Origin of the sequence: Oleiharenicola lentus (genome assembly GCF_004118375.1) — a bacterium.
Lineage (GTDB): Bacteria > Verrucomicrobiota > Verrucomicrobiia > Opitutales > Opitutaceae > Lacunisphaera > Lacunisphaera lenta.
Genome location: NZ_SDHX01000002.1, coordinates 114380 through 480000 on the forward strand (window position 1 = coordinate 114380; position 365621 = coordinate 480000).

Consider the following 365621-nt stretch of genomic DNA (forward strand, 5'->3'; position numbering starts at 1 on the left):
CCGCACCCACACCCGCATCGGCGAGGGCCAGGTGAGCGTCGCCAGCGTGGCGGTGGACCTCGCCGGCAAAATTTTTGGCGACCTCGCACCCGTCAAGGTGCTGGTGGTCGGAGCCGGCGACATCGGCCTCAAGACCGCGCAGGCCTTCCAGAGCCGCGGAGCCAAGGCCATCACCGTGGCCAGCCGCACCCTGTCGCGCGCCGAGGAGACCGCCGCCGCCACCGGCGGCTGGGCCGCGAGCCTGGCCGAGTTGCCCGAGCTGGTGACCGGCGCCGACATTGTTGCCAGCTCCACCTCGGCCCCGGGCCTGGTGCTTCCGCGCGACCTCGTGGCCGCGGCCATGAAACGCCGCGCCGGCCGCCCGCTCTTCCTCATCGACCTCGCCCTGCCGCGCGACATCGACCCCGCCGCCGCCGAGCTGGCCAACGTTTTCCTCTACAACCTGGACGACCTCGCCAAGATCGCGGAGGAAAACATTGCCCATCGCGAAGCCGAGGTCGCCCGCTGCCGCGCCATCCTCGCCGAGCGCACCGCCGCCCTGTGGCCGCAGGTGGCGCGAAGCCTGGTGTCAGGCGGGTCGTGACCGTGGAGGCGGGGTGCCGCCACCCCGCGCCCGCTTCAATAGCGCAAACTCACGCGGGCATGCCGCGGCGCTTGGCCAGCATCGTGCGGCCGTAGTCCAGGGCGGCGGCGAGTTCGGCTTTTTTGATCGGCTTGGTGATGTAGTCGTCCATGCCGGCGGCGAGACACTGTTCCCGATCTCCGACCATGGCGTTGGCCGTCAGCGCGATGATCCACGGCCGCGATTTGCTCTTCGGCCGCATTTCCACCAGACGGCGGGCCGCCTCCAGGCCGTCCATTTCCGGCATCTGCATGTCGAGAAAGACGATGTCGTATTCCTGCTTCTCGAGGGCGGAGAGCACCTCCACGCCGTTCCACACCACGTCGGTCTGATAACCGATGTTTTTGAGCAGGTTGACCGCGACCTTCTGGTTCACCGCGTTGTCCTCGGCGAGCAACAGACGGACATTGGTCGTGGAGGCCGGAGTGACGGAAACCGCGGCCCCGGACCGGGCGTCGGCCTTTTCCCCCAGGAGCACGGCGGATAACCCCTCATAGAGCGCCGCCGGCTTGAAGGGTTTGGGCACCAGCCGAACCCGCAACCCCTCCGGAGCCCGGTGCCCGAGCGCGGCCAGCAAAAGGATGGGCAGCGTGCGCGTGCTTTCCGTTTCCTGCAGTTTCCTCGCGAGCGTGCCGCCGTCCATGCCGGGCATCTGCGCGTCGATGAGGGCAAAATCAAAGCGCCGCTCACCGGCTACCACCGCCAGCGCATCCTCGCCGGAGCCGACCGCATGGGGCTCCAGGCCCCAGCGCAGCAGCTGGTCGATCATGATCATGCGGCTCGTGGCGTTGTCATCCACCACGAGGATGCGCTTGCCTGCGAGCAGAGCCCGTGCGGCCTGCGGATCGGGACGGGCGGTTCCCGGCAACGCGCCGAGGGTCACGGTGAACTGGAAGACCGAGCCCACGCCGACCTCGCTCTCGACCCACATGCGGCCGCCCATGAGCTCGGACAGTTTCTTGCTGATCGCGAGGCCGAGGCCGGTGCCGCCGTATTTGCGCGTGGTCGAGGCGTCCACCTGGCTGAAGGACTGGAACAACCGGCCGATCGCGTCGGGCGGGATGCCAATGCCCGTGTCACGCACAGAAATGTGCAGACTTACCGGGCCGTCCTCGACCATGCCGCCGCTCTCCGGCTGCACCCGCACGACGACCTCGCCCTTATCGGTGAACTTGAGGGCGTTGCCCACGAGGTTGAGGATGATCTGGCGCAGACGCGTGATGTCGCTGCGCACCATGGCGGGCGTGCCGTCGGCGATCTCGTAGAGCAGGTCGAGCCGTTTCTCGCCGGCGCGGGCGGCCATAAGGTCGAGCGCGCCCTCGACGCAGTCCCGCAGCGCAAAATCGGCGCGCTCCAGCTCCAGCTTGCCCGACTCGATCTTGGAGAAGTCGAGGATGTCGTTGATGATCGTAAGCAGGGCCTCACCGCTGAGGCGGATGGTCTCGGCGAAGTCCCGCTGCTCGCGCGTGAGCGTGGTCTCGAGCAGGATCGCCGTCATGCCGATGATGCCGTTCATCGGCGTGCGGATCTCGTGCGACATGGTCGCGAGAAACTGGCTCTTGGCGACGTTGGCGAGATTGGCCTCCACCACGGCGGTCTGGGCGCGGTCCATCGCGATTTCGATCTGCTGGTTGAGCGACTCGGCGCACTCGACCGCGCGTTGAATTTCCTCCTGATGCTGCTTGCGCTCGGAGATGTCGGTGAGCGTGAGCAGCAGGCCGCCGGGGGCATCGCCCGCGGGGCGCCGGTGCTGCAAAGTCAGCTGCCGCCAGGCGATGCCCTCGGGCAGCTGACACCGCAGCTCGAGGTTCAGTTCATCGGCCTGCCCGGTGCGAAGCTGCGCCAGCCCAGCCGAATAGGCCGCCTGATCCTCCGGAAAAATCGCCGCCCCGACCCCGTCCAGCGAAACCAGGACTTCGCGCGCCAAACCCGTGAGCCGCGTGAGGGCTTCATTGCTCCAAAACGCACCGCTGGGATCAGCGGGTTGCCAGCCCAGCCCGACTGGCAGCGTTTGCAGAATCTCGTTTAGCGGAAAATCCCGCGCCGCTGGCTCCGTCGGCAAATGCGGCGGGGACCAGCCTGAAGCGCGACAGGCTGTGGCGGGGAAGTCCATGTTGGCTTCCTAGGTCCATCGGCACTTATTAGGAAAATCCTTAGCCTTTTTTACACATCGGCGAGGTGCCGCTGCATCCACTCCACCACCGAGTGATCAGTGGGTTGGCTCAATAAATCACGCAATTTGCGGGCCTGCGCCGCCGTCCGTTCGCGTCGGGCCGGGTTTTCCAGGCAATCCTTCAACTCCGCGGCAAAGACCTCCGCCTGTGCGGCGCCTTGGATGTATTCGGGATACATCGGCTCATTGAGCAGCAAATTCGCGATACCTAGATGCTCAACCTTCACCAGCAGGCGGCCGATAAGGTAGGTGAGCGGGTCCGCCCGGTAGGTCACCACCCCCGGGATGCCCGCCAAGGCACAATGCATGGACATCGTGCCGCTCGAGGTCAGCACGGCCGAGGCGGCGACGGCGGAGCGTTCACCGGTGCGCTGCAAACGGACCCGGGCCGGTGGCTGGGCGGCCTTGAGCGCGGCGAGAATCTCATCGCTCGGGTAAAGCACGACGGCCTCTTTTTCGCCGCCCCACGTTTGGTAGCCGGCGAGCAGGGCCGGGAAAATCCGCGCCACCGCCCCGCGCCGGCTGCCCGGCAGCAGCAGGATCGGCCCGGCCGGATCATATCTGACCGGCGCGGTGTAATCTGGCGCCACAAAAGGATGGCCGACAAACTCCACGGGCAGCGTCGTGTCGGCATAGACCTTGGGCTCGAAGGGGAAGATCGCCGCGAGGCCGTCGAGGTGTTTCGCCATCGCGAAGCGCCGGCCGGCGCGCGAGGCCCAGATCTGCGGGCTGATGTAGTAGAGCGCCTTGGTCGGACCGCCGGCCTTGCGCGAATAACCCCGCTCAAAGAGCCCCCGGGCGATGCGCAGGTTCAATCCGGAGGAGTCCACGAAACAGATGGCGCGCGGCCGGTGTTGTCCGGTCCAGCTGACGACCGCCGCGATGAGCGCGCGGTAATAGGAAATCTTGGCGATGACCGCAAAGCCGAGCGCCGACTGCCCCGTGAGGTCGCGCAGCAGCTGTGCGCCGGCTGCTTCGAGGTGTTTCCCGCCCAATGCGCAGACCTTGAGGGCCGGCTGTTTCGCAAGGAGACCCCGCACCAGGCGCGCCGCGTGCTCGTCACCCGAGTGCTCCGCCGCGACGATGAGCAGATCCACCGAGCCGTGCAGTGGAGCCGGCAGGCCGTCTTGAAGGGCGAAATTACTCATGACCTTCCTCTCCTGTCATTCTGAGCGAAGCGAAGAATCCAGCAACGCAACCGACAGCGAACAACGCCCTGGATCCTTCGCTCCGCTCAGGATGACACGCTTCGGGAATCATTTTCGTGTGTTTCGTGGCGCCCATCAGCTCTGCTTCCGCCTGATCTCCTCCGTGATCGCGATCGCCACCTCCAGGGCCGATTTGCCGAGCGCGGCGCCGACCTTGGGCTCCTTGGCTTCCTTCACGCTCTCGAGAAAATGCGCCAGCTCGATGGCGAGCGGTTCACCTTTCTCGATGGGAATCTCATGCACCGGCACCTTGTCCTCACCGGCCTTGGCCAGGCCGACCTTGAGCTTCAGGCCGTAGGCGATGATGTCGCTCTTCTTCACGAGGTGGCCCTTCTGGTTCATGAAATCGAGCGACAGGTAGGCGTTGTCCTGGAAGACGCGGATTTCGCGGTTCTTCTTCAGGCTCATGCGCGAAGCACTCAGGTTGGCCACACAGCCGTTCTCGAACTCGATGCGCGCGTTGGCGATGTCTTCGGTCTTGGAGAGCACGTTGATGCCGACGGAATCGATCTTGCGGATGGGCGACTTCACCAGCGCGAGCACGATGCCGATGTCGTGGATCATGAGGTCGAGCACCACGCCCACCTCCGTGCCGCGCGTCTGGTAGGGAGCGAGGCGCTCGGTGGTGATGTATTGGGGGCGCCCGGTGTGCTTCTCGAGGTAGCTCATCACCGGGTTGAAATGCTCGATGTGGCCGACCTGCACGATGCGGCGGGCCTTCTGGGCGGCGGCGAGCACATGGGCGGCCTCCTCCAGCGTGGCGCAGAGCGGCTTCTCGATCAGCAGGTGACATCCCTGCGCCAGCAGCGGCAGGGCGACGATCTCATGCTTGTCCGTCGGCACCACGACGCTGACCGCCTCGCAGGCGGCGCCCAGCTCTTCGAGCGTGGTGAAGCGGCGGCAGTTGAACTTCGCGCAAATCTCGGCGGCCCGCGCGTCACTGGTCTCGAAGATGCCGGCCAGTTCGGCGCCCGGCAGCGAGGCGTAGATGCGGGCATGGTGCTGCCCGAGTGAACCTACGCCGACGACGCCGCACTTGATCCTGGATTTGGCCATGCGGGCGAGATTTCAGGATTAATTCCGGCGAGGCAATCCTCGCGTGGCGGGCCTCAGGCCGCCGGCAGGCGCACCACCACGCGCAGGCCGCTCCGGTCGGAACGGTTCTCGGCGTGGATGCTGCCGCCATGCAGGTCCACAATTCCGCGGCAGATGGCCAGGCCCAGCCCGGTGCCCAACCTGCCCTCCGGGCGGCTGGCACCCTCGTAACGGGCAAACCGCTCAAAGACGCGCTCCAGCTGGTTTGCCGGCAAACCGGGGCCCTCGTCGCTCACGGTCAGATGCCAGCCCTCCGGCGTGCGCCGCGACTCGAGCGCAACCGCTCCGCCGCGAGCCGAGAACGCCAGCGCGTTGCTCAGCAGGTTGAGCAACAATTGGCGCAACAGGCCCGCATCCGCGCGGACTGTGCCGGCCTCATTGGCCGCGAGCACGAAGCCCACGCCGGCGTCCTCCGCGAGCGCGGCGGCGTCATCGGCGAAATCAGTCACCAACGCGGCGAGATCGAGTTCACGCCGGGGCAACTGCATGGCCCCGCCCTCGGTCTTGGCCAGGAAAAGCAGGCTCTCGATGATGCGGTTGAGCCGCGCAATCTCGTCGAGTATCTCAGCCACGAGGCCCTCGGACTCGGGGTCGGCGGCCACCCTCGCCTGGAGTTTCTCGGCATTGAGGCGGGCCAGCGCGAGCGGAGTCTTCAGCTCGTGCGACGCCTCGGCGGTGAAACGCTGCACCTGTTCGAAGGAACGTTGCAGACGGTCAAAGGTGCCGTTGAGCAGGTTGATGAGGGCGGTGAGTTCCCCGTGACCGGCGGATTCGGGAATGCGTTCGCTGAGGTTGTCGGCCCGGATGCGGCGGGCGGTGGCCTCAATCGCGCGCACCGGCTGCAGGGTGGCCCGGCTGAACTGGTAGCCGAGCGCAATGCTGAGCAGCGCAGCCCCGCCGAGCAGCAGGCCGCTTACCCGGGCGTAATCGCGCAGCATGCGCTCTGTCGGTTCCAGCCGGCTCGCCACCTGGAGGTGCCAGGCTCCGTGCTTGGTGTCCGAGATCAGCACGCGGCCCGCGCCGGGCAACTCCACCACGCGGTCGCCTTCCATGCCGGCGAGCACCGGCAGCAGTGTCGGACCGAGATTGGCCGAACGGAAAACCACATCCCCGCGCTCGTCGCGCACCTGGATGTAGAAGAGGGCGATGTCGCTGTCGGCTTCCTCCTTGATCTGATGCCCCACGTCGGCGGCGCTGCGGACGGCCGCCTCGAGGATTTCGCCGAGCTCCTCGCTCTCCAGCTCGTGCAAATCAACCAGGCTCGTCATGGCCTGCCGGTGCAGCAGCCAGCCGCCGGCCGCGAGCACCGCGGCGGTGGTCAGGGTGACCAGCACGGCGAACCGCACCGTCAGCCGCAGCGTGAAAGAGTGTCTCATGCGAGCTGGTAACCGGTACCGCGGATGGTCCGGATGAACGGCTCGGCCCCCGGCGGCTCGAGCTTGCGGCGCAAGCGGCGCACATAGACGTCAATCAGGTTGGTCTCCATGTCGTAGGAAGCCTCCCAGACCTTCTCGGCGATCAGGGTGCGCGTGAGCACCCGGTTCGGGTTTTGCAGGAAGAGTTCCAGCAGGGCCAGTTCGCGGCCGGTGAATTCAATCCGCTCGCCCTCGCGGGTGACCGTGCGCGCCAGCAGGTCCAGGCGCACGCCCCGGTGCTCCAGCACGGTCGTGGCGCGGGCGCCGCTGCCCCGCCGCCGCAGCAACGAACGCAGGCGAGCCAGCAGCTCCTCCACACTGAAGGGTTTGGGCAGATAATCGTCGGCGCCGAGATTCAACCCGCGGATGCGATCCTGCACGGCGTCACGCGCACTGAGGATCAGCACCGGCTCGTCAAACCCGCTCGCGCGCCACTCGCGCAGCAGGTCCAGGCCGTCTCCGTCCGGCAACCCGAGGTCGAGTACCACGGCGTCGTAGGGCGACTCGGCCAGCGCGTCGCGCGCCTCCGCGCAATTGCCGGCCAGCCGAGCGGTGTAGGCCTGCTCGGTCAGGGCACGTTCCACAAACTGGCCGACCTTGCGCTCGTTTTCGACAATGAGGATTTTCATCGGGCGCCTTCACTTGTGCAGCATCTTCACATGCCGGGCGAGTCCAACAATTTCGTCATCGGCCCAGGCCTCGTGTCCGGCCATCGCCGTGCCGGGCGACCCGAACTTGATCACCCGCGCCAGCCCGGCCTCGTCGCCGTCCGGCACCCGGCGCCAGGCCTCGCTGGTCCAGTCGGGCGGCGGCACGAGAAAACGCGCCGCCAGCGGCCCGTCCCCCCGTCCTTGCGGTCCGTGGCACTGGGCGCAGTTTTGCGCGAAGAGCTTGGCCGCCTGCACGGCGGTGACGGCCCCGGCCTGGTTGGGCGGCCGCCAGGTCAGCGCTGTTTCCCAATGTTCGCCGGCGGTGCCTTCGCCCAGAGAGGCCAGGTAGGCGACCAAGGCCTCGCCCCGACCATCCGCGGAGGTGAAGAGATGCCGGTAGGAGGGCATGCGGGAACCCGGTGACACCGTGCGCGGCGCCTGAAGATGCAGCCGGTTCCACTCGGCTGAACGCCGGTTGCCCACGTTGGTCAGGTCCGGTCCCTGCCGGCGATTCCCCGGCAAGGGCGGGGCCCCGCGCAGCAATTCCGTCAGCGGATGCGCCGGCCCCCACCGCTCAACATCCGATTTCACCCCGGGCCGCACATACTGCGAGTGGCAGTGCATGCAGCCCTCCGCGATATAGACCGCTCGGCCTCGCGCGACGAGCGGGTCGCCCTCTTCCGCCCGCACCGGCCGGACCCAAGCGAGCAGGGCCAACGCCACGAGCCCGGACCTACGCCACGGCTGCAACGCGAGGACCAGCCCGGCGCCGCTGGCGAGAACGAACTCTACCGGCACGCGGTGCAAGTCCTGGGCGAGGCCGATGCCGAGCGCAGATCCCACCCAGCCTGCCACGGCAAAAACAGCCGCCGCCACCCAGGGCCGGCCATCGCGCGCCGCGAAAGCGACCAGCGCGGTCGAATAAATGGACACTCCGCCCGCATACAAAAACCCCGTGCCCCCGCCGGACCGATTAGCCCCAAGCGCGAAACACGCGCCCGCCAGGGCCACCCAGGCCACGCCGACCAGCCCCCGCGACCAGCCCCGATCCCAGCACCAGCCCGCCAGCAGCGCCGCGCCCAGATGCACCATGGCGTTGCCCCACAACCGGCTCTCCCCGGCCCAGGTCGCCTCGCGCAGACCCGACGTCTGCTGGATGATGTAGAATGCCGCCGAATCGAGCCACACCAGCGCCAGAAAAACGCCAACCCAACGCCACACAGAAACGCGCGACACAGTCGGCCCGCGAAACCATCCGGGTTCCATACGCCACAACCCCACCGCCGCCGCCAGCACCAGGCCCGCACTGATCCCGGCCTGCCCCGCCGGACCTGCGGTGAAGATCACCGGCACATTGCAAAACGCATAAGCGGCCCCCGTGCCGAGGCCGATGCCCCACCCCAGCCGCTCCGGACGCACCAGCGCCCGCAGCCCCGAGGCCAGCGTCACGGTGTTCCAGCCGAGGGCCAAGCCAATGCCCGCTGCGGTCAGGGTGAGCCCGATCAGCCCGCTCGCCGCGAGCGAGATCACCGCCATCGCCGCGCAGGCGAGATAGGACCAGGACAGTTCCCGGACGAAACGCTCCGGCCGAAACCGGCCCCACGCCAGCAGGCTGCCACCGACGCCGCCCGCCCCCAGGCCGGCCATCACGCCGCGCAGGCCGCGACCCTCGCCGAGCAGCTCCCGCACCTGCGACAGAAAGGAGAATTCCGCAAAAAGCAGAAAATACCCGTAGGTCGCCGCGACCGCCAGCGCCGCCAGGCCCAGATTGTCACCGCGGGTTGGGCCGGCTTCATTCATCGCGATACCTCGCCAGCAACACGCTTTGGACCACGACCAGCCCCAGATCGGCGACCGTAACCGCCAGCCAGGCCGGTGACCAGCCGCCGGCCACAACCATCACGGCGGTGAACGACCCCGCTCCTGCGCGGAAAATCCGCGAAAAATCAAAAACCGCCCGCAACGACCGGTCCTCGCCCCGCCAGCCGGCCACCAGGTAACTGAGTCCCACCGCTCCGACGAACACGCCCACGAATCGCACAAATTCCAACGCCTCCGCGCCGGGCGGCGTCACCCCCATTTGCCGCAGTGTCCAGTCCGGTAGCACGACCAGTCCGAGGCCGGTAGCGGCATCCATCGCTCCGGCCGCCAGGGCCAGCAGGTGACTCCAGCGGGGCAAAGGGTGGTTCATCGCCAAGCCTCCTTGAGCCAAAGCGCCGAGGCCGCCGCCATGGCCAGTCCCGCGGCGAGCCGGCCGCCGTAGATGGCCTGCGTCCACGCTTCGCTGCGGAAGAGTGCGCCGGCCGTGGCGTTTTCCACCCAACCCAGCGCCAGCAGCAAGCCCACCTGCACCGCGCAGCCCAGCTGCCAGAGCCAAAACGCGGGGCGGCGCGACAGCCCGCCGCCTAGCGTGTGCAGCACGAGCGCGTTCACCGCCGTGACCAGTCCCGCCATCGCGAGATGCGCGTGGGCGACGAGTCCGTTGGTGAACTTCAACCGCTCCGAGATCCCGGGAAGAAAGGTCAGCCACCCCGTCACCACCAGGAGCAGCCACCACGCCCACGCGGCCCACAGCCAGCGGCCCGAGTCCGCGCTCCAGTCGAAGCGCCGCCAATACAGCGGCAGAAGCGGCACCCAGGCCAGCAGCAGGCCAAGACCGATGATCTGCCCTGGCACATGGTGGGAAACCGAACCATGGCGCATGCCGGCGAACATGCCCCAGGACGCAACCAGCGCGACCCAGAACCAGCCCGCGGGTTTTGTGCGCCGCCGCCCCAGCATAAACGGCAGCAACCCGAAAAGCGTCACAATACCGAGCGTGGACCCGAGCAAGGCCGCCCCGGTGGCACCGCCGCTGTCCGGATTCACCGCCGGGTAGTAGTCGCGTCCGGTGGACACATAAAGCAGAGGCGGCACCGCGAGCAACCCGACGAGCGGAATGCCGCGAACCAGCCGTTCGCTTCGTCCCATGCTCCCGCGCCGCCGCCAAGTGTGTGCGGCCAACACGGCCCACAGGCCAACCATCGCGGCCGGCAGCACGCCCCGCGTCCAGCCGTGCCAGTCGAGAAACAGCTTGCCGCTCGTGTCACCCGCCAGCCACGCGACCCCGCCGAGCAGAAGCGCAAGCGACCAGCCGCCGAGCGCGAACCGGGCCTGCGTCACCACCCGCGGATCAGCCGCGTCGAGATACCAGTGGAGCAAAGCCGCCACCAGCGGAAGCGCGCACCAGCCGTAAAGCTGCCAGTTGAGATGCAGGGGCATCCACCGCCCGTAGGTCAGTGGCGCAACAAGGTCGCCCAACTCCGGCCAAAGCAGGCTGGCCGCCAGCCACAGGCCCACGGCATTGGCCGCAGCCAGCCAGATCAGGCTGTGCCGCGTCGCCACCTGCGCGATGGTGATCCGGGCCGTGTTCATGTCTCCGCGAGCCGCCCGTTGCGCATCCGCACGAGGCGGTGACAGGCTTCCGCGAAGCGGCGTTCGTGCGTCGCGATCACGACGGCGATGCCATCGCGCTCGGCAAGATCCTTGAGCAGGGCGAAAACCGCGCTGCCGGTCTCCTCGTCGAGCGAGCCGGTCGGCTCATCGGCGAGCAGCAGCCGCGGCGAGTTCATCAGCGCCCGGCAGATGGCCGTGCGCTGGCGCTCACCGCCGGAAAGATCCTGGATGCGGTGGCCCAGCCGGTGGGCCAGCCCGAGTTGCTCGGCCAGCAACCGGATCCGCTGCGTGCGCTGGGCCGATGATACTCCCGTGGCCAGGGCCGGCACGGCGATGTTCTCCTCCATCGTCAAATCGGGGATCAGGTTGTGCAGTTGGAAAACAAAGCCGAGGTGCCGGCGCCGCAGTTCGATGCGGGCAGCTTCGTCGCGGGGATCGAGTCCGCAGACGCTCAGTTCGCCCCGGTCCGGCACGTCGAGACCGCCGAGCAGGTGCAACAGCGTGCTCTTGCCGGAGCCGGACGCGCCCCACAGCGCGACGATTTCACCCGGGCGCACTTGCAGGGACACCTCATGCAGCACGGGCAAGCGGCCGCCGTCATAACTCTTGGCGAGGTGCGTCGCGCGAACCGGCAGGACAGTCTCACTCATAACGCAGGGCCTCCGCCGGTTGAATGCGCGACGCAAAGCGCGCCGGATAAATCGCCCCGAGCACCGCGGTCGCCAGGGCGGTCACCACGATGCCCACGAGCACGAGCGGCTGGATGGCGGCCTGCACGTAGCCGTTGAATTGCGGCAGGCGCTCGACCACGGCCAAGACCGCAAATCCGAGTCCCAGCCCGGTAACGATGCCGAGTGCCGCGACCGACGCCGCCTCGGCGAAGATCAGGCCGGCCACCTGCGGGCTGGAGAATCCGCATACGCGGAGCACCGCGATTTCCCGGATGCGGCTGAAAACTGACAAGAGCATCGTGTTGGCGACGCCCAGTCCGCCGAGTGCGAACGCACACAGGCCGACGGCCCAGGCGGTGAGATTGAGAATCTTGAAACTGCTGTAGCCCGACGAGAATTCCCGGTTCTCCAGGGCCGTGAGACCCGGGTTCGCCTGCTCGAAAGCCTGTTTGAAAGCAGCGCCCTGCGACTCGTCGCGCAGCTTCACCGCGACCACGGACGCTGCCGTGCCCCGGTGGAAAAATTCCTGCGCTGACGCCAGCGGCAGGAACACGCCGCCATCCTCGAAGCCGTTTTCGGTGCGGAAAATCCCGGCCACCCGGAAGCGGCCGCGACCGATCTCGAGCACCTCGCCCTGTTTCGCCTGCAGGAATTCCGCGGCCCGTGAGCCGAGGAAGACTTCTTGCTCCCCGCGGCCAAAACTTTCGCGCGCACCGGCCAGCCATTCTGCCCGCGCGAGACGCGGATCATTTGCCTCTATGCCGAAACAGGTGATCACGGGATGCCCCGGCGCCGTCACGATGCCGAACAGCATCGGATGCGCCTCGGCCACCTCCGGCCGCGCCCGGACGCCGGCAACCTGCTCCTGCGTCACGGAGCTGAAAAACAGGTCGGAGACGTTGCGTTCGAAAACCAGGTAGTGGCTGTCCGTGGAAAGAATGCGCTGAAACATGCCAATCGCGCCGGTGACGATCGCCAGGATCGTCAGCATCGCGGCCACGCCGAAGGCGATGCCCGCCACCCCGATGGCCGCGCGCAGGCGGTGCCGGCGCAGGTTGATGAAAACCAAAGCGAGATAGCGCATGGCCGTCCTCAGGCGGCCCGGGCCCGCGCCCGGCCGGTGATCGCCGCATGAAACTCGGCGAGGTAATTCCAACGGGCACCCAACGCCTGCAAGTTCCGGCTCGTGCGGGCGAGCTGTCGCTCCAGCCGGTCAATCCGCCGTTGGGCCGCACCGGGCCCGAGCGCGTTGACCAGATTCGGCCGGCTGAGTGCCTGGTCCCGACCGGTATCCTTGCCCGCGTTCATGAGGGTGCCGATCACATCCTTCATGTCGTCGCAGGCCTGAAACCACTGGCCCCAGTAAACCGCCAGCGCCTTGAGCAGCCGGAACTCCGCCGCCGAAGGCTCCACCGCCAGCGCAGGCAGGATCAAAGCGAGCTTGAACAGCGCACCGGTCTTGCCGGCGGCGATGACCGCGATTTCGCGCCGGTCCGTGGCGCCTTCGCCGAAGCGCAGATCCCGGGCCTGCCCGCCCACGAGCCCGGCAAGGCCGAGGGTGTCGTCGAGCAGCAGCGCCGTCCGCACCCGCACGGCGGGCGCATGCGCCGCGTAGGCGAGGCCGATCAGCACGTGAGCCCGGTTGATGAAGGCCAGGGCCGCGAGGATGGCGGTGGCATCGCCATGCACGCGATGCACACAGGCCTGTCCGCGGCGCACCGTGGCGTCGTCCATGCACGGCAAGTCGTCGAGAATCAGCGAGGCCGCGTGAAAATACTCCACCGCACAGGCCAGCGGCAGCGCCACGGCCTCAGGGAGCTCATGGCTGCGCGCCGCCGAGAGGACCAACCGGGCCCGCAACAGGCTGCCGAGGGCGGTCGCGGTCTGCGTGATGGCGGCGTGAAGGTGCGGCTCCATTCCCGGTGCCCGGGGCGCATGTTCCTGGAGCGCAGCCGCCAGTTCCATCCCTTCGGAATCGAGGGTGTTCATGCGGCCTCCTTTTTGCGTCCCTGCAGATGAAAGCGCACATGGACCAGCGGGTCCACCTTCAGCAGGCCCATCATCCGGATGACCGGAAGGTCAAACGTGCGCGTGTCCACCACGGCCTCGCCGTCAATCGCGCAGACGTCCCCCTGCGTCACCACCGTCACCGGAAACTCGAGCAGCTGCGTGTGTCCGTGAAACGTCAGGCGGCCGCGTGCCAGCCAGGCGGCATCTGCCTGCGGCGTGAGGCTCTCGAGCAGAAACTCCCCGTCGGGAAAACGGTCGGTCTGCTGCCACTCGTGCATGGCCTTGTCGCGTTTCTCCTTGCCAGTTTCCACGTCGGAAAAATGGAACCGCACGCTGGCGGCCGTCACCCGGCCATCGGGCGCGAGGGTGATGCTCGGTTCGAACTTGGCGAGGCGGCCGGTGAACGAATCCACGGTGGCCTTGACGATGACTTCGATCCGGGACTGGGCCGGATCACAGGCCAGCTGGGCGGCTTGGGCGCACCAGCCACCGCCCAGCAGGGCGGCGGCGAGAGCGAGCAGGAAGCGGGGTTTCATGCGCCCACCTTAGCCCGATGACATGAACCCACCGTGAACGGCGGATTAATTCTTGTTCATCCGCCGGGATGGCGGCCGGTGGACGATCCGCATTACTTCAGCCCCGAGGGCAGCTGCGGCGTGGAAATCAGTTCGGTAAACAATTCCCAACGCATGGCGGAATCACCCTGGGACCGGGCCTCGACCCAGTCGCTGACCAGCTTCAGGCCGTGGTTGTAGGTGATGACATAGGAACGATACTTCTCGATGAACCGCAGATACTGCTGCGCGCGGGCGGGCTCCATAAGGGAGTATTTCTCCAGACGCGCGGCGCATTCGGCTGCGGTGATCCGACCGTCGAGGTAGTCGCGCGCGGCCTCGTTGCCGGCGAAGCTGAGTTTTTTGGTGAGCCCGAGCACGCGATAGTAATCGTCAGCCAGCGCGGGATCGAGCCCGGCCAGCGGGAAGAGGACATCGCGCTCGAAGGCGAGTTTCTCCGTGCCAGGGAAGGCCACGATGATGCCGTAGTTGGCGGTGCCCTCGGCGATGATGGCGCTGGGACCGAAGAGCGGGTTGACCGAGAACTCCACCCAACCGCGCTCCTTCATCAGCTTCTGTTCGATCAAGGTCCCATAGACGTGGTGGCCCGGGTAACCCTCGTGCGCGGCGAGATCCACCGCGCGGTCGATGAAGATGGGGAGGTCGGTGTTGATCTGGATGCGGCTGTGCGCGCTGCCTTGATACCAGTTGTAGCCGGCCCACGGTTTGCCGGTCACGTATTCAAGGGTGAACTTCTCGTCGGCGGGCAGCGGGATGCGCTTGAGCGTGCGGGCACGCGCCTCGGCGACGGCGGCCTGGAACACGGCGTCGAGCTTCTCCGGCGAAATGATGAACCGGTTGCGGAAGGCCTGAAACCGCGCGGCCACCGTGCCATCGCCGGGGAGGGCTTGGTCGAGCTCGGCCAGCACGGCATCGTAATGTGCGGTGTCGTGGTGGGGAGCGACGGTGTCGTAGATGAGGCGAGACTCCTCATCGAAGCTGAACTTCTCGCCGGCGACATGGGCGAGCCGTGTGCTCAACGCCTGCACCTGCTTCGCGAGGTAGGCGTGGCGCATGTGCTGCAGGCGGTCAAAGCTGGCGGCATCCACCCTCGCGAGGCCGGCTCCGAGCCGTTCCAGCCGGGAGCGAACCTCGGCCAGCGGGAGCTTCTCGGCCTCGGCAGCCGTGCGCCACTCGGTCGGACCGGAGTAAGCGTCCACGTAATCGCCATCGTGCACACCGGCGGCGAGCGCGAGCCTGACGTAGGATTCGGCGAGGGGATCGAGGGCGGGTTGGGCGTAGGCCATGGTGGCAGCCGTGGTGACCAGCAGGCCGCTCACGACCAATCGGGTGATCTTCATGAAATCATGCAACCGCGCCCAGTTCGCCGTTGTGAAGGGCGAACCTCCGGGCGGCACGGGCGGCATGGGCCGGGTTGTGGGTCACGAGCACGAGAGCGGTCCGCTCCTCGGCACAGACCTCGAGCAGAAGGCTGATGACCTCGTCGCCGGTGCGTTCGTCGAGGTTGCCGGTGGGCTCGTCGGCGAGAATGACCTGCGGGCGGTTCATCAGCGCCCGCGCCACCGCCACGCGCTGGCGCTCACCGCCGGAAAGCTGCGAAGGCAGGTGATGGCCGCGCTCGCCCAGTCCAACACGCCTGAGCAGCGTCGAGGCGCGCTCGCGTTCGGCATCACCCACCCGACCCACGAGCCGTGCGGCCATGAGCACATTGGCCGATGCGTCGATCTCGGGGATGAGGTAGTAAGCTTGGAAGACCATGCCGAGAAACCGCCCGCGCCGGGCGGTGAGTTCGCCGAGACTGAGCCGGTGTGCGGCGTCGGCGCCCCAGAAGAGTTCGCCCGCATCGGGCCGGTCGAGCCCGGCGAGCAGGTTGAGCAGCGTGCTCTTGCCCGAACCCGACTCGCCGCGGATGGACAAGGTCTCGCCGGCGGCCACGGCGAGATCCACGCCACTCAGCACGCCAAGCGTTTTGTCCCCGCTCGGGTACGTCTTGGTGAGGCCGGCGGCCCGGAGAACTGGTGCGACGTCACTCACTTCGCAGCGCCTCCACGGGTTTGAGTTTCGCCGCCCTCCAGGCGGGGATCAGGCCGGCCAAAGTCGCGGCCACGATGGAGAACACGACAATGATGAATACATCCTTGGCCGCCGTGTGGGCGGGCAGGTTGCTGAACTGGTAGAACTTCACAAAGGCCTCCTCGCCCATCGTCATCCGCGCGATGAAGCCCACAATGGCATTGCGCCAGTGCAGCAGGGCATAGCCAAACAGAAGACCGGCGGCGGTTCCCGCCACCCCGATGAATCCGCCCTGCACACAGAAGCTCAGCGCCACGTCACGGGCCCGGCCGCCCATCGCGCCGAGCAGGCCGATCTCGCGGGTCTTGCGCACAACCGTCACGAGCAGCGAGCTGGTGATCGAGAACGCGGCCACGACGATGATGAACGTGAGCAGGAAGAAGATCATGTTGCGCTCGAAAGCGAGGACCGCCTGGAAGTCGGCGTTCGCCTCGAACCAGGTGAGCGCCCCCACTCCGGCCGGCAATGCGCGGTTGAGCCGGGCGGCCACGACGTCCGCATCGGCGCCGGGTTGGAGCCGGACGTTGTAGCCGTGGACCATGCGGTCGAGGCCGTAGAGATCCTGCATCAGGCGCAGCGGGCAGATGACCGTGGAGCTGTCGAGCTGCTGGTGCCCGATGTGAAAGATGCCGGCCACGCGCACCTCGCGCGGGAGCAACACCTCGTTGTTCTTCATGCGCTCAAGCATGAGTGGCGTGTAGATGCTGACCGTATCGCCCGGCCGCACGCCCAGACCGCTCGCCAGCAGCGAACTCAGGATCACCGAGTCGTCGTCGAGGTCGTCCAGCGAACCGGCGGTCAGGTAGCGTTGGAGCGGGATGACCTGGGCGATTCGCTCAAGATCCAAGCCCTGCACCGCCGGGAACGCCGGGCGACGACCGTATTCGAGCATCACCACACCCTGCGCATAAGGCGCGAAGGCCGCGATGCCGGGGTCGGCCGCGAGCACTTTTTCCACACCGGCCGCCGGGTCGATCAGACCCCGGGCCTTCACCTGCACCTCGCCCTGGGTGTCGATGATCATCCGTTTGATCTGGTGACCGAAGCCGCCCATCACGCTCGTCGAGACCAGCATCAGCGCCACCCCCAGCCCCACCCCCAGCACGGAGATCAGCGTGAAAAACGACACCCGCCCGGTCGGGAACAGTTGCTTAAGGGCGAGGTAGATCGGCCAGGGCATAGGGTTGAATTAATAGACCCGAGTCTGTGATATTGGTGTGGCAAGAATCATATCTGTTTCAGGAAGTCCACCTTCCTAACCCGGACATTTCACACTGATGAGCAAGCCAGTCAGCCAACTGTCCATCCGAGCAACGGGTCGAGCGACTAGATCGTAATTCGGCCGGCAAGTTCGGCCTGACAGGGCGAATATTTCTCACTTCTGGGTATGAAATACTCGGGCTAACCTCTCGGAGGTGTGGTCACCGACCAATCGCACCCCGGCCTCTAAGATAGCTGGGCCATAAGAAAAACATTCGAACCAAAGTCCCTCATGCCAATGGCCAGAAAACGAGATCGTGAACCAAGAATGAAATTTCAGGACCAAACTAGCTCAGTTGTTTTTCGTCGGATTTCTTAACAAAAACGAAAGTTAATACATCCATTCGGCCCTGACTATGAAATATATAATGTTTGCTATTAATTCATTATTATCGTTTTGCATGATATTTTAAAACCACTTTCAATTCTTGGCAAGCATCCAGCTGTTTGCACTTATTCCTTTAATCCGTAATCCCCTATGAACATCCGCGCCCTCCTTAAGACTGTCGGTCTCGCCCTCGCCCTGACCGGCGTCGCCCAAGCGTCCGACCTGACTTGGACCTCCCAGTTCAGCGGCAGCCCGCTGAAATTTCTCAACTTTAATAATGTCTCTGCAGGGTCGCATTACTACTCAAACACTTTCGACATCACGCCCAGTGGCTTCAATCCGCTCACGATGACCATCGACTCCGCGGTGGCCTCCTTCGCCTTCGCTGACGATGGCGACTCCTACGAAGAGTGGGTTGACATCACTCTGGCGGGCAACCTTTTCATCAATGAAGAGGTTGACGGAGCGCATCCGTCCAGCAGCTACGCGTGGTACTCGGACAGCTTGGGTGTCACCCTCCTCGCCGATCTTCAGGCCGATGGAAAACTTGCCTTCAAGGTGCAGCTTCTCGACACAGTCAGATATAACAAAGAGGATACCTACCTCAAGGTCGCTAAGCTGGTTGCCAAGGGTCACGAAAATCCTCCCCACAAAGTTCCCGACGAGTCCAACACGGTCATCCTGATGGGTGCGGCGATGCTCAGCCTTATCGCCCTTCGCAAGCGCTTCGCCCGTCGCGCGTGATGCGGGTCTTGATTCAATAGCGTCCAATTCTATCTACCGCCGCCGTGGTCTTTATCCATGGCGGCGGTTTTTTTGTGCCTGATTCAAAACCAACCATCGAGGCTGGCCGCGTCCGTTGACAAACCTGACCCATTCCCCTGAGTCTACCCTTTTCTCCATGCTGACACCCCTTCCCAGCCACGGCTTCCGGGCGGCAATGGTTACCGGATTGCTCCTCGTTCTGACCACCGGTTGCACCCGAAAGGACGATTTCGCGGAGCAGCTCAAGCGGGGCGACGAAGCCGTTGCCACCAACCGCTATGACGATGCGGAAAAAATCTTCATGGACGCACTCGTGCTTCGCCAGACAGATCCGCAGGTGATCGGCCGGATGGGCATACTCTACTACAATCAGGGTCAAATCGCCCGGGGCTACGCCTTTCTCGAGGAAGCGGTCAAGGGTGCACCCAACAACGCGGACTTCCAGCTCCATTACGCCCTCGCCTGCTATTCGGTCGGCAAGACGATTGATGCGCGAAAATCGGCTCAGAAGGCGCTGGAGCAGCGCCCCAAGGACGAGGTCGCGCTGCTGTTGCTTGCAGAGACCTGCGTCTCAACCCGCGACAACGAAGAGACCCGGCGCATTATCGAGGATCTGCGAACCCAAAATGGTGAGGCCGCGGGCTATTACCTTGCTCTGGGCGCGCTCCGGCGGATGCAACGGGACTATGCCGCAGCCGAAAAGGAATTGGATGCCGCGCTCGCTCTGAACCCGCAATTGAGCGCGGCGCACGACCAAATGGGCATGCTCTATGCCGCCCAGGGTGACAACGCGAAGGCGGCGGTCAGCTTGAAAACCGCCGCGCAGCTTGCGCCGCCTCGCGCCACGGTGCGGCTCCGCTACGTGAATCACCTGATTCGCACCGATGCCCGGGAGGAGGCGAAGAAGGAGATTGCCTCGATTCTGGCTCAGGCCCCCGACTGCATCCCAGCCCTCATTTTGGAGGCTAAGCTCGCGGCGGACGAGCGCCGTCTGACCGATGCCGCCACCAGCGCCCGGAAGGTGATTGATCGGGATCGGACCCATTACGAAGCCCTCACGCTGTTGGCGGCCGTAAAATTCCAGGAAGGCGATTTCGAGGGGGGCATCGCACGGCTAAAGGAGGCGGAGGAACACCACCCCCGCGCCCCCCAGATCAAAATGCAGCTCGCCGCTGCCCACCTCAAAAAAGGCGAGCGGCTAGCCGCCGAGGATTACCTGAAGAAAACCCTGCTCGTCGCCCCGAACCACGCGGAGGCCACGCAGGCTCTTGCCGAACTTCAGTTGCAAAAGGGCGACGCCATCGCCGCCGCCGCCCAGCTCGAGCCTTTGGTCAAAGCACGTTCCGGCGGCCGTCGTACTTTGGTGCTCTACGCCCAGGCCTGCTTCGACAAGGGTGATGAAAAACAGGGGCTGACCATCCTGCGTTCACTCGTGGCGCAAGCCGCCACTGATCCGGACAACCACTACCTGCTTGGTCGGGCTTTGCTCGGTCGCGACCGTCCTGCAGCACGTCAGGCAATCGAGACCACGGTCCGGCTGGCCGACAAGCACTGGTCTGCGCAAGAGATCCTGGTTGATTTCGACCTGAACGAAAACCGCACCAACGAGGCCGCGTCTCGGATCGCAGCTCTGATTGAGAAATATCCCGGGGATCCCGCCCCCCTGCTGTTGCGGGCCAGGATCCGCATATATGCGGATGATCTCAACGGTGCCGAAGCTGACCTGCTTAAGGCCCTGGAGCTGGATCCCTCTCTCCATCATGCCTATTATGAACTGGCGAGGATCTACTTCGTGAGCAGCCGCAGCCCGGAGGCGCTCGAGAAACTGACCGCCTCGGCGGCGCAATCCAACACCCCCCGCGCCTATACCCAGCTCGGCATGCTGCAAACCGCCCTGGGGAAAAACAACGACGCCCGCAAGTCCTACGAGCAAGCCCTCGCTCTGGACCGCGATTTTCCGCCCGCGCTCAACAATCTCGCGATGCTCCTATCCAAAACACCGGAGGATCTCGAACAGGCAGCCAAGCTGGCGCGGCGCGCGCACGAACGCCTGCCCGCCGATCCGCACATCACGGACACCCTCGGTTGGATTCTCTTCCGTCAGGGACAGCATGCTGCCGCTCTGCCCTATTTCCGGTCCGCTGCCGAAAAACGGCCGGCAGACGCGGAGATACAGCATCATCTGGCCATGACCCTCTATTGCCTCGAGCAGGAGGAACCCGCCCGGCTGATTCTTCAACGCCTTGTCTCCGCCAAGGCCGAGGCGGCGTTGGTCGCGGATGCACACCAACGACTGGCCGTGCTGGCCATTGACCCGGAGCGGCCTGCGCCCGGGGCGAAAGATGAACTGCAGCGATGGCTCGGGCAGGATGCGACTGATCCCGTGGTTCTCGCCCGTCTGGGTGTGATAGAGGCCCGGGAAGGCGATCCGAAGAAAGCGGCCGAACTTCTCGAATCGGCGCTGAAGTCGAACCCCCGTTCCGTGAGCGCCCTGCTCGCGTTGCTGGATCTTTACGCCGGCCCTTTGGCAAATCCCGGCCGGGCTCAGGAACTCGCCAAAGCCGCAAGCTCCACTCCTCCCGCCGACAGCAGGATCCCGCCGCGACTCGGCCGCTACGCGCTGCGCTCGGGGGACTTCGCCTGGGCGGCGTCGCTGCTGCAGGATGCCGCCCGCCAGGCGCCGGACGACATGGACCTGCGCATCGATCACGCCCGCGCACTGTATGGCAGCGGCCGGGTGAAAGACGCCGAATCAACCCTCGCCGAAGTGCTCAAGGGAAACCCCTCTTCTGTCACCCGGGAGGCGGCCCGGCGCATGTCCAGGATGCTGTCGGTGGTAGATCGCCGCGAAGAACTTCCCGCCGCCCGGGTCGAGGCCGATCAAGTCTTGTCGAGCGATCCGTCTGACCTCGCAGCCCTCATGATCGTGGCCGCGGACTCCGAACGTCTGGAAAAATACCGCGAGGCCGAGCGAATTTATGGTGAGATCCTCGCCCGCCTGCCCGGTTTCGCACCCGCCATTCGAAAACTGGCCCTGCTCCAGGCGGATTTTCTGGGCGACGACAAGCAAGCTGAGGAGCTGGCCCAGAAAGCTCGTCGGGCTTATCCGGACGATCCGGAACTTTCCCGCGCGCTCGGCTCCATCAGCTACCGGCGCGGCGACTATCAGGCGGCCGTTAATACCCTTCGGCAAAGCTGGCGACAGCGCGAAGATCCCCAGACCGCTTTTCTCCTCGGCGTGGCGCTGTTCGGACTGAAGAATACTTCCGAAAGCCGCACCTTCCTTGAGCGGGCCCTGCAGCTCAAGCTGCCTGCTCAGGAAACAACCGAAGCGGAACGCATCCTGCGCGAGATCCGCGGCAACCGCAGCGGTTTCTGAGCCGCGAAATTACGGACCGGGGTCTGCGACCGCCGGTCCGATACTCTCGCCGCATCATTTCGCCTCTTGCGGCCGCAGAGACGGGAACAGGATCACGTCGCGGATGCTCTCGGCCCCGGTGAGCAGGATGCAGAGACGGTCGATGCCCACGCCCATGCCGCCGGCGGGCGGCATGCCATGCTCGAGTGAGAGCAGGAAGTCGTTGTCGAGGTTCTGTTTGTCCTCACCCACCTGCTTTTCGAACATCTCACGCTGCACAAAGGGATCGTTCTGCTCGGAGTAGGCCGGGGCCACCTCCATGCCGCCGATGATGCACTCGAACACATCGATCAGGCCGGGGTCCTCGGCGTTGAGCTTGGCCAGCGGACAAAGTTCCTTGGGCAGGTGCGTGACGAAGGTCGGCTGGATGAGCGTGGGCTCGATGCGCTTGCCGAAGATCTCGTTCACGATCTCGTGCGTCTCCCAGCCCGGGTGGATGTCGAGGCCGAGCGCCTGCGCGGCGGCCGTCGCCTTGGTGCGGTAGTCGGGCGTGTTGCGGAACGAGCTGAGCTTCGCGCCGCCGAGCTTGTCGCCCACGGTCGCGTCGATCAGGTCGAAGTAGCGCGCCTCGCGCCACTCGCCGGCGAAGTTGATGGTCTGGCCGCTCGCAGCGTGCTTGATCTCGGTGGTGCCGATGACGTCGCGCGCGAGGTCCGCAAAGATGGCCTTGAGCAGGTCCATCATGCCGCGGAAATCGGAGTAGGCCTGGTAAACCTCGAGCATGGTGAACTCGGGGTTGTGCTTGGTGGACACACCCTCGTTGCGGAACACGCGGCCGATCTCAAACACGCGGTCATAGCCGCCCACGAGCAGGCGCTTCAGGCGCAGTTCGAGTGCGATGCGGAGGAAAAAGTCGGCGTTGAGCGCGTTGTGGTGCGTCGTGAAGGGCCGCGCGGCGGCGCCGCCGGCGACGCCCTCGAGCATCGGGGTCTCCACCTCGATGAACTTCCGGCCCGCCAGGGTGGCGCGGATGCTCGCCACGATCCGGCTGCGCAGCATCAGGCGCTTGCGCGACTCCTCGTTCACGATGAGGTCGAGGTAGCGCTGGCGGTAGATCTGCTCGCGATCGGTCAGACCGTGCCACTTCTCGGGCAGCGGTCGCAGGGCCTTGGACACGAGCGTGAACTTGTCCACGCGCACCGTGACCTCTCCGCTCTTGGATTTGAACAGCACGCCCTCGACGCCGATGATGTCCCCGAGATCGAGTTTCTTGAAAGCCATGTAGGCCTCGTCGCCCACCAGGTCCTTCTTCACGTAGAGTTGGATCTGGCCCTGCTGGTCGAGAATCTTCACGAACTGGCTCTTGCCCATGTCGCGGATGACGACGAGTCGGCCGGCGACCTTGACCGGCACGGTGTAATCCTGGCCGTCCACGTGGGCTTTCAGCGCTTCGCCCGAGAAATGCGTCTGCTCGCAGTTGGCGCGGAACGGATCCGTGCCCGCGGCGCGCATATCCTGTAGCTTCTTCAGCCGCACCGCATGCTGGTCGTGGGTGATGTCCTGGGGGATGTCGCTCATGGAACGGGGGACGCTTGGCAAGCCGCCCGCCCGGGGCAAATGGAAATTGCTGCCGGCGTCCCCGGCTTGCACCCCGCTGGCGGTTGCGCATTTTTTCGGACATGCACCCGCTCCTGCTCGCAATCACGGCCAGCGCCGGTCTCGGTGCCCTCATCGGGCTCATCCGCCAGTGGAGCGAACAGGCCGACAAGCCTCCCGGCGCCGAATACAACGGCCTGCGCACCTTCACCCTCTGGAGCGTGCTCGGCTGCGTGGCGGCGTTCCTTTCCTCGGCCTATTCGCCCGCTGTGTTGCCCGTGGTTGTCGCCGGGGTCGCAGCACAACTGGTGGCCCGGGCTTGGTCGGCCGCGTCCGACACCGCCGGTTCGGTGGGCAGCACATCCTTTGCGGCCGCCATGCTCACGATGCTCGTCGGGGCGCTCGTGTATTGGCAGCACCATCAGGCCGCCGTGTTGATCAGCGCCACGACCGGAGTGCTGCTGGGCTTGAAGGCCCGCATCCACGCGTGGACGCGCGGCTTCACCGACGCGGACATCCGCGGCACGCTGCAGTTCATCGCCATCACCGGTGTGATCCTTCCACTGGTCCCCAACCGCGAACTCGGGCCGTTCGCCGCCTTCAACCCCTATTCCACGTGGCTCATGGTCGTCCTGATCTCCGGCCTCGGTTTCACCGGCTACGTGGCCATGCGCCTGCTCGGTGCCTCGGCGGGCATTCTGCTGACCAGCCTGCTTGGCGGCCTCGCCTCGAGCACCGCCACGACCCTCGCCTTCAGCCGCCGCAGCCGCGAGGACCCGGTCCTTTCGCGGCATTACGCGTTGGCCGTGGTCGCCGCGTGCAGCATGATGCTCCCGCGCGTGCTGGTCGCGCTCAGCGTGTTCAACCGCGACCTCGCCTGGCATCTCGTTTTGCCCTTCGCGCTCATGGCAGTCCCAGCCCTGGGCTACGGCGTGTGGCTCTGGTTCGCCCGCCGCAACCAAACCCACACCGTCGGCGCGCCCGCGCTCGCCAATCCCCTGAGCCTGCGTACCGCGGTGAAATTCGCCCTCCTCTACACCGCTATCACCTTTCTGGTGAAAGCCGCCGCCAACTGGGAAATCCTCCACACCGGCCTGCTTCCCCTCAGCTTCGTGTCGGGCCTGACCGACATGGACGCCATCTCCCTCTCCGTGGTCGGCAGCCTCAACACCGGCAACATCCCCCTGCCCCTCGCCGCCCACGCGATCTTGGTCGCCGCCATCGCCAACTCCCTGCTGAAGGCCGGCCTGACCTTCTCGCTGGGTTCGCCGGAGTTGCGCCGCCACGCCGGCGGCGTGCTCATCCTGACCGCCCTGGGCGGCGTGGGCGGGTGGTGGCTGGTCGCTTGATGCGGCGTTATCCGGCGTGTCAGCGGGACTTATACTCCCGCCGCGGCCCCGGGCTGAACCAAAGATTGTCTTTGCGCCAGTGCGGGCTTTCGTGACCAATTCCTCCCGATGTCCGCCCAACGCAAACCCGACTGGCTCCGCGCCAAGCTGCCGACCGGCCCCGCCTACCAGGCGACCCGCCGGATGGTGGAGGACAACAAGCTGCACACCGTCTGCCAGAGCGCCCAATGCCCGAACATCGGCGAGTGCTGGTCCCGCGGCACGGCCACGGTGATGATCCTGGGCAACATCTGCACCCGTTCCTGCAACTTCTGCGCGATCCAGAGCGGCCGCCCCACCGAGCACGACCTCGGCGAACCCGCCCGCGTGGCCGACGCCGTGGCCAAGATGGGCCTGCGCCACTGCGTCATCACCTCCGTCGCCCGCGACGACCTGAAGGACGGCGGCGCCAGCGTCTGGGCCGCGACCATCCGCGCCGTCCGCTACAAGAACCCGCACTGCGCCATCGAGGTGCTCGTGCCGGACTTCGTGGGCAAACTGGAGCAGGTGGACATCGTGCTCGCGGCCAAGCCCGACATCTTCAACCACAACCTCGAGACCGTGGAACGTCTCCAGCGCCCGGTGCGCGTGCAGGCCCGTTACGACCGCTCCCGCTCCGTGCTCCAGCACGCCAAGTCCCGCGGTTTCACCACCAAGACCGGCATCATGCTCGGCCTCGGCGAAAAGCCCGAAGAGATCGAGCAGACGCTCCGCGACATCGCCGCCGACAAGACCGACATCCTCACGCTCGGCCAATATCTTCAGCCCACTCCGCAGCACTGGAAGATCGACCGCTGGGTCCCGCCGGAGGAATTCGCCCAGTGGAAGAAGCTCGGCCTCGAACTCGGCATTGGCGTCATCGAGAGCGGCCCGCTCGTGCGCTCCAGCTATCACGCCGACGAACAGTCCGCGAAATACGTCGGAGAAGAGCATTTGAACGTTCGCCCCACTCTCGCACAGGTCTGATTGCCCGTTGCGCCTTGATTTGGGGTTGCTCGTAAGCGGGGTCTGTCGTCTCCTCGGGTCGCAAAAGGTCCGGTCGCCTTTTAGATGCCGTCACACCCGCAAGCCTCCTCGGTCAGGGAAGCCGCCGCTCTTCTGGCCGATGTCCAGAGGCAGGCCTTGCGGGGCATGGTCTGGGCCGTTTTTATCTTCACCCTGCTGCAGATCATCGTCTGGCATCGCGTCCCGCTGGCCTCCCGGGTGCCGGTTTCTTTGGTCCTTGAGGCGATCCTGGTCGTCGGCGTGGGGGCGCAGTTTCTCGCCCTGAACCGACTGAGCGCGGCGGGCAGCGGGACCCTGTTCGTGCTCTGGCTCGGTGCGATCGACGTCATCGCCTGGGTTCAGGCCGGCCCGCAGATGGGCGTGGGCATCGCACTCGTGTGCACGGTGTTGGTCGCGCTGTTTTTCATCAACAAGCGCGCGGGCGCGGCCGTGGTGATCGCCCTGGGCCTGCTGATCGTGGTGCATGTCTGGCTCGTTCAACGCGGCGTGCTGGCGGCCTACCCGACCAGCTTGGGCCGGCCGCTCACCGCGCAGGAACTCCTCCTGAACGGGCTAATCCCGTTCGCCACCCTCGCGGTGTGCTACGTCTGCTTCGCCATGATCCACCACGCCCTCTTCCGCACGCTGGCGCGCGTGGTCGAGGAACGCCGCAACCGCGATCTCGCCGATGCCGGCCGCCGTCAGGCCGAGGACACCATGCGGGCCAACCAGCACTTTGAGGCGCTCGGCAAACTCTCCAGCGGCGTCGCGCACGACGTGAACAACGCCCTTACCGTGATCCTCTGCAACGCCGAGCTGCTCAGCCAGAGCCTCCCGCCCGGTGACGACCGGCAGGGAGCAGCCGACATCCTTTCCGCCGCCCGCTCCGCCGCACAGACCACGCGCCACCTGCTCAGCCTCAGCCGCCGCGCCTTCTGCGTGCCGGTCAGTCTCGACCCCGCGGCCGAACTCAAGACCGCGTGCCGCCTCGCCGCCCGGCTGTTGCCCGAGGGCATCTGGATCTCCACCGAGAACCGTGGCCAGCGCCGCCTCCTCGCCGATCCCGCCGACCTGCAGCAGGCCCTGCTCAACCTGCTGATCAACGCCCGCGACGCCATGCCCCGGGGCGGCGCCATCACGCTCGCCCACGAGGACGTGACCCTGCCCGACGGCCGGCCCGGCGTGGCCGTGCGCGTGAAGGACACCGGCACCGGTATTCCCGCCGACGTGCAACCGCGCATCTTCGACCCCTTCTTCACCACCAAGGCACCCGGCCAGGGCACCGGGCTCGGCCTGCCGATGGTCAAGGCCTTCGTGGAGGAAGCCGGCGGCACCATCGAGCTGCAGAGCGCACCGGACCGCGGCACCACCATCAGCCTGCTCTTTCCGGAATGCCCGGTCCTGCCTGCGGGACATAACACGAATCACGCGCCGCCGCCGGCCGGCGAGCGCCTGCTCCTCATCGAAGACCGCGACGATCTCCGCCAGTTGCTCGAACGGGCGCTGCGACGCGGCGGCTACCATGTCACGGCCTGCGCCTCCAGCGAAGAGGCCATCGCGGAATTCGACAGCGGCGCCCGCTTCGCCGTCCTTTGCACGGACGGGTTCGGTGGCAACACCTCCGTCAACACCGTAATCGACCGCTTCCGCGCCGACCAACCCTCCGCGCCCGTGCTGCTTTTTTCCGGCCATGCCGACCACGAAATCACCGCGGTTGGCTTGGATACGCTCAAGGTTGAGCTGCTCCGCAAGCCTTTCACCGGCGCCGAACTCCTGAGCCGCCTCGCGGCGCTCCCCCGCACCTAGTGGGACCGGGCGCCTCCCGGTTTGCCTTTCCGGCGCCAGCCCGTTTGCTGCCCGGATGCTTTCCCCGCAGTTTCCCCACCCGGCCGCCGGCAAGATTCTCGGCTTCGTGTTGCTGGGGATCTGCGGCTTGGCCATCGCGGGCACGGTCTTTGTGCAGATTGAGCGCCAACCGGAAGCCTCGTCCGTCTCACGCGGCGCACGCCTGACCGAGGAAGCCGGCTGCTATGCTTGTCACGGCCGCAGCGAGGAGGAGCCGCGTTTCAATCTCCGCCAGACCGGTCCGGGCAAGTGGCGCGACAAGAACAACCCGTCATTCTGGGAAAGCGACATCACCGAAGTGAAGGTGCTGGTGGACTGGATCGCGAACGGCGTACCCGCGGCCGACGCCGAGGCACACAAGAAATTACTCATTCGTATGCCGGCCTACCGGGACCGGCTCACGCCTGCCGAGATCGAGGACATTGCCGCGTGGATTCTCGCCGAAGGACTCAAACTCCGGGTCGATCTCTCCTCGCACCAGGCTCCCGTCGCCGGGACCGGCCTCACCCCTGATCAGCTGTTCGCCGCCGGCGACGCCCTTTCCCGCCGCCACGGCTGCTACCAATGCCATGGCGAACTCGGCCAGGGCGGCGTGGCCAACCCCGACTCGTTCAAGGGCTACATCCCCGGCTTCCAGGGCCGGGACTTCCTCAAGCTCACCGCCAACGGCGACCGCGCCGAAATCATCCACTGGATTGATCACGGCCGCGGCCAGGCCGTCGAGTCAGGCTTGCTTGGTCCCATCGCGAAGAAGTTCTTCGACGGTCAGGCCATTCCGATGCCCGGCTACCGTGACCACCTCTCGGCCGCCGAGAAAGAGCTGCTTGCCGATTACCTCCTCCTGCTTAACAAAACAGGACCCTTGTCCGCCTCGCAACTCGAGCGGCTCACCCAACTCCTCGCCCCCTCCCCATGATCACCCGCCGCCTGTTGTCGTTCGCTCTCCTCCTCGCCCTCGTGGCCAGCCGCCTGGCCGCGGACCCGGTGGTGGACAGTCTGGTCCCGCTCAAACCCGAGGTCCGCAAGGTGCTCAACGAAAGCTGCGTGATGTGCCACGGCGAGGTCATCAACGGCGAGAAGGAGCTGCGCGACGACATCGACTACAGCACCGACGACGCCCTGCGCACCACGCTGACCAGTGCCGGGAAACTCAAGCAGGTGATCCTCGAGGACAAAATGCCGCACAAGCCCCGCCTCTCCCGCCGCCTGCGGGACAACGCCGAGTTGCAGGCCCGCCTTGCGGCCCTGCGCGACAACTACAACAAATCCGGCCACAAGGAGATCCTCCTCGACTGGCTGAAAGATGTCACCGCCACGACCGGCGACGACAAGAAGAAGCAATAAACCGCCCCACCCGGGCGGCGCCTGAATCAACGCGATGCCCAAGGCGATTACCCGGCTGCTCTGGCTCGCTGCCCTCGCCGTGGTCGCGGTCCAGGCCATGGCGCTCGCCACGCGTTATTTTCAGCCGTGGCTCGACGGCGACTACCTGTTGGCCGAGCGCTTCGCCGCCGACGTGGTGGCGGGCGTTTATCCGCTCTCGGGCTGGACGCTCAGCTCCTCACCTTACCTCTTTCCGGATTTCGCGCTGAGCATCGCTTGGCGCACCCTGCTGGGCCTCGGCGGCGTTCCGCTGCTGCCGTTTTACGTCGTGCTGAGCTACACCGCGCTGGCACTGCTCGCCGGCTGGTCGCTTCAGCGCGTGGGCGGTCCCGACGGCCAGGGCTGGCTGCACGGCGCGCTCCTGGTGAACGCCGTGCTCGCGTGGCAGGGCACCGCCGACCACGACCGCTGGCTCTGGTGGCTCGGCTTGCCCAACATGCATGGCGGCGCCGTGCTGCTTGGACTCGCCCAGACCGCCTTGTGGCTGGGGCCGCCGATGGAGGCTCCGTCGCGCAACCGCTTCATCGTGGCGACCGGGTTGCTGTTCCTCGGTCTCGCTTCGGACACGCTGCTTTTCACGCAGTTCATCGTTCCGCTCGGCGCAGCGCTGTTTGTGTGTGCTCCGGCCCCTCGCTGGCAGTCACCTCGGCTGATGGCCTTCGCCAAGGCCGTGGGCGTCGCGGTGGTGCTGGTCATCGGCCTGCGGCTCACCCTTCACCTGCTGCATTGGGGACACTACCCGGCGGTGGTGCGTTATGCGCCGACCCCCTCTGCCCTCGTCCAGACCGGCGGACAGCTGCTGGCCGATCTGGCGGGACCCGTCCGGAGGGCGGTGCCGGGATTTCTGGTCACGGGCTTGTTCGCCCTGATTCTTTCCGCGTGGTTGTCCCGCCGCTCCGGCGTCACCGGCGCTCAGCGTCAGGCCGGTTGGTTGGCGGTGTTTTGCCTGCTGAGCACGCTGGCCTTGCCGGTGCTGGCCGTTTACTGGCGCAATCCCCAGCACGGACGCTACCTGCTGCCCTGCCTCGTGATCCCGCTCTGGTGGCTGTTCACCCTGCTGCCGCTGGCGAAACTTCGCTCGCCCGTCGGCGCCGGCATCGTGTCGGTTCTGCTGCTGGGGTTGGTCGGCTGGCGTGCGCCGCAGATTGATTTCGCCCAGTGGGGTTGGCCCTATCCGGAGCCGGTGGCGGAGCTGGACCGCTTCTTTCCCCAGGAAGATCACGCCAACGGTCTGGCCGAATACTGGACGGCCACCTCCCTGAACGCCACGTCCCACCGAATCCGCCTCAATCAAGTTCGCCCCGATGGTCGCGTGCAGTTCTGGGGTAACAACGCATTTCATCACTTCACGATGGAAACGCCCGGCGCCACCGCGCCCCTGCACCCGCGCCGCTACTCGTTCATCATCGCCAACAGTCTCGACCCAGTCGCGCTCAGGACCAAATACGGGGAGCCCGCCCGCATCGCCAATCTCAGTGGCTACGAGATCTGGCTCTACGACTCAGCGGGCAGCCGCCGGATCAGCGCCCTCGTCGACGCCGAGGTGCGCGCCTTCCTCGGTGTTCGTCCCGGCACGGAGCGGATTGCGAGGTAGTTGGGTAAAGAACGTGCTCAAGCCATATCGATAAATTTTCAGACCGTAGGGGCGCGCTTTGTGCGCACCCGGACGGATCAATTCGCCAGGACGGGAGGGTGCCGAGACCTCACGTGTTCCCCAGTCGTCCGGTCGAGTCGCCGAAGCGCTCGAGGCTGGTCACCCCGGCCTGATCGGCGAGGTCGAGGAAGAGATTGCTGAGCGGCTTCGAGCCATGGTCCACATAACGGCCACCGTGGAGGAGCCCGCCGCCGCCGCCCGCGAGGATGAGCGGGAGGTTCTCGTGGGTGTGGCGGTTGCCGTCGGCGTTGCCGCTGCCGTAGAGGATGCGCGAGTTGTGCAGCAGGGTGTTGCCGTCCACGTCCTTCACTTGGTCCATCTTGGCGAGGAACTTGGTGAACTGCTCCACATACCAGCGGTCGATCTGCGCGACCTTGGCCACGCGCTCGGCGTTGTTCTGGTGGTGCGAAAGATCATGGTGGCCTTCGGTGATGCCGATTTCGCCAAAGGAGCGGTTGTCGCCGTCGTGACCGAGCACGAAGGTGGCGACGCGGGTCGAGTCGGTCTGGAAGGCGAGGAGCATCATGTCATACATGAGCTGCACGTATTCGAAGTGGGTGGCGGGAATGCCGGTCGGGGTGGCGACGACCGGGTCGGGGCCGGCGCCGAATTTCTCGGCCTTCTCGATGCGGACCTCGATGTCGCGGATGCCGGTGAGGTATTGGTCGAGCTTTTCCCGGTCACTGAAGTCGAGCCGCCCCTGCATGCGTTTGGCGTCGTCCATCACGGAGTCGAGAACCGAGCGCCGCTCCTGCATGCGGCGGAGCGCGTTTTCGGCGCGGTGCCCGTGCTCGCCGGCGCCGAAGAGGCGCTCGAAGACCAGGCGCGGGTTGTTTTCGGGCGTCATCGGCGTGGTCGGCGACTGCCAGGAAATGTTGTATTGGTAGGCGCAGGAGTAGCCGGAGTCGCAGTCGGCGGACTTGCGGTTGAGGTCGCAGGTGAGCTCGAGCGAGGGGAAACGCGTGAGATGCCCGACCTCCTTGGCGATGGCCTGGTCGATGGAGACGCCGGCGCGGACGTCGGTCGCGCTCTTGTTGATGCGCACGCCCGTGAGGAACACCGCGTTGCCGCGTGCGTGGTCGCCTCCGCCGTCGTTGCCGGCGTTGGCGTTGGCCTGTTCCAGTCCGCCGAGCACCTGGATGTGCGAACGCATCGCCTCCAGCGGGGCCAGCGTGCCCTGCAGGGCAAAGTCGGTGAGGCCGCCGGCCGGCCACCAGTGCGCGGGGATGGCGCCGTTGGGAAACATGACGAAGGCCGTGCGCAACGGCGCGCCGGTCGCGGTGGTGGCCAGTTGCGCGGCGGCGGCCGCCGCGAACAGGCGCGTGGGGAGCAGCGAGCCCATCGCCGGCAGCGCGATACACGCGCCCAGGCCTTTCAGGAAACGACGACGGTTCATCAGGGCGACTTGCTCGCGGAGCGTGGCGGTGGGGTGGCGGGTGTTCATGGGGCGGCGGGGTTGGGGATTAGCTGCGAGGAGTGGTCACGGCGGACTGGACGGCCGTGTGCGCCGCAGGTTCACGGCGGCGCTGCTGGAAGGGGGCGGATTCGATGATGCCGAGCAGGAGGGCGGAAGGACGGGCCTCGGCGGCTTCGAGCCGGTGCACAAGCTGGTCGAGCGTATCGGTGTCGTAGTATTCCACGCCGCGGCCGAGGGCATACATGAGAAGTTTCTCGGCCATGTTGTGCAGGTAATCGCCACGGTGCTCCTTCGCGAGGATTTGCTTCAGCTCGCGAATGTTGGAGAACTTTTCACCGGTGATGAGCTTGCCGCCCGTCTCGACCGGCTGGTTGCTGTCCATGTCGCGCCAGCGGCCCATGGCGTTGAAGTTTTCCAGGGCAAGGCCGAGCGGGTCCATGCGGTTGTGGCAGGAGCGGCACATGCCGTTGCTGGCGTGCAAGTCGAGGGTCTCGCGCAGGGTCATCTTCGCCAACTGCTCCTTGGAAGCGATGTTCTCGAGCGGCGGGATGTTGGGCGGCGGCGGCGCGGGCGGGGTGCCGAGGATCTTTTCGAGGATGAATACCCCGCGTTTCACCGGCGAGGTGCGCGTGGGATTGGAGGTCACGGCGAGCACGGTGCCCTGGGTGAGCACGCCGCCGCGCGGGCTGTCGGGCGGCAGCTGCACCTTGCGCATGTCGCGGCCCTTGACGCCCGGGATGCCGTAATGCTCCGCCAGTTCCTCGTTCAGGAAGGTGTAATCCGCGTTGATCAGCTCGATGAGGCTGCGGTCCTCCTTGAGCACATGGGCGAAGGTCAGCTCGGTTTCCTGCTGCATGGCCCGCCGCAGGCTCCAGGTGAGCTCCGGCTTCGGGGCGCGGAAGACCGGCACGACAATGTCCCGCAGTTTTTCCCCCTCGGCCTTTTGCTCGGGGGTGCGGCGATCCACCGGAATGCGGTTGAGCTGCCGGAAACGCTCCAACGCGGCGAGGAACTCCGGGTTGGGATTTTCGCGCAGGAAAACATCAAGCGGGTTGATCACCACCGTGGTGATGTCGCGCGCCTGCAGCCACTGGCCGGTGAAGTTGCGGACGAACTCCTGGGACTTGGGGTCGGCCAGCATGCGGCCGACCTGTGACTTGAGGTTCGCCCGCAGACGGCCTTGGGCGGCCAGCCGGAAGAGTTCGTTGTCCGGCATCGAGGACCACAGGAAATAGGACAACCGGGACGCCAGCGACCACTCGTCCACCAGCGGATGCGGCTGCCCGGGCTCCAGCGGCAGGGTTTGTTCCTCGCGGAAAATGAAACGCGGGGAGGCGAGCACGGCGACCATGGCCTGCGCCACGCCGGCCTCGAACGAGCCGCCTTCCTGCGCGGCGGTGCGCTCGGCCAAGCGGGCGAGTTTCTCAATGGTGGCCTCGTCGGCGGGGCGGCGGAAGGCCCGCGACGCAAAACTGCCCAGGATGCCGCGGAGATAGACCGCACGTTCGGCCGGGTTGGCCGGCACCGTGCGCGGGAAAAACCGCGCGTAATTGGCCGGCGGCACCCAGTGCTCGGGGGCATAGGGGCCGCGCACGTTCACCGCGTCGAGCCGCAGGCGCAGCGAACGCTTCTGGTCGCGATCCGGTCCCACCGGACGAATCTCCACCAGCAGGCGGTGTTCGCCCGGCGTCCACTCGCGGTCGAAGGCGAACTTGAAGGACTTCTCGTAGCCCTCGCGCACGAACTCCTCGTCGAGCACCTGTTCGCCATCGATGGTGAACACGAGACGGCAGCGGTTGTAGTCGAACTGGTCGTCCACGTAGCGTTCCAAAGCCTTCAGATCTAGTTCCACCTGGTAACGGCCGGCGTGCTCCACCTTGTGCACGGCCTCGACCGTGACCGGCGTGTAGTAGGACAGCACCAGCGAGCGTCCTTGAATGGACGGGGCGGGCCGCTCGTAGATGACGGCCGGGGTGGCGGGGGCCGGGGCCGAGGTGGTGGCATCGGCGATGAGCGTCGCCGGCGTCTCCATGCGCAGCGTGACAAACTGCCGGCCTTCGACCGCCCTCTCGGCCACGACGAGCGGCTGGGTGGGCACGGCACTCGCCACGATCGCCTGAGCGGCGTCGAGGTATTTCTCCATCAGCATCGGCGAGATGGTCAGCACGTCGCCGTTGTTGTCGAAACCGTGGCCGGTGTCATCGGCCGGGAATTCCTTCTGCGTGTCGTAGTCCACGCCCATGAGCTCGCGCACGGTGTTGCGGTAATCCACGCGGTTGAGCCGCCGCACCGTCACGCGGCCCGGCTCGGGCTTGGCGGGATCGAGTTCAAACACGTCGCGCTTGATGAAGGTGGCAAATTTCTCGAGCTCGTCGTGGGTCAGGTAGTCTTCTTCCACCGGTGGCATGATGCGCGCCCGGGTGTTCTTCAGCACGCGCAGCCAGAGCTTGTGGTCCTTGAGCGAGGCCTCGTCCTTGAACTGGTCGAGGGTCACTCCGCCCTCGCTCTCCCCCTCGCCGTGGCAGCTGTAACAGTAGGTCTCCAGCATCGGCTGGATGTCCTTCTTGAACGTCTCCATGGCCGCCTGCGCCGGGGCGGTGGCGGGCAGCAGGAGCAGGCACAAGGACAGGGCGGGGGTGGGCCGGGGAAAGCGTGGCATGAAAGCGACCCGACTTAACGCCAGCGAGGGGCTATTTGCAAACCCGGGACATGCAATTCCCGGGGATTTCTGTGCAAACATTTGACGCTTCCCCGGCACCGCCAGTTTGCAATGCATGGGGCGCGCCTCAAGCTGAGCGCATGAAACTGCTCCGCGTCCTCGCCCTCATCTCTTTTTCCGTCCTCGGCGCGCTGTCCTCGGCCCTGGCCGCCGGCTCAATTCTCTCCGGTCCGATGCTCGGCTATCGGGCGCACCGCGAGATATTCCTGTGGCTGGAAGCCAAGGATGCGCAGCAGGTGACCCTCGACTTCTGGCTCACGGGCAAGCCCGAGACCAAGCGCTCGATCACACAACCCGCGCCCACTCCCACCCCGGCCGGCGGCCAGATCTTCCACTTCCGGCCCGGCCTGCTCGAGCCGGGCGCCGAGTATGAATATACGCTCAGCCTCGACGGTGTGAAACAGGACTTCCCCTTCCCCACCCGGTTCAAAACCCATCCCCTGTGGGAATGGCGTACCCCGGCGCCGGACTTCAGCTTCCTCTTCGGCACCTGTGCCTACTTCAACGAGCCGGCGCATGACCGGCCGGGTGCCGGTTACGGCCGGACCCTGGAGACCTTCCGTCTGATGGGCGAAAGCGGCGCGGACTTCATGCTGTGGGGCGGCGACAACTGGTATTACCGCGAGGTGGACTTCGATTCCACCAGTGGTCTCTGGTATCGCGCCCAGGTCACGCGCCGGGAGCCGGCCCTGCAGAAGCTATTTGCCACCATGCCCCAATACGCCGTGTGGGATGACCACGACTATGGCGAAAACGACGCCAACAAGAGCTATGAGCTCAAGGACGAGGCCCTCCGCGTTTTCCAGGCCTACTGGGGCAACCCCAGTTCCGGCGAGGCCGATAATCCCGGCATCTACACGAAGTTTCGCTGGAGCGACGCGACCTTCTTCCTGATGGACAACCGCTGGCACCGCGACGGCGACCACCTGGACGCCGCCGCTGCCGCCGGTCGCAAGACCCAATACGGCGCCCGCCAGCTCGACTGGTTGAAACAAGGACTGCTCGCGGCCCAGGAAAACAAGAACTGCAACTTCAAGTTCATCGTCACCGGCGGTCAGGTCGTCACGGATTTCGCCGGCGCCAGCCAGAGCTTCGCCTACTACCCCGAGGAACGGGCGGAACTCCTCCAGTTCATCGCCCGGCACCGCATCACGGGCGTCATCTTTCTGAGCGGGGACGTGCACTTCACCGAGCTCGCGCGCCGCAAGATCTCCGACACCCAGTGGGTCTATGAACTGACCTCCTCGCCGCTCTCCAGCGGCGTTTCCCGGCAAAACGTGACCGAGCATGCCGCCGATCCCTACCGCGTCCCGGGCACCCAGGTGCAGGACCAAAATTTCTGCCAGGTGCGCATCGCCGGCCCCAAGGAGGCCCGCGAGGTCATCATCACCAGCATCGACAAGCAGGGCGCCGTTCGCTTCACCCACAAGATTCCGCTGAGCGAGTTGCAGTAAGCCCGGCGGCCCCGACCGGGTGGGCGCAACCGCGACCATCACCAGCCGAGCCGCAGACCGGCTGGCTGCGACCAGGGCATAAAAAAGGCCGGGCAGACGCCCGGCCTTGAGGTTAACTCAACGTGGCAACGGTCACTCCGCGTTCAGCGGCACGACGACCGTGAGCAACAGCAGCTTGGCGAGGTTCATGCCCTGCTGCTTGGTCAGCTTGTGCCCCTTCAGGTCGATCGTCACGGCGGACGAGGACACCGACTCACCCATCATGGTGTCCTTGTATTTCATCACGCCGGTGAGCGCCGGGATGGCTTCGTCCTGCGCAAAGAACGCCGACTCGTCGGCCGGACCGGAAAACACGGAGGATTCCGACTGCGCGGGTTCGTTGACGCGGATGTCGAACTGGTATTCACCCTCGCCCGAAGCGGCGCGGTTGGCCGCCTCGATCCACCGGATGTTGCCGGTGAGCTTGTCCTGATACTGGCGGCCATCGAGCACGTAGGTGATGGTGACGCCGTCAAAATACCAGGCCGTGCGGCCGTAATCATAGATCATGCTGCCGTTTACGGTGGCCTCGGGATAAATCTGCACCGGACCCGCGGCGAGGACATGCGACTTGAAGTCCATCCGGTCGTAGTTTGTGACCGCGAGGGCCACGTTCTTGCCGTTGACGGAACGCGTGATGTTCAGCGCCTCCTTCTTGAGTTTGGACATGAACCCCTCCGAGGAGGCCGGCTGCTTGCCGACCGCGAGGCCCTTGAACAGGGTTTCGAAACCCTTCGCCGTGCCCACGGGGAAGACCACGAGCTTGAGGTCGCCATCGGCAAAACGGTAGGTGTTCTTGTCGTCAACCGGCACCGTGCCGAATAGCCGGCCAACGTTGCGCGTCTGGCTGGGATTCCGGGGATTCACCACGTCGCAATCGACGGTGTAAACCAGCTTGGCCAGCTGGGAGGAGCCGACGAGCTTCGAGATATAGGGCGTGTGCTCGATCGTGCCGCGAAACAGCGCGCTGTTGGCGACGTTTACCGAGAGGGTATAACGGTCGGTCACACCCTCCTTTGGCTTGCCATCGGATTCCGTGTTCGTGCGCGTGCTGAACTTGATGGCCATGTCACCCTTGATGAAAACTTCAGGTGCGGGCGCGGCGGGTTGCTGGGCAAACGCCCCGGCGGCGAAAGCCAACGTGAGGAGTGAAGCAGCGATGCTTTTCATGGGAGGAAATGTCATTGGGTGAGCGGACGGGTTTTCACCCCGCTGCCGGGGATGGAAATGGCATCGGCCGAAGGGCCTTCCAGCATGGCGGTGTCGAGCGAGGCGAGCGCGTCGTTGTAGCTCTTCTGGATCGCGTCGAAGGCGGTCTCGGCGCGGAGCTTGGCGTAGAACTCATCTTCCGTGAGACCCGAGGTCTCGCGGGCGGCGGCGGCGGCCTGGGCGGCTTCCCAGATCATGTTCGCCCGCTTGATCTCCTCCTCGTAGAGCTTGAGCTGCTCGCGCGCCTCCTTCCATTTCTCGCAGCGATGCGCGTAAACCCGGCGCAGGTCAACCAGGTCGCGGCTGAGTTTAAGGAAACCGGCATCCTCGGGGCCGTAGCTCGCGCGAATCTCATCAACCTTGTCGCTGAAGGTCCGGATCTGGCTGTTGAGCTTCTCGATGGCATCCTTGCGGTCGCTGAGGGCCTGCGTCTTGGTCTTGAGGTCATTCTGCAGCGTCTCGACCGGATTCTTCGCGGCCTCGGCCTTGATGAGTTTCAAGCGCATGTTCGCCGCAAACGAGAAGACGACCGGACGCACCATCCAGGCGGCGAGAATGACGCCGACCGCAACGATGAGGCCGATGAGACCGCCGATGGCGACCCAGATGTAGGGTGCGACGAGGAAACCCGCGACAAGCAGGGCTCCGTATTTGGCAACATTACCCCAGAAACGGGCCCGGGGATCGCTGATGACTGGTTGGTTCATGTGGGTGCGAAACTAAATGACGGGGAAAGGGGGGCAGCGAACGTTCCTCGCTCGGAAGCTTCTGACAGAAACACTTAAGCCGGTGCATGGCGAGTAGAACCTCATGGAAAACCCGGCTCGTGTTTCTCATCGGCCGTCCCACGCAGCGGGGCGCGCTCATCCGCTTCACCGCAGAGCGACGCGCCTCAGATACCCGTTTCGCGCTCCACCACTTCCCGCAGAGTATTCAGCGGGAAGCTCGCGCCGTCGGAGGTCAGATCCTCTGCGCCAGAGCTTCGAGTTGGTGGGTGGCAACACCCCAGCCTTCGTGGAAACCCATTTTCTCGTGAGCCTCGCGGTCGGCGGCTGACCAGTGTCGGACCCGGGCGGTGTAGCGGGTCTGCCCGGGTCCGGCATCCGCAAAAGTAAGGATGATCGTGCAGAATGCTTTCTCTGAAGGTGTCCAGGCCGCCGTGAAGGCATCGGTCATCACCAAGCGCTCCGGCGGCACGACCTCGAGGTAAATGCCGGGATTCGGGAATTCCTGGCCCTCGGGGGACTGCATGGTGATGCAGCTCGCCCCGCCCGGCCGGACGTCGAGCACGGCCTTGGTAGTCTTGAACGGCGGCGGCGTGAACCACTGGACGATGAGCGCCGGCTCGGTCCAGCAGCGCCAGAGTTTCTCGCGCGGCGCGTTGAGCAGGCGCTCAAGGACGAGTTCACGGTCGGCGGGAAAGTTGCTGGTGTGGTTCGACATGAGAAGTGGGGTGGCAGAAAGCACCACGAACGAGTCCGCGGCAATCGGACACGCAAGCGGAGATTTATAACGTATTATATTTCAAAAGCCGGGATGTGACGCCTGCTCCCGGACGCGGCTGCTTCCTCCTGGGCCGACCGGCTAGGCCCTTCTAGCCGCCTGCCCCAGAGCGGGCCGGCGGGGTTTGCGGTATTCTCCGGCGTCCGGTCCCCCATACCCGGCCACATTTCCTCCACGCCATGATCTTCAACTCCCTCACCTTTGTCGTCTTCTTCGCCGCGGTCCTCGCCGCCTATTGGGCGATCCCCTCCTGGGGCGCGCGCAAGAACATCCTGCTCGGCGCGAGCTACCTGTTCTATGCCGCCTGGAACCCGCCCTTCGTGCTGCTGCTGGTGCTCTCCACACTGATCGACCACGTCGCCGGCGCCCGGATGGCCGCCGCCACCCGCCCCGCCGCCCGCAAGGCCTGGCTGGCCTTCAGCCTCGTCGCTAACCTCGGCATGCTCGGCTACTTCAAATACGGCACCTTCGTGCTGGAGAACTTCCAGGCGCTGCTCGCGCTCGCCGGCATCACCTACGTGCCGCCGCAGATGAACATCGTGCTGCCGGTCGGCATCTCGTTCTACACGTTCCAGACCCTCTCCTACTCGCTCGACATCTACCGCGGGCAAATGGCGCCGGTGCGGTCCTTCCGCGACTTCGCGCTTTATGTGACGTTTTTCCCGCAGCTGGTGGCCGGCCCCATCGTGCGCGCCGTGGACTTCCTGCCGCAGATGGTGAACGCCCCGCGCCCGCAGGCCGGTCGTATGGCCTGGGGCCTGTTCCTGATGACGCTCGGTCTGTTCCAAAAGGCGGTGCTCGCCGACACCCTGCTCTCGGGCGCGGCCGACTCGGTCTTCGGTTTCCGCGGCCCGCTGGCCGGACTGGACGCGTGGACCGGCGTGCTGGCCTTCTCCGGCCAGATCTTCTTCGACTTCGCCGGCTATTCGACCTGCGCCATCGGCGCGTCGCTCTGCCTCGGTTTCTCGCTCGGGGACAACTTCCGCTTTCCCTACGCCGCCGTGGGCTTCTCCGACTTCTGGCGCCGCTGGCACCTGTCGCTCTCCACGTTCCTGCGCGACTACCTCTACATTCCGCTCGGTGGCAACCGCAGCGGCGCGGCTCGCATGGTCATCAACCTCGTCATCGTGATGCTGCTCGGCGGCCTCTGGCACGGCGCGGCCTGGACCTTCGTGGTCTGGGGCCTGATTCATGGCCTGATGCTGGTATTGGAGCGCGGGCTGCGCCACCTCTTCAAGGACGCCGCGTGGACCCAGACGCTCGGCGTGCAGCTCCTGCTCGGCCTCGCGACCTATGTCGTCGTCTGCATCGCGTGGGTCTTCTTCCGCGCCGGCAACTTCGGCACTGCGCTGGGCCTGCTCGCCGCCATGACCGGCAACCTCCCCATCGCCGGCGAGGCCATCCTGTCCACGCGCCAGATCGCGCAGGTCGCACTGGTTACCGTCGGCCTGCTCGGCGCCCACTGGCTCCTGCGCCACACCACGCTCGAGGCCGTCGTCGCCCGCAGCCCGCGCTGGGTTTTGAGCGGCGTGTGGTCGCTCATGCTTTTCACCCTCATTCTCAACCAAGGAAACGGCAATGCATTCATCTACTTCCAATTCTGAGTTCGCCCGTGTGATTCCCGACGTGCCCTGGAGGGCCGTCCTCACCGCCACCGCCCTGCTCACCTTCGCGGCCACTGCCGGTTGGGAGCTCGCCGCCCGCGCGCAGGGCTACGGTCCATCACCCGACGACAACGCCGATCTCTGGGCCGAGCAGCGCGCCAAGGTCCGCCCCGACTCCCTCGTCCTCGTCGGCACCTCGCGCATGCTCTTCAACGCCGACCTCGATGTGCTGGAGCAGGCGCTCGGCCGCCGGCCAATCCAGCTCGCGCTGGCTGGCAGCTCGCCGTTCCCGATTCTCGAAAACCTCGCGCAGGACGAGTCGTTCCGCGGCACGGTCATCCTCGACATCGTGCCCGCCATGTTCCTCGCGCCCGGCGGTCCGCCCATGGAGGTTTCGCAGAAGGCGCTGGCGCGTTACCGCGAGTGGACCCCGGCCCAGCGCTGGAGCCATGCGATCGGGAAGCCACTCGATGCGGGCCTTGCCTTTATCAATCAGGACGACCTCGCCCTGCCCAAGCTTCTCGAACGAATCCAGCTGCCCGAGCGCGCCGCCTTCAAGTCCCCGCCGAAGCTTCCGCCGTATTTCTTCGCCGTGGACGGTGACCGTCGCGGCCGCATGGTGCCCGAGGCCGCCGTCATCGGCAGCCCGCTGCAGCAGCGCGTGGCCCACGGCTGGCTTCCGCTCTTCTCGCCCCCCCCGCCGCCCTCGTTCATCCCGGCCGAGCAGTTCATGGCCATGATGGGTCAGGCGATCGAGGCGCGCTTCGGCCAGACCGCCAGGCTCATCGCCGACATTCGCGCCCGGGGCGGCAAGGTCGTGTTTGTCCGCATGCCCGTGCAGGGCCCGCTCGTCGAACGTGAGGAGATGCTCGCGCCGCTCGCCGCCACCTGGCACCGCCTCGTGCGGGAGAACGCTGTGCCGGCGATCAACTTCACGGATCACGCCGAGTTGAGCGCGTTCACCCTGCCCGAGTGGTCGCATCTCTCCGCGCCCGACTCCGTCGAGTTCACGAAGCGTCTCGCACCACACCTGCAGCGCGCGCTCAGCCACGGCGATGCCACCGCCACGGCCAACCTCGTCATGCCCGGGCCCGTTTCCGGCTGATTCTGGGGAGAACGCGCCCGGCGGGGACCCGGTTCCGGCCGGGCTCCGCCGCATGCTCAAAAGCCGAACGAGCCCTGCGGATCGGAAAACGCCGCCACCGGTTCCACGCAGGCGGGCTCGTCATGGAGCGCGTGGTTGACGATATCGCCTACCGGCCAAGCCTGCATGCGGCTGTCGGCCAACGGCACACACAGGCGGGCCACATCCCCCGCGGTGAGCGGCCCCGGTTGCAGCCAGCGGTCCACGCCCGGGTCGTCGAGGATCACGGGCATGCGGTGATGAATCGTCGCCATCAGCCGGTTGGGGCCGCAGGTCAGCAGGGCGTAGCCTGCGGGCCGCTCCGCGGTGGGTTCATCGCAAATTCCCGCCATGAAAAACGGCTGGCGCTCCTTCAGCGAGATGAGATGCGGCTGGCGCGTGCGTTCAGTGATGCGCTTCCATTCGAAAAAACCGTCGGCGGGTACCACGCAGCGGCGCCGCTGCACGGCCTCCCGGAAGGTGGGCTTCTCCAACACGTCCTCGGACCGGGCATTGAAATGGACGGGGGACGCCGCGCCTGCGGTCTTGCGGATTGAGCCCAGCCCCCAGGGCAGGTGTTCCATTTTGGGTCGTCCGCCCGCCCCGGGGCGAACCACCGGGCTGCGCTGGGTGGGCGCGACATTGAACCGCGCCATGAAGGCGTCGTAGGTTTCCCCCGTGAGGCTCTCGATCAATCGCTTCAGCGCCTCGACCTGCTGGAAGGTGTAGCGTCCGCACATGGCCGTTCGGGTAACCAGTTTCGCCGCGGGCAAATCACCGCCGGGCCAGAAACGCCTCGCGCAACCGCATCGCATCCTCGCGGGTCAGCACGAAGAACAGTTCGTTGGGGCGCGGACCACGCCGGTAGTAGTCGTGGTGTTTCCAGGACGCGCGGACCTCCTCGGTCACCGGCGGCGTCCCGTCGCGCAGATCGAAGGCCCGCAAATCGTGCATGTCCTCCAGGGCGACCAGCTTCAGTTTTTGGTCCAGCGGCGAAAGCGGCAGGGAACGCAGGCCGCTGAAGAAAAGCTCCGGGCGGCTGGTGGGCGGCAGACCGCTCATCGCCGCGCGGTCGCCCAGCGGCCAGGCCTCGTTCTCCAGCGCGTGGTTGGTATAGAGCAGCAGTTCGCAACGGCCTTTCCACTTCGTCAGGGCCTCGATCAGTGCAATCGTGGTGAACTGGTGATCGGGGTGCGCATCAAGCAGCGGGTGCGGAGCGGCGATGACCTCAGGGTTCACGCGTTTCAGCTCCCAGACCAGGTCATCCACCAGCGCCTGCCAGGTGCCCTTGAAGGGACGGGCGCGAAGCCCGGAGTCCATATTGAAGCTGCGGTAGTAACCGGGCTCGTCCAGCTTCGCCCTGAGCGGCGGCACCACGGTCGCCGGCGCCGCCTGCATCTGCCGCAGCACGCCGTCATAGTAGCCGAGGTTGCGCGCCTTGCCGGGTAACACCCCGCCGTAGAAGGGCACGCTGATGCTGTCCCAGGTGCGGATCCAGCCCTTGATCCGGAAGTGCTCGGCGGGCTCCGGAAAAAGTGTGCCGAAATTCTCCCCGCCGGCGTCGCCGGCCGTCACCGTGATCACATCGGCGCCGGTCTGCCGGTAGAGGCCGAAGGCCGCGATCTCGGCGTCGTCAGGATGCGGCGCCAGCACGAGCACGCGTCGCCCGGCGAGCGGCGCGTTGCGATGGAAAAACAACCGCGCCTTCCCGGTCTGCCAGGCAACACTCCGGCCGCTCAGCACCACGGTATCTTCCGCGGCCGCGCGCAACGGACTCAGATCGAGAAAGCGCCGGCCTCTCGCGCCAATTTCAAAGGCCTGTCGCACGGAAACGCCGCCACGCGCGGCGGTGATCTCCGGCACTTCCCCGCCCTCCACCGCGACGTTGATTTCCAGGAAGACCGTGTCGCCCGGCCTGGCCTCGGCCGGCCAGGCAAATCCGTCGGGCTTCAGATCAACATTCACCATGGCGGTCGCCGTCGCCGCCAGATCGTAGGCATAATCGCCCTGCGGATTGAAACGCGGACGCTGCGCCACCGCCGCCGTCACCAGTCCGAGGCCGAAAACCAGGACCGCGTATCCAACGCGTGGAGGCGTGAAAAGCATGCGCTCGTCTGGCACGGAACCCGCCGGGCCGCAAGGCCCAAGCCCCCTGCTTGCACCACGCTGGCATCCGGATAATCATCCTGCATGCCCCACCCCACCCGGCTCGCCGCGCTGTTGCTGGTCACCTGCCTGTCTGTCTTCGGCCACGAGGATCATCCGCCCGGCGAAGAGATGGCTGATGCCGCCACGGCGTGGCTCCAGTCGCTCGACGGAACCCAGCGCCAGGCCGCCGTCTATCCGCTCGCCGACGAAGAGCGGGAAAACTGGCACTTCGTGCCCAAGGCCCGGAACGGCGTTCCGCTCAAGGAGATGACGCCCGCCCAGCGCAAGCTCGCGCGCGACCTGATTGCCGCCGGGCTCAGCCAGCGCGGCCTGCTCACGACCGATGCGATCATCGCCCTGGAGGATGTGTTGTTCGCGATGGAAGGCACCGCCCGCCGCGATCGCGGGCTTTATCACTTTACGATCTTTGGCGCGCCGGACCGCCTCGGCACCTGGGGTTGGCGCATCGAGGGCCATCATCTCTCGGTGAATTTCCTCATCGTGGAAGGCACGAGGATTTCGGCCACGCCGATGTTTTTCGGCTCGAATCCCGCCGAGGTGCGTATCGCGCACGCGCATAAAGGCCGGCGTGCGCTTGCGGCCGAGGAAGACCTCGGCCGCGCCCTCATGCTTTCTTTCAACCCCGAACAGCGGAGCACAGCCTTGATCAGTACCCGGGCCCCCGCCGACATCATCACCGGCAACGACCGTCAGGCCCTGCTCGCCGCGCCCAGCGGCCTGTCCTACGCGCAGATGAACCACGCCCAACAGGCGCAACTGCGCGCGTTGACCGAAGTGTATGCCGGACGCCTCCGCGCGGAGCTGGCCGCCGCCGAACTGCAAAAGATTGCCGACCGCGGTTGGAACAAGGTCCACTTCGCCTGGGCCGGCGGACTTGAGCGCGGCGACGCCCATTACTACCGGATTCACAGCCCCGACTTCGTCATTGAATATGACAACACGCAGAACGGTGCGAATCACATCCATACGACCTGGAGGGACTTCCGCGGCGATTTCGGTCGGGACCTGCTCAAGGAACACCATCTTGAGTCACACGCTCAGGATAAGGCCAAACACTGATCTGTGCCTATTCCGCTGGAGACCTGTTGTTTAGATTCTGGTTAAGCAGCAGTCTGAAATTTCTTAAAAAAGTTCTGGACTCATGCAGTCCAGTTCGCGACATTCAACCTGCATCAGGAAAGGATCGGCCGAAAGACCGGTTCTGCCAACCGAGCCTAGGAGTGGTTACGGTGGTTTCGAGTGACGCAAGTCACCCGGATGTGAGAGCGGTAAAACGCTCTAACAAAAAACTCCTCCTAAAAAGCGAAACGCCGCCTGATGCCCTCAGGCGGCGTTCGTTTTTCCGGAAAAACCCTGATGCGCGAACGATTAACCAAAAACAGCTAACCGCTCACGCATCATGTCCGCCAACCTCCTCACCCTCGCCTCGCTGCGCATCAGCGAATCGAACCCGAACCACCACCTCTGGAACAACAACGGGACGTGGTTCCTCCACTACACGGTCTATCCGACCCCCTTTACCAAGGAGCGCATCCGCCGCTCGCTCGGCACGAAGGACGTGAAGGTCGCCCGCGAACGCCGCGACAACTTCTTCAGCCTGCTCGCCAAGCAGGGCACCTCCGGTGTGCCGGTGGCGGAACAGACCTCGGCTTTCGCCTGAGCCTGATCATCACCGTAAGCTTCCCAGGCGCGCCCACCGGCGCGCCTTTTTTGTTTTCGCGGCAAAAGGCTCGCGGCGCGGAGAGCCCCGCCCCGCCGTTCAAGGAATCCGCAGCTGCATGCCGATGCGGAGCGCGCTGCTGCCCTGGAGCACGTCGCGGTTCGCTTGGAAAATTTCCTGCCAGCGGTTGGGCGTGCCGTAATAGCGGAGGCTGATGCGGGAGAGGGAATCGCCCTCGGCCACCGTGTGGAACCGCACCTCGGCCCCCGGACTGGGCGCCGTGCGCACCACCGGCGTGCCGCCCGAGGCGATGGTCGCGGCCGGAGTGCCCAGTCGCGCCGCCGCGGCAATCTGATCCAGCGTCCCCTGTGCCTGGTTGAGCCGGGCGGACAAAGCCGCGTTCTCCGTGCGGAGCTGGGTGATGGCCGCGATGCGTTCGCGATCCTGCGCCGAGTGCGCCTCGGTCAGGCGGGCCTGGTTGACGCGCGCCGCCTCGAGCTCCCGCCTGAGCTGAGCCAGTTGGGCCGTGACTGCATCCACGTTCTGCTGGCTGCTGCGCTCGGCTTCGGTTTTGAGCTGCTCCGCGGTGCGCGCCACCTGGGTGAGTCGCGCGATGTCGGCCCGGTAGGAGTCCACCAGGCGGCGCATGTCCTCGCGCTCCCGTTCGAGTTGGGCATTCGCCTGGGTCAGCTCGGCCACGGTGGAGGTGTGGGCCTCGTCGGCCCGGTCCGCCTCGGCCACCCGCGTCTGCAGGGCCCCGAGGTCCGCCTGCGCCTTCTCGGCCGCCTGCTGGCTGGCGGCGGCCTGCTGGTTCAGTTCGGCGTGGACCTTCTCCAGCTCCGCATGCTCACGCTGCAACTGCACGAGCTGGGCGCCCACGGCTTCCAACCGCTCCTGGAGCGCGGCCTTTTCGTCGGCCATGCCGGGCAGCACGGTCGCCACTTTCTGTGCGTCGGCCAGCTGGGCCCGCAAAGTTTCGCGTTCAAGGGTGAGCGAACGGACCTCGGCCGTCTGTTGCTGCACCTGCCGGCGGGATTCCTCGGCCGCGGCGGTGAGTTCCCGGATACGTCCCTGCAGCTGGGCCATCTCGTCGCGACCGGCCGCGGTGTCGCTCTCCTTCGCGGAGACGAGGGCCCGGTTGGCCTCGGTGAGGGAGCGGTTGGTCTCGCGCGTGCGCTGCAGCTGGGCGGCCAGCGTGCTGATCTCGCGCGCCGCGTTGGTGCGCTCTTCCTCGGCCTGCGCCTCAAGTTCCTTCACGCGCGCCTGCAGCGTGCTGATTTCCATCCGGAAGGCGTCGGGATTGGCGGCGCTGACCGCCTGCGACTGCGCCGCCAGCGAGGCGGCCGCGGACTTCTGGGCGTTTTCCAGATCCTGTTCCAACTTCTGGTTCTCGGCGGTCAGCTCGGCCACCGTCGCGTTGAGCTTTTCCACCGTGCGATTGGCCTCGGTGAGCTCGGTTTGCGCGCGCTGGGTGTCGTCCTGGCCGCGGGTGCGCACGGTCAGCGCATCGGCCAGCTGCTTTTCCGCCTCGCTCAGGCGCGCCTGCACCTGGGCCAGGTCCTGACGGCTGCGCTCGAGCCCGGCACTCAGCTGGGTATTGTCACGCACCAGCTGTTCGTGCTTGCCGCGTGCGACGGCGCCGGCCGCCAGCTCCTGCTTCAAGCGGTCATTTTCGCCGGTCAAGCGGACTGCATCGGCCGCCCCCGCCCGGAGCTTCGCAAGTTCGTCGCGCAAACCGGCGACCTCGGTGCCGCCCTGTTTCGCCGACGCCAACTCGCCTTCGAGCCGGTCGTTGACCGCCGTCAGCTCGGCGACCGCGGCGCTGCTCTTTTCCAAAGCCACGTTGGCCTCGCTCAGCTGACGCCGCAAATCGGCGGCGCCCGCACCGGAATTCTCGCCCTGCTGCCGGGCCGCGGTCAGGTCACGCTCCAGCCCGGCAATCCGGGAGTTGGCCAGCATCAGCGAATCGCGCAGGGCGGCCACGTTGCTGGCATCCGTCCGGACATTGGCCAGCTCCGTCTGCAACGCCTGGTTTGCCGCCGAAAGGGTCGCTACCTCGGACGACAAACGGGCGGCGTCGGGCCCCGGCGCGGTCGGACGGGCGGAATCGGCCAGCTGCTTTTCCAGTCCGGCCTGCCGCTGGCGGAGATCGGTCACCGTCGCCTCGAGCGCGGCAACCGCGGCGGTCTTTTCATTGAGTGTTTTCTCCAGCGCCTGGGACCACTGCTCCAAGTCCTTCTTTTCCGTCTGGAGTGTGCGGATCTCCTGCTGGAACTGGGCCAGGGCCTGGTCGCTCGCGGGGCGCGACGGGGCGGAGGCTTTGCTTTCCAATTCGGTCACGCGGGCGGTCAGCTGGCGGTTTTCGGTTTCCAGCTTGGCGGCCAGCTCCCGGGCGGAGCGCACGGCCGCCGCGGTCTGTTCTGGATCGGTGGTGGCGCCGGTGGGCTGGCTGCGCAGGGCGCGCAACTGGGTGTTCAGCGCGAGCAGCTCGATGGTGGCGCGTTTGACCTCGTCGTTGAGCCGGGCGTTGTCGCGCTGGAGAGTCGCCATGAGGCCGGATGGCTGGGCGGGCTCCGCGCCGCCCGCCGCGGAGGTCGAGGCCGCCGTCTCCTTCTCCTGCTGCAGTCGACGGTTGGCCTCGGCGAGTTGCGCGCCAGTTTGCTCCGCCTCCCGCAGGGCGGCGGCCGACTTCTCCAACCGGGCCGTGAGGGCGGCGACCTCCGCCTGAAGGCGGGTCAATTCCGCCGGCGCGGGCGCCGTCTGGCCACCCGCTCCGGCCCGAATTTGCTGCAACTCCTGCTGCAAGTCGCGAATCTGGGCCGCCAACATGGCGGACTGGCGTTCGGCGGTCTCTTTGTCCGCGGTCAGCGACTCCACGCGGGCAGCCAACCGGCGGCTTTGTTCCCGCAACTGCTCCACCAGGTTGGTCGGAGCCGGGCCGGCGGCCGGGGCCGCGCTCGTGTTCGAAGACGCCGCGGCGCCAGCGGCAGAGGCTCCTCCCAGTTGCCGGGTGGCCGCGGCGAGTTGCTCCGGACTGAGGCGGCGCGCCAAGGCGTCACGCGCCTCCGGCTTCGCTCCGCCCTGGACCGCCCGGCTCAGCCAGACCAAGCCTTGGACGGGATCGGGCGCCACGCCCGGGCGGCCCTCGGCCAGGATGAGCCCGTAGTTGACCTGCGCCGGGATGAAATTCTGCTCGGCCGCGGCCCGATAAAACGAGGCCGCTGCCGCCAGGTCGCGCGCCACGCCGCGCCCGTCCTCCAGCAACAGCGCATAATTGTACTGGCCGCGGGCGTAACCGCGCTCGGCGGCCATGCGATACCAGCGGGCGGCCTGGGCGTCGTCCTTTTTGACCCCGTTGCCGGATTCGTAGGCGAAGCCGAGGTTGAACTGGGCCTCGACGATCCCGCTGTCCGCCGCCTGCTTGAACCAGAGGTTGGCCTCGAAGTGATCCTGCCCCACCCCGCGTCCGGCCGCATACATGTTGCCCACATTGAACTGCGCGGGCGCGAACCCCTGCTCCGCCGCGGCGAGGTAGAACTTGAAAGCCTGCTTGTCGTCGGCTGCCACCCCGCGGCCCAGTTCATGGGCGAGACCGACGTTGAACTGCGCGGGCGCCAACCCTTTCTCGGCGGCGCGCAGGTACCACTTGAATGCCTCGGCGAGGTCCGGGCGCAGACCGTTGGTGCCGTTGGCGTGGGCATTGCCGAGCGCCGTCATCGCCTCGGCATCCCCGGCCTCGGCCCGGCTGGTGATGCGATCCCAATCCGGCGCGTCCTGGCCCTGAACCGGCCCCGTGGCCGCGAGGGCGCCGGCCAGCAGTCCTGTTCTTACGGTTGAATTAAGCCTCTTGAGCAGGGCGATTTTTCGCACGGTTCACGTTAAGGGGGAAACCCTGCACGGGAGCAAGGCTGCATCGGTCATGCCGTGGATGATCTTCTTGTCGGGCGGGCAGAACGTGGCGAGGGCGCCGGACAACCGGGCCTGGCCTCCGACCACGAAGTAATACGGGCACAGGCGCAGCCGGCCCGATCGCTCGCGGGCGGAGGGCGCCGAGCCGGCGTCTTCCGCGTGATAGAGCGGGTGCGACAGGCGCTTGGGTTTGCGGTATTCCTGCAGCACGTGGAGATTGGTCGGGGCGAGCCGTAGCGCCTGGTCCACGCCGGCCTGCCATTCCTCCCGCGAACAGTCGCTGCCCAGCACCACGCTGCGCGCGCCCCAGGCGGTCTCGTGGAAACCGGAAATCTTGATGATGAGGTCCCGCTCCTTCTGTGAGGCGGAGGCGAGATCGCGCCAATCGTTGGGCATCCGGCCGCCCACCGGCGGGCCGTCGAGCACGGCACCGGGCGGCAGCGGCGCCGGGTCCATGATCCACGAGCGCGGGATGAGCTTTTGCAGGAGCTTGAGCGAGCGGCCGCTGAGCGACTCCGCCCAGAACTCGCGCAGGAGGTGGTGGTGAAACAACGCCAGGGCGAGCTTCTCCTCCTGGAAATGCCGCATCGGCGGGGCGATCGCCACGGCGCCGCTCTGCCAGGCCTCGAGGATGTCGGCCCGGACGCGAATATTGGCCCAGTCGAAGAGCTCGAAGAAGCGGTAGATGATGTCAATTTTCTCGGGCGTCCCCTCCACGTCGAAGAAGAGTTCGCCGCCAAGGGGGAAGACATCCTCGGGCCGCATGCAGAATATCCGATGGCCGCGCCGTTGCAGCTGTTCGCACAACCACTGCATTTCCGGCCGGTAGGTCGCCGCCTCGTCGCTCACCAGGATGGCGATGAGCGGATTGCGCATCTCGGGCCGCAGCGCGGTGAGGGACTGGTGGAAATTATCGATCATGACATCGCCCTGGCCCAGCACCGAAGCGTCGCCTTGCGCGGCATAGAGGCGGTTGAGGAAAGCCGTCAGGCCGATGCCGCCGGGCACGGAGTCCAGCTCGGTCAGCGCAAAGCCCTCCTCGGTGAGCAGCAGGTCCGGGCGCAGCACGGTGGGAAAGGCGCCGCGGTTGCGGGCATCCCGGGCGTGATACACCAGCTCGGGCGGCTTGCCGCGGTCGAGATACTGGGCGACCCACGGGGCGAGCAGCGGCTTGTTGCGGAGCAGGTTCTTCCCCGCGGCGGACCGCAGGTAGAGCGTTTCCAAGGCCTGGTGAAACTCGAGACAAGCGGCGCCGATCTGCTCCAGCTCCTGCACCTGCGCCGGCGTCAGCGGCCACGCCTCGGGCGAGAGCTGCCAGGACTTGTCCTCAAACAGCGGCTGCGAGGCGAAGGCGGACCGGAGGGTGTCGTAGGTGAGGACGGACATGGCTTCAGCGGAAGAAAGGCGGCGGGGGCGGAAACACAAACTGTGCCGGGGACTTTCGCATCCGCTGTGCGCTCTTACTCGTCGTCGATCTGGATGTCCTTGTTGCGGTGGCGCGGGCAGCCGGCGCGGAGCCAGCCGGTGATGAAGCGGTCGAGGTCGCCATCAAGCACGCCCTGTGTGTCGCTGGTGCTCACGCCGGTGCGCAGGTCCTTCACCATCTGGTAGGGCTGGAGCACGTAGCTGCGGATCTGGGACCCGAAGCCGATCTCGCCCTTCTCACCGTAGAACTTCTCCATCTCGCTGCGCTGCTCGTCGAGCTTGCGCTCGTAGAGGCGGGCCTTGAGCACGTTCATGGCCGAGGCCTTGTTCTTGATCTGCGAACGCTCGTTTTGGCACACCACCACGACACCGGTCGGGATGTGCGTGATGCGCACCGCGGAGTCGGTGGTGTTGACGCCCTGGCCGCCCTTGCCGGAGGAACGGTAAACGTCGATGCGGATGTCGCTGTCGGGCACCTCGATGTTGATCTCCTCGTTGATCTCGGCGACGACGTCCACCGCGCAGAACGAGGTGTGGCGGCGCTTGTTGGAATCGAAGGGGCTGATGCGCACGAGGCGGTGAACGCCGCGCTCGGCCTTGGCGTAGCCGTAGGCGTTCTCGCCCTTGATGAGGATCGTGGCCTTGGAGATGCCGGCCTGGTCGCCGGGCTGCACGTCCATCAGCTCGACCTCGAAGCCGCGGCGTTCGCACCAGCGCGAATACATGCGGAAGAGGATGTCGGCCCAGTCGTTGGACTCGGTGCCGCCGGCACCGGCCTGGATGCTGAAAATGGCGTTGTTGCGGTCGAACTGGCCGGTGAGGAAGGAGGCGATCTCGATCTGGTCGAGCTCGGCGACCATCGCGGTGACGGTCGCGTTGAGCTCCTTGCCGGAAGCCTCCTGCTCGGCCGGGCTCGCCATCTCGATCAGCTCGATCATGACGGCGGCGTCATCGAGCTTCTTGTTGAAGGCCACGAGGCCTCCGATCGTCTTCTTCAGGCCGTTGAGCTTGGCGATGTGCTTTTGGGCGCGTTCGTTGCTGTCCCAGAAGGTCGGGTCACCCATCTGACCCTCCATCGCCTCTATCTCGCGCTGCTTCTGTTCGACGTCAAAGAAACCTCCATAAGTAGCCGGCGCGCTTCTTTATGTTTTCAAGGTGGGAAAAGGTCTCGGGTGCGATCATGGACGCGCTCCACCCTTGGCACCCGGCCGGACGCCGCAAGCGGAAAGTCCACCCGGCGGCCGGATACAAAAAAGCCGCCCCGTGGGGCGGCTGAGACCGGGGCTTGAACCGTTGACGCGATCACTCGAAGGCGTTGCCAAACCACTGCTGGAACTTCTCCCCCAGCACCGGAATGGGCTTCTGCTGGCCATTGACGGCCGCGATGAGGCCCATGACCCAGAACACCAGCAGACCGATCCAAATGATGGGCAGCATAATCCAGCCCAGGATCGGAATGATGCCGACGAAGCCACCGACCAGGCCGCAGATCACGAGACCCAGCATCTGGCGCAGGTGGTAGGAACCGAGCTTCGTCTTCTTGCTGCTGTGCATGACGATCGCGACGATGAAACCGATGATGGTGATGTAAGAGAGGATGGCGACGGTGCGATCCTCGGTCGTGGCGGCAGGCGGAGGCGTATCGGTGGACATGGGACTATGGGTTGGATGTGTGCGTAACCGGAGGTGACTGACCTCGGCAGCCTGACGGAAGCCGGGCGACGCGTCAACGCCCCGCTCATCGCGCCGAGCTGGCCGATCGGCTAGCCCGCCAATTTCGCACCTGAGGTGAGAAACTGGCGCCCTGTCGGGCCGACTTTGTCGGGGCTAACCGCGACGGAGTCGCTTTTGCCGAAGGCAAAAACGGATATTTCTGATTCAACGTCTCTCACGGGGGTGAAATATCCGGGCTAGCAACGCAGCGAGCCGGCTTTCAGCTCGGCCAAATAGCTGGCGTAGGTCAGGCGCACGCCGTCGCGCAGGGCGGTTTTCGCTTTCCAGCCGAGGGCCGCGAGCTTGGAGACATCCATCAGTTTGCGCGGCGTGCCGTCGGGCTTGGTGGCATCCCACGCAATCCGTCCCGTGAATCCCGTGACCTCGGCCACCAGCTCGGTGAGCTCCCGGATTGTGACGTCGGTGCCGGTGCCGATGTTGAGCAGGTCGGGCGGGTTATCCAGACGCAGCAAGAAGGCGCAGGCGTCGGCCAGATCGTCCACATGCAGGAACTCTCGCTTCGGCGAACCCGAGCCCCAGGCCACAACCTCGGGCCGCCCGGCTTCCTTCGCCTCGTGAAACTTGCGGATGAGCGCGGGCAGCACATGCGAGTTCTGCGGGTGATAGTTGTCGCCCGGACCATAGAGGTTGGTGGGCATCGCCGAGTGGTAGAGCACGCCGTGCTGCTTGCGGTAATACTCGCAGAGCTTGAGCCCGGCGATCTTGGCGATGGCGTAGGCCTCGTTGGTCGGCTCCAGCGGGCCGGTGAGCAGGCAGGACTCGGGCATCGGTTGCGGCGCGAGCTTCGGATAGATGCAGGAGCTGCCAAGGAAGAGGAACCGTTTCACGCCCGCGGCGTAGGCGCCGTGGATCGTGTTGGTGGCAATGACGAGGTTGTCATAGGCGAAGTCCGCCGGGTAGGTGTTGTTCGCGTGGATGCCGCCGACCTTGGCCGCGGCCATGATGACGACATCGGGCTTCTCCGCGGCCAGGAAAGCGTGGACCGCCGCCTGGCTGGTGAGGTCGAGCTCCTTGCGTGTGCGCAACACCAGCTGCACGCCCGGCTCGGCCTGGAAGCGGCGCACAAGCGCGCCACCGACCATGCCGTTGTGTCCTGCAATGAAGAGTTTCATGAGCTAGTTGCTAGTTGGCTAGGAGCTAGGAGCCTAGACTGCCGATGAACCGATTCAGCATTCGGCCGATTTCCTGGTTCTCGCTCTGGAGCGGTTCGACTGCGGACGCTTTGTCAGGGTGGCACTCGGCTAGATAACGAAGCCATTCGCCAGCCTCATCGTTGGAGGCGAGGGCAATCACCAGGAAGCGGTGGTATTCCGCTGCATACTCGCGGCGCCCGTATCCCTCCACGATGTTCGCCGAGACGGACTTCGAGGCGCGTCGAAGTTGGCTGCCACTTTCGAATAGTTCGAACTTCGGCAAGTCCATACTAAGCCTGTGGCAGGCGACGCCAAATTCATGCGCGCGTTGATAGACCTGAAGGTTCTGGCAGGACATGATCAGTGGACTAGAATCTAGTGACTAGTTGCTAGCGACTAGAGCTTGGGCAGGTTCGCGATCTGGGCCTCGCGCTTGGCGAGCTCGAGGTCGGCCTCGGTCATGATCTTCACCAGCTCCTTGAACTTTACCTTCGGCTCCCAGCCCAGCTGGCGCTTGGCCTTGGCGGGATTGCCGATCAGCAGCTCCACCTCGGCGGGGCGCTCGTAGCGGGCGTCGTATTTGACGTGTTTCTCCCAGTCGAGGCCGAGCAGGCCGAAAGTCTCGACGATGAACTCCTTCACCGTGTGCGTCTCGTTGGTGGCGACCACGTAGTCGTCGGGTTTGTCCTGCTGAAGCATCACCCACATCATCTCGACGTATTCCTTGGCGTAGCCCCAGTCGCGCTTGGCGTCGAGGTTGCCCATGTAGAGCGACTCCTGCAGGCCCAGCTTGATGCGGGTGGCCGCCCGGGTGATCTTGCGGGTCACGAAAGTTTCACCGCGCCGCGGACTCTCATGGTTGAAGAGGATGCCGGAGGAGGCGTGCAGGTGGTAGCTCTCGCGATAGTTCACCGTGAGCCAATGCGCATACATCTTGGCGCAGCCGTAGGGCGAGCGCGGCCAGAACGGTGTCTCCTCGGTCTGGGGCACTTGCTGGACCTTGCCGAACATCTCGGAGGAAGAGGCCTGATAGAACCGGCATTTCTTGACGAGACCCGCCTCGCGGATCGCCTCGAGGATACGCTGGGCACCGAGGCCCACGACGTCGCCGGTGTACTCCGGGATGTCGAACGACACGCGCACGTGCGACTGGGCCCCGAGGTTGTAGATCTCGTCGGGCTGGAGATCATAGAGCAGCTTCACCATCTGCACCGAGTCGGCGAGATCGCCGTAGTGGAGGAACAGCTTCACGCCGTTGATGTGCGGGTCGCGGTAAAGGTGGTCGATCCGGCTCGTGTTGAACGTCGAGGCCCGGCGGATGATCCCGTGCACCTCGTAGCCTTTGGCGAGCAACAGCTCGGCAAGGTAGGATCCATCCTGGCCGGTGATGCCGGTGATCAGGGCTTTTTTCATTAATTCAGTAGCTAGAAGGAAGCCGGGGCCGCAAGCAAGCGGCGGTTAACCCAGCGCGGCCAGCAGACGCTCGTTCTCGGCCTTCTTGGCTTGGAGGTCGGCGAGCTGCTTCTTCGCGCCATCCAGCACCGCGGGCGGGGCTTTGCTGACGAAGGCTTCGTTCGACAAGCGCGCCTGCGTGCCGGCGATGTGCTTGGCGAGGGTTTCGATTTCCTTCTGCAGACGTGCCTTTTCGGCGGCGGGGTCACCCTTCAGCTGCTTGATGAGATTCCACGAACCGAGCGCGGTGACCGTGACCGGCGCGGCCGGCGACATCGCGCCGCGCGTGATGGTGGCTGCACCGGCCATGCGTTTGATCTTGGCCAGGTTGGCGTCGAGAATCGCCCAGTGGGCGTCGGAAGCCTCGACGATGAACTCCGAGGCCTTGTTGGCGGCCTCGCCGTGCTCGGCCTTGAAGGCGCGCACCTGCGAGACCACGGCCTTGAGCGTCTCGACCTGCGAGGCGGCGGTGGAGTCGATCTGCAAACCGCGACCGGCAAACTGCGACGGGCTCTCCAGCTGCGTGTCGCGCATCAGGAAGGTGCCTTCGGCCCCGTAGCCGAGCTGGTGCCAGAGCTCCTCCGTGATGAAGGGAATGAACGGATGCAGCAGCAGCAGCGTCTGGCGCAGCACGAGGTCCTGGATGGCGAGGCAGTTGGCCTTCGTCGCCGGGTCCTGGAGCTTCGCCTTGGAGACCTCCACATACCAGTCGCAGAAATCGTTCCAGAAAAAGCCATAGAGCGCCTGCACGGCCGCGCTGAACTCGAACTGGTTGAAGCAACGGTCCACCTCGCGCGTGGTCGCGAAAAGGCGGTCGAGGATCGCGTGGTCGTCGGCGTCGAACTTCGCCGGCTCGATCCGGGCCAGGATGGCGCCGGGCGAGGAATTGTCGGCCATGTCGCCGCTCATCTGGCGGAAACGGCACGCGTTCCAGAGCTTGTTGCAGAAATTCTTGCCGCTTTCGATGCGGTCTTCCTGGAAGCGGATGTCCTGGCCCTGCGGGGCGATGGACACGATGCCGAAGCGCAGGCCGTCGGCGCCGTACTTGGCAATGAGGTCGAGCGGGTCGGGCGAATTGCCGAGCGACTTCGACATCTTGCGCCCCTGCGCATCGCGGATGATGCCGGTGAAATACACGTCCTTGAACGGAATCCGCTTCGCCAGCGGCTCGCCCGGGTGCGTGAACTCCAGGCCGGCCATGATCATGCGCGCGACCCAGAAGAAGATGATGTCCGGACCGGTCACGAGCGTGTTGGTCGGGTAGAAATAGTCGTAGCCGGCCTTCGCCATCGCGTCCTTGTCCGGCCAGCCGAGCGTGGCAAAGGGCCAGAGCCACGACGAGGCCCAGGTGTCGAGCACGTCGTCTTCCTGCACCCAGTTGTCCTTGTCGGCCGGTCCTTCGAGGGAGACGTGAACCTTTTTCGGATCGGCGAGATCGGCCTCCGTGAGCTTCTCCTTGTCGAGGCCCTTGGCATACCACACCGGAATGCGGTGGCCCCACCAGAGCTGGCGGCTGATGCACCAGTCCTGGATGTTCTCGAGCCAGTGCAGGTAAACCTTGGACCAGCGCTCGGGATGGAAACGGATGTGGCCGTCGCGCACGGCCGCCTTGGCCTCCTCGACCCGCGGGTATTTGAGCCACCACTGCCAGGTGAGGCGCGGCTCGATCGGCACGTCGGCGCGCTCGGAGTAGCCGACGTTGTTCTCGTAGAGCTCCTCCTTCACCAGCGCGCCGGATTCCTTGAGCAACTCGGCGGCCTTCTTGCGGCCGGCAAAGCGGTCCAGGCCCGCGAGCGCGGGGCCGGCCAGCTCGTTGAGCGTGCCGTCGGCGTTGAGCACGTCCACGACCGGCAGCTTGTGCCGCAGGCCGATGTCGAAATCCACCTTGTCGTGCGCGGGTGTGATCTTGAGCGCGCCGGAGCCGAACTCCTTGTCCACGGCGCTGTCCGCGACGATCGGGATTTCCGCCGCCGGACCGATGGGCCGACGCACCTTCTGGCCGATGAGCGTGGTGTAGCGCGGATCATCCGGATGCACGGCAATCGCCACGTCACCGGGAATCGTCTCGGGGCGCGTGGTTTTCACCTCGATGAACTGGCCCGGCTGACCGACCAGCTCGTAACGCACCTGATACAGAAAACCCTTGGCGGGCTTCATGATCACTTCCTCGTCGGAGAGCGCGGTGAGCGAAACCGGGCACCAGTTGACCATGCGCTTGCCGCGGTAGATGTGGCCCTTGCGGTAGAGATCGACGAACACGCCCAGGACGGCCTGCGAGTAAGGCGCGTCCATCGTGAACTGCGTGCGGTTCCAATCGCACGAGGCGCCGAGCGCCTGCAGCTGCTTCAGGATGATGCCGCCCTTGTCATCGCGCCAGGCCCAAACCTTCTCGAGGAATTTTTCGCGACCGAGGTCGCGGCGGTGTTTCTTTTCCTTGCGCAGTTCGCGCTCCACCACCGCCTGCGTGGCGATGCCCGCGTGGTCGGTACCCGGCAGCCACATGGCCTCGCGGCCTTCGAGGCGCGCGCGGCGGATGAGGATGTCCTGCAGGGTGTTGTTGAGCACATGGCCCATCGTGAGCACGCCCGTGACGTTGGGCGGCGGGATCATGATCGTGTAGGGCGCCTTGGCGGGATTGACCCGGCCCGCGAAGCAGCCGGCCTGCAGCCAGTCGGCATACCACTTCTTTTCAACGTCCTGCGGTTCGTAGCTCTTGGTGATCGTGGCCATGGGTCGGGATGAGCCGGCCAGTTAGAAGCCCGCCCCCGCGTCTGACAAGCCGGATAGGTCGCCCCAGCTGAGGTGGTGCCGTTCCGGGCCAGTTGAAGTGGAGAGTTTAAGTTGAAGAAAAGCCAGGCCGCCTTTTTCACACCCAGAGGAGAGAAAGATGCGCCCTGTCGGGCCGACTGTGTCGGGGCTAACCCGTATATTTCAGACCCAGAGGAGAGAAATATTCGCCCTGACGAGCCGACTGTGTCGGGGCTAACCGCGACGAAGTCGCTTTTGCCGAAGGCAAAACGGATATTTCTGATTCAACACCTTTCATTGCGCTGAAATATCCGGGCTAGTCCCTAGTCCGTCCTCCGGTTTCCGGTTTCAGGTTTCAGGTTTCAGGTTTCAAGTTTCAGGTTTCCGGCCTCCGATCTCCGGCCTCCAGCCTCCGGTCTCCCTTTTCTTTTGCCTACGTTTTGGACGAATGTTCAAGAACGTCGGACAAACACATGTCCGGCAAGCATGCCGGAACAGTGCTCCCTCCTCCTTTCTCCCGCGCGGAGCCTGCACGCACCCGCGCGCCGCCGGCGAAGCCGGCCTTTACATGCCCCGCCGAACCGGTTTACTTGGCGTTTCTCCCTGCGATCGTCTCATTTACCATGAAAAGCCCCGCTCCTCTTTCCCCCTGCCTGTCGCTTACCTTCCTTCGGTCCTTGGCCGCATTACCGGCCTTGCTGGCGTTGGGCGCTACCTGGTTGCTTACCGGCTGCACCACGACCACCTCTGAAGTCGCCTCGGCCGAACAGGCGGCTCAAGCCCAGATGTCCGCTGATCAGCAATCGGCGGACGCCCTGGCCCTCAAGGAGGGTGACGTGATCAAAGTCAGTTTCCCCGGCGTGCCTTCGATGGATGCCACGCTGCCGGTGCGGGCCGACGGCCGGGTCGCGCTGCCACTGGTGGGAGACCATGCCGTGGCCGGCAAAAGCATCGAGGCCCTTACCAAGGAGCTCCTGGCTCTGTATGAACCGCAGTTGGTTTCCAAGGAGGTCCAGGTCTCGCTGGTTTCCTCCAGCTTTACGCTCTATGTCACGGGCGCCGTGCTGCGTCCCGGCAAGATTGTGGCCGAACGGCGCATTTCCGCCTTCGATGCCATCATGGAAGCTGGCGGTTTCGACAAGGCCCGGGCCAACCTCAAGGCGGTCGTCGTCGTGCGCCAGGAGGAGGGTCAGACCAAGAGCTATACCCTCAATTTGGACCAGGTTTTCACCGGCGGCCAAAGCGTCCCATTCTATCTCAAGCCCTTCGATACGGTTTACGTCCCGACCAAGTTCAACTGGTTCTGACCCGGGCGGCTTTGCCTTTGCCCCGGATTCCACCCGGCGGGTAGTTGAAGCCGGAAGTTTAAGTTGAAGAAAAGCGTTGGAAGTTGGCTTTCGATTTCTGGTATCTGACGTCTGACGTCCGATCTGAGCAGCCCGGAATCCTTGGTCTTTGTCTCCGTGTTGCCTTCTCCCTGTCTCGCCTTTCCGTCGTCGGTCGGACCGTCTACTGACTTTAGTATTACTTGGTCCTTGGTCCCTAGACCGAGGGCGGTGTAAAGATTTCTGCGGTCGCGTGCGGATAGGCAGAGCTGGATTCTTCGCTTCGCTCAGAACGACACGCTTAGGGAGCGCATTTTCATCACGGGCATCCTCAGCGCAGCGAAGCCGCAGTTTTCACCGGTCGAAAACGGCTACAGTTCAACTAAAAATGCCAAAGTCCCGCCTCCAGTCTCCGTCCTCAGGTTTCAGGTTTCCGGCCTCCGATCTCCGGCCTCCAGTCTCCGTCCTCCGGCGCGTCCCGCGCCTCCTTCCCTCCTCCCGGCGCACCGCGCCCCTTCACCCTACTCCCTGTTCCCGGCTCTCAGGCAGCGCCTCCCACCCTTTGGGCTGCGACTTGGGGGCGAGGGACTCGACCGCCATCGGGTAAGCGCTGAATCCAGACTCTCCTTCGATGCCTTCCGGCGCATGGCGCAAAGCCCGGTGCAGAACAATCCCCCCACCTCCGAGGGTAAGAGCAATCGATGCGCAGAGTAAGATCACCCCCTCACAATCGGCGCGGCACGGACGATTTTTAGGATAAAAATTTCACTGAGAGTGCAGGCAACTTTACACAAATGCGTTTTAGATCGGAGTCACCTCAGGATAACAAATGACTCATACTTGCATTAACAGCTCCCTATTCGTCGCATTTTGCCATAAGAATACTTTCTGAGTGAATGCCCTACAAAGCACCTGACATACGGCCATTTAGACTAGGAGAAACAAAGAGGAATCGAGCCTGCCTTATTGCATATTTGTTTCATTATAAATAATCTAGGCACGATTGCTCAGAATATTTCGCATGTGTTAGCGCACCCCTAGTGATTTGTGTTAAATAGGTTACGAACCATAAATGTGAATTAATTTAACTTGCACGACTTTCGTGTTTGATGCCTAAAAATCCTGTGAAGCTTATCCACCCTGCTGCGTATATCTCGGAATCCACGCTACCCTGACCCTCGGGAAATTTCATCCAAGTAGCATTATCGGTGTGATATCCGCGCTAGAAAGTTATAAAATACCCGCTCCCTCATCGGTAAGCTTCCACAACCACACACCCCTCAAGGATTCGAAGTATTTTGGGCCCACTCTCAAATTTAATGCAGTATTTCTGCCCCACGCTTAACCGATTCAATCATGGAATACTACTGCTCCACTAATCACCTTAGAGCCCATGATCGACATGTGCCGCTACCCTTGTGGAAGCGTAGTTTGGATATCCTTTGCTGCTTATTCGCTTTGCCGGTGCTTTTGCTTTGCACGCTCATGATGTCAGTAATCACCCGGATCGTTTCTCCCGGACCTATCCTATTTCGGCAAAAACGCATTGGTCTGAATGGCCAGACCTTCAAGATCTACAAATTCCGAAGCATGCGGGTGAATGCCGAAACGACCAACCATCAGAATCATTTTAAGGAATTGGTCAGCACAAGTGCTCCCATGGTCAAACTTGATGCTAAAGGCGACTCTCGCCTGCTGCCGGGCGCGTGGCTTTTACGCGCTTCGGGCTTGGACGAATTGCCGCAGATCATCAATGTGCTAAAAGGGGAAATGAGTTTGGTCGGTCCACGTCCGTGCCTGCCCTCTGAAGCCGATCTATATCAACCATGGCAGAGGCAGCGATTCAATGCTTTGCCCGGCCTTACGGGCCTCTGGCAGGTTTCGGGAAAAAACCGGACAACCTTTGATGAAATGATCCGCCTGGACATCCGCTACTCCCAAAATATGTCGCTGTGGCTCGACCTCAAAATTATTGTCCTGACCATTCCAGCTTTGCTGATTCAGCTTTATGACACACGGGTTGGCCGTCGGTCGGCAGCGGTCAGCCTCCATACTGCAGCTCCATTTTCGATGTCACAAAATCGAGCTTCCGCGAACATCCCTTGAATCTGGATGTTGCATTTTGGTGAGTCTCAAGTTGGGAATGGCTGCCGTTGGGTGAAGTTCAGTCAGTCTGCCATGCAAGCAGGCTGAGCCGAACCTGAATGCGCCCGAACCCCTTGTTAATATTCTGTTTCCGCTGATATCTAAATCACCTAAACCATGAGCAAAGTGCTGAACGTTGGCGTCGTCGGTTGCGGCTACTGGGGGCCAAACCTGATCCGGAATTTTCGATCCCTCCCTGATTGCCGGATGCGGACCATCTGCGATGCCAGCGAAGCAAGACTCCGGCACCTCAAGACGCTGTATCCGGAGGTGGAAGCCGAGACCAAGTTCGAAAACCTCCTAAACGATACGACGCTTGATGCCATCGTGATTGCGACGCCAGTCCGTCACCATTTCCCCATGGCCAAGTCGAGCTTGCTGGCTGGCAAGCACACCTTCATTGAGAAACCCCTCGCCGCCTCCGTCGCCCAGTGTGAGGAGCTTGTTGACCTCGCCAAGAAACAGGGGCTGATCCTGATGGTGGGCCACACCTTCCTTTACTCACCGGCCGTGCGCAAAATGAAGGAGATTGTCGACAAGGGAGACATCGGCGAAATTCGATACATCTCGGCCCGCCGCCTGAACTTGGGCCTCTTCCAGAAGGATATCAATGTGGCCTGGGATCTCGCCCCGCACGACATCTCAATCATCCTGCACATCATGAACGAGACGCCTTTGCGCGTGAATTGCCAGGGCACAGCTCACGTGACTCCGGGCATCGAAGATGTCACATCGATGAGCCTCTCCTTCACCCGGGAAAAGTCCGCCATCATCCAAAGCAGCTGGCTCGACCCGAAGAAAATCCGTGAGATGACCATTGTCGGCAGTGAACGCATGATCGTTTACGATGACGTGGCGCCCCAGGAGAAGATCAAGATCTTCGACGTGCGTGTCGAACGTCCACCCCACTACGATACCTTCGCAGAGTTCCATTACGCCTATCACTACGGCGACATGTATAGCCCCTACATCAAGCAGGACGAACCCCTGAAAACGGAGTGCCAGCACTTCCTTGATTGCATCAGATCCGGCAACACTCCCATCACGGATGGACGACGCGGCCTTGAGATCGTTCGCATCCTCGAGGCCTCATCGCAGTCGCTCAAACTTCATGGCGCACCGATCGAGTTGCCCAGTGCGGCCAAATCATCCGCTGGTTCCTCCTCCAGCCGCTCTCCGGTGACTGACAGCAGCGGTTCCCGTTCGCCCCTAGCCGTCGGTGCTATCAAGCCAATCGGCGACAGTGCGAACAAGGCAGGCTGAAAATCGCCAGGTCCACCTGCTTTCCCATGTCGCCTCCCTCCCAGCCCAACCAGCAGATTGCCGCCAGCGTCAAGCTTGGCCAGGGCGTCAAGATCTTCGGTTTCGTCAACCTCTATGGTTGTGAGATCGGGGACGAATCCAAGATCGGCACCTTCGTGGAAATCCAGAAGGGCGCCAGGATCGGAAGACGCTGCAAGATCTCCAGCCACACCTTTATCTGCGAAGGCGTGACCATCGAGGACGAGGTTTTTGTCGGCCACAGTGTGACCTTCACCAACGACATGTTCCCTCGCGCAGCCAACGCCGACGGCAGTCTCCAGACGGAGGCCGACTGGAAATGCCTGCCCACCGTGGTCAAGCGCGGCGCCTCCATCGGCTCCGGCGCTACGCTGCTGTGTGGAATCACGATCGGCGAGGGTGCAGTCGTCGGAGCCGGTGCGGTTGTGACCAAGAATGTCGCGCCGAAGACCATCGTGGCCGGCAACCCCGCCAAGGTCCTCCGCTCGCTCTGAGCGCACCACACCCGTGTGACCCGAGTTGAAAATTTCTGGTCCCTGTTCGCTAGACGCTCCACCTTTTTCCCACCGTCCTCCAGCCTCCCATCTCCTTACTCCCACCGTTTACCGTCCATTGTAGCCCCGCCTCCGGTCTCCCTTCTCTGCCCTGCCTCCTCCCTTCTCCTTTCTCCTTTCTCCTGTCTCCTGTCTCCTGCGCGCCACGCTCGCCCTCCTCAGGTTTCCGTTCTCCACCCCTCCGTCCTCCGCCCTTGTTACTTGATACTTGTTTCTTGTCACTTACCTCCCGTCCTCCGTTCTCCCTAGTTCCTAGTCGCTAGTCACTAATCGCTAGACCCTAGAACCTAGTCCCTAGTCCCTGGTCCCGAGTCCTTCCTCCCTTCTCCTTTCTCCTCATCCGCAATGTCCCAGTCCAAAATCCCGTTTCTCGACCTGAAAGCCCACCACGATCCGATACGCCAGGAAGTCATGGCGGCGATGAACGAGGTTATTGACGCAAACGCCTTCGCCGGCGGTCCCTTCGTCGCTCGCTTTGAGGAGGCCTACGCCAAGTTCTGCGACGCCAAGTTCTGCATCGGCGTTGGCAATGGCACGGACTCGCTCTGGTTCTCACTCCTTGCCCTGGGCGTCGGTCCCGGCGATGAGGTCATCACCGTGCCCATGACCTTCATGGCCACCGCCGAGGCGATCACCTATGCCGGCGCCAAGCCCGTCTTCGTGGATATTGATCCGCAGACCTACACGATCGATCCCACCCAGATCGAGGCCGCCATCACTCCCCGCACCAAGGCCATCATGCCGGTGCATCTCTTTGGGCAGTGCGCCGACATGGACCCTATCATGGCAATTGCGAAGAAGCACAATCTCTTCGTGGTGGAGGATGCCGCCCAGGCTCAGGGCACCACCTATCGCGGCCGCAAGGCTGGCACCATTGGCCACGCCGCCTCTTTCAGTTTCTATCCCGGCAAGAACCTTGGCGCCTGGGGCGAAGCAGGAGCCGTCACCACCAACGACGCCGCTCTTCGCGAAAAGGTGGCCATGTTCCGCGAGCACGGCCAAAAGAAGAAATATTACCACGATGTCGTGGGCTGGAACGGCCGCATGGACGGTCTTCAGGCCGCGGTCCTTAGCGTGAAGCTCAAGTATCTTGAACAGGCCAACAATCAGCGCCGGCGGGCTGCCGCCCTTTACAATCAACTGCTCGCGGGGACCCCGGGGGTCACCCTGCCGAGCGAGGCGGCATACGGCCAGTCCATCTACCACATCTACGCCGTGCGTGCTGCCCATCGCGATCGCCTGATCCAACTGCTCGGCGAACGTGGCGTCGCCACCGGCATTCACTATCCGGTCCCGGTCCATCTGCAGCAGGCTTACGCCAATCTTGGCTACCGCCGTGGCAACTTTCCTGTCAGCGAAGCCTGCGCCGACAGCTTCCTGTCCCTGCCCATGTTTCCCGAGCTGACGAACCAGCAGATCGAAATCGTGGTCCGGGAGTTCAAGGACTGCCTGCGCCTTGTCGCTGGCGGGGCTGCCTGATCGCGGCCAGCCTGCTTGTGCAATGTGATACCGGTCTCGAGCACCTCTCCTGCTCCGGGCACGCCCGGTATCAACCAGCTGGATCCCCGGAAGCATGCCGCGTGGGACGATAACGTGCGCACCTTGGAAGGTGCGACATTCTTCCACTCGGCGGCCTGGGCCCGAGTGCTGCAGGAGGCCTACGGCTACCAGCCGCACTACCTCACTAAGAGCGATGCGACGGGAAAATTGACCGCCCTCCTGCCCCTGATGGAGGTATCCAGCTGGCTGACGGGAAAACGCGGCGTTGGCCTCCCTTTCACCGACCTAGTGGAGCCACTTTGCTCCGATCCCGCAAACTTCCGCGAGCTGATCGACGCAGCCCTGGCCTTGGGCCGCGCGCGCGGATGGAAATACCTCGAGTGCCGGGGCGGAAAATCTTGGCAGCCCGAAGCTCCGGCCTCGACCAGTTTCCTGCGCCATACACTGACCTTGAACGTCGGCGAAGCCACCCTGCTGGCTGGGTTTGACGATTCTGTGCGTCGCGCCATGCGCAAGGCCGAGCGCAGCGGCGTGAAAGTGGAGTTCTCCCGCTCCCCTGAGGCGATGAATGCCTTTTATGGGCTCATGTGCCAGACCCGCCGCCGTCATGGCGTGCCGCCCCAGCCCTATCGCTTTTTCACGAACATCCAGCGTTATATCTTGGCTGAGCGGGAGCAGGGCTGGATCGTGCTCGGCCGGGATGCGAGCGGACTGCCCGTAGCCGGCGCGATCTTCCTGCATTTCAACCGGCGGGCCATCTACAAATTCGGCGCCTCCGATGAGAACCGACAGGAGCTGCGAGCCAACAATCTGGTTTTCTGGCGGAGCATCCAGCATTATGCCAACGCAGGCTTTCTCGAAATGGATTTCGGCCGCACCTCCCTCGGCAACGAAGGACTGCGAAAATTCAAACTTGGTTGGGGCACGCGGGAAGAGTCGGTCGAATACACCCGGTTTGATTTTCGGACATCTGGCCATGTTACGGCCAAGGATGAAGCCCAGGGCTGGCATAACCAAATTTTCCGAAACCTGCCCCTGCCTCTGTCGCGCCTGGCCGGCCGCTTCCTTTACCGCCACATTGCCTAGGCGCGGCAAGCCGCGCCGTAGGCGGGAGGAGGAATCACGGAGAAAGGAGCATGGAAGACGGAATCCTTTGTCCCTTGTCTCTGGTCCTTGGTCCTTTGTTCCGCCCTCCGTCCACTGTCCACCGTCCGACCCGTTGTCCGTAGTCAGTGGTCAGTAGTCCGATCTCCGAACTCCGATCTCCTGTCTCCGTCCTCCCTCCTCCCTTCTCCTTTCTCCTGCGCACCACGCGCGCCCGCCTCCGGTTTCCGATTTCAGGTTTCAGCTTTCAAGTTTCAGTCCTCCGCCCTTGTTACTTGATACTTGTTCCTTGTTACTTCGCTTCACACTTCTGCCTTAGTCCATGGTCCCTCGTCCCCGGTCCTTTGTTCCGCCCTCCGCCCTACCCTCCTCCGGTCTCCGGTCTCCCTAGTCCGTAGTGACTAGTCACTTGATGCTAGTCGCTAGTCCCTGGTCCTTGGTCCTTCCTCCCTGCTCCCTTCTCCCGGCGCGCCCCGCCGCGCCTCCGATTCCCATGGACGACCCCTCGTTTGGCCCCTTAACTTTCCCCATCTCTTTCCCGCGACATCCGGATTCCACGAATGGCCACTCCCACCACCAATCCCACCGCCACATTCAAGATCAGCGACCTCTACTACGTCCTGTTCCGTCACAAGTGGAAGATCATCATCTGCACCATGCTCGGCTTGGGAGCAGCCGCCGCGGTTTATAAGCTCAAACCGCCCCCCTACCAATCACGCGCCAATCTCTTGATCCGCTTCGTTATCAGCGAGGGGCGCTCGATGGATCCCGGGGCCAACGACACGATCACCATGTCCCCGGATGGCCGCGGCGCCACGGTCCTGAATTCCGAGCTCCAGATCTTTACCAGCCGGGATCTGGCCGAGACCGTCGCCCGCAATGTCGGTCCGGATAAAGTGCTAACTGGCATCAGTGATTCCAAATCTCTCGCTGAAGCCACAAGCGTTGTTCGCGCTGGATTATTTGCGGAGACTCCTCGCAACAGCAGCACGATTGAGGCCTACGTCACTCACCCCAATGCCGAAATGGCGCAGGCCATCATGCGGGAGTACGTCAACGCTTACCTCAAACGTCACCAGGAAATCCACCGCGCCGCCGGCATGGTCGGCGAATTTCTGGCCCAGGAGACCGACCAGTTGCGGGCCCGGCTTACGCAGACTGAGGAACAGCTCCGGGCGGTGAATGCCAAGGCCGGGGTCGTTTCCCTGGAGGCCTCGAAGCAGGCCTATGCCGACCAGATGAACCGCATTCGCGACGCCATTTTCACCGCCCAGGCGGAACTCGCTGGCCGGATCTCCGTGTATGAGCAGATGACAAAACTCCTCCAGCCCGCCGCCGCGGAGGCCACCGCGACCGAGCCGGCCCCTGTGCCGCCCGCACAGATTGAGGCCTATCAGCGCGTCCTGGCCCAGATCAGCCAGTTGCGGGGCCGGGAGGCCGAGCTGTTGAACTATTTTAAGGAGGGCTCCGCGCGCATTCAGGAAGTGCGGGCCCAGGTGGCCGAGGCCGAGGCTTCACGCCAGCAGCTGATTGCCGCCCACCCCGGGCTCGCGCGCGTGAACACCGCCGTGGTGGTGGCGGCGGGCAACCGCCCCGGCGGCTACGATCCCGTGACGGAAGGCGCCCAGATCACCGCTCTGCAAGCGAGACTCAAAGCCCTCAACGCGCAGATGGAGCAGGTTCGAGCCGAGGCGGCCAACCTCGACCAACTGGAAGTATCCATCCTCGAACTGCGTCGCCGCAAGGAACTCGAGGAAACCAATTACCGCCGCTATGCCGCGAGCCTGGAGCAACAGCGCATCAAGGAAGCCATGGGCGACGGCAAGGTTTCGAATATCAGCATCGTGCAGTCCGCCACCCCGGCGGCGCAAGACTGGATGCCACTGCGCAAGCTCACCGCCGGCATCGCCGCCGCTGGTTTGATTCTGGGTCTGGCTTGGGCCTTCCTCATCGAGATGTTCCTCGATCACTCCATCCGGCGCCCGGGCGAGGTGGAACGCACCCTGCGCGCCCCCCTCTTCATCGCCATTCCCCGGCTCAAGACCGCCCTTGCCGCAGGTAAAAGCCGGCGAAAACTGTTGCCGGCTGCGGGCAGCAAGCCGGTGGGCGACGCCGACCAAAACGCCGCCGGGTCGGGGAATGGGATGTCTTTGGCCACAACCGAGCTGGAACCCTTCCATCAAACCCTGCGCGACCGCTTGATCAGCTACTTCGAGAGCATCAACCTCCGGCACAAACCCAAGCTGATCGCCGTGACTGGACTGGGGCGCAGCTCGGGCGTCACCACCACCGCCTCCGGCTTGGCCCGTTCCTTGTCCGAGACCGGCGAGGGCAACGTCCTCCTCGTGGACATGACCCAGGGCCAGGGCTCCGCCCAGCACTTCCAGCGCGGCACCCAGATCGGCTTGGACCAGCTGCTCGACACCCGCAACTCGGCATTTGTCCGCGACAACCTCTACGTCGTCAGCGAAAGTTCCGGCGGCGAGCGTCTCGCCAAGGGCCTCCCCCAGCGTTTCAACCAGCTCGTGCCGAAGCTCAAGGCCAGCGACTTCGACTACATCATTTTCGACATGCCGCCGGTGAACCAGATCAGTATCACCCCCCGCCTCGCCCAGTTCATGGATATGACCCTCCTCGTGGTAGAATCCGAAAAAACCGACCGCCATGTCGCGGAACGCGCCGCGGAGCTTCTGACCCAAGCCAAGACCAATGTCGGCGTCGTGCTCAACAAAAACAATCCCTACGTTCCCGCCCGACTGCAACAGGACAGCAATTTTTTCCTGGGCGCATGATGCGAGCTCCACGCGGCGGCTCATTCGCGGCATCTCCACGCATACAGGGAGCCGCCGGTAGCGATGTTCTCGCTGGCGCTGGAACCATGGGCGGGATCATCCTACTGGCCATTCCCCAACACCAGACTGGTATGATCCTAGGCCGCCTCGTTCACCCGCCGAGAAAACGCTTCACCGCCGCTGCCCGCAGCTGACAAACATCGCCAACGGAAACCTCTCACCCAGTCCGAATTCTGACCGATGCTGCATCGCCGACTCTACTACCTCCTGAAGCCTTTTCTTCCCTGGAGCCTGCGCATGGGCTTTCGCCGGATTCTCGCGCGGCGCCTGCGCCGCATCCATTCCGCGGTCTGGCCGATCCAGGCCAACGCCGCCACCAAACCGACCGGCTGGCCCGGCTGGCCCGAAAACAGTCAGTTTGCCTTCGTGATCACCCACGATGTGGAAGGCCCCGAAGGGCTCGCGAAATGCCGGCAGCTCGCGGAGCTTGAGATGGAGATGGGTGTTCGCTCCTGTTTCAACTTCATCCCGGAGGGGCCGTATGCCGTGCCGCCGGAATTGCGCGCCTGGCTGGTTGGGAACGGCTTCGAAGTCGGGGTCCATGACCTCCGGCACGACGGTCACCTGTATGATTCGCGCCGCGGGTTCGAGGAGCAGGCCGTCCGGATCAACCATCACCTGCAGGACTGGGGGGCCTCGGGGTTTCGCGCCGGGTTCATGCTGCGAAACCTCGAGTGGTTGCACGACCTCAAGATCGAATACGACTCCTCCACCTTCGACACGGATCCCTTCGAACCCCAGTCTTCGGGCGCCGGCACCATTTTCCCGTTTTGGGTCTCAGCTCCGCCGCCGCGCACCGTGTCCGCCAACGGGAGATACCTCACGCCGCCACCAAATACCTCGGGCTACATCGAGCTGCCCTACACCCTCCCGCAGGACTCGACCCTGTTCCTGCTGCTTCGTGAAACCTCGCCCGAGATCTGGTTGCGCAAGCTGGACTGGGTTGCCGGCCACGGGGGCATGGCACTCGTCAATGTCCATCCCGACTATGTCCGTTTCGACGGTGAGGCCGCGAGCCCGCGCACCTTTCCGGTGTCCTATTACCGCGAACTGCTCGCGCATGTCCGCCGCCAGCACACCGGCAGATACTGGCAGGCCCTGCCCGGCCAGGTGTCGCGCTTCGCCCGCGGCCTGAGCCCGCTCCCCGCCCTGCCGCGCCCGCGCAGGATCTGCATGATCAGCCATTCGTTCTACGAAAGCGACAACCGCGTGACCCGCTATGCGGAGGCCCTCGCGGCTCGCGGCGACCATGTTGACATTCTCGCCCTCCGCCGGTCCGCCGATCTGCCCCGCCAGGAAACGATTCAAAATGTGTGCGTGCATCGCCTGCAGGACCGCTTTGGCAAAAACGAGCAGTCGAAGCTGTCCTACCTGTGGCCGCTGCTGCGCTTCCTCCTCGCCTCCTTCTGGTGGCTGACGCGCAGCCACGCCCGCCGGCGCTACGACCTGATCCACGTCCACAACATCCCCGACTTCCTGATCTTCGCGGCCTTGTATCCGAAGATGACCGGCACGCCCGTCATCCTCGACATCCACGACATCGTGCCGGAATTTTTCACCAGCAAGTTCGGCCAGCGCGCGTCCGGGGTTTCCTTCACCTTGCTCAAGCTGATGGAGCGCTGCTCCGCCGCCCTGGCAAACCATGTGATCATCGCCAATCATCTTTGGCTCGACACCTACACCGGGCGCACCGGCACCCGGGATCGCAGCACCGCGTTCATCAACTACGTTGATTCCCAGGTTTTCGTTCCCGCTCCCGCCCCGCGCGACGACGGGAAAAAAGTGGTGATTTTCCCGGGCGGACTGCAATGGCACCAGGGCCTGGACATTGCCATCCGTGCGTTTCCGGCGGTGCGCGCGGCCGTGCCCGGGGCGGAATTCCACATCTACGGCGACGGCAACGCCAAGGAATCCCTCGTCGCCCTGACCCGCGATCTCGGCCTCGACGGTTGCGTCCGCTTTTTCGAACCGACCAATGTCCGCAAGGTCGCCGCCATCATGGCCCGGGCGGACCTCGGCGTCGTGCCGAAGCGCGCCGACTCCTTTGGCAACGAGGCCTACAGCACCAAGATCATGGAATTCATGTCGGTCGGCGTTCCCGCCGTGGTGTCCAGCACCAAGATTGACCGGTATTACTTCGACGACACGGTGGTGCGCTTCTTCCCCTCCGGCAATGTCGAGGCCCTCGTCGCGGCCCTGATCAGCCTGTTGAGCGATGCGGAGCTGCACCGGCGGCAGGCGGCCGCCGGACTGGAGTATGCCCGGCTGAACTGTTGGGAAACCCGCAAGCATGACTATCTCGGCCTGGTTGATCGCCTGAGTCCCTTCTGCTGAAAGACGGCCCCGGCCCATGCGAAACAGCAATCCAGTCCGCCATGCCCGACCGCTCCTCCCTGCTCCGGCGCCGGCGCCCGTTGCCGAATCGGACCTCCGGCTTCCGAAACCCCGCCTCCCCCGGTTCTGATTTCCCGTGCGCCTCGACCGCCTGATCTCCCTCGGCCTCGTCGATCCGGTTCTCCGGCTGAAGGGCGCACCCGCCCCAGCAACCGCAGGCCGCGCCGCGGTCAGCCGCCTGCCCGTCCTCATGTATCACCGGATTGCCGATGATCCTGAGCCGGGCATCTCGCCTTATTACCGCGTGTGCGCTTCGCCGCGGCGCTTTGCCGAGCAGATGCAATGGCTGGCCGACTTGGGCTATCGGGGCGTGACGCTCAGCGAGGGGTTGCAAGCACTGAAGACACAGGGCGAAGGGGACAAGGTGCAGGGTATGAAAGAGGAAGTAAGATTCGCGAACGGTGCCGGCACCCAGTCTCCGGCCTCCGGTCTCCAGCCTCCAGCCTCAGGCGCCCCTTCTCCTTTCTCCGCTGCCCTTTCTCCCCCAACTTCTCAAAAGTTGGTCGCCATTACCTTCGACGACGGTTTCCGCGATTTTCACACGGCCGCCTATCCCGTCCTCGCGCGCCACGGGTTCACGGCGACCATGTATCTGCCCACGGCCTATGTCGGTGAGACCCGGCTGAGTTTCAAGTCCCACGAGTGCCTGACCTGGCCCGAGGTGCGGGAACTGCGGCGGGCCGGCATCGAATTCGGGTCGCACACGGTCAGCCACCCGATTCTCGTTCGCCTGGGCTGGCCCGAGATCGGACGCGAACTGCACGACTCCCGGCAAATGATCGAACAGCATCTCGGCGCCAGCGTCACCAGCTTTGCCTACCCCTACGCGTTTCCCTCGGCCGACCGGGACTTCACCGCCCGCCTGCGCGAAATGATCGGAGAGGCCGGTTACGCCACCTGCGCCACCACCGAAATCGGCACGGTGACCGCGGGCGACGATCCGCTGCAGCTGCGCCGGCTGCCGGCCAACGGCTGCGACGACTTCCCGCTGCTCCGGGCCAAGGTCTCCGGCGCCTACGACTGGCTTCATTCTGTCCAGAGCGTCTTCAAGCGGCTCAAACCCCGTCCGGCGCGCCCCGCCGCCTAATGGTGGATTGCATCCCATGCGACACGGCATTTTGAATGCGTCCCGCCCGGGCCTTCCTCCGGATCGCGCGCCCATCTCCTGACCATCGCACCCGCCCCATGAACGGACACCCGCAATACATCGTGATCACCCCCGTGAGGAACGAGGAGGGAAATTTCCCGCACACCATCGTCTCGTTCGAGCGGCAGACAGTCCGTCCCGCCCTCTGGGTGATCGTGGACGACGGTTCGACGGATCGCACCGCAGCGATTATCGACGAGGCGGTCGCACGCCACGACTGGATCAAGGTGGTGCACCGCCCGGACCGGGGCTTCCGGCAGCCCGGCACGGGCGTGGTGCAGGCGTTCAACGACGGTTTCGCCCTGGTGGGGGCACGGGCTTGGGACTATCTGGTTAAGTTCGACGGCGACCTTGCCTTCGAACCGGATTATTTCGCCAGCTGCTTCGCCCATTTCGACCGGGACAGCCGCCTCGGCATCGGCGGCGGCCTCATCTGCCAGAACACCCCGGCGGGGCTGGTCGGCGAGACCCTGGGCGATCCGGCCTTCCATGTGCGCGGCGCCACCAAGATCTACCGGCGGGCCTGCTGGGAGCAGATCGGCGGCCTGCACATGGCCCCGGGTTGGGACACCCTCGATGAATTGAAGGCCAACCAGCAGGGCTGGGTCACCCGGACCTTCCCCGAATTGAAGATTCACCAGCTCAAGGACACCGGCTCGGCCGACGGCCGCTGGCGCAACCTGGTGAAGAACGGCCTGGCCAACCACATCACCGGCTACCACCCGCTCTTCATGCTGGCCAAATGCGCCAAGCGCACCTTCGCCCCGCCCTACTTGGTGGCCTCCGCCGGGCTGGGCTGGGGCTACTTCAAAGGCTGGCTGCAACGCGTGCCCCGCGTGCCCGATCCTGATCTGATCCGCTACGTCCGGGGCCAGCAATTGCGCAAGCTGAGCGGCCGGAGCAGCATCTGGTAATCCACCTCCGCGCCCCCATGTGCCCCCTGTCCCGGATACCATGTCCTCAAACTGCCGGCACCAGGCCGGATTGAGCATCCATGTCGTCACCCGACGTATCCATCATCATCGTCAACTGGAACTCCAAGGACTACCTGCGCGCCTGCCTGCAATCCTTGGGCCGACACCACCCGCCCGGGCTGAAGCTTGAGATCATCGTGGTGGACGGCGCCTCCTTCGATGGCTGCGACCGTATGCTGGCGGCCGAATTTCCCGAAGTGCGGTTCATCCAAAGCCGGGAAAACATCGGCTTTGCCCGGGCCAACAACCTCGGTGCCCGCCACGCCGGCGGACGCAACCTCCTGCTCCTGAATCCCGACACGGAATTCATCGAGGATTCTCTCTCCCTCCTGGGGGCCCGGCTCGAATCCCTGCCCAAAGCCGGTGCGGTCGGGTGCCGTCTGCTGAACACGGACCGCTCGCTGCAGACCACCAGCATCCTGAATTTCCCGACGATATTGAACCGCGTGCTGGATTCCGAATACCTGCGCCGGAGGTATCCGGATTCCTCGCTCTGGGGCAACGCCGCGCTCTTTCGCCAGGGCACAACCCCGGTGGCAGTCGAGGCCCTGTCCGGTGCCTGCATCCTGATCCGGAAGGACTGCTTCGATCTGATCGGCGGGTTCACGGAATCCTACTTCATGTATGGCGAGGATGTGGACCTGGGCTACAAGCTCAGGAAGGCCGGCTGGCTGGCCTATTACATTCCGGAGGCGCAGCTGGTCCATCATGGTGGCGGCAGTTCGCGCCAGACCGTCAGCAATTTTTCCACGGTCATGATGCGCGTGTCGTGCCATCATTTCATGCGGCTCCACCGGGGCCTGGCTGCCGCCACGGCCTACCGAATCGCCATGGGAGGCTCCGCCCTGCTCCGGCTTCTGCTGATCATTCCCTTGCTGCCTTTTGGCAACCAGTTTGTGCGCCACGGCCGGGCCTCGCTCGGCAAGTGGCTTGCCGTTCTGCGCTGGTCGGTGGGAGGTAAACCGGGCAGGACCTGACCCGCGCAGCATGAATCTCCTCGGGTTCCTCATTCTGACGGTCGTGCTTTACCTGGTGCTCTCCGGCTCCCGCAGCCGTGCAGCCATAGGCATGGTAGCCGGAATTCTCTACTTAACTCAAAATCAGCAATTCAATGTTGCTGGGTTCAATATCTTCACCTTCCGGATCGTAGAGTTGGCTGGTTTCCTGAGGGTGGTTACTCGCCGCGAATTTGCCTTCTCTTACTTAACTCGTATCGACAAGGCGCTGATCATTTTCATAATATATACCGTTGTTGTCTTTATTGTGCGAGGCGGCGATGGCATCGCATACCGTATTGGCTGGGGAACAGATGCATTTCTATGCTACTTTTCTTTTAGAGGATTGATTCAAAATCGCGATGACATCTATCAATTACTAAAATCAACAGCTCTGCTGATTATTCCATTCGCGATTTTATCGCTGATAGAAAGCATTTATAAATTCAATATTTTCTCGTTAATCGGAGCACGATCCGGCGGATCTGACATGATTCGGGGCGATAGACTAAGGGCTATCGGGAGCTTTCGGCATCCAAGTCTGATGGGGACATTTGGTGCATGTATGTTGCCAACCTATATCGCTTTTATTCGCAACCAGAGTATTCGGAACAGTGGAATCCTAGGCACTATAGCTTGCTTGATGATTGTATACGCATCCAATTCTGGTGGTCCATTGAGTTGTGTAGGAGTTGCGTTTGTAGGCTGGATATTCTGGATATTGAGATCCCAACTTCGTGCGGTTAAGATTATCGCCTTTTTGCTGCTGGTAATCGTCGGCTCCCTGATGAAGGCTCCTATCTGGTATATTCCCGCAAAAATCAGTTCGATAAGCGGTGGTGATGGTTGGCATCGATCCCATTTAATGGAGCAGGCGTTTAAGCATATAGAAAGTTGGTGGCTTGCCGGAATGCCTACAGTAGAGACTCAGACTTGGTTTGCGTATTACATACACGCTACAGGAAGTGCCGACATAACAAATCAATATATATCATACGGTATTGCGGCCGGACTTGGATCGATGATTCTATTCTTTCTCTTACTAATTAAGTCATTCAATTCACTCGGTACTGCGCTAAATAAATTTCCGGAAAGCGATAATATGCCAATACATGATCAACATTTAGGTTGGGCACTTGGTGTCACAATTGTTGTGCACATGTTCAATTGGATAGGGATATCATACTTCGACCAAACGTATGGAGTTTGGTATATGCAATTAGCATTGATTTCGGCATTTCAATTGCCTGCCACTGCCAGGCCCAATTAATCCATGAAAAATCCTTCAGGCATTGATATACAGATAATTACAACAATTAAGGAATTAGAATCTATAAAGTTGTTCTGGCTAAGAAACCAATGGCACCCAAATGCCGATTTCGACTTCTATAATTTAATTATTAGAAGCAGACGAGAAATTATCAGCCCTTGTATTTTTGTTATTAGGAAGAACGAGGAAATCATTTCGCTGATTGTGGGCCGAATCGAGAATTCAATTAGGAAGATCTCATTAGGATATCTCAAGATTGGGTCAGTCAAATTGAAGCAACTGGTTCTAATAGATGGCGGCGCACTGGGTGAATTGACTAAAGATGCTTGGGCCGGACTTTTCCCGATAATCGATGATTTCATTCTCAACCGGAGTCTAGATTGTGCACAGTTTTCTCAAATTAGGGCAGATTCCATTGTTATTGAGCAGGGTAAATTGGCAATCGGCGGTGTCCGATATGGCATGCTCAATAAATTGAGCAAACATTGGCAGTTAAAACTACCTATTTCAGCAGAAGAGTTTCTTAAATCTCGAAGTCGAAAACATCGTCATTGGATTAAACGTCTTTCAACAATACTAGACAGGGATTTCCCATCCCTATGGGAAATAAAAACATTCCAATCATACGAAAGTGCAGATGAATTTTGCTCGGAAGCCGAGAAGGTTGCATCTACGACTTATCACCGTAAATTAGGTGCGGGGTTTCGTGGATCTCAAGAGACACTCCAGCGGCTGAAAGTTGAGGCGGCTCGCGGTGGTCTACGAGGTTACATATTATATATTGAAGGGAAACCATGCGCGTTTTGGCATTGTCATCAATATGGCGATATTCTCCACATGGCTTCAACTGGTTACATTGATAAATATCGAAAATACGAACTTGGCACCGTGCTACTTGTTCGGGTTTTTTCTGATCACTGCGGACAAAAATCAGTGACTGTAGATTTCGGGTTGGGCGAGGCATCATACAAAGAACGCTTCGGAAACGAATTCTACGAAGTAACTAATATGATACTGTATGCACGAAATCTGCGAGGATCCTTAATCTGCATGATTTTTACCGTGCATAAATTCATTAACGCCGTAGCACGAACACTAATCCAGGCAACTGGTAGTATGGATCGCTTGCGAACGTTGTTTCGTCGCAAGCTTATCAATTCAAATCCTAATTCAGAATCCAAAGAGCCAAATTCATAGATAATATTCATCCAAAGTGTTCAAAAGTATACTCCTGAAGCGACTAAAGTGTTTAGAGTGCTCTATATTCCATGCATGAAATTTTGATGATCACCTTCAAGCGGGCAGTCTTCACCCGTGTGGCCCTCGGACGCCTGCTTGAATCCTGCGATGATCAGATGCGCGTGTGGGTCTGGCACAATGGCGACCATGCCGAGACCCTTGAGGTGGTGCGGTCCTTCCAGGGGCATCCCCGCTTCCACAAACTGCATGTCAGCCCGGAAAACGTGAAACTGCGCGCCCCGACCAATTGGTTCTGGGCCAATTCGGAAGGCGAATACCTGTCTAAGGTGGACGACGACTGCCTCCTGCCCGACGGCTGGGGCGCCACGCTGCGGAGCGCCCTCGCGGCGGAGCCCAAGCTGGGCGTGATCGGCTGCTGGCGTTTTTACGACGAGGATTTCATGCCCGAAGTAGCCGGCAAAAAGATCCGGACCTTTGCCGGCGGCCACCGCATCATGACCCACGGCTTCGTGCAGGGCAGCGGGCATGTGCTCAAGCGGGAGATTTACCGGCAGCTCGGTCCCATCCGCGAAGGGGAATCCTTCACGGGCTATTGCATCCGCGCGGCCTACCATGGCTGGATCAACGGCTGGTATTTCCCCTTCATCCACGAAGACCACATGGACGACGCCCGCTCTCCCCACTACCCCATCAAGACCGATGCGGATTTCCAAAAAAACCTTTCCCTCAGCCAGATCAATTTTGGCGTGAAGTCCCTCCACGATTGGCAAAGGTTCGGCCGAGTTCTCGCCCGCCACCTCCAAGCCGACATCATTGATCCGCGGGATCACTTTGGCTGGCGAGGTTGGCTCAACAAAATCGGCAACCTTTTCTCAAGGAAGCGTAACTTCCTAGAAGAGCATGCCCATCTAATCCAACCCGTAACGCCTCCCGGTCAATTATCCTCGATAGGAGGACGACAACCTCGTTGAACCGATAAATTCGAGGTGCATTCCGGAATCGACCATTCACTCATAAAGAACCGGAGCGAATGACTTCAACAAGGCCCGCTAGATAGCCTTACTATCTACTCCAGCCTTCGCCAAATAACGCTATAGTCATATTGCTCATCATTTGGTGCAATATTCACGTTCTATTCAAGAGCCCCAATTTATGGTCCCTTGTCTAAGTTCAGGCATAACCTAACTGCATACAGTCTAGATATATCATGACCACCAAAGAAGTCGCATTGCTTCAACGTTATCTGCTAAAAGCTGACTCCTACTTGGAGTATGGTAGCGGGCGTTCTACTGCTCTCGCCTCCTCCATTTCATCTATCCGTCATATTGTATCGGTCGAATCTGATGTGAAATTTGTAGAAGAGCATGTGGCAATCCATCCTGAGGTTAAACAGGCTATTGCCGATGACCGCTTGCGTTTCGACTTTGTCAACATTGGCCCCACCGGATTATGGGGACACCCGACGGACAAGTCTAAGCGACATATGTGGCCTTCTTACCCATTGGGTTGCTTGCAGGAACGCCGTTGGAATCTTGTCTTAGTGGACGGACGTTTCAGGGTAGCATGTTGCCTTGCCGCTGCCTTGGAGTTGCCTCCGGAGAGCATAATTCTCTTACATGACTTCTACCGCCCAGAATACCATTTCGTCCTCAAATTCATGGAGCAGGTAACGCGGGAAGATAATTTAGTGCAACTTCGGCTTCGTGCGAACGCCAATCGAGCTGCTGTTCAGTCCGCAATTGGCAACTATCAATACATTCCAGGTGATTGCACCAAATCTCGGGTAATTTTTAGAAAAATTAAACAGAAACTAGGAATGAAAGACTACCAGAATGCGCCAACACGAGAGTCTCAGCAAGGTTGAGAACCTACGCTAGCGCGGTGGCTATTCACCGTTCAGATAGACCGGTAATTAGGGATTTCCACAAGGGGCGATCAAGCGAACGCGTCGCAACTACGACAATCACTAACGCAATACTGGTAGCGGCAGCTAAAGAAATATACGCATTTGAGAAATACTGCCATAGGCCCGCCAACTTGATCAAATATTGGCTACCGAACACTATACCTGCAGTCAGAAATGATGGAAGTACGGCTCTTGCTACAGTAATCAGGGACAAGTTCGTTACCCGTTTAATTTGTAACAACATGATGGGAGTCAAAAAACCGCAGAATACTACAACCCTTGCGAAAGAAATTCCCATCATTCGGACAGAATCATTCGCTTCGTGTAACAGAGTAGCGACCGCAGTGATTGCCAAAGCGTTGGCGACCGCACCCGCCCAAGTCATTATCGATACGATTCCTGGCTGAGAGACCGCCTGTAAGGTTGGGCCAACAAATAGAATTATGGCCTTTGCCATGCCGACTATGGCTAGCATTGCCATCACCCCTTCTGCTTCTCCCCATTCCGGACCAAAGACACTTAACACCAGCGATCCTGCGCCAGCCAAAAACGCTAGTCCAGGAAACGATCCAAGGCTGTTGAGTTTGACGCCAAAAACAAAATTTCGATTTAGTTCCGCGTGATCGTGTTGCAGTCGGGAAAAATGCGAGAGAGAGACGGACTGAAGTGCTCGCGGAAACAAGCTTAGATTCAGTTCGACCAGTCGTTCAGCCAATCTGTAGAGCCCAAGGGCTGTAGGGCCCAGAAAAAGGCCTATGGCGATACTGTCGAATTGGTTTTGAAAAAACGTCCCAAACTGCCCCACGACGGCTTTGCCAGCGAAATTGAATAGCTCGCAGACCGATGCCCACGAAAACGACATCCTTGGCCGCCAGTCGCTTTGCCCCCAAAGCAAGAGCACACTGACTAATTCGCGAACCAGATGTTGTGCAACCAGCGCCCACACCCCAAAACCCAAAAAAGCAAGAGTCAGACCTAGCACTCCGCCGATCATCACCGCTATCGTGGAACGGATTGCCAAGGCGCGAAAAGCCATATTCCGGTTCATCACAGCTACCTGAACTACGGTCAGTCCTTGGATGGGAAGAAGCAGTGCAAGCCAACCCAAAATCGGCTGCACCTCCGGAGCCTTGGCAAGTGCAGCAAATAAACCACTGCCAAACCATATCAGCAGCATCAACGCGCTTGATAGAGCAAGATTGAGCCAGAATACCGAGTTTAAGTGATGATCATTAATTCGCTGATTCTGCACCAAAGCGGAATTAAACCCCATCCCGGCGATGATTTCAAAAAATGTAACCGTCAGGTAAGCCAGTGCTACGGTGCCAAACGCCTCAGGCCCCAATAAACCGGCCAACAAAAACGTAACTACGGCCGACATGCCCTGATTAGTTACTCTGGCCGCTGCCGACCATTTCGCAGCATGGAGCATCTCCGCTTTAGTTTGGCTTTTGGGTGAAATTTTGAGGCTCACAATTTTTCGCGCTGCTATGAAATGGTCCAAGTGTGAGTTGGAAGCAGGATGCAAAACCCGAGACCTGTCTGCATGGCCATAAAAAAGTAGAGATCCACGGAGCATTCCGGAAATGGAGGCAGGACTATCATTCCTGCGAGCCATGGACCATGCCCCTCATCCAACGCGGAGCTGATAGCTCCGCCTCCAACCAAACTGAAGCAGCCTTGGCGTTGGACCTTCCGGGAATAAAATGCCTGAGCACTCTTGTTTTTCAACGCCTGCTCCTCTTAACATCCGCACATTCATCATGCGTGTCCTCTTCCTCGGTATTGCCGTCAGTTCGTCCAACCGGGGGGTGCTGGCCCTCGGCTCATCTCTCATCGGCCTGACACGCCAATCGGTCCCGACGGCGGAAATCGGCCTTTTGATCGGCCACAACCGGACCGAGGTTGTTCCGTTCCGCGTGGGTGAAACGCAGCTCCTGGTTCCGGTCATACCCTGCCGGCTTTCACCCCGCTCCTCGCCCAAGGATCACCTGCTGTGGATCATGCTGGTGGCCCTAGCCTACAGATTGACCCCCTCGGCCGCTCTGCGGCGGCGGCTGGCCGGGCTGGCCCCCTGGGTCGAGGCCATCAGCCGGGCGGATATGGTCGGGGACATCCGCGGCGGCGACAGTTTCAGCGACATTTACGGCCTCAGCCGTTTCCTGCACGGCTTTTTCTTGCAGGCCGTGGTGCTTCTGGTTCGCGGCGACATCGCGCAGATGCCCCAGACCTACGGCCCTTACAAGAGCGGCCTCGCCCGCGCGCTCGCCCGTTTTCTCCTGCTCAGGTCCGGCACAATCATTGCGCGTGATCTCGCCAGCCGGCAAGTGGCCCAGACATTGGTCGGTACCCGGAAAAAAATCCTGCTCAGCCCGGATGTGGCTTTCTCCCTGCAACCGATCCCTCCGCAGGCCATCCACCTTGATCCTCCGCAAGCGGAAGGCGGTGCGGGCAAAATCATCGGCATCAATGTCAACGGCCTGATGTTCAATGGCGGTTACAACCGCAAAAACATGTTCGGCCTGAAACTCGACTACCAGGCCCTCCTTCCGGAACTCATTCGGACCCTGCTTGACCGGCACCCCGGGGAAATCTGGCTTATCCCCCACACCTTCGCCCTCCCGGGCAGCCCCGAGAGCGATCCGGAAGCCTCCCGTCTGGTGCGCGAGTCCCTCCCCCCCGAGGCGCAGGCCCGGGTCAGAATCGTGACCGGCGACTACGACCAACACGAGATCAAGGCCGTCATCGGAAAATGCTCCTTCCTCATCGGTTCGCGCATGCACGCCTGCATCGCAGCCCTCTCTCAAGGAATTCCCTGCGTGGGGGTGGCTTACAGCATGAAATTCCGGGGAGTGTTTGAATCGGTCGGCATGCAGGACTGGATTGTGGATGGCCGTGACCATACCCACGGTGACGCGATCAACCGAATTTTGGCTCTCCACCAGCAATGCGACGTGGTGCGCGAGGATCTGAACCGCCGCGCGAACGAAACCAGGATAGAATTACGCCGAGTATTCGATGAACTCCTGAAATCAGGAAATCCGTCTTAGCGATAGCTCTAAGCAGGAAAGAGCCGCCGAAAGCGGGACTTTGACAATTTCCTACAACATACGTTTGGCAGCATCAGGATCATTCATAAAAGACTCTTTGCGCGTGCTATTTGCGGCAGAATCTATCATCGTGTTTGAGGAGTAACTTTAAGCGAATCCATACTGTCAACATTCGCGGTTTCCATACCAAAGACAGCAGAACCACAGCAACTTTTCACCATGAATACGAAATGCCCACCACTGGCAAAGATGATAAAGATTTGGCTTAGGCTGCTCTTGATGAGCAGTGTCATTTTATGTGGAACCTCCGCTTTTGCTGCAACATTTTACGTTTCACCAACTGGAAATAACTCTAACTCTGGATCAGCTGGAGCACCTTGGCAGACCCTAAATTATGCACTCGGCTCTTCTTTATTGAAGGCAGGTGACGTTATCGAGCTCTCGCCTGGTCTCCATACGATCGGCGGTTCTTCAAGCAAGAATGGAACAGATGGCTCACCTATTGCCATTCGGGGAGCAGGCAAAGGCTCCACAATTCTCACAGGCAAATTAACCCTACGGAATAGCTACTACACAATAACTGGGATAACTTTTGATCAAACAGTTCTAGAGCTCACTACAGCGGGGTGCAGCTATGTCATTATACAAGACTGTGAATTCATGCGTGGCGTGGCTGGTGTTAACATGAAGTCTGCGAGTAATGACACGTCGTCGCGCCCGAGCAATATTACAATTAAACGGTGCGAGTTCCATCATCCAATTGGCAATGGAATGATTTCCCTCACTGGCAACAATCACACCGTGGAAGAAAATATACTCAGAGATAGCAGCGGTAACGATGCGATGCGTATTTTTGGTAATAACCACGTTATCAGAAATAACCAATTCATAAGGATTGTGGCGGCAAACACCCCAGGTTTTACCGGCAGATCGACATCCAATTTAAATGTCGCACTAGGCTCTAAGTCACTTCTCGTTAGTAGTGGTCTAAGGTTTTCACGTTATGACCAAGTTACAGTGTTCTCAGAGAGTGACCCAACTAAGGCAATGACCGGCTTTGTTACTGCGTATACAGGTTCATCGCTTGATGTTGAGGTTTCAAAAATTACGGGCTCAGGTTCTGCAGCTGATTGGATTATTATCCTAGGTTCTGACAACAGTAACACAAATCACGCAGATATAATGCAAACTTTCGTCAATTCCTACGGCGAACCCACTACGAACCTTTTGTTTGAAGGAAATTATGCAGAGGATTGCACGTCGCAATGGGGCAACCTTGATCACAACCCCGAGAACAATCTAAGCGGAAATTGGATTTTACGGAACAATCTATTCGTCAGAAGCCGAATAACATTAAATAACTACCTGCCTAACATAAACATATACAATAATACTTTTTATGATTCTGGCGGTTATACGACAGGACTCGCTGGAAAATATTCAACAACTCGAGGTGCGGCAAACAACATGCGAGTTTTCAATAATCTATTTATTCGAGTCTCGGGCATTTCGACTGGCGACGGAGCCTATGCTTTTAACGCCTCAACTACCGGATCTACAGCTGATTACAATATAATCACAAGTCTATCTGACGGGGCATTCAATAACCTAAATGCCGGTGCAAACAGCATAAATGGTGGAATTGCCCCATCTTCTATATTTGAAAATTTTACGGCTGGAAATTTCCAACTGAAAATTGGTAGCCCAGCGCTTGATAGCGGCACGGATCTTTCATCTGGATTAACCGGCTTTACTAGCTCTAAGAATGGATCACCAAGACCACAGCGGAGTGGATGGGACATAGGTGCATTTGAGCTACCAGCAGATTTTGCGGGAACGAGCCCAGGTATTGCAAGCCATCCCACCAATGCCACCGCAACCACCGGCACAAACGCGACCTTCACCGTGATCGCAAGCGGCACTGCTCCGCTCAACTATCGGTGGAGAAAGAATGGCGTTGATCTGTCCAACGGCGGCAACATCGCCGGTGCAACCGCCGATACGTTGACTCTCACCAACGTCTCTTCCAGCGATGCAGCTACCTACACGGTCGTGGTCAATAATGCCGCTGGGCCGGCAATCACAAGCAACGGCGCTATTCTCACTGTATCGGCACTCACCTTTCCCCCGAGCATTGTCAACCAACCGGCGAACAATATCACCACCCCGGCGGGCAACACGGTGAACTTCACAGTCGGCGCCTCAGGCACTGCCCCGCTGACCTACCAATGGAAAAGGAACGGCGTGGATCTCGCCAACGGCGGCAACATCTCTGGCGCCAACACTGCCACCCTCACCCTCGCCAGCGTAGTCATCGGCGACAGCGCAACCTATTCGGTAGTCGTCAACAATGCTGTGGGGCCGGCCGTCACCAGCGGTGGCGCCACCTTGACCGTAACCCCGGTCCTCTTTCCTCCGGCGATCGTCACCCAGCCCGTCGACGTCACCACCTTGGCGGGTAATCCGGCCACCTTCACAGTAGTCGCTACCGGCACAGGCCCGCTCACCTACCAGTGGAAAAAAAATGGTATCAACCTCAGCAACGTTGGCAATGTCTCAGGTGCGACTGCGAATACCCTAACCCTCGCTAGCGTTTCGATCTCGGACAGTGCCACCTACACTGTATCCGTTAATAATGACGTGGGGCCGGCAGTGACGAGCAACAGTGCCGGTCTATCTGTAACGGCGCTGCCCGTTGCCCCCGGGATCGCCACCCAACCCAGCAATGCTATCGTCCCCCCTGGCAGCACTGCCCAGTTCACCGTGGGCGCAACTGGCACCGCACCCCTGACTTACCAGTGGAAAAAAGGCGGCGTTAACCTCACCGATGGTGGTAACATCTCCGGTGCCACTTCCGCCACGCTTGCGGTGTCCAGTGTGAGCGCGGCCGATGTGGGCAACTACTCGGTTGTCGTAAACAATGCGGTCGGACCGGCAATCACTAGCAACAGTGCTTCCCTCGCGATGGCTACGGTCGCGCCTATCATCACCCAGCATCCGGTGAACCAAGTCGTGACATCAGGTGCCACAGTAAGCTTTCTAGTTGCGGCCACTGGCGTGCCAGTGCCAACCACCTTTCAGTGGCGCAAGAATGGCGCCAATATTACAGATGGGGGCAACGTCTCCGGCTCCTCTTCCAACCGCCTGACCTTGGCCAATGTGTCTGTAGGCGACGCTGCTAGCTATTCAGTCGTGGTAGAAAACGGGACTGCCCCCGCTGCGACAAGCAGCAATGCCACTCTGACGATCAATACCGCTCCAGTGATCACGCTTCAACCAGATGACCAAACCGTTGCCGCTGGATCCACAGTCACCTTCGTAAGCGACGCCACAGGATCACCTACACCGACTTTCAGGTGGCAAAAGGATGGGGTTCCCCTGTCAGACGGGGGCAAAATCTCGGGCGCCTCAACGTCCATTCTCGTGTTGACCAATGTCGCTGAAGCCGATGTTGGAAACTATCTTGTCGTCGCCACAAATGCAGGTGGAACATCCATATCCGAGGATGCTTTTCTCGGAGTTCAAATTCCACCAATCATCACGGTCCAGCCAAGCAGCCTAACGGTAGTGCAGGGCACAAGTGCTTCTTTCAGTGTAGCAGCCGAGGGCACACCTACACCAACTATTCAATGGAAGAAAGGTGGCGTGCCGCTCACAAATGGTGGCAACGTCGTCGGGAGCAATCTTACTACTTTAACCCTATTGAGCACGTCGGCTGCGGATGCCGGCGAATACACGGCAACTTTGAAAAACTCGCTCGATGAGGTCACTACGCTTAAAGCCGTTCTGACTGTTACCGCACCTCCTCTGGTCAACCAGGCACCGGTTTTCACTACGCAGCCGGTCTCGCAAAATGCCCTTGTCGGACAGAAAATTACTCTTAGCGCACATGCGGCAGCTTTGCCGGAAGCGACCTACCAATGGAAGAAAAACGGTATAGAGCTCATCGACGGCGACCACATCGGAGGCGCACAGACTAACACGCTTATTTTGGACGGCGTCGCGATTGCCGACTCCGGAGAATACTTGGTTGTCGCGAAAAACTCCATCAGCGAAACCGTTAGTGCAACCGCCGTGCTTTCGGTCTTTGTGAATTCATTGCCCAAGATCACTTCGCAACCGACCAACCAAACGGCCAATCTCGGCAATGCCGTGTTTTTCTCGGCCGGGGTCGAGGGATTTCCCACCCCCAGCTTTCAGTGGCGCAAGAACGGTGTCAACCTGGCGAACACCGGCAACATCCAGGGCGCCAACAGCCGCACGCTGACCATCTCTCCGGTCGCGCTGACGGATGCCGCCGACTACTCGCTGGTGATCTCGAACCGTCTGGGCTCCGCCACCAGCAATGCCGCCACCCTCACTGTCACCACCTCGCCGGTGATCGGCGGACCCTCCATCACCAATCAGCCGCCGCCCGCCACGGTCGTGAACCCGGGAACCATTCTCCAGCTGAGCGTGACCGTGGCCGGTGAGCCCACCCCCACCCTGCAGTGGCGCAAAAACGGGGACAACCTGACCAACACCGGCATCATCTCCGGCACGACCACCTCAACCTTGGTGCTGAACGGCGTGACGGCCGCCGACGCCGGCGACTATTCGGTGGTGGCTTCGAACACCCATGGCACGGTCGTCAGCGACAACTACAAGATCACCGTGCTGACCACCAGCGTCGCCAACCAGACCGTCACCACCGGGAAGGATGTCGCCCTGTTTGCCTCCAACGCCAGCGGAGCGGTGCGCTGGCAGATTTCTTCCGATGCCGGCGCCACCTGGTCCGATCTGGCCAATGACTCCACCTACAGCGGCGTCACCAGCAACACGCTGCACATCGAGAATGCATCATCCGCGATGAACAGCCTGCTCTACCGGCTGATCAAGGATGCCGGCGGTCCGGCCGACGTGCTGTTCTCCGCCAAGCTGAATGTCGCGCCGGCCTTCCTCCCGTTCCCGGTGGGCATCAGCGCCGACAGTTCGGGCCTTCTCCACGTGGCCGACGCTTCGAGCGACATCATCGCCACCATCAACGTCTCGTCGCAGGTATCGACCCTGGCGGGCACCGCCGGCCAGACCGGCACGGCCGACGGCACCGGCCCGGCCGCCCGCTTCAACGACCCCACGGGCCTGGCCGCCTCGACCGGTGGATCAGTCGCCGTGGCGGACAAGGCCAACGGCACGATCAGGCTTATAAGCCCCGCCGGCGTGGTCACCACCCTCGCGGGCTCGACCACGTTGCGCGGCAATGTCGATGGCACCGGCTCGGCCGCCACCTTCTCCTCGCCCGCCGGCATCGCCCGCGACTCCGCCGGCAATTACTATGTGGCGGATGCCATGAACCACACGATCCGCAAGGTGACCGCCGCCGGTGTGGTCACCACCCTCGCCGGCTCCGCCGGAATCCCGGGCAGCAGCGACGGCACCGGCCCGGCCGCGCGCTTCAACAATCCCTCCGGCATCGAGACCGACTCGGCCGGAAACCTGTTCGTGGCCGACACCACCAACAACCTCATCAGGAAGGTGACGCCCGCCGGCGTGGTCACCACCCTGGCCGGTCTCGCCGGCGTAACCGGCACCAGCGACGGCACCGGGAGCTTCGCCCTGTTCAACCAGCCCGGCGGCGTCGCCACCGACAATACGGGCAATGTCTATGTGGCTGACACCGGCAACTCCACCATCCGCCGCATCACCTCGGCCGGTCTGGTGACCACGATCGCCGGTCTGTCCGGCATTGCCGGCCACAAAGACGGCTCCGGCATCGAGGCCTGGTTCAACCAACCGCGCGATCTCACCGTTAGCGCCGCCGGTTTCCTCTACGTGGCCGACACGGGCAATGCCGCGATCCGGCGAATCGATACCACCGGCTTGGTCACGACCTTGATTTTGAGCGAACCTCCCGCCAGCAATCCGACTCCGACCAACCCGTTGCCGGAAACGCCGCCCTTGCCGACCACTCCAACGCTGCCCACCTTGCCGACTTCGCCCACCCCGCCCACTTCCAGTGGCGGTGGCGGCGGCGGTGCCCCGAGTGCTGAATTCCTCGCCGCCCTGCTGACCGTTTGGCTGACGCGCCGGTTTACGTCTAGAAAAGCCTGAGCAGGGATATTTCTCAATCCCACCGACCGAGGCCCGGTTGGTGGGATTTTTTTGGTCCCGCAGGCCGGTCCCAAATCACAGCGCCGCGTGGGCTAGTCACCGGTTCGGATGCAGGACCGGAAATTGTCCCAACCTCGCGCCGCAATCCCGCCGGAAGGGCCGAGCGGACCCGTAGCCTGCAGGTTCCGCGTAAGCGTCCGCATGTCGGAGCATGTGATCCTCTCCGGCAAAGCCGGCCCGGCTTATGACGCCGGTCGAAGCCCCGCTTTCATTTTCTAGCTGACCGGCCCCAAATTGACTGGCAAACCCACGGCCTCTTCAAAATCATTACTCATCCATGAAACTTGCGATCGTCGGTCTCGGTTATGTCGGCCTGCCTCTCTCCCTCCAGTTCGCCCGTTGCCAAGCCAACGTGCTTGGCCTCGACATCGACCGGGCCAAGGTGGACTCGCTGAATGCCGGCCGGAGCTACATCAAGCACATCACCGATGCCGCCATCCGGGAGCAGATCGACGCCAAGAATTTTTCCGCCAGCACTGACTTCTCCCGTGTCAAGGAAGTCTCCGCGATTATCATCTGCGTCCCCACGCCGCTGAACAAAAACCGAGAACCCGACATCTCCTACATCACCGAAACGGGCAAAGCGATCGCCCCCCACCTGCAGAAGGGCACGGTCGTGGTGCTGGAATCGACCACTTATCCCGGCACGACCGACGAGGACCTGCGCAAGGTGATCGAATCAACCTCAGGTCTTAAAGCCGGCACCGACTTCCATCTCGCCTTTTCACCCGAGCGCGAAGATCCGGGTAATCCGCAGAGTGTCGTCGCCACGATCCCCAAGATTGTCGGCGGCTACACGCCGGCCTGCCTGGAGAAGGCCGTGGCTCTTTACAGCATCGCCATTAGGACTCTCGTGCCGGTCTCGTCCTGCCGCGTGGCCGAAGCCGCCAAGCTGCTGGAGAACACCTTCCGCGGTGTAAACATCGCCCTCGTGAATGAACTGAAGGTCGTTTACGCCGCCATGGGCATTGATGTCTGGGAGGTGATCAACGCCGCCAAAACGAAACCTTTCGGCTTCATGGCCTTTTACCCGGGCCCCGGCTTGGGCGGCCACTGCATCCCCATCGATCCATTCTACCTCACTTGGAAGGCCCGCGAATACGGACAGCACACCCGCTTCATCGAGTTGTCGGGTGAGGTCAACACCGCCATGCCCGAGTATGTCATCCATCGCGTGGCGGAGGCGTTGAATGAGCATCGCAAGCCCGTCAAGGGTAGCAAAGTCCTCATCCTAGGACTGGCCTACAAGCCAAACGTCGATGACGACCGCGAATCGCCGAGCTACATTTTGATGGAAATGCTCAAGCACCGCGGTGCCGAGGTTTCCTACCACGATCCTTATGTTCCCGTCATCCGACCCACGCGTGAGCATCCGCAATGGGCGGGCACCAAATCCGTAAGCTGGAACAAGGAGACCGTCTCCGCCTTCGATCTGGTCCTCATCGCGACCAATCATGCCTCCGTCAACTATCAGGATCTCGCCAACTGGGCTACATGCATCGTGGACAGCCGCAACGCGATGAGCACCCTCAAAACCAAGCCCGGACAAGTTTGGAAGGCCTGAACCACGCACCATTCATCGCTGTGCTTTCGGGGCACGAGTGAAGTGCCCATCGCCGTCAATCTTATCCCTTGGAGTGCCGGTCTCCGCACCGGCCGCTTGCTGATCGCCCCATCCCGGTGGGTCCGGAGACTGACCTCCACCTCGCAGCCTAACTGCAGGCCAACAGCCCCTCCTCCGTTCTCCCTTTTCCCTGCGCTCCGTTCCCAGTCCCAACTTTGTGCCTTTTTTTGTGGAGATCAGCCTGTCTGCCGGAGATCGCAGTTAGGTCGCTAATTTCTAGTCGCTAGATGCTGGCTGCTAAGCTCTAATCCCTTGCCGCTAGCTTTCTAGGCGCTGGGGTCTAGGTTCTAGCGACAAGGTTTCCGTCCTCCGTCCTCCGTCCTCCGCCCTCCGTCCTCCGATCTCAGGTTTGAAGTTTCCTTCCTCCTTCCTCCTTCCTCCTTTGCCTACGTTTTGGACATCGTCCAAGAACGTCGGACAAACACATTTCCGGCGAGCACGCCGGAACAGTGCCTTCTCCCGCCCTACCCTAGCACGCTGCACAAGCCCCATGAACACTTTCCTCGCACGTCCGCTCGTGCTTTTGCTGGCGCTAGGGCTCCTGTCCACAGCCAAATCCCAGAACGTTATTCTCGCCCCCGAAGCGGAGGCCTTGCTGACGCCCGTTCAACGCAAAGCAGCCCCGCCTCCACCGTTGAGCCGGCCGCCGGCCGGAACCGAAACGCCCTTTCAACTGGGCGGGATCTTTGTGCTGCACCCACGCCTTGGCTTCAGTCAGATGCGAGCCGATGGGTTGCCCCTCCTTGGGCAGGCTACACGCGGAGAGAGCGACATCAGCAGCCTTTCCGCCGGACTGACGTTGGATGCAGGCGAAAACTGGTCGCTGGATTACAGCCCTTCCCGGGTCAATTACTCCAATAATGCGTTGGCGGACTCCACCCAGCATTCCGCACGCCTCCGTGGCGTACTGAATTGGCAAGACTGGTCTTTCAACTTCAACCAGAGCTACAATAAATCCAATCAGATCATCGTCGAGACCGCCCAACAAACGGATCGCAAAACCCTCTCCACCCAACTGGGTGGCTCCTACCGTTTCAGCCCCAAGCTCCAGGTCAGCCTGTCGGGCGGCTGGAATGACCGGACCAGCAGCCTGACGCCGGACCAGCGGACTTACTCGGCCCAGGGCGCGTTGAACTATCTCCTGAGTGACCAAGTAAGTCTGAGCCTGAACCCGGCCTATGCTTACACGGTAGTGGACGCCGCGCCCGACTACGCCAGCGAATCGTTGAGTGCGCTCATCAGCTGGCAGCCGGCGGAAAAGCTCAGCTTGAGCCTGGGCGCAGGCTTCGACTCCCGCAGCACGCAAGCTTCCTCCGGCCTCGATCAAACCACCCCGCTGCTGAATTTCGCCCTGAGTTATACTCCTTTTGAAACCACCAGCCTGAGCATCACCTACGCCCGTAGCGCCGGAGCCTCGTTTTTTACTTCGCAGGCCACGGACAACCGGAATCTGAGCATCAGTCTGAGCCAGCGCTTGCTGGGCCGGTTCTATTTTTCCGCCACCAACGCCAAGAACCGGCGAACCTATGAATCGTTGGTGAGCACCCTGGCCGTGAACCGTGAGGATAAGATCGAGGCGCTAAGTTTCCGTTTGTCCACCCGCTTACTCGAGCGCCTCAGCGTTTCCTTGCTGCATCAGGAAAGCAAAAATCGATCGAACCTGGCCGCCTTAAGCTACACCAGCCGTCAAACGGGTATTGAGCTCAGTTACGCGTATTGAGCCACGCGCACAGCGCGCGTGGCCCGGAGAAGCACTGTTGCCCACTGCTGTGGGCACATGTGTTTGTCCGACGTTCTTGGACTGCGTCCAAAACGTAGGCAAAGGAGAAGGGAGAAAGGAGAACGGAGTTCGGCAATGTTACTTCGCCGCCACAAGGGCACCCGCTGCCGTCACCCCTCCTCACGTTGTCACTTAATCCGGGGCCAAGTCTTCTGCTTGGCCATCTCCGAGCTCTCGCACTCCGTCCATAGTTAAAACCTTTTCGTGTTTTCCGTGTTTTTCGTGGTTCATGGTTCGGAGTTAGAAGATTGCTCGCCTGTTCCTAGTCGCTAGTCCCTTATCCTGGCGCGCCGCGCGCCCCATTCCGTGTCTTCCGTGGGCCAATGGTCAGGGTTCGGGTATCACCGTTTGTCATCGCGAGAGGGCGCGAAGCGCGCCGTGGCGATCCCACTGTATCGACAAGCTCAAGGTCACGAGCCTGCCGATGGCTGGATTGCTTCGTCTCCCGCACAAGCGGGATCCTCGCAATGACAGTCGTAACTTCTTTGGGTAATTCTCAATAAATAGAACAAGTCGGCACGCTGCCGCTAGCCTGCCCCCGGTGAAGCAAATTTTGCGGGACCGGACCCACTGCGAAAGAATGTAGCTTGAGTCCTCGGCCGCTTCCGGCGATTCACTTTTCGTCTTCCCACTCAATGCCTTTCTGTTTTTCAATTTTCCAACGGGCTGAGATCCTGTCCCGCATGGCCCAATTCGCTCGTTGAGCATGGACTTCGCCTGGAATGAAATGAAAGTGGAAGAATTCGCGGCCTTTGTTGGCCTATTGGGACCACGTCCGATCCGATGCGGTGAAATTTATTGGGGCGAAGTGCGTCGCTACTTTTACCGCCCCCTGCAGCCGTTGCATATTTTTGATCGAGCGAAAATATGTCGGCCGATCGGGGCGGCATGGGGTGGAGCGCAATATGCTGTATCAGAGGGACCGGACGCCAACTCGTGGCTAAACTGGCTGGCCTTCGATCAAACCCAGAACTACTCCGTTGCAACCCTTGACAAAAACCGCCGCCGCCAGGTTCGGCTGGCCGCGGCGGACTTCGAAATCCGCCGGCTGACCGATCCGGAGTTGTTTAAACGGGAGGCGCACCCGGTTTACTTGTCCTTTCAAAACCGCACCGGCTACAGGGTCGGCTCCGAACGGCGCGATCCCGCAGCTTTTGCGCGGTGGGCCGACCAAGTTTTTGCTTCACCCAACGTTCTGGTTCTCGGCGGCTATCGGGAAGGTGTGCTGGGTGGCGTGAGTCTGACTTACAAATTCGGCCACACGGTATTCTACGCCACTTTCTTTTGTGACGACGAATCCCTGCGGCGCTACCTCTCCGACCTCATGCTGCATACGGTGCGCGAGTCTGCGGCCGCGGACCCCGCAGTGCGTTACGTTTACGCCGGCATGTTCAAGGGCATTCGCGGTCTGGATGATTTCTACCTGCACCGGGGCGCCCGGTTGTTTCGCCAGCCAGCCCGACTCGAGCTGAATCCAATCACAAGGTTCCTGTTAAAATCTTTTCTGCCGGCGCAATACAACCGCCTCACCGGCCATCTGACGCCCGAACAACTGGCCCAGGCCGGGGTCCCGACTGCGCCTGGCCCGTGATGGAGGCAGTAGGCGGGAGAAGGGAGCATAGAGGCAGCAGGCTGGAGGCGGAAATTGGAGACTGAAGACGGGAGGCGGGATCACGGGACAACCTGTGGTGCTAGCGAATCGGAGCCGTCGTCCGTCCTTTGCTCTCTGACGTCTGATTCTGAAACCTTGGCATTTTGCATGTCATTGCGAGTATCCCGCGATTGCGGGAGACGAACCAATCCAGCTGGATCGCCACGGCCCGTTTTGCAGGCCTGCTAATGACAAGTCAGTGGGGATCGTTGTGAGGCATTCGATGCATGCCACACCCCGCCCTGCGGGCACCCCTCTCCAGAGGGGATCTTCGGCGGCGTGGCTTGAGGTCCCCTCTGGAGAGGGGTGGCGCGCAGCGCCGGGGTGTGGTGGCAACGTTGCCAGCTTGTCATTCGACAGAACCATCGAAGACAACCGGCTTCGTCCGCCCTTTCGCGATGACAAAAAATCTAACCCGGATGTTTCACCCCAATGAAAAACGTTGAATCAGAAATCTCCTTTTTGCCTTCGGCCAAAGCGACTTGGTCGCGGTTCACCCTGACATAGTCGGCCCGACCGGGAGCAAACGAGCGCGCACGTCCGACCGTCCACCGTTGTCCACTCTCCAGTCTCCGGCCTCCGGTCTCCTGAAAAACAAACGCCGCCGACGCTGCAGCATCGGCGGCGCGTTTTTCTGCGCAGCTTCACTCGCTCAACCGGTCCTCAGGCATTGGTCCAGGCGACGATCCGCGCGCCGGTATGACCGGGGCGGTCCGTCGCCGTGGCTTGGATCGTCACCGTCGCCCCGGCGGGGACCACGGCAGTGGCCGCATAGCTCCATCGGCCGCCGCTGAGGACCGCCGGCCCCTGCTCGAGGATCGCGTCGGTCGCATCGCGGATCTCGAGGCTCACCGCCTGCACCGCCACGTCGTCCTGGGCTTCCATCCGGATGACATCCCCCGCCTGCCCGTGGTAGTCAGCGAGATCAATCGCCGTCACCTCGGGCGGGTTCAGGTAGTCGCCCATGATCAGGGCGAACAGCGGGACGGACCGCGCCCGGGCGAGGGCCTCGTAGTCCAGCCGTTGCACCGGATCGGCCAGCACCGTCTTGGCGTAGGCCGCGGCGGCGCGGAACCGGTCCCGCACCGCCTGCTGCCCGGCGCTCGGGGGCCCGCTGAATTCGGGCCGGCGACCGAGCACCGTCCGGTCGCCGTATTTCCGATACACCCAGTTGTCGATGCGCCCGCTGATGCCTTTGAGCGCGCTGTTGAGGGAGAGCTTAGCCATGGCGGCGCCCTCCCTTGGTCGTGGCCACGGCCCCCTGCCGCACATCCTTTCTGTATCCCTTCTGCATCCTTGCTGGACGCTTCTGGCACCGGCCGGGACGCGTCCGCAGCAGGCCGAGGCAGAAGCCGGCCAGCCCCCCGAGCTTGCGCACGGGACTCAGCGCCGGGTTCAGCGCCGCGGCCCCGGAGGCCAGCGCGCCAAGCACCAGCTTCGTTTGCTTCAGTCGTTTTTGGTTCATGTCTTTCTCCTTTGCATTGGGTTTTGACCGGTCCCGGAATCGCGAAATGCGACCCTTCGCCGGCCGCCCCCAGCATAGCGCAGGGCACGCATCCCGCGTTAATGCATAGCCGTGATGCTCAACATCACCGGGCGTGATGGCGCTCCGCGCATCGCGCGGAGCGCCGGGAGCAGGGAGGAAGAAGAAGGGAGCAGCACTGTTGCCCACCACTGTGGGCACATGTGTTTGTCCGACGTTCTTGGACTGCGTCCAAAACCTAGGCAAAGGAGGCCGGAGGCGGGAGATTGGAGTTCCGACTTCAGCCTTCAGGTTTCAGGCTTCCGTTCTCCCTATACCCTTCTCCTTTCTCCCTCGCGCCACGCGCGCCCTCCTCCCTGCTCCTTTCTCCTTTATCCTTTATCCCGCCAACGGTGGCTGGCAATGCGGCGGAGGGTGGACAGGAACAACTCCAGCGCCGGGGTAAGCGGAGGGCGCCAGCAGGCGCTGATCGGCACGGGCTCAAAATGCTCAAGCGGCAGGCTGCGCAGCCCAACCGGTCTGACCTCCTCCGGCAGGATGAGGCCCAACCCCACGCCGAGCCCCTGGCGCACCAGCGCGTGCATCAGCGCCGCTGAATCGGCCCGGAGGCGGGTGCTCCAGGTCACCTGCAGAGCGCGGAGTCCACGTTGGAAAACCGCCGGCAGCGGATCGTCAGGCGGTGGGCCGATCAGGCAATGGGTCGGCCGGGCCTGTTGCCAGAACCAGCCCGCGCTCTTGATCGGACAGGCGGCGCGGACCCAGAGTCCGAGACAGGGCCGGACGAGTATCTGGGAGCGCCAGCCCGGCGGCCGGTAGTGTCCGGTGGTCACGATCAACTGCACTTCACGGTCGGCCTGCCAAGCACCCAGCTGACTCGGCGTGCCGTTGTGGAGCTCGAATCGGGTGGCGGGAAAGCGTTTCGCAACGGGGGCCAGCACCGCGGACAGCCACGCTTCCCCCAAGAGACTGTCGGCGGCGAGGTGCAGGACCTCCGCCGGTTCCGCCTGCAATTCCTGCCAAAGCGCCGGCAGTCTCGCGAAAAAAGGTTGGGTATGGTTCTGCAGCAGCCGCCCATGGGCCGTGAGCCGAAAAGGCCGGCGTTCGAAGAGCTTCCGGCCGATTTGCCGTTCGAGGGCGGCGATCTGGTTGCTGATGGCGGGTTGCCCGATGCCATAGGACAGATTCCGCGCCGCAGCACTGATGCCCCGATACCGCGCCACCGCCTGGAAGAGCTCCAGCTGGTGGGGGTTGAAACAGTGAGCGGTTGAGGATTTCCCGGGCATCGCACGGCCCGTGCGCCTAACCAGACACGATCCACCGCCTCCGGCTCCCCCGCGACGGAACCCTCCCGCGGTTTTTACCGGTTAGTTAACCCGCCTGTTTCACACCCGGAGGTGAGAAATAGGCGCCCGATCGGGCCGACATTGTCGGGGCTAACCGCGACGAAGTCGCTTTTGCCAAAGGCAAAACGGATAATTCTGATTCAAAGTCTTTTTATTGGTGAAATATTCTGGTTAAGCCCGCGCAGGCCGGAGGGTGTAGACCGGAGGGCGGAGGCCGGAGGCGGGAGAATGGAGAAGGGGGAAAGGAGAAGGGACAACCTGTGGTGCAAGCGAATCGGGGCTGGCGTCTAGGGTCTAGGGTCCGCCACTCAGCGACCCTTGTTACTAGATACTTTCCCCTTGTTACTTCCTTTCGATCTCCCGTCTCCCTCCTCCCTTCTCCTGCGCGCACCGCGCCACCGTCCACCGTCCGACCGTCCACGCCGCTTAGCGAGTTTAAGTTCGGAGTTGAAGTTGAAGTGTAGCGATACGACCGAGAATCTTGCTTTGGTTGTCCGTTGTCCAATCTCCGGCCTCCGATCTCCGGTTTCAGGTTTCAGGTTTCCGATCTCCGTTCTCCGATCTCCGGACTCCCTTCTCCCTTTTCCCTGCTACTTTCTCCCGGCGCGCCGCGCGCTTCGCGCGGCGCCATTCCTGATTGTCGAAGGCCCCGAATCCTGTACAACTGGCCTTATCTGCATGTCTTCCGTAACCCCGCCCCTCGATGAACGCTCCGGACTGCGGCGTTTTGTCATCGCCGCCCTCATCCTGTTGGCGGTCTTCGCCCTGCCGCTCTTCCACGTCGTCCGCTTTTCCCTCCAGAGCGACCTTTACTCGTTCATCGTCATCGTGCCGTTCGTCAGCGCCTACCTGGTCTGGATTGAGCGGACCCGGCTCACCCCGGCGGGCACCCCCGTGAACCGACGGTGGGCCGCCGCCCTCGCGGTCATGGGTCTGGCTCTGGCGACCCTGGCCCTGGTGATTCAGCAGGGAGGAGGCAAACATGCCGGCGTCGATGCCCTGGCCTTTTCCATGTATGCCTTGGTGGGGCTGTTGGGCGCCGCGGCCTGTTTCTTTCTGGGTCGCGCCACCCTCAAGGTCATCGGTTTTCCGCTCGCGTTCCTCGTCTTCCTGGCCCCCTTCCCCGTCGCGGTGGAAGTGGGCATTGAAACCGTGCTGCAGCATGGCTCCTCCTGGACCGCCCACCGCTTCTTGGATCTGGCGGGTATGCCGGTGTTTCGCGAGGGCACGTATTTTCAACTCCCCGGTTTTGCGATGCAGGTGGCGCCCGAGTGCAGCGGCATCCGCTCCACCCTGGCGCTCTTTCTCACCAGCCTGGTGGCGGGCCGGATGTTCCTCCGCTCGCCCTCAAACCAGCTGATCCTCGCGGCCGTGGTCCTGCCCCTCGCCCTCGTGCGCAACGGATTCCGCGTGTTTGTCATCGGCGAACTCTGCGTGAAGATCGGTCCCCACATGATCCACTCCTGGATTCACCGCCAGGGCGGACCGCTTTTCTTTACCCTCTCCCTCATTCCGTTTTCCCTGATCCTTTTTCTGCTCCTGCGCCGCGACCGCCGCGCCATACCTTCCGCCCCATGACCGCACTCCGCCGTTCCCTGCCCTGGTTAGTTGCAACCGCCGGCCTTGCCCTGCTGCTGGCGGGTTGCTCGCCCGCCGGAAAGCAGGAAAAACTCATGGCCGGCGCCGACCGGCATTTCGACGCCCACGACTTTGATCGCGCCGAGGTGGAATATCTCAACTTGCTCAAGGCCGACCCACAGAGCGGCCGCGCCATTGCCCGGTTGGGCCTGATCTACTCCGCCCAAGGCCGCAGCAGCCGCGCCGTCGCTTTCCTCATGCGGGGTCGTGAGCTCCAACCGAACGATCTGGCGGTGCGTCTGCGGGTCGGCCAGCTTAACTTGGTTACGGGCAAACCGACCGAGGCCCGCGCGGAAGCCAATTTCATCTTGGATCGCCAACCGCAGGACGCAGAAGCCCCGTCTTTGCTGGTCGCCACACTAACCAAACCGGAAGAGGCCGAAACCCTTCGTCAGCGCCTGCTGCGCCTGCCCGCGCCAGCCCCGGACCGCGCGCCGGTGCTGACCGCCCTCGCCACCCTGGAACTTCGCCTTGGGAAACCGGCCGAAGCCGAGGCGTTTCTCGCTCGCGCCAAGGCGGCCGATCCGGCTTTTGCCAACCTCTACAACCTCCTGGCCGCGCTTGCCCTGGCCCGCAAGGATCTCTCCGCGGCGGACGCTGCCTTCAAGGAAGCAGCCCGACTCTCCCCGCCCCGATCTCCCCAACACCTCCAATACGCCCAGTTCAAAGTCCGCTCAGGCGACCTGCCGGGAGGCATAAAACTCCTGGAGCAAATCACCACCAAGACACCGGATTATCTGCCTGCTTGGCTTGCGTTGGCGGAGATCAGCCTGATGCAAAACAAGCTGGACGACTGCGCCGCCCAGCTTGAGCGGGTGCTTGGCCGCGATGCCCAGAATCTTGAGGCCTCGATTCTTCAGGGGCGTCTGCTCGCGCTGAAGGGCGACCCGGCCAAGACCATCGCCCACTACGAACGACTGGCCGGGCAGTATCCCCGCCTCCCGCTGATCCAGCAGGAGCTAGGTCGTGCCTATGCCGTAAGCGGTGAGGCCACCAAGGCGATCAACACGCTCAACCAAGCCCTGGCGCTGGCCCCGAATTCACCCGAAATTGCCCTGATGCTGGCCCAGCTCCAAAACCGCAAAGGCGACCGCAACGGCGCCATAGCGCTACTGCGCCGCACCGTGGAGCAACGGCCCAACTTTACCCCGGCTTTGGTGCTGCTTGCGGACATCTATCGCGCCCAAGGCAACCTGGACGAGTCCCTGAGCATTTATCAGCAGCTGGAAAAGCAGGCTCCCGAAAACGCTCCGCTCACCCTGGCCTTGGGTCAGGTGCTGACCCAGCAACGCCGGATTCCGGAAGCCCGCGCCGCCTTCGAGAAAGCCTTTGCGCTGACCCCCGACAGTCCCGCCCCGCTCGAGCAACTCGTAAACCTGCGTCTGCTGGAAAGAAAGTTCCCCGAAGCCATTGCGTTGGTGAACACGGAGGTCGCCAAAAATCCCACCCTCGCAGGCAACGGCCAGCTGCTGCAGGCCAAGATCCAGCTGGCCCAAAACAACCAGAGCGCCGCCGAAACGCACCTGAAGCAGGCCATTGAGCTCATGCCCGAGTCGCCGACGGCCTATTTCCTTCTCGCCGGGATTCTCAGCCGCACCAACCGGCAAGAAGAGGCCCTCCAACAGCTCAACGAGGTCCTGACGCGCAATCCCAAGGAGGTGACCGCCCTGATGCTGGCCAGCGTGATCCAGGACCAGAAGGGCAACTACCCGGCCGCCCGCGAAGGTTACGAAAAGCTGCTGGCGATCAATCCGCAGTCGGTGATAGCACTCAACAACCTGGCCTACCTGCTCTCGGAACGATTCAAGGAATGGGACAAAGCCTACGACTATGCCCAGCGCTCCCGGCAGCTGGCACCGGACAATCCACATAACGCCGACACTCTCGGCTGGATTTTGGTCCGCCGGAAGCAATACCTCCGCGCCCGAGGCCTGCTGGAAGATGCCGTCGCCAAGCTCCCGGAAGACGCCGAGGTCCGGTTCCACCTCGGGTTGGCCTGCTACCTGATGGGCGACGAACCCGCGGCCCGCACCGCGTTGGAACTGGCGCTCAAACAGCATCCGGCCGACGCAGCCTGGAAACCCGCCGCGCAGAAAGCCCTGGCCCTGCTCTCTCTCAACCCCGAGGCCGTCACCGCCGCGGACCGGCCGCGCCTGGACCAAGCCTTGGCGGAAAAACCCGATGACCCCGTCGCCCTGATCCGCCTCGCCGCCCTGCTGGAACGCGAGGGCAAAATCGACCAGGCGGTGGCGACCCTGGAGACCTCCCTCAAGACCCATGACCAAAGCGCCGGCACCCTCATGTTGCTCGCCCGCCTGGAAAGCCGCCGACAGAATGCGGCCAAGGCGATGGAACATGCTCGGGAGGCCCGCAAACTGGCGCCCGATGATCCCGAGGTGGCGCGTTCCCTGGCGCGCTTCGCGTTTCAGAACCGGGATTTCACCTGGGCCGCGAGCCTCCTGCAGGAGGCCGCTCGGCGCATAACCGATTCCCCGGATCTCCTCTACGAGCTCGGTCTGGCCGAATACAGTGTCGGCCGGGTGACGGAAGCCCGGGAGGCCCTACGCAAGGCTCTCGACCTCGCGGCCCAAAGCCCGCTCAACCTCTTTGCCCAGAAAGCGGAGGCCACCCGCTGGTTGGAATTTATCACCCGCACCGACCCGGCCGTGGCCGCGCGCGAGCAGTCCTCGATTGACGCCGCCTTGTCCAACGAGCCTCGGTTCGCCCCAGCATTGGCGGCCCGGGCGGCGCTGCAACTCAGCCGGGGGGAAATCGCGGCGGCCCGCGAAACCTGTCAGACCCTCCTCACGATCTATCCGGATTTTGTTCCCGCCCAACACCAGCTCGTGATCATGGGGGCGAATTTACGGGAATACAACCAGCCCCTCTTCGATCTGGCCCTGAAAATCCGCCCGCAATTTCCCCGCGATCCGGCGGTGGCCAAGACCCTGGGCCTCCAATCCTGCCTGAAGAAGGAATATGCCCGCGCCGTGCCGCTGTTGAAGGAAACGGTGGCGGCGAATCCGGCCGACGCCGTCGCCTGGTATTTTCTGGCCCAGGCCCAACGCGGGCTGAATTCCGCAGACTTTACTGCCTCGCTGGAGAAAGCACTCTCCTCCGGCCTCTCGGAACCCAGCCTGCTCACCGAAGCCCGCAAGCTCCAGGCCCAGGGCAAGTAGTCGAGTCGCCCCCGCCCACGCCAAGACTGTAGCCCGCCTGTTTCACACCTCTAGGGTGTGAAGAAGGCGGGTTAGAGCGGTTTTGTAGCCGCGATTGAGTCCCGCATCCGCGGGACGAAAGCGTGGTGAATGGACAGCCAGGTCGTCGCTGCGCTGCTACGAAGCGACGGCTTGATTTAACCCGCCCTAACCCGGATATTTCACCCCAAGAAAAGACGTTGAATCAGAAATATCCGTTTTGCCTCCGGCAAAGTGACATCGTCGCGGTTAGCCCCGACAAAGTCGGCCCGACAGGGCGCATCTTTTCTCACCTCTGGGTGTGAAATATGCGGGCTAACGCGATCTGAACGATTCTGTGGCCGGATCTAAAAAAGTAGGACGTAGATTCGCTGCTCTAAGAATGACACATCTCGAAACTTATTTCCCAAGGCTGTCATCCAGCAGCGCAGCGAAGGATCCAGTTTCCGCGCATGGAGAGCGACTAGAGCAGTTTAAATAGAAGTGTAGCCGCTTTGGAGCGCAGCGACAAAGTGGTCGTCCCCTGACCACGCTTTCGCCTGCGGCTCAAGCGCGGCTACGCCTTTTATGAAAAAAGCTCTAGGGTTCACCCTATTGACTGTAAGAAACACTCCAGTCCGCGTTGCTGTTTTCAACTTAAACTTCGCCCTTAAACTGGCTTCGAAGAAGCCATCCGTGCCCCGAAACCTGTAAGCCCGGGCAATATTTCGTCGGATAATCTTACAAATCATCCCGCCCATCGGATGCATACAGAATAATATGAAATTCAAAATGATCATTTATCATTCTCTATCTGATTCTTACATTACTTCACCACACATTAAACCCAACTTGGCCCGGCCATTGCTTACTCAATGGAGTCAGAAGTAACTTAATCAGTAAACACTACACCTATGAAACTGAACTCACTCCTTAGCTCCCTCGTTCTCGGAGCTACTTTGTCCACTGGCAGCGTTCTCGCCAACACTGTCGTAGTTGACACTACCCCATTCTCCTACGGAAACGGTGGAGAATTTCTGGCTCAGACCAGCAATCATGGTGATTTTCTCACCTTCTGCGTCGAGAAGAACGTATTTTTCACCGAAGGGGCGAATTATTATTACAATATCGACGAAAATACCGTGCTTTCTCAAGGTGATGTAATTTCCAAGGGCACCGCTTACCTCTTTAATGCCTTCAGCCGAGGCACTTTGGCGGGCTATTTTGGACCAAACCGCCTTGCTAATGCCGGCCTGCTCCAAAATGCGTTTTGGATGCTCGAAGGTGATTTAACCTATGATAACAGCAATCCTTACATTGCGCTGGTCGAGGGGATCTATGGACCGAATGTTATGTCCGATGTAGGCTCTTCTAATGTCAAAGTCGTCAACATTTGGAATAATTATAATGCCCAGACCGGCGTATATTCCGGCGACAAGCAGTCGATGCTTATCAGAATTCCCGACTCCGGCATGACCGCCCTCCTGCTCGGCCTCGGTCTCCTCAGCCTCGTTGCTTTCCGCCGCAAGCTCTGAGTCGCTACTCCTTCCGTAGTGTTTAAGACCACGCTCCCTCGGGAGCGTGGTTCTTTTTTGCCCCCTGCTCGTCAAGCACCGTAAGCACTCAGCTGACCGTAGCAGCCGACTTGAGGAGGCTGGAAGCAACTAGCCCGCATATTTCACACCCAAAAATGAGAAATATGCGCCCTGTCGGGCCGACTATGTCGGGGCTAACCGCGACCAAGTCGCTTTTGCCGAAGGCAAAACGGATATTTCTGATTCAACGTCTTTCAGTCGTGTGAAATATCTGGGCTAGCCCGCATATTTCACACCCAAAAATGAGAAATATGCGCCCTGTCGGGCCGACTATGTCGGGCTAACCGCGACCAAGTCGCTCCACCCGAAGGGCGGACGGACCATTGGCTGATTGGATAGCTCACCCGTGTGAATGTCCGGGATAGAGCCTAGTGACTAGAAACTAGCGCCTAGCCCCCTTGCTTTCATTTCGTGTGTTTGGTGTGTTTCGTGGTGACCCCTGAATGGTTTGCCATGACTCTTTCCCTGGCCCTTAGAATAACCGAGCTGAACCTACCCGCCGCCATCCCCTCATGAGCCTGGAAATCATCCTCGATTATGTCGGCGTCCTGCTGGCCGGCCTGCTGGGCTGCGCGGCCCTCCTCCGGGCCAACGGCTCCGCGGATCGCTGGGCTTTTGCCGTCGGCATGCTGCTCCTGGCCGCGGAACGGCTCTGCGCCGGCCTCGCGGTCCAGCGCGCCGACCTCCCGCCGGAAGTTTTCAAGTGGCAGGTGTGGCGCCTGCACCTGGTGGCGTTGCTCCCGGCCCCCTGGCTCGCCTTCAGTCTCACCTACGCCCGGGGCAACGCCCGCGAATTCCTCCGCAAATGGCGCTTCGGCCTGCTCGCCGCCGCGCTGCTGCCCCCGGTGGTGGCGCTGGCTCTGCGCCAGGACCTCATCATCTCCAGCCACGCCCTGGGCGACAGCCAGACCCTGTTGCTGCGGCTGGGCCTCGCCGGAACCGCAATGCAGCTGGCCCTGCTGGCCGCCGCCATCCTCATCCTGGCCAACCTTGAGCACACCTTCCGCTCGGCCATGGGCACGGTCCGCTGGCGGGTCAAATTCATGCTCATGGGCGTGGCCGTCATCTTCCTCGTGCGGCTGTTTACCACGAGCCAGCATCTCCTCTTCCGCAGTCTCGACCCCCGATGGGACGTACTCAACGCCGGTGCCCTCCTCGTGGGCATGACCCTAATGGTCCGCTCCCTCCTGCGCACGGGCCGCTTCCACCTCGACATCCATCCGTCCCACTCGGTGCTGCACGGCTCGATGACGGTGGTCCTGGTGGGCGTCTATCTCCTGCTCGTGGGCGTGCTGGCCCGGATCGTGTCCACTCTGGGCGGCGATGCCTCGTTCACGCTGAAGTCCCTCATCGTGCTGCTGCTGCTCGTGCTGCTCGGCATCCTGCTGCAATCCGACCGGCTCCGCATGTATCTGGGCCGCTTCGTCAGCCGCCACTTCCAGCGCCCGGAACACGACTACCGCACCGTCTGGCGCAAGTTCACCGAGGGCACGGCCTCCCGGGTGGAACCGGCGGAATACAACCGGGCCGTTGTGAAACTGGTCGCCGAGATCTTCCAGTCGCTCTCGGTCTCCCTGTGGGTGGTGGACGAACGGCAGGAATTCCTCCGCCTCGGGGCCTCGACCAGCCTCGACGAACACCTGGTGCGCGAGATCCAGCCGACCGCCACCGAGTCCGCCGTGATTCTGGAACAAATGCGCACCCATCCGGCCCCGGCCGACTTTGAAAAGGAGCCCGGGGCCTGGGCCGGGGTGCTGCGCCGTTGCCATCCGGATGAATTTCACAAGGGCGGCACCCGGGTGTGCGTGCCGGTGATGTCCGGCCGCGAGGTGCTGGCCCTGCTCGTGCTCGGCGACCGGGTGGGCGGCACGGCCTTCACGCTCCAGGATCTTGATCTGATGAAATCTATCGGCGACCAGGTCGCCTCCGGCCTGCTCAACGTCCGCCTCTCGCAGCGCCTGCTGCAGGCCCGCGAGCACGAGGCTTTCCAGACCATGGCGACGTTTTTCGTCCACGACCTCAAGAACGCCGCCTCCACCCTCAACCTGATGCTGCAAAACCTGCCCGACCACTTCGATGATCCGGAGTTTCGCCAGGATGCGCTCCGCGGGGTCGGCAAGTCGGTGGCGCACATCAACCACCTCATCAGCCGCCTCACGCAGCTGCGCTCCGAGCTGAAGATCACCCCGGTCGCCTCGGACCTGAACGATCTGGTGCGCGGCATCCTCGGCTCCTTCGCCGCGGAAAAGGAATTCGTGGTCGAGCCCCGGCTCGAGGATCTGCCCGCGCTGCCCCTCGATCGCGACCAGTTCGGCAAGGTCATCACCAATCTCGTGCTCAACACCCGCGAGGCCGGCGCCACCCGCCTGACGCTGTCCACGCGCCGCGCCGGCGCCTGGGCGGTGCTGGAAACCGCCGACAACGGCGGCGGCATCCCGCCGGAATTCCTGAGCCGCTCGCTGTTCCGGCCGTTTCAATCGACCAAGAAAAACGGGCTGGGCATCGGCATGTTCCAAAGCAAAATGATCATCGAGGCGCATGGCGGGCGGATTTCGGTTGAAAGCACCGTTGGCCAAGGCACGTCTTTCCGCATCTTTCTCCCGCTGACACCCCTGACCTGATGAAACCCACACTGCTGATCGTCGATGACGACGAGGAAATCCGCACGCAGATGAAATGGGCGCTGACCCGTGACTACGAGATCGTCCAGGCGGGAGACCGGGCGGGCGCGCTGGAAGCCGCCCGCACCGCGCGGCCCGCGGTCGTGCTGCTGGATCTCGGTCTGCCCCCGCATCCCAACTCGCCCGACGAGGGCCTCGCCACGCTGACAGAACTGCTCGCCGCCGACCCGCAGACGAAGGTCGTGATCATCTCCGGCCAGGGGGAAAAATCCAACGCCCTGCGCGCCGTGGGCGCAGGCGCCTATGATTTCCTCGGCAAACCGGTGGAAATGGAGGAGCTGAAGCTCCTCCTGAAACGCTGCTTCCACGTCGCGCTGCTCGAGCGCGAATACCGCGAGATCCAGCAGAAGATCCTCGGCGAATCCTTCGACGGCATCCTGGGCGGCAGCACGCGCATGCAGGCCACGTTCGAAGCCATCCGCAAGGTGGCGACCGTGGACGCCCCGGTCTTGATCCTCGGCGAAAGCGGCACCGGCAAGGAGATGACCGCCCGCTCCATCCACCAGCGGAGCGCGCGGCGCAACGGTCCGTTCGTCGCGATCAATTGCAGCGCGATTCCCGAGTCGCTGATGGAAAGCGAACTATTCGGCCACGAAAAAGGCGCCTTCACCGGCGCCCATGCCCAGCGCAAGGGCCGCATCGAGAGCGCGCACGGCGGCACCCTCTTCCTCGACGAAATCGGCGAAATCCCGCCCCCCATCCAGGTGAAGCTCCTCCGCTTCCTGCAGGAGCGTGTCATCGAGCGCGTGGGCGGCCGGCAGGAAATCTCGGTGGACACCCGCGTCCTCGCCGCCACCCACGTGGACCTGAAGAAGGGCATGGCCACCGGCTCGTTCCGCGAGGACTTGTTCTACCGCCTGGCCGTCGTGCAGATCGTACTGCCGCCGCTGCGTGAACGCGAAAATGACATCGTCCTCCTCGCCAACGCGTTTCTCCAGCAGTCCGCCAAGGAGACCAGCAAGAACGGTCTGGCCTTCTCCCCCGAGGCCACCCGCGCCATCCTGCGGCATGCCTGGCCGGGCAACGTGCGCGAACTCCAGAACCGGGTCCGCCGCGCCGTCATCATGGGCGGCACGAAACGTCTCACCGCCCAGGATCTGGAACTTGAAGCCGCCGCCCCCAACGGCTCGACCCTGAAAGAAGCCCGCGAAGCCCTGGAGCGGGAGATGCTCCAGCAATCACTCCGCCGTCATGCCGGCAAAATCACCGCCGCCGCCAACGAGCTCGGCATCAGCCGCCCCACCTTCTATGAGCTGATGGACAAGCTCGGCATCCAGAAACCCGAGAAGCCGGAGTGACGCGGGCGCGTCGCGCGACGCGCGACACGCGGGAGAAAAGACAAAGGAGGAGGGAGAAAGGAGTTTAATCCCTCGAAACTTGTCATCCTGAGTGTAGTGAAGGATCCAAAATGATGTCCGCGGGCGGTCATGCTGCTGGATCCTTCTCCCGCAGGCGCGGGATCAGGATGACGGCATGAAAGCTCGATAATAACCGCACCTGGAAAAGCTCCGTTCAAGTCCTCAGCATCTCCGAACCAACTGGACGCAAACGCGCACGTACCGCGCCACCGTCCACCGTCCGACCGTCCACCGCTATCCGGTCTCCCGTCTCCGGTCTCCAATCTCCGGCCTCTCTTCTCCCGGCGCCCCGCAATCCGGCGTCGTGGGGCCGAAAGCGTGGTCGCAGGCCCTGCTGTCAGCCTGAGCCATGCGATCCAGCAGCATAATCGTCTGCGTACATCCGGGTGGATCCTTCACTTCGTTCAGGATGACAGTTTTCGTAGGTGCGATATCATTTCGCTCAAGCCGGGCGGAAACTGCGCCGTTGTTTCAGGCATGAACTCGCCCTACCCCTTCTTCGGCTCGGCGACCGGTGCGGCGGTGCGCCGGCCGCGCGACATCACGTGGGATCGCATCCTCTTCCAGCCGCCGGTGCTCAATCCGCGCATGGTGTTCGATCCGCTCCCCTTCCGCACGCAAACCCTGCCCCGCCCGCAACGCAGCCGGTCTCCGTTTCATCGCTGAGACCTGCGCATTTCCGCTTTCTTGAAAAACCCGGCCCTGATCAGCCGGGTTTTTTATTGTCCGCTTCAGCGCAGGCGAAAATCCGGACACAAAAAAGGCAGCCTGACGGCTGCCTGGGATAAGCATGGAATGAAGCGCTTACTCTACCGGACTCACGCATACGATACGACTCCTGGGTGCAACCGAGGGAACAAAATGGTGGAGCGCGTTGCTCCCCAACGCGCTGAGGATGTCCGCTGCGCTGCCAGCGCCCTGAGGAGCAGGTCGCTCCACCTCAACGGCATGATCCCGAGTTCAGTCGTTCCACTCCATCGCAGCGACGGGAGCCGCGGCGCCGATCACGGGTTTCTGGATCGCAGCGGACGGTTCGGTCGCCCGCACGGGGGCGGACTTGACCGGACTGACCACCGCCGTCTCCTCGGCCACCTCGGCGTAGCCCTGCACCATGCGGATCAGGTCGTTGACCGCAGCTTTGACCTGGGCCGACTGGGCCTTCATGTCCTCGGCGGAGCTGGCGGATTGCTGCGCCAGCGCGGCGTTGGACTGGGTGATCTTGTCCATGCCGGCGACGGCCTGGTTGAGCTGGCCGATGCCTTCGCTCTGCTCGGTGGAGGCCTGGGCAATGCCGCCGACCATCTCGTCGAGCTGACGGATGCGCTCGACGATCTTGTCGAGGCTGGCGGCGACCTGCGCACTGATCGTGGCACCCTGCTCGCTCTTGGCGGAGGCGTCGGCGATCTTGGCGGCGGTTTCCTTGGCAGCCTGCGCGCTGCGCTGGGCGAGGTTGCGGACCTCCTCGGCCACGACCGCGAAACCGGCACCGGCCTCGCCGGCGCGGGCGGCCTCGACGGCGGCGTTGAGCGCGAGGATGTTCGTCTGGAAGGCGATTTCGTCGATCGTCTTGATGATCTTGGAAATTTCGGAGCTGGAGGACTTGATGGCGGTCATCGCCTCGCGCATCGCGGTCATGTCGCGGGTGCCGGCATCGGCGGTGGCCCGGGCCTCGGCCGCGAGGCCCTTGGCCGCCTGCGCGCTCTCCGAGTTGCGGGAGGTCATGCTGGCCATCTCGTGCAGGGAGGCGCTGCTCTCCTCGAGCGAGGCGGCCTGGCGGCTGGCGCCGTCGGCCATCGACTGGCTGGCGGTGGACACCTGGAGCGCGGCGGTATGGGTCTGGGCGGACTCAACCGCGAGCTGCTTGGCGATCTTGAAGATCGGGCGCGTGATGCCGCGAATGATCAGCCAGGCGACCACGAGGCCGAGCACGCCGGCACCGATGGTGCAGCTCAGCACGATCATCTCGCTGCGCGCCTGGTCGGTCGAGCCGCTCTGACCGAGCTGGCTCTGGAAATTGGTCACGGCTTGGCGCAGGCGCACCAGGGCGGCGGTGAACTGCGGGGCGATGGCCTCGAGTTCCTCCTCCAGGATCTTGTTGCGCTGCTGCTTGAGCGTAGTGATCTGCTCCAGCCCGGCGGTGTAGGCGGCGGTGGCGGCCGCGGTCTTCACGAGCAGGGCATCCTTCGCCGCGTCCTTCAGCGTCTCGTCGAGTTTCACGAGTTCGGCCTGGTCCTTCTGCAGCTGTTGGACCGCATCGGCCACCAGTTTGATGTGCTTCTTGGCCGCCTCGGCATACTCCGGCTTGGAGGTGAGCAGGTAGGAATTAACGTCGCTGCTGGACTCGAAAAAGCTCTTGAGCGCGCTGGAAACCTGGAACGCCCCGTTCATGTCGCCGTTGTTGCGGGCGCCGGTCAGGATGGTCTCCAAGCCCTTGGAAATCTCCTGCCCCTCCGGAGTCAGCTTTTCGCGAACGATGACATCCATCTGGGCGGTGACGGTCACGACGCTCTGGAAAGACGCGTCATACTTGCCCAGCAGCGTGACCGCCTCGCGGAGTTCGCCGGCGCGGGCCGGGTCGGTGATGGACTTGAGGGCCGCCTCAATCTGCCCGTCGAGCGCGGCCTTGGCCTGCCGGTAGGCATCGGTCTTGGCGGCGGCGCCGCTGGCCAGGAATTCGTTCACGCTGAGCTTCACGCCCAGCATAGCCGACTCGACCCCGGCGACGTTGTTGGTCTCGGCGGTGCTGCCGGCGTAGAGCGTGAGCCGGCGACCCGAGGAACCCAGGGCCAGCCAGGCCGTCGTGGCGACCGCCGCGAGCAGGACCAGAACCAGACTGAAACCGAGCGCGATGCGTCGGCCGATGGTGAGTGAACTGAATTGCATGACAGAGTGGGGAGAGGTGAAAGCGGGGAACGGAGGGGAAAATCAGCCCTTGTGGGTGAACTGGATCGGGATGTTCACGCGCATGGCGACGGCCTCGCCGCCCTGCTTCGCCGGCTTGAACTTCCACTTGGCCAGTGCATCCATCGCGGGCTGCGAGAAAGCCTCGTGGGTGGTCTTGACCACCTTGGGCTCCTGGACGTTGCCCTTCTCGTCGATGAGGATGCTGACCGTCACAACGCCGGAAATGCCGTCGCGACGAAGGTCCTCAGGGAACACAGGGGGCACGGTGCGCACGGGAACGGGCGGCTCGTCGGCGGCAAGCCCCACGATTTGACCGAATCCCAGCGTGATGATGATGAGTAGGATTAATTTGGTTTTCATGACTGCACCGTCACGCTTCGTCACAAATTCCCTGCAATTGAGCCCATTGGTGAGTTTTTGACGCCCCGTTTGCACGGACCGGCCGATCACCGGCAAAAATGGCTTAACATTCTTTCAGAAAATCCGATACGATTGGATTAGACTGATGCCGGCCTCCCCCACTCCTCACGCGCCGCGTTTCGGGCGCACGGAAAAATTTCTGCACTGGACCAGCCGTGCTGCCACCGTGGCGGTGCTGGCCTGCGGTTTGACCGCGCTGGCCGGGTGGTGGACGGGCCTGCCCCTCCTTGCCGCCCTGCACCCGGGCTGGCCGCCGTTGCAACCGGTCAACGCGCTCGGCTTCGTCCTTTGTGCGATCAGCCTGATGCTCCAGGGGTCCAGACACCCGGCTTCCCGCCGGACCGCGCTGGCGCTGGGCGGAGTGGTGCTGGCCGCCGGCCTGGTCGGTTTCATATCGGAGTATCGGGGTGCGGGCGCCCAATGGCAGGATTGGATCTCAACCGCGCTCACCGGAAACGCCGGACTCGCCCCCGCCCCGCAGCCGGGCATCACCCCGCATGCGGTGCTGGTGTTGTCGGCCCTGGCGGTGCTCAAGCTGGAGCAGTCGCGCCGCGTCTGGCTGAGTCCATCCGCGCTGTTCGGCATGATTCTGATGACGCTCGGCCTGCTGGGTGGCATCACCCGCCTCAGCATGACGCCCGATGTCGCCCCGGGCCTCTCCGGTTTCGGTTCCCTCGCCACTTTCTTCCTCGGGCTCGCCTTCTCCACGGTGCATCTCGACTCGGGCCTGGTGCGGGCGCTCAAGTCCGACAGTGCCACGGGAATCGTGGGCCGCCGTCTGCTGATCCTGGCCGGCGTGTTGCCGCCGGTGCTCTACCTCATCCAGCTGCGGGTCGAGGGCGGCGTGGCGGGCGACAGCCTGGAACGCGTGGCCCTCATCACCGGGGCCTTCGCCTTCGCCTCGATCGCCGTGCTGGTGTTCTCGCTGCACCGCCTCGAACAGCTGGACGTCGAGAAAACCCACGCCGAGCAGGAACGCGACCGGCTCCTCCAACGCGTGCAGCACCAGGCCGCCTCGCTGCAGCAGGAGGTCGCCACCCGCACGAAGGAGCTCAAGCTGCTCAACGACCGGCACCGGCTGGCCCTGCGCAGCTCGAACTACGGCGTCTGGGACTGGGACGTTCTCCGCCGGGAAATGGTGTGGGACGCGGCCATGCTCGACATCTTCGGTCTGGCGCCGGCGGCGTTCTCCGGCACCGAGGAGGACTGGTTCCGGCGCATCCATCCCGACGATCTCCCGGTGGTCCGCCAGCTCGACTGGAACGCGCTGGAGCCGGATGAGGCGCTGATTTTCGAATATCGCATCATGCGCCCCGATGGCACCCTCCGCCATCTGCGCGCCCAGGGCCAGCCTCAGTTCACCCCCGAGGGCCGCATCGGCCGCATCGTGGGCCTCGTGCGCGACCAGACCCAGGAAAAGGAACGTGAACGCGAGCTGAACACGCTGACCGAGCGGCTGCAGTTTGTCGTGTCGGCCGCGGGTTACGGCGTCTGGGAATATGATTTTCGCGCCGACCGCCTCTACTGGGACGACCACCTGCTCAAGATCCACGGGCTGCAACGCGGCGATGTCAGCGGCGGCATCGACGGCTGGCGCCAGCGGGTGCACCCGGAGGACTGGGCCGATGTGCAGCACCACCTCAACGAGGTCATGGTGGGCCGCCGCGAGCAGTTCGAACCCGAATACCGCGTTATCCGCCCCGACGGGGTCGTGCGCTACATGCAGATGCGCAGCTACCTGATCCGCGACGGCGAGGGCACGCCCACACGGCTCGTCGGCCTGAACCGCGATGTTACTTCCGCCCGCGAGCTGCGGGAGCAGCTCCGCATCTCCGAGGAGCGCTGGCGCCTCGTCGTCAGCAGCAACAACGACGCCGTCTGGGACTGGGATGTCGTCAACAACCATGTCTATCGCGACAAGCGCTACGCCGAGATGCTGGGCCTGAACCCCGCCGGTCTTTCAGTCTCGGGCCAGGAATGGAGCTCGCGGGTGCATCCCGACGACATGCCCGCGGCCAGTGTCGCGCTCCAGACCCACCTCGACGGCCGCTCACCCTATTACCAGTGCGAGTTCCGCATGCGGCACCACGACGGCCATTGGATGTGGATGATGGACCGCGGCAAGGTCGTGGCCCGCGACAGCCACGGCAAGCCGTTGCGCATGGTCGGCACGCAGACGGACATCACCACCCGCAAAACCCTCGAGGAGAAGCTCCGGCACAACGAGCAGCTCTCGCTCCAGCTCAACCGGCTGGCCCAGATCGGCGCCTGGGAGGAGGACACGGTCACAGGCCGCATCACGTGGGCGCCCGAGGTTTACCGCATCCACGAAGTGGAGCTGGGGTTCATCCCCACGGCGGAATCCATCCAGCCCTTCTATCCCCCGGAATCGCGCGTGGTGCTCGACGAGGCCTTCCGGCGCGCGCGCCTCGACGGCACGCCGTTCGACCTCGAGCTACCCTTCATCAGCGCCCGCGGCAACCAGCTCTGGATCCGCATCCTAGGTCAGGCCGAGCAGAACCAGGGGCAGGTCGTGCGGCTCTTCGGCGGGTTTCAGGACATCACCGCCCGCCGCGACGCCGAGGAGATGCGCCGCCAGCTCGAAAGCCAGCTGTTCCAGGCGCAAAAGATGGAGACGCTCGGCACCCTCGCCGGCGGCATCGCCCATGACTTCAACAACCTGCTCACCGGCATCCTCGGTTACCAGGATCTCGCCTTCGACGGCCTGCCGGAGGGACACGAGTCGCGGCCGTACCTCGAGGCCTCCCGCGAAGCGAGTCTGCGCGCCCGGGAGCTGGTGGACCAAATTCTCACCTTCAGCCGGCAATCGTCCGCGAAAAAAATCCCGGTGGATCTCAAGGCGATCGCCGAGGATGCGCGACGTTTCCTGCGGGCCACCGTGCCGGCCACGATCCGCATCGAGCTCACGGCGACCGAGGAGTGTCCGCCGGTGCTGGCCGACGCCAGCCAGATCCACCAGGTGCTGCTCAACCTCGGCAGCAACGCGGCCCACGCCATGCACCAGACGGGCGGCGTGATGCGGCTCACGCTCTCGCCGGTCACCATCGCCGAGTCCACCACCTTCAACCAGCTTGCCCCCGGGCGCTATGTACGGGTGGATTTCAGCGACACCGGCTGCGGCATCGATGAGGCGACACGCAAGCGCATCTTCGACCCGTTCTTCACGACCAAAGAGGTGGGCCAAGGCACCGGCCTCGGCCTTTCGATGGTGCACGGCATCATCCAGGCCCACCAGGGCGACATCACCGTGGAAAGCGAGGAGGGCCGCGGCACCACGTTCACCCTTTTCCTCCCCGCGGCCGAGGTGCAGGAGGCCGCCATCGCGCCGGCCCAGCCCTCCACGCCGCGCGGCCAGGGCGAACTCGTCGCCATTGTGGACGACGAGGATCTCGTCCGCAGCTTTGCCCAGATCTCCCTTGAGCGCGCCGGCTACCGCGTGGTCTCCTTCGACCGGGCCTCCACCTGCCTGGAGGAAATCCGCGGCCACATCGGCGATTTCGCCGTGCTGCTGACCGACCAGACCATGCCGGGCATGAACGGAATCGAGCTGGCAGCGGAAATCCGCTCCATCGCCCCCACCCTGCCCGTGATCATCATGTCGGGCTACTACTCGCGCATCGCCCCCGAGATGCTCCAACAGATGGGGTTTGTCTCCCTGATCTCGAAACCCTTCACCAACGAGGAACTCGCCTCGGCCGTCCACCGCAGCGTGGAGGACAGCCGACAGCAGATCGGCTGACGGCGGCGCTCGCGACTAAGCCCGCCCGAGTTTGGCTTTGTTGTAGCGGCGGTCTGTGACCGCCGGTTCACGCCTTTGCCGATGGCAAAACGGATATTTCTGATTCAACACCTTTCGTTGGGGTGAAATATCCGGGTTAGAGCGGGCATCCCAGGTTAACAATAAAAAGGCCGGGCTCCCTGAGGGAAGCCCGGCCGGAAGTTCAGGTGCGGCGGTTTACTGCTGGAGCAGCTGGAGCACGCTACGCGGGGTCTGGTTGGCCTGGGCCAGCATCGCCGTGCCGGACTGGACGAGGATGTTGTATTTGGCGAACTGCGTGGATTCCTCGGCCACGTCCACGTCGCGGATGCGCGAGATGGCGGAACCCAGGTTCTCGAACTCGATCTGCAGCGTGGTGGCCGCCAGCTCGAGGCGCGACTGGGAGGCGCCGAGGGAGGCGCGCTCGGTGGCGACGTGCTGGATGGCGTCGGTGATCGCCTCGATCGCATCGGTGTCGGTCAGGCTCAGCGAGTAGGCGCCGGAGCCGTCCTGGTCGATGATCTCGAGCATGTCGCCGGTGCGCAGGTTGGAGTCGCCGATGGTCATCTCCTGGCCCACGGCCTGGCCGATGGTCACGGTGAGACCGGTCGCGGTGGAACCGAAGAGCGCGATGCCGTTGAAGGCGCCGAGCGGGGCGTCGATGTCGGCGGTGCCGCCGATGTCGGCGCTCGTGCCACCGATGGTGGCGCGGAGCTGGTCCTGCAGGGCGGTGAACTCCTGCGAGTACAGGTCGATGTCGGTCGAGTTCTTCGTCACGTCCTTGGCGAGGATCGCGAGCTCGCTCATGCGCGAGAGGATCTTCGTCATGCCGGACATGAAGCCGTCGGCCGTCTGCACATAGGAAACGGCGTTCTGGACGTTGGTGATGGCCGCTTTGACGCGGCGGCCCTGCGCGTCCAGTTTCTCGGACACGGCGAGGCCGGCGGCGTCGTCGGACGGGTTGACGATTTTGGAACCGGACGAGAGGCGGGACAGGGAACGTCCAAGCATCTCCTGGGAGGCATTGAGGTTACGGGCGGCCGCGATGGCCTGGATGTTGGTATTGATGACGCTCATGGTGGTGGCGTGGTTGACTGTGGTTTAAGCCGCCGCGCCGTTGCGGCGACTGGCAGGTTTGACGCCATCCATGGGAGGTGAACCCGGGCCGGAATCCTTGGCCCGAGTGATTTTGGGAAGTGAAGGCAGCACCTGCCCGGAGGCGGGCATGGCGGCGGCCTGGTTGCTGGCCACGATCGCGGTGTGGACCTCCTTGCGGAAGATCGGCACGTCACGCGGGGCGATGATGCCGATCTTGACCACATCGCCTTCGATGCGGTTGATGCGGATCTCGATGCCGTCGCCGATGACGATCGCTTCGTTGACCTTGCGGGATAAGACGAGCATGGGAAGGGCTCCGGTTAGGCGGTCGCGCGGGTCTGCGTGGACGGCTCCACCAGCGGCCAATGGGCGCTGTAGTGGGAATAGTTGGCGATCACCAGCTGGCGGGCGATGCGCGTGCGGCGGTTCATCACGATGGGACCGACGAGATTGACCTTCGCCTCGAGCGGGTTCTGGTGCTGGAGGGTGACGATGTTGAGGAGCATGGCCTCGCTCGCATCCTTCAGGTCGAGCGCCTCGGCGTCGGCGTCGAACAGCTCGGGCGCGTAGCCGGGGACGAGACCGCCCGGCTCGATCACGATGAAGTGAACCGCCTCGCTGCCGCGGTGTAGCTTCAGCCAGAGGAACGGCAGGTGGTCGGGCATGTAGAGGAGTTCGGCGCGGGTGTAATCCTTGAAGCCGATCAAGCCCTGCGGGAGCTCGAAGTGGTTGGCGACGGGCGGCAGGGGAATGTCGGCGATGGGCGGGGCGGACAGGACTTTCATGGGCGGAGGTGGTGCGGGGTGAGTTTAACGGATGTAATCGAGGAGGGAGATTTTCATGATGCTCGCGGAGGACTGGAGCGCGGCCTGGTAGGCGAGCTGGGCCTGGTTGAGCCGGACGATGGCGTCGGGCAGGTCGACGTTGGTCTCGCGGCCGAGGAGCTCGACGATGCTGTCACCGCGACCCTGCTGCTGGGCGCGGTTGACCTCGATGCGGGTCTGGACGGCGCCGTTGGCGGCGAGGGCCGTGACGAGCACGTTCTCCCCGTTGATAAGACTGCTCTGGGCGGTCGCGAGGGCGGCGCCGTCGTTGGACGCCAGCGCATCGCGCAGGCTCACGAGCTGGTTGAGGAGATCTCGAATGGCGAGGTTGGTGTCGGGATTGGAACCAGGGGCGACGCTGGCCACCTCGGAAAGGGGGATGCTCGCCAAGCTGTTGTTGCCATCGTAGGTCACGGCGGTGACGTTGCCGTTGGCATCGCGGGTGGCGGAATACGCCGGGGCATCGACGGCCGTGCCGGCGAAGAGATAGTCGTTGCCAAGGCGGGTGTTGCCGACCTGCAGGAGCTGTTCGATGAGCTGGTTGACCTCGGCGGAATACGCCCCCAAGGCCTCGGGGCCGCTGGGCGCACGGCCCAGGGTGGCCAGCTCGGTGGCGCGGTCGGAAATTTCCTTCACATCGCGGAGGCCGGCAAAGGTCGCCTGGCTGATCTCGATGGCCCGGGCGGCGTTCTCGTCGAACTGGTCCACGCGGCGCAGCTCGCTCTGGTGGTTGAGCACGCGGGCGGAGGCCGCGGGATCCTCGTCGGCCGAGAGAATGCGCTGACCGGTCGCGACCTGCGTCTGGAGCTTGGAGGTCTGCGTGCCGAGCAGCTGGATCTGGCGGACAACCGTGTCGTGAATGGTGTTGGTGGCGATGCGCATGGCGGGGATCAGCGACCGAGCTGGGTGACGATGGTTTCGAGCAGATCGTCCACGATGGAGAAGACGCGGGAGGAAGCCTGGAAGGCGCGCTGGAACTTCACGAGGTCGGCCATCTCCTCGTCGAGCGAAACACCGCTCACGGTGTCGCGCTGGTTGCGCACGAGCTGCTGGATCTTGTCCTGGTCCTCGGCGCGGGCGGTGGCGGTGGACAGGGCCTGCGCGAGGTCGCTCACGGAGCGGGAGTAGAACTGGCCGAGCGTGCCGTCGATGAGGTCGCCGGAGCCGGTCGAGAAGGAACGGGTGGCGAGCTGGGCAACCGCGATGGCGATCGAGTTGTCGCCGGCCGCGCCGCTGCTGCCGGTCACGAGCGTGGCGCCGGTCAGGCCGCTTTCCAGCGAGATGGTGGCGGCGGTGAGGCCCGCGGGGTCGAAGAAGTCGGCACCGGCCGTGCTGCTCGGGTTGTAGGCGGCGTTGACCGCGGTCACGAGCTGCTCCGCAAAAGTGTCGAGACTGTCCCGCAGGGTCTGCACGGCGCCGTCGCGCACGGCAAGGGCGCCGTGGATCGCGCCGGAACTCAGGGCGATGGCGGTGGCGGGCGAGCCGCCGGTGAGGCCGGTACCCGTGAAGGCCACGCTGCCGTTCACGGTCTCGCCGTTCAGGAGCACGATGTCGGCGTTGCCGGCGTCCTTGACGGAAAGGCTGATCTGGCCGTTGCCGAGATCGGTCACGTTTACCGGCAGAATGGCGGCGAGTTCCTCGAGGCGGGCCTGACGCTGGTCGCGCAGGTCCACGGCGACGCCCGGACGGTTGACCTCGAAGCGGCCGATCTGCGTGTTCAGCTCGGCGATCGTGCTGATCAGGCGGTTGACCTCGGAGACATCGGCGGTGATCTCGGTGCCGAGATCGGTCTGCACCTGGGCGAGCCGGGTGTCGGTCTCGCGCATGGTGTCGGTGAGGATGCGGGCCTGCTGGAGGAGGGCCTCGCGCGTGCCCATGTCGGTGGGCCGGGCGGCGAGACTCTGGAAGGCGTTGAAAAACTGGTCGAGCGAGGCGGCGAGGCCGCCCGTGGCGGTGCCGCTGGCGGAAATCGCCTGGCCGAGACCGGCCTGGGCGCGCTGAAGGGCCTGCTCCTGCGCCTCAAACGAACCGCTGAGACCAATCTCGCGGAGCAGCTGCCGGTCGAGGAGCTGGTCGCGCATCTGCTGGACCGCGAGCACCTCGAGGCCGAAGCTCTGCACGCCCTGCGCCGTCTCCACCGTGCCGCGGTCCCCGTAAAGCACGCGCTGGCGCGCGTAGTTCGGGTTGTTGACGTTGGCGAGGTTGCGTCCGCTGGTCTCGATGGCCCGGCTGTGCGCGTTGAGCGCCATCGTGGTCGAGTTGAGGGTGGTGAAGAGACCGGACATGGGATTTTGGATTTACGATTTAAGACTTACGATTGGGTGGAGTCGCGTGGGAGATGGCTGGTTGGTTCAATCGTAATTCGTAATTCTGACTTCGTAATTCAACCCGCGGCCTGGAGGGCGCCGGTGGTGCGGGCGGCGGTGGTGAGCGTGCGGCGGCCGGCGGCCGAATAGGTGTGCTGGAACGCATCCGGGCGCAGCGTGCGCATCAGCTCCTGCTGGGCCTCGACGGTGCGGGCGAGCAGCGTGTGGTTCTGGCGGGTGAGCCGGCGCACGCGGTGGATCAGGACGTTGACCTCGGCGATGAGCGCCTCAAGGAGCGGGCGGGCCTCCGCGGCGATGAAGGGCAGCAGCGAACGCAGCGTGGCGCGGGCGGGCTGCCCCTGGGAGAGGGCGAACTCGGCCACGATCTGCTCGCGGCGCTGGCGGTGCTCCGACATCGCGCGGGTGTGAGCCTCGATCTCGCCGCTGAGGCGCAGCACGCTCTCGGTGTCGCGGGTGAACAGGCTCTGCTGCTGCTGCTCGAAAAGGTTCAGGAGGCCGCCGAAGCCGGCGATCTCGGTGCGGAGGGATTCCGCGATGATGGTCCAGGGTTCGCTCATGAGGTTCCTTTCGGCGCCACGTCGGCGCGCGGAGTGAGTTGCTGCTGCAGCATGCCGGAGAGGCCGAGGCCGCCACCTTCGCTGAGCTTGTTGGCGATCACGTCGGTGAGCAGGTAGCCGTAAACGTTGCCCGAGGGGCCTTCGCCGGCGATCTTGCCGACGCTTTCCTGCAGCATCTGGCGGAGGATGATGGCCTCGAACTGGCCGGCGGCCGCGCGAACCTGGTCGGCCTGCGGCAGATTGCGGAGGGCCTGGGGCTTGCCGGCGACGGCGAGGCTCGCGGCGGCGGAAGCGGTGGCGTTGACGGGGGTGACGCTCATGGCTCAGTTGATGATCAGCTCGGCCTGGAGGGCGCCGGAGCGTTTGAGGGACTGGAAGATCGCCATCATGTCGCGGGTGGACACGCCGAGGGAATTGAGCGCGGCGGCAAGCCGCTCGATGCTCGGGGGATCGTTGAGGATGGTGAAGCCGCCCTTGCCCTCGTTGACCGCGGTCTGCGTGCTGGGCACGGCGACGGTCTGGCCGCCGGGCGCGAACGCGTTGGGCTGGCTGACGCCGACGTTGGAGGTGACGGTGATCGTCAGGGAGCCGTGGGCGATGGCGACCTGCGAGAGGCGGACGGTGGAGGTGGCCACAATGGTGCCGGTGCGCTCGTTGATCACGATGCGGGCGAGCGTGTCGGGCTGCACTTCGACGGTGCCGAGGTCGGCGAGGAAGGCGACATCGCGGCCACGATATTCCTCGGGCAGCGCGACCTTGATCGTGGCGGCATCGACGGCGTGGGCCGAACCGGCGTAACGGGCGTTGATGGCCTCGGCCATGCGGGCCGCGGAGGTGAAATCGGGATTGTGCAGCAGGAGGCGGAGGGTGTCGTCCTGCACGAAGGTCGCGACGATCTCACGCTCGACGATGGCGCCGTTGCTGATGCTGCCGACCGTCGGGTGATTCTTCTGCACGGTGGCGCCGCCGGCACCACCGGCACCGCCGAGGAAGCCGCCGATGGCGACCGGACCCTGGGCCACGGCATAGACGCGGCCGTCGGCACCGAGCAGCGGAGTCTGGAGGAGCACGCCGCCCTGGAGGCTCTTGGCGTCGCCCATGGCCGCGACGGTCACGTCGATGCGGGCACCGGGCTTGAGGAAGGCGCTGATGTCGGCCGTGAGCATGACGGCGGCCACGTTCTTGGCCTTGATGTCGGTGGATTCCACCGTGAGGCCGTGGCGCTGGAGAATGTTCGAAACCGCGCGCAGCGTGGAGGCGGCGTTGCTGTCGCCGTCGCCCGCGAGGCCGACCACGAGACCGTAGCCGACCAGCTGGTTGTCACGACCGCCCTCGACGAGGGTCAGATCCTTGACGCGCGAGGCGTGGACCGCGCCGGTCGAAAGGACCGCGAGGCAGAGAGCGAGCAGACGGGGCAACATCCGTGTCATGGCGTCGGTGTGGGTTAGAACGGGCGGAGCTTCTCGTAGAGCTTCGAGAGCCAGCCGCGCTTCTGGGCCTCGGTCAGGGTGCCCTCGCTGAGGAACTCGACGCGGGCATCGGCCACGTTGCTGGAGAGCACCGTGTTGGCGGCGGAGACATCGTGCGCGCGAACCACGCCGCGGAGGACCACATGCTGGGTCTCGCCGGAGAAGGTGACCATGCGGGCGCCCTCGATCACGAGGTTGCCGTTCGGCAGCACGTCGGTGACGAGCACGGCCGCGCGGGCGGTGAGGGTCTGGGAATTGTTCACCTGGCCGCCGCCGCTGTAGGAGGACTTGCCGCTGGCGCTGCTGGAAGGCAGCTCGCCCTTGTGGGTGAACCGGCCGGAAACGGCGGCGCTGTAGATGAACTGGCCGATCGCGTCCTCCAGGCTGGAGTCGCGGTTGGCGGACTTGGTCTGCGCGCTGCTGGCGGTGGCGGACTCGGCCACGACGACCGTGAGAATGTCGCCCACGCGGGAGGCGCGGCGGTCCGAGGTCATGCCGCGCTGCGATTCGGCCGGCCACAGCGAACCGGCCTGCGCGGCGAGCGCGCAGCCGAGGGCGGCGGAGAGGCAGAGGGCCTTAGAAGCGGACTTGGACACGGTTTTCATCGACGACAAAGGCGGTGAAGTCCTTGCGGGATTCGAGATTGCGGAGCGTGACGGCCTCACCCTGGGCGCCGCTCTGGAGCGCGAGCGCCTTCATGGTGATGGAGAGCGTGCCCTCGGCGGCGCTGACCTCGACCATGTCGCCCTTCTTGACGAGCGGACGGCGGGCGATGTCGCGCCAGGTGACGGTGCGGCCGGAGTTGACGGCGCGGGCAAAGATGAAGGTCTGGTCGCCAACGGCGGCCGGCAGGGCGTCGCGATCGCGGAACAGGTCCACGCGGCGGGCCTCGAGCAGGGCGGGGTCAAAGGTGGCGCCGTGCGTGAGGGGCTGGCGGGCGACCCAGGCATCGCGCCAGTGCGAGGCGCGGAGCGTGATGGTGGCCTCGGTGGCCGGGTTGCCGTCGGCGAGGATGCGGCAGCGCAGCAGCATGGCGGAGGCGGCGACGGAAGGATACTCGGTGATGATCACCTGCCAGTCGCGGGCGACGAGCTGCGGCGGCGTCCACACGCGGAGCAGTTCGAGCTGCAGGTCGCCCTCGAGGTTGAAATGCGCGGTGAGCTCGCGGGTGAGCGAGGAGACAAAGGCGTCCTGCGTGAGCGGACCGGCGACCGAGGCGGCGACGTCGGCGGACAACGGGCGGGCGGCGAGGAGCAGGAGGAAGAGGGGCAGCAGGCGGCGCATGGGGCTCAGCGTTTGAGGTTGGCGACGTTCTGGAGCATTTCGTCGGAGGCCTGGATGGACTTGGAATTCACCTCGTAGGCGCGCTGGGCGACGATGAGGTTCACCATCTCCTCGACGATGTTGACGTTGGAGGCCTCGACGTAGCCCTGGATGGTGCGGGCGAAGCCGTTTTCACCGGGGTTGCCGGCCTCGGGCGTGCCGGAGGCGGCGGTCTCCTCATACAGGTTGCCGCCGAGCGAGCGGAGGCCGGCGGGATTGGAGAAGCGGGTGAGCGTGAGACGGAAGGTCTGGCTGCCGGAGGCGGTCTGCACCGTGACGCTGCCATCCTCGGAGATGGCCACGTTGGTGGCGCCGGCGGGGACGGGCTGGAAGCCGCTGAGCACAGGCAGGCCGTCGATGGTCACGACCTGGCCCTGGGCGTTGAGCTTGAAGGAGCCGTCGCGGGTGTAGGCGAGCGTGCCATCGGGGCGCTGGACCTCGAAGAAGCCGTCGCCCTGGAGCGCGACGTCGAGATTCTCGCCGGTGCTGGTGAGCTGGCCCTGGGTGAAGACCTTGGAGGTGGCGGCGACGCGCGCGCCGTTGCCGACCTCGATGCCGGTGGGGATGATGTTGCCGCCGCCGGAGTCGGCGCCCGAGGCGCGGGGCTTCTGGTAGAGCAGATCCTGGAACTCGATCTTGCTGCGCTTGAAGCCGGGGGTGTTCACGTTCGCCAGGTTGTTGGCGATCGTGTTGAGGTTGAGCTGCTGGGCCTCCATGCCGGTGGCGGCGGAGTAGAGCGAGAGGTTCATGCGCGAGCGGGGTTGAAAACCATCCGCACCACGACTGGGGCCGGCCCGGCCCCATACCGGGCGCGGCCATGCAGTCGTGATTGCGGTTGTCTGTATGGGGAAGTGGCGAAAGACAGGGACGACAGGACCACGGACAACAGACCACGGACTTCGCCGGAGGCGGCGGTCGCGGTGTGGCAGTCTGTGTGGTTCGAGGTCATTGGGTCAGTGGTCGGTGCGGCGCAGCCGCGCTCAGCCGAGCGCCTGCAGGGCTTTTTCCATCTGCTGGTCGATGGTGGTGATCATCTTCTGGTTGGCCTCGTAGGCGCGGGAGATGAGCACGAGGTCCACCATTTCGCGAAGGGGCTGGACGTTGCTCTGCTCAAGGTAGCCTTGCATCAGCTCGGGCTCCTCGACCTCCTGCATGCCGGAACCCGGCGTGGCGAGGAACATGCCGCCGGAGGTGGGCATCAGCGCGGCGGTGTTGGCGAACTTCTGGATCGAGAGCTTGCCCAGCGACACGCTGCCCTGGAAGACCGTGCCGTCCTGGTTGACGACGATGTTGCCGCCGCCGGGCAGCAGCACGAAGGGGTCGCCGTTGGTGTTGAGCACCTCGAGACCGCTGGAGGTCACCAGGGTGCGGTCGGGGCGCAGGCGGAACTCGCCGCTGCGGGTGTAGGCCTTGCCGCCGTCGGGCGTCTGGATCTCGAAGAAGCCCTCGCCCTGGATGGCGATGTCGAGCTCGCGGCGCGTGGGCATGGTCTCGCCGGAGATGAAATTGATGCCGTTGGAAGTCTTGGGGAAGACAGCCGCCACACCGGCCCCCTCACCGTTCTTGCCCTGCCGGCCGGGGCGGACCTCGCCGGCGGTCTCGGTGCTGAATTGGATGGTGCGCTTCCGGTAACCGGTCGTCTGGGCCGAGGTGATGTTTTGGGAAACATTGTCCTGCCAACGCTCGAGAGCGGCGAGGGAGGCGGCACTTTGGTAGAGACCGATGTTCATGTTGCCGGCCCTTGAGCAACGCCGATGCCAAGGCCAGTACACCCCACCTTTATAGCTTCCCCTCCAGCGACTTAAAAATTTATCAGTTTCGAAGCCTCCGGCCCAATTTCAGCCCCTCCCCCGCCCCGGCAAAACTTGCCCGCCTGTCGTGAGCCCCCCTTCGCCCGCGTCAGGCATATCCCCCCAGCCGCTTACCCATGCCACACGCCCACTAGTCCGGACAGCACTGGACGGCAACCCCAGGTTAAGGCAAACCACCGGGATGGGGGCACCCCGGCTCCATGGATAGCCCGGCTCAGCCGCCGGCGGGATAGAGACACTCGACCTCGACCTTCTCGCCGCAGGCGCAGGTGACGATGATGCGGACGATCTTGTCGCCTTCCTTCACGACATCCACAACGGGACCCTCGGCGGCTGGGCGCACGGCGCCGTTGGCGGGGGCGGCCTTGTGCACGTGGGGCGGGCGCAGGGAGGAATCCTGGTGCGGACGACGGCCGGAAAGAAAGGGTTTCATGGTCAGGGAGTGAGGACGGCGACGGGCTTGGCGGCGGCCTCGCCGGGAGTGGTGAGCGGCTCGAGTTTTGCCCGGTTCTTGGAACTGAGCGCAAGGCTGAGCGTGATACGCTGGTTGGCCTCGGCGGCCGGATCTTCCTTGGGCAGGGGACGGGTGGCGGCGTAGCCCGTGACCCGCTCGATCAGCTCGGGCTCGACGGCGTAAAGCACGAGCTTGCGCCGGGCGGCGTTGGCGCGGTCGGAGGAAAGCTCCCAGTCGGTGTAGCCCTCGTCGGGCAACTTGAGCCCGGCCTTGGTGTGGCCGTCGATGGTCACGCGGAAATGATGCCGGTCGATGAGCCAGGCGAGGGACTGGATCATGTTGATGCCCCAGTCGGTGAACTCGGCGCTGTTTTCCTTGAAAAGCGGATTGGAGGAGCGGTCGAAGAGCGTGAGGCGCAGGCCGTCGGAAGTGACCTGGATATCAATCGGCTTCTGGTCGAGCGTCTGGTCAAGGTGCAGCAGGCGGTAGAAATCCGCGGCCACGGAGTTGAGGAAGCTGAGCTCGATCTGCTTGTTTTTGTCGGCGGCTTTGTCCTTGCCGCTGGAATCCTCGGAGCTGGAGCTGTTCTCGCTGCTCTGTTTGTTGAAAGGCATGACGCCGGAGTGGTCCTCCATCGGCGAGCTGAAGGGACTCTGGAAATACTTGGAGGTGGCGATCAGGATTTTTTTGTCCTGGGCGGAGATCCACAGCACGAGGAAAAGCGCCATCATCGCGGTCATGAAGTCCGCGAAAGCCACCTTCCATGCACCACCGCCGCCGGCTGCCATAATAAGAGTTTAAGTTGAAAGTTTAAGTTTAAGAGTGGTGCCGGGTGCCAAGGCGAAAGCTGGTCTCTTAAACTTCAACTTTTCGCTTCGACTGGCGCTGCGCCTATTTGCCGGTGCCGAGACCCTTGACGGCGGCCTCCAGCTCCTCGGCGCCGGGTTGGACGGCCGAGTCGAGGGAGCGACGGGCCACCTCAATCGCGGTGAGCGGGGCGAGGCCCTTGGCGAAGCCGGCGACCGCGTGCATGATGCAGTTGAAGCAGAGCATGTCGGAGGCGTTGTTGGAGCGGACCCGGCCGGCGATCGGGTTGACAAAACCGTAGGCGCAGAAAATGCCCAACATCGTGCCGGTGAGCGCAGCGGCGACCTTCTCGCCGACGACCTCGGGGCCCTCGGCGATGGCGGACATGGTGTTGATGATGCCGAGCACGGCGGCCACGATGCCGATGGCGGGGAGCGAGTCGCCGATCATCTGCATGGCATGCACGGGGTGCTCCATCTCGATCTCCTTGGCCTTCAGCTCGGCGGCCATGAGGTCCTCGAGCTGGTCGGGCTTGATCTTGCCGTCGATGACGGGCTTAAGGCCGTTGACGATGAACTTCCGGCGCTCCGGGTGATTGAGCACGCTGGGATAGCGTTTGAAAAGGGCGCTTTGCGTCGGGTCCATGACGTGCTCCTCGAGCGCGATGAGCCCGTTGCGGCGGCCGGTCATGAAAAGTTCATACAGCAGCTTCAGGATGTCGAAGAACTCGGCCTTGCCGGGGGTCTTGCCGAACATCGCCCCCTGCACCTTGTGGATGATCTCCTTGATGACATGCATCGGCGTCGCGATGATCAGCACGCCGGCGGCGATGCCCAGGATCACGATGAACTCCGAGAGATGCAGCAGCACCCCGGGGTGTCCTCCGGCATACATGAAACCGCCAATGGTGGCGGCAAAAACGACGGCTGCTCCGATGAGTATCAGCATGGCGGGGCCGCGCAACGCGGAGACGAGGGACCATGGACCAGGGACCACGGACCGATAAGGTATCCGGGATGAGGGTCAGCAATGGTCGGGTGGTTGATCATGGGATGTGTTCTTTGGTCTTTCGTCTCTGGTCTTTGGTCTGCGCGCCGGCGGGCCGCTCACTTGTTGCGGGCGCGCCCGAGGAAACCGCGCAGGCCCAGGATGGTCTGCGAGTGGATCTGGCAAATGCGGGATTCCGTCAGGCCAAAGACTTCGGCGATTTCGGCGAGACGCATGTTTTCAAAGTAATACATGGCGAGTATCTTCCGGGGTATATCGGGCAGATCGGCCATCCTTTGAGTGAGAAGTTTTAACAACTCCTCCTTCTCGAGGTTCTCGCGGCCGGTCACGTCGTTGTCGTCGGCCAGAAACTCGTGCAGCGAAGCGCCTTCCGAATCTTCGCCGGCGGCGTGCGAATCGAGGGCCACAAAGGTCACCGGACGCGATTCGTCGAGCCACTTGCGGTATTCGGCCTGGGAAACGCCCAATTCCTCGCAGATCTCGTCCTCGGTGGCCGTGCGGCCGATGCGCTGCTCGAGGTCGTTGATGGACTCCTTCATCTTGCGGGCGCGGGCGCGCGTGCGGCGCGGGCACCAGTCAAGGCGGCGGAGTTCGTCGAGCACGGCGCCGCGGATGCGGGTGGCCGCGTAGCCGGCGAAGGTGTTGCCCTGCTCCGGATTGTATTTGCGGACAGCGGCGATGAGGCCGGTGACGCCGACACTGTAGAGGTCGTCGGCATCGATGTGTGGCGGGAGGGTGAGCTTGATGCGGTCCACGACATTGCGGACCAACGGGAGGAAGCGCTCGATCAAATCCTTTTCATCGATGGCTCCGGAGGAAACGCCCTGATAGACACGCCAGGCGGCGCTCGCGGGCTTTGCATCCATGCCGCAGTCTTTTTCTTTGAGGACGGCAGCGGTTTTCATGATTCAGGTGTGGTTGTAGGTTGGGTTGCAGAAAGTTTACTTGGCCTTGGCGGCGGAGGCGGCCGCCTGGGCGGCGACCGCGGCACGCTGGCGGGCGACGACCGTGTCGCGGAGACCCGCGAGCACGATGGTCCAGAACCAGCGGAAAAGAACGGCGCCGGCCAGACAGCCGACGGCCGCGTCGAGAAACACTCGGTCGGGCGCATGATTGAGCGCCCAGCTCGTGACGAGGCCGACGAGGAAGCCCATGAGGCCGCCGCTGAGAAAAACGAATTTCATGCGGCATCCTCCCCGGAGTCATCAGAACCGTCGGCGGCAGATTCATCGCCCACGGGCAGGGTGCGGCGGGTGAGCGCCTCGAAGACCTCCTCGTCGCACTCACCGGTCAGCGAAGAGCCGGTGGAGAGGAAGAGCGGCTCGAGACCGCCGTCGATGAGGTAGTCCCAGAGGCGGCCCCACTGCGACAGTTCGTCGAGATGGGTGAAGACGACGTGCGTGGCGCCCAGCTCGCGACCGCGGGCGTAGCCGGCGCGGAGCGCGGCGTGGCCATAGGCGGCGTTGAGCACGAGCACGCGCTCGGTGATCTGCTCGCGGTCGAGAAAGGCCGCGAGCGGCGCGTTGGCCTCGGGATCGCGGAGCGAGAGCGCGGGCAGGTCGAAATAGACGAAGCCGCCGGGCGTGGCCGGACGGGTCGAGGCCGGGAAGTGGGCAACCGGCACGCCCAGCGCCTCGCAGAAGACGGGCAGCGGACCGCGCGACATCGGCTGGTCAAACTCGGCGGTCACGACGTGGCCGATCCGCGCGCGGCGCGAGACCTCGGCGCCGAGCCACTTGCAAAGCGCGGTGGTGCGGCCGGTGCCGGCGGGACCGAAAAAGGCCGCGCGGGTGAGCGGTGCCGCCTGCCGGCGGTTGCCCGCGACGCGCCGCAGGTAACGGCCGGTCTCGACCAGCGCACGGTGCAGCGGCATTTCCTGGAGCGAGGCCCAGACGGGAGATTTTTCCAGACGCACCATGATGGCCTCGGAGAAGCCGGAGCGGCGCAGCAGTGGCGCGAGTTCCGGGCGGGCGTTCGGGGAAAGCGAGGTGATGAGCCGGCGCGGCGACTGGACCACGGCGCGGGGCGCGGGCGCGGGTTCGGGAGCGACCGGGGAAGCGACTTCGTCGCTCGTCGCGAGCAGGCTCGCTCCCACCGGGGAGGCGGCCGCAACGGCCACCGGCGCATCCATCGCCGCGATGACCTCGATCTTGGGCGAGGCCCAGAGACCGCGGAGGCCCGTCGGCTCGACCGTGCGCACCGAAAGCACGCGGGCGTGTTCGCCGAGCCGCTCGCGAATAACCGAGGCGGCCTCGTGCGCGTTGTTGACGGTGAACTTGTAGCAGGGGGAAGACATCGGGGTTTCGATTTTTGATTCTCGAGTTTCGATCAGGCGGCCGCCTTAAGGGGCAGCTGCTGCAGGTGCGCGGGAAGGGTGACGATGCCGGCATTCTCGATCTCGGTGGCGGTCGGCAGCTCCTGGTAGGCGAGCACCGTGAGGCGCGGGAACGAGGGCTCGAGGAAGCGGCGCACCGGAAGCCGGTTCTCGGTCGAGACGACCAGCACGGCGGGCGAACCCGAGGCGGTGAGCTGGCCGGTCTTGCGGTTCAGCTCCTCGATGAGGTGGCGGCCGGTGGCCGGATCAAGGGCGAGCCCCACGTCGGTGGCGGAGCGATGGACCTTGGTGCCGAGGATCTGCTCGAAGCGCGGGTCGAGCGTGATGGCCCGCAGGGCGCCGGGCCGGCTCTCCAACTCCGGTACGAAGTAGAGCCCGAGGCGGCGGCGCACGAGTTCGCTGAGATCGTCGGGATTCTTGGAGAGAGACGCGAAGTCGGCGATGCCCTCGAGGATGACCGGGAGATTGATGATCGCGATGCCCTCGCGCAGGAGGTTCTGCAGCACGCGCTGGATGATGCCGAGGTTGACCAGGTCGGGCAGCAACTCGGCGATAAGCGCGGAGTGCGAGCCCTTCAGGTGGTCCACCAGCGCAGAGACATCCTGGCGGCCGATGAGCAGGTGGGCGTTGGCCTTGAGCGTCTCGGAGAGGTGCGTGATGAGGACCGAGGACGGGTCCACGACGGTGTAATTGTTCAGCTCGGCGGTCTTGCGCTCGCCCTCGTCGATCCAGGTGGCGTCGAGGTTGAAGACCGGCTCGCGCGTGGGCTGGCCACGGAGCTTGATGGTGCTGCCGGCGACGTTCATCGCGAGCAGGCGGCCGGGGAGAATGGTGCCGCGGGCGACGGGTTTGCCGCGGAGCAGGAAGCGGTAGTCGTTGGCCTCGAGCTCGAGGTTGTCGCGCACGGAGACCGGCGGCACGACGATGCCCTTCTCACGGGCCAGGGTCTTGCGGACGCCGGTGACGCGGGCGAGCAGGTCGCCGCCGTTGCGGGCCTCGGCGAGCGGGAGCAGGCCGTAGCCGATTTCGATCGAGAAGGTGTCCACTTCGGTGAGCTTGCGCACGTCCTCGGTGGGAGGAGCGATCGGAGCGGCGGGCGCGCCGGCTTCACCGGGTTTGCCGGTGGCGGACGCAGCGCCCTTGGCGCCGGGCTTGGCGGCCGAGGTCTCGGTAACCGCTTCCCCACCCTCGGTATCCTTGAAAGACCGGGCGGCGAACATGGCCAGGCCGGCGAGGCCCATGAAGGGAATCAGCGGCATGCCGGGCATGAGGCCGAAGACCGCCATGCAGCCGGCGGCGAGCTTCAGCGCGCGGGGATAGCGGGCGATCTGGCCGGCGACCTGGGCACCGATGTTGTTGTTGTCCGAAGCGCGGGTGACGAGGAGACCGGCGCCGATGGAGATGATGAGCGCGGGGATCTGCGAAACGAGGCCGTCACCGATGGAGAGGAGGGTGAACTTCTGCAGCGACTCGCCGAGTGACATGTCCATCTGCAGCACGCCGATGGCGAAACCGCCGAGCACGTTGACAAGGGTGATGAGGATGCCGGCGACGGCGTCGCCGCGCACGAACTTCGAGGCGCCGTCCATCGCGCCGTAGAAGTCGGCCTCTTTCTGCACCTTCAGGCGGCGGGCGGTGGCGGAAACCTCGTCGATGATGCCGGCGTTCAGTTCGGCATCGATGGCCATCTGTTTGCCGGGGAGGGCGTCGAGGGTGAAGCGTGCGCTCACCTCGGCGATGCGGCCGGCACCCTTCGTGATCACCACAAAGTTGATCAGCACGAGGATGATGAAGACCACGGCGCCGACGATGTAGTTGCCCTGGATGACGAAGTGGCCGAACGACTCGATGATCTCGCCGGCATAACCGGTGGAGAGAATCTGGCGGGTGGAGCTGATGTTCAGCGCGAGGCGGAAGAGGGTCAGGCCCAGCAGCATCACCGGGAAGCCGGAGAACTCGGGCGGGTCCTTCACATAGACGATGGCGAGCAGCACCAGCAGCGAGAGCCCGATGTTGAGGGCGAGCAGCACGTCGATGATGAACGGCGGCACCGGCAGCACCAGCAGGAGCACCGTGCCAAACAGGCCGACGGCGAACAGCAGGTCGGCGCGCTGCAGCAGGCGGGTGATGGAGTTGGAGCTGGAAACAGGCATCGGGGGGACGGGACTACAGACTACGGACCACGGGACCACTGACCTCAGCGAAGAGGCGGGCATGTGTGGCGGTTGTCTGATCGGCAGTCATGTAGTCTGTGGTCCGTGGTCTTGTGGTCTGCGGCGTGTATTACGCCGCGGTCTCCAACCGGCGGGTCTTGAGCTGGTGGAAGTAGAAGCGGTGCGTGCGGTAAACGACGGCCAGGATCTCGGCGACGGCCTGGTAGAGACCGGGCGGGATGGCCTCGCCAACCTCGCCCATGGCAAAGAGCAGGCGGGCAACCGGCTTGTTCTCGACCGTCGGCACGCCGTGCTGGGCGGCGAGGGCCTTGAGGCGCTGCGCAAAACGGTTCTCGCCCTTGGCGAGCACGATCGGGGCCTTGTCCACGCCGCGCTCATACTTGAGCACGACGGCAAAGTGCGTCGGGTTGGTGACGACGACGTCGGCCGTGGCGACGGAGTCGAGCATCTGCTTCTGGAGGAGGCGGCGGGCCATGCGGCGCATGGCGCCCTTCACGTGGCCGTCGCCTTCCTGGTTCTTGTGCTCATCCTTGACCTCCTGGCGGGTCATCATGAGGTCCTGGCCGGTCTTGTATTTTTCCCAGGCGTAGCTGAGCGCGGCGATGACACCCAGCGAGAGAAGCAGGCGGCTGAAGAAACTCAGCGCGGCGTTATTGAGGAAGGTGCCCAGGTAAGCGGCCTCGACCGGCGCGGAAAAGAGCGGGTCGCCCAGCAACGTGCGGGCACCGAGGAAGAGCGTGAAACCGATGGCGATGAGCTTGAGCAGGTCGAGGCCCGCGCGCACCAGCGTGGCCTTGGAGAAGATGCGGCCGAAACCGGCCACGGGGTTGAGCGACTCGAGCTTGAAGCCGATCGCCTTGGGCGAGGCGCGGAAACCGCTCTGGATGCCACCGACCAGCAACGCGGCGACCGCGCAGGCGAGCAACACCGGGAGCAGACCCTCGCCCACGGTGAGGAACACGTCGTGCAGGTAGCCGGGCACCGTGGCGAGTTCGACCGGGCTGCGGCCGAACGTGGAGAAAATGCCGACGGTATACTCGGCGACATGACGCGCCGTGCTGCTGGCCGTGAAACCCAGCACGCCCAGCGCGGCGGCGAGGCTGAACAGCACCGACATCTCCGGACTCTTCGCGAACTGGCCCTTGTCGGCCGCCTCATTCAGGCGTTTGCCTGTGGGCTGTTCGGTTTTTTGGTCTTGGTCGGTGTCGGACATCGGGAGTGTGCCTCAATTTAGCAACGCCGATGCCAAGGATTCCTCTCACGCCGCTAACCACTGGATGCCAACGATTAGAAATTTTAGTATCCGCCGGTCATTTTCCCGAATTCTTGAGCGAAAAATCGCGCGTTTTTTCCGGCAATTTTTGCCGGGAAGCCGCTTCCCGAGCGTGGCATGCGCAATCTGGGCGCTGCCCCGGGGCTAGAGCGTGGGCGAAAAAGTCTGGCTTGCGTGGACCAGCGCGCCTGGCCGCGCGGCATTTGCCTTGGAGCGCGACCAAGGTCGCTGGCCCACATGGAACTGAGCGAGCGTTATTCGAATCCGCTCTTCCCCTCCCTGCTGCTGCGCACTTTGCGACCGTCACGCGGGGACGGGTCTTCTTACCGCGCGACCAACTGCAGCATCTGCGTCGGGATTTCGCCGAATTCGACGAAAAGATACCGGGCGATCAGCGCGCCCGCCGTGGCCAGCAGGGCCAGGCCGAGAAAGGCGCGCACGGAAAAGCTGAGGATGAAGACATTCATGCGCGACACCGCGCGGCCCAACACCGAAAAGGCGAGCGTCACGAGAAAGTTGAGGGCAATGAACGGCGCGGCGATGCGCACGCCCAGTTCAATGACCCGCGACGTCGCGAGCGTCACCTGCTCCATGGCCCCCTGCCCCAGCACGGGCATGCCCGGCGCAGCGAACTCAAAGCTCCGCGCAAAGGCGGTGATCACGGTCAGGTGGGCGCCAAAGAGGAAAAACAACAACACGGCCAGGGCCATGACGAAAGCCGCCAGCGGCTCGGAGGCCACTTCCGGCGCCCCGAAACCGGGGGTGGCGGCCAGACCGATTTCGGAGGAAATCATGCGGGCCGCCATCTCGACCGCGGCAAAGGTCACCCGCACCATGAAACCCATGGCCAGTCCGAGCACGACCTCTCCGGCGGCGGCCAGCGCCAGGCCACTCAGGCTGGCGGGCATGCGGCCCTCGGGCACGATGCCGCTCACGAGAATTGTCAGGCAAAGGGCAATGGCCACCCGCACCATCGGCGGGATGCTGCGATCGTTACCCAACGACGGCAGCAACAGCACGATGCCGATGCCCCGCAGGAACACCATCAGGAAGGCGTAGAGGTAGCCGGCGGTCATGGCGGGACGTGGAACCGGGCGGGCCGCGCGGGCGGTCTCAGTGCGCGAGGCCCGGCATGCGGTTGATGACCGAGATGGCGAACTCCGTCAGCGACCGCAGCAGCCAAGGCGTGAGCAGCAGGGCGAGTCCGGCCAGGGCGATGAGTTTCGGAGCAAAGGTCAGCGTCGGCTCCTGCAGCGAAGTCACCGACTGGAGCAGGCTGGAAACCAGGCCCACGACCATGAGCGTGAGCAAGAACGGCGCCACAATGTAGAGCGCGAACATGACCGTGGTCTTGAACAGATCGATGGCGATTTCCGGATTCATGAAGGCGTCAGCTGAAGCTTTGCACGAGCGACTGCACGATCAGGCGCCAGCCGTCCACAAGGACGAACAGCAGCAGCTTGAAGGGCAGCGACACGACGTTGGGCGGCATCATCATCATGCCCAGCGCCATCAGCACGGAGGACACGAGGAAGTCGATGACGAGGAAGGGCAGAAACAGCAGGAAGCCCATCTGGAAGGCGGACTGGAGCTCGCTGAGCACAAAGGCGGGAATCACGACGCGCATCGGCAGGTCCTTGACCGGCGTCGGGCCGTAGCCGCCGAGCTGCAGGAAATACTCCAGGTTGCTGGTCCGTGTCTGCTTCAGCATGAAGTCGCGCAGCGGCGCGGCGCCCTTGTCAAAGGCCTCGGCCGAGGTGATCTGCTTGTTCATGAACGGCTGGACCGCCTCGGTGTTGATGCGGTCGAAGGTCGGCCCCATGATGAAGAAGGTCAGGAAAAGGGAGAGTCCGATGATGATCTGGTTCGACGGGGCGCTGGGCACACCGAGCGCGGTGCGCACGAAGCCCAGCACGATCACGATGCGCGTGAAGCTCGTCATCAGCAGCACCAGCGAGGGCGCCACCGACAGGAGCGTCATCATGAGCACCAGCTGCACGGCCACGCTCAGGTCGGCCGGACGGTCGGTGCCCTCGAGATTGATGTTCAGGCGCAGCGGGCTGTTTGCCGCGGTCGCGGCGGGGGCCGGGGCGGCCGGCGGGGTCGCAGTCGCCGCTTGCGCGAAAACATCCGTCGCCAGCAGCAGGCTGGCGACGAGCAGGAGCAGGAAAAGGCGGTAACGCGGCTTCATTTCCCCGGGGTCTCGGTGCCGTCCAAGGGCGTGAGCATCGCGATGCTGCCGGGGCAGACCCCGAGCAGAAACTTGCGTCCGTCGTAGTCGGCCACGACGAGATATTGGCGGGAGCCGAGCGAGCGGCTCTCCACGATATTCAGGCGCGCGGCCTGGCCGGAGACACCGGCGGCGCGGCGCTTCTGCCAGAGCCACCAGCCCGCGGCGGCGGCCACGGCGGCGGTGCCCAGCAGGAGAAAAGTGTTGGTGCGACCGGACTCCGTCGCCGAGGGCGCGCCGGCGGGCGCGGTACCGCGCGGGTAGATGACGTCGTCCTTCGACTGCGCCAGCAGCGGCAGGGCGAGGGCCAGGCCGAGAATGATCGTTGCCGCCCTCATGGCTGGCCGCTGCCGACCAACTCGGTGATCTTGATGCCGAAGTGGTCCTCGACCACGACGACCTCGCCGTAGGCGACGAGCTTGTCGTTGACGTAGAGACCGACGGGGTCGTTGGCCTGTTGCGTGAGCTGGACGACGGAGCCGGGCGACAGCTCAAGCACGTCGCGCATCGGCAGATGGCAGGAGCCAAGCTGCACGGTCACTTTGACCTTCACGTCGAGGACGATATCAAGGGTTTTTTCTTCCATGGGGAGAGGGGGCGGTGATGGGTTTGCTGTCGGCGTCGAGTTTGGCCGTGAGTTGCACGGCGACGCGGTCGGAATCGAGGCCGACGGTGCCGGCGAACTTGGGCACGCCGTTGAGCAGGACGTTGGTGCGGCGGATCTGGTCGGCCGGCATCTCGACCACGTCACCCACGCGCAGGCTGGTGATCTCGCGCAGGCTGACGGTGAAACCGTCCCATTCGGCGCGGACCGGCATGGTGATGTTGTCGTAGGACTCCTGCCAGGTGGCGCGCTTGGCGGCCGGCGCAGCGACGGTGGCGTCCTTCTGGCGGCGGGCCTGCATCTTCCGCACGAGCGGTTCGATCGTGTAATAGGGCACGCCGATCTGGATCTGCTCGGAGCAGTCGCCGAAGCTGGCCTCGAGCGTCATGGCCAGCACGACGGCGTCGCGGGGCGAGGTCTGGAGGAAGCGGCCGCTGTTCTCGTGGCCGACGATGAGCGGGGTGAGTTCCTGCTCGGCCTTCCACTGGTGGCACCACTCCTCAAGGATCATGAGCACGACATCGTCCATCAGGGCCACCTCGATCTCGGTGAGGTAGCGCTCGGACTTCACCGAGTGGCCGCGGCCGCCCAGGAGACGGTCGGCGATGGTGAGGGCAAGGCGGGGATTGATGTCGATGATGCTGACACCCGTGAGCGGCTCGGCCTTGAACAGGCAGATGTGCGTGGGGCTGGGCAGCGACTCGGTGAACTTGGCGTAATTGGCCGTGGTGAGCTTGGCCATCTTCAGGCCGAATTCCATGCGCAGGAACAACGACAGGCGCGCGCTCAGGTAACGGATGAAGTCCTCGTGCACGAGGCGCAGGCGGCGCAGCTCGAACTCCGAGAGAAAGGCCGGGTTGCGGAAGTCATAGGGCTCGACCTTGGGCGCGGGCGCGCCGGCCGCGGGGGGACGACCGTCCGCGCGGATGAGCATGCGCTTCGCCGGACCATCGGCGGCGACGCCCTGCGAAAGCAGTTTGTCGATCTCGGACTGGTCGAGAAAGTCGCTCGCGGCCTTGTTTTTGTCGTCTGCCATGGCGTGCCGGGCTTACTGGACCACGAAGTCGGAAAAATAGATCTGCTCGGCGACGCGGGAGCCGAGCGCCTGGTTGTAGGCGGCCACAAGCTTCTCGCGCAGGATGTTCTTCGCGCCGGGCTCCTCGAGGTCGGCGAGGCTGACCGAGGAAAGCACGCCGAGCGTGACATCGGTGAGCTTGGCCTTGTTCTCCTCGAAGGCGTCCTTGATCGTGTCGGGCTCGACGCCGGTGATGACGAAGCTGGTCTTGAGGTAGCGCGTGCCCATCGTGCCGGAAAGGTTCACGACGACGTTGGTGAACTCGTAGGTGTCGGTTCCGGCGGGCGCCTCCTTGCTGCCGTGGCCGCCGGAGGCTTTCTCCTTCTTGGCGGGCTTGGCCGGCTTGGCGGCGGGGGCCGGGTGCTCGCCGCTGTGAACGGCGGCGAGCCGGGCCTCGAGCTTGGGCAGCAGCACAAACTGGGCGACGGCCCAGCTGGCGGCGGGGGCCGCGATGACCGCGAGCGCCACCGGCAGCCAGGTCTTGATCGCGCCGCCCTTGGGGGCGGGCGCGGCCTCTTTCTCCGCGGCCGCCGGGGGCGTCGCGGGAGCTTCCTTGGCGTCTGCTTTGGCGGCCATGGCGCGAAATCAGTTCAGGGTTAGCTGCGCTTCAGGTTGACGATGTCCTCGAGCACGGAGTCGGAGACGGTCACAAGGCGGGAGGCCGCCTGGAAGCTGCGCTGGGTGGTGATGAGCTCGGCGAACTGCTCGGTGAGGTCCACGTTGGACTGCTCGAGCGCGCCGGACTGGATCTTGGTGCCCGCGACGGGGGCGGCCGGGACCGGCAGCGTGGCCGACACGGAGCCGAAGTCGAAAAGGTTGTTGGCCTGCTTGAGCAGCTTGGACTCGTCGTCCACGGTGATGACGCCGATCTGCTGGGAGGTGTCGTCGGGCGTGCCGTCGTTGTAGAAAGCGGTGATCGTGCCGTCGAGGCCGATGCTGATGTTGCTCACGGCGCTGAAATTCGGGACGACAATGGGGGCGTTGGAGGCGCTGAGCACGGCCTTGCCCTGGGCGTTCACGAGGGCGCCGGTGCTGTCGAAGTGGAAGGCGCCGTCGCGCGTGGCGAAGTCGTTGGCGCCGTCCTGCACGACGAAGTAGCCCTTGCCGGCGATGCCGAGGTCGGTGGCCTTGCCGGTGCTGGTGAGCGCGCCCTGCGAGTAGTGCGTGGCGATGTTGGCGAGCTGCACGCCGGAGCCGATCTGGGCGTTGCCGCTGGCGGTGCCGACCGTGTTGCTGAAGGTGTCCGAGAAGCTCGTGGACGAGCTCTTGTAGGCGGTCGTGTTGACGTTGGCGATGTTGCCGCCGATGACTTCAAGGCCCTTGCTGAAGGTGCGGAGAGCGCTGACGCCGGAGGTGAGGGTGCCGATGAGGGGCATGGTCGATTATGGGTTGGAGTTTGATTGGTGAGGATCAGGCCGCCGGAGGAAGGTCGGCCGTGGTGGACGGGTAAACGGGAGGCGTGTATTCCACGCGCTGGACGCTGGAGACCGGGTAACGGACGCCATCGATGACGAGCACCGGGCCGTCGGCCGTGCTCTCGACCGCCGAAACCTGGCCGGTGACCGGCAGGCCGTCGGCGTCCTCGACGGTGACGTTGCGGCCGAGCATGCCGCTGGCGGTGAGGGTCTGCTGGTCGGCGCGGAGGAGCGCCATCTCCTTCACCATCGAGCTGCTCTGGTCGAGGGCGGAGAACTGGGCCATCTGCGCGATGAAAGCGGTGTCTTCCATCGGCTTCATCGGGTCCTGGCTCTGGAACTGCACGGCGAGGAGCTTCATGAAGTCGTCGGAGCCGAGCGTCTTCTTGATCGAGCGCACGGTGTTTTCACCGTAGCCGAAGGTGGGGGTCTGGGCGGTGGAGGCGATGTTGGACACAGTGCTCATGATGGGTTCAGGCGAGGGCGGAGAGGCGGAGCGAGGTGGGGAGCATCACCGGGGCGCGCGGGGCGGCCGGCTCGGGGATGAAGGAATCGTTGAGCAGCGCGCGGCGGGCGAAGGCCGTGGCGCCGGACCAGGCGTCGTGGCGGGCACTGGCGTGTTCCTGCGCCTGCTGCTGGGCCTGGCGCTGCGAAGACTGGTGCTGCGCGCCGGCGTCGGCGTTCTGGCCCGGGGTGGCCGGCGAAAACACCGGGTCGAGGAAGCGCTGCAGGTGCGCGGGCGAGGCTGCGGCGACCGCCTGCCATTCCGCCGCGATGGCTTCGCGGAGGGCGGGTGAATCGGTGCGAAAATCCGTGTGTACCTGTCCGTCGCGCATTTCGACGCGCACCGCGAGATCCTCGCCGCCGAACTTCAGGCGCAGCTGCACGCTGCCGGCCCGCTGCATGCTGGCGGTGAACTGGGCTTCGGCGAGGCTGGTGACCGTGGCCACGGCGCGCTCGGCGAAATTTTGTCCCGCAGGAGCAACCGGCTCGGCCGTGATTCGCTCGGCCACCGGATGGGCCACTAGGAAATCTGCCGGCACGGGCGAAACCGAGAAAGTCTCGGCGTGGCCGGGGCGGCGGATTTCTTCAGTCGGGACAGCAATCATGTTGGCGGCCGGTTTAGCAACGGCGATGCCAGCGATTTCAGAGTCCGTCCTATCTCCCTTGTCCCCAGTGAATAGAAAGTTTCTTTCCGCCGGCTTGGTGCGCATGCCCGGAGCGGTGGTTTCGACCGCCGCGAAAGCGGCAAATTTTTCCGGAAGCTTTTCGGCAGCGCGACCGGACTCGGCGGCGACGGGCAGTTGCACCTGCACGCGCACGACCGCCTGACCGGGAATTTCGAGCTCGGCCTGCACTTCGAGCGGGGTGGATTCATCCGCCGGAAGCGAGCGGGCGGCCGGAACGGACTTCGGCGCGACGGGCAGTTCGATCCGGCACTCGATGGCGCCATCCGGCGCGAGCGTCAGGGTCGGTTGGATCGGGGCCGGAGTCAGGGCCGGGGTGGACAGCTCGGTCAGGAGCGGCTGCGCGCTCCCCTGCTCCACCCGAAGAATCCCGTCCGCGGTCGGCGTGACCGGAGCCGCAGGTTCGCTCGGACGCAAGAAAGGCACCTTGGCCTGCTCGGGCAGCGTGGTCGGAAAAGCGCGGCCCGTCGGCAACGTGAACTCCGGCACGGTGGTCAGGACCGGAGCCGGGACAGCTGCGATCGGCTCAGCCGGAGCCGGCAACGGTTGAGATTGATCGAGCGGAGCCGTCAGCCCGTCGGGCGACGGCGCCATTTCGGGCGTGGCCGGGGCGGCGGGCTTTTGACTTTGCACCGGATGCGCCGGACGCGCGTCTCCTCGGACCCCATGGGCCGGTGCCGGCAATTCGGCGGGCACGGGCTTGCCGCTCGGCGGCGTGGCGACCGTGGCATCCCCGATGGTCGGCGTGGCATCACCGGTCGGCGTCGTGGCCGGGACGGTGACCAAGGGTTGGAGCGCTTGCACGACCACGGCCGCAAAGGCCGCGGCCGCTTCGAGTTCTTCGCGCGACGGCTCGGTGGCGGGCGACGGAAAGGATTCGGCCGGGGCGGTGACCACGGGCGCACCCACCGCGAGAACCGGCGGCAGCGTTCCTGCGCCCTTGGCGCCAAGCGTGAGGGAGCCGGGCGACGCGACGACCGCGGTCGGAGTGTCGGCCAGCAGGTCGGCGAACGCTTCCCCACAATTGGAAGCGGCGACCGCGGCGGTTTCAGAGGCAGAGAGGGACGGTTGCACGCCGCCGGCCGTGATGACGGCGGGAGCGAGGAAGTTGGGCAAGGTGGAGGTCATGGGAACTTCCATCCTTGGGGCGCGGCGTTGTGCCAGCCATGGCACGCCGTGGGTTGACTGATCAGGAGGCGGACTTGGCGGCCTTCATGAGGCGGAGTTTTTCGGAGAGGGCGCCCGCGCGTTTGGCGAGCGTGCCCTCGGGCGAAGCGGTCTTGGCCATCTCCTCGAAGATGGGGGCGACGGTCTCGGACTTCATGAGGGAAAGTATTTTCACGACGGTGGTGTCGTCCATTTCGCGCAGGATGGCGACGGCGCCCCGCGGGGTGAGCGTGGCGTAGGTCTGCGCGAGGGCGCGGAGGTTCTTGGACTCGTCGGCGGCGATCTCCACGACCTTGCGCCCGATCTCGGCGCGGAGCGCCTCGATTTCGGTCCGTACCTTGGCGAGTTCCTGCTGCTCGGCCGAGAGGCGGGCGGCGCGCTGGTTGAGCTGCTCGGCCTGCTGGCGCAGGCGCGCGCGCTCCTCCTTGAGTTCGGAGGCAAGACCGTCGATCTCAATGGTCCAGAAATCCCAGCCCTGGGCCTTGTTCTGCTCCATGGGCGAAGGCGGCACGGCCGCGATCGCGGCGGCGACGATCAGCTCGGATGCGCGCCAGAACCAGCCGAGGCCCACGGCGGTGCCGAGCACGATGCCGAGGACGGAGGCGACAACGGGATGGGCGAGCTTCTTCATGAAAGGGCGGGCTGGCGGAAGGCGCGGAAGCCGGCGAGCTCATCGAGCTCCTCCTGGCCCGCACGCAGGACGGCGAGACGGTGTTTCTCCCGGGCCTTTTCCTCGAGCTTGGTGACAATCTTGAGGCGGCGGTTGGCCTCGATGTATTCGGCACGGCGCTTGTTCATGTCCTCGCGGGCCTCGATGACCTCGCGCTCGGCCTCCATGACCGACTGGCACTCGCCGCGATAGACGCGCAGCAGGGCGGCGGCCTCGGCGGCCAGGAACTGGCCCGAACGGCCGTGGAACAGCACCTCGGCGAGCTCGGCGGCGCGCTTGCGCAGCGCGGCCAGCTTTTCCTCGCTCTGGACGTAACGGTGGACGGCGGCGGCAAAAACCTCGCGGGCGCGCTGCTCCTGATGGTTGCGGAGCACGCCCACGGGCTGGAGGGGGAAGCGGAACTTCTTCATGGCGCGACGATGGTTTTGATCCGGGCGAAGCAGTCCGCCCGGTTGGTGAACTCGTTCACGCCCTGCCGCAGGAACTGCCGGAGCGGATCCTGCAGGGCGATGGCGCGGTCGAGCTGGGGGCTGGCGCCCTTCTGATAGGCGCCGATGGACACGAGGTCCTCGTTCTTGCGGTAAAGCGCCAGGTGCTCGCGCGCCGCGGCGGCGTGGGCCACCTCGTCGGGCGAACAGATGTCGCGGGTGAGGCGGCTGACGCTTTCAAGGACGTCAATCGCCGGGTAATGGTTGAAGTGCGCCAGGTGGCGCGAAAGCACGATGTGGCCGTCGAGGATACCGCGCACGGCGTCGGCCACGGGCTCGTTCATGTCGTCGCCCTCGACCAGCACGGTGTAGAGGGCGGTGATGGAACCCTTTTCGCCGGCGCCGGTGCGCTCGAGCAGGCGCGGCAGCAGCGCGAACACGGAGGGCGTGTAGCCGCGCGTGGTGGGCGGTTCGCCGACGGCGAGGCCGATTTCGCGCTGGGCCATGGCGAAGCGCGTGACCGAGTCCATCATCAGGAGCACGTTCTTGCCGGCGTCACGGTAGGACTCGGCAATCGAGGTGGCGGTGAAGGCGGCGCGCAGGCGGAGCGGCGCGGAGGTGTCGGAGGTCGCGACCACGACGACCGCGCGCTTGAGGCCTTCGGGGCCGAGGTCCTTCTCGAGGAATTCACGGACTTCGCGGCCACGCTCGCCCACGAGCGCGACGACCACGACGTCGGCGTTGCAGCCGCGGGCGATCATGCCGAGGAGCGTGGACTTGCCGACGCCGGAACCGGCGAACAGGCCGAGCCGCTGGCCGCGGCCGAGCGGAATGAAAGTGTCGATGGCGCGCACGCCGGTCGGGAGCGCGTCCTTGATGCGCTGGCGGCGCAGCGGGTGCGGCGGCTTGGTGTCGTGCTCGGAGCGGTCCACCGGCAGCAGGCCGAGATTGTCCATCGGGCGGCCGAGCGCGTCGAGCACGCGGCCGAGCAGTTCCGGACCGGGCTTGGGCAGCGGCGGCCGGTCGGCGGCGGCGACCTCGCAGCCCACGTGCAACCCGGCGGTGTCGCCGAGCGGCATGAGCAGGACGCGGTGTTCGCGGAAACCGACGACCTCGGCGCGGACCGAGTAGCCGGTGCGCGGCGACTTCACCACGCAGATTTCGCCGAGACCGACATTGGGGCCCTCGGAGTCGATAATGAGGCCCGCGATGCCCGTGACCGTGCCCACGCGCTGCACGGCCGGCGCATGCCGCACCTGGGAGCGGAGGACATCCACCATGGGAATGATCGTGGCGCTCATTCTCCGGTGAGACCGTGGGTGAGCACGGCTAGCTTGGTTTGCTGGCGGGCATCGGTCAGGCCGAAACGGCTGCGCACCAGGCAATCGCCGGGCTGCAGGTTGGCGTCGGTCTTGACCTTGAGTCCCGGGTAGCGGTTGAGCCAGCCGGGGTTGACCTGCTCGAGCAGGGCGGCGTCGCGCGGGCAGAGCGAAAGCTCCAGACCTTCCCGCTCGGGAAACAGCTGCTGCAGGGCCTCGTGACAAAGTTTCTCGACGATCTCGGCGGAGGGTTCGAAACCGGCCAGCAGGCGGTGGGCGAGGTCCACGGCGAGCGCGGGCAGCGCCTCGCGAAGCTGCGCCAGCGTGGCGGCCTCGACGCCGGCAAGCTTGCCGAGCACACCCTCGCTGAGTTCCTGCATGTCCACGCGCATCTCGACGAGCTTCTGGTCCACGGCGGCACGGGTGGCATCGACGCCCTTGTGGTAGGCGGCCTCAACCTTGGCGGCAACCTCCGCCTCGGTGAATGCGCGGCCGGCGCCGGGCAGCACGGCGCCGATCAGCGGACGGTCAAAGGCGATGAGTTTGGCGAAGGGCATGGCGGGATTCAGGCCGAAAGACGGAGGGGCGTCGCGGAGCGCGGACGGCGGCGGTTGCGACGAAGGGCGAAAGCCGGGCCGGAGCGGAACGGCGCGAGCACATTGTCCTCGCCGAAGCTGCGCATGATGCCGCGCTGCACCCACTCGGGCGCGGCGGGGCGAACCTGGAACGGTTCGCGGATGGAGCTGAAACTCTGGGACTGGATGAAGTCGTGCATGGGGTCAGGCGATGACGGCGGCGGAGTCGGCGTCGATGGTGATCTGGCCCTCCTCCTCGAGGCGGCGGACGGCCTGGATGATGAGATCCTGCGCGGCCTCGACGTCCTTGAGGCGGACCGGCCCGAGCATCTCGATTTCCTCCTTGAGGCTCTCGGCGGCGCGCTTGGAGAGGCCGGCATAGACCTTGTTGCGCAAGGGCTCGCTGGCGGACTTGAGGGCGATGCCGAGGTTGCCGGAGTCGATCTCGCGCAGGACGCGCTGGAGGTCGGCGGACTGGAGGCGGTTGAGGTCCTCGAAGCTGAAGAGTTTCTTGCGGATGGCGGCGCTGAGGGAGGCGTTGCGCTCCTCCAGGCGGCCAAGCAGGGTCTTGCTGAGGTCCTTCTCCAGGCTGTTGAGCAGGCTGGCCACCGCGCGCACGCCGCCGCTGTGATGGAAGGCGGGGCGCTTCTTCGTGTCGAAGTGCTTGCCGAGACTGCGGGCGATTTTGTTCACCAGCTCGATGGAGGTGGACTCGATCGTGCCGAGCCGCTCGATGACTTCCTCGCGCAAATCGGGGCTGAGCAGCGGGAACACCTCGGCGGCCTTGGTGGGCTCGAGGTAGGAGAGAACGAACGAGATCGTCTGCGGCTGCTCGTTCTTGATGAGATTGAAAATCTGGCGCCCCTCCATGTCGCTGATGTCCTTGATGACCTCGATGGAGGTGCCGACGGCCGGGCCGACGCGGCCGACGATGGCCGAGGCGCGGTGGTCACCCTTGGCGAGTTCCAGGGTACGCTGGACAAAGCCGATGCCGCCGGTGGCCGCCTGCACACTGCTGGCGACGACGGAGGAAAACTCCTCCATGGCCTGCTTCACGACGTTGTCCGGGATCATCTCAAACGCGGCCATCTCACGGCTGAGATTCTCGATCTCGATGTCGTCAAACTGCTTCAGGATCTGCGCCGCCGTATCCGGACCGATGCTGATCAGGAAGACGGCCAGCTTCTGGTGGCGGTTGAGCTTGGAGAAATCGATGTCGGCCATGGCGGGAGGGAGCTCAGGAGCGGGTTTTCAAGTGGGGGCCGGGCTCAGTTGTTCTTCGAGGCGGCGGGCGTGCCGACCCAGTCCCGCAGGGCGGTGCCAATGTTCACAGGCTTCTGTTTGATGAGCTCGTTGAGCATCTCGGGCGTGACGGCGGAGCCGTTCTGGAGGGAGCGGGCGGCCATCTCGGGCGGCATCTGGAGAACCTCGACCGGAACCGGCTCGGGCTTCTGGCGCGAGAGCATGCGGAGGAAGATGAGGAGGACCAGGGCGGCGCCGCCCACGGCGGACCAGCGGCTGCCGGCCTCGATCCAGCCCTGCCACTTGTTCTCGGCGTGGATGGCCTGGAGCTGCTCGGAGACCGGTTCGGCGGCGAAGGGGACTTCGGTTAGGGTGACGATGGTGTCGAGCGGCTGACCGGGCTCGGGTTTGAGCCCGAGGGCGTTGACGACCACCGCGCGGAGCGTGGCGAGTTCCTCGGCGGTGCGCGGCTGCGGCACGGCCTGCGGCGCGGGGGCGCCCTCGGCGGGCGGCGTGGCGGCGGCGGGCGCGACCGGCTGACGCTGTGCCACGAGCACGGCGGCGGTCACGTTCTTGATCGTGCCCGGGTTGCGCGTGGTGTTGGTGAGCGTGCGGTTGATCTCGTAGGTGGTGGTGCGGTTCTTGCGGTTCTGCTCGCTGTTGGAAACCGGACGGTTGGCCGCGCCCTCGGTGGTGGCGGCCTTCTCGGGCACGTTGGCGCTCACGCCGACGGCGCCGCCGCCGCTGCGGGTCTCGCTGGAGGTGTTCACATCCTCGGTGGAGGTCTGCGAGCGCACGACCTGGCCCTCGGGATCATACACCTCTGCGGAGATGGTGGTGGCCTCGGTCTCGATGTCGGCGGAGACGCGGACGACGGCGTTGCCGGGGCCGATGACCTGCGCGAGCATGGTCTCGACCTTCTTGGAGAGGTAATCCTCAACCTGCTGCTTGTAGCGCATCTGCGAGGAGGCGGTGCCGAGCGTGGGGTCCTGCTTGAGATCCTCGGAGAGCACGCGGCCGCGGTTGTCCACGACGGCGACCTGGTCGGGTCCGAGCCCCTGCACGGCGTTGGCCACGAGGTGGCGGATGGCGTTGACCTGGTCCACCTCGAGACGGCCGCCGCCCATGTCCACGAAGACCGAGGCGGTGGGCTTGATGCCGTTGTCGGTAAGGAGCAGGCGGTTTTCCGGTTGCACAATCATGACGCGCGCGGCGCGAACGCCGGAGAGCTGGCTGATGGTGCGGGCGAGTTCGCCCTGGAGCGCGCGGAGGTAGTTGGTGCGCTGCACGAAATCGCTCAGACCGAACTGGCCCTTGTCGAAGATCTCAAAGCCCACGCCCTCGCCGCTCGGGAGACCCTTGGCCGCGAGGTCCATGCGGAGCTTGTGCACGCGTTCGGCCGGCACGGAGACCGTGCCGCCGCCGGCGGAAATCTGGTGCGGGATGTTCTGCGACTGCAGGTAGCTGATGACCGCGGACGAATCCTTGTCGCCGAGGCGGGCGTAAAGCAGCTGGTAGTCGGGCCGGCGCGACCAGAGGACCACGGCAATCATGCCGCCGATGACGGCCACGGCGGCGACGATCAGCGACACGCGCTGGTTCAGGCCGAGCTGGGACCAGAGATCGAGGAGGGATTGGGCGAATTTCTTCATGGGGCGTTGGCCGGAGGAGAAAGAGTAGGATTAAGGGAGGGAGAACGGCCGGGCAGGCTCACACCTGCATGCGCATCAGTTCCTGGTAGGATTCGACGAGCTTGTTGCGGACCTCGACCATCAGGCTGAAAGCCACCGAGGCCTCCTGCATGGCGATCACGCTCTGGTGCAATTGGTCGTTGTTGCCGAGCAACACCTGCTTGGTGAGATCGACGGACGTGGCCTGCTTTTCGGCGACGGTGGAGACAAGTCCCTCCAGCACCGAGCCGAAGTTTGCGGCGGGCTGGGCCAGACGCATGCCATCGGGCAACGGCGCGGCGATGACCGGCTTGTGCGCCGGGTCGAGGCCCTTGAGCGGGAGTGCGTTGATGGCCGCGGGGGAAATGGAGCCGATGACGGACATGGGGAGAGGGGTGCAGCGGGCTTACTTGCCGATTTCCAAGGTCTTCATCGCGAGCGTGCGCGAGTTTTTCACGACGGAGAGATTCGCCTCGTAGGCGCGGGAGGCGGTGATCAGGTCCACCATCTCGAAGGCGAGGTTCACATTGGGCATCTGGACGGTGCCGTCGGGACCGGCGTCGGGATGCTGCGGGTTGTAAACCGCCTGGCCGGGCGCCTTGTCGGCGGAGATGCTTGAAACGGAGATGGTCTGGAGCGGGGAGCCGCCCGCGCGCTTCACGAGCTCGTTCTCGAAGGAGACGATCTTGCGCTTGTAGGGGCCGCCCTCGGGCGTGCGTGTGGTCTGGGCGTTGGCGATGTTCTGCGCGACGATGTCGAGGCGGATCTTCTGGGCGGTCAGCGCGCCGGAGGTGATATCTACGCCGGAGATGAGGTTCATGGCGGGAATCAGGCGACGCGGCCGGTGATGGCCATCTTGAGCTGCTTGATGTTGCCCGAGACGATCTCGGTCAGATATTCGTATTCGACGGCGTTCTTGTTCATCGCGAGGAGCTCCTTCTCGATCTCCACGGAGTTGCCGTCGGGCCGCACGGAACGGGCGAAAGGATCCTGCGCGAGCGTGGGCTTGAGCGTATCCTTCACGGCCATCAGGTCACCGGCCCGGACGCGGGACTTGAGCTGCTCGGCGAAATCGGCCGACACCTCAAGGCGTCGATATCCCGGGGTCTCGGAGTTGGCGATGTTGGAGGCGATGGCCTCCTGGCGCAGCGCCGCCGCGTCGAGAAGCTTCCTAGCCACCTGATAGTTCTCGGACTGGAAGATGGGATCGATCATGCGCAGTCCTTTACCACGCCGCATGCCAGCAAGCGGATGCACCGCTGTAAGCACTGATGCCCAACGCGATAAAATTTTCTCCCGGAAGCCCGCCGGCCAGTCGCAAATCGCTGTCGGCCAGGAGGGCAAATTTTGCCGGACCAAATTCGACCCGCGCCGGCTAAATTAACCGAGGGTCCTTAATAGCCGGCCATTTGGGCCGATGGAGGGGGGACCCAAACCTTATGAGGGAAAGTGAGTTCGAGTTCATCCGCAATCTGGTCTATCAACGCAGCCGCATCTGTCTCGACGCCGGCAAACGCGAGATGGTCTCGGCGCGCCTGGGCAAACGCCTGCGCGCCACCAACCTCACCTCGGTGACGGACTACTGCCGCCTGCTGCAATCGCCGCAGGCCGGCGAGGAGCTGGCGCACCTGATCGACACGATCTCGACCAACCACACGTTCTTCTTCCGCGAGAACGCACACTTCGATTTCGTCCGCGACCGCATCGTGCCCGAGATGCGCCAACGCCAGCGCACCGAGCGCTGGCCGCGTTTTCTCGCGTGGAGCGCCGCCTGTTCCTCCGGCGAAGAGCCCTACTCGCTCGCCATCACGCTCCAGGAGGCGCTCGGCACCGAATGGGACTGGCACATCCAGTGCACCGACATCTCGCACCGCATTCTCGACCAGGCCGGCAAGGCCATCTACCGCACCGACATCATCGAGCGGATGCCGGCCGCCACGGTGAAGAAATATTTCCAGAAGGGCGTGGGCCCCCAGGAGGGCAACTACCGCGTGCGCGCCGAACTGCGCCAGCGCCTCTCTTTCCACCAGCTCAACCTGCTCGACCGCGAGTCCCCCCTGCCCGATCTCTTCCACGTCATCTTCTGCCGCAACGTCATGATCTACTTCGACCGGCAGACACAGGAGGAACTCGTGCGCCGGCTCGCCAAGAAGCTGATCCCCGGCGGCTACCTGCTCGTCGGTCACTCCGAGAGCCTCACCGGCATCAACCACTCGCTCGAACTCGTCCGTCCCGCCACCTACCGCCGGCCGCCGGCCTCCTGATCATGTCCGTCGTCCGCAAAATCCGCGTCCTTATCGTCGATGATTCCGCCTTCGTGCGGAAGATCGCGGGCGACACGCTGGCCGCCGATCCGGCGATCGAGGTCGTCGGCACCGCCGGCGACCCCTACCAGGCGCGGGACCGCATCCGCGAGCTGCGGCCCGATGTGCTCACGCTCGACCTGGAAATGCCGCGCATGGACGGTCTCACCTTCCTGCGTCTGCTCATGGAGCATCGGCCGATGCCCGTCATCGTGCTCAGCTCCCTGACGCAGCGCGGGTCCGACTACGCGCTTGAGGCCCTGAAGCTCGGCGCCGTGGACGTGCTCGGCAAGCCGGCGGGTTCCAGCTCCTTTGGCACCCTCGGGCCGCGCCTCGTGGCGATGGTCAAGGCCGCGGCCACGGCGCGCGTGCGCCCGAACGCCGCGGTCGGCGCCGTGGTGAACCGCGCCCTGCCCGCGCCGCTGCGCACCGATCCGCGCGCGTTGATTCTGCTCGGCGCCTCCACCGGCGGCCCCGAGTCGCTGCGCGAGGTGCTCACCGCCCTGCCCGCCGGGCTGCCCGGCATCGCCATCGTGCAGCATATTCCTGCCGGCTTCTCCAGGGCCTACGCCGACCGCCTGAACGGGATCTGCGCCTTCCCCGTGCGCGAGGCCGTGGATGGCGAGCGGCTCGACCCCGGCATGGCGCTCATCGCTCCCGGCAATTTTCACATGATGCTCGGCTGGCACGTGGACCACTACCGCGTGCGCGTGACCGACGGTCCGCAGATCTGGCACCAGCGCCCCGCCGTGGACCTCCTCTTCAAGTCCGCCGCCGACTGCGGCGCCGCCCCGCACTCCGTCGCCGGCATCCTGACCGGCATGGGCAAGGACGGTGCGGAAGGCCTCTTGCGTCTGCGGGAGAAAGGTGCCACCACGTTCGCACAGGACGAGGCCAGCTGCGTCGTTTACGGCATGCCCAAGGCCGCTTGGGAAAACGGCGCCGCCCAGCGCCAGTTGCCCCTCGACCGCATCGCCGCCTACCTGACCTCGCGCCACCTCGCCCGGCTCTCCCACCCGCCCTTCCCCGTGCCGGCGACGACTCCCACGACCCCATGACCGAACAATCCCACACCATCCTGATCGTGGACGACGAGCCCGTGGTGCTCGGCGCGCTCAAGGAGACGCTCGAGCGCGAGCGCTACCATGTGGTCGCCTGTTCCAGCCCGGTGAAGGCCCTCGCCATTCTCGCGGAGCGGCAGTTCGCCGTGATCATTTCCGACCAGCGCATGCCCGAGATGCTCGGCCTCGATTTCCTCGTCGAGAGCCGCAAGACCCACCCGCACGCCTCGCGCATCCTCGTGACCGCGGTGCTCGCGCTGCCCACGATCGTCGAGGCCATCAACCGCGGCGAAATCTTCCGCTTCATCGCCAAGCCCTGGCTGCGCGAGGAGCTGCTGGCCACCGTGCGCAACGCCATCCAGCGCCACGACCTGATCGTGCGCAACGAGGCCCTCCAGGCCCGCTCGCAGGAGCTGAACGCCCAGCTCACCCTCGCCAACGCCGCCCTGGAGCAGAAGCTCAAGGACCTCGAGACCGAGCGCACCAAGCTTGACGCCGCCAACCACGAGCTCTCCGCCCGCTACGACAGCTCGCTCGAGTTGTGCCGCCGCATCCTCACCGCCTACGATCCCGTGCTCGGCGGCCAGGCCAAGACGCTCGTCGAGTTCGCCACGAAGATGGGTGAGAATGAACATTTCTCGGCCGAGGAACGCCAGGCCCTCGTTTCCGCCGCCTGGATGTGCGACCTCGGCCTCATCGGCATCTCGCGCGAACTGCTGCGCACCTTCCGCCAGTCACCCGGCAGCCTCACCGAGCGCGAGCGCGGTACGCTGCAGAACCACCCCGTTTACAGCCAGACGCTCGCCGCGCTGGTGGATCCGGCGCCCGCGATCGGCGCGATCATCCGCGGCCACCACGAGCGCTTCGATGGCACGGGGTATCCCGACGGTCTCGTCGGCAAGAACATCCCCTGGGCCGCGCGCTGCCTCGCGGTGGCCGTGGGCTACGTGGAATCGGGCCTGCCCAAGCAGGCCGCCATCGACCAGCTTCTCGCCAAGTCAGGCACGCACTACGACCCCGAGGCCGTGCGCCTCTTTCTCAAGGTTTCCAACCTGGTGAACCTCCCCCGCAGCGTACGCGAGATCCTGCTCGACGAACTCGAGCCCGGCATGGTGCTGGCCACGGGCATCTACAGCCCGCACGGCCTGCTGCTGATTGGCGAAGGCCAGCTCCTCGGCCCCGCCACGATCAACAAGATCCGCGACCACAACCAGATCGCCCCCATCAGCCAGCGGCTGTTGGTGTATTCCTAAGCCGCAGGCACTGAACGCTGAAGGCTGAGGGATTCCCGGCGAATGGGGTCACGCGTGACCCCATCAGGAGGAAGATCCGGCTTAGCTCACCAGCCGTAGGAGCCGGCGGATATCCGGTGCGAAGGTCTTGGGCAGGTTTGAAGCCGCGAGGGAAAATTCCCAGCGGGCCTCGGCCTCCTGCTCCTTGGTGAGGACCGACGAACCACCGCCCGCCAGCGACCGGAAAGCCACCCGCGCCTTGTTGTCGAGCATGTCCGTGCCGGCACCCGACAAGGCCGCACCGAAGCGTGCCATCGCAAAATCGAAGGCAACCAAATTGCGCTCCGGCTTGTCGTCGCGCCACACCACCAGCTTCGTCTCGCCGGCGCCAAGGTATTCCTCCCGGTAGCGGCCCGCTTCGGCGCCCGTTTCCCCGGCCTTAAGCGTTGAACTCGCGACAATCGTCTTCAGGAACGGCTCGTAGATTTTGTCCGCCCCGGCGAAGGACAGGTCAAAGCGCACGCCGCAGACGGAGTAGCGCGCCGAGCAGACGTAGTGGGCCAGGATGCCCCGCAGCTCTGCTTTGCGTCCGGCGTGGGACAGCTTCAGCACGCAGCTGTCGCCCTTGTAGGCCACGGCCGCGAGGCTGATCTGGATGTGGGCGCCCGAGGTTGAGACATCCACGAGGGTACCCGGCCAGTCCTTGCTCGCCGTGCCCGCATCGGAGCTGCGCAGCAGGATCGCGGCCTTCAAGCGGCAATCGTCGCTCACCGCGTAGCGGGTGTGCTTGCGTTTGGAATCCCCAGACTTGGTGTCGGCTGAACTCATGGTTTGAGGGTTAACATGACACTTCCCCGGCAAAGCACAATGAAGAGCCCAAAGAAAGTCCGGTTGCTGATGACCCCGGCAACGGTTGCTTTTCAGTCCGACCACGGGCCTGAAGGAGTTTAGGTTTCCGCGGTGTTTCCCGGCATACACCCGCATGAAATCCCTATCCTTCTCCTGCTTCCTCCTGGCCAGCACCTTGGCCGCATTCGCCAGCATCCCTGCGCTCCCCGTCGAAAAGTTGAAGCTCGGCGACTGGGAGGACGACATTGGCTACCGGCAAGCGGTGCGGGTGGGCAACACGGTCTTCATCTCCGGCACGGTGGGGACCGGGCCCATGCCCGTCGCGATGCGGGAGGCTTACGGTGTCCTCGAAACCACGCTCAAGCACTTTGGCCTCACCTTCGCCCACGTGGTCAAGGAGACCATCCATACCACCGACTTCGAGGCCTTGAAGGCGAACCTGGCCGTGCGGCGCGGCTTTTACGGCAAGGATTTCCCCGCAGCCACCTGGGTGCAGGTTGGCCGGCTCTACGAACCCAATCACGTCATTGAGATCGAGCTCGTGGCCGTAATCCCCGAACCGGCCAAGTGAGGCCGGGGACATGGTGCACCCCTCGCAGCACCCTCGACGATCAATCCCGCGAAAGGGCCCAGGCCAAAAATCCCGGGAGCAGGTCCGCCCAAGCGGTTTCGTGGTGTTCGCCCCCTTCAACCAAGACGTAGTGGAGATTGCGCCCGCGTTCCGCCCCTTTGCTCTCCAATTCACCGACCAAGTCGGAAGTATCCTGCACGGCATCGATCACGCCGTTGCCGTCACGATCGTCGGTTTCTTCCTTGGTCCCGACGGAGAACCACCAGCGCTGGTCCGCCGTGCGGGGCGCTGCGGCCCGCACTTGGCGATGAGCCAGTCGCGATGACTGCCGCACGGCAGCCGAACCGTCTTCACCCCGCCACCAGAACGAACCAGAGAAGACTCCCGCAAAGCCAAAAACTTCAGGATGCCGCCAGGCCAGATCGAAAGCCGCCAGGCCACCCAGCGATGAGCCCATGATACCTGTGCGCTTGGGGTCCGCCAAGATGCCATAACGAGCCCGCACTGCTGGCAGCACAGCCTTGGTCACGAATCTCTGGAAATCCACCGCCTGCCTTCCGCGGCCTGCATAATCCAGCACGCCGGCCAGGCCGTATTCCTCAACCCGATCCCGGCCTGACGGAATCGCGATAACCAGGGGCACCCGCCGGCCTTGCGCCTTGAGGTGGGCGAGCGCCGCTTCCAATCGCCAGGCTTCCATATTTTGCCCGTCAAGGGCGACCAGCACCGGTGTCGAAGCCGTGACCTTGTCAGGCACATAAATCCTCACCTCCCGCGCCTCCACTCGTCCAAAATCCAGTCCGGACAGCAATTCGACCGCAGCCCCGACAGGGATCACCGCACCACCGGCCAAAAACATGCCCAGATACGCCAGGATGGTCTGCCATCTTTGCATGAAATCCGTTTTGCCGGACCCCGCCGTTGAAGCAAGCGTCGGAGCTTATCTGCCGACTGGGCGGCATTGTTGCTCCGCGCGGCAGTTTCTGCCGCGTCTAGGATTCTATACGTGGCACAAGCGGAGGATTTCTCATCCAGTCAATCACTTCAGCAGGTGCGCCGTTAGGTGGCATGGCTGATGCAATTTCACTGGGCACCCCCTCGCCCCATGAACTTTCCTGCCGACCCTGTAATCCGCCAGCAGCTTCCTGGCATCGCTCAGATCATCCGCGACGAAACCTGGCTCGAAGCCGAGCGCCGCGGCCACACCGTGCCATCCGACGACCCGGTGGTCCGTGCCAATGTCTGCGCCGTAATCCTGCGCATCGGGGCCCGGATGCGTGACGACGCCCTTCAGCAGATCGCCGCCGAGCTGAGCAGCTGCACCCACGTCCGTCACCTGGCCTGGCATCGTGCGGCCTGAGACCGGATCGGGGACCAAGAAATTAGCATCGCCGCGGACCCGGCTGGCCGCCGTTCACGAGGGATTCGTCGCATCCACGCCGCGGGCGCGCCCGCCATCCTTGATCGGCTTCACGAACTGGTAGTCGATGTCCCAGGGAAAATAGATCCACTTGTTCTGTTTGAACTCCTTCACGCAGGTGTCCACGAAGGGCCGGCCCGCGGGTTTGGCGTAGAGCGTGGCAAAATGCGCCTTGGGCAGCAGCGCCCGCACATGCTGCGCGGTCCGTCCGGTATCCACGAGGTCGTCGATCAGAAGAAAGCCTGCGCCATCGCCGGGCACACCCTTGAGCAGGTGCACGCCGCCCTGCTGCTGCGCCGGTCCGCCGCCCGCTGCGCCGTAGCTCGACACACAGATCGTGTCGATCAGCCGGATCTCCAGTTCGCGGGCGACCAGCGCCGCCGGCACAAGCCCGCCGCGCGTGATGGCAATGATGCCCTGCCAGGTGCCCATGTCGTGCAACAGTTGCGAGAGGTAGCGCGCATCCCGGTGCAACTCGGCCCAGGAAACGACGATTTCGTCGGAATAGCGTGAGATGTCGCCCATACCGCACACTGCCGCGTCCGCCGTCGGCCGCCAAATCCAAAACCTGCGCAGGCCTTGCTTGCGGCGGGGCCGGCCTTGCGTTTAGTTGCCACGCAATTCTACCCCCATGCAATCATCCCGGTTCCTGCTCGCCCTCCTGACTTGCCTGCTCGCCGCGCTGCCGGCGCTCCACTCCGCCGAGGAGCGGGTGAAACTCGGCCTCCAGACGTGGACCTGCAACCGCATGACCTTCGACCAGGTTGTGGAGTTCGCCGTCAAACACGGCATCAAGCACCTCCAGTTCTTCAGCGGCCAGTTTGATCCTGCCGCGCCCAAGGAGGAAACCCTGCGCAAGAAGGCCATTCTCGATGCCCACGGCCTCATCTGCTACACATTCGGCGTCAGCAAGACCTCGCTCGACCCGGCGCAAAACCGCCAGCTCTTCGAGTTCGCCAAGCTCATCGGCGCCAAGTTCATCGTCGTGGAGCCGCGCGACCTGGCCGAGTGGGACAACCTGGAGGCGCTGGTAAAGGAATACGACATCAAGCTCGCCATCCACAACCACGGCAAGGGCACGGTTTATGGCGACCCCGCGACCGTGCAGGCCATCCTGGCCAAGCGCGACCAGCGCATCGGCGTGTGTCTCGACGTGGGTTGGGTGACAGCGGCCGGCTTCGACGCCGCGAAGGTGTTCCGCGACTACGGCGACCGCGTCTTCGACCTCCACTTCAAGGACAAGAAGGTTGAGCCCGCCGCCGACGGGAAGGACGTGATCCTCGATGTGCCCGTTGGCACCGGCGCCGCGAACTACGCCGGCCTTTTCGCCGAGATCAAGCGCAGCGGCTGGTCCGGCGTGCTGGCCATCGAGACCGACAACCGCTCCTTCCAGAACGACCCCAACCAGCTCGTCGAGGAAGGAAAGAAGTTCTTCTCCGCCCACTTCGGCGCCACCGCCAGGTAAGAGCTAGCCGGAATCCGCATCTGCGCAGCAAACTCTAGCGGCGGTCTCCAAAGCCCCTACGCGCCTTCAACCTGCAGCAAATGAAACAGCCCGCGGGATACGCGGGCTGGTGGCGGGATCAGCGCACTCCGGTCGCAACGGCGGGGCTCAGGACTTGGGATCGGTCCAAAAGTCCTCGCCCGCTCCGGCGGTCACGGCATGAGCCGCGGCCTTGGCCGCCGGCTTGCGCGAGGACAGAACCGGCGCCGCGGGAGCAATAGCTGCGGGAGCGGGTGCTTTGGAACGCGCGCCGACCAGCTGGCGGAGCTCGTCCACGAGGCTCTGCAGGTGGGTGGCCTGGCTGGAAAGCTCCTGGGCGGCAGCCGCAGATTCCTCGGCGCTGGCGGCGTTGGCCTGCGTGATTTTGTCCATGCGGGAAACGGCCTCGTTGACCTGGACGATGCCGGTGGACTGTTCGGCAGAGGAACCGGCGATCTCGACAACCAGCTCGTCCATGCGGCGGACCTGGCCAACGATTCGGCCGAGCATCTCGGACACCTCGGTGCTGACCCGGACACCTTCCTCGCTCTTTTGGAGCGCCGCCTCGATCTTGCCGGCCGTTTCCTTGGCGGCGGTGGCGGAACGCTGGGCGAGCGCGCGCACCTCGTCGGCAACAACGGCGAAACCGGCGCCGGCCTCGCCTGCGCGGGCCGCCTCGACGGCGGCGTTGAGGGCGAGGATGTTGGTCTGGAAGGCAATCTCGTCGATCGTCTTGATGATGTTGGCGATCTCGCTGGAGGAGGTCTTGATGCCGGCCATGGCCTCGGTCATGCGCTGCATGCCGGCCGCGCCGGCGTCCACGGCGATGCGAGCCTCGGAGGCGACCTGCTTGGCCTGCTGGGCGGAGTCGGCGTTGCGCTTGGTCATGCTCGACATCTCCTCGAGCGAAGCGCTGGTCTCCTCCAGCGCGGCGGCCTGCTCGCTGGAACCATCGGCGAGACGGGTGCTCGTGGCGTTGAAGCCGCGGGCCTTGACATTGATGTCGCCGGCCTCGTCACCGAGCGCGCCGGAGAGCTGGCCGAAGCGGCGGCTCACGCGGAAGTTCAGGAACTGCACAGCGCCGACGGCCACGATGGCGAGGCCACCGATAATCGAACCGAGCACCAGGGTGATGCGAAGGTTGTGGTCGAGCACCTCGCGGGTCTCCTGCCCGTTGCGGCTGGAGAGGGCGAAGACATGGCCCTGGAGAGAGCTGAGCGCAGCCTCCACTGCGCCGTAGTCGCGGGCGACGTCGCCGTCGAGAATCTGCATGGCGCGCTCGAAGTCGCTCGCCTTGAGCGCTTCCTGAAGCCTTCCGATGGAGGCGTCGTATTTGGCCAGTGCGGCCGAGACCTTCTCCTGGGCGGCCCGGGCATCGGCGGTTTCAATCAGGCGGCCGAGCGTGCCCATGTGCTCGCCGACGGCGCGGCGGAGCGTGGCGGCCTCGGTGAGCTTGCGGGCTTGGGTTTCTTCGTCGCGTCCGGTGACATATTCGAGGTTGGCCAGGTTGTATTTCAGCACCGCCTCCTGCAGCCGGGCCAGCGATTGCAGGCCGGGCAGCAGGCGCTCACTGAGCTCCGCGGTGCGGGCAGAGCCCGACTGCGAGAAGCGGTAGCTGGTCACCCCGAGCACCACGATGAGGGCCGCCAGGAAGGCGAAGCCGAGCGTGATGCCGAGGAACGAGCGCCGCAGGTTGAGGACGGTGGAGCGGGAGGCGGGCGAGGACATGGGAACGGAGGTGAAGGAACGGAGACCGGGCGAAAACAGACGGGCGATCAGGAGGCGGGCGTAAGCGTGGCGACCGAGGTGTCGGCCGCGGCGGCATCGACGAAGCCGATGGCGCCGGGCGTCTCGGCCACGAACTTGCGGAGGTCCTCCGCGCTGTCGAAGGCCTTGGGGGCGGTGCCGCCACCGGTCATGGCGAGGCGACGCCAGTGATTGTTGAAGGCGCTGGCGTTCATCGCGACGGAGCCCTGGAGGAACTCGTCGGCAACGGGACCGGTCTTGAGCACGGCGAGCACGACGCGGCCGGCGCCGTCCCAGGCGACTTTCTTGCCGAGGAACACGGCCTTGACGGTGGCGCCGTCGATTTTCTCGGCGGCGACGTTTTTGTTGCCGATGAGCACGGGCGCGGCCGAGGCCGCGGTAGCGGCCAGCGCGAAGCCGGCCAGGGCGACAAGGAGGCGGAGAGAGTTGGATTTCATGGCGGTAGGTTCCGAGGAACTCAGAAGCTGAAGGTGGTCTTGGCGGCGAAGAAGGAGGAGGTGTCCTTCATGACGGGATTGGGCGTGCGGGCCGTGTTGAAGACGTTGTAGCTGCCGTCGATGTAGTGACCCTCGAGCTTGACGGTGACGTGCTCGTTGACGTCACAGCGGACGCTGAGCGCGTAGTCGTGCAGCTCCTTGTCGGCGCGCCGGTCGTTGGAAGAGGGAAAACGGTTGGTCGCGACGGAGTAGTAGGCACCGGCCTCGAAACGGCCGGCGAAGCGGCGGGCGGCGGAGACATACCAGTTGTTGATACCGTAGTTGCCGCGATTGTTGACGACGATCGGGGCGGCGTTGAGCAGGGTCGTGCCGTCGGTCTGCTGGAACTCGGCGGCGAAGGTCCAGTCGTTGCGCACGTATTCGAGGCCGACGGTGGAGTAGTTCATCTCGGGGAGCGACAGATTGAGCGTGAGCGGAAACGGGACGGCGCCGAACTGGCCGGTGCTGTCGAGTTCGGTCATGCGCGACCAGGAGAGGTGCGCCTTGAGGCCGCTGACCGGAGTGTTCCAGTCGAGCGAGAATCCACCGACGGCATCCAGCTGGAGGGTCTGCACGCCCGCGGCGTTGAACACGCCGGCGCTGTTGAAGTAGTCGGCCACGCCCTGGTCGATGCCCATCGGGATGTCGCCGTAGAAGGCTTTGTAGTCGAGCGAACCGGCGCGCCCGAGCGAGAGGGAGCCGTAAAGCATGCCGCCGTCGAAGGACGAGTTGTAGTCGCGCATGATCGGGTTGTAAACCGACATGGGCAGGAACACGAAGGGGCGGACGACGTCGAGGTCGAGAGCCTCGCCATAAAGGCCCTTGGGATACTTGATGCGGCCGGCGCGGATGCCGAATTCGGGGCGGAAGTTGTAGTCGGCCACCGCCCAGTCGAGCATGACCTTGTCGTTACCGTAATTGCCGAGACGCTGGGCGAAGCCCTGGGCGCCGAGGCGCAGATGCGAGCCCACGGTGGTGGAGACATTGACCGCCATCTCGCGGAAGTCGAAGGTGCCGTCCTTGGCCTCGAACGGGTAGTTGTTACCGGAGCTTTGGAGCCAGCCCTGGCTGAAGAAGCCGCCGATCTGGACATTGTCCTTGGCGCCCACAGTGAGGGCAGCGGCGGAGCGAGTTGCGGTCATGCCGGCGAAAAGGGTCGCCAGGCACACGAGGAGGATGGTCTTGGATTTCATGTTCTGCTTTGGGAAGTTTCTCGTTCGATCTTCAGTCCGCTTCGGGCAGCAAAAAAGGCACAGCCGACAACCCAGGTGGGGTTGCTTGCCGTGCCTCCGACTTACAGGCCTGGATATCCTGTCCGTGAAAGCTACCCGCGGGCGGCCCGCGGATCTCGTTGTCCCCTGACTATCGGGCAGACCGCCTGATTTCTTTAGGAAAATCCTTACGACCGGTATTCAAGGCCATGAATCCCAGCCGACCGATCATAGTGCCACCGCCCGCAAACGCCGCTTGGCTTCACGGCGGCCGGGCGCATTTCTAAACTAACCGGGCTGCCGCGGCAAATGATTCGGTGCGCCAAAAAAGGAAAGCCCGCCATGCATGGCGGGCCTTCCTCACACACACCGAACCTATACCCGTGCTATCGGCTTGAACGGCTTCGGCTTTAGCGGGAACCGGAAGTTAAACCGGCGGCGGAAACCTGCACCCTGAGGCAACCTGCCCCCGGCTAACCCCGGGTTGAATTTTACCAATGGGCCGGCCGGTTTGCTGTTTCCAGTCACAAAACATCCACACTCCGCATGCGTTGCCCTAAAGTTCGGCGCCGGCGCGACGACTGAGGGAGTGCCGGCGCAAGCGCCGCATTTCGATGTCTCCCCCACTCCAATCCCCTGCCAAGGCCAGCGCGCAGGACGCGCGGGCGTGCCAACCATGAGCGGCGCCCCGACCATTTCCTCCCTTTCCTCCCTGTTCGCGCAACGCGTTGTCGTCGGCGTGGGTGACATGGCCGTCTCGAACAACACCGGCACGATGCTCAGCACCTATGCGCTGGGCTCCTGCATCGGGGTGATTGCCTACGATCCCGGAGCCAAATGCGGTGGTATCCTGCACCTGATGCTGCCGGAAGCCTCCGTTTCACCGCAGAAGGCCCAGACCCAGCCCGCGATGTTTGCCGACACCGGCCTGCCGCTGTTTTTCAAGGGCCTGGTCGGCCTCAAGGCCGAGCGGGCCCGCCTGAAGCTGTTTGTGGCCGGAGGGGCCAGCGTGCTCTCGGGCCAGGACCCTTTCAAGATCGGCGAACGCAACACCCGGGCCACCTTGGATTTCATCAACCAAAACCGCCTGAACGTGATCAAGACCGAGACGGGCGGCTCGGTGAACCGCACCGTCCACCTCGAGCTGAACACGGGCAACGTGAACCTGATCAGCCCCCTCGGAAAGCTGAACATCAGCCTGGCCTGAGGCCGGGGAAGCGAATCGCACCGGGGCGGGGACGCCCCGGCTCCCAAAACACACAGGCCAGGTTGGATGCGCTCCGTCGCGGAGCGTGGAGCCGGCCCGCCCTCGGGGCGGTTAGGGTCATCGTTGCCGCTCCTATAAGCGAACTTCAGTGTGGCATCGTGCAACCGCATCGCCACCTAGCCCATGTGCTGCCGTTTGTTCGTCATCTGCTGTTTTTTCTCACTGTGGTGGCGAACCAGCGGCAGAGCGTGCTCACGGCCGAACCGGTCTTGGCCGCCCTGACCGAGATCTGGCGCCGATCCGCGGAAATCGACGGCTGGATGGTCGGCGACTATCTGCTGATGTCTGACCATGTGCACCTCTTCGCCAAGGGTGCCCACGACGCCAATCCTCTAGCCACCTGGATCGGAGCTTGGAAATCACTCAGCTCTCGACGGCTGAAACCGGTGCTCCGCCTCACCGGCGCACTGTGACAGGCAGACTATTTCGACCGCTATCTGCGCTCGCAGGACAACTATCGCGAGAAGTGGGATTACGTCGCGCTAAATCCGGTGCGAAAGGAATTGTGCAAGCAGCCTGAGGATTGGCCCTGGAAAGGACGTTTGCACGAAATCGACCGCTGAATTCCACCGGGGCGGGGGCGCCCCGCCTCCAGTAAATGCACAAACCCGGGTGGTCGCTGCCCACCCTACCCCTTACAGCGAAATCGAGCCTTCGTGGAGGCGTTCGCCGAGACGGGCCGAGGCCTTTTCCAGCACGATCGGCATGGTGGCTTCGAGCATCTCGGGGGTGAAGCCCCACTCCTTGAGGAACGCACCATGGATCACGCCCATGAACCCCTCCTCCATCACGCCCGGTCCCATCGACGTGGCCAGATATTTGGCGGCGTGCAGGTGGGCCAGCAACGGGAGTGCCGCGACCGGCGCGCTGGCCGGGGCGAACTGATGCTCCACCGCGAGGACAAAGAGCGACGGAAAATTCCAGGCATTGAGCAACCGGATGCTCGCATCGGCGTGGTGGTAACCGAGCACCGTGCGCTCGGCCTGCTCCCAGGTGCAGCGGGTCTGCTCGGCGCAGACACGCACCGCGGGATAAAAGTCGGCACAGCTGTGCGCCAGCGCGAGCTTGCCCACGTCGCTGACGAGACCGGACGTGTAGGCGAGTTGGGGATCGAGGCGCTCGGTGGTGGCGGCGAGCATCTCCGCCGCGATGGCGGTGATGAGCGCATGGCGGCTGAAATCACCGGGCGACCAGCGCAGACCCTTGCCTGCGCCCGACTCCCAGCGGCCCACCAGCGCGAGAGCGGCCAGGCGGTAGATTTCCTTGGCGCCGAGACGGAACACCGCCTCCTCCACCGTGGTGACCTTGCCCCCACCCATGGCGGCCGAGTTGGCCAGACGCAGGGTCGAGGCGGCCAACGACGCGTCGAGCGAGATCAGGCGCTCAATGTCGGCCGAGGAGCTGTCGTCGCTCTGCAGCGCCAGCGCGAGCTTGGGCAGCAACGAGGGCGCGCAGGGCAGCTTCAGGGCGGCGTCACAAACCTTGTCGAGAGTCGGAGGCAGGTTGGCGGGCATCGGGATTTGCCGCTCAGGCGGCTTGGAGGATAGAGGCAGGATCGAGGATGAGGGCAATGTTGCCGTCGCCGAGGATGGCGCCGCCCGCGACCCCCGGCAGGCCCTGCATGAAGGCGCCGAGGTTCTTGATCACAACCTCCTGCTTGCTGATCATCTCGTCCACCAGCAGGGCGGAGGTGCGCCCGGAGTGCTCGATGATGACGACGATGCCCTCCCAGGGATTCTCGGCGTCGGCGGGGATGTTGAAGCGGCGGTGCAGGCGGTGCAGCGGCAGGATCCGGCCGCGCAGATCCATGACTTCGCCGGTGCCATGCACGGTGGAGATCGTCTCCTGGGCCGGACGCAGCGCCATCTGCACCGACGTGGTCGGCAGGATGAAACGGTCCTGGCCAACGCGCACCACGAGGCCATCAATGATGGCCATGGTGAGCGGAAGCTTGATCTTGAAGACGGAGCCCTTGCCCACCTCGGACGCGATCTCGATCTTGCCGCGAAGCTTCTCGATGTTCCGCTTCACGACGTCCATGCCGACGCCACGGCCGGAAACGGCGGTGACTTTCTCGGCGGTGGAGAACCCGGGGGCAAAGATGAGGGCGAAGATTTCCTCGCGGCTGAGCGAGGCGTTGGGGGCGATGACGCCCTTCTCGACGGCCTTCTTGTAGATCTTGTCGGGATTGATGCCGCGACCGTCGTCGCGCAGCTCGATGACGATGTTGCTGCCCTGGTGGTAGGCACTGAGATGAACGCTGCCGTTCTCGGGCTTGCCGGCGGCCACGCGCTCCTCGGCGGGCTCGAGGCCGTGGTCCATGGCGTTGCGCACCATGTGGACGAGCGGATCGGCGATTTCCTCGACGACGGTGCGGTCGAGCTCGGTGTCGTCACCGGAAGTGGAGAACACGACCTTCTTGACGCAGCTGCGGGCGAGGTCACGCGCGAGCCGCTCCATCTTCTGGAACGTGGGCTTGATGGGAATCATGCGCAACGCCATGGCGGTGTGCTGCAGCTCCTTGGTGATGCGGGAGAGCTGGGCCACGTTGCGATGGAGCGGGGAACCGTCCATGCTGAGCGAGCGGGTGGACTCCATGATCTGGCTCTGCACGATCACGAGTTCGCCCACGACATCCATGAGGGAGTCGAGCTTCTCGGTGTTGACGCGCACGGTCTGGCCGGTCGAGACGGACTTCTCGGCGTTGCCGTTCTTGGGTGCGGCGGAAGCCGCCGGGGCCGCAGTCGCGGTGACCGGGGCCGCCGAAACGGTGGAAACGGGCGCAGCCTCAGGAACCGGCGCAGCCTCGGGGACGGCCGGGGCGGGTGACGGGAAAGGAATCGGGGCTTCGGCGGGCGTCTCGGGGGCGGCCGCAGCCACCGGGGCGGCAACCGGCGCCGGAGCCGGCGCCTCGGCCACCGGGGCGGAACCCGTCGGCACGGCTAGCCGTTTGACAGACTGGATGAGATGGCTGACCGGAATCATCTCGGTCGGGAGCTGCCCCTTCTCGAGGGCAACGCCGACCTGCTGCGTGAGCGCCTGCAGCGCATCACGGCTGCGCAGGATCTCGGTGATGATGACGGAAGAAAGCCTGAGTTTGTTGTTCCGGGCCAGGTCGAGCAGCGACTCGACCTCGTGGGCGAGCGTGTGCATGGGCACGAGGCCGAGGAAGCCGGCGTTGCCCTTGATGGTGTGGAACGAGCGGAAGATGGAATTGAGCGCCTCGGGATTGTCGGGTTCCTGGTCGAGGGAAAGGAGGGCCGCCTCGATCTGCTGGAGGTGGTCCACGACCTCCGCGTGGAACTCGTGCAGCAGCTCGCGATTCTCCTCGATGTCGAAAGTCATGAGCACGTCGCTCTTTTCCTTCGCGGTGGTCGCGGCCGGAGCCGGGCCGGAGGCAGCGGCGGCCGGAGCGGCACCCGGCAGAACGGGCACCGGGGCATCGTTGCGGACGGCCTCGATGGCGGGGCCGAGCCACTCAACGGTGGAACGCAGCTGGCGCAGCAGCGCCTCGGTGAACGGCTGGGCGGTGTCGAGGCTCTTGTCGAGCGCGGCCAGCAGGCTGGCGAGCGGCGCGTGCAGGGCGGGAACGCCCTGGCACAGTTCGCAGAGTTCGCCAGCAAGGCTGTAGGCCGGCACGAGGCCGTCGTCGCGGCCGACGGTGGCGAGCATCGACTCGGAGGCCAGGCGGTTGACGGCGTTTTCCAGCGCCGCGTATTTTTCGGGAGACTTTGGCATTGAACCGAGGGGTGTGTTTAGGCCCTGCATATCGGCGGTTCAGGCGGCGGGCTTAAGGTAAATTCCGGTCTTTCGGGCCAAATTCCGCTCAATTGGATCCAAGGAGCGCCGATATTCCTGCATGCGGGCCGATTGCCCGTCATCCCATTCAATGAGCACTACGACCGCCCCTGTTTCCACCGCCGTGCGTCTCGCCGGCAAATATCTCACCGTCGGACTGGCCAACGAGGCTTACGGCATAGCCGTCCTCAAGGTCCGTGAAATCATCCGCATGCTGAAGATCACCCCGGTCCCGCAGCTGCCGCCCTACGTCAAGGGCGTCATCAACCTGCGCGGCCGCGTGATCCCGGTGGTGGACCTGCGCGTGAAGTTCGGCCTCGAGGCCGGCTTCACCGAGCGCACCTGCATCGTCGTGGTGCAGGTCCGCCCCGCCAGCGGCCAGCACGTCCAGATGGGCCTGATCGTGGACTGCGTCGAGGAGGTCGTGACCCTCACCGACCAGGAGATCGAGCCCACGCCGGAATTCGGCTGCGTGATCGACACTTCCTACCTGCTCGGCCTCGCGAAGGTGAAGGGCCAGGTCAAGACCCTGCTCGACATCGACCGGGTGGTTGCACCCGACGCGGTCCAGCAGATCGCCCAAGCCGCGAGCTGAGTTTACCCGCCTCTTCCGGCGACCGGCCCTGAGCGACGACGCGCCTCCGCGTCGCGCCGGGGCTTTGTTTTAGCGCCCCATGAATCAACCCGCCGACCCCAGCCGAACGCACTCCCAGCCGGGGGTGACCGGCCAGCATCGGCGCGACGAGGCGCTGATCCTCGCGCTCGATGCCACGCTGACCTGCATCTGGGACTATGATCTGACAACCGGCCAGGTGACCCTCGACGCCAACTGGTCGCGGATGCGCGGCGGGCCCGCCAATTCCACGGTAACCGGCATAAAAGACCTGATCGCCAAGCTGCACCCGGAGGACCGGCACCGGGCCTGGCGAGCCACCCTGAACTGCGTGACCGGCCGCGCCCCGGAATACAGCCAGGAATACCGCGTGCTGGACCAGCAGGGGCAGTGGATGTGGGTGCACAGCCGTGGCCGCGCGACCAACCGCGACGCCGGCGGCCGCGCCACGCGGATGATCGGCACCAACATCGACATCACGCAGCGCAAGACCACCGAACTCGCCGCCTCCCGCCAGGTGCAGTTTCTTAACGCACTAAACCAGACCACCGTTGCGCTGCTGCAACGCCGGGCGAAGGCCGAGATCCTTGAGGCTCTCGCCGGGCGCGCCGCCCAACTCTTGATCGTGACCCAGGTGGAGGTCGCCCTGATCGAGGGCGACGAACTTGTGACCCAAGCCTACGGCGGAGATGTCCGCACCAAGGGCGGTGCCCGGGCCGGCCGGCGCGAAGCCATGCTCTCCTGGCGGGCCATCGACTCCCACGAATCCGTCATTGTGGAAGACTACGGCTCGGTGGCCGAGGGCTCGGCCATCTACCGTGCGGCCGGCTTCCAAGCCGTTGCCATCTATCCGATCCTACACGGGACGCGTTGCCTCGGCGTACTGGCCTGCATGCGGGACCAAGCCGGTCACACCTTCAACGAGGAGGAGCGTGAAAAGGGCCGCTTGCTGGCCCAACTCGCGGCGCTGGTGATCCATAACGCCGACATCTATGAGGACTCCCTGCGGGTCGCCGAAAACCGCATGCGCGATGTGCGCGAAAGCGAGGCCCGCTTCCGCACGGTTTTCAATGAAAGCCCGATTCCCATCATCCTGATGTCGGCCGCCGGCGGAGAAATACGCGAGGTGAACAAGGCCGCCTCGGTGACCTTCGGCTATGCAAGGGAAGAAGTCCTCGGGCGGACGACGATGGAACTCGGCATCTGGGCCGATCCCCAGGAAAGGCCCAGAATTGTGGAGCGGCTGCAAAAAGAGGGCTCGGTCCACGGGCATCACACCCAGATGCGCGCGAAGGACGGCCGCCCGCTCCAGGTGATTTACAACGCCAACGTCGTGTCACTCGGCGGTGACCCCTACCTGCTCAGTTTCGTCATCGACATCTCCGCGCAGAAGGAGGCCGAGTCGGCGTTGCGCCAGAGCGAGGCCAAACTCCGGCAGGCGCAGAAACTGGAATCTCTCGGCACGCTGGCCGGCGGCATCGCCCATGACTTCAACAACATCCTTACAGGAATCCTTGGCTTCGCCCACCTCTGTCAGGCCGACCTGGCCCCGGACCATCCCGCCGCCCATTGGGTTGACGGCATCCTGAAATCCGGTGAACGCGCCAAGGGCCTGGTGCAGCAGATTCTCACCTTCAGCCGCAAGACCGAGAGCATGCGCGGGCCGGTGCGCCTGCAACTGGTCACGCAGGAATCGGTGGCCCTGCTCCGCTCCACGCTGCCCGCAATGGTGCGGTTGGAATGCGAAATTGACCCGGCCTGCCCGCCGGTCCTGGCCGATCCCACCGAAATCCACCAGGTCATTCTGAACCTCTGCACCAATGCCTGGCATGCGCTGCCGGAGACCGGCGGATGCATCGAGGTCCGGCTGCTGAGCTGCGACGTGGACACACGCTTTGCCCAGGAACATGGACCGCTCCAACCCGGCCCGCATGTGCGGCTCAGCGTGCGCGACAACGGCAAGGGCATGAGCGCGGCCACCATCGAGCGCATTTTCGAACCCTTCTTCACCACCAAGGAGGCCGGCAAGGGCACCGGACTCGGCCTCGCCGTCGTCCACAGCATCGTGCAGAGCCACGAGGGCGCCATTCATCTGCAAAGCACCCCGGGCCAAGGCACTACCTTCGACCTCTACTTCCCCGCCCTGCCGACCCCGACCAGTCCCGAGGAATCCGCCACCACCCCGGCCGAACTCCCCCGCGGACAGGGTCAGTCGGTCCTCGTCGTGGATGACGAGCCGATGAGCGGCACCGTGATCAGTCGCCTGGCGGAAAAATTCGGCTACCGGGTCACCTACTGCAGCGATCCGCTGCAGGCGATCGCCCTGTTTTACGCCAATGATTTTGACCTGCTCGTGACCGATCTCGCGATGCCCGGTCTGCCCGGTGACGAGCTCGCCCGGCAGGTGATCGCCCGCAAACCCGGCATGCCCGTGCTGCTGTTGTCCGGATTCATCGAACCCGCCAAGCTGGACCAGCTCCGCCAGATCGGCGTGCGGGAAATCCTGAACAAGCCGCCGTCGGCCGAGGATCTGATCAGCGCCATGGACCGCTGCCTGCAGCCGTAAGCTCAGACGGCGCGTAGAGAGGTGAAGCATACGCCCCGCAGGGCGCTGCGCCTTCATGCCCCTGAGGGTCTGGGGCGCGAATGGGACCAAAAACAAAACGGCGCCCGGTGAGGGGCGCCGTGAAGATTTTGACTGCGGATGGCGACCTCAGGCGGTTGCCAAGGCCGGCGCGGCGGGGGCCGCCTTGCCGAAGCTGGCGCGCGCCTCGTCCATCGTCTCGAAGAAGCTCCAGGTGCGGGTTTCCTCGAAGCCCTTGCACTCGCTGACGAGCTGGGCATTGCCGACGAGCACGTAGTTCACGCTGGCGTCGCGGCAGAGCTGCATGGCCTGGACGAGCTGCTTGATGACGCCCATGTGCAGGGTCTTGAGCGCCGAGACGTTGATGATGGCACGGTTGTGGCCGGCATCCACCGCCTCGGTAAGCTTGGGCTTGAGATAGGTGGAGATCTCCGCGAGCACAGCCTGGGTGCAGTTCTCGGGCATCTTGAAGACAAAGAAACCTTCCTCGATGCCGAAATAGCGGGTGGACGTGTCGAGGTTCATCGCCTTGGCGATGCGGGACTCGAGGTCGGAGCAGTCGATCGGCTTCGTGATGACGGTGGTGAAACCGACGGTCTGCGCCTGCTGCAGGGTGCCGGTCTCGGTTTTGACGACCAGACCGAAGACGGGCGTGTATTTCGTCTTCACATTGGTGCGGAGCAGACGGAAGAGCGCGAACGCGGACTCCTCGGGCAGCGAAAGGCTGACGATGACCAGATCCGGCGGGGTCTTGGAGCAGTAGTCGATGGCCTCGCCCTGGGTGGCGGCGCCGACAATCTTCCACGGCGTGTGCTTCAGGCCCTCCTGGATCTGCTGGATGATGGCGGGCTTGTCCTCGACGACGAGGATGGTGGCGGGATCGGTGAGGGAGCGGGCCTTGGCCGGACCGTCCACGAGCGGCTTGAGGTCGATGATGCGACCGGCCTTTTCGACGAGGACGTCCTCCTCGAAGGGCTTCACGATGTAGTCGCGCACACCGATCTTGGCGATCTTGAGCACGTGGTCACGGCCACCCTCGGCGGTGAGCATCATCACGGGGATGCCCTTGAGTTGGGGATCGGACTTGAGCTTGGTGAGCATCTCGACGCCGTCCATGACGGGCATGGTCACATCGAGAAGGATAAGGTCGGGCATGGACTTGGCTGCGAGGGCCAGGCCTTCCACACCGTTGGCGGCCTCAAGAATCTCGCAATCGTAGCTCTTGAAGGTTTTCCGCACGATGATGCGGACGGTCTTGGAATCGTCGACGGTCAGGATCTTGTTGCGCATGGGATGAGACAGGGGTTGGAAATTTTATTCGCCGACCTTGAGGATGATGTCGGCCACGAGCCGCTCGCCCTGGGTGTCGAAGGAGTAGATGAAACGGATGGAGTCGCTGATGGGCTCGATGGAAAAATTGCTGCCGCGGAGGATGGAGGGGATGGTGAGCTTGCAGGGGTAGCCCTGGTCGCAGAGCCCGTTCTTGAAGCTGCCGACGGTCATGTTGGTGATCTCGCCGATGGCGTCGTTGATGACCTCGTCGCCGGCCTCGGTGACCTCGTCGGCGGACATGCCCAGCAGGTGGCCGGTGCAGTCCTTGGCGAAGTTCGCGTCGAAGTAGAGGTAGATGAGACCGTTGATTTCGCCGAGAAAGCCTACGGTTCCGACGACCTGCGCCTTCTGGGCGAGGTTTTCATCGCGCAGCGCCGGCGGGCAGGCATCGGGGCCACCCGACACACACATCTGGTCGAGTTTGGCGGTGCGTTGCAGCATCGTCTTGAAGACGTCGCAGACCGCACGGGTGATGTTGTCACGGATCAGGGTTTCGGAAATTTCTTGGGTGTCGGCGGGCATGGGAGGGCGAGATGAAAAATTCGCTCCTCAGCATATCGGACCGTCCCAGCGGGACTTTAGGAACTATCCCAAACCTTTTTCACCGGTCCATCAGGGACCCTTATTCATCCTCGGCGCCGGCGCCCACGAGATCGGGATCACCTTCGGCGCGATACTCCTGCAATTTGTTGCGCAGCGTGCGGATGCTGATGCCCAGCAGGTCGGCGGCCTTGGTTCGGTTGCCGCCGGTCTGCTGGAGGGCTGCTTTGATGGCCTGCTTCTCCATTTCGGCGATGGGCCGGACCACGACCTGTCCATTGTCAGCATTTCCATTGGTCGCGCCGGCCGATTCCGCCATGACAGGCTCAGGCTGCTCGAAATCAAAGGGGGCGGCCGTCAGCAGCGATTCACCGGCGCCAATCTGGCCCGACGGCAGACCCAGGGCCGCCGACGACACCGGGCGGTTGGGCTCGGTGAGAATGACGGCGCGCTCGATGGTATTCTGGAGCTCGCGCACGTTGCCCGGCCAGCGGTAGGCCAGCATGGCGGCCTCGGCCGAGGAGGAAAAGCCGGTGACCTTGGTGCCGAAGCGGCGGCTGCAACGCGCGAGGAAGTGCTGCGCGAGCATCATGATGTCCTCGGGGCGTTCGCGCAGGGGCGGCACATGGACCGGAAAGACGTTGAGCCGGTAATAGAGATCCTGCCGGAACGAGCCCTTTTCGATGTAGGCGAGCATGTCGCGATTGGACGTCGCGATGATGCGCACGTTGACCTTGATGGTGCGGGTGCCGCCCACGCGCTCGAATTCGCGCTCCTGGAGCACGCGCAGGAGCTTGGCCTGGAGCGAACCGGGGATTTCGCTGACCTCGTCGAGGAGGAGGGTGCCCTGGTTGGCCAGCTCGAAGCGGCCCGCGCGGCGGTCGGTGGCGCCGGTGAAGGCGCCTTTCTCGTGACCGAAAAACTCGCTCTCGATCAGGTTCTCGGAGATCGCGGCGCAATTGACCTTGATGAAGGGCTGCTGCCGGCGGGGGCTGCGGCGGTAGAGCTCGCGGGCGACCATCTCCTTGCCGGTGCCGTTTTCGCCGGTGATGAGCACCGTGGCGTCGGTCGGCGCCACCCGCTCGATGAGCTGGCGCAGGCGCGACATGACGGGGCTTTTGCCGACCAACAGGGCATCCTCCTGATCATCACTGAGAAGCTGGTTGACCTGCTCCAACTGACGGAAGGACTGGCCGCGCTTGATGAGGATGTCGATCTGCGAGGGCCGGAACGGCTTCACCAGATAGTCGAAGGCGCCGGCGCGCATGCAGGCCACGGCGGACTCAATGGTGCCATAACCCGTAACCATCACCACCAGCGGGTGTTCAGGCAACGTGGCCAGGCGTTCGAGAAAATTATGCCCATCACCATCCGGCAGACGGATATCAAGCATCACGAGGTCGAACGATTCCTTCAACGTAGCCGCCTCGGCCTGGGCCAGACTTTCGGCCAAGGTAACGGTGAATTTACGGCGGGTGAAGATCTCCTGAAGGAGGCTGCGCACCACGGGCTCGTCTTCCACGATGAGGACTTTCTCTAATGGCATGAGGTTCGGCGTCGGGGACTTGCTAGAGTTAGTCACCAGTCCGGATGGTTCAATGACTATTCTCCCGGATTTCGGAATATTTTGCTCAAGTTCTGCCGACGCATGCCGATGCCTGCGGGTGCCGGGAGCATTCACCCCCCGGCCAAAACGTGAACATCCAGAGCCGCATGCTTTCCTTCCTCGCCGACTTCGAACGCGCCTTGCTCGCCGACGATCCCTCGCCCGATGAAGGCACCTGGCAACCCAGCCGCAGCGTGAACTACCACACCGGGCTGGCACGGTTGCAGCTGGTCGTGTGCATGCCCGACAAGTCGCTCAAACCGCGCGGGGCCGTGCTGCTGCAGAGCTACAACCTGGCCGACGGCACCGCCTGCATCAAGGCCCACCTGACCTGGGCCGGCTCCGACGCCACCCTGATCCAAGCAGTATTCTCCAAGCCGGGATGCGATTGGAAAAGCGAGGCCCGCCGCATGGCCGCCCAGTGGATGGCCGGAGCGCCCGCGGCCCCGGTGGTGGCAGGCGAAGCGCCGTTGCTGGCCGAGGCCGCAGTCTGAGAATTTTTCGCCGGTGAACCGGTGAAAGAATCGGATCCGCGTGGGAAGTCCCCTCACCCATCCTGTTCGATTTTGGCTTCGGGCCGATGCCGCACGGAACGCGGAAGACCCCGGCAGGACTTGGGCAACCTTCCCGCCTCAGGCGGCGGTATTCAGCCGGGATTCCGTCACTGGTTGCGGACGGATATAAGCCGGCACAACGCGGCGGAGACGACGGCGAGCCTCGGTGACCCGGTCCAACTCGGCCTGGAGCCGAGTAAGCTGGGTCTCGAGGAAATGATGGTTCTGACTCCAGCGGTCCAAGAGCGCCTGCACGCGGGGTTGGAGCCCGGCCACGAAAGGATCGTCGGCCAGCGTGCAAAGCAAGTCCACCAAGGGCGCCGAGCGTTCCCGCACGGCGACGGCCTCGACGAAATCCATCGTTCGAATAAGGGTGATTTCCTCCTGCACGAGCTCATCGAGCGCGACAAGCAGGCGGTTGGCCTTCTGGAAGGAGGATTCCATGGGTCGGGCTCAGGCCACGTGGTGCAGGGCGGCCTGCGGGGCGGTGCCTTCCTGCTGGCGGAGCATTTCCGACCAGGCATTGCGGACCTCACCAAGGAGGCGCTCGACCTCGGCGATCGGGGCCGACTCCTTCTTGAGATTGGCCTCCAGCAGGCGGCGGTCGTAATAATCGTAGAGCCGATACATGGTGCGGGCGAATTCGCCGCCGGCCTCCAGGTTGAGGGTGCCTTGCAGCTCGGCGATGATCTTCTGGGCCTTCACCAGCTGGGAGTGGACCACTTCCAGCTTGCGCGGGTCGGTGACCGACTCGTCGCAAGCCTTACGCGCGATGGCCAGGGAGTTCAGCGCGGCATCGAAAAGCAGCAGCACCAACTGACCGGGACTCGCGGTGAGAATCGAATTGGCGCGGTAGGTCCGCGCGTAATTCTGGGCATACATGGCCTGGGGGAGGCTCAGTCGGCTTGTTCGCTCAGGTCGGGCGAACGCAGGATCGCCTCACCTACCTTGCGGAGAATCTCCGGGGAGGGATAGGAGGGATCGGCGGCGAGTTCGCGGCCGCGGGCCACCACTTCGGGGCGGACCGCCGGCTGTTGAGCGAGCGCGCCCTTGAGGGCGGCGGTATGCTCGGGGGAGAATCGGTCTGCACCCGGGCCGGCGGGAGCCGGCGATTTGGCATGGAGCACCGGCGCCTCGGGGCGCAGGACTCGATCGGAGGAGGACGTAGAATTAATCATGGGCTTTCGTTGTGATGAACACGGTCAGCCTCTGACTGTTGTTACAGGGAACGCCGTTGAGTGACAGGGTTAACATCGTCATGCAGGCTACTGACTTTAGGGGAATCGCGTAAACACGGTGTAATGCTTTTACAGATGCCAGAGGGACTTAGCGCGGGGGCAGGGTCCGGAACATCAGGTCCGCGGCCACGGCGCCAAAACGCGAAGGGCTTTGCAGGGCCGTGGGCAGCGGGTTGGAAGGGGCAGAGCGGTCACCGGTACGATAATATTGCTGCGCGCTGAAACGCATTTTGGGGTCATCAGCCGAGAAGATCTCGTCAAAGGCCCATAGGAGCTGCACATCGCGCACCCGGGCGAGCTTGCTCCGAAAACCGAGCGTGAGCGGACGATAGGCTTGGAAAACGGTGACGTCGGTGAAGAGGACCGAGTCCACCGCATACCGGTTCGCGATGGCTTCCAGAAAACCGTGCGGGAGTGCAGAGACGGAGGAAAAATCATCGGCGCCAAACAAGCGCTGACATTCCGCCCGGGAGAGCACCACCACTTCAAAACGGGTTTGTGCCTGCAAGGCCTTCAACAGGACGGCATCGAGCGAGGTGGCCGTCTCGACGGACATTACCGCGTCTCCATGGATCGGCAGCAGGGCCACCCGCTGCACATCGTCGGGCAGGCGGGTTTCGCCCCGGTAATTGGCCGGAACGTAGGGAGTGGTCTGGCCAATTCCGGCGTCCTCCAGCACCGCCGGCACCGTATGGCAGCCGGCCAGGAAGACACCGAGCCACAGACCGGACACGACGTGATAAATAGGGCGGAGTTTCATCAGGCGGAGGTGGACGACGCGCCGAAAGCCCGGGCCAGCGCCGCGCTCTGCTGTTGGATCTGCGACTGGGCGGTTTCCATCGCGATAAAGCTGGAGGTCAGCACTTCGCGCTGCTGAACCAGCCGGCGCTCAAGGTCGGCGATCTGCCGGTCAAGGTCGCTGTTGGAGTCACCCAGGCGGTCTTGCACGCCTTCCCCGGATTCGATGAGCGCCTCGAGCCGCGTGTCGAACTTGGCCGCGAAACCGGTGGTCGCGGCGGTGAAAAACTCCTCCACGTCGGAAGAGCTGTTGGCCAGCGCCGCGTCGAGCTTCTCCGAATCCTTGACCGCCATGATGCCCTCGCGGTTCAGATCGATGCCTAGGTCATCAAGGCGGTCGATCGTGCCCGTGAGCCCGCTGATCGCCCCGAAGGCGAGCGTGCGCAGCTCGCGGCTCCAGTTCTGCACGTCGCGGTTGCTGGCGAGCACGGCGGCGGAGACGCTGTCCTTGCCGGAGGTGACCTTGGTCTTCTCGTCGATGAAGGTGATGACGGCGTTGTAGGCGGTGAGGAACTCGTCGATCTTGCCCCGCATCTTCTCGGTGTCGGCCGCGACGGTGATGGTCTGCGCGGTCTCGGAGTCCACCGTGACGGAGAGCCCGGTGATGCCGTGGGCCGTGGCGTCGAGCGTGTTGCTGGTGCTGATGAGCGTAGGGCCGCCGTCCACGGAGAACTCGGCGTTCTCGCCCCGCACCGAGGTGTGGCCGCTGGTAAGCCCCAGGGCGCCCAGAAGGCCGCCGGCGGACTCGCTGATCGAGATGCCGAGATCGCCCGTGGCGTTGTTGGCGAGGGAAACGCGGTCGTTCACCGCATCGTAGCTGGCGGTGACGCCCGCACCGGAGGCGTTGATGCGCTTCATCAACGTGCTGAGACTGTCGTTGTTGACGTTGTAGTCGATCGTGACGCCGTTGATGACGAAGCTGCCCGCGCCGGTGCCGTCCACGGCGGTGACGGCGGTCTTGAGGCCGGCGTTCGCGAGGGTGTTGCCCGTGCGGGTCGAGCCCAGGCTGCCGTAGCTGGTCACCGTGCCGGTGGTGTTGTTGGCCAGCTTGAGGACCTGGAGAAAGTTGCTGGTGTCGTTCGAGGCGCCGAGGACGATCTCGGCATCGGAGGCACTGTCGAGGGTGATCCGGTCGGTCACCGCATCGTAGGTGGCGGTCACGTCACCGCCCGTGGCGGTGCTGATTGCGTCGAAAACACTCTGGAGGGAATCGGTGGTCGCCACCGTGACCTTCGCGCCGTTCACGGTGAAGGCGCCCGCCGTAACGGTCCCGGCCGTGCGCATGGTGGCGAGAGTGACCCCGGAAACGTCGCTGGTCGTCGCGATGCCCTGGGTGATGTCGGCCGCGCCGTCGCGCCGGGCGCGGGTGGCCAGTTGGGAAACCGAAATCGCGTAGGTGCCGGCGGTGGCCCCGGCCGAGGGCGAGAGCTTCCAAGTCGAGGCCGTGGTGGCAGAAGTGGCAGTGCGGCCGGAGAAAAGCGTCTGGTCCTTCAGGGTGCCGGCAGCAGACTGCAGCGAGGACAGCTTCGTGCCGAGGTCGCGCAAAGCGTTTGACCGCTGCGTGTTGGTGAGCTGCTCCCGCTCCATGCGGCTGATGGGTGCGCGCTCGATCTCCATCAACTGGTCAACGAGCGTTTTCCAGTCGAGACCGGAGGCGAGTCCTGAGAGTTGTAAGCCGGCCATGGTGGGTGTGGGAGGTAGTGGGGACACTGCCCCACACCTTCATCGGCCGTGCAGGGGGAAAGTTTAGCCGGCGAAAGATTTTTTTGCGGGGTTTCCGCGGGGGCCCGCCCCACCCTTTTCCCGAGTGAAAGGCGGGGTTGAGTCGCCCAAGCGAAACCCAGCCCGAAAAAATAATTCCGTGCCAAGTTTCTAAATATTTTCCGGAACCGCGCCGTTATCTGGCGTGCCGCGAATCAGAACCAAGGCCGGACCGCTCAGGAGCCGCTACTCAAGAGCCGAATGCGACACGGACGTCGCAAATCAAAAATCAAGGAAGATACCATGTCAGTCGTCATCAACACCAACTTCGCCGCGACCGTCGCGTCGAACAACCTCGCCTCCTCGAACGCCATGCTGCAGCGCAGCATGAACCGCCTGTCGAGCGGCTCGAAAATCGTGAACCCCGCCGACGATGCCGGTGGCCTCGCCGTGTCCATGAAGCTGTCCGCCGCCGCCAAGCGTTCCGGCGCCGCCGCGACCAATATCAGCAACTCCGTGTCGTTCCTGCAGTCGCAGGACGGCGTGCTGAAGGTCACCGGCAAGGTGCTCGAGCGCATGGGCGAACTGCTCACGCTCTACAGCGACCCCACCAAGAACAGCGACGACCTCGCCAACTACGACTCCGAGTTCATCGCCCTCCAGGAGGAGCTCGAGTCCCTCACCGACGAGACTTTCAACAGCGTGGCCCTCTTCGGCACCAGCGGTCTCTCCGTCCCGGTTTCCGAGGACGGCACTTCGACCGTGGACATCGCGGACAAGGACCTCGCGTCCACCTCCGGTGGCGTGGGCAACCTGATCGACAGCGGCGTCGCCTCGCTGGCCGACATCACCCTCACCGACATCACTTCCGCCCTGCAGGCGGTCGCGACCTATCGCGCCGAGAACGGCGCCGAGCAGAGCCGCCTGGGCTTCGCCGCCGAGGTCCTCACGGTCAACAAGGCCAACCTCGAGGCCGCCAACTCCCGCATCATCGACGTCGATGTCGCCTCGGAGAGCACGCAGCTCGCCCGCTGGAACGTCCTCGTCCAGTCCGGCACGGCGATGCTCGCCCAGGCCAACCAGAGCGCGCAGACCGCGCTCCGCCTCCTCCAGTAAGGAGTTCCACGCTAGTCCGCGCGGGGCCGGAGTGATTGCCGGTCCCGCCGCGTAAGAAAAGTGCGGTTGTCTGTATGTTCCTTTCCCCTTTGCGGCGCGTTTTGTCGCGCGCCGTCACCCTTTGAGGCATTCGCCTCGAACGGCCCGACCTGGCGCCGCTAAAGCCGGGTCCGTGGCGACGACGGAAGGTCGCACAAATCAAGGATAGATACCATGTCAGTCGTGATTAATACCAACTACGCGGCCACGGTTGCTGCTAACAACCTGTCCGCTTCGAACGCGAACCTGCAGAAGAGCCTCAACCGGCTCTCGAGCGGTTCGAAGATTGTGAATCCCTCCGATGACGCGGGTGGCCTCGCTGTCTCGATGAAGCTGTCTGCCGCGGCCAAGCGCTCCGGCGCCGCCGCCAGCAACATCGGCAACTCGGTCTCCTTCCTGCAGTCGCAGGACGGTGTGCTCAAGGTTACCGGCAAGGTCCTCGACCGCATGAGCGAGTTGAAGACCCTCTACAGCGATCCGACCAAGAACAGCGACGATCTCGCGAACTATGATTCCGAGTTCACCGCTCTTCAGGACGAGCTCGAGTCGCTGACCGGCGAGACGTTCAACAGCGTCGCGCTGTTCGGTTCCGGTGACCTCACGGTCAACGTGTCCGAGGATGGCGGCCAGTCCGTCACCATCGCCGGCCGCGACCTCTCCAGCTCGTCTGGAGGCGTCGGCGCCCTGACCGACTCGGGCGTCGCTTCGCTCGCCGACATCGCCCTGAGCGACATCACCGATGCGATCCAGAGCGTCGCGACGTTCCGCGCCGAAAACGGCGCCGAGCAGAGCCGCCTGGGCTTCGCCTCCGAGGTCCTCTCGATCAACAAGGCCAACCTCGAGGCCGCCAACTCCCGCATCACCGATGTGGACGTGGCGTCCGAGAGCACCCAGCTCGCCCGCTGGAACATCCTGGTTCAGTCCGGCACCGCCATGCTGGCCCAGGCCAACCAGAGCGCGCAGGTCGCCCTCCGCCTCATCGGCTAAACGGTCTCCAGTCAGTGGTTGTTCTGATTCGCCCAACCACGCCGGCCGCCCGCAAGGGCGGCCGGTCCTGGGCGAACAGAGCGCCGCCGGCGGAAGACCACGGCACCCAGTACGGGGCTTATCTCTATCCGTCTAAAAACCTCCGGGGCTTATGCCCGGAGGTTTTTTGCGTGCCTAGGTCCATGGGCCCGAGGGGGCGCATAGGCCTCATGGGGCCTATGGATATTCACACACACCAAGCGCGGACACCACCCGCGCGGGCACTACGCCGCGGCCAAAGCCTCGGCCACCACCGCGCCGACGGTCTCGTGCGCGTTGAAATGATCGTAGATCTTCCGGCGCTCTACGTTGCCCAGGGCCAGCCCGCGCTCGCAGGCCGCAGCCAGCGACTCGAGGTCGCCATGCTCGTAACGCACGATGAGCCCGGCCGCGTGGAGTTCCTCCAGCCGGCCGCCGGGCTTGGAATTCTCGCTCACCGGCACCATTCCCAGGCAGCCGGACCAGAAAGGCCGGTCGGTGTGACTGGCGCGCATGGCCGGCGTGGTAAACTTCCGTCCCTCCGGGCACAGGCCCACCTTGTAGCGGTTCAACTCGCGGCGGGCGTCCACCGGGGTGCTGTGGTCGTGGCTCGCCACCAGGCGGTCCTTGAACTTCCGGCGCAGGAATTCCAGCTGACGCTGCCGGTGCGGGGTCAGGCCCATCTGCGAGCCGAGGAAATAAATCTTCTCCTCCGGCGCCTCGTTGAAGACGGCCTCGCCCGGCGCGAAGTTCGCCACCCAGCTCCGGTGGGACGCCACGCAGCCGGGTTTCAGAAGGGCCCGGCCCGTCTCGGCCAACGGCGATTCATCGTGGATCAGCACGTCGAGATGGGGGGCGATGTCTTTGAAGCACGACATGAACCGGCTGGCCTCGTCGAAGGCGTAGAAGCAGTGACGCACGCCCATCTTCGCCAGCAGCCCGAAAACCCTGCCCGCGATGTCGCCGAGCGCCTGCGGCTGGTGCGCCATCGTGATGAGCCAGCGTTCCTCACCCGGCTCGCGCGGCACCTTGGCCAGGTCCAGCACGCCGGGCTTGCCGACCACCCAGGCCGGCAGAAATTCCATCTGCGGATGACTCATCGTCGCAAAACAACGCGCGTTGGCCGCATACCAGTCGCAGTCGAGACGCGCTTTGCGCAGCAGTTCGCCGTCCTGCGGATTCGCGACCAGCGGACGAAGGTCGAGCGAACCGATCCGGGCAACGTAATCCGCCGCCGCCTCGAGCCCGCCAGCCCAGGTGTTGAAATAACAAGGTCGGATGCGGCGCATCACACGTGGCTCCGGTTCAGGCAACCGAGGCGCATGACGCGACCGCCGTGTCGGCCGTCGCGACGCCAGGCGCGGTTTCCACCCCGTGCGCAAGGGCAAGCAGTTCGTCGAAAATCCGCTCCAACCGGTCAACCGATGCCTCCGTGGTGAACTCAAACGCCCGCGCCTGTCCGGCCAGCGCAATCTGCTCGGCCGCGCGCTGGTTGCGGTGCGCGGAAAGCAGCTTCTCCGCCAGGTCACGCGCGTCGCCGCCCTTGAAGAGGAGTCCCGTCTTCCCGTTCTCGATGATCTCGCTCGCGCCCCCGCTGCCACTGGAGACGACCAGCAGACCGGCCGCCATCGCCTCGATCTGCGTCTTGCCGAACGGTTCCTCAAAAACACTCGGGAAAACCAGCACGTTGCTGCGCGCGAACAGCCCGGCCAGCTCCCGTTTGCCCATGAAACCGGGAAAATGCAGCTGATTCAAAAACCCGTATTGCTTGGCGATGGCCCGCAGGCTCTCAAGGTATTCGGGGCGCGTGGTGTCACCGGCCAGCGTGCACTCGAAGTCCACACCCACTCGCTTCAGATAAGCGAGCGCGGTGACCAGGACATGCGCGCCCTTGTAGGGCATGAGCAGACCGGCATAGGCGATCCGAAGTCGCTCACGCTGCGGGCTCCAGGCACGAAAATACTCCGTCAGCGGCGAACCGGGGGGCACCACTGCATAGCGGGAGATCGGATAGTTCTTCGCCCGAAGACCGCGATTCACCCACTCGCTGCAGCCGGCCAGACAGAAGAGCGGCCCCCGCGGCGCCTGCGCGGGATCGTAACCGGGAAAGGCGTTGCCCAGGCGGTGCAGCACCGGAATGCCATGGTCAAGCGCCGGCTGGATGAAGAAATGGCCCACCAGATCGAGATTGCCCGCCATGATGGCCATCGGCTTGAACAACTCGATTTCACGCAGGATCGTCTGGTGGTTGTCGCGCAGGATGGCTTTGCGGCGCTCGGCATCCGGCTCCACGACCACAGAGCCGTCTTTCCAGTCACCGACGAGTTTCAGCGTGCGGCGGACTTGTTGCTCGAATTCCGCGTGCTCGGCCGTGGGCTTGCGCGTGAGGTGCGGCATGTCCGCCGTCAGCACACGCACCGTGTGGCCGCGCGCGGTCAGCTCGCGGGAAAATTCCCAGACGGTGCGTCCGTATCCGCCCATCTCCTGCGGCGGGAGCAGATTTGTTACCACCAGGATGCGCTGCGGTGCCGGATGCTTGAACTGCGGCAACCAGCCCGCGCGCCGACGGTAAGTCTGGACCTGCGGCTGGCTCAATGCCCCGTGCGCCTCAAGCTGCTCGAGGGCCGTCTTGGTCTGTTCAGTGCCTCCACACAGCCGGTGGGCCTCCGCGACCGCCAGGTAGGCACCGGCGAACTCGCCGGCATCGATCAATTCCGCGGCATGCTCGACGTAGGCGTTCAGATTGTTGCGATCCTCGGCGATGGCTTCGCGCGGTTTGCGCACCGGGGCCGCATCCTGCGCCAAGGTGCTGAACTCCCGCGCCGATCGGCCCGCGGCGGCGGCCTGCATGACCGACCGCAACCGGGTCAGCGAGACCTCCCGCGAATACTCCGCGACCACACGCTCTCGGAAGCTGGCGCCAAGCCGCGCCGCGAGACCGGCATCTCGGGCGAGCCGGAGCATGGCCTCCGCCATCGCCCCGACATCCTTTTCCGCGACCAGGAAGCCATCCACGCCGTCACGGACTGCGTCGGGAATGCCCGCGTGCCGCGTAGCGACGACCGGCAGACCGTGTGCACCCGCCTCGAGGACCGCCAGCGGCAGTCCCTCGCTGTCGCCGTTGGCGGCGACGATGCTGTGCTGAACAAAAATCCGGCTCGACGCCATCCGGCGGGAGACCTCCTCGCGCGACTGCACACCGGCAAAAGTCACCGCGGCAACGAGCCCGTTTTCTTCCGCCCATTTCCGGCAGGCGGGCAGCAGCGGGCCGTCGCCAATCATCACCAACCGCGCCTCGGGCACGGATCGGTGGACGGCGGCAAAGGCCTGCAACGTGAGGTGCGGCGCCTTCTTTTCCACAAACCGGCCGACCGCGACAAAATGCGGCGGCGCCTTGGCGGGCTCGGCCAGCGCCGGGAGATCAACGGCCACGCCGTAGGGCGCGAGGTGGGTCCGGTCCGGATCGGCTCCGAGCTGAAGCAGCTGCGCATGCATCGCGCGCGACACCGCGAGCACGCTCGCGGCCGAGCCGAAGAACTTCCGGTAGCGCGGCAGCCAGCGTTCGAGCAGTTCGCGACCGAAGGCATCGACGCCGTGGAAATGCACCACAAATGGCAGGCTGGCCTGTTCGCACGCCTCATGCACAAACGCGCCCATCAGCCCCGTCTCCACGAGCACCGAGCGCGCGCCGGATTGTGCCAGGAACGCCGCCAGTCCGGCCGAATACTCGGCCCACAGTTCGGCGGTGACCGTCCCCTTGGCCGCCAGCGCCGCCTGGATTTTCTGCTCCGTGCCCGCCGGCAGCACGGACTGCCCGCCGCGCCGGAAGCGCGGGAACGGAAAGCCGTAGAGCAGCGTCAGATTAGAGCTGAGATGGTTGACGTGGTCCTCGACGAAGGTCTCGGAGTAATTGAATTCGTGGGAGCGCACCAGCACCACGGGCAGGTCGCCCCGCGCATCCTCGCGCGCGGCCGGACTCGCGGGCTTCGCGGCCGTTGCGCTGGCCGCCGGAAGAATGATGCGCTCAAGCACGTCTTTCATTTCATCCGGCGTGAGCCGATGCCGCGCGCCGATCAGCCATCCGCCTTTTTCCGGATCGGCGACAGCCTGCGAGGGCGGCACGAGGAACGTGCGAAGAAATTCCTGTTTTTGCGCCTCCACCTCCGAGGAAAACACTTTTCGCAGTGATTCGGGATCCTTGCGCCAAGCTTGGTCGAGGCGCAGGAAGGTTTCTGGCGGTATCGCAGGACAAGTGCCATGAATTGAAACCTTCGCGCCCGCCGCCAAAGCGTAGGCAACGTGGCTACCCCAGCCGTTCGTCGTCACAGTCTCAAAGCGACCGAGCAGCGCCTTCATCCGATGCAGCGCGAAACGGTCGAGTGTGTTCGCTCCGACCACGATTTCGAATCCGAGCGCCTTGAATTCGTCGACCCAAAGCCCGTTGCGGAGGCAGTTCGGGTGGAGACACACAACGACCCGCGAGAAGTCGCGCGCGGCTTCCTTAATTTCGTCCGCATAGCGGCGAAACGGCTGTCGATCGGGAAAGCGGGCACCGTTGAGCGTGTGCGTGGGCATCACGAGCAGACTGCGCGACAGGCGCGGAACAGCGGGTGCCTCGGGCGCATAGAGAATAGGCGATCCTATCGCACGCGCCACAATCCCGTGCCGCGACAGGTAATCGGCCTCCTCCTGCCTTGTGACAAACGCTGGCCATTCACCGATACGCGGTGAGTTGGAGAGAACCAGCCCGGGCGTGACCGCCTCCCAGGGTGCCAAACATCCATGCGTCCAAATCCCCCGAATCGTATAACGCTCGGGCAGCGCAATGCCCGCATACTCGGCCGCTGCCAAAGCCGCACCGTAGTGGTCCAACCAACCGTCGTCATGTGCGCCGAATTTGCGGAACGCAGTGGGTTCGGGAAGGCCGAGGGATAATTCGAGAGGCGTCATGGATTCGTGCGTGAGAATTGGGGCGACTTGGAAGCGCGATTCAGGCAAATGCAATATTTGGTCCAGTTCGCTCGAATGACACCTTTCATTCTGATCAATAGAAAGTTGCGGCTTTATTAATCTGCACGGTGCGACCGCAGCGATGCACCCCACTTGGGCGAAGGCAATAAATGCCCCGGAGCGCCCGACATTCCGCGCCTATCCGGTAAAGTTTGCCGGCCAACGCATCAGCGCCGCAACCTCGCAACGACGCACGCTGCACCGGGCGGATAAATCGTCCGCAATCCCGCCAAGGACAAGATCTTGAGGGGCGTAGTTTCTCGACGGCACCCGCTGTGCTGGAATCGCACATTCCCATGACCTCCGGTTCGACTTCCCCGTTCCGCCCTCCAGTCTCGCGTTCAAATCGCCTGCGCGCGACGGCCGCGCGAACATGATCCAGAGTTCTGATTCCTCAAATACGCCCCATGAGTGCAACGCCCAGTCCCGCTTCCTTTCAATCAGTTTCGCACTGTCGCGTTTGTTGCTCTACGCGCGTGCTGCCCACGGGGGTAACAAAGAAGTTCCACCTCTCGAACTTGGACCAGACCGTCGAACTAGGCTACGCTGTCTGCCAAGATTGCCAGTTTCTGTTTCAGTCCGAATACGTGGGTGATGACTTTTTAAACGAGTATTATCGACGTAGCCCGATGCTCCGGCGCAAGGAGCCCACGCGGTTCGAGCGCGATCAGAACATCCGCCAATCGGCATTTCTCTCCCGACAGGTCCCGCTCACTGGCCGGAAAGTGCTGGAGATCGGGGCGCACGCCGGTGCCTTCCTCGTCCACCTGCACCAGGCGCATGGGGCCCAGGCTTATTACGACGAATTGAGCGAGGAAGCCCGCACGGTGCTCGCCGCCCAACCGGGCCTGCAGGACCTGCGGGCGCAGCCGAAGGGATTCACCGTGGATGTCATCGTGCTTCGCCACATCCTCGAGCACATCTTCGATCTCGACGGCTTTCTCGGCTACGTTCGCCGCCTGCTCTCCCCGGGCGGGCAGGTGTTCATTGAGACACCCGACTGGAGCCATCTCGATGTGCGCACCGACCCGCTGATCTTCGAGCACCTCAACCAGTTCTCGACGCACAATCTCGTGCTCCTCCTCCGTCGCACAGGCTGGAACTGCACCGGACTGGAAAAGAGCATCGAGGCTGACGATCCCGCCACACCCAACCGGGTGCAGCGCCTGATCGTCGAGCCGACCGCCCTGCCCGCCCCCGGCGATCCGGCCATCGCCGGCTCGGTGGGCGATTTTCTCGGTGACTACCGCCGACGCCTTTTCGGCCGGCTCGAGGCGCTGATCGCCGGCTGGGGCCCGCAAAGGCGCATCGCCTTTTACCCGGCCAGCCATCTCAGTTTTTCTGCGCTGCTCGAGGCTGATCTCCGGCAGGCGAACCTCATCGGTCTCTACGACATTGACCCCAAGAAACACGGCCGGGCCGTGCAGGGTGTGACAATCCACCCGGCCGAGGCGCTGCGCGAGCATCAGCCCGACGTGATTGTCATCTTCACCATGGCCTACGAGCGCGAGATCCGCGAATCCTTCGCCCGGATGGGGCTGACGGCCGAGATCATCTCGGCCACCGCGCTGGTGCGCACGGAAGCGTCCTAGCTCCTGGTGCGGCTGCATCTATTCGGCAGATTTTGCCGACTTAGAAAGGCGACGAGGGCTATTTTTCTCCCAACCAACTGCCATTCAGCGGCCTGAGAGGTCCAAGGACATGGTGGCACAAGCCTTGCAATCTGCAGGCGTGCCCAAGTTCCCAATCGCATCACCAGCTTCGCCAAGCTGCCCGCCACGCCATGGCCTGAGGGCGGAGCCAGCTGGAATGCTGACAGGCAACAGTCCATCTCCCTGGCGCACGCTGATCGTCGGTCTCGGCCGGATCGGCCAAGGCTACGATTACGACCTTCCGGCGAGCGAACACGTCTTCACCCACGCCCGCGCCTTCAGCCAGGATTCGCAATTCCGGCTGGTCGGCGGGGTGGATCCTGATGCCGGAGCGCGCCAGCGTTTCACGACCCGCTACGGTGCTCCGGCCTACGCCAGTGTCGCCGAAGCCGCCGTCAGTTCACCCGATCTGGTCGTCGTGGCCACGCCGACGGAGCACCACCTTTCCACGGTCGAAACCGTGCTGGATCACTGCCGACCCGTCGCCCTCGTATGCGAGAAGCCGCTCGCCTACACTCTCGAGGAAGCGACACGCCTGCTGGAGCTGTGCCGCGCCCACGCCTGCGCGGTGCATGTGAACTACATGCGGCGTACCGACCCGACCACCGCCGAGCTGCGCGCCCGCCTGCGCAACGGCCGCATCGCCTCCCCGCTCAAGGGCGTCGTCTGGTATTCCAAGGGGCTCTACAACAGCGCCTCCCATTTCGTGAACCTGCTCGAAGACCTGCTCGGAGCCGAACCCGAACTCCAGCAATGCACGGAGGGTCGAATCACCCCGACCGGTGATCCCGAGCCCGACTTCACGCTGCGTTTTGCCCACGGCACCGTTTCCTTCCACGCGCTCCGCGCCGAGGACTATTTCCACAACAGCATGGAGTGGTTCGCACCGAACGGTCGCCTTCGCTACGAACGGGCGGGTGCCAACGCCGAGTGGTTCGCCACCGCACCGGAGCAGCCCGGCGGTCTCGCGGTCGCCGCCGAGCGTCTGCCCGGGGACTTCGCCCACATCCAGGCGCATTTCACCCGGGCCCTCGCGCTCGCCCTGGCCGGCCGGCCGTCGCCGGTCTGCTCCGGCGACCAAGCCCTCGCCACCCTGCGCCTGCTGGCGCAACTCCAACCCTTTCCCAACCCCGTCTGCACATGACCATCACGACCCCGCAAGAGGCCTTCTGGGCCGGCCAGTTCGGCAACGACTACGTCGAGCGCAATCAGGATCCCCGCTGGATTGACTGGAACACCGCCTATTACACCAAGCTCCTCGCGAAGATGGCCCCGCCGGCCAGCATCCTGGAACTCGGTTGCAATCGCGGCCTCAACCTCCACGCGCTCAAGCGACTCTATCCGGCCACGGCTTTTTCCGCCGTGGAGATCAACGCCCAGGCCGCCGCCCATGTGCGCCGCGATCTGCCGCATGTGGATCTGCATCACACCTCCATTCTCGAGTTCCAACCCGCCCGGCAGTGGGACCTCGTGTTCACCAACGGCGTGCTCATCCACCTCGCGCCCGAGGCGCTGCCGAAGGTCTATGCGCTGATGGCCCGCGCCTCCGCGCGCTACGTGATGATCTCCGAGTATTACAACCCGACCCCGGTCGAGGTCACCTACCGGGGCCACGAGGGCCGGCTCTTCAAGCGCGACTTCGCCGGGGAGTTCCTAGACGCGCACCCGGATTTCAAGCTGGTTGACTACGGTTTCGTCTATCACCGCGACCCCACGATGCATCCGGACGACATGACCTGGTTCCTGATGGAAAAGAAAGCGTCCTGACCATGAGCACCGCCCTCGCCTCCCCGCTCGCCGTCCACGGCGGCCCGAAGACCATCACGCGGCCCTTTGCGCGTTACAATCCCCTCGGTGCCGAGGAAGTCGCTGCCGCCAAGGCCGTCGTCGAGAGCGGCATCCTCTCGCAGTACTACGGCCGCTGGTGCGCCGATTTCTACGGCGGCCCCAAGGTGCGCGATTTCGAGCAGGCCTGCGCCGCGAAGTTCGGCGTGAAGCGTGCCGTCACCGTCAACTCCTGGACCTCGGGCCTCGTCGCCGCCGTCGGCGCAATCGGCATCGAGCCGGGTGACGAGGTCATCACGAGCCCGTGGACGATGTGCGCGACAGCCACCGCCATCCTGCATTGGAACGCCATCCCGGTCTTCGCCGACATCGAGCCCGACACCTTCTGCCTCGATCCGCGCTCGGTCGAGGCGAACATCACGCCGCACACGCGTGCCATTCTTTCCGTGGATATCGCCGGCCAGTCGGCCGACATGGACGCGCTACGGGCCATCGCGAAGAAGCACAACCTGAAGCTCATCTCCGACTGCGCGCAGGCGCCCGGTGCGCTCTACAAGGGGAAATTCGCCGGCACCCTCGCCGACGTCGGCGGCTACAGCCTCAATTACCACAAGCACATCCACACCGGCGAAGGCGGCATCCTCGTGACCAACGACGACGAGATTGCCGAACGGATGTGCCTCATCCGCAACCACGCCGAAGCCGTCGTGGGCGACAAGGGCGTGACCGACCTTAGCAACATGATCGGCCACAATTTCCGTCTCGGCGAAATCGAGTGCGCCATTGGCATCGAGCAGCTCAAGAAGCTCGACCGGCAGATCGCCAGCCGTCAGCGCGCCACCGCCCGGCTCACTGCAGGTCTGTCCACCTTGCCCGGCCTGCAGACTCCCGTCACTCGAGCCGGCTGCACGCACGTCTATTACATGTATCAGATGATCCTCGATCTGCCGCAGCTGGGCGTTAGCCGGCAGAAGCTCTTCGAGGCCCTGAAGGCCGAGGGTATCGAGGGACTCGGCACCGCCTTCGCCAACATCCACCGCCTGCCGGTCTTCCAGCGCAAGGTGGCCTACGGCCGCGGCGGCTTCCCGTGGACCTCCGACATCTGCAAGCGCGACGTAAGCTACGCCAAGGGCATCTGCCCGGTGGCCGAGCGCCTACAGGACGAGACCTACCTCGGCTTCCAGGCCTGCATGCACACGCTTACCGACGGCGAGGTGGACCTCATGATCGCCGCCTTCCACAAGGTGTGGGACAACCTCGACGCGCTGCGCTGATCGCGATGCCCGCCGCCCTCGACACGCTCTGCGGACACCAGGTTGAGCTCCGTCCCTTCACGAAGGCGGACATCACCCCGGCTTATCTCAGCTGGCTGAGTGATCCCGAGGTCGTGCGTTTCAGCAACCAGCGCTTCCGCACGCACACGGCGGAAAGCTGCGCGGCCTATCTGGCGTCGTTCCACGGCACTCCCAATCTCTTTTTCTCCATCCTCCGGCAAGGTGACGGGCGGCCCGTCGGCACCATGACCGCATATGTCTCCGCCCCGCACGGCACGGCGGACCTAGGCATCCTTATCGGCGACCGCGGCTGCTGGGGCCAGGGTATCGGGCTCGATGCCTGGCAGACATTGATGACCCATCTTTTTCAACATTCCCGCCTGCGCAAGATCACCGCCGGCACGCTCCGGCCGAACATCGGCATGGTGCGGATCATGGAACGCGCCGGTATGCGCCTTGAGGGCGTGCGCGAGCGTCAGGAAATCGTCGACGGCGTCCCGGTGGACGCGTTGCTCTATGCCCGCTTCCGCCCTGTGTAACCTGCGAGTGCCGCTCGCCGTCGTCGCGCATGATGCCGGCGCCGCCAACCTGATCCTCGGCTGGATCCGGGAGCTGCCGCCCACGCACTTGCGGTTGTGCGCGAGCGGACCGGCCAAGAGACTGTTCAGCTCCGCCTTTCCCGACCTCGCCTTGTTGCCGATCGCCACCGTGCTCAACGGCGCGGCGATGCTGCTCAGCGGCACGAGCGGGCCGCGAAGCGACCTCGAACATGAGGCCAGGAAACTGGCCCGTGCGCGCGGCCTGCCCTCGGTCGGCGTCATCGACCATTGGGTGAACTACGCCCCGCGCTTCACCCGCGCCGGTGAAACCGTCTTGCCCGACGAGCTGTGGGTCGCCGATGCGCATGCCGCCGCGCTCGCCCGCAGGACCTTTCCCGGCTACCCGGTGTTCGAACAGCCCAACCGCTACCTGGAAAACCTGGCCGAGACGGCGCGAGCCGCCAGCCAGCCGCACCCGGGCCGCACCCATGTGGTCTATGCCCTCGAACCGCTGCACTCCGACTGGGGACAAGGTGGTGTCGCGGGTGAATTCCAGGCCCTGGATTACTTTCTCGAACACGCCCCGCTTCTCGGCCTGCCCGCCGACAGCTTGATCCGCCTTCGTCCCCACCCCTCCGAACCGCGGGAAAAATACTCCGGCTGGCTCGCAGCCCGGAACGATCCCCGTTTCTCGCTCGATGAGGGCGGCACTCTGGCCGAAGCCATCGGCTGGGCCGACTGGGTCGTCGGTGGCGAAAGCTACGCCCTGGTTGCCGGGCTCGCCGCCGGTCGTCACGTGGTCTCGACCTTGCCGCCTTGGGCCCCGGCCTGCCGTTTGCCTCATCCCGAGATCAGACACCTGCGGGAAATCTCCGCGGAAGCTGCGCTTGCCGCGCCAACCCTCGTCGCCGGATGAAATACTGCACGCACTGCCTGCAACCGAACACCCGGCCGAACAGCTATTTCACGCCGGAGGGGCTCTGCCCGGCCTGCAACTATCACCGCGAGCTGCAGCAGGTGGACTGGCAGGAGCGCTATGAAATCCTCGAGGAGGTCCTGAAAAATTACCCGCGCCGCAAGGGCCAGGGCTTCGACTGCATCATCGGCGTGAGCGGCGGCAAGGACAGCACGCGCCAGGCGCTCTGGGCGCGTGACAAGCTCGGTCTGCGACCGCTGCTCGTCTCCCTCTGCTACCCGCCCGAGCAGCTGACCGAGCGCGGCGCCGAGAACATTTCCAACCTGATCGAGCTCGGCTTCGACATGGTGACCACCAGCCTCGCTCCGCAGACCTGGCGCCGGATGCTGCGCGAAGGTTTCTTCCGTTTCACCAACTGGGCCCGCGCCAGCGAGCAGGCGTTGATCAGCTCGGTGCCCCAGCTCGCGCTGCGCTACCGCATCCCGCTGATCCTCTGGGGCGAAAATCCCGGCCTGCAGCTTGGCGACATGAAAACGCTCGGCCGCACCGGCTACGACGGCAACAACCTGCGTTATATGAACACGGTCGCCGGCGGCGGGCTCGACTGGATGCTCGCGGCCGGCTTCAAGCGCGAGGAGCTGCACCGCTACCTTTATCCGCACGCCGAGCAGTTCGACGCCGCCGGGATCCAGATCGTCTATCTCGGCTGGTTCTGGAAGGACTGGTCGCTGATCAACAACGCCCTCTACTCCTGCCCCAACGGCCTGGAGATCCGCAGCGACTCGGTGGAGAACACCGGCGACCTGCGCGGTGTCGCCTCGCTTGACGAGGACTGGGTGACGCTCAACCAGATGATCAAGTACTACAAATTCGGCTTCGGCCGCGTGACCGACTACGCCAACGAGGAGATCCGCCTCGGCCGCATGTCCCGCCAGCGCGGCATCGAATTGGTGGAGCAATACGACGACGCCTGCAGCCCGGCCTACATCGAGAGCTTCTGCCGCTACATCGAGATCAGCGTCGCGGATTTCTGGAAGCAGGTGCATGCCTCGGTGAACCGAGAACTTTTCACGATCGAACCCGACGGCCGCATCCGCCGCCGTTTCCAAGTGGGGGTGGGCCTGTGAGCCGTCGCGGCATCGGCATCGTGGACTACGGCGTGGGCAACCACACCTCCGTGTGGCGCACGCTCTACACGCTCGGCTACCGCTGCAAGGTCACCAGCCGGCCGGAGGAACTCGACGCCATGGATCTGCTCGTCCTGCCCGGTGTGGGCGCCTTCCCCGCCGCCATGCAGGCCATCCATGCCCGCGGCCTCGCCACCTACCTTCGCGCCGCTGCCGCCGCGGACCGTCCGCTGCTCGGCATCTGCCTCGGCATGCAGATGCTCGCCGACTCCTCCACCGAATACGGCGAGACCGCCGGCCTCGGCCTCATTCCCGGCCGCGTGGACGCCATCGGGGCCGGTCTCTGGCACATCGGCTGGAACGCCATCGAGGCCGACCCGGCCGACCCGTTGCTCGGGCGCAGCGCGAACGAATCGTTTTACTTCAACCATTCCTACGCGGTGGACTGCACGCCCGAGTTCGCCGTCGCACACGCTTCACTCAGCCGCCGTTTTCCGGTCGTCACCCGCCGCGGGCGCGTGGTCGGAGTCCAGTTCCACCCGGAGAAGAGCCAGCACGCCGGCCGGCAGCTGCTGACCGACATCATCGGAGGCCTGCTCCATGCTTAACCAACGACTTATCGGCGTCGTCACCGTGAAGGACGGCTGGGCCGTCCAGTCCTTCCGCTACGGCCGCTGGCTGCCGATGGGCAAGCCGGAGTGCGTCGTCGAAAACCTTGATCGCTGGGGTGCCGACGAGATTCTCATCCTCTGCATCGACCGGAGCCGTCGCCAACTCGGTCCCGACTTCGCCACATTGGAACGCCTCAAGCGCCTCAACCTCGCCACGCCACTGATCTACGGTGGCGGAATCCGCTCGGCGGAGGACGGCGTCGCCGTCGTCCACCTTGGCGCCGACCGCGTCTGTGTGGATGCGCTGCTGCGCGACGACCTCTCCGCCGTTCACAAGCTTTCCCGGCAACTGGGCGCCCAGGCGGTCGTGGCCGCCCTGCCGCTCAGCGTGGCCAACGGCGCGCTGGCCTGGCGTGACTACCGCCGCGCCACGGACACACCGCTCGACCCCGCCGTGCTCGCCGCCCTGAACGACGGCACCATTTCCGAGGCCCTCCTCATCGACTGGCCGCACGAGGGTTCGCCCCGGGCCTTCGACCCGGAGATTGTCCGGCTATTCCCGGCCCGCAACCGCCAGTTGATCGCCTTCGGCGGGTTGAGTGAATCCGACCAGCTTGCCAGCCTCTTCGGGTTGCCGACGGTTACCGCAGCTGGCGTCGGCAATTTTCTGAGCTATCGCGAGCACGCCATCCAAGCCCTCAAGGCCGGCCTGACCGGCCTGCCCATGCGCCCCGCCGCCTACCCGACATCCGAGCGCAGCTGTCCCGAACCCGCCTGACCATGTCCGCCGACCTTCATTTCTGCCGCCGCTGCCTCTACGGCACCAGCCACCCTCTCGGACTCGTGCTCGACGAGGAGGGCATCTGCTCGGGCTGCCGCATCCACGAGGAAAAGGACCGCCTCGACTGGGACGAACGCTGGCGGAGGCTCGAGCGCATCGTCCAACCGCACCGCAGCGTCTCGGGTCGTGAATACGACTGCATCGTGCCGGTCACCGGCGCCCAGGATTCCTACTACATTGTCCATCTCGTCAAGGAGCGCCTCGGCCTCAATCCGCTCCTCGTCACTTACAACAAGTATTTCAACACGCCGCTCGGCATCAAGAACCTCGCCAACCTGCGCATCCGCTACAACTGCGACATCCTCTTCCAGAACGTGAACCCGGTTTCGGTGAAGAAGATCACGCGGACGACGCTGCGCGAGTTCGGCAGCATGTATTGGCCCTGCTTGGCCGGGCAGACCGTGTTCCCCGTGCAGGTCGCCGTGCGCCACCGCATCCCGCTCATCATCTGGGGCGCCCACCAGGGTCTCGAGCAGACGGGCATGTTCTCCCATGAACACGAGGTGGAGATGACCCGTCGTTACCGCAAGGACCACGACCTCATGGGCCACGAGGCCGACGACCTGCTGCTGGTCTATGACACCCTGAAGGAGGAGGACATTTGGCAATACCGCTACCCGGGCGACGATGACCTCAACTCCGTCGGCGTGACCGGCATCTATCTCGGCAACTACGTTCGTTGGGATCCCAAGGCGCAGCACGAGCTGATGATGAAGCGGCATGACTTCCGCACTGCGCCCTTCGCGCGCACCTTCGACTGCTACGACTACACGGACTGTTTCAACTACATGGACGTTCACGACGTCCTGAAACTCTACAAGCAGGGCTACTCGCGCGTCACCGACCACGCCTCCCGCGAGATCCGCCACGGCCGCCTCACCCGCGAGCAGGGCCTGGCCCTTGTGCGCGCCCACGAGCAAGTCTCGCCGAAATACCTCGACCTGTTCTGCTCGTGGCTCGGCATCACGCCGCGCTCGCTGCAGTTCATGCTGGACCAGCACCGCAACCCGCGGTTCTGGACCGAACTCACGCCGGGGCGCTGGGCCTTCAACGGCTGGAGTGTTCATTCCGGCTCCCATGAATCGGCGCCGGTGGAAGTGAATCTCTCCAAGGCGCGATTCACGCCGACCGACACGCTCGAATACGATCGCGACGCGGCCTACATCACCCTCGGCAAGGGTCACCCTTGAGCCGAGTCCGGTTCAGGGACAGGCCCTGAGCACGTCGGCCGCCCGCGCACACAATCCGGCGTCCCGGGCCACGATCACGCCAGGCTTCTCCATGGGACCGTCGAAACCGAAGGGTTGGCCATCCGGCAACGCGAGTAAACCGCCCGTCTCCGCCAGCAGCACCGCCGCGGGAGCCATGTCCCAGTCGCGCACGGTCACGCGCTTCACAAAGAGGTCCGCGGTGCCGTCGGCGACCAGCGCAGCCTTCAGCCCGAGACTGCCGCTCTCGCGGTAACCGGTCGCCGGCAAGGCACGAACCAGCTCGGCCGCGATGCCGTGCGGCTTGGGCGTGTTGTCCACGACAATGCAGCGGTCGCGCGGCAGCAGGCCCGGCAAGCGCCGGCCGTTGCGCCAGGCCCCCTCGCCGGCTCGGGCCGTCCAGGTCTGATTCGTTGCCGGACAGTGAATGATGCCGGCTTGCGGCACCTGGTCGGCGATGAACGCGGTCTGCGTCACGAAACCCGGAAAGCCATCATACCAGCTGGCCGTGCCGTCGATCGGGTCGATCAGCCAATAGGCGGCGGGGCGCGTGCTGCCGTGTTCGGTATCCTCCTCCGACCAGATGGGCACGCCCGGGAAAAGCACCGCCAGCCGCTCCTTGATGAAGGCATCCGCCCGGCGGTCGGCCTCCGTCTTGAAATCCTGGCGCGAATGCAAGGCGCGGGCCGTGTCATCCGTGCGCCAGCGGAGCAGCTCGCGACCGAGCGCTTCCAGCACGGGGACGACGGCGGCCGTGACGTTGGGCATGGTCGTGATCATGTGGCCGCCAGCGCGTCCAACAAGGCCAGTTCTCTGGCGCGCAATCCGTCAGTCTCCGGACGCGGTGGCCGCCCGGCGCAGACGGCCGCCAGCCATTCTCGCAAGTCATGCGGTCGGTGACCGGACAGGGCAAAGAGGTTTGCCCGGCCGGGCGTGACCGCGTGCTCACGCCAAAGCGGTTCCTGATCGAGGTAAGTCGGCAGTTCAGCTTGCAGCCAGTCAGCTTCAGCAGAGCGGCTGCGCAAAGTCACATCCTCGGCATCGGCCAGCGCAGCCAGCACGGCATCCACCGTCTGGCCGGAATCCGGCAGTCCATCGAGAATGGGCGCGCTCCAAAGCCGAACACGTAACAAGGCCCCGGCGATCGCATCGGCCACATCCTCGCACCAGACAAGATTGGCCGCATTGGTCCCGCCGTTCACGAGCAGCACCGGGCCGCCATCAACGAGACGGCGCCGGTAGAAATCGAGCCGGCCGGTGTGGTCGTCCGCCCCGCCCATGATGGGCAAACGGAGCACAGCCGCGGCCCGTCCACGGTCCCGCGCCGTGAGCACGGCGCATTCCGCCCGCGCCTTGCCGGAGAGGTAGCGTTGCGTGACCTGCGGCAGGCTCGAGGGCGCCTCACCGCACACGGGCGCATCCACCGCTAGCCCGGTGTTGAATTTGGTCAGCCAGGTGCTGCTTATCAGCACATAGGCGGCATCCGGACAGGCACCCAGCGCCGCGCTCACGGCCGGTTCGTCGTAAGCAGTAAAATCTAGGATCAAGTCGAAGCCGCTCGCTGCGGGCAACCCGGCCAGCACCTGCTGCCGTTCACCCGCCAGCACCCGGACTCCCGGGGGCGCAGCCTCCGGTCGGCGCGAACTGACCGTGACGGCATGTCCGTCCCGCAACAGTCTTGCCGCGACCGCGCGACCGGCAAAGCGGGTGCCTCCGAGGAGCAGGATTTTCATTTCAGGCGGCCGCGGCGGCGGCCAGACGATCCCACTGCAGGATCTCCTCGGCCGCAACGGCACGGGTCAGCACGCGACCAAGCACATGGTCGAGTTCGCCCGGCGGAATGCCCGAGGCGGGACGCGCGAGATAGACGTCATCGGCCGTGAGGCGATGACCCGCCGGCAGATCGCGGCGGATGATGATGCTCTTGAGGTATTCGCTCCGGTTGCGCAGCTCGCGCGCGGTGGGTGGCACAAACTCCGCCGGCACCTTGGGTCGGCCGAGCGGGGTGGCCCGCAACGTGGCGATGTATTCCGCAAACTCCTCCGGTTGCATCGCAAAGGGATGATCAGGACCGCTCTGGCGACGATCGAGCGTGATATGCTTCTCGAACAACACGGCACCGGCCGCGCGAGCAGCGAGGGCCGCCTCCACGCCCATGGCGTGATCCGAGAAGCCGAAGATCGCCCCATGCCGCTTGGCGAGGAACGGCAGGTTGCCGAGACGCAGCTCCTCCGGCTTGGGCGGGTAAACCGCGCAACAGTGGAAGAAGGCCGCACCCGGCCCGTGCGACGCGAGGGTTTTCACCGTCGCGTCGATGTCCGGGAGCTGTGCCATGCCGAACGACACGAGGATCGGGGCCGGCAAACGGTTCACCAGGCTGCGCAGGAAAGGCAGGTTATTGTGATCCATCGAGGCGATTTTCACCACGTCGAGCCCGACCTGTTCCGCCCACCGGAGGCCGTGCGGGCCGTGGATCGTGGCGGAGAAATCCATGCCCAGTTCGTGACAATAGTCCCGGAGTTCGGGAAACCACTCTTTCGGCGTCTGCAGATGCCGGCCAAACATCTCGCGCGCGGAGATGTCACCATAGAGCTTGTCGAGGCCGTAGGCGCTGGCGCGCACGCCGGCACTCACGATCTCTTCCGGTTCGTAGATCTGGAACTTGGCGCAATCGCAGCCGGCGGCCGCGATCTCGCGCAGCATGGTGCGGGCGGTGGCGAGGTCCCGGTTGTGGTTGGTGCCGACCTCGGCCATGATGTAGGGCCGCAGGGCGGGGCCGATCTTGGGCTGGCCGCGAACAGAAAGCGCGGTGGATTCGTGGGTGCTCAGGGTGGGCATGGGGGCGGATGGTTGAAACTCGTTGTGCCAGTGACGGATCAGACGCAGGCCGGGGGCAAACGCCGCCATGGCCGTCGTGACGGTCTCGTCGGCGTAGAGCGCGAACGGGTCAACGCCTGCCGCGATGGCCAGACAAAAGGTCGTAGAAACCCGCGGGTTGACCTCAAAAGGCAGCACCTCACCGGCGGCTGTGACCATGCACTGGATGTTATAGGGACCCGTCGGACGGAAAGCGGCCTGGAAACGCGCCGCATAGGCGGTGATCGCCGGATTGGCCTCGGTCGCCGCGCGGATCGTGATGCCGCGTTTGGAATCCACGCGGACCGGCACGACTGCCCGCAGTTGCGCGTGCCGGTCGGCGAGCACGAAGACTGTGTATTCTTGCCCGGCGATGCATTCCTGCGCCACGACCTGGGTCGGCTCGGTGCCCTGGAGGATCAAGTAGGCCGGGATCTGCGCGGGTTGTTCAAGGCGCATGACGCCGCGCGAGCCACGACCGGACCGAGGCTTGAGAATCAGCGGAAACCGCCAATCCGCCGCCTCGTCGGCGAGGCCCGTGCGCGGAACGGCAAGACCGTGCGCTTGGAGCGCCCGGGCGAAGGCCAGCTTGTCCAGCATCGTGGCCACAAATTCACCGGACCCAAGCAGCACTTCCGGCAGCGTGCCCTGTTGCCTCGCCGCGGCCAGCAGGGGCAGTTCCTCATCCACACAGGGCACGATGAGGTCGATGCGGCGCTCGCGACAGATCCGGGCCAAGCAGGAGACGAAATCTGGACTGCCGGCCGAGGGAATCACCACACACCGGTCGGCAGGAATCGCCGGGTCGATCACGCCGGCCTGGGCATCGGCAAAATGCAACTCGTAGCGAGTGTGTAACAATCGCCAGAGCGCCTCGTTGCCCGCGCCGCCGCCGCCGGTGATGAGAATGCGCCGGGGCTTCATGACGCGGTGATGGCCAGCCGGTAGCGGCGGCCCTGATGTTCGAAAAACGCGGGGTAACGCTCATTGTCCGCCACGCGCAGCTGATTGAACTGTTCAGCCAGCGTCCGGGCCGGCTCCAACCGGCTGTCTTCGGGCCGACGGCGCGCGTAAAAGCTTTCCTCACCCGACTGCGCCCGGGCCTGCGCCACGCATTGGGGATATTCCTGCACGAAGCGGCGGCACAAAGTGAGTGTCGCGGCCGCCTGCCGGGCGCGCAGCTCGCTCACAAGTTCGTCTCCTTTCAGGTGGATGATTTCCTCGGCGTAGATCAGGCCGCTGTCCACGCGCTCGGCCGCCTCGATCAGGGTCACGGGGATTTCCGTGCGGCCTTCCAGGACCTGCCAGGTAAGCGGCGACCAGCCTTTGCCGTGCGGCAGAGCGCTCTCATGCACCACGAGGTTGTGGCGGTAACGGGCGCGAATCGCGGCCGGCACCAGCTGTCCGCAACCCAGGTAAAAACAATAGTCCCCACCCCGGAGTTCACCGGGAGCATGCACCCACTCGACCGTGTGCCCGTCCCGCATCCAACCGAGCACGAGGTCGGCCAGCGATTCGTTCAACCAGCTCGAGGCGTCCGACAGGATCGCCAGCCGCTGGCCGGCCCGCACCGCGTTTCCGGCTGCTCGCAAAGGAGGCAGAACCCGCGAGTGTCCGTCTGCCATGGGCATGGCGGCGCGCAGAAGGACCAAAGCGCTGGCTAGAACCCTGGATGTGGCCACCTTCGCAAAACCAGACTCCAACTCTTGGGTGACCAAAGCTAAACTGTCTTCCTGCGGAGTGAACTCCAGACGCGCCACCGGCAACCCGGTGGCATGAACCAAAAAGCACCGGCCGGATTCGCCCTGAATGGTGTAATTTTCCACGGGTGTCGGCTGAAGCTGTTCGGCGACGCGCAGCACCCCCAGCCCATCGACCAGATTTCGGCCGGAGACGCTCAATCGCCGGCGCTTTTCCGGCGAACTGAGCAGGCCCTGCAGCTCATCGCTGAGATTCGCCTCGGTGAAATCAGCCAGCGGACCGAGATAAATCACGCTGCCATCCGCGGCGAGGCTCCGGCAGGCTGTGAGTTGATTCTCGGAAACGCCAACCAAGAGCGAGGGCACGCCCAGGCAAAGGCGCTCCCAGGTCGCGCCACCGCCAGCACCGATCGCCACATCGGCCTGTAGCAGCAAATCGGCGAGATGAGGCCGGGTGGAGAGAATCCGGGTGCGTCCGCGGCTGGCCGCCAGAACCTCGAGTGAGGCACGATGCGGGTAGTTCGGTCCGACGACTACATCCACGGCCAGTCCCGCAAACGGACTCTCCGAGAGCACACGCAAAGTCCGGCCGGAAAGATTCTCGGCATCCACACCGCCGAAGAAAACGAGAACGCGAGTCACTTCTTCGGCTGCATCCGTTGTCTTCAGCGCACGCGCGACAGCATACTCCGGCCGCAGCAGCGCATACCTTGGACCGAGTAGCACCTGACAGCCGGCGGGTACCGAACCGTGGGTTGCGCCCTGATTCTGGTTGAGGAGAAAGTCGCAGTCGTGCGCGCGGGCGGGCAGGTCGTCGATGGCCAGAATTCGGCCGCAGTGCGGGCGCAGCGCCCTTTCCCACGACGCATCCAATCCGTAGTGGTCCACCACCAACCAGTCGGGCCGTAGGCCAGCCAGGGCGGCAATGGTCTCCCGGGCATCCTGGTCAACCGGCACTCCCCGCCACACGGAATAGACATCGTCCGCGGACGCGACGATGTCACTGCCAGGAGCAGGCAGCAGCGTGGCCGGCATCAATTCCTCCGCGAGCCGCGCGGCCAGATGGCCGTCGTGGCTGCGGGTGATGAAGCGAACTTCCGCCCCACGCCGACGCAACTCGTGCGCCAGAGTAAGGCACCGCACCACATGGCCGGTGCCGATCAACCGGGAGGAATCGCAGCGGAAAACAATTTTCATGACACCCTCCGGCCCAGAATGAAGGCCTCCGCGGCTTCGGCGCCGATGGTCGCGCCACGCCACCGCGCCAGATGCTCCACGCCCTGCCGCGAACGCGGATGCGGCCAGGGTCGCATTTCCACCGAGTAGGCATCGATCGCGCGCAACTTGCGTTCAAGTTGAAGTCCGATGTCCACAAACCAATTGGGCGCGAAAACCGGCGCCGAACCGGGCGGCTGCCACTCCGTGCTGGAAGCAACCTCGAAGAAAAGCAGGGTGCGCACCGGCTGTCCCGCCTGCGGTCGCGTGGCGGCGATCACGGCTTCATGCAGGCGGCGGTGGTCGATGTTCACGTCACCGGCGTGATGCGTGTAGAGCGTATCGGGCCGGTGGGCGGCGATCTGGGCCTCGGCCAGTTTCACGATGTCGAGCAACGGAACCGTATCCAGACGGTTGTCCGGAAGGTCTCCGAAAGAAACCGACGTGACGCCCAGTTCCGCCAGCGCACGTCGTGAGGCCTCCCGGCGCATGGTCAAGGCCGCGTGATCCACCAGGTCCCGAGAGTTGACCCCATCGGCCAGGAAGGCCACGTGGATGGCCGCGCCCTCGTCGGCATGGCGGGCCAGCGCGCCGCCGCACCCGAGGACCTCGTCGTCGGGATGGGCGGCCAGCACTAGAATACGGGACTTCAAGCGACTTGACGGGATACGCTGTCGAACATCAGCTCCGCACGAGTCCAGTCATCCAGGTTGTCGATGTCCTGCACGCGCCAGCGCGGGATGATGACCGGGTGGGAATGACGTTCAAAGAAGCGCTTGCCCTCCAGCCAGGCGTCGGGACGCCCCCAGTAGAACTGGCCGGCATCGTGCAGCGCCTTGGGCAGATCCTGCGAACGGGCGGTGAACTTGTCGGGGAAAAACATCTCCACCCCACCCTCGGGATGCGGCTGGAACGAGCGGAAGATCGGGGCGGCGAATTCGGTGGCCGTAAACGCGTAGGCCCAGGGTCCGGAGGCCAAGGCCTCGCAGCCGCGGCGGAGATCGGAAATGTGAACAAACGGCGCCGTGGCATAGATGCAGCAGACCGCATCGTAGGCACCGTGGCGTTCCTGCATCCAGCGGGTCGCATGAGCGATCACCTCGATGGTGCCGGCGTGGTCGTTGGAAAGCTCCGCCGGCCGCATGAATGGCGTCTCCGCGCCATGCGCACGGGCGATGGCGGCGATTTCCTGATCGTCGGTGGAGACAATCACATCGGTGAAAAGCCCGCTGGCGCGTGCCGCCACAATCGAGTGGGCGATCATCGGCTTGCCGGCGAACAGGCGGATGTTTTTCCGCGGGATGCGCTTCGATCCGCCTCGGGCGGGAATGACACAAAGGTTTTTCATCGGCTGGGAATCGGTGACAGGGACAGGACAGTATCGATGACAAGGGCCACGTCGGCATCGGTCATCGCGGGGAAAAGCGGAAGGCTGAGCGCACGTTGGTAATACGCTTCGGCCGCGGGGCACTTGCCCGGACCGTAGCCGAAGGTGCGCCGATACCACGGCTGGAGATGCACGGGAATGTAGTGGACCTGCGTGCCAACTCCGGCCTCGCGGAGTGCGGACATGACTTGGGACCGGGAGCGTCCCAACGCGGCAAAATCGATCTGCACCGTATAGAGATGCCAGGAAGTCGTGGCGGCATCAGCGGCCGTGCGCAGGCCGGGCGTTCGCAGCCAATCGGTGCCGGCGAAGGCGGCGTTGTAGGCCGCGACGATCTCGCGGCGGCGCGTCAGCACGGCTTCGAGGCGATCAAGTTGCGAGAGTCCGAGCGCACACTGGAGGTCGGTGAGCCGGTAGTTGAAGCCCAGCTCCTGCATCTCATAGAGCCAGGGACCGGGTTCCGTGGTAAATTCGGTGAAGTTGTCGGCGACCCGCTCAATGCCATGTGAACGCAGACGGCGGGCCTGCTCAGCCCAGTCGGCCCGGTCGGTCACGAGCATGCCGCCCTCGCCCGTCGTCAGTGTCTTGACGGGGTGGAAACTGAAAACCGCGAGATCGGCCCAGGGATTGCCGCCTACATTCCAGACGCGCCCTTCGGCATGAAAACTCCCACCCACCGCGTGGCAGGCATCCTCAATCACAATGGCGCCGCGTGCGCGCGCGATGCGAGAGACTTCCGGCAGGTTGGCGGTCTGACCGGCAAAATCCACGGCTACGACCGCGCGGGTGTCGTCGAGCCAGTTTTTTTCCAGCGCGTGCGGATTTATCGTGTAGCTGACTGGGTCGATGTCAGCGAAGTCCGGCGTGGCACCCACGTAGGCAGCACAGTTGGCCGAAGCGAGAAAGGTGTTGGGCGAAGTGACGACGCGGTCTCCGGGGCCGATGCCAGCCACCTTCAACGCGAGATGTAGCGCGGCCGTGGCGTTGTTGACGGCGACGGCGTGTTTCGCCCCGACCCGCGCGGCAAAGCGTCGTTCGAATTCGGCGACCAACGGCCCTTGCGTCAGATGATCCGAGCGCAGCGCGGCCACGACGGCGGCGATGTCCTGTTCGGTGATGGTCTGGCGTCCGTAGGGCAGCATGGTCGCATCCGTGCGTGATGGTTCAGGCGACGGTCTTGAGTTCGGTGAAATGCGGGTGGCGGCTGTCGCGGCCGGGGTCGGCGCGGAGGAACTCGGCGGATTCCACCTGCTCGGCGATCAGCTCGCGCAGCTCGGGGACGGATAGAAATTGCGGGTTAGTGCCGCTGTTGTAGCAGAATCCCGCGGGCACGCGGGTGGCCTCATGGCCTGACGCATACTCGTCGAACGAGTATTCGGCTCCATTGGGCAGAATCGCGTAGTAGCGGCCGAGATCCACGGTGTTGTAGCTGTCGGAGCTGGTGATCATCTCCTCGTGCAGTTTCTCGCCGGGACGCACGCCGACGACTGGATGCGGGCACTCGGGGGCGATCGCGTTGGCCAGGTCCATGATGCGATAGGACGGAATCTTCGGCACGAGAATCTCGCCGCCCCAGGCGTGCTGGATGCTCCAGAGCACCATGTCCACGCCCTCCTGGAGCGTGATGTTGAAACGGGTCATCTCCGGATCGGTGATCGGAAGCACACCGGTCTTCCGCTTCTCGAGGAAGAACGGGATGACCGAACCACGGCTGCCCATCACGTTGCCGTAGCGGACGACGCTGAGACGGAGATCGCGCGAGCCTTTGATGTTGTTGGCGGCGACAAAGAGCTTGTCGGAGCAGAGTTTGGTGGCGCCGTAGAGGTTGATCGGGGCGGCGGCTTTGTCGGTGGAGAGCGCGACCACGCGGCGCACGCCGCTGTCGAGGCAGGCCTCAATGAGGTTCTGCGCGCCGAGGACGTTGGTCTTGATGCACTCGAAGGGGTTGTATTCCGCCGTCGGCACCTGCTTGAGGGCGGCGGCGTGGACGACGACGTCGATGCCTTCCAGGGCGCGACGCACACGGCGCTCGTCGCGGACATCGCCGATGAAGTAGCGGAGCGCAGGATGGCGGCTCGGCGGAAACTCCTGGGCCATCTCGAACTGCTTCAACTCATCGCGGGAGAAGATCACCAGGCGGCGGATATTCGGGTAGCGGGCGAGCACGGTGCGGACAAAGGCCTTGCCAAACGAGCCGGTGCCGCCGGTGAGCAGGATGCTGGTGTTGTCGAGAGAGTGCAGGGGACTGTGGACGGGGGGCATGGTGGATCGGAGATGGGAGATTGGAGACGGAAGGCCGGCGACCAGAGGATGGTTCAGGCGGAAACGGCGGTGGCGGTAATGCGGGAGCGAAAATAGGCGCGGTATGCCGGCTCGTAGGCCAGTTCGGAGCACAGTGCGAGGTAGGCTTCGTCGTTGGAGACGATCAGCTCGTCCAGCCCGAGGCTGCGCAGCAGGGCCGCACCCGTGAGGGAGCGGAACGTGCCGCCTTCGCAAGTCACGACCGGCAGGCCGTGTTCGAGCGCATCAGCCGCGACGTGAACGCCGGCAAAGGAATGCGTGTCGAGATAGACATCGCCGAGCTTGAGCAGCTCGCCGGCATCCGTGCACGAAGGGAAGCGGATGCTGGAGACGATCAGCCGCTCGGGGGCCACACCGTGGGCCTCGAGTACGTGGTCGAACTCCGCGCAGAAGCGTTTGATCGGATAGGGTGACGAGCCGTTATCATTGAGGGGATGCAACAGGAGACGTGCGCCCGGGACGGCGGCCAGCAACCGGGCCCACAGCTCAAGCATCTCGGGCGTGATTTTGTAGAAATTGGCGGCCGAAACGAAAAGCATGGTGTTCTCAGTCAGGCCAATGTGTGCACGGGTCCAGGTGCGCACCGGCGCTACGGGAGCGACGGAAGTCGGGGAAGCGGAGTCGGCGAGAGTGCAGGGATTCACGGGATTTCTCAGATGGCCCGCGCGTGCGCGGTGGGGGTTTCAGAAGGCCAGACGGACTCGATCAAATTATTGGCGACCCCCGGGGCCGGGCCGCTGAGGAGGCGCACGAGTTGGGCCTGATCGCGCATGAACATCACGCGGTCGAAAGTTTCGCGCCCCACGTAACGAAACACCTCGCTCATTGAAGGCTTTTCGCCGGGTCGGTCGGCGAGCAAAAGCACCTTGGTGCCTTTGAACGCGCGAAGATTGGCGGGGCGCACACTCCAATCGGTATCCGCCACACAAACGAGCGCGTCGGGTGTTTGTCCGAAGGGAATTTTGGCCAAAATTTGCGTCAGGTCGGTTTCACCGAATTCAGTCCGCATGGAAATCCAGCGTCCTTCGATGGTCTGATTATCCGCCCACTCGGGACCGGCCGTGATCTGTTCCTCGCTCAGGTGGAGCGGACAGTGGTAGATCGGGTGGGAGCCGGTGAGGAGGAGGACGCGCATGGGAGGAGCGTCGTAATCTCTGCATATTGCGCGCCCGCCTGAGGGGGCGAACGCGCAAACAATTGAGGAAGAAGCGATAGAAATCTTTTTTCCCACCCAACCTGGTAATTTGCGAACTGACTGGGCAACCGGGCCTCGATGAGGGGCAATTTTTTCCTGAACGAAAACAGATCCCGAGCCTTGCTCGCGGAGTGAACGGATGGCAGTCACAGGACTGGCAGGACGAAATGCCAGGGCGACAAGCTCCGCTTTACTCCTCAGCGGGAGAATGTTCGCGTAAAATCACGCGACATCCAAGGGCGTAGCCCACGAGGAAAATCCTGTGGGAACCCAACGAACAATGAGTGGGTGGCCTGCGCCTCAGGCGCACGCCACCATCGGCACATCAAAAATCTGGCAGTCGAACGCCACGGCCGAGTCACGCAGGTAGATAATTTGATCGGGCCACTGCTCGTCCGGAATTTTGGACAGCACCAGATCAAGATCGTTGATCCCGGTCGGCGCCCGCAAGGAGAGCCAGCGCCCCTCAATATCCTGCGCATCCGGCCAATCCGGTCCGGCAACGATCTGCTCGTCCGCGATTTTCGGGATGCTCACACGGTCAGCGGGGCTGTCAGAAAGGATGAGGGCGCGCATGGGGTTGGGAATTATTCGGCACAATGTGCATAACCTGCGCCCAACAAAACGGTCCGCCTCTTAAATCATTCTTCTCCAATGATAAGTAATTTTATTTATTTCAATCCATTGGATCAGAACCGGCCGCGTCCATCAACAACTTAGACTTCTGGCAAATTTTTCCGCCCTTAAATGCAGCCGCGATTCAGGCCACCGCGCGGGTGGAGTTCTGTGACGCACACCACGCCATCCAGCACTCACGGAGGGCCGCCGCAAACCGTGCCGACTGACCGGCGTGATCACCGAGCGGCGAGTTGCGGACCTCTTCGCGCAGGCCGGCGCGGATGGCCGCGAGCTTCAAGGGATCAGCAGCAAGTTCCGTAGCTATACGCAAGTAGTCTTCGGGCGTTTGTGCCACCCATTCGCCACGGCCGATGGCCGTCAGCAGGCTACCGCTGACGCGCGCCACATGGCGATCACCCATGAGGGTAACCACGGGTACGCCCATCCAGAGCGCTTCGCAGGTGGTCGTGGTCCCGTGGTAAGGGAAAGTGTCGAGCGAGATATCCACGCGACCGTAAAGCGCGAGATGGTCGTCGGTTTTGGCCGTGCGCTCGAGAAACTCAATCCGCTGCACCGGCAGGCCCGCCGCGGCGAACCGCTCAAAGTAGCGCTGACGCACGGCCTCATCGCCGAATCCCCTCCCCTTCAGCAACAGCCGCGAACCTGGCACCGCCGCCAGCACCCGCGCCCACAACGCGAGCGTCGCATCCGTGACCTTGGCCACGTTGTTGAAGCTGCCGAAGGTGACCGGGCCAATGTTCGTATTACGAACATTGGGCTGGGAGCCGTCGTCGGGGGCACCGGTGGGAATGTTCGTATTACGAACATTCACCTCGGGGGTGACGGGCGGGGGCTGGTAGGCCCAAGCGGTCGGGGCGAAGCGGACGAGCTTCTCGGTGGCGAGCGCATCGGCGGGGCCGACGGGATCCACAATGGCGTCGGTGAAGCGGTAGTGCATGGCCGACAATCCGGTGGTGTTGGGGTAGCCGAGGTAGTTCACCTGTACCGGGGCGAGGTGGCGGGCGAAGAGCGGCAGGCGCGAGGTCATGCCCGTGTGCCCGGCGAGGTCCACGAGAATGTCGGGGGCGTCGGAGCGGATGGCCTTCTCGACGGCTGCATCAGACTGGCCGACAAAATTGCGCCAGACCGATGCGAATCCCCTGAGTTTCTCCGAGACCGCATCGACGCGGAAATGATCGTGGTAGAGGTAGAGTTCGAACTGTGTGGGATCGAGATGACGGAGCAGGGGCTCGAGGAACCAGGCGCACGAGTGGGCGCGCAAATCAGGCGAGAGAATGGCGAGACGGAGACGGCGAGACGGAGACGGATCATTGGCAAAGACCGGCGTCGGGTGCCGGCCGACAGCCTTGCCGTAGGCCACATGCTCGGCAAACAGCTGCTCGCGAGGCAGATCGTCGAGGTGATTGAGCGCGTAAAGCCGGTAGCTACGCGCTTCCAGATTGCCTGGCTCGAGCTCCAGAAACTTGTCGTAGGCGGCGATGGCCTCGGGGATGCGGTGCATCTGTTGCAGCACCTGGGCCCGGCCATAGTAAGCCTTGGCGTAAGTCGGATCGATGGCGATGGCACGCTCGTGGCAGGACAGCGCCTCGGACTGGCGGCCGGCAAGGCTGAGCGTGAGTCCGAAATTGTAGAGCCCCTTGGGAAAGGAGGACTGCAGAGTGAGCGCCTTCTGGTGGCACTCAATGGCGGCGGACAAACGGTCCGACAGCTTCAGGCAGTGCGCGAGACCGTCCCAGGCTTCGGCAGAAGCGGGATCGAGCGCCACCGCGGTGCGAAACGGCTGCTCGGCGTCCGCGGCCCGGCCGGCCGCGGTAAGCGCAAAGCCGAGGCGCAGTGCGCAGGGGGCGTTTTTCGGCCCGAGGCGGTGAGCCTTGGAGAGCAGTTCCACGGCCTCGGCGGCACGACCGCGCTGGAGGGCCACGATGCCGGATAGATGCACGGCATCGAAGTGGTTGGGCAAAGCCGCGCGCACCCGCCGGTAAAGTGCCTCGGCCTGGTCCAGCCGCCCGGCACGGTGATGCACAAGGGCATCCTGCAACAGGCGTTGGTATTGGGCGTGTGACATCCGGTTGTGCGCATACGCCCGGCACCGCAGGGGCACAGGGAGATTCGCACCCGCATCATCGGCACACAGAGCCGCGACTTTAGATGCAAAACTAAAGCAAGCAGCGAAATGGCCGGACGCCACTTGGGTTGCAATTGCGCTCAAGAACATAGCCCCTGGGACGTTGAAAAGCCGTCGCACCGGCCACCGGAGAAAGCCCTCCGGATGCGATTTGCGTTAATCACCCATGTCACCCACCTCCCAACCGATCCTGACCGGCAAATATTCGGATGAAATCATCCGCAAGCGGATCAACGACTGCCCGAAACTGGCCTCGTTGGGACGCATCAATCAGGCGCTGCGCGAGCTGGTGAACTCCGAGGGCAGCGTCTCGTCGCAGATCGCCGAGATCATCCGGCGCGACCCGTCGCTGACCGCCCGGCTGCTGCGCATGGTGAACTCGGTTTACTACGGTCTCTCGAACAGCGTGAGCAACATCGAGGAGGCGATCTTCTTTCTCGGCCTGCGCCAGATCCGCGAGCTGGCCATGGCCACGCCCGTGATCGAGGAGATGTCCTCGTTCCAATCGCAAGGCAAGGCCCCCCTGCCTTGGAAGGATCTGTGGGCGCACAGCCTTGGCACGGCCATTCTCACGCGAGAAATTCTCGGCGCCCTCCCGATCACCATCGACGACGACACCGACTATCTCGTCGGGTTGCTGCACAACGTGGGCAAGGTTGTGATGGCGCATGCCTTTCCGGGGGAGCTCGAGGAGCTCAACCGCACCGAATTTGCCACCATCGCCGATGTTTCCCGGCGCGAAATCGAGCTGATCGGCTGGGACCACGCGCAGATCGGTGCCGTTTATCTCGAGCGGCACAAGATGAGCGACGAAATCGTGCTGGCCGTGCAGTATCACAATACGCCCGCGGTCGCGCCCCGTTACCAGATGTTCGCGGCCGCCGTGCAGGTGGCCGACTGCCTCGTGCGCCACGCCGGCATCCTCGGCGGTTTCGAGAAGGTTCAGCCGGTGGAGAAGGATGCCTGGGTCCAGATGGAAGGCTGGCATATTCTCTATGGTGCCGACGGCCCCGAGACCAAGATCGCCCGCGCGGCGATCGACAACGCCCTGCCCCGCCTGCCGCAGATGCTGAGCGGCCTGCTTTGAGCGGCCGACCGCACGCAGCGCGCAAAAAATGCGCGTCATTGCCCCCTCAAGTTGGCGTCCGTGCGGCCGATTCTAAGCACGCATGTCAGTCGTGATTTGCGATACACCCGCGGGGGCGTCCGCCCACCCGTCGCCAGAGGCTTTGCTCGGTGCTTGGACCGGCAGTGCCGCCTTTGTCTATTGCCGTGATCTCGGCGGCCGCTTTTTGGCGGCCAATGAGTCCTTTGCGCGCAAATTCGGCCGGCCGGCCGACCAGATCGCGGGCAAACCGGTCGCGGGCGTCGTGCATCAGGACGACGTGAAGTCCTTCGCGCGCGCCGACGAGGCCGCGCAACGCGCCCCGCACAATTCCGCCCATGAGCAGCGCTGGCTGACACCACAGGGCTGGCGCTGGGTGGACTGGGAGGAGTCCGCCATCTTCAACGTCGAGGGCCGGATCATCGGCGTGCGCGCCGTGGGCCACGACATCACGCGCCGGCGCCTCGCCGAGGAACAGTTTCACAAGCTGTCCAGTGCCGTTGAACAATCGCCCATCGCCATCGCAATCACCGACGCCGACGGCCATGTGCAATATGTGAACGGCAAGTTCACCATGACCACCGGCCTTACGCTCGAGACCATTCTCGACCGCGAGATCGATGTGCTGCGCGAGGGCCACGCTTCGGAGCAGGCCTATCAGGAATTCCGCGCCCATGTGCGCTCCGGCCGCGAGTGGCGCGGAGAAATCCACCGCCAGAGCCCCGAGGGGCGGCTCGTGTGGGAATCCGTGCAAGTCTGCTGCCTGCGCAATCCGGCGGGCGAGATCGCCAACCTGCTGCTGCTGCGCGAGGACATCACCGAGCGCAAAGGTCTCGAGGGTCAGCTCCGCCAGATCCAGAAGATGGAGGGCATCGGCACGCTCGCCGGCGGCATCGCCCACGACTTCAACAACATCCTCGCCGTCATCAACGGCTACGCCGAGCTCTGCGTGCTCAACGCCAACGAGCCCGCCATCATCCAGAAGAGCGTGCGCGAGATCAAGCGGGCCGCCGAACGCGCCACCGGCCTCGTGCGCCAGATCCTCACTTTCAGCCGCAAGGCCGAGGTGAGGGTGGCCCCGCTCGACCTCAACCAGCATCTCCGCGACCTGGTAAAACTCCTCGCCGAGACCTTTCCGCGCAACATCACCTTCAATTTCGCCCTGGACGACAATCTGCCGCCGCTGCTGGCCGACCAAAACCAGCTGCAGCAGATCGTGCTCAACCTCTGCGTGAACGCCCGCGACGCCATGCCCGGCGGCGGCACGATCACCCTCTCCACCCAGCGGATCGACGGAGACTCAATGCCGGCCAACATGCGCAACCGGCGCGCCTGCGCCTGCCTGAAGGTGAGCGACACCGGCACGGGCATGCCGCCGGAAGTGCGCGAGCGCATTTTCGAACCGTTCTTCACCACCAAGGGCGTCAACAAGGGCACCGGTCTCGGGCTCGCCGTCGTCTATGGCATCGTGGCCAGCCACGAGGGTGCCATCGATGTCGAGAGCACGGTCGGCCAGGGCAGCACGTTCCGGGTCTGCCTGCCTTTTGCCGATGCCGCCGTGCAGGCCCCGATCACCGTCAAGCCCAGCGAGTTCCCCGGTGGCAATGAATCCATCCTCATCGTGGACGACGAAGCGGCCCTGCGCATGTTGCTCGAAACCACTTTCACCCGCAAAGGCTACACAGTCACCACGGCGCGCGACGGTCTCGAAGCCATCGACGTGCTCGGTCGCGGGGACAAGCGATTCGATGTGGTCCTGCTGGATCTCAACATGCCTGGGGCCACCGGCATCGAGGTCATGAAGGTGCTGAAGGCCACCCATCCCGAGTCCAAAGTTCTCATACTGACCGGCCACCTTACGCCCGAAGTGCGCACAGAATTTGAGTCCCTTGGTCAGCGTGACTTCGTGCGCAAGCCCTACACCTTGGACGAACTCGGACGACAGATTCGTGTCCTGCTGGCCTGAGGGCCAGAACAGCGCAAACTGCTTTATTTCTTACGCTTGGGAATGTGCAGGAAATCGCCGAAACCATGCAATTTCCCTCAAGAAAGCTCCCGGCGGACCGTTTGGAGAGGACAGCGAATCAGAATCCTCCGCTGAAATGGAACCATTCTCCATTCATGCCTCGTGCATTTACAAAGTCTCCGCTTCGCGGCGGGGCACCTGCGACCTTGTGTCGGATGATCCTGGTGTTGCTCCATCTCTCGATGGTCGCGACCGCCCACGCGGCGCAGCAAACCCTGGCACTTCCGAGACCGGCATCGCGACCGTATCTGGCAACCTTCGGCGCACCGGCGCTGCGTTTCCAGGATGCGAAACCGATCACGCCCGCCACGGCCAAGCCGATTGCCGGCGGTCCGCCGGTAGCCGCGAATGCGCCGGAAATCGCCGAAGTCTCCCTGGCCAACAATCAGGCGGCCGCCTCCACTCCGCCGATGCCCGTGGAGAAGCCGGTCGAAGCACCGATGGTTCCGGAAGCCACGGAAGCACACTCCCAAGCTCCGAAAGAATCCGAACCGCATCCCAAAGCTCTACCCATTTTGCCGGACGACACGCGTCGCAAGGTGAAGTCACAGGACTTTCTGCCGCTCTTCCGTTTTCCTGGCAGTTCCGGCAATCCCGAGGACGTCACCATAATCGCGCCCGGGGTGCCGACTCCTCCGGCTCCCGCCGCCTTGCCGCCCAGCTCAGCCACCTACCGGCAATACTGAGCCTGTGCCTCGGCTTGGCGCTGAGTGTACAAGCCGGCGAATCCGCCGGGCACGCTGAGCACCCGGCGGCAGATAAATCGGTCCCGGAGGCGCATGCTTCCGAACCGGCGCATGCGCCGGTGGAAAAATCAACCCATTCTATCGCCCCGGCCGGGCCGTCGGCCGCCCACGAGCTATTGAAGGAAGGACGGGGCCTCATTCAACTTGGCCAAAGCCTGACCGAGCGCGGCGATTTTGCGGCGGCGGAAATCGCCTATCGCCGCATCATGAACGACCGGCGCTACGCCAAGCAGGAACAACGCGACGCTCTCTTGGGCCTCGCCCGCATGTATCGCGCCCAGGGCGTCTTCATCAAGGCGGCCGCGGTATATGAGATGTTCCTCAAAACGCACGGCGACGATCCCCGCGTGCCCGACGCCCTGCTTGAACTCGGCCGCACCCACCGTGCGATGGGTGCCTACAAGAACGCGCTGAACCGGTTCTACAACGTCATCCATTCCACGCTGAAACTGTCCTCCGAAAGCTACGAGCATTACCAGTTGCTCGCGAAAACCGCCCAGTTCGAGATCGCCGAGACCCATTACGAAACCGGTAACTTCGCCGAAGCCGCAAAATTCTTCGACCGCCTGCGTCTGCTGGACCTGGCACCGGAAGACCGGGCCCGCGCCCTGTTCAAAGCCGCCGGCTCGCTGCTCAACGCCGGTGAGCTGGAGCAGGCGATCACCAAGCTCAACCAGTATCTGGAGCAATGGCCCGGCGATGCCAATGCCGCCGAAGCCCGCTACTTGCTGGCACTCACGCTGCGCAAGATCGGGCGCACCGAGGAGGCCCTCGGCATCACGCTCACCCTGTTGAAGGACGAGCACAACAATGCGGCCAAGGACCCGCAGGGCTGGGCCTACTGGCAACGCCGCACCGGCAACCAGCTGGCCAACGAATTTTTCCAAAACGGCGACACCCTTGGCGCGGTCGCAATCTACGAAAGCCTGGCCCAGCTCTCCCCGGAAAACAGCTGGCGGCTGCCCATCATTTACCAGACCGGCTTGTGCTACGAACGTCTTCGTCAAACCGAACGTGCGACCAAGGCCTACCGGGAAATCATCCAAGTGGTCGAAAGTATCGCCGAAAAGCCGGTGGGTGGTGAGTTGACGGAACTGGCCAGAATGGCCGCCTGGCGCATCGGGCAGCTCGAATGGAGTGGACAGACGGAGCGACAATTGCAGCAGTTCTTCAGCGCAACTCCGCCAGCCACTCCCGCAACCCCGATCATCGCCCCCGTCCATGACCCCGATGCAAGCGCTGCAGCAGCACCAGGACCTCTGTAACGAGCTCCATCAGCTCGCGCTGGAGGAAAACAGCTTTCTCCAGCAGCACCGTCGCACGCCCGACGCCGCCCTCTTGGAGCGCAAGAAAGGCCTGCTGGCCCGGCTCGACGAGACGCTCGCCGCCCTCCGGGAGGTCCCGCGCAACAGCGCCGACAGCGCAGCTTTTCGCGCCGCACTCGACAAGACCCGCGCACGCATCCTGCAGATTCTTCAGCTCGACAAGGAGAACGAACAGCTGCTGCTGCGTTTCAGCCTGGCCGGCGCCACCGGCGCGACCGCTGTGTCCCCTGCGGCGCCAAGTGCCTCGATGCTGCAGAAGATCTACCAGCGTCACTCCTGACCTTAGCCGGGTTTGCGTTATTCGGTACTTTGAGTGGTCGCCTTGGAGGGCGATTACTTTCCCTTGAGCCTTACGGCCAGGCGGCTCTTCGCAGCGATTTTTGGTGAATCAAAAGGTAAGCGATTGGCGAAAGCCGTTTGTAAAAACGGCCGATAGAGGGATGTGCTTCGCCTTACCTCATCCCCGTTTAACACCGCTCTGACTTTGGATGAGGTCGTTCGCGACTTGGAGCATCTCCCTTCCGCACCGCGAGTGCTGCCGCGGCTCAAACAACTGCTTTGCGACGGCAACACCGCGATGAGCGAAGTTGTAGAGATGATCCGGCTTGATCCGGGCATAGCGGCCCGAGTGCTGCAGTTTGGCAACAGCGCCTATTTCAGCCAAGGGCTGCGCTGCTACACTGTCGAAGAGGCGGTCAACCGGGTTGGTTACGAGCACATCTACGAACTCGTCTCCACCGCCGTTGCCTCGCAAGTCCTGGTGCGCCCGCTTTGCACCTACGGTCTCGAAGCCGAGGATCTCTGGCAGAACTCAATCGCCTGTGCCCTCGCCACGGAAGTGCTGGCGGACCGGCTAAACGTCGATCGCAATGTCGCCTACACGGTCGGCCTGCTCCATTGCCTAGGCATGGTGGTGATTGATGACTGGGCGACCCGCCGCCAGCCCTCCCTGCGCCTCGTCTCCCGTGGCTTGCCCCTTGAAACCTGCGAGGAGGAGCGGGCCTGCCTCGGGTTTCATCATGCCGAGGCCGGAGCGGCTTTGTTGCGCTTCTGGGCATTCCCACAGGTCATTTCCGAGCCGGTGCGCTGGCAGTATCTGCCCGGCGGCACGGCCGCCCATAATCAGCTGGCCTCATTGCTCCACGCCGCCAAATGGGTTCGAACCCGCGTGTTGCATCCGGAACTGAGTGTAGCGACCCCACAGCCGGCCCTGCTCAAACGACTTGGGCTGAATTTGACCCAGCTACAAACCGTGGCCGGCGAAGTGGAGCACCGGCTGCGGGCCATCAACCGCCAGTTGGAAACCGACCTCCCCACCCACTCTCTCAGTTTCCCGGCCGGGGAACGCACCATAGTCGGGTCGGGAATCCGGCGCACCGGCTGACCGGCTGACCGGCGAACCCGAGGGGAAGTCCGATTATTTGAAGGACATCATCGGGTGCCGGTGTTATGCATCGGGCTACAGCCAGCCCCGTTGTCATGACACCTACTCCCGATCCGCTTGATAAATTGCTGGACCGCTGGTCCGAAACCCCCGACCCCTCGCCCCGGCTCACGGCCAATGTCTGGCAGCATATCGCCCTGGCCGACCAGCCGGCCAGATCCATGGGCTGGTGGGCCGCAATCGAAAACTGGCTGGCCCGTCCCGCGGTCGCAGTGGGCTTTGTGACCGCATGCGCGTTGCTTGGACTTTTTCTGGCGGAAATCCGCGTGAGCCATCTGCAGCGGGAGCGCAGCGCCGAGCTGGCCCGGAGTTATCTCCGACTCATTGACCCGCTCATGAACGCGCCCAGCCGGGAGGACCGCTCATGAAACGGGTACTCCTCACCCTGTTGCTCGGCCTGGCAACCGGCACGGCGGTTCATTACGCCTACTTTGATTTTCACCATCGGGGCGCCGACACCTTGGAAGGAAAGCTGGCGTGGATTCGCACGGAGCTGAATCTCAGTGATGCGCAATTCGCCCGCATCAGCGCGCTGCATCAGGCCTCCCACCCCCGTTTGCAGCACATGGCCGAACAGGTGGCTCAGATGCAGGCCGAGTTCGCCGAGTTTGAGCGGACCCGCCGCACCAACGACCGGGTGAACTTTCTGGAGTTCGCCCGCTTCGTGGAAAGCCGCCGCGAACTCAACCGCGAGTGCCTCGACTCCACACGCCAGCTGGTGCTCGCCTCCGCCGAGGTGATGACTCCCGAGCAACGCGAGCGTTACATCAAGCTCGTTGCCACGGCCGAACCGCTCATGGGAGCACTGATGAACTGAAGCGCCCGCCCCGCGCGCTGTGTCCCACGATCCCGCAACCGATCAGGCCGCCCTGCTGGCGTTGCAGCAGGGCGATGCCTCCGCCCTGAACCGCCTGATCGTGCGCTGGCAGCGGCCTCTGCACAGCTTTGCGTACCGTTACTGTCAGAACCGTGCAGACGCCGAGGACCTCGTGGCCCAGGCTTTCGCCCGGCTCTACCAACAGCGCCTCCGCCTCCGGCCCGACACGCGACTCAGCGCCTGGCTCTTCACCACGCTGACCAACCTCTGTCACAACCATCATCGCTGGAAACGGCGTCATCCCACAGTAAACCTTGAGACCGGCCCGCATGATCCCGATGCCTCCGGTCCGCGGGGCCCCTCACAGGATTGTTTGCCGGCCGAGGGGCGGACACCCGAGCAGGCGATGGAACATGACGAGTCACTCCAGGCACTGCGCTCCGCCATCGACCGCCTGCCTCATGAGCTGAAAGTCACGCTGCTCCTGCACCACTACGACCATCTTTCCTACCGGGAAATCGGCGAAATCACCGGTTGCTCCGAGCGCGGGGTTGAAACCCGGCTCTATCGCGCGAAAAAGCTGCTGCGCGAACTTCTCCTGTCCCATGCGACGCTTCGGTGAGAGGCCCGGGCGCCTGGAGGTGGGGTTACTTGGGTTGGAACTTAAACTCCTGCTCTGCGTAAACCAACACGGGCTGGCCTTTCCGCAGCGGGGACTCGAAACGCCACTGTTCAACCGCGGCCACCGCAGCGGCCGCGTATTCATCGTCAGCCGCGTCGCGCTCCACCGCCGGCATGCGCACGCGCCCTTCTGGATCGATATAGAAGGCCACGGTGACATGACGCTCGCGGCTGGTCCTGGGCACAACCGGTGACACCACATGAACCGGATTGGGGATCCGGTCCAACTCGCTCAGTTTGCAAGGGGAGAAAGTGTAGCGTTCCCGCAACTCCCCGAGGATCATCCGCTGCTCCATCGCTCCGGGCAGATTCTGCACGATGACCCCGCGGTCACGAAACAGAAACTGCACCTCGGTCCGCGCCGCCCGCGCAATTCCCCGGGCTCGGGCGGGCTCAAAGCGCCAGCGTTTCAGGGCATCAACCGCTGCCTCGGCGAAGACCTTATGAGTGTAACCCGTGACCAGACAGTCAGTCAGGTCTCCATCAGCATCCACGCTGATCACGACCCGCGCCTCCCCCGAATAAATGGCCTCGTATAGCATTCTGGGCGGATAAACCAAAACCGTCGTCTGATTGATGGCCACCCCGACATCCGCCTCCGACGCAGGCAGGGGCTTGGCCAACGCGGAAACCAGGCTGGCGAGAATCAGAAAGGCCCCAAGCAGGGGCTGCGCGCACTTGTTCATGTCACTTGAGGATATAACCCCGCAGCCCGCTGGATCCCTTCATACCTTGACACCGCAAGGAGCAGTGCAATGGAGGATGAACCGGGAAAGTCAGAACTTCAGCCTCACGTTCTGATGCCCACATTTGGGACAGGGTGCGGTTTCTGTTCCCTGTTTTTCAGTGTAGATATGGTCGCAGCGGATGCAGTGAAAGGTGATCTTCCGTCGCTCGATATCGTAAAAGGCCCGGTCACGCCGGTCGTAATAGACCCAAAGGAAACCGATCACGCCCAGCACCAGCAGGCCATAAACGATGACATCGAAGGTGTAGCTCGGCGGCATGGAGATGATTGCACACTCGCGCAAAGCCGCGCGTGCGCCAAGGGGAAAGAAAAACGCGCCGACCCGGAGGTGCGGCGCGTTGAGAGTAATCGGTAAGGAATTCAGCTCTTCGCTTCGTCGGCCTTGGGGGCCTCGGCAGCAGGAGCCCCGGCGGCCGGCTTGGCGGCCTTCTTGCCCTTCTTCTTGCCACGGGACTTGGAATAACCCGTGTCCTCGGCACCCACGAACTCGATCAGGGCCATCTCGGCGGAGTCACCGACGCGCTGGGGGCCGAGCTTGTAGATGCGGGTGTAGCCGCCGCTGCGTTTCTCAAACTGCTTCACCTTCTCATTGAAGAGAAGGGTGATCGCACCTTCGTCACGGATGTCCGTGAGGGCGATGCGGCGCAAGTGGAGGGCGTCCTTCTTCTCGGTCGCGACCGCAGCCTTCTTGGCCTTGGTGATGACCTTCTCGATGAAGGGGCGGAGGGCCTTGGCCTTCGTTAGCGTGGTCTCAATGCGACCGTGCTTGATGAGGCTGGCGCCCATGTTGGAGAGCATCGCCTTGCGGTGCTCGCGGGTGACGCCGAGGGAGGCGTGGTGTTTGTTGTGACGCATGGTGTTGTTTTTTAGGCGGTTCCCGATCGGCAATCCGGTCGCAGCGTTGGGCGGCAGCGGACGGCGCGAGAACCGAAAGAGTTAGGCTTCCTTCTTGGTGTCGAGGAGGCGCTCGTCGAACTTCATGCCGAGCGAGAGGCCGAGGGCCTCGAGCTTCTCCTTGATCTCGTTGAGGGACTTCTTGCCGAAGTTGCGATACTTGAGCATCTCCTGCTCGGTCTTCATGGCGAGTTCGCCGACCGTGGTGATGTTCGCGTTGTTGAGGCAGTTCGCGGCGCGGACCGAGAGCTCGATCTCGTTGACCGACATGTTGAGGAGCTTGCGGAGCTTGTTCTGCTCCTCGCTGACCTCGGCGGCCTGACTCTCAAACTCATAGGTCTCCTGCGAGACGCGGTCAAACACGTCGAGGTGGTGCTTGAGGATCGAGGCGGACTGCTTGAGGGCATCATCGGGCGTGATGCGGCCATCGGTCCACACTTCGAGCACGAGCTTGTCGTAATCGGTGATCTGGCCCACGCGGGTGTTCTCGACGGCATACCGGACGAGACGTACGGGAGAGAAGAGAGAGTCGATCGGAATTACACCGATAGCCTGCTCTTCCTTCTTGTTGTTCTCGCCGGGGCAGTAGCCGCGACCGGTCTTGATCTCGATCTCGGCCTCAAAGGCCTGCTTCTTGTCGAGGGTGCAGATGAGCTGATCGGGATTGACGATCTTGATGGCGGCATCGGCCTGGATGTCGGCGGCGGTGACGGCACCCTCCTTGTTCACGCGGAGCGACAGGCGGACAGGTTCGCGCTTCTCGGAGACGATGAGGATCTTCTTCAGGTTGAGAACGATGTCGGTGACATCCTCGACCACGCCGTCGATGGACTGGAACTCATGGTTCACGCCCTCGATCTTGATCGAGCTGATGGCGCTGCCCTCGATGGAGCTGAGCAGGATGCGGCGGAGGGAGTTGCCGACCGTGTGACCGTAGCCGGCCTCGAAGGGCTCGGCGATGAACTTGGCGTAGGTGGACGTGGAGCCCTCCTCGACCTTGGTGAGCTTGGAGGGAATTTCGAACTTTCCGAGACGCTTGGGCATGTGATGAGGCGAGTTGAGTTGGAGAAGTTAGGATTAAGCGACCGGCAGAAACAGGATCAGAAGCGCGAGTAGTATTCGACGATGAGCTGCTCGTTGATCGAGGGCTCCATCTCGTCGCGCGTGGGCAGGCGGGTGACGGTGCCCTTGAGGGCCTCGTCGTTACGCACGAGCCAGCCGGGAACCACGCGGGCGCGGTTTTCCTCGATGGCGCGGGTGGCGAGCTGGCGGGAGGAGTTCGAAGAGCGGATCTCGATCTCGTCGCCGGCGACGCAGTTGTAGCTGGAGATATCGACCTTGTGACCGTTCACGCGGACGTGGCCGTGGTTGACCAGCTGGCGGGCGGCGGCGCGGCTCTTGGCGAAGCCCAGGAGATAGACGACGCTGTCGAGACGGGTCTCGAGGAGCTGAAGGAAGCGCTCACCGGTGACGCCGCGCTCTTTCTTGGCGATGGCGAACACGCGGCGGAACTGGCGCTCGAGCAGGCCGTAGATGAAACGGAGCTTCTGCTTCTCGGCGAGGCCGACGGCGTATTCGGAGAGCTTGCGGCGGAGCTTGGGGCCGTGCTGGCCGGGAGGAAAGTTGCGGCGCTCAAGCACCTTCGGCGAACCGACGATGTATTGGCCGAAGCGACGGCTGACGCGGGTGGAGGGTCCGGTATAACGAGCCATGGTGGGATCCTGTTATTTTAAGTGGTTTCGCTGGACGTTAGACGCGGCGCTTCTTGCGCGGGCGGCAACCGTTGTGCGGCACCGGGGTGACGTCGATGATGGAGGAGATTTCGAGGCCGATGGCCTGGAGACCGCGGATGGCGGAATCACGACCGAGGCCGGGACCGCTCACGCGGATTTGGACCTCCTTGAGGCCGTGGGCCATGGCGTTGCGGGCGGCATCCTGGGCGACAACCTGGGCGGCGTAGGCGGTGGACTTGCGCGAACCGCGGAAGTTGCACTTGCCGGCCGAGGACCAGGCGATGACGTTGCCCTTGGAATCGGTGATCGAGACGATCGTGTTGTTGAAGGTCGCGGCGATGTTCGCGATGCCGGAGCTGATATTCTTCGAGCCCTTGGCCTTGCGAACCTTGATCGAAGCGAGCTCCTCCTTGAGGAGATCCTCAGCGGTGGCGGCCTTGGGCACGCCGCCCACGAGTTCAACGGGCTTGGTCGCCTCGGCCGGGGCCGCGGGAGCGGCACCTTCAGCGGGCTTGTCGGCCTTGGGAGCCTTCGGGGCCTTGGCGGGCTTCGCCTCGGCGGCGGGAGCAGCAGCGCCTTCAGCGGCGGGGGCAACCTTCTTGGGTGCCTTTTCCTTCTTGGGAGCGGATTTGTCTTCGGACATGGAGAGAGGAGTTGAGGATTAGGCTTCCTTGGCCTTGGTGACGCCGACGGTCTTGCGCGGGCCCTTGCGGGTGCGGGCGTTGGTGCTGGTGCGCTGGCCGCGGACCGGGAGGCTGCGGCGGTGGCGGATGCCACGGTAGCAGTTGATAGCCTGGAGGCGCTTCAAGTTGCCGGCGATGTCGCGGCGGAGATCGCCCTCCACCACCCACTTGTTGTCGGTGATGATGTGGAGAATCTTGTTCAGCTGCTCCTCGGTGAGATCCGAGGCGCGCATGTTCGCGTCGAGACCGGCGGTCTCGATGATGAGGTCGGCCCGGGCAGGGCCAATGCCGTAGATATACCGGAGGGAGTATCCGATCTTCTTTTTGGCGGGGAGTTCGACGCCGAGGAGACGAGGCATGGTGTTTTTAGTTGAGAGTTAGTTGTTGAGAGTTGGGAAAGGGAGGAAGCTTACGAGGCCTGCGGGATCGTGAGGATCTCGGGGCCGGAATCGGTGGTGAGCACGGTGTGTTCGAAGTGCGCGGAGGGCGAACCGTCGGAGCTGACAACCGTCCAACCGTCGGCGAGGGTGCGGACCCGGTAGGTGCCGAGGTTGACCATGGGCTCGATCGCGAGGGTCATACCCGCCTTGATCTTCTCGCCGGTGTTTTTTCGGCCGAAGTTCGGGATCTGCGGTTCCTCATGCATCGCGCGGCCGACGCCGTGGCCGACCATTTCACGGACGACACCGAAGCCGCGGGCTTCGACAAAGGTCTGGACGGCGTGCGAAATGTCACCGATGCGATTGCCGACCTGCGCTTGGGCGATGCCGATGGCGAGGGCTTCCTGGGTGGTTTGCAAAAGCTCAGCGGTCCGGGGAGCGATGGCGCCGACCGGAACGGTCGTGGCATTGTCACCGATGTAGCCGTTGTATTCGACGACCACGTCCAGTGAGATGATGTCGCCATCGCGCAGGATGCGTTTCAGCGAACCGATGCCGTGGACAACCTCTTCGTTGACTGAGAGGCAGGTGTAGGCGGGATAGCGGCGCGAGTGCAACTGGTAGCCGTGGCAGGCGCTGCGGGCGCCGAACGAGGCGATGAGATCGCGGCCGATTTGATCCAAGTCGTAGGTCGTGATACCGGGACGAACCTGCTCTTTCATTTTCGCCAGGACAGTGGCGGCAATGAGGCAGGACTCACGCATGCGCCGGATGGCTTCCGGATTTTTGATCGGGATCATCAGGCGGCGACGTGGAGGGCCTCGCAGGCGAGGCCTTGAGTGCGGTAGTGGGTGACGACGTCCGCGGGAGCGGCGGGAGCGGCAAAGCAGGCGGTGAGGTTTTCACCGCGGGCTTCAAGCCACTCGTCGAACACCAACGCTTGGAGCAGCGTAGCCGGGAAACCTTCGAGGAGGAATCCCGCATCGGGTTTGCGCGCCCAGAACCATTTGCGCAGAAGCGCGAGATGGGCCTGGTTAACGTCCCGCGGAAGTGCGGAACGCGTGCGTCGCGAAATCTCCTGTTGCACAAGGGACGCAGGAGAGACGTGCTCAAGATTCAAAGAACGGACTTGGTTGATCAGATTCGCGGAGAGCGAGCCAACCGGACCAAGGAGAAGGAACTTCGCTTTCGCGGAGGCGAGAGCGGAAAAGGGGCTGGAGTGTTCAGTCCCTTGCACCGAAGTAAAGTATTAAAGAGCCCAGTGGCGGATGGCCCAAGCGGCCAGACCAACCAGCAGCATAACGACCATGAAGGCAGTAATTTGCATCACGGCCTTGTCACTAGCGGCCTCTCCGAGCGCCACGCTGGCGGAGGTGCTGCGACCACGAATGCGTCCTTTCTTGAGGAAGCCATCGTAGTGACGCTGGAGGAGGAAGGTTTCAATCTGACGCATCGTGTCCAGAATGACGCCGACCGTGATCAACATGCCCGTGCCACCGAAGAAATACGCGATGCGCGGCGGGACGTTTAGGCTGAACAGCAGCACATCGGGGATAATCGCGATGATCGTGAGGAAAATCGCGCCGGCGAGCGTCAGGCGGGTCATGATGAAGTCGAGGAAGCTCGCGGTCGGCTCACCGGGACGAACACCCGGGATGTAGCCACCGTATTTCTTCAGGTCATCGGCAATCTGGATCGGCTTGAACATGACGGACACCCAGAAATAGCTGAAGAAAAGGATCAGCAGCGTCATGCCGATGTAATAGATCGGGTGGCCCTGCACGAGGTTGTTGGAGAACTCGACGAGGAACTTGACGTTAAAAGCTGCACCGGCCTGTGACATGATCTGCTGCGGGAACATCAGAATCGCGCTGGCGAAGATCACCGGCATGACGCCCGAATAGTTGACCTTGAGGGGCAGGAAAGAGCTCTGGCCGCCATAGACCTTCTGGCCGACGACGCGCTTGGCGTATTGGACCGGAATCTTGCGTTGTCCCTGGGTAACAGCAATGATCCCCATGGTCACTGCGATAAACAGGGCGAGCATCATCATGCCCTCGATGGCGCCGAGTTTGGCCACACCGACAGGAGCAAAGAACAGCTGGTAGGTGGCGACGGCCGCTCCCGGAATGTCGGCCAGGATACCGACGGTGATAAGAAGCGAGACACCGTTGCCGATGCCACGCTGGGTGATCTGCTCACCGAGCCACATGAGAAGCATGGTGCCCGCGGTCATGATCACGGTGGACTGCACCATGAACCAGAATTTGCTGACGACAACAATCTGGCCGTATTGATTGACATCGTAACCTGGGAAGAGACGGCCGGGATTCTCGAGCGCGAGGATCAGGAGCACACCCTGGATCAAGCAGATGAGCACCGTGGCGTAGCGAGTGTATTGGGTGAGCTTCTGGCGGCCGACATCCCCCTCCTGCTGCAGACGGCTGAGAGCCGGCACCACCGCCGTCATCAGCTGGAAGATGATCGAGGCGCTGATGTAAGGCATGATGCCCAGCGCGCAGACGGCACCCTTCACGAGCGCGCCACCGGTGAACATGTTGTAGAGACCCACCAGGGCGCCGGAACCCGCCGCGGTCTGATCGGCGAAGAAATCCTGCAGCGGCTTCGGGTCGATGCCGGGCAGCGGAATGTGCGCACCGACACGCGCCACGAATAGCAGACCCAAGGTGTAGAGGATTCGCGAGCGCAGCTCGGGAATCTTCATGGAGTTCGTGAAGGCGGAAAACATTAGGGGTGGAGTCTGGAGAAATTGTAGGCGGCGGGCCCGGAGGCCCGCCCGGCCCCGCTTAAGCGACGATCGCGGCGCCGCCGGCCTTCTCGAGCTTGGCCTTGGCGGAATCGGTGAACTTCTGGGCGGTGACCTTGAGTGCGCGGCTGATTTCTCCGTCGCCAAGGACCTTGAGCTTCGTCACGCCGGCACGGACAAGACCGGCCTGGGCCAGCACCTCGGCGTTCACCTCGGTGATCTTGGCCTCAAGACCTGCGAGGTCGCCGACGTTGATGACGGCATACTCGGTGCGGAATTCGTAATTATTGAAGCCGCGGTGGGGCAGCTTGCGGTAAAGGGGCATCTGGCCGCCTTCGAAACCAGGACGGATCGAACCGCCGGAACGGGCGGTCTGGCCCTTGCCACCCTTGCCCGAGGTCTTGCCGTGGCCGCCGCCTTCGCCGCAGCCGACGCGCTTCTTGCGGTGCACAGCACCCTTGACGTTCTTGAGAGTATGGAGACGCATTTTAGTATTTCCTAAGTTGGGTCGCCGCCCCGCGATGAACTCGGGGGCGACTCGGATTGATTCGGATCAGATATCAGCTGCGGATGGACTTGAAGTCCTCCTCGAGGCGAAGCTTGCGCAGGCCGTTGAGGGTCGCGTGCACGACGGCGATGTGATTCTTGGAACCCATCGATTTTGTGAGCACGTTATGAACGCCGGCCGCCTCGAGGACGGCGCGCACGCCACCGCCGGCGATCAGGCCGGTGCCGGTGGAGGCCGGGCGGAGGAACACCTTGCCACCGTCATAGGCGCCGAGCACCTCGTGGGGAATGGTGCCGCCCTTGAGCTTCACAGAAACCATTCGCTTCTTGGCGGACTCGGTGGACTTTTTGATGGCGTCGGGGACCTCGTTGGCCTTGCCGTAGCCAATGCCCACGCTGCCCTTGCCGTCGCCGACGACGGAGAGGGCGGAGAACGAGAAGCGGCGGCCACCCTTCACGACCTTGGCGCAACGGTTGATGAAAACGACCTTCTCGATGAGACCGGACTCGGCCTGGTCGGCGCCAGAGGCACCGCCGAAGGAATTGGAACGATTGTTGTTAGCCATGGGCGGAGGTTAGAATTGGAGACCGCCTTCGCGCGCGGCGTCGGCAAAGGTTTTGACGCGGCCGTGATAGGGCCGGCCGTTGCGGTCGAACACGACGGAGGAAATGCCGGCGGCCTTGGCCTTGGCGGCAAAGGCGACACCGAGATTCTTGGCGCCGGAGACGTTGCTCTTCGCACCGCTCTTCTTCACCTCGGGATCGAGAGTGGAGAGGAACACGAGCGTTGAGCCGGCGTCGTCGTTGACGGCCTGCGCATAAATGTGCTTGCCGGAGAACTTGACGCTGAGGCGCGGGCGAGCGGCGGTGCCGGTCACCTTCTTGCGGATGCGCCACTTGCGCTTCTGGAGGAGCTGGGCCTTGTAAACAGTCTTCATGTTGGGTGGTGCGGTTAGGCGACGGTCTTGCCTTCCTTGCGGCGGACGCGTTCGGCGTGCTCGCCAACCAGACGGACACCCTTGCCCTTGTAAGGCTCGGGCGGGTAATAGGCGCGGATCTCGGAGGTCACCTGACCGACGAGCTGCTTGTCCACACCCTCGATCTTCAGCTTGGTGCCGTCGGTGACGGTGACCTTGATGCCCTCGGGGATGTCGTGGAGGATGGGGTGCGAGTAGCCGAGCGCGAGGTCGAGCTGCTTGCCCTTGAGCGCGGCTTTGAAGCCGACGCCTTGGATCTCAAGCTCCTTCATGTAGCCAACGCTGACGCCCTTGACCATGCCGGCGATCACCGAACGCGCGGTGCCGAACATGGCGCGGGAGAAGCGGGTGTCCTCGACCTTGGTGACGACGACCTTGTTGTCCTGCTTCTCGATCTTCACGACGGGGGCGAAGGTCTTGGAAACTTTGCCCTTGGGGCCTTCGACGGACACGGTGGTGCCCTTGATGTCGATTTTGACCTTGTCGGGAATCTGAACGGGTTGTTTGCCGATTCTGCTCATGGTGGTGGTGCTCCTTACCAGACGGTGCAGACGAGTTCGCCGCCCAGCTTCTGGCGACGGGCGTCCTGGTCCTTCATGAGACCCTTGGAAGTTGAAAGAATGGCGATGCCGAGGCCGTTGAGAACGCGCGGAATCTCCGTGTAACCGGCATACATGCGGCGGCCGGGGGTGGATGTGCGCTTGATGCCGGTAATGACCGGGGCGCTGTCCACATACTTCATGGTCACGACCACGGTCTTGTGACCGCGCTCGTCGGTGCCAGTGGCGACGTCACGGACGTAGCCCTCAGCCTTGAGGATGTTCGCGAGGCTCTCCTTGAGCTTCGAGTGCGGCGAAACGCACTGGGCGAGACCGGCCTTCGACGCATTGCGAAGGTGGGTCAAAAAATCACTGATTGGGTCTGTCATGGATGGATGTTTTTATCGGTTGCGGCCGCGCGGGTCATATCCGACCCCCGTGGGCCAAAGGGATTACCAAGAAGACTTGGTGACGCCGGGAATCTTGCCGGCAAGCGCGAGCTCGCGCAGGGTGATACGGGACACGCCGAAACGGCGGTTGAAACCGCGCGGGCGGCCGCTGAGCGAGCAGCGGTTGCGGATGCGAACCTTGGAAGAATTGCGTGGAAGCTTGTTGAGCTTCTTCTGGGCGGCGAAAAATTCCTCGTCGGTGGTGGCGGGATTGGCGAGGACGGCCTTCAGCTCAGCGCGCTTCGCGGCGTGCTTGTCGACGAGGCGGATGCGCTTCTTGTTGCGTTCGATGGAGGAGGTCTTGGGCATGGCGCGTAAGGGTTAGGCGGCGGAAGTTTTGGCGGGAGCGGCCTGTTCCGTGCGGCGGAACGGCATGCCGAGCAGCTTGAGGAGCTCGCGCGCCTCGTCGTCGGTCTCGGCGGAGGTTACGAGGGTGATGTCGAGACCCATGGAGCGCTTGTTGTTCTCAACCACGATCTCGGGGAAGATGGTGAAGTCCGTGATGCCGATGGTGTAGTTGCCCTGGCCGTCGAGCTTGTTCGGGACGCCGCGGAAGTCGCGGATGGTGGGCAGTGCCACGGCAAGCAGGCGCACGAGGAAGTGCCACATGTTCTCGCCGCGGAGAGTGACATGACAACCGGTGACCTGGTTGGGCTTCAGCTTGAAATTGGCGATGGCGCGCTTCGTGCGATTGAGCACGGGCTTCTGTCCGGCGATGAGACCGATGTCGCGCGCGGTGTCGGCGATCTGGTTCTTGTCGGCCTCGGCGCCGATACCGGTGTTGATGACGATCTTCTCGAGCTTGGGAACTTGATGCTTGTTCTTGTAGCCGCGCGAGGCGATCAGCGCCGGGACGACGGTCTCGACGTAGTGTTTCTGGAGGGGTGCGAGTTGTTTGCTCATGGTGCTAACCGGATTTCCGACCCGGATGCTTTGTTGGTTTTAAGTGGTGGGACTCCCCTCGCCTGCTCAGGCCTTGGCCGCGGGCGCGGCCTTCTTGCGCTTGGACGCGTCGTAGCGCGACTGGAGCATGAGGTTGGAGACATGAACCGTGCCCTCGCGCTCGGCGATTTTGCCCTGCGGGTTTTCCTGGGACTTCTTGAGGTGCCGCTTGATCATGGCCACGCCCTCAACGACGGCGCGGTTCTGGCTGGCGCGAATCTCGAGGACCTTGCCCTGCTTACCCTTCTGGGAGCCGGCGATGACAACGACCTGGTCGTTCTTCTTGATATGGAATTTCTGGGCCATGTTAGAGGACCTCCGGGGCGAGCGAGATGATCTTCATGTAGTTCTTGGCGCGGAGCTCGCGGGCAACGGGCCCGAAGATGCGGGTGCCCTTCGGATTGCCATCCTCGCCAATGATGACGACGGCATTGCTGTCGAAACGGAGGTAGCTGCCGTCGGCGCGGCGCAGCGGCGCCCTGGTGCGGACGATCACGGCCTTGTGGACCTCGCCTTTCTTCACGGTAGCGTCGGTGCTGCTCTCCTTGATGTTAATGGTGATAATGTCGCCGACATGCGCGGTGCGGGTGTTCTGCCCGATGCGGCCGATCATGGACGCGCGGCGCGCGCCGGTATTGTCGGCGATGTCGAGGATGGAACGCATCTGGATCATGGTGGTGTCTCCTTGTGCGGGTTGGTTCAGGCCTTGGCGGCGGTCGCCTTGGTGGTCTTGGTCGGGACGGCTTCGGCAACGTCCTTCTCCGAAATGGCAGCGGCGCCGAGAACGGCGGCCTCAACCACACGGATAACGCGCCAGCGCTTCAGCCGGCTGATCGGACGGGTCGCCATGACCTCGATCTTGTCGCCCACCTTGGTCTCGTTCTTCTCGTCGTGGACGTGGAGGACGGTCTTGCGGTTGATGACCTTGTGGTAGAGGGGATGCGGCGTCTTGTAAGGGACGGTGACCTTGACGGACTTGTCGCCCATCTTGGAGCTGACAAAGCCGATAACGGTCTTGCGGGCGTTGTGGCGGACGTGAGTGGACATGTGATTGTGCGGTTAGCGCCGTCGGCCTCAGGCGGCCTTGGTGGTTTTCTTCTGCTTGAGGATGGTCTCAAGACGCGCGATATCCTTGCGGTAGGCGCGCAGGAGGTGCGGCTTCTCGACCTGGCCGGTGTTCTTGCGCAGGCGAAGCTGGAGGAGCTGCTCGCGGGTCTCGCGGAGCTTGGTGTTGATCTCGGCGGGAGAGAGTTCGCGGATTTCCTTGGAAGTCATGGTAACGGGTGTCCGGTGGTTTAGCTGGCGACGCCTTCACGCTGGATAAAGCGGCAGCGGAAAGGCAGCTTGGCGTCGGCGAGGCGGAAAGCCTCCTTGGCAATGGTGGCGGGAACGCCGGCGAGCTCGAAGAGGACGGCGCCGGGCTTGATCACGGCGACGTAGAACTCGACCGGGCCCTTGCCCTGGCCCATGCGCACCTCGGCGGGCTTCTTGGTCACGGGCTTGTGGGGGAACACGCGGATCCAGAGCTTGCCCTTGCGCTTCAGGTGGCGGGCGATGGTGACGCGGGCGGCCTCGATCTGCTGGCCGGTCATGGGACCGCGCGAGAGCGACTGGAGGCCGAATTCACCGAAGGCGAGAGTGTTGCCGCGCTTGGCATTGCCAGCGCGCGAGCCTTTCATCGACTTGCGGTATTTGGTGCGGGAGGGAGCGAGAGCCATGTGGGAATGCCCGGCGTTTTTGCGTCAGGCGGAGAATGTGTCTGAGTTAGTTGGATTCGTCTTTCTTGCAGATCCAGCACTTGACGCCGATCTTGCCCCAGACGGTCTGGGCCTCGGCGAAGCCGTAATCGATGTTCTCGCGCAGGGTGTGGAGCGGAATGCGGCCCTGGCGCTGCCACTCGCGGCGGGCGATGTCGGCGCCACCGAGGCGGCCCGAGCACTGGATCTTGATGCCGTCGATGCCGAGGGCCATCGCGGTCTGGATGGACTTCTTGATGGCACGGCGGAAGGCGATGCGGCGCTCGAGCTGGAGAGCAACGCTCTCGGCCACGAGCTGGGCCTCAATCTCGGGCTTCTTCACTTCCTGGATGTCGAGGAGGACTTCCTTGCCAGTGAGCTTGCCGAGCTGGACCTTCATGTTCTCCACCTCCTGGCCCTTCTTGCCGATAACGATGCCGGGACGGGCGGTGAAGATCTTGACGCGGACGCGGTTGCCGGCGCGCTCAATGAAGATGCGCGGCACGGAGGCCTGCTTGAGCTTCTCCATCAGCGTGGAGCGGATGACCTGATCCTCGTGGAGGAGCTTGGCGAAATCCTTCTTGCGGGCGAACCAGCGCGACTGCCAGTTGCGACGGACGGCGAGGCGGAAGCCTGTGGGGTTGGTCTTTTGTCCCATGGTGAGTGTTAGTTGGATTTGCCGTCGGTGAGGACGATGCGGAGGTGCGACATGCGCTTGACGCGCGGCTTGGCCGAACCCTTGGCGCCGGCCTTGAAACGCTTCAGCACAGGGCCGGGGCCAACGAGGGCACGGCTCACGGTGAGGGCATCGGCGGCGAGGCTGTTGTTGTTCTCGGCGTTGGCCACGGCGCTCTTGAGCGTCTTGGCGAGCAAGCGGGCCGACTTGCGCGGGATGAGGGCGAGCAGGTCGAGGGCCTCGGGCACCGAGCGGCCCTGGATTTCGTTCGCGACCTCGCGCACCTTGCGGGGCGACATCCGGACATTGCGGGTGAGAGCTTGAATTTCCATTGTAGTATTCCAGTTGGAGCGCGGCCTCAGATTTCCTTGCGCGTCATGCCGCCGTGCGCCTTGAAGATGCGCGTCGGGGCGAACTCGCCGAGCTTGTGCCCGACCATGTTCTCGGTGACGTAAACGGCGATGTGCGCCTTGCCATTATGGACGCTGATTGTGTGGCCCACGAACTCGGGTGTAATGGTAGAGCGCCGGCTCCAGGTCTGGATGGGCTTGCGCGCGCCGCCGGCCTTGGCCGCCTTCTGGATCTTCTCCAGGAGGTGGTAGTCGACGAAGAAACCTTTCTTGATGGAACGTGCCATGGTGCGGAGTCGTTAAAATTACTTCTTGCCGCGCGGCGGACGGCCGTTGTGGCGTACGAGGATGAGTGAGTTGGAGGGCTTGGAGCGGCGGCGCGTCGGGAAGCCCTTGGCGAGCTGGCCCCACGGCGACACAAGGTGCTGGCGACCGCCACCACCCTTCGACTTGCCCTGACCACCACCGTTGGGATGATCGACGGGGTTCATTGCCATACCACGAACGCGCGGACGGCGCCCAAGCCAACGATTGCGGCCGGCCTTGCCGAGCTTGCGGTTGGCATGCTCGCCGTTGCCGACCTCACCGATGGTGGCGCGGCAGCGGGGATTCACGAGGCGGGTCTCGCCAGAAGCGAGGCGGATTTGAGCAAAACCGTTTTCCACGGCGACCAACTCGACGGACACACCGGCAGAACGGGCAATCTGGGCACCACGGCCCGGGATCAACTCGACCGCGTGCAGGCGGGTGGCCGGCGGGATGACCTCGAGCGGGAAGCTGTTGCCCGGACGGAAGTCATTGGAGTCGGTCTTCATCGCCGCGTAGATGGAGTCACCCACCTTCAGACCCTTGGGGGCGAGGATGTAAGTTTTCTCCCCATCAGCGTAGGCCAGAAGCGCGAGCAGCGCGCTGCGGTTGGGATCGTATTCGATCGCCTGAACCTTGGCGGGCATGTCGAGCTTGGTACGCTTGAAGTCGATGATGCGATAGAGCTTCTTGTGACCGCCGCCGCGACGACGCGACGTGAGTCGGCCATATACGTTGCGACCGCCGGTGCGGTTCTTGTTCTCGACGAGGGAACGCTCGGGGCGCTTGTCGGTGATCTCGGCCGGACGGTTCAGCGTGGTGAACCGCAGGGCGGGCGTGAGGGGACGGAAGGATTTGAGAGCCATGGTGGGTTATCTCCGGGTGCGATCAGGCGGTGAGCTCGATCTTGTCGCCGGCCTTCAGCGTGACGATGGCACGCTTGCTGTCGGACTTGGTGATCGGGCGGCCCTGGCGGGAGCGCTTCGGCTTGCCCTTGCGGTTTTGAATGTTCACACGCGTCACGGTGACCTTGAAGGTCTGCTCGACGGCTTCGCGCACGGTGAACTTGGTCGCCTCGGGATACACCTCGAAGGTGTATTGGCCGTAATTGGACGAGAGCTTGTTGGACTTCTCGGTCAGGCGGATGGTTTTGAGAATCTTGTCGGCGTTGATCATGACTGGCCTCCGTTGGCGCGGGCGATGATGGTCTCGAGGGCCTTGCTGGACACGACGATCTTGCCGTATTGGACGAGGTCGAGAGTGTTGAGCTTGGCGGCCTCCTGCAGAGTGACGCGAGCGAGGTTGCGAGCGGCGCGGTTGGCCTCGGCGGTGAACGGGGCGTCCACGATCAGCACCTTGCCCTTGGGGGCGATGCGGCTGATGACGGTATTCATGCCCTTGGACTTGGCGTCCTTCGCGACGAAGGACTCGATGACGCTGACGTCACCGGCCGTGGCGCGGTCAAACAGGGCGCGGCTGAAGGCGAGGGCCTTCACCTTGCCGTTGATTTTCTTGGAATAGTCGCGGGGCTTGGGGCCGAAGACGACACCACCGCCGGACCACAGGGGGGAGCGGGAGGAGCCGGCGCGAGCGCGGCCAGTGCCCTTCTGATTCCAAGGCTTTTTGCCGCCGCCGCGGACTTCGCCGCGGGTCTTGGTGGAGTGCGTGCCAAGGCGAGCGTTCGCCTTGTGGGCCACGACGACTTCCTTAACGGCTTGAACACCCTTGTTGCCCTCGAAAACCGGAAGATTGAAATCCTGCTCGGAGCTCTTCGAGGCGTCTGAAGTAAAGACAGTAAGTTTCATGTGCGGTCAGTCTCCGGGTTAGGCTTTCTTGGCTTTCTTGCCGGAACGGATGATGACATCGTCGCCATTGGCACCGGGGATGGCGCCTTTGACGAGGATGAGATTCTTGTCGGCCAGAATCTTCACAACGCGCAGGTTTTGGACCGTGCGATTGTTGCTGCCCATGTGGCCGGGCATGGACTGGTTCTTCCAAGAACGACCGGGAGTCTGGCGCATGCCGATGGAGCCGATGCGGCGGTGAAACATGGAGCCGTGTGCAGCGGGACCGCCGGCGGCACCGTGCTTCTTCACGACACCCTGGAAGCCTTTACCCTTGGAGACGCCGAGCACGTCGACGATCTGGCCTTCGGCGAAAACCGCAACGGTGATGACGTCACCGGCCTTGCCTTTGTAGGCCTCGGTGAGACGGACTTCGTTGAGCACGCGGGGCGTGATCTCAACGCCGGCCTTCTTGGCGTGGGTGGCTTCGGCCTTGGAGGCATTCTTCGCCTTCTGGGAACCGAAGCCGAGCTGGACGGCGTTGTACCCGTCGTTTTCGACGGTCTTAACCTGGACAACCGGGCAGGGGCCGGCTTCGACCACGGTGACGGGCACGAGCACATTCTGTGCGTCGTAGACCTGCGTCATGCCGATTTTCTTACCTAGGAGTGTAGCGATCATTGGGCTAAGCGGTAGGTGGCGCGGGGCGCCGTTTGGTTTAGACCTACTTTAGCAAGGGCCGGGGTGAGCCGGCTGGCTGCTAAGCTGGTATGTGGATTAAAAATTTAGACGTTGATGGTGATGTCGACGCCGGAGGGAAGGTTGAGCTTCTTGAGTTCGTCTACCGTCTGGGCGGTGGGCTCGAGAATGTCGATGAGGCGCTTGTGGGTGCGGGACTCGAACTGCTCCATCGACTTCTTGTCGACGTGCGGTGAGCGGTTGACCGAAAGCTTCTCGATACGGGTCGGCAGCGGGATGGGACCCGAGACGCGAGCGCCGGAGCGCTTGGCGGTTTCGACGATTTCCGAGGCCGACTGATCGATCACGCGGTAGTCGAAGCCTTGGAGTTTGATGCGAATGCGTTGGCCTTTCATGGCGATATAAAGAACGGGGTTGGGAGAAGTTAGGTGCGAGCGGGGCCCTTGGCGTTGGATTCAACGATCTTGGCCAGCTGCGAGTTCGGAACCTGGGCGAAGTGCGACGGTGTGATGCCGGCGCTGGCGCGACCCTTGGAGAGGGAGCGAATGTCGGTGACGTAGCCGAAGAGCAGTTCGAGCGGGACGTGGGCGCTGATGATACAAGCACCGGCCTTGTTATCCATGCCCTGGATCTGGCCACGACGACGGTTGATGTCGCCCATCAGGTCGCCCTGATACTCCTCGGGAGTGGTCACCTCGACGCCCATGATGGGCTCAAGCAGGATCGGACCGGCCTGCTTCATTGCCTCCTTGAAGGCGAAGATGCCAGCCATCTTGAAAGCCATTTCCGACGAGTCGACTTCGTGGAAGGAACCATCGACGATGCGGATGATAGCATCGACGACCGGGAAGCCCGCGATGACGCCGTTGTTGGCGCCCTCAAGCAGACCGTCCGTGGCGGGCTTGATGAATTCCTTCGGGATGGAACCGCCGACGGTCTCATTGATAACCTCGACACCCTTGCCCTTCTCGTTCGGCTCCATCTTGATAACGACATGGCCATACTGACCCTTGCCGCCGGACTGACGGATGAACTTGCCCTCGCCCTCAGCCGCCTTGGTGATCGTCTCGCGATAAGCGATCTGCGGCTTGCCTGAGGTGGCCTCGACCTTGAACTCGCGCTTCATGCGGTCGATGATGATTTCAAGGTGCAACTCACCCATGCCGGCGAGGATGGTCTGGCCGGTGTCCTGGTCGGTCTTGACGCGCAGGGTCGGATCCTCGGCCACGAGGCGCTGGAGCGCCACGCCGAGTTTCTCTTGGTCGCCCTTGGAATTCGGCTCGATGGACATCGAGATTACGGGCTCGGGGAAGGAGGGCGGCTCGAGACGGATGTCGAAGTCCTCATCGCACAGCGTGTCGCCGGTGATGACTTCCTTGACACCGACCACGGCGCAGATGTCGCCCGCGTAGGCGACTTCGATTTCCTCACGCTCAATCGCACGCATCAGCACGAGACGGGAAACGCGCTCGGAGCGGCGGGTGCGGGGATTGTAGAGGGACATGCCACGCTTCAGCTGGCCGGTGTAGACGCGGTAAAACACGAGGCGACCGACGAACGGGTCGTTCCAGAGCTTGAAGGCGAGGCCAGCGAGCTTGGCCTTGTCGTCGACCACGGCCTCGACGGTCTTGCCGTCGCTATCCTGGCCCTGCATCGGGGGAACATCGATCGGGCTCGGGAGGTAGTTAACCACGCAATCGAGCAGGCGCTGCACACCTTTCTTCTTGAAGGCGGAGCCGGGAATCACGCCGGTGAACTTGAGTGAGATCGTGGCCTTGCGCACGGCGAGCATCAGCTCGGGGACGGTGATCTCCTCGCCGCCGAGGTATTTCTCGGCGATGACGTCGTCGAAGTCGGAAACCGCCTCGATGAGCTTGTCGCGGTATTCCTTGGCCTGCGCGGCCATCTCCGCCGGGATCGCGATGGTCTTCGGGTTCATCCCCAGCTGGTCCTTCGGGTCTTCCTCGAAGGAGTAGGCCACGTTCTGAACGAGATCGATGAGGCCGGAGAAATTCTCCTCCTTGCCAATGGGCAGGAAAATCGGGTGGGCGTTGGCCTTGAGCTTCTCGCGCATCTCGGAGACGGCGCGGAAGAAGTCGGCACCGGTGCGGTCCATCTTGTTGATGAACGCCACGCGCGGAACGCGATACTTGTTGGCCTGACGCCAGACAGTCTCGGACTGGGGCTGCACGCCAGCAACGGCGCAGAAAACGGCGACGGCGCCATCGAGCACGCGGAGCGAGCGCTCCACCTCGGCCGTGAAGTCCACGTGGCCAGGGGTGTCGATGATGTTGATGCGCTGCTTGATGCCCTTCCACGGACCCCATGAGGCATTCCATGCACAGGAAATGGCGGCGGCGGTGATGGTAATGCCGCGCTCGCGCTCCTGCTCCATCCAGTCGGTCACCGTGGTGCCCTCATGGACTTCGCCCATCTTGTGGACGGCGCCGGAGTAGAAAAGGATGCGCTCGGTCGTGGTGGTCTTGCCAGCATCGATGTGCGCGGCAATGCCGATGTTACGAGTCCACTCGAGCGGAAAAGGACGATCCTTCGAGTTGACCGCAGAGACCTTGGCCTTGTCGGTAACGACAGTGATATTGATGGGAGCAGCGACGGACATGATGCGTGGAAATCCTTACCAGCGGAGGTGGGCAAACGCACGGTTGGCTTGGGCCATCTTGTGCATTTCTTCCTTCTTCTTCACCACGGAGCCCGTGTTGTTGTAGGCGTCGATGATTTCGGCGGCAATGGCTTCGCGCATCGGGATGCCCTTGCGGCCGTTGGCGGCATCAACAATCCAGCGGAGGGCCAATGATTCCTGGCGCTCGAACGAAATTTCAACCGGCACCTGATAGGTGGCACCACCGACGCGGCGGCTCTTCACTTCAAGTTTCGGGCGGGCGTTTTCCATGGCTCCCATGAGCAGGTCCACCGGATCACCCTTTTGGAGCTTTTCGCTCACTCGCTCAAAGGCGCCGTAAACGATGCGCTCAGCGAGCGTGCGCTTGCCGCTCTTCATGATGACATTGATAAGGTGGGTCACCAGGGTGCTGCTGTAGCGGACATCCGGGACGGTGGGGCGGTGCGTAGCTCTGCGACGACGGGACATGGTGCTAAAAAAGAACGGTTATTACTTGGCAGCCTTCGGGCGCTTTACGCCGTATTTGGAACGGGAACGACGACGCTTCTCCACGCCGGTGGCGTCGAGAGTGCCGCGGACAATGTGGTAACGCACGCCGGGGAGATCCTTCACACGACCACCGCGCACGAGCACAATAGAGTGCTCCTGGAGATTATGGCCTTCATCCGGAATGTAAGAAATAACTTCCGTGCCATTCGTGAGACGGACCTTGGCAACCTTGCGGATGGCCGAGTTAGGCTTCTTCGGCGTGCGGGTCATAACCTGCACACAAACGCCGCGGCGGAAGGGATTACCCTGCAGTGCCGGAGCCTTGGACTTCGCAACGACCTTGCGGCGTCCTTTTCTCACGAGTTGGTTGATGGTTGGCATGTGTTTAAATGGAAGGTTGGTAAAAGTGGAAAAGGCGCGGAACCTACCGGAGCAGAGGCCTCCGGCAAGAACTATTTCGCGCTTTGGTGATAATCACGATTTTGGGAGGGTTGATTCAGCCTAAAATCGCGGCGTCTCAGGTGCCTCACCAGTTTAGCTGGTAGGGCTGTAAGTGACGATAGGGATGGTTAGAAAAGCAGGCCACGCGACCGCACTTCAAGAGTTAAATCAAAGAAACAGACAAAAAGTTATTCACAGAAGCCTTCGCCTCCCTTTCCCATGCTCTGATAGGACGTGGAATTTTATTTTACCCCGTCAACCGCAGCAAATTCCGGCCATAGTCCTTCACCGGGTAGATCTATATTACTGAATTTCTGCTGGAACACGATCTCAACACCTGAGCTTGCGCCCTCCCCTATTCCTCACTTGCCGAACTCCGTTTCTAGAAGCTCTTCCTTCTGAGAATTCTGGGGGGCGAAATTCGCGCCCCAAATTGTGACGAGGGTAAAAAAGAACGCCCGGCCCTGAGGGCCGGGCGAGAAGACACCCGGAGCAAAGCTCTACAGGCATCTTTTTGGCGGGAGGAATAGCATTGTCATCAGCTCACACCCTAAAAACAAGGCTATTTTTTTGTTGAAACCTACTCCGTCCTTCTGTGCCACATCGCTAAAAACAAAAGCCGCGGTTCACACCGCGGCTTCGAAATTAACGTAGCGAAGTAATATCAGCTCGCCTCGGCGGTCACTGCCTTGGGCGCTTCGTCCATGGGGATTTCACCACCCAAGGGCAGAGTAACCTTCAGCTTCTTGTAAGCCGGAAGGCCAGTGCCTGCAGGAATCAGATGCCCCATGATGACGTTTTCCTTGAAGCCCTTCAGCCCGTCCACCTTGCCCAAAGTCGAGGCGTCAGTGAGGACGCGGGTCGTCTCTTGGAAGGAAGCGGCCGAGATGAAGCTCTCGGTCTCGAGCGAGGCCTTGGTGATGCCCAGCAGAATCGGTTCCGCTTCGGCGGGTTTGCCGCCGGCGGCCTCGATTCGCTTGTTCTCACGCAGGAAAGCAGTGCGGTCGATCTGCTCGCCCCAGAACCACTCGGTGTCACCCGGATCGCTGATGCGGACCTTGCGGAGCATCTGACGGATGATCACCTCAATGTGCTTGTCGTTGATCGACACGCCTTGGAGTCGATAGACTTCCTGCACCTGACCGATGAGGAACTCGAAGAGCGCGGTCGGCCCGAGAATTTCGAGAATCTCGTGCGGATCGGCGGAGCCTTCGGTGAGGTGCTGCCCCTTGTGGACGACGTCACCGGCCTGCACGATGATGTGCTTGCCGTGCGGGATCAGGTGCTCTTCCTCCGCACCGGACTCTTCCTGGCGGACGACGAGCTTGCGCTTGCCGCGAATGGAGCCCTCGAAGGAAACGACACCTTCAATCCGGGCCATTTCAGCGGCTTCCTTCGGGCGGCGGGCTTCGAAAAGCTCGGCCACACGGGGGAGACCACCGGTGATGTCCTTGGTGACGGACGCCTGACGAGGGGTCTTGGCGAGCAACGCACCCGGCTGGATGATGTCACCCTCGGCGACGGCGACCTGCGCGCCAGTCGGGATCGAGTAAGCGGCCACGGGCTTGCCGTGGTCATCGCGGACTTCGATCTGCGGATTGAGATCCTCCTTGTGCTCGATGACCACGGTTGCGATACGGCCAGTGGATTCGTCGAGTTCACGCTTCACGGTGACACCCGGAATCATGTCCTTGAAGTGGAGCGTGCCTGCCTTCTCAGAGAGAACCGGAATGTTGTAAGGATCCCACTGGGCGATGGTCTGCCCCTTCGTGACCTTCGCGCCGTCGCCAACGGAGAGGAAGGTGCCAACCACGATCGGATAGGATTCCAATTCGCGATCGTTGTCGTCCAGGATCTGGATGGATCCGGTCTTGTTCAGGACAATGTTGATGCCGTCGCCGATGGTCACGAGACGCAGACCGCGATACTTGATGATACCGGTGTTGCGGACCTTAATCTCGGGGTTCTTCGAGCCGGCCGAGGCGACGCCACCGATGTGGAACGTGCGCATGGTGAGCTGGGTGCCGGGCTCACCGATGGACTGGGCGGCAATGATGCCGACAGAATCACCCTGCTTGGCGACCTTGTTGGTCGCGGGATTGATTCCGTAGGACTTGGCGTCGATACCGTGTTCGCTCGTGGAGGTGAGCGGCGAGAGCACCTTGACGCGCTCGATGCCGGAGTCGTCGATGCGCTTGGCGAGTTCCTCGGTGACGAGTTCGCCGGCGCCAACGATGGCCTTGGTGGGATTGAGAGGATCCATTACATCGTCAGCCGAGAACCGGCCGACGATGCGCTCAGCCAGCGAAACGAGCATCGTCTCGCCTTCGAAGATGGCCTTTTTCCAGATGCCGTCACGGGTGCCGCAATCCTCCTCGGTGATGACCACGTCCATGGCCACGTCGCAGAGTTTACGGGTCATGTAACCGGCGTCAGCGGTCTTCAGCGCGGTGTCGGCGAGACCCTTGCGGGCGCCGTGCGTCGAGATGAAGTATTCGAGCACCGTCAGGCCCTCGCGGAACGAGGACAGGATGGGACGCTCGATGATTTCACCTGAGGGCTTGGCCATGAGGCCGCGGAGACCGCACAGTTGGCGGACCTGCTGCTTGTTACCGCGGGCACCGGAATCCATCATGATGTAAACCGGGTTCACCTCGGGCTTGCCGTCGTTGTTCTCGAGCTTGCCGAACACCGCCTTGGCGATGCGATCGGTGGCGCCGGTCCAGATGTCGATCACCTTGTTCTTACGTTCGCTCTCGGTGATGATGCCCTTCTTGTATTGGGATTCGACTTCGTCGACCTTCTTGCGGGCATCGTGCACGATCTCCTTCTTGTTCTCGGGGATGATCATGTCGTCGATACCGATGGAGATACCGGCTTGGAAGGCGGTCTGGAAGCCGAGTTCCTTAAGCTTGTCGAGCGTCTCAACGGTCACGCGGTCACCGGCGACCTTGTAGGTATTGAGGATGAGGTCACCCAGTTTGCCCTTCGGCACGGGGAAGTTGATGAAACCGAGGCCAGCCGGCCAGATCTGATTGAAGATGACACGACCGACGGTGGTGAGGAGATGCTTGCGCTCCTTGTTGCCGTAAACGGTGTCCTTGCAGAAGTCCGGGTTCGGGATGTGGATCCAATCGTGCACCTTGAGGGCGCCGTCGGCCTTGGCATACTGCACTTCCTGCAGACCGGAGAGCAGCGGCACGCGGGTGCCCTTGGCGGGCTTGCTGCGCGGCTCGACCGACAGGTAGTAGGCGCCGAGGACGATGTCCTGCGAGGGCGTTAGAATCGGTTTGCCGGAGGACGGTGAGAAGATGTTGTTCGTGGACATCATCAGGAGCTTGCACTCCAGAATGGCTTCCAGCGAAAGCGGCACATGCACGGCCATCTGGTCACCGTCGAAGTCCGCGTTGTAGGCGGTGCAGACGAGCGGGTGGACACGAATGGAAGAACCCTCGATGAGCACGGGCTCGAAAGCCTGGATCGAGAGGCGGTGCAGCGTCGGGGCGCGGTTAAGCAGCACCGGGTGGCCCTTGGTGACTTCCTCAAGGATGTCCCAGACCTCGGGCGACTTCTTCTCGATCATCTTGCGCGCACCGCGAACGGTGTGCACAAAGCCGAGTTCCTTAAGGCGGCGGATGATGAACGGCTCGAAGAGCACGAGGGCCATCTTCTTGGGCAGACCGCACTGGTTGAGCTTGAGCTCGGGACCGATGACAATGACCGAGCGACCCGAGTAATCGACGCGCTTGCCGAGCAAGTTCTGGCGGAAACGGCCCTGCTTGCCCTTTAGCATGTCGGAGAGCGACTTCAGGGCGCGGTTGCCGGCGCCTGTGACCGGACGACCGTGGCGACCGTTGTCGAACAGCGCATCAACAGCCTCCTGGAGCATGCGCTTTTCGTTGTGGATGATGACGTCGGGTGTCTTCAGCTGCATCAGATTCCGCAGACGGTTGTTGCGGTTGATGACGCGGCGGTAGAGGTCGTTAAGGTCGGAGGTCGCGAAGCGGCCGCCCTCAAGCGGGACGAGCGGGCGCAGATCCGGCGGGATGACCGGCAGAACCTCCATGACCATCCACTCGGGACGGGACTTGGAGCTGATGAAACCACCAATGACCTTGAGGCGCTTGGAGAGCTTTTTCTTGATCTGCTTCGAGCGCGTGGCGCGCATCGTTTCGTGGAGCTCGGCGACAACCGCCTCCATGTCAACCTGGGTGAGCACGTCGCGGACGGCCTCAGCGCCCATCTTGGCGGTGAAGGCGTCAGCGCCGTATTCATCGACGGCCTGCTGGTACTCGGTCTCGGTGAGGAGCTGCTTGAGCTCAAGCGGCGTCTTGCCCGCGTTGGTCACCATGTAGTTCTCGTAGTAGATGACGCGCTCGAGCGAACGGGCGGTCATGTCGAGCAGCAGGCCGAGGCGGCTCGGCATGCTCTTGAGGAACCAGATGTGGGCGACCGGGACGGCCAGCTCGATGTGCCCCATGCGCTCGCGGCGAACGCGGGCGATGGTGACCTCGACGCCGCAGCGATCGCACACGACGTCCTTGTATTTGATGCGCTTGTATTTTCCGCAGGCGCATTCGTAGTCGCGCACGGGGCCGAAAATCTTCTGGCAGAAGAGGCCGCCCGGCTCGGGCTTGAACGTGCGATAGTTGATCGTCTCGGGATTCTTGACCTCACCCTTCGACCACGCGCGGATGGTTTCCGGCGCGGCGACGGTGATGGAAACGCTGTCGAACAGGTTTTCGTCCGAACCAAGGACGGAACGGACTTCTTCGCGGGCTTGTTCTGTGCTCATTGCGATTGTGCTCCCAGTATCGTGTTAAGGGTTAGCGGGCGCCGCCGAGGGCTTCCCCAAGGGCGGTGCGCTTGTTCAATTTGATGTCGAGACCGAGGGCCTGCATTTCCTTGACGAGCACGTTGAACGACTCGGGCGTGCCGGCGCTCAGCGTGTTGTCGCCCTTGACGAGCGACTCGTAGATCTTGGTGCGACCGTTGACGTCGTCGGACTTGACGGTGAGGAGCTCCTGCAGGGTGTGCGCCGCGCCGTAGGCTTCGAGCGCCCAAACCTCCATTTCGCCGAAGCGCTGGCCGCCATACTGGGCCTTACCACCCAAGGGCTGCTGCGTGACGAGGGAGTAAGGACCGACCGCGCGCGCGTGGATCTTGTGCGACACGAGGTGGTTCAGCTTCATCATGTAGATGTAGCCGACGACGACTTCCTGATCGAGTTTCTCGCCGGTGCGACCGTCGAACAGCGTGGCCTTGCCGGAGGTGGTGACGGTGACGACACCGCTCTCCTTGCGCTCCATGTCATTGGCCTGCTTGAGGTATTCGCGGACCTTCTTCTCGGAGATACCGTCGAAGACGGGCGTCGCGACCTTGATGCCGAGCTTTTTGCAGGCCCAGCCAAGGTGGGTCTCAAGCACCTGACCCACGTTCATGCGCGAAGGCACGCCGAGGGGGTTGAGGCAGATTTCGATCGGGGTGCCGTCAGGCAGGAAGGGCATGTCCTCTTCCGGCACGATCTTGGCGACGACGCCCTTGTTGCCGTGGCGGCCGGCCATCTTGTCGCCGACCTCGAGCTTCTGCTTGGTGGCGATGTAGACCTTGACCTGCTTGATGACGCCAGGGCCGCCATCTTCGCCGGTCTCGATCGAGGCGATCTTGCGCTCACGCTCACCTTCCAATTCGTCGAACTTTGACTGGAAGGAGGCGATGATCTCCATGATCTTGATGCGGACGGGCGAAGGATCGATTTCGATGTGCTTCGCGACGGCGGCCAGCTTGCGGAGAAGCGTCTTCGTGATTTTGCGGTTGGCCGGGATGATGATTTCGCCGGTCTGGCCGTTGATCACGTCGAGCGGAATCTTCTCACCAAGGAGGATGTTGGACAAGGCCTCGGTCAGCTGCTCGCGCAGCTTGTCCATCTGGGTCTTGTAGTCTTCCTGGATCTGCTTCACCTGGCGACGGCGGTCGGAGGGGGACATGCGGTCGCGCTCCGCGTCGAGGCGGCTGGTCGAGACCTTCACGTCCATGATGATTCCGTTCACGCCGGAGGGAACGATGAGGGAGGTGTCCTTCACGTCAGCGGCCTTTTCGCCGAAGATGGCGCGGAGCAGCTTCTCTTCGGGAGCAAGCTCAGTCTCGGACTTCGGGGTGATCTTGCCGACGAGGATGTCACCGGGCTTAACCTCGGCACCGACGCGAATGACGCCATTGTGGTCGAGGTTCTTGAGCGCTTCCTCGCCGATGTTCGGGATGTCGCGCGTGATTTCCTCGGGCCCGAGTTTCGTGTCACGCGCGGTGACCTCGAACTCTTGGACATGGATGGAGGTGAAGATGTCTTCCTTCAGCACCTTTTCGGAGATGAGGATGGCGTCTTCGAAGTTGTAGCCGTTCCACGGCATGAAGCCGACGAGCACGTTGCGGCCGAGCGCGAGCTCGCCGTGGTCGGTTGAGGGACCGTCAGCGATGCACTCGCCCTTCTTCACCTTCTGGCCCTTCTTGACGATGGGGCGCTGGGAGAAGCAGGTGCCGGCATTCGAGCGCATGAACTTGCGGAGTTCATAAACGAACACGTGGTCCTTCGGGTTGTGCTTCGGGTGGCGGGGCAGCTCGCCGTCCTTGGTGACGATGATCTGCTTGGCGTCCACGGAGGCGACGACACCGGGCTCCTCGGCAATGACGACGGTCTTGGAGTCGCTCGCGAGGCGGGACTCGAGTCCGGTGCCGACGAGCGGCGCCTCGGTCTGGAGGAGCGGCACGCCCTGGCGTTGCATGTTCGAGCCCATGAGCGCGCGGTTGGCGTCGTCGTGCTCAAGGAACGGGATGAGACCGGCGGCGACGGACACGACCTGCTTGGGCGAGACGTCCATCAGGTCCACCTCCTCGGCGGCGACTTCGATGAAGTTGCCGGAGTTACGGGCGGTGACCTTGCCGATGAAGAAGCCCTTCTCGTCAACGTCAGCGTTGGCTTGGGCGACGGTCTTGCCTTCCTCCTGGTCGGCGGTGAGGTAAACGACCTTGTCGGTGACGCGGCCCTTCTCCTTCTCGACGAGGCGATACGGGGCCTCGATGAAGCCGAACTCGTTCACACGAGCATAGGTGGAGAGAGAGTTGATGAGACCAATGTTCGGACCTTCGGGGGTCTCGATCGGGCAAATGCGGCCGTAGTGCGAGGGATGGACGTCGCGCACTTCGAAACCGGCACGTTCGCGGTTGAGACCGCCCGGCCCAAGGGCCGACAGGCGGCGCTTGTGGGTGAGCTCGGCGAGCGGGTTGATCTGGTCCATGAACTGCGACAGCTGGCTGCGGGCGAAGAAGTCGCGGATCACGGTCGTCAGAGCCTTCGGATTGATCAGCTTCTGCGGCGTGATCGAATCGACGCTCTGGTCGTAGAGGGTCATGCGCTCGCGCACCAAACGCTCGGTGCGGGAGAGGCCGACGCGGCACTGGTTGGCGAGCAGCTCACCGACGGTGCGCACGCGGCGCGAGCCGAGGTGGTCGATGTCGTCCACAATGCCGTCGGCCTTCTTGAGGCGGACGAGATACTTGGTCGCGGCCACGACATCCTCGGAGACGAGGATGCGGTTCTCCAAGTCGATCTTGAGATCGAGCTTCTGGTTGATCTTGTAACGGCCAACACGGCCGAGGTCGTAGCGCTTCGGGTCGAAGAACAGACGCTTGAGCAGGGCCTTGGCGTTCGCCGTCGTCGGCGGCTCGCCGGGGCGCAGCTTCTTGTAGATTTCCTTGAGGGCTTCCTCCTCGTTACGGGTCGGGTCCTTCTTGAGCGCGCGGATGATGGCACCCTCGTCGGCCGTCGTGTCGATGACGCGCATCGACTTGATGTCGTGCTTCTCGAAGGTGCGGACGATGGCCTTGGTGAGCGGCTCAAAGGCGCGGGCGAGCACGACGCCCTTCTGGGCGTCGATCACATCCTCGACGAGGACGAGTGTGGAGACGTTCTCCATGTCGAGCGCCTTGCTGACCTTGAGGTCCTGGAGCTCGTAAAAGAGGTTCAGGATGTCCAGATCGTTGCTGAAGCCGATCGAGCGGAGCAGCGTGGTGATGAGAAATTTGCGGCGGCGACGGCGGCGGTCGAGATAAACGTAAAGCAGGTCGTTGTTGTCGAACTGCACCTCGAGCCAGGTGCCGCGGTCCGGGATGATGCGGAAGGAGTGCAGCAGCTTGCCGTTCGGGTGTGTGGCAACTTCAAAGCAGATGCCGGGCGAGCGGTGGAGCTGGGAGACGACGACGCGCTCGGCGCCGTTGATGATGAACGAGCCGCGCTCGGTGACCATCGGGATGTCACCCATGAAAATCTCCTCGTCCTTGATGAAGTCTTCCTCGCGGAGGCGGAGCTTCACATAGAGCGGAACGGCGTAGGTCGTGCCCTCGCGGAGGCACTCGATCTCGGAGCTCTTGGGCTCGCCGATTGTGTAGGAGACGTATTCGAGCGTCAGGCGCTCGTCGTAAGAATTGATCGGGAAGACCTCCTTGAACACGGCCTCAAGGCCGTAGGGCTTGCGCTGCTTCTCGGCCGTGTCCTTCTGCAGGAACTCGAGATACGAGCTGATCTGGAGTTCGATGAGGTTCGGCGGCTGAATGACTTCGCGGAGTTTGCCGAAGTTGATGCGTTCGGAGTGAGTGCGGTCGGCCATGGAATTTCCCGTTGAGATGTGAAACGAAAAGAAAGTGACGGACTCAGCGTTTCAGAAAAGAAACGCCGGCTGGGGTGCGCCCGGACGCGAGGCCTCGGGGCGCAGAAAGAACGAAAGAACAAAAGCCGAAGGACAGGCCGCGGTTGGACGCGGCCTGTCCGGCAGTGAAACGAAGTTGAGTGCGGGTAAACGCCAAGCAGCGGTTACTTGAGCTCCACCTTGGCACCGGCGGCCTCGAGCTTCTTCTTGATCTCCTCGGCCTCGGCCTTGTTGGCGCCTTCCTTGACGGGCTTCGGCGCGCCCTCGACGAGATCCTTGGCCTCCTTGAGGCCGAGACCCGTGATAGCACGGACTTCCTTGATGACGCCGATCTTGTTCGCGCCGGCGTCGGTGAGGACGACGTTGAACTCGGTCTTCTCCTCGGCGGGAGCGGCCGCGGCGCCACCGCCGGCACCGGGGGCGGCAACCGCGACGGCCGCGGCGGCGGAAACGCCCCACTTGGCCTCGAGGTCCTTGACGAGGGCGGCGAGATCGATGATCGACTGGCCGGACAGCCACTCGATGACTTGGTCTTTGGTGATGTTGCTCATGGTAGTCTCCTGAAGTGGATAGCGGTTTCGGTTGGTGAAACGCGTTTAAGGGACGTGTCCCCTAGCCTGCTTCTTTGGATGGTTGGTCTCTCCCGGCTTGCGCCGGGAAAAGGATGGTAAGTTAAGGGTGAGGTTAGGCGGCCGGAGCAGCGGGCTGCTCCTTCTTGACCTTGGCGTCCACGACGCGGACGAACGAGGCGGCGGTCTGCATGAACAGGCCGAGGAGCTGGGAGCGCAGGGCTTCCAGGGAGGGAAGATCGGCGAGCTTGGCGAGGTCGGCGGCGCTCATCATCTTCTTGTCGATGACGCCCACCTTGACCTCGAGCTTCTGCTTTTCCTCGACGAACTTCTTGAGGATCTTGGCGACGCCGGCGGAATTTTTGCCACCCACGACGACCGCGGTCTGACCGGCCAGGGCTTTCTCCAGATCGGGCAGGCCAAGGGCCTTGGCCGCGACACGGAACGAGCTGTTCTTCACGACGTGGAACTCGGCCTTCTCCACCGCGAGGCGCTTGCGCAACTCGGCGGTGTCGGCGACGGTCATCTTGGTGAAGTTGGCGAGGATGACGTAATCGGACTTCTTCAGGTGCCCGTTGACCTCATCAATCAGGTATTGTTTTTCGGCTCTCATGGTGCGGGCTCCTTAGAATTTGTTGAACTCGGTGGCCGCCAGCTTGACGCCGGGGCTCATGGACGAGGAGAGCGTGACGCTCTTGATGTAGTGGCCCTTGAACGCGGCCGGCTTGGCCTTGCCCACGGCCTCGAGGACCGCGGAGACGTTCTCGCTGATCTGGGCAGGGGTGAAGGAGCGCTTGCCCACGCCCACGCCGATGTTGGCGGTCTTGTCCACCTTGAACTCCACGCGGCCGGCCTTAACGGCCTTGATGCCCGCGGCGATGTCGTCGGTGACGGTGCCGGACTTCGGGTTCGGCATGAGGCCCTTGGGACCGAGCACGCGGGCGAGCGTGCGGACCTGCTTCATGGCTTCGGTCGTCGCAATGGCGACGTCGAAGTCGAGCCAACCCTCGTTGATCTTCGCCATGAGGTCGGCGAGACCGGCATGGTCGGCACCCGCGGCGATGGCCTTGGGGGCGTCGTCGGTGAAGACGATCACGCGGACCTTCTTACCGGAACCGTTGGGCAGCGGCGTGGTGCCGCGGACCATCTGGTCGCCCTGCGCGGGATCCACGCCGAGGCGGAAGGACAGTTCGATGGTCTCATCGAACTTGGCCTTGGGGAACTTGGAGAGGATCTCCACCGCTTCCGCGAGTGGATACTCCTTGGTGAGATCAGCGGCCTTGACGGCGCTGTTGTAGCGTTTGCTGTGTTTGACGGGCATGTTTTACTCCTTGCGGTGCGAACGTCCTGGCGGACTCCCGCGATGAGCGGTTGGACTGGCAAAAGTTAGTCGACGACCTCGATGCCCATGTTGCGGGCGGTGCCGGCGATCATGCGGATGGCCGCTTCGTCGCTGTTGGCATTGAGGTCGGCCTTCTTGATTTTGATGATCTCAAGAATCTGCTTCTTGGTGACCTTGCCCACCTTGTCGGAATTGGGCTTGGCGGAGCCAGAGGCGACGCCGGCGGCCTTCTTCAGGAGCACCGAAGCCGGGGGCGACTTGCAGATGAACGTGAAGGACTTGTCGGAATAAACAGTGATCACCACGGGGATGATCATGCCGTTCTGATCCTTGGTCTTCGCGTTGAACTCCTTGCAGAAGCCCATGATATTGACGCCCTGCGCGCCGAGGGCGGGGCCGACGGGGGGAGCGGGATTGGCGGCACCGGCGGGAAGCTGGAGGCGCACGTAACCTTGAATTTTCTTGGCCATGTTGAGCTAGGGATGACTGGTTGTGGTGAGGGCGGCTGGATCAGCTTTCAGAGGCGCGCTGGACCTGCCAGTATTCGAGTTCGACGGGCGTAAACCGTCCGAAAATGGAAACGGAAATCTTGAGCTTGCCGCGGGTCGGATCGACCTCGTCCACGCGACCGGTGAGATTGGCAAAGGCACCGTCGGTGATCTTGAGCTCCTCGCCGACCTCGAAGGTGACCTTCGGCACTTCCTTGCCGGAAGCCGCCTCGATCCGGGCCTTGATCTCGTCGATTTCGGCTTGGCGCAGCGGAGCGGGATTGTCGCCACCGACGAACCCGATGACGCCCGCCGCGTCCTTCACGAAGTAAAACGGCTTGATCATGACCTTCTTCGTCTCGTCGAAAAGGCACATGTTGATGAAAACGTATCCCGGATACAGCTTGCGGGTCTTGACGGATTTCTTGCCGCCCTTGACCTCGGAGACGACCTCCGTCGGGAGCAAAACCTCGTGGATGAGATCGTCGAGCTCCTCGGCCTTTTTGAACTTCTCGATGTAGTTCTTCACCTTGTTCTCCTGGCCGGAGAGCGTGTGGAGGGCGAACCACTGGGCGTTGGAAGTCTGGGTGGACATCGGGAGAAAGCGGATGGTTAACGGCTGACCCACTCGGTCACGGCGTTCACGACATTCAGGAGAGCAAAGTCGCTGATGCTCGTGAAGAGGCCGAGCAGCAGGCACGCAACGATCACGACGATCGTCGAATCCTTGAGCTCGGTCTTGGTCGGCCAGCTGGCCTTTTGCAGTTCGCCGATCAGTTCGCTGACGAAGAGGCGGGCGGAGCGGAAGGGATTTGCCATGTGGTGTGTCGGGCGAAGCTGGCAGGCGCGGAGGGAATCGAACCCCCAACCAACGGTTTTGGAGACCGCTACTCTACCAATTGAGCTACGCGCCTGTGATTATTTCTTTTAGACGACACAGCCGGGACCCCAAAAAGGAGCCCCGGCAGCGTCGGTCTGAAGCTGGTTAAAGGACGCTTATTCGACGATCTCGGTGATACGACCGGCACCGATGGTGCGGCCGCCTTCACGGATAGCGAATTTCTGGAGTTTCTCCATCGCGATGGGCGCGATGAGCTCGATGTCCACGGCGATGTTGTCGCCAGGCATGATCATCTCGACACCCTTCGGGAGGTTCACCACGCCGGTCACATCCGTCGTGCGGAAGTAGAACTGCGGGCGATAGCCGGTAAAGAACGGCGTGTGACGGCCACCCTCGTCCTTGGAGAGGACGTAGATCTCGGCCTTGGCCTTCTTGTGCGGGGTGATGGACTTCACCGCAGCGATGACCTGACCACGCTCGATGCCATCCTTGTCGATACCGCGAAGGAGGATGCCGACGTTGTCACCCGCCTGGCCCTGATCGAGCAGCTTGCGGAACATTTCGATGCCGGTGACGACCGTGGTGACAGTGTCCTTGAGGCCGACGATCTCAACGGTTTCGTTGAGCTTGACGACGCCGCGCTCGATACGACCGGTGGCAACGGTGCCGCGGCCGGTGATCGAGAAGACGTCTTCAACGGACATCAGGAAGGGCTTGTCCATCTCGCGAACGGGCTCGGCGATCTCGGAATCGATGGCGTCCATCAGCTCAGCGAAGGCCTTTTCGCCTTCGGGCGTGCCGGCCAGACCGGCGGTGGCGGAACCACGAACGATCTTGGTGTTCTTGCCGTCGAACTGATACTTGGTGAGGAGATCGCGAATTTCCTCTTCGACGAGTTCGAGGAGGTCCGGATCTTCGATGAGATCGACCTTGTTGAGGAAAACCACGATCTTCGGCACACCGACCTGACGGGCAAGGAGCACGTGCTCCTTGGTCTGCGGCATCGGACCGTCGGCAGCGGAGACGACGAGGATCGCACCGTCCATCTGGGCGGCGCCGGTGATCATGTTCTTGACGAAGTCGGCGTGGCCGGGGCAGTCAACGTGTGCGTAGTGGCGCTTGGCGGTCTCGTATTCCACGTGGGCCACAGAGATCGTGACAGTCTTGGTCGCGTCACGGACGGTGCCGCCCTTAGCGATGTCGGAGTAGGCCTTGACCTCGGCGAGACCCTTGCGGGCCTGCACGGCCAGGATCGCGGCGGTCGTGGTGGTCTTACCATGGTCGATGTGACCGATGGTGCCAACGTTGACGTGCGGCTTCTTGCGTTCGAATGTTCCTTTAGCCATGTGGAGCTTGGAGTATGTGGTTGTGGTTGAAGTTGTTGATTTTGATTAACGTCGGAATCACCGACGGGTTGCCCTGGAGCCCAGAACCGGATTCGAACCGGCGACCTCGTCCTTACCAAGAACGTGCTCTGCCAACTGAGCTATCTGGGCAGACCAAGACACTGAAAAAAACAAAGAGAACGACGAGGCAATGATTACCAAAATCGCCCGTCAACTAGATTTTGTTCGATTTAACCAAAAAATCCTAAGTTCCGACCAACACCCGATAACGACCGGGTGACAAACGTTCACCCAGACGATAAGAGCTGGCGAGATAGGTTCGGAGGTAACCATCAACCTCATCCCATCCCGAACCGCTCAGCAAAATCGGGTCGCCGATCAATCCACCAACCCCCACAACCACTAAAAACTCCACCGGCGCAAAATCCGTCCGCGGAAATTGCACTCCGCCAGTAAGCGGCTTTTCCTCAATGACTTCTTCACTTCCAAATCGGCGTATTTCCAAGTAGCCGGCCCTCACCGGAAGAGTTGTCAGCTTGCGATCCACCTGCCCTATCCCAGCAAAGGGCACCTCATTTCCTTGGGCCAGCAAGTCGGTGGGTTGTTGGGGCACTTGGATCGTTTCCGCCCCGTATGATGCGAGACCTTGCTCGTTCACCGTGAGTTTTGGTTCATAGAGACCAAATACTTGTCCGGGTTGCCTCAGTCGCTCGGCGTTGAGCGGTCGCTGGCCAAAATTCCAATCCGTTGGAAAAAACAGTGGCGTAGGATCCATCAGTTCCGCCCGCTCCTGCAATATTCGATTGGTCGCGGTCGAACCGGCTCCGGCCAGCTGGACAAAAGGTTGCGCCGCCCGCTTCTCCGACCCGGTTAACTTTTGTTGGCCACGCACCCACCATGCCCAACTGACGACGCCGGCTACGCCAACCAAGATGCCGACCCAGACCCGGCGTCTCACGATGGGTGATGAGAAGGACATGTCGTCAAATCCATCAGGGCTGACCTTCTTCTGCCACCGGCTGTTCCATTGCCAACTGCGCCTGCGAAAAACCCACCTGCGAGGCCATGGAGGCCAGCTTGGCAAAATCCTGAATCGATACCTGCCGGTCCGCACGCACCAGCATAACCGCACCCGGATGCTCTTTCGCGTAAATCTCCATATGCTTCCGAAGTTCCGCCAACGTGAATTTACCGCCCTCGAAGAGGATCACGTCCTCACGCAGATAGCTGACCACCACCGAAGCCGGCACTGCGTTTTCGGCTGCGCCATCCATCCGGGGCAAAGCCCAGGAACCGTCCCCGGACAAACCGACCGGCAAACCTGGCGCGAGGACAAAGCGCGAGCCCAGCAACGCGAAGAATAGCACGATCAGGCCGGTGTTCACCCATGCGAAAACGTCCAGATCTCGCGGCGGCGGGCTGAGCCGCGACTGCAATTCAAGCGGTCCGCTGATCATACGCCCGTGCCCCCCCCTTTGCGGTAGTCACGCAGCAGGTAGCGCATCAGCTCGTTGCCAATCCACTCCATGTCATGGACGAGAACCCGCACCCGGCCGGTGAGAAAATGTCGTCCGAGGTGCGCGGGGATGGCGACAGCCAGCCCGGCAGCGGCGGTCAGCAGCGCCTCCCACATACCGCCAGCCAGCACGGCCGGGGTGGCGTAGTTGCCGCCCTGGTTGAAAAGCCAGAAAGTCTGGATCATGCCCAGCAACGTCCCGAGCAATCCAAGCAGGGGAGCAATCTGGGCGATCGCCGCGAGTGCCCCCACTCTGCGCTCGAGCACGGGCAGTTCCGTCAGCGCCGCCTCCTGCACGGCAAAGCGTAAGGCCTGTTCGTCCTCGCCCGCATGCCGCAGCCCGGCCTTGACCAGCTTGGCGATGGGACCGGGCGTTTCCTCACAAAGAGTGAGCGCCTCCATCAGACGGTCCTTCTGTAGCAGGTTCTTGATGCCGTTGAGGAATTCCGCGGAGCGAATCTGGCTGCGATGCAGGTAGAGCGCCCGTTCTGCAAATACCACCAGCGCGGCCACCCCCAGAGCCATGAGCAGCCACATCACCGGGCCGCCTTGGGCGAAGACACTGTAACTAAAAGCCTTCATGTTTGTTTCGCGCGCATCATGCGAGGGGTCATCCATGCGTCCATGACAAAGCTCATGGCGTCGTGCTGCCTGCGGCCCGGAAGCGGGTCAGCTTTGACTGGGCTTGGGCGACGCCGCTCAACCGGTTGTCCACGATCAGCTGGTAGGCGCGCTGGGCCTCGTCCAAGCGGCCGGCCTCCTCGTGAAGTTGGGCCAGTTCCAGCAGCGATTTGGAAAGCCACCAGCGTCCCCTGGTGCCCAGTTTGGCCGCCTGGGTCGGATCCAGAAGAAAGGTGTCCACCACCGACCAGAAGACCGCTTGAGCTTTTTCCGGCTGTCCGCGCTTGGACAACGCATAACCCCAGGTGAACCCCGCTTCAACCCGCAGGTCCGCGGGCGCTGAAGGCAAATCCCGCAGACGCTCAAAGATGGCCGCGGCGCTCTCGTAGTTGGAGACATTGTTCGCGCCCTGCGCGAGCAGCGTGTTGCCCAGGGCCAGCTGGGCCAGCAGTTCGTCCGGGTGACCGGCATAGTTGTTGACGAGGTATTCGTAAACGAGCCGCGCATTCGGGAAATCATTTAGTTTGCGCAGCAGGTCCCCCTGCTTGAGCCGGGCGTAGAACACGATCGGGTCGTTGGCATAATCCTTGATCAACCGCTCCAGCCGGTCGCCCGCCTCCTCAAGGTGCCGGTCGAGGCCCTGTCGCTCGAGCAGCAATGCCGCTTGGTAAAGCGCCACCGGTGCGTATTCGCTGCGCGCATATTCGGCGGTGTCCACGAAGCTGATCAACACGGCCTGCGCGCCGGCCAGATCCCCCCGCTGCGAGAGATGGCTCGCCTGCACGAGGAAGGAATATTGTGCCGCCGTCGTTGCCCGGAAATCTGCGCGTAACTTGTCCAGCACGGCCACGCCGTCCGCATCGCGGCCCAGGGAAAGTAGCGACTGCGCCTTCAGCAGGTGGGTGGTGCTGGCAACCTCCGTGCGCAAGGCCGCTTCCATCTGCCCACTTTGTTGTAGCTGGTTGATCAGCTCGTCGGCTCGCCGCAGGGCCAGTTCCGGCTGACCGTTGTCAAAGGCCAGCCTGGCCCGCAGCCACATGAGCCGGATGCGCAGCGCCTCGGGCACGCCCTGCACGCCGGCCCCCAGCAGCCGCTCGACCCGCGCGAGCGCTGCCTGCGTCTGGTCCCGCTTCTGCATTTCCTTCACCAAATTCCACTCCGCCTGCCAGCGATTCTCCGCGTCAAACGCCGGTTCCGCCGCCGCGGTGTCGAGTTGCTGGGCGGCCGTTTCGAGACGATCCGCCCTGATCTCGGAGAGCACGCGCTGGAACATCAGGATCCCCGCCGGCGCCGCCAGTGGCGGTTCCCGGAGAGCCGCGTCGTAGACATCGGCCGCGTTGCGATAGTCCTCGGCCCGGAAGTAGGCCTCGGCCAGCAACACGCCGAGCTGTGCCCGTTCCGGACCCGCCGGCAGCAGACCGCGCAACTGCGCGATGACATCCGCCGCTGTGCGGTAGCGTTTAAGATCCCAGGCCACGGCGAGACGCACGCCGAGGGCCGCCGGTCGCAACGTGGTGGCGGGATAGTTGTCCAGCAACCGCCGGGCATCGTCCTCCGCCTCGGTATAATCCTTGTCCGCCAAGGCCGATTGCGCCCGCACCAGCAGCAAATCCTCGATGACCGGGCTGGTCGGGGTGGCGGAGATCAATGCGGCCAGCTCGCGTCGCAGCTGCTCGCGCTCGGCCTGGTTTTTGACGCCGCGCGCCAGCAGGTGCAGGGCGAGACGGCGCGTTTCCGGACGCTGCGCGTCGCGCAACAACTGCCGGAACGCCCGCCGCCCGGCCTCGCTGCCTTCGCCCGCGATCAGCCCGAGCATCAGGCGGAACTGGTCGGCGATGTTGCGCTCGCTCGCCGGCATGAAGGCCAGCTGTCTTTCCAAGACTTGCTGGGCTTCGCTCGCCCGACCCAGGGCGGCCAGCGCCCCTGCGTAGGAACGCGCAAACTCGTAGCCGGTGCGCTGCCCCTGGAACTGTTCCATGCTGCTGCGCAATCTGGGCAACTGATCCTCCCCCGCCTGCCTCGCCAGCAAACGTGACTGCTCGCGCCCCAACTCAAATCGTGCACGTTGGAGATCTGAAACCGCGGCGTTCGACGCCTGCTCATAAAGCGGATTGGCCCGTGTCAGATCCTGATCTTCATCCGCGATGCTCGCCGCGAGGAAATACCACCACCCTCGATCCGGCGCCACCAGCTCCTCGAGCCGGCACGCCGTGAGTTCATTGCGCGCCTGGGTCAGGCGGCCTGCGCGGACTGCCAGCAATCCCGCCCGCAGGTGATAGGAACTGTTCTGGGGTCCGGCGTAACCCTGCAGCAGCTTATCGGCCGCGGCGAGATCGCCAGTATCCAACAAAGCCGTCACGAGTGACAATGTCACTCGCGCCCGTGCATCCGCCGCCAGGGCGGTGTCGGCCAGGATTTCGCGGTAGATGCCGGCGGCTGTCGCCGGAAACCCCGCCTGCAGCGCCGCATCCGCGCGACTCTCCGCCACGATCCAGTTGCCGGGCACCGTCTGCCGGGCGTTGGCCGCGGTGGCGAGCGGACTCGGGTCGGCCACTTGGGCGACCGCCAAACCGGACAGCAAAACAAGGAACAGAAAAGTGGGGCGCACCGGCATCTTCATTGGGCGCCGCATCGTGCAACTCGTCTCACCCGCTGGCAAGCGCCGCCTGCTCCAAAGTTGCCCTGACCCTGTAACGTGAAATTTCTCGCGCCGCATTTCCGCATCTGACAGAAAAGACCCCGTTCGGTTCAACCCAAACCACCCTTATGAGTATCGCTCTTGTTCTCCTTCTCGTGCTCGGCGGCGGCGCGCTGCTGATCGGCTTCTGGCTCATCGGCGCTTACAACGGCCTCGTCACCCTGCGGAACCGTTTCAAGAACGCTTTCGCGCAGATCGACGTCCAGCTGAAGCGCCGCTACGACCTGATCCCCAATCTCGTTGAGACCGCCAAGGGTTACCTCAAGCACGAGCGCGAGACCCTCGAGGCCGTCATCGCCGCGCGCAACACCGCCTACGCCGCCTCCAAGGCCGCCGCGGCCAACCCGGCTGACGCCTCCGCCATGAAGGGTCTGCTCGGCGCCGAGTCCGGCCTCGCCGGCGCACTCTCCCGCCTGATGGTCGTTTCTGAGGCTTACCCTGACCTCAAGGCCAACCAGAACATGATGCAGCTCACCGAGGAGCTTACCTCCACGGAAAACAAGATCTCCTTCGCCCGCCAGGCCTACAACGACGCCGTCACCGGCTACAACACGAGTCGCGAGCGCTTCCCCACCAACCTCATCGCCGGCATCTTCAATTTCGCCGAGGCTGCCCTCTTCCAAGTCGAGAACGCCGCCGAACGCGAGGCCCCGAAGGTCAAGTTTTCCTAAAGCATCAGCGCTCAGCTTTCGGCACTTAGTCAGTTTGATCTGGCTGCCGACCGTTGAAAACTGATCGCTCTCCATGGACTTCTTCGAAGCTCAGGACCGCGCACGCCGCCGCTCCAAGCGGCTGGTGTTCCTGTTCGTGCTCGCGGTGCTGGGCACCATCGTAGCCGGCTATGCGGCGGCTTGGTTCGCGGTGGGCGGCCTCGAGTACCAGGGCTTCGCGCGCGACCGCCACGGCCAGCGCCAATACCGCACATCCGGGACACGCCCGCTTTTCGACCCCAAACTCTTCCTCGGCGTCGCCGGCACCACGCTGGCAGTTGTCAGCCTCGCCTCGCTCTACAAGTGGTCAAAGATGCGCCACGGCGGCGCGGCGGTCGCCGAGATGGTCGGTGGACGGCGCGTGGACCCGAAGACCCGCGACTTCCGTGAGCGCCAGCTGCTGAACGTCGTCGAGGAGATGGCCATCGCCTCCGGCATCCCGATGCCAGCCGTGTTCATCCTCGACGGGGAGCCGGGCCTGAACGCCTTCGCCGCCGGCCTCACCACGGCCGACGCCGCCGTCGCAGTCACGCGCGGCACGCTCGACAAGCTCACGCGCGACGAGCTGCAGGGCGTCGTCGCCCACGAGTTCAGCCACATCCTCAACGGCGACATGCGGCTCAACGTGCGCATCACCGCCATCGTCTTCGGCATCCTCGTCATCGGTCTCATCGGCCGCGGCATCCTGCGCGCCCTCTTTCGCGGACGCGTGCGCACCTCCGGCAAGAAGAAGGGCGGCGAGATCCCCGTGCTGCTCGCGATCGGGCTCGCCCTCATGATCATCGGCTACATCGGTTACTTCTTCGGCCGCCTGATCCAGGCCGCCGTGTCGCGACAGCGCGAGTTTCTCGCCGACGCCTCGGCCGTGCAATTCACGCGCAACCCGCTCGGCATCGGTGGCGCCCTCAAGAAGATCGGTGGCTACGCCCTCGGCGGCACGATGCTCAACAACCACGCCGGCGAGATCGGACACTTCTTCATTGCCCAGGCCTTCAAGTCCAACTTCGGCGGCCTCTGGGCCACGCACCCGCCCCTCGACCAGCGCATCAAGGCCGTCGAACCCAGCTGGGATGGCAAGCTCTTCGACCCGCCCGCGGTGGTGGACATCAATAACGAGTCCTTCGCCACCGCCGGTTTCGGCGGCGGCACGCGCCACACCCCAGAGGAAACCTTCCGCCGCGTGCAGGAAGCGCAGCCCGACCTGCCGCCGCCGCGCCCGCCGGCGCGCATGGCCTTCGCGCCGGCCAAGGCCGTCGTGGACATCGGCGCGCTCACCGATTCCCACTTTCGCCACGCCCAGGCGCTGATCCAGTCCATCCCCGAGCGCCTGCGCGAAGCCGTGCGTGACGCCGCCGGCGCGCAGGTGGTCGTATTCGGCCTGCTGCTCAACGGCGACAAAACCGCCCGAGACGCCCAACAAATCATTGTCGAGAAACACGCCGGGGCCGAAGCCTCGGCGCAGCTCGCCGGCTACCGCTCCGCCCTGAGCGTGCTCCACCCCGACGCGCGCCTTTCGCTGCTCCAGCTCGCCCTGCCCGCCCTGCGCGAGCTCGATGCCGCCGGCCTCGATCGCTTCGCCACGACGCTCGACGAACTCGTCCACGCCGACGCCCAGGTCACGCCCTTCGAATACGCGCTGCAGAAGATGCTGCTCAGCCAGCTCCGCCTTGCGCAATCGCCCAACCGCACCCTGCAGTTCGACTCCTTCCCCGCCGTGGCCAACGACATCAACACCGTGCTCTCCGCCCTCGCGCATTTCTCGCCCACGGAATCGACGCGCGCCTTCGCCGCCGGCGCGACGCAACTCCCCTTGCTCGCCGGTCGCCTCACGCTCATGGAGCCCGCCGCATGCGGCTTGGAACGCGTGGACGCCGCCCTCGACAAACTCGCCGTGTGTTCGCTGGCCATCAAAAAGCGGCTGCTCATCGCCGCCGCCCACGTCATCGGCAGCGACGGCACCATCAGCCCCGAGGAAGGCGAACTCTACCGCGCCCTCGTCGCGACGCTCGACCTCCCCATGCCGCAACTCGGCACAGCGGCCGCCGGATAGAGCCCCCACTCGCAACGTGTCATGCTGAGCGAAGCGAAGCATCCAGCAGAAGCTTCGCGACACCTAACCGAGATGGGCATTCCTTGGATCCTTGTATGTGCTCAGCATGACAATCAGGGGTGACGTCGCCCCCACGCCCACTGCCAGCCCCAGCGAAAGTCGCCGACCTGCGGTGTCGCGTTGATACCAGCCCCGGGTAAAGCGCTGAGTTGCCCACCCTCCGCTCGATCGCCCAAGAGCAGCTTCAAGTCGCTCGGCATATATGGAATCTGGTAATCCGCCGACTCCAGGATCGCGCGCCCATCGAATCTCAGCGCCGTCACCTTTTCCAGCGACTCGCCGGGGAACCGCACCCACAGCGACCTTGCCTTCGGCAGCGCCCGCACTTCCCCCGGTGCCACCTCTGCGGACAGCGGCCGCTCCACCAATTGCAGCCCGCTCGCCAGCACGAAGAGCAGCAGCGCACCACCCCAGCCCAGCCACACCACCCGTGTTCGCCATCCCGCCCAACAAACTCCCGCCACAGCCGCCAGCAGCGGTAGGAACAGCCATGATACGTAATGAATCAGGCTGAAACGGTAGAACGATGACGGAAAAAAGTCATTGTAGCCGAGATAGAGCAGCCCGCTTAGAAACACCGTGGCCACCGCCGCCGCTCCGGCCGCGCCTTCGCGCTTCACCCAGAAGACCACGCCGGGCACCGCGAGAAACAGCCACGGATAACGCCAGAGCAGCGCCGTGTCGGTTTCGCCAAAGAACGGCCGCCCGTCCACGAAGGTCCAGTAAAGCTTCTCCGCCAGCGGAAACGAAAAGAACCCCACCATCGTGTGCGCCGCCTGTTCATAGGGCGTGCGCCACGTCCCCCACACCGACAGATTCAACGCCCCCACCGCCCCCATCGCCGCGGCGATGATCGCCACGCCGCCGACTCCGCAGCTGATCCGCGCGCGCCATGTCTCCAACCGCAGCACCGCCCACACCAGCATCGGGGCAAAGCTTACGGCGTCGGCGGGCCGCACCAGCCACGTCGCCGCCGCCAGGCCGGTCAGCCACCACACCGTGCGCGGACCGCGAACTTCCAACATGAGCAGCACGCCGGACAGCAGCGTGAGTTGGGTCGGCAACGTGTTCCACGGCACGACCATTGTCAGGCGCAGCAAGTCGCCGTGCGTGGTGATAAACACCACCGCGACCGCCAGCGCGACCGTCGCCGGCGCCCAGCGTCGCACCAGACGCCACCACATCGCGGCCGTCGCCAACACAAGCAACAGGTCGGGCACGAAGAACACATGCGCCGGCCACAGTTTCACAAACGGCACGCCCAGTGCCGAATACCCCAGCGGGTAGTGATACGTTTCCCGCGTGACCTTGCCCGCCGCCAGATCCTGTGTCGCGAGGAGATATTTGTATTGGTCCGACCAGCTCCACCAGCCCGTGCGCGCGGTCACTGGCGCCGAACCGGGATTCAGCGGATGCGTCCAGTAAGCCCAGATGTAGAGCCCGGCCAGCAATGCCAGCAGCAGCCAGCCTGCCCCACGTCGCTTCAAGAGCGCCTCGACCGTGGCCCACCCCTGGCGGGAACGGCTCATTGCTTCACCCACGCGATCAACAGCGCGAGGGCCAGCGAGACGATGATCAGTCCGCGGGCCCAGCGCTTGCGCACCGCCTCGTCGGGCAGCCACTTCTCCTCACGCTTTGCCAGCCAGCTGAAGAAGAGGCCCGGGATCACGAGTGCGAAAATCCAATGCACGCCGAGGTTGCGCAGGAAAAACCACAGGCTCCCTGTCACCGACCACCCGAGCACGAGACAGGCGAACAGCAGCGCGAACGTCACGCTGTTTCCCTTGAAGCCGCGCCACAGCCAGTTGAGCGCAAACGGATTGACCATGCGGCAGTGGAGCGAAACCACCCCACGCTGGCAAGCCGGTGGAGCCAAAGGCCAAGCCTGCGCGGAGCGCCGGCTCCACCTACTGGCCCCAAGCAAAGACTTGGCCTCGCCTCGGCGGCGGCCCAAACTTCCGGCTTCTCCGCTTAACCCTCGAGGTGCTCCATGCTCGTCGTCCATGTCCATGTTCAGGTGAAACCCGAATCCGTCGCCGCCTTCATCGCCGCGACCACCGAGAACGCCGCCCAAAGCGTCCTTGAACCGGGCATCGCCCGCTTCGATGTCGTCCAGCAGGCGGACGACCCCACGCGCTTCGTGCTCGTCGAGGCTTACCGCTCCACCGAAGCCCCGGCCGCCCACAAGGCCACCGCCCACTACGCCACCTGGCGCGACGCCGTGGAGCCGATGATGGCAGCCCCGCGTCGCAGCGTGAAATACAGCAACGTATTTCCTGCGGATAACGGTTGGTAACGCCATGCGCTTCGAATTCGCCACCGCCGGCCGCATCGTCTTCGGCCCGGGCACACTCCGAGAAGTCGGCTCGCTTGCCCGCAGCCTCGGCCGCCACGCCTTCGTGGTCACCGGCCGCGATCCCGCCCGGGCCGAGCCCTTGCTGGAGCTTTTGACCGCCGCGTCCGTCGCGCACACCTGTTTCGCCGTTTCCGGCGAACCGACCACCGACGCCGTCACGGCCGCCACCGTCCACGCACGCGCCGCCGACTGCGATTTTGTCATCGGCTTCGGCGGCGGCAGCGCCCTCGACGCCGCCAAGGCCGTCGCCGCACTCCTTACCAACCCCGGCGACCTGCTCGACTACCTCGAAGTGGTCGGGCGCGCCCAACCGCTCGTCCGTCCCGCCGCTCCCTGCCTCGCCATTCCCACCACCGCCGGCACCGGAGCCGAGGTCACGCGCAACGCCGTGCTCGCCTCGCCCACCCACCGCTGCAAGGCCAGCCTGCGAGATCTCTCGATGCTGCCGCGCATCGCGCTCGTGGACCCGGAACTCACGCGCGACCTCCCGCCCGCCATCACCGCCGCCACGGGGCTCGACGCGCTCACCCAGCTTATCGAACCCTACGTTTCCTGCCGCGCCAATCCGATGACCGACGCCCTGTGCGTCGGCGCGCTGCCTTTCGCCGCGCGCTCGTTGCGCCGGGCCTGCGACAACGGCCGCGATGACGCCGCGCGGGCCGACCTCGCTTTTGCCAGCCTGTGCAGCGGCCAGGCCCTCGCCAACGCCGGCCTCGGCATCGTCCACGGTTTCGCCGCACCGCTCGGCGGCATGTTCCCTGCCCCGCACGGCGCCGTCTGCGCCGCCCTGCTGCCGCATGCCATGGCCGCCAACCTCGCCGCCGCCCGTACCCGCCAACCCACCGGCAACACCGTCCGCCGCTACGATGAGGTAGCCCGCCTCCTCACCGGCCGGCCGCACGCGACGGCTGACGATGGGGTGGCCTGGGTGCACGCGCTCGTGGCCGCCTTATCCATTCCCCGCCTGTCCACCTACGGCGTGACGCCCGCCGACGTCCCGTTGGTCGTGGAGAAGGCCGCCGCGGCCAGCAGCACCAAGAGCAACCCGCTGCCGCTGACGACGGCAGAGCTTACTCCCATATTGTCTGCTTCTCTCTGATTTCGCTCCACTTGCCAGATCACCGCATGCCCTCCAGCTTGTCCGCGTGTCCCTTGCCGAGAAACAGGTGCAGACCATCGAAGACCTCCTCCTGATCGAGGACGCGCAGGAACGCCTCGCTGTCGTGGTGGACCGGGCGAAGAAACGTCCGCCGTTGCCCGAGGCCGAGCGCTCCGAGGAAAACCGCGTGAAAGGCTGCATCTCCGCCGCCTGGGTGGTCGGCGAACTGCGCGACGGCCGCTGTCATTTCCGCAGCGATGCCGACTCCCCGCTCGTGCGCGGGCTGGTCGCGCTGCTCTGCGATTTCTACAGCGACGCCACCCCGGCCGACGTCGCCGCCACTGAACCCGAGCTGTTCGAGAAAACCGGCCTCGCCCGCAGTCTGTCCCCCACCCGGCTGAACGGACTTCGCTCCGTGCGTGCCCGGATCCGCGACTTCGCGCTGGCTCAGGTCGCTTCGTAAATTCCGCGCCAAAGTCGCCTTTCCCGGCTCGCCTCGAAACCGAAGGAGGGCAAGCTGCGTCTTGTTGGGACCACCTCCCGCCATGCCCCACGACGAGCACGCGCACCATTACCACGGGCACCACCCCTGCCTCGGCGTCTCGACCGACATCGAAGACTATTTCCTGACGCGCCGCCAGTTTCTGAGCCGCGTTGGCCTCGGCCTCGGCGCCCTCGGCGCCGCGACCTTTCTTGGTCCGACCGACCTGTTCGGCGCATCTTCGCCCACCGGGCTTGCCCCCGCCGGAAATCCACTCGCCCCGAAGCTGCCGCACTTTCCCGGCAAGGCCAAGGCCGTGATCCACATCTTCGCCCAGGGCGCGCCGTCCCATGTGGACACCTGGGACTACAAGCCCGCGCTCAACCGTCTCGACGGAAAATCGCTCGGCACCGACGGCGGCGTGGCCATGGGCTCGCCCTTCGCTTTCCAGCGTTACGGCCAGTCCGGCCTCGAGGTCAGTGAACTTTTCGCCAAGACCGCCGCGCACGCGGACGACCTCACGGTCGTCCGCTCGATGTTCACCGACATCCCGGCGCACGATGTCGCCACGACGTTCATGAACACCGGCTCCGTGCGCATCACCAAGCCCAGCCTCGGCTCCTGGGTGGTTTACGGTCTCGGTTCGGAAAACCAGAATCTACCCGGCTTCATCTCCCTCCGCGGCAACCGCCTCCCCGTCGGCGGGGCCAACGGCTACGGCTCGGCCTTCCTTCCCGGCATCTACCAGGGCACGAGCGTCAACACGACCGCGCGCAACGTGCAGCAGATGATCCAGAACATCCGCAACAGCTACGTCTCCAAGCCCGAGCAGCGCCGCCAGCTCGACTTCGTCCACCAACTGAACGAGCTCCACGCGCAAAACCTCCAGCGCGACGCCGCGCTCGAGTCGCGCCTGGAGACCGCCGAGATCGCCTTCCGCATGCAGGCCGAGGCGACCGATGTTTTCGACATCAACAAGGAACCCGCTGACACCCGCGCCGCCTACGGCGACACCGCGCAGGGCCGCCAGCTGCTGATCGCCCGCCGCCTCGTGGAGCGAGGCGTGCGCTTCGTGCAAGTCTGGCACGACGGCTGGGATCACCACGACGACCTCGAGGACCGCATCACCCAGAAAGCCGGCGAAATCGACCAGCCGCTCGCCGCGTTGCTCGCGGATTTGAAGCTGCGCGGCCTGCTCGATTCGACGCTCGTCATCTGGGGCGGTGAATTCGGCCGCAAGCCCACGCGCGACCGCAACGGCGGCGACTCGCCCGGCCGCGACCACAACGCCAAAGCCTTCTCCCTCGTCCTCGCCGGCGGCGGCGTGAAGCGCGGCCATGTCCACGGCGACACTGACGAGACCGGCGCCGAGGCCGTCAAAGACAAGGTGCACGTCCACGACCTGCACGCAACTGTGCTGCACTGCCTCGGCTTCGACCACACGAAGCTCACCTACCGGCACAACGGCCGCGACTTCCGCCTGACCGACGTCGCCGGCAACGTGGTAAAACCGATCCTAGCATGAGCATGAGGTCCCGCGTGCGACGGTTTCTTGTAGGGTCGGACCTTGGTCCGACCTCGCGTCCGAGGTCGCCGCAAGCGACGACCCTACACCTCCTCCTCGCTGCAGGAGCGAGCCTGCTCACAGCTTCTTCCGCCCTCGCCGCCGAACCCGCCCTCGCCAAGGCCGACCTCGACTTCTTCGAGTCCAAGGTCCGCCCCGTGCTCAGCGAACACTGCTACAAGTGCCACTCGCACACGGCCGACAAGATCAAGGCCGGCCTGCTCCTCGACTCGCGCGACGCCCTCCTCCACGGCGGCAATTCGGGTCCCGCCGTAATCCCCGGCAAGCCCGACGAAAGCCTCCTGATCCAGGCCATCCGCTACACCGACGAAGACCTGCAGATGCCGCCCGAGGACCACGGCGGAAAACTCACCGACCGCCAGATCGCCGATCTCACCGAGTGGGTCCGCCGCGGCGCACCCGACCCGCGCGTGCCGCTCTCCACCGCCGGCGGCAAGTCTTACGGCGGCGTCGGCCGCAAGCACTGGGCCTTTCAGCCCGTGCAGAAACCCGCCGTGCCCGCGGTGAAAAACACTGCGTGGGTGCAGTCGCCCGTGGACGCGTTCGTCCTCGCCCGCCTCGAAACCGCCGGACTCACACCCAATCCGCTCGCCGACAAACGCACGCTCATCCGCCGCGTGACCTTCGACCTCACCGGCCTTCCGCCGACCGAAGCCGAGATCCAGCGTTTCCTCGCCGACACCTCCCCCGAAGCCTTCGCCAAGGTCGTGGACCGCCTCCTCGATTCGCCCGCCTACGGCGAACGCATGGCGCGTCACTGGATGGACGTCGCCCGCTACTCCGACACCAAGGGCGACCCGCCCCGGCGCGATGACCCGCGTTTTCCTCACGCGTGGACCTACCGCGACTACCTCATCAAGTCCTTCAACACCGACAAACCTTACAACCGGTTCATCACCGAACAGCTCGCCGCCGACCGCGTCGTGGCCGAAGCTGCGGCGAAGGCCAAGGCCGCCAAGCAGGAAATCCCCGACGACCAGAGCATCCTCGCCGCCCTTGGCTTCCTCCGCCTTGGCAACCAGCACGACGGACGTCGCAACGATATCATCGACGACCGCATCGACGTGACGACCAAGGCCTTTCTCGGCCTGACCGTCTCCTGCGCCCGCTGCCACGACCACAAGTTCGACCCGATCCCGACCAAGGACTACTACTCGCTCTACGGTGTGTTCGCGAACACCACCGAACCGCGCCTCGCCATGATGGAGCCGGCGTTGACCGCCCGCCTCCCCGTCACCGACGACCTCACCGACTACATGGCCAAGGGCCGCGAACTCGTCCAGCGCGGCGAGGAGCTGCAGAAACAGTTCCTCGAAATGCGTCGCGCGCGTGAGCGCGACCCGCAGAAGCGCCGCGAACTGGTCCGTGCCGAGGGTGTCCTGCAGCGCGAGATCACCAACCTCGAGATGAACCACCCCGGCGCTCCGCCGCGAGCGCACGGTGTGACCGACGTGCCTAACCCGAAAGATTACCCGGTGCTGCTCCGCGGCGAGGTCGGCAACACCGGCGAGATGGTGCCGCGCCGTTTCCTCGAGATCCTGTCCGCCGACCCGAAAAACCGCCCGGCTTGGAAGAAGGGCTCCGGCCGCCTCGAACTCGCGCAAGCCATTGCCGATCCGAAGAACCCGCTCACCGCCCGCGTGCTGGTGAACCGAATCTGGCAGCAGCATTTCGGCGCCGGCTTCGTCGCCACGCCCGACGATCTCGGCAACATGGGCGGTGCGCCGAGCCACCCCGAGTTGCTCGACTGGCTCGCCACACGCCTCATCGAGAGCGGCTGGTCGCTCAAGCAGCTCCACCGCACGATGCTGCTCACGAGCACTTACCAGCAGGGCAGTCGCGCCGATCCGGCCCGCCTCGCCGCCGACCCCGACAACCGCCTGCTCTGGCACTCCAGCCTTCGCCGCCTGGACTTTGAGGAAGTCTACGACTCGTTGCTCGCCATCAGTGGCAGTCTCGACCGCACCCTCGGTGGCAAGCCGGTCACCGCCGCGAGCGACGAGTTCGGCAAACGCCGCGCGCTCTACTTCCTCATCGACCGCCGCAACCCGCCCGAGTTGCTGACGCAGTTTGATTTCCCCAATCCCGACACACCCACGGGCCGGCGTTTCGAAACCACCGTCCCGCAACAGGCCCTGTTCCTCATGAACAGCCCGCTGGTGGTCGAAACCGCCCGCAAACTCACGCATCGGCCCGACTTCATGGCGCTGGGCGATGACACCCAGCGTGTGACGTCACTTTACCTCGCGATCTTCCAGCGCGAACCATCTGCCGAGGAAACCCGTCTCGCCCTCGGTTATGTGCGCGCCAATCCCAGCGGCACGAGCCTCGATGCCCCGCCCGAGCCACCTGCGATGAAAACCGCCCGCGAGAAATTGCGCGAGCAACGCCAGGCCCAGCGCCAAGCCCTCGCCGGCAAACTCGGCGCCCCCGACAACCGCCCGGTCGGGTCCACCATCGAACACGGCGGCCCCGTGGATGCCTGGACCAAACTCGCCCACGCCCTCTTCCAGACCAACGAGGCGATGTTCGTGAACTAGGTGGGGTCGGTCCTCGCCTGGCTGCTAGACCCTGAACAGCCCTACTCCGCGCACACCCAGTCCGGCCATGTCGCCTTGGCGTAGGCGCGAACGTCTTCAACCACGGCCTGCACGGTCTCTGAGGCTTGCCCGCGCCAGATCGCACCCATGGTGAGCGGCGAAAACCCTGGCAGCGGCACGATGCGCACGTCCTTGGGTCGCGCGTTGCGGTCCACGAGCACGTTCAGGCCGATGCCGTCACCGTTGGCCACGTAGCGCGTGACCAGGTCGAGCGAGGTCGCCTCCACCACGTGCGGCCAGGTCGCGCCCTGGGCCTTCAGTTCCTGAAAGAAGCGTTGCACCACGTTGGACCGAGGCTCGAGGCAGATGAGCGGCTCGGCGATCCGTTTCTGGGCGAAAAGCTCGGCCGCGCTCCTGAGCTTCGACGACTTCGGGACCTGCAACACCAGCGGGAAAGAGGCGATGCGCGTCATCTTTAATCCGGTCGGCACGCGCTCATACACCGGCAGGAACGCCACATCGGCCTGCCCTTCGCGCAGCCACTCCTCGACCTGCGACTGGTAGCCCATCGTGCGCAGGCTGAAGCGCAGCTTGGGGAAGCGCGTCTTCATCTGCTTCAGGATCACCGGCAGGTGGTCGCGCAGCACGAGCTCCGCGCCGCAGATGCGCAGTTCCGGGTGCGCCACGGATTTCACCTCGCTGGCCACGCTCGCGAGTCCCTCGAAAAACGGCTGCACATGCGCGTAAAGCCGCTCGCCGGCCGGCGTCAGGCGGAAGGGACTGCGCTCAAACAGCCGCACGCCCAGCTCCTTCTCCAAATTGCCCACCTGTCCGCTCACCGCCGGCTGCTGGATGCCGTAAGGAATCTTGCGCACCGCCGCGCTGATCCCGCCATGCTTGGCCACGTAGTAGAACAGTTCGAGATGGTGGACGTTCATGCGCGTGCCCGAGGAAGCCCATCCCCGGACGGGCGGCAATGCCGTTTTGCCCAGCCCGTGGCCAAGGCCGAGCGACCGGCCACCTGAGGCCCCATTAATAAATCCAATGCCCGGCATCATGCTTATCAACTCACGGCCTTTCGCGGGTTCGGTTATTCTCGCGGCGCTCCGGGCCACCCCCGGCGCACAACCCAAACAGAAAGCCATGAACCTCCTGTTCTCCCTGCTCCTGATCGCCGTCCAGATCGTGCTCATCGTCGGCCTCGCCGACTTCGTCGCCGGCCTCGTCCACTGGGCCGAAGACGCCTATTTCACCGAGGACACGCCGGTGATTGGCAAGCATGTGATCGTGCCCAACATCGTGCACCATCACCTGCCGCGTTACTTCACCCGTCTGTCGTGGTGGCAGAGTTCGCGCCTCCTCGTCCTCGGCGGCCTGGTGTTGATCGCCGGCGCCTGGCCGCTGGGCCTGCTGTCGTGGCAGCTGCTGCTCTTCGTCGCCGTCAGCGTGAACGCCAACGAAATCCACAAGATGGCCCACCGCACGCGGGCCGAAAACGGCCGGTTCATCTCCAAGCTCCAGGACTGGCGCATCCTCCAGACGGCGCGTCACCACGGCCTGCATCACGCCGACCCCAAGAACACCTACTACTGCCCGGTTACCAACTTCGTGAACCCCCTGCTGGAGCGCATCGAGTTCTGGCCGCGCCTGGAGGAGTTTATCGAGCGCAGCACCGGAGTGGCCCATCGCCATGACACCGCGGTGCGCGGCCAGGGCCCCGGCCCGGACTGGCTGGAATCTTTCCGCCCGAAACCTGCCGCGACCGCCCCCCGCCCCTGCGGGCGCAACTGCCCGGGCTGCCCGCGTTGTGCTATGCAAGGACAGCGGTTGGCGGCATAGACCAACCCGTGGGCGGTAAGCTTGCTCACGCCACGCATGAGCAACGAGCGCAGGGCGGCTTGAGTCTCCTCAAGTCGCCCCGGCCTCAGACAACCCGCAATCACGCTGGATTGTTACGGCCCCAAAAGTCTCGGCCCCTGATCGGGATCGTCGCCGAGCAAATCTTCTTCATCCGAGTCGGCCATCCGTTGCGTCACGGGTTCGCCCGACTCGAGAAAGCGCCGGCCGTGCGCATAGTCCCAGAGCCAGCACGAGCCGTCATGGCTGTCGTTGACCAGCATGAACTCGGGTTCGCCGCCCTCGCTGGCGCTCGCTATATTGAAACGGTTGCCGGTGATCTTCTCGACCGTGAGGCGCAGGCGGCGCAGCAGTTCGGCGTCGTCCACCAGCACGGTCCACAAGCCGGCCACGACCACGGCGCGCTGGCCGGTGAAATAGTAACCAAAGAAACGCGGCACCTTGAAGCGCCCGTGGATCCCGAGCTTCCGGGCGTGGTCCTCGACCGCTTCGATGAACTTCACGCGCCAGGCCATGTCGCGGGGCAGGCGCAGTTCGGGGATGTCGATGATCATGTTGTCCGTCATGGACGTGGTTCCTTCCTTGGGTTGGTTTCACCCAATAACGGCTCCCTCCGGCCCGGACTTGAGGCTTATCCGCCAGGGAAAACGGTTCAGGAAGCCGGCAAGGCCGGTGGCCCTTCGGGCTCGTCTCCCGTAACCGGCTCGTGGGCTTCCACAAACAACCGGCCATGGGGGAAATCCCAGAGCCAACAGGCCCCGTTCTGGGCATCATTGACGAGCAGGAAATCCGGGGCCGCATCAGGCGCCTCGCCGGGCACGGTGATGCGGCATTCCGTCGCCGCCTCCACGCTGCGCCGCACCTTGTTGAGCAGCGGTGTTTCGTCGAGCGTCACCGTCCACTTGCCTCCCACCACGATGGGGCTGTCGCCGCTGAAATAATACCCGCAGAACCGCGGTGGCCGGTAACGGGCCTCCAGCCCGAGCTTGCGCGCGTGGTCGAGCACCGCATCCACAAATTTCACGCGCCAAGGCAGGTCGCGCGGTAGGCGCATCCAAGGTAGTTCGATCAGCCGGGGTTCCATCATCTTGCTTCCGGGTGGTTCGATTTAGGTCTGCAAAAAGAATGCCAACCATCCGGTTTCGTCAACTCCCGGCCATCGCCGTTTCTCGGTGAGTCAAATTCTTCCGTGTCTTCCCGGCTTCCCTGGTTAACCGTCGTGGTGTGCCGCCGCTCTACGACGCCCACCAGCATTTCCATTTTGACCCGTTGACCCCGCATCGCGCGACCATCCTGGCCGACCTCCGGGCGATGGGTCTGCGCCGGGCGGTCGTCAACGCCACCAACGAGGAGGAGTGGCCGGTGGTCGCCGCGCTTGCCCGCGAACACTCCTGGGTTGTCCCGAGCCACGGCATTCACCCTTGGGACTGCGGGAACCGTTCACCCGCCTGGCTCTCAAAATTGCGCACCGCCTTGCAGGCCGATCCGGCGGCCGGGGTCGGCGAGATCGGGCTCGATCGCTGGATTGTGGACGGCGTGCGCCCCGACGACCCGCGCATCGCCGGCCTGCGGGTGGCGCCGATGGACGAACAGGCCGAGGTCTTTGCCGCCCAGCTGGCTCTCGCCGCCGAACTCAACCGCCCCGCCTCGATCCACTGCGTCCAGGCCTTCGGCGCGTTGCTTGATGTGCTCAAGGCCACTCCGCTCCCCGCGCGCGGTTTCCTGCTGCACGGCTACGGCGGACCGGCCGAGATGGTTAAGCCCTTCGCCGACCTCGGCGCCTGTTTTTCCTTCAACATCGAGCTGCTGCAGCCGCGCCACCACGCCAGACTCGACAATTTCCGGAATCTCCCGGCCGACCGGCTGCTGGTCGAGACCGACGCGCCGACCAAGCCACCTCCCGCGGAACTGAACCGCTTCCCGCTGCCGCCCGGACCCGAGGGCGAAATCAACCACCCGGCCAACCTCGTGGTCGCCTACGAACAGCTCGCCATCCTGCGCGGACAACCGCTCACCCTGCTCGCCACCCAAGTGGAACAGAACTTCCGCCGGCTCTTCCTCTGATCGGCGGCCCCTGCGCGTGCGCGCGCCCGAAGCACCCTCGCCAGCGGCCCGGCTCCCCTCGCAACTGCGCGGATTTTGCCAATTGCTGCTCCGCCCGCACTCGCGCCTTCCGTGCGCCACTGCGAGCGGCTTGGATCTGGGTCATTCCCGCAATGACCACGAACAATCCCACCATCATTCAGGGCGGCATGGGCGTCGGCGTATCCGGTTGGCGTCTGGCGCGTGCCGTGGCGCAGGCCGGACAGCTCGGCGTTGTCTCCGGCACCGCCCTGCCCCTCGTCCTCGCCCGTCAGCTCCAGCTCGGTGATCCCGACGGCGACCTGGCCCGCGCCGCCGTCCGCTTTCCGCGTCCCGATGTTGTTGAGCGCGTGTGGTCCGCTTATTTTGTGCCCGGCGGGAAACCCACCGACGCCCCGTTCAAGGCCGTGCCGATGCCCAGCCTGCACCCGAGCCAGGCTTTCCTCGATCTCGCGGTGCTTGCCGCCTTCGTCGAGGTGGCGCTCGCCAAGGAAGGTCACGCCGGTCCGGTCGGCATCAACCTGCTGGAGAAAATCCAGACGCCGACCCTGCCCACGCTATTCGGCGCCATGCTGGCCGGGGTGGACTATGTGCTGATGGGCGCCGGCATTCCGCGCGCAATCCCGGGCGTGCTAGACGGCCTCGCCCGCGGCGAATCCGTCGAACTCAAGCTGGACATCACCGGCGCGCTCGAAACCGACGACTGCCAGAGCCGTTTCGATCCGCGCCCCTACCTCGGTTCCGCACCCCCGGCCCGCCCGCGTTTCCTGCCGATCATTTCCTCCGCCACGCTCGCCCTCACTCTCGCCCGCAAGTCCAACGGCCGCGTGGACGGCTTCGTCGTCGAAGGCCCGCTGGCCGGCGGGCACAACGCCCCGCCCCGCGGCGCGCTCACGCTCACCGAGAGCGGCGAGCCCATCTATGGCCCGCGCGACGTGCCCGAGCTACCGAAGATCCGCGACCTCGGGCTGCCCTTCTGGCTCGCCGGCTCCTGCGCGGACCCCGGCAAACTCGCCGAGGCCCGCGCGGCTGGCGCAGCCGGCGTGCAGGTGGGCACGGCCTTCGCCTTTTGCGAGGAGTCCGGCCTGCTGCCCGATCTCAAACGCAAGGTCTGCGCCCTCAGCCGCTCCCTCGGCGCGCTCAAGGTCCGCACCGATCCCCGCGCCTCGCCGACCGGTTTCCCGTTCAAGGTTCTGCAGCTGCTCGGCACACTCTCTGACGAAGTGCGCGTCGCGGCCCGCGAGCGCATCTGCGATCTCGGCTACCTGCGCGAACTCTACCGCAAGCCCGACGGCTCCGTCGGCTACCGCTGCGCGGGCGAGCCGGTCGAGGACTACGTCCGCAAAGGTGGAACCGTGGAGGACACCCAAGGCCGTCTGTGCCTCTGCAACGGACTCATGGCCAACATCGGCCTCGGCCAGCTGCGCTTCGGCAAAGCCGAGGACCCGCTGATCACCGCCGGCGACGATGTCGCCAACCTCGCGCGCTTCCTGCCCGCCGGTATCGACTCCTACCGCGCCGCCGACGTGATCCGCTGGCTGCTGGGTTCGCCGGTGGTGGTCTAAGCAGGGCCGGTCTATGACCGGCCGTCCTATTCAGCAAATCGTGTCCAGTCAGAGACTGGACCTACCCTGCCGCCACGCGCTTCACCACCTCGCCGGACGCGGCGAGACCGAAGGCGGCCGTGACAAACACCGCCGTGCCGAAACCGCTCGCGCAGTCGAGCTGGAGGTTGGAGCCCGGCTCGGGCTCGGTCGCACATGTGCCGTTGGCCCACGGGTAAACCGGTTTCTCCTGCGAGGACACGCAGGGGATGCCGTAGTCGTTGCCCTCGCCCTTCGCGAAGCCGTGGTCGCGCCGCAGCTTCCGGCGCACGAGCTTCAGCAGGTCGTCACCGTGCGCGCCGCCCAGGTCGCCCGTGCGGATGCGCGTGGCGTCGCGCTTGCCGCCGGCTCCGCCAACGGTGACGACCGGCTGCCCGCGCTTCACGCACTCCGCCAGCACGAGCGCCTTGTTGGACACCTTGTCGATGCAGTCCACGACCCAGTCACAACGCGTCGCCAGCAGCCGCGCCGCCGACTCCGCCGTGAAAAACTCCGTGACCGTCGTCACCCGGCACGCCGGGTTGATCAACCGCACGCGCTCGGCTAAGGCCACGACCTTCGGGCGGCCGATGTTGCCGTCGAGCGCGGGCAGCTGGCGATTGACGTTGGTCACGCACACATCGTCGAGGTCGATCAGGGTGAGCGCCCCGATGCCCGAGCGCGCCAGCCCCTCCACGGTCCACGAGCCCACGCCGCCGACACCGATCACGGCGACATGCGCCGCCTGCAGACGCGGCAACGCCGCCATGCCGTAAAGCCGGCCCAGTCCGCCGAATCGCTGCAGGTAGTCCTCAGGTAAATCCATTTTCTTTAGCAGCGGTCTATGCCCGCCGGCCCCCCTGTCCGTCAATCCCGCCGAGCGATCGTTCGCGGCCGCCCGAAGACGGGGGCCGCCCGTGCATTACGCGCGCATTGCTGCGCGTTTCTTGTCCGCGGACATCATCCGCGTTGGCTTGCCGGCCCCGGACCGTAGGTTCGGACGCACCCAGCCGGCTCCACGCGCCCTGCTCCCCCACCCCCCTCCGTCCGATGAAAAACTACCGTCATGGCAAACGCGGCGCGGACCTGCTCCACGATCCGCTCCTCAACAAGGGCACCGCCTTCACCGACAACGAGCGCAGCGTCCTCGGCCTGCGTGGCCTCCTTCCGCCGCGCATTCACACCCAGGCCGAACAGGTCACGCGCGTCCTCGAGAGCTTCCGGCGCAAGACCACGGACCTCGAAAAATACATCTACCTCATCTCCCTGCAGGAGCGGAACGAAACCCTCTTCTACCGCGTGGTCATGGACCACCTCGACGAGATGATGCCGATCATCTACACGCCGACCGTCGGCCAGGCCTGCCAGCGCTGGGGCTACATCTTCCGCCGCTCCCGTGGCCTTTACATCACCGCCGCGGACCGCGGCCGGATCGTGCAGCTGTTGCGCAACTGGCCCTACCCGGACGTGCGCATGATTGTCGTCACCGACGGCGAGCGCATCCTCGGCCTCGGCGACCTCGGGGCCAACGGCATGGGCATCCCTGTCGGCAAGCTCTCGCTCTACACCGCCTGCGCGGGCGTCCATCCGGCCCAGTGCCTGCCCGTTATGATCGACGTCGGCACCAACAACGAACCGCTGCGCAATGACCCGCTCTACCTCGGCACGCCCGCGCCGCGTCTCCGTGGACCGAAATACGACGAATTGCTCGAGGAGTTTGTGCAGGCCGTGCATCAGATGTTCCCGCAGGCCTGCCTGCAGTTCGAGGATTTCGGCAACGCCAACGCCTTTGCGCTGCTCCACCGGTACGAAGACCGGGTCTGCTGCTTCAACGACGATATCCAGGGCACGGCCAGCGTGACTCTCGCGGGCCTCTGCTCTGCCGCCCGCCTTTCCGGCGTGAAACTGCGGGACATGCGCATCCTGTTCTACGGTGCCGGTGAGGCCGGCATCGGTATCGGCGACCTGGTCGTGGACGCCCTCAAGGCCGAGGGCATCGGCGAACCCGCCGCCCGCCGCCAGTGCTGGTTCGTGGACTCCAAGGGTCTGGTGGTGCAGTCCCGCACCGATTTGGTCTCACACAAGCTGCGCTTCGCCCACGAACATCCGCCCGTGCAGGATCTCGGCGCCGCGATCGAGGCGATCAAGCCGCACGCCTTGATCGGCGTCTCGGGCATGGCCGCAGCCTTCACCGAGGACGTCGTGCGCGCCATGGGGCGAATCAACCCGCGACCCGTCGTCTTTGCGCTCTCCAACCCGACCTCGAAGGCCGAGTGCACCGCCGAGCAGGCCTACACGTGGACCGGCGGACGCGCCATCTTCGCCAGCGGCAGCCCCTTCGCCCCGGTTACGCTCGACGGGCAGGTGCATGTGCCCGGTCAGGGCAACAACGCCTACATTTTCCCCGGGGTGGGCCTCGGCATCCTGGCCAGTCAGTCCACCCGCGTGACCAACGAGATGTTCCTCGTCGCGGCGCAGACCCTGGCCGGCCTCGTCACACCCAAGGACCTGGCCCAAGGCCGGGTTTACCCGGAGCTGGCACGCATCCGCGAAGTCTCCGCGGCCATCGCCATCGCCGTGGCCGGCAACGCCTTCGACCGCGGTCTCACCCGGCAGATCCGGCCCGACGATCTCGCCGGGCTGATCCGGGAATGCATGTATCAGCCCGACTACGAGAACTACGTCTGAAGCGAACGGATTAGCCTGAAACCGTAGGGCACGGCCAAAACCTGGGGCGACGGTCACAGACCGCCGCTACCTTCGTGGTTCGGGCCGACGGCTAACCGCGCCCGCACCGCCGCGATGGCCGCGCGTTCGCGCCCGGCCCAGTCGCCGCGAATGAGCACGTAGGGCAAACCGCGCCGGTCGAGCGCGCCGCGCCAGATGCGCATCGCCTTTCCCCGGTCGGCCGGATCGGGAAAGCACCGCTGCGGATCCGGCGAGAACGGCACGTCTATGTCGAGCAGCAGGTAGAGCGCGTAGTTTTTGCACCGTTTCTCCGCCTCGCGTCGCAGTTCGTCGGGCGTCGTGCCGTAGAGAAGATCGCTCCAAAGCATGGTTGTGAGCGCGTCGGTGTCGCAGATGACGAGCCGCTCCGCCTTCGCCACGGCCTCGTCCTCGCGCCGCCACTGTTCCTTCGCGACCGGCAGCATGTCCTCGAGCGTCAGCGCGCCCTGTGCGTCCCAACGCTCGCGCGCATACTCGGCGACCAGTGGCGCGCGGAAATGCGTCGCGAGCCTCGTGGCCAGCTCGGTCTTGCCGGTGGACTCCGGGCCGTAGACGGCGATGCGTTTGGGCTCAGACATGGTGGATTGCATTCTCAGCCTTGAGTAGGGCCAGTCTTTGACTGGCCGGGCCGGTCGGAGACCGGCCCCACCGTCCGCGCCCACTCGCGCCAGCCCCAGACGGCCATCAGCCAGAAAATGACGTAGAGCCCGGCGGTCAGGTACAGGTCCTTCACCCAATAGACCCCGATCGCCACCGTGTTGACCACGAGCCAGCCGGGCCAGCATTCGAGTTTTTTCCGCGCCTGCAGCCACTGCGCAATCAGGCTGAACACGAGGATGAACGCATCCCAATGCGGCAGCGCGGCGTCGGTCGTGCGCTGCATGAAGGTGCCCCAACCGTCCGTCGCCACCGCGCCGAGGGCCAGCCAGCGGGTGAGCGCCGCTCCCTTGAGCCGGGTCACGGGCAGCTCGCTGTGCGCGGCCGTGTGCTGGTTGTTCAGCCAATGCCACCAGCCATAGGCTTGGATAACAAAGAATAACACCTGCAGGATGGCATCGGAGTAAAGTTTTGCCCCGTAAAACACCCACGCATAGACCGTCACCTGCACCAGGCCGACCGGCCAGCCCCAGATGTTCTGCCGGATCATGAGCCAGACGCCGAGCACGCCCAGCACCGTGCCGAGGATTTCCCCGCCGCTCATGACGCCCGGGCGGAGCCGTCGAGCCAGGCCTCCATCGCCTCGCGGGTGATGGTGTGGGTCGCGGCGCAACGCGGACACTGCACATGGATCAGCTCGCTGTCGCCGAAAAGCCCGGGCAGGTCCGCGCGCGCCGCCGGCGCGAGCGCGTTGAGGATGCGGCTCTGCTTGCAACCGCAGTGCCAGCGGTAGAGGCGGCGCTCGATGCGCGCCAGCGTCTGGGTCCGCGCCAGCGTCCGCACCTCCTCGGTGTCCACGCTGCGCAACCAGGCCTCGTCACAGTCCGGATGCGACACGAGGAAGGCATAACGGTCGTCACCCAGCTCGAAAAATCGCGCCAATCGCTGCTCGCTGCCGGTGTAGAAGGCCTCGGCGGCACGGAAAATGTCGGCCTCCTCGAAGTTCACCACGCTGCGGCGTTTTTCCGCGCTGCGGGACGGCATCATTTCGCCGTAGAAAACGTTGTGCGGTGCCTCGCGGACGTTCTCGGTGAAGAGCCGGGCCGCCACGATGCAGTCCTCGTTGTCCCCGGCGAGAAACAGGTTCAGCCGCGGTTCCTGCAGCCCGAGGGTCCAGGCGAAGTGCTCATTGCGCGGGCGCGAGGCGCCGTGGAGCGTGAAGGCCACCAGCGCCTGCTTGAGGAGCGCGTCGTGCTCCGGCGCGTGCCGCAGCTTGTGGTCGGCGAGGTGCAGGTAGTAGTCCACCAACAGCGGCCCAAGGTCGGCCTGCACGAGCAGGACGTTGCGGTAACGGATGAAATCCACCGTGACTTCGGTGCCATTCGGCTCGTGGTTCTGGGCGTCGGACATTCCTCCGCAATGTAATGATGTTCCGCCGATGTCCAGCGCGCCTGTTTCTCACCTCTGGGTGTGAAACAGGCGGGCTAAGCGCCCATCAGGAAGTCCCGGCCCTCGTGCCAACCGCGCCGGGCCAGCCGGCTGCGGGTGTCCTCCCGCGCCCCGCGCTTGGCCACATAGCCGAGCAAGAACACCGCGCCGGGCTCCGGCAGTTCCTCCGGGGAAACCACCGGCACGCCAGCGACCGCCTTGCCGGTCTTCCGGGCGTCAATGTCGACGTAGCCGACAATTTTCAGCCCGTGCGCCTCCAGATGCGCCGCGCGCTTGCGGGTGGGCCGGCCGGCGCCCCAGATCCAGACTTCCCGCCGGCCCAGGCGAACCACGTGCTGCGCCAGGTACGCCGCTTTCACCCGGAAGAACGCCTCGGGGTCGTAACGCGGATCGGACCGCGACAACCGCCCGGGCGTATCGTGCCAGATGAGCAGCTCGCGCGGCACCTTGGCCATCCGCACCCCGGCCTCCAGCCAGCGCAGCCAGAGTTCGTAGTCCTCGGGAAAATCTCCGTCGCGGTACCCGCCATGCCGCTCCAGCAATTCGCGCCGGAACAGCACGCTCGGGTGCGCCAACGGCGACTCGATGAAACGGTTCAACGCGATCTGCTCCGGCGTCACCAGCGAGTTCAACCAGTCCACATACAGCGCATAACCGGCGTTCGCCTGCCGGTCGCCCCCGAAGCCCACGAGACACGAGGCCACGCCGATTTCCGGGTTCCGCTCGAACAACTCCACCTGCGCGGCCAGACGCTCCGGGTGGCACTCGTCATCGGCATCCATCCGGGCGATGAACCGCCCCTGCGCGGCCGCACAACCCGCGTGGAGCGCCGTCACCAAGCCGCGGGCGGGCTGCGCCACCAGCTTTATCCGCGCGTCGGCCCGGGCCGCCGCGCGCAGCCACTCGCTTGTCCCGTCGGTCGATCCGTCGTCCACCGCGATCAGTTCCCAGTCGCCCCAGGACTGCACCCGGACGCTCGTCACGGCCCGGGCGAGCGCGGGTAGCCCGTTGCGCACGGGCAGGAGCACGGAAACCGAAGGGGCGGCGGACACACCGGCATACTCACCGGACCGGGTTCCCAGCGTCCAGCCCGGCCGCAATTTCGTTCAATTTGGGTCTGAAATTTTTCCGAATCCGCGTTTGCCAACCGGGCTCCGACCGGGACACTCGGCGCCGTTATGTCGCACTCAGCCCATTCCCACCATGTCGAGGAGGAGTTCTCGCTTCCTCTCTTCATCGTTACCGTCGTGTTGTCGTTTGCCGGTCTCATCGGACTCTTCTGGCTCGCTGCGCCCCAGCAGGTCTGGCTCGTGCAGGTAGGCGCCACCGCCGGCAAGTTCGTTGCCGCCTTCCTGGTGGTCCACCTGTTCGCCTGCTTCGTGGAGTTCTTCTTCCACCGCTACGTCCTGCACAAGCCGGTTATCCCCTTCCTCAGCCGCTTCTACCGCCAGCACACGCTGCACCACAACCTCACCCGCATCGGCCGCAAGCGCACGCCCGGCGGCCGCGAGATCCCCTTCGTCGAAAATATCTACCCGATCATCGAGGAGGAGCAGAAGGAGGCCTCGTTCTTCCCGTGGTATACCCTGGCCGTCTTCGGCCTGCTGACCACGCCCCTGCTGGCGCTGCTGCAATGGGTGGCCCCGTCCTTCCCGTGGTTTTTCGCCGGCTACGGCGCGATGGCCTTCTCGATGGCCCTCTACGAAATCTTCCACGCCATCGAGCACTGGCCGTTTGAGAAATGGGCCGTGCTGATCGAGAAGCCCCGCATGGGCTGGTTCTGGCGCAAGGTTTACAGCTTCCACCTCCGCCACCACGCCGTGATCGACTGCAACGAGGCCATCTCCGGTTTCTTCACGCTGCCGATCGCCGACTTCGTGTTCAGCACGTGGATCTTCCCCAAGTCGCTCTACACCGACGGCGGCGAGTGGGAGGCCTCCGAGTTCACCAGCCCCAAGCCCTGCCGCTTCATCCAATGGTGCGACCAGGCCAGCGACGAAATCGTGCGCAACCGCCGCCTCGCCGCCCAGGGCGCGCCGGTGAAACCCCTGCTTGCCCCCGCCCCCGGCCCGCAGCGCACGCGGCTGGAGCGCACCATCCACGCCCTCACCCACGGCATCGGCCTCGCGGTCAGCACCGCCAGCCTCATCCTCCTCGTGGCCTTTGCCGCCATGAAGGGCAACGCGTGGCACCTCGCCAGCTTCACCGTCTTCGGCGTTTCCCTGGTGCTGCTCTACGTGTCCTTCGCGCTTTATCACCGTCGCGAGGAAACCGAATGGAAGCTCACCCTGCGCAAATACGCCCACGCCGCGATCTTCCTCGTCATCGCCGGCACCGCCACGCCCTTCCTGCTCGTCTCCATGCGCGGCCCCTGGGGCTGGTCGCTCTTCGGCGTCATCTGGGGCCTCTGCACCGCCGGCGTCGCCCTGCAGTTCCTCTTCAGCGGACGCTACCGTGTCGCCACCGCCATGGCCTACATTCTGATCGGCCTGCTGGCCGTGGTCGCCGTCAAGCCGGTGGTCGCCACCTTGGGCGCCGGGGAACTCGGGTTGGTCCTGGCCGGCGTCGCCTGCTACACCGCCGGTCTGGCCTTCACCTTCTGGCGCCTGCCCCGCTTCGAGATCGTGCCGCGCCAGCTGCTCTTCCAGGCCGGCAGCGTCTGCCACCTGCTCGCCGTGCTGCTGTTCGTGCTGCCGCACGCCTGAGCCCGGTTTCAGTTGAACTTCACCGGCGGGGCGAAAGCCCCGCCGTTTTTTTGTGGAGGCCTTGGCTCCAGCCGGGCCGCGGCACATCAGGAGATGTGCCCTCCATTGCGATCCGCCGCGCGCTCACTCCTTCCCGATCACGCCCTTCTTCTGCAGTTTGTTGACCTTGGGCCGGATCACGAAGGTGCAGTAACCCTGGTTCGGGTTGTTGCGGAAATAGTCCTGATGGTATTTCTCCGCCGGGTAGAATTTCGGCAGCGGGCTGATCTCGGTCACGATCGGGTCATCGAATCCGGCCTGCGCAGCGGCCTTCCCCTTCTCGGCGGCGGCCTTCTGCGCGGCGTCCTCGAAAAAAATGACCGAGCGGTATTGTGTGCCCTCGTCCGCGCCCTGGCGGTTGAGCGTGGTCGGATCGTGCGCCTCGAAAAACACCTCGACCAGGCGCTCGTAGCTCACGACCGCGGGATCGAACTCGATGCGGATGACCTCGGCGTGGCCGGTTTCGCCGGTGCAGATCTGCTGGTAGGTCGGATTGGGCACATGACCGCCGGCATAGCCGCTCACGACGGCCTTCACGCCCGGCAGCAGCTCAAACACCGCCTCCGTGCACCAGAAGCACCCGCCCCCGAAGGTGGCGAATGCAGTTTGCGAAGCAGGTTTGCTCTCGGCTTGGACGTTCATGGTCAGGGCTAGGAACAGGATGGTGATAAGGTGTCGCATGGACGGGCTCGTGGGAGGACGGTAGCCGGGATTTATTCCCATGCAACCCCCGCGGCCAAGCCCCGGGAAAACGCCCGGGGCCAAAGCGCCAATCGCCTGAACCAGCCCAAACAGCGGAGGCGCTGAATTTCGGGTTTCGTGCCTCTTTGGCGTTTGGACTTTTGGCGTTTGGGATTTACTCCTCCGTCATGTCCGATCCCCGGCTCGACAAGTGGCTCTGGTGCGTGCGCGTCTGCAAGACCCGCGCCGAGGCCACCGCGCTCTGCCGCAACGGCCGTGTGCAGATCAACCAGCTCGACGCCAAGCCCGGCCGCGATCTCCACGTCGGCGAAACGGTCGTGGCCCGCATCGGCATGGTCACGCGCACGCTCAAGGTGATTGCCCATCCCCGCGCACGCGTCGCGGCGAAACAGGTGCCGGAGTTCGCCGAGGACCTCACGCCGCCCGCCGAATACGAACGTGCCAAGCAGGCCTCCCTGGAGCACATGCTCGCCCGCGAACGCGGCCGCGGCCGGCCCACCAAGAAGGACCGGCGCGACATGGGCCGGCTGTTCGGATTCGATTGAATTGCCGGTGGTTGCGAGAGCCGGCACCCCGCTGGGGCCGCCAAGACAGCTCAACCGGCGCCGCTTTCGGCCGATAACAGACGGATGCTGGTCCCTCTGACCCCACGGCAGACCACCGACATGGCCGCCGCCGCCCTTTCCTCCGGGCGGGGTGCAGGGCTTCCTGAGTTGCTCGAACTCGTCCAGACGCTGGCCAGCAAGATGGAACGCATCTCCATCGCGGAACTGGCTGAGCTGATCGAACAGGATCCCGTCGTCGCCACGCGACTCGTCAGCATGGCCAACCTCATCGCCCTCAACCCGGGCATGAAGCAGCTCACCGGCGTCCCGCACGCCATCCACCAGATCGGCTTCCAGCGCGTGCGCGGTCTGGCGATGTCGCTGCTGCTCCTGAAATCCTCCGGCGAGCGGCAAAACCCGCCCGAACAGCGCCAGGCGGCCTCGCGCGCGCTCTGCGCCGGTTTGATCGCCCAGGCCTGCGCGCGGCAGATTTCCGCCGTGGATCCCGACATGGTTTTCGCCTGTGCCACGCTGCGCCAGATCGGTCGCATCGTGCTGCCCGTCGTGTCGCTCGAACATTACAAGGCGGCTGTCGCTGCGGCCGGCACCAAGTCCGAGGACGCCGCTTTCCGCCAGTTCTTCGGGCTGGCGCCGTTGGAACTCAGCCGCGAACTGCTCAAGACCTACGCCCTGCCCGCCGAGATCCGCCACGCCCTGGTCGAGTTTCATCCCGGCGGCTCCGACGATGCCGCGCCCTCGTCGCACGCTGAACGCCTCACCGGTCTGGCCGAATATGGCAACCGGCTCACCCGTATTGTGCTGGATGTCACCTTGGATGATTCCGCCTATGCCGCGGAGACCACTCAGCTGGCCAAAACCTTCGGCGCCATCCTGCCCAACGTGAGTGAACTTCTGGTCCAGACCCTCGATTTTGCCGGAGAGCGGCTCGCGCAGTTCATGCAGGTGCCGGGCGTTTCTTCCGCCCCGGAAGTGATGTTGCGCCGCATCCGCTCGCGACTGCCCAAGCCCGAAACCGTGGTTCAGGCACCGGCTCCGCTGGAAACCGCCGGCGAGCCGGTGGCGGCTTCCGCCCTCTCCGCCGCCCCAACCGTGACCGCGAGCACGACTCCGTTTCCGGAAGTGGCGGTCGCACCGCGGCCACCGGCGACATCCTCGGAAGTATCCACTGCCCCGCCCCGCGAGGTCCTGCCCGAGGCCATCACCCTGGTGCCCGAGCCCGTGCGCACCGTCACCCCGGACGAACCCTGGCTGGAAGTGCTGCGACCGGTGCGCGACGGTTTTGCGGCCGACGACTGTGCAGTCTTTCTGCGCGCCGCACCGGACGGTCCCTTCATCCTCGCGGATGGCGTCGGTGCTTTCGCGACCCACCACCTCGACATCGCGTCGGTTCATCCTGCCGAGAAAACCGTCTTCAGCATCGCCCTGGCCCGGCGCGAGGCGGTGGTGATTCACGATTCCCGGACCGCCACGATCCTGCCCTACCTCCCGGCCTGGTTTCAGGGGGACACGCACACCCCCGCGGCCTTTGTGCTCGTGCCCCTGCCGGCCGGCGACCAGGTCGGCGGCCTCGTGCTGATCGGTTGGTCACACGCGCGCCGGATCGAACTCACGCCCGGCCACGAGGCGCTGCTGAATCTCCTGCGCACCAGCGCACAACGCCTGATCACCGCGACGAAACCGTCCGCCGTCATCGCCCGCACGGCCTGAGCGTTCGGACCACGTTGTCTCCCGCGTTCACGGGATCCAACGCGGCTGGTTCTACCAGCCGCGCTTGAGCCGCAGGCGAAAGCGTGGTTCGATGCAGTTATGGACCGCGCCTCGCAGCGACATCTTCCGCGTTTGCTCGCGGACGCATACCGCGGCCGAATGTTTGTCCATTGGACCATGGGTATCAGCAACCGGCGAATCGGTTGGTTGACCCAGGAGTTTCACGCCGCCTTTCGCTCAACCTTGGAAAGGAACGCTGAACACTACGGCGTGGCTGTCCCCGCCTATTGCCTGATGCCGGATCACCTTCATGTGCTTGCTGCGGGCATGAACCACAACAGTGACCAAGCTCTTTGGAGTCGTGCCGTTCGACGACGCCTGAATGAAGTCCTGAAACCATTCAGCCTGCAGAAACAGGCCTACGATCATATCCTGCGGACGAACGAATCGGGGCCGGATGCGTTCACCGCGTTGGCATTCTACATCAGCCAAAATCCAGTGCGCGCCGGACATGTAACTGCATCGACAGATTGGCCATTTGTAGGCGCAAAGGTGCCGGCTTTGCCCGGACTGGACCCGCGGCACGCGACGTTTCGGGAGGATTGGTGGCGATATTGGAACTCGCTGCCTGGCTGACCACGTTGTCGCTGCGCTCCAACGCGGCTACTCCGACCTTGTGGCCCCCTTACCGCGTCAGCTTACGATACTTGATCCGGTGCGGCTGGTCGGCGTCTTTGCCCTTCCGCTTCTTGAAATCCTCCAGGTAGGCGGAGTAATTGCCGGCGAACCAGTGGACGTAGCTGTCGCCCTCGAAGGCCATGATGTGCGTCGCCGTGCGGTCAAGGAACCAGCGGTCGTGCGAGATGATCACCGCACAGCCGGCAAAGGTCTCAAGCGCCTCCTCCAGCGCGCGGATGGAGTTCACGTCGAGGTCGTTGGTCGGCTCGTCGAGCAGCAGCAGGTTGGCCTCACTCTTCAGCACGCGCGCCAGCAGCACCCGGTTGCGCTCACCGCCGGAGAGGATGCCGACCTTCTTGGACTGGTCGGCGCCGGTGAAGCCAAACTGCGCGCAGTAGGCGCGGCTGTTCACCGAGCGCTTGCCGAGCTGCATGATCTCCTGCCCGCCGCTGATGACTTCCCAGATGGTCTTGTCGCCTTCGAGCGAGTCGCGCGACTGCTCGACGTAGGCGGTCTTCACCGTGTCGCCGATCTTGAACGTGCCGGCGTCGGGCTTTTCCAGGCTGGTGATGAGTTTGAACAGCGTCGTCTTGCCCGCGCCGTTGGGGCCGATGATGCCGACGATGCCGCCGGGCGGCAGCGAGAACTCCAGGTTGTCGTAGAGCAGCTTGTCGCCGTAGGCCTTGGCCACGCCCTGCGCCTGCACGACCAAATTGCCGAGGCGCGGACCGGGCGGGATGATGATCTCGAACTTCTTCTCCTGCTCGGCCACGTCCTGCTTGAGCATCGCCTCGTAGGCGTTGATGCGCGCCTGACCCTTCGACTGCCGGGCCTTGGCCGAGGAGCGGATCCACTCCAGCTCGCGCGCCATCGCCTTCTGCCGCTTGTTCTCGGTGCGCTCGGCCACGCTGGCCATCGCCTGCTTCTGCTCCAGCCACGAGGAATAGTTGCCCTTGAACGGCAGGCCGTGCCCGTGGTCGAGCTCGAGGATCCAGCCGGCGACGTTGTCGAGGAAGTAGCGGTCGTGCGTCACGGCGATGACCGTGCCCTCGTAGCGCGACAGGTGCTGCTCCAGCCAGTTGACCGAGTCGGCGTCGAGGTGGTTGGTCGGCTCGTCGAGGAGCAGGATGGACGGCTTCTGCAACAGCAGGCGCGCGAGCGCGACGCGGCGGCGCTCGCCGCCGGACAGGTTGTCCACGATCTGGTCGGGCGGCGGGCAACGCAGGGCGTCCATCGCCTGCTCGACCAGCGGGGCCACATCCCAGGCGCCGAGGTGCTCGATCTTTTCCTGGAGCTTGGCCTGCTTGTCCGAGATCGCGTCGCGCGCGGCGTCATCGGCGGCCTCGGCCAGCTCGTCCCAGCTCGCGTCGTAGGCGGCGGTGAGGTCGGTCAGGTGCTTCACGCCCTCCTCGACGCAGGCGCGCACCGTGGCGCCGGCCGTGAGCTGGGGTTCCTGCGGCAGGAAGCCGACGGGATAACCCGGTTCGAAATGCACGCGGCCGTCGATCTCGGTGTCGATGCCCGCGAGAATGCGCATGAGCGAGGACTTGCCGGAGCCGTTGAGGCCGAGCACGCCGATCTTCGCGCCGTAATAAAACGACAGCGAGATGTCGCGGAGGATTTCCTTGCGCTCGATTTTCTTCGAGACGCCGAGCATCGAGAAAATGATCTTCGGGGCGGATTCGTCGGACTTGGCCATGCGCGGAAAACTGCGCACCGCGCGCCCGGAGTCGAGCGCAAGAAAGCCGGATGGGCCGGTCGTCAGCCCGCCCAGCGGCGGTAGCCGCGCTTGAGCGCTTGCGCGAAAGCGTGGTTCTTGCGCGCACCGACACCACGTTGTCGCTACGCTCCAACGCGGCTACCCCAGACCCAAGACCTCACACCTCATACATCCGCAACGGCACCGGGTCCACGACGCGGGCCTTGGGCAGTTGCTCGGCGAGCTGGACCTTGAACCAGTCGCGGGCGTCGGGGTCGCCGTGCGTGAGCACGATGCTCCGGGCCTTGGTCTGAACGGCAAATTCCAGGAGCTCCCCGCGCTCGGCGTGTCCGCTCAGCTCGAACCGCTCGACCCGCGCGCGGACCTTGGCGCGCACGTCCACGGCGTCGAAATGGAAGGTCGCGCCCGGCTTGGTCGCCAGCAGCTTGCCGCCGGGCGTGTCGGGATCGCAGAAACCGACGAAGCCAACCGTGTTGCGCGCGTGGCCGACGAGGCCCGAGGCGAGCGTGTAGCTGGGCGTCTTCTCCACGAGCATGCCGGAGCTGACAATATAGAGACCCTTCTGGTGCGGCTCCTGGCCGGGCGTGAGCTTCTTGGGCAGCTTGCGCAGACCGAGGTCGCGGAGGATGCGAGCGTCGAACTGCACGTCGTTGGTCTTGCGCGAAACCTCGTCAAACAGCTCGGACAGCCCGATGCCCAGGCCGCCGGCGTAGATCGGGCACTCGATGAGGCGGCCGAAGCGGCGGGCGTCGTGGAAAACCGCGAGCAGCTCCTGCATGCGGCCGAGCGCGAACACGGGCAGCAGGAACGAGCCGCCGCGCGCGATGGTGTCGTTGATCGAGTCGATGAGGCGCGCGATCTCGTGCACGCGCTCCTTGCCGTAGGCGCGCTCGGTCATGCCGCGGGTCGTCTCGATGATGAGGGTGTCGAAATGCCCGATGGGAAAATGCGCGCCCTTCAGCGTGCGCAGGTGGTCGAAGAGCACGTCGCCGGTGAGGAAGATCTTGCGCATGCCGTGGTGGATCTCGACCGCGGTCGCGCCGGCCACATGGCCCGACGGATGGAACATGAGCTCCAGCTCGCCCCGCTTGCCCTTGATCTTCTTGACCTTCTTGAACGGCAGGCCGTGGAACCGCGGGGTGAGCCGCTCGATTTCCTTGTGCGTGAACAGCGGGTAGCCGGCGATGCCGTCCTCCTCCTTCTGTTTCTGCATCACGTTGGCGGAATTGTGCAGCATCTTCTCGATGAGCATGCGGCTCGACTGCGTGAGCAGCACGGGGGTCTTCGGATGCTGGCGCATCAGCACCGGCAGGCCGCCGATGTGGTCCAGGTGGCAGTGCGTGATGATGATCAGGTCCAGCTCGATGTCGCGCAGGAGCGAGAGATCAGGCAGCGCCTCGACGCCGGGAGTCTTCGGGTTCAGCCCGCAGTCCACGAGGATGTTGAGTTCCCCGATCATGAGGAGGAGGCAATTGGCGCCGATGCCGCCCTGGCGGTTGAGGTCGATGAGTTTCATGCGGGTAACGGACCATCCAGACGCCGTCCGCGCCGCAAGCAAGCTCCCCTTTCGCACCTCCCTCGCCCGGGCCCGGCCAAAACAAGGCGCCGGATCCTCGCGGATCCGGCGCCGACCACACAAACACCGCAGCAAATCAGAACTGGTAGCGCACGCCCACGGCGTAGAGCCACGGATCGAGACGGGCCTCGGTCAGCTTGGCGCCGCCGGCGGACACATCGGAGCGGATGTTGGCGCGCTTCAGGTCCACGTTGAACGACCAGCGCTCATCAAGCTGCCAATCCACGCCCGCCTGCAGCGCGAGGCCCGCGCTGCTGCTTTCGAGACCGAGTGGCACGCCCGCCACCGACAGCTTCTCGTCGAAGATCAGGGTGTAGTTGATGCCGGCCGCCACATACGGCCGGATCGACGCTCCGGGCAGCGCACGATATTGGAGGAGCAGCGTCGGCGGCAGGTGCTTGAAGCTGCCCAGCTGACCGATCCCCGCCAGGGAAACGGAATGCTTCTGCGGAATGGTCAGCACGAGTTCGGCCGACAGGGTGTCGGTGAACGCATAGGCGATGTCCACCTCGGGAATCAGCCGGTCGCTGACCGAGACAGCATCGGCGGCGAAATTGACCCCAAGCGCGGTGAAGGCGTCGGACTTGTCCACCGTCTGGAGGTAGGTCGCCCGGAGGCGGACCGACCAGGGACTGGCGGCAGGCAGGGAGACGGCGCACAACAGGAGGAGCGCACCGTGCGTGAAACAACGGAGGGTTTGGTTCATAGGTTTGGTTGAGGGCGGCGACTTCGCCGCCGCCTCCAGCCTACCGAACCCGGGGAAAACTCGCTCCCGATGGCTTGCCCGGGATTGCGCGTCGCTTGGCCAGGCCCCACCTGCCACCGCCGCCCGCGCCGCCTGACTACGGCAAACGGTCAGCCGGCTTCTCCGAGACCTGCGTCGCCTCGATATCGATCACGTCACCCCGGCCGGCCGGGCTGCGCCGTGCTCCGCCGGGATTGACGGGCCGAGCGGAGCCCGGTGCGGCCGGTCGCGGACGAAACTGCTGCAAAACCCAGGCCACCGCTCCGGCCAGGAAAACCATCACCGCCGTAAACAGCACCGCCACCATCGCGAAGATGGCAACCAAACCGGCAATGAGCAGGCGAACCAAGGGCATGTCCTCAAGACTCGCACACTTACCCGAAAGTTTCACAGAAGAATTTTCGCCCCCCCTGACTGGTCTGCTTCCTCGCCCTTTGGCGTTTGGAGCTTACCCCGCGCTCCCGCGTCTAGCCTTGCCAAGCCGCCCTGGCTGAAGAGCATTCCGCGCATTCCACGGCATGAACAACGAGATCCTCTGGCTCATCCGCCTCGGTATTGATCAGAAATTGTTCTCCCGCGAGCAGGCGCTCGCGACGCTCAAGGCGGTCGGCCCCGACGCCGACCTCATGGGCTACGCCCAGAAGCTCATCGACGACAGCATCGTCACCGACGTCGAAAAGCTCGAAGCCATCGCCGGCGACGCCATGGCGAAGGCCCCCTCCGGTCCGCCCGAGCCCAACCCGCTCGTCGCTTCTGCCGACTCCGCCCCGAAGCTCCGCATCTCCCCAAAGGTCGGTGGCGCCGCCGCCAACCCGGCCACCGCTGCAACCACCGGCGGAGACCTGCCGCAATTTACCTTCGGCCGGATCGGCGAGATGGACGACGAGGCCCTGGCCGCCGGCATGCGGCAGCTGCTGATCGACGCCGGCCGCTTCGGCGCGAGCGACCTGCACCTCTCCGCCGGCTCCAAGCCCTTTGTGCGCAAGCACCGCGCGCTCACGCCGATCACCGATCACGTCCTCACCGACCAGGAGTCGCTGCGCCTCAACACCGTGCTCCTCGCCCAGCACCAGAAGGCCATTTTCCTCGAGCGTCGCGACTACGACCTCGCCCTGGCCCTCGACGCGACCAACCGCTACCGCGTCAACCTGATGTTCCACAAGTGGGGCCCCTCCGGCTCCTACCGCATGGTGCCAGCCGGCATCCCGAAGCTCGACCAGCTCGGCCTGCGCAACCTCGACGCCATCCGCAAACTCCTCTCCTACCACAACGGTCTCATTCTCATCACCGGCCCGGTCGGCGCCGGCAAGACCACCACCCTCGCCGCCATGGTCGCCGAGCTCAACGAGCAGCGCGAGGACCACATCATCACGGTCGAGGACCCCATCGAGGTCGTGCAGACGCCCAAGGGCTGCAACGTCACCCAGCGCGAGGTCGGCCCGCACACCAAATCCTTTTTCACCGCGCTCAAGGGCGCCCTCCGCGAGGACCCCGACGTCATCGTCATCGGCGAGCTCCGCGACCTCGAGACCATCGAGATGGCCATCAGCGCCTCCGAGACGGGCCACCTCGTGATCGGCACCATGCATACGAGCGACGCCTCCACCACGCTCAACCGCCTGCTCGACGTCTTCCCGCCCGCCCAGCAGACGCAGATCCGCGCCTCCGTGGCCGAGTCGCTCCGTGGTGTCGTCTGCCAGCGCCTCCTGCCCTCGACCAGCGGCGGGCTCGTCGTCGCCTGCGAGATCATGATTTCCAACACCGCCATCCAGGCCCTCATCCGCGACGGCAAGACCGCCGGCCTCCGCAACACCATGGAGACCGGCGTCAAGGAAGGCATGTGCATCATGGAGAACGTCGTCCTCGAACTGTATAACCAGAAGAAGATCTCCAAAGAAACCGCCCTCGCCAACGTCGCCACGCGCAACGTCCGCCAGAAGATCGACCCCGCCTCGCCCCCCAGCACCCCGCCCACCGGCAAGGCCTGACGCGACCGGAGACGACAGACCACTGACAACAGACCACCGACCTCTGAAATCTGACTCCTGACCTCCGTCTTCCACCTCCAAGCTCCCACAGTACAGCCACCCCACCCACTCCCGTACCCGTCATCCTGAGCCGAGCGAAGGATCCAAGATTCCCCACTCCACTCTGACTTCTGCTCTCCGGCTTCCGCCCCTCTCCCTTCTCCTTTTTCCTTTCTCCCGCCTCCAGCCTCCCGCCTCCCCTCACTCCGCCCTCCGCTCATCCGGCACTCCGCCTTCCGTTCTCCATCCTCCTTTCACCGTCCTCCGTCTTCTGACCCATGGCCGCCATCGACGCACTCCTCCGCACCATGCTTGAAAAGGGCGGCTCCGACCTGCACCTGACCGTCGGCCTCCCGCCCAAGTCCCGCATCTCCGGTTCGCTCCAGCCCATCGGCGAGCACCCGCTCGACGCCCAGCACATGGAGGCCCTGCTCAAGGAAATCTGCCCCGAGAAGCGCTGGAAGGAGTTCCTCGAGCGCAAGGACCTCGACCTCGCCCACGAGGTGCCCGGCCTCGCGCGCTTCCGCGCCAACTACCTCTACAACCACTGGGGCCAGGCCGCCGTCCTCCGCCAGATCCCGGCCAAGATCCTGTCCTTCGCCCAGCTCAACCTCCCCGAGGCGCTGAAGAAACTTTGCCACCTCGACCAGGGCCTCGTCGTCGTCACCGGCCCCACCGGCTCCGGCAAGTCCACCACGCTCGCCGCGATGATCGACTACATCAACGACAACATGGCGAAGCACATCATCACGATCGAGGACCCGATCGAGTTCGTGCACCCCTGCAAGAAGTCCACGATCGTGCACCGCGAGGTCGGCGAGCACACCGAGACCTTCGGCGCCGCGCTGAAGGGCGCCATGCGCCACGACCCCGACATCCTCCTCCTCGGCGAGATGCGCGAGATGGAGACCATCAAGCTCGCCCTCTCCTGCGCCTCGATGGGCATGCTCGTCTTCGGCACGCTCCACACCAACAACGCGCCCAAGACCGTGGACCGCATCATCAACACCTTCCCCGCCGAGGAGCAGAACCAGGTGCGCGTGATGCTCGCCGGCTGCCTCTCCGGCGTCGTCGCCCAGCTCCTTTGCAAGAAAGTCCCCAAGGGCCGCGTCGCCGTGCACGAGATTTTGCTCCAGCACGAGGCCCTGCCCAACACGATCCGCTCCGGCCAGATCGCCAACATCCGCGGCATCATCGAGAGTGGCTCCGCCGACGGCATGTGCACGATGGACAACAGCCTCATGGCCCGGGTGAAGGACGGCACCGTCGAGCCCAAGGAAGCCTACATGAAGGGCAGCAACAAGGCCCTCTTCGCCCCCCTCCTCAAACCCGGCGACCTCGACGGCGGGCACTGAGGACATAAACTCGCGAGTGAGCCGAGCTTCGCTGCCGCTTTCCATTAAAAGGGAAAATTGTTGTCCTTGGTGAAGCCGACTGGTTCTGGCGCAACATCCATCAGCCTGCTCGAACGTTTTGGCGGTTCTACAAGAATTTCTAGCGTCTTCATGCGAATCCTTAAGGCCGCTCGTGACACTGAGTATACCCTCTCGAGTTCTTCCAACACTTGGACAAGATCTAATTGGCTTCCGGCTGACGAAAGGTAGATTTTGCCGAGGTTACGGCGAATACCGAGCCGATGCTGGGCAGCGGCGACAGCTTGTTCGAATTGTGCACGAGGCATCACCAGCTCCGCTGCGAAGAAATTGGCTTGATATTCCAACCATTCGAGAGGGGATTTATCGATCAAGCGGAACAACGAGGCGTCATCATCATCAAGCTCTTTGTTCTTCTTTAGGAATGTCCAGAGCTTGTATTTATAGCGATGCAGAACCCAGTGCCCAATCTCATGGGCCGCGGTAAACCGGAAAGCTGGCTCCAGTTCCTTCTGCAGAACAGGGTCTAGCGAAAGCAGCTTTTCCCCGAAACTAACTTTACCAAGAACCTTGTGCCCATCCTTATGGCCCAAGTCGGTGTAAGCAAACTTGAGGCCGGTGGATTTACTCAGCTCCTGGATGATCTCTACAACCGGAGTGCTGCGAGGAACCTTGAGGACTACTGGACAGAAGCGCTCTAGCACCTCGGCCGCAATGTCGGTGATTTGCTGAGGCGACAGAACCGGCACCCAATTTTTATCATACCTGAGTTGCGCCGGATTAAAGCGTCGCGGTTTCATGCTCATAGACGCAAAGCCCCACGCAGCAGAAGCGCGAATCAAATTCCACTGCGCCTCTAGGCTGACGTATCATGGCGGCAGCCAAGTTTTTTTATAGCCCTTATCATTGTTAGCCGTGACCACCCGCAGTCACTAGAATCGGATTTACCCAGCCTGCGCATCTTGCAATGATTGCTTCATGAAGCGTGCTCTAGCTTTACTGGTCCTTGCATTCATGCTCGCGGCGGACTTCGCGATCGCGGCGGACTCGACTGAGATAAAAGAGCTCAAGAAAAAGGCAGAGGATGGAGATCCGAATGCCCAATTTCTTCTTGGAAGGCATTATTTTTTACTGACAGAGAAAGCTGAGGGAGCCAAGTGGTATCACAGAGCTGCAGAGCAGGGCAATGCTGACGCACAAAATATGCTTGGGGTAATCTACGGGGATGGGAACGGAGTGAAGAAGGATTCAACTCTAGCAGTTAATTGGTTTCTCAAAGCTGCTGAAAATCGTAACCGTTTTGCGCAAGAAAATCTTGGTATGCATTACTGGGAAGGTGTGGGTGTCCCCCGAAATTTGGTAGAGTCCTTTGCATGGTTCAGCGCTGCTGGTGACGATGCCTCATATCTGGTCAAAAAATGGCTGAAGAAACTTCGTTCTGAAATGACTCCCGAGCAAATCGCCGAAGCCACAAAGCTCGCGCGCGAGCGATTTGAGAAATACGGGAAGCAGCAGAAGCCACAGCCGTGAATACTGCTCAGGCAATCTCATCGTAGTGCTTCAACGGTTCCTCATTTGACGCAGCACGCATCGACTCGATGCTGAGTAATTCGACTCCTTTCACCCGCTTGACCTTCCCGTTGCCAAGAAATATCAAGGTGAAATGACGCGACTCACCCTCAAGTGCACTCTCGTGTTTGTGCTGCTGGCGACTGCGGGGTTTGCGGAGTCAGAGCCAGTAGCTGAGTTGCGAAAGAAGGCGGAGTCAGGAGACTCATCTGCGCAATACAACCTAGGTGTGCGTTATGCAAATGGCGACGGTGTGACCATGGACATCAATGAAGCCATGAAATGGTATCGCAAAGCCGCAGAACAAGGGAAAATCCATGCTCAATATAATCTAGGCCTATTACTGATTACGAAAGGTAGCATTTCTCCGGACTACGATGAAGCAATGAAATGGTGGCGCATGGCTGCCGAGCAGGGAAATGCGGAAGCGGCATTTGGTCTTGGGAGGTTGCATGCTACTGGCGAAGGGGTCCCTAAAAATATTCCGGAAGGGATAAAATGGTGGAGTATAGCCGCTGACCGAGGGTCAGCAGATGCCTCATACAGCATTGGCGTGAAATATGCCAACCATGATGGTGTCATGGAAGATTTAGTCGAAGCCCATGCACGAATTAACGTCGCTGGCCGATTGGGTGAACCCAGAGCAGCAGAGGCGCTCAAGATTATTGAGAAGTTAATGTCTGCAGAGCAGATTGCTACAGCGATAAAGTTGGCCCGGGATCGTTTTGAGAAAATACAGAAGAAGTAGGCGCTCAGTTCAATGAACACCTTGTCCGGTTTGATGGGAAAGCATATTAAACTGGCAGAGTCCTACGGAATATCTCGCGAACGTATAATTCTAGTCAGCAACAGGGACAAACTATGTGCTGCTGCCAGAAGCCATGGTGACAATAAAGATTACAAAGAAACGACCCTAGGACTGAGCATCCAAGCTGACGATATCCCGGGCGGTCCTGATGTGTGGATTGTGCTGCGCTGGCCTGTGACCCATGAGGAGCATCAGAAGACTTATCTCCGGCTGGCAAGACGAGGGCTCTCCCCATCGCTATACTATGCAGACACAAGCAAGCCGCAATGGCTTCTTGCCTTTCTCTTACTGCACGAAGTTGCTCATCACATATTGAAGCATAGCCCAGCTATGGATTATGAAACTAAAGAAAAAGAGGCTGATGAGTGGGCTCATACCGAGCTCTGGAAACATAATAACGACTTCTCCGGTTAACTTATCAGACCCTTACTGAGGCCGGTATGATCCGGCGGAATGCAATCTTCTGGTAGCGATGATAGGAGCCAGAAAATGGGTCAGGCTGGCTTGGGATTTAGGCTGCATAAATTGATGAATCTGGGCAGCTCTACAGTCTCCCCGGCATCACCAGCAGCAGGGCATGTTTCCGCAGCCGCCGGTAGCGGCATTAGCCTGAGCACGAGGGTGAAGTGTCCTGCTGTCTGTTTGGGCCCTCGGCGCACCCGCTGAGCCCGAGCCTCCCGCGGCACCGTAGGCTCGCCAAGGCCAGGTCCAGCCTGCAAACTGACACATCATGAAGACCGTGATACTGCTCTTCGTTTTCGCCGGGCTCCTGTCCGGATGCGCTTCCGATCCTCTGTCCTCCTCGCGCAAAAAACCCTCTGACCTGCCGAGCCCCGAGAAGATCACCTCCGACATCAACATGACCCGGGCCTTCCCCAAGTCGGTGGAAACCAGCCCCTGAACCGGAGGACTTCCCTGCGGTCTGCGCCAAGAGCCAGCATCGCCCCAGCAGAGCTCCGGCGAATGACGGAATACCGGTTCAAGAATTGAATCCCTGAAGGGCCGCGCCGCGCGGAGGTGTTATGCTGGGCAATGGAGGTGTGCCCCCGTGATTGAGGTTACTCCTGGCTGGGCCGCAGTTCGACGTCGTCGATGTCGAGCGTGAAAGCGCCGGCGGTTATCGATCCGATAAAAATCGCGGTCACGTCGCGGCCGTCGAAACCCGAGAGCTCCGCGAAGGGCACGACGTAGCGCCGCCACTCGGCGTCGGCGGTGAACGAGCGACTGACTGGCGCCAGGCCGAAGCGTCGGGCGAAAATCGAGAGATCGTAGGTCCCCGAACCGCGAGCGGCAAAAGCGAGGACCGGGGTTGCCGACAGGTCCACCGCCGTTCCCTGTCGTCCACCCGGATGGAGAACCGCTCCGGCCCAGCCGTTCGGCGAATCCGCGGCGACAGCCCCCGTGATGCGCATCGCCCCCTGTGACCCGTCGGCTCCCTCCGCCAGGCGCGTAAGGCTGGCGGTCGACTTCCCGCCGATCACGGCGTCGGTCGAAGTCTTCCAATCTGTTTCGAAGGACGAACCGAGGGCGGTTTCGAAATCGCTGACTCGTCCTCCCCCGCGCTTCGGCGGCTCGGCCAAGACCACGTCGTGCCGGGGCCGCTGGAAGCGGACACCCCTTTTCCAGATCGCAACGAGGTTGCGAGTCGCCGTGATATCCGTCGTCGGGTCGCCCTCCACGAGCAGCAGATCGGCGCGCAGACCGGGTCGGATACGGCCGCGGTCGGCGAGGCGGAAGGCATCGGCCGGCGCGGCCGTGGCGGCGGTAAGCGCCGCAGTGGGCGACAACCCGGCCTTTACCAGGAGCTCAAGTTCTCCGTGCATCGTCACGCCGTGAGCGGTCCCCGGATTCGGCGCGTCGGAACCGGCGAGGATTGGAATCCCCGCCTCAGCCAACGCCCTGATTCCGGTTGCGGCGTTTGTCAGGTCGATCCGGCTACCCGGCTGGCGCGGATAAGCCCGGCGCAGTAGTTCGTGCTCGGCCGCGTCGAGGTAGGGGGCGACTCGCGCATCGGCCGCCAACTCGCGCCCGGCGGGAACGCCGGTGGTCGTTCCCGTGACGCCGAGCGTCGCCACGACAAAGGCGCCCGCCTCTCGCGCGCGACGGACGAAGTCGGCCGGCGGCGGCCGGTCGGCGAAGAGGTGGACCAGTCCGTCGGCTCCGGCCGCAATCGCCATCTCCGCTCCGGCCAGCGATCCCACATGGACAACGGCCAGCTTGCCGCGCCCGTGGGCGGCCTTCACGAGCGCGCCAACGGTCGCTGCGTCGAGCGTCGGAAAGGCGACGCCGAACGCCCGGCCGTCATCGAGGACAATTTTCAGGTAGTCAGACCCTTCGGCGAGGCGGGCATCAACGAACGCCGGTGCCTCGGCGGGTGTAGAAATCGTCGGTATGCGAAAGCCATACTGCGTGCCGTGGCCGCCCGGCGCGGTCGCGAGGATGCCGGCGGAAAAGAGGTCGGCGCGTGCATCGGCCGTTCCCGCAGCCTGCCCCGCGCGCATCTCACGGGCGAGCGCGGGATCGGTGAACATGTCGAGTTCGGTCGTCACGCCGAATGCCAGCGCCCGCGCTGCTCCCCCCGCCCGCGCATGCACGTGGGCGTCAATCAAACCGGGCAGCAGCGTCCGGCCGGCACCGTCAACGAGGGCGAAGCGCTCGGGCACCGCGAGGCCGATGCCGACTGCTTCGATGCGGCCGGCGCTCACCAACACCGTGGCATCCGTCAGTGTCCTCTCGCCGTCAAACACGCGGGCCCCGACGATGGCGAAGCGCTCTGACGCAGCGGACGGCTCCTGTCCGTTCGCCGCCGTCAACACGGCGGCCGTCACCAAAATTGCGAGCAGATGCGAATACACCGCTCGCAATCGTTGCAAGGGATGTCCCGGCTGCCGGGCACCTGCATGGTGGCACCGGCGGATGCCGGTGGGTTCAGCCGACCCTGACACGAAACTGGTTTCCGAATCGATCATCGCATTACCCCGACCTCAAAAGGCCGGTTGCTCCGCCCGAACCAGGCAAGAGAGCCACACTCCCGCAGGAGAAGGGCCGGCACCATGCCGCGGTGCGTTTTTGGTCCCAAACACGCCAATCGTGCCGCGACCGGTCAAGCGCCCCGACGAACAAGCCGCTCTACGTCTAACGTATTGTTCCATCTCAGGAAAAGAGACAGAAGGGATGAAGTGAGCGCGAGGGCGTGAATTGGGTGGTCTGGTCATGGCGAGACTGTGCGGCTGAAAGTCCTGCGCGATGGGTGAGCGAAATTTCGCCATCGCTCCCAAGCCTATTGGATCTCGATCAGGGGGCAAGGTGTCACTGTCCGTCAAATCAGGGCAACCCCAGCATGCCCCCCTTTTGCGCATCCCCTTTTGCGCATCCGGCCGTCAGCCTGAGCAAGGGGATCGGTAGAATTTCAGTTGTCCGGCCGCCCGGACCGGCTACGCTCAGACAGAGATGACCAAGCTCGCGCAGATTCAGGAGGCGATCCGCCAGCTGCCACCGGCCGAACTGCAGGAGCTGCGGCACTGGTTGCTGGATGAAGAATCCCCTGAAATGTTGGCCGCAGCCGATGAAGGCCTACGCTCGTTGGTCGAAGAACCCACCATCCCGGTCACCGAACTCCGTCGGAAGATCGAGGAATGGACGACAAGGTAGTTTACTCGGCCCGGATCGGGCAGGACTTGGCGGCCATAGTTGCCTTTCTGGCGGACAAGAATCCGGCCGCCGCCCGGCGATTGGGGCATGCCTTGCTCGATGCGGCCGACGCCTTGGGCCTGTTGCCCTACCGTGGCCCGGCCATGCGCAGCCGGCCGCAGCTCCGAAAACTCTCCCACCCACCGCATCACGTCATCATCTAGCGCGTCAACGAACCCAGCCGAACGGTTGAAATTCTTCGCCTGTGGGATGCCCGGCAGAATCCGGGCAACCTGCACCTGCCATAAGACCGATCACCTGCCACCCCTGCGTTTCTCCGCGTCCTCTGTGCTCTCTGTGTTTAACCCGTTCGTTGGTTCAAATACCCGGCCTCGTCGCTCGTTCCAGCCCGGTCAGGTGCGCCAGCGCCTCTTCCCGGGAAGCCCCGCACATCTCCTGAGTCGGCCGCAGGCTCACGCAAAAAGCCGGCCGCTCCGCCCGACCGAAGAGCGCGCACCGCATATCCGGCAGCAGCTGCACGCACGGAATCCCCGCCGGTTTGCCGTGCGGCATGCCCGGGATCGGCGAGGTGATGCTGGGCGCGATGCAACACGCGCCACAGCCGGATCTGCATTCCATGCCCGAGGTTAGCCAGGGATGACACGGAGGTTCACGGATAAAAGTCCCGTTCAGCTCCGTTCAAGGTCGTGACACATAGGGCCTTTTCGTGGCCCCAAGGTCCGGTCGCTTCCCTTTCCGTGTCTTCCGCGTGTTCCGTGGGCAAACCTCTCTGCCACTCCCTCCCTTGTCTCCTGTAAAATCCCCTACGCCGCACACCGTTTTCAGTGTTTCAGCCACTTGCAGAGACTCCCCGCCACACTTCCCCTCCCGCCCCAGTCGCCGCGCTTAACGGCTGCATTAGCCGAACGCACTTGAGCGGCGTTTACGTCATATCGGTCTCAAGTTTTCCGGACGGTTCCGATTGGAATGGGCGCAGTCCATGAGCCATCTCCCGCCCGCGTCCACGTCGTCTGGGCCCGCTCCGCTTTGTGCGGACGGGGCCGGCGTCTATCGCGCCGTCTTTGCCGACGGCTTCGACAGCATGGCCATCAGCGACAACGGCTTGATCGTGGACGTCAACGAGGCGACCCTCCGCATCTTCGGCTACACCCGCGAAGAGTTAATCGGCCGGCAAACCCTCGACCTCGTCGCCCCCGAGTCACGGCCGGCCGTCCGCGCCGCCATCGCCAGCAACCTGGAGACCAACTACGAGGTGAGTTTCCTGCGCAAGGACGGTTCCCGCTTCGAGGCGGAGGCCCTCGGCCGCGCCGTCATCCACGGCGGCAAGCTCCTGCGCCTCACCGCGCTGCGCGACCTCACCGAGCGCCGCTCCAGCGCGGCCTCGCTGCACGACTACCAGCACAAGCTCGAACTCGCCATGCAGATGGCTCGCCTCGGCCACTGGGAACTCGATGTCGCGACCGGACGCTTCACCTTCGACGACAACTTTCTGCGTATCCTCGGCACCTCCGCCGAGCTGGAAGGCAGCCGCAGCATGCTGGCCGAGGACTATGCCCAGCGCTTCATCCCGGCCGAGGAGATCACCGTCGTGCGCCGTGAGATCGAGGCCGCGATCGCCGCCGCGGACCCCCACTACCAGCGCCAGCTGGAACACCCATTCTGCCGCGTGGACGGCTCGCTCGGCGTGATGCTGGTGAACATCTCCATCGTGAAGGATGCCACCGGTCGCACCATTCGCACCTATGGCATCAACCAGGACGTCTCGGAGCGCCGGTTGGAGGAGGAATACCGCGCCCGCCTCGAAGAGCAGCTCCAGCATGCCCAGAAAATGGACGCCCTCGGCACGCTCGCCGGCGGCATCGCGCACGATTTCAACAACATCCTCACCGGCCTGCTTGGCCACCTGCAGCTGGCGGCGCTCGATCTGCCCGACGAGCATCCCGCCCGGGCCAGCCTGCGCGAGGCCGGACGCGCGGGCCGCCGCGCCCGCGATCTCGTGGGCCGCATCCTGGCCTTCGGCCGCCGCGGCCAGCATGACTGGCAGCCGCGCCCGCTGGGGCCCGTGGTGCAGGAGGCCATGCAACTCCTCCGCGCCAGCCTGCCCGCCACCATCGAGATGCGCACGGAAATCGCACCGGAACTGCCCGCCGTGCTCTGCGACTCGGCACAGATCCACCAGGTGCTGATGAACCTCGGGACCAATGCCGCCCACGCCATGCGCGACCAACCCGGGCTGCTGAGCGTGACGTTGGAATCCCTCGCGCCCTCGCCCGACCTGCTCCGCCGCCATCCGCAAATCCGCACCGACCATACGCTCCGCCTGACCGTGCGCGACACCGGCATCGGCATCGCCGACGAGGTGCTGCCGCGCATCTTCGAGCCGTTCTTCACCACCAAGCCCACCGGCGAGGGCACCGGGCTCGGTCTCACGATGGTTTACTCCATCGTCCAGAGCCACCAGGGCGCCATCGTCGTGGAAAGCGCCCGCGGTGTCGGCACGACTTTCGTCATCTACCTGCCGGCCGCAGCCAATTCCGCCGCGCCCCGGGCCAACCCGCCCGCGACCAGCACGCCCTTCGAGGCCTTCGGCCAGGGGCGCACCGTGCTGCTGGTGGACGACGATCCCGCCGTGCGCCACGTGAGCGAGCGCATGCTGCAACGCCTCGGCTTCACCGTCACCGCCTTCGAGAACCCGCTAGCCGCGCTGGAGGATTTCCGCCGCGGACCCGGCCGGTTCTGCGCCGTGCTCAGCGACCTGACCATGCCCGGGATGACCGGCAACGAACTTGCTGCCCAGCTCACCGCCCTCCGGCCCGATCTGCCGGTGCTGCTAACTTCAGGCTACGTGCACAAACTCTCCGAGCAGGCCGCCTGGAGCTCGGGCGTGAAGCACATCATCAAGAAACCATTTGAAATCGGCGAACTCGCCGCCCGCCTGCGCGCCATCCTCGACACGGTGTCGGCGTGAGGGCGACCCCATCCGCCGGACCAAACGGTGGAGCGCGTTGCTCCCCAACGCGCTGAGGAAGACCGCTGCGTGGCCAGCGCCCTGAGGAGCAGGTCGCTCCACCCTGATCGACGGATTCCGGCTGATACCAGCGTCCCATAGCTTTTAGACTGTCATGGCGAGGAGCGTAGCGACGAAGCAATCCAGCCGTTTCGACAAGCCCTACGACTGGCTCAGGGTGGTGAGCAAAGTCGAACCACTCAAGGTCCCGAGCCCGTCGAGGGACTGGATCGCCACGGCCCGCGCTGCGGGCCTCGCGATGACAATAATCTAAAAGCTTCTGGCATTTGGTAGGAGAAGAGACCGGCACCGGGGGCGACCTCTTCCCGGAATTGCAAGCAAACGGTCCGCGAGCGGGCCGGCTCCATCTGCGTGATCACTGCAGCGACAGGAACACGCGCGGCCCCTTGTTTTCCGCCTGGGTCGGGCTGCCGGCGGAGAGGAAAAGCCGGTCGCCCGCGATTTTTCCTTCGGTGAGGAAATAGTCGCGCACGCGCTGCGCCCGGGACTCGGCCAGCGCGCGCAGGTCGTTGTCGGTGACCTCCATCGTCTCGACAAGGCGGGCGGTCATTTCCTCCGGCGTGGGTCCGGTGGCGGTGGCCGGGTCCGGCACCGTTGTCACCACGGGGTCCGCGGCCGGTGTGGCCGGCGCCGGCGGAGTGGTGAAGGCGTCCACGACGCGGCGAAGCAGATTTTTCCGCACCGGGGCCGGCGCGGCGGCCACGGCGGGGGCGGGAGGCGGGGGCGCGACCAGTTCAGTGCCCGGGGGAAATTTCTCGTCGAAGAGTTTCTTCAGCATCGCGGCCCGGGCCTCGGGGGCGATCTCCAGCTGCTCTGGCGGCGGCAGATTCGGATTGGCCGCGCGCATCTCCTCCCAGATCCGGCTGCGCAGCAGGGCCGCGAGCTTGTGTTGCCGGAGCGCGGCCGTGTCGGCCGGGGCGTCAAAGCCGCCCTCGATGGCGAGGCTCAGGCCCGGCCGGTTCGTGAGAGCCTTGACCATCGTCGCCAGCTTGGCCGTCTCGGCCGGCAGCAATTCGCGGCCGCCGGGGGCGAATTCCTGGAACGCCAGTTCGTCGCCGCCGCCGCCAAACATCGAGCCCAGCAAGGCGAAGGGCGAGGTGGCGGCCTTGGTCAGCAGGTTGCCAATCACGCGCCACACCACCTTGCCGATGCGCAGGCTCGGATCGTCGATGCTGCCGGTCATGGGCACGTCGATCACGATCTTCCCGTCCATGTCCTTGAGCAAGGCGACGCCCAGCCGCACGGGCAGCTTGGTGGCGTCGGGGCTCTCCACCGGGGCGCCGAAGGTGAACTGGTTCAGGGTGATGACGTTCTCCGCGTCGAGCTGCTTGTCGTCGAGCCTGGCTTTCACATCGAGGTTCAGCTGGCCGCGCGCGAGCTCGAAGCCGGCGAACTTGCCGCTGTAGGGACTGAGCGGGACGAGGTCCACGTTCCGGAAGTCCACCTTCAGGTCCACGAACTTTTTCACGCCGAGCGGGTCCATCCGGCCCGTGATGGCGATGGGGCCGGCACCGTTGACCGACGCCTTCAGATCCACGTCGGCGCGCGCGAGATTTTCCGAGGAAAGTCCCGCGATGGTGCCGCCGAACTGCGTGACAGCCAGGCGCACGTTGGGTTCGAGCGAGCCGTCCGCGAAACTGAAATCACCGTCCGCGATCACGACCCGACCGATGGTGATCTTCGGCAAAGGCGCCGCCGCCTGTGCGGGTGCCGGCGCGAGTGGAGCCGGAGGCGCCGGGTCGGCGCCCTCGGCCGGGGCCGCCGGCGTGGAGGTCTGAGCCAAGGCCGCGAGGTTGAACGCTCCGTCCTTGGCCACGAAAACGCGCGCATAGGGCGCGGTGAAATTCACTTCGTCGACGCTCACGGTGAGCTGCGGGGCGGTGCTGGCCTTGAGCCCGGTAAGTGAGAGCGACGTGAATCCGACCAGCGGTTCGTTGTGCGCGGCGTCCACCAAGCCGAGTTGCGCCACCGTCAAGCCGCCGTCGAAGGTGATGGCCGGGGTGTCGCCGCTCATCTGAAAGGTCACCATTCCGCTGCCCGAAGCCGCGCCTTGGGCGAGGTGGACGTTTGCAAACCGCTCCAAGTAGGGACCGAGAGGGATCAAGGAGAATTTGGCCACATCAGTTTGCAGCGACGCCTTTAACTCCGGCATGAGCGCCAGGACGCCCTTGACGTTCACGGTGCCCGTCGGTGCCCACGTGAGGGACATGTCCAGTGGTATCTCTGCCTTTTCGGCCAGTGTGACCTCCAAAAGACCAAGACGCACGATCGTGGTTGCGAGCGGTGTGCTGCGAGGGGTTGCCAGATCCTCCACTACGATGCCGAAGTCCCGCAGGTCAATTTCTCGGATCACGAAATTGATTGGATCCCCTCCGGACGCACGCGAAGAGACGGCCATTTCATTTGCCCGTGGACCCGTTCTCGCCGGCAGCAATTGGAGCAGGTTAATCGAACCGTCTGCCTCTCGCCGCACGTTGAGCTGCCCTCCGCCCATTCCAATCGTTCCAATCTGCGCCTGATGTCGAAAAATGTCAGCGGTGATTCCCTGAATTCCCAATTCATGAAGTGCTAACACGGGGTGCTGGTTGCTGCGTTCTACGAGATTCAAGTCGCGAAGCTGCAGGGTGCCGCCCAGCAGCTTCATCTCGCGGTTCTCGCGGTCGAACTTCGCCTCATAGCGTCCGCCCACGCTGAGGCGGCCGCCGGTGAGATCGGCCTGCACGAAGTCGGCGTAGTAGGCCGCATATTTGGGTAGTTGGATGTTCTCCAGCTTCAACTCGCCCGCGGACGACAGCGGCGCCGCGCTGATCGTGCCGGTCCAGGTGAAACGCTCGCCGCTCTCCGAGACCGCCTCGAAATGATAGGGCGCGCCGCGCTCGGCCGTGGTGTGGAATTCCGTGAGGTTGAAACTGACCGGCCCCAGCGCGGTGGAGAACGGCCGCGAACGCGACTCGTCCACGAAGTTCAGTTGCGCCTGTTGCACGACCAAACGGCCGACCTGCACCGCGGGCGGCGGTTTGCCCGGCCCGGCGGCCGGAGCCCCGGCGGGCGCCGCGGTGAGTTTTTCCAGGATGTCGGCAAAGTTGAAGGTGCCGTCCGGGTGCAGGATCGCGGTCACCTGAAACCCGTCGAGCTCGACCGCGCCGAGTTTCCACGCTCCGACCACGGAGGTCAGCGGGTCGGCGTTCACATAAAGCCGGCGCCAGCGCAGGAAGGAGCCGGTGCCCTCCTTCAGGCGCACATCCAAGTCCTCCAGGGTGAGCGAAACGGCGAAGGGGTTCACCTTCACCTTGCCCACCGTGACGGTGCGGCCGAGCGCGGCGGTGGCGTGCTTCTCCAGCTGCGACTTCACGATCCCGGGCGCGACGAGGAATCCGCCCACGGCATAGGCGGCGAGCAGTCCGCCTGCGATCCAGAGTTTGCGACGCCAACGCGAGGGAGCCTGCACCGGTTTCATGCCATCATGCTACCCGCGCACGGTCCGACCCGACAATGCCGATTTATCCCCAGCGCCCGCCCCGGCCAAACGGCTCCGACGACGGCTGTAGTTAAGGATGTAACCGTCGCGATTCTTTTTGCCGCGCGAGGGTCCGCTACGGTGCGGCCAACCACCCCTCCGGACGCGACGCCTCGATCTGCGCCGCGACTGGTCCACCCCACCTACACCATGAAGCCCCTTCGCCACCCCTTCGGGGCGGTTCTCGCCGCCCTTGCCGCACTCCCCGCCGTGCTGGCCCAAACTGCCAATCCCCCCGCCGTCCCCGACCCCAAGGCCGACGGAGAGGTGCTCAAGCTCTCACCCTTCGAGGTGAAGGCCGACGAAAACCGCGGCTACGTCGCCGCCGAGACCATGACCGGCACGCGCGTCGCCACGCAGATCAAGGACCTGCCCTACACCGTCAACGTCGTCACCAGCGAGTTCTTCGAGGACTTCGCGCTGTTCCAGCTCGACGACACGCTCGTGGGGGTCGGCGGCATGACCGGCCTCGACATCGGCGGCGGCTTCAACCTCCGCGGCTTCACCTCCAGTTCGCAGCTGCGCGACGGTTTCTACCGCCTCGGCCGCTACGGTCAGACCAACATCGACCGCCTCGAGATCATCAAGGGCCCCAACGCCGGCATCTACGGCCGCACCTCGCCCGGCGGCATGGTGAACATGATCTCAAAAGGCCCGCGCAAGGAGAACGCTTATAAGCTCACGCTCCGCGGCGGCAGCTACGACACCGCCCAGGCGACCCTGCAAAGCACCGGCACGCTCGGTTCGCCCAAGACCTACCACATCCTGATCGCCAGCCAGTATAACCGCGGCGGCGCCGACCTCATGGACTGGTTCCACATCCGTGAAAACCAGGCCTTTCTCGCCCTCAAGCATGAGTTCGACAACGGCGGCCGCCTCCTCGTCTCGGCCGAGTATTTCAAGCAATACCGCAACGCTCCGCAGGGCGCCGCGCCGGTCGTGACCGACCTGAAGAGCACCGCGAGCAATCTCGACGATGAGGCCGTCGGCTACGCCATGAATCTCGCGCGCTACAACGCCTTCGGCCCGCACAGCGAGCTCTACCGCGGCTCCAACACCGGCTACTTCTCCTACGACCGCCAGCTCAACGACACCGTGAGCATCCGTGTCGGCGGCCAGATTTTCGCCGCCGACCGCTGGGACTACAACCAGAACACCGGCTTCGGCGCCGTCACCATCAACAGCACCACCGCCTCCGCCAACCTCACCTCCACGCGCGGCGCCGCGCCCAACCGCGGCCTGATCTTCGAGGACGGCGGCGGTCTGCAGTTCGACACCGTCGCGCGCTACGACCTGCTCGGCGGCCGGGTCGCCAACAAGACGCTCGTGACCGTCGATTTCAACGACTACTACCGCTACGACCCCACGCGCAACAGCGGCGCCGCGGCCGCGCTCGCCGCCTGGTCCGCCGCCGGCTCGGGCCGCGTCGTGGCGCTCACGCCCGACTACCGGCCTGTCGCCCCGCTCACCTACTTCGGCGCCGGCCTCGACGACGCCCCGCTCGCCAACCTCACGCGCCTCACCCGCCGCCGCGCCACGGTCTTCGGCGGCATGGTCCGCCACGAGGCCCGCTGGCTCGACGACGCGCTGCTCACCTACTTCGGCGCGCGCTTCGACAAGGTGAAGTTCAGCGAACTCGAATACCTCGCGACCGTAAACGGCGTCCAGGGCACGCTCACCAACCCCGTCGTCGTCAAGCGCACCGTCAACCAGACCAAGCCCAATTTCGGCGTGCTCTACAAGGTGCGAGACAGCTTCCGCGTCTATGCCAACTACGCCGAGAGCTACTTCGTCAACCAGACCGACAACCCGGCCGACATCGCCAACCCGCTCTACCAGCCCGAAACCGCCAAGGGCTGGGACTACGGCATCAAGGGCTCGTTGTTCGGCGACCGCCTCAACTACACCATCGGCCTGTTCGACATCCGCCGCTTCAACGTCCGTGTGACCGACATTGAGGAATCGCCCGTCGGTTCCGGCAACTTCGTGCAGATCACGCGCCCCGACGGCGACCAGAAGGACACCGGCTGGGAAGCCGACGTGAACTGGGCGGTGGACCGCCACTGGTCCACCGGCCTGAGCTTCGGCCACGTGAAGGCCATCTACAGCGACTTCGGCACCGCGTTTCCGTTGTCCGTCGGCCGCAAGGTGCAGAACATCTCGCCGGAAAACGGCAGCGTCTATCTGAAGTACAGCGGCAGCGAGGGCCGGCTGAAGGGCTTCTCCGCGAACCTTGGCGTGACCTACGTAGCCGAGACCCCCACCGAGGCCCCCAACGCCGGCGACACCTACGCCACCGGCGCCGGCGGCGTGCGCAGCCTCACCCGCACCACCAACCAGTGGAAGCTCACCGTGCCGTCGTTCACCCTCTGGAATCTCGGTGTCACCTATTCATGGAAACAGGGTTCCGCGCTCAGCCACCAGCTGCGCTTCAACGTGAACAACGTCTTCGACCGCGACTACCTGAAGGTCAACCGGACCCTCGGCGACCCGCGCGGCGTCTTCGTGAGCTACACGCTCGGCCTCTCCCGCGACTGAGTTTTGGGTCAGTCAGGATAGATAGGAAGGCGGAGCCGCAAGGCTCCGCCTTTATTGCTGCGGGCACCGCTCCTCTGAAATGGAGCCGGGGCGCCCCCGTCCCGGAGATCGAAAACCGGCCCGAGGGCGGGCCGGCTCCACAAAAACTCTTGCCACTCCTCACCCCTTCCCCCGCGTCCACAACACCGGCTCGCGGATGGGAAAGTTGCGCCGCACTTCCTCAACCTGGGGAGCCGCCTCCAGCGACAGCCAGAGCTTGAGCCAGTCGTTCCGGCCCGTGCTTTGCGCACCCCACAGCAAAAACGGCTGCCGCACGGGCCACTCGTCCCAATACATCACGTCGGGCTGGCCCGGCCACTTTGCCTTGTCCGCGATGAACGGGGCCAGAAATTCCACGCCGCGCACGAGGCTGCGTCCGTCGGGCAGCGTGAAACGCAGGAGATCGTCTTCCGGCGTGGACAGCACGACCGCGACCGCGGCCATCACGTCGAGGTTGAAGATCGAGTAGCCGTAGGGCTTGGTGCGGCGCAGCTCTTGCGGAAAACTGCCGTCCGCCGCCATCTGGTCGGGCAGGTGCACCGCGACGAGCCGCCGCCGGCACTCGGCCAGCATCGCCTCGTCGCCCACCAGCCGCGCAAAACACGCCGCCTGCAGCGTCCAGCAGGTGCCGTGGTTGTTCTTCGCCCGGCTCTCCTCGACGCCGTAGGGGTGCGTCGAGATCCAGTTCAGGTAATTGCGGAACCAGCCGGTGATGGCCGCGTCTTTCTCCGCGGTGAGCGCCTGTGAGCCGCGCAGAGCCTCGACCGCGAGCGCCACCTCGGCGAGGTGCAACGTGTCGATCACACCGATGCTGCGGCCGGTGACGCGGCCCTTGATGGCCTGGGCATAAAGCAGGCTCGGGTTCATGCGCGTGGCCGGCGTGACAAACCACGCCTCCAGGTGCCGCACCGCGGCGGCAGCGTGGCGCTCGTCGCCGGTGACCTTGTAAGCCGACGCAAGCGTGCCGACATCGCGCGTGAAATCCAGCATCAGCCGGCGGTGGGCGACGAAGTTGTCGGGGTTGCTCAGACCGTCGCGCTGGATGTAGGGCCCTTCGGGATTCGCCGGGTCCGGCCACCAGTAGTCGCCCTCCGACGAGAAGTCGTGCGCCCCGCCGGCGCTGCGCGGATTGCGCACGCTCACGATCGTGACGGGCTCGGCCACCTGCGCAGCCTCCGCCTGCCGGAGCAGCCGGGGTTTTTCATGGCCCGCCAAATTAAACGCGGGCAGCAGGGCAAGCGACAGGGCGAGGAGCGAAAGCATGGGACGAAGTCTGGGGCCGGACCGGCGCAGGCAAGTGCGCGACTGGTTATACCGTTCAGCATTTTCTTCAAACCCCGGGCCGCAACAAACCCATTTTGCTTGGCAGGAGCCCGGGCTGCTTGTGCTTATCTGGTTAAGCAACCCCGCCCATGCCGCGCCCCGTGACCATGAAGACCATCGCCGCCCAGGCCGGCGTGACGCAGGCCACGGTCTCGATGTCCCTCGCAAACAACCCGCGCATCCCCGCGGCGACCCGCGCCCGGATCCGCACGATGGCCGAGCGGCTCGGCTACCGGCCCAACCCCTACGTCTCGGCTCTCATGCGCAGCCGGCGGCAGGGGCGTCCGCGGCAGGATCACCCCGTGCTCGCGCTGGTCAACGGACTCGACTCCGAGCACGGCTGGCGTGAAACCGCCAGCCTCACGGTGCGCCAGATGCGCGAGGGCGCCATCGCCCGCGCCGAGCAGCTCGGTTACCGGACGGAGGAGTTCTGGCTGCACCGCGACGGCATGTCGGCGGCGCGCTTCAGCGCCATGCTGCACCACCGGGGCATCCAGGGGCTGCTGCTCGGTCCGCTCCCGGCCGGGGCGCCGCCGCCGGGCCTGGCCTGGGAACAATTTTCCGCCGTGCGCCTTGGCGTGCCGTTGCCCTCGCTCACGATCACCTCGGTGTGCAACGATCATTTTTTCTCCAGCCTGCAGGTGGCCCGCGAATGCCACCGGCGCGGTTACGAGCGGCCGGGGTTGCTCCTGCTGCGCCAGCATCGGCAGCACTTCCACGCCCGCTGGGACGGCGGGCTGCTGGCGGGCCGGCACCTCATGCCCCGGTTTCGCCTCACCAAGACGCTGCTGCTCGAGGATTGGGCCCATCTGGCGCCCGTCATGGCATGGCTGAAAAAGGAAAAGCCCGACGTGATCGTCACCCCGGCGCACGATGTGCTGCTCGACCACCTGGCAAAGGTCGGCCGTCGCGTGCCGCGTGATCTTGGTTTTGCCAGCCTGGCCCTGCCGGAGCGGCCGCACTCCTGCAGCGGCATCTGGCAGAACGGCCGGCTGCTCGGCGCGACCGCCATCGACGCCATCGTGGGCCAGCTGGAGCGCAACGAGCGCGGCCTGCCCGAGCAGACCCGCGTCATCATGGTCGAGGGCGTCTGGAACGAGGGCCGGACCCTGCGCGCGCCGGAAAGCGAACTGGCCTGAACCCCGCGCCCGCTCCGAAAGTTTTCCCATGCGCGCTCTGATCGCCTTCGACAAGTTCAAGGACGCCCTCTCCGCCGAGGCCGCGTGTGAGGTCGCCGCCCGGGTGCTGCGCCACACGCACCCGGATTGGGAGCTCGACCTCTGCCCGCTGACCGACGGCGGCGAATCGTTCGGCGAAATCCTGACCAAGGCCGCGCACGGCCGGCTCGATTGCCACGCCGTGACCGGGCCGATGGGGGCAACGGTCCGCGCGCCCATCGGCTTCGTGGATGCGGCCAAGTTGCCGCCGCCGGTCCGGTCGCGGCTTGCGCTCGCGCCCGCGGAACGGATCGCCGTCATCGGCATGGCCTCCGCCAGCGGGCTGGAACTGGTGCCCCCGGACCGGCGCAACCCGTGGCGCACCACCACGCGCGGCACCGGAGAACTGATCGGCCACGCCCGCGACGCCGGGGCCAGCGTGATCGTGCTCGGCGTGGGCGGCAGCGCGACGAACGACCTCGGCCTCGGCGCCCTCGCCGCACTCGGGTGGTTGTTCGACCGTGAGCCGTTGCCGGAAAACTGGCCGCACCTCCGACGGATTGGCGGCGGCGCGTGCCTGCCGCGGATCATCATCGCCTGCGATGTGGTGAATCCTCTCCTCGGGGCGCACGGCGCGACCGCCACCTTCGGTCCGCAAAAGGGCCTGAAACCGGCCGACGTGCCCTGCCTCGACGCGGAGATGGCCCGCGTGGCCGCGCTGCTCTGCGCGGCAGCGGGGCAGCCGTTCACCGCCACCGAAACCCCGGGCGCCGGCGCGGCCGGCGGCATCGCGTGCGGCCTGATGGTCGCGGCCGGAGCGACCCTGACGCCGGGTTTCGAACTCGTCTCGGACTGGCTCGGCCTCGCCGACCGGATCGCCGCCGCAGACCTCGTGATCACCGGCGAGGGCCGCTTCGACGCGACTTCGCTCGCGGGCAAGGGTCCGGGTTCGCTGGTGCGGGAGGCCCGCCGGCAGGGCAAGACGGCGCATGTTTTCGCCGGCAGCCTCGGGATCACCGCAGACGGGTTTCATCACGCCATCACGCCCGCCGGCCTGCCGCTGCCCGAGGCGCTCGCGCGCTGTCCGGAATTGCTGGCGGAGGCGGTCGCGCGGACGTGCGGCTTATGCGACTCGCGGTTGGCCGCCGCAGAACGCACGCCTTGATCAATCCCATCGGGGAGTGACGCGGCCTCACTCCATCACCGGCATCACCTGGCGCACCTCCACCGAGCCACCGTCGGGCAGGCCCGGGCATTCGCGGGCAATCGTCATCGCCTCGGCGAGGCTGCCGGCCCGGATCACCATGTAGCCGCCGACGATCTCCTTCGCCTCGGCGTAGGGGCCGTCGGTGACCGACACGGTCTGCTTGCCGCGCAACACGCCGCCGGGGGCCGGCTCGAGCGGATCACCGCCGACATATTGGCCCTGGGCGCGCAGGCGCCCGACCCAATCGAGCCAGCGTTGGAAGGATTCCGGTGTCTCCACCGGAGCCTGGCCGCTCGCCGTCACCGGCTCGCGGAAGATGAACATGAAGGAAGGGGACGGAGTGCTCATGACGTTTTCTGGCTAAGGGAGGGAGGAGGAAAATTTCAGCGCGCCATGTTCTTGACGGGGCGCACCTCGACGGCGAGGCGGTAGTGCAGGCCCGGGCAGCCGCGCGCGATCTGCACGGCTTCGTCGAGGCTGGCGGCGTTGATGAGGATGTAGCCACCGACGATCTCCTTGGCCTCGGCGTAAGGACCGTCGGTGATCACCGTGCCGCCCGGCTCGCGCACGATCTTGCCGGTGGGCTCGAGGCCGTTGGTCGCGACGACGATCCGCTTGGCGTAGAGTTCGCCCATCCAGACGCCGAAGCGCGCCATGATTTCCTGCAGTTCGGCCGGCGTGGGCCCCGGACCGGCGCCGGGCTGGAGAAGCAGCAGCATGTATTGGGAAGGGGTGCTCATTTATCGGAGGGTTCGTAAAGACAACGAACGAACCGGGCGATTCCGGACACCCCGGACGAAGATTTCTCACTGAGGTGGAGCCCGCGCTCCGCGCGGGCTGGTTCGCAAGCGTCGCCCTCCAGCCTGCGCGGAGCGCCGGCTCCACCTCGCCGCCGCGCTTGCGCCGGCTCGCTCACCCCGTTTATTCCGACCCGCATGAGCGACCACGTTCCCGCCAGCATGACCCCGGCCACGCTGGAGAAATTTCTCCACGCCAAGATTCCGCTCACGGCCGCCATGGGCATCCGCGTCGTCCAGACGGGCCCGGGCCGGTTGATTCTCGAGGCTCCGCTCGCCCCCAATATAAATCACCTCGGGTCGGCCTTCGGCGGGGCGCTGCACACGCTCCCCACCCTCGCCTGTTACGCCGCACTCTGGACGCTCCTCGTCGAGGGCGGCGTGGACGGCCATGTGGTGGTGAAGAAGAGCTACGCCAACTACGCCCAGCCCGTGCGCGGCACGTTTCGCGCCGTCTGCGAGCGCCCGCCTCCGGGCATCGCGGCGGAATTCCTCGACGACCTGCGCCGCTTCAGGAAGGCGCGCATGGACCTCGAGTCCGTCGTCGAGGGCGCCAACGGCAAACCCGCCGTGGAGTTCCACGGCAGCTTTGTCGCCATCGTCTGAACGGACATACCGCCCGGCCTGCAGCACATTCAAAATGTTGCAGCCACGCTTAAGCCGCAGGCGAATGCGTGGTCAGGGGACGAGGACTTTGTCGCCGTTTCGACAAGCTCAAGGTCCCGAGCCTGTCGAGGGACTGCGCTCCAAAGCGGCTACCCCTTAATCTAGTCTGCTCAAGTTTGCCCGTATTACGGATTGCCGGGCGCAGGTCTTAGCGGTTGGCTCCCGGTGGAGAAATCACCCCATGCATGCCGCCACCGCCCCTTCCTGGTTCCGCCGCCTTTTCCTCTTCGTAACCCTGGCCGTTGCCGGCCTCGCCGTGTCCACGCTCCAAGCGGCGCCCGTCTCCGTCGGTGGCACCTACGAGGGCGAGGGCACGGTGGTGTCCGCCAAGCCGGCCTACGACGGCCCGGTTTCGCTGCGCGCGCTGCTCGCGCTGGAGTTCGACCATGCGCGTGGGCTCAAGGCCCACGGCGGTATCGCGCAGGTCGAGATCGTGCAGGAGGAGCGCAGCCTGAAAATTGTCACCAAAAACACCGAGGGACGCCAGGAATGGACCAGCGAGTGGACCCGCAACGGAGGCTTCCAGGCCACCGACGAGGAAGTGAAGTTCCTCATCCGGGCCAAACGCGGCGGTGACGAGGTGTTCATGTTCACGCTCAGCCCCGCGAGCAATGGCGCCGCGGTCACCGTGAAGATCCAGCGCATCGAAAACACCATGACCGGCCCGCTGGGCCACGATGTGGGCGTGTTCCTCTTCCTGCGCGCCCGCGAATAAATCGACGGCGAAGTAACAAGGATCAAGGGCCAAGGTCCGATCCGAAGGCAGCCCTCTCTCTTGTTACTTGGAAACCTGCCCCTTGTTACTTGAGAGAAACGCGCCGCGTTTCGCTCAGATGTGCTTCGAGTCGGCCTCGTCCTTTTTCACGTAGCCGCTGTCCTGACGCTGGTGGTTGACGGCGTTCTTCTTCAGATAGGCCTGATACACGTCGTCCGGGGTCATGCCGAGGGTCTGCGCGAGCGAGACGAGGAAGTGGAAAAGATCCACGACCTCGACCTTGGCGTTCTGCTCGTCGAACTTCTGGTATTTGGCCCACCACTTCCACGGCACACTGTCGATCAGCTCGGCCGTTTCCTGCTGCATGGCGCGGGTGTAGTTGAGGATCCACTTGGCCTTTTCCTCGTCGGAGGGCGGGGGCAGATTCACTCCAATGCGCTTATTGAGCGCATCTTGCATACGAAAGATCTCCTCAAGTTTGTCCATGGGCGCGGAGCTTGGGCGGGCCGCTTCCGACTGGCAAGCCCCGCGCCGGGGAAAAATAGCGTTGCCCTCATAATGCATCGTAAGATGCTGCTGCTTTCCTGCCGCCGTCCGCCCCAAGCGCAATCGAAGGGCGAGAGCACGACACCACGAGCTCCGGCTGGCAACAACCGCGCCGCCTCCGGGCAGGCGCTCTCACCACCAACAACATAGACATGTCCTCCACAGAAACGTCCGGTGCGCCCGCCGATGCCACCGCGACCACCCCGGCTCCTGAAGCCGCTTTCCCGACCTTCGGCACCACCCGCGGCTCGGGCCTGGCCCGCGGGAAGCGTCCGAGCACCGCCGCGGCCTCCTCCGCCAGCGCTGCTCCGTCCGACTACAAGCCCACCGCGATCGAAGTCGTTAACGCCCCCCGCGAATACACCAACCCGTTCGCTCCTGCCGGTGAACCGGCCGCCGAAGCCGCCCCCGCCGCTCCGGTCCCCGCCCCGGTCGCCGAGACGCTCCCCGTCATCGAGACCGTTGCCGCCAAGCCCGCCCCGGCTCCGGCGCCCGCCCCGGTCGCCGAAGAACCCGCCGAACTGAACATCCTGCCCCCGGCCGAACAGCGTTCCGCGCCCGCCCAGACTTGGGAGAGCGAAGGTTTCTCGCCGACCCGCGAGCCGCGCCGCGAGCGCGCCCCCCGCGAGGAGCGCAGCGAAGCCCCGGCCGAGGAGGTCGATATCGACTCCATCCCGCCGCAATTCCTCTACGTCCGCCCGGGCGTGAAGTTCGTGCCGACGCCCCGCAACTGGGGTGGCGCACCGCGCGAACGCCGGCCCGCCGGCGAACACGCGCCCCGTGCCGAGGCCTCCGCTCCGGCCAAGCCCGAAGCGCGCAGCCACGCCCCGGCCCCCGCCAAGTCCGGCGGTTTCCTCGGCTGGCTCAAGGGCCTCTTCGGCAGCGAGTCCGCGCCCGCTTCCGCCCCGATCTCCGCCGGCGGCGAGGCGTCCGGTGACGAGCGCCGCGAGGGAGGTCACCGCCGTCACCGCAGCGGCCGTGGTGGTCGCGGCGGCGAAGGCGGCGGCCAGCGCCGTCATCGCGGCGGCCGCGGGGGTCGCGGTCGCTCCCACGACGGCGAGTCCCAGGGCACCCGCTCCAGCGGCAGCATCTGAGCCACTTAAAACTTGTCCGCGCCTGACGCGCGACACACGTTCAAGGTGTCCGCACCCGCGGACGCCTTTTTCATGTCCTGTCATTGCGAGGAGCGAAGCGACGAAGCAATCCAGCCCGATGGATCGCCCCGCGGTTGCGCCGCCCGCGCTGCCCGGCCCGGGACCCCAGACCCCAGAACCTAGACCCTTTACTGTTCGTCCATGTCCGACCTCATCATCCACGGCGGCAAACCCCTCAGCGGCACCATCACGCCCTCGGGCAACAAGAATTCCGTCCTGCCGATCCTCTGCGCGACGCTCCTCACCGACGCCAAGGTCACGCTCCGGAACGTCCCGCTCATCACCGACGTCGAGAAGCTCGTCACCTTCTTCTCCGAGCAGGGCTCGGTCGTCGCCTGGGACCGCGCCGCCGGCACGATGACGCTCGACCACTCCGGCTTCGACGGCAGTCGCCTCAACGGCGAACTCCCCGCCGGCATGCGCTCCTCCGTGCTGCTCTTCGCGCCGCTTCTGCAGCGCATGAAGAAATTCGCGCTGCCCGCCAACGCCAAGGGCTGCGCGCTCGGCATCCGCGAACTCGACCCGCACCTGGAGATCCTCGAGAAACTCGGCGCCAAGGTCGCCACGCGCGGCGGCACGCTCACGCTCTCGCTCAAGGACCGTTTCCGCGGCGCGCGCCACTGGCCCGACTACATGTCGGTCACGGCCACCGAGAATTTCGTGATGGCCGCCGTGCTCGCCGAGGGCGAGTCCGTGCTGCTCAACGCCGCCAGCGAACCCCATGTGCAGGACATGTGCGCCGTGCTCGCCGCCATGGGCGCAAAAATCGAGGGCCTCGGTACCAGCCAGCTCACCGTCACCGGCGTCGCCCGGCTCAAGGGCGGCACGTTCACCATCGCCAGCGACCACCACGAGATCGTCACCTTCCTCGCGCTGGGCGCCATCACCGGCGGCGAGGTGCGCGTGAAGAATTCGCTGCCGCACCACTTCGACCTGATCACGCGCTCCTTCGCCAAGCTCGGCGTGAAGGTCGAGCACGACGGCGACACCGCGATCGTGCGCCGCCGGCAGAAGCTCCTCGTTGAGCAACCGTTCACAACCAACCTCCTGCCCAAGATCGAGGCCGCGCCCTGGCCCTATTTTCCCGTGGACCTGCTGCCCTGCATGATCGCGCTGTCCGTGCGGGCGAAGGGCGAGGTCATGTTCTGGAACAAGGTCTATGAGGGCGGCTTCACCTGGATGTCGGAACTGGCGAAGTTCGGCGCGCACGTCGTCGTGAGCGACCCGCACCGCGTGACCGTCTTCGGCGCCAAACCCCTGCGCCCGACCACCGTCGAGGCCCCCTACATCATCCGCGCCGCCGTCGCGCTCTACATGGTCGCCGCGAGCATCCCGGGGAAATCCGTGGTGAAGAACGCCGACACCATCAAGCGCGCCCACCCCAACTTCGTCGAAAACCTCCGCTCCCTCGGCGCCGACGTGGAGTGGCGCTGACAGGATTTTGGATTCTCGATTTTTGATTTTCGAATTCCCGAGCCAGACAAAACCCGCCCTTGCGTGTCATTCTGAGCCCAGCGAAAAATCCAGCATGATCCCCGCGAGCGAATTGAATCCTGGATCCTTCACTCCGTTCAGGATGACAGGTTGCCCTTGTTGATCAGACCATCCGTGTCTATCCGTGCCATCTGTGGTTAAACCCTCTGCCGCTTCCTCCGTGTCCCAATCCAAAATCGAGAATCAAAAATCAAAAATGGCCGCGCCGCCTGCCGCCGGGGCCACCGGATTGGGGTTCATCACCGGGGCGTTGTCGGCCCCGACTTCCCCCACGGAGGCGGCCCTGCGGCCGCTTTCCTTCGGCGATTTCGCCGGTCAGCCCAAGACGGTCGAGCGCCTCCAGGTCATGGTCGGCGCCGCGAAGCGCCGCGGCGAGGCGCTGAACCACATTTTGCTTTCCGGTCCGCCCGGCCTCGGCAAGACCACCCTCGCCTTCATCCTCGGCCAGGAACTCGGCCGCAACGTCCGCGTGACCTCCGGCCCGGTCATCGAGAAGGCGGGCGACCTCGCGGGTCTGCTGACCAACCTCGAGGAGGGCGATCTTCTCTTCATCGACGAGATTCACCGCATCCCGAAGACCGTCGAGGAATACCTCTACTCGGCGATGGAGGACTTCCGCCTCGACATCATGATCGACCAGGGCCCCAACGCCCGCAGTGTGCGCCTTTCGATCCCGAAGTTCACGCTCGTCGGCGCCACGACGCGCGCCGGCCTGCTCACCGCGCCGCTGCGCTCGCGGTTCACGCTCAACACCCGCCTCGACTACTACGACCGCGCCACCCTCGAGGGTATCGTCCGCCGCAGCTGCGGCCTGCTCAAGGTCGAGATTGATAGCGCCGGCGCGAAAGAGATCGCCGCCCGTGCCCGCGGCACGCCGCGCATCGCCAACAACCTCGTCAATTTCGTTCGCGACTACGCCTCCGAAAAAGCGAAGGGCAAAATCACCCAGCCCGTCGCCGCCGCCGCGCTCGAACTCCTCGAGATCGATGCCGCCGGCCTCGACGAAATGGACAAGCGCATCCTCCGCCTCATGGCCGCCCACTACCAGGGCGGTCCCGTCGGACTCGGCACCATCGCCATCGCCGTCGGCGAAGAGGCCGACACGCTGGAGGAAGTCCACGAGCCCTTCCTGATCCAGGAAGGCTACCTCGCCCGCACCGCCCAGGGCCGCGTGCTCACCGCCAAAGGCTACGGCGCCATCGGCCTCAAGGCCGCCACCGGCGGCGATCAGGCCACCTTGCTTTAAATGGACCGGCCGCGTGGCAGGCTCACTTTGCTCGCCGTCGGCGCGGCGCTCGCGGCCTATGCCTTCTTCATCGCCTGGTATCACGCGCCCTACGCCGGCGGCTCGGACTCGTCGGGCTACCTGAACAGCGCGCGCCTGCTGTTGGCGGGACGACTCACCGCCCCGCTCACTCCCCCGGCAGAGTTTCCGCCCGACCTGCTCCCTCGCGCGCTGCTGGCTCCGCTGGGCTACAGCCCGAATCCCCGGGGTTCCGACCTGGTGCCAAGTTATCCCGTGGGCTTGCCGCTGCACTTCGCGGCGGCGGGCCGCGTGATCGGCCTGGGGCCGGCCGCCACGCTGGTGGCAGTGTTGGCCGCGCTCGGTCTGGTCGGCTTGCTCTACCTCACCGCCCGGGAACTCGGTGTACGCCCGGGCTGGGCGGCCGGTCTCGCGGCCGCCGCGGGCCTGTCGCCGCTGACCCTGTTCTACGCCCTGCAACCGATGAGCGACCTGGTGACCACGACGTGGACGGTGCTGGCCATGCTCTGCGCCCTGCGCTCCGCCCGCCACTCCGGCTGGGCCCTGGCCGCCGGCGCAGCGTTCTCGGTTTCGGTGCTGGTGCGACCGACCAACCTGCTGCTCGTGCTGCCGGCCCTTGTGGCGCTGGTCCCCAACCGGCGCGCCTGGTTCACCTTCGTGGCCGGCGGCGTTCCCGGCGCGCGCATCCTCGCGGCCTACAACCACGCTCTCTACGGCCGCATCCTCACCACCGGCTACGGTGACGTGAGCAGCCTCTTCGCCTTCAAAAACGTGCTGATCACGCTCAGCCACTACGCGCTCTGGATTCCGGTGGTGGCGAGTCCGCTGGTGCTGGCGGCGGTGGCGCTGCCGTTCCTGCGCGTCAGCCGCCGGAAGAAAGCATTGCTGGTTCTGTGGGGCGGGATTCTCCCTGCATTCTACGCCTTCTACGCCTGTACCCACGAGCACTGGTGGTATCTCCGCTTCATCCTGCCGTCCCTGCCCGCGGCCGGGATCGCAGCGGTCCTTGTTCTGCAGGAAGTGCGATTCCCGACCGTTCTTTTCGCCGCGCGCCTTTTGCCGGCCGGGGATACGCCGGCAAACCCCGGACCCGGCCGGAGCCTGCAACTGCCGCTCACCCTGGTGCTGGTGCTCGCCACGGTCGCCTGGATGGCGAGTTGGAACCGCGAACTGCGCATTCGTCACACCGAACTGGACGAGCGGGCCTATCGGCTGGCGGGCGAATGGGCGGCGCAGAACCTGCGCCCCGGCGACCTGGTCGTGGGCTGCCAGACCTCGGGAGCGCTGCTCTACTATGCCGGGGTCTCCAGCCTCAACTTCAACGAACTCACGCCGGAACAGTCCGCGCGGTTCCTCGCCTGGCTCGACCGCGGGGCCCGCCCGATCCACGCCGTGCTCTATCCCTTTGAAGTGGATCCCGTCCGCGCCGCCCTGCCGGGGCGTTGGGAACTCGTGACCGAGCTGCGCCAGGCCTCGGTCTGGCGCCGGACCGGACCCGCGCCATGAAGCGCTCCGCCCTCAACCGAATTTGCCGCGAGGCCCAGGCGTGCTTTGCGCGTCACCACTGGCACCTGCCGCCGGCGCCGCGCTGGGACGTGACCGACTTCGGTCTCGGCGACTTCGACCGCTTCGGCCTTGTGCTCATCACTCTCGCGACCGAGCCCGAATACTGCGAGAAACTCATGTATGCACGCCGCGGCCAGACCACGCCCTGCCACACCCACGCGCGCAAGAAGGAGGACATCATCTGCCGCCACGGGGAGCTCGGCCTGCGACTCTGGCCAACGCGGCCGGAGACGGGCCGACAAGAACCCGCCAGCTTGACCGTGCCCATCAACGGAGCACCGGTGTCCGTTCCAACCGGCGGGCTCTTCCCCCTCGCGGCCGGCTCGCGCGTGACCCTCGTGCCCGGCGTCTGGCACGAGTTCGCTCCACTCGGCGACGACTGCATCATCGGCGAAGTCTCCACCGCCAACGACGACTTGCACGACAACTTCTTCCTCGACCCGCGCGTCGGTCGCTTCCCGGCGATCGAGGAGGACGAACCCGCCGCCTTCCGGCTGCTTTCCGAATCATGAAAAGACTGCTCTTCGCTCTCCTCGTCCCTCTCGCCACGACCCTCGCCGCCTGGGCCGGGCCGCAGATCCGCCTGACCACCGAACTTGGCGCCATCGAAGCCGAACTGCATGCCGACCAAGCGCCGGTCACTGTCGCCAACTTCCTGAAATACGTGGACGCCGGCCGCTACACCGGCGGCGTGTTTCACCGCACCGTGAAGCTCAACCCCGACAACCAGCCCCACAGCACGGTGAAAATCGAAGTGATCCAGGGCGGCGTGAATCCGGATTTCGCCGAGAAGGACTGGCCGCCCCTCGCCCTCGAGCGCACCCGTGACACCGGCCTGAAGCACCTCGACGGCACTCTCTCCATGGCTCGCGCCGGTCCGGACACCGCCACGTCGGATTTCTTTATCTGCCTCGGCGCCCAGCCGGAGCTCGACTTCGGCGGCAAGCGCAACCCCGACGGCCAGGGCTTCGCCGCCTTCGGCCGCGTGACCAAGGGCCTGGAAATCGTGAAGAAAATCCAAACCGCCCCCGCCGAGGGCCAGAAACTCACCCCCGCCATCCGCATCCTGAAGATCGAGCGGCTGCCATAACGAGACCAGGGAGGGCGGATCGCTGATCCCGCCTCGATGCGTTGAGGGAATAGCCCACGCGTCGCTGACGCAACTCAGGCACGGGCGAGCTCGAAGATCGTTACTTCGGGCCGCACATTGAACCGCACTCGGGTCAGGTGCCCGAGGCCGCGGTTGATGTAGAGGCGTCGGCCGCCGGCCAGATCAAACGTTCCCGCCGTGTAACGGGTGTTTTTAACCGGCAGGATGGGAGGCGGCAGGAATGGCGGCCGGCATTGTCCGCCGTGAGTGTGTCCGGCCAGAATCCAGCCTTGATAGTCGCCCCACCCGGGCAGATCACACGCGTCGGGATTGTGACACAACATCAGCGCGGGGCTATTCAAACCGGACATCCATGGGCCCCAGCGGGAGCGGCCTGACCACAGGTCGTCCAACCCTCCGATCTTCAATCCGTGCACATCAACCGCCTCGTTGCGCAGGACCACGCAACCGACCCCGGTGAGTATCTGGCCCACCGCATCGGCCACCTCCCCTTGTATCCAGTTCTCGCCGTAATCGTGATTTCCCATCACCGCGACCGTGCCGAGTCTTCCGCGCGGCAGTCGGTCAGCCAGCCGTCGCAACTGGTCCAGAGTATCGGGACCCGCGTAGGAAATGAAATCACCCGTGTAGGCCACGATATCCGGATTCATTCGCGCCACCGCAGCAAACACTCCGGCCAGATACCCGGACGAGACGCGGTCACCCACATGAATGTCGCTCAGCTGCACCAAGGTTCTGCCGGCCAAAACCGTTGGCAGGCTCCGGATCGGCAAACGCAGGCGGACATACTCCGCCCACGTCGGTTCGATTCCCCAAGTATAGAGTCCGGTCAGCACCGGCGCCGCCATGAGAGCGATAAAATGCCTTCGAGTGATCATGGATTCTGCTGAAACCGCCCGGAACCGGCCGCGCTTTTGGTGAGCACGCCGGCCCCGGGGGCTGCACAACCTCCTAGTCCGGATTGCGGACAGGAGAAAGGGCCCGGTCTTGCCGGCAAGCGTCCCAACCGCGCCAGACCAGCCACACCACCACGGCAATCGCCACAATGACCAGTGCCATCAGAACGCCTTCCACGACGGTGGTCAGCGCGGTCCAGCCGAACGAATCCATCGCCGCCACCCGGGCAGGATCACTTAACCCCGCCATGAACGCGACCACCGCCAAGGCCGCCATGCCCAGCAGCATATCCACCATGCCAAACATGGCGATCGGTGACAGATCGGGGGCCGAGACGGCACTCGCACCGGCGAACACCAGCCAGCCGCCGGCCGACAACCCGATCTTAATCCACGCGGCCCATTTGAGTGCCGCCACGATCTCTGTCCGCCGCCAACGCCGGGATTGCGGATTCCAGACACAGACGCCCGCAAATACCGCCACCCAGAAGGCCACGCCCGCCACCATGCCGGCGATTTCGGCCGGAGCCTGAAAACCCATCATCCAGGCCCAAAAGGCGCTGTTCGCGGCGCAGAGCACGCCGCGCAGCGTCCAGCCGGGCAGCTCGGCCTGAAAAGCCTCGCTCTCGAAAAGCGGCTTCACGCCCGCGCCTCCGTCTTGCCGGCTTCCTGGGCGAACCAGTCCACGTTGCGGGTGAAGAACATCACGGCGGCGAGCACGACGAACAGCGCGGTCGTCCCGGCCAACAGCGCGAAATCCTCCATGCGCAGCACCACGTAGAGCACGCTGTGCTCGGCGGCCAGCAGGGCGGCGATGCTGCCGGCCCGCGCGTAGCTGTGCAGGATCGAGATGCTGTAGCCGACAATCAGCAGCGATGACGCCACCGCGGCGCCGATGTAGGCCGACCCGGGCGAAAGCACTTCACCCAGCGCCAGCAGCGCGAGGTAGAACAGGCAGAGCGCCGCACCCACGAGGCCGTAGTGCACGGCGTGCAACCGCAGTCCGGCCAGGGTCTCGAACAGGAAGAACGCGGCGAACACGAGCGTCAGCACCAGCACGCTGTGCTTGAGCGAGCGCTCGACCATCCGGTAGCCCTCGGCCGCGGCCCTGGCCGGCGAGTAGGCCGGCACCGGATCCGTCTCGGTCCACTGGACATCCGCGGCCCGGCGCGCGTGCGCAGCTTCGCGGTTGCCGCTGCGTTCCTGCCTCAGCCCGTTGATCAGGGCGAGGGGCAGTTGCAGCACCAGCACCAGCAGGGCGATGAAGAGCAATTTCAGGGTGACGGCGTGCCGCCGGCGCTGGGCCGTCGGCGGGAGGAGAGGAGGTTGGGCGTTTTCCATGCCGCACACTCTGCCCGGCCTGTGTGAAGCCCGGATGAAGCGACGGTGAAATCGGGCGGAAAAGGCGTCTCGCCCAGGAGGGCCCGCGTCCCTTGATATCACTCCGCCGGCAGCCAGAGCGTCGCCCGTGCGCCGCCTTCGGGGCGGTTCTCCAGCGCGGCGTCTCCGCCGTGCAGGTGGGCGATTTCGCGCACGAGCGCGAGACCGAGCCCCGTGCTCTTCCGCTCCGTGTCGGGGCGCGGCAGCGAGTAGAAACGCTCAAACACCCGCGGCAGGGCGTAGTCGGGCACGCCGGGCCCGGAGTCCTCGACCCGGAAAACCACCTTCTGCGGCTCCCGCACCCACCCGAGCGAGACCTTTCCGCCGGGCGGGGAGAAATCCAGCGCGTTCTGCAACAAGTTGACCAGGGCCTCCCGCAGCAGCACGGCCTCGCCCTGCAGGGCAGGCCCGTCGCTCTCCTGCACGTGCAGCGTCACGTTCCGTGCCGCGTAGGCGCTCCGCACCACGTCGGCCGCCACCTGCGCAAGCTTGGCCGCGGGAACCTCGGCGATCTGCTGCAGATCCTTGCGCGCCTCCAGCGAGGACAGCTCCAGGAGCCGGTCGATGATGCGCTGGATCCGCGCGGCCTCCTTGCGGATGTTGCTGAGGAACAGCTGCCGCTGCATCGGCGGCATGGTCTCGTCGAGCAGCTCGGCCGCACCGCGGATGGCGGCGAGCGGGGCCTTCACCTCATGCGCCAGCGTCTGCGTGTAGCGCTCCACGTTTTGCCGCCCTTCCAGCGCCTCGCGCATCTCCTCGAAGGCGCGGCCCAGCTCGGCGATCTCCCGCGCCTTCGAGCCCGGCGGGGTGGCTTTCCGGCCATCGCGCACGCTCCGCGCGTAGGCGGTCAGTTTTTCCAGCGAGTGGGTGAGCCGGGCGGCAATCCACCACCCAAGCACGATCATGCCGCCGGCAATCAGCCCGATGTAGAAAACCAGCCGCCAGCGGGCCTCCCGCACCCCCTGCTCGACCGCCGCCAACGGCCGCCCCACCCCAACCCAGCCGAGATGCGATTCACCGGCCAACACCCGTGAAACCACCCGCAATTCGCCGTCCACGACGGCCACGTTGGGCTGGGTGTAGTTTTCGGAGGCCCAGCGTCCGCCGCCAAACATGTTCCATTGATAAACCTGCCCGACATCTCGGCCCGCGGAGTCGAACAAGACCCGGCCATCACGGTCGCAGGCGAACACCCGGAGCATCGCCACCTGCTTGGGCAGGGTCGCGAGCTTGGCGGTCCAATCCTCCGCGGGACTGGCCGGGGCGGCAAAGGCCGCCATGTAGGCCGCCGTGTCGCCGAGCGTGCGGCGCATGGACTCGACGTAGCGGAGCCGCACATCGCGCAACACCAGACTGGTCACCGCCGTCAAACCCAGCGCCGAGGCACCGACATACACCGCGAAAATGGCCGTGCGGATTCTCATTCCTCGCGCAGCGAATAGCCCAACCCCCGGTGCGTGACGATCGGATCAAAGTCCGGCGCCGCCTCCCGCAGTTTGGCGCGGAGCAATTTCACATGGGCATCCACCGTGCGGTCGGTGGCGGCTCCCGGATCGTCCCACGCCGCCGCCATCAGCTGGTCGCGGCTGTACACCCGGCCCGGCGAGGCCAGCAAGGCCGCCAGCAGCCGGTATTCGTTGCGCGTGAGCTCAAGCGCGTGCCCACGGTAACCGATGCGGCAGCGGGCCTCGTCGTGCGACCAGATCCCGCCGGGGCCCGCGGCCTCCGTCGCGGGTTTGCCGTTCGCACGACGCAGGATCGCGCGCACGCGGGCGGTGAGCTCACGGGGGCTGAAAGGCTTGGCGACATAGTCGTCGGCGCCGAGCTCGAGCCCGACAATCTTGTCCACCTCGCCGCTGCGCGCTGTCAGGAAGATCACCGGCGGAGCGCCGAGTTTCTGCGCCTCGCGGCAGACATCGAAGCCGCTCATGTCAGGCAGGCCGACGTCGAGCACGACGAGGGCAACCAGCTGCGTCTTGAGCACGGCGAGCGCCTCGCGGCCGGTGTTTTTCCAGACGGGTTCGAAGCCTTCCGTCTTCAGGGCATAGACAATCGTGTCAGCGATGGCTTGCTCGTCCTCGACCACGAGGACCGTCTGGCGGGTGGCGGGCATGCGCGGTTATTGTCCGCTTGCCCGTCGCGTGGCAAGAACGGCCCGAGCCGCGCCCCTCAACCCACCCGGCGCAACAGCTGCTGACGCAGACGCAGGGCCACGGCAACTTCGTCGGTATCTTCCAAGAGGGAATAGAGCGACGGGGGCATGGCCCACGGCACATCCGGCAGCGTGAGGTCGATGTCCAGCGGCTCCCATTCACTGAGTCGCCGGGAAACCCGGACTGCCTCCAACCCCAGCACCAGCGAACCGCCAATCGCCTGCAATCCGCCCATGAAGATCAGCCAGCTCGCGCTGCGCAGGTGCTCGACCGTGAAATGCTGCGGCCAAATGGCCGGACCGGCGATCATGCCCAGTCCGATCAGCAGAAAGTTGCAGGCTTGCCCAGGTGTCATGCGCCCTTCCAGACCCGCGAATCGGTTTCAGGTGCCGGCCGGAGGAAATTTACCTCGCTCTAACGTTTGAGAGCCTCGGCCAGCCTGCGTTGACCTCCCGCCTCGCGCGTGCGGTGATGCGGCAACCCCATGCGCCCACCCCTCGCCGCCCTGTTGCTCCTACCCCTGCTCTCGCTGCGCGCCAACGATGCCGTGCTGATGCACGAGGATTTCTCCGGCTTGGCGCCGGGCATGTTTTCGGCCGGCGTGATCGGCGCGATGGTCGAGTATCATTACCTGCCGGTCGTCGCCCCCAAGGGCGGCTGGGCCGTCTCCAACTTCCGCAGCGAGGGCTCCCAGCGCGCCTGGCGCGTGATCGAGGATAATGGCCGGCGCGCCATGCAGCACACCGACACCGCCCGCGATTCCGACCGCGCCTACATGCACAACCTGATCGTGGCCGGCGGCGAATTCTGGCGCGACTACACGGTGGAGGTTCCCTTCACGCCCGACAGCGAGGGCGGCCAGAGCGGCGTGGTCTTTCTCTACCAGACCGACCGGCACCACTATTTCGCCGGCGTGGACCGGGGCCGGGCCGTGCTCAAGGTCGTCAACGGCGGCAAGGCCTTTCGGGTGCTCAACGAAACCGTCCTCGCCGAGGCTCCGCTGGCCTGGCAACCCGGTGACCTCCTCAAGCTGCGGGTCACCGCCGACGGCGGCTTGCTTCGCGCGGACTTCGGCCGGGGCGTGGTGCTTGAGGCCCGGGACACCACGTTCACCCAGGGGAAGATCGGACTCTCGGCCGACGTGCCGGCGCGGTTTTGGGGCGTCAACGTCACGTGTCGGTCCGAGGCCGAGCGGGCCGCCACGAGGGCTCGGGCTGGGGCCGCCGTACTGGAGGCCCGGCTCCAGGCCGCCAACCCGCAGCCCCGGTTGTGGAAGAAGATCGCCACGCCCGCCTTCGGGACCGGACGCAACGTCCGCTTCGCCGATCTCAACGGCGACGGCCGCACCGATATTCTCATCGGCCAGATGCGCCACCACGGCCCGACCGACGCCTACTCCGAGATCCGCTGCCTCACCGCCCTCGACCTCGACGGCAACATCCTCTGGCAAAACGGCCTGCCCGACCGCTGGCAGACCGTGCTCACCAACGATGTCGTGTTCCAAGTGCACGATCTCGACGGCGACGGCCGGAACGAGGTCATCTACGGCCGCGACTTCGAGCTGGTCGTGGCCGACGGCGCGACCGGCGCCACGAAATACAAGGCCCCCATGCCCGCCACGCCCCGCGACCCGCGCGGCCTGCCGGCCCGTTACCCGCGCATCCTCGGCGACTCCCTCGCCTTTGCCGACCTGCGTGGCACCGGAGCCAGGCGCGATCTCATCCTCAAGGACCGTTACCGCCACGTCTGGGCCTTCACCGACAAGCTGGAGCTCCTCTGGCAGACCGAGCTCAACACCGGACACTACCCCTTCCCCTTCGACGTGGACGGCGACGGGCGCGACGAGATATCCCTTGGCTACCGCCTGCTCGCACCCGACGGCCGCACGCTCTGGAGCAACGAGGACAAGCTCAAGGACCACGCCGACGCCGTGGCCATCGTTCCGTTGCAGGAAGGAGCCGAGCCGACCCTGCTCATCGCCGGGAGCGACGAGGGCCTCATCGCCACCGACCTGCGCGGCCAGATCCTGAAGCATCACCAGGTTGGCCACGCCCAGAACCTGACCGTCGCCGACTTCCGGCCCGACCTGCCGGGGCTCGAATCGGTCGTGATCAACTTCTGGTCCAACCAGGGCATTGTCACGCTCCTCGACGCCGACCTGAACATCTTGCGCACCTTCGAACCCGTGCAGCATGGCAGCATGGTGCTGCCGGTGAACTGGACCGGCCGAGCCGGTGAGTTCTGGTGCCTCTCCACCAACTCCGAGCACGGCGGCCTCTACGACGGCGAGGGCCGTCGCGTCGTGAAGTTCCCCGCCGACGGCCATCCCGACTACGCATGCGCCGTGCTCAATCTGACTGGCGACGGCCGCGACGAGATCGTCACGTGGGACGGTTACGAGATGTGGATCTACACCCAGAACGACGGCCCGTTGCCGGGTGAAATCTACCAGCCGGTGCGCAATCCCGGCCACAACGAGTCCAACTACCGCGCCAACGTCTCACGGCCGGGCTGGTCGAAATAGGTGGAGCCCGCGCTCCGCGCGGACTGACCGGCGACGAGCCTGCGCGGAACGCAGGCTCCACCCTCACACATCGCCCAGCTGCGGGCGCAGCACGATTTCCTCAACGACCGTGCGGCGACTGAGCCGGTGCACGTCCAGAATCGCCCGGGCGATGTCTTCGGCGGGCATGATGCGCTCCGGTTTCACGCCGCTCTTTTCCCACGAGGGCGACCAGGTAGCGCCGGGATGCACGCAGCACACCCGGATGCCCTTGTCCTTGGTCTCGGCCCGCAGAACCTTTGCCAGCCCGGTCACGCCGAATTTCGCCGCACAGTAAGCCGCCGCATTCGGATAGGCGCCAAGGCCGGCAATGGAACTCATGAAGAAGATGTCGCCCGACTTTCGTTTCAACATGGCCGGCAGGAATGCCTGGGTGACGAGAAATGCGCTGCGCAGGTTCACCGCGATCATGTCGTCGAACTGCGCGAGGCTCGTCCCGACAAACGGCGCCATGGTGAAGGCGCCGGCGTTGTTGACCACCACGTCAGGGGTGCCGAATCGGCTCGCCACTTCCGCCGCCATCAGTTCCACGGAAGCGGCGTTGGCCACATCGCACCCGAAGATCTCGGCCTTGGCACCGGCCTTCGCGCAGGCGCGGGCGGTTTTCTCGAGGTTCTTCACGTTCCGCGCCACCAGCGCGAGACGGACGTGAGGAACTTCCTCGGCAAAGGTCCGGGCGATGGCGGCGCCGATTCCCTGTGAAGCCCCGCTAATAAAAACGAGTGGTGTGCGCATGGGGCCACGCTTCGCATTCGCGCCGGATATTCGAGTGAAATCTTTAGCCGTCAGCCAGTTCCCCGGGACTCGCAGCGTTGTCCGCCCGCTCACGACGGGATGTAAAAGTCCGGCAGGGCCATTTGCCTGCTCAAGGATTGGATGGTGGCGACGATACCTCGCCATGGTTAAGCCACACCCCCGTATCATTCTAGCCAGTCTCAGCTTGGTCAGTCTGCTCGCCACCCCGGTGCTCCGGGCCTCGGCGACGATCGAGGAACGCCTCGCCGCCCTTGAGCAAAAACTCGCCGCCCTCAGTGCTGAAAACGCCGCCTTGCGCGAGGCCGCCAAGCCCGCCAAAGACGCCCCCGCGCCCGTCCAGGCCGGTGGCAAGGAAAGCAAACTGCTTCTCGGCGGCTTCCTGCACCTGCACGCCGAAAGTGGCAGCGCCCCCGACAGCCGTTTCAGCGGTATCAACGACCGCTTTCTCGTCCGCCGTGCCCGCGTGAACGTGCGTGGCAGCTTCGGCAAGGACTTCGGCTTCAAGGTGGAGTCCGACTTCGGCGCCAACACCCTCGGCGCCTCCACGGGCTACCGCGCCCAGCTGACCGACCTCTACGTCGAATGGCTCGCGCACCCCGAGGCCCAGATCCGTCTCGGCCAGTTCAAGACGCCCTTCGGCTGGGAACAGCTCATGTCCGACACCGCCAACCCCTTCGCCGAACGCTCCCTCCCCAACGACCGCCTCACCGTCAGCCGCCAGATCGGCGTCATGCTGTTCGGCAGCGCCGCGGAAAAGCGCGTCGAGTATTCCGCCGGCATCTTCAACGGCAACGGCGTCAACAACTCCAACAACGACACCGACGACTTCCTGGCCGCCGCCCGCCTCGCGGCCACCGCCTGGTCGGGCAAGTTCCACGACAAGGCCGCCTCATGGAGCGTCGGCGTGAACGCCTTCAGCGACGATGCGCCCGCCCGCCGCACCGGTGTCGGTTTCGACACCCAGCTCCAGCTGCACCCGGTCACGCTGCGCGCCGAGTGGCTCGCCAACACCCTCGACCCGGTCACCGGCGCCGACGTGGATTCCGACGGCTGGAGCCTCGCCGCCCTCTGGAGCCTCAACGATCAGTGGCAGCTCGCCGCCCGCTACGAAACCTACGACGCCAACACCGCGACCGGCAGCAACGAGAACGACACCCTCACCCTCGGCCTCAACTGGTTCATCCGCCGCAACGACATCGCGGTTTCGCTGAATTACCTGGCCGGCGACGCCAGCTTCGGCGGCGGCGACGACCGGTTCATCGGCCGCCTGCAGCTCGTTTTCTGATCACACCATCTATCCCCCCATGAAAACCCTCTCCAAGCTTCTTTTGCTGGCTTCGTTCACCGCCGTGCACCTCGCGGCCGTCGAAGTTCCGGCCAAGGTGCATGAGCTCGCCAAGGGCGAACTCGCCGCCCTCGCCGCCGATCCGCTGCTCGTCTCGGCCATCTCGGCCCAAAACGCGAAGGGCTCCTCCCTCGACGAGATCAAGGCCGCCGACAAGCGCTGGATGGACACCGCGGGCGTCGCCGACTTCATGAAGGCGATCATCGATTCGCCCGTCGGCCAGCACCTCCGCGCCTGGCGCCAGAAGCGCGCCTACGTGTCCGAGATCATCGTGATGGACCACCAGGGCGCCAACGTCGCCATCACGGAGAAGACCTCCGACTACTGGCAGGGCGACGAGAAGAAGTTCAGCGAGTCGTTCAAGGACGGTGGCGTGGCCTTCGTGGACAAGGTGAAGTTCGACGACAGCACCCAGACCTACTCCGTGCAGGTTTCCGTGCCGGTGCGCGACGCCTCCGGTGCCTGCATCGGCGTCATCTGCTGCGGCATCGACATCGAAAATCTCTGATCTCCCGCCTCATGTCCAAGCTCTCCGTCAGCGCCAAGATCGTCATCGGCTTCGTCGCACTCATTCTGCTCGTGGCCGTGACCGGTTTTGTCGGCTACCGGGCCGGCAGCCAGATCCACTCGCATCTGGTGAAGGTCAACGACCACACCCTGCCGGCGATCAGCCTGCTGCTCGAGGCCGACCGCGACCTGCACCAGGCGCTGGTGGCCGAGCGCACCATGATCTTCGTCAACCCGGAGTCGGAGCAGTTCAAGGTCCTGTTGAAGGATCATGCGGACAACATCTCCCAGGCCGCCGGCCGTTGGGAAAAATTCAAGGCCGTGAGCCCGCTGCCCGCTGAGGCGGGCCCGGTCATGGCCGACTACGAGAAGAAGATCACCGAGTGGCAGGCCACCACCGAGCGCATCCGCGAGGCCCGCCGCGCCAACACGCCCGAAGGCCGCCGCGAGGCCATCGACCTGACCAATTCCGTCGCCTTCGGGCGCTTCAACGCCGCCCGCGAGTGCATCAACCAGCTCACCGAGATGCTCGACGCCAACGCCCACGCCGACCAGCTTCTCGCCGCCACCACCCACCGGCGCGCCACCTGGAGCAGCCTCGGTGTGACCCTGCTCGGGCTGGCGATCGGCGCCGCCCTGACCTGGTTCGTCGGCATCCGCCTCGCGCGCACGCTCAAGACGATCGTGCACAGCCTGTCGCTCAACGCCGGCGAAACCTCGTCGGCCGCCGGCCAGATCAGCAATTCCAGCCAGCAGCTCGCCCAGGGGGCCAGCACCCAGGCCGCTTCCCTCGAGGAGATCAGCGCCTCCCTCGAAGAGGTCTCCGGCATGGTCCGCCTCAACGCCGAACACGCCGGCAAGGCCCGCACGATCGCGGGCCAGACCCGCCAGGCCGCCGACCACGGCAGCGAGGAAATGAAGCGCATGACCGAGGCCGTGAACGCCATTGCCACCGCCTCCACCAACATCAGCGCGATCATCAAGACCATCGACCAGATTGCTTTCCAGACCAACATCCTCGCCCTCAACGCCGCGGTCGAGGCCGCCCGCGCCGGCGAGGCCGGCGCCGGCTTCAGCGTGGTCGCCGAGGAAGTTCGCGCGCTCGCGCAGCGCAGCGCCGCCGCCGCCAAGGAGACCGCCGAGAAGATCGAGGATTCGCTGACCAAGAGCCGCCACGGGGTCGATCTCAGCAACCGCGTCGCCGCGTCGCTCGAGGAAATCAACCAGCGCGCCCGCGAGGTGGACGGTGTGGTGCAGGAAATCGCGACCGCCTCCGAGCAGCAGTCCCAGGGCGTCTCCCAGATCACCACCGCCGTGGCCTCCATGGACCGGATCACCCAGACCAACGCCGCCACCGCCGAGGAATCCGCGAGTGCAGCGCAGGAACTCAACGCGCAGACCATGTGCCTGCACGACGCCATCAACCAGCTCAACCGGCTGGTCGGTGCCGAGGTCACCCGGGAGTCGGGCGTCGCCCCTCGCGACCCGTCGGCCGTGAGGCCGCACCCCGCGCCGCAAGCCGTCGCTGCCGCCTGAGCCCAACCAGCGTGGCCTTACCCGTGCTTGGCCACGATCTTCTCGGCGCCGGCCTTCACGAGCTGACGCAGCTTCTTCGGCGCCACCGCCTCGGCGCGATCACCGAAGGACAACAGCCAATAAGCGGTCCATTCGAGTGAGTAGGAATACAGCGTGAACTCCGCGCCGCCATCGCGCTTCTTTTCCTCGATGAGCGTGGCGTAGCTCTCGCGCTGGGCGCGCTCCTGCGCGTGTTGGTGAAACCAGATGCGCACCGGCTCGCTCTGCCCCTCGGCCGCCGAACGCTCCATGTGCTCGGCCAGAGAGAAATCCTCGGGCGGGGTGAAGGTCACCGGCAGCAGCTCCAGCCGCTGGATGCGGTCCACGCGGAAATGCCGCAGCCCCTTGCGCAACCGGCACCACGCGACGAGATACCAGCCGCCGCCGTAGAACACCACGCCCAGCGGATCGACGTCGCGCTGTGTCTCCTCCTCGCGTTCCAGGCCGCGGTAGGCCATGCGCAGCACGCGCCGCAGCACCACGGCCTGCTGGACGGTGACCAGCCAGCGCTGGTTGGCGGCGTCGGCCGCCTGGCGCGAGCCGCGGCCGCGCACGATGGTGCGGCTGACGAGTTTCTCCACGTGGTCCTGCCGGTCGCGCGGGAGCACCGCGCGGAGCTTGTCGAGCGCCGAGGCCATCGGGCCGTGCAGCGAGGCGTCGGTGAACTGCTTCACCAGCTCGCCGCCGACGAACAGGGCGCTCGCCTCTTCCGCCGTGAACATCACCGGCGGCAGCTGGTAGCCCTTCATCAGGCTGTAACCCACGCCCGCCTCGCCTGCGATCGGCACCCCCGCCTCGCCGAGGGCCGAGATGTCGCGATAGACCGTGCGCTCGGTCACCTCGAAATGCTCCGCCAGCTCCGAGGCACGCACCACGCGCCTGCCTTGCAGGAACAACACCATCGCCACGAGCCGGTCGGTCCGATTCATGCCCGGGAGCACAAAGACCCGCCCGGCGGACGACAATCCGAGAAAGCGGACAATCCTCCGAAACGTGTCATTCTGAGCGCAGCGAAGAATCCAGGTTTCCGACCATGGCAACCGCTTACCTTGGATCCTTCGCTGCGCTCAGGATGACAGGTCGGCGTATCCAACAGCATCTTCTGGCCTCCATCAACCCGCCTCAAACCTCCTGCCCTGCCCGGGCTTTAAGTTGCACCCGCCGCCCCCCTGCCTAGCTTGACCGACTCTTCCCGCCGTGAATCCCGCCCCTGCCTCCGATTCCCGCGCTCCGGCCGCCCCCGGCGGACGTCCGGTGTTTCATGTGCGCGGCCTGACCAAGATTTACGGCGAGGGCACGGCGCAGGTGCGCGCACTGGCCGGCGTGGACCTCGACCTCAACGCCGGCGAGTTCGTCGTGCTGCTCGGCCCGTCCGGCTCGGGCAAGACCACGCTGCTCAACCAGCTCGGCGGCCTCGACATCCCGACCGCCGGCACGCTCCGTTACCGCGACTCCGACCTGACCCACGCCACCGAGGAACAGCTCACGCTCTACCGGCGGCAGGCCGTGGGGTTCATCTTCCAGTTCTACAACCTCATCCCGAGCCTGACCGCCCGCGAGAACGTCGGCCTCATCACCGAGATTGCCGATCACCCGCTGGCGCCTGAGGAAGCGCTGGAGATGGTCGGACTCGGCGCGCGGATGGATCATTTCCCGGCCCAGCTCTCCGGCGGCGAACAGCAGCGCGTGGCCATCGCCCGCGCCATCGCCAAGCGGCCCGAGGTGCTCCTGTGCGACGAGCCCACCGGCGCGCTCGACGTGAAAACCGGCATTGTCGTCCTCGAGGCCCTCGAACGCGTGAACCGCGAGCTCGGCACGCTCACCGTCATCATCACCCACAACGCCGTCATGGCCGACATGGCCGACCGCGTCATCCGCTTCATGGACGGCAAGGTGCTGTCCGAACACAGGAACACCACGCGCGTGGAACCGGCGACGCTGCGCTGGTAGCGCCGCGCAAAGGACCAAGTAACAAGTGACAAGTATCAAGAAACCCGATCGGACCCAGCCCATCTCCGCTGCATGACTTGGCACTTGTCCCTTGGCACTTGATACTTCCCTCCGATGCTACCCCTTCTCGACCGCAAGCTGCTCCGCGACCTCACCCGCCTCAAGGGCCAGGTCGCCGCGGTGTCCATCGTGATGGCCTGCGGGCTGGCGATGATGATCACCACGCGCAGCCTGATCGCGTCGCTCGACGGCACGCGCGCGGACTACTACGAGCACAACCGCTTTGCCGACGTCTTCGGCACGCTCAAGCGCGCCCCCAACTACATCGCCGACCGCCTCGCCGACCTCCCCGGCGTCGCCGGCGTGCAAACCGACATCGCCGGCCAGGTCACCCTTGATCTGCCCGGCCTCGACGAACCCGCCAGCGGTCTCGTGCGTTCCCTGCCGGACTTCGGCGAACCGGAACTGAACCGCCTCTTCCTGCGCCGCGGCCGCTGGCTGACGCCCGGCTCACGGCGCGAGCTGCTCGTGGGCGAGGCCTTTGCCGAGGCCAACCGCCTCGAACCCGGCGACACGCTCGCGCTCATCATGAACGGCCGGCGGCAGGACTTCCGCATCGCGGGCATCGTGCTCTCGCCGGAATACATCTTCGAGTCGCGCCCCGGCGCCGCCCTGCCCGACAACCGCACCTACGGCATCTTCTGGATGCCCTACAAGGAGGTCGCCACCGCGTGGGACCTCTACGGCGCGTTCAACCACTTCTCGCTGAAGCTCGCCCCCGGCGCCGATCCCGCGCCGGTCATCGCCGCCGCCGACGACCTGCTCAAACCCTTCGGCGGCGCCGGCACCCACAGCCGCAAGGACCACCCCTCGCACATCCGGGTGAGCGACGAGATCCGCGTGCTCACGATCCTCTCCATCGGGTTCCCCACGATCTTCCTCGGCGTGGCGGCGTTCATGACCAACGCCGTGCTGTCGCGCCTGCTCGCGCTGCAACGTGAGCAGATCGCCATTCTCAAAGCCTTTGGCTTCAGCAACGGCCAAATCACGGGACACTACCTCAAGTTCGCCGCCGTGATCGGCGCCGGCGGCACGCTTCTCGGCGGCATCGCGGGAGTGTTTCTCGGACGCTGGATGGTCGGGCTCTACGACCTGTTCTTCCGGTTCCCAGAGCTGGCCTTCCGCGTGGACCAGCGTGCCGTGGTCATCGCGTTCGGCGTCGGTATCATCGCGGTGGTCGCCGGCGTGCTCGGCTCCGTGCGCAAGGCCGCAAAGCTCCCGCCCGCCGAGGCCATGCGTCCCGAGCCGCCGGCAAACTTCCGTCCGGCATTCATCGAGCGCTTCGGCCTCGGCCGCTGGTTCTCGCACTCGTTCCGCATCGCCCTGCGCAACCTCGAGCGCCGGCCCGTGCAGGCGCTGTTCACCATCGCGGGCCTCTCCCTCGCCACCGCCCTGCTCATATTGCCCAACACCCTCAAGGCCGGCATCGCCAACATCCTCGACCAGCAGTGGGACGTCGTGCAGCGCCAGGACCTCAACCTCGGCTTCAGCGAACCCGCCTCCGTGCGCACGTTGCACGAACTGGAGCGCCTGCCGGGCGTGATGCACGTCGAACCAATGCGCTCGACCGCCGTGCGCATTCATTACCAGGGCCGGGACCGCCAGATCGGCCTGCGCAGCCTTGATGCCCGCTCCTTCCACAGCCGCGCCGTGGATCATGACGGCTTGGAAATCACGCCGGCGGGCGACGGGCTCATCGTTTCCGCCAAACTCGCCGAGGTGCTCGGCGCGCGCGTCGGGGACGAGGTCGTGCTGGAGGGACTCATGGGCAAACGGCCCGTGCGGCCCGTGCGCCTGATCGGCCTGGCCGACGATTTCACCGGCATTGCCGCCTACATGGACCGCGACGCGATCAACCGTTTCCTCGGCGAAGGCGACATCATCACCGGCGCCAGCTTTACCATCGACATGGCCCGGCGCGCGGAATTCCTCCGCGCCATCAAGGAAGTGCCGCGCATCAGCTGGATCTCGGTCAAGGAGAGCATGCGCCAGAGCTTCCGCCAGACCACGGCGCAGATGATGGGCATGCTCACCACGCTTTACCTGAGCATGGCCGTGATCGTGGCCTTCGGCGTGATCTACAACAACGCCCGCATTTCCCTCGCCGAGAGAGCCCGCGAGCTCGCGACGTTGCGCGTCGTCGGCATGACGCAGCGGGAGGTCGGCGCGGTCATCGTTATCGAGCTGGCCATCCTCGCCCTGCTGGCCGTGCCGCTCGGCCTCGCCCTCGGCACCGGCATCTCGACCGCCATCATCCGCTCGGTGAACACCGAAACCGTGCGCCTCCCGCTCGTGTTCACGCCCTACACCTACACCTTCGCCCTGATCGTCGTGGCCATCGCCTCGACGCTCTCGGCCTTGGTGGTCCTCCGCAAACTCCAACACCTCGACCTCATCGGAGCACTCAAGGCGCCGGAGTGAGCCAAGTCATTTTTGAACCACTAATTTTCACTGATTTTCCACTAATCCAAACTGCCTATCATTAGTGTCTCCTTAGTGTGCATTAGTGGTTAACCAGTCTTCCGTTTCCCATGGCCACCACCTCCAAGCCCAAACCCTTCCGCTGGATTCCCTACGCGTTCGGCGCGGTTTTTGCCGCGCTTATCGTCGTCGGCCTGCGCCCGCAGCCCGTTCCGGTCGAGACGGCGCGCGTTGTCGTCGGCCCGCTGCGCGCGACCGTCAGCGAGGAGGGCAAGACGCGCATCAAGCAGCGCTATGTCGTCGCCGCCCCCGTGAGCGGACAGCTCCGCCGCATCGCCTTCAAGCCCGGCGCGGAGGTCGAGGCCGGCGTGACGGTCGTCGCCGTGATCGATCCCCTGCCCGCCTCGCCGCTCGACGAGCGCACTCGTGCTCTCGCCGAGGCGCGCCGCGACACCGCCCGGGTGCAGGTCGAAAAAAGCCGCACCGCCCACGAACTCGCCCGCAACGAACTCCGCCGCATCGAGCAGATGTTTGCCGCCAAGACCATATCTCCGCAGGAACTCGAAAGCGCCCAGGCCCGCGAAACCGCCGCCGCCCGCGACGTTGTCGCCGCCGAAGGCGCCTTGCGCTCCGCGGAAGCCGAATTGTCCACCTCTGCTGGAGGGCCGGTCTCCGCACCGGCCGGATCGACCCAACCCATCGAAGTCCGCGCCAACGCCACCGGCCGCATTCTCCACGTCTTCCAGGAAAGCGTCCGCGCCGTGGCGCAGGGCACACCCTTGCTGGAGATCGGCGACCCCGCCGACCTCGAGGTCGTGGTCGAGATGCTCTCACGCGACGGCGCTGCCATCGCCGCCGGGGCACCGGTCTCGCTCGAACAATGGGGCGGCCCGACCGCCCTTGAGGGCCGAGTTCGCCTCGTCGAGCCGGCCGCGTTCACCAAATACTCCGCCCTCGGCGTCGAGGAGCAGCGGGTGAACGTCGTGGTGGACATCACCAGCCCGCGCGAGGCGTGGCGTTCGCTCGGTGACAACTTCCGCGTCGAGGCCCGCGTCATCACCTGGGAAAGCGATCGCGCGCTCAAGGTGCCGGTCTCGGGCCTGTTTCGCCAAGGCAATGCCTGGGCCGCCTACGTCGTCCGCAGCGGCAAAGCCGAGCTCGTTCCCGTGGAGGCCGGCAAATCCGGCAGCGGTGAAATCCAGATCACCGGCGGCCTTCAGGAAGGCGACGAAGTTATCCTCTACCCCGGCGACCGCATCAAGGACGGCCAGCGCGTGAAGCCGACGAAAGTGTGAATCGGCGCCGTTCGGACACCTTTCCTACCGTTCGTCTTTCTGGCCTTGTCGGAGGCCTCGCCACGCTTATGACACGGGCATGATTAAGTCCCCGTTGTTCCGTGGCGCCGCGCTGACGGCGCTGTTCATTGGCACCGTCGCCCTTGCGGCGGACCGCAATCCCACGCAGGAGCGCGCCGACCGCTTCCTCGCGCTCGTCAATGCCTCCTATCAGGCCCTCTATTACGTCGAGGCGGAGGCGCAGTGGGCTGCGTCCACCGACGTGAGCCCGGTGCATGACGCCGCGGCCGAGACCGCCGGCAAGGCCAATGCAGCCTTCATGGGCAACCCCGCCCTGATCAACGAGACGAAGTCCCTCCTGCTCAAGCGCCACGACCTGAACGATCTCACCGTGCGCCAGCTCGAGAAGCTCCTGTTGCTCGCGGCCGAGCAGCCCATGACCAAGCCCGCGCTCACGCAGGCCCGCATCGAGACCGAGACGAAGCAGGCGTCCACGCTCAACGGCTTCGAGTTCAAGCTCGACGGAAAGCCCATCACGGTGAACGAAATCGACAACTTGCTGCAATCGAACGACACGCCGCTCGACAAGCGTCTCGCCGTCTGGCTCGCGTCGAAGGAATCGGGCCAGGCGCTCAAGGACGGCCTCGTCAAACTCCGCGACCTGCGCAACGGCGTCGCGCAGGAGATGGGTTACCCCGACTACTTCGCCCTGCAGGTCGCCAGCTACGGCATGAACACCGAGGAGATGCTGAAGCTGAACCAGGACTTCATGCAGGTGCTGCGTCCGCTCTACCTCCAGCTCCACACCTGGGTGAAATACAAGCTCGCCGAGCGTTACGGCCAGCCCGTGCCGAAGCGCATCCCCGCTCACTGGATCAACAACCGCTGGTCGCAGGAATGGGAAGGCCTCGCCGACGGCGCCGACCTCGCACCCTTCTTCAAGAACTTCACGCCGGAGTGGATCGCTCAATCATCGGAAAAATTCTACGTCGGCCTCGGCTTCCCGGCGCTGCCGAAATCGTTTTGGGATAAGTCCGACCTCTACAACGTGCCCGCCGGCTCGACGCGCAAGAAGAACACCCACGCCTCCGCCTGGCACCTCGACCTCGATAACGATCTGCGCTCGCTCCAGAGCATCGAGTCCACGCCCTGGTGGTTCAACACCAACCACCATGAGTTCGGCCACATCTACTATTTCATGGCCTACACGCGGCCCGAGGTGCCGCCCTTGCTGCGCGACGGCGCCAACCCGGCCTTCCACGAGGGCTTCGGCGAACTCACCGCGCTGGCCGCCGCGCAGGTCCCCTACCTGAAATCGCTCGGCGTGCTGCCCGCGGACTTCAAGACCGACGACAACGCCTTCCTCCTCAATACCGCGCTGACGCCTGGCATCCCGTTCATCTACTGGGCCTCGGGCGTGATGGCCCACTGGGAGGCGGACATCTACGCCAAGAACCTGCCCGCTGACCAGTGGAACGCCCGCTGGTGGCAATACGTGCGCGACTTCCAGGGCATCGAGCCTCCGGTCGAGCGCGGCGAGGAATGGTGCGACGCCGCGACCAAGACGCACATCAACGACACGCCCGCCTATTACTACACCTACGCCATCGCCCAGGTCTTCAAGCACCAGCTCCACGACCACATCGCCCGCAAGATCCTCAAGCAGCCCCCGCAGAACTGCAATTACGCCGGCAACAAGGCGGTCGGCGACTTCCTCCGCGGTGTCATGGAAAAGGGCCAGACCGAGGACTGGCGCAAGGTCCTCAAGGAAGCCACCGGCGAAGAACTCAGCACCCGCGCGATGATCGAGTATTACGCCCCGCTGCTGGAGTGGCTGAAGGAACAGAACAAGGGCCGCCCGATCGGTTGGGAGTGAGGTGGAGCCCGTGCTCCGCGCGGGCTGGTTCGGAATTTTTGGAGGGTCGGTCTCCGCAACGACCGCGGCCGGCACGGAGGCCGGCCCTCCACCGAACCACAAACTCACCGCCCACCCATCGGGGCGCTCGCGCGCCGGCTCCATCACGACCCCTCCGCAGCCCTTGCCGCTCCCATTAGGCGACCAAATCCACCCGGCCCCAAGGCGCTGCGCGTCCTAATAGGGAAATCCTTCGGACGCTCCGCCTGCCAACCCGCTCTTTACGAAACGACCTTACGGGTCTAGTCTGAGCACTTTCCTACCCCTTATCATGGTCAGCCCGAACTCCCCCGCGGCGACCGACGCCTCTGCGTCGTCCGCCACCACCATTCCCGATGTAGTCATCCGCCTCGCCGGCAACTCGCAGGACGGCATTCAGGCCGTCGGCGGCTTCCTCGCCCGCCTCGCCGGCCGTTCCGACCAGGACGTGATGACCTACATGACGATCCCGTCCACCATCTCGGGCGGCCCGTCCATCTTCCAGGTCCGCATGGGCTCCGGCGACATCCTGTCGGCCGGTGACCGTGCCGACGTGCTGGTGGCCTTCTATCAGCACAGCTACGACAGCCACCGCGCCTCGCTCCGTCCGGGTGGCGTGCTGCTCTACGACTCCGACCACGTGAAGCCCGACCCCGATGACCGCACCGTCACCGCCGTCGGCGTGCCGTTCACGAGCGCCACGGTCGAGGCCGTCGGCGGCAACTCCAAGGAGAAGGGGAAGAACATCTACGTGCTCGGCCTGCTCGCCCGCATGTTCGACCTTGAGGTGCCGAAGCTCGCGCAGCTCATCAAGGAACGCTTCGCCGGCAAGAACGAGGACATCGTGCGAAACGCCATGCTGGCCTTCGACGCCGGCTACGCCTACCCGGCCGAGAGCCTGCGCAACTGCCTCTACCGCCTCGAAAAATCCGCCGGCGCCGCCCCCGGGGCACGCCCGCAGGTAACGGGCGACGGCAACTCCGTCCTCGCCTACGGCCTGCTCGCGGCCGGCGTCCGCTACGGCGCCGGTTACCCGATCACGCCGTGGTCCTCGATCATGGAAACTCTCCGCACCGAGCTGCCGAAATACGGCGGTATCTTCGTGCAGTGCGAGGACGAGATCGCCGCGGCCTCCACCGCGCTCGGTTTCGCCTACGGCGGCCACCTCTCCATCACCGGCAGCTCCGGTCCCGGCCTCTCGCTCAAGATGGAAGCCCTCGGCTGGGCCACCATGGCCGAGCTGCCGCTCATCGTCATCAACGTCCAGCGCGGCGGCCCCTCCACCGGCCTGCCGACCAACATCGAGCAGAGCGACCTGATGCAGGCCATCTACGGCTCCCACGGCGACGCCCCGCGCGTCGTGCTCGCCCCCAAGAACGTCGAGGACTGCTTCTACCTTGCCCTCGAGGCCGGCCGCATCGCCCGCGACTTCAGCACCCCGGTCATCATCCTCACCGACCAGGCCATCGCGACCCGCATCGAGGCTTTCGAGGAGCCCGACCTTAAGAAGCTCATGGTCGAGGTGAAACCCGACACGAGCCCGCGCCCGCCGGAGTTCAAACCCTACCCGCTCGGTGGCATGACCCGCCACGCGCCTCCGGGCTCGATCATGACCTCGGGCAAATACCCGACTGTGACCGGCCTCGAGCACGACGAGCACGGCCATCCCACGGCCAGCCCGGCGCTGCACACCAAGATGACCGAGAAGCGACGCGAGAAGATCAAGGCCGTCGCCAACTCCCTGCCCGCGCCCGAACTCGCCGGCGACGACTCCGGCGACGTGCTCCTCATCGGCTGGGGTTGCACCTACGGCCCGATCCGCGAGGCGATGGGCCGCCTGCGCCACGCCGGCGTCAAGGCCGCCCACATGCAGATGCGCCACCTGCACCCGCTGGCCCCCGGCCTCGATCAGACCTTCGCCCGCTACAAGCACATCCTCGTGGTCGAAATCAACGACGAGGGTCTCTACGGCTACGGTCAGCTCGCCACGCTGCTCCGCGGCTGCTTCGCCAACCCGGCCATCAGCAGCATCACCAAGACCGACGGCCTCACCTGGAAGGTCAGCGAGATCGTCGAACGCGTCGCCAAGAAGATTGACCTGCCCGACTCCACCATCGGCATGCGCAAACAGAGCATCCTCGCCGTCACGCCCCGCGCCTGAGCCCGGACCAATCGAAAATCAATAATCCAAAATCGAAATTCTCATGTCCGCCCCCGCTGCCACCCCCGCCCCCGTCGCGATTTCCCCCGACGCCCCGCGCGCCCCGCTCACGAAGAAAACCCTGACCGCCGACCACCCGACGTGGTGCCCCGGCTGCGGTGACTTCGCCGTGCTGGCCTCCTTCTACAAGGTCCTCGAGAAGCTCAACTACCCGCAGGAAAAAATCGTGACCTTCGCGGGCATCGGCTGCTCGTCGCGCTTCCCCTACTTCGTCAACACCCACGGCGGCCACTACATCCACGGTCGCGCCCTGCCTTTCGCCGCGGGCATTTCGCTCGGCCGCGACGACCTGCACGTCTTCGTCTTCGGCGGCGACGGCGACGGCTTCTCCATCGGCGGAAACCACCTCGTCCACACCGCCCGCAAGAACGTCCGCATCACCTACGTCATCATGGACAACTCCGTCTATGGCCTGACGAAGAAGCAGACCTCCCCCACCTCCCCGCTCGGCTTCAAGTCCAAGACCGATCCCTGGGGCGCGATCGACCAGCCGATCAACCCGATGCGCTCGCTCCTCAACAGCGGCGCCACTTTCATCGCCCGCTCGCACGCCACGCAGGTCAACCACATGGTGGACATGATGCACAAGGCCGCGCTGCACGATGGCTTCTCCGTGGTCGAGATCCTCTCCGAGTGCGTCGAATTCTTCGAAGGCGCCTTTGACGCGGCCGTCCCGCGCAAAGGCGGCGTCTGGCCGGTCATCGAACTCAAGAAGAACGACGGCACCCCCGAGGATGCCGCCCGCCACGACCCCTCCGACGAGATCGCGGCCTACAAACTCGCCTCCGAGGCCTGGCCCGGCAAGTTCGGCATCTTCTACGAGAACAAGACGCGTCCGACCAAGAACGCCCTGGAGCAGAAGCTCATCGCCACCACCCGCGAGAAGACCAAGAACGCAAGCGACCTCGACCTGCTCTCCAAGACATTCGCGCGGATGCGCTAAACGCTGGAGGGCCCAGCTCCAGCTGGGCCGCCTCTTTGTAGGGCGGGATCGCTGATCCCGCCCTTTTTTATGCCTGCCTTTCTGAGCGCAGCGAGGGCTACCGAGCCGGAGGCGACAGGGCTCAAATCCAGTGACATACTAGCAACCGCACTTCCTTCTGGATCCTTCGCTGCGTTCAGGATGACAGGAGAAAACACTTTCTGCCCTCACGCCGCGTGCGGCGTGTGATCATCGTCGAACGGCACCTTCTGGGGTGCATCGGCCAGTTCAACCGTGAGGGCTTCCCGCAGCGAGGCGCCGATGCGCAGCACGATGTCGCAGACATGTTCCTTCACCACCGGATCATCCGGCGGCACCGGGCACCCGCGTCGCTCGGATTCCAGCCACGTCTCGTCGGCGATGATCTTCTGGATCACCGGGAGCTGACGGAAGAGGACGGGGTCGAAGGCCATGGGGTGGAGGAAAAATCTCACCTGTTATCGGCACAGCCCGCCGCGAAATTAATTCCGCCGGCTTTTTGTTGGCCTGTTTACAGGCAACCCGCTTGGCTTTCACCGCATGTCGAAGGTTTATTTCTACTACTCGGCCATGAACGCCGGTAAATCGACGGTGCTGCTGCAGGCGTCCCACAACTACCACGAACGCGGCATGCGCACCCTGTGCTTCATCCCGGCCATCGACACCCGAGCTGGCGCGGGCGTCATCAAGTCGCGCATCGGCCTTGAGGCGCAGGCCCTTGCGCTACAGCCTGACGAGGACCTGCTGCAGCACGCCAAGGCCGCGCACGCCGCCCAACCCGTCGCCTGCGTGCTGATCGACGAGGCACAGTTTCTTACCCGCCGGCAGGTCGAGCAATGCACCGACATCGCCGACCAGCTGCGCATCCCCGTGCTGTGCTACGGCCTGCGCACCGATTTCCAGGCCCAGTTGTTTCCCGGCAGCGCGGCCCTGCTGGCGCTGGCCGACGACCTGATCGAGCTGAAAACCATCTGCCACTGCGGCCGCAAGGCCACCATGAACCTGCGTATTGCCGGCGACGGCCGGGCGGTCAAGGAAGGCGCCCAAGTCGAGATCGGCGGCAACGACCGTTACGTGGCCATGTGCCGACGGCACTACAAGGAAGCGCTGGCGCAGGCGTGAGGCGGTAGGGCGGGTCTCCGACCGGCCGGCTCGAGTTCATCTATCTCGTAGCCGCGTTGGAGCGCAGTCCCTCGACAGGCTCGGGTCCTTGAGCTTGTCGAAACGGCGACAACGTGGTTGCCAGCGATTGCTCAAACCACGCTTTCGTCCCGCGAAGCGGGACTCAAGCGCGGCTACGCCTGAATACACCTACTCCCGCCACTTCACCTTCCGCATGTCGCCCTGCTCGAGGAAGGCGAGGTGCATGCCGAAGGCGTTGTGCAGGGTCTGCTGGACGTGGCCTTTGCCGGAGGCGCCGAGGTAGGCGCGGAGCGTGTCGCGATACTCCGGGTGCACGCATTTCTCGATCATGAGCGCGGCGCGCTCGCCGGGGGACTTGCCGCGCAGATCGGCGACGCCGTGCTCCGTCACGACCACCTGCACCGAGTGCTCGCTGTGGTCGAGGTGGGTCACAAACGGCACGATCGTGCTGATCTTGCCGCCCTTGGCGACGGACGGGCACGTGTAGATTGAGACATGGGCGTTGCGGGTGAAGTCGCCGGAGCCGCCGATTCCGTTCATGAGGTCGCGGCCCATGACGTGCGTGCTGTTAACGTTGCCGAACAGATCCACCTCGATGGCTGTGTTGATCGTGATGAGGCCGAGGCGGCGCACGATCTCGGGACTGTTGGAAATTTCCTGCGGCCGCAGCACGACGCGGGAGCGAAAATACTCGAGGTTGGCGTAGAACTCCTTCAACCGATCCGGGCTGAGCGTGAGCGAGCAGCTGCTGGCGAAGGCGCACTTGCCCGACTGGAGGAGGTTGATGACCGAGTCCTGCAGCACCTCCGTATACATCATGAAAGGCGGAATGCCGGGATTGGAGCCGAGCGCACCGATGACGGCGTTGGCGATGTTGCCGACACCTGACTGCAACGGCAGAAAGGATTCGGGCAGGCGGCCGACCTTGATTTCGTTGGCGAGGAAGCCGGCGACATTCGCGCCGATCCGGTTCGTGACCTCGTCGGGCGCATCGAAGCCGCCGGACTCGTCGGGGCAGTTGGTCAGCACGACACCCGCAATCTTGGCCGGATTCACCTTGATGAAGCTCGCACCGATGCGGTCGGTCGGGGCATAGACCGGGATGGCACGACGGCGCGGTGGATCGGCCGGCTCAAAGAGATCGTGGAAGCCCATGAGGTCGCCCGGATGGTGGGCGTTGAGCTCGATGAGGATTTTGTCCGCCACCCGCGCAAAGGTATTGGCGCAGCCCACCGCAGTGGTCAGGACGATCTCGCCCTGTGCAGTCACATGGCTCGCCTCGAGGATGGCCCAGTTGACCTTGCCGAGCACACCGCTGCGCACCGCCGGCTGAACCGCGGAGAGGTGCAGGTCGAAGAACTGGGTTTTGCCCTCGTTGATGGACTTCCGGAGCGTCGGGTCCGACTGGTAGGGTGTGCGCCAGGCGATGGCCTCGGCCTCGGCGAGGGCGCCGTCGAGGGACTTGCCCGTCGAGGCCCCGGTGATGACGCCGAGCTTGAAGGGGCGGCCGGCGGCGTGTTCGGCCTTGGCCCGAACGGCGATGGCGGGAGGGATCACCTTGCAGGCGCCGGCGGCGGTGAAGCCACCGAAGCCGATGGTGTCCTTGTCGTTGATGAGGGCGGCGGCCTCGTCGGCCGTCAGGGTGGGAAATGGATACTTCATGAGGCGGGTATGGGATTCGCCCGCGAGGGCGTGGGCCGACAGTGTCGCAAAGATGCGCATCCGTTGCTGCGCAGGTCTTGGCGCACGCCGTGCGCATCTTGGCCGGAGCGGGGCTATCCGGGCATTTAGGGATTCGCCTCCGGTCGTCCGCCGGCCAGACTGCCGGCCGTTGCCATGCCCCCCACCCCTTCTCCCTGGTTCAGCCGGGCCGTTTCCGCGGCCGATGCCGTTGCCCCGATCCGCAGCGGTGCAAATATTTTCATCCACGGTGCCGCCGCCACGCCCACCCCGCTGGTCGAGGCTCTCGCCGCGCGGCGCGACCTGGAAGGCGTGCGCCTCTGGCACCTGCACACCAACGGCCCCGCGCCCTTCGCCGAGCCCGGCCGCGAAAAGGAATTCCGCTCCATCTCGCTGTTCACCGGCGCGCCGCTCCGGGCCGCGGTGAAGGAAGGCCGCGCGGACTTCGTGCCGATTTTCCTGTCGGACATCCCGGATTTGTTCCTCTCCGGGCAGGTGAAGCTCGATGTCGCGTTGCTCCAGCTTTCGCCGCCAGACCGCAACGGGCTCTGCTCGCTAGGCACCTCCTGCGACGCCGCCAAGGCCGCTTTCGAGACCGCCAAGCTGATCATCGCCGAGATCAACGAGCGTATGCCCCGCACCCACGGCAACAACGTCGTGCCGTTCAGCCGCGTGGACGCCTTCATCGCCACGAACCGCCCGCTCCATGGCCATCACGTCGAGGCCGAGTCTCCCGTCGAGGCGCGGATCGGCGAAATCATCGCGGATCTGGTCGAGGATGGCTCCACCCTCCAGATGGGCATCGGCGGCATCCCCGACGCCGCGCTCAGCCGCATGAAAGGCAAGCGCGACCTGGGCATCCACACCGAGATGTTCTCCGACCGCATCGTGGATCTCGTCGAAGCCGGCGCCGTCACCAACCGCTTCAAGGAAGTCGGGCAGGGCCGCATCCTCACCAGCTTCATCAACGGCTCGCAGCGGCTCTTCGATTTCGTCCACGACAACCCGCTCGTGCATTTCTACCCCTGCGACTGGACCAACGACACCTCGGTGATCCGCAAGAACCCCAAGGTCGTCGCCATCAACTCCGCCATCCAGATTGATCTCACCGGCCAGGTCTGCGCCGACTCCATCGGCGACCGCATCTATTCCGGCATCGGCGGCCAGATGGACTTCATCCGCGGTGCGGCCCTCTCGCCCGGCGGCAAGCCCATCATCGCGCTGCCTGCGCTCGCGATGGGCGGCAAGGTCTCGCGCATCGCCCCGCAGCTCGCCCCCGGCGCCGGCGTCGTCACCACCCGCGGCCACGTCCACTGGGTCATCACCGAGTACGGCGCGGTCAACCTGCACGGCCGGACCCTGCGCGAGCGCGGCGAAGCCTTGATCTCCATCGCCCACCCCGATTTCCGCGCCGAGCTGCGCCGCGACCTGAACGAGCGCCGGCACTTCACGCTGGCCTAGTTCTGGCCGACCCGACCCTGCGGGTAACGCTGACCGGACGGATCGCGAGCACGGGTGCTGCTACCTGACCGGAACAGCCACCGTGTGCTGAGCCCCGCCAAGATTCTGCTTCTGCCCGTTCCTTGGGAGCACCGGTAATTCGGGACCTCGCGCGCCGCCTAGAAATCCGACTTATCGCAAGAATTGCGAAGCATTGCGCTTCGACCACCCCGGGACTGCGCACAAGCATGGCAACATGCACCGCGCGACACCTGTGCCGGGCGTCCGATCCCAGCCAATACCCGCTGAACCGGGAGCGACGGGCAGGAGCCGAAGTCAGGTCCGGCGGATGCCAGGCAATGCGTTCACGACGCTCCCGGTCTGCCTGCTGCTGTCGCTGGGCGCCCTGATTGGTCCCGGTTGCGGGTCTTCAAACTATCAGCTCATCAGCTCCAAGTCGGGGCAGCCGATGGTGCCGATGGAACTCAAGGCCGTCGCGGGCCCCATTGAGCTGACGGTGACCGGATTGATCACTTTCGACAGTCCCGGCGCCTGGAAGCGAGAGGCCTTCTGGGATGAGTATCTGGTGCTACTAACGAACCACAGCGGGGAATCCCTGACCATCTCTGGGGCTTATCTGCACGACATCCTCGCCCGCTCCGTGGCATCGGGCAGCGATCCATGGGAGCTGGACAAAGCTGGCCGCAAGCAGGAGCGATACTTGATCAGCCTGGGGTTGCCCGCCTCGGCATTTGCAAGTGCACACCCCCGGAAGACACTGGCGGCGCAAGTTGGCGGCGGAGCTACCGGTCTGGCACTGGCAACCGTGCCGGTCGCGGCGCCGCTGCTGATCTACGGAACTCCCGTGATCGTGATGGCCGCCTCGCCGGTGCTGGCCGTGAACAAACTGCTCATCGATCCGAAGAACCGGAAGTTGGTCCAGGCAGAATTCAACCGGCGATGCTTGCGCCTTCCGATCGAACTGGCGCCGGGGGCCAGCATCAGCGGCAGTGTGTTCTTTCCACTTACGCCCGGACCCGAGCACCTCTCGTTGAAAGGGCGACAGGCCGGTCAGATCGTTGAGGTCAGCGTCGCCCTTCCGGGGTTGGCAGGCCTCCATTACACGCAGATGCCTGACAGGGAGGCATTGCAGCGGGCGCGATCCGACGCGAAGTTCCAACCTGGGGCATTGCCCGGGACGAAGACCAAATCAACCGGGGAGAGACCGCCGAGGTAGTGCGAAGTGATGAAACCGGCCGCACAGGGTCTCGCGGCGAGACCAGCCAACCCTTGCCAAGACGGGGCGATTCGCCCTCTCTTCCCCAGTGATGACCCTCGCCACCAGCCTGCTCATCTTCCTCGGCACCTACACCCCGGCCGGCGGCGAAAGCCGCGGCATCTACGCCGTGCGGCTGGACCCCGCTACCGGCATGCTCAGTGAGCCGGTGCTCATGGCCGAGACGCCCAACCCGACCTTCCTCGCGTGGCACCCCGACGGCCGCACGCTTTATGCCCTGAGCGAGAGCGGTACGGTTAACGGCAAGGCCGGCGGTGCGCTCACGGCCTATCGCTACGACCCGGCCGCCGGCACCCTGACCAAGCTCAACACCGAACCGACCGGCGATGTCGGTCTCGCCCATGTCGGCGTGGACGCCACCGGCCGCACCGCCGCCGTCATCAGTTACCATGGCAGCTACGTCGCCTCCTTCCCGCTCAGGCCCGACGGCTCGCTCGGCGCCCGCACCAGCCTGCTCCCGCACACCGGCCAGCTCGGCCCCAACACCAAGCGGCAGGACAAGCCCCACCCGCACTCGGTCAATTTCTCGCCCGACAACCGCTTCGTTTATGTCTGCGACCTCGGGCTCGACCGAGTTTTCCACTACAAGCTCGACCCCGCCGCGGCCACGCTCACGCCGGCCGGCACAGCCGCCACCGTCCCCGGTGCCGGCCCGCGCCACAGCCGTTTCACCAAGGATGGCCAATTCCTCTACGTTATCGGCGAGCTGAACGGCAGCATCGAAACCTTCAGCGTCGATGCAGCCAGCGGCGCGCTCACCCGCGTGCAGGTCGTCGCCACGCTGCCGGCGGAGTTCACCGGCGAAAACACCTGCGCCGAGATCCGCCTCAGCCCCGACGAACACTTCGTTTATGGCTCCAACCGAGGCCACGACAGCGTTGTGGTCTTCGCCCGCGACGCCGCCACCGGCAAGCTGACCTTCGTCGAGCGCGTGCCCACCGGCGGCAAACACCCGCGCAACTTCAACCTTTCCCCCGACGGCCGCTGGCTCGTGTGCGGCAACAAGGACAGCGACAACGTCACCGTCTTCGCGCGCGACGCCAGCTCCGGTCGCCTCACCCGCACCGCGCAGACCTTGAAGGTACCGCAGGCCGTGTGCGTACTGTTCGCCCCCTAAAACACCGATTCCCCTGCTGGCCGGAGCGGAGCGGGCCTCAGGGTCAGGACCCGGTAGTAGCCGCCAATCACCAGGGCCACGCAAAGGGCCACGAACCAGTCGCCGTGCCGGGTATAGAAGGTCTGCTGCCCGCGCCAGTGTGCGTCACGGTTGATCGTGACGGTCTGTGCGCCGCGGAAATAAACGCTGCCCTCGTCGTTGCGCAGGGTGTTGCGAATGCGGCCGTGCTCGTCGATCCAGCCGCTCCAGCCGCCGTTGCCGACCCGAAGCACCGGACGGCGGTTCTCCACCGCGCGGAGCACCGAGTGGGCCGCGTGTTGGTAGGCCGCCCCACCCTCGCCGAACCACGCGTTGTTCGTCAACACGGCCAGCAGCTCAGCCCCGGACAACACACTTTCGCGGGCCAGTCCGGGAAAGATATCCTCGTAGCAAATCAACACGCCGACCGGCACGCGGGAGGGTCCTACCGGCGCGGCCACCGGGGCGGCCGAGACTCCCGGGATGAAGTCGCCGCCGATCGGTGTCACCTTCTCCAACCAGCCGAAAACCGAACGCAGCGGCACATATTCCCCGAAGGGGACCAGTTTGCGCTTAGTGTAACCAGCCTCGGTCAATCCCGCCACCGGATCAACCAGGAAGGCACCGTTGCGCCAGGTGTCCGGTGCATCACCGGGCAGGCTGGCCGCCACCGACCCCATGAGCAGGGGTTTGCCGGTGCGGCGCGTCAGCGACTCCAGCCACGGCTGCACATTCGGGTCGAGATGCAGCGGCCACGGCGTCACCGCTTCGGGCCAGACGATGAAGTCGGGTGAACCCTTGTCGTTCGCCGCCAGCGTGACCTTTTCCAGCGTCTGGAGCACATCCGTGGCAAAGCGCGCGTCCCACTTTTGGTTTTGGGGAATGTAGGGCTGAACGAGCGCCACGCGGGCCAGCCGCGTCGGTTGCACCCCGGTCATCCCGCCGAGAAAGGGAAAGGAGGTGAACACGAGCAGCGTGAGCGCCGCCATGAACTCGGGACTGCGCTTGCGCAGACCGGTCGCTCCCTCGAAGAAAATGCGGTGGGCGTAGGCCGCCACGCCGGCGTTGAACATGATCAGCACATAGCTCACGGACCAGGCCCCGGCGAACGAGGCGCTCTGCAGGATCAGCGGCCGCTGCCACTGGCTCGCCGCGAGCGGGAGCCAGGGGAACCCGCCGAAAAGCACGCTGCGCAACCATTCCAGCAGGACCCAGAACGCCGCTAGGCCGAGCAAGGCGAAGATCCGGATCATCGCGCGGTGACCCGCCAGCTTGGGAATCACCCACCAGGCAGCGAGGAACCACGACCCAACGAGCAACCCGACAAATGGCCCGAGCAGAAGCAGACCGGCCCAGGTGACATGATGCAGCCAGCCGAGCAGAATGGTCCAGGCCACGACCTGCGAGCCGAGCACCGCCAGGGCGTAGGCTTTCAAAGCCGGCTTGCGGTAGGCCCACAGCAGCGCCGGCAGCGCAAAAATGTAGGCGGCCTCGCCGCCATTGGCCGGCGGGAAGGCCATCACCGTGAAGACCGCCGTCCACACGAACACCGCCAGCCCCCACACCAGTTGCGGATGCCGTTGCCAGATTGTGGGCCGCGGCGCGTAGGGGTCGGAGCTATTGTCGGGAGTCGTCATGCTCAAAGCCCGGCCACGACGGCTGGCAGGTCGGCCAACCGCTCGACGCGGCGAAAGCGCGGCTGGTCGAGAGGCACCTCCTCCACGTGCTCGTGCTGCCAGGTGAGGTGATACGGAACATGCACGCCCGCGCCGCCGAGCCGGAGCACGGGCAGGATGTCGGACTTCAGCGAATTGCCCACCATCGCAAACTCCGCCCAGGAGAGCGCGTGCCGCTGCCGGATGCGGTCATAGGCGGGACCGTCCTTCTCGCTGACGATTTCCACCGCATGGAAATGCCCGGCGAGCCCCGAGGCGGCAATCTTGCGTTCCTGGTGCTGCAGGTCGCCCTTGGTGATGAGCAGCAGGCGGTAGTCGCGCGCGAGCTGCGGCACCACCTCGGCGACTCCCGCCAGCAATTCGACCGGGTGCGAGAGCATCTCGCGGCCGGTGGCAATAATCTCGGCGATTTCCCGGCCGGTGATCCGGCCCTGCGACAGCTCAACCGCCGTCTCGACGCAGCTGAGGGTGAAGCCCTTCACGCCGTAGCCGTAGAGGCCGAGGTTGCGCATCTCGGTGGCAAAGAGCACACGATCCACCTCGGCCGCCGGGTGGTATCGGGCGAGCAGCGCACGATAACGGGCATGCGCGTGCTCGAAGATGTCCTCGTTGCGCCAGAGCGTGTCGTCGGCGTCGAAACCGATGATGCGGATCATGGCGGCGGAGCGGGCGCTCAGACCCCGTGGCAGTTCTTGAACTTTTTGCCGGAGCCGCAGGGGCACGGGTCGTTGCGGCCGACCTTGGGGGTCTCGCGGCGGATCGTGACAGCGGGCAGCTTGATCTCCTGCTCGGCCGGCGCGGAGGCGGCAGACGGGGCCTCACCGGCGGGAGCCGTGGCCTGGGCGGCGGCGCTGAGCGCGGTGGGGGCGGCGGCCGGACCCTGCATGCGGGCGGAACGCGAGAGGATGGCGAAGAGGTTTTCGAAGGCGTCGCGGTTGGTCGCGGAGCGGAAGAGACTCGTGCAGATCTGGAGCCGCACGTTGTTCATCAGCTCCTCGAAAAAGCGGAAGGCCTCGCCCTTGTATTCGGAGAGAGGATCCTTCTGGCCATAGGAACGCAGGCCGATCGAGCGGCGCAGCTCCTCCATCTCGGTCAGGTGCTCCTGCCAATGATGGTCGATGGCGTTGATCACGATGTAGCGCTCAAGGCCGCCGAGCGCCTGCTGGTCCTCGACCGACTCCTTGAGGGCGTAAGCCCCACGGATGCGCTCGACGATCGCCTTGAGGAGCGATTCGGCGTCGCCCTTGAGTTCCTCGACCTTGGCGCTGATCGGGAAGTGGGAGTTCAGCCAGCCAACGAGGGCCTCGAGGTCGGAAGAGGCGGCGCCCTTGCCGTTGTAATTGGCGGTCTCGAGGCGGTTCGCGATCTCTTCCTCGATCATCTCGAAGATGATGTCCTTGGGCCGCTCGCTGTGCAGTGCACCGTTGCGGATGCCGTAGATGACCTCGCGCTGCTTGTTCAGCACGTCGTCGTATTGCAAGAGGCGCTTGCGGATGGCGAAGTTCTGCTGCTCGACCTTCTTCTGGGCCGACTCGATCGAGTAATTGAGCCATTTGTGCTCCAGCTCCTCGCCCTCCTTCATCGAACCTTCCATGATCTTGGACGCCAGGTTGCCCTGGAGGAAGAGGCGCATGAGGTCGTCCTCCAGGGACAGGAAGAACTTGGTCTGGCCCGGGTCGCCCTGACGCGAGCAGCGGCCGCGCAGCTGGCGGTCGATGCGGCGGGATTCATGGCGCTCGGTGCCGACAACGAAGAGGCCGCCGAGTTCGCGCACACCCTCGCCGAGTTTGATGTCCGTGCCGCGACCCGCCATGTTGGTGGCGATGGTCACGGAGCCGCGCTGGCCGGCGCGGGAGACAATCTCGGCCTCCTGCTGGTGGAACTTGGCGTTGAGCACGGTGTGGATGACGCCGGCCCGCTTGAGCATGCGGCTGAGCACCTCGGACTGCTCGACCGTCACGGTGCCGACCAGCACCGGCTGGCCGCGCTGGTTGGCCTCCTGGATCTGCTTCACGACCGCGTTGTATTTGTCGCGGCGGGTCTTGAAGATCGAGTCGTTCTGGTCGATGCGGATGCAGGGCTTGTTGGTCGGGATCTGCGTGACGGCGAGGCGGTAGATCTCGTTGAACTCCGTGGCCTCGGTCTCGGCGGTGCCGGTCATGCCCGCCAGCTTTTCATACATGCGGAAGTAGTTCTGGATCGTGACCGTGGCGTAGGTGCGGGTCTCGCGCTCGATGGTGACGTTTTCCTTGGCCTCGACCGCCTGGTGCAGGCCGTCGGACCAGCGGCGGCCGGCCATGATGCGGCCGGTGTTCTCGTCCACGATGACGACCTTGCCTTCCTGCACGACGTATTCGACGTCGCGCTCGTAGATCGAGTAGGCACGGAGCAGCTGGGAGAGGGCGTGAATGTCCTCGGAGACGACCTCGTAGCGCGACTGGGCGTCACGCTTGGCCTGCTCCTTCTCCTCGGGGGTCTTGCCGGCGTCCTTTTCGATTTCGATGAAGAGCGTGGCCAGATCCGGCAACACGAAGGCGTCGGGATCATCGGGACGGAGCTTCTTGCGCCCCAGCTCGGTCAGGTCGGCCTGATGGTTTTTCTCGTCGATGCTGAAGAACAGCTCCTCCTTGTATTTGTAGAGCTCGTCCTTGTTGAAGTCGGAGTGCATCTCGACGTCGGTCTTGTCGAGGAGCTTGCGCCAGTCGGGATTCTCCTGGAGGCGGAGGAGCTGCTTGTTCTTGGGCATGCCCAGCTTCACCTGGAGCATCTTGAGGGCGGCGGCCTGCTTGTCCTCGGCGGTGGCATCCTTCTTCTCAAGCAGATCGCTGGCTTCCTTGACCAGCCGGTTGATAAGCCGGAGCTGGTCGGCGACGAGGCGTTCGACTCCGGGCTTGAGGCGGGTGAAGGGTTGCTCCCGCTCGATGGGCGCCGGGCCGGAGATGATCAGCGGCGTGCGCGCCTCGTCCACGAGGATCGAGTCAATCTCGTCCACGATGCAGTAGAAATGGTCGCGCTGTACCTGGTTCTCCTTGCGCGTGGCCATGCCGTTGTCGCGCAGGTAGTCGAAGCCGAACTCCGAGGCGGTGCCATAGGTGATGTCGCGGGCATACATCTCGCGACGCTGCTCGGAGTGCATCTGCTGCTGGATGCAGCCGACGGTGAGGCCGAGGAAATTGTAGAGGTAGCCCATCCACTCGGAGTCGCGGCGGGCCAGGTAGTCGTTGACCGTGACGAGCTGGGCATTCTTGCCGGTTAGGGCGTTCAGGTAGAGCGGCAGCGTGGCGACGAGGGTCTTGCCCTCGCCGGTCGCCATCTCGGCGATACGGCCCTCGTGCAGGGTGATACCGCCGATGAGCTGGACGTCGAAGTGGACCATGTCCCATTTCAGTTCGTGGTCGCACACGATCACCGGACGACCGCACAGGCGGCGGGCGGCGTTTTTCACCGCGGCAAAGGCCTCGGGCAGAATCTGGTCGAGGGATTCACCCTGCTTGAGGCGCGCACGGAACTCGTCGGTCTTGGCGCGCAGCTGCTCCTCGGTCAGATTCTGGTATTGCAGCTCAAACTCGTTGATGCGGGCGACGATGGGCCGGCACTTGTCGATGTACTTGCGGTGATGCCTGCCGGCGAATTTCTTGAGAATAAAACTGAGCATGGGAAGGGACGAATGAAAGCGTCCGGGCTAGGCTTGGCAAATGGCAAATCCACCGGGCAGACGCGCACAAATCGTTGAAAACCAGTGGATGCGAGAAATTTCTTCATGGTTTGCATGGAGCCTGCTATTTTCGGTCATACCCTCCATGTCCTCCCGTAAGCCCGCTTCTTCTCCGTTGGCCGAACTGCCCGAGCCCTTCCGAAAATACGACGTCGGCAACTTCTTTGACGAAATGCTGCAGGCCGACGGCCAGGTCCGCCCCCACTACCGCCATTTCCTCGAGCACTTCGCCAAGGTCAGCCCGGAGGAGTTCGAGGCCAAGCGCAGTGCCGTGGATCTTGCGTTCCTGCGGCAGGGCGTGACCTTCAACGTCTATGGCGATTCGCAGGGCACGGAGCGCATCTTCCCTTTCGACCTCGTGCCACGCATCATTCCCGCCAAGGAGTGGGAACACCTTGAGGCCGGCCTCGTGCAGCGCATCACGGCACTCAACCTCTTCCTCCACGACATCTACCACGAGCAGAACATCATCAAGGACGGCACCATTCCCGCCCACTACGTGATGTCGGCAAAACATTTCCGCCGCGAGTTCATGAATGTGCAGGTGCCGCGTGACATCTACATCCACATCTGCGGCACGGACATCATCCGCGACGACAAGGGCCAATACCTCGTGCTCGAGGACAACGCCCGCTGCCCTTCCGGTGTCAGCTACGTGTTGGAAAACCGCCGCGCGCTCAAACGCACCTTCCCCGAGATCTTCGAGGCTGGCGGCGTTCGCCCGGTTGAAAACTACGCGCAGGAACTCCTCAAAGTCCTCCAACACACCGCGCCCACCGGCGTGGCTGAGCCCACGGTCGCGCTGTTGACGCCCGGGCCTTACAATTCCGCCTACTTCGAACACACCTACCTCGCCCGCCAGATGGGCATCGAAATTGTGGAGGGCCGCGACCTCGTGGTGCGCGACCAGCACGTTTTCATGCGCACGACCAAGGGCCTGAAGCCGGTGCATGTGATCTACCGCCGTATCGACGACGACTTCCTCGACCCCACTGTCTTCCGCCGCGACTCCGCCCTCGGCGTCCCCGGCCTCGTCAACGCCTACCGCGCCGGCAAGGTCTCCCTCGCCAACTCCATTGGTACCGGCGTCGCCGACGACAAGGTGATGTATTACTTCGTTCCCCGGATCATCAAATACTACCTCGACCAAGATCCCATCTTGCCGAACGTGCAGACCTACCTCGCCAGTGAGGACGCCGACCTGAAATACATGGTCGAAAATCTGGACAAGCTCGTGGTCAAGGCCGCCAACGAGGCCGGCGGCTACGGCATGCTCATGGGCCCGCACGCCACCAAGGCCGAGCGCGACGACTTCCGTAAACGCATCCTCGCCGACCCGCGCAACTATATCGGCCAGCCGATGATCTCGCTCTCCCGCCATCCCACGTTCTGCGGCGACGAGGGCTTCGCCGGACGCCACATCGATCTCCGCCCCTTCATTCTCTACGGAGAAAAAACCTCCATCATCCCCGGCGGCCTCACCCGCGTCGCCCTCCGCAAGGGCTCGCTCGTCGTCAACTCCTCGCAGGGCGGCGGCAGCAAGGAAACCTGGGTCCTCTACGGCAACGAATAACCCTCCCCGATCATGCTCTCCCGCGTCGCCAATTCCCTCTACTGGATGAGCCGCTACATCGAGCGCGCTGAAAACACTGCACGCCTCGTGGACGTGAATCTCCAGCTCCTGCTCGACTTCCGCAGCCTGGACGACGAGGCCCTGAAGGCCCACTGGATGCCCATCGTCCAGAGTTCAGGTGACGACGAGCTCTTCCACAGCCAGTATCCCAAGGCCACGGGCAAGACCGTCACCGACTTCCTTGTTTTCAGCCCCAACAACTACAACTCGATCTATTCTTCCATCGGGCAGGCCCGCGAAAACGCCCGCATGGTCCGCGACCAGATCGCCGTCGAGCTCTGGGAGGAGATCAACCGCATCTACCTCTACCTGAATTCGCCCCGTGCCAAGAAGGACTGGCGCGACAGCCCCTCCGACTTCTTCCACACGGTCCGCAACACCTCGCTCCTGCTGCAGGGACTCACCGACGCCACCATCGTGCGCAACGAAGGCTGGTTCTTCATCCAGGCCGGCCGCTACCTCGAGCGGGCCGACAAAACCTCGCGCATCCTCGACGTGCGCCACGCTTCTCTCCCCGCCCGGGGCGCGCCGGGTGCCGCCAGCCAGACCGACGCCCTCGGCTGGTCCGCCGTGCTCCGCTCCTGCAGCGCATGGGACGCCTACAAGGCGCTCCATGGGGCCGAGGTCCAGCCCGCCCTCGTGGCCGAGTTCCTCCTCCTCTCCGACGACTTCCCCCGTTCCGTGCGCTTCTCCGTGCGCCACCTCAACACCGCGCTCCGCCGCATTTCCGGCGTCCATGAGGGCCGCTTCTGCAACAACGCCGAGAAGCTTGCCGGCCGGCTGCTCGCCGAATTGCAGTTCAGCACTGCGGACGACCTCTTCGAGGTCGGCCTGCACAGCTACATCGACGTCCTGCAGGGCAAGCTGAACGCCATCGGCGAGGCCCTCTTCCAAGCCTACATTTTCCAGCCCTTCCAAACCCCCGACGAGAACGAGCTCCGCCAGCAGGAGGAGCAGCAGCAGCAGGCGGGGACATCGGTTGCGAGCTTGCCTTGAGGCAGCCCGCCCGGTCCTATCCGCCCTTTTCGCGCCGACACCGACGCATGAAACTGCACGTCCTCCACCGCACCCGCTTCAAATACGGGGCTAACGTCCACGAAAGCTTCAACGAAGCCCGGCTCCAGCCCACGAGCGCTGGCGCACAGATCTGCCACAGTTTCGTGCTCAAGGTGCTGCCCACGACGCGCCTGTCGCACTACCTCGATTTCAACCTGAACTGCGTCCACCTCTTCGAGATCAACCAGCCGCACAACGAGCTGACGGTCGAGGCCAACTCCGTCGTCACCACCGGCGAAAAACCCGCGCTACCCCCGGAGCTCACCCCCGCACCGATGAGCCGCTTGCCGGAATGCGCGCGACTCGACCGCTGCTACGACTTCCTCCAGTCGAGCACTTACGTCGAGGTTTCCGCCGAACTCTGGCGGCTCGCCATCGACGCCACCGAGGGCCAGACGGACATGTGGCAGGCCGCCCGCGCGATCATGGCGTATGTCCACCGCGAGTTTCACTACCAGAGCGGCGCCACCCACGCGCACACGCACATGCGCGACGTGCTCAAGACTCGCGCCGGCGTTTGTCAGGACTTTGCCCACGTCATGCTCGGCCTCTGCCGCGCATTGAAGATCCCGGCGCGCTACGTCAGCGGTTACCTTTACAACGGCCCCGCCGACCAGCTCAAGGGCGCTCAGGCGAGCCACGCTTGGGTTGAGGTCTACGTGCTCGGCCACGGCTGGTGCGGGCTCGACCCCACCAACAATCGCGCGGCCGACGTTCACTACGTGAAGGTCGCGAATGGCCGGGACTTCGCCGACGTTTCTCCGTTGAAGGGCACTTACCGCGGCACGGCCAAGCGCGAGCTCTTGGTGGACGTGCTCGTCTCGCGCTTGGAAGAATCCGAGCCGACGCCGTCCGCCGCTCCGGCCACCGCAACGGCCGGGTAACTTAGCGGTTCTTGGCCGGCAGTTCGGTCGCGAAGCGCTCCCAACCGTCCACGAGCGCGTGCACCACGGGACTGCCGGTGCGCCACGCCGCTTCGAGCGCGGGGATCATGCCTTGGTATTCCTCGACCATGCTCTCGGCCGCGGTCTGACCGGCTGGGGGCATGGAGAAATTAGAGCCGGTGCGCAGGAAGAGCACGCGTTGAAAATCCACCTTCTTGAGCGCACCCAGCCGCTGCAGCGCGTTGGCAATGCCGTGGTCCTCCATGTTGCTCATCGCACAGACACCCGCACCACTCGTGTAAAGCTTGGTCCAGTCGTCAGCCCACTGCTGCATCCGCGCACCATGCCAGTAACGGCAGGAGCCAAAGCTGTCGCCATAGACAACCGACGGAGGGGCGAGCGCCGCCGGGAAGCCTTTGTAGAGCGCGCGGTGCGCCTTGGCTTCGGGCGTGTCGTGCAACTCGACATTCTTCGTGAGTTCGTAAGCCCATTCGACGAGGTCTGGGTTTAGTTTCCACGCCATGGGTTTCGGCGCCCAGTCGGGGATCACTGGAGTCTTGAGCGGCGTCTTGTTGCCGAGCGCCATAATACCGTACGGCCAGTCGGCCGGTGCTTCGCGGCTGTCGATTTCGTAGGCGATGTCACCGTCGATCACATGCCGCGCCCAGGCCGCGCTGCCCTCGGTGGCGACATGCGGGCTCACGCCCGCGATGCCATTAACGAGCCAGTAGGTTTGCGAAAGGTCGAAGCGGGGATCGAGCCCCAGCGCCAGGATCTGCAGGCCGGCACGCACCGTGGTGCCGGAGACCACGCCGAAAACACCCCGCTCGTTGTAGCGCACCGGCGCATCGAGTCCCGGCACGATGAGCGACTTGTCGAGCTTCTCGCGCTCGACCCAGAATTGAAACTCGCCGGGCTTGTCGCCTGAGTCCAATCCGATCTCAAAGGTCGAAACGACGATGACTTTCGGGCGAATGAGTTCGGCGGCGCGCTGCACGGTGACAGAAAAAAGAAGCAGGAGGAACCAGCGGGATGAGACCATGGTTCACCTCAGCAGCCGATATGCCAGTGAACGGCCCTTAAACCTTAGTCTTGAAGTAGGCGATGGTCTTCCTGAGACCTTCGGCGAGCGGGACCTTGGGCTCCCATTTGAGGTACTTCCGGGCGAGCGTGATATCGGGCTGGCGCTGCTTCGGATCGTCGGTCGGCAGCGGCTTATGCACGATCTTCGATTTGCTCTTCGTGAGCTTCAGCACGTTCTGCGCAAGCTCGAGCATCGTGAACTCGCCGGGATTGCCGATGTTCACCGGACCGACGGTCTCGTTCTGGTTCATCAGGCGGATAAACCCCTCGATCAGATCGTCCACGTAGCAGAAGGAACGCGTCTGTTTGCCGTCTCCGTAAATGGTTAGGTTTTCGCCCTTGAGCGCCTGCACGATGAAATTCGAGACGACGCGGCCGTCGTTCGGATGCATGCGCGGACCGTAGGTGTTGAAGATGCGGACGATGCGGATATCCACCTTGTTCTCGCGGTGGTAGTCGAAGAAGAGAGTCTCCGCTACGCGCTTGCCCTCGTCGTAGCAGGAGCGGCGGCCGATGGGATTCACGTTGCCCCAGTAGCTCTCAGGCTGCGGGTGAACCGAGGGATCACCATAGACCTCCGAAGTGCTCGCCTGAAAAACGCGCGCCCGCACGCGCTTGGCGAGGCCGAGACAGTTGATCGCCCCCATGACCGAGGTCTTCGTGGTTTTGATGGGGTTGTATTGGTAGTGCGGCGGCGAGGCCGGGCAGGCGAGGTTGTAGATCTGGTCCACCTCGTATTTGAAGGGATCGATCACATCGTGGCGCACCAGTTCGAAGTCAGGGCGCCCGAGCAGATGGGCGATGTTGGCCTTCGCCCCGGTGAAGAAGTTGTCGAGGCAGATGACCTCATGGCCGTCCTTCAGCAGACGGTCGCAGAGATGAGAACCAAGGAAGCCGGCTCCGCCGGTGACGAGGATACGCATGGAGAGGTGCTGGGACGATATGGCCGGAGGGCGCTTTGGCGAGTCCGCATCAGCCGGACGCCTCGCCCGCCTCGTAGCGCGAGATCCACGCCTTGCTCCAGGCGGCGAAGTCGCCGGCCTCAATGCGGGCGCGGGCTTGCGCGACAAGATCGAGGTAGAAATGCAGGTTGTGGATGGTAAGCAACGTGCTCGCTAGGATCTCGTTGGCCATCACGAGATGACGCAGGTAGGCGCGGCTGAACTGGCGGCAGGTGTAGTTGTCCAGTCCTTCGACCAGTGGGCTTGAATCAGCGCGGTAGCGCTCGTTGCGCAGATTGATCATGCCATCAGGCGTGAAGGCCGCGCCGTTGCGCGAGACGCGCGTCGGGTGCACGCAATCGAACATATCCACGCCCAACCCGATCATCTTCAAGATCTGCGATGGTGTGCCAAGGCCCATGGTGTAGCGGGGTTTGCCCGCCGGCATGAAAGGGGTGGTCGCGGCCACCTGCTTGAGCATCTCGGGCTCGGGTTCACCCACGCTCACGCCGCCGACAGCGTAGCCGGGAAAATCCAACTCCGCCAGCGACTCGGCCGCCTCACGGCGCAGGTCATCGTAGGTCGAACCCTGCGCGATGGCGAAGACGTGATGCCCACCCGCGAGAAACCCGTTGTCCGTGGCGATCTGCTTGCAGAGTTTGGCCCAGCGGTAGCTGCGATCCACGGCCGCACGGCATTCGTCCCGTGTGCAAGGCCACGGTGGACACTCGTCGATCACCATGGCGATGTCGGAGCCAAGATTAGCCTGGATGGTCATGACCTCGCGGGGCCCCAGGAACAGTTTCGCACCGTCAAGGTGCGATTGAAACGCGATGCCGTCGTCCTGGATGTTACGCAGCTTTGAAAGACTGAAGACTTGGAAGCCGCCACTGTCGGTGAGGATCGGACCGTCCCAGCCCATGAACTTGTGCAAGCCGCCCATGTCGCGCACGAGCTCGGAGCCCGGGCGCAGGTTGAGGTGGTAGGTGTTGCCAAGAATGATCTGAGCGCCGACCTCCCGCAGCTGAACGGGTGTGACCGCTTTGACCGTGCCTTGGGTGCCGACGGGCATGAAGATCGGCGTCTCGATCACCCCGTGCAAAGTCTGCAACCGGCCGCGGCGGGCGGCGGTGGCTGTGTCGGTCTTCAACAACTGAAAGTGGCTGGGCATTTTGAAGGCTCACGCTGTCGGCAGACTTGACCCTCTGTCAATGGCTGGGTAGGTTTACAAAAAGTGCTGCTAGTCATCGACAACTACGATTCCTTCACGTTCAACTTGGTCCAATATTTTGGGCAGTTGGGCGTAAACATGCGGGTCTTCCGTAACGACGAGCTCACGCCCGCCGACGCTGAGCGCCTCAACCCGGACCGCGTGCTGATTTCGCCCGGGCCCTGCTCGCCGTCCGAAGCCGGTGCAAGTCTCGACATCATAAAGACTTTTGCCGGCAAGAGGCCGGTGCTTGGCGTGTGTCTCGGCCACCAGTCCATCGGCCAACTTTTCGGTGGGAAAGTCATTCGCGCGCCGATGCAAATGCACGGCAAGCTCTCGCCCATTCAACACGGCGGACGGGGCGTTTTCAAAGGCCTGCCCTCCCCCTTCACGGCCACCCGTTACCACTCGCTGATTGTCGAGCGGTCCACGCTGCCGGAATGCCTCGAAATCACGGCCGAAACCGCCGATGGTGTGATCATGGGCCTGCAGCATAAACAATTCTCGGTCCACGGTGTCCAATTTCACCCCGAATCCATCGCCACCGAAGGAGGCATGCAGATTCTCAAAAACTTCCTCGCCCTGAACTGAACCCATGCGCTGCCCCAAGTGCACCTCCATTGAAGACAAGGTGATCGACTCCCGCATCGCCCGCGACGGCAATTCCATCCGCCGCCGCCGCGAATGCCTGGAATGCGGCCATCGCTTCACAACCAACGAGGAGTTCGTCCGCGACACCCTCGTCGTCGTCAAGCGCGACGGCCGGCAGGAACCCTTCCTCCGCGAAAAACTCATCGGTGCCATCCGCGCCGCCTGCCACAAACGCCCGATCGACAACGAGCAGATCACCATGCTGGTCGAGGACGTGATCGATGCCGTCGAGGCGCGCTACGACAGCCAGGTGCCGACCCAGGCCATTGGCGAACATGTCATGCAGCGTCTCCGCAAGATGGACCAGGTCGCCTATGTCCGCTTCGCCTCGGTGTATAAGGAATTCCGCGACGTGTCGGAGTTCGTCCACGAAATCAGCAGTCTTGCGCCCGGCGCGTCCGGCGTTACACCGAAGCCCAAGAAATGACGCGCTCCCCGCAACTGCGCCGGCTGCACTTCCTCAACGCCCTTTTCGCCCCGCTCACCGGGCACGACCTTTATCTGGCGCAACAGATCGACGACGCCATCAGCTCCTCGCTCGGCGAGGCCGAGCAGCGAACGCCGAACGATCCGGCCTTCATTGCCGCCGCCGCCCGCCTGCTGGAGAAACTCTGCGCCGCGCGCACCATGCATGGTTTTTTCCATTGGGACGCCGGCGCCGACGACACAGCCGCCGAGCCGCTCTTCGCCCGCGCCGGCCTGATGCAGGGACTCAAGCAGCTCGCCGTTTTTCCGGAATCCACGCTGCTTGTCACGAATCTGCGCTCCGCCCATTGCCCGCCCGACCGCCGCTGGACCGACCGGCGCCAGCGCGATTACGACGATTCGCTCGCCCTGATCCGCAACCTTGCCGCCGCCCGCACCCGCCGCAGCGCGAACCTGAATCTGCTCTTCCTGTGAGCAAATCGATCTTCCAGAAAATCATCGACCGCGAGATCCCCGCGAAACTCGCACACGAGGACGACCTCTGCATCGCCATCCACGATATCAGTCCGCAAGCCCCCGTGCATGTGCTGGTGATTCCAAAGAAATTGATTCCCCGTGTGAACGAAGCGACTGCCGCCGACCAGGCGACACTCGGCCACCTGCTTCTCACCGCCGCCGCACTGGCCAAGAAGCTGGGCGTCGCCGAGACCGGTTACCGCCTCGTCATCAACAACGGACGCGATGGCGGCGAATCCGTGCCGCATCTCCATGTCCATCTGCTTGGCCAGCGGCCCCTTGCCTGGCCTCCGGGTTGACCAAGAGGGTTGAAACCGGCGGGAACATCGGGCGTCTAGTGCGGGTCTGGAATCCAGACCTTGATACCTATGAACACCTATCGTCACTTTACCGCTGCAGCCGCTGGCTCGACCTTGCTGCTCAGCACGTTCTTCAATTCCGGTTGCACCACGGACGGTTCGAACACCGAGCGCGGTGCCATCGGCGGAGCAGTCGCCGGAGCCATCATCGGCGGCATTATCGGCCACCAGTCCGGCGACTCCGAAAAAGGCATGGCCGCCGGTGCAGCCACCGGGGCCATCATCGGCGGCGTGGCGGGCAACCGCCAGGACCGACGCATCTCGGAGATTCAATACGAGCGCCGCATCGCCGAGGAGGCCCTAGCCAAGGAGCGCGCCCAGGAAGACGCCCAACGCCAACGCATGATCGCGCAGGGCAAGGCGGTGGAAGATCAGGAAATTCTCGCCGCCCGCCAGCGTGCCGAAGCCGCCGAGGCCGAGGTTGCCCGCCTGAAGGCCGAGGAGGCCGCTGCCCTCAAGAAAGCCAAGCAGCTTGAGGAGTTCCGCGCGCGCGAAGCCGCCGCCAAGGCCGAAGCCGACCGCATCCGCAACGGCGGCACCTGAACCCAAATCCAGTCTGTTGTTCGCATGCTCCCGCGCATTATCGCGGGAGCTTTTTTATGACCGCGTCACGAGTTCCGTGCCTCAAAGGAGCCGTCGGCCCGCTTCTGCACGAGCTTCTTCAGCTCCAGCATCATCAAGGCAGACGACAGCTCCGATGCCGGCAGTGCTGTTGCTACGGACAAGGAGTCTATACCGAGAATCGCACCTCCGCAGAATGCATCCAGCACGCGGCGTTCCTTCTCGTCGAGCTGCGGCATTAGCTTTTCCAGCATGCTAGGCTTGCCTTCCTCCCGTACGGGCTGCGGGCGCAACCCGTCGAGGTAATTCAACTCCGACAGGATGTCATCCACGCCCGTGAGCAGCGTCGCGCCATCGCGGATGAGTTGGTGGCAGCCGTGGCTGGTTGCCTGGTCAATGCGGCCGGGCACGGCAAAGATCAGCCGCCCCTGCTCACCCGCAAACCGGGCGGTGATCATGGCACCGCCGGAAACGTCGCTCTCCACCACCACGATCGCCTCGCTGATGCCGGAGACGATGCGATTGCGCATGGCGAAGGACTGCTTGTCGGCCTTTCGTCCGAACGGAAACTCCGTAAGGATCGCCCCGGTCTCGGCGATCTTTCGGTATAGTCCGAGATTCTCCGACGGGTAGATGATGTCGATGCCGGTGCCTAGCACCGCCGCCGTCTTTCCGCCGACCGACAGCGCCCCTTCGTGTGCTGCGGTATCTATACCCCGGGCGAGGCCGCTCACCACGCAGAAGCCAAGGCGCGCCAACTCGGCGCCGAGTTTCTTCGCCACGGACTGGCCGTAGAGCGTCGTGCGCCGGCTGCCCACGATGGCGACGCACGGCTGCTCGAACAGGTAACCGCCCTTGCGGTAGAGACCGATGGGCGGATCATGGATTTCCTTCAGCATCCTCGGGTAGCCTACATCTCGCGTGGTGATGAAAACCGCACCGGCCTGCGCGAGTCGTTCCTCCTCCCGCGGCAGATCGAAATGTGTGCGCCAGTTCTGCAGCGACGCGCTGGTCTCGGGACCGACACCACGCACGGATTCGAGCCGGCGTTTGTCTGAACCGAGAATTGCGCAGGGGTCGCCGCCGAACTCGGTGAGCAAGCGGTTGAGCGTGATGGGGCCGATGTTGGGCAGGTCGTTCAGCACCATGAACGCCTGTCGCTCGGAGGGGGTGTCTGGCATGTCAGGAAATGAGCGCCGGCCCGAGCTGCTCGAGGATTTCCGAAAGCTCTACGGCCACCTGCCCCCGGGTGCGAGCCAACAAATCGGCCGCGCGTCCATGCCAAACCGTGCCCCGGCAGGCCGCCAGCAACGGATCTCCGGGAGCTTGCGCCAGCAAGCCGCCGATCAATCCCGCCAGAATGTCCCCGCTCCCTCCGCGCGCCAGCACCGGCCCGCCGAATGGACTGTGATAGATCGTGTTACCGTCCGTGATCCGGGTCATGGGCCCCTTGAGCACCAGCACGCCACGGGGCGCGGTGAACTTTTCATCCGCGAATAGCCGCGGGCCTATCCGTTGGAACTCCCCCGCATGCGGAGTGCAGACAAAGGCCTGGTTTCTGATTCCCGCCACCACCTCGGCGCGCAGCGCATCCGCGTCGAGTACCAGCGGCACCGAGGAGTCGGCTGCAAGATTCGCCACCCAGCCGATGGTTTCGCTTTCCGCGCCCAGTCCCGGACCGACGAGCAGGGCGGTTGCACGGGACAACCGCTCGCGGATCAAAGCCACTGTCCCAGCGGCCATGCTGCCAGCAGTAGTCTCGGGACACCCCACCCACATCGCCTCTGGATGCCGGGCCGCATACTCGGGCGCAAGGCGCTCAGGCACATATGCCGTCACCAAGCCGACACCGCTGCGCAAGGCCGCCCGCACCGACAGCACCACGGCCCCGGGATAGCTACGCGAGCCGCCAACGACCAGCAGATGCCCGAAGGTGCGTTTGTCGGATTGCGCTGGCCGCAGCACACCCAGCGGCCCCAAACCAGCCTTCGTGAGCACTCGCTCCTTGGTTCCACCCGGTTCACCGAGCGCGAAAAATCCCAGATCGAGATACCGCAGTCGTCCGACGCTGGTGGTGGCTTGCGCGGAAAAAACCGGCTGCTTCACGATTCCGGTGGCGTAGGTGAAATCGGCCCGGAAGATCGTATCTGCGTTTGTCTCCGCGACGCCGCTAGGAAGGTCCACGGCGGCTCTGAGCCGGATGCCACGGTGCTCGTTCACGGCGGTGAGTAATGCCCGGCTCGCGGCATCCATCGGCGCACGGAACTGAAAACCGTAAATTCCATCGAGACAAAGCGCGTAGCGCTGCTCCGGTGCCAGTGCCTGTTCCGCCGGCATCATCTCCACCCGGCCGGCGGCATCGCACCGCACCCAATCCAAGGAGCGGCCGGCCAGCGGACGCAGGGCTTTATCACCAAAACACAACACCACGACGGCGCGCGCCTCGGGTCGGTCCGACAAGAGCGCCCGCGCCGCCAAAAGCGCATCGCCGCCATTGTGTCCCTTGCCCGCCAGAACCAGCAAACGGGCGTCTTCGGGCATACCGCCGATCTCACGATAATCCCCAGCCACCGCCTCGGCCAAGGCCACGCCGGCACGCTGCATGGCGGCCCACTCGGCGGTCTCGTCGGGCAACAGGTTCTTTTCCCAGGCCTTCGCCTCGGCACAACTGAGGACCGGGTGGGAAGGCACGCGATCCACGGGTGCTCCTTAATGCTTCACCAAGGCTGCGACCGCCATGGCATGGCTCTCGGTGTGAGAAAGCGTCAGCATCACATGCGTCGCCCCGACCTGGGTGAGCAGCACCTGGGCCTTGGCATCGAGTCGGGCCAGCGGTTCATGGCGTGAACCGTGGTAAACCGAGACGGAGGTCCATTCGAGATGTTCCCCGATGCCGGTGGTGAAACACTTGGACACGGCCTCCTTCGCCGCCCAGCGCGCGGCATAGTGCTTGTGCGGGTGTTTGAGCGAGTCGCAGTAGGCGCGCTCCTCGTCGGTAAAAACACGCTTGAGGAAGCGCTCGCCGTGTTTTTCCAGCACGGTCCTGATCCGATCGGTCTCGATGAGATCGCAGCCGAGTCCGATGAGAATACCGCCCGGAGGAAGGGTGAGGCTCATGGATTCATGAGGGCCTTCATCGTGCGCACCGCTTCGTCGATACCGGTGAACAGGGCACGGCTGATGATACTGTGGCCGATGTTGAGCTCGTGCAGATGTGGAATCGTGCGCACTTCGGTGATGTTGACGTAGTTGATGCCGTGACCGGCATTGACCACGAGCCCCAGTTGGTGGCCCATAATTGCACCGGCCATCAAGCGGGCAAACTCACGTGCGCGTTCCGGGTTGTGGTAGGCGTTGGCGTAGGCGCCGGTATGCAGCTCGATCCACGGCGCTTTCAGTTTAGCCGACATCTCGATTTGCTCGGGATCAGGATCGATAAAGAGACTGGTCTTGATGCCGGCCGCGTTCATGGCATCGGTCACGCGCGCGACCTTTTCGCGGTGTTTCACCACGTCGAGCCCACCTTCGGTGGTAATCTCCTCGCGGCTCTCGGGCACGAGGCACACGGAGTGAGGTCGCAATTTAAGGGCTAGTTCCGTCATGGCCGAGGTGCAGGCCATCTCGAGATTGAGCCGCGTCGATTTGGAAGCCGCCAGAAGGCTAACGTCCTCATCCTGGATGTGGCGACGGTCCTCCCGCAGGTGCACTGTGATGCCGTCGGCCCCGGCTTTTTCACAGAGTCCGGCAAGCGCGACCGGATCGGGCTCAATCAATCCGCCAAAACCGGCCTGCACCTGCCGATAGCGAGCCTGGCGGAGGGTTGCGGCATGGTCGATGTTGACGCCGAGGAGAATCATGAGGGGAAGGTTGACCATTAAGGCCGAGGCACTTCTGCTTGGCAAAAGCGAAATGACCGCCTCCGCCGCCACACCGCCGCCGAAAGAAAACCTGCTGCTGAACCTCGCCTGCAACGTTGCGGCACCGGCGATCATCCTCTCCAAGCTCACCGAACAGCTGGGGGCGCGGAACGCGCTGATCACCGCCCTCGCATTTCCGCTGGCCTATGGCGCCTACGACCTGGTGCGACGCCGGACTTTCAACTTCCTGTCGGCACTCGGATTTACGAGCACGTTGGCCACGGGTGGATTGGGACTGTTGAAACTTGAACCTTTCTGGTTCGCAGTGAAAGAAGCGGTGGTGCCCACGCTCATCGGCCTGACCGTGCTGGTCTCGCAGTGGACGAAACGTCCGCTGGTGCGCACGATGATGTTCAACGATCAGGTGATTAACGTGCCGCGGGTCGAGGCTGCTCTGGATGAGCGCAACCAACGTCCGGCTTTCCTTAGTCTCCTCAAAACTTCCTCGTGGCTGCTCGCTGGCTCGTTCGCCCTGAGCGCGGTGCTGAACTTTGTGCTCGCCCGCATCATCATCACCGCAATGCCGGAGACCGCCGAATTCAACGCGCAACTCGGACGACTGACCTGGCTAAGCTACATCGTGATCATGGTGCCGAGCATGGTGATCATGATTTATGCGCTCTGGCGACTGATCAAGGGACTGGAATCCCTCAGCGGGCTAACGCTAGACGAGATTCTGCACCAGCAGCCGCCACCGGAAAAGAAATAGGGCGGGATTATATATCCCGCCCCGTTGTTGAAGCTCAGCCACGCTTGCCAATCGGCACGTAATCCCGCTTGACCGGTCCGACATAAACCTGACGGGGACGGTAGATGCGGCCCTTCGGGTTGGATGCGACTTCTTTCCAGTTGGCGATCCAGCCAGGAGAACGACCGATGGCGAACATCGTCGTGAAGAGCTCCGTGGGGATGCCGAGCGCCCGCATAATGATGCCCGAGTAGAAATCGACGTTGGGATATAGCTTCCGGGACAGGAAGTACTCGTCATTCAACGCGGAGTGCTCAAGGCGCTTGGCGATGTCCAAGAGCGGGTCGGTCTTGCCAAGCTTGTTGAGCACCACATCGCAAGCATGCCCGATGATGCGGGCGCGGGGATCATAGTTGCGATAAACCGCATGGCCAAAGCCCATCAGGCGATTGGCTTTGGAGCCGGACTTGGCTGCCGCAATAAAGCGGGTGCCGTCGTCTCCTTCGTCGTGGATCGCCTGCAACATCTGCATCACCGCGGTGTTGGCGCCGCCATGCAGAGGGCCGGAAAGCGCACAAATACCCGCGGCCAGCGACGTAAAGAGATTCGCACCGCTTGAGCCGACCATGCGAACGGTCGAAGTGCTGCAGTTTTGTTCGTGGTCGGCGTGGAGCAGGAGAATGAGGTTCAGCGCGCGAGTAACCTCCGGAATCGCGGCATACTCCTTGTAAGGCTCCGAGAACATCAGGTGCAGGAAATTGTCGCAGAATGGCACATCCTTCGGATAATTGAAGGGCAAGCCATGGCGATAACGGTAGATGCCGGCGACGATCGTGCGGATCTTCGATATCGCCATGGCGGCAGTCAGATCGAAGTTCGCGAGATCCTTCTCAAAATTATTGGTCGCGAGGTGCGGGTAGTAGGCGGCGAGCGAACTCACGATGGACGTGAGCATGCCCATCGGCGGGGCTCCGCGCGGGAAGCCATCGAATATCCGCATCATCTGGGTGTCGATGGCTGCGTTCTCGCGCAGCATCGTGCCGAAGCGCTTGCGCTGCTCGGGCGAAGGCAGTTCGCCATAGATGACGAGATAGGCGGTCTCTACAAATTCCGACTGCTCGGCCAGCTGCTCAATTGGGTAACCCCGATGACGCAAAATACCATTATCACCGTCCAAGTAGGTGATCTGGCTCTCGCAAGAGCCAGTGTTGCCATAGCCCTGGTCGTAAAAGAGGTAGCCGGTGTCCTTGCGGAGATTGCGCGCATCGATGGCCTTTTCCCCCTCTGAGCCGTTGATCACGGGGTAGGAAATCTCTTTGTCGTCAATCTTGATGAGGGCGGTGGTAGGCATGGCGGGGTAAGTATCGGAGAAAAGCAGAATTCGGGCCTGATGCAAAGCAAAGCGATTGTCCCCACCCTGTCATCGGACAGTCATTAGCCGCCCAGCGCCTGGCCTTAGAAAAAATAAAGGCGGGCCGTGCTGGCTCAGCGGGCTTGCAAGGATGGAACCGCAAAAGTGTCGGCGGGAAAGTCCTCGTTGACGACAACCTTGTCGAAGCTGATGGCGGTCACATTGCCGTTGGGCGCCTTGTTCACCACTCGCCGAGGGAAACGCACCCCTGCGGTAAGCATCTCGCCTTCTTCACGTATCTCTGTGCCATTTTCCGTAATGGTTTTGACCAGCCGACCGGTTGATTTGTCGAAAAAACGTTGAAACGTTACGCCACCAACGTGGGCAAATACTAGCTTCACACAAGACACGCCATCAACGTCCAACTCGCCACCCAACTGGATTGTGCAGTCCTTGAGCTCGCGGGTGGAATAAAAGCTGAGATTCTCAAGCGTGTTGGCCCGAAGCCGCTTCACTTGCAAAGCATCGAGTAATACCATCTGCCACTGAACCGGGTTCTCCGCATTGATACGCTTCTGCCAAGCGTCGTAGCCATCTAGTGCCGTGACCTCAATCACCTTGGGCCCCCGGAGGGTGATGCGCTGCCGGTAGGGCTTCTGAAAGACGATTTCGGCAGGAATCTTGATATCGCCGGGAGCCTCCATGGTTCCACTGAAGTGGATGCTGGTTATTGCATTCAGTTCGGCCTCGTTGCCCAGGTAGGCGCGGGCCTTTGCGATCCACTTGTCTGGGGTATCAGCCGCGGCGGGTAGCGCACACAAAACGACCGAGACAAAGAATGCGTAAAGGTTTCCGGCTTTCATGCAGGGGTTATGACAGGACAACTTGGCCCCGGTGCCGGAGTTCGCAACGGCATTTTACTCCCACTCGATAGTCGCCGGCGGCTTGGAGCTTATATCCAATACGACTCGGCTGACTCCACGGACCTCGTTGGTAATCCGGCTTGAAATTTTCTGGAGCAAGTCGTGAGGAATTTTAGCCCAGTCTGCCGTCATGGCATCAGTGCTCTCGACGATGCGAAGCGCGATCACGTAATCATAGGTTCGTTCATCGCCGAAAACCCCCACTGTCTTCACCGGCAGAAAAACCGCGAAGGACTGCCACACCTTCCAGTACAATCCGGACTTCATCATTTCCTCCTGTAGCACGGCGTCGGCATTGCGAAGGATCTCGAGTTTATCCTTAGTGATGTCCCCCATGACGCGCACGCCCAAACCCGGGCCCGGAAAGGGCTGGCGCCAGACGACCTCACGCGGCAAGCCCAAGGCTTCGCCCACCCGGCGGACTTCATCCTTGAAGAGTTCCCGCAGCGGTTCGACCAGTTTGAGCTTCATGCGCTCAGGCAGGCCACCAACATTGTGGTGGGTTTTGATCAGCGAGGCCGGGTTCCCCTGGATTGAGACCGACTCAATGACGTCGGGATACAACGTTCCCTGTCCGAGAAACTCGGCAGTTCGGCCGATTTTCTTAAGAGTTCTCTCGAAAACTTCGACAAATGTGCGGCCAATGATCTTGCGCTTGGTCTCGGGGTCGGAGACGCCCTTGAGGCGCTTGAGGAATAAGGCCGAAGCATCAACGACACGGAGGTCGATGTTGAAGTGTTTGCCATACAGTTCACGGACGTAGTCCCTCTCGCCCTTACGCAGCAGGCCGTTGTCAACGAAGACGCAAGTCAGTTGGCTGCCAATGGCCTTGTGGAGCAGCGCAGCGGCTACGGAGGAATCGACACCCCCGGAAAGACCAAGCAGCACGCGTCCCTTGCCGACCTTGGCACGGATATCGGCCACCGAGTGGGCAATAAAGTCTTTGGTCGTCCAATCCTGTTTCGCACGGCAGACCCCCACGAGAAAGTTTCGGATAATATCCACACCGCGCTCGGTATGGAATACCTCAGGATGAAACTGGATACCATAGAAACCGCGCTTCGCATCTTCGATTGCGGAATACGGAGAATTTTCCGAGGTGCCAACAGCAACGAAGCCGGGTGGAAGCTTGGCCAGTTTGTCGCCATGTGAGTTCCAAATACGCAGTTTCTTTGGCAAGCCTTGGAAGAGCTTTCCGGGCTTTTTGATGGTGAGATGGCCGTGACCGTATTCACGCGCCTTGCTGTGTTCTACCCTACCGCCAAGGAAGTGCCCCATGAGTTGCACGCCATAACAAATACCCAGCACCGGCACACCGAGTTGGAAAATTTCCGCATCTGGGTGCGGTGCACTCTTGGAATATACGCTCTGCGGACCGCCGGAAAGAATAACGCCAACAACTCCGTCCTCGCGAAGCTTTGCGGCTGGTGTCCCGAAGTGGTAAATCTTCGAGTAGACTTGGGACTCGCGAATTCGACGCGCGATTACCTGCGTCAGCTGTGAACCAAAATCCAAGACGGCGATTGTCTGTGCCATGCGAAGTTATGAGTCCCGCGTTGGGAGTGAATCAATCCGAATTCGTGTAGAAACTCTCACTGTACTATACTTCCCATCCGGGGAATTTCGCAAAATCAGCAGAGCACCGATTCCGCAAACGGCATACGCACTCTATATTTGATTCGGCACGATTATCTAAATCAGAGCTCTTTTAGAGCATTTCATTCATGATCTTGGGAGAGTTAATGCGCTCCCATAAATGTTTCCTGCCATTCAGATTGAAGTACCGGCATGCCACGAGTTGCGTCAAACCCTACAATACCTCGAATTTGCAGCTATTGAGTTACGAGGAGAACTTCAACTAGTCAGAAGAACAGAATCCGGACAAAAAAGAGGCCCGGTCTGTCTTTCGACAAACCGGGCCATAAACCTGGCAACGACCTACTCTCGCGGGACCTATCGTCCTACTACCATTGGCTGCTCGGGGCTTAACGGCCGTGTTCGGGATGGGAACGGGTGGAACCCCCGGCATGTGGTCACCAGGAAGGGAAACTCACGGCAGAGCCGGAGTAATTGGAAAAAGTTCAGACAAAGAACACGTGGTAAGGAGGTGAAATAAACGCCTAGAAACTGAGATCTGCATAAACCGGCAAGGTCATTAGTAGCAGTAAACTGAACGTATTACTACGCTTGCATTTCTGCCCTATCAACCGGGTGGTCTACCCGGACCTTGCACCGTCTTGCGACGGATTGTGATCTTATCTTGGGATGAGCTTGGCGCTTAGATGCTTTCAGCGCTTATCTCTTCCGCACATAGCTACCCGGCGCTGCCCCTGACGGGACAACCGGAACACCAGAGGTGCGTCATTCTCGGTCCTCTCGTACTAGAGAATGAACCCCTCAAATCACAAACGCCCACAGCGGATAGAGGACCGAACTGTCTCACGACGTTCTGAACCCAGCTCGCGTACCACTTTAACCGGCGAACAGCCGGACCCTTGGGACCTTCTCCAGCCCCAGGATGTGATGAGCCGACATCGAGGTGCCAAACCGCGCCGTCGCTGTGAACGCTTGGGCGCGATCAGCCTGTTATCCCTAGCGTACCTTTTGTCCTATGAGCGATGGCGATTCCACATTCAACCACCGGATCACTTGAACCTGCTTTCGCAACTGCTCGACTTGTTGGTCTCACAGTAAAGCTCCCTTATACTCATGCGCTCTGTAGCCCGATTACCGACCGGGCTGAGGGAACCTTCGTAATCCTCCGTTACTCTTTGGGAGGATTCCGCCCCAGAAAAACTGACCTGCTATCACTGTCCCACGGCCGGATGACGGCACGAGGTTAGACGCCTAACAATTAAAAACTGGTATTTCATATTACGACTCGGCCCGCCCCTGGAGGCAGGCTTCACAGTCTCCCAGCTATGCTACGTATTAAAAATCAAGCGACAATAACAGCTTACAGTAAAGGTGCATAGGGTCTTTCCGTCCTGCTGCGGGTAGGCGGCATCTTCACCGCCACTACAATTTCACTGGGCCTCTCTCCGAGACAGTTGTCAACTCGTTACACGATTCGTGCGGGTCGGAACTTACCCGACAAGGAATTTCGCTACCTTAGGACCGTTATAGTTACGGCCGACAT

331 protein-coding genes, 2 tRNA genes and 2 rRNA genes (2 of these 335 running past the window's edge) are annotated in these 365621 nt (G+C 64.3%); 131 read left to right on the top strand and 204 right to left on the bottom strand.

Going from position 1 to position 365621, the window contains the following annotated elements; genetic code table 11:
* A protein-coding gene (hemA, locus tag ESB00_RS14190; protein ID WP_129048450.1) for a glutamyl-tRNA reductase crosses the window boundary here: on the top strand, positions 1–583 show its 3' portion. Its footprint begins 464 nt before the window's first position; the window shows 583 of its 1047 coding nt (coding positions 465–1047); the start codon falls outside the window, past its left edge; the stop codon is at positions 581–583.
* 49 nt (positions 584–632) lie between these two features.
* Here hemA and ESB00_RS14195 read toward each other — a convergent pair whose 3' ends face one another.
* The 15 genes from ESB00_RS14195 to ESB00_RS14265 form a co-directional block, all read right to left on the bottom strand.
* On the bottom strand, positions 633–2735 hold the full coding sequence (locus ESB00_RS14195) for a response regulator (protein WP_129048451.1): 2103 nt from the start codon (positions 2733–2735) through the stop codon (positions 633–635).
* A 50-nt stretch (positions 2736–2785) separates the two neighbouring features.
* Entirely contained in the window at positions 2786–3943 is a 1158-nt protein-coding gene (locus tag ESB00_RS14200; RefSeq protein WP_129048452.1) for a lipid-A-disaccharide synthase, read from the bottom strand.
* Positions 3944–4078: 135 nt separating this feature from the next.
* Positions 4079–5059 (bottom strand): Gfo/Idh/MocA family protein, encoded by a 981-nt coding sequence (locus ESB00_RS14205; RefSeq protein WP_129048453.1) that lies wholly within the window; start codon positions 5057–5059, stop codon positions 4079–4081.
* A 53-nt stretch (positions 5060–5112) separates the two neighbouring features.
* Complete coding sequence (locus ESB00_RS14210; protein ID WP_129048454.1) at positions 5113–6474, bottom strand: ATP-binding protein; 1362 nt, start codon at positions 6472–6474, stop codon at positions 5113–5115.
* Positions 6471–7142, bottom strand: coding sequence for a response regulator transcription factor (locus ESB00_RS14215; protein ID WP_129048455.1), 672 nt, complete (start codon positions 7140–7142; stop codon positions 6471–6473). Before ESB00_RS14215 ends, ESB00_RS14210 begins: the two co-directional genes overlap by 4 nt.
* Positions 7143–7151: 9 nt before the next feature.
* On the bottom strand, positions 7152–8963 hold the full coding sequence (locus tag ESB00_RS14220; RefSeq protein ID WP_129048456.1) for a cbb3-type cytochrome c oxidase subunit II: 1812 nt from the start codon (positions 8961–8963) through the stop codon (positions 7152–7154).
* Positions 8956–9354, bottom strand: a complete 399-nt coding sequence (locus tag ESB00_RS14225) for a hypothetical protein (RefSeq protein WP_129048457.1) — start codon at positions 9352–9354, stop codon at positions 8956–8958. The genes ESB00_RS14220 and ESB00_RS14225 overlap by 8 nt, the downstream gene beginning before the upstream one ends.
* On the bottom strand, positions 9351–10577 hold the full coding sequence (locus ESB00_RS14230; RefSeq protein ID WP_129048458.1) for a heme-copper oxidase family protein: 1227 nt from the start codon (positions 10575–10577) through the stop codon (positions 9351–9353). The genes ESB00_RS14225 and ESB00_RS14230 overlap by 4 nt, the downstream gene beginning before the upstream one ends.
* Entirely contained in the window at positions 10574–11248 is a 675-nt protein-coding gene (locus ESB00_RS14235) for an ABC transporter ATP-binding protein (protein WP_129048459.1), read from the bottom strand. The genes ESB00_RS14230 and ESB00_RS14235 overlap by 4 nt, the downstream gene beginning before the upstream one ends.
* The gene (locus ESB00_RS14240) at positions 11241–12353 is read right to left on the bottom strand and encodes an ABC transporter permease (RefSeq protein WP_129048460.1); all 1113 of its coding nucleotides are present in this window, start codon (positions 12351–12353) and stop codon (positions 11241–11243) included. The genes ESB00_RS14235 and ESB00_RS14240 overlap by 8 nt, the downstream gene beginning before the upstream one ends.
* Positions 12354–12361: 8 nt before the next feature.
* On the bottom strand, positions 12362–13258 hold the full coding sequence (locus ESB00_RS14245; protein ID WP_129048461.1) for a polyprenyl synthetase family protein: 897 nt from the start codon (positions 13256–13258) through the stop codon (positions 12362–12364).
* On the bottom strand, positions 13255–13815 hold the full coding sequence (locus ESB00_RS14250) for a YceI family protein (RefSeq protein WP_129048462.1): 561 nt from the start codon (positions 13813–13815) through the stop codon (positions 13255–13257). The genes ESB00_RS14245 and ESB00_RS14250 overlap by 4 nt, the downstream gene beginning before the upstream one ends.
* Before the next feature lie 92 nt (positions 13816–13907).
* Positions 13908–15194 (bottom strand): DUF885 domain-containing protein, encoded by a 1287-nt coding sequence (locus ESB00_RS14255; RefSeq protein WP_218938765.1) that lies wholly within the window; start codon positions 15192–15194, stop codon positions 13908–13910.
* Positions 15195–15198: 4 nt separating this feature from the next.
* Positions 15199–15888, bottom strand: a complete 690-nt coding sequence (locus ESB00_RS14260; RefSeq protein ID WP_129048463.1) for an ABC transporter ATP-binding protein — start codon at positions 15886–15888, stop codon at positions 15199–15201.
* The gene (locus ESB00_RS14265; protein ID WP_129048464.1) at positions 15881–17107 is read right to left on the bottom strand and encodes an ABC transporter permease; all 1227 of its coding nucleotides are present in this window, start codon (positions 17105–17107) and stop codon (positions 15881–15883) included. Before ESB00_RS14265 ends, ESB00_RS14260 begins: the two co-directional genes overlap by 8 nt.
* Before the next feature lie 558 nt (positions 17108–17665).
* Between ESB00_RS14265 and ESB00_RS14270 the strand changes: the two genes are divergently transcribed.
* Positions 17666–18259: a hypothetical protein gene (locus tag ESB00_RS14270; protein ID WP_129048465.1), complete on the top strand. Its 594-nt coding sequence runs from the start codon at positions 17666–17668 to the stop codon at positions 18257–18259.
* Positions 18260–18416: 157 nt separating this feature from the next.
* The gene (locus ESB00_RS14275) at positions 18417–21659 is read left to right on the top strand and encodes a tetratricopeptide repeat protein (RefSeq protein ID WP_129048466.1); all 3243 of its coding nucleotides are present in this window, start codon (positions 18417–18419) and stop codon (positions 21657–21659) included.
* A gap of 54 nt (positions 21660–21713) precedes the next feature.
* Here ESB00_RS14275 and lysS read toward each other — a convergent pair whose 3' ends face one another.
* Positions 21714–23216, bottom strand: coding sequence for a lysine--tRNA ligase (gene lysS, locus ESB00_RS14280; RefSeq protein ID WP_129048467.1), 1503 nt, complete (start codon positions 23214–23216; stop codon positions 21714–21716).
* 101 nt (positions 23217–23317) lie between these two features.
* Here lysS and ESB00_RS14285 point away from each other — a divergent pair, with 101 nt between their 5' ends.
* From ESB00_RS14285 to ESB00_RS14310, 6 genes are all read left to right on the top strand, one after another.
* Positions 23318–24583: an MgtC/SapB family protein gene (locus tag ESB00_RS14285; protein ID WP_129048468.1), complete on the top strand. Its 1266-nt coding sequence runs from the start codon at positions 23318–23320 to the stop codon at positions 24581–24583.
* 108 nt (positions 24584–24691) lie between these two features.
* Entirely contained in the window at positions 24692–25588 is an 897-nt protein-coding gene (gene lipA, locus ESB00_RS14290) for a lipoyl synthase (RefSeq protein WP_129048469.1), read from the top strand.
* A 165-nt stretch (positions 25589–25753) separates the two neighbouring features.
* Complete coding sequence (locus ESB00_RS14295) at positions 25754–27412, top strand: ATP-binding protein (RefSeq protein ID WP_218938766.1); 1659 nt, start codon at positions 25754–25756, stop codon at positions 27410–27412.
* A 55-nt stretch (positions 27413–27467) separates the two neighbouring features.
* Positions 27468–28367: a c-type cytochrome gene (locus tag ESB00_RS14300; protein WP_129048471.1), complete on the top strand. Its 900-nt coding sequence runs from the start codon at positions 27468–27470 to the stop codon at positions 28365–28367.
* Complete coding sequence (locus tag ESB00_RS14305) at positions 28364–28795, top strand: hypothetical protein (protein ID WP_129048472.1); 432 nt, start codon at positions 28364–28366, stop codon at positions 28793–28795. Before ESB00_RS14300 ends, ESB00_RS14305 begins: the two co-directional genes overlap by 4 nt.
* Positions 28796–28829: 34 nt before the next feature.
* Entirely contained in the window at positions 28830–30428 is a 1599-nt protein-coding gene (locus ESB00_RS14310; protein WP_129048473.1) for a hypothetical protein, read from the top strand.
* Between the two features lie 109 nt (positions 30429–30537).
* Here the strand turns inward: ESB00_RS14310 and ESB00_RS14315 are convergent, their stop codons facing one another.
* Both ESB00_RS14315 and ESB00_RS14320 read right to left on the bottom strand, forming a co-directional pair.
* Positions 30538–31932, bottom strand: a complete 1395-nt coding sequence (locus tag ESB00_RS14315; RefSeq protein WP_218938767.1) for a DUF1552 domain-containing protein — start codon at positions 31930–31932, stop codon at positions 30538–30540.
* A gap of 19 nt (positions 31933–31951) precedes the next feature.
* Entirely contained in the window at positions 31952–34564 is a 2613-nt protein-coding gene (locus ESB00_RS14320; protein ID WP_164976224.1) for a DUF1592 domain-containing protein, read from the bottom strand.
* A 140-nt stretch (positions 34565–34704) separates the two neighbouring features.
* On the opposite strand from ESB00_RS14320, the gene ESB00_RS14325 reads away from it, so the two are divergent.
* Complete coding sequence (locus tag ESB00_RS14325; protein ID WP_164976225.1) at positions 34705–36078, top strand: alkaline phosphatase D family protein; 1374 nt, start codon at positions 34705–34707, stop codon at positions 36076–36078.
* A 132-nt stretch (positions 36079–36210) separates the two neighbouring features.
* Here the strand turns inward: ESB00_RS14325 and ESB00_RS14330 are convergent, their stop codons facing one another.
* The 3 genes from ESB00_RS14330 to ESB00_RS14340 form a co-directional block, all read right to left on the bottom strand.
* Complete coding sequence (locus ESB00_RS14330; RefSeq protein ID WP_129048476.1) at positions 36211–37287, bottom strand: hypothetical protein; 1077 nt, start codon at positions 37285–37287, stop codon at positions 36211–36213.
* Between the two features lie 11 nt (positions 37288–37298).
* On the bottom strand, positions 37299–38033 hold the full coding sequence (locus ESB00_RS14335; RefSeq protein WP_129048477.1) for a hypothetical protein: 735 nt from the start codon (positions 38031–38033) through the stop codon (positions 37299–37301).
* A gap of 253 nt (positions 38034–38286) precedes the next feature.
* On the bottom strand, positions 38287–38769 hold the full coding sequence (locus ESB00_RS14340) for an SRPBCC family protein (protein ID WP_129048478.1): 483 nt from the start codon (positions 38767–38769) through the stop codon (positions 38287–38289).
* A gap of 239 nt (positions 38770–39008) precedes the next feature.
* Here ESB00_RS14340 and ESB00_RS14345 point away from each other — a divergent pair, with 239 nt between their 5' ends.
* Together ESB00_RS14345 and ESB00_RS14350 are read left to right on the top strand one after the other, a co-directional pair.
* Positions 39009–40433, top strand: coding sequence for an MBOAT family O-acyltransferase (locus ESB00_RS14345; RefSeq protein WP_129048479.1), 1425 nt, complete (start codon positions 39009–39011; stop codon positions 40431–40433).
* 22 nt (positions 40434–40455) lie between these two features.
* The gene (locus tag ESB00_RS14350) at positions 40456–41538 is read left to right on the top strand and encodes a hypothetical protein (protein WP_129048480.1); all 1083 of its coding nucleotides are present in this window, start codon (positions 40456–40458) and stop codon (positions 41536–41538) included.
* A gap of 56 nt (positions 41539–41594) precedes the next feature.
* Here ESB00_RS14350 and ESB00_RS14355 read toward each other — a convergent pair whose 3' ends face one another.
* Both ESB00_RS14355 and ESB00_RS14360 read right to left on the bottom strand, forming a co-directional pair.
* Positions 41595–42296: an SOS response-associated peptidase gene (locus ESB00_RS14355; RefSeq protein ID WP_164976226.1), complete on the bottom strand. Its 702-nt coding sequence runs from the start codon at positions 42294–42296 to the stop codon at positions 41595–41597.
* A gap of 34 nt (positions 42297–42330) precedes the next feature.
* Positions 42331–43662 (bottom strand): PIG-L deacetylase family protein, encoded by a 1332-nt coding sequence (locus ESB00_RS14360; protein WP_129048482.1) that lies wholly within the window; start codon positions 43660–43662, stop codon positions 42331–42333.
* Positions 43663–43746: 84 nt separating this feature from the next.
* On the opposite strand from ESB00_RS14360, the gene ESB00_RS14365 reads away from it, so the two are divergent.
* Positions 43747–44784, top strand: a complete 1038-nt coding sequence (locus ESB00_RS14365; protein ID WP_129048483.1) for a DUF3500 domain-containing protein — start codon at positions 43747–43749, stop codon at positions 44782–44784.
* 340 nt (positions 44785–45124) lie between these two features.
* Entirely contained in the window at positions 45125–45385 is a 261-nt protein-coding gene (locus ESB00_RS14370; RefSeq protein ID WP_129048484.1) for a hypothetical protein, read from the top strand.
* Between the two features lie 99 nt (positions 45386–45484).
* On the opposite strand, the gene ESB00_RS14375 is transcribed toward ESB00_RS14370, so the two are convergent.
* From ESB00_RS14375 to ESB00_RS14410, 8 genes are all read right to left on the bottom strand, one after another.
* Positions 45485–49255: a LysM peptidoglycan-binding domain-containing protein gene (locus ESB00_RS14375; protein WP_129048485.1), complete on the bottom strand. Its 3771-nt coding sequence runs from the start codon at positions 49253–49255 to the stop codon at positions 45485–45487.
* Positions 49256–49258: 3 nt separating this feature from the next.
* On the bottom strand, positions 49259–50680 hold the full coding sequence (locus tag ESB00_RS14380; RefSeq protein ID WP_129048486.1) for a hypothetical protein: 1422 nt from the start codon (positions 50678–50680) through the stop codon (positions 49259–49261).
* A 74-nt stretch (positions 50681–50754) separates the two neighbouring features.
* Positions 50755–51901 (bottom strand): peptide chain release factor 2 gene (gene prfB, locus ESB00_RS14385; RefSeq protein WP_179954388.1). Its coding sequence is split into 2 segments (ribosomal slippage): positions 50755–51828 and positions 51830–51901, totalling 1146 coding nucleotides; the frame shifts between segments, so codons are not numbered across the junction.
* A 120-nt stretch (positions 51902–52021) separates the two neighbouring features.
* The gene (locus tag ESB00_RS14390; protein ID WP_129048488.1) at positions 52022–52372 is read right to left on the bottom strand and encodes a DUF4870 domain-containing protein; all 351 of its coding nucleotides are present in this window, start codon (positions 52370–52372) and stop codon (positions 52022–52024) included.
* 257 nt (positions 52373–52629) lie between these two features.
* The gene (locus tag ESB00_RS14395) at positions 52630–53565 is read right to left on the bottom strand and encodes a GDP-L-fucose synthase family protein (protein ID WP_129048489.1); all 936 of its coding nucleotides are present in this window, start codon (positions 53563–53565) and stop codon (positions 52630–52632) included.
* A gap of 25 nt (positions 53566–53590) precedes the next feature.
* On the bottom strand, positions 53591–53944 hold the full coding sequence (locus tag ESB00_RS14400) for a four helix bundle protein (RefSeq protein ID WP_129048490.1): 354 nt from the start codon (positions 53942–53944) through the stop codon (positions 53591–53593).
* Positions 53945–53982: 38 nt separating this feature from the next.
* Positions 53983–54999 carry a GDP-mannose 4,6-dehydratase gene (gene gmd / locus ESB00_RS14405; protein ID WP_129048491.1) on the bottom strand — a complete coding sequence of 339 codons (1017 nt, stop codon included), beginning with the start codon at positions 54997–54999 and terminating at the stop codon, positions 53983–53985.
* 45 nt (positions 55000–55044) lie between these two features.
* Complete coding sequence (locus tag ESB00_RS14410; RefSeq protein ID WP_129048492.1) at positions 55045–57768, bottom strand: valine--tRNA ligase; 2724 nt, start codon at positions 57766–57768, stop codon at positions 55045–55047.
* Between the two features lie 695 nt (positions 57769–58463).
* On the opposite strand from ESB00_RS14410, the gene ESB00_RS14415 reads away from it, so the two are divergent.
* From ESB00_RS14415 to ESB00_RS14485, 15 genes are all read left to right on the top strand, one after another.
* Entirely contained in the window at positions 58464–59093 is a 630-nt protein-coding gene (locus ESB00_RS14415) for a polysaccharide biosynthesis/export family protein (RefSeq protein WP_164976227.1), read from the top strand.
* Positions 59094–60467: 1374 nt separating this feature from the next.
* Positions 60468–61217: a sugar transferase gene (locus tag ESB00_RS14420; RefSeq protein WP_129048494.1), complete on the top strand. Its 750-nt coding sequence runs from the start codon at positions 60468–60470 to the stop codon at positions 61215–61217.
* Between the two features lie 156 nt (positions 61218–61373).
* Positions 61374–62519: a Gfo/Idh/MocA family protein gene (locus ESB00_RS14425; RefSeq protein WP_129048495.1), complete on the top strand. Its 1146-nt coding sequence runs from the start codon at positions 61374–61376 to the stop codon at positions 62517–62519.
* A gap of 26 nt (positions 62520–62545) precedes the next feature.
* A complete protein-coding gene (locus ESB00_RS14430) occupies positions 62546–63031 on the top strand; it encodes an acyltransferase (protein WP_129048496.1) in 486 nt (161 codons plus the stop codon).
* Positions 63032–63436: 405 nt separating this feature from the next.
* A complete protein-coding gene (locus ESB00_RS14435; RefSeq protein WP_129048497.1) occupies positions 63437–64570 on the top strand; it encodes a DegT/DnrJ/EryC1/StrS family aminotransferase in 1134 nt (377 codons plus the stop codon).
* Between the two features lie 165 nt (positions 64571–64735).
* Complete coding sequence (locus ESB00_RS14440; protein WP_129048498.1) at positions 64736–65677, top strand: lipid II:glycine glycyltransferase FemX; 942 nt, start codon at positions 64736–64738, stop codon at positions 65675–65677.
* A 578-nt stretch (positions 65678–66255) separates the two neighbouring features.
* On the top strand, positions 66256–68487 hold the full coding sequence (locus ESB00_RS14445; RefSeq protein WP_129048499.1) for a GumC family protein: 2232 nt from the start codon (positions 66256–66258) through the stop codon (positions 68485–68487).
* 240 nt (positions 68488–68727) lie between these two features.
* Complete coding sequence (locus tag ESB00_RS14450) at positions 68728–70881, top strand: glycosyltransferase (protein ID WP_129048500.1); 2154 nt, start codon at positions 68728–68730, stop codon at positions 70879–70881.
* 136 nt (positions 70882–71017) lie between these two features.
* On the top strand, positions 71018–72028 hold the full coding sequence (locus tag ESB00_RS14455) for a polysaccharide deacetylase family protein (RefSeq protein WP_129048501.1): 1011 nt from the start codon (positions 71018–71020) through the stop codon (positions 72026–72028).
* Positions 72029–72126: 98 nt separating this feature from the next.
* The gene (locus ESB00_RS14460; protein WP_129048502.1) at positions 72127–73002 is read left to right on the top strand and encodes a glycosyltransferase family 2 protein; all 876 of its coding nucleotides are present in this window, start codon (positions 72127–72129) and stop codon (positions 73000–73002) included.
* Positions 73003–73082: 80 nt separating this feature from the next.
* Positions 73083–74039, top strand: coding sequence for a glycosyltransferase family 2 protein (locus ESB00_RS14465; protein WP_129048503.1), 957 nt, complete (start codon positions 73083–73085; stop codon positions 74037–74039).
* A gap of 10 nt (positions 74040–74049) precedes the next feature.
* On the top strand, positions 74050–75327 hold the full coding sequence (locus ESB00_RS14470; RefSeq protein WP_129048504.1) for a hypothetical protein: 1278 nt from the start codon (positions 74050–74052) through the stop codon (positions 75325–75327).
* A 3-nt stretch (positions 75328–75330) separates the two neighbouring features.
* Positions 75331–76524, top strand: a complete 1194-nt coding sequence (locus ESB00_RS14475; protein ID WP_129048505.1) for a GNAT family N-acetyltransferase — start codon at positions 75331–75333, stop codon at positions 76522–76524.
* Positions 76525–76595: 71 nt separating this feature from the next.
* Positions 76596–77498: a glycosyltransferase family A protein gene (locus tag ESB00_RS14480; protein ID WP_129048506.1), complete on the top strand. Its 903-nt coding sequence runs from the start codon at positions 76596–76598 to the stop codon at positions 77496–77498.
* 236 nt (positions 77499–77734) lie between these two features.
* A complete protein-coding gene (locus ESB00_RS14485; protein WP_129048507.1) occupies positions 77735–78391 on the top strand; it encodes a hypothetical protein in 657 nt (218 codons plus the stop codon).
* Positions 78392–78416: 25 nt separating this feature from the next.
* On the opposite strand, the gene ESB00_RS14490 is transcribed toward ESB00_RS14485, so the two are convergent.
* Positions 78417–79907, bottom strand: coding sequence for a lipopolysaccharide biosynthesis protein (locus ESB00_RS14490; protein WP_164976228.1), 1491 nt, complete (start codon positions 79905–79907; stop codon positions 78417–78419).
* Positions 79908–80139: 232 nt separating this feature from the next.
* Between ESB00_RS14490 and ESB00_RS14495 the strand changes: the two genes are divergently transcribed.
* Complete coding sequence (locus tag ESB00_RS14495; RefSeq protein WP_129048509.1) at positions 80140–81483, top strand: polysaccharide pyruvyl transferase family protein; 1344 nt, start codon at positions 80140–80142, stop codon at positions 81481–81483.
* Positions 81484–81608: 125 nt separating this feature from the next.
* Here the strand turns inward: ESB00_RS14495 and ESB00_RS19720 are convergent, their stop codons facing one another.
* Positions 81609–81776, bottom strand: coding sequence for a hypothetical protein (locus tag ESB00_RS19720; RefSeq protein WP_164976229.1), 168 nt, complete (start codon positions 81774–81776; stop codon positions 81609–81611).
* Between the two features lie 478 nt (positions 81777–82254).
* Between ESB00_RS19720 and ESB00_RS14500 the strand changes: the two genes are divergently transcribed.
* The 4 genes from ESB00_RS14500 to ESB00_RS14515 all read left to right on the top strand — a co-directional run bounded on the left by ESB00_RS14500 (position 82255) and on the right by ESB00_RS14515 (position 92628).
* Positions 82255–87573 carry an immunoglobulin domain-containing protein gene (locus tag ESB00_RS14500; protein WP_164976230.1) on the top strand — a complete coding sequence of 1773 codons (5319 nt, stop codon included), beginning with the start codon at positions 82255–82257 and terminating at the stop codon, positions 87571–87573.
* Positions 87574–87910: 337 nt separating this feature from the next.
* Entirely contained in the window at positions 87911–89197 is a 1287-nt protein-coding gene (locus ESB00_RS14505; RefSeq protein WP_129048511.1) for a nucleotide sugar dehydrogenase, read from the top strand.
* A 550-nt stretch (positions 89198–89747) separates the two neighbouring features.
* Positions 89748–90977 carry a porin family protein gene (locus ESB00_RS14510; RefSeq protein ID WP_129048512.1) on the top strand — a complete coding sequence of 410 codons (1230 nt, stop codon included), beginning with the start codon at positions 89748–89750 and terminating at the stop codon, positions 90975–90977.
* Positions 90978–91743: 766 nt separating this feature from the next.
* Entirely contained in the window at positions 91744–92628 is an 885-nt protein-coding gene (locus ESB00_RS14515; protein WP_129048513.1) for a hypothetical protein, read from the top strand.
* Between the two features lie 723 nt (positions 92629–93351).
* On the opposite strand, the gene ESB00_RS14520 is transcribed toward ESB00_RS14515, so the two are convergent.
* From ESB00_RS14520 to ESB00_RS14530, 3 genes are all read right to left on the bottom strand, one after another.
* Positions 93352–93915 carry a hypothetical protein gene (locus tag ESB00_RS14520; protein ID WP_129048514.1) on the bottom strand — a complete coding sequence of 188 codons (564 nt, stop codon included), beginning with the start codon at positions 93913–93915 and terminating at the stop codon, positions 93352–93354.
* On the bottom strand, positions 93908–94153 hold the full coding sequence (locus ESB00_RS14525) for a hypothetical protein (protein WP_129048515.1): 246 nt from the start codon (positions 94151–94153) through the stop codon (positions 93908–93910). The genes ESB00_RS14520 and ESB00_RS14525 overlap by 8 nt, the downstream gene beginning before the upstream one ends.
* Before the next feature lie 389 nt (positions 94154–94542).
* Complete coding sequence (locus ESB00_RS14530; RefSeq protein ID WP_129048516.1) at positions 94543–95454, bottom strand: LysR family transcriptional regulator; 912 nt, start codon at positions 95452–95454, stop codon at positions 94543–94545.
* 738 nt (positions 95455–96192) lie between these two features.
* On the opposite strand from ESB00_RS14530, the gene ESB00_RS14535 reads away from it, so the two are divergent.
* From ESB00_RS14535 to ESB00_RS14560, 6 genes are all read left to right on the top strand, one after another.
* A complete protein-coding gene (locus ESB00_RS14535; RefSeq protein ID WP_129048517.1) occupies positions 96193–97092 on the top strand; it encodes an exosortase/archaeosortase family protein in 900 nt (299 codons plus the stop codon).
* Positions 97089–100331 (top strand): tetratricopeptide repeat protein, encoded by a 3243-nt coding sequence (locus ESB00_RS14540; RefSeq protein ID WP_129048518.1) that lies wholly within the window; start codon positions 97089–97091, stop codon positions 100329–100331. Before ESB00_RS14535 ends, ESB00_RS14540 begins: the two co-directional genes overlap by 4 nt.
* A gap of 911 nt (positions 100332–101242) precedes the next feature.
* On the top strand, positions 101243–101863 hold the full coding sequence (locus tag ESB00_RS14545; protein ID WP_129048519.1) for a VPDSG-CTERM sorting domain-containing protein: 621 nt from the start codon (positions 101243–101245) through the stop codon (positions 101861–101863).
* A 572-nt stretch (positions 101864–102435) separates the two neighbouring features.
* Entirely contained in the window at positions 102436–104544 is a 2109-nt protein-coding gene (gene prsK / locus ESB00_RS14550) for an XrtA/PEP-CTERM system histidine kinase PrsK (RefSeq protein WP_129048520.1), read from the top strand.
* Positions 104544–105902 carry a PEP-CTERM-box response regulator transcription factor gene (gene prsR, locus ESB00_RS14555; RefSeq protein WP_129048521.1) on the top strand — a complete coding sequence of 453 codons (1359 nt, stop codon included), beginning with the start codon at positions 104544–104546 and terminating at the stop codon, positions 105900–105902. Before prsK ends, prsR begins: the two co-directional genes overlap by 1 nt.
* A gap of 537 nt (positions 105903–106439) precedes the next feature.
* Complete coding sequence (locus ESB00_RS14560) at positions 106440–106628, top strand: hypothetical protein (protein ID WP_129048522.1); 189 nt, start codon at positions 106440–106442, stop codon at positions 106626–106628.
* A gap of 294 nt (positions 106629–106922) precedes the next feature.
* Here ESB00_RS14560 and ESB00_RS14565 read toward each other — a convergent pair whose 3' ends face one another.
* Together ESB00_RS14565 and ESB00_RS14570 are read right to left on the bottom strand one after the other, a co-directional pair.
* Positions 106923–108845 carry a methyl-accepting chemotaxis protein gene (locus ESB00_RS14565; protein ID WP_129048523.1) on the bottom strand — a complete coding sequence of 641 codons (1923 nt, stop codon included), beginning with the start codon at positions 108843–108845 and terminating at the stop codon, positions 106923–106925.
* A gap of 42 nt (positions 108846–108887) precedes the next feature.
* Positions 108888–109226 carry an energy transducer TonB gene (locus ESB00_RS14570; RefSeq protein ID WP_129048524.1) on the bottom strand — a complete coding sequence of 113 codons (339 nt, stop codon included), beginning with the start codon at positions 109224–109226 and terminating at the stop codon, positions 108888–108890.
* 145 nt (positions 109227–109371) lie between these two features.
* On the opposite strand from ESB00_RS14570, the gene ESB00_RS14575 reads away from it, so the two are divergent.
* The gene (locus tag ESB00_RS14575) at positions 109372–113046 is read left to right on the top strand and encodes a hybrid sensor histidine kinase/response regulator (RefSeq protein WP_129048525.1); all 3675 of its coding nucleotides are present in this window, start codon (positions 109372–109374) and stop codon (positions 113044–113046) included.
* Positions 113047–113262: 216 nt separating this feature from the next.
* Here the strand turns inward: ESB00_RS14575 and ESB00_RS14580 are convergent, their stop codons facing one another.
* From ESB00_RS14580 to flgB, 40 genes are all read right to left on the bottom strand, one after another.
* Complete coding sequence (locus ESB00_RS14580) at positions 113263–114141, bottom strand: flagellin (RefSeq protein ID WP_129048526.1); 879 nt, start codon at positions 114139–114141, stop codon at positions 113263–113265.
* Between the two features lie 24 nt (positions 114142–114165).
* Positions 114166–114468: a carbon storage regulator CsrA gene (csrA, locus tag ESB00_RS14585; RefSeq protein WP_129048527.1), complete on the bottom strand. Its 303-nt coding sequence runs from the start codon at positions 114466–114468 to the stop codon at positions 114166–114168.
* 14 nt (positions 114469–114482) lie between these two features.
* Positions 114483–114947 carry a flagellar assembly protein FliW gene (fliW, locus tag ESB00_RS14590; protein WP_129048528.1) on the bottom strand — a complete coding sequence of 155 codons (465 nt, stop codon included), beginning with the start codon at positions 114945–114947 and terminating at the stop codon, positions 114483–114485.
* Between the two features lie 24 nt (positions 114948–114971).
* Complete coding sequence (locus ESB00_RS14595; protein ID WP_129048529.1) at positions 114972–115868, bottom strand: flagellin N-terminal helical domain-containing protein; 897 nt, start codon at positions 115866–115868, stop codon at positions 114972–114974.
* Positions 115869–115876: 8 nt separating this feature from the next.
* Entirely contained in the window at positions 115877–117271 is a 1395-nt protein-coding gene (gene flgK / locus ESB00_RS14600; RefSeq protein ID WP_129048530.1) for a flagellar hook-associated protein FlgK, read from the bottom strand.
* A 98-nt stretch (positions 117272–117369) separates the two neighbouring features.
* Positions 117370–117870, bottom strand: coding sequence for a flagellar protein FlgN (locus ESB00_RS14605; protein WP_129048531.1), 501 nt, complete (start codon positions 117868–117870; stop codon positions 117370–117372).
* Positions 117867–118190, bottom strand: coding sequence for a flagellar biosynthesis protein FlgJ (locus tag ESB00_RS14610; RefSeq protein ID WP_129048532.1), 324 nt, complete (start codon positions 118188–118190; stop codon positions 117867–117869). Before ESB00_RS14610 ends, ESB00_RS14605 begins: the two co-directional genes overlap by 4 nt.
* 3 nt (positions 118191–118193) lie before the next feature.
* A complete protein-coding gene (locus ESB00_RS14615; RefSeq protein ID WP_246026496.1) occupies positions 118194–119291 on the bottom strand; it encodes a flagellar basal body P-ring protein FlgI in 1098 nt (365 codons plus the stop codon).
* 23 nt (positions 119292–119314) lie between these two features.
* Positions 119315–119944, bottom strand: a complete 630-nt coding sequence (locus ESB00_RS14620) for a flagellar basal body L-ring protein FlgH (RefSeq protein WP_129048534.1) — start codon at positions 119942–119944, stop codon at positions 119315–119317.
* On the bottom strand, positions 119916–120623 hold the full coding sequence (flgA, locus tag ESB00_RS14625; protein ID WP_129048535.1) for a flagellar basal body P-ring formation chaperone FlgA: 708 nt from the start codon (positions 120621–120623) through the stop codon (positions 119916–119918). Before flgA ends, ESB00_RS14620 begins: the two co-directional genes overlap by 29 nt.
* Positions 120624–120628: 5 nt before the next feature.
* A complete protein-coding gene (gene flgG, locus ESB00_RS14630) occupies positions 120629–121411 on the bottom strand; it encodes a flagellar basal-body rod protein FlgG (RefSeq protein WP_129048536.1) in 783 nt (260 codons plus the stop codon).
* A gap of 231 nt (positions 121412–121642) precedes the next feature.
* Positions 121643–122392, bottom strand: coding sequence for a flagellar hook-basal body protein (locus tag ESB00_RS14635; protein ID WP_129048537.1), 750 nt, complete (start codon positions 122390–122392; stop codon positions 121643–121645).
* Positions 122393–122687: 295 nt separating this feature from the next.
* Positions 122688–122906: a hypothetical protein gene (locus tag ESB00_RS14640; RefSeq protein WP_129048538.1), complete on the bottom strand. Its 219-nt coding sequence runs from the start codon at positions 122904–122906 to the stop codon at positions 122688–122690.
* Positions 122907–122908: 2 nt separating this feature from the next.
* Complete coding sequence (locus ESB00_RS14645) at positions 122909–123715, bottom strand: flagellar motor protein MotB (protein ID WP_129048539.1); 807 nt, start codon at positions 123713–123715, stop codon at positions 122909–122911.
* A gap of 103 nt (positions 123716–123818) precedes the next feature.
* Positions 123819–124682 (bottom strand): motility-associated protein, encoded by an 864-nt coding sequence (locus tag ESB00_RS14650; RefSeq protein ID WP_129048540.1) that lies wholly within the window; start codon positions 124680–124682, stop codon positions 123819–123821.
* 158 nt (positions 124683–124840) lie between these two features.
* Positions 124841–125647, bottom strand: coding sequence for a sigma-70 family RNA polymerase sigma factor (locus tag ESB00_RS14655; protein WP_129048541.1), 807 nt, complete (start codon positions 125645–125647; stop codon positions 124841–124843).
* Positions 125648–125683: 36 nt separating this feature from the next.
* Positions 125684–125926 (bottom strand): hypothetical protein, encoded by a 243-nt coding sequence (locus ESB00_RS14660; RefSeq protein WP_129048542.1) that lies wholly within the window; start codon positions 125924–125926, stop codon positions 125684–125686.
* On the bottom strand, positions 125923–127038 hold the full coding sequence (locus ESB00_RS14665; RefSeq protein WP_129048543.1) for a hypothetical protein: 1116 nt from the start codon (positions 127036–127038) through the stop codon (positions 125923–125925). Before ESB00_RS14665 ends, ESB00_RS14660 begins: the two co-directional genes overlap by 4 nt.
* A 32-nt stretch (positions 127039–127070) precedes the next feature.
* Positions 127071–129230, bottom strand: coding sequence for a flagellar biosynthesis protein FlhA (gene flhA / locus ESB00_RS14670; protein ID WP_129048544.1), 2160 nt, complete (start codon positions 129228–129230; stop codon positions 127071–127073).
* Between the two features lie 130 nt (positions 129231–129360).
* Complete coding sequence (locus tag ESB00_RS14675; protein WP_129048545.1) at positions 129361–130464, bottom strand: EscU/YscU/HrcU family type III secretion system export apparatus switch protein; 1104 nt, start codon at positions 130462–130464, stop codon at positions 129361–129363.
* Positions 130465–130847: 383 nt separating this feature from the next.
* Positions 130848–131600: a flagellar biosynthetic protein FliR gene (locus tag ESB00_RS14680; RefSeq protein ID WP_129048546.1), complete on the bottom strand. Its 753-nt coding sequence runs from the start codon at positions 131598–131600 to the stop codon at positions 130848–130850.
* A 37-nt stretch (positions 131601–131637) separates the two neighbouring features.
* On the bottom strand, positions 131638–131907 hold the full coding sequence (locus ESB00_RS14685) for a flagellar biosynthetic protein FliQ (protein ID WP_129048547.1): 270 nt from the start codon (positions 131905–131907) through the stop codon (positions 131638–131640).
* A 7-nt stretch (positions 131908–131914) separates the two neighbouring features.
* Positions 131915–132715, bottom strand: coding sequence for a flagellar type III secretion system pore protein FliP (gene fliP, locus ESB00_RS14690; RefSeq protein WP_129048548.1), 801 nt, complete (start codon positions 132713–132715; stop codon positions 131915–131917).
* Entirely contained in the window at positions 132712–133092 is a 381-nt protein-coding gene (locus ESB00_RS14695) for a flagellar biosynthetic protein FliO (RefSeq protein ID WP_129048549.1), read from the bottom strand. Before ESB00_RS14695 ends, fliP begins: the two co-directional genes overlap by 4 nt.
* Positions 133089–133340, bottom strand: a complete 252-nt coding sequence (fliN, locus tag ESB00_RS14700) for a flagellar motor switch protein FliN (RefSeq protein WP_129048550.1) — start codon at positions 133338–133340, stop codon at positions 133089–133091. Before fliN ends, ESB00_RS14695 begins: the two co-directional genes overlap by 4 nt.
* Positions 133321–134394 (bottom strand): flagellar motor switch protein FliM, encoded by a 1074-nt coding sequence (locus ESB00_RS14705; RefSeq protein WP_129048551.1) that lies wholly within the window; start codon positions 134392–134394, stop codon positions 133321–133323. The genes fliN and ESB00_RS14705 overlap by 20 nt, the downstream gene beginning before the upstream one ends.
* Positions 134395–134406: 12 nt before the next feature.
* Positions 134407–135009, bottom strand: a complete 603-nt coding sequence (locus ESB00_RS14710) for a flagellar basal body-associated FliL family protein (protein WP_129048552.1) — start codon at positions 135007–135009, stop codon at positions 134407–134409.
* Positions 135010–135029: 20 nt separating this feature from the next.
* Positions 135030–135809, bottom strand: coding sequence for a flagellar hook-basal body complex protein (locus ESB00_RS14715; protein ID WP_129048553.1), 780 nt, complete (start codon positions 135807–135809; stop codon positions 135030–135032).
* Between the two features lie 34 nt (positions 135810–135843).
* Positions 135844–136314 carry a flagellar hook capping FlgD N-terminal domain-containing protein gene (locus ESB00_RS14720; protein WP_129048554.1) on the bottom strand — a complete coding sequence of 157 codons (471 nt, stop codon included), beginning with the start codon at positions 136312–136314 and terminating at the stop codon, positions 135844–135846.
* 7 nt (positions 136315–136321) lie between these two features.
* A complete protein-coding gene (locus ESB00_RS14725; protein WP_129048555.1) occupies positions 136322–138163 on the bottom strand; it encodes a hypothetical protein in 1842 nt (613 codons plus the stop codon).
* Between the two features lie 61 nt (positions 138164–138224).
* A complete protein-coding gene (locus ESB00_RS14730) occupies positions 138225–138833 on the bottom strand; it encodes a MotE family protein (protein WP_129048556.1) in 609 nt (202 codons plus the stop codon).
* A complete protein-coding gene (fliJ, locus tag ESB00_RS14735; RefSeq protein WP_129048557.1) occupies positions 138830–139282 on the bottom strand; it encodes a flagellar export protein FliJ in 453 nt (150 codons plus the stop codon). Before fliJ ends, ESB00_RS14730 begins: the two co-directional genes overlap by 4 nt.
* Entirely contained in the window at positions 139279–140601 is a 1323-nt protein-coding gene (locus ESB00_RS14740; protein WP_129048558.1) for a FliI/YscN family ATPase, read from the bottom strand. The genes fliJ and ESB00_RS14740 overlap by 4 nt, the downstream gene beginning before the upstream one ends.
* A complete protein-coding gene (locus ESB00_RS14745; protein WP_129048559.1) occupies positions 140598–141176 on the bottom strand; it encodes a FliH/SctL family protein in 579 nt (192 codons plus the stop codon). The genes ESB00_RS14740 and ESB00_RS14745 overlap by 4 nt, the downstream gene beginning before the upstream one ends.
* An 8-nt stretch (positions 141177–141184) precedes the next feature.
* Positions 141185–141394, bottom strand: coding sequence for a hypothetical protein (locus tag ESB00_RS14750; RefSeq protein WP_129048560.1), 210 nt, complete (start codon positions 141392–141394; stop codon positions 141185–141187).
* Between the two features lie 4 nt (positions 141395–141398).
* On the bottom strand, positions 141399–142418 hold the full coding sequence (fliG, locus tag ESB00_RS14755; RefSeq protein ID WP_129048561.1) for a flagellar motor switch protein FliG: 1020 nt from the start codon (positions 142416–142418) through the stop codon (positions 141399–141401).
* Positions 142419–142462: 44 nt separating this feature from the next.
* Positions 142463–144088, bottom strand: a complete 1626-nt coding sequence (fliF, locus tag ESB00_RS14760; RefSeq protein ID WP_129048562.1) for a flagellar basal-body MS-ring/collar protein FliF — start codon at positions 144086–144088, stop codon at positions 142463–142465.
* A 58-nt stretch (positions 144089–144146) separates the two neighbouring features.
* Positions 144147–144491, bottom strand: coding sequence for a flagellar hook-basal body complex protein FliE (fliE, locus tag ESB00_RS14765; protein WP_129048563.1), 345 nt, complete (start codon positions 144489–144491; stop codon positions 144147–144149).
* A 21-nt stretch (positions 144492–144512) separates the two neighbouring features.
* Entirely contained in the window at positions 144513–144926 is a 414-nt protein-coding gene (gene flgC, locus ESB00_RS14770) for a flagellar basal body rod protein FlgC (protein ID WP_129048564.1), read from the bottom strand.
* 8 nt (positions 144927–144934) lie between these two features.
* Positions 144935–145321: a flagellar basal body rod protein FlgB gene (gene flgB / locus ESB00_RS14775; RefSeq protein ID WP_129048565.1), complete on the bottom strand. Its 387-nt coding sequence runs from the start codon at positions 145319–145321 to the stop codon at positions 144935–144937.
* Between the two features lie 224 nt (positions 145322–145545).
* On the opposite strand from flgB, the gene ESB00_RS14780 reads away from it, so the two are divergent.
* Genes ESB00_RS14780 through ESB00_RS14790 form a run of 3 tightly spaced genes read left to right on the top strand, consistent with a single transcriptional unit; the run spans position 145546 to position 148723 of the window.
* On the top strand, positions 145546–146370 hold the full coding sequence (locus ESB00_RS14780) for a CheR family methyltransferase (RefSeq protein ID WP_129048566.1): 825 nt from the start codon (positions 145546–145548) through the stop codon (positions 146368–146370).
* A gap of 2 nt (positions 146371–146372) precedes the next feature.
* On the top strand, positions 146373–147467 hold the full coding sequence (locus ESB00_RS14785) for a protein-glutamate methylesterase/protein-glutamine glutaminase (RefSeq protein WP_129048567.1): 1095 nt from the start codon (positions 146373–146375) through the stop codon (positions 147465–147467).
* The gene (locus ESB00_RS14790; protein WP_129048568.1) at positions 147464–148723 is read left to right on the top strand and encodes an HD domain-containing phosphohydrolase; all 1260 of its coding nucleotides are present in this window, start codon (positions 147464–147466) and stop codon (positions 148721–148723) included. Before ESB00_RS14785 ends, ESB00_RS14790 begins: the two co-directional genes overlap by 4 nt.
* Positions 148724–148804: 81 nt before the next feature.
* Here the strand turns inward: ESB00_RS14790 and ESB00_RS14795 are convergent, their stop codons facing one another.
* A complete protein-coding gene (locus ESB00_RS14795) occupies positions 148805–149530 on the bottom strand; it encodes a PilZ domain-containing protein (RefSeq protein ID WP_164976231.1) in 726 nt (241 codons plus the stop codon).
* Positions 149531–149684: 154 nt separating this feature from the next.
* On the opposite strand from ESB00_RS14795, the gene ESB00_RS14800 reads away from it, so the two are divergent.
* The gene (locus ESB00_RS14800) at positions 149685–150122 is read left to right on the top strand and encodes a RidA family protein (protein ID WP_129048570.1); all 438 of its coding nucleotides are present in this window, start codon (positions 149685–149687) and stop codon (positions 150120–150122) included.
* Between the two features lie 40 nt (positions 150123–150162).
* Here the strand turns inward: ESB00_RS14800 and ESB00_RS14805 are convergent, their stop codons facing one another.
* Entirely contained in the window at positions 150163–151017 is an 855-nt protein-coding gene (locus ESB00_RS14805) for an alpha/beta hydrolase (protein ID WP_129048571.1), read from the bottom strand.
* Positions 151018–151227: 210 nt separating this feature from the next.
* Here ESB00_RS14805 and ESB00_RS14810 point away from each other — a divergent pair, with 210 nt between their 5' ends.
* The gene (locus tag ESB00_RS14810) at positions 151228–151482 is read left to right on the top strand and encodes a hypothetical protein (protein ID WP_129048572.1); all 255 of its coding nucleotides are present in this window, start codon (positions 151228–151230) and stop codon (positions 151480–151482) included.
* Between the two features lie 54 nt (positions 151483–151536).
* Here ESB00_RS14810 and gpt read toward each other — a convergent pair whose 3' ends face one another.
* On the bottom strand, positions 151537–152067 hold the full coding sequence (gene gpt / locus ESB00_RS14815; RefSeq protein ID WP_129048573.1) for a xanthine phosphoribosyltransferase: 531 nt from the start codon (positions 152065–152067) through the stop codon (positions 151537–151539).
* Positions 152068–152173: 106 nt separating this feature from the next.
* Between gpt and ESB00_RS14820 the strand changes: the two genes are divergently transcribed.
* Positions 152174–153007 carry a sugar phosphate isomerase/epimerase family protein gene (locus ESB00_RS14820; RefSeq protein ID WP_129048574.1) on the top strand — a complete coding sequence of 278 codons (834 nt, stop codon included), beginning with the start codon at positions 152174–152176 and terminating at the stop codon, positions 153005–153007.
* A 147-nt stretch (positions 153008–153154) separates the two neighbouring features.
* Here the strand turns inward: ESB00_RS14820 and ESB00_RS14825 are convergent, their stop codons facing one another.
* From ESB00_RS14825 to ESB00_RS14835, 3 genes are read right to left on the bottom strand one after another with little or no spacing between them, the layout of a single operon-like run.
* Positions 153155–154753: a methyl-accepting chemotaxis protein gene (locus ESB00_RS14825; protein WP_129048575.1), complete on the bottom strand. Its 1599-nt coding sequence runs from the start codon at positions 154751–154753 to the stop codon at positions 153155–153157.
* Positions 154754–154800: 47 nt separating this feature from the next.
* A complete protein-coding gene (locus ESB00_RS14830) occupies positions 154801–155229 on the bottom strand; it encodes a hypothetical protein (RefSeq protein ID WP_129048576.1) in 429 nt (142 codons plus the stop codon).
* Between the two features lie 20 nt (positions 155230–155249).
* Positions 155250–156461 carry a hypothetical protein gene (locus ESB00_RS14835; protein WP_129048577.1) on the bottom strand — a complete coding sequence of 404 codons (1212 nt, stop codon included), beginning with the start codon at positions 156459–156461 and terminating at the stop codon, positions 155250–155252.
* Between the two features lie 694 nt (positions 156462–157155).
* Between ESB00_RS14835 and ESB00_RS14840 the strand changes: the two genes are divergently transcribed.
* The gene (locus ESB00_RS14840) at positions 157156–157686 is read left to right on the top strand and encodes a chemotaxis protein CheD (RefSeq protein ID WP_129048578.1); all 531 of its coding nucleotides are present in this window, start codon (positions 157156–157158) and stop codon (positions 157684–157686) included.
* A 158-nt stretch (positions 157687–157844) separates the two neighbouring features.
* Positions 157845–158159, top strand: coding sequence for a transposase (locus tag ESB00_RS14845; RefSeq protein ID WP_164976232.1), 315 nt, complete (start codon positions 157845–157847; stop codon positions 158157–158159).
* Positions 158160–158381: 222 nt separating this feature from the next.
* On the opposite strand, the gene ESB00_RS14850 is transcribed toward ESB00_RS14845, so the two are convergent.
* Entirely contained in the window at positions 158382–159260 is an 879-nt protein-coding gene (locus ESB00_RS14850) for an HDOD domain-containing protein (RefSeq protein WP_129048579.1), read from the bottom strand.
* Positions 159261–159273: 13 nt separating this feature from the next.
* Positions 159274–161484, bottom strand: a complete 2211-nt coding sequence (locus ESB00_RS14855; RefSeq protein WP_129048580.1) for a chemotaxis protein CheA — start codon at positions 161482–161484, stop codon at positions 159274–159276.
* Positions 161485–161635: 151 nt separating this feature from the next.
* Here ESB00_RS14855 and ESB00_RS14860 point away from each other — a divergent pair, with 151 nt between their 5' ends.
* Positions 161636–162139 (top strand): chemotaxis protein CheW, encoded by a 504-nt coding sequence (locus tag ESB00_RS14860; RefSeq protein WP_129048581.1) that lies wholly within the window; start codon positions 161636–161638, stop codon positions 162137–162139.
* 79 nt (positions 162140–162218) lie between these two features.
* Complete coding sequence (locus ESB00_RS14865) at positions 162219–164723, top strand: PAS domain S-box protein (RefSeq protein ID WP_129048582.1); 2505 nt, start codon at positions 162219–162221, stop codon at positions 164721–164723.
* Positions 164724–164870: 147 nt separating this feature from the next.
* Here ESB00_RS14865 and ESB00_RS14870 read toward each other — a convergent pair whose 3' ends face one another.
* From ESB00_RS14870 to ESB00_RS14880, 3 genes are all read right to left on the bottom strand, one after another.
* Positions 164871–166031, bottom strand: coding sequence for a response regulator (locus ESB00_RS14870; RefSeq protein ID WP_129048583.1), 1161 nt, complete (start codon positions 166029–166031; stop codon positions 164871–164873).
* Between the two features lie 24 nt (positions 166032–166055).
* Positions 166056–166595, bottom strand: coding sequence for a chemotaxis protein CheX (locus ESB00_RS14875; protein ID WP_129048584.1), 540 nt, complete (start codon positions 166593–166595; stop codon positions 166056–166058).
* Between the two features lie 100 nt (positions 166596–166695).
* Complete coding sequence (locus tag ESB00_RS14880; RefSeq protein WP_129048585.1) at positions 166696–168159, bottom strand: sigma-54-dependent transcriptional regulator; 1464 nt, start codon at positions 168157–168159, stop codon at positions 166696–166698.
* A 167-nt stretch (positions 168160–168326) separates the two neighbouring features.
* Here ESB00_RS14880 and ESB00_RS14885 point away from each other — a divergent pair, with 167 nt between their 5' ends.
* Positions 168327–168713, top strand: a complete 387-nt coding sequence (locus ESB00_RS14885) for a hypothetical protein (RefSeq protein WP_129048586.1) — start codon at positions 168327–168329, stop codon at positions 168711–168713.
* Positions 168714–168851: 138 nt separating this feature from the next.
* On the opposite strand, the gene ESB00_RS14890 is transcribed toward ESB00_RS14885, so the two are convergent.
* The 5 genes from ESB00_RS14890 to fliD form a co-directional block, all read right to left on the bottom strand.
* On the bottom strand, positions 168852–169217 hold the full coding sequence (locus ESB00_RS14890; protein ID WP_129048587.1) for a hypothetical protein: 366 nt from the start codon (positions 169215–169217) through the stop codon (positions 168852–168854).
* Positions 169218–169226: 9 nt separating this feature from the next.
* Positions 169227–169655 (bottom strand): flagellar export chaperone FliS, encoded by a 429-nt coding sequence (gene fliS, locus ESB00_RS14895; protein WP_129048588.1) that lies wholly within the window; start codon positions 169653–169655, stop codon positions 169227–169229.
* A 14-nt stretch (positions 169656–169669) separates the two neighbouring features.
* Entirely contained in the window at positions 169670–169951 is a 282-nt protein-coding gene (locus tag ESB00_RS14900) for a hypothetical protein (RefSeq protein ID WP_129048589.1), read from the bottom strand.
* Positions 169952–170099: 148 nt separating this feature from the next.
* Positions 170100–170771: a hypothetical protein gene (locus tag ESB00_RS14905; RefSeq protein WP_129048590.1), complete on the bottom strand. Its 672-nt coding sequence runs from the start codon at positions 170769–170771 to the stop codon at positions 170100–170102.
* Complete coding sequence (gene fliD / locus ESB00_RS20130; RefSeq protein WP_129048591.1) at positions 170771–172492, bottom strand: flagellar filament capping protein FliD; 1722 nt, start codon at positions 172490–172492, stop codon at positions 170771–170773. The genes ESB00_RS14905 and fliD overlap by 1 nt, the downstream gene beginning before the upstream one ends.
* A gap of 321 nt (positions 172493–172813) precedes the next feature.
* Between fliD and ESB00_RS14915 the strand changes: the two genes are divergently transcribed.
* Together ESB00_RS14915 and ESB00_RS14920 are read left to right on the top strand one after the other, a co-directional pair.
* Entirely contained in the window at positions 172814–173626 is an 813-nt protein-coding gene (locus ESB00_RS14915) for a flagellin (RefSeq protein WP_129048592.1), read from the top strand.
* 213 nt (positions 173627–173839) lie between these two features.
* A complete protein-coding gene (locus tag ESB00_RS14920) occupies positions 173840–174652 on the top strand; it encodes a flagellin (RefSeq protein ID WP_129048593.1) in 813 nt (270 codons plus the stop codon).
* A gap of 263 nt (positions 174653–174915) precedes the next feature.
* On the opposite strand, the gene ESB00_RS14925 is transcribed toward ESB00_RS14920, so the two are convergent.
* Together ESB00_RS14925 and ESB00_RS14930 are read right to left on the bottom strand one after the other, a co-directional pair.
* Positions 174916–175959 (bottom strand): hypothetical protein, encoded by a 1044-nt coding sequence (locus ESB00_RS14925; RefSeq protein ID WP_129048594.1) that lies wholly within the window; start codon positions 175957–175959, stop codon positions 174916–174918.
* 16 nt (positions 175960–175975) lie between these two features.
* Positions 175976–179620 carry a glycosyltransferase gene (locus ESB00_RS14930; RefSeq protein WP_129048595.1) on the bottom strand — a complete coding sequence of 1215 codons (3645 nt, stop codon included), beginning with the start codon at positions 179618–179620 and terminating at the stop codon, positions 175976–175978.
* A gap of 689 nt (positions 179621–180309) precedes the next feature.
* On the opposite strand from ESB00_RS14930, the gene ESB00_RS14935 reads away from it, so the two are divergent.
* The 10 genes from ESB00_RS14935 (at position 180310) to ESB00_RS14980 (ending at position 189615) form a co-directional block, all read left to right on the top strand.
* On the top strand, positions 180310–181272 hold the full coding sequence (locus tag ESB00_RS14935; protein ID WP_164976233.1) for a methyltransferase domain-containing protein: 963 nt from the start codon (positions 180310–180312) through the stop codon (positions 181270–181272).
* Positions 181273–181489: 217 nt separating this feature from the next.
* A complete protein-coding gene (locus ESB00_RS14940) occupies positions 181490–182476 on the top strand; it encodes a Gfo/Idh/MocA family protein (protein WP_164976234.1) in 987 nt (328 codons plus the stop codon).
* On the top strand, positions 182473–183099 hold the full coding sequence (locus ESB00_RS14945) for a pseudaminic acid biosynthesis-associated methylase (protein WP_129048598.1): 627 nt from the start codon (positions 182473–182475) through the stop codon (positions 183097–183099). The genes ESB00_RS14940 and ESB00_RS14945 overlap by 4 nt, the downstream gene beginning before the upstream one ends.
* Before the next feature lie 2 nt (positions 183100–183101).
* Positions 183102–184391 (top strand): DegT/DnrJ/EryC1/StrS family aminotransferase, encoded by a 1290-nt coding sequence (locus tag ESB00_RS14950; protein ID WP_129048599.1) that lies wholly within the window; start codon positions 183102–183104, stop codon positions 184389–184391.
* A 5-nt stretch (positions 184392–184396) separates the two neighbouring features.
* Complete coding sequence (locus ESB00_RS14955) at positions 184397–184930, top strand: GNAT family N-acetyltransferase (protein WP_129048600.1); 534 nt, start codon at positions 184397–184399, stop codon at positions 184928–184930.
* Positions 184908–185846 carry a hypothetical protein gene (locus ESB00_RS14960; protein WP_129048601.1) on the top strand — a complete coding sequence of 313 codons (939 nt, stop codon included), beginning with the start codon at positions 184908–184910 and terminating at the stop codon, positions 185844–185846. The genes ESB00_RS14955 and ESB00_RS14960 overlap by 23 nt, the downstream gene beginning before the upstream one ends.
* Entirely contained in the window at positions 185843–186973 is a 1131-nt protein-coding gene (locus ESB00_RS14965; protein ID WP_129048602.1) for an N-acetyl sugar amidotransferase, read from the top strand. The genes ESB00_RS14960 and ESB00_RS14965 overlap by 4 nt, the downstream gene beginning before the upstream one ends.
* Positions 186970–187581 carry an imidazole glycerol phosphate synthase subunit HisH gene (gene hisH / locus ESB00_RS14970; protein ID WP_164976235.1) on the top strand — a complete coding sequence of 204 codons (612 nt, stop codon included), beginning with the start codon at positions 186970–186972 and terminating at the stop codon, positions 187579–187581. Before ESB00_RS14965 ends, hisH begins: the two co-directional genes overlap by 4 nt.
* On the top strand, positions 187574–188362 hold the full coding sequence (locus tag ESB00_RS14975) for a HisA/HisF-related TIM barrel protein (protein ID WP_129048604.1): 789 nt from the start codon (positions 187574–187576) through the stop codon (positions 188360–188362). Before hisH ends, ESB00_RS14975 begins: the two co-directional genes overlap by 8 nt.
* A 2-nt stretch (positions 188363–188364) precedes the next feature.
* Entirely contained in the window at positions 188365–189615 is a 1251-nt protein-coding gene (locus ESB00_RS14980; protein ID WP_129048605.1) for an N-acetyl sugar amidotransferase, read from the top strand.
* 12 nt (positions 189616–189627) lie between these two features.
* On the opposite strand, the gene ESB00_RS14985 is transcribed toward ESB00_RS14980, so the two are convergent.
* The 12 genes from ESB00_RS14985 to ESB00_RS15040 form a co-directional block, all read right to left on the bottom strand.
* Positions 189628–190401 carry an inositol monophosphatase family protein gene (locus tag ESB00_RS14985; protein WP_164976236.1) on the bottom strand — a complete coding sequence of 258 codons (774 nt, stop codon included), beginning with the start codon at positions 190399–190401 and terminating at the stop codon, positions 189628–189630.
* An 8-nt stretch (positions 190402–190409) separates the two neighbouring features.
* Entirely contained in the window at positions 190410–191366 is a 957-nt protein-coding gene (locus tag ESB00_RS14990) for a Rossmann-fold NAD(P)-binding domain-containing protein (RefSeq protein ID WP_129048607.1), read from the bottom strand.
* Between the two features lies 1 nt (position 191367).
* Positions 191368–193413: an N-acetylneuraminate synthase family protein gene (locus ESB00_RS14995; RefSeq protein ID WP_129048608.1), complete on the bottom strand. Its 2046-nt coding sequence runs from the start codon at positions 193411–193413 to the stop codon at positions 191368–191370.
* Positions 193410–195386: a UDP-2,4-diacetamido-2,4,6-trideoxy-beta-L-altropyranose hydrolase gene (pseG, locus tag ESB00_RS15000; protein ID WP_129048609.1), complete on the bottom strand. Its 1977-nt coding sequence runs from the start codon at positions 195384–195386 to the stop codon at positions 193410–193412. Before pseG ends, ESB00_RS14995 begins: the two co-directional genes overlap by 4 nt.
* Positions 195383–196057: a PIG-L deacetylase family protein gene (locus ESB00_RS15005; protein WP_129048610.1), complete on the bottom strand. Its 675-nt coding sequence runs from the start codon at positions 196055–196057 to the stop codon at positions 195383–195385. Before ESB00_RS15005 ends, pseG begins: the two co-directional genes overlap by 4 nt.
* The gene (pseF, locus tag ESB00_RS15010) at positions 196054–196752 is read right to left on the bottom strand and encodes a pseudaminic acid cytidylyltransferase (RefSeq protein WP_129048611.1); all 699 of its coding nucleotides are present in this window, start codon (positions 196750–196752) and stop codon (positions 196054–196056) included. The genes ESB00_RS15005 and pseF overlap by 4 nt, the downstream gene beginning before the upstream one ends.
* On the bottom strand, positions 196749–197933 hold the full coding sequence (pseC, locus tag ESB00_RS15015; RefSeq protein WP_129048612.1) for a UDP-4-amino-4,6-dideoxy-N-acetyl-beta-L-altrosamine transaminase: 1185 nt from the start codon (positions 197931–197933) through the stop codon (positions 196749–196751). Before pseC ends, pseF begins: the two co-directional genes overlap by 4 nt.
* A 22-nt stretch (positions 197934–197955) precedes the next feature.
* Positions 197956–199053 carry a UDP-N-acetylglucosamine 4,6-dehydratase (inverting) gene (gene pseB, locus ESB00_RS15020; RefSeq protein ID WP_129048613.1) on the bottom strand — a complete coding sequence of 366 codons (1098 nt, stop codon included), beginning with the start codon at positions 199051–199053 and terminating at the stop codon, positions 197956–197958.
* A 53-nt stretch (positions 199054–199106) separates the two neighbouring features.
* On the bottom strand, positions 199107–199736 hold the full coding sequence (locus ESB00_RS15025; RefSeq protein WP_129048614.1) for an O-linked N-acetylglucosamine transferase family protein: 630 nt from the start codon (positions 199734–199736) through the stop codon (positions 199107–199109).
* Positions 199737–199744: 8 nt separating this feature from the next.
* Positions 199745–200227, bottom strand: coding sequence for a hypothetical protein (locus ESB00_RS15030; protein ID WP_129048615.1), 483 nt, complete (start codon positions 200225–200227; stop codon positions 199745–199747).
* Positions 200228–200587: 360 nt separating this feature from the next.
* Entirely contained in the window at positions 200588–200863 is a 276-nt protein-coding gene (locus ESB00_RS15035) for a hypothetical protein (RefSeq protein ID WP_129048616.1), read from the bottom strand.
* A gap of 184 nt (positions 200864–201047) precedes the next feature.
* Positions 201048–202991, bottom strand: a complete 1944-nt coding sequence (locus tag ESB00_RS15040) for an O-linked N-acetylglucosamine transferase, SPINDLY family protein (RefSeq protein WP_129048617.1) — start codon at positions 202989–202991, stop codon at positions 201048–201050.
* Positions 202992–203217: 226 nt separating this feature from the next.
* On the opposite strand from ESB00_RS15040, the gene ESB00_RS15045 reads away from it, so the two are divergent.
* The 9 genes from ESB00_RS15045 to ESB00_RS15080 all read left to right on the top strand — a co-directional run bounded on the left by ESB00_RS15045 (position 203218) and on the right by ESB00_RS15080 (position 211136).
* The gene (locus ESB00_RS15045; RefSeq protein WP_129048618.1) at positions 203218–204138 is read left to right on the top strand and encodes an HDOD domain-containing protein; all 921 of its coding nucleotides are present in this window, start codon (positions 203218–203220) and stop codon (positions 204136–204138) included.
* Positions 204139–204220: 82 nt separating this feature from the next.
* Positions 204221–206122 carry a hybrid sensor histidine kinase/response regulator gene (locus tag ESB00_RS15050; RefSeq protein WP_129048619.1) on the top strand — a complete coding sequence of 634 codons (1902 nt, stop codon included), beginning with the start codon at positions 204221–204223 and terminating at the stop codon, positions 206120–206122.
* Between the two features lie 242 nt (positions 206123–206364).
* Positions 206365–206868, top strand: a complete 504-nt coding sequence (locus ESB00_RS19725) for a hypothetical protein (RefSeq protein WP_164976237.1) — start codon at positions 206365–206367, stop codon at positions 206866–206868.
* A 176-nt stretch (positions 206869–207044) separates the two neighbouring features.
* Complete coding sequence (locus tag ESB00_RS19730; protein WP_164976238.1) at positions 207045–208193, top strand: tetratricopeptide repeat protein; 1149 nt, start codon at positions 207045–207047, stop codon at positions 208191–208193.
* Positions 208150–208533, top strand: a complete 384-nt coding sequence (locus tag ESB00_RS15060; RefSeq protein ID WP_129048621.1) for a hypothetical protein — start codon at positions 208150–208152, stop codon at positions 208531–208533. The genes ESB00_RS19730 and ESB00_RS15060 overlap by 44 nt, the downstream gene beginning before the upstream one ends.
* Positions 208534–208695: 162 nt before the next feature.
* The gene (locus ESB00_RS15065; protein WP_129048622.1) at positions 208696–209637 is read left to right on the top strand and encodes an HDOD domain-containing protein; all 942 of its coding nucleotides are present in this window, start codon (positions 208696–208698) and stop codon (positions 209635–209637) included.
* Positions 209638–209732: 95 nt separating this feature from the next.
* Positions 209733–210065, top strand: a complete 333-nt coding sequence (locus tag ESB00_RS15070) for a hypothetical protein (protein WP_129048623.1) — start codon at positions 209733–209735, stop codon at positions 210063–210065.
* Positions 210062–210514, top strand: a complete 453-nt coding sequence (locus ESB00_RS15075; protein WP_129048624.1) for a Spy/CpxP family protein refolding chaperone — start codon at positions 210062–210064, stop codon at positions 210512–210514. Before ESB00_RS15070 ends, ESB00_RS15075 begins: the two co-directional genes overlap by 4 nt.
* Positions 210515–210533: 19 nt before the next feature.
* Positions 210534–211136 carry an RNA polymerase sigma factor gene (locus ESB00_RS15080; RefSeq protein ID WP_129048625.1) on the top strand — a complete coding sequence of 201 codons (603 nt, stop codon included), beginning with the start codon at positions 210534–210536 and terminating at the stop codon, positions 211134–211136.
* 25 nt (positions 211137–211161) lie between these two features.
* On the opposite strand, the gene ESB00_RS15085 is transcribed toward ESB00_RS15080, so the two are convergent.
* The 48 genes from ESB00_RS15085 to ESB00_RS15320 all read right to left on the bottom strand — a co-directional run bounded on the left by ESB00_RS15085 (position 211162) and on the right by ESB00_RS15320 (position 248978).
* Complete coding sequence (locus ESB00_RS15085; protein WP_164976240.1) at positions 211162–211818, bottom strand: energy transducer TonB; 657 nt, start codon at positions 211816–211818, stop codon at positions 211162–211164.
* Between the two features lie 153 nt (positions 211819–211971).
* Positions 211972–212202: a hydrogenase nickel incorporation protein HypA gene (locus ESB00_RS15090; protein ID WP_129048627.1), complete on the bottom strand. Its 231-nt coding sequence runs from the start codon at positions 212200–212202 to the stop codon at positions 211972–211974.
* 101 nt (positions 212203–212303) lie between these two features.
* A complete protein-coding gene (rplQ, locus tag ESB00_RS15095) occupies positions 212304–212798 on the bottom strand; it encodes a 50S ribosomal protein L17 (RefSeq protein ID WP_129048628.1) in 495 nt (164 codons plus the stop codon).
* A gap of 81 nt (positions 212799–212879) precedes the next feature.
* Positions 212880–213881 carry a DNA-directed RNA polymerase subunit alpha gene (locus tag ESB00_RS15100; protein ID WP_129048629.1) on the bottom strand — a complete coding sequence of 334 codons (1002 nt, stop codon included), beginning with the start codon at positions 213879–213881 and terminating at the stop codon, positions 212880–212882.
* 56 nt (positions 213882–213937) lie between these two features.
* Complete coding sequence (gene rpsD / locus ESB00_RS15105) at positions 213938–214549, bottom strand: 30S ribosomal protein S4 (protein WP_129048630.1); 612 nt, start codon at positions 214547–214549, stop codon at positions 213938–213940.
* 37 nt (positions 214550–214586) lie between these two features.
* Positions 214587–215213 (bottom strand): 30S ribosomal protein S11, encoded by a 627-nt coding sequence (gene rpsK, locus ESB00_RS20205; RefSeq protein WP_129048631.1) that lies wholly within the window; start codon positions 215211–215213, stop codon positions 214587–214589.
* Between the two features lie 18 nt (positions 215214–215231).
* Entirely contained in the window at positions 215232–215612 is a 381-nt protein-coding gene (gene rpsM / locus ESB00_RS15115) for a 30S ribosomal protein S13 (protein ID WP_129048632.1), read from the bottom strand.
* A 50-nt stretch (positions 215613–215662) separates the two neighbouring features.
* Positions 215663–216433 carry a type I methionyl aminopeptidase gene (map, locus tag ESB00_RS15120; protein ID WP_179954389.1) on the bottom strand — a complete coding sequence of 257 codons (771 nt, stop codon included), beginning with the start codon at positions 216431–216433 and terminating at the stop codon, positions 215663–215665.
* Entirely contained in the window at positions 216433–216720 is a 288-nt protein-coding gene (locus ESB00_RS15125) for an adenylate kinase (protein ID WP_129048634.1), read from the bottom strand. Before ESB00_RS15125 ends, map begins: the two co-directional genes overlap by 1 nt.
* 162 nt (positions 216721–216882) lie before the next feature.
* Positions 216883–218382, bottom strand: a complete 1500-nt coding sequence (gene secY, locus ESB00_RS15130) for a preprotein translocase subunit SecY (protein ID WP_129048635.1) — start codon at positions 218380–218382, stop codon at positions 216883–216885.
* A gap of 58 nt (positions 218383–218440) precedes the next feature.
* Positions 218441–218887, bottom strand: a complete 447-nt coding sequence (rplO, locus tag ESB00_RS15135) for a 50S ribosomal protein L15 (protein WP_129048636.1) — start codon at positions 218885–218887, stop codon at positions 218441–218443.
* Positions 218888–218960: 73 nt separating this feature from the next.
* A complete protein-coding gene (gene rpsE, locus ESB00_RS15140) occupies positions 218961–219473 on the bottom strand; it encodes a 30S ribosomal protein S5 (RefSeq protein WP_129048637.1) in 513 nt (170 codons plus the stop codon).
* 9 nt (positions 219474–219482) lie between these two features.
* A complete protein-coding gene (gene rplR / locus ESB00_RS15145) occupies positions 219483–219845 on the bottom strand; it encodes a 50S ribosomal protein L18 (RefSeq protein WP_129048638.1) in 363 nt (120 codons plus the stop codon).
* A gap of 14 nt (positions 219846–219859) precedes the next feature.
* Positions 219860–220405: a 50S ribosomal protein L6 gene (gene rplF / locus ESB00_RS15150; protein ID WP_129048639.1), complete on the bottom strand. Its 546-nt coding sequence runs from the start codon at positions 220403–220405 to the stop codon at positions 219860–219862.
* A gap of 14 nt (positions 220406–220419) precedes the next feature.
* A complete protein-coding gene (rpsH, locus tag ESB00_RS15155; RefSeq protein ID WP_129048640.1) occupies positions 220420–220812 on the bottom strand; it encodes a 30S ribosomal protein S8 in 393 nt (130 codons plus the stop codon).
* Positions 220813–220875: 63 nt separating this feature from the next.
* Positions 220876–221181 carry a 30S ribosomal protein S14 gene (gene rpsN, locus ESB00_RS15160; RefSeq protein WP_129048641.1) on the bottom strand — a complete coding sequence of 102 codons (306 nt, stop codon included), beginning with the start codon at positions 221179–221181 and terminating at the stop codon, positions 220876–220878.
* A gap of 12 nt (positions 221182–221193) precedes the next feature.
* The gene (gene rplE, locus ESB00_RS15165) at positions 221194–221775 is read right to left on the bottom strand and encodes a 50S ribosomal protein L5 (protein ID WP_129048642.1); all 582 of its coding nucleotides are present in this window, start codon (positions 221773–221775) and stop codon (positions 221194–221196) included.
* Between the two features lie 66 nt (positions 221776–221841).
* Entirely contained in the window at positions 221842–222120 is a 279-nt protein-coding gene (gene rplX, locus ESB00_RS15170; protein WP_129048643.1) for a 50S ribosomal protein L24, read from the bottom strand.
* A gap of 1 nt (position 222121) precedes the next feature.
* A complete protein-coding gene (gene rplN, locus ESB00_RS15175) occupies positions 222122–222487 on the bottom strand; it encodes a 50S ribosomal protein L14 (protein WP_129048644.1) in 366 nt (121 codons plus the stop codon).
* 26 nt (positions 222488–222513) lie between these two features.
* Positions 222514–222861: a 30S ribosomal protein S17 gene (gene rpsQ, locus ESB00_RS15180; protein ID WP_129048645.1), complete on the bottom strand. Its 348-nt coding sequence runs from the start codon at positions 222859–222861 to the stop codon at positions 222514–222516.
* 27 nt (positions 222862–222888) lie between these two features.
* Entirely contained in the window at positions 222889–223089 is a 201-nt protein-coding gene (gene rpmC, locus ESB00_RS15185; protein WP_129048646.1) for a 50S ribosomal protein L29, read from the bottom strand.
* Positions 223090–223109: 20 nt separating this feature from the next.
* Positions 223110–223532: a 50S ribosomal protein L16 gene (gene rplP, locus ESB00_RS15190; protein ID WP_129048647.1), complete on the bottom strand. Its 423-nt coding sequence runs from the start codon at positions 223530–223532 to the stop codon at positions 223110–223112.
* Positions 223533–223578: 46 nt separating this feature from the next.
* On the bottom strand, positions 223579–224208 hold the full coding sequence (gene rpsC / locus ESB00_RS15195; protein ID WP_129048648.1) for a 30S ribosomal protein S3: 630 nt from the start codon (positions 224206–224208) through the stop codon (positions 223579–223581).
* An 8-nt stretch (positions 224209–224216) separates the two neighbouring features.
* The gene (gene rplV, locus ESB00_RS15200) at positions 224217–224558 is read right to left on the bottom strand and encodes a 50S ribosomal protein L22 (protein WP_129048649.1); all 342 of its coding nucleotides are present in this window, start codon (positions 224556–224558) and stop codon (positions 224217–224219) included.
* A gap of 26 nt (positions 224559–224584) precedes the next feature.
* A complete protein-coding gene (rpsS, locus tag ESB00_RS15205) occupies positions 224585–224863 on the bottom strand; it encodes a 30S ribosomal protein S19 (protein WP_069960780.1) in 279 nt (92 codons plus the stop codon).
* Positions 224864–224881: 18 nt separating this feature from the next.
* Positions 224882–225748 (bottom strand): 50S ribosomal protein L2, encoded by an 867-nt coding sequence (gene rplB / locus ESB00_RS15210; protein ID WP_129048650.1) that lies wholly within the window; start codon positions 225746–225748, stop codon positions 224882–224884.
* 22 nt (positions 225749–225770) lie between these two features.
* The gene (gene rplW, locus ESB00_RS15215) at positions 225771–226058 is read right to left on the bottom strand and encodes a 50S ribosomal protein L23 (protein ID WP_164976241.1); all 288 of its coding nucleotides are present in this window, start codon (positions 226056–226058) and stop codon (positions 225771–225773) included.
* Complete coding sequence (rplD, locus tag ESB00_RS15220; protein WP_129048651.1) at positions 226055–226687, bottom strand: 50S ribosomal protein L4; 633 nt, start codon at positions 226685–226687, stop codon at positions 226055–226057. The genes rplW and rplD overlap by 4 nt, the downstream gene beginning before the upstream one ends.
* An 18-nt stretch (positions 226688–226705) precedes the next feature.
* On the bottom strand, positions 226706–227347 hold the full coding sequence (gene rplC, locus ESB00_RS15225) for a 50S ribosomal protein L3 (RefSeq protein ID WP_129048652.1): 642 nt from the start codon (positions 227345–227347) through the stop codon (positions 226706–226708).
* Between the two features lie 104 nt (positions 227348–227451).
* Positions 227452–227760 (bottom strand): 30S ribosomal protein S10, encoded by a 309-nt coding sequence (rpsJ, locus tag ESB00_RS15230; protein ID WP_129048653.1) that lies wholly within the window; start codon positions 227758–227760, stop codon positions 227452–227454.
* Between the two features lie 29 nt (positions 227761–227789).
* The gene (gene fusA / locus ESB00_RS15235; RefSeq protein WP_129048654.1) at positions 227790–229985 is read right to left on the bottom strand and encodes an elongation factor G; all 2196 of its coding nucleotides are present in this window, start codon (positions 229983–229985) and stop codon (positions 227790–227792) included.
* 15 nt (positions 229986–230000) lie between these two features.
* The gene (gene rpsG, locus ESB00_RS15240) at positions 230001–230474 is read right to left on the bottom strand and encodes a 30S ribosomal protein S7 (RefSeq protein WP_129048655.1); all 474 of its coding nucleotides are present in this window, start codon (positions 230472–230474) and stop codon (positions 230001–230003) included.
* Between the two features lie 21 nt (positions 230475–230495).
* A complete protein-coding gene (gene rpsL, locus ESB00_RS15245) occupies positions 230496–230876 on the bottom strand; it encodes a 30S ribosomal protein S12 (RefSeq protein WP_069960788.1) in 381 nt (126 codons plus the stop codon).
* Between the two features lie 724 nt (positions 230877–231600).
* The gene (gene rpoC, locus ESB00_RS15250) at positions 231601–235731 is read right to left on the bottom strand and encodes a DNA-directed RNA polymerase subunit beta' (protein WP_129048656.1); all 4131 of its coding nucleotides are present in this window, start codon (positions 235729–235731) and stop codon (positions 231601–231603) included.
* Between the two features lie 31 nt (positions 235732–235762).
* Positions 235763–239596: a DNA-directed RNA polymerase subunit beta gene (gene rpoB, locus ESB00_RS15255; protein WP_129048657.1), complete on the bottom strand. Its 3834-nt coding sequence runs from the start codon at positions 239594–239596 to the stop codon at positions 235763–235765.
* A 203-nt stretch (positions 239597–239799) separates the two neighbouring features.
* Positions 239800–240186, bottom strand: a complete 387-nt coding sequence (gene rplL, locus ESB00_RS15260; protein ID WP_129048658.1) for a 50S ribosomal protein L7/L12 — start codon at positions 240184–240186, stop codon at positions 239800–239802.
* Positions 240187–240319: 133 nt separating this feature from the next.
* Positions 240320–240817: a 50S ribosomal protein L10 gene (gene rplJ / locus ESB00_RS15265; RefSeq protein ID WP_129048659.1), complete on the bottom strand. Its 498-nt coding sequence runs from the start codon at positions 240815–240817 to the stop codon at positions 240320–240322.
* A 12-nt stretch (positions 240818–240829) separates the two neighbouring features.
* Positions 240830–241525 (bottom strand): 50S ribosomal protein L1, encoded by a 696-nt coding sequence (gene rplA, locus ESB00_RS15270; protein ID WP_129048660.1) that lies wholly within the window; start codon positions 241523–241525, stop codon positions 240830–240832.
* Between the two features lie 65 nt (positions 241526–241590).
* Positions 241591–242016, bottom strand: a complete 426-nt coding sequence (rplK, locus tag ESB00_RS15275) for a 50S ribosomal protein L11 (RefSeq protein WP_129048661.1) — start codon at positions 242014–242016, stop codon at positions 241591–241593.
* Between the two features lie 40 nt (positions 242017–242056).
* Complete coding sequence (nusG, locus tag ESB00_RS15280) at positions 242057–242629, bottom strand: transcription termination/antitermination protein NusG (RefSeq protein WP_129048662.1); 573 nt, start codon at positions 242627–242629, stop codon at positions 242057–242059.
* A gap of 17 nt (positions 242630–242646) precedes the next feature.
* Positions 242647–242853, bottom strand: a complete 207-nt coding sequence (gene secE, locus ESB00_RS15285) for a preprotein translocase subunit SecE (protein WP_129048663.1) — start codon at positions 242851–242853, stop codon at positions 242647–242649.
* Positions 242854–242872: 19 nt separating this feature from the next.
* Positions 242873–242948: transfer RNA gene (locus tag ESB00_RS15290), tRNA-Trp, on the bottom strand.
* A gap of 82 nt (positions 242949–243030) precedes the next feature.
* A complete protein-coding gene (tuf, locus tag ESB00_RS15295) occupies positions 243031–244221 on the bottom strand; it encodes an elongation factor Tu (RefSeq protein WP_129048664.1) in 1191 nt (396 codons plus the stop codon).
* A 74-nt stretch (positions 244222–244295) separates the two neighbouring features.
* Positions 244296–244371 (bottom strand) — tRNA-Thr (locus tag ESB00_RS15300).
* A 94-nt stretch (positions 244372–244465) separates the two neighbouring features.
* A complete protein-coding gene (locus tag ESB00_RS15305; RefSeq protein WP_129048665.1) occupies positions 244466–245200 on the bottom strand; it encodes a hypothetical protein in 735 nt (244 codons plus the stop codon).
* A 13-nt stretch (positions 245201–245213) separates the two neighbouring features.
* Positions 245214–245678 (bottom strand): ExbD/TolR family protein, encoded by a 465-nt coding sequence (locus ESB00_RS15310; RefSeq protein ID WP_129048666.1) that lies wholly within the window; start codon positions 245676–245678, stop codon positions 245214–245216.
* Entirely contained in the window at positions 245675–246319 is a 645-nt protein-coding gene (locus ESB00_RS15315; protein WP_129048667.1) for a MotA/TolQ/ExbB proton channel family protein, read from the bottom strand. The genes ESB00_RS15310 and ESB00_RS15315 overlap by 4 nt, the downstream gene beginning before the upstream one ends.
* A gap of 52 nt (positions 246320–246371) precedes the next feature.
* Positions 246372–248978 carry a tetratricopeptide repeat protein gene (locus ESB00_RS15320; RefSeq protein WP_164976242.1) on the bottom strand — a complete coding sequence of 869 codons (2607 nt, stop codon included), beginning with the start codon at positions 248976–248978 and terminating at the stop codon, positions 246372–246374.
* A 146-nt stretch (positions 248979–249124) separates the two neighbouring features.
* On the opposite strand from ESB00_RS15320, the gene ESB00_RS15325 reads away from it, so the two are divergent.
* A complete protein-coding gene (locus ESB00_RS15325; protein ID WP_129048669.1) occupies positions 249125–249727 on the top strand; it encodes a LemA family protein in 603 nt (200 codons plus the stop codon).
* A gap of 73 nt (positions 249728–249800) precedes the next feature.
* Positions 249801–251816, top strand: coding sequence for a M48 family metallopeptidase (locus ESB00_RS20135; protein WP_281278171.1), 2016 nt, complete (start codon positions 249801–249803; stop codon positions 251814–251816).
* 113 nt (positions 251817–251929) lie between these two features.
* Here the strand turns inward: ESB00_RS20135 and ESB00_RS15335 are convergent, their stop codons facing one another.
* Both ESB00_RS15335 and ESB00_RS15340 read right to left on the bottom strand, forming a co-directional pair.
* Complete coding sequence (locus ESB00_RS15335; RefSeq protein ID WP_129048670.1) at positions 251930–253405, bottom strand: hypothetical protein; 1476 nt, start codon at positions 253403–253405, stop codon at positions 251930–251932.
* On the bottom strand, positions 253402–253704 hold the full coding sequence (locus tag ESB00_RS15340) for a hypothetical protein (protein WP_129048671.1): 303 nt from the start codon (positions 253702–253704) through the stop codon (positions 253402–253404). Before ESB00_RS15340 ends, ESB00_RS15335 begins: the two co-directional genes overlap by 4 nt.
* A 162-nt stretch (positions 253705–253866) precedes the next feature.
* On the opposite strand from ESB00_RS15340, the gene ESB00_RS15345 reads away from it, so the two are divergent.
* From ESB00_RS15345 to ESB00_RS15365, 5 genes are all read left to right on the top strand, one after another.
* Entirely contained in the window at positions 253867–254172 is a 306-nt protein-coding gene (locus tag ESB00_RS15345) for a putative quinol monooxygenase (RefSeq protein ID WP_129048672.1), read from the top strand.
* 4 nt (positions 254173–254176) lie between these two features.
* Entirely contained in the window at positions 254177–255331 is a 1155-nt protein-coding gene (locus ESB00_RS15350) for an iron-containing alcohol dehydrogenase (protein WP_129048673.1), read from the top strand.
* A 46-nt stretch (positions 255332–255377) separates the two neighbouring features.
* Positions 255378–255794 carry a SufE family protein gene (locus tag ESB00_RS15355; RefSeq protein ID WP_129048674.1) on the top strand — a complete coding sequence of 139 codons (417 nt, stop codon included), beginning with the start codon at positions 255378–255380 and terminating at the stop codon, positions 255792–255794.
* Between the two features lie 82 nt (positions 255795–255876).
* Positions 255877–257337, top strand: a complete 1461-nt coding sequence (locus tag ESB00_RS15360) for a DUF1501 domain-containing protein (protein ID WP_129048675.1) — start codon at positions 255877–255879, stop codon at positions 257335–257337.
* On the top strand, positions 257334–259937 hold the full coding sequence (locus ESB00_RS15365; RefSeq protein ID WP_218938769.1) for a DUF1553 domain-containing protein: 2604 nt from the start codon (positions 257334–257336) through the stop codon (positions 259935–259937). The genes ESB00_RS15360 and ESB00_RS15365 overlap by 4 nt, the downstream gene beginning before the upstream one ends.
* Before the next feature lie 41 nt (positions 259938–259978).
* Here ESB00_RS15365 and ESB00_RS15370 read toward each other — a convergent pair whose 3' ends face one another.
* Positions 259979–260875 (bottom strand): LysR family transcriptional regulator, encoded by an 897-nt coding sequence (locus ESB00_RS15370; protein WP_164976243.1) that lies wholly within the window; start codon positions 260873–260875, stop codon positions 259979–259981.
* Positions 260876–260993: 118 nt separating this feature from the next.
* Between ESB00_RS15370 and ESB00_RS15375 the strand changes: the two genes are divergently transcribed.
* Positions 260994–261776, top strand: a complete 783-nt coding sequence (locus tag ESB00_RS15375) for a fatty acid desaturase CarF family protein (protein WP_164976244.1) — start codon at positions 260994–260996, stop codon at positions 261774–261776.
* A 113-nt stretch (positions 261777–261889) separates the two neighbouring features.
* Here ESB00_RS15375 and ESB00_RS15380 read toward each other — a convergent pair whose 3' ends face one another.
* The gene (locus ESB00_RS15380) at positions 261890–262360 is read right to left on the bottom strand and encodes a hypothetical protein (RefSeq protein ID WP_129048678.1); all 471 of its coding nucleotides are present in this window, start codon (positions 262358–262360) and stop codon (positions 261890–261892) included.
* Between the two features lie 86 nt (positions 262361–262446).
* Positions 262447–262881 carry a hypothetical protein gene (locus ESB00_RS15385; RefSeq protein WP_129048679.1) on the bottom strand — a complete coding sequence of 145 codons (435 nt, stop codon included), beginning with the start codon at positions 262879–262881 and terminating at the stop codon, positions 262447–262449.
* Between the two features lie 137 nt (positions 262882–263018).
* On the opposite strand from ESB00_RS15385, the gene ESB00_RS15390 reads away from it, so the two are divergent.
* Together ESB00_RS15390 and ESB00_RS15395 are read left to right on the top strand one after the other, a co-directional pair.
* Complete coding sequence (locus tag ESB00_RS15390; protein ID WP_129048680.1) at positions 263019–263858, top strand: TatD family hydrolase; 840 nt, start codon at positions 263019–263021, stop codon at positions 263856–263858.
* Positions 263859–264010: 152 nt separating this feature from the next.
* Positions 264011–265441 carry a nitronate monooxygenase gene (locus tag ESB00_RS15395; protein ID WP_164976245.1) on the top strand — a complete coding sequence of 477 codons (1431 nt, stop codon included), beginning with the start codon at positions 264011–264013 and terminating at the stop codon, positions 265439–265441.
* Positions 265442–265502: 61 nt separating this feature from the next.
* Here the strand turns inward: ESB00_RS15395 and ESB00_RS15400 are convergent, their stop codons facing one another.
* The gene (locus tag ESB00_RS15400; RefSeq protein ID WP_129048681.1) at positions 265503–266285 is read right to left on the bottom strand and encodes a tRNA threonylcarbamoyladenosine dehydratase; all 783 of its coding nucleotides are present in this window, start codon (positions 266283–266285) and stop codon (positions 265503–265505) included.
* A 224-nt stretch (positions 266286–266509) separates the two neighbouring features.
* Between ESB00_RS15400 and ESB00_RS15405 the strand changes: the two genes are divergently transcribed.
* The gene (locus ESB00_RS15405; protein WP_129048682.1) at positions 266510–268147 is read left to right on the top strand and encodes an NAD-dependent malic enzyme; all 1638 of its coding nucleotides are present in this window, start codon (positions 266510–266512) and stop codon (positions 268145–268147) included.
* Between the two features lie 53 nt (positions 268148–268200).
* Here ESB00_RS15405 and ESB00_RS15410 read toward each other — a convergent pair whose 3' ends face one another.
* The 4 genes from ESB00_RS15410 to ESB00_RS15425 all read right to left on the bottom strand — a co-directional run bounded on the left by ESB00_RS15410 (position 268201) and on the right by ESB00_RS15425 (position 271284).
* The gene (locus tag ESB00_RS15410; protein WP_164976246.1) at positions 268201–268764 is read right to left on the bottom strand and encodes an AAA family ATPase; all 564 of its coding nucleotides are present in this window, start codon (positions 268762–268764) and stop codon (positions 268201–268203) included.
* A 14-nt stretch (positions 268765–268778) separates the two neighbouring features.
* Entirely contained in the window at positions 268779–269387 is a 609-nt protein-coding gene (pnuC, locus tag ESB00_RS15415) for a nicotinamide riboside transporter PnuC (protein ID WP_129048684.1), read from the bottom strand.
* The gene (locus tag ESB00_RS15420; RefSeq protein WP_129048685.1) at positions 269384–270193 is read right to left on the bottom strand and encodes a disulfide bond chaperone; all 810 of its coding nucleotides are present in this window, start codon (positions 270191–270193) and stop codon (positions 269384–269386) included. The genes pnuC and ESB00_RS15420 overlap by 4 nt, the downstream gene beginning before the upstream one ends.
* A gap of 74 nt (positions 270194–270267) precedes the next feature.
* On the bottom strand, positions 270268–271284 hold the full coding sequence (locus tag ESB00_RS15425; protein ID WP_129048686.1) for a glycosyltransferase family 2 protein: 1017 nt from the start codon (positions 271282–271284) through the stop codon (positions 270268–270270).
* Between the two features lie 126 nt (positions 271285–271410).
* Between ESB00_RS15425 and trhA the strand changes: the two genes are divergently transcribed.
* Complete coding sequence (trhA, locus tag ESB00_RS15430; protein WP_129048687.1) at positions 271411–272937, top strand: PAQR family membrane homeostasis protein TrhA; 1527 nt, start codon at positions 271411–271413, stop codon at positions 272935–272937.
* Between the two features lie 123 nt (positions 272938–273060).
* Here the strand turns inward: trhA and msrA are convergent, their stop codons facing one another.
* The gene (gene msrA, locus ESB00_RS15435) at positions 273061–273657 is read right to left on the bottom strand and encodes a peptide-methionine (S)-S-oxide reductase MsrA (protein ID WP_129048688.1); all 597 of its coding nucleotides are present in this window, start codon (positions 273655–273657) and stop codon (positions 273061–273063) included.
* A gap of 188 nt (positions 273658–273845) precedes the next feature.
* Here msrA and ESB00_RS15440 point away from each other — a divergent pair, with 188 nt between their 5' ends.
* From ESB00_RS15440 to ESB00_RS15450, 3 genes are all read left to right on the top strand, one after another.
* Positions 273846–274223: an RNA-binding S4 domain-containing protein gene (locus ESB00_RS15440; protein WP_129048689.1), complete on the top strand. Its 378-nt coding sequence runs from the start codon at positions 273846–273848 to the stop codon at positions 274221–274223.
* Positions 274224–274307: 84 nt separating this feature from the next.
* Positions 274308–275951 (top strand): HDOD domain-containing protein, encoded by a 1644-nt coding sequence (locus ESB00_RS15445; protein WP_129048690.1) that lies wholly within the window; start codon positions 274308–274310, stop codon positions 275949–275951.
* Between the two features lie 177 nt (positions 275952–276128).
* Complete coding sequence (locus ESB00_RS15450; protein WP_164976247.1) at positions 276129–276587, top strand: transposase; 459 nt, start codon at positions 276129–276131, stop codon at positions 276585–276587.
* Positions 276588–276636: 49 nt separating this feature from the next.
* Here ESB00_RS15450 and ettA read toward each other — a convergent pair whose 3' ends face one another.
* The 4 genes from ettA to ESB00_RS15470 all read right to left on the bottom strand — a co-directional run bounded on the left by ettA (position 276637) and on the right by ESB00_RS15470 (position 281025).
* Positions 276637–278328, bottom strand: coding sequence for an energy-dependent translational throttle protein EttA (ettA, locus tag ESB00_RS15455; RefSeq protein WP_129048692.1), 1692 nt, complete (start codon positions 278326–278328; stop codon positions 276637–276639).
* Between the two features lie 178 nt (positions 278329–278506).
* Positions 278507–279865, bottom strand: coding sequence for an MBL fold metallo-hydrolase (locus tag ESB00_RS15460; protein WP_129048693.1), 1359 nt, complete (start codon positions 279863–279865; stop codon positions 278507–278509).
* A gap of 136 nt (positions 279866–280001) precedes the next feature.
* Positions 280002–280631, bottom strand: a complete 630-nt coding sequence (locus tag ESB00_RS15465; RefSeq protein ID WP_129048694.1) for an OmpW/AlkL family protein — start codon at positions 280629–280631, stop codon at positions 280002–280004.
* Between the two features lie 136 nt (positions 280632–280767).
* Positions 280768–281025, bottom strand: a complete 258-nt coding sequence (locus ESB00_RS15470; RefSeq protein WP_129048695.1) for a hypothetical protein — start codon at positions 281023–281025, stop codon at positions 280768–280770.
* A 163-nt stretch (positions 281026–281188) separates the two neighbouring features.
* Here ESB00_RS15470 and ESB00_RS15475 point away from each other — a divergent pair, with 163 nt between their 5' ends.
* A complete protein-coding gene (locus ESB00_RS15475) occupies positions 281189–282658 on the top strand; it encodes a type IV pilus twitching motility protein PilT (RefSeq protein ID WP_129048696.1) in 1470 nt (489 codons plus the stop codon).
* A gap of 317 nt (positions 282659–282975) precedes the next feature.
* Positions 282976–284052, top strand: a complete 1077-nt coding sequence (locus ESB00_RS15480) for a type IV pilus twitching motility protein PilT (RefSeq protein ID WP_129048697.1) — start codon at positions 282976–282978, stop codon at positions 284050–284052.
* A gap of 44 nt (positions 284053–284096) precedes the next feature.
* Here ESB00_RS15480 and ESB00_RS15485 read toward each other — a convergent pair whose 3' ends face one another.
* A complete protein-coding gene (locus ESB00_RS15485; protein ID WP_164976248.1) occupies positions 284097–284870 on the bottom strand; it encodes an ImmA/IrrE family metallo-endopeptidase in 774 nt (257 codons plus the stop codon).
* A gap of 178 nt (positions 284871–285048) precedes the next feature.
* Here ESB00_RS15485 and ESB00_RS15490 point away from each other — a divergent pair, with 178 nt between their 5' ends.
* The 4 genes from ESB00_RS15490 to ESB00_RS19735 all read left to right on the top strand — a co-directional run bounded on the left by ESB00_RS15490 (position 285049) and on the right by ESB00_RS19735 (position 287348).
* Positions 285049–285600, top strand: coding sequence for a tetratricopeptide repeat protein (locus tag ESB00_RS15490; RefSeq protein ID WP_129048699.1), 552 nt, complete (start codon positions 285049–285051; stop codon positions 285598–285600).
* 133 nt (positions 285601–285733) lie between these two features.
* The gene (locus ESB00_RS15495) at positions 285734–286387 is read left to right on the top strand and encodes a tetratricopeptide repeat protein (RefSeq protein WP_129048700.1); all 654 of its coding nucleotides are present in this window, start codon (positions 285734–285736) and stop codon (positions 286385–286387) included.
* Between the two features lie 12 nt (positions 286388–286399).
* Positions 286400–286861, top strand: a complete 462-nt coding sequence (locus ESB00_RS15500) for a M48 family metalloprotease (protein WP_129048701.1) — start codon at positions 286400–286402, stop codon at positions 286859–286861.
* Positions 286862–287177: 316 nt separating this feature from the next.
* Positions 287178–287348, top strand: a complete 171-nt coding sequence (locus ESB00_RS19735; protein ID WP_164976249.1) for a hypothetical protein — start codon at positions 287178–287180, stop codon at positions 287346–287348.
* A 157-nt stretch (positions 287349–287505) separates the two neighbouring features.
* Here the strand turns inward: ESB00_RS19735 and ESB00_RS15505 are convergent, their stop codons facing one another.
* A complete protein-coding gene (locus ESB00_RS15505) occupies positions 287506–289416 on the bottom strand; it encodes a CIA30 family protein (protein ID WP_129048702.1) in 1911 nt (636 codons plus the stop codon).
* Positions 289417–289897: 481 nt separating this feature from the next.
* Between ESB00_RS15505 and ESB00_RS15510 the strand changes: the two genes are divergently transcribed.
* Positions 289898–290098 carry a nucleoside triphosphate pyrophosphohydrolase family protein gene (locus ESB00_RS15510; protein ID WP_129048703.1) on the top strand — a complete coding sequence of 67 codons (201 nt, stop codon included), beginning with the start codon at positions 289898–289900 and terminating at the stop codon, positions 290096–290098.
* Complete coding sequence (locus tag ESB00_RS15515; RefSeq protein ID WP_129048704.1) at positions 290083–290301, top strand: type II toxin-antitoxin system RelE/ParE family toxin; 219 nt, start codon at positions 290083–290085, stop codon at positions 290299–290301. Before ESB00_RS15510 ends, ESB00_RS15515 begins: the two co-directional genes overlap by 16 nt.
* Positions 290302–290455: 154 nt before the next feature.
* Here the strand turns inward: ESB00_RS15515 and ESB00_RS20210 are convergent, their stop codons facing one another.
* Positions 290456–290716, bottom strand: a complete 261-nt coding sequence (locus ESB00_RS20210) for a YkgJ family cysteine cluster protein (RefSeq protein WP_129048705.1) — start codon at positions 290714–290716, stop codon at positions 290456–290458.
* A 361-nt stretch (positions 290717–291077) separates the two neighbouring features.
* On the opposite strand from ESB00_RS20210, the gene ESB00_RS15525 reads away from it, so the two are divergent.
* On the top strand, positions 291078–293066 hold the full coding sequence (locus ESB00_RS15525; RefSeq protein ID WP_129048706.1) for an ATP-binding protein: 1989 nt from the start codon (positions 291078–291080) through the stop codon (positions 293064–293066).
* Positions 293067–293481: 415 nt separating this feature from the next.
* On the opposite strand, the gene ESB00_RS15530 is transcribed toward ESB00_RS15525, so the two are convergent.
* Positions 293482–296583, bottom strand: coding sequence for a DUF748 domain-containing protein (locus tag ESB00_RS15530; RefSeq protein ID WP_129048707.1), 3102 nt, complete (start codon positions 296581–296583; stop codon positions 293482–293484).
* Between the two features lie 210 nt (positions 296584–296793).
* Here ESB00_RS15530 and ESB00_RS15535 point away from each other — a divergent pair, with 210 nt between their 5' ends.
* Positions 296794–299181: a TonB-dependent siderophore receptor gene (locus ESB00_RS15535; protein WP_164976250.1), complete on the top strand. Its 2388-nt coding sequence runs from the start codon at positions 296794–296796 to the stop codon at positions 299179–299181.
* A 159-nt stretch (positions 299182–299340) separates the two neighbouring features.
* Here the strand turns inward: ESB00_RS15535 and ESB00_RS15540 are convergent, their stop codons facing one another.
* Positions 299341–300483: an alginate lyase family protein gene (locus tag ESB00_RS15540; protein WP_129048709.1), complete on the bottom strand. Its 1143-nt coding sequence runs from the start codon at positions 300481–300483 to the stop codon at positions 299341–299343.
* Between the two features lie 149 nt (positions 300484–300632).
* Between ESB00_RS15540 and ESB00_RS15545 the strand changes: the two genes are divergently transcribed.
* Both ESB00_RS15545 and ESB00_RS15550 read left to right on the top strand, forming a co-directional pair.
* Positions 300633–301682, top strand: coding sequence for a LacI family DNA-binding transcriptional regulator (locus tag ESB00_RS15545; protein ID WP_129048710.1), 1050 nt, complete (start codon positions 300633–300635; stop codon positions 301680–301682).
* Positions 301683–301710: 28 nt separating this feature from the next.
* Positions 301711–302865: a glycerate kinase family protein gene (locus tag ESB00_RS15550; protein WP_129048711.1), complete on the top strand. Its 1155-nt coding sequence runs from the start codon at positions 301711–301713 to the stop codon at positions 302863–302865.
* A 27-nt stretch (positions 302866–302892) separates the two neighbouring features.
* Here the strand turns inward: ESB00_RS15550 and ESB00_RS15555 are convergent, their stop codons facing one another.
* Both ESB00_RS15555 and ESB00_RS15560 read right to left on the bottom strand, forming a co-directional pair.
* Entirely contained in the window at positions 302893–303255 is a 363-nt protein-coding gene (locus ESB00_RS15555; RefSeq protein ID WP_129048712.1) for a YciI family protein, read from the bottom strand.
* Between the two features lie 35 nt (positions 303256–303290).
* Positions 303291–303647 (bottom strand): YciI family protein, encoded by a 357-nt coding sequence (locus tag ESB00_RS15560; protein WP_129048713.1) that lies wholly within the window; start codon positions 303645–303647, stop codon positions 303291–303293.
* A 195-nt stretch (positions 303648–303842) separates the two neighbouring features.
* Between ESB00_RS15560 and ESB00_RS15565 the strand changes: the two genes are divergently transcribed.
* Positions 303843–304310, top strand: coding sequence for a YiiD C-terminal domain-containing protein (locus tag ESB00_RS15565; RefSeq protein WP_129048714.1), 468 nt, complete (start codon positions 303843–303845; stop codon positions 304308–304310).
* 241 nt (positions 304311–304551) lie between these two features.
* Positions 304552–305085 (top strand): hypothetical protein, encoded by a 534-nt coding sequence (locus tag ESB00_RS15570; protein ID WP_129048715.1) that lies wholly within the window; start codon positions 304552–304554, stop codon positions 305083–305085.
* 114 nt (positions 305086–305199) lie between these two features.
* Here ESB00_RS15570 and ESB00_RS15575 read toward each other — a convergent pair whose 3' ends face one another.
* The gene (locus ESB00_RS15575) at positions 305200–305571 is read right to left on the bottom strand and encodes a dUTPase (protein WP_129048716.1); all 372 of its coding nucleotides are present in this window, start codon (positions 305569–305571) and stop codon (positions 305200–305202) included.
* Between the two features lie 212 nt (positions 305572–305783).
* Between ESB00_RS15575 and ESB00_RS15580 the strand changes: the two genes are divergently transcribed.
* The 6 genes from ESB00_RS15580 (at position 305784) to ESB00_RS15605 (ending at position 312199) form a co-directional block, all read left to right on the top strand.
* Entirely contained in the window at positions 305784–306725 is a 942-nt protein-coding gene (locus tag ESB00_RS15580; RefSeq protein WP_129048717.1) for a hypothetical protein, read from the top strand.
* 201 nt (positions 306726–306926) lie between these two features.
* The gene (locus tag ESB00_RS15585) at positions 306927–308219 is read left to right on the top strand and encodes a UDP-N-acetylglucosamine 1-carboxyvinyltransferase (RefSeq protein WP_129048718.1); all 1293 of its coding nucleotides are present in this window, start codon (positions 306927–306929) and stop codon (positions 308217–308219) included.
* A 256-nt stretch (positions 308220–308475) separates the two neighbouring features.
* Positions 308476–309525 (top strand): Holliday junction branch migration DNA helicase RuvB, encoded by a 1050-nt coding sequence (gene ruvB / locus ESB00_RS15590; protein WP_129049916.1) that lies wholly within the window; start codon positions 308476–308478, stop codon positions 309523–309525.
* On the top strand, positions 309526–311049 hold the full coding sequence (locus ESB00_RS15595; RefSeq protein ID WP_129048719.1) for a glycosyltransferase family 39 protein: 1524 nt from the start codon (positions 309526–309528) through the stop codon (positions 311047–311049).
* Positions 311046–311621, top strand: a complete 576-nt coding sequence (locus ESB00_RS15600; protein ID WP_129048720.1) for a D-lyxose/D-mannose family sugar isomerase — start codon at positions 311046–311048, stop codon at positions 311619–311621. Before ESB00_RS15595 ends, ESB00_RS15600 begins: the two co-directional genes overlap by 4 nt.
* Positions 311618–312199, top strand: a complete 582-nt coding sequence (locus ESB00_RS15605) for a peptidylprolyl isomerase (RefSeq protein ID WP_129048721.1) — start codon at positions 311618–311620, stop codon at positions 312197–312199. Before ESB00_RS15600 ends, ESB00_RS15605 begins: the two co-directional genes overlap by 4 nt.
* Before the next feature lie 74 nt (positions 312200–312273).
* Here the strand turns inward: ESB00_RS15605 and ESB00_RS15610 are convergent, their stop codons facing one another.
* From ESB00_RS15610 to ESB00_RS15635, 6 genes are all read right to left on the bottom strand, one after another.
* Positions 312274–313098, bottom strand: coding sequence for a metallophosphoesterase (locus ESB00_RS15610; protein ID WP_129048722.1), 825 nt, complete (start codon positions 313096–313098; stop codon positions 312274–312276).
* 73 nt (positions 313099–313171) lie between these two features.
* Complete coding sequence (locus ESB00_RS15615; RefSeq protein ID WP_129048723.1) at positions 313172–313759, bottom strand: hypothetical protein; 588 nt, start codon at positions 313757–313759, stop codon at positions 313172–313174.
* On the bottom strand, positions 313756–314457 hold the full coding sequence (locus tag ESB00_RS15620) for an inner membrane CreD family protein (RefSeq protein ID WP_129048724.1): 702 nt from the start codon (positions 314455–314457) through the stop codon (positions 313756–313758). The genes ESB00_RS15615 and ESB00_RS15620 overlap by 4 nt, the downstream gene beginning before the upstream one ends.
* A gap of 98 nt (positions 314458–314555) precedes the next feature.
* Positions 314556–315920, bottom strand: a complete 1365-nt coding sequence (creC, locus tag ESB00_RS15625) for a two-component system sensor histidine kinase CreC (protein ID WP_129048725.1) — start codon at positions 315918–315920, stop codon at positions 314556–314558.
* Complete coding sequence (creB, locus tag ESB00_RS15630) at positions 315917–316609, bottom strand: two-component system response regulator CreB (RefSeq protein ID WP_129048726.1); 693 nt, start codon at positions 316607–316609, stop codon at positions 315917–315919. Before creB ends, creC begins: the two co-directional genes overlap by 4 nt.
* Positions 316610–316665: 56 nt before the next feature.
* Complete coding sequence (locus ESB00_RS15635; protein ID WP_129048727.1) at positions 316666–317004, bottom strand: hypothetical protein; 339 nt, start codon at positions 317002–317004, stop codon at positions 316666–316668.
* Between the two features lie 129 nt (positions 317005–317133).
* On the opposite strand from ESB00_RS15635, the gene ESB00_RS15640 reads away from it, so the two are divergent.
* Positions 317134–319173, top strand: a complete 2040-nt coding sequence (locus ESB00_RS15640; protein ID WP_129048728.1) for a hypothetical protein — start codon at positions 317134–317136, stop codon at positions 319171–319173.
* 63 nt (positions 319174–319236) lie between these two features.
* Here ESB00_RS15640 and ESB00_RS15645 read toward each other — a convergent pair whose 3' ends face one another.
* A complete protein-coding gene (locus ESB00_RS15645) occupies positions 319237–319947 on the bottom strand; it encodes an SDR family oxidoreductase (protein WP_129048729.1) in 711 nt (236 codons plus the stop codon).
* Positions 319948–320110: 163 nt separating this feature from the next.
* Between ESB00_RS15645 and ESB00_RS15650 the strand changes: the two genes are divergently transcribed.
* From ESB00_RS15650 to ESB00_RS15660, 3 genes are read left to right on the top strand one after another with little or no spacing between them, the layout of a single operon-like run.
* On the top strand, positions 320111–321253 hold the full coding sequence (locus ESB00_RS15650) for a porin (RefSeq protein WP_164976251.1): 1143 nt from the start codon (positions 320111–320113) through the stop codon (positions 321251–321253).
* Between the two features lie 19 nt (positions 321254–321272).
* Complete coding sequence (locus ESB00_RS15655) at positions 321273–321821, top strand: PDC sensor domain-containing protein (RefSeq protein WP_129048731.1); 549 nt, start codon at positions 321273–321275, stop codon at positions 321819–321821.
* Positions 321822–321832: 11 nt separating this feature from the next.
* On the top strand, positions 321833–323356 hold the full coding sequence (locus ESB00_RS15660) for a methyl-accepting chemotaxis protein (protein WP_129048732.1): 1524 nt from the start codon (positions 321833–321835) through the stop codon (positions 323354–323356).
* 17 nt (positions 323357–323373) lie between these two features.
* Here ESB00_RS15660 and ESB00_RS15665 read toward each other — a convergent pair whose 3' ends face one another.
* Complete coding sequence (locus ESB00_RS15665; protein ID WP_129048733.1) at positions 323374–324324, bottom strand: helix-turn-helix transcriptional regulator; 951 nt, start codon at positions 324322–324324, stop codon at positions 323374–323376.
* A gap of 268 nt (positions 324325–324592) precedes the next feature.
* Between ESB00_RS15665 and ESB00_RS15670 the strand changes: the two genes are divergently transcribed.
* The 6 genes from ESB00_RS15670 to ESB00_RS15695 all read left to right on the top strand — a co-directional run bounded on the left by ESB00_RS15670 (position 324593) and on the right by ESB00_RS15695 (position 334179).
* The gene (locus tag ESB00_RS15670; protein WP_179954390.1) at positions 324593–325345 is read left to right on the top strand and encodes an ABC transporter ATP-binding protein; all 753 of its coding nucleotides are present in this window, start codon (positions 324593–324595) and stop codon (positions 325343–325345) included.
* 114 nt (positions 325346–325459) lie between these two features.
* Positions 325460–327826, top strand: a complete 2367-nt coding sequence (locus ESB00_RS15675; protein ID WP_129048734.1) for an ABC transporter permease — start codon at positions 325460–325462, stop codon at positions 327824–327826.
* 110 nt (positions 327827–327936) lie between these two features.
* Positions 327937–329121: an efflux RND transporter periplasmic adaptor subunit gene (locus ESB00_RS15680; protein WP_129048735.1), complete on the top strand. Its 1185-nt coding sequence runs from the start codon at positions 327937–327939 to the stop codon at positions 329119–329121.
* 79 nt (positions 329122–329200) lie between these two features.
* Positions 329201–330997 carry a M2 family metallopeptidase gene (locus ESB00_RS15685; protein ID WP_129048736.1) on the top strand — a complete coding sequence of 599 codons (1797 nt, stop codon included), beginning with the start codon at positions 329201–329203 and terminating at the stop codon, positions 330995–330997.
* A gap of 310 nt (positions 330998–331307) precedes the next feature.
* The gene (locus ESB00_RS15690; protein WP_129048737.1) at positions 331308–333176 is read left to right on the top strand and encodes a 2-oxoacid:acceptor oxidoreductase subunit alpha; all 1869 of its coding nucleotides are present in this window, start codon (positions 331308–331310) and stop codon (positions 333174–333176) included.
* Between the two features lie 43 nt (positions 333177–333219).
* The gene (locus ESB00_RS15695; RefSeq protein ID WP_129048738.1) at positions 333220–334179 is read left to right on the top strand and encodes a thiamine pyrophosphate-dependent enzyme; all 960 of its coding nucleotides are present in this window, start codon (positions 333220–333222) and stop codon (positions 334177–334179) included.
* Between the two features lie 206 nt (positions 334180–334385).
* On the opposite strand, the gene ESB00_RS15700 is transcribed toward ESB00_RS15695, so the two are convergent.
* Positions 334386–334631: a hypothetical protein gene (locus ESB00_RS15700; protein ID WP_129048739.1), complete on the bottom strand. Its 246-nt coding sequence runs from the start codon at positions 334629–334631 to the stop codon at positions 334386–334388.
* 106 nt (positions 334632–334737) lie between these two features.
* Here ESB00_RS15700 and ESB00_RS15705 point away from each other — a divergent pair, with 106 nt between their 5' ends.
* The gene (locus tag ESB00_RS15705; protein ID WP_129048740.1) at positions 334738–335319 is read left to right on the top strand and encodes a thymidine kinase; all 582 of its coding nucleotides are present in this window, start codon (positions 334738–334740) and stop codon (positions 335317–335319) included.
* 189 nt (positions 335320–335508) lie between these two features.
* Here ESB00_RS15705 and ESB00_RS15710 read toward each other — a convergent pair whose 3' ends face one another.
* Entirely contained in the window at positions 335509–337002 is a 1494-nt protein-coding gene (locus ESB00_RS15710; RefSeq protein ID WP_129048741.1) for a butyryl-CoA:acetate CoA transferase, read from the bottom strand.
* A gap of 174 nt (positions 337003–337176) precedes the next feature.
* Between ESB00_RS15710 and ESB00_RS15715 the strand changes: the two genes are divergently transcribed.
* The 3 genes from ESB00_RS15715 to ESB00_RS15725 all read left to right on the top strand — a co-directional run bounded on the left by ESB00_RS15715 (position 337177) and on the right by ESB00_RS15725 (position 340874).
* Entirely contained in the window at positions 337177–338481 is a 1305-nt protein-coding gene (locus tag ESB00_RS15715) for an acetyl-CoA hydrolase/transferase family protein (protein ID WP_129048742.1), read from the top strand.
* Between the two features lie 328 nt (positions 338482–338809).
* Positions 338810–339697: a hypothetical protein gene (locus tag ESB00_RS15720; RefSeq protein ID WP_129048743.1), complete on the top strand. Its 888-nt coding sequence runs from the start codon at positions 338810–338812 to the stop codon at positions 339695–339697.
* A gap of 91 nt (positions 339698–339788) precedes the next feature.
* Positions 339789–340874, top strand: coding sequence for a lactonase family protein (locus ESB00_RS15725; protein ID WP_129048744.1), 1086 nt, complete (start codon positions 339789–339791; stop codon positions 340872–340874).
* On the opposite strand, the gene lnt is transcribed toward ESB00_RS15725, so the two are convergent.
* From lnt to secA, 3 genes are read right to left on the bottom strand one after another with little or no spacing between them, the layout of a single operon-like run.
* A complete protein-coding gene (lnt, locus tag ESB00_RS15730) occupies positions 340871–342529 on the bottom strand; it encodes an apolipoprotein N-acyltransferase (RefSeq protein WP_129048745.1) in 1659 nt (552 codons plus the stop codon). The two genes, ESB00_RS15725 and lnt, sit on opposite strands and share 4 nt — an antisense overlap.
* 2 nt (positions 342530–342531) lie before the next feature.
* Positions 342532–343224, bottom strand: coding sequence for an HAD family hydrolase (locus ESB00_RS15735; protein ID WP_129048746.1), 693 nt, complete (start codon positions 343222–343224; stop codon positions 342532–342534).
* 17 nt (positions 343225–343241) lie between these two features.
* A complete protein-coding gene (secA, locus tag ESB00_RS15740; RefSeq protein WP_129048747.1) occupies positions 343242–346223 on the bottom strand; it encodes a preprotein translocase subunit SecA in 2982 nt (993 codons plus the stop codon).
* 145 nt (positions 346224–346368) lie between these two features.
* On the opposite strand from secA, the gene ESB00_RS15745 reads away from it, so the two are divergent.
* From ESB00_RS15745 to ESB00_RS15755, 3 genes are read left to right on the top strand one after another with little or no spacing between them, the layout of a single operon-like run.
* On the top strand, positions 346369–347856 hold the full coding sequence (locus ESB00_RS15745; protein ID WP_179954391.1) for a circularly permuted type 2 ATP-grasp protein: 1488 nt from the start codon (positions 346369–346371) through the stop codon (positions 347854–347856).
* A 12-nt stretch (positions 347857–347868) separates the two neighbouring features.
* Entirely contained in the window at positions 347869–348912 is a 1044-nt protein-coding gene (locus tag ESB00_RS15750; RefSeq protein WP_129048748.1) for an alpha-E domain-containing protein, read from the top strand.
* A 47-nt stretch (positions 348913–348959) separates the two neighbouring features.
* Positions 348960–349856 carry a transglutaminase family protein gene (locus ESB00_RS15755; RefSeq protein WP_129048749.1) on the top strand — a complete coding sequence of 299 codons (897 nt, stop codon included), beginning with the start codon at positions 348960–348962 and terminating at the stop codon, positions 349854–349856.
* A gap of 1 nt (position 349857) precedes the next feature.
* On the opposite strand, the gene ESB00_RS15760 is transcribed toward ESB00_RS15755, so the two are convergent.
* The 3 genes from ESB00_RS15760 to tgt are packed head-to-tail and all read right to left on the bottom strand — an operon-like array spanning position 349858 to position 353051.
* Positions 349858–350898 carry a purine-nucleoside phosphorylase gene (locus tag ESB00_RS15760; RefSeq protein ID WP_129048750.1) on the bottom strand — a complete coding sequence of 347 codons (1041 nt, stop codon included), beginning with the start codon at positions 350896–350898 and terminating at the stop codon, positions 349858–349860.
* Between the two features lie 37 nt (positions 350899–350935).
* Positions 350936–351862: a UDP-glucuronic acid decarboxylase family protein gene (locus tag ESB00_RS15765; protein ID WP_129048751.1), complete on the bottom strand. Its 927-nt coding sequence runs from the start codon at positions 351860–351862 to the stop codon at positions 350936–350938.
* A 49-nt stretch (positions 351863–351911) separates the two neighbouring features.
* Positions 351912–353051, bottom strand: coding sequence for a tRNA guanosine(34) transglycosylase Tgt (tgt, locus tag ESB00_RS15770; protein ID WP_129048752.1), 1140 nt, complete (start codon positions 353049–353051; stop codon positions 351912–351914).
* A 63-nt stretch (positions 353052–353114) separates the two neighbouring features.
* Between tgt and ESB00_RS15775 the strand changes: the two genes are divergently transcribed.
* From ESB00_RS15775 to ESB00_RS15790, 5 genes are all read left to right on the top strand, one after another.
* Positions 353115–353681: an anthranilate synthase component II gene (locus ESB00_RS15775; protein WP_129048753.1), complete on the top strand. Its 567-nt coding sequence runs from the start codon at positions 353115–353117 to the stop codon at positions 353679–353681.
* Between the two features lie 4 nt (positions 353682–353685).
* Complete coding sequence (gene nrdR, locus ESB00_RS15780) at positions 353686–354168, top strand: transcriptional regulator NrdR (RefSeq protein WP_129048754.1); 483 nt, start codon at positions 353686–353688, stop codon at positions 354166–354168.
* Complete coding sequence (locus ESB00_RS19900; protein ID WP_218938770.1) at positions 354165–354641, top strand: hypothetical protein; 477 nt, start codon at positions 354165–354167, stop codon at positions 354639–354641. Before nrdR ends, ESB00_RS19900 begins: the two co-directional genes overlap by 4 nt.
* On the top strand, positions 354638–354982 hold the full coding sequence (locus ESB00_RS19905; RefSeq protein WP_218938771.1) for a histidine triad nucleotide-binding protein: 345 nt from the start codon (positions 354638–354640) through the stop codon (positions 354980–354982). Before ESB00_RS19900 ends, ESB00_RS19905 begins: the two co-directional genes overlap by 4 nt.
* A gap of 69 nt (positions 354983–355051) precedes the next feature.
* Positions 355052–355585 (top strand): YMGG-like glycine zipper-containing protein, encoded by a 534-nt coding sequence (locus tag ESB00_RS15790; protein ID WP_129048756.1) that lies wholly within the window; start codon positions 355052–355054, stop codon positions 355583–355585.
* A 65-nt stretch (positions 355586–355650) separates the two neighbouring features.
* Here the strand turns inward: ESB00_RS15790 and dprA are convergent, their stop codons facing one another.
* The 4 genes from dprA to ESB00_RS15810 are packed head-to-tail and all read right to left on the bottom strand — an operon-like array spanning position 355651 to position 359460.
* Entirely contained in the window at positions 355651–356784 is a 1134-nt protein-coding gene (gene dprA / locus ESB00_RS15795; protein ID WP_129048757.1) for a DNA-processing protein DprA, read from the bottom strand.
* Position 356785: 1 nt separating this feature from the next.
* Positions 356786–358303, bottom strand: a complete 1518-nt coding sequence (locus ESB00_RS15800; protein ID WP_246026500.1) for an NAD(P)H-hydrate dehydratase — start codon at positions 358301–358303, stop codon at positions 356786–356788.
* 9 nt (positions 358304–358312) lie between these two features.
* Positions 358313–358720, bottom strand: coding sequence for a holo-ACP synthase (gene acpS / locus ESB00_RS15805; RefSeq protein ID WP_129048758.1), 408 nt, complete (start codon positions 358718–358720; stop codon positions 358313–358315).
* On the bottom strand, positions 358717–359460 hold the full coding sequence (locus ESB00_RS15810) for a pyridoxine 5'-phosphate synthase (protein ID WP_129048759.1): 744 nt from the start codon (positions 359458–359460) through the stop codon (positions 358717–358719). Before ESB00_RS15810 ends, acpS begins: the two co-directional genes overlap by 4 nt.
* A 52-nt stretch (positions 359461–359512) precedes the next feature.
* Between ESB00_RS15810 and ESB00_RS15815 the strand changes: the two genes are divergently transcribed.
* Entirely contained in the window at positions 359513–360229 is a 717-nt protein-coding gene (locus tag ESB00_RS15815) for a VC0807 family protein (protein ID WP_129048760.1), read from the top strand.
* A gap of 34 nt (positions 360230–360263) precedes the next feature.
* Here the strand turns inward: ESB00_RS15815 and ESB00_RS15820 are convergent, their stop codons facing one another.
* The 5 genes from ESB00_RS15820 to ESB00_RS15840 all read right to left on the bottom strand — a co-directional run.
* Positions 360264–361559, bottom strand: coding sequence for a citrate synthase (locus tag ESB00_RS15820; protein WP_129048761.1), 1296 nt, complete (start codon positions 361557–361559; stop codon positions 360264–360266).
* A 134-nt stretch (positions 361560–361693) separates the two neighbouring features.
* Positions 361694–362422 (bottom strand): hypothetical protein, encoded by a 729-nt coding sequence (locus tag ESB00_RS15825; RefSeq protein ID WP_129048762.1) that lies wholly within the window; start codon positions 362420–362422, stop codon positions 361694–361696.
* A 54-nt stretch (positions 362423–362476) separates the two neighbouring features.
* A complete protein-coding gene (gene guaA, locus ESB00_RS15830; protein ID WP_129048763.1) occupies positions 362477–364018 on the bottom strand; it encodes a glutamine-hydrolyzing GMP synthase in 1542 nt (513 codons plus the stop codon).
* A 389-nt stretch (positions 364019–364407) separates the two neighbouring features.
* A 5S ribosomal RNA gene (gene rrf, locus ESB00_RS15835) occupies positions 364408–364523 on the bottom strand.
* A 93-nt stretch (positions 364524–364616) separates the two neighbouring features.
* Positions 364617–365621: ribosomal RNA gene (locus ESB00_RS15840) — 23S ribosomal RNA — on the bottom strand; it runs 1905 nt beyond the window's last position.

What these genes read in the sequence shown, in the direction of transcription:
- msrA (WP_129048688.1), bottom strand. Translation starts at nt 273,657, where the DNA reads ATGCGACACCTTATCACCATCCTGTTCCTAGCCCTGACCATGAACGTC.
- ESB00_RS14400 (WP_129048490.1), bottom strand. Translation starts at nt 53,944, where the DNA reads ATGTCCTGCCAGAACCTTCAGGTCTATCAACGCGCGCATGAATTTGGC.
- ESB00_RS15360 (WP_129048675.1), top strand. Translation starts at nt 255,877, where the DNA reads ATGCCCCACGACGAGCACGCGCACCATTACCACGGGCACCACCCCTGC.
- ESB00_RS15450 (WP_164976247.1), top strand. Translation starts at nt 276,129, where the DNA reads ATGGGTATCAGCAACCGGCGAATCGGTTGGTTGACCCAGGAGTTTCAC.
- ESB00_RS14805 (WP_129048571.1), bottom strand. Translation starts at nt 151,017, where the DNA reads ATGCAAAGATGGCAGACCATCCTGGCGTATCTGGGCATGTTTTTGGCC.
- lipA (WP_129048469.1), top strand. Translation starts at nt 24,692, where the DNA reads ATGTCCGCCCAACGCAAACCCGACTGGCTCCGCGCCAAGCTGCCGACC.
- ESB00_RS15550 (WP_129048711.1), top strand. Translation starts at nt 301,711, where the DNA reads ATGCGCGCTCTGATCGCCTTCGACAAGTTCAAGGACGCCCTCTCCGCC.
- ESB00_RS15375 (WP_164976244.1), top strand. Translation starts at nt 260,994, where the DNA reads ATGCTTATCAACTCACGGCCTTTCGCGGGTTCGGTTATTCTCGCGGCG.
- ESB00_RS15820 (WP_129048761.1), bottom strand. Translation starts at nt 361,559, where the DNA reads ATGCCTACCACCGCCCTCATCAAGATTGACGACAAAGAGATTTCCTAC.
- pseG (WP_129048609.1), bottom strand. Translation starts at nt 195,386, where the DNA reads ATGAAAATTGTTTTCCGCTGCGATTCCTCCCGGTTGATCGGCACCGGC.
- ESB00_RS14225 (WP_129048457.1), bottom strand. Translation starts at nt 9,354, where the DNA reads ATGAACCACCCTTTGCCCCGCTGGAGTCACCTGCTGGCCCTGGCGGCC.
- ESB00_RS14435 (WP_129048497.1), top strand. Translation starts at nt 63,437, where the DNA reads ATGTCCCAGTCCAAAATCCCGTTTCTCGACCTGAAAGCCCACCACGAT.
- ESB00_RS14300 (WP_129048471.1), top strand. Translation starts at nt 27,468, where the DNA reads ATGCTTTCCCCGCAGTTTCCCCACCCGGCCGCCGGCAAGATTCTCGGC.
- rpsK (WP_129048631.1), bottom strand. Translation starts at nt 215,213, where the DNA reads ATGTCCGAAGACAAATCCGCTCCCAAGAAGGAAAAGGCACCCAAGAAG.
- ESB00_RS14210 (WP_129048454.1), bottom strand. Translation starts at nt 6,474, where the DNA reads ATGAGACACTCTTTCACGCTGCGGCTGACGGTGCGGTTCGCCGTGCTG.
- lysS (WP_129048467.1), bottom strand. Translation starts at nt 23,216, where the DNA reads ATGAGCGACATCCCCCAGGACATCACCCACGACCAGCATGCGGTGCGG.
- ESB00_RS14915 (WP_129048592.1), top strand. Translation starts at nt 172,814, where the DNA reads ATGTCAGTCGTCATCAACACCAACTTCGCCGCGACCGTCGCGTCGAAC.
- ESB00_RS14580 (WP_129048526.1), bottom strand. Translation starts at nt 114,141, where the DNA reads ATGAGCGTCATCAATACCAACATCCAGGCCATCGCGGCCGCCCGTAAC.
- ESB00_RS15710 (WP_129048741.1), bottom strand. Translation starts at nt 337,002, where the DNA reads ATGAAGTATCCATTTCCCACCCTGACGGCCGACGAGGCCGCCGCCCTC.
- ESB00_RS14835 (WP_129048577.1), bottom strand. Translation starts at nt 156,461, where the DNA reads ATGAAATCCAAGACCATCCTCCTCGTGTGCCTGGCGACCCTTTTCGCC.
- ESB00_RS15345 (WP_129048672.1), top strand. Translation starts at nt 253,867, where the DNA reads ATGCTCGTCGTCCATGTCCATGTTCAGGTGAAACCCGAATCCGTCGCC.
- ESB00_RS14885 (WP_129048586.1), top strand. Translation starts at nt 168,327, where the DNA reads ATGCTTTCCTTCCTCGCCGACTTCGAACGCGCCTTGCTCGCCGACGAT.
- ESB00_RS15090 (WP_129048627.1), bottom strand. Translation starts at nt 212,202, where the DNA reads ATGCCGCCGAGCTACACCTTCGATGTCATCGTTTATGGCCTGCTGGTG.
- ESB00_RS14310 (WP_129048473.1), top strand. Translation starts at nt 28,830, where the DNA reads ATGCCCAAGGCGATTACCCGGCTGCTCTGGCTCGCTGCCCTCGCCGTG.
- ESB00_RS14470 (WP_129048504.1), top strand. Translation starts at nt 74,050, where the DNA reads ATGAATCTCCTCGGGTTCCTCATTCTGACGGTCGTGCTTTACCTGGTG.
- ESB00_RS15565 (WP_129048714.1), top strand. Translation starts at nt 303,843, where the DNA reads ATGAGCGACCACGTTCCCGCCAGCATGACCCCGGCCACGCTGGAGAAA.
- ESB00_RS14465 (WP_129048503.1), top strand. Translation starts at nt 73,083, where the DNA reads ATGTCGTCACCCGACGTATCCATCATCATCGTCAACTGGAACTCCAAG.
- ESB00_RS14905 (WP_129048590.1), bottom strand. Translation starts at nt 170,771, where the DNA reads ATGAAACTCCGCCCTATTTATCACGTCGTGTCCGGTCTGTGGCTCGGT.
- trhA (WP_129048687.1), top strand. Translation starts at nt 271,411, where the DNA reads ATGTCGCACTCAGCCCATTCCCACCATGTCGAGGAGGAGTTCTCGCTT.
- fliW (WP_129048528.1), bottom strand. Translation starts at nt 114,947, where the DNA reads ATGAAAGTCCTGTCCGCCCCGCCCATCGCCGACATTCCCCTGCCGCCC.
- ESB00_RS14535 (WP_129048517.1), top strand. Translation starts at nt 96,193, where the DNA reads ATGTCTTCCGTAACCCCGCCCCTCGATGAACGCTCCGGACTGCGGCGT.
- ESB00_RS14710 (WP_129048552.1), bottom strand. Translation starts at nt 135,009, where the DNA reads ATGGCCGCCAAAGCAGACGCCAAGGAAGCTCCCGCGACGCCCCCGGCG.
- rplV (WP_129048649.1), bottom strand. Translation starts at nt 224,558, where the DNA reads ATGGAAATTCAAGCTCTCACCCGCAATGTCCGGATGTCGCCCCGCAAG.
- rpsN (WP_129048641.1), bottom strand. Translation starts at nt 221,181, where the DNA reads ATGCCCAAGACCTCCTCCATCGAACGCAACAAGAAGCGCATCCGCCTC.
- ESB00_RS15675 (WP_129048734.1), top strand. Translation starts at nt 325,460, where the DNA reads ATGCTACCCCTTCTCGACCGCAAGCTGCTCCGCGACCTCACCCGCCTC.
- pseC (WP_129048612.1), bottom strand. Translation starts at nt 197,933, where the DNA reads ATGCTGCCCTACGGACGCCAGACCATCACCGAACAGGACATCGCCGCC.
- ESB00_RS14200 (WP_129048452.1), bottom strand. Translation starts at nt 3,943, where the DNA reads ATGAGTAATTTCGCCCTTCAAGACGGCCTGCCGGCTCCACTGCACGGC.
- rplX (WP_129048643.1), bottom strand. Translation starts at nt 222,120, where the DNA reads ATGGCCCAGAAATTCCATATCAAGAAGAACGACCAGGTCGTTGTCATC.
- ESB00_RS15575 (WP_129048716.1), bottom strand. Translation starts at nt 305,571, where the DNA reads ATGGACAAACTTGAGGAGATCTTTCGTATGCAAGATGCGCTCAATAAG.
- ESB00_RS15370 (WP_164976243.1), bottom strand. Translation starts at nt 260,875, where the DNA reads ATGAACGTCCACCATCTCGAACTGTTCTACTACGTGGCCAAGCATGGC.
- rpsS (WP_069960780.1), bottom strand. Translation starts at nt 224,863, where the DNA reads ATGGCACGTTCCATCAAGAAAGGTTTCTTCGTCGACTACCACCTCCTG.
- ESB00_RS14380 (WP_129048486.1), bottom strand. Translation starts at nt 50,680, where the DNA reads ATGTCCGTCCTCACCTACGACACCCTCCGGTCCGCCTTCGCCTCGCAG.
- ESB00_RS14730 (WP_129048556.1), bottom strand. Translation starts at nt 138,833, where the DNA reads ATGAAGAAGCTCGCCCATCCCGTTGTCGCCTCCGTCCTCGGCATCGTG.
- ESB00_RS14745 (WP_129048559.1), bottom strand. Translation starts at nt 141,176, where the DNA reads ATGCCCTTCGCCAAACTCATCGCCTTTGACCGTCCGCTGATCGGCGCC.
- nrdR (WP_129048754.1), top strand. Translation starts at nt 353,686, where the DNA reads ATGCGCTGCCCCAAGTGCACCTCCATTGAAGACAAGGTGATCGACTCC.
- rplW (WP_164976241.1), bottom strand. Translation starts at nt 226,058, where the DNA reads ATGATCAACGCCGACAAGATTCTCAAAACCATCCGCCTGACCGAGAAG.
- ESB00_RS14705 (WP_129048551.1), bottom strand. Translation starts at nt 134,394, where the DNA reads ATGGCAGACGACAAAAACAAGGCCGCGAGCGACTTTCTCGACCAGTCC.
- ESB00_RS15380 (WP_129048678.1), bottom strand. Translation starts at nt 262,360, where the DNA reads ATGACGGACAACATGATCATCGACATCCCCGAACTGCGCCTGCCCCGC.
- ESB00_RS14275 (WP_129048466.1), top strand. Translation starts at nt 18,417, where the DNA reads ATGCTGACACCCCTTCCCAGCCACGGCTTCCGGGCGGCAATGGTTACC.
- ESB00_RS14295 (WP_218938766.1), top strand. Translation starts at nt 25,754, where the DNA reads ATGGTCTGGGCCGTTTTTATCTTCACCCTGCTGCAGATCATCGTCTGG.
- ESB00_RS14655 (WP_129048541.1), bottom strand. Translation starts at nt 125,647, where the DNA reads ATGAAAACCGCTGCCGTCCTCAAAGAAAAAGACTGCGGCATGGATGCA.
- ESB00_RS15395 (WP_164976245.1), top strand. Translation starts at nt 264,011, where the DNA reads ATGACCACGAACAATCCCACCATCATTCAGGGCGGCATGGGCGTCGGC.
- ESB00_RS15035 (WP_129048616.1), bottom strand. Translation starts at nt 200,863, where the DNA reads ATGCGCGCCCTCATCCTTTCTGACAGCCCCGCTGACCGTGTGAGCATC.
- ESB00_RS15715 (WP_129048742.1), top strand. Translation starts at nt 337,177, where the DNA reads ATGCCCCCCACCCCTTCTCCCTGGTTCAGCCGGGCCGTTTCCGCGGCC.
- ESB00_RS15475 (WP_129048696.1), top strand. Translation starts at nt 281,189, where the DNA reads ATGAACAACGAGATCCTCTGGCTCATCCGCCTCGGTATTGATCAGAAA.
- flgG (WP_129048536.1), bottom strand. Translation starts at nt 121,411, where the DNA reads ATGAACCTCTCGCTCTACTCCGCCGCCACCGGCATGGAGGCCCAGCAG.
- ESB00_RS14230 (WP_129048458.1), bottom strand. Translation starts at nt 10,577, where the DNA reads ATGAACACGGCCCGGATCACCATCGCGCAGGTGGCGACGCGGCACAGC.
- rpsH (WP_129048640.1), bottom strand. Translation starts at nt 220,812, where the DNA reads ATGACAGACCCAATCAGTGATTTTTTGACCCACCTTCGCAATGCGTCG.
- ESB00_RS15500 (WP_129048701.1), top strand. Translation starts at nt 286,400, where the DNA reads ATGAACACCTTGTCCGGTTTGATGGGAAAGCATATTAAACTGGCAGAG.
- ESB00_RS14250 (WP_129048462.1), bottom strand. Translation starts at nt 13,815, where the DNA reads ATGAAACCCCGCTTCCTGCTCGCTCTCGCCGCCGCCCTGCTGGGCGGT.
- ESB00_RS14255 (WP_218938765.1), bottom strand. Translation starts at nt 15,194, where the DNA reads ATGAAGATCACCCGATTGGTCGTGAGCGGCCTGCTGGTCACCACGGCT.
- ESB00_RS14980 (WP_129048605.1), top strand. Translation starts at nt 188,365, where the DNA reads ATGTCCGCCGACCTTCATTTCTGCCGCCGCTGCCTCTACGGCACCAGC.
- ESB00_RS14985 (WP_164976236.1), bottom strand. Translation starts at nt 190,401, where the DNA reads ATGCCCAACGTCACGGCCGCCGTCGTCCCCGTGCTGGAAGCGCTCGGT.
- ESB00_RS14595 (WP_129048529.1), bottom strand. Translation starts at nt 115,868, where the DNA reads ATGCGCATCGCCACCAACACCATTCACGACACGGTTGTCCGCCAGATC.
- ESB00_RS14450 (WP_129048500.1), top strand. Translation starts at nt 68,728, where the DNA reads ATGCTGCATCGCCGACTCTACTACCTCCTGAAGCCTTTTCTTCCCTGG.
- flhA (WP_129048544.1), bottom strand. Translation starts at nt 129,230, where the DNA reads ATGCCTGTTTCCAGCTCCAACTCCATCACCCGCCTGCTGCAGCGCGCC.
- prsR (WP_129048521.1), top strand. Translation starts at nt 104,544, where the DNA reads ATGAAACCCACACTGCTGATCGTCGATGACGACGAGGAAATCCGCACG.
- rplL (WP_129048658.1), bottom strand. Translation starts at nt 240,186, where the DNA reads ATGAGCAACATCACCAAAGACCAAGTCATCGAGTGGCTGTCCGGCCAG.
- rplC (WP_129048652.1), bottom strand. Translation starts at nt 227,347, where the DNA reads ATGATCGCTACACTCCTAGGTAAGAAAATCGGCATGACGCAGGTCTAC.
- ESB00_RS14685 (WP_129048547.1), bottom strand. Translation starts at nt 131,907, where the DNA reads ATGAATCCGGAAATCGCCATCGATCTGTTCAAGACCACGGTCATGTTC.
- ESB00_RS14660 (WP_129048542.1), bottom strand. Translation starts at nt 125,926, where the DNA reads ATGAAATTCGTTTTTCTCAGCGGCGGCCTCATGGGCTTCCTCGTCGGC.
- rpsC (WP_129048648.1), bottom strand. Translation starts at nt 224,208, where the DNA reads ATGGGACAAAAGACCAACCCCACAGGCTTCCGCCTCGCCGTCCGTCGC.
- ESB00_RS15720 (WP_129048743.1), top strand. Translation starts at nt 338,810, where the DNA reads ATGCCAGGCAATGCGTTCACGACGCTCCCGGTCTGCCTGCTGCTGTCG.
- ESB00_RS14945 (WP_129048598.1), top strand. Translation starts at nt 182,473, where the DNA reads ATGACCATCACGACCCCGCAAGAGGCCTTCTGGGCCGGCCAGTTCGGC.
- ESB00_RS15525 (WP_129048706.1), top strand. Translation starts at nt 291,078, where the DNA reads ATGAGCCATCTCCCGCCCGCGTCCACGTCGTCTGGGCCCGCTCCGCTT.
- ESB00_RS15045 (WP_129048618.1), top strand. Translation starts at nt 203,218, where the DNA reads ATGTCACCCACCTCCCAACCGATCCTGACCGGCAAATATTCGGATGAA.
- ESB00_RS15325 (WP_129048669.1), top strand. Translation starts at nt 249,125, where the DNA reads ATGAGTATCGCTCTTGTTCTCCTTCTCGTGCTCGGCGGCGGCGCGCTG.
- ESB00_RS14560 (WP_129048522.1), top strand. Translation starts at nt 106,440, where the DNA reads ATGAACTCGCCCTACCCCTTCTTCGGCTCGGCGACCGGTGCGGCGGTG.
- ESB00_RS14640 (WP_129048538.1), bottom strand. Translation starts at nt 122,906, where the DNA reads ATGAAACCCTTTCTTTCCGGCCGTCGTCCGCACCAGGATTCCTCCCTG.
- ESB00_RS15700 (WP_129048739.1), bottom strand. Translation starts at nt 334,631, where the DNA reads ATGGCCTTCGACCCCGTCCTCTTCCGTCAGCTCCCGGTGATCCAGAAG.
- flgA (WP_129048535.1), bottom strand. Translation starts at nt 120,623, where the DNA reads ATGCGCCGCCTGCTGCCCCTCTTCCTCCTGCTCCTCGCCGCCCGCCCG.
- rplE (WP_129048642.1), bottom strand. Translation starts at nt 221,775, where the DNA reads ATGAGCAAACAACTCGCACCCCTCCAGAAACACTACGTCGAGACCGTC.
- ESB00_RS14545 (WP_129048519.1), top strand. Translation starts at nt 101,243, where the DNA reads ATGAAACTGAACTCACTCCTTAGCTCCCTCGTTCTCGGAGCTACTTTG.
- ESB00_RS14335 (WP_129048477.1), bottom strand. Translation starts at nt 38,033, where the DNA reads ATGAACCAACCAGTCATCAGCGATCCCCGGGCCCGTTTCTGGGGTAAT.
- rplF (WP_129048639.1), bottom strand. Translation starts at nt 220,405, where the DNA reads ATGAGCAGAATCGGCAAACAACCCGTTCAGATTCCCGACAAGGTCAAA.
- tuf (WP_129048664.1), bottom strand. Translation starts at nt 244,221, where the DNA reads ATGGCTAAAGGAACATTCGAACGCAAGAAGCCGCACGTCAACGTTGGC.
- ESB00_RS14605 (WP_129048531.1), bottom strand. Translation starts at nt 117,870, where the DNA reads ATGAGCGAACCCTGGACCATCATCGCGGAATCCCTCCGCACCGAGATC.
- flgK (WP_129048530.1), bottom strand. Translation starts at nt 117,271, where the DNA reads ATGTCCGGTCTCTTCACCACCCTCAACTCGACCACGATGGCGCTCAAC.
- ESB00_RS15420 (WP_129048685.1), bottom strand. Translation starts at nt 270,193, where the DNA reads ATGTCCGACGCCCAGAACCACGAGCCGAATGGCACCGAAGTCACGGTG.
- ESB00_RS15060 (WP_129048621.1), top strand. Translation starts at nt 208,150, where the DNA reads ATGACCCCGATGCAAGCGCTGCAGCAGCACCAGGACCTCTGTAACGAG.
- ESB00_RS14935 (WP_164976233.1), top strand. Translation starts at nt 180,310, where the DNA reads ATGCTCCGGCGCAAGGAGCCCACGCGGTTCGAGCGCGATCAGAACATC.
- ESB00_RS15485 (WP_164976248.1), bottom strand. Translation starts at nt 284,870, where the DNA reads ATGAAACCGCGACGCTTTAATCCGGCGCAACTCAGGTATGATAAAAAT.
- rplA (WP_129048660.1), bottom strand. Translation starts at nt 241,525, where the DNA reads ATGCCCGTCAAACACAGCAAACGCTACAACAGCGCCGTCAAGGCCGCT.
- ESB00_RS14950 (WP_129048599.1), top strand. Translation starts at nt 183,102, where the DNA reads ATGAGCACCGCCCTCGCCTCCCCGCTCGCCGTCCACGGCGGCCCGAAG.
- ESB00_RS14990 (WP_129048607.1), bottom strand. Translation starts at nt 191,366, where the DNA reads ATGAAAATCCTGCTCCTCGGAGGCACCCGCTTTGCCGGTCGCGCGGTC.
- rpsM (WP_129048632.1), bottom strand. Translation starts at nt 215,612, where the DNA reads ATGCCTCGTCTCCTCGGCGTCGAACTCCCCGCCAAAAAGAAGATCGGA.
- ESB00_RS14525 (WP_129048515.1), bottom strand. Translation starts at nt 94,153, where the DNA reads ATGAACCAAAAACGACTGAAGCAAACGAAGCTGGTGCTTGGCGCGCTG.
- secA (WP_129048747.1), bottom strand. Translation starts at nt 346,223, where the DNA reads ATGCTCAGTTTTATTCTCAAGAAATTCGCCGGCAGGCATCACCGCAAG.
- ESB00_RS14320 (WP_164976224.1), bottom strand. Translation starts at nt 34,564, where the DNA reads ATGCCACGCTTTCCCCGGCCCACCCCCGCCCTGTCCTTGTGCCTGCTC.
- ESB00_RS15515 (WP_129048704.1), top strand. Translation starts at nt 290,083, where the DNA reads ATGGACGACAAGGTAGTTTACTCGGCCCGGATCGGGCAGGACTTGGCG.
- ESB00_RS15745 (WP_179954391.1), top strand. Translation starts at nt 346,369, where the DNA reads ATGTCCTCCCGTAAGCCCGCTTCTTCTCCGTTGGCCGAACTGCCCGAG.
- ESB00_RS14360 (WP_129048482.1), bottom strand. Translation starts at nt 43,662, where the DNA reads ATGCTTTTCACGCCTCCACGCGTTGGATACGCGGTCCTGGTTTTCGGC.
- rpsL (WP_069960788.1), bottom strand. Translation starts at nt 230,876, where the DNA reads ATGCCAACCATCAACCAACTCGTGAGAAAAGGACGCCGCAAGGTCGTT.
- creB (WP_129048726.1), bottom strand. Translation starts at nt 316,609, where the DNA reads ATGCCCGCCACCCGCCAGACGGTCCTCGTGGTCGAGGACGAGCAAGCC.
- rplB (WP_129048650.1), bottom strand. Translation starts at nt 225,748, where the DNA reads ATGGCTCTCAAATCCTTCCGTCCCCTCACGCCCGCCCTGCGGTTCACC.
- ESB00_RS14750 (WP_129048560.1), bottom strand. Translation starts at nt 141,394, where the DNA reads ATGCACGACTTCATCCAGTCCCAGAGTTTCAGCTCCATCCGCGAACCG.
- ESB00_RS15440 (WP_129048689.1), top strand. Translation starts at nt 273,846, where the DNA reads ATGTCCGATCCCCGGCTCGACAAGTGGCTCTGGTGCGTGCGCGTCTGC.
- ESB00_RS20210 (WP_129048705.1), bottom strand. Translation starts at nt 290,716, where the DNA reads ATGGAATGCAGATCCGGCTGTGGCGCGTGTTGCATCGCGCCCAGCATC.
- ESB00_RS14425 (WP_129048495.1), top strand. Translation starts at nt 61,374, where the DNA reads ATGAGCAAAGTGCTGAACGTTGGCGTCGTCGGTTGCGGCTACTGGGGG.
- ESB00_RS15530 (WP_129048707.1), bottom strand. Translation starts at nt 296,583, where the DNA reads ATGAAACCGGTGCAGGCTCCCTCGCGTTGGCGTCGCAAACTCTGGATC.
- ESB00_RS14410 (WP_129048492.1), bottom strand. Translation starts at nt 57,768, where the DNA reads ATGGCCACGATCACCAAGAGCTACGAACCGCAGGACGTTGAAAAGAAG.
- ESB00_RS14315 (WP_218938767.1), bottom strand. Translation starts at nt 31,932, where the DNA reads ATGAACACCCGCCACCCCACCGCCACGCTCCGCGAGCAAGTCGCCCTG.
- ESB00_RS14940 (WP_164976234.1), top strand. Translation starts at nt 181,490, where the DNA reads ATGCTGACAGGCAACAGTCCATCTCCCTGGCGCACGCTGATCGTCGGT.
- fliS (WP_129048588.1), bottom strand. Translation starts at nt 169,655, where the DNA reads ATGTATGCCCAGAATTACGCGCGGACCTACCGCGCCAATTCGATTCTC.
- ESB00_RS14620 (WP_129048534.1), bottom strand. Translation starts at nt 119,944, where the DNA reads ATGAAAACCGTGTCCAAGTCCGCTTCTAAGGCCCTCTGCCTCTCCGCC.
- ESB00_RS14205 (WP_129048453.1), bottom strand. Translation starts at nt 5,059, where the DNA reads ATGGCCAAATCCAGGATCAAGTGCGGCGTCGTCGGCGTAGGTTCACTC.
- ESB00_RS15070 (WP_129048623.1), top strand. Translation starts at nt 209,733, where the DNA reads ATGACACCTACTCCCGATCCGCTTGATAAATTGCTGGACCGCTGGTCC.
- ESB00_RS14475 (WP_129048505.1), top strand. Translation starts at nt 75,331, where the DNA reads ATGAAAAATCCTTCAGGCATTGATATACAGATAATTACAACAATTAAG.
- ESB00_RS14960 (WP_129048601.1), top strand. Translation starts at nt 184,908, where the DNA reads ATGCCCGCTTCCGCCCTGTGTAACCTGCGAGTGCCGCTCGCCGTCGTC.
- ESB00_RS14195 (WP_129048451.1), bottom strand. Translation starts at nt 2,735, where the DNA reads ATGGACTTCCCCGCCACAGCCTGTCGCGCTTCAGGCTGGTCCCCGCCG.
- rpoB (WP_129048657.1), bottom strand. Translation starts at nt 239,596, where the DNA reads ATGGCCGACCGCACTCACTCCGAACGCATCAACTTCGGCAAACTCCGC.
- flgB (WP_129048565.1), bottom strand. Translation starts at nt 145,321, where the DNA reads ATGATCGATCCCATCTTCCAGTCCGAGAACTATCAGGTGGCTAGGAAG.
- ESB00_RS14245 (WP_129048461.1), bottom strand. Translation starts at nt 13,258, where the DNA reads ATGAACACCCTCGATTCCGAAGGGATGGAACTGGCGGCTGCGCTCCAG.
- ESB00_RS14860 (WP_129048581.1), top strand. Translation starts at nt 161,636, where the DNA reads ATGAGCACTACGACCGCCCCTGTTTCCACCGCCGTGCGTCTCGCCGGC.
- ESB00_RS15340 (WP_129048671.1), bottom strand. Translation starts at nt 253,704, where the DNA reads ATGGTCAATCCGTTTGCGCTCAACTGGCTGTGGCGCGGCTTCAAGGGA.
- ESB00_RS15735 (WP_129048746.1), bottom strand. Translation starts at nt 343,224, where the DNA reads ATGATCCGCATCATCGGTTTCGACGCCGACGACACGCTCTGGCGCAAC.
- ESB00_RS14505 (WP_129048511.1), top strand. Translation starts at nt 87,911, where the DNA reads ATGAAACTTGCGATCGTCGGTCTCGGTTATGTCGGCCTGCCTCTCTCC.
- ESB00_RS14520 (WP_129048514.1), bottom strand. Translation starts at nt 93,915, where the DNA reads ATGGCTAAGCTCTCCCTCAACAGCGCGCTCAAAGGCATCAGCGGGCGC.
- ESB00_RS15335 (WP_129048670.1), bottom strand. Translation starts at nt 253,405, where the DNA reads ATGAGCCGTTCCCGCCAGGGGTGGGCCACGGTCGAGGCGCTCTTGAAG.
- ESB00_RS15640 (WP_129048728.1), top strand. Translation starts at nt 317,134, where the DNA reads ATGCGCCCACCCCTCGCCGCCCTGTTGCTCCTACCCCTGCTCTCGCTG.
- ESB00_RS14345 (WP_129048479.1), top strand. Translation starts at nt 39,009, where the DNA reads ATGATCTTCAACTCCCTCACCTTTGTCGTCTTCTTCGCCGCGGTCCTC.
- ESB00_RS14725 (WP_129048555.1), bottom strand. Translation starts at nt 138,163, where the DNA reads ATGACCTCCACCTTGCCCAACTTCCTCGCTCCCGCCGTCATCACGGCC.
- pseB (WP_129048613.1), bottom strand. Translation starts at nt 199,053, where the DNA reads ATGCCCCCCGTCCACAGTCCCCTGCACTCTCTCGACAACACCAGCATC.
- dprA (WP_129048757.1), bottom strand. Translation starts at nt 356,784, where the DNA reads ATGCCAGACACCCCCTCCGAGCGACAGGCGTTCATGGTGCTGAACGAC.
- ESB00_RS14870 (WP_129048583.1), bottom strand. Translation starts at nt 166,031, where the DNA reads ATGCGCAACAAGATCCTGACCGTCGACGATTCCAAGACCGTCCGCATC.
- ESB00_RS15635 (WP_129048727.1), bottom strand. Translation starts at nt 317,004, where the DNA reads ATGACACCTGGGCAAGCCTGCAACTTTCTGCTGATCGGACTGGGCATG.
- ESB00_RS14930 (WP_129048595.1), bottom strand. Translation starts at nt 179,620, where the DNA reads ATGACGCCTCTCGAATTATCCCTCGGCCTTCCCGAACCCACTGCGTTC.
- fliE (WP_129048563.1), bottom strand. Translation starts at nt 144,491, where the DNA reads ATGTCCGTCATCGGCTCCATTTCCCCCGCGGCCATCAACGCACTCCCG.
- ESB00_RS14430 (WP_129048496.1), top strand. Translation starts at nt 62,546, where the DNA reads ATGTCGCCTCCCTCCCAGCCCAACCAGCAGATTGCCGCCAGCGTCAAG.
- ESB00_RS14325 (WP_164976225.1), top strand. Translation starts at nt 34,705, where the DNA reads ATGAAACTGCTCCGCGTCCTCGCCCTCATCTCTTTTTCCGTCCTCGGC.
- rplO (WP_129048636.1), bottom strand. Translation starts at nt 218,887, where the DNA reads ATGCGTCTCCATACTCTCAAGAACGTCAAGGGTGCTGTGCACCGCAAG.
- prsK (WP_129048520.1), top strand. Translation starts at nt 102,436, where the DNA reads ATGAGCCTGGAAATCATCCTCGATTATGTCGGCGTCCTGCTGGCCGGC.
- ESB00_RS15385 (WP_129048679.1), bottom strand. Translation starts at nt 262,881, where the DNA reads ATGATGGAACCCCGGCTGATCGAACTACCTTGGATGCGCCTACCGCGC.
- ESB00_RS14965 (WP_129048602.1), top strand. Translation starts at nt 185,843, where the DNA reads ATGAAATACTGCACGCACTGCCTGCAACCGAACACCCGGCCGAACAGC.
- ESB00_RS14800 (WP_129048570.1), top strand. Translation starts at nt 149,685, where the DNA reads ATGAAATCCCTATCCTTCTCCTGCTTCCTCCTGGCCAGCACCTTGGCC.
- ESB00_RS14890 (WP_129048587.1), bottom strand. Translation starts at nt 169,217, where the DNA reads ATGGAATCCTCCTTCCAGAAGGCCAACCGCCTGCTTGTCGCGCTCGAT.
- rpsD (WP_129048630.1), bottom strand. Translation starts at nt 214,549, where the DNA reads ATGGCTCGTTATACCGGACCCTCCACCCGCGTCAGCCGTCGCTTCGGC.
- ESB00_RS15595 (WP_129048719.1), top strand. Translation starts at nt 309,526, where the DNA reads ATGGACCGGCCGCGTGGCAGGCTCACTTTGCTCGCCGTCGGCGCGGCG.
- ESB00_RS14780 (WP_129048566.1), top strand. Translation starts at nt 145,546, where the DNA reads ATGAGGGAAAGTGAGTTCGAGTTCATCCGCAATCTGGTCTATCAACGC.
- ESB00_RS14850 (WP_129048579.1), bottom strand. Translation starts at nt 159,260, where the DNA reads ATGCCCGCCAACCTGCCTCCGACTCTCGACAAGGTTTGTGACGCCGCC.
- ESB00_RS15075 (WP_129048624.1), top strand. Translation starts at nt 210,062, where the DNA reads ATGAAACGGGTACTCCTCACCCTGTTGCTCGGCCTGGCAACCGGCACG.
- ESB00_RS15680 (WP_129048735.1), top strand. Translation starts at nt 327,937, where the DNA reads ATGGCCACCACCTCCAAGCCCAAACCCTTCCGCTGGATTCCCTACGCG.
- ESB00_RS15755 (WP_129048749.1), top strand. Translation starts at nt 348,960, where the DNA reads ATGAAACTGCACGTCCTCCACCGCACCCGCTTCAAATACGGGGCTAAC.
- ESB00_RS15695 (WP_129048738.1), top strand. Translation starts at nt 333,220, where the DNA reads ATGTCCGCCCCCGCTGCCACCCCCGCCCCCGTCGCGATTTCCCCCGAC.
- secY (WP_129048635.1), bottom strand. Translation starts at nt 218,382, where the DNA reads ATGTTTTCCGCCTTCACGAACTCCATGAAGATTCCCGAGCTGCGCTCG.
- rplR (WP_129048638.1), bottom strand. Translation starts at nt 219,845, where the DNA reads ATGAAGACTGTTTACAAGGCCCAGCTCCTCCAGAAGCGCAAGTGGCGC.
- fliN (WP_129048550.1), bottom strand. Translation starts at nt 133,340, where the DNA reads ATGGAAGAAAAAACCCTTGATATCGTCCTCGACGTGAAGGTCAAAGTG.
- ESB00_RS15315 (WP_129048667.1), bottom strand. Translation starts at nt 246,319, where the DNA reads ATGAAGGCTTTTAGTTACAGTGTCTTCGCCCAAGGCGGCCCGGTGATG.
- pseF (WP_129048611.1), bottom strand. Translation starts at nt 196,752, where the DNA reads ATGAAAAACCTTTGTGTCATTCCCGCCCGAGGCGGATCGAAGCGCATC.
- ESB00_RS14215 (WP_129048455.1), bottom strand. Translation starts at nt 7,142, where the DNA reads ATGAAAATCCTCATTGTCGAAAACGAGCGCAAGGTCGGCCAGTTTGTG.
- fliJ (WP_129048557.1), bottom strand. Translation starts at nt 139,282, where the DNA reads ATGAAGAAGTTCCGCTTCCCCCTCCAGCCCGTGGGCGTGCTCCGCAAC.
- ESB00_RS14570 (WP_129048524.1), bottom strand. Translation starts at nt 109,226, where the DNA reads ATGAAAACCAAATTAATCCTACTCATCATCATCACGCTGGGATTCGGT.
- ESB00_RS15555 (WP_129048712.1), bottom strand. Translation starts at nt 303,255, where the DNA reads ATGAGCACTCCGTCCCCTTCCTTCATGTTCATCTTCCGCGAGCCGGTG.
- fusA (WP_129048654.1), bottom strand. Translation starts at nt 229,985, where the DNA reads ATGTCCGTCGCTGCTCCCATCAATATCACTGTCGTTACCGACAAGGCC.
- ESB00_RS14390 (WP_129048488.1), bottom strand. Translation starts at nt 52,372, where the DNA reads ATGTCCACCGATACGCCTCCGCCTGCCGCCACGACCGAGGATCGCACC.
- ESB00_RS15405 (WP_129048682.1), top strand. Translation starts at nt 266,510, where the DNA reads ATGAAAAACTACCGTCATGGCAAACGCGGCGCGGACCTGCTCCACGAT.
- rplD (WP_129048651.1), bottom strand. Translation starts at nt 226,687, where the DNA reads ATGAAACTTACTGTCTTTACTTCAGACGCCTCGAAGAGCTCCGAGCAG.
- csrA (WP_129048527.1), bottom strand. Translation starts at nt 114,468, where the DNA reads ATGCTCGTCTTATCCCGCAAGGTCAACGAAGCGATCGTCATCGGCGAC.
- secE (WP_129048663.1), bottom strand. Translation starts at nt 242,853, where the DNA reads ATGGCAAATCCCTTCCGCTCCGCCCGCCTCTTCGTCAGCGAACTGATC.
- ESB00_RS14365 (WP_129048483.1), top strand. Translation starts at nt 43,747, where the DNA reads ATGCCCCACCCCACCCGGCTCGCCGCGCTGTTGCTGGTCACCTGCCTG.
- rpoC (WP_129048656.1), bottom strand. Translation starts at nt 235,731, where the DNA reads ATGAGCACAGAACAAGCCCGCGAAGAAGTCCGTTCCGTCCTTGGTTCG.
- ESB00_RS15560 (WP_129048713.1), bottom strand. Translation starts at nt 303,647, where the DNA reads ATGAGCACCCCTTCCCAATACATGCTGCTGCTTCTCCAGCCCGGCGCC.
- ESB00_RS15570 (WP_129048715.1), top strand. Translation starts at nt 304,552, where the DNA reads ATGCATGCCGCCACCGCCCCTTCCTGGTTCCGCCGCCTTTTCCTCTTC.
- ESB00_RS15600 (WP_129048720.1), top strand. Translation starts at nt 311,046, where the DNA reads ATGAAGCGCTCCGCCCTCAACCGAATTTGCCGCGAGGCCCAGGCGTGC.
- ESB00_RS15765 (WP_129048751.1), bottom strand. Translation starts at nt 351,862, where the DNA reads ATGCGTATCCTCGTCACCGGCGGAGCCGGCTTCCTTGGTTCTCATCTC.
- ESB00_RS15825 (WP_129048762.1), bottom strand. Translation starts at nt 362,422, where the DNA reads ATGAAAGCCGGAAACCTTTACGCATTCTTTGTCTCGGTCGTTTTGTGT.
- ESB00_RS15665 (WP_129048733.1), bottom strand. Translation starts at nt 324,324, where the DNA reads ATGAATCGGACCGACCGGCTCGTGGCGATGGTGTTGTTCCTGCAAGGC.
- flgC (WP_129048564.1), bottom strand. Translation starts at nt 144,926, where the DNA reads ATGAACCTCATCTCCGGCGTAGATATCACCTCCGGCGCGCTGACCGCC.
- ESB00_RS15645 (WP_129048729.1), bottom strand. Translation starts at nt 319,947, where the DNA reads ATGCGCACACCACTCGTTTTTATTAGCGGGGCTTCACAGGGAATCGGC.
- rpsE (WP_129048637.1), bottom strand. Translation starts at nt 219,473, where the DNA reads ATGGCTAACAACAATCGTTCCAATTCCTTCGGCGGTGCCTCTGGCGCC.
- ESB00_RS15725 (WP_129048744.1), top strand. Translation starts at nt 339,789, where the DNA reads ATGACCCTCGCCACCAGCCTGCTCATCTTCCTCGGCACCTACACCCCG.
- ESB00_RS15660 (WP_129048732.1), top strand. Translation starts at nt 321,833, where the DNA reads ATGTCCAAGCTCTCCGTCAGCGCCAAGATCGTCATCGGCTTCGTCGCA.
- map (WP_179954389.1), bottom strand. Translation starts at nt 216,433, where the DNA reads ATGATCCCGATCAAAAATCCGGAAGCCATCCGGCGCATGCGTGAGTCC.
- ESB00_RS15100 (WP_129048629.1), bottom strand. Translation starts at nt 213,881, where the DNA reads ATGCCCAAGCGTCTCGGAAAGTTCGAAATTCCCTCCAAGCTCACCAAG.
- ESB00_RS15410 (WP_164976246.1), bottom strand. Translation starts at nt 268,764, where the DNA reads ATGTCTGAGCCCAAACGCATCGCCGTCTACGGCCCGGAGTCCACCGGC.
- ESB00_RS14220 (WP_129048456.1), bottom strand. Translation starts at nt 8,963, where the DNA reads ATGAATGAAGCCGGCCCAACCCGCGGTGACAATCTGGGCCTGGCGGCG.
- ESB00_RS14370 (WP_129048484.1), top strand. Translation starts at nt 45,125, where the DNA reads ATGTCCGCCAACCTCCTCACCCTCGCCTCGCTGCGCATCAGCGAATCG.
- fliF (WP_129048562.1), bottom strand. Translation starts at nt 144,088, where the DNA reads ATGAAGAAATTCGCCCAATCCCTCCTCGATCTCTGGTCCCAGCTCGGC.
- ESB00_RS14695 (WP_129048549.1), bottom strand. Translation starts at nt 133,092, where the DNA reads ATGAGGGCGGCAACGATCATTCTCGGCCTGGCCCTCGCCCTGCCGCTG.
- rpsJ (WP_129048653.1), bottom strand. Translation starts at nt 227,760, where the DNA reads ATGAAAGGCCAACGCATTCGCATCAAACTCCAAGGCTTCGACTACCGC.
- ESB00_RS14485 (WP_129048507.1), top strand. Translation starts at nt 77,735, where the DNA reads ATGACCACCAAAGAAGTCGCATTGCTTCAACGTTATCTGCTAAAAGCT.
- ESB00_RS15655 (WP_129048731.1), top strand. Translation starts at nt 321,273, where the DNA reads ATGAAAACCCTCTCCAAGCTTCTTTTGCTGGCTTCGTTCACCGCCGTG.
- ESB00_RS15810 (WP_129048759.1), bottom strand. Translation starts at nt 359,460, where the DNA reads ATGATTCTCCTCGGCGTCAACATCGACCATGCCGCAACCCTCCGCCAG.
- ESB00_RS14665 (WP_129048543.1), bottom strand. Translation starts at nt 127,038, where the DNA reads ATGTCTTCCCCCTGCTACAAGTTCACCGTCAACAACGCGCACGAGGCC.
- ESB00_RS15540 (WP_129048709.1), bottom strand. Translation starts at nt 300,483, where the DNA reads ATGCTTTCGCTCCTCGCCCTGTCGCTTGCCCTGCTGCCCGCGTTTAAT.
- ESB00_RS14920 (WP_129048593.1), top strand. Translation starts at nt 173,840, where the DNA reads ATGTCAGTCGTGATTAATACCAACTACGCGGCCACGGTTGCTGCTAAC.
- ESB00_RS14880 (WP_129048585.1), bottom strand. Translation starts at nt 168,159, where the DNA reads ATGCCATTAGAGAAAGTCCTCATCGTGGAAGACGAGCCCGTGGTGCGC.
- ESB00_RS14650 (WP_129048540.1), bottom strand. Translation starts at nt 124,682, where the DNA reads ATGCTGATACTCATCGGAGCAGCCGTCGTTTTTGCCGCCACCATTGGC.
- ESB00_RS15465 (WP_129048694.1), bottom strand. Translation starts at nt 280,631, where the DNA reads ATGAACCAAACCCTCCGTTGTTTCACGCACGGTGCGCTCCTCCTGTTG.
- ESB00_RS14715 (WP_129048553.1), bottom strand. Translation starts at nt 135,809, where the DNA reads ATGCCCCTCATCGGCACCCTCACCTCCGGCGTCAGCGCTCTCCGCACC.
- creC (WP_129048725.1), bottom strand. Translation starts at nt 315,920, where the DNA reads ATGAGAATCCGCACGGCCATTTTCGCGGTGTATGTCGGTGCCTCGGCG.
- ESB00_RS15460 (WP_129048693.1), bottom strand. Translation starts at nt 279,865, where the DNA reads ATGAAACTCATCGACCTCAACCGCCAGGGCGGCATCGGCGCCAATTGC.
- rplK (WP_129048661.1), bottom strand. Translation starts at nt 242,016, where the DNA reads ATGGCCAAGAAAATTCAAGGTTACGTGCGCCTCCAGCTTCCCGCCGGT.
- ESB00_RS14395 (WP_129048489.1), bottom strand. Translation starts at nt 53,565, where the DNA reads ATGAAACTCTTCATTGCAGGACACAACGGCATGGTCGGTGGCGCGCTT.
- ESB00_RS14285 (WP_129048468.1), top strand. Translation starts at nt 23,318, where the DNA reads ATGCACCCGCTCCTGCTCGCAATCACGGCCAGCGCCGGTCTCGGTGCC.
- ESB00_RS15495 (WP_129048700.1), top strand. Translation starts at nt 285,734, where the DNA reads ATGACGCGACTCACCCTCAAGTGCACTCTCGTGTTTGTGCTGCTGGCG.
- ESB00_RS14825 (WP_129048575.1), bottom strand. Translation starts at nt 154,753, where the DNA reads ATGTCCTCGCCCGCCTCCCGCTCCACCGTCCTCAACCTGCGGCGCTCG.
- fliD (WP_129048591.1), bottom strand. Translation starts at nt 172,492, where the DNA reads ATGGCCGGCTTACAACTCTCAGGACTCGCCTCCGGTCTCGACTGGAAA.
- ESB00_RS14900 (WP_129048589.1), bottom strand. Translation starts at nt 169,951, where the DNA reads ATGATTAATTCTACGTCCTCCTCCGATCGAGTCCTGCGCCCCGAGGCG.
- ESB00_RS14840 (WP_129048578.1), top strand. Translation starts at nt 157,156, where the DNA reads ATGAGCGGCGCCCCGACCATTTCCTCCCTTTCCTCCCTGTTCGCGCAA.
- ESB00_RS14515 (WP_129048513.1), top strand. Translation starts at nt 91,744, where the DNA reads ATGGACTTCGCCTGGAATGAAATGAAAGTGGAAGAATTCGCGGCCTTT.
- ESB00_RS15760 (WP_129048750.1), bottom strand. Translation starts at nt 350,898, where the DNA reads ATGGTCTCATCCCGCTGGTTCCTCCTGCTTCTTTTTTCTGTCACCGTG.
- fliP (WP_129048548.1), bottom strand. Translation starts at nt 132,715, where the DNA reads ATGAAGCCGCGTTACCGCCTTTTCCTGCTCCTGCTCGTCGCCAGCCTG.
- rplN (WP_129048644.1), bottom strand. Translation starts at nt 222,487, where the DNA reads ATGATCCAGATGCGTTCCATCCTCGACATCGCCGACAATACCGGCGCG.
- gpt (WP_129048573.1), bottom strand. Translation starts at nt 152,067, where the DNA reads ATGGGCGACATCTCACGCTATTCCGACGAAATCGTCGTTTCCTGGGCC.
- ESB00_RS15545 (WP_129048710.1), top strand. Translation starts at nt 300,633, where the DNA reads ATGCCGCGCCCCGTGACCATGAAGACCATCGCCGCCCAGGCCGGCGTG.
- ESB00_RS15620 (WP_129048724.1), bottom strand. Translation starts at nt 314,457, where the DNA reads ATGGAAAACGCCCAACCTCCTCTCCTCCCGCCGACGGCCCAGCGCCGG.
- ESB00_RS15030 (WP_129048615.1), bottom strand. Translation starts at nt 200,227, where the DNA reads ATGCGCGTCCTCCTCCTCACCGGCTCCCACCCGATCTACCACTGTCCG.
- ESB00_RS14995 (WP_129048608.1), bottom strand. Translation starts at nt 193,413, where the DNA reads ATGAAGCCCCGGCGCATTCTCATCACCGGCGGCGGCGGCGCGGGCAAC.
- ESB00_RS15510 (WP_129048703.1), top strand. Translation starts at nt 289,898, where the DNA reads ATGACCAAGCTCGCGCAGATTCAGGAGGCGATCCGCCAGCTGCCACCG.
- ESB00_RS14530 (WP_129048516.1), bottom strand. Translation starts at nt 95,454, where the DNA reads ATGCCCGGGAAATCCTCAACCGCTCACTGTTTCAACCCCCACCAGCTG.
- ESB00_RS19720 (WP_164976229.1), bottom strand. Translation starts at nt 81,776, where the DNA reads ATGACACTGCTCATCAAGAGCAGCCTAAGCCAAATCTTTATCATCTTT.
- pnuC (WP_129048684.1), bottom strand. Translation starts at nt 269,387, where the DNA reads ATGAGCGGCGGGGAAATCCTCGGCACGGTGCTGGGCGTGCTCGGCGTC.
- ESB00_RS15535 (WP_164976250.1), top strand. Translation starts at nt 296,794, where the DNA reads ATGAAGCCCCTTCGCCACCCCTTCGGGGCGGTTCTCGCCGCCCTTGCC.
- nusG (WP_129048662.1), bottom strand. Translation starts at nt 242,629, where the DNA reads ATGTCCACCCAGACTTCCAACGCCCAGTGGTTCGCCCTCCACACGCTC.
- ESB00_RS15750 (WP_129048748.1), top strand. Translation starts at nt 347,869, where the DNA reads ATGCTCTCCCGCGTCGCCAATTCCCTCTACTGGATGAGCCGCTACATC.
- rplP (WP_129048647.1), bottom strand. Translation starts at nt 223,532, where the DNA reads ATGGCTCTCGCTCCCTCCCGCACCAAATACCGCAAGTCGATGAAAGGC.
- ESB00_RS15040 (WP_129048617.1), bottom strand. Translation starts at nt 202,991, where the DNA reads ATGTCACACGCCCAATACCAACGCCTGTTGCAGGATGCCCTTGTGCAT.
- ESB00_RS15310 (WP_129048666.1), bottom strand. Translation starts at nt 245,678, where the DNA reads ATGATCAGCGGACCGCTTGAATTGCAGTCGCGGCTCAGCCCGCCGCCG.
- ESB00_RS14340 (WP_129048478.1), bottom strand. Translation starts at nt 38,769, where the DNA reads ATGTCGAACCACACCAGCAACTTTCCCGCCGACCGTGAACTCGTCCTT.
- rplQ (WP_129048628.1), bottom strand. Translation starts at nt 212,798, where the DNA reads ATGCGTCACAACAAACACCACGCCTCCCTCGGCGTCACCCGCGAGCAC.
- ESB00_RS14355 (WP_164976226.1), bottom strand. Translation starts at nt 42,296, where the DNA reads ATGTGCGGACGCTACACCTTCCAGCAGGTCGAGGCGCTGAAGCGATTG.
- ESB00_RS14510 (WP_129048512.1), top strand. Translation starts at nt 89,748, where the DNA reads ATGAACACTTTCCTCGCACGTCCGCTCGTGCTTTTGCTGGCGCTAGGG.
- rpsG (WP_129048655.1), bottom strand. Translation starts at nt 230,474, where the DNA reads ATGTCCCGTCGTCGCAGAGCTACGCACCGCCCCACCGTCCCGGATGTC.
- ESB00_RS14875 (WP_129048584.1), bottom strand. Translation starts at nt 166,595, where the DNA reads ATGCCCGCCGACACCCAAGAAATTTCCGAAACCCTGATCCGTGACAAC.
- ESB00_RS15610 (WP_129048722.1), bottom strand. Translation starts at nt 313,098, where the DNA reads ATGATCACTCGAAGGCATTTTATCGCTCTCATGGCGGCGCCGGTGCTG.
- ESB00_RS14865 (WP_129048582.1), top strand. Translation starts at nt 162,219, where the DNA reads ATGAATCAACCCGCCGACCCCAGCCGAACGCACTCCCAGCCGGGGGTG.
- ESB00_RS15685 (WP_129048736.1), top strand. Translation starts at nt 329,201, where the DNA reads ATGATTAAGTCCCCGTTGTTCCGTGGCGCCGCGCTGACGGCGCTGTTC.
- ESB00_RS15815 (WP_129048760.1), top strand. Translation starts at nt 359,513, where the DNA reads ATGACCGCCTCCGCCGCCACACCGCCGCCGAAAGAAAACCTGCTGCTG.
- ESB00_RS14265 (WP_129048464.1), bottom strand. Translation starts at nt 17,107, where the DNA reads ATGCCCTGGCCGATCTACCTCGCCCTTAAGCAACTGTTCCCGACCGGG.
- ettA (WP_129048692.1), bottom strand. Translation starts at nt 278,328, where the DNA reads ATGGCCAAGTCCGACGAATCCGCCCCGAAGATCATTTTCTCGATGCTC.
- ESB00_RS14830 (WP_129048576.1), bottom strand. Translation starts at nt 155,229, where the DNA reads ATGAAATCCAACTCTCTCCGCCTCCTTGTCGCCCTGGCCGGCTTCGCG.
- ESB00_RS14975 (WP_129048604.1), top strand. Translation starts at nt 187,574, where the DNA reads ATGCTTAACCAACGACTTATCGGCGTCGTCACCGTGAAGGACGGCTGG.
- acpS (WP_129048758.1), bottom strand. Translation starts at nt 358,720, where the DNA reads ATGAGCCTCACCCTTCCTCCGGGCGGTATTCTCATCGGACTCGGCTGC.
- ESB00_RS14790 (WP_129048568.1), top strand. Translation starts at nt 147,464, where the DNA reads ATGACCGAACAATCCCACACCATCCTGATCGTGGACGACGAGCCCGTG.
- ESB00_RS14795 (WP_164976231.1), bottom strand. Translation starts at nt 149,530, where the DNA reads ATGAGTTCAGCCGACACCAAGTCTGGGGATTCCAAACGCAAGCACACC.
- ESB00_RS14855 (WP_129048580.1), bottom strand. Translation starts at nt 161,484, where the DNA reads ATGCCAAAGTCTCCCGAAAAATACGCGGCGCTGGAAAACGCCGTCAAC.
- ESB00_RS14635 (WP_129048537.1), bottom strand. Translation starts at nt 122,392, where the DNA reads ATGAACATCGGTCTCTACCAAAGTGCCGCCTCCCTCGCCGCTCTCGAG.
- ESB00_RS14445 (WP_129048499.1), top strand. Translation starts at nt 66,256, where the DNA reads ATGGCCACTCCCACCACCAATCCCACCGCCACATTCAAGATCAGCGAC.
- ESB00_RS14615 (WP_246026496.1), bottom strand. Translation starts at nt 119,291, where the DNA reads ATGTTGCCCCGTCTGCTCGCTCTCTGCCTCGCGGTCCTTTCGACCGGC.
- ESB00_RS14480 (WP_129048506.1), top strand. Translation starts at nt 76,596, where the DNA reads ATGCATGAAATTTTGATGATCACCTTCAAGCGGGCAGTCTTCACCCGT.
- guaA (WP_129048763.1), bottom strand. Translation starts at nt 364,018, where the DNA reads ATGGCACAGACAATCGCCGTCTTGGATTTTGGTTCACAGCTGACGCAG.
- rpmC (WP_129048646.1), bottom strand. Translation starts at nt 223,089, where the DNA reads ATGACTTCCAAGGAAATCCGCGAACTCTCTCCCGCCGAGATCAACACC.
- ESB00_RS15400 (WP_129048681.1), bottom strand. Translation starts at nt 266,285, where the DNA reads ATGGATTTACCTGAGGACTACCTGCAGCGATTCGGCGGACTGGGCCGG.
- ESB00_RS14305 (WP_129048472.1), top strand. Translation starts at nt 28,364, where the DNA reads ATGATCACCCGCCGCCTGTTGTCGTTCGCTCTCCTCCTCGCCCTCGTG.
- ESB00_RS14955 (WP_129048600.1), top strand. Translation starts at nt 184,397, where the DNA reads ATGCCCGCCGCCCTCGACACGCTCTGCGGACACCAGGTTGAGCTCCGT.
- fliG (WP_129048561.1), bottom strand. Translation starts at nt 142,418, where the DNA reads ATGGCCGACATCGATTTCTCCAAGCTCAACCGCCACCAGAAGCTGGCC.
- ESB00_RS14680 (WP_129048546.1), bottom strand. Translation starts at nt 131,600, where the DNA reads ATGACCGCCGGCTACCTCTACGCCTTCCTGATGGTGTTCCTGCGGGGC.
- gmd (WP_129048491.1), bottom strand. Translation starts at nt 54,999, where the DNA reads ATGAAAAAAGCCCTGATCACCGGCATCACCGGCCAGGATGGATCCTAC.
- ESB00_RS14420 (WP_129048494.1), top strand. Translation starts at nt 60,468, where the DNA reads ATGGAATACTACTGCTCCACTAATCACCTTAGAGCCCATGATCGACAT.
- ESB00_RS14740 (WP_129048558.1), bottom strand. Translation starts at nt 140,601, where the DNA reads ATGAGCGCCACGATCATTCCCATGGTGGATGTCCTCCGCTCCCAGGTG.
- ESB00_RS14575 (WP_129048525.1), top strand. Translation starts at nt 109,372, where the DNA reads ATGCCGGCCTCCCCCACTCCTCACGCGCCGCGTTTCGGGCGCACGGAA.
- ESB00_RS14495 (WP_129048509.1), top strand. Translation starts at nt 80,140, where the DNA reads ATGCCTGAGCACTCTTGTTTTTCAACGCCTGCTCCTCTTAACATCCGC.
- ESB00_RS14235 (WP_129048459.1), bottom strand. Translation starts at nt 11,248, where the DNA reads ATGAGTGAGACTGTCCTGCCGGTTCGCGCGACGCACCTCGCCAAGAGT.
- ESB00_RS14675 (WP_129048545.1), bottom strand. Translation starts at nt 130,464, where the DNA reads ATGTCCGACACCGACCAAGACCAAAAAACCGAACAGCCCACAGGCAAA.
- ESB00_RS15050 (WP_129048619.1), top strand. Translation starts at nt 204,221, where the DNA reads ATGTCAGTCGTGATTTGCGATACACCCGCGGGGGCGTCCGCCCACCCG.
- ESB00_RS14540 (WP_129048518.1), top strand. Translation starts at nt 97,089, where the DNA reads ATGACCGCACTCCGCCGTTCCCTGCCCTGGTTAGTTGCAACCGCCGGC.
- ESB00_RS14810 (WP_129048572.1), top strand. Translation starts at nt 151,228, where the DNA reads ATGAACTTTCCTGCCGACCCTGTAATCCGCCAGCAGCTTCCTGGCATC.
- ESB00_RS15580 (WP_129048717.1), top strand. Translation starts at nt 305,784, where the DNA reads ATGTCCTCCACAGAAACGTCCGGTGCGCCCGCCGATGCCACCGCGACC.
- ESB00_RS14610 (WP_129048532.1), bottom strand. Translation starts at nt 118,190, where the DNA reads ATGAGCGTCACCCCCGTCAACGCCACCGCTTCCGCCGCCGCGAGCCTC.
- rplJ (WP_129048659.1), bottom strand. Translation starts at nt 240,817, where the DNA reads ATGAGAGCCGAAAAACAATACCTGATTGATGAGGTCAACGGGCACCTG.
- ESB00_RS15585 (WP_129048718.1), top strand. Translation starts at nt 306,927, where the DNA reads ATGTCCGACCTCATCATCCACGGCGGCAAACCCCTCAGCGGCACCATC.
- tgt (WP_129048752.1), bottom strand. Translation starts at nt 353,051, where the DNA reads ATGCCCAGCCACTTTCAGTTGTTGAAGACCGACACAGCCACCGCCGCC.
- ESB00_RS15350 (WP_129048673.1), top strand. Translation starts at nt 254,177, where the DNA reads ATGCGCTTCGAATTCGCCACCGCCGGCCGCATCGTCTTCGGCCCGGGC.
- ESB00_RS14240 (WP_129048460.1), bottom strand. Translation starts at nt 12,353, where the DNA reads ATGCGCTATCTCGCTTTGGTTTTCATCAACCTGCGCCGGCACCGCCTG.
- ESB00_RS19735 (WP_164976249.1), top strand. Translation starts at nt 287,178, where the DNA reads ATGAAGACCGTGATACTGCTCTTCGTTTTCGCCGGGCTCCTGTCCGGA.
- ESB00_RS15445 (WP_129048690.1), top strand. Translation starts at nt 274,308, where the DNA reads ATGCTGGTCCCTCTGACCCCACGGCAGACCACCGACATGGCCGCCGCC.
- ESB00_RS14270 (WP_129048465.1), top strand. Translation starts at nt 17,666, where the DNA reads ATGAACATCCGCGCCCTCCTTAAGACTGTCGGTCTCGCCCTCGCCCTG.
- ESB00_RS15505 (WP_129048702.1), bottom strand. Translation starts at nt 289,416, where the DNA reads ATGATCGATTCGGAAACCAGTTTCGTGTCAGGGTCGGCTGAACCCACC.
- ESB00_RS15305 (WP_129048665.1), bottom strand. Translation starts at nt 245,200, where the DNA reads ATGTCCTTCTCATCACCCATCGTGAGACGCCGGGTCTGGGTCGGCATC.
- rpsQ (WP_129048645.1), bottom strand. Translation starts at nt 222,861, where the DNA reads ATGTCCACTCACGTCCGCCACAACGCCCGCAAGACCGTTATCGGCTTT.
- ESB00_RS15470 (WP_129048695.1), bottom strand. Translation starts at nt 281,025, where the DNA reads ATGCCCTTGGTTCGCCTGCTCATTGCCGGTTTGGTTGCCATCTTCGCG.
- ESB00_RS20135 (WP_281278171.1), top strand. Translation starts at nt 249,801, where the DNA reads ATGGACTTCTTCGAAGCTCAGGACCGCGCACGCCGCCGCTCCAAGCGG.
- ESB00_RS14720 (WP_129048554.1), bottom strand. Translation starts at nt 136,314, where the DNA reads ATGAGCACTGTGTCCAACATCGCCTCCACCGCCCAGACCCCCACCTTC.
- lnt (WP_129048745.1), bottom strand. Translation starts at nt 342,529, where the DNA reads ATGACGACTCCCGACAATAGCTCCGACCCCTACGCGCCGCGGCCCACA.
- ESB00_RS15650 (WP_164976251.1), top strand. Translation starts at nt 320,111, where the DNA reads ATGGTTAAGCCACACCCCCGTATCATTCTAGCCAGTCTCAGCTTGGTC.
- ESB00_RS14460 (WP_129048502.1), top strand. Translation starts at nt 72,127, where the DNA reads ATGAACGGACACCCGCAATACATCGTGATCACCCCCGTGAGGAACGAG.
- ESB00_RS15605 (WP_129048721.1), top strand. Translation starts at nt 311,618, where the DNA reads ATGAAAAGACTGCTCTTCGCTCTCCTCGTCCCTCTCGCCACGACCCTC.
- ESB00_RS14785 (WP_129048567.1), top strand. Translation starts at nt 146,373, where the DNA reads ATGTCCGTCGTCCGCAAAATCCGCGTCCTTATCGTCGATGATTCCGCC.
- ESB00_RS19900 (WP_218938770.1), top strand. Translation starts at nt 354,165, where the DNA reads ATGACGCGCTCCCCGCAACTGCGCCGGCTGCACTTCCTCAACGCCCTT.
- ESB00_RS15490 (WP_129048699.1), top strand. Translation starts at nt 285,049, where the DNA reads ATGAAGCGTGCTCTAGCTTTACTGGTCCTTGCATTCATGCTCGCGGCG.
- ESB00_RS14820 (WP_129048574.1), top strand. Translation starts at nt 152,174, where the DNA reads ATGCAATCATCCCGGTTCCTGCTCGCCCTCCTGACTTGCCTGCTCGCC.
- ESB00_RS14500 (WP_164976230.1), top strand. Translation starts at nt 82,255, where the DNA reads ATGATTTCCCTCACTGGCAACAATCACACCGTGGAAGAAAATATACTC.
- ESB00_RS15320 (WP_164976242.1), bottom strand. Translation starts at nt 248,978, where the DNA reads ATGAAGATGCCGGTGCGCCCCACTTTTCTGTTCCTTGTTTTGCTGTCC.
- ESB00_RS15705 (WP_129048740.1), top strand. Translation starts at nt 334,738, where the DNA reads ATGTCGAAGGTTTATTTCTACTACTCGGCCATGAACGCCGGTAAATCG.
- ruvB (WP_129049916.1), top strand. Translation starts at nt 308,476, where the DNA reads ATGGCCGCGCCGCCTGCCGCCGGGGCCACCGGATTGGGGTTCATCACC.
- ESB00_RS15690 (WP_129048737.1), top strand. Translation starts at nt 331,308, where the DNA reads ATGGTCAGCCCGAACTCCCCCGCGGCGACCGACGCCTCTGCGTCGTCC.
- ESB00_RS15365 (WP_218938769.1), top strand. Translation starts at nt 257,334, where the DNA reads ATGAGCATGAGGTCCCGCGTGCGACGGTTTCTTGTAGGGTCGGACCTT.
- ESB00_RS15480 (WP_129048697.1), top strand. Translation starts at nt 282,976, where the DNA reads ATGGCCGCCATCGACGCACTCCTCCGCACCATGCTTGAAAAGGGCGGC.
- ESB00_RS14925 (WP_129048594.1), bottom strand. Translation starts at nt 175,959, where the DNA reads ATGCGCCGCATCCGACCTTGTTATTTCAACACCTGGGCTGGCGGGCTC.
- ESB00_RS19725 (WP_164976237.1), top strand. Translation starts at nt 206,365, where the DNA reads ATGGTCGCGACCGCCCACGCGGCGCAGCAAACCCTGGCACTTCCGAGA.
- ESB00_RS15790 (WP_129048756.1), top strand. Translation starts at nt 355,052, where the DNA reads ATGAACACCTATCGTCACTTTACCGCTGCAGCCGCTGGCTCGACCTTG.
- ESB00_RS14330 (WP_129048476.1), bottom strand. Translation starts at nt 37,287, where the DNA reads ATGAAAAGCATCGCTGCTTCACTCCTCACGTTGGCTTTCGCCGCCGGG.
- ESB00_RS14645 (WP_129048539.1), bottom strand. Translation starts at nt 123,715, where the DNA reads ATGGCAGCCGGCGGCGGTGGTGCATGGAAGGTGGCTTTCGCGGACTTC.
- ESB00_RS14565 (WP_129048523.1), bottom strand. Translation starts at nt 108,845, where the DNA reads ATGCAATTCAGTTCACTCACCATCGGCCGACGCATCGCGCTCGGTTTC.